Here is a 332,936-nt window from a genome sequence, read left to right on the forward strand (position 1 = left end):
TTCGGATTTATGATTCTTGAGCTTATAGCTCAAAAGGGTTATTAAAAGTCCATATACGACAGAAATACCATTGAACACAGTAGAATAAAATAAAATAAATTAAGAACCTATGTGTATTGAAGGTCCTAAAGGCTTAAATGGCCATGAGTGAGGACACTCACGGCGGCGAAGTTCGTCAATTCCCCAATTCGTCAGTTCCCAAATTCATCATTTCATCGATTATTATTGGTAAAGGTGATGCGTTATCCGAAGGCTGTGCCTTCGGATTTATGATTCTTGAGCTTATAGCTCAAAAGGGGTATTAAAAGTCCATATACGACAGAAATACCATTGAACACAGTAGAATAAAATAAAATAAATTAAGAACCTATGTGTATTGAAGGTCCTAAAGGCTTAAATGGCCATGAGTGAGGACACTCACGGCGGCGAAATTGTTTCTGCTTTTTCTGACAAAAAAACCTTCGAGGTCCAAAAAAGACCTCAAAGGTTAGCAGTCCCTGACCTTTGGGGTTTCCAAAACCCCGAAGGTCTGGATGGAGGAAAAGGGTATGAAGAATCATTTAAGATTTACCGAACAAAAAATGTGTGGCAAAATCCCCTACACCCACAATCCGCCCAACTTTTAACATTTTTAACTTTTAACAATTAACTCCCCAACATTCGCCGGGGCAAGTTTTAACAATTTACAACCAGTTCTTCAGTTCATCAATTCATCAGTTCCCCAGTTCATCAGTTCCCCAGTTCCCCAATTCGTCAGTTCCCAAATTCATCATTTCATCGATTATTATTGGTAAAGGTGCTGCGTTATCCGAAGGTTGTACCTTCGGATTTATGATTCTTGAGCTTATAGCTCAAAAGGGTTATTAAAAGTCCATATACGACAGAAATACCATTGAACACAGTAGAATAAAATAAAAAAAATTAAGAACCTATGCGTATTGAAGGTCCTAAACGTTTAAATGGCCATGAGTGAGGACACTCACGGCGGCAAAATTGTTTCTACTTTTTCTGACAAAAAAAACCTTCGAGGTCCAAAAAAGACCTCAAAGGTTAGCAGTCCCTGACCTTTGGGGTTTCCAAAACCCCGAAGGTCTGGATGGAGGAAAAGGGTATGAAGAATCATTTAAGATTTACCGAACATAAATGTGTGGCAAAATCCCCTACACCCACAATCCGCCCAACTTTTAACATTTTTAACTTTTAACAATTAACTCCCCAACATTCGCCGGGGCAAGTTTTAACAATTTACAACCAGTTCCCCAGTTCATCAATTCATCAGTTCATCAGTTCCCCAGTTCCCCAGTTCATCAATTCATCAGTTCGTCAATTCCCCAGTTCCCCAGTTCCCCAGTTCGTCGATTCATCAATCCACCAAACTGCACAAAGCGGATTACCCACACACTACCACAAACCCAACTTTTAACATTTTTAACTTTTAACAATTAACTCCCCAACATTCGCCGGGGCAAGTTTTAACAATTTACAACCAGTTCCCCAGTTCGTCAATTCACCAGTTCGTCAGTTCGTCAGTTCCCCAGTTCATCAGTTCGTCAATTCATCAATCCATCAAACTACACAAAGAGGATTACCCACACACTACCACAAACCCAACTTTTAACATTTAACTTTTAACTATTACCCCCGCTGCGCCGCTGTTAGTGTCCTCACTAACAGCCTAAAACCTGCAACCAAACCCCTATGAAAAAATCAAAATTAAGTCACAATGCAGCTTTAAACTAATTAACTCAGATCTTGGAGAAAATCTTGACCACTCTCAATACCCTCAGGCTTACCATTCACTGGCCAATAGAAAATCACTGATATGCATATGTTTTACCCCCTGAATGGTGTCTTTAAAGAATTCATCCATGGTTACCACATATTTGGGATAGTGGTCCTCTATTGGCAGTAATGCTGAGAATTCCCTATCAATAGTTCCCTGACTTTCTAATTTGTATGAAACTTGAATATATACCTTCTTGTCCTTTTTTTCGGCCACAAAATCTATTTCTCTTTGATCAAATTTGCCTACGAAAACCTTGAAACCTCTTCGTTTTAGTTCCAGAAAAACCAAGTTTTCCAATACTCCCGAAATCATCCTATCCCTGTAGCCCATGGTAGCATAAAGCAAGGAAATATCAGCCAAATAAAATTTTTCTTGGGTTTTTAGTATTTCCTTTCCTTTTAAATCATACCTGGAAACCCGGTATAAAATAAAAGCTCCTTCAAGTGCTGACAGGTAGTTGTATACTGTGTTGATATCAATCTTTCGCTGTTGACTCTTGAAATAATCAGCTACATTTTTACCTGAAAAAGTATTGCCCACATTGTCAAACACATATTGGATTACACGATTCAAAAGCTCAATGTCTCTGATTTTATGACGTTGAACTGTGTCTCTAAGGATAACAGAATCATAAATGTCACTGACTACTTTATCCGCTGTTTCCTGCTCATAGTCAGAGGTATGAATAACTGGGAACCCACCTTTTCTCAAATATTCACTGAATAAAGAAAACTGAGTCACTGTAATTTCTGAATATAATTTCTTGAAGGCCAAAAACTCCACAAAAGATAAAGTAAACATCGGGATTTCAACATATCGGCCTGCCAGGAAAGTCGCCAATTCTGAAGAAAGTAAATTTGAATTGGAACCTGTGATATAAATATCCACATCAAAGTCTACCATAAACGAATTGACAGCCTTTTCCCAGTTTTCTACTTCTTGGATTTCATCAAATAACAAATAGGTTTTAGCAGAAGAAACAATCAGAGTTTTAATTTCCTGATACAGGCTGGACGCAGTATTCAAATGTGAATTGGCAAAACTTTCAAAGTTTATAAAGATGATAGCTGAGTCTTCTACTCCTCTATGCTTTAACTCTTCTGTAAGCAGCTTTAAAACTGTAGATTTTCCAGAACGCCTAATTCCTGTAAGGATTTTTACTTGTGGTTTGCCTAGAAATTTTTTAAGCTGATCTATATATTGCTCTCTTCTAACCATAATTTTATTATAACCCTAAAAATAATTTATTTTTGACACTTTTTAGGGTTATAACCATAAAAAATTGACGTAAAATTTAATGAAAGATATAGTATCAAGAATTGTAGAAATATGATTGAAATCGAAGTGTAACGTAGATCCCGAGAACGAAGAGAATCGGGATAAAATTAAGAACCTATGCGTATTGAAGGTCCTAAAGGCTTAAATGGCCATGAGTGAGGACACTCACGGCGGCGAAGGAAATAAAGTAGATATATTGTGGAAATACAGTAGAAATACAATAGAAATAAGTCTAAGGACTAAAGCGAATTGATGCTCTTAATGCTTTTTTTTTATTTTAGGCCCTAAAAATTCCATTTGTTGGTAAAGGTGATGTGTTATCCGAAGGTTGTGCCTTCGGATTTATGATTCTTGAGCTTATAGCTCAAAAGGGTTATTAAAAGTCCAATTACGGCAGAAATACCATTGAACACAGTAGAATAAAATAAAAAAAATTAAGAACCTATGTGTATTGAAGGTCCTAAAGGCTTAAATGGCCATGAGTGAGGACACTCACGGCGGCGAAATTGTTTCTACTTTTTCTGACAAAAAAACCTTCGAGGTCCAAAAAAGACCTCAAAGGTTAGCAGTCCCTGACCTTTGGGGTTTCCAAAACCCCGAAGGTCTGGATGGAGGAAAAGGGTATGAAGAATCATTTAAGATTTACCGAACAAAAAATGTGTGGCGAAATCCCCTACACCCACAATCCGCCCAACTTTTAACATTTTTAACTTTTAACAATTAACTCCCCAACATTCGCCGGGGCAAGTTTTAACAATTTACAACCAGTTCTTCAGTTCTTCAGTTCATCAATTCATCAGTTCATCAATTCCCCAATTCTCCAGTTCCCCAGTTCATCAGTTCATCGATTCATCAATCCACCAAACTGCACAAAGAGGATTACCCGCACACTACAACAAACCCAACTTTTAACCTTTAACCTTTTACAGCCTACAACCAGTTCATCAATTCCCCAGTTCGTCAATTCATCAATTCCCCAGTTCATCAGTTCATCAGTTCATCGATTCATCAATTCGTCAGTTCCCCAGTAACCTATATCCCTAAAAAAGACCGCCTCTTTTAGAGAGACGGCTTTAAAATGAATACAAGTTTATAATTTACTTTTTGATCAGTCTGCCTTGAAGGAATTGGTGATTGACTTTTACCACCACATTGTAAAGTCCACTGCTCAGACCATCAAGCTGAATACTACGGGTAAAGCTTTGTTCTTCGAAGGACTCTTCGCTGAATACCAGCCTTCCTGCGGCATCAAAAATCCTGATTTCCACATTGGATTCACCTACAAGATTGACCAGTATATTGGTTTCGTGATTTGCAGGGTTGGGATAGATTTTGAAACCGTTTGAGATGATCTCTCTAAGAAGTTGATTCTCCAAATTAATTTCCGAATTAGCTGAAACCTGATCTTGATCTGACATGGTATCAAGATCAGAATGTTCGACATTTCCCTCTCCATTGGGTTCGTTATCATCGGCTAATCTATTATTGGTGTTTTTTCTTATGCTCAAGGTCACTGTTCTTTCCGCTACATTGCCACTTGTATCTGTCGCTTTCAAAAGAATTGAATATGTACCGGCTGTATCATATACTGTACCTGGTTCAGGTGATTGAATGACACTTTCTATGGAGCAATTGTCAGAAATATTAGCATCTTCTCCTAGGTCAGTAAGAATATAAGTTTCGTCAGCCCCTAGGTTGATATTGATTCTTGGAAAATTTCGAATAATTGGTGCTGTTTCATCCAATACAGTTACTTTAATTCTTGTTTCTCCTGTATTGCCATCACTATCAATTGCTTTAAAACTTACCGTTTGCTCTCCTAAGTCCGCACAGGTAAAGAGGGATTTTTCCAATTCTCTGCTGACAATTCTATTGGAGCAATTTGTAAAAGACCCATCATCCACTTGATTTACCTTTAGAGAAGCTGTTCCGTTTCTGTCCAGTACCAAGATCATATCTTTTGCTTTGGCTTCTACACATCCCTCTTCCCTATTTACAATAACTGTAACTGTAGCTTCAGCCGAATTTTCATTTCCAGAAAGATCTACCACAGTAAGGATAACCATATTCTCGCCTTCATCATCTTCGGTAAATAAGGTTTTATCTAAAGTTTTGGAGGCTATTCCACAATTATCAAATGATCCATCATCAATTTCTCCGGAACTTAAAGTGTAAGATCCTCCAGGCTGAAGTTCGATGATGGCATTTTTTGTAAATACCTCAGGTGCTTCATCATCGGTTACTGTAATGGTCTGGATGGCTGTTTCGGCTTCGTTTCCATTAATATCTGTCACGTTCCAGATTATCGTGGTAATACCAACTGGAAATGGAGCACCCAATATTTCTCCGTCGCTTCTAACTCCTATAGGGTCATCTACTCCACAATTATCAGAAGCTGAAGCATTCAGATTAATTAAGGCGGTGCATAAAGCTGCTTCTGCTGAAACCGTTTGATCTTCTGCTGTAATTACAGGTAGCTCGATATCATTTACCGTAACTGTTTGTATAACTTCTTCCGCCTCATTTCCATTGATATCGGTCACATTCCAGGTAATTGTGGTGACACCCACAGGATAGGGTGCATCTATAGGCTCACCGTCGGATCTGATTCCTATGGGTGCTCCTACTTCACAATTGTCCGAAGATGCAGCGAATATTTCAACGTTGGCCCAACATACCCCAAAGTCAGTATTTATCTCACTATCCCCGTTTGTTGTAATCACCGGGGCAATTTTATCAATAACGTTTACATTAGCAACACAAGTAGATTCGTTACCTTCTAAATCTATGACAGTCAAGGTTACTGGAACACCTGTATAGCTTAATATACATGGGGCAAAAGCTGTTGCGCTATTTCTTGGTAAAGGATCGGCAATATTAAAATCTTCAAAATTATTATCCGTGTCCTGACATCCGTTACTTTTCCTGATTGCAGCAGTTGTACTTGAAAGTGTGGAAGTCGGAGAGGTCTCAAAACAATTTGCCGTACCGTATCCAATCAAATCTATAATTTGTGAACCTGAAGGACAACTGCCGGATTGGACGGTTGTTGTATTAGAAAGAAGCACTTTACCATTAGAGGCAGCCATATTAATAGTACCAACGGCATCGGGTGAGGGTAAATTTACAAATCCACCACCACCAGCCGCTTGCTGAATCAAATAATAATGTCCGGATTGAATAGAGCCTGATAATTCAGTTACAACCCAAGAAGTACCCGTAGAGGAGGCATATTGCACAGACCATCCGGTTAAATCAACAGTGGTTGTACCACTGTTAAACAGTTCAATGAAATCATTTGTAAATATGGAACCACTAATTCCTCCCCCTCCATAAACCTGACTTATGACTACATGTGTGACTGGCTCTTTACCGTCAATTATATCTTCACAACCAAAACTACTTTTGTCAATGGCAATTGATGCAATTTCACAATTTTCTGTGGAACCATTGTAGATATCGGCGGCTGTAATGGTTGCAGTTCCATTTTGATCTAATTCTACGATAATGTCTTTACAAAAGGGTTCACAGGAATTATGACCAGGTTCGATTTGTTGGTCACCTTTAGAGGCTATTAAATCTGTTTTTATATTCTTTAATAATTCAGTCGATGATTTTTCTGCTCTTAGCCCAAATACCCAAATAGCCTGGGTAAGCATCATAAGTATTAGTAATATTCTTTTCATGGCTTTAAAAGTTTGTGTTGAAAAATTATATATAGTCACAAATCCAACTTGAGTTGAATTTGTGACCTAGGTGATTAAAGTTTATTTAAAAATTGCCACTGCTTCATTGGAACATTCAGTGGTGCCGGACTTGCAGACTTTGTAGGTCCTTGGAGGTAGGTTTCTTCCGGATACCTCCAAAGTGACCCAATCTCTATTCTGAACAGTCATGATCAAACTGCCATCCTCGTAAATGTCCATTTGGCTATCATTGACTATAAAAGGAGACCAATTCAAACTTACAAACCAGCGTTGGCCACTTCCTTTACCGACATTTATATTCAATTGGTATTGATCTGGATTCTCATAGTCGGCATTATCATTGGCTCCTTCCGAATTTAATAAGGAATAGATCAAGTTGTTGTTTGGGGATTCAGAAAAGCGGATGACGTTCTTGGTGGAGGTATTTCTTAAAAAGTCATAGACCTCATCCACACTTGCTGAAGGGTTTTGCTCCAAATATAAGGCTGCTACCCCAGCCACAATCGGGGCAGCAGCGCTGGTACCTCCAAAATATTCGAAATAACTGGAATTGCTCAAGGCAGAAGCTGTTTTCAGCATGTTTCCGGGAGCAAAAAGTTCAATACAAGACCCCCAATTGGAAAAGCCTGACATTGTATCATCTATATTACTAGCACCAACCGCAAATACGGAAGGTGCACCAGCTGGTGTATAATTACAGGCATTATCGCTTTGGTTTCCAGCTGAAGCAATTAAGACTATCCCTTGATTTTTTATATTTATTAAGAAGTCTTCCCAAATGTCTACAATATCTTGATTGCCAGGTCCTCCAAAAGACATGTTAACTACTGTTGGTCCTTCTGCATAAGATGCAATAGAATCGAGAATTTGATAAAACTCAATTCCAGTAGCTACAGCTTCGCATCCTTCCGTCCAAGAGGGGAAAATACGGCAGGATATCAGTTCAGCATCTTTAGCAACACCAAACCTATTCCCTCCAGCCAATCCGGCAACTGGCGTTCCATGATTCGAGCAATCTTCTAAAGCACTTTCATAAGATGTCCAACCAGCGGACACCCTGCCACCAAATTCTTCATGATCAGGATTGATACCCGAATCTATGATGAAAATTTTCACTCCTTTTCCTGTTGCAACCCGGTTAAATTCACCATCAAGCGGCAAAAGTCTTTGATCTATCCTGTCCTGACCCCAGTTGATTTGATTGGTTTCATTTTCATCTCCACTATCATCATCCTTTGGCTCGTCTTTTTTAGGAGGCCTATTGCGTTGAAATGAAGGGTAGAGGTATATATCATTGTGGATGCTTTTGATTGAAGGGTCAAGTTTCAATTTATTATATTCTTCTTCATTCAGGTGTACTCCAAAAATGGGTTTGACAGTTCCCATAGCCCTCAAGACTTTTTCTTCAGGGATATTGTATTTGGACAACAGTTGGTTGGCCTCTCTTCTCATATTTTCTTTATTGGCAAAAAAGTCTCTGCTCTTCCTGAAATTGATTTTGTCATCGTGCAGCATGACGATATACTGTCCAGGTACAAAATCTGGGAGTGAAAATTGGCTTTGCATATCCAAAGAAAAAACTTCTTGGATTTTTTCCTGCTCCACATCCTGACATGAAAATAAAATAATACTGAAAATAATGGGCAAGCACCAAAAGCTAATTGATAATCTGTTTTTAATGGGATTTGACATGATGGAGGTGTTTAAGTTTAAAATTGTTAAATAGTTATTCTTGTGTATAAAATTTTAAAAACCGTCTTATTTGAAAAATAAACTTATTAGATATGGGTTTTTCACACAATACTACCAAAGTACTATTTTTGACTTTTTTGGAATAAAAAATTGTACAATGCACCAAGTTTGATGTACAAAGTACCAGATGTGGTGTGCTAATATTTAGAAATAGGATAGGGGAAACCTAGTTTAATTAAAAATGAAAAATTAGAAATTTAAAATTGTGGAAATCTTAAATTTAGGGCATAGTATCACTTTTATTTCACCCATTTTCAATTACCTATTTGCCTGTTTTTCAATTCTTCAAGTAACTGGCAAGCCCTTCAGGCTTGAACCCCTCTCTTTAAACATCAAGCTACCTACAGGAAATCCCTTCCTACCGGACAGGAAGGCCTCCGAGATTTTTCATGATCCAATTGAAAGATTTTGTAATAGCAGTGGATTTATATGCCAGAGGATTTCCTATCGAAGGTATGGCACATTCTGTAGGTAGAAATAAGTGGTCAAGCTTTATTACCGTCCTGCCTTCCTGACGGAAGGAAGGTAGGGACGGCCTGTGAAAATTTCCATCGCATTTATGCGGTGGCCTTTGCAACACAAAAGGGAATAGGCTTTAGCCGAAATCATTTCCGACTAAAGTCAGTTTAACTTATCCATAAAACTTAACCACCGGCTAAAGCACGATGGAAATTGAAAAAAGCTTTAATTGTAATAATTCTCCTACTTGATACCGAAATCATCATTTAACCTTTAATTATAATGTATATACGGAATTATACCAGTAACTTAAGAAGAAAGTTCGCTTTGATTCATTTTGATATTAAATGATATTAGATATTGATAGATATTGATCTAAATCCAACATTAATACTAGAATTATATTCTACTGGCAAAGTAGCGTATAATCATATTAATTATTTAGGTTTCAACAAAAGGTTTACTTTGAAAATACAAATTAACCCTACCTAACTTTTAACTCCCCGACATTCGCCGGGGCAAGTTTTAACCTTCAACCTTTTACAACCAGCCCTCCATTTCATCAGTTCATCAGTTCATCAGTTCGTCAATTCATCAGTTCCCCAGTTCATCAATTCCCCAGTTCATCAATTCACCAATCAATCATGGGTCTTAGCTGAGTCAGCAATCAGATTATTGATCTCAGCCATCTCCTTCGAGCTGAGCTCACGCCATTTGCCAAGTGGAACATCTAGGTGGATATTCATGATGCGCACACGTTTGAGTTTGGTGACTTCATATCCCAGATAATCACACATACGACGGATTTGCCTGTTGAGGCCTTGGGTGAGGACGATATTAAATTTGAACCGGTCGATCTTCTTTACCTCACATTTTTTGGTGACAGTATCCAAGATCGGTACGCCATTTCCCATTTTTTGGATAAAGTCGGCTGTAATGGGTTTTTTTACAGTCACGATATACTCTTTCTCATGGTTGTTCCTCGCCCTAAGTATCTTGTTTACTATGTCTCCATCACTTGTCAAAAATATCAGTCCTTCACTGGGTTTATCCAGACGGCCAATAGGGAAGATACGCTTTGGGTGATTGATATAGTCAATGATATTGTCCTTTTCAGCCTTGATGTCAGTGGTACAAACAATACCAACAGGTTTGTTGAATGCAATATAAACATGGTCTTCCTTAGGTTCTGTGATCAATTTGCCGTTGACCCTGACTTCATCACCTTTTTGGATTTTGGTTCCCATCTCAGGTACTTTCCCATTGATGGTGACTTTTCCTTTTTCTATCAGTTTGTCCGCTTCCCTTCTCGAACAGAATCCCACTTCACTCAGAAATTTGTTGATTCGGGTACCATTGGCCTCATTCATATGCTGACTTTCAATTGAAGCTGCAAGGTAAATGCTTTTGGGAAGAAATTAAACCCTGAAGCTCTCGGAAGATTATACAAAAAGCAGTATTTTGAAGTGTTGAATGTGGAAGCAGTCAAAAATTAATTTAACAATAACCCCAAAAAAATGAGTGGAAACGGTTTTAAACAAATTGGCCTTTGGATAGACTTCAATAAGGCCCACATTATCGGATACCAAGATGGTAGTGTAGAAATTCTCGAAACGGTAGAATCTCCGGTAGAATCCCTTAGAAGACAAGATGGTGAAGGGAATGACAGCACAAAGTTTACCTCCAACAACAACCATACTTCCAATAATGAATACCGCAAAAACAATATCAGTCAAAATGAACTGAAGGAATACTTCAAAATACTTGAATCTAAACTTCAGCCATTTGACGATATCCTGATTTTTGGCCCAGGCACGGCTAGGGAGCAAATCAAAAACAGGCTGCGGGAAATCAAATCATTTGACAGCAAATGGATTTCTGTGCAGAAAAGCGATAAACTTACAGATAATCAGCTTCTGGCTTTTGTAAGGGATTTTTACAAAAACGAATCCCCCGCTGTCAGATAAGTTTACGGAATCCGGCTTTTATCCTGGATTTTGCATCAAAGGAGTCGTCAATGTTGAAGACTCCTTTTTGCATGTTATGCCAGTAACCATCTCCGCAATCAATGAATTCCCCGTTTTGATCAGGTTTACGCTCTTTCGCTTGGTCATAGTCATAGTCTGGCAGGAACACAAATCCCAAAAGTTCCTTGGCTTTTTCCCATTCCATTTCTTTGTCTTGGCCATTTACTACTACCTCTACTTTTCGGATTGCAAACTTAACCGTGATTTTGATATCCGCATTTTCATCTGGTTTTTGGATCAGGTAGCTGATGGTCAAGGGGGCTTCTTTTTTGTTCAATTCATAGATAGATTGGATATAATCTTGGGCAAAAAATTGCCAATCCTGCTGATTAAGAGGAACGGTTCTGCTGATTTTGCCATGAAGGTCTTTAGCCAAGACACTTATACCACCCTCTTCATCCAATTTATTGTTGGACCACTTGGATTTAGCATATAGCTCTTTCAATGGCTGCTCCCAGACTTTGGGCACCTCTCCCTGAAACTGATAATCATCATTTAGACTGAAACCCTCATTGAAAATATCCTCTTCACTCAGCTCTTCACGGTCGGTATAAAAGAGCTCAAGGTTGGTATCCAAAAAGTTTTTCCCAAAGCCAATCTTCAATTTGAAAACATGACTGTAGGGTGGGGGGATCACTCCTGAATCGTATTCAATCTCTATTCTGGAAATATCTTCTGTTTTCAAATGCATTTCAGTCTTGAATTTTAGTTTACCCTTTTGTTTCTGCAAAAATAGTTCTATTCCCAAGTTATTTGAGGACTATTTGTGGTATTTACTCCAAATTGACGTGAAGCGACCTCTCAGACCAAAGATTGTGGGATTAATTTCAGGTATTCCTTCAGATTGGAATGCAGGATAGCCTTCAGTTCTGCTTCGTTTCCCTTGCTGGTTTCAGTAAACAAGAACCCAAATACTCCGAATTTCTCCATATTCACCTTTCGGATATGAAGTGGATTTTCAAAGTCTGATGCAAGTTGTTCAAAATCAAAATAAGCAATCTGCTCAAAAGGAATTCCGGATTGATTGTCCAAGAGGATGAGGCTATATTTTTTGTTCTTCCGGGCTGAAAATACCTGATTCCAATCCGGTTTTTGAGAATTGAAGAAAGATAAATAGGAATTGATTCCGTAGGAAAACCAGGTCAAGTCTGCCGTGGTACACCAACCGCCGAATCGCATAGGATTTACCTCAATTGGGTAAAGTTTCCCATCTTCATTCATCCTGTACTCTATATGAAGTGGAAAGTTTTTTAGGTTAACCTTGGAGGCGATCAACTCCAAAAACTCCATTATGGGAGCCTCCATGGATTTGATAATTTCTTCTGAACTGCTGTAAAGCCGATCAGAAACATCCTCAGATGACTTGAAAACATGGTGAAGTACATTCAACAATACCGGTTTGCCATTTTCATCAAAATAGCAATCAAAAGCATACTCTTCACCGGTGATGTAAGCTTCTAAAATAAACTCAGTACTATCCACAACTTCTTTTGGGTACAGTTCCGTGGTGCGGCTGATTTCAGCTTTGATTTTGGATACCACCACAGGCCAATCATTTGGTTCATTGACGCTGTAAACGCCTATGCTGAAGAATCCCACGATAGGTTTGATGATAAAGGGAAACTGAAAGCCTTCAATGTCAAGACCGCTTAATTCCTCCAATTTTGCTTTGTGAAAGAAATAATCAGGATAGGCTTCCTGAATGAGTTGACGGAAGCGGTACTTATTTTTGAACAGCGCAATTTTTTCGGGCAAGCCTGTACCTTGGGTATGCTTTTCTATCCAAGCTATGGAGTTCTCTGAATTGGTGTAAATCTTTGTTTCAGGATTGTTTCTGAGAATATCGGCTGCATCCTTTTCAGAAAGCCAATTGGCGTTGACTTCTCCAAGGATTTCTTGTGCCTGAGGTGTAGCAATTACAGGGATTTGAAATTGCAAAATAGTTTCCTTCAGAAAGTCTGAAGTATATGGGTGATCCAGTAAAATCATAAGGGGTATTTTTTGACAAAATTAGCTTTACTTCAACTTGATCGATACTTCATTTTGATCAGCGGTAAGTTCAAAAGCGGCATTTTTGTAGGAAGGAGGCCCAAATGTGCCAGAGGCATTGTTGGAGAAACCATATCCATCTCTAGGGATTCCCAAGGCATTTGTTCGGAGTTTGCCCGTATTAAGGCTGTCATGAAACAAGGATATGGCATATGTCCCCTCGGGAATGTCTTTGAATACTATACTTGCTCTGTTTCCCTTGATGGATACCGATGCGTTTTTGAAAGCTTTATCTGTATTATCGGGAAAACCTTCTTCTCCTTTAAATAGTAAGGCCCTCAACACACCACTATCATTTTTAATATTGGTAATGGTGACTGTCAGGTCGGTTGACTTCTGTTTGTCCTTGCTTAAAAGGAATACGGCCACAAGAATGATAAAGAATTTCATATGATCATTTTTATAGTTTCCAGCCTATTGGTTTTTCCGGATGCGGTGTATTCAAATTTGGGTAGAAAAAAAACCTCCTTTGGTAAGTGAAACCTGTTGACATACTTTTGAAGAGATGTAAGAAACGTTTCTAGTTCAAAACCATCTTTTTGAACGCCTTCTATCACCAAAACCACCTTTTGCCCCAACCTTTCATCAGGTAATCCATAAATAAAATAGGATGTTGCTCCAAAATACTCAAAAACCATACCTTGAATTTTCTCCTCCATTGTTTCAGGATATACCTTAACACCTCCTGAATTGATTACAAAATCCGCTCTGCCCAGCCATTTGAATTGACTATCGTTCAATATCTCGACAATGTCATTGGTTTGTAACTTTTTCTGATCAGACATTGGACCTTGTACCCATAGTTTATCTTTGTCGTCCACTCCAATCACAACTCCAGGTAAAGTTTCGTAGATCAAGTCATTTTTAAGCAAGGAGGCCAAAGCGATATGGGAAACAGTCTCAGTCATCCCGAAGGTCTGATAGGCATTGATTTCAAGCTGCTTCAAAGATCCAATCAAATTTTGTCCAGAGGGAGCACCACCAATAATAAGGTTTTTGATTTGCTTTAGCTTTTGCAAACTGATAGGATTGTTGATAGAAGCCTGAACCTGTAATGGTACCATGGCTACAAAATCTAAAGGGAAGGTCAACCAATTTTCACTTAAAGGATCTGAATTTGCCTTTAACAAATATACATTGGCGTCCCATTCCATGCCCCTGACAAGCATCATTTTACCAGCAATCATCCATGTATTCAGGCAGCAAAGGATACTTGAATTTTGTTCAATTTTAAAATAAGCCCCTGTAGCAGATGCAGAAGCCTTCATCTGATTCCTTTTGACGAGAATGGTTTTTGGTTTACCTGTAGAGCCAGAGGTTGAGATTTCGAAGCCATCATGCCCTTTGAGCCACAATTGGCAGAAAGTAAGTGCCTGATGGTAGTAATGGTCAGTTTCCTCCCACTGACCATTTTTGATTTGATTGAAAGTATATGCTCTTTTTTCTAATATAAAATTACCCATCTCAGTATGACTATAGTATCCAAAATTCAACAAATTTAATGTAAGCCTGTTATCTTGCAGAAAAAAATAACATTACAAATCATGACAATAAACTGGAAAACTGCAAAGGAATATCAGGACATCACTTATCAAAAATGTGATGGAGTAGCCAGAATCGCTTTCAATAGACCCGAAGTGAGGAATGCCTTTCGACCTAAGACCACCAGCGAATTATATGATGCATTTTATGATGCCCAAGAAGACACCTCGATCGGAGTGATTTTGCTCTCCGCCGAAGGACCTTCTCCAAAGGATGGAGTATATTCATTCTGTTCGGGAGGGGATCAAAAGGCGAGAGGTCATCAGGGCTATGTAGGAGAAGATGGGATGCACCGGCTCAATATTTTAGAAGTGCAGCGACTGATCAGGTTTATGCCAAAAGTGGTCATAGCAGTAGTTCCCGGTTGGGCAGTAGGAGGTGGACACAGCCTACACGTAGTCTGTGACCTGACACTTGCCAGTAAAGAGCATGCCATTTTCAAACAGACTGATGCCGATGTTACCAGCTTTGATGGAGGGTATGGATCTGCTTACTTGGCAAAGATGGTAGGCCAAAAAAAGGCCAGGGAAATTTTCTTTTTGGGGAGGAATTATTCCGCTCAGGATGCCTACGAAATGGGAATGGTCAATGCCGTAATTCCGCATGCTGAATTAGAGGATACTGCTTACCAGTGGGCACAGGAAATTCTTGAGAAATCTCCAACTTCTATCAAAATGCTGAAGTTTGCCATGAACCTTACTGATGACGGAATGGTTGGACAACAAGTCTTTGCAGGAGAAGCTACAAGGCTAGCCTATATGACAGAAGAGGCCAAAGAAGGAAGGAATGCTTTCCTTGAGAAGAGAAAACCTAATTTCAAGGATATCAAGTGGATACCTTGATTATGATAAAGTGATAATAGAGGTGGAAATCTTATGGTTTTCACCTTTTTCCAACACAGAAACCACAGCATACCATGTCACATCTAGAAACTGAATATACCACTCATGATGGTATCAAATTATTTCTCCAAGCTTGGATGCCTGAAAAGGCTGTGGCTTCAATTTTGATCGTACATGGACTGGGAGAACATAGTAGTAGGTATGCCCATTTGGCTGATGCTTTGGTCAAAAAAAATGTAGCTGTTTTTACTTTCGATGGCAGGGGACATGGGAAATCTTCCCTACCAAAACCGACTGCATACTTTAGCGATTACAAAGACTACCTGCAAGATATTGATGCCTTGTTTGAGAAGGTGAAAAACTATTTTCCATCGGTGCCTGCATTTATCTTTGGTCATAGTATGGGAGGAGGGTTGGTGGCTTCTTATATGTTGGAGTATCAAAGTGAAGCTGCCGGTGTCATATTAAGTGCTCCGGCAATGAAACCGGATGATAAAGTTTCTCCAATTCTTCTGCGGCTTTCAGGATTGATTTCTGCTATTTTTCCCAAGTTGAAGGTATTGCAACTGGATTCCAGTAAAATTTCCAGGGATCCTTTGGAGGTAGACAAGTACAATAGGGATCCATTGGTATACACCCAATCGATTCCTTCCCGAACTGCATACCAATTGTTACGGATTATAAAGTATATTGAATCGAATTCAAATAAATTTCATTGGCCAGTTCTCATGCTGCATGGAACGGGAGATGAGCTGACCAACCCCAAAGGAACGGAACAGTTTTTCAGGACAGCCATATCAGAAGACAAGACCTTTCATCGCTATCCGGATTTGTATCATGAGTTGATCAACGAGCTTGAGAAAGAATCCATTATTTCAGATATTTTGGATTGGATTGAGGAAAGGGTCAATTTGTCGGTGAAAGGTTAAATAAGTTTTCTCCAAAATAGCAATATCTGAGAGTTGAGCCGATTAATTCCTTAAACTCCTTTTGAAGAAGCGTAATACTGATCCTGCTCTGGGTTTTGAATTCGATTCAAATAGATATGCAAAAGGTCAAAAACTTCTTGATTTGTTCAAGACTTTTTTGACCTTTTAAAACTTGTTTAAGGATTTTTTACCTCCTATTTCTTTTGAAGAAAGGTTTTTTCTTCCCTTTATCTTCACTTGCCATCTGCGGAACCGATGACATTGGATATGGATGATCATTCTCCACCGGTATTTTCAGACCAATCAGTTTTTCTATATCTCTATACTCTTTCTGAGTGTCTTGATCTACAAAAGATATCGCCACTCCTGAATTTCCAGCCCTTCCTGTACGACCTATTCTGTGTACATAAGTCTCCGGAATATTGGGCATATCATAGTTGAATACAGTAGCCAATTCATCAATATCTATACCTCTTGCTGCAATGTCTGTGGCTACCAAGATGCGGATTTTCCCGTTCTTGAAATCATTCAATGCATTCTGACGCGCATTTTGGCTTTTATTGCCATGAATGGCAGCCGCTTTGATACCTTCTTTCAATAAGAGCTTGACAACCTTATCAGAACCGTGTTTGGTCCTTCCAAAAACCAAAGCAGAACCGATATTTTCTTTTTCCAAAAGATGAACGAGCAATTTCGGCTTGTCATTTTTATTGGTTTTATATAGTTTTTGGGTAATCCTGTCTACTGTAGATGAAGGTGGCGTTACTTCCACATATTTGGGATTGCGTAGCAGTGTATCAGCCAATTTCTGTATTTCAGAAGGCATTGTTGCCGAGAAAAACAAGGTTTGTCTTTTGGTTGGGATGATGTTGATCAGTTTTTTGACATCATGGATAAAACCCATGTCCAACATTCTGTCAGCTTCATCCAAAACGAATATTTCTAAGTGTCTTAGGTCAATAAACTTTTGATTGATAAGGTCCAACAATCTTCCGGGAGTAGCGACCAAAATATCCACGCCTCTTTTGAGTGCATTGGTCTGATGGAGCTGTGAAACACCTCCAAAAATGACAGTATGCCTGATTTTGGTGAATTTACCATAAGAAGCCAAGCTTTCGTTGATTTGAATAGCCAATTCACGGGTAGGAGTCAAGATCAATGCCTTGATTCCAGGCCTGCTTTGCTTCTGTGTGCTGAGCAATTGAATGATGGGAATTGAAAAAGCGGCTGTCTTGCCGGTACCTGTTTGGGCACAACCCAAAAGGTCGTTTCCATCAAGTACGAGCGGGATGGCTTTTTGCTGAATGGGAGTGGGGGTAGTGTATCCTTCTGCGGCTACAGCCTTGAGGATAGGTTCTATTAACTTTAAATTATTGAATGCCATTTGGGCGGATTATGTCGGCTAAAAGTCGTTGTATGTACTTCTGAAGCCTTTTTATGATTATTCTAGGGCCTACAACCGGCCTGTGCATTATGCAAAAACTAATGTAAAGGTAATCTTTTTGAAGGGATTTGTGGCAATTAATAAAAAAGCATGTTTTATTTCTCCCAAATACCATGGGGTACAATCTCCAATACATGGCCAAATGGATCTTCAAAATAGCAGCTTTCTTGACCTTTGGACCATTCTTGTTCATGCGTGATGGTTATCCCTTTTTCAAGTAATTCTGATTTTGTCTTGAGGTAGTCTCTTTTACTTACTTCAAATGCAATATGTTGTTTGCCATGGGCAAAATGTGGAGGTAAGTTTTGTTCATTGGAAGTGACTTCAGGGAGAAAGCAAAGTAAAACGGAGCTGCCACACCTGAAAAATATATGTCTACCGTCAACCTTTGAAATAATGGGCATATGCAGGAGTTCATGATAAAAATTCTCTGCCAAGTCTAGGTCGTTAATATACAGACAGGTTTCTTTGATTTGGGTATATTTCATAGGTGAAATAATTTAATAAGAAGGGCTATTTTCAATAAATTGGAATAGCTATCATAAAAAATTTAACTATAAAAAGACTTATTTCCTAGGCCTTTATAAAATGAAAGACTTTTGATTTGATGACCGTTTGAATACTGTTATAAATGGTCTGGAGCGCACCTGCTGATCCCATTACAAAATAAACAAGCTGATTGTGCCAAAAATTACCCCTACTGATCCTCCAACAATAAGTTCAGCCATGCTATGTCTTCCGCTTACTTTCCTTGACCAAGAAATAGCAATAGCCAACAAAAACAAGATCAAACCCAGTATCACATGAATCTGGGTCAAAGACAAAGCAATATAAAAAGCAATTCCCGCATGAAGTGAGGCCTTGAGTGAAATATTGATACCAGCCATTAAAACCAGCATTAAAAGGAAATTCAATGTTTGATATGTAACTGATTCAGGTATGGGAAGGAAGTAAAAAAGGACAGACAAAAGCACAAACAGAGCTATTGCGAAAGGGTAAAAGCTTTTTCTTTGGTCATGGTCTGAAACATCAAAGTTGCTGTATTTCCCATTCTTCATTTTTCTGAGATTATGCCAAATGATTGGTACAGTTACTAGAATCAATGTCAGACCGCTGACCCAAATGGCAGGTGTTGTTTCCATTTTGTGAAAACTCATGCCTATCACATAGATATTACCCAAGATTAGAGGGTGCCCGACAGTTGACAAAGTTTTTGCAAATCGAATTTTTCTCTGCATCACTTATTTTTCTCCCTTTAAAGATTTTTTTTCCATCAGCTCAATCTGTTTTGACAACCTTCTTCGTAAATAAAATCAACCAACATAATTTAACTGCCACACATACATTGAGAATTAGTTTAGTTTGTGGTTCATTTTTTAGGCTATAGTGGCTCCAAAAGGAGCCACTTTCTTTTGAATTTAATTCAAATAAATAACTCGCTTATTTTCTTAGCCATATGATTGTAACCTATGTCTGATGGGTGAATTCCATCTTTTGCATAAAAGTCAGGTTCAAAGTCGTGTTTGAGTTCAAGGAGATTGATTTTGGTGTTTGATTTGGCGAGAAGTTTCAATTCAGCCGCTAGCAATTTTCTATGCCAGCCAAGAAAAAACTGTAGCAATCCAGGAATAGCGGGAAATTGATGTACAGGTGGAATTTCAGGCAGGATGATTTTTGTTGTGCCAATTTGTGTTTCCAGCATGTCTACAAATTCCTTGATAGCTTTTCTGAACTTATGCGGTGGAGTGAACTTGAAGCAATCATTTGCACCTATCAGAATGACAACAACGTCAAATACCTTTTTTTCTTTATCTAGACCATGCAACAAGAGTGACCTTAGACGGGAAGCCTTGAGTCCATTTTTACCCAAGTTTAAAAGTGCTGATTTTTCTCCTGTATGGTGATACAAATGAGCTCCAATTGATTGGGAAGCTTCACTTGCACCTACTCCCGCGACTGTAGATTCTCCGATTACCAGGATGGATTTTTCGTTAGTATCACCCGGAAGGGAGAGGTATTCTGAAACAGGAGACAAGCGAATGATTTTCTTCCTTAGTTTTTTACCCTCAAAATAAAGGAGTGGTAAGAATGGTAGGAGCAAACAGAGCTCGAGAAAATAGATTAGTTTGTTTCGTAGCATATATAGAAAAACACCAAGCTCTTAGACTTGGTGTATTTTGATTAACCTCCTGACTTTTTGGCTTTGTAACCTTGATCGAGTAATATTTCAAGAACCTTATCTCTATGATCTCCTTGAATCAGTATTTCACCATCCTTGGCAGAACCTCCTACACCACACTTGGTTTTGAGCATTTTTCCCAATTCTTTGAGGTCATCTTCGGTTCCTATAAATCCATCAATTAGGGTAACTTGTTTGCCCCCTCTGGATTTCTTGTCCAGCATGACCTTCAACTTTTGTTGTTGGGGAGGCAAGGTTTCAGCTTCATCATCACCTCCGGCATCAAATTCAAAATTATTGCTGGTTGAATAGACGACTCCATCTCTTTTTTTCCAATCGTTACTTTTATTTTTTCTCCCCATTCCTATTTGGCTTTCATTGTCCATACGGGTCTTTTGGCAGCATTGACCACATCTTCCGCTATACTTCCACTCAATAGGTGTAAAAAGCCTGTTCTGCCATGAGTAGCCATTGCGATCATATCTGCATCAATGTCATCTGCATAGTCAATAATTCCCTCTTCTTCACTGGAGCTATTGTACACTTCCATTGAACTCACATTCAATTTGTTGTTTGATGCAAAATCCTGAATTTTTTTCTTCGAAGTTCTGGTGTTTTCAAACATGCTTGGTGTGTTGATTTTTACCAAATGCAGCTCTGCATCTATTACAATTGATGCTGTTTTCAGTTTCTCCACCACTTGAGAAGGCACATTGTCAAAGTCACTGGCAAAAACCACTTTCTTGATTTCTGAAGGGTGAATGTCTCTTTTTACTGTGATGACAGGGCATGTTGCATTGCGTACCACTTTTTCAGTATTGCTGCCTATGAGGACTTCTTCAAGGCCGGTAGAACCCTTGCTTCCCATCACTACTAAATCTGCATTTACTTCGGTAATTTCTTTTGCAATACCTGCAAATGGATTCCCAAATACTATTTTGGTTTCGAAAGTGTAAGGCTCATCCTTATGTTCAGCTTCAAGGCTTGCCATTTGTTGCTTACGTTTTTCTACCAGCTCTACCATAAATATTTGCTGAGCATCGTTGCTGAATGCTCCAGCCTCGCCCATGCTACTGAAGCTTTGTGGACCTGGTAGTTCGATTACATGTAGAAGTTTGAGTTTCTTTTTAGTATTTTTTGCAAGTTCTTTAGCAAAATTGAAAGCATATACTGCCTCTTGGGAAAAGTCATAGGGTACTAGGATAGTCTTCATTTGTTCAGGTTTTAGTTAATGCTGGAAAATACAAAAAATCCGCCAATTAGGTGAATTCAGACATCATTTTATTCTATTTAAAAGGCAAAGATTAGGATTGCTTCTTAGGTATATGGTAAAGGTTTTCGCTGATTACGAGTAGGTTTTGGATTTTTATTGTAAGTGTTTTTGCATTGTCATAAAAAAACTGATATTCGTCAGCTATATAGTATACATATCATTGATTGCCCTCAAACCATATCAAAACCATCATTCAGTTTGTCCCCGATGTGGGGAAATTGACCTTTTATCCAAAGAATTTCATTTTTTGGGAATTCACGTTTTACATGATTTTACGTGTCCAGCTTGCAGTGTGTCATATTGGGAAACGATGCGTACTGGGCATACGATTGACCAAAGTGTTTGCTTGCAAAAGGAAACTTTGAAAGTACTTGGAAACCCTGCCAATATGGACTGGCTGATCCAACCTTTGCAAGCTTGTGTGCAATCAAAAAATGAAGGACAAGTAAGCTTGAACAGAGAGAAAAGGAAATCTTCAGATAAGGTCATTTTACTCAACTGTCTTGATGATTGTTTTGGACATGTATTTACCAAGCTTTGGAATGCATGTTTTATTCCCGAAGGCTATGATTTGATCGTGGTTATACCGCAGCAGTGTGCTTGGATGGTACCTCAAGAAGTGGCTGAAATATGGGCCGTACCTGTGACTGTTTCTCAAATCGGGAAAGGCTTGGGTAAGTTTGATGATCAAATCAAACGTGCTTTAGAGGACTTCAGTGAAGTGCTGTTACATCCAGGTTACGTTCATTTGGATCATTTGAAAGTTCCTTTGGAAAAAGTGTTGAAGCTGAAGAGATTCTCACTTCCTGATTTTTTGGTGAAAACTCCACGTATAGGGATTGTCTTGCGTGAAGATAGGTTTTGGCTCAACTCAAGGTTTCTTGAATTTTTGTTTTTGGTCTGCAAAAAAACTGGAACATTGGAAAAATATAAATTTATTTTTCTCAGAAGACAAAGGCGCTTGGTACTGCAATTAAACCAAGTACTGGAAAAACACTTTCCAGATTTAGAGTTTTATGTTTCAGGTTTGGGGACAAGTGGCGATTATCCGGCTTACATTCAAGACCTGAGGGTTGATGAAATTATTTCTGAAAATGAGCTGAGTAGAAATCAAATTTATGCTGAAACCCAATTGGTAATCGGTGTTCATGGCTCCCACTTGTTGGTGCCTACAGGTTTGGCTGCAGGCTACGTGAATATCAACCCTAGGTATAAGACAGCCCATTGGGTAGAAGACACGATTTTGCCATATACTGGAAGAATGCAGCATTTTTTAGGCAGGAAACTCGATCAATTTTCCAGTCCACAATTGGTAGCACACCATATAATCCGGATTTTCGATGACTTTGAATATGTTCAAAAAAGGCTGAATGAATAAATTCTTTAATCTTTTACCTCAAATACTTACCTTTGCTCCTTCTCAAAAAAGGCTTCAAAAAACAGCACATGATCCTCTTTTTCCAATCCCCAAGTGAACTTGTATATGCAGTTCAGTCAAATCACCCTTTAAATAACCAAGACATTGATAAACTTTCCTGGCTTTTTGGCGAGGCTAACTTGCTTGAAAGCAAGGAAGTAACCGGTGACTTTGCCGGTCCAAGGAAAGAAATGATCACTCCTTGGTCTACAAATGCAGTAGAAATCACCCTCAATATGGGTATTCAAGGAATCGTCCGAATAGAGGAATATTATCCGATTTCAGATAAAGATTCCTTAGATCCAATGTTACAAACAGCCTATGAGGGCTTAGATCAGGAAATCTATGACATACATCTTGAGCCGGAAGCCATTGTACCGGTCGAGGACATTATGGCCTACAGCCAAAAAGAAGGTTTGGCATTAAGCGATGAAGAAGTTTCTTATCTGGAAGGTGTGAGCAAGCAATTGGGCCGTCCTTTGACAGATTCTGAAGTTTTTGGGTTTAGCCAAGTAAATTCAGAACACTGTAGACATAAAATTTTCAACGGTTCTTTCGTGATAGATGGAGTAGAAAAGGAAAAGACTCTTTTTCAACTGATCAAAGAAACATCCAAGAAGCACCCAAATAGAATCATATCTGCCTACAAAGACAACGTTGCTTTCGTAGGGGGGCCTAAAGCCCAGCAGTTTGCACCTAAAACTCAGGACAAAGCTGATTTTTTTGAAACTGAGACAATTGATACAGTTCTGTCCCTAAAGGCCGAGACCCATAATTTTCCAACCACAGTAGAACCGTTCAATGGTGCTGCGACAGGCGCAGGGGGAGAGATCAGGGATAGATTGGCCGGTGGAACCGCCTCAATTCCTTTGGCGGGAACCGCAGTCTACATGACTTCTTACCCAAGGTCTGAAAAAGGCAGAAGCTGGGAGAAAAATCTGGAAGAAAGAAAATGGCTCTATCAAACGCCAATGGATATTTTGATCAAAGCTTCCAACGGAGCTTCTGATTTTGGGAATAAATTCGGTCAGCCTTTGATCTGTGGTTCTGTCCTTACTTTTGAACATGAGGAAAATGACAAGTCCCACGGATTTGACAAAGTGATCATGTTGGCGGGAGGAATCGGTTTCACCCGAAAAGAATATGCCATCAAAAATGAGCCTAGCAAAGGGGATAAAATCATCGTAATGGGTGGTGACAATTACCGGATAGGTATGGGTGGTAGTGCCGTGTCTTCTGTAAATACTGGAGAATTCAGCAATGCAATCGAGTTGAATGCTATTCAACGTTCAAATCCTGAAATGCAAAAGCGTGTCGCTAATGTGATTCGCGCCATGGCGGAAAGCAAAGAAAATCCTATTATTTCTATCCATGATCACGGAGCGGGAGGGCATTTGAATTGCCTTTCTGAACTGGTAGAAAGCACGGGTGGTACAATTCATATAGATAAATTGCCTGTTGGTGATCCGACACTTTCTGCTAAGGAAATCATAGGAAATGAGTCTCAAGAGCGAATGGGCTTGGTGGTGAATGAAAGAGATGTTGCAATGCTTCAGAAGATTTCTGAGAGAGAAAGGGCTCCTTTTTATGTAGTAGGGGAGACCACAGGAGACATGCATTTCAAGTTTGAGGATAGTAAAAAAGGGGAAAAACCAGTAGACTGGAATCTGGCATACATGTTTGGCAGCAGTCCCAAAACCATTTTGGAAGATAGCCCTTCGGCGGTTCAATTTTCTGAACCTGAGTATTCAGCTGATCAGATCAAATCATATATCGAAGAGGTGTTGCAGTTGGAAGCTGTGGCTTGTAAAGATTGGTTGACCAATAAGGTAGACCGTTCTGTGACAGGTAGAGTTGTGACCCAACAGACCACTGGTGAAATCCAGCTTCCGCTCAATAACGTAGCAGTAATGGCATTGGATTTTACAGGTGAAAAAGGAATCGCCACCTCTATAGGCCATGCTCCTGTGGCGGCATTGGCCAACCCGGAAGCTGGTTCAAGGTTAGCGATAGCCGAAGCGCTGACAAATTTGATCTGGGCACCTATTGCAGATGGCCTGAGTGGTGTGTCCTTGAGTGCCAACTGGATGTGGCCTGCCAAGAATGAGGGCGAAAATGATAGGCTTTACCGTGCGGTAGAGGCGGTTTCAGACTTTGCCATAGCTTTGGGTGTCAATATTCCAACAGGAAAAGACTCCCTTTCCATGACTCAAAAATACCCAGGTGGAAAAACTGTTTATTCCCCAGGGACAGTAATTATTTCTACGGTAGGAGAGTGTTCAGATCCGAAATCCACTGTTTCTCCTGATATCAAACCTATAGAAGGATCTAAGATTTATTATATAGATTTCTCAAAAGATACTCCAAAACTAGGGGGATCCAGTTTTGCGCAAGCCCATAACAAAATAGGGCAGGATGTACCCGACATTAAAGACAGCTACTATTTTTCGCAGGCATTTATGGTAGTGCAGAAACTTATAGAAAAGGGAGAAGTGCTTGCCGGTCACGATATTGCTTCCGGAGGACTTATTACCTCACTATTGGAAATGTGTTTCCCCTCTTCGAATGTTGGTTTGAAGATCAAATTAGACAGGTTTGAGGAAAGTGATTTTGTCAAGGCATTGTTTGCTGAGAATCCAGGAGTATTGATTCAGGTCAATAATCAAGAACGCGTGAGGTCAGTACTGGCCAATTATGGTATTTCATATATTTCCATTGCCGATGTCACTTTAGATGGAAAAGTCAATATGGATCAGGCTAATTTGGTATTGGATGTGGCCGAGATGAGGGATACTTGGTTCAAGTCATCTTACTTATTGGATAAAAAGCAAAGTGGTGAAAGCCTAGCCTTGGAGCGTTTTACTAACTACAAGAATCAGAAGCTACATTTTGCCTTTGGATCTGATTGGAAGGGGATGTATGATACATTTGGACTGAATCCATACAGGAAGGAGCCTTCTGGTAAAAAAGCAGCCATTATCAGGGAGAAAGGTGTCAATGGAGATAGAGAGATGGCCTATGCGCTTTGGTTGGCGGGATTTGATGTGAAGGACGTTCACATGACAGATTTGATCTCTGGACGGGAAAACCTAGAAGATGTTCAAATGATTGTATTTGTGGGCGGATTCTCAAATTCAGATGTTTTGGGTTCAGCCAAAGGTTGGGCAGGAGCATTTTTGTATAATGAGAAAGCCAAACAAGCCTTGGATAACTTCTATGTACGAAAAGATACATTGAGTTTGGGTGTCTGCAACGGCTGTCAGCTGATGGTAGAATTAGGTTTAGTCACTCCCGACCATGACAAAAAGCCTAAAATGTTGCATAATGCAAGCCATAAGTTTGAATCAGCTTTTGTGAATGTTGATATTCCTGAAAATAACACGGTGATGTTTGGAAGCTTGGCTGGTCAGAGGTTAGGCGTCTGGGTGGCACATGGCGAGGGTAAATTCAGTTTGCCTAAAGAAAAAAGTGACTACCACATTGGAATGACCTATTCGTATCAAGGCTACCCGGGTAACCCAAATGGCTCAGATCATGCAGTAGCTGGTATTGCTACAGCAGATGGCAGGCATTTGGCTATCATGCCACATATAGAAAGGTCCTTGAAGCCATGGAACTGGCCTTATTATCCTTCTGAATCTAAAAGTGAAGAGATTACGCCTTGGGTTGAGGCATTTGTCAATGCTTATAAGTGGATAGAAAAAAAGTAATTAAAACCAAAAAAGCCGCTCTAAAAAGCGGCTTTTTGATTTCTTGAAGTAGTATCAATTCCTAGTCCTAAATGACCAAGTGGGGCTATTTGCAACATTTCTGCCTTCAAATCTAGCTACAACATACCAGAAATATGTTGTATTGGACTTTAAGTTGGAAGCTGTTACTTCGCGATTTACTAAATTTTCACCCAGTACGGTTTGAGTTGTGGATCCTGATTCAAATATGAAAACGGTGTATTCCAATTGCTGCCCCCTGTTTTGTTGTTCTACACTCCACCTAAAGGTAACATTCAAAGGTTGATCTATAGCAGTGTTTCCTGGTACAGGATCAAAAATCAATACGTTACCCACATTTCTTTCATCTTTAAGCATAAAAAATGTAAGGTTTGTATTTTCACCTTCAAATACAGCGACAGAAACATTTCCATTCAAGAAATCCTTTTTTCTGGCACTTATACTTACATCTCCAGATTGTACCCGACTAAAGGAAAACTCTCCATTTTCATTTGTAAGCACAGTTGATGATGCAGGTGTTGTAGCCACCAAGACACCTTCGAGAGGTTCATATGTTTCACCATCTACAATCACTCCACTGATAGAACCAAAGCGGTCTATATCCAATTTAATATCTTCGCAACCTAAAAGTAGAAATGCCAAGAATACCAGATTTACTAAAAACGACTTCTTCATAGCCAACTTATTTTCCTATATAAAACTTTAAACCCAATCTTAAACCGTAAACATTGTCATTAAAACTTCCGGAATCTGCTCCATCAAATTCATCAGATAGAATTTGATTCAAAAACAATTTTCCTGTCAATGCAACATTACCTCCCATGAGGTATTCACCTGTCACGCCATAGGTGATATAAGGCAAAGCCTGTCTTCCCGATATGCCTACTTCCGATCCGAAATTATATAATGAGCCAATTCCAACATTAAATAATGGTGAGAACCTTCCGTATGGGTTGGCCAAATAAGCAAAACTTATGTCTCCAAAATAGTCGGTAGAATTCATCACCCTGTCAATAAAGATTTGTTGCATTCCAAAATTACTTTCAATAAAAAGAGAGGGTGAAATTCGGAAGCCTATTTGAGCGCCTGCACCAAACCTTGGGAATGAATTAGAATAGTCTCCGAGATAGTTTTGAAAACCTCCATTTGCTCCCAGATAAAAAGATGATCTATAATTGTGATCATAGACTCTACCCATATAATCAGTCTGGATATTCTCTTCTTTTTCACTTAGGTAACTGGTGATTGTTTCATGATTTTTTTGCTCTTCATCCTTTAGGTTCCATAGCTTATCTTGAATGCCTTCTATGATAAGACTTTGGACGGCCTTTTCTACAGCTTCATTGATAGCCATTTCCCTTGGTTCATTGTAAGTGTACCCGGTTTCTGCTTCCAACAGCCTCTTGAATTTGACAAATCGGAAAAATCCGGATGACACCTCCTGCGAAAGGATTGATTTTGTGGTGTATACGGTCTTAATGATTTTCCCATTGCTGGTAGAGATCGCCCGTAAATAAATAGTAATTCTATCTTCTCGGTACTGAGAGGAAATGTCTGTGCCAAAATACCTTAACCCAGCTCCTCCGGTGAAAACGTTGGTTTCATAGGAGATTACTCCTCCTTCCAATAGCACCCCGGCAAACAAAAGCGGTGGAAGCAATACATTGTTGTTGCCTTCATACTGCTCTCTGCTGGATCGGATAATTTTCCTTTCGTTGAGAAGATTACTGATGTTTTCACGCTCGATAGGAACAAACCAACCTGATTCTTCCAAAGCTCGGATAAGGATATTGGTGGCACCTTGTGTAATTGCAGTAGACCAAGAAGCGCCGACGTTAGACTCCTTATACTGACCTGTCTGATCTCTGAACTTATATACTGCCACTACAATCGGCTCTTCGGGTTCAGGGAAGTTCAACAGGTCTCTTTTCAATTGAGTCTCAGGGCCCAATTTGGCATCTCTATTTCCCAATGGCTGATAAAAGTAAGGTGAACAACCAGCCATAGTGATGATCAAAACCAATAATACAATTGATGATTGGCTACTTCGTAGTAAGTATTGCTTCATGGATTATATCTTATGCTAGGCTAAAAAAAAGGGACCTCGATAACAGTGGTGGCACCTGTACGGGTATCTCTGATGGTGATATTGACCCCGGCCCCTCCGTCTCCTATTTCTATCTGATAATCTCCTAAAAGGTAATTTCCCTGTTCAATTGTACCATCTCCAAACTGACTGCTTACCAATTCTCTTGCAAGCCTTGAGAGAATTTGACGGTTTAGACTTTCAGAAAATTCCTGTAAAGGATCTCTACCAAATCCAAGACTTCTATCGACTTGGTTAGGATCTCTATTGGTATCTTGGACTTGGGCAGAACTCAACATCCACTGATAGTTGAATGTGTTTCCACCGAAATTTGGATTTACCGGAGTGTAAACCAATTGCTGGGCAAAAGCATGATGCAACCCAGTAAAGAAGAAGGTGAGTGCAAGTATTGTAAAGAATTTTTTCATAATTATAATTTTTAAAATATTCCAGACCCTGACCTGTCATCTCCATCTAGCTGTCTGATAATCTCCTCATATCTGGCAAGGTACATTGCGGTGGTATTGATCGATTCTTCTGCCAGCATTTCGATGAATTCAGCTCTTGGTTGGAGGATACTTTGAAAAACCATTGTTTCGTTTATGGATATTTCAATTAAGGTGATATTTAGTCTGAATGGTTTTTCGACTATAAATATTGTGTAATTACTAGCTCCTTCCGGCGCTTCCCAATCGCGATAGAAGTAGTCAAAGAAGTCTTTACCTATTTTGGTTTTTGTATCTTCTACCAACAAGCCATCAATTTCAATTGCGGCATCTCTGGTTGTGGCTTTCTTGATTTCATCTGCCTTTATATCTTCAAACATTTTCACCAGGGACTCAGGTGCTTCCTGAAATACCTTTGAAGTGTCTATTTCCACTTTGCTGGTATCGGTTTGTGCTACTGTTCCGAAGCATGCTGCAAAGTATATCGATATAAAGAAAAACAATCTCATTTTGATAAATTATATATTTTTTCTGGTGTTTGAGATTCACTATTTTTCAAGCTTTTCGAAATCATTCTTAATGTATTTTTTATCGTGCCCCAACATGTCCGGAAAACGTATCGATATTCACTTGCATTCCTTCTCCTGAAAAACCACCAAATTGAGTAATACTTACTTGTGGACCTAAGGTATCCATTGCTCCTGTAAGAGAATGGTTGTTTCCTATTTGATTGGCATTCAGTAAAATGCCGGATTCCGGGATATATCCTAAGTTTGAAGAATAGAAGGAAACATCTATTAAATTCCCACTTCCAAATTGGGTGAAGTTTGTCAATGTTTGGTATTCAAAAGTAGAATTCAGGACAAAAAAGATACTGTTATTGTTGCCAATTTGTTGGCTTAGGGACTGGATATTGCTCCCTGAAATATTTTTAGCGTTGATATTGTTGTTTCCTAACTGAATAATATTTGCAGTATTGCTATCACCAATTTGATTCAAGGCAACATTATTACTGTTCCCAATTTGTTGTATGTTGGAAACATTATTACCTGTAAGATCCATTCTTTGATTGACAGTAGCATCATTGAAATCGCCGTTCTGATTGATTTGGGACATATTTGCCTGCTGAATATCGACTTCGATAATGTCTGCAAAAATCAATTCAAGCTGCTGTAGAAAAGATAAATTTTGACCGAAGCCAATAGTGCAGAAAGAGAAAGTAATGAGTGTTATAAAAAGCTTTTTCATTGTACAGTGGGTTTATTTAAAGGCTATGTAAAATAATAAAAAAACTTTAAAAAAAATAATAAAGGGGAGAGATATTCCATCCCCTTTATCAGTATTTTATCTTTGAGTAATGGTAGCCATATTGCCATTGCCATGTTGCGTGATGATACCGACGTTCATTTCGCCAGTCTGCTGGATCAAAGCATTGTTTGAGTCACCGAATTGAAAAATCTCAGCTGTATTGAAGCTGTCAAATTGCTCAATCGTTGCATTATTGAAATCACCTTCCTGGTAAGTAGCTGCTAACGTAGTTCTTCTTCCACCCCTTATGATTGAGCTATTATCGTTGCCGATCTGCTCTTGGATAAACAAACCTCCTAGACTTCCTGAAATATTGTTGATAGTAGCAAAGTTGTCATCACCTTCCTGGTATTGATTTACAGAACCACCATCTGCATAGTATTGTCCGCTTCCTGTTGGATTTAGGAGTGCCACATTACGGTCACCGATTTGTGTTTGGTCGATAACTGTAACGTCAAAACCTCTCAATCTTCTTGCAACGGCGGTATTGTTGTCACCTTCTTGGTATTGACTAACAATCAAATTGCTGGATTGCGTCCATCTGTCTGCACTGGCCGAATTTCCATCACCAATCTGGATTTGGTTGATGATAGAACCGTTTCCAAATCTTGCAGCGGTGGCTGTGTTGTTATCACCTTCTTGGTATTGAAAACCGAAAACACTACCTGCGCCATTGAAGCTGCTGAAGTTTTTGTTACCGATCTGATCCACGATGATTTCAGATCCATTACCGCCAGTGATATCCACAGTACTGGCATTTTCAAGTCCTGTTTGTTCTACCAAGGCTTCGTGGTTATTGCCTATTTGAGATATTGAAGCAAAGTTACTTTGCGCCATGGCGACTGTTCCGGCCAAAAGCATTGAAAACAAGAGTGTTGACTTTTTCATAAATGTAATTTTTTTACTTGGTTATTTTTATAAATTTTAAATACATTAAAATATTTTTTAAATACTTTAAATTGTATTACATCACAAACTTAAGGTGGTTTTTTAGTTTATAAAATGGGTAATATGCGTATTTATATGTTTTTGTTATGAGTAATAATACTCATTGAAAAATTTTCGAATAAAAATAAAAACGTTTCGAATACTTTAATATGTAAAACAAAAAAGCATTTTAAACTATAACCGGTGTAGGGATTACTTTAAAAATTTGGATTATACAATAAAAGCTACCTGATTTCTCAGGTAGCCTTTCAATTTTATAGAAAAGAGACATGTAGCAAAGTCTCTTTTTTATTATAATTTTTATTTTAAGATCATTATGGTCTTTGCATTACATTAGCAACATTACCATTTCCCATTTGGTTAATCGTAGCAGCATGTCCATCGCCTCTTTGAGATAAGTTAGCGATATTAAAGCTACCTTCTTGTAAGATCAAGCCCATGTTATCATTACCTCTAACGTCTATATCAACAGTATTTTCATCACCAGTCTGCCTTACGAAATGGTTGTTTTCATCTCCTCTTTGCATCATTTCAGCAAAATTATCATTTCCAACCTGATCTATACCATAGTTATCACCACTATTAGCCCAATAAGGAATGTCACCAATGTTGTTTCTATCACCTGTTTGGCTGATCATAACTGAGTTACCTTGACCTCCACCTTGTCTTGTTGTGGCAATATTATTATCACCGATTTGGCTAATTGTTACAAACTGGGAACCACTGCTTTGACCTGAGAAAGCATAGTTGTCATCTCCTCTTTGGCTATGTGAGGCAAAGTTTCCACTTTGAGCTTGGTTGATCAAAGACCAGTTTCTGTCTCCTCTTTGTAATTGGTCAGAACCGTTTCCACCATTAAAAACGTTTACTGTCGCGGTATTGTCGTCACCTCTTTGGAATTGAGTGCTAACATTTCCTGCATTTGCTGAACCCCAAGGATTTCTTTGGTCGATAGTTGCTATGTTGCCATCACCTATTTGAGTTTGACTTCCACTGTGGTTACCCTGTTCTTTTTGGATTATTGTAGCTGTATTTTCATCACCTGTTTGTGACTGAAATGCTGTGTTTTGTAAAGTTGTTGTTCCAGTGGTTCCCACACCTGTTTGCTGTACAGTGGCAAGATTTTCTTGTCCTGATTGAATTTGCTCGGAAATGTTTAAATCACCGTTTTGAAGTGCAGAAGCTGTATTTTTTCCAGCTTGTGAAACATCAGCCGTATTTGAAGCGCCAGTTTGGTCTACAGTAGCGGTGTTCTGTGCAAAAGCCATAGAGCCTGCAAGCAAGAATGAGAAAATTAATGTTACTTTTTTCATGATTTTTAAGTTTAAATTGAGTTGTCTTTCTAAAAATTAATTTTAGGTTAATGATTATTGATTTTTACTTTATTACCCTTACCCTTTTGGATAATGGTCACCGAATTGCTGCTTGTATCACTTTTTCCGGAAAATGATTCTAACTTAACCTGATTACCTTCGCCTTTTTGTACTATTTCTCCTTCGACTCCCAACTCTTTCTTTACAAGCGAATTGTCTTCAATGATTTCACCATTGATAATGACACGATTACCTTTACCCAGCATTTCTATTTTAATACTGTCGTTTTTAAAAGCTCCAGTTTTTTTCATTTGGGGTATGGAATCAGGGTTAATGATGTTATGATGGACATCAAAATGGATATTTCTTGAATTAGAGACGTTGCTTAAGCTGGGTATGCTTATAAATATTATGAGGTAATAAAAAGCTATAAGTCTCATACGTTATGTTTAAAATGTATTTTAAAATATATAAAATGTATTTCAAACAAATGTATGGTCTTGAAAAGGCTAAATCAATACGTATTTTCCGTAAATAACATATTAATTATGACGCTTTTTACCTATAAAAACGTTTTTTGTATAATAATAAAAGTACTTTATTAATTCAGTATGTATTTTTCCCTAAAATAGGCAATCGCTTCAATAATGTTTTTTGCGCCGGCCTTGTGCATTATGTTTGCCCTGTGCCTTTCAATGGTTCTATTGGATAGGCCTAATTTTTCAGCGATTATTTTAATCGGTAACCCTAAGGCTGATAGTTCAAAAATTTCTTTTTCTCTTTTTGTAAGGTTGATGATCTCTAATTTGGCGTATGAATTTAGCCTAGGTTCTATACCGTTTCCATCGCTACTGATTCTCTTTTTACTGGGGTAAACTTCCAATAAGTAATCCATAGAAAAATTTTGACTTGGGCGGAAAAAAAACAAATTAAACTGGTAGTCTTTTACCGATTTGATAGGGATTGATGGCAGATAACAGGAATTTGATAATCCGTTTTTGAATCTTTTATATTCAAGCAAGTTGGCTTTCGATATTTCAATATTAAAAATATCTTCTATCCGGTTACTTTCTTCAAAGGATGTTAAGGTAGGAAAAATATTTTTTAAGGCATTATTTAACTTAATCAATCCACCACCTTTTACTATAGCCATAGGTGTGTGGGTTAGTCTAAAAAAAGTTGAAAAGTCTCTTGTTTTAAAAATATTTACAGATTTTCTTTTCTTATGAGCATGTTCAATTTTTCTTACTAATGATTCTGTTTTGAGTGGCCAAAATATGACATTATCAATTCCAAGCTCCAAGGCTATTAGTAAGTCCTCTCTTTCGAACTCTTCAGCTAAAATAAAAAATGAAACTGATGCATTTATCAGGCTATTTTGATGCTTTTCATAGAATTGAAGACTTTCGTCAATGTTATCTGTTGAATTGAAAATAAATACATCTATGCTTTCACTTTCTATCAGCTTTAGTGATTCTTCAACATCATTTGTATAAAATGTTTTGACTTTTTCCTTGCGAAAAACCTCTTTTAATTCAGCTATCAACTCATCTCTAAAAATGAGAACTTTTATTAAATCCCCTTGCATAGTGTCTTAATTAAATAAGTAATATGATACAACTAAAATATTTTGTCATTTCAAATTTGCTTCTTATACAATAAAAAATGTAAAAGAAATTAAATATAAACCCTTGGAAAATTATAAAAAAAAATCAAAATCCAAAAACCATTGGTAAATTTTACCTAAACCAGTAAAGCAATACTTAATCCCATAATCCCGAAACCGGCTATTAATCCCCATTTGCTATGGGCTTGGTGGCCGGTTTTGTGCGCTTGCGGGAGTAATTCAAAAAATGCTACATAAATCATGATGCTGGCGACAAATACGTTGACTACATCAAAAATTTCAGGATCTGCATTTTCGAAAAACAGGAAGTAAGCAATCCCAGCTCCTATTGGTTCTGAAAGTCCTGCAGCTAAGGTGATTAACAGTGCTTTCTTTTTGCTTTTGGTCGCATAATAAATCGGCAATGCTACAGCAAGTCCTTCAGGGATGTTGTGGATGGCTATGGCAATGGCTATCCCTATACCTAGATTAATATCTTGGATGGTGGTCAGAAAAGTGACCAAACCCTCGGGAAGGTTGTGAACCGCCAGAGCGACTGCCGTCACTACACCAGTTTTGTACAAACTTTTGGCTTTTGCAGAATCCATTTTTTCTGCTCCGATTTCCACTAGGTTTTCTTTCGAAATATTAAATTTATCGGATACCCAAGAAACCAAAACACCCAAAAGCCCAATGGTTACCAAGCCGCCAATAAAGTAAAGTGTAGCCCTTAAGTAGGCCTCTGATTCGTCGTCGTATTTGTCTTTGAAGGTTTCTAAAGCTCCAAAAATCAGCTCCACGAAAGAGATGTATATCATGGCACCTGCAGCCAAACCCAATCCAAAAGCCAAGAACTTACTTTTGCGGGCATGTTTGCTAAAAGCTGCCAAACCACCGATACCTGTGGATAATCCTGCCAAGGTGGTCAAAAGAAAAGCGTAAAATATATTATCGTCCAATTCCATTTGGTTTAAAAATATAATTTCTGAAAATAGTACATTTTATCTGAAGGACATAAAATTATTTGTATTGGTAGGTGATTGTACACTACGTACCAATGACAGATTAGTATCGGGCGTCATTCTGATCCCGATAGCTATACGGGAGAAGAATCTCCTACTCTCAAGGGAAGGAGATCCCCCGCAATGCTGCGGGACAGGCTTTCACCTCCGCAAGCCTGCCTACAAGAGGTAGGCTCCGGTTCAGGATGATGTACACCAACTGTCATTCCCTTTCTGTAAATGCTAAATTTTAAAAACTCGGTATGACTCAGAATATAATTTTTTCGTTTTGGTTTACCTTTTTAGCATTCTGCTACTTATCTTTTGCTTCAAATGCTTAGTCTTATGAAAAAACAAAAGTTGAAGGTAGTGATATTGATTTTTGAGGATGTAGAGGTACTGGATTTTGCAGGACCTTTTGAAGTTTTCTCAGTAGCTGGGCAATTGTCTGATTACAAGTTATTGGACGTGAGCGTTGTGGGAAAAAGCTCCAAAACAATTACCGCGAAAAATGGGCTCAAGGTGGTACCTGATGCTGATATCACCCAGGCAATGGATTCCGATATTTTGGTGATTCCAGGAGGTGACGGAAGTAAGGCTGTAATTGAGGACTTGAGCCTTTTAAGTTTGGTGAAAAATGTGATAGACCGCTCGCAGATATGTATGTCTGTGTGCAGTGGTGCAAGGATTTTGGCCAAACTTGGATATTTAGATGGGAAAGAATTTGCAACACACCAATCTGTGTATGATGACGTAATGGATTTAGCGAAGAATGCCTTACCTCAAAAGTCAAGCAGGTTTGTGGACTTGGGACAAATCATGACAGCCGCAGGAGTAGCTGCCGGGATTGACTTGGCTTTGCATGTGGTTCAAAAAGTTTTTGGCAAAGAATTGATGCAAAAAACAGCTGATTACATGGAATACCCACTTAATGAAAAGCCGGCGTAGAACCGGCTCTTATGTCTTCAAATCCTTTTATCTTCAAATCAACTTCCTCAATCAAAAATCATTTCGGGGATTTCACCTTCTACTACAAGTCTTCCTTCAGTTTTGGATTTGATTTCTTCCACAGTGACTCCAGGGGCACGCTCCAGAAGTTTGAAGCCTCCTTCGGGCAGCACTTCCAAAACAGCCAGATCGGTCACTACTTTTTTGACGCATTTGATCCCTGTGATTGGCAATGAACACTTTTTAAGTAGTTTGGATTGTCCATCTCTGCTGCAGTGCTGCATGGCTACTATGATGTTTTCAGCTGATGCGACCAAGTCCATGGCTCCACCCATACCCTTTACCATTTTACCAGGGATTTTCCAGTTGGCAATATCACCACTTTCAGACACTTCCATTGCTCCCAAGATAGTTAGGTGTACATGACCTCCTCTTATCATGGCAAACGATTCTGCGGAGTTGAAAAGAGCAGATCCTTTTGTCATGGTTATGGTTTGTTTTCCGGCATTTATCAAATCCGGATCAATTTTATCTTCGGTAGGGAAGGGGCCTATTCCCAAAAGTCCATTTTCTGATTGCAGTACAACTTCCAAATCATCAGGAATGTAGTTGGCCACTAAGGTGGGAATACCTATCCCAAGGTTTATATATTGCCCGTTTTGAACCTCTTTGGCGATTCTTTGGGCTATTTGATCTTTGTTTAACATGTCTATAAGTTTTTTGGGTCACAAAAATTAGAAATACAATAGAAATAAGGTTGAAATCGAAGTATAACGTAGATTTCGAGAACGAAGAGAATCGGGATAAATTAGAAATAGTGTTTAAATTTTAAAGAAATACAATAGAAATATGGTAGAAATACAGTGAAGATATTTACACTGATTTAAGGTTTAGATACTCAATACTTAAACTTATTTCGCCAAAGGCATACCTGCCTGCAGCAGGCAGGTCTCTATTAATTTCACGAAGTATATTTCTATATATATCAATTTATATCATTTAATTCATTTCTTTGAAACAGTCCTTTGCTCAATCCTTTTTTCGTAATCTTTACCTTGGAAAATCCGCTGTACATAAATTCCTGGAGTATGGATAGCATTGGGATCCAACTCACCCGCTGGCACCAATTCTTCTACCTCAGCTATGGTGATTTTTCCAGCTGCGGCCATCATTGGATTAAAGTTTCTGGCAGTTCCTTTAAATATCAAATTGCCTGACGTATCTCCTTTCCATGCTTTTACGAATGCAAAATCAGCTTTAAGCCATCTTTCCAGTAGGTATAGTTTGCCGTCAAATTCTCTCAATTCTTTGCCATCAGCTACTTCTGTTCCCACACCTGCCGGAGTGAAAAATGCCGGTATTCCTGCGCCACCAGCCCTGACTCTTTCTGCTAAGGTGCCTTGTGGTATCAACTCTACCTCAAGTTCTCCGCTCAATAATTGTCTCTCAAACTCAGCATTTTCTCCTACATATGAGGAAATCATCTTTTTGACCATTTTCTTCTGTAGCATCAGGCCTATTCCAAAATCATCCACTCCTGCGTTGTTGGAAATACAGGTAAGTTCGTTGATGTCTTTTTCAAGAAGGGCCTTGATACTGTTTTCGGGGATTCCACTTAGGCCAAATCCTCCAAACATCAGGACGGAACCTGAGGAGACATCTTTTACAGCTTCTTTTGCATCGGCTATAGTCTTATTGATCATACAAAATAAATTTAAGTTATACTTGGGTCAGGATACGCTGTGCATCCTCTTTGTCTTTACTAAGTTGTTTCTTTAAGGCATCAAGACTGGAGAATTTTTCCTCTGGTCTGAGGTAGGCTTTGAAATGTACACAAACCCTTTTATCATAGAGGTCTCCCTCAAAATCAAACAGGTTTACTTCAATGCTCTGACTTATACCGTTGACTGTTGGTCTCATGCCAATATTCAACATGCCATTGTACCTAGTTCCTTCTACATACACTGTCACTGCATACGCTCCTCCTCCAGGAATCAACTTGTAATCATGAGGGACATGTATATTGGCAGTGGGAAATCCTATAGACCTGCCAAGTTGTTGCCCCTTTATGATAATTCCATTGATTTCGTAGTCTCTGCCAAGGTATTCATTGGCAATCGAAATATTGCCTTCTTCCAGCGCTTTACGTATTTTTGTACTTGATACGCCTACATGATCCACGTCTTCGCGAGAAATCTCCTCCAACTCAAAATTGAATTTATCTACATTTTCCTTCAGGTAATCGAAACCACCTTCACGGTTTTTCCCAAACCTATGGTCGTATCCTATTACTAATTTACGGGTTTGAATTTTATCTATAATGATTTTTTGGATAAACTCCTCCGAACTGAGGTTTGAAAACTCGGTGGTGAAGGGAATAGTCAGCAGGTGATCAATGCCAAAAGCTTTGAGCAACTTTGATTTTTCTTCAAAGGTAGAAAGGAGTTTTAAGTTGTGCTCATTGGGATATAGCACCATTCTTGGATGTGGCCAAAAAGTAATGAGGACTGTTTCCCCACCTATTTCTTCTGCAATGTTTCTTATTCTTTCAAGGATTTTTTGGTGGCCAAGGTGTACTCCATCAAAGGTTCCACTGGTCACGACAGGGTAGGTTACCGATTCAAAATGCTCGATTCCTTCATAAATTTTCATCCTTTCTTGCTTTGATTTTTTCGATAAGGTGGTCTAATTCATCTGCTTCTTCTAACGAATACTCGCCTATTCGGGTGCGGCACAAAGAAGACATATATGCTCCTACTTTCAAAATATCGCCCAAATCTCTGGCAATGCTCCTGATATAGGTTCCTTTAGAACATATAATCCTGAAATGCACTGTTGGGTTTTCAAATTTTGTGATTTCAAAAACAGAAACAGAAACCGGGCGGGCCTCCATTTTTACTTCAATGCCTTTTCGAGCGGATTCGTATACCCTTTTGCCGTCTACTTTGATGGCTGAATGCATTGGAGGCACTTGTAAAATGTCTCCTGTGAGTTGGGCAGCGGCTTCTTTTACCTGAAGGATACTGATATGCGAAGGGTCTCCAACATCTACTACCGGTTTTTCCAAATCAAAACTTTCAGTAGTCTTTCCGATCTCAAAAGTACCTGTGTACTCTTTTTCCTGCCCCATAAAACTCTCTATAGATTTGGTCTTTTTGCCAGCACAAACGATCAGCAATCCGGTAGCCAAAGGGTCTAGGGTCCCAGCATGACCAACCTTTTTGATTTTCAGGGCATTTCTCACCTTTCTGACCACATCAAATGAAGTCCATTCCAAAGGTTTGTTGATCAAAAATACTTCTCCGTAAGGTTCTTCCTGCATCTTATAAATATAATCCTGCGAAAATGGCTATCAAACCAACTATGGTACAATAGATGGCGAAATAGGTCAATTTACTTTTTCGTACCAAAGCAATCATCCAAGTACATGCGAAATACCCGGAAATAAATGCAGCTAAAAACCCAAAAGATAGGTATCCAAAACTTTCACTACTGTAAGTGAGGGCACCATCTAATATGTCTTTTGCGATTTTACCAAATATTAAAGGTACCACCATCAAAAAAGAGAATCTGGCAGCTTTGGTTTTGTCTATGCCTAATAGGACCGAAGCCGAAATGGTAGCTCCGGATCTTGAAATTCCCGGCAGCATGGCAACAGCCTGTGCGAGACCAACCAAAACAGCGTTTGGAAAGCTTACCGGTTTTTCGGTGTTTTTGGCCTTATCCGCCAAGAAAAGCAAAATTGCTGTCACGAGTAGCATGAATCCTACAAATACTATTTGCCCTCCAAAAAACTGCTCCAACTGCTTTTCAAAGAACAGTCCGACAATCACAGCGGGAATCATCGAGAGGATGATTTTGGCTACAAACTGGGTTTCTTCGTTCCATTTGAATTTGAAAACTCCTTCAAGCAGTTCGACTATATCTTTTCTGAATACTACCAAAGTAGCTAGGGCCGTAGCAAAATGAAGCACTACGGTAAACATCATGCTTTCTTCAGGGATTTTTTCATCTCCCAATAGGGCAGAGGCCAATTCCAAGTGTCCACTAGATGACACTGGTAAAAACTCGGTCAAGCCTTGGATGATTCCAAGGATGATCGCATCTATAATTTCCATGAATTACTTACTTTCTGTCTTGTGAAAAATAGCATAAAACTGAAATAGAAATCCAGCCAAGGTCACAATTGGACCCAATACTGTTCCTAAAAATCCAAATCCATGTTGTTCTTTATCCATTCCGATAATGGTAAAGCCAAGGATGATGACCCCCAAACCAATAAGCATGAGGATGTAATTTTTTTTGGTAAATGCAAAATGTGAATTAGCCATGTTTAGTATAATTCGTCCAATGACATGTTTAAGTATTTATTTACTGCCTGTAAGGTACTGAATACGGATAGCAGAGCTCCTATGATCACCAATGCTCCAAAAAGATAATACAACAAAGTATAGTCCTGTAGCATGGCAAAGCCATCAATATTAGCCTTGGTATATTCTATAATCCCGAAAAGCAAAGCAGAAGCAATCAGCCCGGCCAATATTCCGAACCACAGGGCGCGGCCTAAAAATGGTTTCCTGATAAAACCACGTGTAGCACCTACCAATTGCATGCTTCTGATAAGGAATCTTTGTGAGAAAAGGGCAAGTTTGATAGTGTTGTTGATCAACATGACCACAGTGAACACAAGAATAAGTATAAACCCTCCCATCACCAAGGCGACTTTGGTCAAATTTTGATTGATAGACTCTACCAAATCAGCCATATAGGTTACTTCAAACACGCCATCAATAAGCTGTATCTCTTCTACCAACTCTTCAATCTGTTCGGCTGTCTGGTATTCTTCTGATATGGCAATGGTATAGCTATCTCTGAGCGGGTTATCATCCAGGAATTTGGTAAAATCTTCTCCTGTATCTTCGAGAAAAGAAGCTGCGGCTTCATCTTGAGATATATAGCTCACAGCGGGACTATCATCTTTTTGAAAAACGTATGGTTTGGAGGAAAGTAAATTACCGATTTTGGTGATTTCCTGCTCGCTCAGGTTTTTGTTGAGAAAGACCTGCACCTCAATATTCTCCCGAATGATACTGGTCAAAGTTTTGGCTTGAATCACAATCACTCCAAAAAGTCCCACTATAAAAAGGGATAATGTTGTACTGAATAATACTGAAACAAATTTAAACCTTCCTAATCTGGTTTTCTTTCTTGGATTTATCCTCATATTCCTAATGAATTCTGCCAAAATTAAACAGCTTGGTATTGTAAACCAATCTTATTGCTTGAAATCAATGGCAATTACTTTTTTCTCAGCCACCATATAAGCTACATCTCCTGCTTGAACTTTCATTTTGGCAAGTCCTGTAAACCTACCAAATGCTGGCATGACCAATTGATTGCGACGAAGAAAAAAACAGGCTGCAGTCAAATTTTGCCTTCCTTTTCCTCTTAAATGCACTCCCGGATGGATGTGTCCACAGACATTCAATAGACCATCTGGGATCTGATCGAGTGGTTCATGGCTTAAATATAGCTCTCCTAGAATTAATGTCGATTCATGAACTTGCCATAATCCCGAACGGTAAATTGCAGCGGGTAGTATGTCATGATTGCCTTTGATGAGATGAAATATTGTTTCTGGGAAAAAATCCAGAAATGACTCTAAATCATCCCAAGAAGTATTCCAATCGCTATGAAATAAGTCACCCAAAAAATATACAGCCTTGGATGGAAATTCACCTAGTAGTCTCTGAATTTTAAGAAAATCATTGGTATGTACATTTTCAGGTACTGGGATTCCCGCTTTTCTGAAATGAGCGGCCTTCCCAAAATGGGGGTCCGCAATCAAAAGTGCCTGATGGCTTGGTAAATAAATGCATTTATCGGGTAGCAAATACATTTCTTCGCTTTCCCATTGAATCGAGATTCCTCCTATTGGCACCACCTGTACTAATTCCTGTTTACAATTAAAATTGTCTGTTTTCTTCCAAATCAATTGAATATTTCAAACCTTATTGGGCTTGTAAATGTATTATATATCATGAAAACCAACCCTGAATTTTAAGATTTAACTATGAAAAAGATTTTAATGAGTTTATGCTTTGGATTTTTTCTTATGCTTTCTTCGACTATTTCAGCTCAAGATGCAGATGCTATTTTGGGCGAATGGTATACTACAGAGAAGGATGCTAGAATCGAGATTTTTAAAGACCAAAACAAATACCATGGGAGGATAATCTGGATGGATGAACCTGAAATTGATGGTAAGCCAGTTCTCGACGAAAACAATGTAGACAAAAGTAAAAAGGGAAGGCCGATTATGGGTATGCGTCTATTGAATGACTTTAAATTCAATAATGGGAAGTGGGATGACGGAACTATTTATGATCCGCGGGATGGGAAAACTTATTCCTGTACACTTAAAAAGAAAAACGATAATACCCTTGAGGTAAGAGGTTATGTTGGTGTCTCACTGATCGGAAAAACGGTAGAGTGGACGAAGGTGAAGTAACAGAAACGAGAGCCGGGACGCAAGAATCAACCGGAAATATATAATTCAAATAAAGTAGGGGTTTATAGAAATACGATAGTAAAAAAGTGGAAATACGGTTGAAATCGAAGTGTAACGTAGATCCCGAGAACTAAGAGAATCAGTATACAATAGAAATAAGGCTAAGTTTTCAATCGAATTGATGGTTTTAAATCCCTACAAAAATAACCAGCCGGCTCATATAAAATTTTCCTCCTGACAGCTATACGGGATTCGGCAAGACAAGGAAAAGCCATTATGAAATTTTTAACCCTTTACTACCCACCAAACATCAAGTCAAATTTTGTCAATTCCCGATTGAATTGCCCGCTGATATTGGTGCGCATTAGATCAAGTTTTTTGGCCTTAACCTGCGCTTAAAAGGATTCAGATTTTGATTTTTTGTGATCAATATTTAAGAATCCTACCTTTTACTGATTTTGTTGAGAGCGATGGTTCTTTGCATTCTGGATTTAAAAGTATCCATTTCTACAGGTGCCTTAGCCGTATGTTTGGTTGGACGACCTTGAACTCTTTTTCGCCACATTTTAAAAGAACTTTCCTTCATTTCTCTTCTCATCAACTTGATCACTTCTTTCTCACTGATTCCAAATTGAGCTTCAATGGCGTCAAATGGCGTGCGATCTTCCCATGCCATTTCAATAATCCTGTCCACTTCTTCAGTACCTAATTTTTTTAAATTACTCATTTCCTACAAACTTTGAAGAGTTGCCTTTGTTTAGGATTTGATGCAAAAAGTAAATATCGTTTGGTTTAAAAGAGATTTAAGGCTTCAAGACCATGAACCACTGAAAAGAGGAATAGAGGCGGGTTTGCCTTTGTTACTTGTTTTTTGTTTTGAGCCATCTTTGGTGCAAGCTGCACAGAGTGATACGCGTCATTGGAGGTTCGTCTTGCAGAGTATTCAAGACTTAAATCATAAACTTGAGCATCAAGACACCAAAATCCACGTTTTTTATAAGGAAGTTGAGGAAGTTTTTGAACTCCTTTTAGAAAAGTATAGTGTAGAACAAGTTTTCTCCCATCAAGAAACCGGTATAAAGCTAACCTTTGACAGGGATATAAGGGTAAGGGAGTTTTTTCAAAAAAACAGTATAGGTTGGAAAGAGTATCAGCAACAAGGAGTGAGGAGAGGTAGGAGAAACAGGAAAAACTGGTCTCAGGATTGGTATGAGATGATGTCTGAACCCCTACAATCCCCTGACTTGTCAAGGGCACAGTTTTACACGCTTCCAAATGACTTGATGCAACATTCCGGTGCTTCTTTGATTCCAAAAGAATGGACGATTCCCAATCCCAAAATGCAGCAAGGTGGAGAGACCTTGGCTCATAAATACCTACAGTCGTTTTTAAAAGATAGGGTAAAAAACTATAACCGACATATCAGCAAACCGGAACTGAGTAGGAGAGGTTGTAGTCGTTTATCTCCCTATCTGGCTTGGGGGAATCTTTCTATAAGGCAGGTCTATCAGGCTGCGGAACAAAAGAAAAAAGAGAAGTTTCAGGTGAAGAATTTCACCAATTTTCAATCGAGACTTCGTTGGCATTGTCATTTTATTCAAAAGTTTGAAATGGAATGTGAAATGGAGTTTAAAAATGTCAATAGGGGCTTTGACTTGATGGAAAAGCCTCTGAATGAAAAGAAAGTTCAAGCTTGGAAGGAAGGAAAGACAGGAATTCCTTTAGTCGATGCCTGCATGCGTTGTTTGATAGAAACAGGCTATTTGAATTTCCGGATGCGGGCTATGTTGGTGTCTTTTCTCACCCATCACTTGTTCCAACATTGGAAAAGTGGTTCAAATCACCTGGGGAGACAATTTCTGGATTTTGAGCCAGGCATACACTACCCGCAGCTACAGATGCAGGCGGGTGTGACGGGAATCAATACAGTCCGTATTTACAATCCTGTCAAGCAATCTTATGAGCATGACCCGGAAGGAATTTTTATCCGCAAATGGGTTCCTGAACTTCAAGCCCTTCCTAATGTTTTGATTCATGAACCCTGGAAAATAACAGGAATTGAAGCCAGTTTGTACGGGATTGTTTTGGGGGAAGACTATCCTTTGCCAATTGTAGATCTAGAAAAGTCAGCCAAACATGCAAGAGATCAGATTTGGGGTGCACAAAAATTGCCGGAAGTAAAGGAGGATGCCAAACGGGTTCTAGGAAAACACACAGTACCAAACCGCTGGCCTTAAATGGTGAGGTATATTCATATTCCAGCAATAGGGAATTATATGAAGTGGACTTGGAAAGAAGTTTAAACTCATACCAATTCATTGCAAACAGTAATGGGATTTCCCTATGGAGCAAGGGGAAATATCTCAAGCAAATGTAAACAGGTGATTTTTTAAAGATGAGAAAAAATTAAATAAACAGATACCTGGACTAATTTCCCCATATTGGGGAATTTTAGGTTAAAAACTCGGCTCTAGGAGTATTCAAGGGCATAAACATTTATTTTTTGGTTGTCTTTTTCTTTTGGAATTTGAATTTATAAAAGGTTAAACTTTGGAATATGACCTTCTTATTGAAGGAGGTCTAGGCTGATTAATTTAAAAAAAGGTGCACGGGCAATACGCTCAAAACCAAAGCTGTTTCCATTTAGAAATCCTCAAAAGTTGAGCGAATAGCCTTTTGTGATGGAATAAGCCGTAAGAATACTGCAAAGAGGCTGAAATAATCTCCAATATGCGTGTTTTACAAGGCTATTTGGTTTGCTTTAGGTATATTTTTCACAAAAATCCTGGAAGGCTTTTAAAAAAGATATCCAAACAATCACTGTTTTTACCTGTTCAAATAAGTACCTAAAGTCTTTTAATGGCATAGTATATGCCTCATATTGATAGGATTTTAAGGCGCTTTTACTTCAAAATATTCTTCCAAATATGTTCGAACTTGAAAAAAATGAAATCAAATTTCTGTACAATGGCAATAATCAGAAGGACAAAGAGGCTTATGCTTACGTGTTAACGCTACATAAACATAAGATCAATGAACTGGATGTCTCCAAAAATGATTTGACGCCAACCCAGCTTGTGGAATTGGCAGCAAAAATGAAGATGAGAATTATAGACTTGTTTGATAAGAAATCTGATTATTTCAAGGAGAATATTGAAGGTAACGAGATCGAAGAAGAAGACCTTTTGGATATTTTGATAAAAGAAAAATCCGCCTTAAAAACGCCCATTATTATTTCTAAAGGCATAATCAAGATAATTGACTATCCTCGGGATACGATTAATTTGGATATGACTTTTAAATAATTAATTCAAAAATAAGTGTGAAACGTAAATAACAAAAATGATGAGTAAAACTGAAAAAAGAGCATTTAAAAAACTAGGATATAGAAAAGACGAGTCAGAAAAAATTGTTGAATCTTTGAATAAGCTTTTGGCTAACTATCATGTTCATTACCAAAAATTAAGGAACTTTCATTGGAATGTAACAGGAAGTGATTTTTTCGATCTTCATGAAAAATTTGAAGAGTTGTATAATGAGGCTAAAGTCAATATTGATTTGGTAGCTGAGAGGATCAGGGTCTTCGGAATGACCCCTTACAGTTTGATTACTGATTATTTGGAGCATTCAGATATCAAGGAAGTTGGCACTGATCTTTCTTCCAAAGCGATGGTGGATGAGGTCTTAAAAGATTTTGAAATCCTCAATGACAATATGGATGAATGCGCAACAAAAGTTGCGGATCTTGGCGATTCCGCTACTGAGGATATGCTCATCGCATTTATCAAAAGTATAGAATTGCATCACTGGATGTTGACTTCTTTCCAAAAATAAATTTAACTAAAAAAAGCTTCTGGAATTTTCAGAAGCTTTTTTTATTGACCTTGTTTAAAGAATGTCTTTAATCAGGTTCATGAATCAAATAACCTCAACATCAAAAGCACCATTGACAATTTTACCTTCAATTTTTACTTGTATCCAGAGCCTGTAATTGCCTTCCTCCGGAAAAGCATAAGGAAAACTTACCATAGTGTGCTCTTCATGTTCTTCATCTGACCATTCATAGTGCAGCATGTCACCCATCAACAAGGAATCTCGCTCAACTTCGGGAAGTTCATCCAAAAACGAAATTACATGATCTATACTGTCTTGAAAACTGTAAGACCCAGGCAGGTTTTGAAATCCTACAGCCCCACTTTGAAACCTGTCCAATAGCATTTTCTGTGACCCCATGGAATAGTTTCCTGTAGGGTGAAGGTGAATGTACACCAAACCGTCATGTTTGAGGACTACAGCATGTCCCATCATGCCTAAATAAGGTTCGAGTACAGCGGGTTCCCCATCTGCATCGAAGAGGGCAAAGTTTAGGTTGTAGAGCCTTCCTGCTTCAAACTTGTCATTTTCCGTTTCCCAAACAGCCGAATAACCATTGGGTAGTGGAGTTTTGATTCCAGGTTTGCCACATATCATGATATCACCATCTAAAGCACTTGATTTGCTGGAGATAGGATTTGAAAAAGTGTAGGTATCGTCTCTGCCAAGAATTACTTCTCGTTGGGAAGCCAAGTTGAAATTTGCTGATTGAGGAATGACTAAATCACTTACGATGGTTTCGGAAAATCCGGTAAATCTTGTAATGTCCGCAAACACATGGTATTCCCCGGAAGGCAAGGGAGGCAGTTTGACTTCATAATTAAGGCTATCCAATCTTTTTGGATGTAAATGAGCGAATACGTCCAAGTCTCCTTTTCTAATCAGAAACATGTGCATCAATTTGCCATGATCGGGCACGATATAGGAAATTTTCCTCGTAATTCTTCCTTGGGTTAATGAGGTAGAATCTATTGTCAAATGGAGATAATCCCCATCTTCTTTAATGTTTAGGTGTGAAACGGCTTCAATTGGCTTGAAAATTTGGCTTTGATAAGCCTCTGCTTCAGCCTCCCACCAACTTTTTCCTCCCCATAAAATTAATAATATGAAAACTGACCCTATGGCTGTGCCAATATATTTTCTTTTGGCCAATCTGCTGTCTCTAGGAACACCGGGCTCTCTCAAACTATCACCCATGGCTGAGGCGATGATGGTTACCATAAGGATCACCAAAAAAACACCCAAAATAGACAATGCAATTCCAAGTTCTTTGGGCATTTCATTTTGCGCAGTAGGCATGGCCATCACTGGAATGATAGCTTCAAAGGTTTCTTCTCCGCTTTTTAAAACTAATTGAACAGAAGAAGTCCCAGATTCCATAAACCACATTTCCCCTTCATATCTCCCCATCTCTCCTTCTACAGGCGCTAGAGGATCAGCTGTAGGGGTTCCTTTGATACCTGCTGACCAATATACAGGTCTTGCTTCGAGGTGTATCCCTTCAGGATCCTCTGGCAAAATCACCGTTACCAGTGCTGTTCCAGGGACCACAGCGGGTGGATTGATATTAGCCAAAACCCTATAAGGTCCCAATAATCCTTCGAAGATAACTCCAGGACTTCCTACATGTGAAGTTGCAATAAGCAATACAACGAGAAGGGTTGCTGATTGAAGGCTGGATTTGAATTTTTTTATGAAATGCATGACCTGAGGGTATTCGGAGTTTATCTCTTGATTCGCTTCATCCAATTACCCCAAGAAAGGGCAATCCTACTGGAAAACAGCCCTATAATTACAGCTATACCAGCTCCTTTGATAAGATCTATACCCGTGCTGATAAATCTGGGATGAAAGGTATACCTGTATGGAAAATCAGGGTCAGAAGCATATGTCCAGCTGAACCTTCCAAAAAACCAGCCTCTAGCTGCCTCTGTTGTCAAAAATTCAGCAAAGTACCATTGAACTGGAAGAAAGACCAATACAAAACCCAAACCCAATAAGGCTGCCAAAGCCCACTTGTTGATTTGGCCGAACTTCATGAGAAAGAAGTCTATAACCAATGCGGGAGCAATGAGCATCAATGGAAATTCATAAGGCTGCATGACGGTTACGAAATTCCTAATAGGGCTAAGTTTAGGTTCGGCAGGAAAAAGAGGTAAAATCCATACCATGGCAGCAAGTAATAAGGTGTAGGCCACAGCCATTTTGGTGGCAGCCCAATTGTAGGGAGCAGCGTAAGCCACGGCTACCATCAAAAGTGGAAATACTCCGGCAGCTATTTGATAGGCAAGGATGTCGTGTTGTCTCATCAAGAAAAAATATTCTGAGATAATCACAAATACCATTACCAATAGAAATCCAGCCGACATGGCATACATCCATTGTAGGTGGGAGGAAGTTTTTTCTGTTGCTTGACTACTCAGTCTGTTTTGCAAAGATGTGACGGAAACCAATGCGCCAAATTGTATCATCACCATTCCCATTGCCAATAGGGCATGAGGAGGAGAGAGGATTTTCACATCAAGTCCGTAAGTATTGTGCCACCAGTCATCAAAAGGTGCTGAAGTCAACATGGCGAATGCACCCCATATGCAAAACATGGCTCCAAATGACCCATAAAAAACCTTCCAGAAATGAATAGAGGAGGCTTTTTCTTCCGGACTCCCCCAAAAGCTGGTCTTTAGTACTTTGATTCCAGAAAAAACACCGGCAATGACAGCACCCAGATAAATGGCAATATGGGGAGGGGAGAACAAACCATCTCTACCTACAGTCATGTGCCAGGAAATATCCCAAATCAATCCTACTGCAATACATAATGAAGCAAAAACAGAAGCGTAAACATAAGTGGGGATTTGTCTCTCTTGTACTTTGACTTCTTCTCTGAAAGGAGCAGCGAGAATGGTCGAACTCAGAACAGTTTTCATGATCAAATATTTTGCATTGAATTTATGCAAAATCCATTAAATTTCGATTTTTAAAGCGATATTTATTTCTTTTTCAGGAGCTTATAAAAAAAAGAGACAGCCTTTCAGCTGCCTCTATAGAATCCAATAATTCATTTTCTGCCGGGCTTATATGTGGTTCTTGCATGCTTTTTAACATCTTCCCTGTAGAAATGTACATCCTTGAATTCACCTTTGCTGTAGATTTCCGCCTGATCGACAAAATGTGGTGAAAAGGGATTCCCGCTTTGTCCTCCTGCAAGAAGGCTTTTGGCTTTTACTTTATCCCCAAACTCCACTACAGCGACGAAACTGTTGCCAACGTTCCCATACCATTTTTTGGTGTTGGGATACGCACGGCTACCATATGCAGCTAGAGAACCCCAAAGTGAAGAGTTATATCCAATTGGCAAGCTTGGCAACTCGTCAAAGAATTGTCCTTGGATTTCATTGGTCACTCTTTGGAATCGGTTGATTTCGCCCCATGGCGTATTCCAAGTTCCAAAGTCTTCTTCCAACTTATTGATAGCCCTCTCAAATGCATTGACCATTTGGGTAGCTTCCATATTTTCGGCGATGAAATCAAATACATATGCATCCCAGGGCCTATCCATAGTTCTTAGCTCCGCCATGAGTTGGTTTCCCCAAAAAACTGCCAGAGAAGTGCCCACAGAAGAAATACCCGTTTTCATGTCCCAATTAGTTAAGACCTGAAAAGGTTCTTTTAATTTTTCTTTTTGGGAATTGCCCTCCTGAAGTTTTTCAAAAGACTTTTTTAAAGCAGGTATCAAAGGTGAAAAAGCCATCAAAGTTGGTTCGTACCCCACTTCTTTGGTCAAGGATTCCATGGTATACCCTTTTTTACCATCCATTATTCTGACCGCATTGATGCCTCTTGCATTCTCTTGGTCCCAAGCCATATAAGGCATGTAATTTTCTTTTTTTGGGCTGTAAGGACCAGCAGCTGTAAATGGCGTAGAGTTGCAGTTTTGTATCCATCCATTTTCTGGGTTTTCTATATAAATCAACTCATCCACTTCATGAAGGCCTTTCCAATCTGTATCGGGATTGCTACCATCTACCACATTTCTCCAGTCAAATTGTGGGTCACGGATAGGTACAAAGTTTCCATGGTAGTAGACAATATTGCCATCCTTATCCGCATATACAGTATTGTTGGAAGAGTTGGTCTTCAAGTCCATAGTGGATTTAAACTCTTGGTGGTTTTTGGTCTTGGTTCGCAAGTAGGATTGCCTCAATGCTTTTTCCCTCTCCACCATCAGGGAAATTGCTATCCATTTACCATCCTCTTCTTTGATAACAGGCCCATGATGGCTGTAGAAAGCTTTAAATTCCCGCTCCTTGATTTCATCTTCATCTTTATACTTCGTGAGGATGGTTTTTTCTTTCAATGGTCTCCACTCTTCCCCAAACTTATAATGGTATTGACCGTTCCTTTTTTCCACAGTCAAAGCAAAATGATCAATAGCATCTGCCTTGCTCGATGTATGCATCCACCCATTGTACTCATTGAATCCCTGATAGATGAAAAATTGGCCCCAAGTCACTGCTCCGTATGCATTCAACCCCTCCTCGGAGACCATATGCACTTCCGGTCTGAAATAAAAGGAGGTATGAGGATTGATAAAAAGAAGGGCATTGCCTGATTGGGAAAGTTGTGGGGCTATGGCAAAACCATTTGAACCTCTTGGTTCCTCATCCCAGTCTCTTTCTTGATAGGCAAGGTGGGCATAAAAGTCTTTGTCATAGAAAGCCTTTAAGTCATTGACTGAGATGGTTTCGATATCTCCACCGATACTGCCTTCAGAAAAAGTCAGAGCCATCCAAGGCTCGAATTTGTTGATCAGTTTGGGTTTTACTTCAGGATGACTGTGGAGGAAATAATTGATACCATCTGCCCATGCATCCATCAGGGCTTTGAGCCAATCAGGAGAATTTTGGTATTCTTCTTTTACTGTATTTTCATCGATGTAGAGTTTCATTCTCAGGTCAGCATGCAATTCTTTGACGCCGTCCACTTCAGCTCTCCTGCCTAAAGAAAAGATATAATTAGACTCGACTCGGTTGAAATCATCTTCACACTGGGCATAGATCATGGCAAATACCGCATCAGCATCTGTCTTGCCGTAGACATGCGGGACCCCATATTCATCTCTGATAATCTCAGTACGGTTGGCTCTTTCTTCCCAGCGTGTGAGGTCATTCTGAGCGATAGTTGGCAGGAGTACTGCGAAAAAAACCAGTCCTAGTAAAACTCTTTTAATCATATTTCGGGAGTATTTATTGATTTGCTAAAATAGGAATATAGACACACCAATCAATCATTTTTTCTGATAATGGGTGGCCTGTTTGGATAAAGAGTTTCAAAAGGTATGAAAATATCCAAACTGTCCTAAATCGCACACTTTCTGTTCGGATTTGTGATGCGGAGATCTGTAAAAGTCCTTTAAAAATGAACTCAGGTGGTATTCTTAAATTGGCAGTGGAATTGTCTCTTGCTACAAAAAAATGACTATGATAAGTTTTCTACTTTGGTTGATTCTGGCAGTCTTGTGTTGGCCTTTGGCTGTGATTGCGATTTTACTATACCCTTTGATTTGGCTTGTAATTTTGCCATTCAGACTTCTAGGCTTTGCTATTGATCTTTCTTTTTCATTTGTAAAAAACCTGTTTTTGTTGCCATTCACTTTGTTGGGAGTGAGAAGGTAGAATGGAGGTAACTTCAATATCCTAAGATGGAGGTTTCTTGCTATTCTAAAGGTTGAACTGAATATGGAAGGGTGAAAAAGATTTTCGCGAAAAACTAAAATGGCAAAGAATAACCTCCTATTTATGCTGTGAGCCGATGTAAAAAGAGACTTTGTGGTTATGAAAGCTCAGGCAATATAAGCTCATAGGGATACTCGACTTAGCTTTGAGTTTTTGAGAGATTTTGGAGGACAACTTTTTTCATTGAAGGATCAGTTCATCGGTTGATAAGCTCTTTAATTCTTGAATCATAACTCCAAAATCACAACGGTATATGTTTTGCAATCAATATCCGAGTTTAAAAATTTAACCCTTTCAACATTATGAAAACTGTAGGAATTATTTTAGCAATTATTGGTGGTTTAGGTTTGATTATCTTTGGGCTGCAGGCCATGGAAGATTCTGAAAGCTTTAGCCTTTTGGGTATGGATATCGCGGTCAGTACAGCCAATTGGACCCCTGTGATAGTAAGTGGAGTCGTACTGGTGATTGGTTTGGTGATGTCAGCACGAAAAAAATAAATTTTGCTTATATTGGCTTGAGTATCCTCCCACACTATCTTTAAAGACTCATGCAGCGTAGGTCATTTATCAAAAACATCTCCGTACTATCAGCAATCACTCCACTTATGCCATTTATGACATACGGGAAAATGCATTTTCCCGAAAATCCCAAGCTAAAGTTTATCATAGCCTCTGATGGACATTATGGTCAACCTGATACTGATTTTGAAGCCAGTCACAGGACATTAATTACGGCTATTAATCAGGAGGAAAATGTGGACTTTGTGGTATTTAATGGAGACCTGATCCACGATGATCCCAAATGGATGCCTGAAGTCAAAACTGTTTTTGACCAACTTGAGGTACCTTATTTCCCAGTTCGGGGAAATCATGACCGTGTCACAAAAAATGTGTGGGAGGATATTTGGGGCATTCCGACTGATTATGCTTTTTCACACAAAAACCAATTTGGATTTGTCCTTGCTGACAGCTCCAATCAAGCGGGTGATTACCTTTGCGTCAACCAACAGTTTCTGAAAAAGTCATTGGATGACTTTGCAGATTTTACACATGTTTTTATCTGTATCCATATTTCACAAAATGACTGGACGCGACATGGAGTAGCCTGTCAAGAACTGCTGGACCTTGTAGCGTCCTATCCCAATGTCAAGGCTGTCATACATGGCCATGACCATGATGTCAATGGTGTCATGCTTCACCAAAAGAAACCATATCTCTGGACAGGACACTTTGGAGGAAATTGGGGTTCACCTGTACCTGGATACCGTGTGGTAGAGGTGGGGGAAGATGGGAAAACCTCTACTTACTTGAAATCAATGCAGGATAACAAAATCCTGAGTGGGTACAACCTTTAGGCTTTTGGTTTCTGTTTAGTCTTTGCAATGACTTGACACCCTTTTTCAGTGCACCAATAAGCATTTTTAAATAAGTATACAGCAGTACCCGATCAAATTTATGATGATTGCATTAAGAGCTTTGATGAAATAATTAACATTTTTTTCATTTCTATGTTAGTTCTCTGTAAACTTAATCATTATGCCTTTTTATACTGTAATACTGAATGATAGCTCCAAGTCTGTAATATTAGCGGAAACACTAGAGGAGTTGGAAGTGGAGATGACGGAAAATTATTCTACTGAATTTAAAAATGAAGTCAAAGAAGTCCATTGGGTCGATAGAACCCTTCATTGCTCTATGGATTATAAAAGCAGAGAGATCACCCGCAATATTGCCACTGCTGATATCAATCCAAATGGCTACAGGAACTAATTGCTCATTTATTTGATGAAAAGCGTATTTTTTTACACCAATAGACTACTCTCTCAGTCGCAAATTGGATAAATTGGACGCTGTCTTAAACACAGTTTTCAATATGAATATAAATTTTACAAGAATACTCCTTTCACTGCTCGTTTTGTTGGCCTGTGCTTGTAGCAATGAGGAAAGGCTTTCAGAAGTAGAATTACCTAAGTTTTTTTCGGATCACATGGTATTACAAAGAGGAGAGCCTATCCGTGTTTGGGGTAAAGGTGAACCTGATAGGACTGTTTTAGTGAGTTTCAATACCATTGAAAAGCAAACCAAAGTAGATGAAAATGGACATTGGATCGTGGAATTTGATCCTATGCCTGCTTCAGGGCCATTTGAGCTGGAAGTCAATAACCTGATCATACGGGATGTGCAGGTAGGGGAGGTATGGTTGGCAGGTGGTCAGTCCAACATGGAATGGGTAATGAGTGCCGGAGTGGAGAAGTTGGAAGAAGAAATAGCGGATGCTGACTATCCACTGATCCGTTTTTTCAAAATCCCGCATGATTACGATGCTACGAAGAAATTTAATGTACGTGGAGGAGAATGGAGGCAGGCAAATGCGGATCACATACTCAATTTTTCAGCGATAGCATGGTTTTTTGCCAAAAGGAATCATTTGGAAAAAGGAGTACCGGTTGGGATTATAGAAAGCAATTGGGGAGGAACACCTGCTGAAGGGTGGACAGATGCGGAAGCCCTTCTTCAACTGGATTTTTACCAATCAAAAGCCGGAGATATCCTAAATAGAAATGACTATTGGACCCAAGAGGTTGTTGACAATAAGTTACGTGAGCTTGAAAGAAACGAATTGGCACCTGCAGCAAGAAATGGTGAAATTCAAGGAGTGGTCAACCTGAAATATGATGACAGCGAATGGCGAACCATCACGCTACCTGAAGCCAACCCTTTGGAAGATGTAGTTTGGTTGAGGAAAAAGGTAAATCTTACCGATACCCAAGGTGTGAGGATACATTTTGGTGATATTCAGCAAATGGCCCATATCTATGTCAATGGAGGGAGATTATATGTCAAAGACTACAGTGAAAGTGTCAGGGATTTTTCTATTCCACCCAGTATGCTCAATAAGGGTGAGAACCTCATAGCATTGCGTGTGATCAATACTTGGGACAATAAAGTGATTGTAGGTACAAAAGGGGATTTTTACCTCAATACAAGTTCAGGGAAAATCAGCCTTGAAGGTGACTGGAAATACAACAACAGGGTAGAGGATCCATTGCCCAACGTTGAAAAATACAATTGGCTTCCCGGAATGATGTACAATGCTATGATTCATCCGCTTATCAATTACCCCATCAAAGGTGTGATTTGGTATCAAGGGGAAAGCAATACACAAGACCATGAACAGTATGAAGCGTTGTTTTCTACGATGATTTCTGATTGGAGAAGTAAATGGGGGATCGGAGATTTTCCGTTTTTATATGTGCAGTTAGCCAATTTTATGGAGCAAAAAGAGGTGCAACCTGAATCCCATTGGGCTTATCTCAGAGAGGCTCAGAGCAATGTGAGGAAACTCCCAAATACAGGTATGGCCGTCACTATAGATATAGGAGAGGCAGGAGATATACACCCAAAAAATAAAAGAGATGTAGGCCACAGGCTCTACAAAGTAGCTCAAAAGGTAGCCTATAATGAGGAGACCACGGATAAAGGCCCCACTTTGTTAAGGGCAAGAGTAGCTAATGGAATGTTTGTGTTGACATTTGCTGATCTTGACGATGGTTTCACCATGACAGAGGGGACTGAGGTAAAAGGCTTTATCATTGCCGGCGAAGATGGTAAGTTTTATAAAGGAAATGCCATCCTCAGCGGAGCCAATGAAATACAGGTTTCCCATCCCCAAGTCAGTGATCCTGTAGAAGTGAGGTATGCTTGGGCAGACAATCCGGAAGTAAACCTATACAATTCTGCTGGTTTGCCAGCCGAGCCATTCAGGTACAAGGTTACGGACATAGATGATGTCCGGTAGGGAGTAGAGGGGGGTAGATTTAAGATTTAAGATTTTAGATCTTAGAATATGATTTCCGCAATCATGTTAGTAATCCATTAAACGAGGTTTTTTGGCAAAGGGATACTAATAGATACCTGCCCTCCTGAGACGGGTTGGATATTTGGTGATATTGGTGAGTTATCCGAAGGTTGCGCCTTCGGATAACGCCGCTGTTAGTATCCTCACTTACAGCCCAAAACCTGCAGTACTAGCGTAGTCGAAGGGAGGTCTTAAACAAAAAAAATTCACGCAAATCTTGTCCCGAGTATTGGAAGACGCAAAGGAGCAAAGAAAATTAGAGCTGCATCTTAGAGGAATTGATACAATGTTTTTGGCTCCCTTTTTACTTTTTGCCTTTAACAATTTACAACCAGTTCCCCAGTTCCCAGTTCATCGATTCATCGATTCATCAATCCACCAAACTGCACAAAGAGGATTACCCATACACTACCACAAACCCAACTTTTAACATTTAACTTTTAACAATCTACAATCAGTTCCCACATTCATCAATTCCCCAGTTTCCAGTTCCCAGTTCCCAGTTCATCAGTTCATCGATTCATCGATTCCCCAGTTCCCCAGTTCATCAATTCCCCAGTTCATCAGTTCATCAATTCATCAACATAACCTAACACCATCATCATAAAACGCAAGTACTTCTTTCAAACATTTGCTACTGAAAGCTTCTAACGCTTCGTTATTGGGATTGCTTTGGATAAGTTGTTTTTCCCCATTTAAAAACTCCTCTTGTATTTGCTGCAATGTGGGAAGTATTTTTTGCTTCCTCACCTTGTAATCTTCACAGACCCATTGATGCAGTTTTTCAGCTTTCCACCATAGTGACTCATTAGGGCTGCCTTCCGGTTTCCTCAATACTCGCATTGTATTCGTTCCCATAAAAAACGGGATGTAAATAGAAAGACAGGGCATGGAAGTCCCCGTCAGCCACACCGTACTCGGTGCCAGTTTTCTGATTTCTGCCACCATACTACCAGTGGTTTGACTAGGGTTGGTGAGTCCAGTAGCATGCATACAAAGGGATGCTGTATTGGCTTTTTTTGGGGAAAAATGAGGGTCAGGTAAGTTGTGGGTTTTCAGTATTGAAAATGTTTTTGCTATGTCTAGACTTCCTATAGAGGCTTCCATCAATGCCATGCTGCATGCTTTTCGGCTTTTTGCCCTACCTACTTTCGTGTAGAGAAAATCCGAAAAGTAAGCGCTGAAAGATAAAGGATTGGGCTTCTTTTTCAAGTTGAAAGGAAATGCTCTTTTTTCATCAAGTAAATGAATCTGATCAAAATCGGTTCCTATGCTGAGCCCATTGGATATACTTCCAAACTTGCTGATCGTTTTGACTGCCCAAGATTTTCCGGCTGTTTCGAGGATAAAGGCTTTCTTGGCATCTGCAACGATAAAACTGTTGTGGTAAAAAAAACTTTTATTCTTATATCCACCGCAAGCGTCTTGTCCGTAGGTAGCTAATAAGGTAGTAATTTGACTGATAGCTTCCACAGCTGATGTGGACCTTTCAAGTGCCAGCCTCAGTAGATCCATTCCTGTAAGACCGTCATTTTTCTGGTCGATTTTTACATTGGTGAAGACAGCTTCATTTCCAATGACTACACCAAATTCATTGACTCCCATCTCCGCTCCCCACATTTGGTATGGCTTGGAAAGTATCACCTCAAAGGTCTCTTTGACTTGTGGGATTTCAATGTATGTGCATTTAATGAATTTAGCTGTTTGAGCTGTTCTGGGAATGTGTTGGATTTCCTGGGCTTCATCAGGCTCTCTGTCTGAATTTTTGGCAAAAATCAGGTTGCCGTTTTTGGTAAAGGCTGGCAAACAAGCTAAGGTATCACACATAGTATTGCTGTTTTAAAATTGCATGCTCCAAATACCTCCTTGTTCGGCTGGATTGATATGTTGTAATGCTCCGCCTCTCAGGAAGAATGGTTGACCGTCAGTTCCCAGATCCCACAGCCTACCCCGAAGAAACACATTTGCGCCTACCTCGGCACCCGATTGAACCAGTCTGCCGGGAAGTGCATATTTCAACCAGGCTTCCTGTTCAGTCAATACGCCAATATCATTAAAATCCACGTCCGCTGGCGCCGGCCCACCATTGTACCCTCCCCAAGGTACATCCATCGCACCATCTATTGCGCAATAGGAATTGACCAAGACAATGTCTACGCCCTTTACTGCTTCATAACTTTCAGGGTACCAAGAGTCCGCACAGACCAGAACACCCACATTTCCAAAAGGAAGTTGGTATTGCGGAATGTCTTTTACATCAGCGGCAGTGACAAAGGGATGCTCAGAATCAATGGGGAAGGCCTTTCTTACCTCTCTCGGGTGAATATTTCCATCAGGGAGAAAAAGGAATGCGGTGTTGTAAAGGGGAGCTGTAGGATACACTTCAATTTTGGATCCGTTGATTTTAGGTTCGGGTAGGATGATACTGCCTGCCGCGATATGTACCTGATATTCCTTTGCCAATCGGGAAAAAGTGGAAGCATAAATTTCGGCCATTTTTTCAGATTTCATCCTAAACAAAGCCGCTGCGATTTTATCTGATTCTTTTGCGCTGTAGTTGAAATGTTGGAAAAAAGAAACTGGATTGCTAAATACCAATTTGGCCATCGCTGAAGTAAGCGAACTGCTTTCTGCCACAGATATCTTTTCATCCACAATGACCAGCCAAGTCCCCAAGTATTCGGGAAGCAGAACAATGCTGTTTTCGAGTATCAGACCTTGGCTAGAAGCCTCGGACAAGTAAGCATTCATTTTGGCATAAAACCTTTCAGCCTTTAGGTAATCTGTTTCAAGCATAAAAGGTTGAATTCCTATGATATTTCCCCTGATGCTGTCTGTTTCCAATGGGTTGACTTCCTGTACAAGGCTAATGTGACCTGATACTTCAGGCAAGTCTCTGTTATAACCTGTTTGGGTCCAAATGACCCAGACCATAATCAGGGCTGCAATGATGATTACGGCGTATTTCATATCAAAGTCTTTATTGCTTCATTTGCGGCTCTTTCTCCTGCTCTCACGGCCCCTTCAATATACCCAAACCATTCTGTCGAGGTTTCCGTGCCCGCCCAAATTATGGAGTTTTCTGACTCGGATAAAGTATTTTTGTATTCGATCCAGATGGCTTTGGGGTATAGTGCAGCATAACAGCCCTTACTCCAAGCTTCATCGGTCATGGTGAAGTCCTCATAAAAAACAGGATCTGCTGCCTGCTCTCCAAAGTAGGACACCAGTTTTTCCAACATAAGTGTTTCTCTTTTTTTCTTGTCATGCTGAAAGAATCCAACAGACCGGTCTGCAATCGTAAATCCAAGAATTACCCCATATTCCTCGTTTTTTGGGGAACTGTCGAAAATAGATTGAAAAGGTGAATTTTCATCTGCAAATGCCTGGCCGCTAAAGCCGCCTTTTCTCCAAAAGGGTTTATGGTAGACCATAAAGCATTTCCCCACTTTCCCCATTTCCAATTTTTGTAGCAAGCCCATTTTTGTTACTGAAAGCTTGGGCGCAAATTGTATTTCCCGAGTCAGTGGGGGTGGTATGGCGATGATTACTTTTTTACCCTGAATTTGAAAATCACCTCCTTTTACACAAAAGCCATCGACAGTCTTTTCTACCTCTTTTACGGCATGATTGAAAAAAATGTGATCTGTGAATTTTGCTGCTATTTTTTCAGCCAAAGTTTGCATACCACCCTCTATTCGGTGTTGCTGAGCGCCATCTTTGATATTGATCAGGGTATTGAGGTCTCGACCAGATTTGAAGTAAAATAGGGCATGGAGAAGTGAAATATCATGGGGCTTACTGGCAAAAACAGTTTCCAATGCTAGCGTGATGACTTTCATACAGGTTTTGCTGATGCAGTTTTTATAGAGAAAATCCTGCAATGTCATTTCATCCCATTTTGCAGCTTTTGGGTGAGTCCATGGCTTGGAACAGTCAATATTTTTGGCCATCCTTTCCAGTTTTCTCATTACCCAATCCAAGTTGACCAAAGAGATAATGTCCAATTTGGGAATCAAACCTTTGTACTTTTTGATTTTTCCATTAAGGTCCAGAATATGCTTGCCTTCGTTATAGGTGTCATAATACCCAACCCCATATTCACTGCACAATTCGTACATCCTATCTTGACCGGGACCAATCCATTGACCACCAAAGTCTAGGTATTTGCCATTTTCGAATCTTTTGGTGTACACCCTTCCGCCTATTCTATCCCTCGCCTCAAGGATTGAAAAGGAAACATTTTGTGCTTGTAAAATTCTGGCGGCAGCAAGACCCGAGAAGCCTGCTCCGATAATGATCACATCTTTCATTAAATATGGATAGGGGATATGAAGGCTATCTAAATTTATTCTATCGTTAATTTCAATTTTTTTCCAAGTCCAGCTTCCACTATTTTCCGAAATGTCGACAACTCAAGGTCAGTTTTATCATTTTCTATTCTTGAAATGTAAAATCTTGTTGTACCACTTTTCATGGCTAATTGCTCTTGCGTCAATCCTGCCTTCAATCGGGCACTTTTTATCAGTCTGCCGTATCTGTATTTTGAGGGTTCTTGAATATCTTCACTAAGTTCGAAAAGAACATCAGCCCCTATTTCGTAAGGCAGGGTTAAACTTTCCCCGTTTTCTCCTTTTACTTGAATCTCAATGTTCGGCCATGACAAGGTGTAGTTCCTGAGTTTTACTTTCTTAAATTCTTTTCCGTCAAGCAACGTATATTCAAAATCGTTTTTGGTTACATTCCATTGTTTGAAAATCTTTTCAAAGTCCAGAAGTCGATTCTCACCATTGTTAAACATGCATTGGATTTTGTGGCCTGTAATCTTTTCTATTTTAACTATTCTGGGAATTTTAATTTTCTGTCTCATAACCTTGGATTTAATTGGTTGAAAATATCCAAAAGGAATTGTCTGTTTTCTTTCGCCCAATCTTTCACTTTCTTTCTCTGTACTTTGGGTAAACTTCCGGCGTAGGTCTCCAATGTTTCTATTACAATCAATTCTTCAAATTCAGCAAATTTCGCATGAAAATGAGGCGGGGATGATCCCGAGAGTAAAATCAATTTTTATTTTGTCAATTGTTTTTATAGTTGGCATAAATTGTTACCTATTTAGATAACAAATTTCTTTTATTATTTCTTGATTTCCAAGGTGTTTAAGGGTTTTATGATTCGGGTGTCAGTTTAGTAGATTTATCAAAAACTAAACTCAAACCTCTCACCTTTATTTAAATCCACTTCCAGGCTATTTCCCTGATAAAATATCTTGGCTTTTCCGCCTATAGGAGTGCTGATGGAAGCATTTTTCAATTCACCATTTTGCCATTCTATATCTACTGTGAAATTTCCTCTGGCCTTCAAACCGGAAATTTTGCCATCGGGCCAAGCGGAAGGCAAAGCAGGCAAGAGATGAATAAATCCATCATGGCTTTGGAGCAGCATCTCTGCAATTCCCGCTGTGTATCCAAAGTTTCCATCGATCTGAAAAGGTGGATGTGCATCAAATAGGTTGGGATACATCGAAATTTCAATCAGTTTCTTCACATGCTCATATGCCATTTCCCCATCCATCAGTCGGGCTGAAAAATTGATAAGCCAAGCCCTGGACCAACCTGTACCGGCACCTCCGTATTCGAGACGGTAGTCTAGTGTCTTGCGAACAGCGTCAAAGAGTTCCGGTGTCCTTGTTTGGGTGATGGCATCTCCAGGGTGAAAAGCATAGAGATGAGACATGTGTCGATGCCCTTTTTCCGGCTCTTCGTATTCCTGGTCCCATTCCATCAACCGGCCATCGCGGCCTACCTGAAGTCCTGACCTCAATTTTGCGCGTTTTTCCTTTATTTCTGAAAGTAAATCTGTTTGTACACCAAGAATTTCTGTTGCTTTGATATAGTTGTCGAATACTTCGGCAATGATTTGTTGGTCCATGGCGGCCCCTAGAGTACTGGCTACTGCATCACCTTTGGCATTGATAAAACTGTTTTCCGGTGAAGTGGAAGGTGAGGAAACCAATTTTCCATCAGCAGGATGTGGAACCAGCCAGTCTGCATAAAACGCTGCCACCTCTTCCAAAGCTGGAAGCAAGCGTTCTTCCAGGAATTTCTTGTCTTGGGTAAACTGATACCTTTCCCAGTAATGCTGCATCATCCATCCTCCTGCGCCAATCCATGAACCCCAATAGGCTTGGGCAGCTTGGAGGAATGTCATTTTCCAGAGGTCAGTACCATGTGCAAAAGCGGCACCTCTCATGCCGTAGGTTTCACTTGCGGTTTTTTGCCCGCTCGGAATCAGGGCATCTGTAAAATCAAACAGCGGATCATGCAGCTCGCTGAGGTTGGTTATCTCAGCAGGCCAGTAGTTCATCTGTAAGTTGATATTCATATGGTAGTCAGCATTCCAAGGAGCTTCAATATGCCTGTTCCAGATCCCTTGCAGGTTGGCTGGAAGGGTGCCCGGCCTAGAACTGCCGATCAAGAGGTAGCGGCCATAGTCAAAAAGGAGTTTTTCTAAATGAAGGTCTGATTCTCCCGACTTTACCAATTCGATTCTTTGATCAGTTGGGATGGTGTCTGGAATATTCTCTCCCAATTGAAAATCCACCCGATTGAATAAGGCCTGATGATCATTTTGATGTCTTTCCTGTAATTCTGTAAAGCTTTTCCCCTTCAAACCCATCAAGTCTGACTGGTTTTTTCCCCGAAAATCATCGTGGTAATAGGAGGTGTTCGCTACCAGTTTGATGGTTAGACTATTTATATTTTCCACCCAAATGACATCTCCCTTTCCTTCCAATGTACCACCTTCATTTTCCAGCCAAGCCAAGGTCTGAAACCTCACTCCATGTAGAATTGGTGCAGGTTTGGAGTCAATCTGTCCCCTCCTTTGGGTGACCTCTCCGTCCATTTGGAGGATATTATTGGCAGGTGTAGTGGTTTTGACAGTGGGATGCCCAACATCTTCAGGACGGTCCAGTCGGATTTTGCCGTTAAGGCCCTTTGGATGGGTAGTGGTGATTTGGATGATGATCCCTTGGTCTGGAGCAGAAGCAATTACTTTTTGTTCAAAATCATATCCCTCGTATTGGTAGGTGACGGTAGCTGTCGCATTGTCGAGATCCAAACTTCTTTTATAATTGCTGATATTTTGGTGACCTAATTCCATCCAAAGGTCACCCATAGTTTGATGGGAGCGGGTTATTCCTTTTCTGGAAAACAAAGCCACCATGAGCGAATCGGCTTTTTTGTTTTCTCCTTGTACCAAAAGTTGCCTGATGTACTGTAAGTCCTCAGGTGTGCCGGCTGCCAAACCCCAGTCATCAGCACCGCCAGGCCAGAGTGAATCCTCGTTCAATTGTATCCTCTCCGCATCGGTTTTTCCGAAAACCATGGCGCCCAAACGGCCATTTCCCAAAGGCAAAGCTTCCTCCCACTTTTCAGCAGCTTGTTCATACCACAGGATGCTTTGGGCATATGTGGAATCGAATAAGAAGTAACTTGAAAGAAAAAGGAGGAATGAAAAAAGCGAAGACTTCATAGGATTGGGTTTAGGATATCAAAATCCTGAATAATTTCCGAATCCGCAAGAAGTCTGCTTCCATGGGCAAGGATAAGATGACTGTAGGTGAAAAATGGTGTCTTATTTAAAAATGAAAAGCAAATCTGATGGCTCTCAAAGGGATGAAAGAAAGTCCAATACTTTGGGTTTCGTTTTTTTCTTCTACAGAAATCCCCCTTTTTTCAGTGTAGATAGAATGATTGAACCTTGCAGAAACTCCCGTTTCGGCTGATACAGAAAAATGACGAGAAAAATGGTGCTTCATTCCCAAAAAACCTATACCAGAGTAATTGAAAGAATCATTTTTTTGAGTTGTGATAAAAGCGGGATCATCCGCATTTGGTTTGGAACTTGAACCTGAATAAGCAAAACCAAGATCAATACCATAGTACCCCATCATCCTTGTTGTTAAGTTTTTTTGCCATTCTTTCCCAATAGTAAATGCATAAAAATGATTCTGGAAATCTGTTGAATTAATTGGCGTAAAATCTGTTTCTACTGTTCTAAAATCACTTGAAAAATTAAGCCCAAATCTAAGAGCTACGTTTTTATCATTTTTAGTCTTGTAATGTCTTCTATAAAGTAAAGTACTTGGATAATTCCCATTGATGATCGGGTCAACATCAAGTGAAAGTTCATGTTTGGTTTCTTCGTAATCAAAAATAGGTTTTTCTTGGGCGAATGCCTGGGAAGAGATTGCTCCAAGGAAAAGGGCAATCAAGAGGAGGTCTTTCATAGTTTTAGGAATTTCGTGTAAAATTTAATTTTTCTACGAGATTCACACATAAGTAGTCAAAAAAAAACAGTTATATTCCTAATAACTTATTATTCAGCTCAATTAATTTTGACTGATCAGAAAATTCCTGAATTCTTCCGTGTCAAAATTACTCATGCCTTCCTGGTAAAATACAATTTCTCCATCAGGATTCACCACAAGAGTTGTGGGGATAGACTGACTTTGAAGAGAAGCGTTGAGGCCATAACTAGCATGTACCACAGGGAATGAAAAGTCTTTTTTGTCAATAAAATCTTTGCTTTTAGACATTTCCTTGTCCAATGCGATCATCAAAAACTCTAGGTTTTCCGTGTCCTTTACTTTTTTGTATAATTCCGAAATATGAGGCATCTCAGCTCTACACGGTGGACACCATGTAGCCCAAAGGTTGATAAATACCGTTTTTCCCCTATAATCATCCAAAGAGACCATATTGCCATCAAGGTCCTGAAATCTCCCTGTGTAATCAAAAGTTTTGTTGGTCTTATCCACCAAGGTAATTTTAGGCTTGATGATACCTGTGCTGAGTAGCAAAGATTGTAGACCACCCATGATCGGAGTGATCAGACCTGTAAAATATAAAAATGCGAAAACTGCCAGGATTATGCCCCAACTTTTAAATTCCTTTTTCCAATCCATAATTGTGATAAATGAAGCACAAAGATACCATAACCTTTGACTCGGATAAGTGATGAAGATTACATTGTGTCACTTCTTTCAGTTTATTTGATGTTGGTGTTTTTAATTTTACCATATGTTTATAAATTGTATGATGTTTAATTCTTAAAAAACCATATAAAACCACTTCAACCATGGAAAACACCAATACAAATGTCATGTCAGTAAAAGATTGGTTCATCACTGTTTTGATTGCAGCCATTCCAATCGTAGGATTTATTATGCTTTTTGTCTGGGGATTTGGAGGAGGAGTCAACCAAAACAAACAGAACTGGGCCAAAGGAACCTTGCTTTTGGTTGCTGTTGTGATTGGTTTGTACATTTTGGCTTTTATTATTTTTGGAGCCGCAATTTTATCCACCTTAGACATGGATAATGATTTTGATTTTTAGAAGAAAAAGAAGTATTTCATTAAAAATCCCAGGCATGATGTCTGGGATTTTTTTTGGTTTTAAGAGCTGGAAATTTAGGGTAGCAAATATTTATTTAGTGTTAATATCCTTTCACTAGTCAAATGAGAATGCCTTGACGAAGCTGATAAAGAGCTTTGAGATCCTTAAAGACTATTTTTTTTTCATTGAATTTTTACATCAATTTTTGACGAATAATTACATTATTTTCCGATATTTCATTTAACAAAACCTCTCAAAATGAAAAAGATATTTTTTATTCCATTTCTGATTTTGATATCCATCTTCGAAGTAAGTGCTCAAACCATCGAAATCTCTCCATTTACGGGTTATACTTTTGATCACGGATTCCCGATTCGTGGCGGAAGGGCAACCTTAGGAGGAGGGCAGACTGTTGGTGGCATGGTTAATTTTGCACTGAATGAATTTGCGGAGGTTGAAGTTTTGTACAGTTACCAAGGAGGTCTGGGTACCGCCAATTCCAGCCAACTGAGCGGGCCGGTCAGGGAACGTATTTCAGCACAGTATGTCATGCTGGGATACAATAGGTTATTTCCGCTTTCAAGTCAAATGGCACTTTTTAGCGGGTTAAAAGTAGGCACGGGGACTCTTGCTTCTCGGGACGATAATTTTGACAGCATTACACGCTTTACAGTCGGAGTTAATGGGGGGATGAAGTATTTCTTCACCGAAAATGTAGGCTTGAGGGTGCAGGCAAATTTGATGATGCCTATTTCAGATGTAGGTGCCAACCTGTGGTGGAGTCCGGGAAGTGGAACCCAAGTGGGAGTGGGCGGTTTTTCATCGATCATTCAATTTGGTTTTACAGGAGCTTTGGTGATCCGGATGAATCGCTGATTTTACCTGAGTAAAGAGTAGGGCAATTTTTTATGAAGAGTATCAGATTTTTAAGCGGCGAGCATTTAGATATATTGGCCAAAACTTGGGAAGGATTTTAAAACCTTGCTACTTTGTGCTCTACAATAAAGCGTCAAATGGATATCAATCATTTTGTAAAAATAGCCGAAGAACTCGGAGTCAAAGTCAAGCAGGTTACTGATACTGCAGAATTGCTCGATGGTGGAGCTACTGTTCCATTTATTTCTCGATACCGAAAAGAAGTTACAGGTAGTTTGGATGAGGTACAGGTTGCGTCAATCCGTGACAGGGTGCAGCAATTGCGGGATTTGGAGAAAAGGAGAGAGGCTATCCTCAAGTCTATTCAAGAGCAACAGAAACTTACCCCTGAATTGGAGAAGAAGATCAATGCTGCTGAAACCATGTCCATTTTGGAAGATCTTTACCTTCCTTACAAACCAAAAAGAAGGACTAAAGCCACTGTGGCCAGAGAAAAAGGCTTAGAACCATTGGCTGAGAAAATTTTCGCTCAAGAATCTTTTGACTTGGAAGCTGAGGCTGCTCAATATATCAGTGAAGAAAAAGAAGTGGCATCTTCTGAAGAAGCCCTTCAAGGTGCACGGGATATTATTGCAGAGTGGGTCAATGAAAATGTGGAGTTAAGGAAAAAGATGCGGAATCTTTTCATTGAAGAAGGTGAGTTTGTTTCCAAAGTAATTCCGGGAAAGGAAGAAGAAGCCATCAAATACAAAGACTACTTTGATTGGGCTGAGCCGATCAAAAGTGCTCCATCTCATAGGGTTTTGGCCATGAGAAGAGGCGAAAAGGAGTTGTTTTTGATGTTGGATTCATGTCCGGATGAAATTTCCGCTATTTCCATCATGGAAAAAACGATTCTTGAAAATGCTGCCAACTCATCAGTGGAACAGGTAAGGCTTGCGATTAAGGATTGCTACAAGCGATTATTAAAACCTTCGATGGAGACAGAAGTAAGGCTATTCACCAAGAAAAAAGCCGATGAAGAAGCGATCAAGGTGTTTGCTGAAAACCTAAGGCAGTTGCTTCTGGCAGCACCTTTGGGAGAAAAAGGAGTTATGGCCATCGATCCGGGTTTTAGAACAGGTTGCAAAACCGTATGCCTCGGACCTCAGGGACAATTGCTGAGTTTTGATGCCATCTATCCCAATGAACCACAGAAAAAGATACATGAAGCCGGTGCAACAGTAAGGCATTTGGTAGAAAAGCATAAAGTAGAGGCCATTGCCATTGGGAATGGAACAGCAAGTCGTGAAACAGAGGCTTTTGTTAAATCCTTGGGCTTACCCAAAAATGTCATTGTGACCATGGTCAATGAAAGTGGGGCATCCATTTATTCTGCATCGGATGTGGCAAGAGAAGAATTCCCAGACATGGATTTGACTGTAAGAGGTGCCGTGTCCATTGGACGTAGGTTGATGGATCCACTGGCCGAACTGGTTAAAATCGACGCCAAATCTATAGGGGTAGGGCAGTACCAACATGATGTAGATCAAAGTGCCCTCAAAAATTCTCTTGACGACACTGTAATGAGTTGTGTGAATGGTGTGGGAGTCGAAGTCAATACAGCTTCCAAACAATTACTGACCTATGTATCAGGACTAGGACCCGTTTTGGCACAAAATATTGTGAGCTACAGAAATGAAAATGGTCCATTCAAAAGCCGTGATGAAATCAAGAAAGTGCCTCGATTGGGTGATAAAGCCTTTGAACAAGCGGCTGGATTTCTTAGGGTCAGGAATGCTTCCAATCCTTTGGATGCTTCTGCAGTTCATCCGGAGCGTTATTCTTTGGTGGAGAAAATGGCAAAAGACCTCGGTGCAAGTGTTACTGACTTGATGACCTCGGAAGAGTTGAGAGCCAAAGTCGTGTTGAAAAATTATGTGTCTGAAACAGTAGGATTACCTACTTTGGAGGATATCATGGCAGAAATCTCTAAACCTGGAAGAGATCCCAGAGAGACTTTTGAGGTTTTTAACTTCCAAGAGGGTGTCAATGATGTCAAAGACTTAAAGGTTGGCATGAAGCTTCCTGGTATCATTACCAATATCACCAAATTTGGGGCATTTGTAGATGTGGGTGTCCATCAGGATGGTTTGGTGCACCTGAGTCAGCTGGCAGACAAATATGTAAGTGATCCGGCAGAGATAGTATCTGTCAACCAAAAAGTGGAGGTCACAGTCATGGAGGTAGACATAGCCCGCAAAAGAATAGGTTTGAGTATGAAGTCAGATCCGTTTGGGGCGAAACCAAAAGGCAAAAAGTCAGAAAAGACTACAGAAAATAGAGGTAAGACAAAAGAGCCTGAAGGAGATTTGGCAGCAAAGCTCGCCATGCTTCAGAATAAATTCAAGTAAAAATAAAGCGCCGTTGGAAATTCTCTTACGGCGCTTTTTGTTGCAGTTGGTTTAGGTAATGGCAGTTGTCTAATTAATCTTTTTTTGAATATATACACTTGACGTAAAAGCCTAAGGTTCTGTTTCACAAGTTTGGTTTAAATGCGAGTATCAATTGATTTTTTTTGCATCATTTATATTTTATCCAATATGTATATCCGCTTTCATACCAGTAGAATCTAAATAATAGAATTAACCTGAGGTTTTGAATTGAACCAATATCACCAAATATCCAACCAGCAACCCGGAGGGCAGGTATCCATTAGTATCCGTTTGCCAAAAAATCATCGTTCGTTTGATTAGTGGCATGATTGCGGAGAATCATATTATCCAATATTGGTTCAGCATACAGGCATGTAATTCATCGATTCTCCAACCACTCATTTAGCTTATTTTCAATGCCATTTCCAATATTTCTTTATATTTGAAATTCATTACGCTTAGCACCCAGGATTATGAACCGTTTTCTGACTATTATCTGCATTTTTCTATTTGCGTCATCCTGTATCAGCAATAAAAGAATTACTTATTTACAAAATCTTCCCGGAGATGAGCCTATTGGTTTAGATGAATTTATTCCTTTTGCTGAATATGAAAACAGGTACATTCTTCAGCCCTTTGATGTAGTAGATATTGACTTCGCTTCTGCTAATGAGGAGCTGACCAAAGCCTTTGAATTCCAAGGTTCGAGAATGATGCGAGGAGGAATGGGCGGTATGATGGGAGGTGACATGTTTTATTTTACAGGTTACACCATTGATGTGGAAGGTTTTGTGGAGTTACCGAGATTGGGTAAAGTAAAGATAGGAGGACTTACTGAAGATGAAGCCAGAGAAGTAGTACAAGTTAAAATCAGGGAGTTTTTCAAAGATGAGATTTACGTGAGACTGAGAATTGGGGGTATCAGGTTTACTGCTTTGGGTGAGTTTAGCAGTTCAGGTACCAAAGTGATTCTAAAAAACAGAGCTACTATATTTGATGCATTGGCTCTTTCAGGTGAGTCTAACATTCTTGCCAAAAAGAACCAACTCTTTTTGATCCGTCAATACGATGGAGGCTCCAAAATTCACCAAATCAATTTAAATGATAGGGCTTTGTTGGCTTCTCCTTTTTTCTTTATCAGAAATAATGATATCCTTTACCTAGAACCTATGAGCATCCGACAGTTTGGAAATGCTGAAAATCTCTCTTCTTCTCTGGGATTAATTATTGGTATAACAAGCTCTCTTTTGTTGATTTTTGCGATATTTAGGAATAATATATGATTGACGGGAATGTAGACATATCAAAATTCGAACAAGATGTCAAACCCATTGATATCAAGTATTACCTGATTAAATACTCCAGGTACTGGCCTCTGTATATTACCTGTATTTTTTTAGCACTGGTCATCGTGTTTCTTTTTCACAGGTATTCAGTAGAGGAGTATGAAGTACGAGGAAGCATTCTGATCAAACAAAAAAATACACCGGAGGTTAGGATTTTGGATAGGTCTAATATTTTTTCGGGAGCCAACAACCTCGAAAATGACATACTCCTTTTGACTTCCAAAAATCTCGCTCAGGAAGCTTTGAATAAACTTCATTTTGATGTCAGCTATTTTGCATCTACCAATATCAAAGAAATCGAGTTGTACGATAAGTCACCTATCAAGGTAGATGTTGATTGGAGTTTTCCGCAAGGGAGTTCTGGAGTAATTCACTTTACTGCTATTTCGGAAGAAGAATTTGTACTTACGAATGAGGAAAGAGGCTTTTTTGATTTTCTCTCCGCAAAAGCGTCTGGGCCATTTGATGACCAATTGCTGAATCAAACATATCGCTTCGGAGAGGAAATAGTCACTGAAAGGACTAAGTTCTCTGTGCATAAGCTGAAGTATATGAGACCGGGGGAGAAGCTGTTTTTTATTGTTCACCACCCCACAGATGTTTTGGAAACCTATCAAAGGTCCATCACTGTACGCCCTATCAATAGTTATGGTACTGTTTTGCAAGTATCAACAGTGTCTAGGGTTGTTGAAAAAGGCAGAGATTACGTTAATGCTTTGATGGACTCCTACCTCGATTATGACTTGACAGAAAAAAACAGGATTACAGAAAATACCCTCTCTTTTCTGGATCAACAGATGTCTGTTCTTGAAGACTCTTTAAGAAAAGTTGAAAACCGCATGCTCAACTTTAAGGTAGAGAACAAGCTTATGGACGTGAGTTCTGAATTTGGAGGAGTCTTGGGCAATATCCAAAGGTTAGATGATTTGGTTCAGGACATTGATTTTGAACTCAGTTATTACAAATCCCTGCAAACTTATCTGGTGGATAAGGGCGCGGATTATAGTGAGATTTTGGCTCCCTCTATCGTCGGATTGAGTGATGGATTCCTCAATGGGATGATAGCTGCCTTGGTAGAAGCTTCTCTGGAAAGGAGAAAAATACTGGCGATTGTCAATGAAAACCATCCTAATGTCAGGCAGCTCGATGAGCAAATCGAGAAAATGCGTGAAAATATCTTTGAGAATATTGACAACCTTGTAGCCAACACTGAAAAGAGGAAGGCTGAAGTAAACAAGAAACTGGCAGAGTTGGATGTTGAGTTTTCCAGACTTCCACAGACAGAGTCTTCTTATGCAAATATTTTCAGGCAGTATAGGTTGAGAGAAAATCTTTACAATTATCTTTTGGAAAAAAGAGCGGAGGCTGGAATTGCCAAAGCTTCCAATATTTCAGACAACTCAGTGTTGGATTATGCAAGAAGAGGAAGTTTGGTCTTTCCGCAAAAGCCTCAAAATTATGGAATGGCTGTTGGTCTTGGTTTTTTTATTCCATTAGGTTTTTTATTGTTGTTCCATTACCTCAACAATAAGATCATGGACCAAATCCAACTGAGAAATTCGCTTAGAATTCCGCTTTTGGGAACCATTGGATATAGTACAAAAGAAACAAACATGATCGTGGCCGAACATCCCAAGTCCATGGTGTCGGAATCATTCAGGTCATTGCGTTCAGGCTTGTTTTACATCGCCTCAGAAAAAAAATGCAAAAGGATCTTGGTTACATCTTCAGTTTCCGGTGAGGGCAAAACCTTTGTAAGTCTCAACCTTGCGGCGGCTATTGCGCTAAGTGGAAAGAAAACCTGTCTATTGGGTATGGACCTTAGAAAACCCAAAATCTCAGATTATGTTGGAATAGACAATAAAGTAGGATTATCAAGCTATTTGGTAGGGAAATCTGAAAAAGAAGACATCGTACTGCCCACCCAATATGAAAACTTGTACATAGTACCATCTGGCCCTATACCGCCTAATCCGGCTGAGTTACTCCTTAAAGATAAGATGCGAGAGTTTTTGGAATACCTGGAAGAGGATTTTGAGGTGGTATTGATGGATACACCTCCGATTGGTTTGGTGTCTGAGACTATGGACCTTTTGCGTTTTTCGGATGTCAACCTCTATATTGTTAGGCAGGATTATACACATAAAAAGTATTTGTTGATGGTCAATGACCTTTATGCCAATGATCAAATCAGGGATTTCTATGCAGTATTTAACGGCCTAAGGTCAGGTGGTGATATCTATGACTTTGGTGGTTACAATTATGGATATGGCTATAATTACTCTTATATGAGGAAAAATAAATATACTGGCAACTACTATGAAATTGATGACAAGAGTAAACCCTCTGCCTGGTTTGATGAAATTTTAAGAAAATTTAGAGCATAGAGGTTTGAAATGATCTAGGACAATTGCTTTTGAAAATATTTTTAGCAAATCACTTCTTTAATTTATTCATCATTTGAGCAAAGTAAAATGAACAATCCTACAGACGGATAAGGCTGTCTATAGGATTGTTTTATGTTATATCAAGTTTTACTGTGTATCCATTTTATCAAGAACAAACATCAATGGAAAGTCCTGAATCCAGGTTCATAAATGATCCGGACAAAAGAGCTGAGGCTTTCCCCTGGTTTGCGTAGTGGAATACCGGTAACAATACCCACCATGAGGTTTTCTGCAAGCCCCACACGCATTTGAGGACGCATGACGGCTTCAAGTTTGCCATTATGGATTTCCTTGTTGAATTCCACCCCGATAAAATTCCTTGTCCCCGTAATCATGTAATGAAAGTTGGAGTGGATTTCATAGGAAATTTCTCTTCTGATGTCAAAATCCTTTACAACCCTTGGTCCGGTATATACCAAGGTGTGGTAGTTTAGCCCCCATCTTTTTGCCGCTATAAAGAAGGGATTATAAATATTGCCTTTAAATAGTTCAGATTGTCCGAGGCGGTTGAGGTCCACAAATTCAAATTCATGGATGTAGCCCAAGGCCAAAGAGGTTTTGGCTTTTTCTGACACCAAGAAAGTCCATTGAGTGGCCAGTTTCAAAGATTCAATCCTATTTGAAGGTCTGGTTACATCTACGGGTGTACCTTCTCTTGTGGTGAAAATGGTTACAGGTACCTCGATTTCAAACCCTAGGCGGTCAATCGGTGCCCATTCATATTCCACCAATGCCTCATACTTGTTGAAGTCTCTTTTGTCAAACATTCCAAAACCCACGTTCCATTCTTTTTCTCCTTTTCGAGCTCCTAAGTCACGTATGAGATCAATGTAAAGAGGTTCGGCATGCAGGATTTTTGGTTTTAATTTCCCTCCTTCAGGTTCTTCAAATTCAGTGATGAAAAGGCTGTCCAAGGAAAGTCTTTCAAATCTGAGACTATCAGAATCTTGGGCCTTTGCGGCAATAATGACCAGTAAGGTGGTCAAGGTGATCAGTGCTTTTTTCATCTTTAGGTGTAAAAAGAATGCGCAAATTTGATTAATTTTTGATAATGTGAAACCCTGTCTTCCGTCAAATTTTGTTAATTCATCAGAATTATAATATTGAATTTTTATTTACAGTTTTAGAAAATTAAACCTAAACCAAGTTCCAATCTGTTCGCCTCTGGAATGATGCTTTCAGCAAGATTTTCTCTGAATTGATAATTGGCTTTGAAGACTAAATTCCTCCTTGGCCGTAGGTTGGCTCCTACACTTATTATTTCTAAGTTTTGCCTATCAAAGGCCCTGTTTTCGAAACTGCTGGCAACAGATGCATGTGTGTCAAGTCTTTCATAACGAAACCATATAGGCAATTTCCATTCCCTTTCACTATTGAAGACTGACCAAAGGTCCCACCTTAATTCTCCATAGTAACCCAAAGTTTCTTCACCGATCACTTGGTTGTCAAACTCGAAAATCCTATCTGTTTGGGTAGTACTTCCTTTCATAGCCAAACCAAACACAGAGAAGTTGCCCCATTCATATCCGGCAAAAGCTGAATAAAGAGACACTTGAGGAGAAAAATCTTGTCCGGAAGGGGTTTCCGCACCTCTGCCGGCATCTCCATAATAACCTGCGATTCCAAGTTTTATACTTTCTTTACCTACATACTCCAGCTTTCCATTACTGGCCCAGGCACGTGGCACTTCCAGTCCATGAAACCGTCCTCTTCTGATCCATGTACCTTCTACCATGTTGGAAGCATCCAGTCCTTTTGTAAGGCCCAAATTATATTCCAATTGATTGTTAAGGAAATTACCATAAAACATTACACCAGTTTCAAGCCATTGGGTAGGAAGGATAACCCTTTCGACCTCAGGTCTATTGACAGAGTAAAAGGCAATAGGCTCTTCATTGATATTGGTGTAACCCAAAGGGATGGGATAATTCCCCACCCTGACATTGAAGCTTGGGTGAAAGAGGTAATCAAACATCCACTCAAAATTGAACTCGGTTCCTACTTCATTGAAACCATCATGCAGGAGTTCTGCTTGAATTTCAGAATTGAATATCAACCTGTCGGTAATTTTGTAACCGAAGTAAAAACCAAAACGATAAAGATTGGTATAATACAATTCTATGTCATCACCTCTGTTTTTTTCTCCCATGTAGGAAACAGAATTGATTTCTGTAAATCCCGCTATTGAGTACCTCCTGTCAGCTGAATATATTTTTGATGCAGCATTGGCCAAACCAGGTTGCTTGATGTATTTTAACTCCTCTATAAGTTTTTTATTGGTGATCGAATCACTGAATTCATTTATTTCCTGAGTGATAGGGTCTTCTTGGGCTTCTACCAAATAGGGCGCCACAAGAAAAGCCAATCCCAGGAGGATTGTATTTTTCATTGCTCTGTTTCAAATTTTAAAATGATTATGTAATAGGACTAGTTTTAATCCCATTTTGCTATCTCAGTCAAAATATTTTGACGAGACATTTTTCAAAAAAAATCAGACCAACTGCGGTGGAGGGGAATCGTTTTCTTTGGTGATAGATTCAAAAATCTCCAAATAATAAGTGTTTAGGTTTCTTTCTGCATCTCCAAATTCTTGAGAAACTTTTATTCCCTGACTTTCAAGATGCAATTTGATGTCCGAAAATTTCTTTTTTTCGTGGGGCACTTCAGTGTCAGGAATAGTTTCATCATCCATTTCCAAAACATACTCCAATAGTAACTCAGCTAAAGAATCTATGGGGTCATGGTGTTCAAGTAGGGGAGAGTCAATTACTGAAGAATGATAAAAATTAGCAGACAGGTTGATGAAGTTTACCAATAATAGGTATACTAATCCTCTGCAAATGATATTTTTCTTCAACCTGATTAACACATCACAAACTTAACAAAAATGATGCTAAGCGCACAATCCAATACAGACCTTATGTTTTTATTATTGTACCAAAAGTCACGTAAAAAACCAGTTTTACTGCTAATTTTGCTTTATTAGAATTGATTATGAAAAATACGAGTTTGAGTGCAGCCATGTTACAGGCTAAGTGTCCAAGATGCAGGAAGGGAGATTTGTTTCCAACATCTGTGTTTAGTTATACCAAATTGTCAGAAATCAATGGGAAATGCCCCGAATGTGAAGCCACTATCACACCAGAGCCGGATTTCTTTTATGGAGCGATGTATATAAGTTATGCATTTTCTGTAGCATTGATGGTAAATGTTTCTATTCTAGTGACTTACTTTTTTGATAGACCGGATACAATGGTGTATGTATGGACCGTTTTGGCTGCCAATATTCTCTTGGTGCCATTGATGTTACGGTATTCAAAAGTCCTTTATCTCTACGGACTAGGAAAGTTAAGCTATGATCCAGATGCCTTGAAAAAATAGAGTTAAGGCTACAATTCAGTCAACTTAATTTTTTAAAAAAGGAGAAATGGAGTTGTATCTTAATTGCTCGCCATTCTTAAGGTAGACAATAAGAGCTGTTCTCATTCTATTTACCTGGCCTAAGGAACCATGAAAAGTCAAAGTAAAAAATTGACTCATCTGACTGTAATCACGAAACCTGCTCAATTGGGTTTGATCGGGTAATTGGAACAGGTATGAAATATCAGTTCCTGGAGCTAATTCAATGAATTCCTCCAAAAGCAGTATTTGAATATTGGATATGTTTTCGACTTCAAATCTTGGTTCACAATCCAAGGCAAAGCATTGACCTGGAAATCCATTGAAGGATGACTGCAACCTTTCGTAGTGCAATTCAAAATTATATCTGAAATCAGCCACTTGCACGGTATCATTTTCATCGGCAAAAGAACCGTTGGTAAATGGACTATAAAATACTTGTGAAATCTCTGTGATGTTTGCTCTTTGAATGCTTCCACACAAGTCATCTTCAAATTCAGGACTGGTGTAGCATGAAGGGAAAATCAAAAGCAACAACTGTAAGGATAAAATAACAGTTGTCAAATAAGTCGATCTTCGAGCAATTTTTGAATTGTACAAAGCCATTTTCAAAAGCTTTAAAAACCAAATCCATTCATAAATCTAGGATTTATGAATGGAAAATGCTTTGAATAAGACTTTTGTTTTTCAGATTCGCGGAAATTTTCTCCCACTGACGGCGTTGACTACCGGAGAACTACAAAGGAATGGGTACAGACCTTTTAGTTGGGGAGCGGCTGCGATGTCCCCAGAAATCGAATGTTTTAAAGAAGATGCTGTTTTTCTGAAGTTGTCTTCTCAATCTGCACAAAGCACATACATATCAAACTGATGCCGCAAATTTGCTTCTAGAAACGCCGGAAGCTTCTAACATGAAATTGTGTAATTCATAGTTTTTGACAAAGCCAGGTATGTTTTCACTTCCAGGCCCGTAAGTTGCCAGTTCTACATAATCACCTGAGTGATTTGTATGTGCCCAACTTACGGCATTGTGATTGGATAGAATACCGGCAAAATATGCAAAAGGAAGTTTGCCGGGGTTATATAAGCCATCTGCACCTATTTCAAAGCTTTTCAATAATTGCTCAGCTTCTTCCTGCTTAAGAGTTACATTTTGGTAATGGTTAACCATATCTATGGCCTGAGAAACAGAAGTATCAGGTTTGATTTGGTTCAGTATATATTGATTGGTGGCTTTGGCTTCAAATAGGCTCTCAAATTTCACGTTTTTTGGTCCAGGATTGAAAAGACCTGGATTGGAATTGCCATGGTCTGTTGTGATGACGACAAGTGTGTTTTTATCTTTCATGGCGAATTCCATCGCCACACCTACAGCCTCATCAAAATCCATCTGGTCATACAGTAATGCAGCTGCATCATTACCATGTGCTGCCCAGTCTACTTTTCCGCCTTCTACCTGCATGACAAAACCGTTTTGATTTTGACTGAGAATTTCAATGGTTTTCTTGGTCATTTCGGCGAGACTAGGCACTGTGCGCTTCAGGTTATCGTCATGCTCTCTATCTATGGCATAAGGCAGTCCATCCTCTGTGAAAACCCCCAATATCGGTTTTCCGGAATTGGCCTGATTCATTTCCTCTTTGTTATTGACTACTTGAAAACCTTTTTCTGAAAATTCAGAGAAAAGATTTTTCCCATCACTTCTCCTAGCAGGATCAAAGAACTCTCTTCCTCCTCCCATCATCACATCAAATTTGAGGTTAAGGTAATCCTCAGCTATCAGCGGCATTGCATTTCGGCTACTTTGATTGACACAAAAAGAAGCTGGTGTCGCATGTGTGATTTGCACAGAAGTGACACAACCTACAGCCTTGCCTTCACTTTTGAATTTCTGCAAGATTGGTTCATTTTCTTCCCCATTGGGCCCAATGTTTAGCGCACCATTGTTGACACGATGACCACCACCCCAAGCCGAACCAGCGGCAGCGGAGTCAGTAACAAAAGAGTTGGCTGATGCTGTATCCATGAGGGATCTTTTGACTGTATTGGATTCATAGAGAGAGATCCAGTTTGAAGGCTTACCCAACTTGTGCCTAATTAAAATATCAGCCATATTAAGGGTGCCAGAACTCATACCATCTGAAACAAGAAAAATAATGTTTTTGGCTTTTTCTCCTTTGTATAAAGAAGGCTTGGCAAGTACTGGCCTTGAACCCATTACACCAAGTCCTAGAGTAGTCAATAATCCGTTTTTGAAGAAATCCCGTCTTTTCATCATGGTTGTTTGCTTAATTTTCTTGATATTAAAAGAAGTCTAAATGTAATTCACATCTTTTTATGAAAGGTAAAATAAAAATTAGGTATGTGTTATCAAGCTGTTAAGTCAACCAAAGGTCAAATAAAAGGTTAAACTGTTATACTTATTTAAGATTGTCATTTTTGAACAAAGAATTGCTGACTCTCATGTGAAGGATAAAAAAAACAATAAAAATATGGCTTTAAATGTATTTGGAGAAAAATTGATTGAATGTAGCAGTGATCCACTGACGGGTTACTATAGAAATGGATGCTGTGAAACCGGGGAAGATGACAGCGGAACCCACACGGTATGTGCGGTTATGACAGATGAATTTTTGGCTTTTAGCAAAATGAGAGGCAATGATCTTATTACACCGAGGCCAGAGTGGTATTTTCCGGGCTTGAAAGCAGGGGATAGGTGGTGTCTTTGTGTCAGTAGGTGGCTGGAAGCTTATCATGCCGGTGTTGCCCCAAGAGTATATTTAGAAGCAACACATGAAAAGACGTTAGAGGCTGTTCCGATGGATAAATTGATAGCTTTTGCGGTGACAAATTAGGTGTCTTTTTCCCTATGGCCCAGTTTGTCAATTACCATTCATGGGTTAAAAATTCAAAACCCAACTATTCTGCTGTACTACCCTTTGTTAAAAAATATACTTACATCTATCCCATCTTTTAACTTTTTAAATTTGACTCATTCTCCCATAATTTTTAACTCATAACTATCCTGTCTCTATGATCTTGCTGCCTGCACTCCTTTCCCGTCTTCATAAGATTTTTGTATTCTGAACAAGACACGCTTTAAAGGAACTGCGTCTAGAAAAATAATTATCACTTATTTAAAAAATTCATATGGAATTAATTTTTCTAAAATTATAGTTGGGATCTTTAATAGTAAATAAATCTTGGCTATGAAAAAAACAGTTTTCCTCATTACTTCGCTTTTTCTTTTAGGAATCAGCACCGGTACCCAAGCGCAAGATGACTTCAAAAAAAATACAATATTTGGAGAATTAGCAGGTTCAGGAGGATTTTTTTCCCTGAATTATGACCGTAGGTTTGGAGATTCACCGACTGGTTTTGGAATGAGGACAGGGGTAGGCTATTTTCAATGGAGCAGTGATAGGTTTGTCACAATTCCAATTATTGCCAATTGGCTGATTGGTTCAAATGGGAAGTATTTGGAATTGGGAGCCGGAATGTCATTGGCTTATGCAGAGACTTTCAAACATAATCCAAATTTGGAAACAAGTATGGAAGATTTTCAGCCCAGTTCAAGATTTGGGCTTTGGCAAACGCCATTATTAAATATAGGATACAGAAGACAACCAATAGATGGAGGCTTTAATTTTAGGGCAGGTCTTGCACCTATTGCCAGTATAGGTGGTATATCTGGAATTCAAATCATACCATGGCCTTATTTGTCATTTGGCCTTACCTTTTAATTTCTTACCTGGCCATTTCCCTGAATTACCCACTTATAAGAACACAATTCAGCCAAAGCCATCGGCCCTCTGGCATGTAGTTTTTGAGTAGAAATACCGATTTCTGCTCCTAATCCGAATTGATTCCCGTCGGTGAAAGCTGTAGAAGCATTGGCATATACAGCCGCAGCATCTACTGTATTGAGGAATGTATCAATGGCCTCCTGATCTTCTGCTACGATAGCCTCACTGTGCTTGGAAGAGTAGGCAGCAATGTGCTGAAGGGCTTCTTCAAGGCTTGAAACAGTCTTCACAGACAATTTCAAGGAAAGAAATTCTGTCCCAAAATGTGCTTCAGTAGCTGGGGAGACTTGGGGATGATTTTTCAAGAAAGGGAATGATTGTTCATCAGCAAAGATTTCCACCCCTGCATCCAATAAACCATCAGCAATAGCATTCAAATCTGCCAAGCGGTCCTGATGAACAATCATGCAGTCTAATGAATTGCAGACACTTGGCCTTCTGGTTTTGGCATTGAGGACGATGTTTTTGGCTTTTTCAAGATCAGCAGATGCATCAACATAAGTATGCACGATCCCAGCTCCGGTTTCGATGACCGGTACTTTTGAGTTTTCCCTCACAAAGTTGATCAAACCCTGACTTCCCCGGGGAATGATAATATCCACCATGCCAACGGCCTCCAAAAGCGCTTTTGTTGCGGTTCTGTCGGCAGGGAGCAATTGGAATGCATCAATTGGCAGTCCATTTTTTTCTAAAGCTTGATGAAGAAGCCTGAGGATAGCTTGGTTGGAGGCGTGGGCATCAGAACCACCCTTAAGGATCAACCCATTCCCAGATTTGAGTGCCAGACAGAAAACGTCAAATGTGACATTCGGCCTTGCTTCATAAATGATTCCCAAAACACCTAGCGGCACGGTTTTTTTGGTCAATTCAAGTCCATTTTCCAATGTTCTGCTCTCCAAGATGTTCGAAAGGGGAGAAGGGAGGCTTTTAACTTGCCTGATTTCCTGGGTAATGCCAATAATTCTATCTTTATTTAAAAGAAGTCTGTCGTATTTGGGGTCGGCTTTATCCATTTTGGATAGGTCTTCTTTATTTGCATCCAAAATAGTGTCCACCTGATCAAGGGTGACCGTAATCAAATCATCTAAAATTTTGTTGATTTCAGACTCTGGAATCAGACCCAAAGCTCTGGAACTTTCTTTTACTCTCTGGAAAATAGATTGTAGATCACGCATGCTGAAAAAGGTATAAATAGTCGTAATGTATAAATGCTTTTTGGTTTTTTTGACCTATTTTCTCTTTGAGTTGAAGGTCATTGTACTCTGCTCTTCCAAGTCCTAACTTGCTGCCTGCCTCATCCCTAATACTGATGATGTCTCCTTTGGAAAAACTGCCAGAAGAATCAGTAATTCCGACAGGGAGAATAGAAATGATTTTTTCGGAAAATAGAGCTTCTTTTGCCCCTTCATTGATTGTAATTTCTCCTTTATAATATTCAGCACCGTGCGCCAACCATTTTTTGGTGCTTTGCTTTTTGGCCAATGCTTCAAAAACGGTATGAGGGGCTTTTTTTTCCAAAACATCAATCAGGATATTGTCTCTTTTTCCATTGGCAATCAATACTTCTATCCCCAGGTTGGCTGATTTTTTTGCCATATTGAGTTTGGTCAACATACCACCTCTTCCAAAAGCTGATTTTATTGGACTTACTTGGATCTCCTCAGAAAAACTATCTTTGGTAATTCGTGGAATCAACTTGGCCTCAGGAAGTGAGGGAGGACCGTCGTATACGCCATCTACATTGGTAAGGAGGATCAATTTATGTGCATTGACCATAGCTGCAGTCAGAGAAGCGAGTTCATCATTGTCCGTAAACATCAATTCAGTAATAGCTACAGTGTCATTTTCATTGATTATAGGAAGGATTCCTTGCCTTAACAAGCCTTGGATACAGTTTTTCATATTGAGAAAATGTTTCCGATCTCTAAAGTCCTCTTTTGTCACAAGGATTTGAGCAACAGGAATTCCTTCTTCGGCAAAAAAAGACTTGTATGTTTTTATAAGCTCTACTTGACCTGTAGATGCCCAAATCTGTTTTTTCAAAACTGGATCTAATTTTTCAGTCAAAGCAATCTCTCCTCTTCCAAAAGCAACAGCACCTGAGGAAATCAAAACAATATTGACACCCTCTCTTTTAAGATAAGCAAGCTGCCTACTAAGCTCCTGCATTCTTTTCAAATCCGGCTTGGCGTTGTCTTGAGTAAGGACATTTGAGCCAATTTTGATTACAAGATTTATTTCTGTCTTTGGTGACATATTTGGGTATTTATTGATAATTCAACACAATAATACCTCTTTCTTTAGTATTTGTCTAAAAAAACAGTGATATGTTGGCGTTTGTCTACAATTGATCAAAGTTTAAATATCAACAGGTTTTCGATTATCGGACTGCTATTCTGGGAAAAAAGTATTGATTAATAAAAGGAAGTAAATTTAAACCCTGGGGTTAATTCAGAACCACTTTTTTTTCTTGAAGTAATAGACCATCCCTCCTGTTGCAATTATAAAAATAGCCCATGTACTTAGGTAAGCGTATTTCCATTGCAATTCTGGCATATATTCAAAGTTCATTCCGTAGACCCCAGCTATAAATGTAAGGGGGATAAAAATGGTTGCAATGATTGTTAGGGTTTTCATGACCTCATTTTGCTTCAAGCTAATATTGGTCATGTAAATCTCCACAAGTGTGGTGATTGATTCCCTTTGCATTTCAAGGTTTTCAATTATTTCTACTGTATGCTCATAGATGTTATTGACATAGGGAAGGGTTTTCTTTTTTAGGAATATGCTTTCGGATTTTTTCCAAGCAGAAAGAATTTCCCGGGTAGGCCAGATCACTTTTTTGATTTCCTGCATTGATTTTCTATGCTTGTAGATAGTAGACAAAAGCGACTTGTGGTGATCTGCCATTATCAGGTCCTCTAGTTGTTCTGTCTTATCATAAAGCTTTTCCAGCAAAAGGAAATACTCGTCAATTATGGCATCCATCAAGGTATAAGCCAAATAGTCTGGTCCCATTTTTCGCATTTTTCCAGCAGGGTTTTCAAGTCTGGTTCTTACCCCATCAAAGAGGTCAAAATCTTCTTCCTGTATGGAGATAAGATAGTTTTTGCCAATGATAAAACTTACTTGTTCGGCTTGGATTCTGGAAATATCGCTTTTAGTGTAAAGCATTTTTGCAACTAGGAGAAGGGAGTTTTCAAACTCTTCCAGTTTAGGTCTTTGTTGACTGTTGACAATATCATCAATAGCTAGAGCATGGATTCCGAAAATATCTGCAATACCAGATAGCAACTCATTATCAAGACTGACTACATTTAACCAGAACTTTTTGGTAGCGGACAAATAAGGAGTAAGTTGGGATAAATCAGTAATGTGATGTTTTTCAAAAAAATTCTCTTCGTAGACATACAACTCTAGGCTTAATTTAGGGTTTATGTTGTCCGAACTTTTCATTATACAATATTTTTGATTTTTTCAGGAGTCAGCGGTTTTTCAACAAAACCTTTCACTACATGGTACTGCATGGCTTTTTGCCTGTCTTGTAGGTCAATTGAGCTGGACAGTACATAAATTTCATCTTTTCTTTCTGGAAACTCTTTTAGGTATACATTTAAAAAATCCCAGCCATTCATTACAGGCATATTGATATCCAACAGAATCAACGTCTGTTCATTTGAGTCGAGTGACCTTAGTCTTTGAAGAGCTTTTTCAGCTTCCAGAAACTCTTCTACCTTTTCAGATATCGATAATTTTGTGATCAATCTTTTATTGATAAGGTTATTGATAGGGTCATCATCGACCAAAATGATTGACTTATAAAGCTGCATGTAAGAGTAGATTGAACTAAGGCGGAATTTCAAAATGTATGGCTTCCAAAGATATATATCAATCTGGAAATATCCAGTATTTGATTCTATTTTAAAGTGTAAGTTACACTTATTTATGAAATGTTTAAATAAAAAAGGGGAGCCAGTTATGACTCCCCTTTTCTGATATTCTAATGGATATGAAATTACATCATTCCACCCATTCCACCACCGCCCATTGGAGGCATAGCTGGTGAATCTTCTTTAATGTCGGCTACCACACACTCGGTAGTCAGAAGAAGGGCTGCAATTGAAGCTGCATTTTCCAAAGCCAATCTGGTAACTTTAGTAGGGTCAATTACACCAACCTCAAATAGGTCTTCAAACTTATCAGTTCTGGCGTTGTAACCATAGTTTCCAGTGTTTTCTTTGATTTTATTGATGATCACAGAACCTTCTCCACCAGCATTTTCTACGATAGTTCTCAAAGGAGATTCAATCGCAATTCTGATGATGTTGATACCTGTATCCTGGTCTTCGTTTTCACCTTTCAATGAATCAAGAGCAGAGGCAGTTCTTACCAAAGCAACTCCACCACCTACTACTACACCTTCTTGTACAGCAGCTCTGGTAGCGTGCAATGCATCATCTACTCTGTCTTTTTTCTCTTTCATTTCCACTTCAGTCGCAGCACCGATGTATAGGATGGCAACGCCACCTGACAACTTGGCTAATCTTTCCTGAAGTTTTTCTTTGTCATAATCAGAAGTAGTCTTCTCGATTTGAGATTTGATCTCGTTGATTCTAGATTGGATGGCTGTTGATTCACCGGCACCATTGACTACAGTAGTATTGTCTTTGTCAATGTTTACCTTCTCAGCTGTACCTAGGTATTCAACTGTTGCGTTTTCAAGCTTGTATCCTCTTTCTTCAGAGATTACAGTACCACCAGTCAAGATAGCGATGTCTTCCAACATTGCTTTTCTTCTATCTCCAAAGCCTGGAGCTTTTACTGCAGCTACTTTCAGCGCACCTCTGATTTTGTTTACTACCAAGGTAGCCAATGCTTCACCATCCACATCTTCAGCGATGATCAACAATGGTCTTCCTGATTGAGCTACTGGCTCCAATACAGGAAGTAGTTCTTTCATGGAAGATATTTTCTTGTCATAGATCAAGATGTATGGATTTTCCAATTCAGCTTCCATTTTCTCAGTGTTGGTCACAAAGTATGGAGAAAGGTAACCTCTGTCGAATTGCATACCTTCAACTGTTCTTACTTCAGTTTCGGTTCCTTTTGCTTCTTCCACAGTGATTACACCGTCTTTACCAACTTTGTCCATGGCATCGGCAATCATTTTACCGATTTCATCATCATTGTTGGCAGATACTGTTGCCACTTGTTGGATTTCTTTAGAAGTAGAGATAGGCTTAGAGTTAGCTCTCAACTCAGCTACTACTGCAGCAACTGCCTTGTCGATTCCTCTCTTAAGATCCATTGGGTTGGCTCCGGCCGCTACGTTTTTGATACCCGCGTTGAATATAGCTTGGGTAAGTACAGTAGCTGTAGTAGTACCGTCACCCGCATTGTCAGCGGTTTTGGAAGCCACTTCTTTAACAAGCTGAGCGCCCATGTTTTCGATTGGTTCTTCCAATTCGATTTCTTTCGCTACAGATACACCATCTTTGGTGATCGTAGGAGCGCCGAATTTTTTGTCGATAATTACATTTCTCCCTTTAGGTCCCAGGGTTACTTTTACTGCGTCTGCAAGAGCATCTACACCTTTTTTCAGTCTGTCTCTCGCGTCGGTATCGAAAAATAATTGTTTAGCCATTTTTTTGTTGTTTTAGGTTTCTGATTGTTTGAAATAGATGCTTAGAGAATGGCAAAAATGTCCGCTTCTCTCATGATAAGGTAATCACTACCTTCCACGGATAGCTCAGTACCTGCGTACTTGCCATAAAGTACCGTGTCACCTACTTTTACAGTCAATGGTTCATCTTTTTTGCCATTTCCAACTGCTACTACTGTTCCTTTCTGTGGTTTTTCCTTGGCAGTATCTGGAATATAAAGGCCAGAGGCAGTTTTCTCTTCAGCTGCAGCAGGTTCTACCAGAACTCTGTCTGCAAGAGGTTGGATGTTTACTTTTGACATAATTATTAACTTTTAAAGGTTAGTTACAAAATCTTATAAAGCCCAATTATCATTTCTTATGCCAAAGGAGTTAATACCTTGCAAACTGACATAAAGGCGCAATTTTTTACATGTTATTGTCATATAGTTTTGCCTTTGGACATTTAGACTGTCAAAATTTCAAAGACTGTTTTTTCTTTTGTCAGTTTTTCGTAAATTTTTTAGCAAATTGATTACTATGAAAACACTAAATGATAACTGGATTACTGAGGGATGGATTGATTTTGAGTATAAAAAATACCTTCTCCTGGCTTATTTGCAGCATGTCAATAGCCAATTTCAAGAAGTCAAACTCTATCCACCACTTGCTGAATTGATAAGGCATTATACCAAGCTCAATAGCTTCGCTGAAAATAAGAATCAGCTTAAATCTGCTTTTCCCAAAATGCTAGAAGGGCCTGATTTGAAGCAAATGAAGTTTAAGTATAAGCCATTGGTGTTTGATGATGATTTGATGAAGCAGTTGGAGGAAATAGTGCAGTATTCTTTACCTCAATTCAAGAAAGCCATTGAAGATGGCAAAACAATCTATGATTTCCTGGAAAATGAAATGTCGATAGAGCCTGTTGGGCTTTCTCCTTTGTATCAAAAGGAAGGATATGCGCTACTTTCTTCTGAGAAATCAAATGAGATTTTTGTATACCGGTACAAGGTTAATTTGTTTCAAAATAGTGTGGATACTTTCAAAGGTATCATGATGCAACTGATACAAAAAGTGCGCAGGAGTATCAGCAATACATTCGAACAAATCAAGCTTGACTTGATCAAAAATTACAGGGAACTGCCCAATCCGGCAACATACCGTATCCATAGCATGCAGCAGATTCCTATTCAAGAAAGTTTTCTGCCCATCTCCAAAAGGTTATTGCTGAGGGCTGTTGATTGATTAAAAATGTATGTATCTGCTATTCTGACAATAGGCTGTAAATCGTTTTTACATATCCAGTTTTATGTTAATTGATATTGGATATAAATGGATACCTGATTACCGTCCGAGAGGTTGTTCATCCGATAATGTTGAAAATTGATTGGTATTTTCAAACCATGTAAAAACAAAAAAAGCCTGAACTAGTCAGGCTTTTATAAATATTGCTGGATTGAAATTAATCTTCTGAACCGTCTTCTTCTGGAGTTTCGATTGGAGTCTCTCCGTCTTGTCCTTCTATATTGGAAGGAAGTAAACCTTCACCTTCACCGAAAGAAGGAGATACTACTTGTTTTCTAGCATTCTCTACATTTGGAGAGCGAAAATCTGAACCGCTTTCTGTGCTATAAAATGCCGCTGAACTTAATGAAAGTACTAGGATGGCAATTGACAATACCCAAGTAGCTTTTTCAAGGATATTTCCTGTTTTTGTTACTCCCATAATTTGGGAAGCACTTCCGCCAAAAGCGGCACCCACGCCTCCTTTGGAATCCTGGGCTAGGATAACCAATACAAGAAGGACTGCAAGGATGATTATTACGCTGATAAGAATGGTAAACATATTATGATTGATTTTCTTCTATTTCTTTAATTAGGTCTGCAAAATAAGTGTTTTTATCTGGAAACTTCACCATCAATTTCTTATAAATTTCTTTGGCTTTTTGTTTTTTTCCTTGCTTAAGGAGCAAATTGGCGTAAGATTCTGTGATTAAAGCCGGATTAAGCTTAGTGCTTTTTTCGCTGAGGTCATCCTGTTTTTTTTGTGTTTCGATTTCCTTTAAGGTTGCGAGCTTGATCTCCCTCTTGCTAAACGCTTTGATTATATCTATTTGTTCTTTCTTTTTTTCGTCTTGGATTTCGACTTTATCCCTTCTTTTAATAGATTCTATCAACTCATCGCCCCTTGCTTTCTTTTTTCTTTTTGGAGCAGGGTCTTCGCTTTCTACAAGGTTGTCTGTTTGCTTTGTACTCTCAGCTTCTTTCGGTATTTCTTCTTTTTGTAGACTTGATTCTTGATTTCCCTCTTTTTTGGATTCCTGGCTGGTGTTTATATTTTTAGCCTGAATTAAATCCTCGCCCAACTTCTTAAGCAAAATATTCCTTTCAGCATGATTGGGTTTTTTACTTGGCTCAGGAACCAATTTGTCATCCAGGTCATCAATCAGGTTGTTTGGGTTTTGTGGTCCTTTTGCTTCTATTGCCTTTTGAAGTCTTGGATTGAATTGTACAATGATTTTGTCAATAACTTCTTTGTTTTCAACCAGTTGTTTTAACCAAGCCCTGTCAGGACTTGTTATCGCAGCATGGTGTAACATGTCATTCTTGTCATCACTAGGCTTTTCAAATTCATACTTGGCTAACAGAACTTTTGGGATCTGAAAATAAGGGAATGCCTTATGAAGTTTGACCAACCTGACCAACTCTTCCCTAGAAGGCTGATGAATTCTCTGAATTGATTCTAAAAGTTGCAGTGGATTCACTAGGTTTTATTTTTTTGAATTCCAATTTACTAAATTTTACCAGTTAGCCACTGTTGCCGTAAAGATATCCTGAATGATACTTTCAAATATCTCCTCGATAAGCTGTCCCTCTACCTGAAGTATGGAAGTGGTTCTTGGATCATAATCTTGAAAGAAAGAAAAAGTCCGCTTCAAGCTATACTCTTCTTCTACTGTATTGACATAATCTACTTCTACACCTATGGTTAGTCTCATTTGTCCTGCACGATCGGGTAGGTTGGGGTCCTGAGTAGAGACAGTGGCTTGAGGCGCAATGGTGTATCGGTTGATAGACCCTGAAAACTGCAGGTCACCATTGTTTCGAATCAATTCCAATTGCGTATTCCTCTGGTAGAAGTCTTTGAGAGATTCCGTAAAAAGTTGCTCCATGTTGGCGGGGCCACCTCCAGAATCATTAAAAAAGTTCTCAACTGAGAATGATTTAATGATATCATAATTGATATTGGTACCTGTAAAACTATAACTTACAGAACATGCATAAAGTATCAGTCCGGCCAATAGGCTAAAGGTGACTCTCAAAAACTGCTTAATCAATGTCATATTGTTTTATTTTTCTATATAACGTTCTTTCAGAGATTCCTAGGTCACCAGCAGCATATTTTCTTTTATTATTATGCTTTCTAAGTGCTTTTATGATCATTTCTTTTTCCTTCTTTTCCAAAGAAAGGGAATTGTCATCTTCTTCGTGTATGATATCCTCTATATTTTCATCATCATAATCGTCGGAAGATTCTTTGCTTTTGTTTTGGTCTAGCACCAAGGGCAAATTCGAAGAAGATGATTCTTGATGTGGTTTTTCATCAAAGGGCATACCACTATCCATATCCTCAAATAGTCCCTGATGATTGTTTATAATAGTAGAATTAAGTCCACCCGACTTATAAGATTCAAGGACCAGTTTTTTCAGTTCATTCATATCCTTTTTCATATCAAAAAGGACTTTATACAAGATTTCTCTTTCTGAGAAATCACTGTTATCTGCTGAGCTGCTGGAGCTTGCTGAAATTGCCGGAAGTCTTGTTTGGTCTGATGGCAGATACTTTGCCAAAGTTGCAGCATCAATTTCCTTTTCTTGTTCAAGTAAGGAAATTTGTTCGGCAATATTCTTCAGCTGTCGGATATTGCCAGGAAACGGGAACCTCATCAGTAGCTTTTTGGCATCCTCATCCAGGGAAATAGGTCTGACAGAGTACTTTTCAGAAAAGTCAGAAGTAAATTTTCTGAAAAGTAAAACCATGTCTTCACCTCTTTCCCGCAATGGTGGAACATAAATAGGAACGGTGTTTAACCTGTAATACAGGTCTTCTCTAAACTTCCCTTTCTCCACTGCTCTTATAAGATTTACATTGGTAGCAGCAATTACCCGTACATCGGTTTTTTGGACTTTGGAAGAACCTACTTTTATAAATTCACCATTTTCCAAAACCCTCAGCAGTCTAGCTTGCGTTCCCAATGGCATCTCACCGATTTCATCCAGGAATATAGAACCTCCATCAGTTACCTCAAAATACCCTTTTCTTGCCTCATGAGCGCCAGTAAATGAGCCCTTTTCGTGACCGAATAGCTCGGAGTCTATTGTTCCTTCAGGTATAGCTCCACAGTTGATGGCAATAAATTTCCCATGTTTACGGGGACTGACAGAGTGGATGATTTTGGAAAAAGACTCTTTTCCACTACCACTTTCACCGGTAATCAATACTGTCATTTCAGTAGGTGCGGCCTGCATGGCTACAGAAATCGCATGGTTCAACAGTGGACTGTTTCCGATGATTCCAAACCTTTGTTTGACACTTTGTATTTCGGCTGCAGAAAACATATTCATTGTTTGTGATTAAGATACTACCTCTCCAAAAAGTGTAGCTGAGGAGCAATCGGTGATTTTGACTGTTGCATAGTCTCCCGCTTTGAGACCATTGTTTGGGATAATGACCACTTTGTTGGCTGAATTTCTCCCTTTCAATTGTTCTTCAGAGCGCTTAGAAGTGCCTTCAATCAGGATTTCTTGGATTTTCCCTACGTCAAGCTTGTTCCTTTCCATGGAAAGGGAGGCCTGCTTCTCAATAATTTCTGCCAATCGTCTTTTTTTAACGTCAAGTGGAATGTCGTCTTCGAATTTCTTTGCAGCAAGGGTTCCTGGTCTTTCAGAGTAGAAAAACATGTAAGAAAAATCATATTTGACAATATCCATAATAGATAAGGTGTCTTGGTGTTCTTCTTCTGTTTCTGTACAGAATCCGGCGATCATATCAGAAGAGATTCCGCATTCTTCACCAAGGATTTCTCTGATGGCCTTGACCCTGTCCAAATACCAATCTCTGTCATAGGTACGGTTCATTAATTCCAAAACTCTGGAGTTTCCGCTCTGAACAGGTAGATGGATATATTTACAGATATTGTCATACTTTTTCATGGTGTAAAGCACTTCATCTGTAATATCCTTCGGGTGTGAGGTTGAAAATCTTACCCTAAGTTGAGGGGAGATTTTGGCCACCATTTCCAGTAAGTGTGCAAAGTTGACTACTTTTGATACTACTTCCTCTTTTTTGTTGAGGCGGGCTTTGTTATTTTCTTCCGGTGACCACTTGTAGGAGTCAACGTTTTGACCCAAAAGAGTCACTTCTTTGTATCCTTTTTCGAAAAGATCTTGAGCTTCTTTCACTATAGAATGAGGATCACGGCTTCTTTCTCTACCTCTTGTAAAAGGCACTACACAAAAAGAACACATGTTGTCACAACCTCTCATGATTGAGATGAAGGCACTGACTCCGTTGGAGTTTAATCTGACAGGAGAAATATCAGCATAGGTTTCTTCTCTGGAAAGGAAAGTATTGACCCCTTTGTTGCCATCTTCTGCAGAGGCTACCAAATTGGGAAGGTCTCTATAGGCATCAGGTCCAACTACAACATCTACGATCTTTTCTTCTTCCAGCAATTTGTCTTTCAACCTCTCAGCCATACAACCCAAAACCCCAATGGTCAATTCAGGCTTGTTTTTTTTGACAGTGTTGAATTGGGAAAGTCTTTTCCTTACTGTTTGCTCGGCTTTTTCTCTGATAGAACAGGTGTTGAGAAAAATGACGTCTGCCTGTTCAAAGTCAGAAGTAGTATCAAAACCATTTTCTTTCATGATAGACGCTACTATCTCTGAATCAGAGAAATTCATCTGGCAGCCGTAAGATTCTATATAAATTTTTTTGGACTTGCCGGTGTTCTCTTCCACTGTTGTCTTGAAATCACAAGCTTGCGCCTCATCCGGTGCAATAATATCGATGTCCTTAATTATGTTTTCCATGTGTAATCATATTCGAGATGCGAAATTAACAAAATACGGACAAAATGACAGGGATTTGTACTCAATTTAAGATTTTAGATTTAAGTTCGAGTGATGGGAAGAAAGGATGAGGGATGAGGGAGGAAATTGTAGATTTAAGATTTTAGAATTGGGTTCGAGTCTGTTCAAGGGCTTAGGAAAAGGTTGGTGGTCTGTGGGGCGTTGGTCTTTTGATTTACGAAGGACGATCTATCCCTCCGGTAGGCAAGTTTACGATGCATTTTCTTATCTGTGTTTATCAGTGATATCAGTGGTTAATTTTTTCACTTCGTTTAGTGGCTCCCTAACCGACCCCCGCATATTTTTAAGTATTTTTTTTCCCGCAGATTTCGCAGATGAACGCAGATAAGTCTCGCTTTTGACTCACAACGCCGAAATCCCCTAAACCCACAATCCGCCCAACCTTTAACATTTTTAACTTTTCACAGCCTTAAGAAGCCTAATTCAGTGATATCTGTGGTTATTTTTTTTGCAGTCTAAGTAGGAATATCTGAGACCCCAAAGGGGTCATATGTTTATAGCCTCGGGTTGAAACCCGAAGATTATAGTTGATAATTTGATTTTGGTTTTTGGCTGCTTAATGCTTGCTATTGAACAAAGCTTTTCGCCAAAAACAGGGCTATAAAAATAAATATCCCACTGATCTCGCGGATTTTCGCTGATGAGCTTCGCTTTTCACCATATCAAGTTGATCCAATGAAAAAAATTAATGAGAGCCGTTAGTGATGACACTAACAGCGGCGGAAAGAAATCGAAGTGTAACGTTGATCCCGAGAACGAAGAGAATCGGGATACAATAGAAATAAGACTAAGGACTAAAGCGAAGTGATGCTCTCAATGCTTTTTGTTTTTTTTTACGGCCAAAGAATCCATTTATTGGAAGAACTGGCGCGTTATCCGAAGGTTGCACCTTCGGATTTATGAGTCTTGAGCTTAAAGCTCAAAAGGGTATTAAAATTTCATATCCTTCAGTCCTCCCTGCAACTGCGTAATAAAGTAGAAATACGGTATACAATTAAGTAAAAACCCAGGAAGGTTGAAGAACTTAAACGCTTTAATGGCCGTGAATGAGGACACTCACGGCGGTGGAGTTGCTAATGACTACAAGTGAGGACACTCACGTGTAGCAGCTTCATTAAAGTCGAAGAGCGGTACCTTAGCGGACTATAATCCTTACTCATAACTCGTCTCTAGTTTCACAAAACTCATTCTCATTTTTGGGGAAACTCAAAATTCTCATAGATGATTTTCCCAGTAAAGGCTTTTTTCTCAAATGAATCACCTAAAGGAATCCTTTGTTCTTGACCTCTTCTGGCATTTACGGAGGATACTCCTGTGATATCCTGAAGTGCTAAACTCAACATGTATTCCCTTGTATCTCCAAGAGGAGCTAGAAACCTTTGGGTAAGCTCTATGGCCTCAATATCTGGCTCAAAACCTTCAATAAAATCAGATTCACCATTGCTGTTGAAAAGCATGGTAATGATGGGAAGCATGCCGTAATCGTTTTCTGAATTTTCTGTGTCCTGAAGCAGTGCAGAACCTACATTTTTGCCTTCGGTAGTAGTGCCTATAAGTTTGACATCCATATATGGTTTGAGGCCATTGATGATCATTTCACTGGCAGAAGCTGTGCGGCCACTTGTGAGTATGTATACCCTGTTTCCGTTCAATATTGGACCTAAATTCTGGCTTTTTGAAAGGAATTCGAGTTTATCGTCTTGAAATTCTTCAAATTGAGAAAGAAAGCTATTGTACTTCTGCTCAAGAAATACATCTTGAGTTGTGACATTTGGTGCAATCAAAGATGCTAAATTCAATGTACTGGCCAGCGATCCACCACCATTATACCTAAAGTCCAGGATTAGGCTATTGATTCCTTCTGACTTGAATTTTGCAAAAATTTCATCCATTTGGTTGTCATACCGGTCTTCTTGTCCAGGTATGCCTCTGGCAAAGAAGTGATAGACTACATATCCTATTTTTTGATTTTCTACTGTGTAAATTGTGTCAAGAAAATTCGGGTTTTCGGATAACTGGATAGTTTGAAGACTAACCTCAGGTTGCGGCTCGTATTGGTCCTCTTCTTCATTAAATCTTAGATAGCTTAAAGTATGACTATCTGAAATAGTCCTGAGCAAAGTTTGAAAATTTGACAGGTTAAGTGTAGATCCGTTGATTTGTGTGATAACGTCTCCTCTTCTGAGTCCGGCGTCTTTGGCAGGGCTTCCATTTTTGACATAAGAGATAAAGGCCAGAACATTTTCATTGTTTTGACTTTCTCTGGCCAAGAGAAACTCATAGCCCGCTTGTCTTCTGATCCCTTGTAAACTATTGGCAATCACATCGTAGTTAGGGAAAATTTCAGAATACCTATCTGTTGGCCTGAACAATAATGCCTCAAAATAATCTTCAGGATCCGAATTGATATCAATTGGATTTTTCATGTCTTCCAACCAATAATACCCTTGATCCATCAATCTTTGAATCCATTGATTTATTTCTCCGTTCTTGGAAACAACAATTTCGTCATCAACATCAACGGGATCTTCTTTTTCCTGACAGGCAAAAGCGATAAATGCTACTATGATAAAGTTGAGTATGAGTTTGATTGAATTTTTCATAATATAATCGAATGATATTTATGTAAACCTTAAATCTGGCAAACAGGTTTTATTTTCCTTTAATTCTACAAAAAACGAATAGCAAAATCAAAAAAAACACCTCTATTAAAAAGAGGTGTTGATGCTGATATCGGCAGTTTTGCTGTCCAATAATTTTCCTTTTTCACATTTGAGCACCCTATAAGGATATTTTCTCAAAAGATCATGGTTGTGTGTGGCCATCAAAATGGCAGTGCCTTCTTTATTGATTTCTTGAAAGAGTCTGAAAATCCCATCGGCTACATCCGGATCCAAATTTCCAGTAGGCTCATCTGCGAGTAGGATAGAGGGCTGATTGATCAATGCTCGGGCTATCACTACTCTCTGTTGTTCTCCTCCGGAGAGTTGGTGAGGCATTTTTGTGGAAGCATCAGCCAAACCTACTCTGAGTAAAACTTCAATCATTCGGTTATTCATCTTTGATTTATCTTTCCAGCCAGTAGCTTTCATGACAAAAAAGAGATTTTCAGCGACGGTTCTATCTGGAAACAATTGAAAGTCCTGAAAGACAATGCCTAGTTTTCTACGTAGAAAGGGGATTTCTTTAGTTTTGATTTTTTCTAAGTTAAAACCCACAATTTCTGCTTCTCCCATCTTAAGTGCGAGATCAGCATAAAGCGTCTTGAGTAATGAGCTTTTCCCACTTCCAGTGCGTCCGATGAGGAATACAAACTCATCTTGCTCTATAGTAAACTCCACATTTTGAAGCACAGCATCATTACCCTGAAATATATGGGCATTGGAGACTTTGATGATTGCCTGATTTCCTAAATCCATAATTAGAGTTCAAGTTTTTGGAGTTTTCCAAATGGCAGTTTGCTGATCAACTCCTCCAGCTCTTTTTCTTTTCCTTCCAAACCAAATTTCTCCACATTTTTCATAGGTCTGTCTGCTCTGAAATAGGCGACCAATACAAAGTTGAGATCCCTTATCTGAATATAATCTGGAATTTTAGCTTTACCTTTTACTTTTATAATATACATGGTAAAAAATCTTAACGTTGGTTGATTTGTGGTATTACCTAGATTTAGGCAAATTGTTTTAGCTGGAAGATAATAATCCAAAACCGAAGTACAATTACCACGGTTTTGGATTAGAATTTTTATTTGCCTGCAGCCTTGGCATGGTCTGCAAGAAACTGAGCCAAACCTGAGTCAGTCAGTGGATGCTTTAATAAGCCTGTAATTACTTTCAATGGACATGTAACTACATCTGCTCCAAGTTCAGCACACTTGATAAGGTGCATTGAGTGTCTCACAGAAGCTGCCAATACCTGAGTGGCGTATCCGTAGTTGTCGTATATGTGAACTATCTGCTCGATAAGCTCCAAGCCATCATAAGAGATGTCATCTAATCTTCCGATAAAAGGAGAAACAAATGTGGCACCCGCTTTTGCGGCAAGAATTGCCTGACCTGAGGAAAATACCAAAGTACAGTTAGTTCTTATGCCTTCGTTGTGAAAGTATTTGATAGCTTTTACGCCATCCTTGGTCATTGGGACCTTCACCACGATTTTGTTATCGATTTTGGCAAGTTCTTTCCCTTCTTTGATCATACCGTCAAAATCGGTGGCAATTACTTCAGCACTCACGTTGTCATCTACGATGTCGCAAATAGCCTTGTAATGAGCCCTTACTTTTTCGTCTCCGCTGATGCCTTCTTTAGCCATAAGGGAAGGGTTGGTTGTTACACCGTCTAGCACTCCCAGATCGTATGCTTCTTTGATTTCGTCTAGGTTGGCTGTGTCTATAAAGAATTTCATGCTTAAAAGGTTTTTTGATGTTAGAAACAAAGTTAAGCGAATATTGGGGAATTGGAAGGATGAAAAAACGAAAGGTAAAAAAAGAAGCGGCATCGCACCGCTACGACTGCTTACCCTTGCTTCCTTCCGGACCTGGGGGATTCAGCAGGAGCTGGTCGTGCCGCTAGTCCACAAAGGTAAAGCAAAATTGTTTTCTTCCAAATGAGCTGACTAATATTAAACAGGATAAAAGTCTAATTGCCTAAGCATCAACTAAAAATATTATGGCAAAGTTTTTGAAGCTTTTTGAATGGAATTAAAAATAAAATTATGAAAAGAGGAATTGTTTTTATCGCGACTTTATTAATGTTGGGTTCTTGTGGAATTTTTCTTCCACGTCCGGAATTTAAAAAGGGTATGACAGAAAATAGGTTTCTAAGGCAAAATAGAGATGCTGTGATCAATACCCTGGATAATGGGAAAACTGTCTACAGGGTAGATAGAGGAGAAAGGTTCTTTGTCCTGGCTACTTTTGAAGATGGTAAATTAGTGAAACTCGAGGAAAAAGAAGCTAGACCAGCTTGGATGCAGCCTCAGGAAGATCAGGAAAAAAGAAATAAATAACTTTTGACTAAGTGAAAGCCCATCAATTTTGATGGGCTTTTTTTATGACTTTTCGAATAGACCTAAAGTACCGCCAACCCAATCTTTGTCTTTATTGAACTTGACACCAATCATTTCTCCTCTGCTTAATCTCACTAGGTTGCCCATTAGGGTAGGGGATTCATCCTTTTCCGGCCACACCGCCAATATGCGTACTTCTACTTTCACTTTTCCGTCTTGAGCTTGCAATACAGGCGAATAATGAGCCTTTTTTTGTAAAATATATAAATCCTTTTCTTTTACGTTTTCCACATCTTCTCTCTTTACGTGAAAAATAACCCCACTTCCCGAAAAAGAAAAAAGTGGCTTCAGTACGTAATTTTCCAAATCTTCCGGAATCTCATCCAGCTCGCTTAGCAATTTGGATTCTATAAAATAGGGACCTTTCAAATATGGCAATATAAACTTGGAAATCCTGAAAAACCAGTTTGGGTGTCCAGCCCATTCCACATCTAATTTTTCCATAAAACTGAAGTTAAGATTAAGGTCTCCTCTTAACTCCAACTCATCAAAAATCACCCTATTGTAGATTCTTTTGATTTGTATTTCTTCACCGTCTTTGGACTTGTAAAACAATTGATCACCTTTTTTGATGATTTCTGTGACACAGCATATAGGGATATCAAGGTCTTTGTTACAATAGTAAAAATCAATCTTCGTATTCTGTTTTTCTGGTTCTATTTCGAGCAAAATAACCTCTTTAGGATCATAGCCATTGAGGATAGTTTCTCGGAGTTTAGATAAGTAGTCAGCCTCATCCATTCCATTGAAATATGGAGTCAGTTCGGAGAGGAAAGGATAGTGATTTTTGAATTTCTGAAAAAGGTTGTACTGAAAATTAAAGACTGAAGGAAAACCCTGAACTTCAATTAATTTTGGCATCAGTTCACCATTTTCTTCGCAAATACCGAAATCAATCGCCAAGAACTGTGTATGTGCATCCTGATTAGGGACGTTGGAATTTACCAAAAGTGATTTTTGGGTAATTTGGTTAAAGTCATCCTTTTTGATAAAGTCAATTACCTGTTGGCTTCCCTCAAGTAGTTTTTCTTTTAATTCTTTGGGTATAAAAAAAGGAGTTTCCGCTATTCGAAACGTAGGCAAATAATCGAAGTCTGAAGTAATATCAGCAAGGAAATCTGTATAAATTTCCTTGCTGTATAGCTCATTGAACCTTTTTCTAAATTCTGATATCATATCATTTAAGTAAGTAAAACCCCTTGTTCTTGCCTTATTTTTGCGATAGACTGTTGTAAAAAATTAGGAATAAGGGTTTCATTGGTTTTGTAAATTGTATTTTCATCTACCAATCTTTCCAACATAGTTCTATACTTGGCTTTGCCTTTGGACTCGACCAGTTTATCCCTAATTTCTTTTTTCTTCAAATGATTGAGGAAGCTTACAGGATCTGCTTCAGGATGGAATTGGGTTCCTACCATTTCCGGGGAGAATCTCACCGCCATAATAGCCCTTTCGTATTCCACATGGCTTCTGATTTTTTCCATTGCGATCATTTTGGCTCCCATAGTCCTGAATTTCTTTAGGTGTGGTTTTATTACCTGATAATCTCTGGAATCTACCGCCCAGAAAGGGTTTTCTAAACCTTCAAACAGGGGATCACCCATTCCTGCATCTGTCTTATGAATCGTCATGACACCAAAGGAGGTTGACTTTCTTTTGGTAATTTCTGCCAATCCAAAGTGCTTGACGGCCATTTGGTATGAGTGACAAATGAATAAGATGTATTTTTTTCTTTCGGAGGTGAGGTTCCATTCCCATAACTGATCAAGAAACTGGGAGAATTTCACTTCCCAATTACCATCTCCTTCCAAAGGATTGCCCGGCCCACCCGTAGCCACATAGAGGTTGTACTCCTGCATGTCGGGGAGATCTGCTTTTCCCCTCACATCGTAGACATTGAAAGTAAGGTCTTCTGAAAATCTATTGATGATATCATGAATGCACCTCATACCCTGATTGGGTTCTCCGTCATACATGTCCAAAATGGCCACTTTGATTTTTTCCTGCATGATATTTTTGAATAAGCGCGCAAGATAGTGGATATCAATAAATCTACCACTTTATATTCTGCACTGAATTCTATTTTGCCTTCTTCAAATTAATGAGTTACACTTTTTAAAACATCAAATACCTTTGGTAAACTCACCGGTAATAAAATCAACTACTTTCACCAAGTCATTGGTTTCTTCGAAGATTTTTTTCTGTTTGTCAGCTCCTGTTCCTTCTGCCAATATCTTGTGGATGAAATTGATTTCTCCGCGGCTCCCCAATTCATCTACTACATCATCGACAAAATCCAATAACTCCAACATGAGGTCTTTATATTCAACTTCTTTTTTCTGACCAAAGTCTATCATCATTCCCTCAGTACCGTATCGAGCAGCTCTGAATTTATTTTCCCTGATAAGAGCTATCCGGTAGACATTGAAACTCGTATTCATCATGTGCATTTTGTAGAGCTTGGCTACAACTGCCTGAATCAAGGCCACTATACACATGGTTTCATCTACTGTCAGACACATGTCACAGATCCTGAATTCGATAGTAGAGAAAAACGGGTGCATCCTTAAATCCCACCAGATTTTCTTTGGATTGTCTATGCAGTTGGTTTTGACTAGGGTCTCAAGGAAATTATCATAAGATTGTACAGAGTCGAAATACTCAGGTAGGCCTGTCCTGGGGAATTTGGCAAATATATGAGCTCTATATGCTTTAAATCCCGTGTCCCTACCTTCCCAAAAAGGTGAGTTTGTTGACAATGCATAAATATGAGGCAAGAAATAGCAGGCCTGATTCATGATGTGCAGCGCCACTTCCCGGTTTTCTATGCCGACATGCACATGAAGGCCAAAAATCAAATTTGATCGAGCCGTATCCTGAAGTTCCTTGATGATATTATCATACCGAGGATCGTCGGTGATTGGCTGCTCTTGCCATTTGGAAAAAGGATGGGTTCCCGCAGCTCCCACGATGAGGTTTTGATCTCCGGCAAGGTCCAAAATTTTTCTTCTTAGAAAAGAAACTTCTTTTCTGGCATCTTCTACATTTTGACAGATGTTGGTACCTACTTCTACTACAGATTGATGCATCTCAGCTTTTACCTGTTCCCTGAGAATGATTTTGGCTCCATCTACTATTTTGGACATGTGGGAGCGCAAGTCTCGGGTCTTAGGATCTATAATCTGGTACTCTTCTTCTACACCAAGGGTGAAAACAGGAAGTTTTTTCATACTAAAATCTTTTAGCCATACTTACAGCATCCTTCATAAATGTTCCCCAGCTCAAATTGATTTTACCGGGTTTTTGGGCTTTTGCGTAGGCAATTGCCATTTTTGCTGACTCTTCTACCACCCAATCAAAGTTGGCTTGGCCCACAGAATTGATGTCGGCATCTGGTGCAGGATTGCCAAAATCAATGGCATACGGAATGCCATCTTTCACTGCAAATTCTACAGTATTGAAGTCATACCCCAAACCCTGACAAAGCTTGATTGTGTAGTCCTTTACAGTCTTCAAGAGTTTTTTGGAAGCTGGAGGCCCATCTATTACATACCTGAGATGGTGCGGGTTCCTAGGTTCATACTGCATGATACGGACCGCTTTTCCACCAAGGCAATAGACCCTGAAATACTCCTCAAAGACTATTTCCTCTTGAAGCAACATGACCAATTGACCAGTTTCCCTATGTTTGCTGAAAAATTCCTCTTTGTTTTCAAGTCTGTAGACATTTTTCCAACCGCCACCTGCATAAGGCTTCATGTAAGCAGGGAAACCTACATATTCAAATATGGCTTCCCAGTCCAAAGGCATCTTTAAGTTTCTAAAAGACTTGGCTGTCGTGTCGGTTGGATGCTCAGCCGAAGGAAGGATTACAGTGTTTGGAAGTGGTACTCCGAGTTGGTCTGCAAGAGCATTATTAAAGAATTTGTCATCTGCAGACCACCAAAACGGGTTGTTGATAACAGCTGTGCCTGTCAAGGCGGCATTTTTCAGGTAAGCGCGGTAAAAAGGTACATCTTGGGAAATCCTGTCTATGATTACTGCGTAATCAGTAAGTTCATTTTGAACCACTTTATCAATCGTAACAGGCTCCGCAATGATGCCTTTTTCATTCATTTCGTTTACTCTTTCGACAAAAGCATGGGGGTATGTATCTTCCATGCCAAATAGGATTCCTATCTTTTTCATAAATGGTTGGTATTGGTTAATTGAATTTTATTCTTGATAAATAGTGTGGAAACATTTCTTTCCAGACGGGCCAGTCATGCTGACGGTCTTTCCTCACGTCCAGCCAATGCCTGAGGCCTTTTCCTTCGAGGGTATCAGAAAGCTTGATGTTGGCGTCAAAACAGATGTCCCAGTTGGAGGTCCCAAGGACAATATCCATTTTCCATAATTCCTGATCGTGAAGTCCAGGTAAGTATTCTAAAGGAGAATTGTAGAAAATATCATTGTGGTTGTAGCCATCCATGAAGTTTCTGATTTCGTAAGCTCCTGACATTGAAAACATATGGCTGACATATCCAGGGTGTCTGAATGCAAAATTAGCCGCGTGGTACCCACCAAAGCTACAACCTGCCATTGCTACCTTGCCCACATTGGTATTCAGTCTTATACGCTCTACCACTTCATGACAAATCATTTTGTCGTAAGCAACATGGTTCTGTATCCTTTGATGCGGGTGAATGTTTTTGTTATAAAAGCTATCCCTGTCATTACTTTCCGGACAGAATATTTGAATCAGACCTTGATCTAGGTACCATTTAGCTGACTCTATTAAACCCATATCTTTGTTTTCATGAAATGAACCCATAGAGGTTGGGAACAATACTACAGGATAACCTTTATGTCCAAAAACAAGTGTCTGTACATCTCTATTGAGGTAATGTGAATACCATTTGAAATATTCTTCCTTCATAAATATTAATTTGTTTAAAAATAAAATCTTTGGTGTACTAGTAGATGGTACTTACCAAAGAGCTATATTTTTTTGTGATATATCTGAAGCGTCTCCATTCGAAACGCCGTTTTAGAAAAACTGTTACTGGTCCAAATAAATGATTGATAACAGGTTAAGATGGGTTTGGTATAAAAATCACTTTTTACTTTCAGTTAAGTTAAAGAATAAGTTTATGGATTGCAAAAACCTTTTGCCCTTCGTCAAAAATAGTAGTAAGAAATTTTCTGATAATTGGATTTGACCGATTATTAAAAATATTTAAAGGTTATTCAAACCATTCTGAATATTTGGGATAGTTATCAGCAGTTCTCCTTATTACTTCCAACATTTCGGGTCCTGTATTTTTTATTTTTTTTGCTGGCATACCTGCATAAATGCTGTTGGCCTCTACTATGGTGCCTGCCAGTACAATTGCCCCAGCCGCTATCACTGCCCCAGAGTGTATGATGGCATTATCCATGATGATTGCACCCATGCCGACCAGTACATTGTCGTGAATGGTGCAACCGTGTACTACTGCATTGTGAGCAATCGAAACCCTATCTCCTATATATGTACCTGATTTTTGGTATGTGCCATGTATCACCGCACCATCTTGGATATTGGTTTCATTTCCAATCCTGATTTGGTGAACGTCTCCTCGGATGACAGCATTGAACCAAACAGTGCATTTATTGCCCATCACTACATCACCTACGATGGTTGCATTCTCAGCAAACCAACATTTTTCTCCAAATTTAGGATCGAATCCTCTCACGCTCTTTATCAATGCCATAGGTATGATTTTTTCAATTAAACTCGTCTATTTTTACTCAAAGATATTTTTTTTCTCCAAAGCATGAACTTTTTTCAAACTAAATGGTTTTCGTGTACATACATTTAATACCGAAACAAAACATTTTAAAATTATGAAATTATTGCAACAAACAGGTTTGTTCTTGGCATCAGCCTTAATGATTGTCGCTTGTGGACCAGGTGGAAATACAGTAGAAACTAGGGAAGCAGAAGAAGTTGGAGAAGCTTCAGGTATGACGCTTTCTGTAGATGCTTCTACCAGCAAAATCAACTGGAGAGGATATAAGCCTTCTGGTCAGCACTATGGTTACATCCCTATGAAAACAGGTGAAGTAATGGTAGAAGGTGAGTCTTTGACTGGAGCAAAGTTTGTATTTGACATTACTGCTCTTGAAATTGAAGATCTTGAAAAAGGGTCTGAAAATTATGGTAAGCTTAGCGGTCACTTGCAGTCTGATGATTTCTTTGATGCAGCAAACCATCCGGAAGCTACTTTTGAACTTACTAAAGTAGAACCTTTTTCAGCTGGTGAAATCGAAGACAACGATGAGTTTGAAACTGACAACACTCCGAAAAAAGATTCAGAACTTGCTCAAGGCAGCCCAACACATTGGATTTCTGGAAACCTAACAATGAGAGGTACAACCAAAAACATTAAGTTCCCTGCTGTAGTAGATGTGAGCAATGGTGGTGTAACTGCAAAAGCTGGTTTTAATATCGACAGAACTAACTGGGGATTGATGTATGGTGATGAAAGTTCTGCAACTGACAAAGCCAAAGATCAATTTATCTATAACACTGTAAGTGTTGAGTTTGATATCAAAGCAAACCAATAAGATAAATTACCAAATAATTGTAAAGAGGAAATCATTAGGTTTCCTCTTTTTTTATGCCTTTCCATTAATTTTGTTCCATGGCAAACAATACTGCAAGATGTATTACCAAACCCAAGGATTGGGAACCAAGATTGCTTGGCTGGCTGGATTTTACTTTTCCGCACTTTAGTTATCATACGGGCAATCACTTCAAATATCCCTACGGGACCTTTCCAAATACCGCTTTTGGAGCTTTTTCATCGCTCTCTATGGAAGAAGCAGCTTTACACTACAATACTTCTGACCTTGTGGCCTTGATAGGTTACGATTATAAAAACAACATCGAAAGGCTTTCAAGTCAAAATAAAGCTTTGATTGATTTGGAATCAGCTGTTTTTTTTAAACCTGAATTAAGTATTGAAGTAGGGGATCAACACCTCAATTTCAAAGGCGAAGCTTGTGAAGAATTTATCACTTCATTTCTGAATTTTGAATATAAGGAGGAACCCAATCCCGAGGTAAAAGTAAAAGGTCTTGATACAGCCGAGAGTTATCAGGATAATGTAAAGAAAATTCAAAATCATATCCGGGAAGGGGATATATATGAGTTAAATTATTGCATAAGTTTTTCGTTTGAAGAAACACAATGGAATCCTATCAATGGGTTTTTGGACCTGATGCAAAAATCTCCAATGCCTTTTTCCGGTATGTTTAAATCAGGAGGAAAATACCTGCTTTCGGCTTCACCGGAGCGTTTTATTAAGAAAATGGGTAAAAAATTAATAGCCCAACCGATAAAAGGTACAATAAAGAGAGGGGCAAGTCCCGAGGAAGATGAAAGCCTCAAAGAACAATTGCTAGGATCAGAGAAGGAGCGTGCAGAAAACCTGATGATAGTGGACTTGATGCGTAATGATATGTCAAAAATCTCAGAGACTGGTTCAGTTCAAGTAGAGGAATTGTTTGGGATTTACTCTTTTCCAAGAGTACATCAGATGATTTCGACAGTATCCTCTCAAATTCAGGATAACTTAGGGCTATTGGACCTTATCCATGCCACATTCCCAATGGGTAGCATGACCGGCGCTCCAAAAATCAAATGCATGGAGCTGATAGAATGTTATGAGAATTTCAAAAGAGGTTGGTTTTCAGGAAGTTTTGGTTTATTTGAATCAAATGGAGATTTTGACCTGAATGTAGTGATCAGAAGTATCTTATATGATAAAGAATCAGGTAAGGGTTATTTTGCAGTGGGTTCTGCCATTACTTACGATGCAGATCCCGCCTACGAGTATAAGGAATGCCTGTTAAAGGCCTCCGCCATTTTAGAAATTTTGGAAGGTAAATAAATGGACAAAATCAGGAAAATCATCCATGTGGATATGGACGCATTTTATGCTTCTGTGGAGCAGATGGATTATCCTGAACTAATTGGGAAACCTTTGGCTGTGGGAGGCAATAGAGAGAGGGGAGTAGTGGCAGCCGCTTCGTATGAAGCAAGGAAATATGGTGTGCGCTCTGCAATGTCTGGAAAAATGGCTGCTCTAAAGTGTCCGCACTTGGTATTTGTAAAGCCAAGGTTTGAGCGGTACAAAGAACTTTCTCAACAAATAAGGGCTATTTTCTTTGAATTTACCGACCTGGTAGAACCCTTGTCATTGGATGAGGCATTTTTAGATGTCACAGAAAACAAAGTCGGCAATCCATCTGCTACTTTGATAGCCAAAGAAATCAGAAAAAGGATAAAAGAAGAAGTAGGGTTAAATGCTTCTGCAGGTATTTCATACAATAAATTTTTGGCAAAAACTGCTTCTGATATCAACAAACCCAATGGTCAGGCAGTAATACTTCCAAAAGATGCAGAAGTGTTTTTGGAAAAACTCCCAATCGAAAGGTTTTTTGGAATAGGTAAGGTTACGGCCGAAAAAATGAAATCACTAGGCATACACAATGGGCATGATCTAAAACAGTTTTCCCTACAATTTCTCACGAAGCGATTTGGAAAATCAGGACTCCACTTTTACAATATTGTAAGAGGGATTCATTTATCTGAGGTACAACCCAACAGGATACGAAAGTCGCTGAGTGCAGAAAATACATTTTCGCAGGACTTAAAAAAGAAAGAAGAGTGGTTGCCTGCGCTTTTGGAAATTTTTGAAGAGTTGAAAAGAAGAGTAAAAAAATCAGGTATAAATGGAAGGACCGTTACCCTAAAGATTAAATACCATGATTTCACTATTCATACAAGGAGTAAGACCTTTGAACAGTATCCCAATGAAAGTAAAATATGGGACACTGTCATGGAATTGCTTGACCAAGAGGAGTTAAAAGCTCCTGTTAGACTCTTTGGTCTGGGGCTTTCTAACTTGAACGTTGAGGAGGAGCGATTGCATTTTGGGAAACAACTTTGGCTGGAATTTGAACCGGAATGACGCTAATCAGTTTTCAATGTAACATTGGTCACAAAATATATAATTAGGTCTGTTTACTTTTGAATTATTAAGGAAGACAAATTGTGATATCGGCCGTTAGAATTGATTAACAGCCATTATCAGTAATATACTTGATAGGTCTATCCTTTAGTAATATGTTGTAAATAATCCTTTTTAGGGAACTTGATAAAATGTTGCCTGGAGACAGGTGACGATTAGTTGTGGTTTATGGGAGTATTGAAATGGGGCAATTGTGTAATTGTCCCTTTTCTTTATAAAAATTTATTGTATGGATTTTGAAAAATATTTAAAAATCATCTCTGATTCGTACTACGGGTATTTTCATTACCTCGTAAACGAGATGTTCTACCCCTCTTGGCACAACTATTTTTGGTGGTTGCTGGGAATGTCTATTGCTGTATGGCTATTGGAGATCTTTGTACCTTGGAGGAAAGATCAGGCTATTTTCAGAAAAGACTTCTGGTTGGATGGATTCTATATGTTTTTCAACTATTTCTTATTTTCCCTGATTGCATACAATGCCATTTCTAATGTAGCTGTAGAAGTCTTTAATGATTTTCTGGGCTTGTTTGGTGTGGAAAATACAGTTGCCCTACACATTGACACTTGGCCTAGGTGGTCGCAGTTTTTATTGCTGTTTATTTTGGCGGATTTTATTCAATGGAATGTACATGTAATGCTGCATAGGGTTCCGGCTTTGTGGGAATTTCATAAAGTACATCATTCAGTAGAGCAAATGGGTTTCGCGGCTCACTTGAGGTTCCACTGGATGGAAACAATCATCTACAAAACAGTACAATATATTCCTTTGGCCATGATAGGTTTTGGTCTTGAGGATTTCTTTATCGTGCATATTTTCACCACTACGATAGGTCATTTGAACCATGCTAACCTGAGACTTACCTATGGTCCTTTGAAATATATTTTGAATAATCCCATCATGCACCTTTGGCACCATGTCAAGGCATTGCCAAAAGATAGGAAATATGGAGTAAATTACGGTATCACCTTGAGTATTTGGGATTACCTTTTTGGAACCAATTATATCCCAAATGAAGGAAGAGATGAACCTCTTGGTTTTGATGGTATGGAAGATTTCCCAAAGACTTTTTGGCAGCAGGTAAGCTATCCTTTTGTGAAAGTGAAAAATAGAGATGCCGGAAGTCAAAAAATTGAAAAATCTCCCGTTAACAATAAAGAATACAGTAATGAAAAAGAAAGCGCCTGATTGGAAATTTATACATTTCTTGTTTTTGTTGTTGGCCTTGGCCCCGTTTTATCCTGAGCCACATTTGGTAGGAAAAATCCGGTGGATTTTAGGTGGTGCGAATGGTATGGGGGCTTTGGATTGGTTTGACTTTTTGTATCATGGAATACCAGCTGTACTTTTTATTAGGATAGTGATATTAAAAGCCTTAGCTAAATATGCTGAGTATTCTGAAAATCAACAAGGTAAACTTAAGGTTTGAAAATTCATCTTACCTCCATCATTTCATAAGTGCTACTGAACAGACTTTCATTCTTTATCACCTCTTGAAGTGATTAGCTGAATTGAATTCAAAAAGCGTATAATTTCAATTTTATCCCGATTCTCTTCGTTCTCGGGATCTACGTTACACTTCGATTTCTATCGTATTTCTATTTCAACCCCTATGTGAGTTTGGTTACTTTCTTTGACTAAGCCACATACTACATTTGTATCAGACAAAACCAAAAACCATGTTTGATTTCTTTAGAACAAAACCAAAAAAATATACAGACCTCAAAGCTGAGGAATTTAAGACAGGAATGACTGCGAAGGATGCAGTAATCATTGATGTGAGAACAGCCGGTGAATTTCAATCTGAAAAAATAAAAGGCGCTAGAAACATTGACCTTATGGGAAAAGGTTTTCAAGCCCAACTGATGAACTTACCGAAAGAGAAGAAATACTACATCTATTGTAGAAGTGGCAACAGAAGTGGACAGGCTTGTGATGTAATGGCGGATATGGGTTTCGAACAAACCTTTAATTTGCAAGGTGGTGTTATGCGTTGGCCATTTGAGTTGGTATAACCTGATATCAAAAAAAACCAGCTTGGAACATTCCAAGCTGGTTTTTTTATTACTTAGGTTGAAGTTGGGTTTTCTCAAAAGCACTTTCGAGCACCTTTTCTTTTGAATACGGAACTGTGAAATATTCATCAGCAGCCCATTTTGAAAAAAGGTTGTTGTAAAAAGGACTTTCCGGATTGCCTGATTGTCCGGGAGTATTGATTCCCTTGGTTTTTTCCCAATCTCCAGTATCTACGATTATCCTGAATGAAGCGCCTGAGGTATTGTTGTTTCCATAAGCATTGGCAGCAGGAGTGAAGCTGTATCCTCCTCTTGGAACAGGTCCCATATCCAGTTTTTCTTGCCATTCCTTGGATAATGAAGCACTAAGCGGATGACGATGCCATGCATGCTTATAATTAGCTTGTCCATATTGCCATTTGCTTTGATCATCCCCGTGTTTTTTCCTTAGCTCGCTGATGGCTTCCCTGAAACTTTCTTTTAGAATTTCGTCTCTTTGTTTGTGCCCGTTGGATTCAAAAATCAATTCAGGGTCTTCTGTCCATTGGATTACCCGAGTCATTCTCAATGCCCCGAAGTCTTGATGGACTTCTTCCGGTACGATGGCATTTTTGAAATGCTCCCTGAGTTTTCTTTCCCACATGATATAAATACCTGCCGGAATACTATTAGGTTCAAGGCGAAAATCCCATCCCTTCAGCCTTTCCTGCGCTTGATTGAGTTCGGTTTCCTGAAAGCTCAAATCCAAGAGAAATGGGACCATTTCTCTTGCAGGAATAGCCAGGTAGTCATTTTGCAAATCCCCCATTTCTTCGAGAGTAAACTTTTTATCTTGGTGGAGGACCTCTCTTACGCGTATGCCTCTAAAAGCATCTGCCCACTCATATCCAATAGCATGTGGCAAAGGGTAATCAGTTGGAGTTACATTTTCATTGGCTGAAGCAAATACTCCAGTAGATGGATTGGTAAGATTTGGCCTGTCTTTAATAGGTAAATAACCCTCCCAATCCATGCTGCCATCGCCTAGCGAGGGTAGCAGGCCAGAGTGATTTTTTCTAAGGGGAGTGATACCCGTGGCTTGCCAACCGATGTTTCCGTCTTTGTCTGCCCAGATCATATTTTCCGCTGGAATATGGTTATAAGAGCATGCTTCTCTGAATTCCTCCCAACTTTGGCTTTGGTCCATTCTCAAGCTGGCTAAGTATGGCGCTCCTCCTGGTTCTAGCCACGCACATTCAACAGCAACAGCCTTTTTCAATTCTTCATCTATGAATGTGACTGGTCCATGAACAGTGTAGTAATGTGTGACAATTTCATCCTTTTTCCCTTTGACCTTTATGGTGTCTTGGATTTGAAGCATGTCTTTCCATTGGCCTTTATAAAAATACCTATGGGGATTTTCTGGATGGATATCATAAACCCGCATGTCTTCGTTGTCAGTTTCAAAGATTGTCAGTCCCCATGCCCCTTGGCCATTGTGGCCGATCGAAACCCCCGGAATAGTGGGTTCTCCTGCTCCAATCACATTCCATCCCGGCGCATGCAGGTGAACCCAATACCTCAACGAGGGAACTGCATGTAGGCGGTGCGGGTCATTGGCCATAACAGGAAAGCCGCTTGCCGTTTTCTTTCCTGAAAGAATCCAGTTATTGCTTCCAATGTCAAACTTCTCAAAGACTTGATGGCTTTCCGATTCAGATTGCTGAACAGCCAATTTTTTGGAGAAATCCTCATCTGTATTTCTGAATGCGGTAATGATATCCTCTGGATGGAATTCTAATCCTTTTCTAAAAGCATCATATGGGGATAAAAGATCCTTGAACAATAACTCTTGAGGGATCCCATCAGGTAAGGTAAGATCAGGTTCATTTGGATGGAAGTAATATAGTTTCTTGGCAAGTTTGGGACCCAAACTACTGACTACTCTGGCATATTTAAGTTCATCTTGGACATTTTCCAGAAGCCCTTGATGTCTTGAGATCACCACTTCCCAAGTCCAATATTCCGGCAATATATCCAATGCTTTGAATTCAAAAGGCAACAATTCAGGTTGCTCCCTTACTTCTTTTATGTGGGCATTGATTCCTTTTACAAAAGCATCCACGATCAGTTCTCCATTGGGATGATAGTGAGAAAGTTCGGTCTTTTTATCTCCACGAAACTTGAATAACCTCAGGCCTTTGTCTCTATCCACTTCTTTTGGACCTAAAATTTCTGCAGCAGTACCGGTAGCCCTTCTTCGCCAAACCTCAAACTGGAATAGGCGATCTTTTGCTGCCAAATATCCTTGGGAAAAAAAGAGGTCATGTTCATTTTGGGCATAAATATGGTTGATGCCGTTTTGATCTCTTATCACTTCAACTTCTTCTTGAAGTCCTTCAAGTTGTAGATTTTGTGAAAAAGCTGATACTGAGACAAAAACCGACAGCATGAGAAAAAATGAGGAAATATAGAATTCAATGGATTTATTAAAACAGGGCATGGTCATGGCTTTATAGTTTATTGATCTATCTATCCGCTAAAGCGAGTAAGGGATTTAATTTCGTGTTTTTTAGCACTCGCTTATCGAAAATTGTACAAGCGGTCAAATCCTCTTCTGATATTTTTGCAATTTGCTTCCCAAACCTATCAAAACATGAAATGAGGAAATTAGCGCTTTATGCAGGACTCGCTGTTTTAATGACTGCCTGCCAACCTTCTGAAATGAAGGAAGAAAAAATTATCGAAAAAGAAATAGTAAAAATGGACAATGCCCTTAGGCACGTAGTGCTTTTCAAGTTTAAGGATGAAACTTCAGAGGAAGACATCCAAACTGTAGTAGATGCTTTTTTGGAACTTCCGGACAAAATTGATGAAATCAAAGCAATAGAGTGGGGAACCAATAATAGTCCTGAAGGTCTTGATCAAGGATTTACCCATTGTTTTTTTCTGACTTTTGCTTCTGAAGAAGACAGAGACGCATACCTGCCTCATCCTGACCACAAGGCTTTTGGTGCAGTGCTTGGGCCTCATCTGGACAAAGTACTGGTAGTTGATTACTGGGCAAAGTGATCAAAAAAGGCAATCTGCAAGGATTGCCTTTTATTGTTTTAATTGGTTGTGGCTGGTATTTCATTATTTCTCTTCGGTGCGGCGTTGTCTATTTCGACCACTTCATAGACTACATATTTGCTGGCTCCTCTCCATGGAAGTTTACCCAAATATTCCTTATACCGTAGTTCTACAAATTTACCACTAGCCCTTTCCAATTGTTGGGCCACTTCATCTCCGATGGCACTGAACCGAAACTCGTTGCTCTGCAGGGCTCCTGCCTGAGGGCTCTGAAATCCATCCTGAACCAATCTGCCCTCATAAGTTTTGAATACGATCCCCTTTTTTTCGAAGTAATTCAAACTACCTCCCTTTATCCCTTCACTAAAGACGAAGAAATAGTTCCAGTAAATAAAACCTGCCAAGAATACTATAAGGACTGCAAGGCCTATTTTTACAAATTTTTTCATATGAATTAAGAATAAGGATGGTTAAAAATTGTCTTGGTTTTTATGCTCATTGAATTTGCTATTATACTGCGAATAAACCAAAGGTAATCTCAGATATTCCAAACTTAGTGCCTAATTTGTAGTTTTAGAGCTATGAATTTATTTCCGATCTCATTCCAGCAAAACCTTCTCCCTTATGATGGCGAACTCTATTACTATCCTGATTTTATTGGGGAGGATCAAGGGTTTACAATTTTTGAAAGACTGAAAGATGAGATCCAATGGAAGCAAGAACCGATTATGATCTTTGGAAAAAAAGTAATGCAACCCCGCTTAACGGCTCTATATGGAGATCCACAAATACCTTATGGTTATTCAGGAATTATGATGGAGCCCAACTCTTGGACGGATTTATTGCTAGAGATCAAATTGAAAATTGAAGAGGTTGCAAGAATTAAATTCACCCATGTTTTACTCAATTATTACCGCGATGGAGTCGATAGTATGGGATGGCATAGAGATAATGAAAAAGAGTTGGGTAAAAATCCAACCATAGGGTCTGTAAGCTTCGGTGCTGTGAGAGACTTTCAGTTTAGACATTATATCAGTAAATCAGACAAACTCAATATTCCATTGCAAAATGGGTCATTTCTGTTGATGTCAGGAAGTACCCAACACCACTGGGAGCATCAGTTGCCTAAGAGGAAAAAGATTAGCGGAGGCAGGATAAACCTGACCTTCCGCAAAATTATTGGTTGATATTTCGGTGAGTTCGTAATTGAACCAGTATGTAAGTAGTAAGATTAATATATTTAAATAGATATTAGTTGATATTAGATATTTATTGATATTGGTTCCGCAACAATTGTAAAACGTTTAGGTCATGTTTTTAGCAATGTAGCCGATATTCATAAAATTAATCTTCCAAAACCCAAAGCCAGTCGCCATACCCTTCAGCCTCCATATCCTTTTTGTTGATGAACTTCATGGCTGCAGAATTCATACAGTACCTGAGGTTGGTTGGATTTGGGCCATCATTAAAAACATGTCCGACATGTGATTCACCTAATTTACTTCTTACTTCTACTCTTGTCATTCCGTAAGCTGTATCTATTGGTTTCTCAAGAAGCCTTGCGTCAATGGGCTTGGTAAAACTTGGCCATCCTGAATATGATTCGTATTTGTCATGGGAGCTAAACAGTGGAGCTCCTGAAACAATGCACACATAGATTCCCTCTTCCTTATTGCCATTGTAAGCATTGTCAAATGCTCTTTCAGTTTCTTCATGCATGGTTACATTGTACTGTAAGGTCGTAAGGTTCTTTTTCAAATCAGCATCTGAGGGCTTTTGGTATTTTTCCTGGCTTTTGTCAGGCCAATGTTTGGCTATAAAAGCATCCCTTCCCGAACCTTTACGGTAAGCATAGTATTCAGAGGGATTCTTTTGGTAGTAATCCTGATGATATTCTTCTGCGGGATAAAAATTGCTGAATTTGAGCACAGGAGTAACAATTGGTTTTTCGAATATTCCCGCTTTGTCAAGTTTTTGGATTGAATTTTCAGCAACTTCTTTTTGTGTTTTGTCATGAAAAAAGACTGCTGAAGTATATTGAAATCCCCTGTCATAAAAAGAGCCCCCATCATCTGTAGGGTCAAACTGCTGCCAGAAAATGTCCAAGATTTCCGAATAACTGATCACGTCAGGATCAAAAGTGACCTGTACAGCTTCTCTATGGCTTGTTTTTCCTGAAGCCACATCTTCGTAGGTGGGATTTTTTTCTTTTCCACCCGAATATCCCGAAACTACAGCAAGTACGCCGTCTATTCCTTCAAATGGAGCTTCAATACACCAAAAGCAGCCACCTGCAAAAGTAGCCAATGCTTTTTTACCGGGATAATTTTCTAAGTCAACCGGTATTTTTTCCGTCTGATAATTTCCGTTTTCAGCTTTTGAACAGGAAATTATGCTCAAACATAAAACCTGAAGAATTGCCAATAAGAAGATTTTTTTAGCTGTTTTCATATAAGTATTACCAATTGAAGATTAATTTGTTTTTTGGGGCATGGTTTTAGATAATTGCATTCCTAGTTGGGAGAAGATTATTTGATTTATTTATGCCTATATAATTTCATCAAACGCTATCATCTTCCACCTACGATAGTTAACACCAAAATAGATGTTGCTGTTCTGCCAAGCAATGTTAGAAAAACTTAAATTAATAATATGAAGTATTTTTAACTCATCTAAAATGGGTTTGAGAGAACTCAGTTAAAGTTTTTACCAACAAAACCAACAAATTATGAAGACTACCCTTAAAGCAATTTTAATCGTTTTTGGCTTCTCGTGCATCTTCTTGGGATCTGCTGAGGCCCAAGTAGGTTCCGGGTTTGGAATCAAAGGAAGCTTGAATTACAACTCCAACGGAAGATACTTCAAAGATGCTCAAGCCATTTGGGGAAATCCTTGGGATAATCTTGGATATAACTTAGGAGTGTTTGGAAAACTTGACTTAGGACCTGTTTACCTTCGGCCAGAGCTGGGGTACACCAACATACAATCAGAAATAAACAATACAAAAGTCACCACCCAAAGGCTTGATGCTCCAGTGCTGGTAGGCTTAAATTTGTTAGGTTCAATGGTTTCAGTATTTGGAGGTCCGACTTTTCACTACTATATGCAGGACGGTTTGAGGGACTTTGATTACAATAAGTACAATGCCGGCTATCAATTTGGCGTGGGCTTGAATTTCGGAAGTCTTGGCTTAGACCTGAGGTATGAAAGAGTAATGGAAGGGCAGTCAGTTTTGATAGACGATGTATTTACAGGTAACGGTGATTTTGTATTTCAACAATTACTATTGGGATTGTCCTTGAAATTTTAAGGTAATAACTTTTCCGTTAATCAAATCCTCTGTCCAGCAGGGGATTTTTTTGTTTTAATGGCATTTAATTTTTTACCTTAAATGGGCCAAAAATAACCTATTGAAATATGCCATCTAAATCAACCATTATCCTTTGCTTTCTTTTACTGTTAATTTCTGTTTGGTCTTGCCGGGAACCTGAGAAATTTGTTGATGAAAAGCCTGATGAAACGAGATTCACCAAGATCACTTTGATTGAAAAACTCGATGAGCCTATGGAGATTGAAGTATTGTCTGATGGGAGGATTATTTTTATAGAAAGAAAGGGCAAAATCAAAATGTATGAGCCTGAGAAAGGCAGTGCAAAAGATATTGGTTTTATAGATGTTTTCTATGAAAGTGAGGACGGACTATTGGGACTTGCCAAAGATCCAGGATTTGAGACAAACCAATGGATATACCTTTATTATTCACCTGTTGGGGACAATCATATCAACCGCCTTTCGAGGTTTACGCTTCTCAATGACATGGTGGATATGGAATCAGAAATAATCATGCTGGAAATACCCCAGTTTCGCGGCTGTTGTCATAGCGGGGGCTCTATTGAATTTGACAGTAAAGGTAATCTGTTTCTGTCCTTGGGAGATGATACCACGCCATTTGAGTCTGACAATTACAATCCAATAGATGAAAGGGCAGGTAGACCTGGAAATGTAGACGCACAAAGAAGTTCAGCCAACACCAACGATCTGAGAGGGGCGATTTTGAGGATTACTCCACAGGCAGATGGTACTTACACCATCCCCGAAGGAAACCTTTTTCCGAAAGGAACTCCAAAAACAAAACCAGAAATTTATGTCATGGGCAATAGAAACCCTTTCCGTATTTCTGTTGATCAAATAAATGGTAACCTTTATTGGGGGGAAGTAGGACCTGATGCACATCAGGACAGTTTGAAAAGAGGACCTAGAGGCTATGATGAAGTCAATCAAGCAAAAGAAGCAGGGTTTTTTGGATGGCCGTATTTGATCGCAGATAATCAAGCCTATTGGCATTATGATTTTGAAAAACAGGAGAGCAATTTTGAATATGATCCTGCCAAACCAGTAAACAATTCTCCTAATAATACAGGATTGGTTGAGCTGCCAGCCGCTCAGCCTGCGTTTATATGGTATCCATATGCTACTTCCGAGGTGTTCCCTGAACTCAGAGAAGGTGGAAGAAATGCCATGGCAGGGCCTGTATACTATCCTGATTTATTTGAGCAATCAGATGTGAAATTTCCCCGGTATTATGAAGGGAAGCTTTTTATTTACGATTGGATGAGGAGTTGGATTTTCACGGTGACCATGGACGAAAATCATGATTTTGTCTCCATGGAGGAGTTTATGCCATCTACTGTTTTTGACAAGCCTATAGACATGCAATTTGGTCCTGACGGATCATTATATGTATTGGAATATGGGACTTATTGGAGTGCTCAAAATGATGATTCGGGAATATATAAAATAGAGTTCAGTGCAGGTAACAGAAAGCCGATTGCAAAAGCTAAAGCTGATAAAACCCAAGGAGCGGCACCAATGCAAGTGCAATTTTCAGGTAAAGAAAGTTTTGATTTCGATGAAAAAGATGTCTTGACCTATGAGTGGGATTTTTATGGTGATGGGTCAGCACTCAGTGAAAAAAAGGATCCTGTTTTTACCTATCCGGAACCCGGTAGATATAAGGCAATTTTGAAGGTGAAGGATAAAGAAGGACTTGAAGCTAGGTCAGAAATTGAAATTCAAGTGGGAAATGAGCCCCCAGTCATAGAGGTGGATTGGTCATACAACAGAAGTTTCTATAGGGGAAATCCCCAGGTAGCTTATGCCATAAATGTAAAAGATCAAGAGGACGGTGAATTGGGAGAAGGTATAGGTGAAAATGAGGTGCAAGTAAATTTCAACTATCTGGCGGAGGGATTTGACAGGGTAGAAGCCAGTATGGGGCATCAAGAAGAAAATCCACTTCAGGTAATTGGAATGAACCTGACGGTAAAAAGTGGTTGCAATGCTTGTCATGCCTTAAAAGATGCTTCAGTAGGCCCTAGCTATACTGATATTGCACTGGAATATGAAGGAAAGGATGATGCGGCTACTTATTTGCAGCAAAAAATTATCAACGGGGGTTCGGGGGTTTGGGGAGAAAGGCTGATGCCATCACATGCACATGTGGAGGAAAGTAGCATTGTGCAAATGGTTGATTACATCCTTTCCATGTCTCCCAATAAGCAAACTACAAGCAAGCAGTCTCTACCAACAAAAGGGGCAGTGAATTTTGAAAGCCATCAACAAAGTGATTTTCATGGTACCTATATCTTTACGGTAAGTTATAGAGATAAGGGAGCTAATAATATAGATCCGATTTTAAGACGTGAACAAATGATTTTAAGAAGTCCTTTGGTATTGGCAGCGGATGCAGATGAATTTGGTGGAACTGCCAAGGCAAACAATCAAGGCTCTAGGTTAGTGAAATTTACAGAAGAAAATTCCTATATCAAGTTTGAGGAAATAGACCTCAGAGATATTGGGAAACTTGTATTGTCCATAGACCCTAATAAAAGAATTGGATGGATAGAAGTCAGAACAGGAGGAGTTGATGGAGAATTAATTGGGAAAACTCCAATCCTAAGCAATGAACTCAGACCGAAAAATCATCAGGGGAAGTGGTTCGATGTAGAAGTTGAACTTCAGGGGTCTAAAGGTTATCATGATCTTTACCTGATATTCAAAACTGAAACGGGAGTGGATATTTGGAATTCCTTTTTGTTGAATACAGTGTATTTTGGCAGAAAATAACCAATCATCAAAGTCCTGTTCTAAAAAACCATTTCTACTCGTGAGGAATGGTTTTTTTGTATATTTTCGCGCTTCAATAAACAATAAATCTCCCCACCTATTAACCAGAATAGTAAATGAAGCTTACAATCAAATGTTTGGCTGCGGTATTTTTTTCTGTAAGCAGCTATTTAGTATCACAGGCACAGACACAAGAAAGGCAACTAGATGAAGTGATCGTGACTGCTCAAAAGCAGGAAGAAAACCAACAAGAAGTGCCGGTATCTATATCATCTCTTACCGATAAAGATATTAGGCAATTTAGGTTATGGAACAACAGAGACCTGAGCGGAGTATTCCCCAATTTTTACGCAGCCCATTCTGGAGATGGCAGGACGGTTAACAGTATCCGTGGGATTTCAACGACTTCTTACGATCCTGCAGTTGCCACTTATATAGATGGAGTGATCCAATTTGATTTGGATACCTACATCAACCCACTATTGGATGTGGAAAGGATTGAAGTTTTGAGGGGGCCACAGGGGACTTTGTATGGCCGAAATGCAATGGGTGGAGTAATCAATATCATCACCAAAAAGCCAAGTAATGAAACCAAAGGCTTTTTTGGGCTCGACTTCGGAAACTACAAACTTGGAAGGTATTCGATGGGAGTGCAGACTCCTTTGATTAAGGACAAACTGTTTTTAGGAGTATCGGGCTTGTACGAAACACATGGAGGTTTCTATACTAACGATTTTTTTGGAAACAACTTTGATAGAAGAAGTACTTTTCTTGGAAATTATAACTTAAGGTATTTGGCCAGCAATAAGTGGTCGATGACCTTAAATGTTAAAAATAATCATAATAGAAATGATGGGGCTTTTCCTTTGGCGGGTTCCATTTCTCAAGCTTTGGAAAACCCTTTTGTGCTGAATCAGAATAGCCCTGCAAGGATGAGGGATGATATTTTCAATGCTTCTTTGAACATTGAGTATACAGGTGAAAATATCAATTTCAGTTCGCAGACAGCTTATCAGGAAAACTACAGGATTTACGAAGGGGAATTGGATGGAGACTTTTCGCCACTTGATATTGTCAATATTTTCAATGACTATGGAAGAGACTGGAATAGGGTGAGCGTATGGACACAGGAAATGAAGATTTCTTCTGCTAGGGATTCAGAGTCAAAATTCTCTTGGTTGACGGGAGTTTTTGGTTTTATCCAAGATGAACCTGTCAAGCAGGCTACCAACTTTGGAGCTGATGGGCCTGTCTTTGGCGCACCTGCCAATGCCAGTTCAATATTGACCAATATTGGCAATAACAGAGGTTTTGCATGGTTTGGGAGTGCAACATACCAGTTGACAGACAAATTTGATGTCAACCTTGGAATGAGGTATGATATTGAAAGAAGAGAATTGAGGGGCTTTGGAGAATTTCAGGCACAGGGAATGCCAGCACCTATTGTTGTGCAGCCAGAAATCAGTGCCTCAGCCAATTTCAGTGCCTTTTCACCTAAAGCGGTGTTGTCCTATAAGCTCAATCAAGAGCAGCTGTTGTTTGCCTCATTTGCTAGGGGATTCCGAGCAGGAGGGTTGACACCAATAAGTTCAGATCCCTCAGAATCACCACTTCAGTCCTTTGATCCGGAGTTTAGCAACAACTTTGAGGTGGGGATGAAAAACGACTTCTTGAACAATACCTTAAGGTGGAATGTGAGTGCGTTTTTTACAACAGTAGACAATATTCAAGTGCCACAGTTGGTTTTCCCGGATGCGATTGTGATTACCAGAAATGAAGGCCAGTTGACAAGTAAGGGACTGGAGTCTGAATTGACAGCTCTGGTTGGCAATAACTTCACTTTCGGTTGGAATGCAGGCATTACAGATGCCAGGTTCACCACTTTGGATTTAGCCGCAGGAGAGGAGAATACGGATTATAGCGGAAATAGGCAGTTGTTTACACCAAACTTTACATCTTTGGCTTTGGCTCAATATCAGAAAGTGTTGAATTCAGAAAAAGAGATTTCCCTATTATTGAGGGCAGAATGGCAGTACATTGGAGAAACCTTCTTTGACCTTCCCAATACCCTCAGTCAGGACCCATACCAGCTGTTTAATGCCAGGGTAGGGCTTAATGTGAGGAATATTGAACTAGGCTTATGGATGAGGAATATCACCAATACCCGTTATGTAGCCTATGCTTACAACTTTGGTGCAGCACATTTGGGAGAACCAGCGACTTTCGGGTTTTCGGGAAGATTAAACTTCTAAAAATGGATTATAAAAATTAATAAAAAAGAGAAACTGACTTAGGTTGGTTTCTCTTTTTTATTTGGGCTTTTATGATTTAGCATGTCTTTTGGCTTCTTCTAAAATGTCGCTTATAGTGTTATTGGATAAACCACTTTTCTCGCCTTTTATTAACTCTTTCCTCAAACACTTTATTTCTCTTTCATACTTTTCTATAAGTGTGACCAAGAGCTCGGCTTCCATCCCTTCAGGACTATCTGGGGTAAAGTCAAAAATTACGGAAAGCCTATTCAATGCCTTTTCATATTCTTGTTCTGTGGAGATAATTTTATCCCATTTCATGTGTTTATAATTTGTTTTTTAATGGTCACCCCGATTAGTCGGGGCAGGCTATGGAATATCGCCTGTAGGATAAATTCTTTTGTGTGTCGCCTGACTTATGCTCGATTTCATATATACGATTGGATTTTACGGTTTCTATTTAGTACACTTATGACCAATTTTTTAACAGTATCCATTTCATCGGGCTTGCTTGATGCTATAAACAAGGTTAAGCTTGCCAATGCATCATTACTTATGATAGAGTTTTTCTCACTGTCGTAAAGAAGGCAGTTTACCTGTAAAAAGAGGAGAAAGCATGCTGCAGCAATTCTTTTGTTTCCATCTACAAAGGCATGGTTCTTCACAATCAGGTATAGAAGTGTAGCCGCCTTTTCCTCAAGGCTAGGGTAAAAGTCCTCATCATCAAATCCTTTACTGATCTGCGAAATAGCACTTTCAAAACTACCGTCTTTTTCTTTACCAAATACACCTGATTAAAAATCCGACTTCATAGCGAATATGACCTTCTTATAATCTTCAAGTTCTGGGAATTTTGCTCGAGTTTTGGTTAGTCCTTTTTTATCTAAATTTTCGTGATCATAATCATCTAATAACTCTAGGCCTTTTGCAAAGTGATGAAGCCAATCTAAATTTTGGTCGTCAGCTTTCTGATCAATGACCCTGCTCAGAATTCGAATTCCATCTTTTAAAGTTTCAACTTCATGCTGTTTTTGTTTCAGTCTTTTTTCATTGATGGCATAACCCTTCACTAAATACTCTTTAAGTTGCTGTGTTGCCCATTGACGAAACTGGGTACCTTGTTTTGAGTTAACCCGGTAATCTACAGATAAAATAAGATCTAGATTATAAAATTCAACTTCTCTCTCTACCCTTCTTTTACCTTCTGTTTGAACTGTTGCATTTTTTGCAACAGTTGACTTTTTATCTAATTCTCCTTCACGATAAATGTTTTTAATATGTCTAGAAATAACAGATTTGTCTCTCTGAAACAATTCCGAAATCTGTAATAAAGACAACCAAAAAGTTTCACCCTCAAATCTTACTTCTATCTGAGTCTGACCATCATTACCTTGATAAATTTCGATTTGGTTATTCATCTAGCTAATTCTCTAACAATAGATACATATTTGATTTCGTTATTTTCCATTGCGAAAACTAATTGAGTTTTATTGATTTTACTTCAATCTTAATACCTGCTCCTTAAAAACCCTCTCAAACTTGGGTAAATTCTCTATAAAGAATTGGTTCATTTGATTCTTTTAATCTATAAAGTTTAAAAACCAATTCATTGATTTGGTCAAATAGTCTGATTAATTTCCCTATCAAGACCTCAATTTGGGTTCTGACGAGTTTAACTCTTAAAAACACCTAATTTAAGACATGTAGAAGTTTAAAAATTTTGTGAATCAACATATCGGAAAATCAGGGTTTAAAACTTCCATCAAATTGGGCCTTTTAGTCTTAAAATCCAACATAACTTTAGCCATAGGAAAAAATTGTCTGACACCCTATGTCAAAAAAAATACCATGCCTATTGACAAGAGCATGGTATAATTGGAAGGGATAGCATCCTCAATTAAACTTATCCTGCAAATAGGACAATGCCATCAAATAAGCTTCCTTGGTGGCCTCTTCATCATGTCTGGGATTGGAAGGGTTTGCAAATCCATGAACAGCATCAAAGATTTTATATTCCAATTCTTTACCTGCTTGATCCATTGCGGACGCAAATTCTTCAATCACTTCTTTAGAAATGTTTTGTTCAGTAGCAAAAAGTCCCAATACATCGGAATTGAGGTTTCTCAATCTTTCTACTTCCCTGATAGGCATGCCGTAGTAGATGATAGAACCAATGTTCTGATCTCCCAATAAGAGGGCGGACTTCAGCGACCAGGCGCCACCGAAACACCAACCTACATTGGCGATTTTAGCAGCTGATCCGGCAAAGTTTTTACCTGCCATGACAATATTTTCCAGCCTGTCTTCACTGGTGGATCGCATAAAGTTACCAGCTTCCTGGGGATTGGAGGTGACATTTCCGTCATACATATCCAAGGCAAGCACATTGACTTTTCCTCCAAGATCATTGTAAAAACGGTCAGATTCTTCTTTGATATTATCATTCAACCCCCACCATTCCTGGTAGACAAATAGCCACTGATCTGATGCTTCTTTGGCCCGGATCAGGTAGCCGCTTGCCTCTTTGCCGTCAGAAGCTGGAAAGGTGACCATTTCACCTAGTCCTTCAAAATCAAAAGGAACCGGTGAAGGGTGAAACGCTACAAAAGCGGGGTCATCCAAAAATGCAATCATTTCTGAAGGGCCAGTATGGCAAATAGTGATTTGATCAGACTGGACCTGAGTTTCAGTGGTGCTTACCCACCAGCCAAAAAGACCAACGAGTAAAAAGCTGATGTAAATTAAAAGTTTATGCATAGGAGTGTTTGTTTTTTAAAGAGACAACTTAGGTGAATCCCTTCTGGTTTTAGATCTAATGAATTTAAGGCAATTATTCCATAAGTGGAAGTCCTTTTATATGGGCTATTATTTTCCACCAATCAAACTGTTTTCTTTCCGATTAAAAGGAGAATTTTGTTTGATAAGCATGCAAGGTGTATTTTAGACGGAAACTAAAACTATTCATCATGCGAAAACTTTACTTCATGTGGGCTTTGGCTTTCCTTATTTTTGCCGGAAATGCTGTAGCTCAGAATGTCCCTACACCAAAGGAACACTTTGGTTTTGAAATAGGGGATGATTATATGCTTGCTACGTATACGGCAACTGATGCCTATTTTAGAAAAGTAGCGGAATCATCCGACAGGGTCAAATTCGTGGAAGTCGGCCCCACAGCAGAGGGTCGACAGATGCCGATGCTGATCATTACTTCACCTGCAAATCATGCCAATCTCGATAAGTATAAGGAAATCTCCCAAAAAATGGGCAGGGCTGAAATTTCTGAAGATGAAGCTGAAGCGCTTGCCAAAGAAGGTAAGGCTGTAGTTTGGATTGATGGGGGTTTGCATTCAACCGAAACAGTAGGTTCCCACCAATTGATCCCAACTTTATATGAATTGGCTACCAGCAATGATGCTGAGATTTTGAGGTTTTTGGATGACTTGGTGATCTTAATGCTTCAAACCAATCCTGACGGACAGGAAATCGTGACTGATTGGTACATGAGCAGAGAAGATCAGACCAAAAGAGATATGAGGACGCCTTACATGTATCACAAGTATGTAGGGCATGACAATAACAGGGACTTTTTTATGAACAACATGGATGAGTCTACCAATATTTCTTTACAACAATATGTAGAGTGGTTGCCACAGATTATTTTCAACCATCACCAGACTTCTCCAGCAGGAACAATAGTAGCTGGACCTCCTTACAGAGATCCTTTCAACCATGTTTTTGATCCATTGATTATGACTAGTTTGGATGGTGTCGGTGCTGCAATGATCAATAGGTTAAACAAGGAGGGAAAACCAGGTTATACCCGCCTAGGAGGTTCTGTATTCTCTTCTTGGTGGAACGGTGGATTGAGAACGACTCCTTATTTTCACAATATGATTGGGATTTTGACGGAAATCACTGGAGGTCCTACTCCTTCAGAAATTCCATTGGTACCGGAAAGATTGATTCCTACACATGCTACTCCCTTCCCAGTTGAACCACAATCATGGAACTTTAAGAAATCTATAGATTATTCTGTATCAATGAATTTTGCTGTTTTGGATTTTGCCAGCCGAAATTCAGATGCCTTGTTGCTCAATATTTATCAAATGGGTAAAAACAGCATTGACCGTGGAAACATGGATCATTGGACCAAGTATCCAAAAAGATCTGCAGCAGTACAGCAAGCTTTTGAAGATGCTAAGGAAAAAAGAGCAGCTGATGATCCTGAAATGGCATATTATGGTATGAGAAGTGGTCTTCCGGTAGAGTATTTTGGAAAGGTCTTTGAAGATCCTGAGTTGAGAGATCCAAGAGGATTTATTGTTCCTTCAGACCAGGCTGATTTTCAGACTGCGATACGTTTTGCAAATGCCTTGATCAAGTCTGGTATCCAAGTCCACAAGGCTTCGGATGCATTCACCGTGAATGGCAAGCAATACCCAAAAGGTTCTCTGGTATTTAAATCAGCACAGGCTTTCAGACCTCATCTTTTGGACATGTTTGAGCCACAAGATCACCCTAATGATTTTGAATTCCCTGGAGGCCCTCCAAAAAGACCTTATGATGCAGCTGGCTGGACTTTGGCTTTCCAAATGGGTATAGAATTTGACCGTATATTGGATGAGTTTGATGGTCCTTTTGAAGCTTTGCCATTGGGCGAAGTATTGGGTTTTGCACCAGCTACCGTTCCTGGTGGTTCGGGAGTATTGATAGATGTAAGGGGTAATAATTCTTACATCGCAGTAAATGAGCTTTTAAAAGGTGGAGCGAATGTAGCCCGCACCACGGTTGAGGCGTCTGGTATGCCGGTAGGAAGCTTTTATGTTTCTGGAAGTAAATCCATTCTGGAAAAAGCAGCAAAGGAATATGGTGTCAAGATGGTATCGGCTTCAAAGCCTTCCAATACTGTCAGCATCAAGCCGGCAAGAGTGGCCCTTTTTGATCACTATGGAGGTTCAATGCCTTCTGGTTGGGTAAGGTGGATGTTGGAGCAATATCAATTCCCTTTCCAAGTAGTCTATCCTAAGGATATCGATGGGGGTAACCTCAATTCCAAATATGATGTGATTTTATTTATCGGACCTGGTGCACCGGGAACAGTCAGAAGTTGGGGAGGAATGCCAACCGAAGAAGATATACCTCAGGAATACCACAAATTGTTGGGCAGTCTTAGCAAAGACAAGTCTGTTCCTGAATTGAAAAAGTTTATGGAAGCTGGTGGAAAGGTGGTAGCTGTTGGAGCTAGTACTTCACTGGCATTTGACCTAGGACTTCCTGTAAGCAATGCCTTGGTAGAAAAACTGCCTAATGGCACCGAAAAACCACTGGGTGGAGATAAGTATTATATTCCTGGAAGTATTCTGAAAGCCAACGTAGACACCAACCATGCAGCCAACTGGGGTATGGGTGATTCGGCGAATATGGTGTTCAACAACTCTCCAGTATTTACTTTGGCTCCTGATGCAATGATGAATGGTGTCAAACCTCTTGCTTGGTTTGGTACTGAGTCTCCTTTGGTTTCCGGTTGGGCATGGGGTGAATCTTACCTGAAAAACGGTGTGGTTGCATTTGAAGCTCCTATTGGAAAAGGAAAGCTTTATGCTTTTGGACCTGAAATCACATTCAGGGCACAGGCACACAATACCTTCAAACTCCTTTTCAATCAATTATATAAATAATTTGATAGTACAATCAATATAAGAGCGACCATGAAAATGGTCGCTTTTTTTATGCATGTAATTTTCAAAAGGATTGATTAAATTAACAGCTTAACCCAAAAACCAATCATATGAAAAACAACATTCTTCGGTTGAATTTTTACAGCATATTGATCCTGTCCAGTATGATACTGTTCTGGAATTGTGCCCCTAAAGGAGATGTAGAGGTAGCCGAAACTACAGATGCTGCTGTCCATCCCTTATGGGATTATGTACATGCAGATGATCCTGATTTTAGTTATGAGATAGTCCACAATGAAGACATGGGAGATTACCACTACGCTGTGGTCAGGATGGTATCACAAAACTGGCTGACCGAAGAGGTGGTAGATAAGACAGAATGGTGGCATTGGATATCCATGGTGGTACCCAAAAACACTCCTCATTCCACGGGGATGATGTGGATAGGTGGGGGTAGCCAAAATACCAAGCTTCCTGAAAAACCAGACCAATTGATATTAGAAGCAGCTATCAAGACCAATTCTGTAGTGGCCACCATTCATAATGTGCCTTTTCAACCCTTGGTTTTTGCCAATGATACTTTTGGCGAGCGTTATGAGGATGCCATCATAGCCTATGGGTGGAGGAAGTTTATGGAGGGAGGAGCCAAAGATGAGGATGCTCATTGGCTGGCACGATTCCCAATGACTAAGGCAGTCAAATTGGCAATGGATGTGGTCACAGAGGTAGCATCCAATGAATATGAAAAAGAGGTGGCCAATTATATGGTAGCAGGTGCTTCCAAAAGAGGTTGGACTACTTGGACTATAGCTGCTGTGGATGATAGGGTAGTGGCTATGGCACCCGTGGTGATTGACCTGTTGAATGTGGAAGAATCATTCAAGCACCATTGGAAAAACTACGGTTACTGGGCACCCGCAGTGGGAGATTATGTAAGGGAAGAGGTTATGGAGTGGCAGGGAAGCAAGGAGTACAATAGGTTAAATGAATTGGTAGAACCGTATTCTTTCCTGGATGAATACAAGGATATTCCAAAACTACTTATCAACGCTGCCGGCGATGAATTTTTCCAGCCTGACAGCTGGAAATTTTACTGGGATGATCTAAAAGGGGAAAAACACGTGCAGTATGTCCCTAACTATGGCCACGACTTGACTGAGTCTGATGCTTTACCCAACTTGATTTCCTTTTATGCGTCAATCCTGAATGAAAACCCAAGACCAAAATATGATTGGAAAATTGAAGGGGACAGAATAATTGTAAGTACAGACCCCAATCAGAAACCCTCTTCCATCAAACTTTGGAAAGCCACCAATCCTGAGGAAAGGAATTTTATGATTGATCGGTTTGGACCTCATTGGACTTCCAGCGAGATCATTATTAATGAAAGCGGTAGGTATGAGGTCGAAATGGAAGCGCCTGAAAATGGGTTCACAGCTTATTTTGTAGAAATTACTTACCCAGGTCAGACACCAATCAAAGTTACCACTGGCATTGATATCCTACCAAGAGCTTACCCTTTTGAAGAATATGTATCAGAAAACCCTAAGGGAAGTAAATAAAAAAAATGCCTCTCCCGTGAGTCTGGAGAGGCATTGATGAAAAAATCAATCAGCAAAACAATAGTTTTTCTATTCAATCATTGCGAAGAATTTATCCAAATCAGGAATGATCACAATTCTGGTCCTTCTATTTTTGGCCATATTTTCTGCACTGTCATTGTCCACTAAAGGGATATAACTGGCTCTTCCTGCTGCAATCAGTTTCTCAGGAGATACGTTGTAATTGTTCTGTAACATCCTCACAATAGATGTGGCTCTTTTTACACTCAAGTCCCAATTGTCCTGCAATACACCTGTATTGATGCTTCTTGGGTCGGTGTGACCTTCTATCATCACTTCTACAGAAGGTTCAGAATTGATAAGCTCAGCCAGTCTTTCCAACAGATTTTCAGCATTTCTATGTACCCTGTAACTTCCTGTGTTGAAAAGTAACCTGTCAGACACAGTGATCATGACCACAGTTTTGTCAATGTCAATTTCAATGTCGTCATCTTGTTCCAAAGTACCATCAGAAATTGATTTTTTCAGATTGTAAGAGACAGCTAGGTTTACGCTATCTTCCATTGTCCTGGCATTGGCCAATTTGTCCGGGTCTACCTTGGCAAGGGTAGCCTTAAGTTTTTCTCTGGTGTTGTTCGACATTGGAGTTTTGCCTGAAAGGTCAAATTTGGTGTCGTTGTCGTCTTTCAGGGAATTGATACGGGCATTGTACTCCGCTACTCGAGCTTCTATTCTTCCAACTTTGTCTTCAAGGATTCTTTTTTCAGCTTCTACAGCTTCTTTTTCCATCCTTGTCTCGGCCAGGTTGGCTTCTGTTTTGAACAAATCATTTTGCAGCTCGGTGTATTTTTTCTTAGATACACAGGATGCAGTCAATGTAGCTGCCACGATAGATAATAAGATGATCTTTTTCATATAGTATAGTTGGTATTTTAGACTACTTAGCCAAAAATGAAGCCATCAGAAAAGCAAATGTATTTTTGCTCCTATAAATGGCCAGATTTTCAAGTATTTAGTCTTATTTTACCTAATAAACTCTTCAATTATGAAAAATCTGTTCACCTTATTGACGGTAATAGTGCTGGGAAACTTGATTTCTTGCCAATCACCTAAAGAAAATGCGACTATGGAAGTGATGTCATTTGATATACAAGTGAAAAATATCAAAATGGGAGAGCATGATGCTTTTGTCTACCATCTTAAAAATAGTAATGGTATGGAAGTCGAGCTTACCAACTACGGCGCAATACTTTCCAAGATCCTTGTCCCTGATCGTGAGGGGAATTCCCAAAACATAATGCTCACTTACGAAAAGGTGGAAGACTTTATCAATGATACTTACTTTTTTGGCGCTACGGCAGGACGCTATGCCAATAGGATTGCCAAAGGGAAATTTGAATTGGATGGTGAGGAATTTCAATTGGCAACCAATAATGGGGAGAACCACCTCCATGGTGGGCTTAAAGGTTTCAACAGGCAATTATGGGACGGCGAAGTGATAGACGGATTGGAAAATGAAATTGGCATCAGAATGCGTTATGTGAGTGAGGATGGTGAAGAAGGTTACCCTGGCACTTTGACCACTACTATTGAATTTATCTTGGGAAAAGACAACAGGCTAAAGATTAATATGGAAGCCGAAACAGATAAAGTCACTATTGTCAACCTGACCCATCATGGTTATTTCAACCTGAGTAATATGGAAGAGAATATCTTGAATCACGAAGTGCAGCTATTTGTAGCGTATTTTACCCCTGTAGATCAGGGCCTGATTCCGACGGGAGAGTTGAAGTCTGTTGAGGGTACTCCTTTTGACTTTAGAGAGCCAAGAAAAGTAGGTGAACGTATAGAGGATACCGGTGCGGGTTATGATCATAATTTTGTGGTATCCGAAGTGCATGATGGAGAGCTTCGCAAAATGGCTGAAGTTTACCATGAAGGGACAGGTAGATTGATGCGGGTTTTCTCAACCAAGCCAGGCGTGCAGTTTTATACGGGAAATTTCTTAGATGGCAAACAAACTACCCAAGGCGTGACTTATTCCAAAAACTATGGATTCTGTCTGGAACCTCAGTTTTTTCCAAATTCACCAAATGAACCTTCATTTCCTTCAGCAAGACTTGAACCCGGGGATACCTACAGGCATGAAATTGTGTATGAGTTTGATTTGAAATAGGATTTAGGTTTTTCATATTTTACAATTCTACCAGTAGGCAATCAGTGTCATATTTTATATCCATTCCGAATTGATTGATATTGGATATCGGTGGATATTTTCTGTAATGGCTCTATTATTTTAAATGTTGACCAAAAAATCTGGAATTATAAAAGACCTACCGATCAATCGGTAAGTCTTTTTTTTTGTGAGCTAATTTGGGAATTGCTTATTCTAATTTCAATCTGTCACGTCTTGAAATTGCTTGACACTTTTTTTATTGTTTTTAATATCGTTCGTACCATACCTACGGCAGGAAATCCTACGGTACTTTGAAAACACACACTTACTATTTAAACCCAGCAATAAATTACCGGGCTATTAAATCTGTCATGCCGATGGCATTTGGCTTCTCGCTTCTTCCGCCGCCGTGAGTGTCCGCACTCACTGCACCAAAATTCCTATTACCAATCTTCCATTATTACAGGACATGTCACCCCCCTCTTGGTTATTGTTTCTTGCCTCTTGCTTCTAATCTCTCGTCTCTCGCTTCTACCCCGATAGCGGGGCTCGCTTCTCTTCTCCACTAAACATCCTTTACTTCTGAAGCAAGCTTCTGCAATGAGTCTTTTGCGTCTCCAAACAGCATTCTGGTTTTTGGATAGAAAAACAATTCATTTTCAATTCCTGCATAGCCCGAACTCATTCCTCTTTTCATGATGATTACATTTTTGGCTTGATCTACTTCTAGGATAGGCATCCCATAAATAGGGGAGGCAGGGTCATTTTTGGCAGCAGGGTTGACAACATCATTGGCGCCTATAACTACAACGACATCAGTATTGGCCAGTTTTGGATTGATTTCCTCCATTTCCTGCATCCTTTCATAAGGGACATCAGCTTCAGCAAGTAAGACATTCATATGGCCAGGCATCCTTCCTGCCACAGGGTGGATGGCGTAATTGACTTCTACACCTTTTTCTTCCAGAAGTTTTTCTAATTCGTGACAGATATGCTGTGCTTGGGCTACAGCCAAGCCATACCCAGGTACGATCACTACAGATTGAGAGTAGGAAAGCAAAACAGCTGTATCGGAAATACTGATTTCCCTTACCGTTTGGTCTGAATCTCCAGATTTGCTACTAGTAGCAGTACTTCCTCCAAAGGCCCCTAAAAGCACATTGGTCAAAGACCTGTTCATGGCCTTACACATCAGAATAGTCAGGATGGTTCCGGCAGAACCGACCAATATACCTCCTGTGAGCATGGCTTTGTTGTCGTACAAAAAGCCACCAAATGCTGCAGCTATACCTGTGAAAGAATTCAACAGTGAAATAACTACAGGCATATCGGCTCCTCCAATTGGCATGACGAAGAGTATGCCGTATATCAATGCAACTCCAAGAAGAACATAGAATAATACTGGATCTGATCCAGCGAACATTTGATAAGCGATCAAACCTGTTACCGTTAGCAAAAGCAACATATTGACTGCCTGATTCATAGGAAGCACCTTATCTTTGATTTTACCCTCTAATTTGCCGTAGGCAATCATTGAACCAGAAAAGGAAACTGACCCGATCAACAAGCCAAGGAGCATGACCAACAATTCCCCATCAAATCCAGTAATTTCGGCATGTTGATGGTGTTGGAATTCAATGATGGCGATCAAGGCCGCACATGCGCCCCCCATACCATTGAAAAATGACACCATCTGTGGCATTGCTGTCATTTGTACCTTTTTGGCCATTATGGTCCCGATGATGGTACCTATTACCAGACCAAGAAATATCAATCCATAATTGAGTCCTTTACCGGCATCAAAGTCTTGGTACAAAACCAAGGTCGCCAATACGGCAATCCCCATTCCTGCAGCGGCAAGTAAATTTCCCTTCCTTGCGGAATCAGGATGACTGAGCATTTTGAGCCCGAGGATAAAGGTCAATGAAGCTATCAGGTAGCTTATTTCTAATATGTTCAGGCTGATCATGATTTTTTAGGTTTTTTCTTAAACATCTCCAACATCCTGTCAGTGACTACAAAACCGCCAATGACATTTAAAGTACCCACGATAACTGCCAAAAATCCCACCACCAAAGCAAGGTAGTTGTCAGGTGAAGCTTGAAGCATCACGATGATGGCACCGACCACCACTACTCCGTGAATGGCATTTGCTCCAGACATCAAGGGGGTATGGAGAATTGCAGGTACATTGGAAATTACTTCCACTCCCAAGAGAATGGCTAAAATCAGAAAATACACCATTTCCATATTGGTGCCTATGTAATTCAATATTGCTTCCATGGTTATGAGTTTTGCATTTGGACAATTCGAGGACTGACAGCTTGGCCATCATGACAGACACAGGTACCTGTGACTATATCATCTTCGAAATTAAGGTTGAGGTTCCCGTCTTTGATGATCAGTTTGAGGAAATTGAGGTAGTTTTTCCCATACATTTTACTGGCATCCTGAGGCATTTTAGCGGCAAGGTTTTCTATCCCCACTATGCGAACTCCATTGATGTTGACGGTTTGGTCAGGTTGTGAAAGTGCACAGTTGCCTCCGGAAGAAGCGGCAAGATCAATCACCACAGAACCGGGTTTCATTGCCCTTACAGTTCTTTCTTCTACCAATAGGGGTGCTTTTCTTCCAGGGATTTGTGCAGTAGTGATAATTACATCAGCTTTTAGGGCATGCTCATGAATCGTGTCTTTCTGTTTTTGGAGATACTCCGCTGACTGTTCAACAGCATATCCACCGGCTCCTTTGTCTTCTGTAGCACCTTCTACATCTACAAATTTGGCTCCTAATGATAATACTTCTTCTTTGGCAGCCTGCCTTACATCAAAGGCAAAAACAGAGGCTCCCAGCCTTCTGGCTGTAGCAATGGCCTGCAAGCCTGCAACCCCTGCACCCAATATCAAAACCCTAGATGGTGTAATGCTTCCAGCAGCTGTCATAAACATGGGGAAAAACCGTGGTAAGAGGTCTGCAGCCATCAAAACAGCTTTGTAACCAGTCACTGTGGCCATAGAAGACAGTACGTCCATGGACTGAGCCCTTGTAGTACGAGGGACAAGCTCCATGCTGAAAGCAGTCCTCTTTTGATCTATCAAGAGCTTGGTAAGGTCAGGGTTGTAGAGGGCGTTGAGTTGGCCCATAATTACAGCTGAGGGTTTGGTCAAGGCAATTTCTTCAGGGCTGAGGGGCTGTATACCTATCAGGACATCTGCTTGCCGGAGCAATTCGTCTCGGCTTTTGATACTTGCACCAACATCTTGGTAGGTGTTGTCTTCTGCGTAGGCAGTGGAACCGGCATCAGCTTCTATGCAAACTTCAGTGTTCCAAGACAGCAAAGTTTTGACAGCCTCGGGGAGCATGGATACCCTTGATTCTCCCTGTGGTTCTTTAAGAATTCCAATAATCATGATTTGGAGGTAGGTTGGGAAATTTTATTTCTGAAAATCGCTTGAAGTCCTAAACTATTAAAAACTTTTCAAAAAGAAAGGCATTTTTATAATGGAAGACGCATATCAGAGCAAATTTTTATAATTAAGCTAACTTTGTAACAAATGTTTAATGATTTCTATAAAAACCAAATTTTATCAAATTGAACTCCGAATTTTATTTCGTAAAAACAGGAATTGCAAACAGTATGAAAAGCGGGATTATCGTATTCTTTTTGATGTTCAATTTCACTATACTTTCTGCTCAAGTTCAAAGAGAGTATGGTGGGATTGTAAGGGGAGATGTTTCGGGAAAAAAACTCAGCCTTGTTTTTACAGGTCATGAATATGCTGAAGGAGCTGATTTTATTTTGGAGTCCTTAAAAAAGGGAAACATCAAAGCTTCATTTTTCCTGACCGGAGATTTTTTGCGCAATCCCGAATTTGAAATGTTGGTCATGCGTATGGTAGAGGACAGACACTACGTTGGTCCCCACAGTGATAAACATTTACTTTATGCTTCATGGGAGGATAGGGAAGAATTGCTGATTGATAAAAATACATTTCTAAAAGATTTGAAGCATAATATTGATGCCATTGAGCTTTTTGGCATTCCAAGGTCGGAGATCACTTTTTTTCTACCTCCTTATGAATGGTACAATGATTCGATCTCTAAATGGACAACCGAATCAGGCTTAGAATTAATAAATTTTAGCAGTGGAACCCGAAGCCATGCTGATTATACTGATCCTTCGATGCCCAATTACATCAGTTCCCGAGATATATTAAGGGGAATCATGGACTATGAAAAATCATCTTCCACAGGTATGAATGGTTTTATTTTACTGGTGCACCTTGGAGTTGGTGAAAAAAGAGAAGATAAGTTTTACTACTTCTTACCTGAGTTGATCCAATTTTTGCGAGATAAGGAATATACTATGGTAGATTTGGAAGAAATGCTCAAAGAATAACTATTTGTCTGACTTTGACAATTGAAGGTTAAATTCCAAGGGACTACAAGTTTTGAAACCATCGACTTCTAAATCGTCAAAAATCTCTTCATCAAATTCCATTTCGGTTTTTTCAACCCTGCCATCAGGATGAATGATCAACTCAGTTCCTGTCAGACCATCATGGTTGACCTTGACTAAAACCTGATAATCCTCGAATGTCTGTTTGAAGTATTTTGCAATGTTATTCATGTTGACTTTTTCCTCAAATTTATCATTAATAAATGATTAATTAAACCCTTAGCGGCTTTTGCTTCTTTGCAACTACAGCAATACACAGAAACAAACAATTATTTCATCACCAATTCAATTTGGAAAATAGTATCTATGAGTAGCTAAAATCAATGAATATCTGAATCTAAAGTATTTCGTGTCAAAATTTGACTGGCATCGCAAAGAAAGTAATCAGGCACATTAAATTGACCATTCAAATCATTACTGAATAATTTTTGAAAATTATGTTTTGTTAAATGGAATGCATTTTTAACTTTGTCGCATCGTAAAAAAAATGAAAACAATTCAAGCAAAATATTGGTGGTGGCATTCAACTTCTAAAACGGAAGAACCAATAGCTATTGCCTAATATTTGTTTAAAGACATATCCTAGAGGCTTGCTGGTTTTTCCGGCAAGCCTCTTTTCGTTTTAACCCAAAATCATGGAAAAATTTAAAATCGTTTCATCTCATAAAAAGCTTCTGGCAGACACCATCACCCCGGTGAGCATTTACCTGCAGGTAAGGGATAGATTTTCCAATCCTATTTTGCTTGAAAGTTCCGATTATCATGGACAGGAAAACAGCTTCTCTTATATCTGTTTCAACCCTTTAGCTTCTTTTAGTTTCAATTCAGGAAAGGTTCGTGAAGAATTGCCAGGTAACCAGAAATTGACTTATGATGTAGGTGAAAACAACAAGCTGATTGATGCTTTGAGAGCATTTTCAGGAAAGTTTCAAGAAGAGAAAAACCCTTTCAAATTCATCACAAATGGTCTTTTCGGATACATGCAGTATGATACTGTTGGTTTTTTTGAAGATATTGATCTGGAGCAGACCCAGACTGATTCCATTCCGATGTTGCAGTACGCTGTGTACCAAAATGTCATCGTTGTAGACCATTTCAAAAATGAGCTTTACCTATTTGAACATCAGGTTGAAGGGCATGAAAAAAGTTCTGAGTTGGCACAATTACAAATGCTACTCAACAACAAAAATATCCCAGCTTACAATTTCAAATTGGAAGGGGAGGAGTTTTCAAATTACAGTGACGAAGAGTTTTTGGATATTTTGAAAAAAGGCCAAGATCATTGTTTCAAGGGGGATGTTTTCCAGATTGTGATTTCTAGGAGATTCACCACTAAATTTAAAGGTGATGAATTCAATGTGTACCGTGCCCTGCGTTCAGTCAATCCTTCTCCCTATCTCTTCTATTTTGATTATGGATCCTACAAGGTTTTTGGTAGTTCACCAGAAGCTCAGATCGTTGTCAAAAACAACAAAGCCACCATTTATCCTATTGCAGGCACTTTCAAAAGAACCGGGAACGATCAAGCAGATGCCAATTTGGCCAGGAAGCTTTACGATGATCCAAAAGAAAACTCAGAACACGTCATGCTGGTAGATTTGGCTAGAAATGATTTGAGTCGTTCATCAGAAAAAGTAGAGGTGGAAGTCTTCAAAGAAATTCAATATTACTCCCATGTGATTCATCTGGTTTCAAAAGTGACTGGGATATTGCCAAAAGAGACCAATCCCTTGCAATTGGTTGCCGACACCTTTCCTGCCGGGACTTTATCAGGAGCACCAAAGTACAAAGCCATGCAATTGATAGATTCTTTGGAAAATACTTCCAGGAAATTCTATGGAGGAGCTATTGGTTATCTTGGTTTCAATGGCGACTTCAACCATGCCATATTGATCAGGTCATTTGTCTCCGAAAACAATGAATTGCGTTTTCAGGCAGGTGCTGGAGTGGTAGCCAAATCTTCTATTCAATCCGAACTGCAGGAAGTAGCCAACAAGCTTGAAGCCTTAAGAGTAGCATTAAAAACTGCGGAGAACATATAAATTGAAAGATTGAAATACCGCCAAGACTTTGAAAACAAGAAAAAATCAACTCCCCAAAAAACTTGAAATGGCAAAACAATTTTCCAATTTTCCAATTTTAAAATCTTCAAATCATTAAAATGCGCATTCTCGTCCTCGATAACTACGATTCATTTACCTACAACTTGGTGTATATCATCAGACAGTTGGGATATGGTGAGCAAATGGATATTTACAGAAATGATAAAATCAGCCTCGATGAGGTGTCCAAATACAATAAAATACTCCTTTCACCAGGGCCGGGTATTCCGGAAGAAGCAGGTATCATGCCCGAGCTACTTAAGAGGTATGCATCTGAAAAGGATATCTTGGGAATCTGCCTCGGGCATCAGGCCATTGGTGAGGCTTTTGGTGGATCTTTGACAAACCTCTCTGAAGTGGTGCATGGATTGGCTTCTGAAGTTTCGGTTGACAGTGACGTGCTTTTTGAAGGCCTGCCTGATTCATTCAAAATAGGAAGGTACCACTCTTGGGTGATCAATGAAAAGACCCTCAGTCCAGATCTTGAAGTAACTGCTCGGACGCCTGATGGTCAGATTATGGGTGTGAGACACAAAAAATACAAAGTTCGTGGGCTTCAGTTCCATCCTGAATCAGTCTTGACAGAGCATGGAGTGGATATGATGAGGAATTGGCTGGAGGGATGAGAGAAATAAGAAGCGAGATGCGAGAAGCGAGAAGCGAGAGGTAAGAAACAAGAGGGGTTTAGACTGACCTTTGAGTTCCGATAGCTATCGGAATTGTAACTTCGAAGGTCTGGAGTGAAGAGACAACAAGAAGAAAGAAACAAGGGACAAGAGGAGGGGAGTGTGACTTTAAGTGTGATAATGTCGCAGGCATGGCCGAAATAATAGCCCGGCAATTTATTGCCAGGATCCAAATTTAGATGTAGGTGTTAAAGTGCCAAAGGCACGGACGATATTAAAAACAATCAAAAGTGGTAATTAATTTTAGGACTACATTAACTGGCCTGAAATGCCAAGATATCACAACGACGGGTGCAGCCCGTCTATCAAGGAAAAAATAGTAAAATCATCTGACCACCCTGAAAGGCTAATATAAAAAGCCAAAGTGGTCGGAAATAATAACTAGAAATACATAGAAAAAAATTAAAATAATTAAGCAAATACGAATGTACTAATCTACATCTTCCAAACATACCAACTTCCAAACATCCATGAAAGACATACTCAACCACTTAATCGAGCACAAAAAGCTCAGTAAAGAACAGGCCAAGGAGGTCTTGAAAAATATTGCCACAGGAGCATACAATTCCAGTCAAATCGCCTCTTTTTTGACCGTTTATTTGATGAGAAGTATTACGGTAGAAGAGTTAGGTGGATTCAGAGAAGCCATGCTGGAACTCTGCGTTCCCGTGGATATTGCCGAATACGACGCCATGGACCTCTGTGGTACGGGTGGAGACGGAAAGGATACCTTCAATATATCCACACTTTCATCCTTTATCGTGGCAGGTGCAGGTCAGCATGTAGCCAAACACGGGAATACTGGGGTTTCTTCCATCTGTGGATCTTCCAATTTGTTGCAGAGCTTTGGTTATGAGTTTACCAATGACCTCGACAAAATTAAAAAATCCCTGGATGAAGCCGGTATCTGTTTCCTTCATGCTCCTTTGTTTCACCCTGCCATGAAAAATGTAGCACCGATAAGAAAGGAATTGGGGGTAAAAACATTCTTCAATATGTTGGGTCCAATGGTCAATCCAAGTTTTCCAAAAAAACAGTTGGTAGGTGTATTCAGTTTGGAGTTGGCAAGGTTATACGCATACCTGTACCAAGAGCATGATGGGCAGTTCAGCATCCTACATGCCTTGGATGGATATGATGAGATTTCACTTACGGGAGACTTCAAAATGATCTCAAATTCGGGAGAAAAATTATACAGCCCTGAACAGATTGGTTTGGAAAAGATTGATGCTATACAAATTAAAGGTGGTGATACTGTAGAAGAATCTGCATCAATATTTGAGTCCATTCTTAAAGGAAAAGGCTCCAAAGCCCAAAATAGCGTAGTTTTGGCAAATGCTGCAGCCGCTCTAATGACTGCGGACAACAACCTTTCTTTTGAAACAGCGCTTTCCAAAGCAGAAGAATCACTATTAGGAGGAAAGGCCTTAAAAGTTTTCAAGGCCTTGGTTTATCCAAAAAAAAGTATTTCAATAAGCAATTAAGACATGAATATTTTAGAAAAAATCATTGCCCATAAACACAAGGAAGTTGCAGAAAAAAGCAGCTTGGTTCCAGCAAAGTTGCTTGAAAAGAGTATTTATTTTGACTCAAAGACGGTGTCTATGAAAAAATATATTCAGCGTGAGGATAAAACCGGGATCATTGCTGAATTTAAAAAACAATCTCCTTCCAAAGGCAATATCAATATTTCCGCTTCCGTCGAAACGGTGAGTATAGGGTACATGCAGGCAGGTGCATCGGCTCTCTCCATTTTGACTGACAAGGACTTTTTTGGAGGGAAAAATGAAGACTTGACTGCTGCCAGAAAATACAACTTCTGTCCGATTTTGAGAAAGGATTTTATCATTGATGAGTACCAGATTATCGAAGCCAAATCCATAGGTGCGGACTGTATTTTGCTGATTGCCGCAGCTTTGGAACCTGGAAGATTGAAGGAGCTTGCAGCTTTTGCACATCAATTGGGCTTGGAAGTATTGTTGGAGGTCCATGATATCAATGAGCTGGAAACCAGTGTCAACGAACACTTAGATTTGGTAGGAGTAAACAATAGAAGCCTCAAAACATTCGATGTTTCTGTAGAGACTTCCTTTGATATGGTGGATAGGATTCCAAATGATTTTGTGAAGATTTCAGAGTCAGGACTTTCAAAACCTGAAACTCTGATAGAACTCAAAAAGGCGGGTTATGAAGGTTTTCTAATAGGTGAAAATTTCATGAAGTCAAGCAGACCACATCAGGCAGCCTTGAACTTTATGAATGCTTTTAGAAAAGAATTGTCAAAGCTTACTCCTTCTGTCTGATCATGAAGCTGAAAGTCTGCGGAATGCGTCAACCTGACAACTGTCAGGAGCTCCTACAAAAGGTGCAGCCTGATTGGATGGGGATTATAATGTACCCACCATCTCCAAGGTATGCCGGGGCAGCTGATGCCAGGCACCTCAGACTTTTGGATGCCAAAAAAGTTGGTGTTTTTGTGAATGAAGACATAGGGAAAATATCTCAAGCAGTTGAAGACTTTGGGCTTTCTACGATCCAACTCCACGGCAAAGAAACAGCCGAAGAGACCAAAAGAATCAAATCCGAAACAGGTTTGGAGGTTTTTAAGGTTTTTTCTGTTGCAGAGCATATAGACTGGTTACAAATGGAAGATTACCTGCCCTTTTCAGACTATTTTCTCTTTGACACATTTACCAAAGCGCATGGAGGTTCAGGTAAATCATTCAATTGGAAATTGCTTGAAGAATATCCATTTGACAAACCCTTTTTGTTGAGTGGTGGAATAGGACCTTTGCATGCTGCGAAAATCAAAGAATTGACTGCAAGCTTACCCCAAATGGCAGGAGTAGATATCAATTCAGGATTTGAGGTTTCTCCTGGGCTGAAGGATGTTTCGATGATAGGGGAGTTTAAAAATGAAATAGATACACAGTTGAAATCGAAGTGAAACGTAGATCCCGAGAACATAGTGATTCTGGATACAGTAGAAATGCGATAGAAATAAAGTGGAAATATGGTTGATATAAATTTGAATCGAAGTCAAAAGTATATCCCGAGAAAAAAGTGATTTTTGAAAAAATAGAACCAAGGATGAAATACAGTTGATATATGCCTTCGGCGATATATTGGGAGTAGATAAATAAAAGGTTTGGGTTGAATACGAATGAATTGAATATTAGAATTAAAGGGTAACTATATCCATTAAAAGTATAGCGATATGATCAGAGTAGATGAAAAAGGATTTTATGGGAAGTTTGGTGGGGCTTATATCCCGGAAATGTTGCACCCTAATATTGAGGAGTTGAGAGAGAATTATGAGCAGATCATTTCAACTGAGGAGTTTAAGACCGAGTTTCAATCTTTGCTGAAAGACTTTGTGGGTAGACCAACACCGCTTTATTTGGCGACAAGATTGTCAGAAAAGTATGGTGCAAAAATCTATCTAAAAAGAGAAGATCTTTGCCATACCGGAGCTCATAAGGTCAACAATACAGTTGGACAAATTATTCTTGCCAAGAAGTTGGGCAAGAAGAGAATCATAGCTGAAACAGGTGCCGGTCAACACGGTGTAGCCACTGCCACAGTTTGTGCTTTGATGGGCATGGAATGTACTGTTTACATGGGGGCACTGGACATCCAAAGGCAGAAACCAAATGTAGAACGGATGAAGATTCTGGGTGCCAAAGTAGTACCCGCAACCTCTGGAAGTCAAACCTTAAAGGATGCCACCAATGAAGCCATGCGTCAGTGGATCAACAACCCAGTGGATACACATTATATTATCGGATCAGTGGTAGGGCCTCACCCTTATCCAGAAATGGTGGCCAAGTTTCAATCTGTGATTTCTGAGGAAATCAAAACTCAATTGAAAGAAAAAGAAGGTAGGGAAAATCCGGATTTGGTCATTGCCTGTGTGGGTGGAGGCAGCAATGCAGCTGGTGCATTTTATCATTATTATAACGTGCCTGAAGTAAGGCTTATCGCAGCAGAGGCCGCAGGTCTGGGTATCAGTTCCGGTAAGTCCGCCGCTACTACTGCATTGGGTACAATGGGGATTTTGCATGGCAGCAAGACACTTTTGATGCAGACGGAAGATGGGCAAGTAGTAGAGCCTCATTCTATTTCCGCAGGATTGGATTATCCGGGAATTGGGCCAGTTCATGCGCATTTGTTTGATATTGGCAGAGGAGAATTTGTAGCTGTAGAAGACGAAGATGCCATGAAAGCAGGAATCGAATTGAGCAGGTTGGAAGGGATTATTCCAGCCATAGAAACCTCTCATGCGATTCATGCCTTGAATATGATTGAATACAAAAAAGACGATATCATTGTGATCAACCTCTCCGGAAGAGGAGACAAGGATTTGGATACATACATCAAGTGGGGAGGGTATTGAAAGAGAAGAAAGGATGAAGGATGAGGGAGGAAGAATGAAAAGGGAGAGGCGAGAGGCGAGAGATTAGAAACAAGAGACAAGAGCCAAGAATCAAGAAGAAGCGAGAGCCAATAACCTAGATGCGAGAGAGAAAAGATGTCAGAGTTTATTTTATTTAATCAATTAAACTTTACTCTGTTACACAATTCATCGAGATCCAAAAGACTGCGTTATCCGAAGGTTGCACCTTCGGATTATTGAGTAAAGTGCTTTAAACTCGTTTTGAGAAATTACAACAAACAAGAATTGACCCTGAAGGGGTCAAACGTATATTAGCCCCGGGTTGCTACCCGGGGTTTAAATGAAAGTAAATTATAAGGTTTTTGGCCGAATATTGGTCCATTGTGGAAAAAGCTTTCCGCCAAAAACATGCATGGGATACGATTTGCAACACTTGCTTGCAACAAAACCAAAAAGTAAGAGTAGATGAAACAGGCCTGAAGTACCAAAATTTTAATAAAGAATATTTAGCCCGTTTTTAATGAAATCTAAAATCTAAAATCACCACTCTAAAATTCTATGAACCGAATACATACATTATTTCAAAATAAACAAAAACAGGTATTGTCCATATACTTTACCGCGGGTTTTCCGGAATTGGAGGATACTGTCCCCATCATGGAGGCCATAGAAGCTGCAGGTGCTGATATCATCGAAATCGGGGTTCCTTATTCCGATCCTATTGCAGATGGTCCAACCATTCAAGACAGCAATATGATCGCCTTGGAAAATGGGATGAGCCTCAAAAAACTCTTTTCCCAATTGGAAGGGTTTAGAGAAAAAGTCAGCCTCCCTGTGGTGCTGATGGGATACCTCAATCCAATCATCCAATATGGAATGGAAGATTTCTGTGCCAAATGCCAGGAATTGGGTATTGATGGGCTGATCCTGCCTGACCTTCCTATGCACCAATATTTGGAGGAATTCAAGGAGCTTTTCGAGCAGTATGGCTTGAGTAATACCTTTTTGATTTCACCCCAAACCAGCGAAAAGAGGATTTCTGAAATCGATCAGCACAGTAATGGGTTTATCTATATGGTGTCCTCTCATAGCATCACTGGAGCAAAGGCAGGGATTTCAGACGAGCAAAAGGCCTATTTTAAAAGGGTTCAGGAAATGAAACTGAAAAACCCACGCCTGATAGGTTTTGGGATTTCAGATGCGGAGACGTTCCAAACAGCCTCCTCTTTCAGCCATGGAGCAATCATTGGCAGTGCTTTTATCAAAATCATCAAAGACAGTAAAGACTTAAAGGCTGATATCAATCAATACATACAGTCTGTAATCAAATAAAGATATGATCATCCAATTGAAAAAAGACATCAGTGACAAGCAAAAAGATGCACTGATAGCGGAAGTACAACAAACAGGTTACAAAATCACAGAAGTAAAAACCCAGTTGGGGGATTACCTGATCGGAATCGGCAAGAAGGATTTTGATATCCGGAAAATAGGCCAAAAGGAAGGGATCCAGGATATCCATATTGTATCGGATGAGTATAAGTTGGTTTCCAAAAAGTGGAAAGTAGCCCCAACTACCATCGATCTTGGTGATGGAATCTGCATTAAAGACGGGGATATGGCCATCATTGCCGGCCCTTGTTCCATTGAGTCAGAGGATCAAATCCGGAAAGTCATAGGACACCTCAAAGAAAACAACATCAAAATGATGAGGGGTGGCGTTTTTAAGCCACGATCAAGCCCTTATGCCTTTAGGGGTCTGGGTTTGGATGGTTTGAAATTGTGGTACGAACTGGCACAGGAAGCTGGCATCAAAATCGTTACCGAAGTCATGCAGGTTTCCCAGATTGAAGAGATGTATCCATACGTAGACATTTACCAAGTGGGAGCAAGAAATACCCAAAACTTCAATTTGCTTGATGAGTTAGGGAAAGTTGATAAAGCTGTGATGATCAAAAGAGGTATTTCAGGTACCATTGAGGAGCTCCTGCAATCAGCAGAATATGTCTTTTCCGGAGGAAATGAAAAACTCATCCTTTGTGAAAGGGGAATCAGGACTTACGAAAGAGCCAGTAGAAATACGCTTGACCTGAATGCTGTGCCTATTTTGAAAGCAAAATCCCATTTACCGGTCATTGTCGATCCTTCACATGGCATAGGATTACGGGAGTATGTCACACAAATGGCACTAGCCGGCGTCATGGCCGGAGCAGATGGCATCATCTATGAAACCCACGAAATTCCGGAGAAGGCCTATTCAGATGGCCAACAAACTTTGGATTTCGGGCAGAGTGGCCTTTTGTCAGATTGTATCCGTAAAACATTTGATATGAGAAAATCATTTGACCTTTTGTAATTCCGCTCAAATAAAAACATGGAATTTCACGTCCTCTTTTAGTAGATTTGATGAAAAGGTTAATATTCTACCGAGATAAGGTAACATAAGAGTAGAATTGAAGTAAATATAGTGTCGTCCTGCCCTTAAGAAAAGCGACCCTAAGAGTGAAAATTATATAACCCAAATATAAAATGATGAATAAACCCAAAGATTGGGTCTTTTCTGACCCAAGATTACAGGATTTACAACAAGACTACGATGCCTACACTGAGGAGGATTTCGAGGTTTGGAAAATCCTTTTTGAAAGACAGATTGTAAATCTTCCCAAAGCGGCCTCGCAGGCTTATTTGGATGGGATCAAAGAGATCGGATTCACCGCTGACAAAATCGCTGATTTTGAAGATGTGAACAAAAGATTGAAAGCCAGTACAGATTGGGCCATTCAGGTGGTGCCAGGTCTGATTGATGATGATCTTTTCTTCGGATTGATGAACAACAGGAGATTTTGTTCCTCTACCTGGTTGAGGAAAATGGAACAACTGGACTACTTGCAGGAGCCGGATATGTTTCATGATGCCTTTGCGCATATGCCTATGTTGACCAATCAGCCCTATGTTGATTTCTTGGAAAAATTGAGTGGTCTTGCCTTGAAGCATATTGATAACAAGTGGGCAATTGAATTGCTCTCAAGGATTTATTGGTTTACGATTGAATTTGGCTTGATCCGTGAAAATGGCGAGTTGAGGATATATGGAGCAGGAATATTGAGTTCAGCGGGAGAAACCAAATTTAGCCTTTCCGATGAACCCAAGCATTTTGAATACGATGTGAGGAAAATCCTGAACACCCCTTACTGGAAAGATAAGTTTCAGGACAAATACTTTATCATCGAAAGCTACGAACAACTTTTCGAATCCCTTCCGGAGATAGAGGAAGTGTTGGAGGAGATGGTGGCTGAGGAAGCGAAATGATGGAAAGGATGAAGGATGAGGGAGGAAGGATGAAAAAAAGAAGCGAGAGACGAGAAGCGAGAATCAAGAAGTGAGGGGAAGCGAGAGATTAGATTCGAGATTGAGCTAATAGAAATACAATAGAAATAGGCCACTGACTACCTGCAGGCAGGTATGGCGAAATATTTGAGTTGTATGTTGGTGGAATAAGCTATTACCCTGTCGTCTCGTAGTAGATATCTGAAAGAACCAAGAACCAAGAAACAAGATCAGTTACCTCAAATTTTTGGGGATGTGAGTGGGGACACTCACATCGGCGTAATCTTGCTTTCAGATTCTGAGTCAGCCCCGTAGGGGTGTCAGATATAATAGCCTCCGGTTTTAACCGGAGGAGAAAGTAAAGATTATTAGGTAATGTTTTTGGCCGAATTTGGGTTGAAAGTGAAGAAAGCCTTTCGCCAAAAACATAGATGGGAAAGAGAAGTGATATATTGGAGAAAGGATGATGGACTTGCTTCGAAGTATTTCGGGGAACGAATGCCATGATTTATTCCTAGCGTTTTTGTTTTTTATGGACCTAAGGATTTTAGAGGATTAGTTATATTTAGAAATGAAATAAATCAGCAACTGTTGGTTTCCGCAATCGTGTCAATAAATATGAAAAAAATCCTTCCGTTAATTTTTCTGATAATATCCGTTGATTCATTTTGTCAAGACCAATTGTCCGGAAAATTCTGCAATTCCTTTAATGACGGTTACAGCGTAGTATGTATTGAGTTCCTTGAAAACAACAGCTTTAAGTATGAATTAATAGGTTGTTTGGGAGTTGAGAATTTTGGCAAAGGAGAATATCAATTGACATCCAATCAGATAAAGCTGATCTTTGATGAAGATTCATCAAAGATCCAGAGTAGTATTAAAGTAGAAAATCTGAAGTTTAGAGATAGGAGAGACTCTATTGAGATAGTTTTTCATATTGTGGAAAAAGCAAATCAAAAAGAACCACTACCTGCTATGATTTTTCAAGAATCTGATTCATTTGAGTTTGAAAAAGTAAAACAAGCAAATAGCAATGGGAACCTTATTTTACTAAAGCCGAAAAATAGAGAAACTGAAAAATACAATGTATTATTTCTTGGCTATGAAAGATTTGAATTTACTCTGGAAAATCACCAATCGAAAAATGTAACAATCGAATTAGCTCCAGAGGCTCCGGAAATTATTTCAAATCGGGTTTTCACAATTGACTTAAGCAAAATAACGCCGGACTTATTAGTGACGATCGATGGAGTAGAGTATAAAAAGAACGTGGAACCATAACTATCACATTCAAAATTAAAGCTTTTGACTATTAAACTTTTCTTTCAGTTAATTAGAGTAATTCTCAAAACTTTCAATATCGGCGGACCAAAAGAACTGAATTGTTAACATCGGTTTTGCAAGATGGCTCCTGACGTACTTCTATGATAGATTTGTGTTAAATTCATTATTGGAATTTTAATGAGTTTTATTGCTGAAAATCCAGCACCTTCGTCAAGATAGAAACCAGTAGCACTGCAACTCAAATCATTTGTAAATACTACAAACTCATGAATATAAAATCATTCCTAGTATTCTTTTTAACCATTTCGTTCAGCCTTGTATTGGATGCACAGGTTACTCAAAATCAGACAATTGATAACTTTTTGGAAAAAGAATATGCTGGGAACAATCCAGGAGCAGTCATTTTGATAGCGCAAAACAATCAGATCATTTTCAAAAACGCCTATGGACTTTCAGATGTAAAAAAAAGGAAGACTATCAAAACCGACATGATCTTCCAAGTAGGTTCTATGACTAAGCAATTCACCTCAACTGCGGTGTTACAGTTAGTGGAACAAGGTAAAGTTTCACTTGATGATCCTATTCAAAAATATGTCAAGTACTTTCCGAATAAAGAATACCCTGTCACTATTCATCACCTTCTGTCCCAGACCTCAGGCATCCCTGAATTCTTTGACATTGATGAAGATGAAATGTATTTGCTTTCACAGGAACATACACCCGAACAACTTATTTCATATTTCAAGGATTTACCCTTAGCATTTGAGCCAGGGAGCGAATTTCAATATAGCAATTCCAATTATCCCCTTCTTGGAGTGGTCATTGAGGAAGTTTCAGGTATGTCACTCAAGGAGTACTTAAAGGTAAATCTATTTGAACCTTTAAAGATGCATTCCACAAGCCTGTGGTACGCTGACAAAACAAAAAAGAAGCGCATTGCAAACGGATACCGATCCTATCAAGGCGAGTTGATTTCTTCTCCGAAAATTGTAGGATCAGTGCCCTATGCAGCTGGAGCCATTGTGTCTACTGCTGAAGACTTACTCCTATGGAATAGGGAATTAAAGAACCGAACATTTCTGAGTGATTTTATTGTTGAAAGTTTGATCACTGAGAAGCAGACATACTCAGGAACTGGAACTGGGTATGGCTATGGATTTTTTATAAAAGAATTAGTAGGGTATAAGACCATTCAACACGGAGGAAACCTTTACGGATTTACCAGTTCAGGGCTTTACCTTCCCGATGAAGATTTGTTTGTCTGCATATTGTCAAACAAATCATTGGAAAGGACAGAAAAAGTTGCCAATTATCTGGCCAGCGAAGTGCTTGGAACTCCATTGGAAATTGAAGATAAAAGTCAATTGGTGTATGGCGAATTCGAAGAGTATTTTGGAACCTACCAACTCAAAGGAGATTCAAAGCTTATTGAAATCTTTATGCTCGATGATGTGCTATTGTTGGACTTTCCTGAGGCTAGAGGTACAGGAACAATACTGACAGTTATTGATAAGGATAAAATGGAATCAAAAGCTGTGAACGCCCTGATTCAATTCACCAGAGATAAAAAAGGCCAAATCATAGGTTTCACAGCCGATCAAAATGGCATAACTGAATGGGAAAAAATTAAATGATTTGGACAAAACACTTATTTATAATAAATGTTGCACTTTTTTTCATTTCATGGAAATATGTTTTCTACACATACGTATTGGGCCGATAGTGAAAATTTAACTGCTTGGATTACAACCTTTGGCACCATTTTTTAAGTTACCTTTTGGAATAAAACAAAAAAGACATGGAATTTTTTATAGGGATAATCATAGTAGGTTCCCTGATTGCAATCGTTTTTTTTCCTTTGGTATATTTCACAAGGAGAAGTTCAGATATCAGGTTGTTGGGAGATCAGATGGAATTTCATTTTCCCATGAAGAAAAAGGAAATCAACTTAAATCAAGACCTGAAGAGCTGGAACGTTCAAGAAGCCAATTTCCTTTGGATAGGCAAGGTTTTTTCTATTAATCTTGAGCTTGAAAGTGGTAAGTGGCACCACGTGAACACTCGGTACAACAAAGAGACTTTTGAGAAGATTTACACTTATCTGGATTCCACTTATCCTGAAAGAAGAAAAGAGAGCAAGACATAGACAGAAAAAGCGAGAGGCAAGAGGCAAAGGATGAAAATGAGAAGCGAGAAGCAAGAGGGATTTACCCCATACTTTTATGTATCTGAGTGGATACTCACAGTGGCGTAGAAAATTTGCATCTAATTTCCACCGCGCTTTAGCCGGTGGTGAAAGCTTAATCTGTGTGTAACCAGTCTTTAGTCGAAAATGATTTTGGCTGAAGCCTGGTAATGTGAGATTTATATTTCCAGCATCAAGATATACACCAACTTGACCTAGTTATCTCGAGTTTTTAAATTTAGCATCTCCAGAAAGGAAATGAGAATTGTTTCACGCGGCGACCGCTTCGAACTCGCTGCGAATGCTGCGTGAAATATTTAACACTTTAAAAACAATCAAAAAGTGTCAACTATTTTCAGGACGAGCCAGATTCAATTAATATTGCAGAGTATTGAAAAGTAAAAATTATGAATGAAACCAAAGTGCTGAAATATATTGAAGATGTGATCGCAAACATGCCTTCGGATTGGATAAAGCTGACTACACATAGACTGGATATTTATAACGAGAGTTTGGCTAAATCTCAATTCTTAGATGAGTTTGAGGCTTTGTTTGAAAACAATATTTCCGAAACATCAGCACTCCATGAATTACCGACTGCTTATGACTACATTCGATTGGGTCATCCCTTGTCTTCAGTTTTGGAATGGGCGGTTGCCAAATTAAATGGTCTTCAACCAGCATACGTGATCAGTTTTTCATCCACCACGATTCCTATACTGGCCATCTTAAGAAAGAACTTATTTGACCATAAAAACACCCTGATCACTTACTCAGGTAAATTGCCAGATGCTTTTGAGCCTGATGTAATCAAGTCTGTTTATGGTTACAATTTTGACTTAAAACATGTTGAAAGTTTAGCAGATATTCCGGAGTTTGAAGGCAGCACTGTTTTTGTTTCCCAAGACAGTGAAATGGGCAAAATTGATCTCGATAAGAGTCCAGCAGGCATTGACTTTTTTGTCAATATCCACGCTGAGCTTGGAAGTGTATTGGTCGTAAATGGTCAGTCCAATGAAAATTACATTTCTGAAATCCAGCATGTCCGAAGGAGAGAAACCATTGCAATGACTCCCGTCAATTGTTTTTCTGCCTTGAAAATGCTCACAGGAAAATCTACATCCAATTCTGATAAACCTGATGTGGATAAAAACAAAGCTCTTGTTTTAGACACGATAAGAAAGATTACCGGTGCAGACACAAAAGCGCTGCTTGCTTCAAGTGGCCTCTCTATGCAATATGCGATCATGATGGGACTCATTCATGATGCAGTAGAAAAACATGCCTTCATGCCTGGAAGAAGTCAGGGAAAGCCTATCAAAATAATCGTTCCTCCAAATTGTTATGGAGGCACCAACGATCAGGCAAGGCGGGTTGCTGCCTGCCTTGATAATGTAGAAATCCTGGATTTGCTGGTTGATAGAGACCATGACATGGTCCAAAGTATTGATAGCATCCTAAATACAGTAGCTGAACAAGATGCTGTTGCTTACATCATTGCGGAAATTCCAACAAATCCACGGGTGGAAGTTCCTGATCTCAACAAATTAAGAGAAGTGTTGAGTGCCAAACGTAAAACGGCGAGCGGTGAAATTGCCATAGATCCGGTTTTTATATTGGATCAGACATTTTGCCCCAACCTACAATTCTTGGGCGAAGCGGACATATTTTCAAGTATCCGTACCATCTCCTACGTAAGTGGTTCAAAATTTCCAAGTGGAGGAAAATGTACGGCAGGTTATTGTGTGGCAAATAAAGAGGCGGAACCTTTGCTCGAAAAAATTGAAAAGCACCTGATACTTTGCGATAACGAAGCTACAGCCCACCAAGTAGAAATACTGGCAGCACAACTCCCTTCCATGAATCAAAGGATTAAGGATGCCTATAAAAATACACGTGAGTTTGTGGAATTTGTAAAGGAGACCTTACCAGAGGCAAAAATCAACTTTGTTTCCGAGGAATTGGCCCAAAAAGGATTTACCCCTTCGGTGTTTTCATTGGATCTTCCCTCAATAGGGAACACAGATGAAGAAAGAGAAGCCTATAAGCGGGTATTGAATCTGAAATTGATCAATATGATGATCAATGAAATTCCCAATGAAGGGAAATATTGTGTGAGTTACGGGCAGTTAAAAGGTTCATATTGGACCATACCAGCTACCTCTACCCAGGGCACGACCAAAGAAGGCGACAAAGATTATATTGTACGTGCAGCCCTTTCTCCCAACATGGATCTTGAGCTGCACAAAAAGGTTTTTTCGGATTTTGTGAAGGAAAATTATTCTAAAATGGTTTTCCCGCAATGACGCAAAGAAATAAGAAGTTGATGGGATCGAAATGACAAAAGAAATCTCTTAACACTATCGATCTGAAAACTACAATTCAATCTGAAATAAACTTATCCTTGTCACCTCGACGGTAGGAGAGGTCTGTTTAGCCAAAAATGGTGACTCAGAGTGACGAATTTATCCTTTAAGGCATTGGTAAGGTGGAGAGACCTCTTTTACTTCGATTAACATCAAATTTTGACTACCTAGAAAAAGCGAAGCTTTTTATCTGTGGTTAAATTTTCTAACCACAGATGCCACAGATTTTCACAGATAATTTTTAAGTGTCGTCATTACCATTTACCTTAAGTCTTCAGGGTTATCACTTTTAAGCGAAAAAAAATGAAGAACAAAGAATTGCAGTCGAAACAAAATGGGACTAAGGCAGTATGGGCAGGTCAAAGTGAATTGTTTTTTCATGGGGCAACCCAAGTGCCCATCGTAAACAGTGTGACATTTGGTTATGAAAACGTGGATGACTGGTTTGATGTAGCAATAGGTAAAAAAGAAGGACATATCTACAGCAGAAATACCAATCCAACGGTTGCGGTTTTTGAGGAAAAGGTAAGGGCGCTGGAAAATGCCGAGGCAGCGACCAGTTTTTCTACTGGTATGGCAGGCATCAGCAATACTTTATACACGCTTTTAAATCAAGGGGATAGAGTAGTTTCCATTAAGGACACATATGGCGGTACCAGCATCATTTTTTTAGAGTTTATGCCCAAAAAAGGGATCGAAGTAAGCCTTTGTGAAACGACTGACCACGATGAAATAGAAGCTGAGGTCAGAAAAGGATGTACAGTACTTTATCTCGAAACACCCACAAATCCCACCTTGAAAGTTTTGGATCTGAAGCGTTTGATTCGAGTCGCCCATGAGGTAGGTGCCATAGTAGTGGTGGACAATACCTTTGCCACACCGATCAACCAGCAACCACTGGCATTGGGAGCAGATTTGGTGCTGCACAGTGCCACAAAATATCTGGGAGGACATTCCGATGCTATGGGTGGTGTGGTCTGTGGGCGTAAGGACCTGATTGACCAAATTTTTCATTACAGAGAAATAAATGGTGCCACGCTTCACGCCAACACGGCCTATATGCTGTTGAGGGGGATCAAAACTTTAGAATTAAGGGTCTTGCGCCAAAATGAAAATGCCATGAAATTGTCAGCATACCTTCAGGATCACCCAAAAGTGGATGCAGTTTTTTATCCAGGCCTGGAATCCCATCCAAGTCATGAAATTGCCAAAGGACAAATGACAGGCTTTGGGGGTGTACTTGCCTTTTCATTAAAAGGGGATTTCGAAAATGTAAAAATATTTTTGAACAACTTGGAATTGGCTCACTTGGCCGCAAGTTTAGGTTCGGTAGGGACCTTAATAGGACCTCCAAAGGTGACCAGTCACGTGGAGGCAACAGAAGAAGAGAGAAAACAATTGGGAATACCTGAAAGTCTGATCCGCTGCGCCGTAGGCATTGAAAACATTGTAGATATCATTGCTGATTTCGATCAGGCGCTTTCTAAGGTTTAAGATTTTAATTGTGATAGTAGTCATCGGTTTACTTTGGTAGCTGGTATTTTAGTAGGACTGAATAAGATTCGATTACCTGAAAGCCAAATTAAAGGAAGAAGGTAGTCAAGTGGTTAGTGTCACTACCCAGTTGATAATTCTTGCAGGATGATGCCCTAACCAACCAGATTGATAGTAGAAAAAAGTATTTGAAAGGAATTGGTTGTTCATACTATTATGAGGAAAACAACTTAATTAATATCGTAATATCCAGCGTATTTTGTTTTATCTGCCTAGGATTTTTAGAAGATTAGTTATCAAAACCCTCAATATTTCAGTTAGAAATAGATAGGTGAAAAACGTAAAAAAAATCATTTGGACAAGAAAGAATTCCTGAGGCAAATTCAAAGGCGAGTTGCACAAACAGCAGTTGGACCATCAGCAATTAGAAATCAAGGTGCAAGCGGGCTGGTAGAAATAAGCCGTACATATTTTGAAAAAACAATTGACTTGAAAGAGTTCAGAAATAAGCTGACATCAAGAAATTACATCCTCTTCCTGGACGACTTATCGAACGACCTTAAAAGTAAATTTCCTAAAGGCGGACAAAATTGGGGTGCAGCAAGGAAAGGACTGAACCTCTTCTTTAGAGATGTTGTGTACAATAAATATTTAGCTGACCATTTAGAAATACCGACTGACTTAAAAGATAACTTTGATACTATAAGACAACTGGAAGTTCCGCTAGACAGAGATGTTGCGACAAGTCTGACAAGAATTTATGACGACTTACCAAAATGGACTACAATAAAGGAATTGAATTCTAGACTTAGTAAAATTTACCAAGACAAGGCATTGTTGCATTCAGACAGAAAAGGAATAGCTAGAATTCACCTCGATTTAGTATTTTGGAGAAGTGGCAAGTAATCGTCCAGAAAACGAAAAATTTGCATTCCTAAATAAAAGATTTTTTAGGATTGAAAGAAAATTTTCTGGAATGCTTGTACTGACTTGCCTTATGTGAATTTGTAAATAAATACTAAGATGTATTTCCTGCGTTTTTTGTTTTTTTGGTATAGGATTTTTAGGAGATTAGTTATATGTTTAGTTGGAAATTTAAACAATACTGTTGATTTAAGCCTAAATTGAGTAGGTATGAACAGGTGTTGTTGACATTCATGTATTTACTTTAAGAAAAAGAAAATGAAAGTAATCAAAAAAGAATCTCCAATTTACAACAGAAGAATTATTCTTATCGATGACGAAACTAAGAACCCCAAAATAAATTGGAAGCAAATTGGCAATGACATGCTTTCTGGTGGAGACATAAAAGTTGCATACAAGTCCTTAAAATTTTCTGAAAATTATTTATTTGGCGCAACAGGCTTTGGGGAAATCGAATATTGTAACAATAATTTTAAATTTCCTCCGCAACATCCACAAAGAGGGACTGTTTATGCTTGTCCTGATTATGAGTCAGATTATTACCTCCCTATTTCAAGTTTTCATCAACATTTACTTCAATTGAAGGAATGTGCTTTTATAGAAATGTGCGCGCATTTAGGGGCTAAAGAAATCTTATTGATTGAAGAAATTGAAAATGATATAAAAATAAAAATTGATACAAAAGTGGAAAATATTCCTTCTCAATATGGAAGTATATCTCAAGATTTAAGCACAGCATATGAAAAAAACTTATCATTAAGTGGAGGGAAAAGCTTTTTTTTTCCAAAACCAATTAAACAAAATTCGACTCCATATAAAAGTAAATGGATTGAGACAGAACCTACTTGGAGAACTTTGCAGAAAGTTAGACTTGAAAATAAAGTTATTGAATACTCTGCTGATTTTAAATATACAGACGATATGGGAATTACCGGTGCTTTAGCAAGCAAGCTTAGCAAAATAGGATTTAATATTGGAGGAAGTTTTAAGAAGATTAAAAAAGTAGAACGAAAATACAAGGTTCTTTTTTGGGAGAGTTTAGAATAATATAAAATTGAAAAAAACTTTACGAAAAACAATTAAGCGATTTGCAAAAGCTGGGAGTTCGTGCTTCTATGACAGATAAGTTTTACATCCAAATTCTAAACGCATATTGAGGTTCAGTATTAAAATCTCCGCCTAAATAGATACGAAACTTTGATGTTCATTTAAAGAACTTTTAGCGGATGATACAGTGGAAAAAACTTCTGCGAGATTGGCAGAATTGCGAGAATAAGGTTATAGAGTGGTAGAAGACAAAAAATTGAATTAGCTCAAAAACTTAAGCTGCGAGAAACTTGAAGACAATGATATACGAAATTGATACAGAATTGGGATTTGGAAGATACAGAAAATTGACCATTCAAGAAGTATATCAAGGAACGTTACAGATCAATAAATACTTAATAAGAGATTATTTAAATCATATTTTAAACTCGAAAGATTTTATTGAATGGGGATTTTTTGAAAAAAGTGAATTTATCGAAGGTTTTGATTTTCGAGATGAAAAAATTCGGGTAATTGGAGAAATCTTAAATCATGATAAAGCCTTGGGCCCTCAAAACCAAGTTTTTATAGGTAACATAGAAAAGGAACTTCGTGGCTATATCAATCAGCATTTCCAAAAGAATTTTTTAGGAATTCTTACCGACATAAGTAGATTTAACGATATATTAAAATCACCGATTCCGATTGGTGGCGCTCCAGACTATCTAAAATGGTGTGAACAGAACGTGGATGACTTTAAATTATCAGTGAAATGCAAAAATAAATTATCTAAAATGAGCTATGCTAAATTAGTTGGAATGGATATAATGTACATTGGAAATGAGACATATGAATACATACCTAAATTTGAAGTGATACCGTATGACTGGAGCTAAAGACCCATCCAAAACCAAACGTCATGAAATTTTTCTTCCATAAAGACATTAAAGAAAAAACCTACCCTCTATAACTGAAAAGCCATTTTTTGGTATCTTACCGACGTACCTCCAATAATATGACTCAAAACAATAACCAAAACCCTGAACAAATAGCACGAGACCGCATCGATCAAAAGTTGCGTCTTGCTGGGTGGGTTATTCAGGATAAGTCTAAAATTGATTTTAGTGCTGCAACCGGAATTGCTGTAAAAGAATACCAAACCGAAGTTGGGCCTGCTGATTATGTGCTTTTCGTTGATAGAAAGCCAGTGGGAGTAATCGAAGCCAAAAAAGAGGAAGAAGGTCAAAACCTTTCTGTTGTAGAAGAACAGTCCGGAACTTATGCCGCCAGTAAGTTGAAGTATTTCAACAATGAACCTCTCCCGTTTATTTATGAATCTACTGGTGTGATCACACGATTCACCAATACACGCGACCCAAAACCTCGAGCGAAAAACCTCTTTTCATTTCATCGCCCGGAATCGATTAAGCAACAGCTAAAAGATGATAAAACACTAAGGGGAAGATTATTTAATTTTCCCGTATTGGACAAAGGGACACTGAGAGATTGTCAATTCTCAGCCATTAAAAATCTGGAGGTTTCTTTTGAGGAAAACAGACCAAGAGCCTTGATTCAGATGGCAACCGGAGCAGGCAAAACTTTTACGGCCATTTCATCTATTTACCGCTTGCTGGAGTATGGAAATGCTCAACGCATTTTATTCTTGGTTGATACCAAAAACCTGGGCGAACAAGCAGAGCAGGAATTTATGGCTTTTATTCCACCTGGAGAGAACAGAACATTTACAGAGTTATACACGGTACAGCGTTTGACTTCCTCTTTCGTGAATCCTGACGCCCATGTGTGTATCAGTACAATCCAGCGCTTGTACTCAATTTTGAAGGGTGAAGAATTAGATGAAAAAGCGGAAGAGGAAAACCCGAATGAAAAAGGTTGGGTTCCTAAAGAACCGCTTCCTGTAGTGTACAATGAGAAAATTCCCGTGGAGTTCTTTGACTTCATCATCATTGATGAGTGTCACCGCTCTATTTACAATTTGTGGCGTCAGGTTTTGGAATACTTTGATTCCTTCTTGATTGGCCTTACGGCTACACCTGACAAACGCACCTTTGGTTTCTTTAATGAAAATGTGGTGAGCGAATACACCCACGAAGATGCTGTGGCGGATGGTGTAAACGTGACCTATGACACGTATTTGATTGAAACCAAAATCACCAAAGAAGGGGCAAAAATTGAAGCCAAAGAATTTGTTGATAAACGGGAAAAACTGAGCAGACGCAAACGATGGGAACAGTTGGATGAAGAAGTGGCCTACACTTCCAATCAATTGGACAAAGACATTGTCAACCTAAGTCAAATCAGAAATGTCATCAAGGCATTTAAAAATAAACTTCCTGAAATATTTCCTGGAAGAAAGGAAGTACCGAAAACACTGATTTTTGCCAAGACTGATAGCCATGCGGATGATATCATCAATATCGTAAGGGAAGAATTTGGCGAAGGCAACAGCTTTTGTAAGAAAATCACCTATCAGACGGATGACAACCCCAAGACGGTTTTGTCTTCCTTTAGAAATGACTACTATCCCCGCATAGCGGTTACGGTGGATATGATTGCTACTGGTACAGATGTAAAGCCTTTGGAATGCCTGATTTTTATGCGGAATGTAAAATCCAAAGGCTACTTTGAGCAGATGAAAGGGCGTGGTACCCGCACCATCAAACTGGAAGACTTGAAGAAAGTAACACCTTCTGCCATTGCCACCAAAGACCATTTTGTAATTGTAGATGCGGTTGGGGTCATGCAAACCACCAAAACCGACAGCCGTCCGCTGGAGCGCAAACGAGGGGTGGCACTTAAAGACCTGATGTATCATGCCATGATGGGCAATGTGGATGAGGATTTGTTTACTTCCCTTGCCGGAAGGTTGGGGCGAATTGAAAAGCAAATTACCCCTGACGAAAAAGCCAAGTTTCAGGAATTGGCCAAAGGCAAGTCCATCCATCAAATGACCAAAGATTTGCTTGGGGTATTTGACCCTGACAAGGTACAGGATTTCGCCATTGCCAAATTTGGACATCCAACCCCTGCTCAAGTAGATGAAGCTCAGGAGGAACTGGCCAAACAAGCTACTTTGCCGATTACGGGCGAGTTGATTGACTATGTGGACAATGTGCGCAAGTCGCTGGAACAGATTATTGATGTAGTGAATATTGATGAACTGGAGTTTGCAGGCTGGGATACGCAGGCACAAGAAAAAGCCGCTGAACTGGTAACAGATTTCAAAACCTACATTGAAACCCACAAAGACGAAATTTTGGCGTTAAGTTGGTTTTATTCTCAACCCTATCAGCGAAAAGAACTTACCTATAAAATGGTGAAGGAGTTGCTGGAAAAACTCAAAGCCGACAAACCCACATTAGCACCCCTGCGCATTTGGCAAGCTTATGAGCATATGGATGGTTTAGAAAGAAGCCAACCGCTCAATGAAATGATTGCCCTGGTGAGTTTGATCCGAAGGGTGATGGGTCTGGACGAGCAATTAACCCCCTACAACAAAGTGGTGGACAAGCGCTTTCAGGATTGGGTATTCCGCAAGCAGGCCGGTATGTTAAAATACACCGAAGAACAAATGAACTGGCTCCGCATGATGAAAGAGCATATTGCCACTTCCTTCCACATAGAAAAAGACGATTTGGACTACAGCCCTTTTGATACGAAAGGCGGCATGATGAAAATGTGGAATCTTTTTGGAGACGGCATGGAAGAAATTATTGATGAACTGAATAAAGAATTGGTAGCGTAGATGAGCAGAGATTATAATATACCCGATAGCTGGATTAAGACTTCAATTGAAGATGTTATTCTCTATCAAAAGGGAAAAAAGCCTAAAAAACTTGAACCAATTGAGTTTGAAAATTCAGTTCCATATTTAGATATCAAAGCTTTTGAGAAAAAAGAAATACGGCAATATGCAGACACGGAATCATCTCAAATCATTGACGAACAAGATGTTGTAATGGTTTGGGATGGTGCTAGAAGCGGTTGGGTGTCAAAAGGAGTGAATGGAGCTTTAGGTTCTACTATAGCTCGTTTTCGTCCTTTCGTATTCTCGCAGAAGTATCTTTATTATTTTCTAGATTCGCAATTTTCATATGTTAATTCGAATACAAAGGGAACTGGCATTCCACATGTTGATCCTCAAATTCTCTGGGGAATTGAGATGCCCCTTCCTCCCTTCAACGAACAACACCGTATCGTTTCCAAAATCGAAGAACTCTTCAGCGAGCTGGACAATGGGGTGTCCAATCTCAAATTGTCACAAAACCAATTGAAGGTCTATCGGCAGGCTTTGTTAAAACATGCCTTTGAAGGCAAACTCACCGAGCAATGGCGTAAAGAAAACAATCCCGAACCCGCAGAAAAACTGCTGGAACGCATCAAAGAAGAACGCCAAAAACTCCAAGAACAAGAAATCAAAGAATGGAAAGCGGCAGTAAAAGCTTGGGAGAAAGATGGGAAGATTGGGAGAAAGCCGGGGAAGCCGAAAGCATCTAGAGTTATATCACAGATTCCAAACGAAAAGAAAGCTTTGCTCTCAGAACTCCCTGAAGGATGGAAATGGTCACAAAGTGGCAATTTGTTCTTATACGTAACAAGTGGCTCAAGGGGCTGGGCTGACTTCTATTCCGAATCTGGTTCTATCTTTATTAGGATTACTAATTTAAATTTTGACACCCTAGACTTAGACTTGAGGCCGGAAAAAATCCAATTCGTGATTCCTCCAGATAATTCAGAAGGTGTCAGAACAAAAGTAAATGAGGGTGACTTTCTTTTTTCTATCACCGGGTATTTAGGGATGTTCGCTATTGCACCTAAATTAGATGATGCGTATGTAAATCAGCATGTAGCCTTAGTTAGACCTTCCAAATTAAATAACTTAAAATACTTGGGTTACTGGATAATCGCTAAAAATGGCGGGTTTTACTTCTTAAATGAAAAGAATAAAGGAGCTGTAAAAGCAGGTTTGAATCTCAATGACATACTTGAATTTCCAATTCCAATATGCTCGTTTGAAGAACAAAACATAATCTCCAATAGATTAGATTTTCAATTCTCTATCATTGACAATCTTGAAAAAACAATCGAATCAGGCCTGCAAAAATCTGAAGCCCTTCGCCAATCCATTTTAAAGAAAGCCTTTGAAGGGAAATTGGTGCCCCAAGACCCGAATGACGAACCTGCTTCTGAACTACTTGAACGCATACAAGCAGAAAAGAAAAAGTACCTGGAAGAGCAGAAACAACAGAAGAAAAGAAAACCTAAAAATACAAAGAAGATGAGTAAAGAACTGAGCATTGAAGAAGTACTCAAAACTTCAGACAAACCTATGCTTGCCAAAGATGTATGGCAAAAAAGCAAGCACAAGGAGAATATCGAGGACTTTTACAAGGAGCTCAAAGACATTCAGTCAAAAATAAAGGAAGTAAAAAAAGGTACCGAATCATTTTTAAGCTTGGCTAAATGAGAATAGATAAGGTACATATCAAAACACGCTTCAAGAACCTGGAGGATTTTCAGATTGATATTGATGCTGGAGAAAGGGAAACTGTATTGTTAGGTTTAAATGCCACGGGGAAATCAAATTTCTTGGAAGCCTTGGTTCTTATTTTTAGAGATTTAGATTTTGAAAACCCACCAAAATTCGATTACTACTTAAAATATGAATGCAAAGGACATCAAATTGAAATTGATGCTGTTAAAGGCTTATATAATTTCAAAATAGATGATTCTCCTTTAAAATCTAGGATATTATTTTTCAAGAACAAAGACCAATATCTCCCTAAACATATATTCGTCTATTATTCAGGAATCAATAATAGAATGAAAGAACTTTTTAATCCCCATTTGAAAAGGTATTATGATGCCATAACAAAGGAAAAGGCAACATATTCGAAGTTCAAAGAAATACCAAGATTGTTCTTGGTTGATAATATTCACGGAAGTATGGCTTTAATTGCTTTTTATCTTTTTAAACATAAAGAAGAGGACACCCTCACTTTCCTTAAAGAAGAATTGGGTATAAAAGACCTTGGATCTGCTTTGTTTGTTTTAAAGAAACCAAGATGGGCATCTGAAAGTCTAAAAACTGATATGTTTTGGGGTGCAAAAGGATTAGTAAGAAGGTTTCTGGAAGATCTATTTATATTTTCACTTGCTCCAATCCATCATGAAGAAACAGTTTATATGGATTACAAGCGAAATGAAAAGCAAGAAAGGTGGTATTTATATATCAAGGATAAAAAAACGTTTAATGATTTAAAGTCTTTTAAATATGACGATAAGATTGACTTTTTTAATGCCATAAATAGCTTGGAAATATCTGATTTAGTTCACGAGCTTCGTGTAAATGTGGTCAAGGAAGAAGATAATATTGAAATACCAAATCGGGAATTAAGTGAAGGAGAAAAACAACTGTTAACAGTTTTGGGTATGCTTCGATTTACCCGAGATGATGATGCTCTAATTTTATTAGATGAGCCGGACACCCATTTGAATCCAATATGGAAATGGAAATATTTGGAATATATTGACAGAGTTGTAGAAAAGCCCAAGTCAACTCAAATTCTCTTTTGTTCACATGACCCACTGGTTATTGGAGCCATGGAAAAGAGTCAAGTTCAGATTTTTAAAAGAGATAATCTAAAAGGAAAGACTTATATCACAAAGCCACAAAGAGATCCAAAAGGTTTGGGTGTTAGTGGTATTCTAACTAGTGACCTTTTTGGCTTGCCATCTGTTTTGGATATACCTACTCAAGAAAAACTGAACAAAAAAAGATTCTTGCAGGGCAAGATAATGAGAGATGAATATTCAGAATCTGAAAAGGAAGAATATCTCAAATTAAAAAAGGAATTGGATAATCTTGGGTTCTACGAAGAGTCTGAAGACTTCTGGTTTAAGCAATATATCAAGGATATGACCGAGATTGAGTTCTTTCAAAAAGTTGAATACTCTTCGGAAGAGTTAGAAGTTCTTAAACAACGCAGCAAAAAGGTGGCAGAAAAAATTGCTGAGGCGAAAAAGAAAGGCAAATGAGATTTATAGATACAACACAGCTTAAAGAGACATTCGATAGGATAAAGGGTACAGGCGCTTTTTCTAGATGGGAAGATAAAGCAAAGGATCATCTGGATGCAATAAAGCCACTTGACAAGAAAGAAAGGAGTAAATACTGGTCAAAGAACAATATTTGGACTGAATTGTACTCAGCACTTTCAGAGTTGTCAGGAGATAAATGTTGGTACACTGAATCAAAAGAAAATTCAAGTGAATGGCAGATTGATCATTTTCGCCCAAAAGCAAAATCTATTGATGAAAATGGTGATGAGATTATGGATTGTGGTTATTGGTGGTTATCCTATGATTGGAAGAACTTCAGACTTTCTGGAACACTAACAAATCTTCTTAGAAAGGGTCGATTTGAAGAAGGTGAGGATGTGTTCGGTAAAGGCAATTATTTTCCCCTTTGTTATAAAACACAAGTTTCTAAAGAAGGGGATCTGTTTTGCAGAGGCGAAAGGCCATTACTTCTCGACCCCACTAATGCAAGAGATGTAAGTTTGCTTGGATTTGATAGAGATGGTTTGCCATACGAAGTTTATAATCAAGATGATGATCCAAACAAATATTTGAGAGCATCGGTCACTATAAAATGCTATGGTCTTAATCATAAATCATTAGTTCGTGGAAGAGCAAGTGTTTGGACAAAATGCTCAATGATTGTTGATGAAGCTCAAAATGACTTGATGTTAAACAAAGGTGACAATGCTAAAATTGATGAAATCATGGAGGTTTGCTTTAACAAATTAGCTGTTCATGCACGTAGAACAAAGCCACATTCAATTGTTGTTTTTAACTACATAAAAGCACAATCAAAAGTAAAGGAATATGAATGGCTTGAGGATGCCTTAATTGCAATTGCTTAATTATGAAACTCGAAACATTAAATAGCACCCACATTGAGCAAGCTGCGACCATCATAGATGAGCAAGGTATTCCAAAAAACTATGTTTGGAGCCAATACTACGTGGTCGTTAATGGCAAGGAGTATCCGTTTAAACATCTGGTAAGAACAGCCTATGAACTAGCCACCCAAGAGCAATTACAGTTTCAATCTAATGAGTCGTACCGTGGATATGTCGAAAATGAATTGGGTTTTGAATTTCGGTATTATGAAAATGGATATAACTTCTTTACAAAAGAAGAATTGGAATTTTACAGCTCTATTGTCAATACTGATTATAGAACATCAAATCCAGCCCATCAATATTACGGGCAAAAACTCTATCCCATTATCGCAAAAGCTAAATATTGGGCAGAGCAAATTTTGTTAGATGATTTTAAGTTAAAGCAAGATGGTAATTGGCTCAATGGTCATATAGCCCGAATAAAACCATATTTTTGGCCTAGAATATATAGTGGAGAAGATAAGGATGTGTTTTTTAATGTGGAGATAAATGGCTCAAATCGGTTTATTGGATATAAGCTAGATGGTTATTTCGAGACCACAAAAGCACTTCCCGATTATAAAATCAAATTGCTTGAAGAATATAAAACGCTAATCAAATGGGAATGGCCTCAAATTTCATTTGACCAAGTGGATGAATATAATTGGGATAGACTGATCTCTGAAACCAGAGAGTATATTCAAAAATACTTACCGCATCATAATCATTTGAAAGAATTACTTTCTAAAGAATCAAAAATTGCACGAATCGCATGGAATACAAATGGATGGGTAAAACCATCTGGTTTAACAGGCAAATCAACCAATGCAAGCTTTGAGAATGAGCATGGGTTTGGCCATGAAGAATGGTTGTTCGATGGTGATAAAGTGATTGACGGATATAAGTATGGTTTTTTAGAACCCATCCATAAATATCGCTCAAAGTATGAAGGGAAATATTTTGATCTCGCACTATATACACGAGATTCGGAATCGAATAAGAGTTTTTGGGTTGCTAATTTAAAAGATGTAAAGGTCCTTACTACAGAAGAATCAGAGAAGGTATTGGCATATTACAAGCAAGAGGGCTGGTACGATGAAATGAAAAGTGATCTCTACAATCTCAATTTAGATCAGGACCAACTGGACTTATGGGTGGAGGATGGTGCACACGAATTGTTAAATATAAAATTCAAAGCTACCCAAATTAATGATATTCCAGAGGAGTTAATCCCAGTTTTGGATGATAGAGAAATTAAATCAAATAGATATACATTAATGGATGTCTCTCCTTCAATAATGGAATTGATTGAAGAGGGTAGTAAATCAGGTTTTTCATTTGAGGACTCAGGCAGTGAAGAGGCAGATCTTGCTTCAAAAAGTATTAGGACTGGGAAAAAGAAAGAGATTGAACTAAAATTAAAACACAATATTCTGCAAGCCAAATTCCTAAAATATCTTCAAAATAAATATGGTAAAGCCTTAGTCAAGCGAGAATGCACCTCATACGGAGCTTTAAGAATTGATTTAACCAGAAAGACAAATACGGGTTTTGTGTTTTATGAAATCAAAACCTATAACAGTTTAAGAACTTCTATTAGAGAAGGTATTGGTCAGTTATTAGAATATAGTCTTTACCCTAATGTAAATGAAGCAGAAGGGATTGTATTGGTTTCCCATGTGTCACCATCAGAGGAAGTTAAAAACTATCTCAACCACATTAAGAACTTTATAAATATTCCCTTCTCATATATCCATTTTGATATTGAGCAAGAGGAAATAATCACAGAAATTTAAATTTAATTTTCATTTATTGAATGAGTTCCAAAATCTTGAAATTATAGTTTTTATAATCTAACCCAATGAAAAAAGACTACAGTATTTTTCTTGGCGAAATCAAATCGCATATCCTGCAAAGCCGGTACAAGGCTGCGGCTGCGGTCAATCGCGAACTGATACTGCTGTATTTCCAAATAGGAACCCAACCTTCTCAAAAAATTAAACAAGCCAAATGGGGGAGTAGAGTCATTCAACAACTGGCCGAAGACCTGCAAAAGGAGATTAATGGACTTCACGGGTTTTTTTATACCAACCTCAAAAATATGCGGCAATTTGCTGATGAGTATTCCAATTTACGGTATTCAATTGAGAATTTGAACCAAAATCTAATTGGCCAGTTAGCAACTGGCCAATTACCAGCTCAAAGCACGGATGAATTTCTGCAGTTGGCAACTGCACAATTTGAAAACACTGAATATTTTCTTTCAAGAATCTTTTTCAATATTAGCTTTACCCAACAGTAATGAACTTAAAAAAATATTAGACAATGACAAGCAATAACTTAATAGCAAAAATCTGGTCTTTTTGCGATACCCTGAGGGATGATGGCGTAAGTTACTCAGATTACTTGGAGCAGCTTACCTTTTTACTCTTCCTGAAAATGGCAGATGAATACGAAAAGGGGCCACAAAAAAGGAAATCAGGCATACCTGAACAGTATAATTGGGAAAGCATTGCTTCTAAAAGCGGTGGAAAGCTGGAAGCCCATTATGTGGAATTACTCCGAGAATTGGGTAAACAGCCGGGAATGTTGGGACAGATTTTTACCAAAGCCCAGAATAAAATTCAGGATCCTGCCAAACTGGATCGCTTGGTAAAAATGATATCCAAAGAATCTTGGGTAGGCATGGATGCCGATATCAAGGGCGATATGTATGAAGGGCTTTTGGAAAAGAATGCTCAGGACACCAAAAGTGGTGCAGGTCAGTATTTTACACCAAGAGACTTAATTAAAGCCATCGTAGAATGTGTACGCCCGGAACCGAAGAAAACAATTGCTGATCCGGCTTGTGGTACAGGCGGCTTCTTTTTATCGGCTTATGATTTCTTGACCACTGAATTTGATTTAGACAAAGAGGAAAAGAAGTTTTTGAAAGAAGAGACCTTTCTTGGTTGGGAGATTGTAGCTTCAACGGCCAGGATGGCCTTGATGAACCTGTTCCTCCACAATATTGGCGATATCAATGCGAAACCTCCCATAAGACGGGAAGATGCATTATTACAAAAGCCGAGTGAACTGTTTGATTATGTTTTGGCCAACCCACCTTTTGGGAAGAAAAGCAGTATCACCATTACCAATGCAGAAGGCAAAGAAGAAAAGGAAGATTTGCTGATCAATCGCAATGACTTCTGGGTTACGACCACCAACAAGCAGTTAAATTTCTTGCAGCACATTGTTTCCATGTTGAAAACATCAGGTAAAGCTGCGGTTGTTTTGCCAGACAATGTACTATTTGAAGGAGGTGTCGGAGAAACCGTTCGTAAGAAGTTGATGGAAAAAGCAGACTTGCACACCATACTTCGCTTGCCAACAGGGATTTTTTATGCACATGGCGTGAAAGCCAATGTACTTTTCTTTGATGCAAAACCAGCTTCAAAAGATGTGATGACCAAAGAAGTTTGGTTTTACGATTACCGAACAAACATCAGCCATACTTTAAAGAAAAACCCACTCAAGCTAGATCATCTAAGGGACTTTGTTGCGTGCTACAATCCAAAAAACAGAAATGAACGCAAAGAAACATGGTCCGAGCAAAATCCGGAAGGAAGATGGCGTAAATACTCTTATGAGGAAATTTTAGCGCGAGATAAAACAAGCTTGGACATTTTCTGGCTCAGAGATGAAAATATGCTCGATCTAGAGAATTTGCCAGAACCTGATATTTTGGCTCAAGAGATCATAGAAAATATTGAAGCTGCATTGGATAGCTTTAGAGAGGTAGCTTTAAAAATTGAGGACTAATACCAGCCCAAAAGCCATAGACATAACCTATCCTGCCTAATGACCATGACCCCCAAACAACAAGAACGCATCAAGAACAAAATCAAGAAAATAAAAGCAGCTTTGGCGGCTGACAAGAAACGCTGGGGGGGTTATCATCACGATGGGCAGGGGCTTAGGTATGCTCCTCCGCAGTTTTATATTCAAATTGAGGACTATACAGGTGGACTTCGCTACTTCAATTGGTTCAATAAAAACTTCCCGGGTGATGGTTGCTATCCGGATTTTCTATTTGAGTGGACTCTGATCTTATTCAAGACCGGCAGACTGAAAGAAGCGGAGAAAAAAGCCTTTGAAACATTTACTGAAGATACCAAGGTGTTTGATGAGTTTTTTGAAAGACCAATGATCCCTGTTGGGAAGTCGGAAGACTCTGACGCAGAGGGAGCAGCATCTTTAACAGGCAAATTCCCATATTCTTACAAACAAGATTTTTTGACCGACTTTTCCGATTGGCTGTACAAGGTAATCCAATCGGAAAACTTTATGGCTCAAATGATTAAATTCCAGGAAATAGAAAAATTGTTGGAAGAAGAAGATGACAGCGAGACAAGAGGGCATTTATATGATCAGGCAAGGCAATTGGTAAATAAAATTTAAACCTCAAGCGTGCTTGTTCGATCGGCTCAGAGCTAATCAAAAGTTTTGGAGCTTGACACAAAAGCGCTTCGAAATCGGCAAAATCCATATCGCCAACCTTTTTGAAAAATTGGAGGATTTAGACCTTATACCAATTTCAAATGAAAACTACGTGGAAATCACAAGAACTTTATAAGAGAGAGTGAATTTGAAGAAAAGAACTATCGAATAGAAAAACAATTCGGTATATTGGAACTTGCCCTTATAAACTTGGCATTAAAAACAGCCAATTTTGAAGTTTATAATGTGCCATTTTTAGATTCAATTAAAGGAGGGAAGCAATGGAGGATTTTTGGTTTGACAGTTGGGAAAGCATGCTTAGGGTTATTTTCATCACACCGTTAGCGTATACAGCCATGGTGCTCTTGTTGAGAATATCGGGCAAAAGAACCCTATCCAAAATGAACAGCTTCGATTTTATCGTCACCATAGCTTTGGGATCTACACTCGCCGCGGTAGCCCTCAATAAAAACATTCCGCTGGCAGATGGGATAATGGCAATTTTTTTATTTATCGCATTTCAATTCATCCTGACATGGCTTTCCGTTCGGATAAAAGCCGTCAAAACCCTAATTACCAGCCGTCCTTCCTTGATTTTCTACAAAGGTGAATTTCAATATGAGGCCATGAAAAAAGAAAGAATAACTGTGGAGGAAATCTATTGTGCCGCCCGACAAAAAGGTCTTGCTACCTTGGATCAGGTGGGGATGATAATCTTGGAAACAACAGGGGATATCACCATCATAGAAAGTATTACCAATCACAACAACACTACTTTTGAGGATGTTAAATTGATACCCAAAAAAGGTGCTGGCTACAATCCTACAAGCGGAAGTGAATTGTAATCCCTCAAAGACTCGACGACATAAAGTTTTTATAAAGTCCCTATTGCTTTCTTAGTGCTTTTGAGTCTTGGTGGCTATATTTTTTGATGCCGCGAAGACACGAAGGGTTCTCAAATTCCTTCGAGAATAACTTTCAACCCAAATTCACTGGGAATTTAAAGAAAAAACAAGATGTAAAATGGGCGATACCCTTTGAACTATAACTAAGCTATATTTTCAACTTAAAATTCCATAATCAACGTGTTTGATAATAATGTCACGAAGTCACAAATACACAAAGGGCTCACACAATAATGTAGCGCTAAAAGCCCTCGCTAACTATTCAGCGGTCAACCCAATTTAAACTTGTAAAAATCAGCTGGAATTATGTAACACATTATTGGAGAAAAAATTACCTCTTGCATGAATGAATGTAAAACCCATTATCAACGCGGCACTTACAGGAACTTCTGCCATGACACTTTTCAGTTACCTGATATCGGAAAAGCAAGAAGAAAATTTTAAAGAACCATTTGTACTGGCAGATTTGATTTCAAGAATAAGGCCTTCTAAACTTAAATCAGATGCCGCTGTGGAAGGTTGGGGGTTACATTTTCTTGTCGGCTTTATGTTTGCAAGTGGCTACCACAAATTATGGAACAGTGGTAAGGTCAAACCTGGATTAATTTCAGGAAGCTTGCTGGGTGCAGCCAGTGGTCTAGTAGGTATCATGGTTTGGAAGGCTGTCTTTAAGTTTCATCCCAATCCACCAACAAAGAGTTTGAAAAAGTATTTTGGGCATTTATTATTGTCCCATGTGGTGTTTGGTGCTTTTGCAGGTTTGGGTTACAAGCCTAAAGCAGAAGTGATACAGCCTGATATTTATTAAATATTTTTAAATAGTACTGCATGAACAAATTTGGTTGGCCTAAGCTGCTGATTCAATTTGGGTTTTGACCTATCTGGAACTGAATTTTACCAATTCGTTACACCTAAAAAAGTTGAAAACCGGTTTTCCCTTGTTTCTGCATCAATAAAGATATGATTTGGGATTTTAACAGAATTTTCAATTTGATCTTTTATCTAAGCAAAGTATGAAAATTGTATTTATAGGAACATATCCTCCCCGCGAATGTGGCATCGGTGTCTTCACCAATGACCTTTTTAAGTCTATGGTTGGTCAAACGGCTCCTTCAGAAGGGAGTCTTTCTTCAGAAGCGGAAGATCCTGTAGAAGGGTTTGTAGTAGCTATGAGTGACCATGACCTGAGCTATCATTATCCGGAGGAAGTGAAGTTTACCATAAGGCAAGAGCACCAACTCGACTATTTGAAGGCGGTGAAGTTCATCAACTTGAGTGGGGCAGACATCTGCGTCCTTCAGCATGAGTTTGGCATTTTTGGCGGTCAAAGTGGCATGTACATTCTCCCCTTGCTCCATAGGCTACAAATTCCGCTGATCGTAACCCTTCACACGGTATTGAAAAATCCTTCATACAATGAAAAAGCAGTGATGAAACAGATCTGCAAAATGGCCTACAAAATTGTAGTCATGAGCAATAAGGCCATTGATTTTCTAATAGAAGTCTATGATATAGAACACAGCAAAATTGTCCTCATTGAACACGGAGTTCCCGAAATTGTATATAACCAGGAACAATGTAAGAAATTTTTCAAACTCCAAAACAAAAAGTTTTTGCTCACATTCGGTATTATAAGCAGGAACAAAGGGATCGAAACAGTAATAAAGGCATTACCCAAAGTAATTGAAAAACATCCGGATGTGGTCTACATGATTTTGGGAAAAACCCATCCCAATGTCCTCCACAACTCGGGCGAAGAATACCGTAATTTCCTTCAACTTTTGGTCAAAACACTCAAACTTGAGGAACATGTTATTTTTCTCAATGAATTTATAGACCAAAAAGAACTGTTCAAATACTTGTCAGCATCTGATATCTACATTACACCATATCACAATGAAGCACAGATTACGAGCGGCACGCTTTCGTATGCAGTAGGAGTAGGGTCAGCCGTACTGTCTACCCCATATTGGCATGCCACAGAACTCTTGGCTGAAGGTAGAGGGAGATTGTTTGATTTTAATGATTCAGAAGGTTTGTCACGCATCTTGATGGAGTTGTTGGACGATCCGGAAGCCCTCAAAAGCCTCAGAAAAAAAGCCTGCGACTATGGTAAAACCATCACTTGGAGCAAATCGGGAGAGAAATACCTGTCTCTAGCAAGTGCAACCCTTTCTGCAAATCCAGAAGTAAATTCCAGACTCGAAACCTTGATTGATCCCCTTTTGCTACCGGCTTTTTCATTGGATCATATCATACGACTCACAGATGATACAGGGATAATCCAACATGCAAAATATGGTATTCCCAATTTGAAAGAAGGATATTGTCTCGATGACAATGCCAGGGCATTGCTTATGGTATTGATGGCATACCGGGAATCAAAAGATAAATCTGCACTCAATTTGGCCCCGATATACCTGAGTTATATCCATTATATGCAGAATGAAGATGGAACATTCAGAAATTTTCTGAGTTTCAGCCGACAGTTTCTCGATGAGGTTGGGTCTGAGGATTCCTTTGGAAGGGCAATATGGGCCCTTGGCTACTTGTTGGGCAACCCACCCAATGATGCGTATTTTCAGACTGGCAAACTTGTGTTTTTCAACGCTGTACCCAATTTCGAGAAATTACAGTCCATTCGGGCCATTGCCAATACCATCCTAGGCATCAGTTACTATTTAAAAGCCAACCCCAATGATGATGCTATGATCGAAAAGCTTAAAATGCTTTCAGAGAAGTTAGTTGCGCATTTTGAGAGAAATAGTACCAAAGACTGGAAATGGTTCGAAACAAAAATGACCTACGATAATGGAATTTTGCCTTTGTCGCTCTTACATGCTGCTGAGATCCTAAACAATGAAGAAGTCACCAAGGTGGCCATGGAAAGCATGGATTTCCTGACTGGTATTACCCTCAAAGAGGGCTACTTGTCGGTAATTGGAAATGAAAGTTGGTATAAGAAGGGAGAAAAACCCTCCATGTATGCACAGCAACCCGTGGATGCAATGGCTATGATTTTGATGTTTCAACAAGCTTTTCAGCTTACCAAAGACCAGACATATCTCACCAAACTTTTTACATGTTTTATGTGGTTTTTGGGTGAAAATGACCTCAGAATGAGCTTGTTTGATTTTGACACAAAGGGTTGTTGTGATGGTTTTGATAGCTATGGCATCAACCGTAATCAAGGAGCTGAAAGCTCTTTGGCTTATTTGATTTCATATTTAATCGTGCTGCAGGCTTTTGAAACGTATGAAGAGAAAGATTTGAAGTTATAAAAATTTGATCCTGACGGAATGGTGTTAGATTGCAGCTGAATGACCTTCGGGAAATAATAGGATTTATAATTAACATTTTAATTACAACCTATGAAAGTAGCCATGCTAGCACCCATTGCCTGGAGAACCCCACCTGAAAAATACGGACCTTGGGAACAGGTTGCCTCAAACCTTACAGAAGGCTTGGTGGAGAAGGGAATTGATGTCACTTTATTTGCCACAGGAAATTCTATTACCAAGGGAAAGCTTGAAAGTGTCACCCAAACAGGCTACGCAGAAGACCCTAATACTGACCCAAAAGTATGGGAATGCCTTCATATCAGTCATTTGATGGAGCAATCACAACAATTTGACTTGATCCACAACCATTTTGACTTTCTTCCACTTACTTATTCCGGATTGATCAAGACACCTATGGTGACGACCATTCATGGGTTTTCTTCGAGCAAAATTCTACCGGTTTATAAAAAATACAACAAAAACGGGTTCTATGTCTCCATAAGTGAGTCAGACCGTCATCCTTCATTGGATTATAGCGCTACTGTATACAATGGTTTGAATTCAAATGAATTTACATTTCAAAAAGTACCTAAAGAATACCTCCTGTATTTCGGTAGGATTCATCCCGAAAAGGGTGCTCATGAATCCATTATGATAGCCAAGAAATCAGGAAGGAAATTGATTATTTCAGGTTTGATACAAGATCAGGAATACTTTGATAGTAAGGTCAAACCATTTATCAACAATGATGATATTGTTTTTGTCGGGAATTCGGGGCCTGAGCAAAGAGACAGATTGATGGGGGAGGCCTTTGCCCTTTTGCATCCAATTAGTTTTGAAGAACCCTTTGGATTGAGTGTGGCAGAGGCAATGATGTGTGGAACTCCTGTAATCGCCTTCAACCTGGGCTCTATGCCGGAATTGATCAAGCATGGGAAAACAGGCTTCTTGGTCAATACTATCGAAGAAGCGGTGATGGCTGTGGACAGTCTCAACACCATTGATCGGGAGGCGTGCCGGGATTGGGCACTGTCAGCATTCAGCATGGAGAAAATGACATCTGCCTACCTGAGTTTGTATGAAGACATTTTGAAAGAGTGATGGTCAAAGGCAAAGGCCTTTTTGCAAATAGTATAGGGACGATTAGATATAAAAATTAGATGGGAAAAAGTACAGTGAAAAGGCTATTGGTAAAAAGGAACAGGACAAAAATCGTAAGGAACTCTTCGAGGGTGATCACGCGTCCCCATGTCACTTCCATAGGAAGGATTCGCAGAATAATCGATAGAGTAATCAATCTTAGTGAACAAAAAGCGGAAGATTTACTCTATCATGTCGACCATAACTTTATAGAACGGCACAAAAATATAGAAAGGATTTTCCTGGAAAACTACAGGAAAGTCGCTCTCTACATTCCTGGTGATAAAACCATCAGCAACACCCAGAAATTGTTGATAGGGGCATTTTTCACCATGGAATATTCCATTGAGTCTGCAGCGCTCTTCAATCCATCAATCGTCCCCCATCCCAACCAAGATGGCCTGCCTGAGGGCTGTCTCCGATTTGTAATGAGCCTTAGGGCTACTGGAGAAGGACATATTTCATCTATAGTTTTTCGTAGTGGGGTGATAAGGGAAGATCGGACTATATTGATAAACCCTGTGAGTGAGTTTGTGGATACCCCCATCATCCGACATGACCAATCGTATGACAATCATTTGTTTCAGCTCAAACTCAAAAGCATGAATGCATGGAGTGAAACATGTAAAACTATTTTTCAAAAATTACCTGAATCTTTTACAATTGAGGAGTTGAGAAACTGTATTGTCACCCTCCAAATGATAGATGAAAATTCAATAGATAGCGAAACCATAAAAAATATTTATTGGCTTGTAGATTCTAATTACTTTATAAAGTTCGAGCCCAACCATGATATTTCAGAACATGTGATTTTCCCCATATCAGAAAACGAAAGTGGGGGAATTGAAGACGCAAGGTTTGTCAAATTTCTTGATGATAATGGAGAAATGACCTACTATGCTACGTATACCGCATACAATGGGGTATGTATACTTCCACAACTTTTATCGACCAAAGATTTTGTCAGTTTTGATATCATCACCCTCAATGGTGTGGCTGCTCAAAACAAGGGAATGGCTCTTTTTCCACGAAAAATCAAAGGCAATTATGTCATGCTGTCCAGAATCGATGGAGAAAACAACTACATCATGTTTTCAGATCACCTGCATTTTTGGGATGAAGCAATTTTGATCCAAGAACCCGCGATGCCTTGGGAATTTTTCCAGATAGGGAATTGCGGTTCACCAATTGAGCTCAAAGAAGGATGGCTCGTGCTTACACATGGTGTGGGTGCGATGCGGCAGTATTTTATAGGCGCAATTTTATTGGATTTAGAAGATCCCACCAAAATCATTGCCCGCTTAGAAGATCCTCTTTTGACGCCAAATGAAGAAGAACGGGAAGGATACGTGCCCAATGTGGTGTATTCTTGCGGCTCATTGGTACATAATGGTTTGCTGATAATTCCCTATGCCATGTCTGATGTGTCATCCAGCATTGCAACTGTCAAAGTAAAAGATTTAATTGACAGTATGAAGTTTTACAGGTAAACTTTACCAGAAAGGTTTTTAGAAATATTTTATGGTTTTTTCTTAAATTAGAGCGATTTGAGAGGCTGCCACCTGAGAATAAAGTGCTGTATTGGTAAAACATTTCTCTTGGTCAAAAGATCAAAATCTTTAGAATTAGTAAATGTCATTAAAAGAAAGTAAGTATCAATTGAATCAGGTTTTAAGCAAGTATAATTTTTTGAACTTGACAGCTAAACAAGCTGACTTGATCTCTACGTTTGAAGAAGAAAAGGATGTTTTTTCAAGGAAACATTTTTTTTCTGTATGGGAATTATGGGATTACGAGTTGACTGTATTTCAAGACATACTGCATCCTGAACAGTTGCAACTGTATGAAGTTTTCATTCAGGATACCAAAAAAACATACGAAAAAACCCTAATTGAAGAAGACAAAGAAATAGCATACGGAATAGTCCAATGCGAAGAGTTGATTGGCTTTTGTGAATCAGAGTTTTTGCCAGGCCTTTTCAAAGATCCTTTTCTGGCATATACATGGGTTTCTGCAGAATTTTCAAAAATTGACTATTTGAAAAAAGAATACCAGAAATTTCTCAATGATTCAAAAAAGGCACTTTTGATCAATCATTTTCGCCACAACCGTATTTTCAAACCCAACCTGTTAAAAAGTGCTCTTCTTAAGCACAAGTTATCTTGTATCTTAGCTGATTATGATTCTTTCAAACAACAAATGGATAAGCCAACCTTGGCAATAGCAGCGTTTTTGGAAGAAAAATCATGCTATATGCCCGATGACCTTCAGGCCTTATTAGCCTCGAAATTCGAAGAACTTAAAAATTATATAGCGCATGAAACAGAAATTCAGGGTTGGAATTCTTCTGTTAAGGGCATTTCAAAAGTAAACAGAGCGATGACATTATTGCTCATGGACAATAATAAACTATAAAAAAATGAGAATATTCTTTACAGGAGGATCAGGTAAAGCAGGGAAACATGCGATTGCTTACCTCCTTGACCAAGGACATCGGGTGATGAATGTAGACTTGAAGCCATTGGATCATCCAGGAGTGGATAACCTTATTGCTGACATTACCGATTCTGGCCAAATGTTCAATGCCATGAGTTCTTATGCCGGTCTGGATGAACTGGAAGGTGGGAAGGGCATCCCCAAATTTGATGCAGTCGTTCATTTTGCCGCAGTGCCCCGGATCTTGATCAATCCTGACAATGAAACTTTCAGGGTGAATACTGTCGGTACCTATAATGTCATAGAGGCGGCAGTGAAACTTGGTATAAAAAAGATCATCATTGCTTCTTCTGAGACAACCTATGGTGTTTGCTTTTCTGACGGGCAAACTGATCCCAAATCCCTTCCTTTGGAAGAAGATTATGATGTGGACCCGATGGACAGTTATGGCTTATCTAAAGTGGTAAACGAACAGACAGCGCGCAGTTTTCAACGTCGCTCTGGTTTTGATATTTATGCCCTCCGGATCGGTAATGTGATTGAGCCTCATGAATACGAAGAACTTTTTCCGCACTATTTCAAACATCCGGAAGTGCGACGTAGAAATGCCTTTTGTTATATCGATGCCCGTGATCTGGGTCAGATTGTAGACTTATGTTTGAAAAATGACGGACTTGGTTATCAGGTTTTCAATGCAGGAAATGATCATAATGGTGCGGTTATTCCCAGCAAAGAGTTGGCAGAAAGATTTTTTCCAGGCGTTCCTATTACCAGAGAACTGGAAGAACATGAAGCTTTATTTTCAAACCGTAAAATCCGTGAAGTCTTGGGATTCAAAGAAGAGCATAACTGGAGGAAATACGTGAAGGGTGATAAAACCTAATTAGCTTGATTATTCGATGCTTATTGTCAGCATCGTGGCCAAACTAAATTTAAAGAGTTAGCCAAACTCCAGCATCTTAATTATGTTGGAGTCTACTCTTTGTTTACTACTACTTTGCTAAAAACTGATTTTGTTTTAATGATAACGCTTATTTAACTAAATGCTATAAATTCAAATCATGATAGATTTTATTGGAGATATACATGGACACGCTGACGAACTGGAGGCCTTATTAAAAAAGCTGGGCTACGAAAAGAGAAATGGGACTTATGCTCATCCAGAAAGAAAAGTCCTGTTCGTGGGGGATTATATAGACAGGGGGCAACAAATCAGGGAAACCTTACAAATCGTGAGATCGATGGTTGAAAGTGAAAATGCCATTGCATTGATGGGGAATCATGAATACAATGCTTTGTGTTTTCACTTTCAGGAAAAAGAGGGAGGTCACCTTAGAAAACATGATATCAAAAACATTATTCAACATTATGAGACCCTGAAAAATTTTCAAAATAAGCAAAAGGAATACGAATCTTATCTAGAATGGTTTAAAACCCTACCCTTGTATTTCGAAACAGATAACTTTAGAGCGGTTCATGCCTGTTGGGAAGATAGACATATCCAGAATTTGAAATCAAAATTGGACAATGGCAGGCTCACAGATGCATTGATTTACGAATCTGCCAATAAGGAAAGCGAATTACATAATGCGATTGAAATTACTTTAAAGGGTAAAGAGTTGGAATTGCCAGAAGGGGAAACATTTGAGGATAAAGACGGTGCAATAAGAACACATATAAGAATCAAATGGTGGGAAGACCCAAGCAAAATGACATATAAGTCAATCAGTATAGAAAAACATCCAAGCTTGCCAGAATACCCCATTGAAGCAAGAGAAAAAACAGCTTCTGATTTTTATCAAAAAGGAGATAAAAAAGTGTTTTTTGGGCACTATTGGCTAAAGGGAAATCCTTTTTTATACCAAGAGAATATTTGTTGCTTGGATTACAGTGTTGCTGATGGAGGGAAATTAGTTGCTTACAGGCTAAATGATGAAGATGCTCTTGATCCAAAAAAATTAGTTTATGTATGATTTATAAAGATGATAGCCGAGAAAGAAAGACTGGATAAATATTTGGGCTGCCTATTGGGAGGTGCCATTGGGGATGCCTTGGGAGCACCGATTGAGTTTTTAAGCTACGAATCTATTCTTGCCAGGTACGGAGCAAATGGAGTACAATCGTATGTGGAGTATACCGATGGAAAGGGAGAGTTTACTGATGATACTCAGATGTTGCTCTTTACAGCTGAGGGTGCACTTAGGGCTTATCATAGGGGAGTATTGAATGGTATTGGTGGTGCTCTTACTCAGATTACTTACCATTCTTATCTCAGATGGCTCAAAACACAGAGTTTTCCATTACCAAAGTCAATGTACACCTTTGGTTTTGAAGAAGGATGGTTGATCAAAAGGAAGGAGCTTTTCAAAAGAAGATATCCAGGAAACACCTGCTTGAATGCACTTCAGTCTGGAGAAATGGGGTCAGTTGAAAAGCCAATCAATGATAGCAAAGGTTGTGGTACAGTGATGAGAATTGCCCCAATAGGTCTGATATTTTATGACAAACGAGAGTATGCATTTAATGAAGCGTTAAAAGTTTCTGCAATTACGCATGGTCATCCATCAGGATATCTTAGTGGAGGGTTATTGGCATCAATCATTGCGGATTTATCAAATGGTATCAGACTTGAACTTGCAATTCAAAACGGTCTGGAAATCTTGGAAAAATTGAAGGGTCATGAAGAAATGTTCAACATCACTTCTAGAGTGTTAGAAATTCACAGACAATTTGAAGGCCGAGATATCTCAGAAAGGGAAATCAAATCACTTGGAGAAGGATGGGTAGCGGAAGAAGCTTTGGCAATTTCATTGCTTTGCGCACTGCATTACCCTAATGATTTCAAAAAAGCTGTATTGACCTCAATCAACCACAGTGGAGATTCTGATAGTACAGGAGCAATTACAGGTAATCTTGTAGGGTTGATAGTTGGTAAAAATCAAATCCCTCAAGAATGGATTGATAACTTAATGTGCCGAGAAATAGTTGAGGAAGTCGCCCATGACTTGTTTATCAAATGTCCAAGTCTGACAGTTGAAGTGGATAAAGCTTGGCATGACAAATACCCAGGATATTGATCTTCAGTTTAAAATTGATACTATTAATTCAAAATTTGAAAATATGAGTAAAGTAGAATTGATTGATTTTTTGGTAGATCAATATGGAAATCAAATTGGTGAAAAGCAGCATTTGAAAAATACTGATTATGGAATTATTAAAACCCAGTTAGATTTGGTTGATAAAGATATTGGGAATTCAAATTTAGGGGGTATTTTATGGCCGATCCTTGGGATGATATGGTTGATTCTTGGCTATATCTCATTCTATAATGGTGAATTTGATATGTTTAAGTTTGGGTATATAATTTTTGGTTTTCTCAAAATTATGATGGGTTTCTTTTATCTCTACAGAAGTTCGGAACTTAAAAAGAAAAAGGTCATCCTAGAGACGATTTTATTTTTAAATTTGCAAGCCTAGAATTTAGGATTTTTGATTATAGATTTGATTTTCAACCCTATCTGTAAAACCAATCTAAAAACTGAATTCTCCAATCTAAAATTCATAAATGCAAGTAGCAGTAATCAAATACAATGCAGGCAATGTGCAGTCTGTTCTTTATGCTTTAGAACGCTTGGGAGCTGATGCTTTACTTACAGATGACCTGGAGACGATATCCAAAGCAGACAAAGTCATCTTTCCAGGGCAGGGTGAAGCAAGTACCGCAATGAAATACCTTAAAGAAAAGAAATTGGACCAATTGATTCCTGAACTCAAACAGGATTTTTTTGGTGTTTGTCTTGGCCAACAATTGCTTTGTGATCATTCTGAGGAAGGGAACACATCTTGTTTGGGCGTTTTTCCTGTGAAGGTCAAAAAATTTCAACCTGAAAATCCATTCGACTTCAAGGTGCCACATATTGGTTGGAATAACCTGCAGGAAGTGAAATCTCCATTACTTAAAGGCTTGGATGATTCTTCCTTTGTGTATTATGTCCACAGTTTTTATTGTGAATTGAGTGAGCACACCATAGCCAAGACGGACTATATTCTGCCTTTCTCTGCGCTGATGCATAAAGATAATTTCTATGCCATGCAGGCCCATCCAGAAAAAAGCGGATTGGTAGGAGAGAGGATATTGAGAAACTTCCTAAGCCTGTAGGGTGTACGATGAACAAAGAAGCAAGAAACAAGAAACAAGAGGGGTTGGGAGTGACCTTTGAGGTTTTCAAAACCTCGAAGGTCTTTGCTTAGAACAAAGAATCACGAGAAAATAAACGAGGAGCGAGAGACAAGAAGCGAGAAGTGAGAGCCGAGAAACGAGAGAGAAGAAACGAGGAAAATCGATTTGAAGCTTTCAGACATCCATACTTCCTAACCTCCAACTTCCAATCATCCATATTTCCCAAAATCTAAAATCAATCCCATGTACATCATACCAGCAATTGACATGATAGGAGGCAAATGTGTCCGACTTACCCAAGGAGACTACGCCCAGAAAAAAGAGTACCATGACAGCCCTTTTGAAATGGCGAAGAGATTCGAAGACGCAGGAATCAAACGCCTTCATTTGGTAGATTTGGATGGTGCAAAAGCCAAAATGCCTGTCAATGGGGAAGCATTGAAGGCAATTACTACGCACACCTCATTGAAAGTTGATTTTGGAGGTGGGGTACAAAGTGATGAGGCTATAGAGCAGGTTTTTGAATGGGGAGCCAGTCAGGTTACCGGAGGAAGTGTTGCCGTGAAGAAACCTGAATTGTTTGATACCTGGATTCAGCAATATGGAGGTGAGAAAATCATACTCGGAGCGGATGCCAAAGATAGGAAAATAGCCATTTCTGGTTGGCAGGAAACTACAAGTGTAGACCTGATTGATTTTATCAAATCCTACATTGAAAAGGGTTTAAGCTATGTCATCTGTACCGATGTGGCAAAAGACGGCCTTCTTCAAGGGCCTTCAGTAGACCTGTACAAAGAAATACTTCAGGAGATTCCAGGCATCAAACTTATAGCAAGTGGTGGTGTCTCCAATGTCAAAGATCTCGAGGATTTACAAAAAATCGGGGTTTACGGAACCATTGTGGGAAAAGCTTACTATGAAGGTAGGATTTCTCTTGAGGAGTTGGCAGCGTTTTGAGAAGTGAGAGAGGCCAAGTGCGAGAGGCAAGAGACAAGAAACGCTTGTTGTTGTGTTGGTTCAAGTCTACAGACTTGGACCATATGTTACTTCCAACTATCCAAATCTAAAACCTGCCTACCGGCAGCCAAGTCTAAAATCTTAAATCTAAAATCTAAAATCTTAAACTATCCCCCTTCCCCCTCAATGCTGACAAAGAGAATTATCCCCTGCCTAGATATCAAAGATGGCCGAACTGTAAAAGGTGTCAACTTTGTGCAATTACGTGATGCCGGTGATCCTGTGGAGTTGGCCAAAATCTATTCAGACGAAGGAGCGGATGAGTTGGTGTTTTTGGATATTACCGCTACGGTGGACAAAAGAAAAACACTCGCTGAATTGGTGACCAAAGTTGCCAAAGCTATCAATATTCCTTTCACAGTAGGTGGAGGGATTTCCACCGTTGAGGATGTGAAGGTATTGCTCAATGCAGGTGCAGATAAGATTTCAATCAATTCAGCGGCTGTCAAAAATCCAAAAATCATTGATGAGATGGCAGCTGAATTCGGCAGTCAATGCATCGTGGTGGCTATAGACACAAGAAATGTAGATGGGCTGGATTTCGTCCATACACATGGAGGAAGAAAACCTACCTTGCTCAAGACACAAGCTTGGGCAAAAGAGATAAATGAACGTGGAGCAGGGGAGATTCTGTTGACCTCAATGGATCACGATGGTACCAAAGCTGGCTTTGCCAATGAAATCACTGCGGAATTAGCATCAATATTGAGTATTCCGGTGATTGCTTCCGGTGGAGCGGGAACCATGCCCCATTTCAAAGATGTTTTCACTTTTGGGAAAGCAGACGCAGCTTTGGCAGCATCTATTTTTCATTTCAAGGAGATTCCTGTACCTGAATTGAAAAAGTACCTCCATGAAGAGGGGATTCCTACCAGACTTTAATTTTATTTGTAGATCAATAAAGAGATTATGGATTCATTAAAAATAGATTTCCAAAAAGTTAGCGGCCTTGTTCCTGCTATCATCCAAGATGAGAAAAGTAACAAGGTCTTGATGCTTGGTTACATGAATCAGGAGGCTATAGACCAAACTATGGCTACCAAAAAGGTCACTTTTTTCAGTAGAACAAAAAACAGACTGTGGACTAAAGGTGAAACATCGGGTAATTTCTTGGAGTTGAAGTCCATAACCGTGGATTGCGATAATGATACTTTATTGATCAAGGCTTTGGCTTCTGGTCCTGTTTGTCATACAGGAGAAGATACTTGTTTTGCGGAAAAAAACAGGAGCTACACATTTTTTATTGATGAGTTGAGGGCAATTATCAAGGATAGGAAAAACAATCCTAACGATAAGTCCTATACAGCCTCCTTGTTTGCCAAGGGAATCAATAAAGTAGCCCAAAAAGTAGGTGAAGAAGCGGTGGAAATTGTGATTGAGTCCAAAGATGACAACAAAGAACTGTTTTTGGGAGAGGCAGCTGACTTACTTTTTCACTATTTGGTTTTACTTGAAGCCAAGGGGTATGAGTTGGATGAGGTGATGAATGTACTAATCGAAAGACATCAAAATAAATCATAAGATGAGCAAAAGAAATGTGACTGTCCGAATGAAAGCGGACTACGAATACGAAGCCAGTAATCTTCAGGGGAATGTTGTGCAGATGGACATGTACGATGCTCCTGAAAAAAAGGCACAATCTCCCATGGACCTATTGCTTTCAGCTTTGGGAGGTTGCTCAGCAGTAGATGCAGTTTCAATGATGAAAAAAAAGAGAAAAACAGTCGAAGACTTTTTTATAGAAGTAGAGGGAGATCGTAATGATGGTATTCCTGCATTTTACAAATCAATACACCTGCATTTCGTTTTGGTATCTCCAGATGCAAAAGAAGAGGAATTCGCAAAAGTGGTAGCGCTGTCAGTAGAAAAATACTGTTCTGTTGCATCATCGTTGAATTCAAAAGTCACACACAGTTCTGAGGTTAGAAAAATAGCATGAGAGTAGTCAGGGAATTTACCAAAGAGGCAATCCGTGTTTCTATTTTTTCTTGGAACAACAAGTACCTTATCAAATATGAGTTGGGTCCGATGGAACAGACTTTCAAAGTTTCGGAAATGGATATTTTGGAAGAATCAGACCTTGACGGGTTTAGCGAGGGTGAATTTTTTGAGGAAATTAAATTGAGGTTCAAAGAAATGGGAGAAAGCTTACGAAAACAGATGGAAAATATTTAGCTTTAGGAAAACCCATACTGATTAAATGGACTGGAAAAGACTCATTTACGCATTTTTTTTCCTGGCCTTATTGGCCTGTTCTCAACCAAAAACAGAGAAATTTCAGGTCATTTCTTTGGAACTCAATTCTTTTGTAAAGCTTTTGGAGTATGACCTTGCCAACCTTGAAAAGGAAATTGTAGCCTTAGGGGATACCATAGAATACTTATTTCAACACCAAGATAGTATATTGGCTTTGGCTGACAATACCCTCTATAGGTTTGAAAATGGCATTGCCAACTCAATGCCTGCGGCTGATCCGAATCTTAGCACACTCTACATATCTACCTTGGCTCCAAGCATGGAAGAGGCGATGAAACTGATCTATTTGACCAATCCTACCGATCAGATATTCAAATCTATTTTTGAAAAATACGACGTTATTTCTCAGGTGTACATGAACAGCAATAGGCAGTTTAATAGACTTTATCCTCCTTTTGAGGCTATAGATGCGCTTGAGCCTGATTTGGATATCCCATCATTTAACTTTTACTACGAAGCAGATGAAGTGCACAATCCTGAAAGGTCGTCCACATGGGTCAAAGAAATCTATATTGATCCGGCAGGTAGGGGCTGGGTAGCCTCTTTGCTTCATCCGGTATATGTAGAGGACGACTTGATGATGGTTTTGGGATTTGACATTACCGTCAATGACCTGATAGAGATCTATCTAAATAATTCTACCCGGAATCTGGTCATCATAGACCCTGCAGGCACAGTAGTGGCAGGTAAATCGAAAGCAATTGAGGCATTATCGCTTCCTCCCCTAAAAAATCATACCTATAACCAAACTATCACTTCCAATAGTTATAGGCCTGAAGATTTTAACCTTTTCAGAAGCAAAAGTAAGACAGTAAGGAAAATTGCTTCAAGTATTATTCTTTCAAAAGAAAAAAACCTTGAATTGAAAGATGGTGATGAATCTTTCAAAATAATTGTAAACAAAGTAGAAAACCTTGATTGGTTTGTTCTGGACTTGATTTTCGAATGAGGATGCAAAATAAAATATTGCCTAAACCAAAAACTCGAACGTCTAGATGGATGGTTACATTTGCCATTTCACTGGTGCTGTTGATCCTTGTTTTAGGCTTTAGTTTTTTTACGGCATTGAGAGAAAGCCAGATCAATTCCCGGCAATTGGCCCTTAATAAGCAAGTAGAAATTGCTGGCAAAGACCTTCAAAAACACTTTGAAGCCATGTATGAGGATATGGTCTTCTTTGTGAATAATTTGGAGCCTTGGACCTATGAGAGAACAGGAAATGAGCAACTGGCTTTTGAAAAAAGAGCAAGACGCATTTTCAACAATCACAGAGAGCTCTTGGATACTGTTGTGGTCACTTTCCCTAATGATTATGTGTCATTCCACTTTGATAGGCAGAACAATTTCATCAAAACTGTATATGAGAAAAATGAGGATATCCCTATTCCTACGGGGAAAATCATTGACCTTCATAATGCTACCAAAGGTGTAGGGATACAAGTGAGGTTAAACCTTGCCCGGTATTTTAGAGAGGAACTTAGCAATTATTATCTTGGTTCTTTGGGCCAAAAACTCATTTGGCAGGATGAGGTCTTTAGTGTTTTTTCAGATGAAAATGAATTTGATATCGTCAAGCTTGATGATAAAACAGCAAACACAATAAATAGAGAGATCAAGGATGGATTGAAAGGATATGCCAAAGGAAATGTCTTTGCCTTAGGCATGGGTTCAGAAAGTTACCGTGCTACTATTCATTATTACCCCATTAGTTTGGTTCCATTGACAGGAACTTTTGCTGTAGTTTTTACACAGGATATCAGCAATATCGGTTTTGATGTTTACAATACGTATTTCTATTTATTGTTAGGACTCACTATTCTGTTGGCCGCAGTTATTATAGTACTTTACCAGTTTATCAATAGAATACAGGTAGCAAACAGTAGACTGGAACAGTACTCAGAAGAAATTCAGGAATTGTTCCGCAGGCAGTCTTTGCTTCTGCAAGAGTCTAAAGGTTTTATTTACTTTCAGGATGAAACAGGGAAAATGACTTCAGTAGGGGATGAAGTCATATCTGTGTTGGGTTATGATAAAAAGGAATTTTTATCGGGATTCAAAGAATTTGTTAGCCGTGAGGATAAGGAAAGGATAGATGGATTAATACGACAAGCCAAGCTTACCAAAGAAGATGTGCTTGAGACAGAATTTTCATTTCTCAAAAAGTCTGGTGATTGGATTCGGGTGAAAATATTTGAAAAGTTCATCTATGATGATCTAGGCCATTTTCAGGGGAATGTTGGTATATGCACCGATATTCAGAAGAAGTATGAAGCCGAACAGGAATTGATCAAAAGTGAAAATAGACTTCGGGCAGTTTTGGATAGTCTTCCGGATCTCATTTTTACATATAATTATGAGGGAGTTTTTTTAGACTATTATGTTCAAGATAGGAGTTTGTTGATTTTTCCACCTGAATATTCCCAAGGGAAAAATTTCCGTGAGGTTATTCCTGAACCGATGAAGTCTCAATTGGTTGATATTTTTGATAAAATCATCAATACAGGCAGGAGTCAGACTTTAGAGTTTGAAGTCAATCTGCCCATTGGAAGGAGAATTTTTGAAGCCCGTTTATTTAAATTGGATGACGACCGCATTATATCACTGGCACGTGATGTTACTGCCCAAAAACTATGGGAAAAAGGGCTGAGAGAAGCAAAAGAGGCTGCAGAACAAGCCAACAGGGCCAAGTCTGAATTCTTAGCAAATATGAGTCATGAGATCAGAACTCCTATGAACGGTTTGTTGGGGATTATTGGGCTTCTGGAAAATACGCCACTTGATGGCAAACAGAAGGAGTACATCAAGGTAATCAGGGATTCAGGAAAATCCCTCAACTCGATCATCAATGATATCTTGGACTATTCTAAAATAGAATCAGGAATGATGGAGCTTAATCCATCTGTGTTTCATTTGAAAGAAGAACTTGAAAGTACATTCAAACTCTTTAGAGGATCGATAGGTGAAAAGCAGCTGGATTTTTCTTATCAATTTGCAAAAGATATTCCCGAGTATGTTTTCTTGGACAAGGAGAAACTCACACAGGTTATTTACAACATCGTAGGAAATGCTATCAAGTTTACACCCATAGATGGGACTATCAAGATTGATATAGGGGTGGAAGAACTGATGAATGATAACATCATGCTTGAATTTTCGGTGTTTGATTCAGGACTTGGGATTCCCAAAGATAAAATCGATTTATTGACCCAACCTTTTGTTCAGGTAGATGGCAGCAATACCCGAGAGTACCCTGGCACTGGACTTGGATTAGCCATTTCAAAAAAGTTGATCGAATTGATGGGAGGAGAGCTTGAAATAGAAAGTGAAATAGGCAAAGGATCTAAATTCTCATTCAGTGTCTTTGGAAGCTCAAAGAACAGGGTAGAATTGAAGGAGTCCAATGAGTTGCAACTAAGCAAAAGCCTTGGCTTTTCCTATTTGAATATGGCGGATAGTATTCCTCTCAAGATTCTTTTGGTAGAAGACAATGAAATCAATATAACTTTTATGCTGATGACTATGGAGCAGTTGGGTTATACTATTCAGGTAGCAAAGAATGGGCTTGAAGGGGTAGAAAAAGCTAAGAAAGATTCATTTGACCTGATTTTGATGGATATTCAGATGCCGAAGATGAATGGGCTGGAAGCCACAAAGGAAATTAAAAAAATGGGCCATTTGTATGGAGCCAAGATAATTGGGCTATCGGCCAATGCATTCAAAGAGGATATCAACGCTGCACTTGACGCAGGGATGGATGGTTATCTTACCAAGCCTATCAGTGTGGAGGATATTGCAAAAGTGATCAAAGATACTTTTGATAAAAATAAAAAGGAGGCCTAAACCTCCTTTTTTGATTTTATATGTCTGAATTTAGATCGAATGCTTCTAGGTAATCGGCTACCCTTTTGACAAACATCCCTCCAAGTGACCCATCTACGACCCTATGGTCATAGGAATGTGAAAGGAACATTTTGTGTCGGATGGCAATTACATCTCCTGTAGGTGTTTCTACGACTGCAGGCTTTTTCTGTATAGCGCCTACTGCCAAAATAGCCACTTGAGGTTGCATGATAATCGGTGTACCCATCACATTTCCAAAAGAACCCACGTTGGACACAGTATAAGTACCTCCGCTCAATTCATCCGGGCTCAACTTATTGATCCTCGCTCTAGAGGCCAAATCATTGATTTTCTTGGATAGGCCGGAAAGATTCAGTTGGTCAGCATTTCTAATGACAGGAACTATGAGATTCCCTGAAGGCAAAGCAACAGCCATTCCTACATTGATTTCTTTTCTCTTGATGATTTTATCGCCATCTACAGAAATATTGATCATTGGAAAATCCTTTATGGCTCTTGCCACAGCCTGAATAAAGAAAGGTGTAAAAGTAAGGGGTTCTCCCTCTTGTTTTTTATAGGCATCTTTCACTTTGTTTCTCCAAAGTACAATGTTGGTCACATCAGCTTCTACAAAAGAAGTGACGTGAGCCGATATCCTTCTGGAGTCCACCATCCTTTGTGAGATCATCTTTCTCATCCTATCCATTTCGATGATTTCGTCTTGTCCGGAAATGGATATTTCCACTTTAGGACTTGGGGTAGGAGCAGAAGCTTTTGATGGGCTTGAAGCTTGAGGTGCTTGATTTCTTGTCTTTAGGTAGGTAAACATGTCATTTTTAGTGACACGACCATCTTTCCCTGTCCCTGGGATAGTAGACAATTCACTTTTACTGATATTCTCTTCTTTGGCTATGCTCATGACCAACGGAGAGTAAAACCTTTCATCTCCTTCAGCTTCGGTGGCATTGGCATTATCAGAAAGTAACGTTGAAGTCTGTGCGGGTGCTGCAGCTATTAACGCCTCTTTTTCTTCCTCTTTGTTTCCTTTGGATTCATCTGCAGAAGATTCATTTGCATCTTCACCTTCTATTTCAATGATTGCAATAGGAGCGCCTACGGCAACAACTTCGCCCTCTTTGGCCAAAATTTTCTTCAATACTCCTCCATGGGTAGCAGGAACCTCTGTGTCTACTTTATCTGTAGCTACTTCTAATACAGACTCATCTTGTTCGATGGTATCACCTTCATTTTTGAGCCATGTAAGGACAGTTCCTTCTATGATACTTTCACCCATTTTGGGCATCAGCATTTCTACGGTCGCCATAATATTTATTTTTAATTGGGTTTATTTCTGAATTTTAAAATTAAATTTTATTTCTGCCAATCCAAAATGGATTTGGAACATTTTTATTCTGTTTTTCCTGAAATGACTAATCTCAACATGTTGAGTACTGCTACAGCGGTCAACTGAATATTGAGCATTCGGTCTTGTGTAAGTTGAAGTCTTTTGGTGATAGTCCCCCTCTCTGATGCACAGGCTATCCAAACTGTCCCTACAGGTTTCTCAGCCCATCCACCTCCAGGGCCTGCTATTCCTGAACTTGCCAAGCCAAAATCAGACTCAAACATTCCCTTAACATTTTCAGCCATTTGAATAACTGTTTCCTCACTTACAGCTCCTTTTTCTGCCAAAGTAGCTTCATCTACTCCCAACAACTTATTTTTAAAATGATTGTGGTAAGGAATCAAGCCTCCTTGAAAATACTCGGAGCTTCCGGGTATAGTTGTAATCAGATGTGAAATATAACCACCAGAGCAGCTTTCTGCAAATGCTACATTTTTTCCCGCCTGTTTGAGCATTCTCCCAATCGCTTCCTCAAGAGTTTCTTTGTTGTAACCAAAAACATACTTGCCAATAATGGGCATAACCAGTTCTATTTGGTTTTCGACATCATTTTGTAAACTCTCCAGTTCATCTCCAAAAGCAGTCAAGCGTAATTTTACCTGTCCAAGGGAAGGAAGGTATGCAAGTTTGACGTGTTCGGGAAGGTTTTTTTCCCAGTCTTTCAACAAGTCTGCCAGCCAACTTTCCCCGATTCCTACAGTTTTGATGACTTTATGATAGATGATGGGTAGGGGGAAAATTTCTTTTACTTTAGGAAGGACAAAATCTTCCATCAATTTTTTCATCTCATGGGGTACACCAGGCATGGACATCCATACGGAACCATTTTCTTCAAACCACATTCCGGGAGCTGTACCTACCTCATTTGGTACATAGGTACATTTGGTAGGAAGATGTGCTTGAAATTTGTTGAGATCAGTTAGTTCTCTGCCTCTTTTTTCAAAGAAAGTCCTTACAGCTTCTAGCGCCTCAGGGACTAGCTTAATCTCGCAATCAAAGTACTCCGCCAGTAATGGTTTGGTCAGGTCATCATTGGTAGGTCCCAATCCTCCCGTCATCAAGATGATATCAGCACGCTGTTCGGCTGCTTTAAAAGCGGCCAAGATAGCCTCCCTATTATCTCCAACGGTTGTTCGCTGAACCACTTTAACTCCAATTTTATCTAATTCTTGGCTAATCCAATGGCTATTGGTATCGATTATCTGCCCATAAAGCAATTCATCTCCAATCGCCAATATTTCTGCTTTTACAGTTTTTATGTTTCCCATTAAGTATTCAAAAGTTTTGCAGGCCTTAAATTAAGGGGAATTATTCAGATCAAAGTTTCTTTTGAGAAATAGATTTTACAATTGAGACAGTAAATGAACAAATTGGAAAATAGGATTTATTGAAATAAAATTTTTGTTTCCAGATATATGGACATCGGGCCTGATTAGTAAAACAGTCAACTTTAAACTGACTTTTATACCAGGGATCGCAGGGGAAGATGAATTTTGACCTGGCCTGCCTAGATGATCACGACATACAGGCCAGCGGTGTCTCGGTGGACTGATATGCCTACCCCGTAGAATTACGAGGGGTTCGAAATTCCAGTTCCGATCGATATTCGCTACTTTTTCATCATAGCCTGCCCCATCCCGATAAGAATATCTGGATTCGGGGGGAAGTAGCTTTATAAAAAAATCAAGAAAGATTAGACTTTAAGAACAATTCATGATAGTAATTACTTACATACATCTCTAGGGTAAGAGATTAAACTTTCTAAAGATTGAAATGTATCTCATAAAAGAAAAAAAGCTCCGATCTGATATCGGAGCTTAGTGCTTTACTTTTCACTTACCCTTTTGACATTGTCATTCGGCATACGGTCTACCAAATAATTGTAAGGGTCAATTCCTGCCTGATGGGGGACTTCTTTGACCCGATAAGTAAAGGTATTTTCGGCCTGGGTGATTTTCACCCTTTCATATATCAAGGGCTTTCCAAACACCTTCTTATTATCTGTGGGAGCAAAAACCCCAATGTCTATAAAATCTACAAGAGGGATATCAGTCTGCTTGCCCATTGAATCTGCCCTGAATTTCTGAGATTCTGTGGTCAGGGTTACCAAATAATCATCACCTTCTTTGGTATAAGAAGCTTCTATTATCCTATTGGAGAATAAGGTGATATTCTCAAAAAGATCTTCTATGAGGTATTGAAGTGAGTCCGGTGTCACCTCCTTAAATGCCCTGACAGCTGACAAGGAAGTGGGGTACAGTGGCTCCTCATAAGCATAGTAATCAAGTAGTTTTTGTAAAGCCAGGTTAACATTTTCTTCCCCAATCATCTCTTTGAGGTAGTACATCACTACAGATCCTTTGCGGTAATGGATATAGCCTTGATTTTCGGTTTCTATCAAAGGTCTTTCTGCCTCATATTCATTACTTCTTCCTGCTAGGTATGAATTCATTTCATACTTCAGAAATTTGACCATTTTATCTCTGCCGTACTCTTCTTCCATGACCATCAAGGCAGCATACTGTGCAAAACTTTCACTCAGCATTTCACTTCCGCGCATCCGTGCGCCGATCAGTTGATGCGCCCAATATTGATGTGCCATTTCATGTGCCACTACATAATATACAAGGTCAATATCGTCCTCAGTCACTTCTCTTAAATCAAGAATGAAACCCAAACCCTCGCTGTATGGCATCGTCCCGGGAAAAGCCTGTGCGAAGGAGGAGTATCTTGGGAACTCGATTATCCTACATTGTTGATGGTAATAAGGACCAAAATTCTCAGTGAAATATTCAAGTGATTTTTCCATGCTTCTCAGCATATTGGGTACGTTGTATTCATGGCCCGGGATATAATACACTTCCAGATCAATTCCGTTCCACTTTTGTCGTGCGACCTCATACTTTGCAGAAATAAAAGAGTAGAAATTGATGGACTGATGATCCATTTGGTATTCAAAATACCGGCGGTCATCCTCCTCCCATTCTCTTATTAATGATCCCGGAGCTACTGCTATTTGATCAGGGGCAGTACTGATAATTGTTTTCATTTCAACCCAATCTGAGTCTTGAGTGATATAGGTATTGCTACGATTGATTTCATCACTTTCGTCCAAAGAAGCCAGTCTTTGTTTTTTAGGCAAATCCAATTTTGTCCTCTTGTTTTTATCACTGAGCTCATTTCTACTGTCATAACCAATAATGGGAACTACATCATAATTGTTGAAAAAAGTGCCATTTTGAGTCAAAGAAGTGAAAGAAACCTGGTTTTCAAATCCCTTGCTTATAGTAGACATTTCCATTTTCACTGGCAAAGTGTCACCTGGCATCATAGGTTTGTCCAATGTATATATACGGTACCTCAATCTTTTGTCATCAGTTTTCAATTGCATTCCCGGAACTTCAATGGAAAAGGTGTCAGGTAATGTTGGCATTACAAAATGAATTTCTGAAATAGACTCTGTTGATTTGTTGACGATCAAAGCATCCACTGAGATAAAAAGATCTCTTTCATAAGGAAAGATGTCTATTTCATAATTAAGGCTAACCCATCTTGGCTGGGCCATATCCTGATATTGCTTATAGGTAAGCTCGTATTCCTTACGTCTGTTTTCCAGTTCTTTAGGACTGAAGTAAGTATTGATTACCTTGGTGTTGTAATATACAAAAGCCGCACAGCCTAAAAAGAGGAAGGTAAACACCAATAATACTCCACTTTTGCTTTTCAGGCGTTGTAGAGCAAACTTACTTCGGGTCCGAAAGTCTGTCTCTTTGCCTCGCACATAAAAGGCGTATATGACAATAGCTAAAATCAAGCAGAACAGTGTCCAGTACATATTAAACCAAACTAATCCCGGAATAAAAGGGCCATATCCATTCATATCTGAGTAGATTGCGCTTGGAATGCCACCAAATTCCAACATGTTGGAGCTGATTTCCAGGACTGACCATAGAAACTCATTCACTATGATGAAGGCCACAAAGGCAAAGTATGCGATATACCTGTTGTTGATCAGGTAATGAAAGAGCAAGGCAATGATCACCAGATAACCAAACTGAAACATATCCAAAACCAATAAACTTTGTGCATATACACCCAGCTCAAACTTGGTATAACCATAGAATAGCTGTGTGATTACACCTATCAGTATTGTACAGCACAATACAGCAAAAATACTGGTAAGCATGGCGATGAGCTTGGAAGAGAACAGCATCCCTGTCCTTGCCGGAGTAGCATCCTGAATCTCTGAAATCTTGGCATCTCTTTCTTTCCATACCAGAACTCCTGAATAAAAAGTGATAATACCGATCAAAAAGAGGTAAAATGAACCCCTGATATAATCCACCACATCATAGGTGACAGGATAGGTGGATGTGCCATAGCTGCTGGTAAAACTTGTCAGACTGGCAATCAAATTGATCATGCCAATAATCACTATAATGATAAAAGTCTGGTTTCGGATAATAGCTTTGGTTTCAAATTTGATCATATGCCAAAAAGCAGACCAACTGAATCCTTTATTTTCAGGTAGTTCAAAACTCTGTACCTCTGTAAGTGAATAATGTTCTATTTTTTCATTCTGTGCTTTTTTCCCTTTTTTGACTTTTTCCTTTTTAGTATTGAAAGAAAACTTGGAAAACATAAATAATAGCAGGACCAAACTCAATCCCACCCATATCATTCTATTGATCAAAAACTGTCCTGCCAATGGAGTAGCACTCAAGTATTTTTCTTCAATCGTAGCATACTTGGAAAGGGTGCTTAATGGTTGAAAACCGAATGGATCAAGGATATTGGCCAGCCATTCTTTTTCCAAGTCTGCGGTAAATCCTTGTCCGACCACGTAAAATACCAAAATCAACATGGCTCCTACAAAGGATACGATATTACTCCTGAATACCACTGCCAAACTATACAATATTGACCCTGCTATAATGGTATTGGGAATGGCAAATCCCAAGATGCCATAGAGATGACCATTCCAGATTACAGGGCCATAGCGCTCTGGCTGCACCCAGGGCATCAAAGGGCCAATCAATGATCCTATGGAAACTCCAAGTAGTGGTATCATAGAGATCAGTAAGGCTCCCAAAAACTTCCCGAAGAAATAGTCACTTTTCTTGATAGGAGAGGAAAAAACAAACTGATGCATGCCTGTACTGAAGTCTCTGTTAGCAGAGGCATTCATAAAAGCTGTTGTCATCAACAAGCAGAGCAATGACATTACACCATAATAGGATTGGATGACAGAGGGAGCATTTTTATAAACTGAGCCTACACCACCACCTATAGAAACTTGATCAGATGAAACTGCTCCAAAAACCAACAAACTTACAATGATCAGGAATATCCAAAGCATTGGTGCTCCCAACCAGTATTTCAATTCATGTCTTATAAACTTCCACATAGTCTCTGGCTTTAGATCAATTGGTTGAGTTTGGCGAAAAATACATCTTCCAGTGTTTCTTCTGCTTTCGCAAAACCAGAATTGAGTGGACTTTCAGAAAAGACATGAATCTGTGGTTTGCCACCTACGAGCTTATTACTGATAACCCTATAGTCCTGTTGGTATTGCGTAAGTTCTTCTTTATTTACTTTTTTTGCAAAAACCTTATCCCTGATCAAAGCTAAGGCATCATCTGTAGTGCCAGAGTACAGGACTTCGCCCTCATCCATAATGGCCATATCATTGCACAGCTCCCTGACATCCTGTACAATATGGGTAGAAAGGATGACGATTGTCTGCTCCCCGATTTCACTGAGTATGTTGTAGAACCTGTTTCGCTCTCCGGGATCAAGCCCAGCAGTAGGTTCATCTACTATAACGAGTTTAGGATTGCCAATCAGGCATTGAGCTATACCGAAACGCTGTCTCATGCCTCCTGAGTAGGAGCTGACGGCCTTTTTACGATGTTCAAATAGGTTGACCTTTTGTAAAAGGTAGTCCACCATTTCAGCTCTTTTCTTTTTCTCGTCAAAGCCTTTAAGAATGGCCAAATGGTGAAGTAATTCTACAGCTGAAGTGCGCGGGTAAACCCCGAATTCCTGTGGTAGGTATCCTAAAACACGGCGGACTTTATCCTTATCTTTGAGGACATCTATATCTCCAAGTATAGCCTCACCGCTGTCGGCTTCCTGAAGCGTGGCCAAAGTTCTCATCAAGGAGGACTTTCCTGCGCCATTTGGTCCGAGTAGGCCAAACATTCCTGTTTTGATTTCCAGACTTACATTTTTAAGCGCATGAACGCCATTACCATATTGCTTTTTCAGGTTTTGAATACTTAAAATCATATGCTTTGATTTTTTTGGTGGTGTAAAAATGAAACCGATAATGATGCCAAGTCGAAAAAGGCGCACCGACATCGATTTACAATTGTTTTGGGAAAAAAAGTGTCCGAATTCATCAATGATTCGGACACTATATTGTTCAATACAAAACAGGTTCTACCTGATAGCCTTGCTTTTTGAGTAAGTGTATGACTCCTTTTTCTGAGCCAAGATGTCCAGAACCAACCGCCACGAAGATCGGATTTTCTGCCATTGCTTCTTCTATTAGAGGAATCCAAGTTTTGTTCCTGTCATACACAAGCGCGTCACCGTGGTTGGCAAACATTTCGGAATCGAGGATATGGTCATGTATGTTTTCAATATCTTCGGTCAGGTAAACCGCTACCAGTTCATCAAAATCTCTTCCTCCTTTGTCAAGGTCTTTGATCATATCAATCAAATCACTCACTTGATCCTCTAAGGGGATTTGATCAAATAGTCCAGCCTGAAACTCTATGGTTTCCAGACCAGCGATTTCCAGTCCTGAGTTTTGGGCCTTCTCTATGAAAAACTGTTCATAGCTGCTTTTTTGGTCGCAAAGTATCACTTGAGTCAGTACTAAGGAGCTCAGCATAAAGGGTTTCATTGCACCTAATTGGTTAAGGCCAGCACCGAATTTCTCCTTAAAAAAAGCATCTATCAATTCTTTATTTTCTTCTTCTATAAATTCTCCAATATTTTGCATTCCTTCATTGAAAGTGACCTGAGACATTTTTGTCATTAGATCGGGATCAGCCATATCTATTTCCAAAAAGAGTTTATCGCTACTTTCAAGCGCTGAGAGAATTTGCTCATTCATCATAAATTGCTCTTCGCAAATAATATGAATGGTTCCGAAGACATAGGAATCATGTTTTAGGCCATTTCCTGAAACTTTCCAAAGAAGAGAGGACTCTTGGGCAAATAGGTAAGGGGCGGAAAAGAATAAAAAGACTAGTAGAAAAGCCGCTTTCAATCTAATTCTTTCAATCATATTTTTTAAAGTTTAGGTTACTGAAATAATATTCAATTAAGTTAAATTTTTCTTGAAATATGAAAGAAAATATTTTTTTAAAGCAGGCTTTCCTGATAGAATATTGGTTTGGGTGAATTTTAAATTATTTGATCACCAATAAAGGTACATGAGTGTGGTATGCCATTTCCACGCTCGTGCTTTTATTAAACAAGTACTCATAGAAAGTCTTGTTTTTAGAGAATGTAACCAAAATGGAATTTGGATTTTTCTCTAAATGGAGTCTCATTCCTTCTTCTGGGTTATCAGCATTGCTAATGACGAAACTTGCCTGAATGTGAGGATAGGTTTCTTTTAAGTAAGACTCCAATCCTTTCAGTTCTATTGATTTGTCAAAAGAGAGTTCTTTGCATATATGAAAAAATTCATAGGGTAGCCCCAGTTTAGAAGTCAATGTAAACAGGTTTTTAAACTGTTTTTCTGTTTCATTTAGGAGTTCGAGGCCCACACAGATTTTGTTTTTGGAGGGGAGGTCTGCATCATTTGGGACAGCCAGGACTGTCGTCATGGCGTCCTTGATCACATGGCTGGTATTTGATCCGATTAGTGCCTTTTTGATCCCACTTGCGCCTTGAGTTCCCATTACAATCAGGTCATATTCCTCTCTGTAGGCAAATGATGTCACAGCCGTGGCAACACTTCCCTGAAGGATCTTGTAGTCAATGGTCAATCCTTGTTTTTTTAGACGGTCGGAGATTTCCTGCATTTGATTTTTAGCATCACGTTCGATATTGCTGATGATTTCTGTGGCTTGTGCAGCAAAATCATATACTGCGAAAAAAGCATAGAGTATAGTGATTTCAGCTTTTTCTACTTTGGCAATTTCGGTTGCAAAATCAAGAGCATTATTGGCATTTTCACTGAAATCTGTTGGAACTAGAATTTTCATATGGTTTGGGTTTTGAGAAAATTAAATTTAACAATTTATTGCACTAAAATTATATAAGGAGCAGAGGACTTTTTTCTAAGCTACATATTCTCAAATGAATAGTCTCTCTCAACTATGCAGATTCTGGTTTTGTATTGACTATACCATTTTTCTTTCCCTAGTTTCTGAGCAACCTGATGCTTAAGGTTGGCTTTCCAGTTTTTGATAGATTCCAAATTTTCCCAATAACTGACTGTAATGCCGATTTCTTCACGAGCCGATTCATGGCCCAAATAGCCAGGAGATTGGCTTGCAAGCTTTTCCATTTGTAAAGCTGTTTCCAAATAATCTTCATCGTCATTATTGCGTATACTGGTAAAAATTACCGCAAAGTATGGGGGAGCTGGGGTTTTGGCTATCATTTTAGTTTTAAATAGGATTTAAAGTTAGCATTGCTTAAACTGAATGAAAATTATGAAAAACCTTTTACTTTTTATTGCAGCAGCATTTATTCAGCACCTTCTGATTGCACAGACTACTCACAAGGTAGGTGTGGAAGGAAGCTATGGTTTTATCATAGCACACACTCAAAGTGTCAAACCCATCTCTCAGACGTTCCCTTACGGATTTTCCCTCAACTACCAATACATGAATAGCAGTCAGAAAAAATGGGAAAATTGTAATTGTTTCTATTATACAGGGCTGCAGTTGAGTCATCATGATTTTGCAAACAGGGAAGTGTTGGGAAGTGCCACCAGTCTTTCGGCTACTTTTGAGCCTATACTCTGGCAAAATAGAAGCTGGAGTTTTAACCTGATGTCTGGAATTGGCTTGAGTTATCTCAGTAACGTCTATAACCCTACTTTCAATCCCGAAAATACATTCTTTAGTGCTCCTGTAAGTTTTTTGATTTTTGTCAGCCCAAAAATTGAGTATCATGTCTCTGAAAAATGGAGTGCCCAAATGACCTTTCATTATAACCATATTTCTAATGGAGGACAGAGCAAACCAAATAAAGGAATGAATTATCCTATGCTGGGTTTAGGAGTTAACTATTACTTGCAAAGGGCAAGCCTTCCTGACTATCCCAAACGTGACATTACCTCACCTTGGTCTTGGTTGTTGGAAACTGGAATTACCCATAGGCAAGCGCAGTGGAGATCTGGAAGACTACCTACTATTTCTTTGCTTTTTGATAGAATCAAACCTGTTTCCAGAATCAATGCATTGGGCTTTGGTTTAGAAATGACTAAGGATTTTTCACTTGAGGTAGACCAAAGTAGGTGGGAGGCATTGATGCCTTCACCATTCGTATCTCATCATTTCATCTTTGGTCGTCTGGATTTTAGTCAAAGGTTTGCCGTGTATACTCAGAAGCCAGCTGGCTACATAGACCAATTGTTTTATCAAAGGTATACCCTTCATTATAGACTTTTCTCCAACTTTTCTATAGGAGGGTCCATGAAAGTCCATGGGCATGTGGCCGAAAATATTGATTTTAGGTTAGGCTGGAGGTTTTGATTTTCTCAATAAATAATCTGAGGATTCAATATTCTTATTTGTACGCTCAATTTTATGTTTCATTGATTGTTTAGGTAAAACCGACTTGATGGCAGATTGGTATCAATCAGCACTTAGCTTCAATTAGTATCCAGGTAGACTATAGAGTTTAGATTACTTAATGGATTCATTCCGTACATGTATAGTCATTTTGATCACCTTCAACAAAAAAACAGAAGGCTTTACAATGGTTTTACCTATTTTTAGGCCTAAACCTACATGATTATTTTATGCAGAGATTAAAGTTATGGATGACCACTGTGATGGTCTTTATGATCTTGTCCGCTTATGGACAAGAAAACCCCAAATGGCTTCGCTACCCAGCCATATCACCCGACGGTAGCAATATCGCTTTTACCTACAAAGGAAATTTATTTACCATACCAAGTGATGGAGGGGTGGCTACTCAACTGACCTATCATGATGCCCACGATTTTATGCCGGTGTGGAGCAAAGATGGCAGTAAACTGGCTTTTGCTTCTGATAGGTATGGGAATTTTGATGTTTTTGTCATGGATGCACAAGGTGGAATGGCTACACGTCTGACCTTCCATTCCAATGATGAAATGCCATATTCATTTTCCTCAGATGACCAATCAGTCATATTTGGAGGGGTAAGGCAAGACTTGGCTGAGCACAGACAATATCCTACAGGTTCTCAACCTGAACTATACAAAGTGCCTGCTAAGGGCGGAAGGGTAGACCAAATTTGGACGATTCCGGCAGAAGCTGTTCAGGTCAACTCAGATGGTACCAAATTCATTTATCACGACAAAAAAGGAGGAGAAAATCCTTGGAGAAAAAAACATACCTCAGCCATTACAAGGGATGTGTGGGTGTATGATGTTGCCAGCGATAGCCATCAGATGTTGACTGATTTCGAAGGGGAAGACAGAAATCCTGTATTTGCTCCTGATGACAAGACAGTGTTTTACCTTTCTGAGGCCAATGGGAGTTACAATGTCTTCAAAATGTCTTTAGACAATCCACAGCAAAAATCAGCTGTGACTTCACTGGAAAACTTTCCGGTAAGGTTTCTCAGTATAGCTGACAATGGCCTGATGAGTTTTTCCTATGATGGAGAATTGTACACCCTTCGAGATGGACAAACTCCTCAGAAATTAGAGGTCACTGTCAGGACACAAGCTGGATCAAATCTTGATAGCTACATCAGTATCAATGGAGGTGTGAGAGAAATGTCCATATCTCCTGATGGAAAAGAAATTGCTTTTATAGCCCGAGGAGAGGTGTTTGTAACCTCTGTGGATGGTTCTATGACCAAAAGAATCACAAAAACAGCACATCAGGAAAGCTTTGTCGAATTTGCTCCTGACGGCAAATCTTTGATTTATGCCTCAGAGCGTGATGGAAGGTGGCAGATTTTCAAAACCACCAAAGTAAGAGACAAGGAAGAACCTTTCTTTTTCGCCAGCACTCTGTTAAAAGAAGAGCCTTTGGTGAGCAAGGACATAGATTGCTACTTGCCTAAGTTATCTCCTGACGGGAAAAAACTTGCCTTTATTGAAGGAAGAAGGACTTTAAAGGTAATGGACCTTGCATCCAAGTCTGAAGTGACTTTGATGACACCTGAGCATCTTTTTCACATGAGAGATGGAGATCAGTTTTTTGAATGGAGTCCTGATAGCAAATGGCTATTAGCCGCCTACAGACCTACCATGGCTAATGGTGAAGTGGTGCTATTGGATGCTGAAGGAAAAAGAGAAATGCTCAACTTGACCCAAAGTGGCTATGGTGATAGCCGTCCAAAATGGGTAAATGACGGAAAGCAGATGATCTGGTTTTCGAATAGAGATGGGTTGAAAAGTTTTGCCACAAGTGGCGGCTCACAAAATGATGTGTTCACCTTGTTTTTTTCCAAAGAAACTTATGACAAGTTCAAGTTGAGTAAGGAAGACTTTGACTTACTCAAGGAGGTCGAAAAAGCCGGGAAAAAAGACGAAGAAAATAAGGATGATAAAAAAGAAGACAGCAAAAAAGTAGAACCAATCAAGATTGACTGGGAAGACCTGAGAGAAAGGAAAGCCAAATTGACAATTCATTCTGCCGAGATGGGAGATGCTGTCTTGGACAAAGAGGGCGAAAAGCTGCTTTACTTGGCCAGGTTTGAAAAAGGAATGAACCTCTGGAGTACCAACCTGAGGACAAAGGAAACCAAAATGGAACTCAAGCTTGACGCAAGCTATGGTAGCCTCTCCTGGGATAAGGATATGAAAAACCTCTATTTGCTTTCAGGTGGCAATATTTCCAAAATCACAGACAATGGCAGCAAAAGAGAGCAGCTGAAGATTGCAGGGGAAATGAGTTTGGACAAAGAGTCTGAATTTGAGCAAATGTTTGAACATATTAAAATACGAACCAAAGGTGCTTTTTATACCTCAGACATGCACGGAGTAGACTGGGATTCTTTGACAGCTGATTACAAAAAATACCTTCCATACATCGGTAATGGGTATGAGTTTGCCGAAATGGCATCTGAGATGATAGGGGAGCTGAATGTTTCTCACGCAGGTGCTGCATACAACCGCTCCATACCAGAGGCTGATGCCACAGCTTCCTTGGGGATTTTTATGGATTATGGTCACACTGGAAATGGGATCAAAATCAAGGAAATCATCAAAGATGGACCCTTGGATAAAGCCGGTTTGGATATCAGTAAGGGAATGGTGATTGAAAGCATCGATGGTGAATTCATCACTGAAGAATTTGACATAGCAAGATTCTTAAATAGAAAAGCGGATAAGTTTACCTTATTGGAATTGACAGATCCTGCCAATAATAACAAAAAGCAGGTTACAGTAAAGCCGATTACCTTGGCAGAAGAAAATAGGTTGCTTTACAAAAGGTGGGTCAAAAAGAACCAAGCTGAAGTAGATAGCCTTAGTGAAGGCAAATTGGGATATGTCCATATTCCAGGCATGTCTGACGGTCCATATAGAACTACCTATGAAGAGATGATGGGTAAATATCATGATCGAGAAGGTGTGATTGTGGATACTAGATTTAATGGAGGTGGAGATTTAGTAGCTGATTTGGCTATGTTCTTTACAGGAGAGAAATTCATTACTTACGCTACTGAAGACAGGGATGTAGGTTATGAACCAACATTTAGATGGACCAAGCCAACCTTGGCTATGTTCAATGAGGGCAATTACTCAGATGGGCATTGTTTTGCATGTGGCTACACCGACCTGAAAATCGGAAAGACGGTAGGAATGCCAACTCCCGGAACTTGTTCATTCGCAGGATGGGAAATGTTGCCAAATGGTGGCAGATGGGGAATAGTGCCTATTTCTGCAAAAGACAAATCAGGTAATTGGATGGAAAACAATGAGACCAAACCACAGTTTCAAGTGAAAAATATGCCAGGTAAGATTGACAAAGGCGTAGATCAGCAATTGGAAAAAGCGGTAGAAGAACTATTGAAAGAGGTTCAGTAAAAATAGAGGCATAGCAATAAAAGACCCGGCAAATCAATTGAATTGTCGGGTCTTTTTTATTTTCTTTTGTCATATGGATTTGATTCATCAGGCTTTCCAAAGAAAGGCTTTACTTGTCAAGCACAAAAAATGCGCTTTCAATCCAATCAATCGTTTACCCAGCCATTTAGCTTTTCTTTGATTTGATGGCATTGCGTGTCCATCAAAGGCTTTTCCAAAAAATCATAAACCATTTTATAAGCTTTTGCTTTTTCCCGATCTGAAATAGACAGCGAAGAGGTGACCATGATGACCTTTATCTGATCTGTATTTGCTTGAGGACTAAGCTTTTTCAAAAAATCCCAACCGTTCATATAGGGCATATTAATATCCAGAAAAATCAAAATCTTGTTTTCCTGATTCTTCTGTAAGTCTAAGACGTGAGTCAAGGCTATTTTTGCTTCATCGAAACTTTCCGGTGTCTTGCAAAGACCAGATTCCCGAATAATAATTTTATGTAAAAAAATCACTCCGGGATCATCGTCGACAACTATTACTTTTATCCCTTTTTTCATTTATCCTTCACGAATTTTTCCGATTTGCTATGCGTATTCCTCACAATTCCATCCAACTCTTCAAGCGCTTTTAGAATTTCCCTTTCAAGTTCTTCCTTGCTCTTTCCCACTTCTTTGTACTTAGGGTAATTGATCAAAAGATGGATTAGACCCAATGCCTTGGTGAGTGGTGCCCTTACCAAGTGTGATTGTTGCCAAGTAATATCCTTTAAAGTAACATTTTGTGATTCAATTTCTTCCAATGCTTCCTTCAGACGGTGATTGGTAGTACTCAATTCTAATGTTCGTTGATTGACCAATTGTTCTAAAGAGCTTGCTATTTTGACCTTGGCAGTGTATCGGATTACAAAATATACAAGTACAATAAACAAAGATATCACCAATATTTTGAACCATAGTGTTTCGAAAAAGAAAGATTTTATGCTGATATCTAGCCTGTGAATCCCATCCATTTTCCCGTTTCTCAAAACCCTAACCAGTAAAGTATGATTTCCTGGTTTTAACCCATTAAAACTAAGTGTTCTCTGGTCTTTGATAGGGATCCATTCTTGGTTGAGTTGTTCAATTTTGTAAGAAAGAGCAAATTCCGCAGGGTTATAAAAATCGATATTGGCAAATGAAAGTTGAAAATTACTGTTCCCGGCCGGAATGATTATTTCGGTTTCTTTTAATGCCATTTTTTTGTCGGCAAAAAGTATTTCATCCCATTGGAAATTTGCAGAATTTTCTTTCCAATCCACATTCAATGGATCAATAATCCCAACTCCTTCTACTGTGGGGATCCATATTTTGCCTTCATCATCTTTAAATGCGGATGGAAAAATCAATCCATTTGTCTCTGAATTGGGCATTCCGTGGCTTTTATTGTACGTGACAGTGGTTGCTTGAAAATTATCTTTTCCAGTTGTTTTGAAGCGTTCTAACTCTGAATCAGGGATGTATTGAACACCAAAATTGTTACTGATCCAAATTCCTGATTTCCCGTCATGCGTAATGCTGAACACTGAAGTGGAATTGAGTCCATGTTCTTTTGTGATCCTATTGAATTTACCTTGGCTATATAAGACTATTCCTCCATGAGTACCAAACCACAAGTCCCCACCTAGGTCTTCATGTATCGAATAGATTACATTTTCTCCTGGTTTCAGCGGCAGCACTATATTCTCTTGAAAGACTCCATCAACTATCCTAAATGCTCCGTAATTCATCGAACCCACCAAAATATCTCCATTAGACAGTTCTTTGATGGTATTGAAATTAGTATTTCTAAATTGATCAGGTAGTTGAATTAACTTCAATTTTCCATTTTTGGGTCTATAATGTAAGCCTCCATAACGGGTTAAGATCCAAAGTCTTTCCTTTGAATCTTCATAGACAGCATAGACATAATTACTTTTTAAGCCTTCTTCTTCCGTTATTCTACCGATGACCTTGGATGTATTTTTGGAAATAACAGAAACTCCCGCTGTTGTACCGGTGTAGATATTTTCGGCATCTTCACCTATAGTGTTGATCCAATTCAGCAATAATCCATCAGAAGTATTGATATTGGAAATTTCTCCATCCTTTATTCTGAATATACCATTTGACTTGGTTCCAACCCATTTATTTGAGTTGGCATCCTGGAAGACCGCTTTTACATTTGTCTCCAGAATTTCAGGATGGTTGGCTTGCCTCACCCTAGCGGGTTTTACAATTACCAAACCCCTGCCATGGGTTCCCAAGTATAGGTTTTCGCCATCATAGATGATTTTTCTTACAGTGTAATTTTTGATTTCGTCAAAATAATAGCGCTCAGTACCCACAGCATTTATTTTGATGATGCCATTTTCTGTTGAACCTGCCCATACATTGTTATTTGCGTCTTTTGTAAGGCTATTAAAATTGATGTCTTTGACTTTTTCAAAGGAGATCAGTTCAATCAGTTTTTTATCTTCTTCGAGCCTGAATAAGCCCTTGTCTGGAATGGCTATATAAATTCGCCCTGACTCTACCAATACCTTACTGGCATTTACATTTCTCTCAGTAAGAAGGCTGTAAGTGTTGTTTTGATAGTTATAGGCAAACAAACCTCGATTGGTGCCAATCAACATGACTCCATTTCCCATATGGAAAAGGCTTTGGGTTTCTGTTCCTACTTCCATTTTCCAGTTTGGAAGCTGATTAAATTGATCATTTTTCCAAAGGTGTACTTTTCCATCTTGGGTACCTATCCAAAGGTATCCATTGGCATCTTCAGAAATGGCTTTTATCCAGGAGTCTTCAACAATATGCTCACAATCGATGACTTTGAGTATGGTTTTTTCAAGGAGAGCGATGCTTCTATCAGAAGAAGCCCAAATACCGCTTTTACCATGAAAAAAAGTATAATAAGTCTGGTCCAGCATGATAGGATAGGAGCCCTTATCGAATACTTTGATGGTGGTCCCGTCTAATCTTGCCAAGCCTTCCTCGGTAGCAATCCAAAAAAAGCCAGTCTTATCTTTACCCATTGCATAAACTGCATTTTGAGGGAGGCCATTGGTATTGTCCCAAAATTGAAGTACATAATCACCCGTGGCCTTGAATTTTTGAAGTGGGACTTCTTCTTCAGCAAAGATTTTGGCAAAGACCTCCAAAGTCATGCTTATACAGACTAAAAGAAGAATAGAATAGCGTAAAGTTCTGAGGATTAAGTTCAAGGCAGTATTCTGTCTAGTCGATTTAGTGAAAACTTTAAATCAGGCTAATTTAAAGTCTTAATTGCTGAAAAGGCAGCTTTGTATTGACTCGTCAATATAGTCCTAAATACAATATTTATGATGTTTGAAGCAAGAAATGTAACACCTTTTAAACAGCATTTCCAAAAATTATCCACTCTAAATTTATACACCTTTTTTATGGACCTAACAGGTGAATAAGTGTAGATGAAATTATGTTTTCTAAATAGATGATTGATTGCTGGGGTTTAATTTTTACTGCAATAATTCTCGATTGAGTTTAGCATTTTTATTGTAATTAATTAGCTAAGAAATAGCGCTTTTGGTATAGGGGTTTCAAGTGAATTTGATTCTAATCATGCTTATTTTTGTTCGGTTGTGACAATCCGTCGGAAGGCAAAGATTGCTACTACCAAGAAGCAGAATAACGGAAGCACAAAAGAAAAATTGACTTCCGGGACGCCTAAGATTCTGATATCATCATAGTTAGGTCCTCCAATATCAAGAATAACTCCCTGAAGTGTCGGCATAAATGCGCCACCTACGATTGCCATCACCAGAAATGCCGCGCCATATTTGGCATCTTCCCCAAGCCCTTCCAAAGAAATGCCATATATAGTTGGAAACATGAGAGACATAGCAAATGAAATTCCCACCAAACAATACAAGCCTATAATGCCAAATATAAAAATAGCACCCAGCGTCAAAATACCGGCGAGGATGGAAAAACCAAATAGTAACTTAGAGGTGTTGAGAAAGCGCATGAGATAGGTACAAATCCACCTACCCACCAAAAATAGACCTAAAGCTGTATAGGCATAATTGACAGCTGATGCATTGTCTATTCCCAGCACTTCTGCATATTGATAAATATATGTCCAGACCATTATCTGTGCGCCGACATAAAACATCTGCGCGATGACACCTTCCCGAAATCTTGCATTAAAAGCAAGTCTTTTCATTGATGGAAGAAAATCCAGTGTTGCATCCTTGGATTTGGTTTCAGGCATCTTCACTAGAGCTATGACAACAGCCAAACCGATGACGACTAAGCCCAACATCACGTAGGGATCTCGTATGACCATCAGGTCATTGGTTCTGATGATGGCTTTGCTGCTCTCATCTAATCCTGAAAAAACCAAGTTCCCTTCTGCATCTGTATTGTTGGATTGTAAAGTGTTCAGGATAAATTCTTTTGCAACAAATAAACCAGCCAATGCACCCATGGGATTGAATGCTTGAGCGAAATTTAATCTCTGGGTGGCTGTTTCTTCTGGTCCCATTGATAGCACATAAGGGTTGGCTGTTGTTTCTAAAAATGCCAAGCCGAAAGTGAGTATGTACAGGGCGGTAAGGAAAAAACCATAACTTTCCCATGCAGCAGCTGGATAAAAGAGTAGGGCACCTACTGCATAGAGCGAAAGTCCGATTAATACGCCTGTTTTGTATGAGTATTTTTTGATGAAAAGTGCTGCAGGTATGGCCATGGTAAAATAGCCCCCATAAAATGCCATCTGAACCCAAGAGGCTTGAACATTATTCAATTCCAGTACACGCTTGAAGGCCGCCACCATAGGATTGGTAATATCATTGGCAAATCCCCAAAGTGCAAATAGGGACGTGATCAGGATGAATGGCAGTAAAAGATGCTTGGGAACAAGAGGGTTTGATTTCATATAGAAACGCTTTATGGGAATAATCTTTAAGTACCTATTGCCCGGTCAAGGTGGGTATATCCTCCATCTACAAATATCAACTGCCCTGTAGTATGGGAAGATCTAGGGGAAAGTAAAAACACCACCGTATCTGCAATCTCCCTTGCAGTAGTCATCCTTTTTTCCAGAGGAATTCTTTGTTGAATCTCGCTCAATTTTTGCTCGGGGTTGTCAAATGTATCTATCCAATTTCTGTACAAAGGTGTCATAACCTCAGCTGGAATTACTGCGTTGACCCTGATCCCAAATGGGAGTAACTCCACAGCCCATTCTCGGGTAAGAGATAACTGCGCCCCTTTGGCAGCTGTGTATGCGCTTGTATTTCCTTGTCCTGTAAGTGCCGTTTTGCTGCTGATATTGATGATGGCACCTTTATTTACTTTGAGTTGAGGCAGTGCAAAATGCACCAAGTCATAATAGTGGGCAAGATTTTTTTCTACAGAGGCCCTGAATTTTTCTGGAGTACCATTTTCTAATCCTATGCCATCATTGGCACCCGCATTATTCACTACTCCATCTATTCTGCCAAACTCATTTAATGCAAATGCTACAGCCTCCTTGGCATCTTGAACCTGGGTCAGTCTTCTTGGAAACTGGGCAGCCTTTCCTTCATTTCCATACACTATGTTGAGAAGTTTTTTTCCTTCTTCTACAGAGGGATCAATAATGACGGGAATAGCTCCTTCTTCTGAAAGTATTGTGCTGATAGCTGCACCGATACCCTTTGCTCCACCTGAAATAAGGTATACTTTGTTCTTGATTTTTAAATCCATATCAGTGTTTATTTGAGTCCATAAAACTGAGAAGCATTGCCTCCGAAAATTTTAGCTTGTTCATTTTCTGAAAAAGAGCTAAAAAATATGGCGGCGATGTCGTACACTTCTGCATATTCAGCCGCCACCAAACATACTGGCCAATCTGATCCATACATCATTCGATCGATTCCAAATGTCTCTGTGATTTTTTCCAGATATGGATGGAAATCGGAAGGCTTCCACCTCGACCAATTTGCTTCTGTGACCATTCCGGAAACTTTACAGGATACATTATCCAATTCCGAGAAATCAGAGATATTCCTAGCCCAAGGACCATAGTCTGCAGATTTGATATCAGGCTTTGCCAAATGATCGATAACAAACTTTTGATTTGGGAATTTTTTGGTCAATTCAAGCGCTTTTTCCAAGTGATGGGGAAATATCAAAATGTCGTAGGTGTAATTGAATTTTCCTAAAGCAGAAATCCCATTTACAAATTCAGGTTTTTCAATGGCTTCTGGAGGAAGATTTTGCAACACTTTTCTAAACCCTACAAGATTTGATTGTTCCTGAAACACTTCCAATTCAGCTTCCAATGATTTTGACTCTAAGTCAATCCAGCCCACTACTGCTTTGATCCAAGGATGGATATGCGAAAGTTCAAGCAAGAATTCAGTCTCTGCCATTGATTCATCTGCCTGTACGGCTATGCATCCGCTTATTTCTCTTTTTTTTAATTCAGGCAAAAGATCATCAGGCATAAAATCCCTTCTGATTTTGGACATCTTCTCATCAATCCATGAGTGATTGATTGGGTCATACTTCCAGAAATGTTGGTGGGAGTCAATTTTCATAGGTTTATAATTGTCTTTGAGCGACCATATGGAATTTTCGTATAGTTTACCAGATAGTACGTGCTATCTCACTGCGTGTCGCTCTCGTCATGCCTGCCTGCTATAGGCAGGCCTATCTATTATAGGCAGGCCTATCTATAATAGGCAGGCCTATCTATAATAGGCAGGCTCAATTTTATGAGATTTTTCTTAGGTGAAATTTGGCTATTGTGCATTTTGCGCTACTTGTTTGGCTGTTCCCAGTCCATCAATTCCAAGTTCAACGACATCACCTGACTTCAAGTACCGAGGTGGTTTTAGACCAAGCCCCACACCCGAAGGCGTACCGGTGGAAATGATATCTCCAGGGAGTAAGCTCATGTACTGACTGATGTAAGAGACCAAGGTAGGAATGTCAAAAACCAAATCAGAAGTAACACTATCTTGAAGCATTTCCCCATTTACACTCAACCAAAGTCGCAGATTGTGTGGATCTTTGATTTCGTCTTTGGTGACTAGGTAAGGACCTAGAGGGGCGAAGTTGTCAGCACTTTTTCCTTTGACCCATTGCCCGCCTTGATGCAGTTGAAAATCCCTTTCGCTGACATCATTGTGAAGACAATAGCCCGCAACATAGTCCATGGCTTCTTCTTTGGAGACGTAGGTGGCTTTTTTACCGATAATGACGGCCAACTCTACTTCCCAGTCTGTTTTTTCAGATTTCCTCGGAATGATGATGGGGTCATTTGGGCCACAAAGGGATGAAGTAGCTTTCATAAAAAGTATGGGTACTTCCGGAACAGACATGCCACTTTCTTTGGCATGCAATGTATAGTTGAGACCTACACAGATTATTTTGGAAGGCCTTTTGATTGGTGTGGCAAGCCTGATTGATTTATCTACTTCAGGGAGTATGTCTATGTTTTTTTTCAACCAAGATTCCAGTCTTTCCAGACCTTCATTTTCAAGGAATTCTTCAGACCAGTCCTCTCCGAAAGTAGAGCAGTCTAGCCATTTGTCTTGATGAACAATTCCTGGTTTTTCGGATCCGATTTCTCCAAATCGTATTAATTTCATAAGGTTTTAGGTTTTAGATTGGAAAGTATGTTTGATTTGATGATTGCTTAAATTGAACTGTGATTCTATTTCTATCATATTTCAATCGTATTTCTATTTAAATCTATTGATACATTTTTTCGTATTGGTGCCTCAGATTTCCCAACTTCATATCTTATTTGAGCTTTTAAGCTCTGGAGGCTGTGTTTTTTTATATTCAGGTCGGGCTTCGAGAGTCACTAAAATATTTTGTTTCAGTGCTTGCTTGTCATGTCACGTCCTGATTTTTCTTGACACTTTTTTTTGTTGTTTTTAATTTCCTTCGTACCATACCTACGGTAGGAAATCCTACGGTACTTTGAAAACACACACTTAATATTTAAACCCGGCAATAAATTGCCGGGCTATTATATCTGTCATGCCGATGGCATTTCATCATCTTTCTCCTTCCCTCATCCTTCATCCTTTCTTAACCTTCATCCATTCTTCCCCTTCCTGCCTTTCTCCTCAAACTTTCAATCCAAGAAATCCTCCATCTATCGGAAAGTTGCTTCCTGTGATAAAACTTGCTTCCTCAGAAGCGAGGTAGTAAACCATTGCTGCTATTTCTTCCGGTTTGCCCATCCTGCCAATTGGTTGGGTGGCTGCGAGTTTTTCAAACATTTCTTTTTCTTGTCCAGGGTAATTTTTAGCAAGGAAACCATCCACAAATGGTGTGTGTACCCTCCCTGGAGAAATACAATTACAGCGAATGTTATCTTCCACAAAGTCTCTGGCAATGGATAAAGTCATGGACAGAACCGCCCCCTTTGTCATGGAATATGCAAAACGGTCGGGTAGTCCCATAGTGGCTGCCACTGAACACATGTTGATAATGCTACCACCACCATTGGCTTTCAGTTTGGGCAGGGCCGCTTTGGCACAGGAAAATACACCTTTGATATTGACATTGTATAAGGCATCAAAGTCTGATTCTTGGGTATTCTCAAGATTTCCTATATGAGAAATCCCTGCATTATTTACCAGCACATCTATTTCTTGAGGAATACTGTCAAAAACTGTTTGGACTTGCTTGAAGTCTGATATATCTACATGGTGAAATTTTACTTTAAAATTTTCTGACTGAAGTTCAGCTTCTGTTTTAAGACCATTTTCTTGGTTGTAATCCAAGAAAAAAACTTCATAACCTTCTTTCGCAAAATGTTGTGTAATGGCCAAGCCGATTCCGCTGGCTCCTCCTGTAATGACTATTTTTTTCATAATTGCCTATTGCTTGCTTCAATATAAAATGAAATGATAAGTTTATCAATTGACTTTTACGCTAGAGGGAAAATGAGAGGATGCAAGATGACTAATATAGAAAGCAGACACTACCCATGAATTTCACATTTTACATATTATTTTCACTTAATAATTCATTCTTAAAAATATTTGGGTAAAATTTAAGGCATGAAGGCTAAGTTACTCGAAAGAAGAAATCCATTTGATAAGTCATTTAATTCTGCGATACATTCCTACCCGCATTTTTTGAATATTTGGCATTATCACTCTGAACTGGAATTGGTATATATCCTGTCATCTACAGGTACCAGGTTTATAGGAGACAGCATCAAACCTTTTGAATCTGGGGAACTTGTACTGATAGGGGAGGGGCTACCGCATATGTGGCAGAATGATCCTGTGTATTTCGAAAAAGACTCAAAATTGAAAGCTGAGGCTATTACCTTGCATTTCAGAAAGGATTTTGGCGGTAAGGAGTTTTTGGAAATGACCGAGATGCATCAAATCCAACAATTGATAGAAATGGCAGCCCAGGGTATAGTCTTTAATAAAGAAACAGCTGAGGAGGCAAAGGAAGCCATGCTGTCTATTCATCAAAGCGATGGATTCGAACGGATGATTGCGCTATTGCAATTGCTACATAAGCTTGCCACACAGGGAGAATTTCAATTGTTAAGTACCAAAGGTTTTTCTAATCCGGCAGAAAAGACCGGAGATCTTAGAATTGATAAAGTATATGCCTATACTTTCAATAACTTCAGGAAAAACATTACACTTGAGGAAGTGGCTGACGTTGCCAACCTCAATCCAACGGCATTCTGTAGGTTTTTCAAGAAGCATACAAAAAAGAATTATTCTAAATTTCTGAATGAAATCAGGATTGGCTATGCCTGTAAATTACTATTGGAAGAAAGGCTAAATATCTCCGAAGTAGGCTATGAATCAGGATTTAATAATCTTTCCAACTTCAATAGGCAATTCAAAAATATGATGTCCTTATCACCTAGTCAGTTTCTCCTCAGACATCAGGTTAAAAAATAAGCACTCCATTTTACGTTTTTGGCATATTAATTGAAAAGGGACAACTCCCTGTTTTTCAAGTAATAGTGTATAGCCATGAAAAGTAATAGATTAAGTGCTTATATCCTTTTGATTTTTACCGTTTTAGGTAGCTGTATGTCAGAGCTCAATGAGGACGAGTTTGCGAATGGCAGCGAAAACGAATTGGTGGTTTTGCTTATTGATGAAGACGGTATTGATAATGGAGATGGATTGAACAACTTTTCTGAAATTGATGTCAATGATGATAAAGCTCGAGTTGGCCTGAGAGAGCAACTTTCTTTTTTTAAAAACAACGCAGGAAAAACTATTGAATTGAATAGTGGGCAGATGGGTGATGAAGCTTGGTTTGCCTTGACTTCAATTCCGAATACTTGGATCAATGCGGGCCCAACAGACAATGGAACTGAGAATTTTCTAGCACCGGGTCCAGGCCTTGGTTCACCTAATATTGATGATGATCGGGAAGTTCTTTTAGATGATATCAGTGGGGTGACACCACTAAGGGCTACAGGTCTCAAAATGCTTGAGGGGAAGAAAGTGCTAGCTGTAGTATATGACAGTGATATCAATATAAATTATTCTCCCATGAGAGGGAACCTGAAAGGGGAAAATCTTGGCTTAGTAGCATTTGAAGTGATCAGCATCAGAAAAAATGAAGAAGGAAGTTCGTCTTCACTACCAATAGTCAAAATTCAAATCCTGGATGTAGATTTGGTAATGAATTGGAAAAAGGTATTGTTCAGCAATCCACCTGTTGCACAGTCTTCATCAGAACCATTCGATATAATTCCTCCTGCCAGTGCAATAGGGCCATCGTTTGTAAATGCCAATTGATTCGCGGAGGTAGATGTCTTAATAGAAAGCATCAATGTGGGGACACATTCAAAATATTTCGGTTCCTACTCTTACTGAAAATATTCCGCTACTTTGTTAATTCTAGTCACACTTTGCATCATTTCTTCCGTGACTGGCTTTTCTATATAGCCAATTACTTGAGAATAACTTTTAGCCTTGATTTTATCCGATTGATTTACTGAGGATGTGATGATCACTACACTGACTTGATTTCGAATATCAGATATTGCTAGCGAATCCAAAAATTCCCAACCATCAAATCCTGGCATATTGATGTCCAAGAATACCAAAAATACCTGGTCATTTTTGTTTTGATCATGGAGAAAAGCAATAGCATCCATTCCGTTGGAAAAAAGATGAGGTGCATTGTGCAGTCCAGCCCTGACCACCAGTCTTTTAATCAGCATCAATACAATTTCCTCGTCGTCTACTATTATAATTTCGGGTTTCATTCTATTTCTTTGATATTGATTTGTTCGGTTTTTTCAGTGATGTCTCTGACTATAGTATCCAATTCATTTGCGGAATCAATGATCAGTTTGGTATAGGATTGTTTTTCCTCATCCGTAGTTTCATCCTCAGCAAGTAAGTTGACCAAGCCCATAAGTCTGGCTAAGGGTGCTCTTACCACATGAGATTGTATCCATGCGATTTCTTTTAGTTTTGTGTTCTGATGCTCTATAGCATCTATATATTTTTTCTTAAAAGTGACATCATTGGCCAGCATCATTCTGGCGGGTTTGCCATCGAATGTAAGGTAGTTTGAACTTGTTTCTACAAAAATAATGTCTCCATTTTTTTTGATATGATTGTATTCTCCAGAAAACTTAGGTAGATCTTCCCCTTTATTTTGTATTGTCTCCATGGTTTCTTGGAGCTTGGAATATTCCTCTTTCGGAATGATATCATGAACACTCATGGTCATAAATTCATCATATTCATATCCATAGTTGGTCACTGCTGCCTGATTGACATCGAGAAACTTCCAAGTATTGAGGTCGTATACCCAATTTGGGATAGGGCTCAATTGAAACAGTTCTTTGTATCGTTTTCTAGATTCTTCAAGTTCATTGATAACTTTTCTTCGCTCGATACTGTAAATAATACTTTTGTATAAAATACTTGAAGTAAGGTCATCTTTGAGAAGGTAGTCCGCAATCCCTAGCTTTACCGATTTCCGGCTAAATTCAACATCAGAATAGCCGGTAAGCACGATTACAGGAATGTTTGCTGCGAGGCTCATCACTGCTTTGATCAGGTCCTCTCCTCCCATATCAGGAAGAGAAAGGTCTAGAAGAATGATATCAAACTTTGAATTGTCAACCAATAATTTTGACGCTTCTCTAAAACTCTCCACTCCGGTGATTCGGGGTACTAGAACAGATTCCTCCAAGTAAGTCTCTACAAGAAGCTTATCTCCCGGATTGTCTTCGATAATCAGGATGGTATAAGTTTGATTGTCTTTTATCATATCACAAATTTATTTCTGGGCAATTCTACTACGTTGCTCCAAAAATTCTCAATTTCTACAATGACCTTGAGGAAAGCGTCTACTTCTACTGGCTTGATGATATAGCAACTCGCATGGTTTTCATAGGCGGTGTTGATATCTTTTTCTGAGGAAGAGGTTGTCAACATGATCACAGGAACATGCTTCAAGGTCTCACTATGTTTGATAAACTTTAATACCTCATGACCGTTTTTGCGGGGAATATTGATATCCAACAGTACTAAGTCTGGATCGGGTGACCCTTCGTGTTCATCAAGCTTTGTCAAATACTTAATGGCCTGCTCTCCGTCACGCACTACAGCTATATCACTTTGAATATTGGCCATATCAAACGCTTCCTGCGTCAGGACTATATCACCCTCATTGTCTTCGACGAGAAGAATTTTAATTTTTTCTTTTTTCATAATAGTGTCGATTAAAAGTCAAAAACAACGGGGTGATTCGCAATGATAAATCAAAATATACATAAATAAAATCGAAATTTTAAATAAAACAGGTCACCTTACTTCTACGTTTGAGTGGTTGGTGTTTCCACGAATTCAAATTTTTTCAAAGTAAAGAAAATACTTGTACCCAAATCAGGTAAGGATTCTACCCATATTTTTCCGCCATGCGTTTCTATGATTTTTTTGCAGATGGCAAGTCCCACCCCTGTTCCTTGAAATACTTCTTTGGTATGCAATCTTTGAAAGATATTGAAGACCTGATGATGGTATTGTGGTTCTATTCCTATTCCATTATCAGAGATTTGAAAGTGCCAGTATTCAGGACTTTCTTTTACTTCAATCTTGATTTCAGGTTTTTCATTTGGCTTACTGTACTTGAGGGCATTGTCTATGATGTTTAAGAACAGCTGCCTCATAGGTGCTTTTGAAGCAACGATTAAGGGGAGTTTCTCATAAGTTAATGTTGCATTCTTATCTTGAATGACATTTCTATGGAGTAGCTTTACATCATCCAAAACCTCATGAATGCATACTTTCTCTCGGCTTCCTACATTTCCAGCCATGCTGTATTCCAAAAGATCCAGAATGATCTGTCTCATTCTGATTGCACCTTCACTTGCAAATTGAATGTATTGTTTGCCCTTATCATCCAAGTTTTCACCGTATTTTTTCTCAAGTAGCTTGAGGAAACTGCTGATCATTCGAAGTGGTTCCTGCAAGTCATGAGAGACGGTATAAGCAAATTTTTCCAGCTCCTCATTTGATAGTTCCAGTTCCCTAGCCCTATTTTTCAATTGCTCACTAAGGGAAAGCATTTCAGATTCTGAAGCTTTGATTTTAGAAATATCCTGAGTGGCTCCGATGACCCTTACTGGTTGGTCTTCTTTGTCCCGAATGATGATTCCTTTGTCCACTACATGGGCATAGGTGCCATCTCGCTTGAGAAACCTAAACTCCTGCTCCCAATATTCTGACTTTGATTCAAAAGCATTTTTAAGATTTTTGTTTACTTGAACCAAATCATCGGGATGTATATGTTTATCCCAAAAATCATTGTTGTTATTCATCTCTGACCTCTTGTATCCAAAGAGATTTTCGAAGTTTTTGGAGCGGTATACCTTATCTTCTTTGATATCCCAATCCCAAATGGCATCAGAAGTAGCCATGGTGGCATATTTAAACCGCTCATTACTTATGGATAACCTTCTGGATTGGCTATTTACTTTCTTTTCCAACATAGCTGGAATTGTCGCCAGATACCAAGCTGTCAAGCCAAGTATCACCGAGAGTAGAAACCTTAATGCTAAGGCCAAATACACATTTTCCCAGGCTTCTGATTTTTTAAGCTGAACTGTCAATGTCCAGTTTCCCCAGTCAATGAATTCAGATTCTATATGACCTGTATAGGTAGCATCATCATTTACAGGTAGAAAATACTCTTCCTCCCCAGATTCAGGGTTATTTTTGACAAGTTGAATGTAAAATTGATCATTTGCCTCTTCATCAATTCCAATAATATCCTGAAAAGTCTCCAAATAAATAATGACTGCAGAAAAACCCCAGAATTCATCATTTTTGAATATAGGAAGCCTGCCAATAATTCCCATTCCTCCTTGTTTGAGTTCAAAAGGCCCTGCAAAGAAAACCTCTCTATTGTCTCTAGCCCTGATAGCCTCAGCGCTTCTAGAGGGGTCTTCAAGAATGTCATATCCTATGGCCAAACGATTGCCTTCCAATGGATACACTTCAATGATTTCTCCCCCTTTCAGTAATTCGATGACGTCAATATTTGGATTGTTCTGGATAATATCTCTACCTATCTCTTCAAAGTTGTCAATTGGCCCATACCTTCTTTCGATAAACTCTAATGTGTGAGCTGCCGATATCGCTGAACTCAAGCCGTTTGCAATTCTTTTTTCTATTAGATTGGCCTGTTCTTTGGTGAGTTGCTCTTCATCAGAAAGATAGAGAGCCACTTCTTTATAGGTTAAAAACTGCGTAAGAAACAGCGCAAGTAAAAATGCAACTATCCCTGTTAAAATGGGGCTCTGATAAAAAATTTTAAATATTGATTTTTTCATATAGGAGCTTTAATATTACTTAGGCAAGGTGAAGTGGAAGGTGCTGCCTATGTCTATTACTGAATCTACCCAGATTTTACCTCCGATATTTTCGATTATTTTTTTACAAATGGCAAGTCCGATACCTGTACCTGAATATTTCTCCTTGCCATGTAGACGTTGAAAGATAACGAATATTTTCTTATGATACTCTTCTGGTATCCCCAATCCATTGTCGCTGATTTCAAAATGCCAATGGTTTCCTTCATCATAAGCTTTGATAGCGATCACAGGGTCTGTATCTTCTTTTCTATACTTTAGTGCATTAGAAATAATATTTTGAAATACCTGTCTGATATAACCTTTTTGAGCTCTGATGGTTGGCAAACTTACCCATTTTATTTCAGCATTGTTTTCTTCGATATTGGCTTGGAGAAGAGAGTTTATTTCTTCCAAAAGAAGGTTTATGTCCACTTGTTCGGAGGGAATATGGATCCTCCCCACCCTGGAATACTCCAAAAGATCCAATATGATATTTTTCATCCTTAAGGAACCATCCACTGCAAAGTGAATATATTGCCTGCCCTTATCGCCGAGTTCGGGACCATATTTTTTATCTATCAATGTCAAAAAACTTGTAATCATCCGAAGGGGTTCCTGAAGGTCATGGGAAGCCACATAAGCAAACTGTTCCAGCTCTTTATTGGACATGCCAAGCTCCTGATTGCTTTTCTGAAGTTCTATGTTCAGTGATTTTAAGGAGTCAAGGTTTTCTTTCCTTTCTATAGCCACTTCTAGATTAGAGATAAGTGTTTTCAAAAATGAGATCTCTTCATCTGTCCAAAAGCGTTCTTGTTTACATTCATCAAATCCAATATACCCGTAAAATTCATTGTTGTAATAAATGGGAAGCTGAATGATTGATTTGATTTGTTGTTCTTCTAATATTTGAAACAAGTTTCCTTCTGATTCTTTTGTATGCGCGATAAATGGTTCTTTTTCATGCATTTTTGCCAAAAAACTCGGGAAATTATCCAAAGCTATCCTTTGATAATTAGGATTTTCAAGCTCTGAACTTACATTTGGATCATTCCACTCCAGGATTTGCTTTGTGTACAACTTCCCTGTTTCCTTTTCAGTGAAATTTTTAAAAAAATAAACCCTATCAGCATTTACGGCTTTTCCGACCAGTTCCAAACATTCCTTTAATACTTTTTCCCAGTCTTGATTAAAAAGCAAGAGGTTGACTACCGTGGCGATTGTTTCCAATAGCCTGGTCTTATAGATTAATGAACTTTCAAATTTTTTGTTTTCAGTAATGTCTCTGGAAATCCCCACCAAACCAAGCACCTTTCCTTCATAATCCAAAAGTGGGAGCTTGGATGTACTTAATATCTTTTTTTGACCTAGGTAGTCAATAATGGGTTCTTCTTTATTGATGACAGGTATCAAATCTTTCATCACCGTCTCATCATCTTTATGAAAACCCTCAGCCAATTCATTTGGGTAAAGCTCATGTGTTGTTTTTCCGAGAGTTTCGGCTTCTGTCTCTCTGCCCATAAGCCTGACGTTGGCTTTGTTGTTGATGATATGGCGGAAGGAGGGATCTTTTACATAGATGTAATCAGGGATGTTGTCTATGAGCGTTCTGAGAAGATTCCTTTCCTGAGCGATTCTTTCTTCAGATTTTTTCTGCTCTGAAATATCCTGAAGTGCCCCTACCATTCTGGTAGGTTTACCATTTGGATCTCTCAGGATGATTGTTTTCTCTTTGACATGAGCGTACTGACCACAATACTTTCTAAATCTATATTCCGCTTCCCACTTGTCTTCATTTAAGTTATCTTTAGCGCTTTGTAGACTTTTTATGATTTCTTCCCTGTCTTCTGGATGTATGGCATGTTCCCATGTATCTTGCGTGACATAGTTGGTTTCTAATGGATAGCCAAATAGTGTCTTGTATCCATCACCCCAAAAGATGGTTTCTGATTCCATATCCCAATCCCAAATGGCATCTGAGACAGCTTTGGTGGCATACAGGAATCTTTCATTGCTTTTTTCCAGATCTTTTTTAGCCCGGAACCTTTCCGTTTCATCTATTACCGTGGAAATCATGAGACCCTGTTCAAACAAGGGGATATTTTTGGCCGAAATGATTTTTGTTTTACCTTCCTTCGTGAATACATTGATGCCATTCCAGTTCATCCTGTCCGGATTTTTGCTTGAAATGTCAGCTTCTATCATTTCCCGTATTTCTTGCCTGTATGTTGGATTTGGATAGACTTTTTCAAAAAAGGATGGGATATCCAACAGTTCCTCTCTAGGCCAACCATAGATCTCTGCAAATTTCCTGTTCATCAGCGTGACCTTTCCGGTGTTGATGTCATTGACCGCAATACCGATTGGAAGATTCTCTACAGTAGTCTGTATAAAATTATTTCTTGAACGCAGCTTTTCATTGGCTACTTTTAAATCTGTTATGTTTTGTAAAGAGCCTACCATCCGCACTATTTCGCCTTCTTCGTTTCTGATACCAAAGCCCTTATCTGTAACATTTGCGTATGTACCATCAGCTTTCAAAAACCTGTATTCATCCTCCCAGTACTCATCTTTACTGTTGAAGTATGCTATTAGGCTTTTTTCAACTCTTGCCATATCATCAGGGTGTAAAAAACCACCAAAGTCACCCATTCCGGCATTACTGCTCGAAAAACTATATCCAAACTGAGATCGCATTCCATCACCCCAAAAAATAGAATTTTTGCTTACATCCCAATCATATATAATTTCTGAGGTTGCCTTGCTGACCAAATGGTATCTTTTCAGCAATTCTTTCATTCCTTGCTTTAAGATTTCTTCTTCCGTGATATCTTGGATAGTGCCTGTATACTTGTCTTTTTTTGAAATGGGGTCAAATTGTAAAGAGGCCCTTTCATGTACCCACTTGGTGTTGTCATCACCGGTTATGATTCTGTATTTGAAATCAGCTTGTATTTTGCCTATGATGGCTTTGGAAAAAATTTTATCAAAATAGGCCTTGTCATCTAGGTGTATGGTCTTTTGCAAACTGACAGGGTCCAGGACAAAAGACTCCTGATCCACTTCCCATATTCGATACACTTCTTTGGACCAGAACAACTCACTGGTCTCTGGTATGAACTCAAAATAGCCCACTTTAGCGATTTTTTGGGCTTCAGTTAGTTTATTCTCTATTTCTATCTGTTTTTGAAAATTTCGCTTAGATGCAGTAATATCTTCGGTGGTGACCAATACTTCCTCGAAGCTGTCCTCATACCCTGGTACAACTTTCCAGCGGAGAAAGATGTGCTTTTCTGTACCATCAAGACTTTTCATTTTTGATTCTATCTCCAAGCTACTTCTGCCTTGTGTCACACAAAGTATTTCCTGCACCAAGGCTTCGTTGGTTTCCGGTAAAAAGAGTTTGTGGAAGTTGGCAAGAAGTTCTTCTTTGTCAGATGCTGCATGAAGTTTGAGGCAAGCTTCATTAAAATCTACGATTTTGATCCTTTTACTGCATTCATCAATAATTTCAGGATTTTCTTTGAGGCGGTTCAAAACAGTAATTTCAGGTTTCCCTAAAAGTTTGATTTCCTCGAGGTAAGTTTTCACATCAGAAAAGTCTTCCTCCCAAATAGGTATCGGCGTTACCTCAAAAATGGCTCTGTATTTAGAATCCTCAGAAAGCATGTAATAAAGTGGGCTTGATAATCAGGCTATGGCTTACAATAAATAGTAAACACTTTCAAAATAGGTATTATGTACTAACATTGCCAATATAAAGTATAAAATAAGTTACTAAGTGTAATTCTTGATGTTTTTCCAATTATGAAATTAGATTTGGACAATTTATAATTTAACCAAATCACCTGTTTTCACAGATTCATCACATGCGAAAGCAATCCTGAGACTATTGACCGCATCATCTAAATGATCCGTAAGGTCCAAATCATCCTGTATGGTTTGCAAAAAGTACTTTTGCTCTCTGTTGCAAAGCTCTTGGTGATCAGGCTCATCAGTCAGGTCTATCCATTGGTCCTTTTTGACAAACATATTTTCAGCGTCTATATCTGCGAAGTGGATCTTGATGCTCTCCGTTTTGGTATGGGAGTCCACATCATCTGATTTACCGGATTCACTAGCATTTTTGGCGACAATGGAAACTGCCCCTTTTGGCCCAAAAACATCCTTGATAAAAAACGCATTGTCACTGATCATGGGACCCCAACCTGCCTCATACCATCCCACAGAACCATCTTCAAACCTGATTTGAAGCTGTCCATAGTTGTAATTGTCTGTGCCAATATCATCGGTGAGACGAGCACCTATGGCAGAGACGGAGAGTGGCTTAGACCGGGTCATCTGACACATCACATCTATGTAATGCACGCCACAATCCACTATTGGGCTAAGGCTTTTCATCAGGTTTCTGTGAACATCCCACATATAGCCCTTGCTTTGTTGATTGAGATTCATCCGCATGACCAAAGGTTTGCCGAGCTTTTGCGCCTCTTCGATGAATCTGATCCAAGATGGATGGTGTCTCAAAATATAACCCACCACTACTTTTTTGCTTGCCGCCTGTGCTGCATTTACTATTTTTTCAGAACCGGCAATGGTGTCTGCCAATGGCTTTTCTATGAAAACATGGCAACCTGCATTCAGGGCCATAAGGGCGAAAGTTTCGTGGGTGTCAGGGTAGGTTGAGATACAGACAGCGTCAGGGTTGGTTTTGTTTAAAGCTTCACCATAATCATTGAATAGGGGATAGTTGGCATTCAATTTCTTATTGAGCTTTTCCTTGCTTTCTCCTCTTGCCACAAGCCCACAGATTTCAAACTCGTTCATTTGATGATAGGCCGTAGCATGGGAGGCTCCCATATTTCCGCATCCTACTACTAGTATTCTTATCGTCTTGTTAGCTTTTTTCATGAGTTTATAATTGTTTTTCAGCGGGTACCCCGATTAGTCCGGGCAGGCTATGGAATCCCTGCCTTCCAGAGGCAGGTCACAATGATAACAATCCCACCGTGACACGAACAGGCCATGCAGGCTCTAGTTCATGTTTATTCATCGGCTATGTTGGTAATCTCTTCCAGGATGATTTTGTCTAGACGGGACCACTCTGATTCCAATTTACCAAATATTTCCACAAGTGTTTCTTCTTTGGCCTTCAAAGCTGACATCTCCATGGCTTCTGATAATTCGGCAAGCACATCAAAGGCCATGGATTGTGAAGCACCTCTGATGTAGTGAGCGTTAGCTTTTACACCTTCTCTGTCTAGATTGGTGAGCATAGATTTTATGGCTTCAATTTTTTTGATGAGATCTCTGGAGGTAATCAACAGTTCCTTAAGCAAAGGCTGATAATTATCAATAAGCTGCATCAATTTGACTTTGTTGAAACTCAGTTTGCGCTCTGAGTTGCTTTCTTGGTCAATCGCATGATCTCCCGAATCCTTTAACTCTAGGTGTTTTTCCAATACAGATTTTAGAGATGCCGGGTGAATTGGTTTTGTCAGAAAATCATCCATACCTGCCTCAAAGCACTTCTGCTGATCTTCCTTTAAGGCACCTGCCGTCAGGGCTACTATAGGAACATGCTTTCCTGTTTTTGCTTCTATTTTCCGGATGTTTTGAGTAGCGTTTAATCCATCCATTTCTGGCATATGTACATCCATGAAAATCAGATCCACATCATGCGCAAGATATTTTTCCACTGCTATTTGACCGTTACCACATTCGATTACTCTGACCTTATGCAAGATGTTTCCAAGTAATGTTTTGAGCAATAGCATGTTCATGCTAATGTCCTCTGCTACCAAAACGGTGAACTCACCACTTAACTTTTGTTCCTGTAGTGGCTGAGGCTGTTGGTTTTGAGCTACATCTTGGTTTAGGTTTTCTATTTCATCAAAAAGATCAGCATAATTCAGTGGTTTGCTGATGTTTTGGTTGATTTTGAGTTTAATCATTGGAGTTTTAAGCTTCTCTCCATCAGAATAATAGCTCATGATAAATATAGGAAGCATTGAGGCATCTAACTTCAATTCCTTTCTAATCTGACTGATCACCTGAATTCCATCCACATACGGCATGTGGTAGTCTATAAGTGCCAAATCAAAATCCAGGTTCCCAGTCAAATGCTTGAAAGCTTCAAATCCATTGCCTGCAGTGTAACACTCCAAACCCCAAGATTCCAAATGCTTTTTGGTAATGGATCGTACCTCAGCATTATCGTCAACGAATAGGACTCTTTTTACAGCTTTATTTGCAAGCTCATTTCTGCTTTGTGTCACAATGACTTCAGTATTTACTGTAAAATAAAAGGTGGAACCTTTTCCTTCTTCACTTTTCACGTTGATATGGCTACCCATTTTCTCTGCAAGCAGGTTGGATATGGTCAATCCCAGGCCTGTTCCTCCAAATTTTCTTGTTGTAGAGTTGTCAGCTTGGGAAAAGGCTTTGAAAAGTTTCTTTTGTTGCTCCTCGGATATTCCTATCCCGGTATCTATTACCGAGAAATGCAGTTTACAATTATTTTCAACCGTAAACTCAGGGACTACCTGTAAGGTAACATTGCCCTTTTCAGTAAACTTGATGGCATTGTTGAGTAAGTTGATCAGGATTTGTTTCAACCTCAATGGGTCAATCAGGAATTGGTTTGGCAGAGTAGGAGGTATATCCAGAATGATCTCCAGATTTTTTTGACCCGCGGGATATTTGATGATGTCCAAGGTTTCATATAAAATCTCATGTAGATCTGATTCCACCATTTCCAAATCCAGTTTACCGGCCTCTATTTTGGAAAAATCTAGGATATCATTGATCAGGTTGAGTAGAGATTTACCTGCGGTATTGGCATTGTCAGCATATTGTTGCTGCAGGTGTGAAAGGTCCGACTTCAAGAGTAAATCTGTGAAACCAATCACTCCATTGAGCGGGGTTCTGATTTCATGGCTCATATTGGCCAGAAAATCAGATTTGGACTTGCTAGCGGCATTGGCCCGGTTGGTTTCTGCAATCAATTGTTTTTCAAACTCCTTGTCCTTGGTAACATCTGACATTTTGATATCGAGACGTATTGGGGTATCATTAGAATCAAAAATTACTTTACCGATATGACACACCCACCTGATGCTTCCATCTTTAGTGACTATGCGGTGTTCTTTTTCGTATCCGTTATTTTCCTCAAGTTCAAGTCCTATTTCTTCAATGATGTAGCGGTCTTCTTCATAAATAAATTGCGTCCAAAATTCTGGATCTTGCATGCATTCATTAGAATTGACTCCAAAAAATCTCTCAACTGAAGGAGTCACGAAAAGCATTTTATAAGTAGGCAGCTTGAATGCCCATACCACATCCTCCAATTCTGACAGGATACTCTCCAGTTGTTGCTTGGTTTTGATCAGTTCGGAAGTCTTTTTTCTGATATCATTGACATCCTGCACGGTACCATAAAGCCTTATGCAGCTTCCCATTTTGTATTCAGCCTTACCGATTAGCCTTATCCATTTTTCCTTTCCATTGGCATCGACTATGAGCAGTTCCTGATCGGTCTGTTTTTGTTTTTTGATCAATAGGTCAAGTGCTTCGGAAGCTTTATTCCTGTTAAATCCTTTTTTGAAAAAACTCAGGCTATTGTCAAATTCAAGCTGAAAATCCTCAGGGACAGCATGAATTTCTTTCATCATATCGGACCAGTGGATTTTTTTCTCAATCAAATCGACTTCCCAAGCACCTACACGCGCGGTCTTACTGGCTTGTTCCAGAATCTCCTTGGTGTTTTCAAGTTCAAATTGTATATTTTTTCTTTGAGTTACATCCGTTACCCTACCTGCATATCTTGTTTCTTTGGAGTTTTGTGAAACAACAGGGAAGGCTTTTTCATTGAGCCACCGTACCTGACCATCCAAGACTATCCTGTACTCAATATTGAAAGCGGTGCCATTAAGAAGGTTCTTGGCAGCTTCTTTACATTTTAATTTGTCTTCTTCGTGTACAAATGTATCGTTGAAGTTTTTGCCTCCGGAGAAAAAATCCAAGTTTACGCCTATTACTTTTTCAGAGTTTGGACTGAAATACTCGTACTTACCTTGATTGACATTGTATACATAATAAGCATCATCTATTGTTTGTGCGATCAGGTGCAACCTTTCCTCAGTTGCTTTTAGGGTTTTTTCCATACGCACCTTATCTGTAATGTCTACAGAGTTGGTCACTATCATGTCTTTTATTCCCCCAAATTCTGCTACAGAATTGTCATAAGCCCAATATTTATTGGTACCACTCTTGGACTTGAGCCTGAGTATGCCTTTATGCCTGCCTGCATTTTTGATTTCACTCATATAGCGCTCAATCATTGGGTAATCGTACTCGTTGAGAAATTCCCTGAGGTTTTTCCCGATCACCTGATCAAGCTCGTATCCCAAAGATTCGGCAGCGGCTACATTGATCTTGATGATTTTGCCTTCGAAATCATGAATACAGATAAGTCCCTGACTGTTGTCAAAGATGTTTTTAAAAAGGGCTTCCTCATTTTTGCGGAAACTGATGTCCAAAATAATTCCATCTATATAGATCTTGTTAGTCAATTCATCATAGAAGGTTTTTCCCCTTTCATCGATCCATTTGAGAAAGCCAGAACTATGATTGATCCTATATTGCAATTCCCATGTTTTATTTTCCCTTATAGCTTCGGCTTTTACAGCCATTACTCTTTTTAGGTCTTCATGGTGGATGATGTCCTTGAAGGATTTTTGGGGATTGTTTAGAAAATCAGCAACAGGATGACCTGTAATGATTTCAAAACCTTTGGTGAGAAATACAAAAGTTTGGTTTTCATCATCGAGAGACCTATATGGAGATCCATGGGTATTCTCAATCAAGGTATGGTAGTAGGTCTGATTTTGTTTGAGTTCGAAATTTCTCTTCCTCAATTCAAGCAATCTCATCGCCTGAGCACTTAAAGACTTTAGTCCTTTTCTTTGTTCTTGTGTCAGGGATTTTTCTTTGTCATCGGCTACGCAAAGCGCTCCCAAAGCATAGCCATCCTCTGTAATCAATGGATAGGAAGCATAAAATACAATATCAGGATCTCCTAACACAGGAGGGATATCCCGAAACCTGGGGTCAATTTTTATATTTGGAACTTCAAAAAAATCATGGCTGGTTTTGATGGCTGTGGCACAGATCGACAAACTCACAGGGGTTTCAGTCGCTTCTATTCCATGTCTGGATTTGAACCACTGTCGTTCCCTATCTACCAAAGTGACAGTGGCATATTTGGTATCACAGATTTTGGCCGCCATATCTGTGATAAAGTCAAATTCTTCCTCCTCCTCCGTATCCAAAATATGATAGGAGTAAAGTTGAGAAATCCTTAAATCCTCATGTTGTGGTTGTACGGGTTTATTCATCTTCTAGGGCAGAGCTTTTAATATAGCCAAATCTAACCAAACTGTCAGGACTTATTGTTTGATATTAATCCATCAAAGCGTTGATTTCACTTTTTGAAAGGTGGATTATACTCATTTTTAATGTTATAGGTCTTTCTGGCTTATTATTATTGTCCCTTGGGACGGCTACTATTTTATTTACAATTTCCATGCCCTTGATGACCTGACCAAAGACTGTGTAGTCTCCGTCAAGTCTGTGCAAACCATCTTTATTTTGGACAATGTAATACTGACATCTTGCAGAAAGTTTGCCTGGATTATCATCTCTTCCTGCTCCTACAGCACCATATATATGTGTCAACTGTGGGTCAAATTCAGGTTCGAGCAAGTACTCGGGATCGCTAAAACCTTCTGGAGTATCAGGACAGCCTCCTTGAGCGACAAAATCTGGTATGACCCGATTGAATGTCAAAGAGTCCCAATAGCCATCTTGAGCCAACTGTATAAAACTTGCTTTGTGACGAGGCGTCTCATCGTGTAGTTTGATAAAAATTTCACCCAAAGGTGTTTCAATCAATCCAACTGGGATTTTTTCTTGGGCGAAGTTTTGGTGGCAAACCACTGATAATAAAGTGAATACAAATACTATCTTTTTCATAGTCTAGGTTTAGACGGGAAGATATAAAAAAACCAGACAGCCTGCGTCAAAATGTAAAAATACCTTGTAGAGGGTATTTTATAGTAGTAAAGAATAGCCTATAATGTAAGTTCAAAAAGTGAAGTAAAATAGGGTCAAAAAAAGACGACCCCGACAGATAAATCCATCGGGGCCCTCTTAGATGTTTTGACGTAGATTATTAATTTTTCAATGGATTTCATGAATCTCCCTTCGGTCGACTTGCGAAGCAATACCCCATGTACTTGTAGAGAGGTTGTAAATATGTACACCTTACTGACTGCTTCCCAATGATTTTTACATTAAAGTAGGAGTATTCATAACAGACCTGCCAGGTTTTTAAAACCTGGCAGGTCTAATCAAGCATGCAACCCAAAATCTAATACATTAAGCTTTTACTAATATTCATATCCTATTCAAAAATCCTTAATAAAAAATCAAATACAATCTTTCTGACAAACTACCTTTTACCTCGCCACAGCTATTTTCACATTTGTCTTTTTTAGTTTTTCATTTCTTACATTTTGGAGAACGGTATCGACAAGGTCTTTGCGGATGGCGACATAGGAACTTTTGTCTTGTATATGAATCTGACCTATTGCATCTCCTTTGATATCTCCTTTTTTGGTCAGATAGCCCACTATATCCCCTTTGCTGATTTTATCTCCTTTTCCAGCACTTATATATAAGCACACATACTCTGGAATTACTGGCAGAAAGGCATTGGCTTCGGGTGTGATTTCCTCCGGTTTTTCTTCTATGTACCTTGGCAGGTATTCTTCTTGGGTCAAGATCAGATAACTCACTCCCGAAGCATTCATCCGGGCAGTTCTACCATTTCGGTGGATGTAGGCATCCTCTTGTTTGGGGAGTTGGTAATGTACTACATGTTTGATCTCTGGGATATCCAATCCACGGGAAGCAAGGTCTGTGGCAATCAATATATTGGAAGCGCCCATTCTGAATTTGATCAGGTTGATTTCCCTTTCAGCTTGGTCCATTCCACCATGGAGTGTGCTTGGTACGAATTCGTAATCTTTGAAGAAAAAGCTAAGCCTGTCTACAGATTCCCGATGATTGCAAAAAATAATGCAGGGATCACCTTTGAATCCTGAAACCAAACTCAAGATGGTATCTGATTTTTCTTTTACTGTTGTATAGACTACTTTTTGCTTCAACAGGTTCTTTTCTGTTTCTCCTATGAAATTCAATTCCTCGATTTTTTCTTGTGGAACAAATTCAGGAAGCCTATCCATAGGAGTGGCAGATGTAAGGATATGCCTTTGTGATTTGGGTAAAAACCTGAAAATATCCCTTATCTGATCTTCAAAACCCAATTCCAAGGACTTGTCAAATTCATCCAATACTACAAGCTTGGCATGCGAGAGGTCTATGTTCCCTTTTGAAAGGTGGTCAATAAGCCTGCCTGGAGTGCCTATCACAAGTGAGGGGGTGGATAGAAGGGAGTTACGTTCTACCCGCATTTCATGTCCACCATAGCAACAGGTGACTTTATGCTGGCTTTTGAGCGACTTGAAAACCTTCTCAATCTGAAGTGCCAGTTCTCTGGTAGGGGCTATTATCAAAGCTTGGACTTCATTTAAATTGGAATCCAAAAGTTGAAGTAGGGGAATTAAAAACGCCAAAGTCTTTCCTGATCCTGTTGGGGCCAAGAGAAGGAGGTCTTTCTTTTTTGAAAAAACGGAGATGGTCTTTTGTTGAATGTCATTAAGGGATTCGAAACCCAATTGGTCTAAAACTGCCTGTTCGATTTTTTTGCTATCGGTCATTTTGTAAAGGTAAAACAATCTTGCAGCATTAGTTTCAGTCTTGGAAGAGTTTTCGGCTTTTTTCCAAGACCTTAAACTGTATCTTGAATAAGGTTTCTAACCTTGTCTCCCAAATGCTTAAAATATTGATGATTAATTAGTTCCCTGCCTCATCTAAAGGTACCTTTAATACGTATGTTGCTTAACATACTACAAGAATCCATAAACTATGAATATACCCATCCCCTCGAATGAATTCGAAAGAATCATCCGATTAAGTGAATATGATTTTGATTACCCCGAATTAGAAGAACAGTTTAAAGACCTTACAAAATTGGCAGCCAAAGTAGCAGGGGCTGAGATTTCTTTGATCAACCTTATCGACAGTTTTACTCAGTGGTCAGTAGCTACCCATGGCATGGATCCCATCCAGACACCAAGAGAGGATTCAATATGTACTTATACTATTATGGGTGACGAGGTTTTAGAAGTGAATGATCTTAGGGCTGATGACAGGTTTAAGGACAAAGCTTATGTGAAAGGTGAACCTAGGTTCAATTATTATTTTGGAATACCCCTCAAGGATGATGAAGGCTTCAATCTTGGAGCGCTTTGTGTCATAGATAAAAAAGAAAGAGAGCTTTCTGCTGAAAAGGTCGAGTTGCTAAAGATCATAGCTGATGAAATTGTGAATAGGTTTAAGATCATCTTGACTATCCAACAATTGAAGTCAAGCATGAAAGATATGGGTCAAAACAACAAAAAAATAGCACATGATATCCGTGGCCCGTTAGGCGGAATTATTGGATTGGCGCAGGTCATTAAGGATCAGGGTGATGACAATAACCTCGAAGAGGTCTTGGAATTTATTCAATTGATTCAAAAAAGCGGAGTGTCTCTTTTAGAACTGGCAGATGAAATTCTGACCGATAAATCCCAGCAGGCTCAAAAGCCTTCAATAAATAGTCATTCTGAGTTTAACCTTGCCCTTTTGCAGAAGAAAATTACAGATATGTATGATGTTCAAGCAAAGCAAAAGGAGCTTGTACTCGATGTAAATATTGATGGGGATAATAAAGAAGTCCCTTTCAATAAGAATAAGCTGATACAGATTTTTGGAAATCTGATTTCCAATGCGATCAAATTTACTCCCTCGCAAGGGAAGGTGAAAGTTACTTTAGCCTTGATGGAAAAAGAGGATCTTAAAGAGCTTCAGGTAAGTGTGAGTGATACAGGAAGAGGTCTCAGCGAATTGCAGATTTCAGAGATTCTGGAAGGGAAAGCAAAATCCAAAAATGGAACAGAAGGGGAGACTGGCTATGGTTTTGGCCTTCCACTTGTCAAACATTTGGTAGACAGCATGAAAGGAGAGCTTCAGATAGAATCTCAACCAGGTGTCTACAGTTCCTTCACGGTACATTTACCTGTCTAGGATAAAGTCACACTTCTTCCAACAGCCGTTTTTGATTGCTGACTGGATTGGCGTACATGGCCAGAAAACTCTTGACAGCCAAAGGGTTTTTTTGGTCAACGCCCTTTTTGAAACGAGCTTCAAATAGACTTTTTTCTTCAGGACTATACTCAGACTTATACTGTTCAGTACCGGTCAACATATCATGTGCTATGTATTTGGTAGGCCATAGTTTGTAGCCCAAGATGATCTGATCGTCAATCAGGTCAGTAAATGCCTGAAATTGTTTTACTACTCCTGCAGTGTTTTCTTTGATCAGGTCAATTTTGTCATTGAGTGGTTCTCCTACATGGATATGAATACGCCTTTTTTGACCGATTATTCCGCTCAACAAAGTGCTGAAATCTTCATTTTCACCTTTTACATATACCTCTTGATTGGCTTTTGCCAGAAGTTCGGGCATTTTCAACATATCTGTGGGATCGTACTCGTAGGACATACTTACTGGTACGACATTGAGTCTTTTGAAATAATCCAAAAAGTGCTCCCCATTATCAGAAGCCATGCTGATCATCTTGAGTACCCCTTTGTGGGTCATGTCATTACCGTCCTTGGTTCGCCCTTCTCTTTGGGCTATCCATACAGACCTGTTTTCTCTCAACAGAGAATGCCTGATAAATTGAGAAATCAACCTTGAACTTTCCAATAGTTCTCTGGCCGGTAGGCCTCTCTTGATGATAAAGTTGCGTGTCAGCCTGGAAAGGGTTTTCAGAAAAGGTTTTTTGACCAAGTTGTCTCCAATAGCTGATGTGGTCATAAAAAGTCCATGCTCATATAGGCAAGCATTGAGCAAAGAAGTATCGAGGATAATGTCCCGATGGTTGGATATGAAAAGGTAGGAAGTTCCTTTGTCTAGTTTCTCAAAGCCCGAGGTAGTCAAACCAGCAGAACTTTTTTCCAATACTTTATTGACCCCAGGGTAAATAAAATTGATCTGAAAGTCTCTTATGGAATGACAGTGAAGCATCAGGTCTTTCCAATACTTATCTTCGTGATCCGGAAAAGTAAAGTTCATCATAGCCTTGAGCATAGGGTGATCTATAATTTCCCTGATAGCCTGATTGACTTCTGTATCGTAATAAGGTCTGATTTCTTCGAAAGGAGACATTCGTTTCATATTGTTGGACTACAAAGAAAGCAATTTTTAAGTAAAGGTTCTGTCTGTTTACTGCAATAATGTACATCCAAGGCATTGTGTAAAACAAATGAAGCTGCCCCAAATGGAGCAGCTTCAATAATGATTTGAGTATCAGGTTACTTGATCACTAGTCTTTCGATCTGTCTTTGACCACTCTGATCAGTGATGACAATCAGGTACATTCCTTTGGATAAGTTGGTGACGTCAAACTGTACGAAACCATCTGCCGACAATTCTGAAGCAATCAATGCTCCAAATGCCGACCTAAGCTCTACATTATGTAAACCTTCAGCACTTCTCAGACTAATATTGACCAGTCTGTTTGCCGGGTTAGGAAATATCCTCACATTTACTCTTGTAGGTCTGATCGGGAATTTTATGGTGTCGGAAGATCTTAGACAACCTAACTCATCCTGGATTTCCACCCTGTAGTCGCCCGCTCCGGCTATCCTCACGGTGTTATCTGAACCGGATTGAATCACCTGTTCGTTTTTATACCAAGTGAAGGTGTATGGCCCTTCAATGGTAGCCAATTTTCCTCGCTCAAATAATATAAATGGCTCAGGCAATTCTCTTACCACTACCTCAAAGCTTTCTGTGGTGCTGATGCAAAGATTGGTTTCCACCACAGCTCTGAATTGTCTGTTTGAGGAAAGTTCATTTATTTCAAGTGAATTAAGCCCCTCACTTCCTTCTACCAAGTCCCAAGCTTGACCATCAGTGGAAGTTTCCCAGAATAGGACCCCGGTGAAATTACCACCTAGCAATTGTAACTCCGTGCTTCCAGATTCAAAACAAAGCTCGTTTTCTCCGATAATCAAAGGAAGATCAATGTCACAACTGACCGTAAACCTTGTCTTGACAGCAAGGTGGTCGGATGTTGTGTTCAAGTAATTTGGTATCAAGTCGAAGGGTACCACCAACCGCTCTGAATTCACCAACCAATTGTCGTTGAGTTCATTAGAGATGATGACATGGTCAATCACGTTTTCAAAGGATGGGAATGACCTTAGGCCTGCATTGCTCAAACTAATAGTGACCGGTGTATAATTTTCCGGATCGTTGATATAGTTGATAAATGATGTCTCTGATGTATTGACAGTTGGCGCAGTCTGATCTGCTACTGTTTCATCCAAGTCATCATTATAATCACCCAAAATGATCAGCGGCACATCAGGATAATACGCGTCAAGTGAATCTTTCAAAACATTGACGTCATATCTTCTCATGGCATATCTTGGGTTGCCCGCACTTTCTCCGCCACCATTTGACCTTGCATGGATATTGACAAGGTTAAATTTCTGTTGCACCCCATCTATATTGGTTTTTACTTCCAGTAAGAAAGGAAGTCTTCCGCTTGCCCAGAATCTGTCTGGTGGGGATGGATAGTCAAGCAAATCTGATGCTTGAACTCCTTCTAGTAATACCCTCGTTTTGATTGGTTCTACTGTAGATTTCTTGTAGAGAAAAACGAGTTTTTGTGCCGTTTCGAAATTGTCAGGACCCAAAGATACTGCAGGAGAAACGATGCCTTCGTAATCTTCCAAAGCTTCAATCAACTCATCCAATTTTTGAGAACCTGTGATTTCTTGGAAAGCATACACATCAGCATCCAAGTCTTCTATTAAGGTTTTGACATTTTGAAGTTGAAGGTCAAGGTTGCTTGGACCGTTTCCTGCGGATCCAAACCATTCTATATTCCAGTTTACTACATCAAAAGTTTTTTCCTTAGCCAATGTTGCACCGCTAAGGTAGCCTCTTTTGACGTTGATGTCTCCAGACTCAAATGTGATAGGCCCGCTGAATGCTCCTTCAGAGGACGGAGCAAATCTTACCGTCACTGTCTTGGTTCCTGCCAATTCCTCAATAGAGTAGGAGAGGTTAGGACTGAATGTCACACCATCTTTAGAAAATTCAAAGCCACCTACAGCACCATTGTCTATTGTAAGAGGAGCTACTGGATTACTTAAGGTGAAACTGAAAGTCCTTGTTTCTGTGGAGACAGTTCCTGCCGGTACAATCCCGAAGTGGAAGTAGTCTATATTTCCGATGCTATTGGAGAAGAAAGGAGCTGCCGGTTGATCTGAGCTTCTCAATTCGAAGTCATCCAGTGTCCATCTTGCGGCACCTTCTTCAGTAGAAGAGCTGTATACAAACGCCAACCTGATGCTTTGATCGAGGTAAGCGGATAAGTCCAGTTCTCCTGAGAAAGACCATTGGTCACCATTGGCAAATCTGTCCTCCAGTTCTGTCCAGTTTCCTGAGTCAGGATCTCCTTCGACATAATCTGTTGAAATCAATAATTTCAACCTAGGCCCATTGAATGCCACACGGCTGTAGAATGAAAGCAGAGGGATGTTGAAGCCCGTAAGGTCATAAGCCGGTGTAATCAACCAATCCTCATTGAGTCTTGCGCTACCTGCTGCAAAACCATTGATCTGTAGACCAAAAGGTGCCGAGGCGGTAGGAGTGGTTCCAGCTCTACCGAAAGTAGTACATGCCCATTCCTGATCTCCCAATACACTGATTGCTGACCATCCTGTTGGAAGTCCTTGCGAACACGCTTCGTTGAAGTTTTCACTGATGTTGAATGGATCAAAAGCTGTGGCACTGACATTCAACTGAACCGGTTGACGGCCTTCAGTAGTGTGGCTGATGACAGTCTGGAATACTCCGGCATCGTCTGAAGCAAACTGAACGAAGATGCTTACAGCTGCTTCTAATTGACTTGGAGTAAGTACTAGACTCTCCACAAAGTTTTCACCATCTAATGACAAACCAAAAGGAGCCGTGGTAGACACAACTACATCACCTACAAGTTTGGCAGCATTCAATTGGTACTGTAGAATGCTTGGAATTTCATCTATCCTGAATAGTCCAAAGTCTAGAGTGGTCGGTTCAATAGTCACAGTAGGAATCAAGACTCCTTCAGCATCTTTCACTACGCCAAAGAAATTGACAGGAGAATTGCCTGGGAAGAAATTTGTGATTCTAAAAGTACCGGCTGCACCTAGGGTATTGCCATTGACAGCTGTATTGGAAGTAGATACAATTCTGAATTCTACTTCACCGGAAAGGTTTGAAAGCTGGCTTAGGTCAATTTCCTGATTTAAGAAAGTTGTGGTATTATCCCAAGTGGCAAGATCCGAACCAAAGTCATCCCCGCTATACCTCAAAGCCATAGCAGAAGGTCCACCATTGGAAGCACTTGAACCGATTTGAAGTTTGCTCAAATCCACCAATTTGTCCGGAGAAATATCAAATCCAAAGCTTAAGTAGGCGCCTTCAGCAGCATTCCAAGCCCTTGTGTTGATGGAATTGGCACCAGCATTGGCAATCAAACCGGGACCTCTTTCAAAATTTTTGGCAAGAACACCATCGCTTAGCGATAGGCCTTCAGTAGCCTCTTGGTTTCCAGGCTCTCCAGCAAAGTTCCACTCAATGAATTTCTCTGGTTCTGCTGGAGGAATGACCTCAGACTCTGCTAGGGATCCTGTAAACTGTACAGGAATCGAAACGCCTTCTTCAAAAAGGTTCGCTACCCGCAATGTCCCGCCTGAAGCGAGCGTTCCGCCATTTGCCGATATATTGCTGATGACTAAGATTCTGAATCTCACAGAACCTGTCAAAGCGGGCAATTCTGAAAGGTCTAGTCTCAAGTTGCTGAAGGTTATACCTGAATTTGACCAAGTGATCAAATCAGATTCAAAGTTGTCAAGACTATACCTCAGTGCCAAATCACCTGGTCCTGTATTGGAAGACCTTGTGGCAATTAGTAATTCCGCCATTTTGGCCTCAAATCCTTCATCTACCGTCAATCCAAACTCGAAATACGCGTTTTCACCAATACTCCAATTGCTTCCACTTATGGAATTTAAGGCGTTCGTTGGGTTGATATCACTTCCTCTGATGAAATCCAATGCAGTGATATTGATGCTTCCCTCGCCCTCAGTAGAGGCTTGATCTCCCGGTTCACCACTGAAGTCCCAAAGTCCTAAAGTGGTTGGTTCAGGCTCAGGAACTACCTCTCCAATCGGAGTACCTTCGATCAGTATGTCGTCTATTCTGTTGGTTCCACCGAAGGCAATGATGCCACCATTGACACTTACATTAGAAGTGGCTATCCATCTGATGAAAAGTTCAGCTTGATTGGAAGCAGCAGCTGGAATCGCCAAAGAGGCTACGGTGCCTGTAACAAAATTGTTAGCAACATCAAAGCTGCTTTCAGGTATAGTGGTCCAATTTGTACCATCCAAACTATAATCAATCCTGAATTCTTTGGGTCCAGTATTCGAGCTTTGTTGTTTACTCGATACACTGAGGTTTTCGAAGTCAAGTGTATTGACTTTTACTTGCCAATATTTTTCAGTTGTCGCAGCGTCCTGCCAGCCATTAGAGTTTTTGGCAAAAGTACCCGAACCGCCTGTTCCTTGCACATATGTTGTGAAGTTGATGTTTACAGGGTTGATGATTTGGGCATTTTCACCCGTGTTGTTTGCGTTGCCGAGATCGGCAAATTCTCGTTCTGAGACTTCAATAGCATCAAAAGTCCAACCTGCAATGACCTCTGTTTGTGCATTGACCTGCACAAAGAGTAACATTAACAGCTGGAACAAGAGCACCATTTTAGGTAGAGTTTGTTTCATACTTTTTAATTTGTGATGGAATGAATTGCAGTTTTACATATATAAAATGCCACTAAATCTACGTTATTGCTTTCAAAAAATTCAGAATTTTATTGTTATTGAATTGTTAAAAATTAGTGTGTTTAAAACTTTATATTGATTTTGGTTAAAAAGTTAAACAATTATTATCAAATCAATCATTTAAAACAATTAAAAACCAATACATTACCAATCGTTTAAAAATGTAAATATAAAGTATTGTAAGAGGTGAAAAGTAAGGTTTTGAATGTCAATACAGCTTTTGTGTAAATAAATGGATATTTAAGCCTAAAATTAATTTTACTGCTTGTTTATGTTGTTAAAAAATTTGATTTTTTCATTCAGTTTTTTGAAATCCAATTGACCTTTTACTTCTTTTAGATGTGAAAGAATTGCAAGTGCTTTGTTGATTCTAGAATCTAAGTTTTTCACTTTACCGACAAGGTAAATAAGACTTCTCTGCTTTCCTTTGGTCAACTGATGGAAATACTGAGCCCCTTCTTCATCTTGGTTCAACATGATATTTAGTTCTTCAGGCATGAAATATCCATATTCAGACCTATCTTTTTCCAAGGTTACACGTATTTTGTCATTTTCACTGATATTGAACTTTACGCATTGGTTTTTATTCAATAAAAAAAACCAATAATCTTTAGTCTTCATCAAGGCAGCATGACTTGGTTCATTTTCATTGATCTGGAAAATGATCCTTCTATTATCAGCTTCGATCAGTTCCATTGCAGTAGCATCAGGGACTGGCACATGAAAGTGCCATAGAGCTGAATTGAAATTTTCCAATGTAGATTCAAATATGTATTTCATTCCGGTAAAGTAGGAATAGATGTTAGACAGTAAAAAAAAACCACTGCATTATCAATTGCAGTGGTAAATTTCTTTTCTAGAGTGTAAAGAATTGTTATTTTTTTGAGTTTTTGATTTCAGTAACTTCATTTCTGATGTCCTGAGCCATTTTTTTAAGGTTGTTCATTCCGTTTCTTACCCTTGTGCCGGCTGCTTTGTTACCTTGCTCATAAAATTTTTTGAAATCAGCTTCCAATTCGGAAACCTGTGCAACTACTTCTTCAAATCTGCTCATAAATAATAAGTTTTGGGTTGAAATTAAAATTAAGAATTCAAGATATACAGAATTGCCAATTACACGAACTTGAAAAGGTTTATTTTTTCAAAAAATTGGACTTTTCCTTAAAATTAACCTATAAATAGCTATTTGCGACATTTAGAGCGATAAATAGCCTATTTAAAAGCTTAATACAAGGTTAATTTTTAGGTAATCGATATGCATCGCTTTTGCACTATTTTTAAAATAAAAACCAATCAATTATGAAAAAAATCTTACTTGGTATTTATGTATTTTTCCTTGCCAATGCCCTACAGGCTCAATTTGTCACAGGAATTGTATATGAAGACGGCAACCAAAACGGCAAAAAAGAAAGAAGGGAAAAAGGAATAGCAGGTGTTGCTGTTTCCAATGGTCAAGAAGTGGTCTTGACGGATGATTCTGGTAAATATGAGCTTCCTATATCTGATGATCAGGTGATTTTTGTAATCAAACCATCCGCTTACAATCTGCCAGTTGACGAAAATAACCTTCCCCAGTTTTTTTATATCCACAAGCCGTCAGGTTCTCCGGCAACTTATCAGTTTCCAGGTGTAGCACCTACCGGAGATCTTCCAAAATCGGTGGACTTTGGTTTGTTACCTGGTGATGAAAAAAATAAGTTTACTGCATTGATATTTGGAGATCCCCAGCCATATTCAGAAGAACAATTGGGCTTTTTTGATAGGGGAGTAGTGTCTGAGGTAGTAGGAATTGAAGGGGTGGATTTTGGGATTTCTTTAGGAGATATAGTAGGAGATGACCCTGATCTTTTTCAGCCCTATGCAAAAGTTATCAGTAAAGTTGGAGTTCCTTGGTATTCTGTCATGGGCAATCATGACATGAACTTTGATGCAAAAAGTGATGAACTTTCCGATGAAAGCTTTACCGCAAATTTTGGCCCTGCTACATATGCCTTCAACCATGGGGAGGTACATTTTATCGTATTGGAGAACATTCTTTATCCAGATCCCAGAGATGGATTAGGATATTGGGGCGGCTTTAGACCTGATCAAATGGCATTTATTGAAAATAACTTGAAAACAGTTCCTAAGGACAAGCTCATTGTGCTGTTTATGCATATACCGCTTTTTGAAGAGGGTGATAGTTTCAGAGATGCTGATAGGGAAAAACTTTTCGAATTGCTTTCTGATTTTCCCTATACAGTTTCGCTATCCGCCCACACGCATTACATGAAGCAGACATTTTTTGGAAAAGAAGATGGGTATCAACAAGCAAAACCTCATCACCATTTCAATATTGGTACTCCATCTGGAGATTGGTATTCCGGAGAGATGGTTGAAATGGGCGTTCCTGCTTCTACGATGAGAGATGGCTCACCCAATGGCTATGTGTTTATGGATTTTGACGGCACAGATTACATAGCAAGATATAAGCCAGCCAAAAGAGCTTCCGATTATCAGATTGAGATCTTTGCGCCCAAAGTATTGAAAAAAGGAGTAAGGACTTCGGCAGCTTTCTTTGCCAATTTCTTTACGGGTACCAAAGATGATGTGGTCAAATTAAGAATCAACAAGGGCGAGTGGAAGGAGATGTACAATATTGAAGATTACGATCCTTCCTATTTGGTCAATATGTTCAGGTGGGATACTTCAGATAAGCCTGTGGAAGGCAGACGTCCATCTTCCCCGGTAAGAACTGACCATTTGTGGCGCATTGGAATTCCTTCGGACTTGCCAACAGGCGAGCATTCAATTGAAGTAATGGCGGAAGATATGTATGGCAATACCCATAAGGCTGAAAAAAAGTTCAGGGTTGTCGAGTAATCGATCGGAACAGAACAGTAATTAACCAAAAAAACCACTCGAGTGAGTGGTTTTTTATGTTGACCGACTAGGGCTCGAACCTAGACTCTTCTGGACCAAAACCAGACGTGTTGCCAGTTACACCATCGGTCAATTTTTATTTTAAATTCCCTTCGTTTTCTTAAGGTGTCACAAATGTAGGTGGACTTTCTTTTTTATGCAAATTTGCCTCAAAAGAATTTGCCCTAATCCAGCTAAAGTTCTAAATCTCAATCTGAAAAATTTAAATTGACTGAAGAATTAAGAGAATTGCGATAAAATGAAAGACAGTTCCAGTCAAAACGAACAAGTGCCAAATGGTATGTGCAAATCGCATTGCGGGCCTTGTGTAGAATATTGTGCCCAGGGTATAGCTAATTCCACCTGCTGCTATTAGACCGAGAATGGAGGGGTCTAGATTAGAGTATAGCGGTTTAACAAGAAAGATAGCCATCCAACCCATACCCAAATACAGGATAAGGGAAGCTTTTTTGAATCTATGGGTAAAGAAGATTTTAAATATTAAACCAAAGAGTGCTAAGCCCCATACGATACCGAAGAAAATCCAACCTAATGTGCCCCCAATAGTCAATAATAGAAAAGGAGTGTATGTACCAGCTATCAACAGGTAAATGCCGATATGGTCAAAAGTACGCAGCCACGATTTGATCTTTTCTTCTTGTATGGCATGATACAATGTAGAGAAGGTATAAAGGAACAATATAGAGGCTCCAAAAACACTCGAACTGACGATTTCAATGGTACTCCCATTGAGAATAGAGAATGTTACCAAAAGAGAAATGGCTACTATACTGAATAATATTCCAAATCCATGAGTAATGCTGTTGGCAAATTCTTCTTTAAGGCTTTGTTTTCTTTCCATCTTTGAAGTTATGATTCAAAATTAAACCTATATATCAACTTTTAGCACTTACTGTTTGTGATTTTTTTGGTTCCTGTTCATAGCTGTGAAGAGTTTAGATTATTTTGTTTGACAATGTCCAACGAAATCGATTGTTTGTTAAATATATGTCACTAATCATCTGATTATATTGTAATTATGAAAAAAAATGCATTGTTTTGTTCAGATTTTGAAAAATAGACATTTAATTTCAAACCAAACTTATAATATCATGTCAGTGAAAATTTCAGAAAAAACGATTGTTTCTACTCTTGAAAAACTAGAAAAACTAAAGTTAGACGAAAAACTTCATTCAGAATTGTCTTGGTGCTGGAACAGCTACCTTTCCGACAACAATCCTGTAGGAGTAATTGCCAAGAGTAAACTAGCTCTTGAACTTTTTAAAGCTAAAAGAGAAGAAAACAGCAGAGCGGTTGCCAAGAAATTGGTAGATGATCTTGAAAAAATTGCTTTGAACTAATTAAACAAAAAAGGCTTTCGATTTCGAAAGCCTTTTTTGTTATGATGTTATTATAAGCCTACTCAGCTACAACAACAAATTTCACTTTGCTGGTCACTTCTCTGTGAAGATCAATTTCAGCTTCGAATTCACCTTCGCCACCTACTGGCATGTTGATAGCGATTTTCTTTCTATCGATTTCGATTCCTTTTTCAGAAAGTGCATCAGAAATCTGAAGCGTAGTCACTTTACCGAATATTTTTCCGGAGTCACCGATTTTAGCTTTAATCTCTAGCGTAGTTTGTTCAAGCTTAGCTGCCAATTCCTCAGCTGCTGTTTTGATTTTTTCAGCTTTGTGAGCTGCCTGCTTGATGTTTTCTGCTAAGATCCTTTTGTTAGAAGGAGTTGCCAACATGGCAAAACCCTGAGGAATTAGGTAATTTCTTCCATAACCTGGCTTTACTTCCACCATGTCATTTTTATACCCAAGACCTTTTATGTCTGTTTTAAGAATAATTTCCATTGTTGTTCAATTTAAAATTTGAATGATTCGAAGGTTGATGGCCTATTTCAAACCGTCAGTTACGAAAGGTAAAAGTGCCAAGTGTCTTGCTTTTTTAACGGCGTTAGCCACTTTTCTCTGGAATTTGGCAGAGTTTCCTGTCAGTCTTCTTGGAAGAATTTTTCCTTGCTCATTGACAAACTTCAAAAGGAAGTTAGGATCTTTGTAATCAATATACTTGATACCGTGCTTTTTGAATCTACAGTATTTCTTTCTGTTTTCGACTCTATTGATGGGTTCGTTTCTTAGTGTCATTTGGCTTGCTCCTCCTTAACTTCAGCTTTTTTGTTAAATTCACCTTTTCTTCTTCTTTCAGCATATACTATTGCATGCTTGTCAAGAACAGTAGTCAAGAAACGCATGATTTTCTCGTCTCTTCTTAGTTCTACCTCTAATTTCTTGATCATTGATGGCTCAGCTTTGAACTCAAGCAATACGTAGAAACCGGTGCTTTTTTTCTGAATTGGATAGGCCATTTTCTTAAGACCCCAATTTTCAACATTAATGACTTCTGCCCCCTCTTTTTTCAACAAGTCTACAAACTTGTCTACGGTATCCTTCATCTGAACATCAGACAAAACGGGAGTTAGTATGAATACCGTTTCATAATTCTTCTGGAACATAATTTAATTGTTTATCTGTACTTGAATTAAACAGACCGCAAAAGTAGAAGATTATTCGGTTTATTACAAGTTGAGTTTGAAAAATATGGTGGCAATTGTATTGCTTCCATAAAGATTTTGCATATGAAGGCAATTAAAAAAAGACCCGAAGGCCTTTTTTATTTTACTTCAAATGTTTTATTTCCAATTTTATAACCGTCTGCATATATCCTGACTTCGTAAATTCCAGAGGCATATTTGCTCCCTTTTTCATAATAATAGGTCAGTTGTTGCTTGGAATTGTTGAACAGTAAGTCCTGATGTGCTGTGTAAAATTCTTCTCTTCCATCAAGCGTGAAAGTACCCGAACCCTTAGCGACATCGAAGATTGGTTGGTTGTTTGGTGCGATTACCTGAACATAAATATCTCTATGTCCATCAGGAGCGACCTTATTGTCAGCTATGTTAAAAGATACCTTAAGTTTTTCGATTTGTCTGTTCCTAAAACCATCCTCCCTTTCTCGCCCCCTGGAGTTTACAGCCGCTACTACGATATTTTCAGCCTTGAGTAAGGCGGCTATATCTACTTTTTCCTGAAGTTCTTGTTGCTTTAAATTGAGTTTGACGACTTCTTCCTCTATGGTGGCTTGAGAAGTTTTCAAGTCTTGGTTTTCTGCAAAAAGCTGTTGATTGACTTCTCTAAGCCTTATGATTTCATCGTCCTTTTCCCTAAGTGTAGCTGAAAATCCGTTGATTCGCCTATTCAATGCTGCAATTTCTTCGGATGATCTTTTTCTGTCTGAATTTCTTTCAGCTATTAATTGAGATCTTATTTCTTCTAAAGACTCTATATCACCACCGAGTTTTTCAATTTCCTGAATCCTCAAATCAAGTTGATAGGTCATTGAGTCCAACCTTTTGTTAAGGTCATTATTTTCTTCAGAAAGGATAAGGATCTCTTCGGATTTGCGAGTCCTGTCCAGGTAATCAGTGTAGAGTTTGATGCCACTGATAATCACCAAAATGATTAAAACAATAATGAGGATATTTTTTCCATTATCGCTTTTTTTGGTTTGCGGATTGTAATTGTATTCCATAAGTTTAACAGCTAATAATTTCTAATGTCACAATATGAATACACGTTTAGATGCTCAGTATTGGACTGACCGCTACAAGCAAAACCAAACTGGTTGGGATGTTGGTTCAATAACGACCCCAATTAAGCAATATTTAGACCAATTTAACCAAAAAGAAGTAAAGATTCTTATTCCTGGTGCAGGCAATGCTTATGAAGCAAAGTATGCGTTTGAAAATGGTTTTCAAAATGTTTATGTCTTGGATTTGTCTTCATACCCTTTGGGAAAATTCAAAAAAAGCTGTCCCTCATTTCCTGATTCCCAATTGTTGCAGGAAGATTTTTTTGACCATGAAGGTGAATATGATTTAATTATTGAACAGACGTTTTTTTGTGCCTTGGATCCTGAGCTCAGAAAAGCTTATGTAAGTAAAATGCATAGCCTTCTCAAACCTGCCGGTAGGTTAGTCGGTGTGCTTTTCGGGATTGAATTTTCGCATGATGGGCCGCCTTTTGGAGGTGTCAAAGAAGAGTACCTGCCTTTATTCAGGGAGAAATTTAGCAATGTTACAATAGAACCTTGTATAAATTCTATCATTCCCCGAAAAGGGTCTGAGCTATTTTTGAAAGCGGTCAAGTAAAAACAATACACTTATATTGCCAGTATGTAGTGTGACTTGGTTAAACCTTTACGAAAAAAGAGTACACCACACTCGTAAAAGTCAAGGCTTAAAGTTATTGTTTGGTTTTGAATAATTTCTTCCCATGCTTTTTCCATTCCTTTGGACCAATGTATATCAGCTACTACAATAATGCTTGAATCATTTATAAATGGAAGCATTGAATTGAAGTAAGAAAGGGTTGCTTCATAAGTGTGAGTAGCATCTATGAGTGCAAAGTCAATAGTTTGGTCTTGGTTGAGGTGTTTGGGAAGGGTTTCTGCGATATTTCCTCCTATGTATGATGTCTGAGAAAAGGGGTTGATGGCCTTTGCTTTTTCCAGTAGAGTAGGGGAGCCTTCAAATGTATACAGATTACCTTTTGTGGCGGAAGCCAGGTAAAGACTGTTTATGCCAACACATGTACCAAGTTCAATCACATGAATGGCGGGTGTTTGAGTACAAAAATAACGGTATAAAGTAGAGAATTTCCGCCCGCTAGTGCTGTATTTATATATTTCAGAGGTTTTTCGGAAGTTGGAACTCAACTTTTTGGAGCCTGCTCCAAAATCAAGAATCTGTATTTTTTCATGATCTTCGGCCAGTTGTTTTCTTTGACTTGAGAAAGGATCTTCAGTAGATAAATTGGTTTTAAGATAGGTGATTAATCCGGTATATAGATCGGCCAAGAATGGGCTTTGAAGGGAGAATCTATCTTCCTGCTTCAACCAATACCTTATGTATGCAATAAATGGATATATGTCCAAATCAATTATCAAAAATATCAGCAATCAACTGAAATTCAGGAATCTGTACCTCCAGAATTTTCCCATCAAAAAGCTTTTCCATTTTGTAATTGCCTTTCATTTTCCCAAGTCCTGATTTCAGATTGCATCCAGAGACATATTCATGAATACCTCCTGGTTCTAAGATTGGCTGTTGGCCGACGACTCCATCTCCTTCTATGATCTTGGTGGCATCACCTGCATCATGGATTTCCCACTTTCTTCTCAACAATTGTATGGTGTGGGCACTGTTGTTTTCTATCTTTACCTTGTAGGTAAAAACATAATGATGTTGGTGCGGGCTAGAAAATTCGGCTTGGTAGGTCGTTTCAACTGTAACCTTGACTCCTTCAGTAATGGATGTGACCATAAATTGTAGTGGATTTAACCTTTCTAAACTTTAAAAATAAAACTTAAATCATTAATAACAACCGAATTGTATCAAAATGAATGTTAAAATAGATGAAAGCTGGAAAAAGAGGCTTCAGAAGGAGTTTTTAAAACCATATTTTCTTGAATTGGCTGGCTTTATACGTGATGAGTACCAGAATCAGGTCATATATCCCAAGGGCTCTGAGATTTTCAATGCTTTTTCGTATTGTCCATTTGACCAAGTAAAAGTAGTGATCTTGGGTCAAGATCCATATCATGGACCAGGTCAAGCGCATGGCCTTTCATTTTCAGTTAGAGAGGGAGTACCTTTTCCTCCAAGTCTCTTAAATATTTTCAAAGAACTCAATAAAGATCTTGATCTTTCCATTCCATCAAATGGAAATCTTGAGAGGTGGGCCAAACAAGGAGTATTGATGTTGAATGCTACTTTGACTGTCAGAGCGCAGCAAGCTGGATCACACCAGAAAAAGGGTTGGGAAAATTTTACAGATGCAGTGATCAAGTGTATAGCTGAAGAAAAGAAGCATGTTGTGTTTATGCTTTGGGGTGCCTATGCACAGAAGAAAGCATCCTTTATTTCTGAAACAGAACATTTGAAATTGCACGCCCCTCATCCGAGTCCTCTTTCTGCACACCGGGGATTTTTAGGCTGTGGTCATTTCTCAAAAGCAAATGCATACCTAAAGGAAAAAGGGCTGGAACCTATAAAGTGGTAAGGGATGAAAGGATGAAGGATGAAAGGGTTTGTGACTATAGATTTAAGATTTAAGATTTTAGAATTAGGGTCGAGTCTGTTCGAGGGTGTAGGTAAAGGTTGGTGATCTGTGGGGTGTTGGTCTGTTAATTTACGAATTACGACCTAGCCTTCCGGTAGGCAGGTTTACGAATTACGAGGGGCAAATCGGAGCGATGGCTGATTGGATTAGGAATTGGAATTTGAAATAATATCGAATGATGGATGATGAAGGAGTGGCGAGTTTAGAGGCAAGTGAAACAAATTTTAAAATGGGTTGAGGTTGACCTTTGGGGTTTCCAAAACTCGGAAGGTCTGGATGGAGGAAAAGGGTTGATGAAGAATCATTTACGATTATCATTTAACCACCTGGAAGCTGGGAAATAAAAAAAGGCCAACTTTCGCTGGCCTTTTAAATTTAATGGATACCGTTGAGGAATCGGCTCCAACGTATTTTGTTAAACATGGATTTGTGTTTGTCGAGGGATAACCACAAGAACCATGCTTTGCCTACAATATGATCTTCAGGCACGAAACCCCAGTACCTTGAATCGAGAGAATCATGGCGATTGTCACCCATCATAAAGTAATAATTTTGCTTGAAGGTGTAGCTTTCTACTTTTTGCCCGTCAATATATAGTTCATTGTCACGTACCTCTACATCATCATGGCCTTCGTATTTTTCTATGGTAAAGGCATACTTTGCGATATTGTCTTTGTCCATAGTTATAGACCAATTTTTACCAGGGATTTCGAGTGGACCCATATAGTCTTTGTTCCAGCCGAAATATGCTCCATCAGGGAAGACTCTAGGATCACCAAGATCAGCTCTGTCGGTCCTTAAGTTGACACTACCCACTGCTGGGGATTTTTTGAGTCGTTCTATTGTCTCTTTCGTAGCCATAACCAAGTATCCAGCACCATTTGAAAATGGCATATAACTTTCAGGATTGATTCCATAGTCATCAAAGAAGTCCGAACTCAAATTCCTATTGGTCATCACATCATATGAAAACTGCATTTCTTCTGGGTTTTCACCCATTTCTCCATTAATGAAAACCTGTGTGCCTTGGATTTCAATCACATCACCTGGAACAGCAATGGCTCTTTTGATATAGTTGGTTTTTAGATCAACTGGATATTCAAATTCAGCAGGGTAGTTAAAAACTACTACATCGTTTCTTTTCACTGACGAAAATCCTGGTAACCTCATGTAAGGAAGTTGTATCCAATCCAAGTAAGAGTTGGCGTCAGTCCCCCAGATTTTTTGGTGAGTCAAAGGAATTTGAAGAGGGGTTTTGGGGACCCGGGTTCCATAGTGCATTTTACTCACAAACAGAAAATCACCTACTAGTAGGGATTTTTCCATAGATGCTGTAGGAATGGTAAAAGGTTCTAGTAAAAGCCACCTTATCAAGGAAGCTGCAATAACTGCAAATATGAGTGCATCTGCCCACTCTCGGGTAGCTGACTTTTTCTTTTTTTCTCCTGTCATTGTAGTTGAATATTTTAGAAAGATAGGAAATCATCCATTGTTAAAATACCTTTTTTATTTTTTATCCATTCGGATACCAAAACTGCACCAAGTGCAAAGCCTTTCCGACTATGCGCTGTGTGGGAAATTTCAATATCGTCTATTTCAGATTGATAGCGGATAATATGAGTGCCTGGAGCAGGATCTATCCTTTTTGAAGTGATGGGTACAGACTGTTCGGTAATGTCGCTATCATCGGACATTTTCCAGTTTTGTACTCTAGGAATACCATCAATAATCCCTTCTGCCAAGGTGATTGCTGTGCCACTTGGTGCATCCTTTTTTTCAGTATGATGTATTTCTTCTAGTGATACGCTGTAATCCTTTTGGTCTTGCATTAGACCTGCGAGGAACTTATTCACTTTGAAGAAAATATTTACCCCCACACTGAAGTTGGAAGCATAAAAGAAGGCCGTGTCATTGTCTTGGGTAAGTTTTTCCACTTCTGGTATTCTATCCAGCCAACCGGTAGTACCGGAGACTACAGGAATCCCTTTTTTTATAGCCCAGCTAATATTTTCGAAAGCTGCATCAGGCTGGCTAAACTCTATGGCCACATCAATGCTATCTTTATCCAGATTTTCTAGCTCTTGCCTATTGTCAATGTTGATTTTTGCTGCGATATGATGGCCTCTGCTTTCGGCTAATTCACCGATTATTTTACCCATTTTACCATATCCTAGTAGTAGTATATTCATTCTAGAAGTTAATTTTCAATGATAGTCCAATCATATTATTTCCCGCCCAAAGATTCTCATATACGGGTTCTAACCTAAAAGTAAGGTCTTCGCTTACATCAAAAGAGGACAGATGTGCATCTACATGAGCGTCTATTATATTTAGGGCATAAATACCAATAAAGAGAAAGTAATTCAAATCTCTATTTCTCCTCCAAAAATTCACTTGTCTGACAAGTCCAACTCTGTTGAGATTGGGGAAGTTATTAGTTTCTCCCCTGTCTAATTGAAACAATCCCTCTCTCAATGCAAGATACCTACGATTGTTGAAGTCAATAAAGAAGATGTTGGTAGCAAATCCTCCGTAAATTAGGGGCACTTTCCAAGCCATACCATTATAGACTTGTCCGGCACCAGGGATCAATGCTGAAAGTATGGTTGCCTTTTTCGGATCTTTGACATCTTTTCTTCTGAGGTCAATCTCTGGAATGTCTCTGAAATCCATAGCAAGACTATCCTGTCGCTGGGCTTTTGCCGAATTAACGGAAATTACCAAAACGAAAACAGCAATGATCGCTTTTGGAATCATTGCCAGTAATCTGTGATAGAGAGTGGTTTTTGGAATTGCCGGTTTCAAGGCTCAAATGATCTCCAATATTTCTAAGATTCTGTTTAAATCATCTGTAGACCTAAAAGGTATTTTAATTTCACCCTTGTCTTTACCATCAGATTTCAACTGTACTTTGCTGCCAAAATGAGATGCCAGTCTTTGCTGGATCTTACCCATTTCATATTTCTTAACAGGATCTAACCCCTGCTGCTTGTCAGTGACTTTTTCTTCAGGACCATCGTTTAGCGCTTTGACCAAAGCCTCCACCTTTCTTACGCTAAGTTCCTCGGCTATAGTTTTGTTGTAAATGGCCAATTGACGATCTACATCTTCCACATTAATAATAGCCCTTGCATGACCCATTGATATTTTATTATCTCTCAAACCTGCCTGAATATCAGGTGGCAATTTCAACAACCTAAGGTAATTGTTAACTGTGGTCCTGTTTTTACCTACTCTTTCACCAAGTTGCTCTTGTTTGAGGTCGCACTCAGCCAATAGTCGTTGATAAGAATTGGCAATTTCCAGTGCATTCAGGTTTTCCCTTTGAATATTCTCAATCAACGCCATTTCCAACATCTGTTGGTCATTGGCAGTCCTTACGTAAGCTGGTATTTTTTCAAGCCCCGCAATTTTGGAAGCTTGAAACCTTCTTTCACCTGAGATCAGCTGAAATTCATGATCAGCAAGTTTTCTTACTGTGATGGGTTGAATGATGCCTTGTACTGTGATTGAGTCGGCAAGCTCCTGAAGGGCTTCTTTATCAAAATGGGTTCTTGGCTGAAAAGGGTTGACCTGAACTTCTTCAAGTGCAATTTCATATATGCCCGCAGAAGGGTGGGAGGGAATGAGGTCTTGCTTTTTCTCTTTTTGTGGAGAGTCTTCCAGCAATGCCCCTAGGCCTCTGCCCAATGCGGATTTTTTTGGTGTGGGTTTTTTATCAGCCATAAAGTTTATGCGTCAGTTGGTTTCTTCATCCCATTTTTGATGGCAATTTCATGCGCAAGGTTAAGGTAAGCTACTGCCCCTTTTCCATCTGCATCGAAAGCTATCACCGGTAGGCCAAAACTTGGAGATTCACTTAGCCTGACGTTTCTAGGAATGATGGTTTCAAAAACCAGATTTTTAAAATGCATTCTTACTTCTTCTACCACTTGGTTACTTAATCGCAAGCGAATATCATACATCGTAAGTAGGATGCCTTCTATTTCCAAATCCGGATTTAACCTTGTTTGAATAATTTTAATGGTATTGAGCAATTTGCCCAAACCTTCTAATGCGAAATATTCGCATTGAACAGGAACAATGATAGAATTCGCTGCAGTGAGTGCATTGATAGTGATTAGACCTAAAGATGGAGAACAGTCTATTATGACAAAATCATAAAGGTCCCTTACTTTAGAAATCACATTCTTCATTTTTTCTTCCCTATTGTCTAAATTGATCATCTCTACTTCTGCCCCCACCAAATCAATATGAGAAGGGACAAGTTCAAGATTTTCAATTTCTGTTTTGAGGATAATGCTGTTTATATCATTACCATCCACCATACATTCATAGATGCTGGTGTCTATACCTTTTGGGTCATGACCAAGTCCGGAAGTGGTGTTGGCCTGTGGATCGGCGTCTATTACAAGGGTTTTAAATTCCAGTACAGCTAAGCTGGCTGCCAAATTCATAGCCGTAGTAGTCTTTCCGACGCCTCCTTTTTGATTTGCGATTGCAATAACTTTTCCCATTAGGTTCTTTAGATCTTTATAGATTCTCCAATATTAAGTAAAATCAATTCTTTTCCTGCTTTTGAAGCTGCTTTTTTTGCTTCTTCAAAGTTGATTTCTATGTACGGAAAGGTATCATAGTGCATACCTATGATTTTCTTGGTGCCTACAAAATCTGCAGCTTTGATCGCATCTTCTATGCCCATGGTGAAATTGTCACCTATCGGCATAAAAGCGAAGTCAACTTTAAACTCCTCAGCGATTAATTTCATATCATAGGTCAATGCTGTATCTCCCGCATAATAAAAACATCCTTCTTCATGTTGTATAACAAATCCTCCAGGATTGCCTCCCGGAGTACCATCCGGCAAAGTGCTGCTATGAATAGCATTTACGTACTTTACTTTTCCGAAATCAAATTTTTTGCTTCCCCCATGGTTCATTGGATGATACTTTTCAACTCCTTTTTCGGCAAACCATACAGCGACTTCATAATTGGATACCAACATGGCATCAGAGGCCTTGGTAATGGCTTCCGCATCGGCTACATGATCTTCATGACCATGGCTGATCAACACGTAGTCAGCTTTAATGGATGATACATCTATTTGGGAAGCTTTTTCATTTGGGCTGATAAAGGGATCAAAAATTATTGATTTATCCCCTACTTTCACCAAAAAGGCAGAGTGCCCATAGTAGGTAATTTCAATCATGGTGTGTCAGTTTATTGGTTTATAAGCCCTACAAAGATATAATTTATATTCAACCTGTAAACGATTTGTTTTCCACATAGGTATGTGGATACTTGTAAGACTTTGAAAATGAGGATGCCAATAAAAAAGAGACCCTTTCAGGTCTCTCTAATTACTTTTTCTTGTTGGCTTCAGCCGCTCTCATTGCATCTTCCAGTTTTTGCTGGAATTTGGATTTTTTCTTGTTGGCATTTTTCAATTTGCTTTCTTCTACTTTCTGTCTGATTTTGGAATCATCTACAAAAAGTTTGATTAAAGCTTGTTGACCAAATGTCACCATGTTTGAAACGAAATAATAGAAGCTCAATGCAGCTGGGAATGAGTTAAGTACAAACATGAATATGACCGGCATGATGTATCCGATATTTTTCATTGGACCTGTCTGTGCCGTAAGCTGATTGTTGAAGTGTGTATATGCAATCTGTGAGACTGTCATCAACAATGTAAATAAACTCACATGGGAGCCATAAAACGGTATATTGAATGGTAAATAGAATATGGCATCATAGGTGGATAGATCATGCGCCCAAAGGAATGACTCCTGCCTCAACTCTATGGAGTTGGGGAAAAAGAAGAACATTGCAAATAAGAAAGGCATTTGGAAAACCATTGGCAGACAGCCTGAAATCGGACTTACACCAAGTTTACCGAAAAGCTTCATCTGCTCCTGCTGCATTTTGGTAGGATCATCCGGATACTTAGCTTTCAACTCATCTATCTCTGGTTTGATCACCCGCATCTTGGCCATTCCTACATAAGATTTGTATGTAAGAGGGAACAAGAACAATTTAATTATCACCACAATCAATATGATGATCACACCATAATTTGTAAAGTATCTTTCTAAGAATTGAAAGAGGTTAACAATAATATATTTGTTGACCCAGCTTACAAAAACGTAACCCATGTAGACGTTTTCTTCAAAACCTGGGGTTACTTTTTTAAGGACATTGTAATTGTTTGGTCCGAAGTAATAATTCAGGCCAACCCTACCATTTTCCAAGGGTAGCTGAAGTTCAGCCCTCATGTTTTTTACGGTCAAGGTATCTTTTGGCGTTACCTGCTCAAAATTGCCTGAATTAAACTGGCTCTCAGCGATGATACCTGCTGTGAAAAATCTTTGGCTAAAACTCATCCACTTGAGTGGTTCCCCGATTTGATCATCATCTGAATCAGAAGTCAAACTCAGGTCATTGTGTTTGCCGGAGAGCTTATACCAATTGATGTTGGTTTTTCTCCTGGACTCTTCCAAATCTTGCTCCTGTCTCAACAGCCTGTCTTCCCAAACTATCTGAACGTTTGAGTTGCTCAAATTTCCATTCAATCCAGCAAACTCAAGTGATTTACCTAGAATATAACCTCCTTCGGGCAATGTGTAGGTCCTTACTATCTGACCATTGCCACTCTGAGCAATAAAAGTAATGACTTGGGCATTGACTCCTTCCATGTCAATTGTGGACGCTGTAGGATTGAAGTAAAATTGGTTGAGGCTTAATTCACCTTTATCAGTCTGGATAATGAAATCCAAATCTGAACTGCTTTCATCCAAAAGCAAAAGTGGTCTTTGATCCCAGGTTTTAAATTCCTTTAACTCTACTTGTTTGATCTCAGCTCCTTTGGTAGAAAAAGTGACAATCATCTTATCATTTTCTATGATCACATCCTCTTCCTGACCTTTGGTCATGGCTGCAAATACGCCGAATTTTCTTTGCGCCGCAATGTCTTGAAGGCTGTCAGGTTCATCAAACTCTACAATAACATCTTCCTGGGCTTGATCATCCTGCCCTTCTTTGGCAATAGCTGTCTGTGCAGCTTCTGTACTTTCTTCAGGGAGAGGCTCTGGCACACTCGCAAAGAAAAGCGAATAAATCAGCAATACTGCGGCGAATAGGATCAGTCCTGTCGCTTGGTTTCTATCCATAAAACTAACTTTATACTCTTTGTTTGAAATGCAAAAGTAACCCAAAATCGGTAGCTTTTATGAATCAGCTCCATTTTGGGTTACTTGATCAATCAAATTGAGTTTTTTATAACTACTTATTTTTTTTGTTATCAATTGTTGCAGAAATGAACTTCACAAACAAAGGGTGTGGGTTCAATACTGTACTCTTATACTCAGGGTGGAATTGAGTACCTATGAACCATGGATGGTTTTTGATCTCGATAATTTCCACCAATTTGCTATCAGGATTGATTCCTGAAGCGATCATTCCAGCGCTTTCCATCTCCTCCAAATACTTATTGTTGAATTCGTATCTGTGGCGATGTCTTTCCTGAACCTTCGGCTTCCCATATGCCTGAGCAGCTTTACTTCCTTTTTTCAGATCGCAAGAATACGAACCTAATCTCATGGTTCCACCCATTTGCTCAAGATTTTTCTGTTCTTCCATCAACGCGATGAATGGGGAAGGTGTTTCTGCATCCATTTCAGTACTGTTTGCTTTTACATGTCCAAGGACGTTTCGAGCAAACTCAATCACTGCGACCTGCATACCCAAACAAATCCCAAAAAATGGTATATTGTTTTCTCTGGCAAATTTAACAGTTTCTATTTTCCCTTCAAGGCCTCTCTCTCCGAAGCCTGGCGCTACCAAGATGCCATCCAGTTCTTCAAGTTTCTTTTCTACAGTCTCAGGATGTAATTCTTCAGAAGAGATGAGCTTGAGGTGAACCTTACACTCACATGCAGCGCCTGCGTGTACGAAGGCTTCGATGATGGATTTGTAAGAGTCCGGAAGTGAGACATATTTCCCGATTAGCCCAATGGTTACCTCTTGAGTTGGATTTTTGAACCTTCCAAGAAAATCTTTCCACTGTTCAAGATCTGTATTGCTTTTAGAAGTAAGTTTGAGCTTACTCATCACCCTCTCATCCAGTTTTTCTTTCTTCATCAAAAGTGGCACGTCATAGATAGTTTCAGCATCCATGGCTTCGATGACACAGTTTAGCTGGACGTTGCAGAATAGGGCTAACTTCTTTTTGACTTCCTGTGGCAAATGATATTCAGTCCTACATACTAAGATATCAGGTTGAATACCGGCTTCCAGTAATTGCTTAACAGAATGTTGGGTCGGTTTTGTTTTCAATTCTTTGGCTGCAGCCAAATAAGGTATTAAAGTCAAGTGGATTACCAGAGAGTTATTGGCTCCAATATCCCATTTGGCCTGTCTTACAGCTTCTATAAATGGAAGTGATTCGATATCACCGACACAGCCACCGATTTCGGTAATGACTACATCGTATTTTCCATCTTCACCCAACTTGAAAAAGTTTCTTTTGATTTCGTCAGTAATATGAGGGATTACCTGAACCGTTTTGCCAAGGTATTCGCCTTTTCTTTCTTTGGTAATGACATTGTTGTAGATTCTTCCTGTCGTTACGTTATTGTCCTGAGAAGTGGGTGTATTCAGAAATCTCTCATAGTGACCTAAGTCCAAGTCGGTTTCTGCACCATCTTCGGTGACATAGCATTCGCCGTGTTCGTAGGGATTGAGGGTACCCGGATCTATGTTGAGATAAGGGTCAAATTTTTGGATAGTAACGCTAAACCCTCTGGATTGAAGCAATTTGGCCAGTGAGGCTGCAATGATTCCTTTTCCTAAAGAGGAGGTTACGCCTCCGGTGATAAAGATGTATTTTGTGGATGAGGCCATAAGAATGGTGCGGACTTTGTTTGTTTTGTTTGAATTCTTATGGGATCCAAAGGTAGGGGAAATATTTGATTCGAGGGTGGTATAGTGATAGTAAATTTTACCTGTGTACTTCTTGAATGTCTCTAAGTGGTTCAGTGTAATAATCTTTATTCCCTAAAAAAAGAAAATAGAATATTTAAAAAAAATCAAAGCCTTGATGCTTTTTAGATTAATAAAGGAAATCAAATTCCCTTTATTTCTTGTCCTAAACCTCTTTTTGCTTTGATTTAAGTTTGTTTTGCGATGAATAGCATCCTAAATCACAAAGGTATATAAATGAAGTCTTTTATCTTTTTCCCTAAAAAATTACCCTCCTCTCGATTATCCGCAGTATTTTTGGTGAAAAAATAACGCGTGGAAATCAAAGATATCATCAGCATCATCAAAGAAAAAGGTAGGGTCAAGGTAAAAGAAGGCCATGGAAATATATTGGAATTCATTGCTTTAGAAAAATGGGATCAGGTTTCAGATAGTCAGGAAGGATTATTTCTGATATTTGATGTATTCCAATTGAGAAGTATTTCCGAGCAGTTTTCAGATGTATCGCTTGATATCATTGAATTTGCAACAAAACCGACCATCTACCATACCATCAAAGGGCGTTTTCTTAGAAATGGACCCGTGCAACAGGATCAGATCAAATTTTCATTGATTAAAAAAGATTACTGGAACAAATTGCTGTTTACCTATGGACAGGTATTGATCTTCAACAAGTCAGATGGAGAAGATTTTGATTTCGAAACCAATGATTTTTTTCCGCTCTTGAGCGCTGGAACTAAAGAAATGTTTTTGAGCCCTGAGGGGGATATCAAAATTTTGAAAGGATGAATTTTAAGAACGAACTTGACAAGCTTGAAATTTTCGAAAGGGTAGGGAGGGTCGCTGATGAATTGGGGCTTGAAACCTATGTGGTAGGAGGTTACGTCAGGGATTTGATTTTGAAAAGGCCGTCCAAAGATATCGACTTTGTATGCGTCGGTAGCGGAATTGCCCTGGCCCAGAAAGTTGCAGAAAGTTTTGATCATCATGTTCCGTTGAATGTTTTTAAAAATTTTGGAACAGCTAATATCAGACTTGAGGATTGGGATATAGAATTTGTCGGAGCACGAAAAGAGTCCTACAGGCATGACTCCCGAAAGCCGATTGTAGAAGATGGTACTTTGCAAGAAGATCAGGAAAGGAGAGATTTTACCATCAATGCAATGGCTATTTCTGTCAATTCCAAAAATTATGGAGAGTTGATCGATCCATTTGATGGCGTCAAAGATATCAAGAGAAAGCTTATCAAAACGCCAACTGATCCAATCTTAACTTTTTCAGATGATCCTTTGAGAATGATGCGTGCGGTCAGGTTTGCCAGTCAGCTTAATTTCGACATACATCCGGACACTTTCGATGCAATTATTCATGATGCCCATCGCTTACAGATCGTATCGGCAGAGCGGATAATTGACGAATTGAATAAGATCATTCTGGTTGAAAAGCCATCATATGGTTTCAAACTTCTTTTTGTAAGTAACCTGCTCCACCAGTTTTTCCCGGAAATGGTTGAACTTCAAGGTGTCGATTCTGTAGGTGATAAGTCGCATAAAGACAATTTCTACCATACCCTTCAGGTTCTTGACAATATATGTCTGAATACCGAGGATCTTTGGTTGAGATGGGCTGCAATCATGCATGATATTGGTAAACCTCCGACCAAACGCTTTAATAACAAAGTTGGATGGACGTTCCACGGACATGAAGATAAAGGTGCCAGAATGGTTCCAGCTTTGTTTAGGAGGTTGAAGCTACCGATGGATGAGCGAATGAAGTATGTTCAAAAATTGGTTCGCCTTCACCTAAGACCTATTGCATTGGTTTCAGATAAGGTTACTGACTCAGCCATTAGGCGTTTACTGTTTGATGCAGGAGATGATGTGGATGATTTGATGACATTGTGTCGTGCTGATATTACTTCCAAAAACAACAATAAAGTACAGCGTTTTCTGGCCAATTTTGATAAAGTGGAACAGAAAATCATAGAGGTCGAGGAGAAAGATCATGTAAGAAATTTTCAACCTCCGGTATCTGGTGAAGAAATCATGGCTAAGTTTGACCTTCAGCCCTCAAAAATTGTCGGTGAACTTAAAGAAGAAATAAAAGAAGCGATATTGGAAGGACAAATTCAGAACAATAAAGATGAAGCTTTGGACTTATTGTATAAATTAGCCGCCCGAAAAGGAATACTAAAGAAATAACATTACCTATGAAGAATAAGATTACTTTGATGATTGGCCTGTTTATGATGATGGGCATCACCGTAATGGCACAGGAAGCTACTACCCCAGCTTCGACACAGGAATCGGAAACGGTACGCAGTAGAAATGAAATAGATCAAAGAGTTTACCAGGCAGCAATGCGTTATAATGATTTTGCTGTAGCTAGGATGAAACTGTTTGAATTGATGGAAAGAAACCCAACCAATACCCGTTATCCAGAGCTTTTGGCAACGTTGTACTTTGATGCAGGTCAGTTTACATCGGCTGCAGTTTCTGCAATAGACCTGTTAGAGCAGAATGATAAAAGTGTCACGGGTCTAGAAATTGCCGCCTATTCACTTGAGCAATTAGGTGCAATGGACAGGGCTCTTCCTAATTTTGAAAGACATTATTTGCTGACTGGAAATTTATTCAGTCTTTATAAGACTGCTTACATGCAATATTCTCTTGACAAACCTGAAGAAGCATTGAATTCGGTAAATATGTTGATCAAGAACAACAAAGCATCCACTGAAAAAGTAGGTTTCCCTACCGCTGATAATGATACCCAAGAGGTAGCTCTAAAAGCTGCTGGCCTCAACCTTAAGGCCATGGTTTACCTTGCTTTGCAAAATAAGGAAGAAGCACTGGAAGCTATTAATCAGGCTTTGGAAGTTCAGCCTGATTTTGAATTGGCATTGGAAACTAAAGCTGAAATCAGCAATATGTAATTGCAGAAATTTAGCTTACAATACCAAAAAAGCCCAAGGGATTCGTTTCTCTTGGGCTTTTTTTTATGAAATTAATGTGAGTCAAACTTTAATAAAGAAATTAGATTAATGAGTTGTTTTTTTATCCTATCAAAAGTTTTTAAAGATCAGGGATTTAGGAAAAACCTCATTTTTTGTTTTCCCGTGCTTCCCAACCCTACATAGAATTTGATAGCCAAAGCATTGAACTCAGGAGTTTGCCATTGTATATTTTTGCAATTGTTTTTCAAGGCTTCTTCCCTGATTTTATTCATAATCTCAGTTCCCACACCTTTTCCACGACAAGACTCATTCAAGTACAGGCAATCCATGTAAAGGAAAGGTGCTGCGTCCCAAGTTGAAAAATCAAATGTAAACGTGGTGAAACCCTCTGCTTTACCGTTAACTTCAACAATCCAGCAATTCAGTTTTTTAGTTTCTCCAAAAATTGCAGCTCTTAATCCTTCCAATTTTCCTTCAGGGCTGTATTCTCCCTTTTCGTATTCTGCATGGGCTGCACAAAGTTCTACAAGTTCTGGTAAGTCTTTTTCTTCACAAGGTCTGATAATGTAATTCATGTTGATTGGTGTTGGGTTTTTATAGTGATGTGTACACATCATAAATTTTTCAATACCCTAAAATAAAGCTTTAATATTTTAAGCAAATGAATAATTGGGGAAAATAAAAAAATAAACCATTACACTGGTGACAAATAGCGCAAGCACAAAACTTATAAATATAACTCTTTTGGCACTGATGACTTCCTTTTCTTGCCCCAAGGCATTCGTGATTTCTTTGGAAGCCCCTGGAATAAAACCTTGAATCAAGCCTAAAACTGCAAGGAAGTATGTTGTTAACAAAATCAAAAGGCTGGTCAAAATCTCCATCAAATAAGTATTTATTAGCAAAAGTAGGTGTAGACGTGAATTTTAAAAACCAAACAGAGAATTTAACTACTTGATAACATTGGTTTTACATTGACTTAACATCGTATATTTTTTAGTTTAAAAATTCACTTTAAGTTAAAATGTGCAGATGCTCTTCCGCTGGGGAAAAGAATTCCTCACTGATGTAAAGGACTTTTCCCAAATTGTAGAATTTCGAGATAGACTACTATGAGACTTAATCACAGTTTGATGCATAATTCTGATTTTTAATCCTTTCAAATATGGCAGAAAAACGCTCATCGTTTTTTTTCATCTATAGAATTACCCAAAACATCTTGTTGAATAGCTGATATTTGGTTTTTTAGAAAAAGTGGTTTTTAATTCAACTAAAAGGAGGCTTTTTAGGTTGTAATAGATGTAAATGAATTGCTTTAAGTAATCATAGCCCAGTTTTTGATGATATATGCGTTAATATCAATAGGAGCTTCAAGTATTTTAATTCTAAATTAACTCAGGAATTAAAAGGCTTATATTTGAATTGATTATGGGTTTAAAATTTATTTCTTATCAAAAAATACATCATTAAATTTTTCAAAATTATAGGTATCATCCTGACGGTTTTATTTGTCTTGATGATTGCCTTTATTTTATTTATCAGAAGTCCTTGGGGCCAGGACATTATCGTTCAAAAGGCTACAAAATATGTAAGTGAGAAGACCACGACAAAGGTGGCGATTGACAGGCTTTTTATTACTTTTTCGGGGAATTTATATCTTGAGGGACTTTTTCTCGAAGATTTACAAGGCGATACTCTCATTTATTCCAAAAATATAGAGACAGGGGTAGCGCTCAGACCTCTAATCAGTAGTGGCGATATCAAAATATCCACGCTGCAATGGGAAGGTCTAAGGGCTAATGTAAATAGAGACTCCATCGAAAATTCTTTCAACTTTGAATTTTTGATCAATGCTTTTGTGGAAGAAGGGGAGGCCGATGAAGAAATTCAAGGTTCTCAGATAGAAGGAGAAAGCTCGGAATTCCCAAAACTCTCTATTGGGCCTATCGATTTAAAGGATTTTAGAATCAAATATTATGATGAGGAACTAGGAATCGACCTTCATGCGTCTTGGGATGAAATCCGTGTCAGGCTAGATGAAATAGACTTAAACAAAATGAATTTTGGCATAGATGAGTTCGCCATTATTGGATCCGAAATTGAATACAATCAATTTAAGCCATTTCCAGAAGCTGAAGAAAGTCCTGAATCAGATATGCCTCCTCCATTGTTGGTACTGGAAGAATTTAAAATCAAGAATTCTAAATGGAGCTATCATTCTTTACCGGATGGATTGGAAGCTGATCTTGAGATAGGAGATTTTTGGTTAGAACTTCCTGAGGCAGACCTAGAGAGTCAGAAAATATTGCTGAAATCAATAGGCCTTCACGATTCAAACATAGCACTTAAGATACAACCAAGTGATGTAACAGCTTCAAATTTAGGTCAAGAATCAACTCAAGCTTTTGAATGGCCTGATTGGGTGGTAGAACTGGGTGATTTGGATTTTTTGAACAACAATATTGCTTATCAATCAGCTGATCCCAAAGTGAAAGTTGGAGAATTTAATCCTGATTTCGTCCAAATCAGTGACTTGACATTGTTGGCGCATGGCGTTTTCTTGAAAGATAAAAAGGCCGGCCTTCAACTCGATAAATTTTCATTTTCAGATCATAGTGGGTTTGAGCTGAGAACATTTGAGTTTGGCTTTAAAGTTTCTGATGAAAAGACAAGTATTGACAAACTCATTATTGAGACAAATGCCTCTAGCTTGAGGGCTGATCTTAGCATTGATTATCCCTCAATGGCAGCATTGATCGATAATCCAGATCAAAGTACTTTTCAACTCGATTTGCAATCTTTCAATACTGATCTCTCGGACGCATTATTTTTTGTACCCGAATTGAAAGATGAACCCTATTTTCAAGAAATCAAACAAAATGGCATAGCGGCGAATGGTAGCCTCCAGGGAAATTTGCAGACTTTGGATATTCCAATTTTTAACTTTGAATACGGGGCGCATACTAATCTTGAGTTGAGGGAATTGAATCTCGTAAACTACACAGAACCAGAAAAACTTAATTTTGGCTTGAGCAGCCTTGTTTTTGAATCTAATGAACATGGGCTTTCACCTCTTTTAAAAGAATTTGATTTGGACTATGATATTCCTGAAAATATCAAACTTGAAGCCAAGGCTAATGGCAGTTTGAATGAACTTTTTGCTGATTTAGCCTTGCGAACAAGTGATGGAAATGTTCTCCTACAGGCTGATTTTATAGATAAAGCGCAATTTCACCTGAAATCTACTTTGGAATTACAAGAATTGGATCTGGGGAAAATTTTAAGTATCCCAGAATTGAAGCCGATTAGCCTGGTAACATCAGCTGAAGGTGAGGGGACTGATCTCTACGACTTACAAGGCTCAATTGAAACTGAAATAAGTGACCTTCAATTTGCCGACTATGATCTTTCATCGTTGGTGTTTCAAGTTGAAGCCAAAGACACGGTAGCAAATCTTATTTTGGCACTGGATAAGGAAATACTTGACGTTAAGTTAGAGGCAATTGCAAAGCTTGACACTTTAAATCCAAAGTTGAATTTCACTTTGGATTTGAAAGATTTTCAAACTCAAGCCATGAGACTTACGGCTCAGGATATCAATGTCAGGATGAAGTTGGAAGGAGAGATCGAAGGTCCCTTTGATGAATTAAAAGCCAAGCTTAAACTTCAAGATGCATTTATGTATTATGATAGCAGGACATATCCTATCGGTGAAATGGACCTGGAGGCATTGCTTTCTGACTCACTGACGACACTGAATCTTCGATCTGACTTTTTGAAAGGACAAGCTGAAATCAATGGTTCTGTAGATGCCTTGAGTGCTGCCATGCAAAATTATCTCTCTGAACTGGTTACCGGTGAGGCTGATACAGTTTTGGAAAGGTCAATAAAAGCAAAGGCAGATTTTCAATTCAAACCCACTCCTTTCATTGATCAATTGCTTGTTGCCGGGATAGAAGAGTTGGACACTATCAGCATTAATTTTGATTTTGATGCGGAGCTTGCAGTTTTAAACGCTGAAGTTTACCTCCCATTGCTCAAATATACAGATGCTAATATCAAGTCATTTGAGCTTGATTTAGATGGTGATGCAAATAGCCTTAGTTTATCTGCAGGTTTTAGTGAATTGCTATTTGGCCCCGTGGAGATGGGCAAAACCAGTCTTACAGGTACATTTCAAGAAAATGATGTCAAGTTGGATTTTTTGTCCCTGTTCAATGAAGAGCCTATCATTGATTTGAAATCTGTCTTGAGGCTAAGTGGTGACACTCTTATTTATCATATTAACCCAGAAGGCTTGATTATCAATTCAAGGTCATGGCAGATGCCAGCAAATAATGCTGTGTATTACGCTGAAAACTACCTGAGTTTCGAAGACTTTAGCTTCACCCGAAACAACCAAGAGTTGAGGTTGACCAATGATGTTTCAGGTGTAGAAGAAGAGCATTTTGGTGTGTTGCTGAATGAATTTAACCTCAGTACATTGACGAGCTTTCTTAATCCCGATGAGCCCATTGTAAAAGGGACTGCAAATGGTGAGTTTGTAGCCTTAAACCCTTGGGGCGCTATTGGTATCATGGGAGACTTGCAGGTCAATAACCTTGAGTTACTGGAAATCCCCCTAGGTACATTAAGGATTGATGCAGTGGCCAGAACCCTTCAGGAATATGATTTCGAAATGAGCCTGAAAGATGGAATGGTAGACATGGATTTGGTAGGGGTAATTGAAGCAAGTGAAGAAAGTTCACGCTTAGACTTGGATTTGGATCTCAATCAGTTTCAAATTGCCATGATTGAAAGGTTTTCAGGTGATGAATTGAGAAATGCGGAAGGATATATAAGCGGTAAAGTAAGTGTAAATGGAAGCTTCCAGGACCCCCAGTACGAAGGAGTTTTGGAATTTAATGATGTTTCATTGCTTGTTAGTCAGCTGAATAACAAGTTTTCTGTAAATGATGACCGATTAAAAGTAGATAATAAGGGACTTTACTTTGAAGATTTTGATATTCGGGATGAATCTGATCAAAAGTTCAGTATTGATGGAAAAATAGATACAGAAGATTTTTCTCAGATAGGATTGGATCTCAAAATAAGATCTGATGAATTTCAGGTATTGAATTCTACCCGTGAAGATAATGACCTGTTTTTTGGGAGAGCCAATATCAGCTTGGATATGGATGTAAAAGGCACTACTGATTTGCCTGAAATTGACTTAAGGTTAAGAATAAATAGTGCGACGAATTTCACATTTATTGTTCCTGAGAGTCAGTTAGATTTAGTGGAAAGGACTGGGGTGGTAGTTTTTGTCAATCATGCTGATCCATACGATTTAATGAATCAGAGAGAATTGGAGATCAGCACGCAAGGAGTGCAAGGATATGACCTCAAAGCTAACCTTCAGATTGATCCTGATGCGGTTTTTAATGTCATTGTGGATGAAAGAACAGGGGACAACCTTCGCCTGCAGGGAGAGGCTGATCTCAATATGTTGATGAATCCGAATGGTGACATTTCACTTTCTGGCAGGTATGAAGTAGCAAGCGGACATTATGAACTCAACCTTTATAACCTTGTCAATCGTCGGTTTGAATTGGCTTCAGGCAGTTCTATCGTATGGAATGGAGATCCTTTGGATGCTAATCTGAATCTTAGGGCAATTTATAATGTCAGGACTTCGGCTTCAGAGTTGATGCAAGCACAGGTTGCGGGTGCGTCAAATGAAAATCAAGGCCAATTTAGGCAAGTGCTTCGTTTTCAGGTCTTTTTGAATATAGGGGGGGAGATTGTACAGCCTGAAATAAGTTTTGATTTGGATATGCAAGAACAGGACAGGGGAGCCGCGGGTGGTGCAGTCTATAGTATGATTCAGCAAATGAATGAAAATGAAGATGAAGTCACCAAACAAGTATTTGCACTTTTGGTCTTAAATCAATTTTTTCCAACAATGGGCAATGATGGTTCAGCGGGTGGATCCGTGAGTTTGGCTAGGTCCAGTGTTTCTCAGGTGTTATCTTCTCAGCTCAACGCTTTATCTGACCGTCTTTTTGGTGAATCTGGATTTAGTTTGGATATGGATTTAGACTCTTACACTGACTATCAGAATGGGGGACCTGAAGATAGGACACAATTGAATGTGGCAGCAAGGCAGCGCTTGATGGATGACAGGTTGATAATTTCTGTAGGTGGACAAGTAGATGTAGAAGGTGGAGGACGTGAAAGGGTCGAACAAAGTGATGCCCTATTTGGTGATGTCAGCATCGAGTATATGCTGGATGAAAAAGGTCAATGGCGGGCAAAAGCCTACCGTAGAAATCAATTTGAATCCGTGATTGATGGTCAACTAATAGTGACAGGGATTTCCTTTATTTTCAATAAAGAATTCAATGCCTTCAAAGAATTATGGAAAAGACGTGAAACTGATGAAGCAGCTAAAGAAGAAGAAATGTTGCTAGAGGATGATTTTGAAGAGATAGAAAATTGATGAGTAATAGAATTTGTATAGCGCTTTTTTTGATTTTTCTCCTTGGGTCCTGTGGAGTGAAGAAATTTATTCCCGAGGATAGAAAACTGTATACAGGTGCAGAAATGGAGCTTAACGCTGAGCTCCCCAAAAGAGAAGTCGGTCAGCTTCAAGATGAGTTGGAAGGGTTGCTACGGCCACAACCCAATAGCAAAGTCTTAGGGGTAAGATTCGGCTTGTGGGCACATTATAAGGGTAGTAAAGAAAATCCGGGTTTTATCAATAGGTTTCTTAAAAACAGGTTTGGAGAAAGTCCTGTTTATTTGAGCGACGTGCAGCCCGATCGGACTTTGGATATCTTGGGAAATAGGATGGAAAACAAGGGCTATTTCTTTTACGAGATGGATTATGAAGTAAAGGAAAAAGACAAATTTGCCTCTATAAAGTATGGAGTTGAGTTCACTGAAGCTTACAAACTTGAAAAATACAATGTGCTTGGGGATTCTCTTGACATTATCCAAGAGATCATAAAGGATCTTGATGAGACCGAATTGAAGGAAGGAACCCGTTTCGACTTGGAAAAGTTAAAATCAGAAAGGGAAAGAATAGACAAAGCGCTTAAAGCAAAAGGATATTATAACTTTAATTCTGATTTGTTGATTTTTGAATCTGACACCAATCAGTACGATTCTAGAAAGTATGACCTTTATTTGAGATTGAAAAATGAGGTGCCTGAAAAATCTCTTCACCCATACAGTATCCAACAGATCCGGGTGTATCCCAATTATTCCGTCACAGCTGACAGGGATAATCAAGATACTGTTAGGGTAGGAGGGATCAAGGTTATTCAGGAGGAGATTATCTTCAGGCCGGATTTACTCGAAAATTATATTTTGTTTGAGCCAAACCAAAAGTTCAATCCTCAGACTTCTCGTTTGACTTCCAATAGGCTTTCAAGCATTGGTAACTTTAGGTATGTCAATATATCTTATGAAGAAGGTGAAGAAAGGATCGCAGACGGCACCTATCCACTTGATGCCAGGATCTTATTATCTCCTTTGGATAAAAGAGGGTTGAGGGCCGAAATCCAGGGAGTTACCAAATCGAATAGTTTTGTTGGCCCAGCTTTGATTCTTAATTATCAAAACAGGAATCTATTTCTAGGGGGAGAGACTTTCAACCTTACAGGGAAAATAGGTTATGAACAACAAATAGCCTCGGGTAGCAGGGAAGCCTTAAGGTCGATTGAGTTAGGTTTGACAGGTTCCTTGATTTTTCCAAGGGTACTGTTCCCTGTACCTATCATGAACAGGTTCAATTTTTCAATTCCCAAAACAAAAATCTCTCTTGGCTATGAATACCAAAACAGGACAGATCTTTATCAATTGAATTCTTACAAAGCGACTTTTGGATATCTTTGGAATGTCAATCGATACCAGTATCACGAATTTAATCCAATCAGCCTCAGTATAGTAGACTTGGCCAATACCACTCCGGCTTTTGAAGAGATTTTGAATTCCAATCCCTTCTTGAGGAGGAGTTTTGAACAGCAGTTTATTTCTGGAATGAACTACACATGGAACTACAACCAGCTTGTGGATGTAGAAAGGAAAAATGCCATCGTAGTCACTTCTACTATCGACTTGGCTGGAAACCTTTTCAAAGGTTTGAATAGGATGGTAGGTTCCGAAAACCCTGATTTTATCTTTGGTTTGGATTATGCACAGTTTATAAAAGGGGAGGTTGATCTGGTGTTTTACCATAAGTTTACCAAGGAGCATCAGTTGGTAAGCAGGATATTTGGAGGGATGGGGGTTCCTTTGGGTAATTCTTCCTCCTTACCATTTGTGAAGCAATTTTTTGCAGGAGGTCCAAGAAGTGTAAGAGCATTTAGGATTAGGGCATTGGGTCCCGGTACTTTTGTGCCCCAAAGTATAGGAGCAGGAGGATTTTTCGATCAAGCTGGTGATATCAGGCTGGAAGGTAATTTAGAATACAGGTTTCCATTCAATCGCTACCTAAAGGGAGCATTTTTCGTGGATGCAGGAAATGTTTGGCTTTACAATGAAAATGAGGCCCTTCCTGGAGGTAGGTTCACAAGTCAATGGATGGAAGAGTTGGCAGTTGGTGCTGGATTTGGATTAAGGATCGATATACAGCTGTTTGTGCTAAGATTTGATTTGGCCGTGCCAGTCCGGAAACCTTGGCTTGAACCGGAAAACAGATGGCAGGATAGGTTAGAGTTTGGCAGTGGAGATTGGAGGAGAGAAAATATGGTGCTGAATTTTGCCATAGGATATCCATTCTAGATTAATCAAAAAGGCAAAAAAAAACCCGACAGTTTTGCCGGGTTTAATTCTAAAAAAATCGGTTTATATACTATCTATAAATCCTTTGATTTCTTCTTTTGACTTTCCTGTTTTCTTTTGAATCTTACCAAGAAGTTCATCTTCTTGACCTTCAGCATATGTCAATTCATCGTCAGATAATTCACCATATTGTTGCTTCAATTTACCTTTTATTTGGTTCCAGTTTCCTTTCATTTTGTCTTCAAAAGCGCTCATGATTATAAAGTTTAGGTTAAAATTTAATTACGTTAAACATTATCCATAAACTGTGCCCTAAGCAAGGACTTAGTTGAAAAATGCCAATACAGCTTTAAATGATAGGGTTTTGGATATTTTATACGATGTGTTATTGAATTTGATTTTAGTAATCTGTGGAATTATGTCCATACTTTGGGGAATTAAAATTTTTAAAAGAGTAAAGAAATAAATTAATCAATTAGAATAAAATCCTTATAGTAAAGGGGAAATCTAGTTATCTGATTGTTTACTCTTTGATTAATTAAAATTAGGCAATCATCAATTTTTAGATTGTTACTTGGCTTAATTCCTGCATCTTTTCTATTCCAGTCTATTAAGAAAAATTTTAACCTGTTCCAAAGCGGTCAGCTCAAAATAAAGATTTTGATCTTTTTAGAGCCATCGATAGTCTGTGAAACATGAAAATATGGAAAACCATCCGAAACGGAGAATTTGGCCAAAACTGGCCGACCTTCCCAAACTACTTCTAGAAGCTTTTAAGATTTGGAATGCCAATAACCCCTGGAGGCTCGGGGCAGTAGTAGCTTACTATGCAGTTTTGTCCTTGCCAGGATTGTTGATTGTCGTTATCAATACTGTGGGAGCAATTTGGGGCAATGAATTGGTAGAAGGAGAAATAAGTGAACAGATTGAAATGGCCCTGGGTGCTAGTGCAGCACAGGGAATTGCAGCAATAGTAGAAAACTCTCAGGAAGATAAGAGGACTGTTTTTGCCAGCATCATAGGTGTTGGTGTTTTGATTTTTGGGGCTACAGGCGTCTTTTATCAATTGCAAATCAGCATTAATGAGATTTGGAATGCCAAGATTGACCCCAATGCCGGATATTGGAAAATCATAAAGGACAGAGCAATCAGCCTTGCTTTTGTGATGGTTATAGTGTTTTTATTGATGATAAGTTTTGTTGCTTCTACGGCCATTTCCATGATGAGTGGCTATTTGTCCAATATATGGGATCATGGCTTGGTGGTGTTTGCTCAAGCAATGGAGTTTTTATTCAGTACCGCTATTTTAGGATGCTTGTTTGTATTGATATTCAAATATATGCCAGATGTAAGGCTTCCCTTCGGAACAGTTTGGTTGGGGGGCATCATTACAGGGCTTTTGTTCAATATAGGTAAATTTTTGCTCAGCATATATTTCAGTGTTTCAGATCCGGGATCCACTTATGGAGCAGCAGGATCAGTGGTTTTGGTGCTGTTATGGGTATCATACTCATGCCTTATTTTATTTTATGGAACAGCATTTACCAGGGTTTTTGCTGAAAAATATGGATACGAGGTTATTCCTTCTCGACATGCCCTTATAGTCGAAGAAAAGGAGCGAGTTGTAAAGAAAGGAATTGATTATAAAGAAGAATAATACTATTGATATGAAATTTAAAAGAACATATATCATCATTGGTTCAGTCCTGCTTTTTTTGGTAGTTGTAAGAATGAGTTTGCCATTTATTGCCAAGCATTACATCAACAAGCAACTCGATGAAATTGAGGGTTACCATGCTTCAATTGATGGGGTTTCCATGTTATTGATTGCTGGTTCTTTTGGAATCAATGGTCTTACAATTTATGAGGAAATGTCAGAGGAGCCTGAAGTACCGATGATACATCTTCCCCAGATGGATTTTTCAATAGATTGGAAAGCTTTGTTTAAAGGGCATATCGTTTCTGAAATTCACCTTGACTCTCCAGAGATCAATTTCACTGTGTTGAAGGATGATACGGACGAAGAATCTAGGGTCAAATTTGCTGAAGCACTTCAAGAAATGAGTCCAATTGATATAAATCATCTGACAATTCACAAGGCAACTATAGCCTATAGAGACCCAACAGTTGAACCAGCTGTAGAAGTGTTTTTAGATGATTTCAATCTCGAGGCTACCAACTTAAGTAATGTTGAAAATGAAGAAGAAGCTCTGCCAGGCTATGTAGAGATCAATTCAAAAGCGATGGGTGACGGACAACTGAATTTCAATATGAAAGTCAATATTTTAAAAGAATACCCTGATTTTGATATGAATCTAGAGATTGAAAACTTTGATTTAGTTCGTTTCAATGATTTTTTTGAAGCTTACGCCAGCCTTGAATTAAAGGATGGACGTCTAAATATGTATTCGGAAATGGCTGCTGAAAATGGAGAAATTGCTGGCTACGTAAAACCAATCATTGAAGACTTTGAGGTTGAAAAGAATGCCGAGGATCAAAATTTACCCGAAAAAATATATTCAGCATTGGCAGATTTGGTAGGTGGCATACTGGAAAATCCCAAAAAAGAAAAAATTGCTTCGAGGGTAGAAGTAAGTGGTCACATGGAGGACATGGAGACAGATACTTGGCAGGCTGTTTTCAACCTTTTACGAAATGCTTTTATCGAGGCCTATGAAAAGGAATTAGAAAATGCCATCAATTTTCAATCAGTTGGTGGCAGCGAATAAATGTTAAATTTAAACAATAACGATAATGAGTACTGGAGAATTATTGAATGCATTGATAGATAAGCTTGAGGAATGGGCCGTAGCAATGGTCCGACTACTGCCTAACCTAGCTTTGGCAGTTTTGGTGATATTTCTTGGACTATTGGCCGCTAAAGTGGTCAAGAATTTTTCTAAAAAACAACTCACTAAATTCCATGTGGATAAGACGATTACAGGGTTTCTAAGTAGGATACTTTACATTGCAGTGTTTGTGGTTGCCTTGGTGGTATCATTGTCTATATTGAACCTGTCAGGAACTGTAGCCTCCATTCTAGCAGGTTTTGGTATTTTGGGTCTGGCACTTGGTTTTGCATTCCAGGATACCGCGGCCAATTTTATGTCAGGTATTTACATCACTTTCAATCAGCCTTTTGCTATTGGAGATGTGATTGAAGCCAAAAATGGGACCATGGGAAATGTGGTGGACATCAATCTTCGGATTACCAAAATAAAAACCTTTGATGGACCAATCGTCTATGTTCCCAATCGGTTTTTGTTTGAGGACGACTTTACCAACTTTACAGAATCCGGTCAAAGAAGGCTCAGAGTAGCATGTGGAGTGAGTTATGGTGACGATTTGGACAAAGTAGAAAAAATCGTGATGCAGGCTCTGCAAGACACTCCCGGTAGAATTCAAAACGAGGATATTACCTTGCATTGGGTAGAGTTTGGTGATAGTTCTATTGATTTTACAGCTAATATTTGGTTGGATTATACTCGGGAAAACAAAGCATTTGTGGGGGCAAAAAACTATGCTATTAAGGCGCTTAAAAAGGCCTTTGATGAAAATGATATCATGATTCCGTTCCCAATTCGTACCCTGGACTTTGGTATCAAAGGGGGAGTCACCTTCAAAGAGGAAATAAAAGAATCAGGCGCTTGGAGTAGTAATGGTTCGGAAAGAAGTAATTGATAAGGAATCATGCCTGTCAATTTTTGGAAAGCACCCAAAGACTAAATGTCTTTTGCATTAAAAGAGAGAGTTCCAATCCCAGGAGCTCTCTCTTTTTTCATGGATGTGAAATGTAATTGATACCGATTTGCGTTAAATTCATTTCAGATTTTGCTCATTTCATTTTTTAACTTGCTTTAATTTGGGGTACATTTTCCAATGTTTGTGGAATAGTCTCTCAATAAAAGAATAAGGATTATTTATATTGTAATATCTATTATTTTTTAAAACACTGAAAAACAGGTGTTTGAGGTGTATTGATTTTGATTAGTGATTGTTTTTTACTTGTGGAACCTCCTTTGCAAAAGTTTAATTAAATAAACTTTTGTTCAATCAAATAATATTTATCATGCAACGAACTAACGCTATTTTACTTGGATTGGGAGTAGGCTTGTTTATGGTTGTTTCTTGCGACCAAAGTGGCAATACGGAACAACAAGAACAAAGAGTAGATGAATTGGAGAATTTTGTTGACAGTGTAGAAACTGCCGTCAATAGAGAAGCGAATCATAACTGGACTGTATTGGATAGGAGGTATAACCAATTGGTGGCCAATGTGGAATCCTCCTATCAAAATGCCAGTCAAGACGCCAGAGAAGAGTGGAATGACCTAGAGGAAAGATATGAAGAGGCCAAAGTTGAAGCCAGGACCAAGACTGCAAAAATGGAAGAAGACGCCGAGAGGCATATGTCCAATGTAGAAGCTTGGTGGGAAAGTACCACAGCCAATACCCAAAGAAGTGGACAAAGAACTCTAGATGATATAGAAGAAGGTGCTAAAGACAGCTGGGAATGGTTGGAAAAGAATACCGAAAAACTCGGTGATAATGTGAGAAGTAGGTATGAAAAGATTAAAGCTGACCTTGAAGGATAAGGTTTTTAAAGATAGGATTGGGTGATTTTTTTAAGAGTGATTTATATTTTTACTAATAAAAAAGAAAGGTTATTCATGCGTGGATAACCTTCTTTTTTTTTGATATATGTATTCCGTTTTTTCAAAACCGTAGAATCTAAACAATAAAACTAACCTTTGATTTCGAACCATTAAACTAAACATCTATAAGTATCCGTTAGCCAAAAAACCATCGTTTATTTGATTGGTGGCATAATTACGGATAATTAAATCCATGTTTAAAAATCTTTGTTACACACAATCCAATGCTATAAAAAATGTGGTCCCCATTCCTTCCTTACTTTGGACCCGGATAGTACCACCATGACTGTAAATGATATTCTGAGTATTGGTAAGCCCGAGTCCCGAACCTGTTGATTTGCTGGTGTAAAAAGGTTCGAAAAGTCTGTCAAGCTTATCTTGAGGAATTCCTACACCATTATCTGAAATTTCCACCTGGCATTTATTGTTCTTAACAGCAGACTTGACCCTCAACATGCCATAATCATGGTCCAGGGCCTCAATTGCATTGACCAATATATTGACAAAAGCTATCTTGACTTTTTCAACATCAACGTTTACGTCTCCAATTTCCGAAGAAAGTTGCTTTACAAGCTTGATATTTTTCAATTGAATTCTTTCTTCGACCTCTTCAATGGCTTCTTCCAATAGTTGGTTAAGGGGGTATTTTTTAGCCTCTAATTCTGTAAATCGGGTCGATTCCAACAATTCGGTAATGAGATGGTTGATTCGGGTGCAATTTTTTTTAATAGTGTCAATCAAATCTCCACTTTCTACCCTTATGTTTTCAGGTAATTCATAACCTAGCTGTTCAGCGGAAAGGAGTATGGTGGTCAATGGGTTTTTTACCTCATGTGCCAAGAGTCTGGCGATCCTTCCGGTAGATGAAAATCTCCTAAGGTTATACAGTTCCTCTTCTTTGATTTTCAACTCTGTCAGGTCTTTGATCATGATCTGATACAGTTCCTTATTGGTTTCGTGTATTACCACAGAAATCAAAGCAATAATACTTTGCTCAGGGCTAACTTTTATGTTGGCCTCAAAATCCAAGACATCTGTATTGCTATGAAGGATATTTCTTAGGAAAACTTTATCCTCTTTTTCAACCAAAATATCAATGAAATATAAAGCGTGAAAATCATTTTCTACAGGATTGTAGCTGAATTTTTGAAGAAAAGAAGGATTGAAGTCGATCACAAGTGAATCCTGATTGACGAGAACAATTGGATCTGCTGCTCTTTCAAAAATGTTTTTGAACTTACGTCCGGCAAGATCCAAGCTTTCATGCAGTTCAGCATCTCTTATGGCATACCTAATGGTTCTACCGAGCATTTGAGCATCAAAGCCACCCTTTACCAAGTAATCAGATGCGCCAGACTCCATAGCCTGATTGTCTATCTGACCATTTTGAAGACCTGTAAGAATGATGACAGGAGCATGCTTTTTCTGCTTTTTTATCAAACTCAAAACCTCTAAACCAGATTCAGAACCCAATCTGTAATCTACCAGATAAGCGTCAAAGCAGTCTTTGAGGTATTCTTTTGCTTGGCTAAAGCTCCTTGCATGGGTCAACTCAAAATCCATGTGCTTATAACTTTTAAGCATCTTGTCGACCAATAAAAAATCGTCAGCGTCATCATCTACATACAAGACTGTTTTTTTACTTACCTCCATAGAAATCAATATATGGTGCGCCTTTTAATCCGGCAACACTACAGTTCTACCCCAATAAGTCTCAAGTTCCTTGCCTACGGATAGTAATCCGTCAAAAGTTCCTGGTTTGGTGATATAACTATTGCTTCCACTAGTATAGGTGATTTTTATATCATCTTCAAGTTGGGAAGTAGTAAAAATGATAACAGGGATTTTTTTCAAGTCCAAATCTGACTTGATTTCCACCAAAGCCTCTCTGCCATCTTTTTTTGGCATGTTTAGGTCCAGGAGAATGAGGTTTGGAAAGGGATATTTCGCCTCATCTTTATATTTACCTTCTCTTTTTAAGTATTGAAGCAAGATTTCTCCATTCTCTACACATATAAGATTGGCTTTATCGAATGATTTTTTGAAAGCCTTTGTGATAAGAAGTCTATCATCGATATCGTCCTCAGCTACTAAAATATTGATTACTTTTTCAGTTTTCATGTTGTGGTGCGGGTTATAGAAAATGGCAGATACTTACAAAGTTAAGAAAAATATTTTTGGTATAAGTATATTTGTAATTTTAATTTTAGAGAGTAATTTATGATTGTTTGTATTTTTAAGATAAAAATTTATCTTTTGAAATGTGTTTGAGTGTAAATGAAACTAATTGAATTACCAGTACAATTCTGACAATAAATCAGAGTTTTGATATGATTCTATTTGGTATTCATGTATTCTTTTAAGATTATCCTTGGTAATCAGGGAAGATCATATGGAAGGTGGTTCCTTTACCTTCTTCTGATTCTGCATAGATTACACCTTCCATTTTTTCAAAGATCTTTTTGCAAATAGCCAATCCAATACCAGTTCCTTCAAAGATATCTTTGCCATATAGTCTCTGGAAAATAACAAAAATTTTGTCAGCATATTCCTGATTAAATCCAATTCCATTATCACTTACCGTAATGTGATAATATTGTATTTTTTGGTCAGGTTCTTCAATATGTTTTTTGACCAAATCATAAGGAGCGGTTTCTGCATATATTTGAATAGTAGGAGGGGTTTCTGGTTTTGAAAATTTGATAGCATTGCTGATTAGGTTTTGGAAAACAGCTCTCCAGTCCATGTATGAACCCCATACTCTTGGGAGTTGCCCCATCTTTATTTGGGCATTCTTTTCTTTTACCAAGATGTAAAGGTCATCCAGTACTTCCTCAACCACTTCAGACAGTTGGAGATGACCTTCCTCCTCTTTATGTCTACCTGCCCGACTGTATTCCAAAAGGTCTGTGATCAACTTTCTCATCCTGTTTGCAGCGTATGCGATGCGCTCTAAATATAGTTTTCCCTCACCTTCCAAAGTGTCTTTGTATTGTTCCTGCAACAGGTCGTTAAATGAGGTGATTTTCCTTAAAGGTTCTTGAAGATCATGAGAGGCTACATAAGCAAATTGCTCTAATTCTTTGTTGGAAATGTTTAATTGATTGACCTGTTCTTCTAACAGTTCTTTGTATTCGGCCAATTGTTTGGTACTTTCTTCCTGTTTGTTTTTATACCTTGAAAATGCGTTGAAACTTAGAATCACCGCCATAATCGCGATGGCTACTACTGCAAAAATAATTATTGAAAGTACGTTGAGGTTATTGATCAATCCTTGCTCTTTTTCTTGAATAGAACGTTGGTGTTTTTCAAGTATCAAATTGTTCTGGATTTTTATCCTTTGACTAAACTTCAGGAAATTCTCTTTTCGGTTTTCCCTTACATAGCTTAGGTACCCTTCATAGTCAGGATGTGAGTTCAATGAGTTTTGGAATGTTTGCCTTCGACCTTCAATCAAAACTCTTATAGAATCAATCCCCTCCATTCCTTGGTCGATTTCAAGAGACAGTTCTTTGAGGCTATCAATTTTTTTGTAAATGTAAGATTCAATTTCCTGCATGCTGTCAAGAAAAGTGGAATCAAAAGTGGTGGCAAAGCTTAGAATTGCAATTTCATTCTCAAGTACTCTATTATGTATGTCGTTTGTGTGGGCAACCATCTCATCTGTTATTCTACTTACATGTTGAATATGATTGATACGGTGTAAAGTGTAAATAGAAATCAGTCCGGTAAGGATGATCAACACCAAAGTGAGGATGGTAAATGACTTAATTTTGTCCATAATTACTAATCAAATAAAATAATAGTACGCAATGTGGGGCTTCTATTCCCCGAAAATCTTGAACCTGACGGAGGTATATTTTAGAAGAGGTGCCTGAGAGCCCTAAATTGACTTTTAGCTCAATAGGCATAAAGTTTGAAATTTTTCTGGAAAATATTATTTAAACTTTAAATATTTAAAACATGGGAAATTTATTGTATTTAATTGCTTTGATTTTGGTTATCGGATGGATTTTCGGTGCTTTTGTTTACAGTGTAGGTGGATTGATACACATTTTGCTAGTACTAGCAATCATAGCAATCCTATTCAGAGTAATTTCCGGCAGAAGGGTATAGCTGGGCATCTGAATCAAGTAGCATTATTTGCTTTGACAAAAACTAAACCAAGAGGCAGAGATTACTTCTGTCTTTTGGTTATGTTTAAAATTATAAATTATTTGTTTTTGGTAATAATTAATCTTTGATTGTTGAAAAATAACTAATAGGGAGAAAAACAAGTTGTGATAGCCAGATGGGAAAAGGGGTAATTTTGATTATTGATGATGAGATAGGCATATTAAATTTGTTATCAAGATTTCTTAAAAGAAGGGGTTTTGAGGTTCATACGGCCATAAACCTTTCTGAAGGAAAGAATCAATTGGAAAAAATTGATCCTGATTTTTTATTTTTAGATGTCAATCTACCAGACGGCAACGGTCTGGAAAGCCTTCCACATTTAAAAGACACTTATCCAAGTTTAACTGTAATTATGATGAGTGCTTTTGATCATGGGAAAATGAGAAGCATAGCAAAATCCCAAGGTGCCTTGGCGTTTCTCAGTAAACCCTTTTCTCTGGCTGAAATCGACCAAATTATTGTTTGATTTAATTCTGTATTTATGGCTAAAATATTAGTAATAGACGATAACCTCGATATCTGTAATTTGCTTAAGCGGTTTCTTTCCAAAAAAGGTCATGAGGTGGAGACTACAATGAGCGGTTCAAATGGGATAGAATTGGTTAAAAAAAATAAATTTGACCTCATTCTTTGTGATTTTAAACTAAGGGATATTGAAGGCCCTGAAATACTCCAAGAAGTCAAAAAAATTTCTCCCCAAACAAAACTGGCTATCATCACAGGATACTCGGATGTGAGGATAGCAGTAGAGGTTATGAAAAAAGGCGCATTTGACTATGTAGTCAAACCACTCATTCCGGATGAAATTCTGAGTTTGATCGATAGGGCTATGAAGGCTCCTTCACCCACTCAAAATGTAGAAGAAAAAGCACCTATAAAAAAAGACAAACAACCCGAAAGTCCTTATCAGGATGAGGAAGAATATATTTGGGGAAAAGGACCTGCTTCCAAAAATCTCCTCAAGGAGGTGACTTTGGTTGCACCAACCAATTTCTCTGTGATTATTTATGGAGAGAGTGGTGCTGGGAAGGAAAATATTGCAAGGACAATACATAATTTAAGTCAAAGAAAAGACAAACCATTTATTGCCATTGACTGTGGCGCTTTGACAAGAGATCTTGCAGGCAGTGAGCTTTGGGGACACGAGAAGGGAGCATTTACAGGAGCTATGGCTGCCAAAGAAGGTCAGTTTGAATTGGCCGATGGCGGTACTATTTTTTTGGATGAGATAGGTAACCTTTCCTATGATATCCAAGTAGGTTTGCTCAGGCTGGTGCAGGAAAAAAAATTGAGGAGGATAGGGGGCGTAAAAGACAAAAGTATTGATGTAAGAATATTGGTTGCCTCCAATGAAAACCTTAAGGATGCTGTGAGTAAAGGCAAATTCAGAGAAGATCTTTTTTACAGGTTTAATGAATTTATAATTAGCGTCCCACCTCTTAGAAAAAGGGGAAAGGATATTTTGCTCTTTGCTGAACATTTTTTAAAGTCAGCCAATAAGGAATTGAACAAAAGCGTTGAAAGGTTTTCTGATGAAGTTGCAGAACTGTTTACACAATATGAATGGCCAGGTAACTTGAGGGAAATGAGAAACATTATCAGAAGATCGCTACTTCTTTCTGATGGTGATGAAGTCAATATTTCAGCTATTCCCCACGAAATAGTGCATGCACATAAGTTTTCTTTCAAAGAAGATGCAGAATCACATTCAGGAGTAGCATTCAAGTCCACTAAAACCAAAGATAATGAGGAGCCTGTGGACTTAAAGCTTATAGCTGCTCAAGCTGAAGCCGAAGCCATCAAAAAAGCACTGTTGGAAAATCAATACAATAAAACAAAAGCTGCCAAGCAATTGGGCATAGATAGAAAGACACTTTTCAATAAAATCAAACTTCACAATATAGTTTGATGAAATGATTCAAAAACAAAAAGTCCGTGACAGCGATCTGCCACGGACTTTTTTTATAAAAGAACAACCATCTTTAAGAAAGTGATTGGTTTTCCTTTGATGCCAATTCAAGGATTTTATCAAATTCCTCCGGCGTCAGGTCTTGGAAGAAATATTGAACAGGATTGACAAACTTGTTGTCTTTGATTACTTCATAATGTACGTGTGGGGCAGTAGAAGAACCTGTGTTTCCTACAGTTCCGATTTGATCTCCTCTTTTTACTTTCTGTCCCTTTCTCACCATGAAATCATTCATGTGCGCGTAACGAGTCACAAATCCAAAACCATGATCGATTTCAATATGCTTTCCATATCCTCCAAAAACTGTGGTAACACTTTTTACAATGCCATCTCCTGTGGCATAGATAGGAGTTCCTTTTGGAGCTGCAAAATCTACTCCGCTATGCATTTTTCTTACCTTAAGGATAGGATGTAATCTCATTCCATAACCCGAAGCGAGAAGGTTTAAGTTTTCATTCAATACAGGCTGTATAGCTGGTATAGAAGACCAATACTCTTCTTTTCTCAATGCAAGTTCTGTTACTTCATCGTAGCTAACAGACTGTACATACATCTGTCTTTTTAGTGCATCTATTTTAGAATTCAGCGAAATGATCAGTTTTTCCTGATTCAGTCCCTTCTCCCGGATCTCTTTGTATTTGTCGGTCCCGCCTACACCAGCCATTCTGATTTCAGGCGCAATGGGTTCTGATTCAAATATTATCCTATAAAGGTTATCATCTCGAGACTGTAAATCAGCCAACATTTCATTCATTTTCCCGACCTCTTCTTCCATGAGGCTGTAGTACAACTTCAACTCTTTATTCTCCCTTTTGAGCATAAGCTCCTTAGGGCTATCAAAATAAAGGTTGAAAACGATGATAAACACAATGGCCAATACAGATGCCAAAGACAAAAAGCCCAGACTGTTGAGAAGTGTGTCCCACTTGCTTCTCTGGTATCTTTCGTATTTACAGGTTTTAGGGTCGTAGTAATATTTTATTCTACTCATTACAATTTGCAGGCTAATTCTTATAATTTTGTAGCCCTTAAGGGCTTGGGGGGTTAAGCTTCGAAGTCCGCAAAGATAATTAATAATCAATAGAATCCGAACATACTCAAAAGCTTACATGGAAGCCAAACAAATCAGAAGTACTTTTATTGAGTTTTTCAAATCCAAGCAACATCAATTCGTCCCTTCTTCCCCAATTGTTGTCAAAAACGATCCCACGCTGATGTTTACCAATGCAGGTATGAATCAGTTTAAGGATTTCTTTTTAGGCAACGAGCAGGCAAAGGCTTCACGAGTGGCCAACAGTCAGAAGTGCTTAAGAGTTTCAGGTAAACACAATGATTTAGAGGAAGTTGGTGTTGATACCTACCATCACACCATGTTTGAAATGCTTGGAAATTGGTCCTTTGGTGACTATTTCAAAAAGGAAGCTATAGAATGGGCATGGGAACTTTTGACTGAAGTATATGACCTGCCTAAGCAAAGACTATACGTTTCAGTTTTTGGTGGGGATGATGGAGATGGCCTAGGTAAGGACATTGAAGCTTTTGACATTTGGAAAAATATTGTGCCTGAAGACAGGATACTTTTTGGAAATAAAAAAGATAATTTTTGGGAAATGGGAGATACAGGCCCTTGTGGTCCTTGTTCTGAAATCCACATTGACCTCAGGCCGGATGAGGAAAGAAAAATGCTTGATGGCTATGGGCTAGTCAATAATGACCATCCTCAGGTTATAGAAATATGGAACCTTGTATTTATGCAGTTCAACAGACTTTCTGACGGATCATTGAAGGATTTGCCAGCCAAACATGTGGATACTGGGATGGGTTTTGAAAGGCTAGTAAGGGCTATTCAAAATAAGTCATCCAATTATGATACAGATATTTTTATGCCTTTCATCAATGTACTTGAAGAGAAATCGGGTATTTCTTATGGCAAAGATGAAAAAATAGATATTGCCATGAGGGTAGTGGTAGATCACATCAGGGCGATTGCGTTTACAATTGCTGATGGGCAGCTTCCGTCTAATAATAAGGCAGGTTATGTAATTCGAAGAATTCTGAGAAGGGCTGTGAGGTATGGATATACTTTCTTAGGGTTTCAAAAACCATTTCTTTTTGAATTGATGCCCTTATTAGCGGATAATTTTGGAGGAATATTTCCTGAATTGTCAGCACAGCAAGATTTTATTGCCAAAGTAATCATGGAAGAGGAAGCTTCTTTTCTAAGGACTTTGGATAATGGGCTCAAAAAACTTGAACAAATCAAAGAGGAATTAGCAAACGCAAATTCTTCTGTCATTCCAGGTAAAACGGCTTTCGAGTTGTATGATACCTATGGTTTTCCCCTGGACCTTACTTCTTTGATCGCAAGAGAAAATGGACTTTCAGTAGACGAAAAAGGTTTTGTAACTGAAATGGAAATCCAAAAAAACAGGTCTCGAGCTGCAGCTGAACAAGAAACAGGTGATTGGGTCTTGGTAAAGAGTGATGAGGCTGTTGAGTTTGTTGGTTATGATCATTTATCGGCTTCAAGTTCTATTATAAAATACAGGTCTATAAAAGATAAAAAGGGTGACCGTTTCCAAGTTGTTTTAGACAAGACACCGTTTTATGCAGAAAGTGGCGGACAGGTAGGAGATCAAGGTTCTTTGAAATCTGATAGTGAAACCATTAAAGTCTTGGATACCAAAAAAGAAAATGACCTTATTGTCCATTTCGTAGACAGGATTCCTTCTGATCCAAGTGAAGTATTTCTTGCAGAAGTGAATGTTTTCAAAAGAAAGGCGTCCATGAATAACCATTCCGCCACGCATTTATTACATGCGGCTCTAAAAAAGGTTCTTGGGGAGCATGTTCAACAAAAAGGCTCTTTGGTCAATGAAAACTTGTTGAGGTTTGATTTTTCGCATTTTGCGAAAATGACTGAGGATGAAATTGCACAGGTAGAACTGATAGTGAATGCCAAGATCAGAGAAAACATTCATTTAAATGAACAGCGAAATGTTCCGATCGAAGATGCCAAAGCACAAGGAGCTACAGCGTTGTTTGGTGAAAAATATGGTGATTTTGTACGCGTGATTACTTTTGATAAAGATTTTTCAGTGGAATTGTGTGGGGGGACTCATGTAAAAGCCACGGGGGAAATAGGTCTTTTGAAAATCGTTTCTGAAGGTTCGATTTCTGCAGGTGTGAGAAGAATTGAGGCGATAACAGCAAGTTCAGCTGAACAATATGTCAATGATCAAATTAAGCTCATCTCAGAAATTCAGGAGTTGTTGAAAAGTCCCAAAGACCTCAAAAAGTCAGTTGAATCTTTGTTGGTAGAGAGAAATGAACTCAAGAAAGAAATCGAAAATCTCCATGCAAGGCAAGCTGTAGCCATTAAGCAAGAATTAATCAAAGTAGTGAAAGAAGTGAATGGCTATAATTTTATAGCGGCAGAAGTAGCATTACCAAATGCAGATGCTTTGAAAAAACTGGCTTTCGAATTGAAAAATGAAGTGGCAAACGTAGTGGTAGTTTTGGCAGCAGATATAGTGGGCAAGCCCCAAATCGCAGTAATCATAGAAGAATCGCTTGTGAAAGAAAAGGGATTCAATGCCGGAAATGCTGTAAGGGAATTGGCCAAACAAATTCAAGGTGGGGGAGGTGGTCAACCTTTCTTCGCAACGGCAGGGGGAAAAAACCTATCAGGCTTAGCAAATGTTATCACAAAGGCGGAGGAATTGTTTGGGTCTTAAAGCCTTTTAAGTAAATCAATTTGGTTTTAGTGGATTTTGCATCCATTTTTGACTTATGTTTTCAACTATTTTAGAATACAAATATGCTTTCAGCAGAAATTAAAGATAAATACGAATTAGTAGTAGGGCTTGAAGTCCACGCTCAATTGATCACAAAAAGCAAAATGTATGCGACCGATTCTACGGAATATGGAAGCTTACCGAATACCCAGGTGTCGGTATTGACGCTAGGCCATCCAGGTACTTTGCCTAAAGTCAACAGAAAGGCTGTGGAATTTGCCATTAAAATGGGTTTAGCTTGCAATTCAGAAATTACGAGAAAAAACATTTTTGCAAGAAAAAATTACTTTTACCCTGATCTGCCCAAAGGGTATCAGATCACGCAGGACAAAGGGCCTATCTGTGTAGGTGGTGAAGTGCCAGTCACACTTGCTGATGGTGTCAAAAAATCAATAGCCCTCACAAGAATACATATGGAAGAGGATGCAGGAAAATCCATGCACCTTGCCGGAGAGGTAGATACCTTGGTGGATTTTAATAGAGCCGGAGTTCCTCTAATTGAAATTGTTTCTGAACCAGACATGAGGTCTTCCGAAGAAGCTTACGCCTTTCTGGTAGAGGTGAAAAAACTCGTCAGATACCTCGATATCTGTGATGGTAATATGGAAGAAGGCTCACTGAGATGTGATGCTAATATTTCAATAAGGCTGAAAGGAGCTGAAGAACTTGGCAAAAAAGTTGAGGTCAAAAACATGAACTCTTTTAGAAACGTATCTAGAGCCATCGAACATGAGTTTGAAAGACAGATAGATTTGATGGAAAAAGGAGTGGAGATCATATCTGAAACCAGAACCTTTGATGCAACTACGGGCACTACAGCAAGTATGCGTACCAAAGAAGATTTGAATGATTACAGGTATTTTCCTGAGCCTGACCTTAGCCCTGTGGTAGTCTCAGAGGAATGGTTGGAAAGTATCAAAATAGCCATGCCTTCATTGCCAAGGGAGTTGCACCACAAGTTTGTCCATGAATTTGGATTACCAGAGTACGATGCAGGTGTCTTGACGGATAGTAAGGAAATTGCTTTGTTTTTTGAAACATTGTGTACCCATACCAACAACTATAAAGCAGCTTCCAACTTGATGATGGGGCCTGTGAAATCGTATTTAAATGAATTGACGCTGCATATTGAGGATTTTCCAATAAGTCCTGAAAAGCTAGCCTCCTTGATAGCCTTGATAGATGATGGTAAAGTGAGTTTCTCGGTAGCCTCTCAAAAAGTGTATCCGGAGATGCTTCAAAACAAGGATAAAACTCCTTTAGAAATCGCCCAACAGCTCAACTTGATCCAAGAAAGTGACGAGGGAAGTTTGAAACCTATTGTTGATAGCGTTTTGGCCGAAAATGAAGCCAAAGTCGCTGAATATAAATCAGGGAAAAAAGGTCTTATGGGAATGTTTATGGGACAAGTAATGAAAAAGTCCCAAGGAAAGGCAGATCCTAAAGTAGCTACTAAATTATTGTCGGAAATATTAGATAATTGATTTTTATGAAGAAGATTAAAAATTTTATGATGCTTTTGCTTGGCATATCATTTCTCTTGGCTTGTGGGGAAAGTGATACAAGAGAGTTTGATGGAACTGTTAAAATATCAGGTAAGCTCGAAAATGTACCTCAAGGCCAATTAGTGTTATCATACATCAATGAAGATACACCAGAACAAGTAGCAGAAATACCTGTCAACAACACAGGAAAATTTGAATATGAGCTCAAATTAGAGGGACCAGGTTTTTATTTGCTCAACCTTATGGGCAGTAAAGAGGTGAAATTGGCACTTTATGATCAAGATGCCCAGATTACCTACAATTTTGCAGATGATACAAGTCTTGAGATAAGTGGTTCAGAAGATTCCCAGTATGTACAGCAAATCAATGATTTGATGGCAGAATATCAAGGTACTATCAATTACCTTAATGGTGTGTACATGGAAGCGATGAAAGCCAGAGATCAGGAAAAAGTTAAGCAGATTCAGCAAGATGCCATGGAATTGGAGCAAAATCATGCAGAGAAGGTAAAAGAACTTGTAAGAGGAATGAATGGTAGTTTTGCAGCTTTACAGTCATTTGCTATGATCAACCCAAAATCAGATTTTGAGTTTCTTGATGAGACGGTTTCAAAAATGGCCGAAAAATATCCGAATTTCCAACAAGTTCAAACACTTTCAAATCAATTGGAAGAGATGAGAGTCTTAGCAGTCGGGCAGCCGGCTCCTGAAATTTCACTGCCCAACCCTGATGGAGATGTGGTCAACTTGTCTGATTTAAAAGGAAAGTATGTTTTGATTGACTTCTGGGCTGCTTGGTGTAGACCATGTAGAGAAGAAAATCCAAATGTTGTAAGGCTTTACAACGAATACAAAGATCAAGGCTTTGAAGTTTTTGGAGTTTCCTTGGATAGAACTAAAGAAGCATGGGTAAAAGCTATAGCAGATGACAACCTTACTTGGACTCACGTGTCCGATCTTCAATATTTCAATTCAGAGGCAGCTTCGATCTATCAAATTAATGCAATACCAGCAACGTATATGCTTGATCCTGAAGGTAAAATTATAGCAAAGGACCTTAGAGGACAGTCTTTGGAAAATAAATTAAAAGAGATATTTAATTAATAAAATGCTGCTCAAAAAGCAGTATTGACCCGAATTTCATCAAGACTTTCTCAAATGAAAAAATAAATTTAATTTCCTTGAATTTCCATTGTGAAAATAACAGGAATTTTCATTTACATTTGCGCCGTTGGTCGAGGAAAAAAAACGAAATAGCTTATTGTAAGTTAAAGAAATTAAAAATCCTTAATTGATCCAGTAAAACAGATTCTATGGAATGCTTTTTGCTTTTTGTGGAATCGATCAGCAAAAACAATAAAACAACAAGATCAAAAAATGAAAAAAAGAACAATCAAATCACCCCTGAGCAAGTTGTTGACATTAGCCTTGTTCTGCATGTTAGCAATGGGAGCTTGTAAAAGCAAAAAGAAAGTTGTAGCCGCGCCAGAACCTGCACCGGTTGAAGAGCCAGCTCCAGCGCCTGCACCGGAACAGCCACAACCTTCTGCGGAAGAGGTAGCTGTTGGTAAATTGGAAAACTATTTTAACAGCGTTTCTAATTCATCTAACGTAGATGCGGCAAACAGAACAATTTCAGAAGCAATGGGAATGTTTTCGAACCAAGAAACTCCGGTTTTGATTGTCATTCATGAAGAGAATGGAATTAAGGATTATGATGAACCAACAACCATCGCCAAATACCTTAATTATTTGAAAGACACTAAGAAAAATTTAAATTTCATCTCTGACATCAGACTTGACAACAACGGTAGGGTCTCTGAGCTTGAACTTCGTAGAAAAAAATAATTCTGAAATAAAAATCACCATGAAAAAATATATCCAGTTATTCCTGTTGTTGTTTTTTGCAACTACAGTTGTATCCGTAGCCCAGTCAGACAACATCAGTCCAGCAAGAAAGCAAGCGATTGATTCTTTAGCTTTGGAAAAAGTAAAAGATTTGTCAAAATACATTTCTATCATTGGAAGTAAAGAAACTCAGTTTTCTGAAGCAAACAGAGTAATGGACAGAGCTGAAGAGCTTTTTGCTCCTGATGCTGAAATGGGTGTTTCTTCGTTGAGCAGAAGAGAAATCGCTTACTACAAAGTAAGAAGATACTTCGAAAGATTGATGGCGCTTAACTATGATAGAGTAAACATTACTTGGTATGATATCCACTACATTTCAGATCTTGAAAGACAGCCTGATGGAAAATATGTAGGTGTTGTTACTGTGTATCAAAGATTTGAAGGTACTTCTTTAGAAAGTGGCTTGAACTACAGAGATACCACCAAAAAAGATATCACCATTTATGTAGAGAAAAAACAAACTCAGATCGCAGGTAGAACTATTGAGTTCTGGGATGTGATGCTTGGTGATATTAGAGTGACCGAAACCTCAGCATGAGAAAATTAATCCTACTAGTTTTAGTAACAATATTATCCTTAGAGTTGGCACCGGGGCAAGGCTTATACAGCCCCGGCCAACCAAAGGATGACGGAAGGTTTGCAGCTTCCACCAAACAAGTAAATCAATTTTTTAGGCGTTTTAACGCTGAAGAATCTGTCGAAGGGGATAAGCGCTATTACGAAGGTGACCCATTATACAGAGACCGAGAACTGAGAGGGAAATTCATTAGCATTCTGTTTGATAATGAGACATCTTCGGTAGACTCTGAGACCAAAAAACAGTTTCTAAATGAAATCCTCTCTGAAAATTATCCTCAGTATATACATTTCCATAGGGAAGACTGGTTTGCAGAAGTAAGTGCTATTTTCACCTACAAGGGTAAGAGAGAAGACGTAACTTTATTTTTGAAAATACAACCTGAAGGTTTAGGCTATGAATGGGTAATTGACAAAGTGGTATTTGAGCCATTTAAAGATATTTTCAAAAAGCCTGAAGGTGATTCCAAGGGGTTTTTACATCCATTAAGCCACGAACTAGGTTTTATGAACCTTAGGAAGGCTTTTCAAGACTCTGATACCCCTGAAGCTTATACTCCAAAAGAATACTCTCCTGACTATTTAACGCTTTTTTTATACGAAATGAAAAAAGGTAGCATCAAATTTGAAACAATCAATGATGTGAAGTTTCATTTCTTCCAGATTAATAACTGGTATTTTGAATTGAATCAATTCAACAGACCAGGGTTCAATACAGGTTGGCTAATCGGTAATTTGGTTAGATTGAAACCTGGCGACAAAGAATCTATACTCAGATACATCTATGACCAGAAATAGTCCTCTGTTCCTGTTTTTAATAATTTTTCTTGGCAGTTCTACCTTTGCACTGAGCCAAGATATTGCCGGCTACAACAAATCGGAGATCAAAGATCTTGGCCAGAAAGTTGAAGATCAGGTTAAATTCTTAGAATATTTTCTAAATACTGTTGGTAGTAAAGATACACCTGCGCGAGATAAAGATGTAGTCATTAGAGAAAGCTACATGAAAATTTTTCGTGACAGTAAAGTACAGGTAGAGGACGACTTATTGTTGGATAGAAAAGTTATTACCAATAAAGACATCACTGCTTATCTTAAGGATATTGAGTTTTTTTTCAAGGATGCAAGTTTCAAATTTAAAATTAGAGAGGTAAAGCCATTCGAAAGAGATAATGGTGAGCTGTCATTTTTAGTTTCAATGGACAGAACCATTGATGCGATAGGACTCAACAAAGAAAAAATATCGAATACAAAGCAAAGGTTTATTGAAGTAAATGTTGACCAAAAAACCAATGAACTCAAAATAGCGAGCATGTATACCACCAAGCTTAGCCGTGATGAGGAACTGGAAGAATGGTGGGGAACACTATCATTTACTTGGGAGTATTATTTCAGATCTAAAATCGGTTTGAGTGAAGAGGACTCGATTACATTGGATCACTTGTACAAAATCAGCTCGATTGACAGCATCAATATGTCAGGAAACCAATATGTGATTGATTTAGAACCTATTCATGCATTAAGGGACCTCAAATACATAGATATTAGCAATACTAGAATTACAGAGCTTAATCCAATCAGTAATGTTACATTTTTATCTTACCTAAATATAGCCAATACAGCTACGGAAGATATTCAGTTTATCAAATATTCAGATAAGCTAACTGTATTGGATATCTCAGGTACGCAGATTCAAGATCTTAGTGAACTAGGGAACCTTAAGCAGCTTCACACACTTAGGGCAGTCAAAACTCCAATTATGAGTTTTGGTGTTTTAAATTCCTTTGAAGCATTGAGGTATTTGGATTTAAGTGAAAGTGGATTCAATAACGTTGAAAATATCAATGAATTGATAGACCTGAAATACTTGGATATCAGCGGTAACTACCTGATTAATTTTGAAATGTTAAGTCAATTGGAGAACCTTGAGGAATTGAACCTTAAAGAAACCAACATAGCTGACCTTAGCCCGCTGACTAATTTGAAGAAATTGAAAGTCATCAATATCAACCAAACTGAAGTGTCTGATATCACACCTTTAAATGATAATCCTGCTCTTCAAAGGGTTTATGCAGATAGGACTAGAATATCTGAAAACAGTGCTGATATTTTCTCAAGAAGAAACAGAAGGGTACTTCTGATGCATCATGTCGAAAACCTTCAAATCTGGTGGGAATCCTTATCGGAGGCATGGAAGGCTGTTCTTCGTGAAATCAATCCTGAATTACATAGTGAAACGCCAACTGTGGAGAATTTGACCTTCACTGTGGGAATGGACTCCTTAGATCTTTCAGGTTCTGATATTAAAACTCTAGGTCCTGTATTGAAATTCAGGAAGATCAACCATCTCAACTTTGACAATACAGGCGTTCAAGATTTGACACCTTTGGCTGATATCAAAACACTCAACAGTATTTCAGGGAAAAACACACAAATAAAGACACTTGAACCTCTTTCTAATTTAAGTGATTTACAATACCTGAACTTCGAAAATACAGATGTAAATTCTCTTGTTGCTATTCACAGTTTGGATAAACTTGAATATTTGAATCTAGACGGAACAGCTATAGAAGAACAAGAAATTCCAGATGTTCTTGAAAAGAAACCTGATTTACATTTAATCTACAGGACTTCCATTTTAACTGATTGGTGGGGAAATTTGGAAGATCGTTGGAAGTCAGTACTTCAGTCTTACTTTAAGGCTTCTGAGGAGCCTGATACTGAGACTTTGCATGTTTGGACCTCTAGTCCTACCTTTTCGATAGAACGTGAGTCAATATCAACCCTTAGGCCAATTTTGATATTTATCAATTTGCGAGAGCTCAATATCTTCAATGTACCATTGACTGATTTCTCGCCTTTATCCGAATTGCCTCTTTTGACAAACCTATCAGTTACACAATCTCCGCTTACGGACCTATCGGTTTTGAGACCTCTTGAAAAATTGAAAGTACTTGACCTCAGCAGCACAGGTGTTGATGACTTGAGACCAATATCAAATTTACAAGGAATAGAAGAATTGATCCTTTCCGGCACCAATATCAAAGTGCTTAGAGGACTCGAAAGCTTTGAGAATTTACGGGTTTTGGATATTGGAAATACCAATGTGCGTTCACTGAAGCAGGTACAAAACTTGGGAAGTCTTGAGAAATTAACTTGTTTCAACACAAGAATTAATAGAAGAACCGTTGATAATTTTAGGAGACAAAATCCTGATTGTGATGTGCTCTATTATTAGAAGCTAGAGATTTGAAGTTAGAAACGGGAGAAGCCAAAGATTTTGTTTTTTTGGAACCTCGAAGTCACCAAGAAAAAGCAATAAGTATTTTTGTTTAAAAATTCCCTAGATATATAGGAATGAATAAAAATATTGATTCTTCGATAAATTAAGTTTTCGGACTTCTGTTGGTATGAAAGAAAGCTTTGAGATAGGAGCAACTTTAAAATATAGAAGCTAATCTAGGTGTCTCAGTATCAAAGCAAGGAGTGGAACTGATTCCTTTGTAATCTGCATTCTTCTATTTTTTGAATACCTGTTCAAGACTCATTCTTAGTATTTCTCCCATATTATTGCATTTCAGGAATTGTTCGTTGCTATAATGTTTGGCAAGATCTTTTTTAAGGCTATCTATGTTTTCAGGAACAGAAATGATATCCCTCTCCATACTTTCCAGTATATCTTCGATTTCGGTAGGGGAACTTTTTAATCTATTGGCAATCAGAGCCCGTTCCTCTCTTTGGTATTGCAACATAGATTCTGGAGTAATATGTGTTATTCCCAGTTGAATAAGCGCATTATTTTGTTTGAAATACTGAGGTAGGTAAATAGACTTTTTACCTTCATATGACTGTTGGTCAAAATCTATAGCACGGATCCGGTAATGCGTTTCCTCAAAATCAGGTGTCACATCAATGACAAAATTAGATGAATGCATGTCACCTAAAAGCCTCACAAAACACCTTTCGTTGAATTTCACAAATTCCTTTGCCAATCGAATAGGATTTAGTAGAGGGTCATTGATTTGATTCCGCATAAACTGTTCCCCTGGTATTCCGGCAATATGTTCTTCTATCAAGGTATTTTCATGTACCAGGTAGCTGATCCTATTGGGAGACAACAAATGCTCCAACTCTAAGCCATAAACGCGGGAGGCATCAGCATTTTTAACATAGAAATAATCAAAGTTATCATTGATTCTATTGACTATCCTGACCCTGAAGGGTTGGGTATTTCCATACGTACAAATATCTATTCTGTCGATATAAAGGTGCTTCATGACCGACATATCACCTTCAGCCTTCAATAAGGCATAGATATTTTTTACGTTATAGTGTATTTCCTCTCTGTCTGATTCCGAAAAGAAAACCGACTCCCAAAGGGTGTCATTTCCTTTGAAATCATACAACGGAATAGAGCTGCTATACCGGACCAAGTCACTGTAGTGGATTGGAAAACCGACTTCACGGCTATATTTACGCAGAAACTTTCTCAGTTCTGTGCTGATAGGATAAATTATCTTTTTCTTGCTTATCAGTGCCATCTTAAAAAAATTATGATGCTGCCAAATTCTTTTCTTTTTTGGTTAGATAACGGTCAAAAATAAATGGACCAAAAGGTAAAACAGAAGCGATCAATGCAAATAACGTTTTTGTGAAGTCCCAACCTACTTTTCTAGCCGTTGGGAAAACCATATAGATGTAAATGACAAATAAGACCCCGTGGGCCCAGCCTACATAAGTTACAGCTAATGGCATATCCAACATATATTTTAAGGGCATTGCGATAAACAACAACAATAAAAAAGAGATACCCTCAATGATACTTATAACCTTAAATCTTTTTAGCCATTTGGCCTTTTCCGCTTCTTTACTCATGTTATTTGGATGTAATGTTGAATAAGACCTGTAGTTCTGCCCATAAGGCCTTTTTTAGGGAGACTTCCTGTGCAATCAGCTTGAGATCATCTGCAAACAAATACTCAGTATCCTCCTCATGTTGGATCTTATAATTTTTCTTTTTTAACCCCATAAGATCATGATGAATATTCCCGAAAACAATGATCTTATTGGGATTCATTTCTTGAAGGTAGTCATGGTTGACCAGGTTGAGACTCATATCACTGCAAAGGGCAATATCTTTGAGAGAACAATTTACGGCATTTAGGATCTTTAAAAGTAAATCCTGAAACTCTTTTTCAAGTTCTTTTCCTTCAAAAATCACTAAAATTCCTTTCTCAAATCCACCCTCATACTCAAGTACCGGAGCCTCTTCTTCGTCGAGGGCTAGAGATTCGGTTTCTAATTCAACTTCATTTTGAGGTGATTTGCTAAGAATCTGTGATTTTTCTTCAGGCAACAAGTAAATATCCTGGTCCAAAAACATGCCCAAATGGTATAAACTCTGATTTTCCATGCGACTAAATTCAATAAAAATTAATGGCTTTCCAAGAGCATTTGGGCCTTTCAAAAATTAAAATATATGTATATCCGCTTTCATACCAGTAGAATCTAAATAATTGAATTAACCTGTGGTTTCGAACCAATATCGATAAATATCCAATATCTATTAGTATCCCTTTGCTCAAAAACCCTCGTTTAATTGATTAGTGTTAGGATTGCGGATAATCATATTAAAATATCAGGCAATCACTACTTGTAATAATTGCCCGATATATTTTATTTCTTTTTTTCAGGCTTCTCGTCCAAATTAAATATGGATTTCAATTCTACCGCATCTTTAGGATCCATTCTCTTGGCAAGTACAAGTCTCAATTGTCTTCTTCTCAAGGCTCCCTCAAACAATTCCACTTCCTCAGGGGTGTTTGGTACTACCTCAGGTACTTCTATTGGTCTCCCATTTTGATCTACAGCTACAAATGTAAAAAATGCTCTGTGTGTTTGTATTTTTTTATTAGCAGGGATGTCTTCCGCCCAAACTTCAATAAAAACCTCCATGGAGGAGTTGAATGCCCGTGTAACCTGAGCTTGAAGAGTAACAACATTGCCAAGGGCAATTGGATGTTTGAAGGATATGCTGTCAGCTGCAGCTGTGACTACGATCCTGTTGGAGTGTTTTTGCGCAGCAATAGCTGCTACAATATCCATCCAATGCATCAGTTTACCCCCCATTAAGTTGTGAAGCGTATTGGTGTCGTTAGGTAAAACCATTTCGGTCATTACTACCTGAGATTGGCTGGCTGATTTTTTCTTAGTCATGAAAATTATATTTTCTGTAAAATTACAAAATAAATTCCTCTTATGTCAATTAAATAATGACTGTTTCAGTATAAAATTCTGTTATCTCCATCCCTCTGCACCCAGCAAAGGGACAAATGCAAAATTGTCATACTCTTCTTTGATAATCTTAGTTGCTGTTTTTTTGGTCAACCGTAACATTTTCTGGGTATTTCTGTCTCCTACAGGAATGACCAAAATTCCTCCAACTTTCAGCTGTTTCAAAAGTGAATTGGGTACTATAGGAGCTCCAGCCGTGACAAGAATTTTATCAAATGGTGCTTGTGTTGGTAAGCCTTGAGAACCATCTCCAAAATAAAAATGAAGATCTATTCCCAGTTTGGAAAGGAATTTTTTTGTGCGGTCAAAAAGTTTCTTTTGGTATTCGATGGTGTGAACTTCTGCCCCTAACAAGTGTAAAATTGATCCCTGATATCCTGATCCGGTTCCTATTTCCAATACCTTATCACCTGGTTTTATATTCAATAATTCTGTTTGGAAAGCAACCGTGTAAGGTTGAGAGATAGTTTGTCCCTCACCGATAGGAAATGCCTTATCTTCATAAGCATGGGAATCCAAGGCGGTATCAAAAAAGAAATGCCTGGGTAGGGTATTGATGGCATGCAATACAGTTTCATCTTTGATTCCTTTCTTTTTGATTATTTTGACTAATTCTTTTCGCTGACCTTTGTGTCGGTAGCTATCTTCTAATTTCAACATGTTGGGTTGGGAGCTTTAGAAACTTTCTATACAAATGCTAAGTTAAGGGATAAATTGGCTTATTTTGAGTCATAATCTAAAGAGAAATCTTTCGCATTGAATTATTGGAAATTAGAAATGGAAATATGTTTACAGGGATAATAGAGACTTTAGGTACTGTTGAAAGTATTGAAAAAGATGGTACAAACGTGCATTTTGATATCAGTTCTTCATTGACAAATGATTTGAAAATCGATCAATCGGTGGCGCATAATGGTGTATGCCTTACAGTAGTTGCTGTTGATGATGATGTCTACAGGGTTACGGCAATTGATGAGACCCTTCAAAAGACAAATCTTAAAAATTGGGATGTGGGAAAGAAAATAAATATTGAAAGGTGCATGCCAGCAAGTGGAAGATTTGATGGCCATATTGTTCAAGGTCATGTAGATCAGACGGGTAGGGTAGAGAGTATCAGCAATCAAGATGGATCTTGGCTTTTTGATTTTTCCTTTGACCCGTCCAAGGGGAATGTGACTGTGGAGAAAGGCTCAATTACTATCAATGGAACCAGTCTGACTTGTTTCAACTCAAAAAACGGAAAGTTCACTGTCGCCATTATTCCCTATACTTATGAAAATACTAATTTTCATGAATTACAGGTTGGAGATGAAGTCAATCTGGAATTTGATATCGTAGGGAAATATATTCAAAGGATCATCCGAGGCTACGAGAATTAAGCCATTCTATAAATTTCCGCTTTTTTGGAAGAGCATGACATAATCAAGTTTTAACGATTGTTTTAGGACCAGGATCTATCAATATCGAATGTCAATTGATATCGGATTAAAGATATATTTGGTACTATTTGGACTTTGGTGGAATCTAGGATACATGTCATGTTTTTTTATTTTTTGCTTTTGGCTTTCATTATTTTGTTTCAAATTTGTGTCATTATGAAGGCATAATCTTTTTTTCTGTCAATTTATCCCGAAGACTTCGGTGTATAGGTACAATTTTCTTGTTCCCTTAATCCTTCATTTATGACAATCCAATCATTTTTCTTTCATTTCAAAAAGGCTGTAAAAGGATTTGATATCGATTTTACCAAAATCAGCATCAAAAAGGCCATATTTTACCTATCCATTCCTATGATCTTGGAAATGGTCATGGAATCCTTATTCGCCGTAGTTGATATATTCTTTGTAGGCAAACTTGGGGTCTATGCAGTGGCCACAGTGGGACTGACTGAGTCTGTTTTGACTATAATTTATTCGATAGCCATTGGTCTGAGTATGGCAGCAACAGCCATAGTTGCCAGAAGGATAGGAGAGAAGAAACCTAAGGAAGCCTCCAAAGCTGCATTTCAAGCAATAATGGTATGTTCTTTATTTGCCGTGGCGGTAGCTGTTATTGGGGTATTGCAGGCAAAAAATCTACTCGCTCTTATGGGGGGTGAGGAAGAGGTGATTGAATCCGGGTACCGATACACGCAGGTGATTTTTGGAGGTAATGTATGTGTGATGTTATTGTTTTTGATCAATGGGATTTTTAGAGGGGCTGGTAATGCAGCCATTGCAATGAAAGCCCTTTGGATAGCTAACGGCTTTAATATTGTGCTTGATCCTTTGCTGATATTTGGCTTGGGGCCCATTCCAGCTATGGGTTTGGAGGGGGCCGCATGGGCTACTACTACAGGGAGAGGAATAGGAGTGCTATTTCAATTGTATGTCCTGTTCAAAGGTACATCGCTGATTAAATTTTATTGGGAAAGCCTTAAAATGAACTGGAAAACCATATGGACTATCCTGAAAGTTGCCTCAGGTGGTATGGGACAGTTCCTGATTGAATCAGCATCATGGATTTTTTTGATGAGGATTATTTCTGAATCAGGTTCAGCGGCTTTGGCTGGCTATACAATTGCAATCAGACTTATAATTTTTGCTCTCTTGCCTGCTTTTGGTTTGGCAAATGCCTCTGCTACTTTGGTAGGTCAAAACCTTGGAGCTTTGCAGCCTGGTAGGGCAGAAAAATCGGCTTGGTTCAGTGCCCACTTGACAGCAATTTTTCTTGGATTATGTGCTATCGTTTTCATTGGTGGAGCAGGTTTTTTTATTCAGATTTTCAACCAAGAACAGTCTGTGATCGAAGTGGGCAGAAATGGCTTAGTCATCATTTGTCTAGGCTATGTCTTTTTTGGATATGGAATGGTCATGAGCCAATCACTTAATGGGGCAGGCGATACCCGTACGCCTACAATTATAAACTTGGCCGTTCTCTGGGGATTTCAGATCCCATTTGCCTACTTCCTGGCAAAAGTTCTACTGATGGGAGCCACTGGAGTTTTCGTGGCAATAGCGGTCAGTCATTCCCTACATGCTGTGGTCAGCACCCTTGTTTTTAACAGAGGTAGGTGGAAGCTGGTGCAGGTTTAAATATTAATGAGACTTTCTAAAAAAATAGTTTTTACCAAATTCTTGACGCCACAAAGGCTCAAAGACACCTAAATTCACAAAATTCTTAGCGTCTTTGAGCCTTTTATGACCAATCAAAATTAAGGCTGAGCCTATGATTAAGAATTCCAATCCGCCCACCCACCGGAATAGTTGAGGATATTGTCAAATCCATTAGCAGTCAAAACAGAATAAGCGATAGCCGCACGAGCTCCACTTTGGCAATGGATAATTACTTCCTTTTGCTTGGAAATTTTATCTAAGTTTTCTTTAATCTTGCCTACAAATATATTGTCAGCACCCTCTATATGGCCTTTTTTGAATTCCGATTTGCCTCTGACGTCGACAATTTGAACCTCGGAATTTTCCATTTTATTTTTGACAGTTTTTTTGTCAATTACTTCGTAGCTACTGAGTTCATTTTTTTCAAATTGTATCAATTGAGCTGGAGTGATATAACCTTTTATGTTATCCAGACCAATCCTCATCAGTTTTCGAGTCAATTCTTCTGTTTCTGATGCATCAGCGATCAGCACGAATGATTCTTCATAATTGAGATACCAACCCATCCATGTTGAAAAAGAGTTGTTGTTGGATATGTTTAAAGATCCTTTTAGGAAACCATCTGAATACTGTTTCCAAGGTCTAGTGTCAATTATTTTCAAACCTTCATTTTTGACATCTATAAAATCAGCTTCTGAAAGGTTTTTTAAGGTTGGAACTTCAGTCAATAAAGGGCGGTCAACCTTGTTTAACTTCTTCATCATTGCAAAATAACGAGGAGGTTCGGGTTGATCTGCCAGCAATTCGTTTGTAAATGCTGTCCGATCATGAAGTAGCTGTAATGCCCAATTTCTGATTTTTTCATACCCAATAGTAGACATCGGAACAGCACCTAAGGATTTGCCACAAGCGGATCCAGCACCATGACCAGGCCAAATTTGGATGTATTCGGACATTTTATTGAAATCTTGCAATGAGTCAAAAAGCTGATGGGCACCTTTTTCCTGAGTACCTTTCATACCAGCCGCTTGTTCTAGTAAGTCAGGTCGTCCCACATCTCCGACAAAAACAAAATCTCCTGTAAATAACATAACCGGTTCATCAGTAGCAGGCTTATCTGTTAAGAGAAAACTCAAATGCTCTGGCGTGTGGCCGGGCGTATGAAGTGCCTCAAATGTGACATTGCCCAATTTGATGATATCACCATGCTTGACTTTGGTATGGTCAAATTCATATTTCCAGTCTTTATCTCCTTCATCGGATAGATATAGCTCAGCACCTGTCAATGCAGCAAGCTCTCTTGATCCAGAAAGAAAGTCCGCATGAATGTGAGTTTCTAACACATGGGTGATTTTCATGTTGTTTTCCTCGGCAATTTTGAGATAAGTGTCAACATCTCTTTTGGGATCAATCACGGCTGCAATTCCACCCGCCTGACATCCTATTACATAGCTCGCCTGAGCCAAACTTTTATCATATACTAATTCAAAAAACATAGTTTTTGGTTTTAATTTCAATCGATTCTTTCGAATTCAAAGGTAGATGATTAGTATAAGAGATTAAGTGATATTTATTACCTTAGCTATGGTCATCCATTAATGAGTAGTGTAAGAAAATGAATTTTCAATCTGTAGAACTTCCACTTAATTGAGTTTGTGATGTTTGTCTTATTTTTTACAAAACCCAAGTAAAAAGGAAATTAAAATTTCAGACTCAAGCCCACTATAGGTTGACTTGGTGTGAGGTTGAATCCCATCGCACTAGGGCCTACTGGCATGCGCTGGTTGATGAAGTAATTTTCAGGATTGATATTAACAGAAAAATCCAATCCACTTTTTTCGTTTATTCTCTCTCCGAGCGTCTTGCTCATATTTTCATTCTTGAACTTTTGGAAGAGGATCTGTTGGGTAATCAAGGCCAAAGCCGACGGTACACCAATGATGGCTGTAGCTGATTCGGATTCAGCTATTGCCATAATTCCCAATCCTAACAATGCTGCCCCAGCCGTGGAATAGCCAATAGTACTTCCTTGTTTTTTGGTCAAATATACACCTCTGGCTGATCTATGACCCACAATCGTCCCTAATACTGAACCTGCTGCTGGAATCAAAATTACAGCTGATGAATTTCCATCAGAAAGTGCCTCAGATGCTATTGCAAATCCTAATCCCGTTCCAATTAAACTTAAAATTGTTGTGTTTTCGGCATCCCCAAGCGTATAGGGGTACTTCAATGATTGTTGATTCCCGACGACCAATCCTAAAATTCCTCCACCAAGAATTCCGGCTCCATAGGCATTGGTGTTTTCCACTCGTAAGGCTCCCAAAGTAGATGCTCCAAGCCAAGAACCAAGTAATCCATAATGCCTCAGTGTTTCAACATGACCTTCTGAATAATTCTCTCTTTTTTGTTTCTGAAATGCCCATTCCCCTAATGCAATACTACTCAAGGCACCGAGACCTGCGGCAGCCCTTCCACTAGACTCTGATTCTCCGGCAATCAAAATACCCAATGAACCTCCATACACCCATCCTAACAGTCTGCCGGTATTTCCTGCTCTTACGACTGATCTGGTGATGTCATCAAATTTTTTGGGATTAATTACAGGGCCTAAGGCCCACAGACCACCCATGACAAGAGGTATACCTATGGCTCCAACATTGTCAACCTCAAAAACAGCTACTGTAGCTAGACCATAACTGAAACCATATGCAATACTCACAAATCTATCTCTACCTCTCCACTCAAATTCTGAAGCCTCAGAGGCAGGCGCTTTGATATTACTAAGTTCCCTGTCCCATTGCTCCCGCATTTGGTAATACTTGTTTTTTTCCTCTTCGGATAAGCGATCAAAATACCTATTGAGGTAAACCTCATAGTCATTCATGTATTCCAACTCTTCAGCTGTTAATTCCTCGCCATAGGATTCTTTGGTTTTGATTTCCTTATAAGTGAGCTTATTGCTCTCCTCCCAATATCCCCTTGCAGAATATAGGCTTTGGGCCATGGACGTTTGAAAAATAAAGAAAGCTCCGATGAGTAGGATTGAGATTCTGAAGAAAGTTTTCATAGTGTGGTCAATAGCGGCATTGATTATTGATTTAATTCTGAAACGAACAGTATAATTAAATGTTCAGTCCATACCCAAATGTAGCCAAATGGTGCCAATTAAAACCGTTACACATATGACACAGCAGAAAATTATTTTAAGGATCAATCACAAACTCAAACAGCCAATTTATCATTGTCATTTTCATCCAATTCTTTGTACTTCCAGATAGCCAAAACTGAAATCACCAATAAAATCAATACCATCCAATATACCCAAACTGGAACGGGTACAGGATCTCCTTTTGCGTAAGAATGCAAGCCTGATAAATAATAATTTACCCCGAATGAGGTCATGATGATAGCACCAAATGCCCATAAACTAGCAAGATTGTATATCAAACCGTTTTTGAAAGCTGGGATCAATCTGAGGTGTAGCACAAAGGCATACACAATGACAGAAATCAAAGCCCAGGTCTCCTTAGGATCCCATGCCCAATACCTTCCCCAACTTTCATTGGCCCATACGCCTCCAAGAAATGTACCGATAGCGAGTAAAAATAAACCTATTGTAATGGACATTTCATTGACCATCTGCAGTTCTCTGAGGCTATTCCACCAAGATTTTTTAGGATGGGATGGTTTAAATATCACCAAGAGTAAACTTAGCAATGCAATGATAGCCGCTAGGGCAAGTGGAGCATAACCGCTGACGATGACAGCAACATGTATCTTGAGCCAGTAAGAATGCAGCACAGGCATCAAATTGGTGATTTCTGGATTGAGCCAGTCGAGAAAACTCACAAATAGGAGCGTGCCTGAAAATAAAAGCCCTAGAGGCACAGTAAATTTAGACTTATTACCAAAGATCAAACCCATCAACAATACGCCCCAGGCAACGAATACCAACATTTCAAAGCCATCACTCCAAGGTGGGTGCTTGGCAATGAACCACCTTAATGCTAAATGAAAAGTGAAGGCCAGCATGCCAATCCATGCCAAAATCAACCCAGCCTTCCAACTATGAAAGATTATGGTTTTGTTTTTAAAGAGCATGGTTATGGCGAGCGCCAACATCAAAGTTCCCAGAAGCCAAAATGGTCCAAATAGCTTTGTGCCCAAGTTGAGACGGTTATAAAGAATCTCAGCCTGTATATCAGTTTGGCTTGGGTAAACTTCTTCGCCCGCTTTTTCCTGATAAAGCGAAATGTAGGATAAGGTCTCTTCTGCCTCTGCCCAGTCTCCAGTATCCATACCTTTTTGAATAGCCTGAAAATACATGGGAGTGATGTTTTTGACAAATATCCCATCTTCTTCTTCAAAACCCTGCATAAACTGTTGACCGGTGTACCAAGTATTGTTAGGGTCAAGTCGGTTTGGGAATAGTCGAAGAAAGTCGCCAGTCAACAGACCATAAAAAATATTGAATCTTTCGTCAGTTTTCAGGAGTTCTTTGTGTCCTTCGTTCCTTTCAGAAGGTTTAAGTTTGTTGGCCTCCTCTACCATATCTTGAATCAGGTAGTTTCCTTCCGCATCCAAAAAGTCATTGAATGCAATCCTGTCATTGGATTGTATGCCTAAGGTTTGAAATACCTCAAATGACTTTTCTTTGTCAACCTTGATTAAAGGAAGTTCACTGTAAGCCCTCGGATCCATTTGTACTTCCAAAAGAAACTGCTCAGGAGTTAACCTTATGTCTTCTTTTTCCCCGGGTATACTGATATAGCTTTTACCTGTCAGTTTTCTGGCAATTTCATTGGCCAAGGTATTCAAGGGCTTCATCCTGCCGTCCAAATCCTGAACAATCAATTTTCCATAAGATTCGGCGTGATGGGTGGGCACTATTTTCGGATAGCCTTCTTCTGATGGGTTTTGAGGCTTGACCATTCCCCAGCTGGCCATGACCAATAAGAATCCAGCCAACAGGTAGCTGACCTTACCAAATCCCACAGGAGTTTCCTGATCCCTTTTTTTGCCTTGCTGGATTTTGGAAAGTTTGAAATTAAGGATCCTAAACCTACTTCCTTTTGCAAATAAGGTCAGCAGCATGCCTAATGTCAAAAGGGTGTAACCCAAGTAAGTGATGTATGTACCAGGTCTGTCTTGATTGACTGAAAGGACAGTACCTCTTTCATCCGTATCATATGAAGACTGGTAAAATCTGAACCCTCGGTAATCAAGGACATTGTTCATGAAAATCCGGAAAGGAAACTCATCTCCCTTATCCATCACCATGACTTCACTGGCATAGCTGGACGGGCTTTGGCTTCCTGGATAGCGCTCCAGTTCAAATGCATTCAGGTAAAGAGAAAAAGGCAATGAAATAGGTTTGGGGCCAAATGTCATCGCATATTGTTGACCGGCATGTGCAAAAGAAGTCCAAGTGGGTTTGAAACTCACCATTTTGACATAGGCAGAAGAAACATCATTTCCATCTTCATCTTGGATTTTGTAGTGGATTACATCCAAAAGGTTTTTGGCGATTGCTTCATCTTCCTCAGCAACATAAGTCAAAGACACACTTTCATGGATATCTCTTACCAAAAATGCACCCTCATCCCACTGGTAGAGGGTCATAAGCTTGAAAACTTGTGTTTCTCCAGCGTGTAAGTTGCTCATTTGTTGTGTGTTCATATCCATTATCTGAAGATGAACATCTGAGCTTATTTTCCAGATTCCGGATTCTTTAAAAAGTCTGACAGGGTGTTCAGTATCATTTTGGGTGCTAAGCGTCAATCCTCCAAGCCTGATGTATTTTCCCTGATCAACCAAAAAATCCTCTCTGCCGCCTTCCATGGCCACGGCAATTTGAAAGAAGGTTTCATTTCCGGGTATAAAGTCTTCTGTGGCCCCTTGGATGTATTCTTCGAAAACCACATTGAATTTTTTGTCCCCGATTGTGGCAGAGATTTTTTTGCTCTTGAAACCTTTTGGTAAAAACTGTAAAGGTTTTTCAAAGCTCTGTGGGGATTCGTTTCCGGATTCTCTTAATTGGAAATAATGGGCTGTTGTGTGAAAAGTATCTACTTCCTGACCTTGCCGGATATGCATGATTCCCTCTTCACTCAGGTATCTTGTGACACCTGCACCAAAGATGATGATCACAAAAGCAATATGGAATAGACCTACGGGCCACCTGTTTTTATGGAAAAGTTTGTATTGCTTGATATGTGCTATGAAATTGACAGCCATCCAAACCATAATCACTTCAAACCACCAAGCATCGTAGACCAAACCTCTTGCTACAGCAGTGCCGTGGTCATTTTCGATAAAGGTTGCCACGCCCATCGCACCGGCAAAGGCAATAAGAAGTACTAAGGTGACTTTGGTAGAGAATATGGCTTTTAAATATTTCATAATTAGAGAAGTATACCGATAAATCTATTTTTCATGGTAGGCCTAAATATCAACATCAGGTAGGCCCAGTTTTGAGTACTTTTTGGATTGCCCACTCCCTGAATTTTGCGGGTAAATACTTCCGTTGCAAAAAACTGACTGTATCCCCCTTGGATAGAAAAGGCCTCATTGACAATCCATCCCATGGTCAAATCCAACTCTGAACCGAAATACCTTCCCTCAGGAGGTGTTGGTGAAAAGTCATTGATGATTCTAAATATTTCAGTGTTGGAATAAAACAAATGGTAGTCAGCTTGAAAGAACAAGTTTTTGCTGAAAGCATACCTGGACTTGATAAAATAATCTTCCAAACCTTCCATGTTTTCATGTGCGCCACCTACATAAAACAAGTCCATATAGCCATTGAATAAGTGGTTCGTACCATACAATGGGTTATATGCATTATTATCCAAGGTTCTGGCATTGTCCCCACTGATATGTTCTAATCCTGCTGATAGGGTCCAGATTTTGCCTTCCTCACGGTTGACAGGAATGGTGTGGTTATAAGCTATGCTAAAGTTGTAGGCGTTGATATTTCTAAAACCACTCATATCCTCCCCGAATTGATGGTAGTAAAAAGCGGAAACCTGGGAATTGCCAGAATTGTACTTCAGGGTAGGTATACCGATAGTTGACCTATACCTTACACCTCTATCCCTTATCTCTCCGGTAGCAGCATCAATATCCTGCCACTCCCTGCCATCATTCCAGAAAAGAGCTGAAAAAGAGACTTTTCCCCATTTGTTTTCATAGCGGGCCATTTGAGCGACCTTGTATTGATTGGGTGTAAAAAAAGGCTGGTCAGTCAATGCCAAGCTTGTCTGGTTATAGCCGCCTCCAAAATGGAATTTCATATCTTCTTTCTCATGTTGAAAAAGGAGGAAATCATGTGCTCGTGCTTGCAAAGCCCAATCTAGGTTTCCCAGAAATCGGAAATTATCATAGTTGAGTTCTTGCCTACCGATTTTGATTTTCCAATTCTCTTTGATTTTGGCAGTGGCCCAAGCTTCATGTACAGATAGGAAATTGTCAGAGGCTTTGACCTGAGGCGTACTTCCAAAAATCCTAATATCCTGTACAGACATAAAAAAGCTGAAGTTTTCCATTTCATACTTGGCTTGAAGCCTTGCACGGTGTCCCATAAAAGCAAAAGGATCTGCAGAATCTTCTATTAATCTGCCAAAACCATTTCTGAATTCAGAGCGCTGAATGTATTGACCATCCACACTGAATTGGGCGTGTAGGTGAAAACAGGGCAAACTTATCAAAAGCAGCCCTAAGAATAATTTGGAGGTTTTCATGGTAATAGAAGTTTACCTGCTACTTACTGTTTTCACTTCTTTTTGAGCTTCACGGGCTTTACCTGCTTTTAGCCATTGAGGGATTACCTGTTCAAGGAATTTTTCTTTTTCAGCTTTTTCTTTTTCTATATCTAGACCGATATAGGTTTGAAGTGTGGCTTTGTTGTTGAAATCAGGCATTTCTACAGGGTGGTTGTGACCCAAATCCGCCAAAACTCTTGTCAATTTGATACGGGTTTCCTGAATGATTCCTGTAGCAGAAGTAATGATCCTACTGGATTCAAGTGGTGCGTGGAAAGCACCTCCGTGTGAGGCAACGACAAAATCCCATCTCCACTGCGCATGCCTGATACCCTGCTGGATTTCCTTCATTTGGGAATCGCTGGCACCAAGTTCCCAAGCTTTACCAGCTTCAATATGTGCCATGGCAATAAGTTTCTGGAGTTTGGATGAGCCTTCTTTGACCTTGCGCTGTCTGTCATAGACATCGGTCATCAAATCTTCTTGTTTTTCCCTGTGGCAGACGAAACACGAGTTTTCTACATTCTGAAGAGGTGAACCAATATGGTGATCAGTGAATTTTTGTCCCCCTTCATTTTTGTACGGCATATGACAATCTGCACAGGAAACCCCTCTTTTTGCATGAACACTCATTTCGTACAGCTCATAGTCAGGGTGTTGCGCTTTGATCATTCTGGTTTTACTTATTGGGTGTGTCCAATCAGCAAAATCTATATTATCAAAATAGGATTCCATTGATTCTACATTCAAGCCATCTTTCCAAGGGAATACGAGGTAGTTTGCACCTTCTTTGCCAGGTTTATCTTTGTCAAAATAATATTCTACATGGCACTGCGCACAAACCAAAGAGCGCATTTCCTGATGTGATGCTTGGTTGATATCTTTTCCCATGGATTCGAAAGCCTCTATCAAAGCGGGTCTCGTGATGGTCAAATTCATAGTTTCAGGATTATGGCAATCAGCACAACCAATGGGATTGATTACTTCTGATCCAAAATCTGAAAGTTTTTTGCTGTAATACTCAGTCACACCCAACTCGCTCATCAATCTGGGTACATCGGGGCTTTTACAAGTCCAACAAGTGGAAGGCATTACACCGTCTCCTGGCTCCATAGGAGATCCAATTCGAAGAGTGTTTTGGACATCAGTGACTGCCCATGCATGCCCTCGTGGGTGATTGTAATCTTTACTGAAAGCATATCCAGCCCAAAGGATCACCAATTCCGGTTGATCGTCCAATACATCCTTGAAGCCAGATGTATTGTACATACTTTGGAAAGTAGTGTCTTTTGTTTTCATGTAGGACTGGTACTGTCTTGGGTAGTTGAGACCCCATACAGAATCTCTGGGTTCAATACCTTCAAGCTTCACCTTGGGCTGATAGGCAAAGCGTGCTTCAGTTTTCCTATCCATTATAGTATAGGCCAACATGGCCAAGAGGAAAACGATGACGGCTGTTAATCCAAAAAGAATCCAATTTTTCATATTGCTGTGGTTTATTTTCTGTTATTTATTTGACTTCATAGATTCCTTGAGCCATTTAGGGATGATTTCGAGATCCGGTGGAGCATGTGCACGAATGGGTTCTATCTGGTGACCTACTGAGGCCAAGGATCTGATTTTTCCGTGGGGCACTTCTCTGTGGCATTCCCAACAAAGGCGGTCTGTTCTATGAGGGTGGTGATTTTCTACTGCATCCATCAGCTTGGCATCTGTCACTTGATTTTCATGACATCTGATGCAATTGTTTTGGATTACTTTAATGGATGGTTCTAGGGCCCTTATGACTTGGGGTTCTGCCCTTAAAGTGAAAATAGTCGAGTGATACAAACCGTCTTTTGCCTTGAAAAAGTACTTACTGGCAATATTATCATGTGGGACATGGCAGTCATTGCAATGAGCAACTTCCCTATGTGAACTCCTGGTCCAGGTAATATACTGAGGTGTCATCAGGTGACAGTTGACACAAGCTTGAGGATCATCAGAGAGGTATGAAGCGGCATTGCTAAGCCTGATCATATAGATTCCTAGTCCAAAGATGGCAGCTACCAAAACTGTTGCAGCAGGGCGCCATTTTCTTGGAGGAATAAGGCTGAATTTAAAAAGGCTTTTTTTAAATCTGTGGTAGTGGCTCATGGGTGTTTATTCCTTTGAAGAAACAATACTATAGGTTAAAAATAAGACAAACTATGACCAATGTCATGTGTTTGCCTTTTTTTTAAATATGTAGGTGAATGCAATTTTCATAAGAAAGACCCTATTTCATGCTGTAAAATGATTTAAACAGGGATATTTTATTTTGAAAAAAATATTAAATAATAGCTTTTGTTTCTTTTCAAATTCAGGATTTTATGCTGTTAGGCCTAAAAGGCAACGAAAAACAAACAGGGTTGCGACACTTAGCACCTCAAATTGCCGATCATACAATTTGCAATCGGATTTTCAGCGAAATATTTTTTAGATTTTAACATGGATAGAAGAACTGCCCTTAAATCATTGGCCATCACAGTGTGGGGAATGATGGTGCTGCCGGGATGTAATCCGGATGAGATTCAGGAAACTGAACTGCTTTATAAAAGCTTGCCCCTAGATGAGACCCAAAGAAATAACCTGAGATTAATGGTTGACACATTTTTACCAGAGACAGACAGTAAAGGTGGTGTTGAATTAAGTGTACATGAATTTGTCAATAAGCTACTCGCCAATTGTTACGAAGAGGAAATTCAAAAATCATTTCTGGATGGTCTGAATATTTTGGAAAACAAGTCTCAGGAATTGGCACAGGTTTCTTTTGACAAAAACAGTAGCAGTCAAAGAGAAGCGATTTTGATGCAGATGGATGATGAAGAAAAAATTGAGGAAAAGGCATTTTTCGATTTATCAAAAGAGCTTGTCATATTAGGCTATACCAGTTCTGAATATTTCCTGACCAATTTCACCAATTATGAAATGATCCCCGGTGGCTATGACGGCTGCGTTCCGGTACCTAACCAACCTTATAAAATCTGATCCATGCCAAACCTAAACCTAAGTGCAAAAAATGAAATGACCTATGATGCAATTGTCATTGGGTCGGGTATCAGTGGGGGATGGGCAGCCAAGGAATTGTCCGAAAAAGGACTTAAGACCTTGGTCTTGGAGAGAGGCCGTGATGTCAAGCATATAAAGGATTACCCTACAGCTACGAAAAACCCATGGGATTTTGAATTTGGGGGCAAGCTTCCTCTTGAACAGCAAAAAGAATTTGGCAGGAGAGGAGCGAGAATTCATGAGTCCACTGCACACTTTTGGATGAAAGAAGGAGAACAGGAAACCGTTCAGGAAAAACCTTTTCAATGGACCAGGGGGTACCAAGTAGGGGGGAAATCCTTGCTTTGGGCCAGGCAAACGCAAAGGTGGTCGGACTATGATTTTGAAGGTCCCGCTAGGGACGGTTACGCGGTGGATTGGCCAATAAGATATCAGGATCTTGCACCTTGGTACAGCCATGTAGAGAAATTTTCTGGAATTTCAGGAAACAAGGATGGTTTGCCACAATTACCTGATGGTGAATTTCTGAAGCCATTTGACCTAAGCTGTGTGGAAAGACATTTTCAGAAGGTGATTAAAGAGAATTACAACGATAGACATTTGATACATGGAAGGTGTGCACATGTAACAGACCCTCAGCCAATACACCAAGAACAAGGCAGGGCCAAATGTCAGCACCGAAACCTTTGTAACAGGGGTTGTCCCTTTGGAGGTTATTTTTCCTCCAATGCCTCTACCTTACCATGGGCCGAGCGTACTGGTAATATGACCTTGAGACCTCATTCCGTGGTGCATTCCATTATATATGATGAGCAAAAAGGAAAGGCTTCAGGAGTAAGGGTTATAGATTCCAATGACATGAAGGTGTATGAGTATTTTGCCGATGTTATTTTCGTCAATGCTTCTGCACTGAACAGTAATCTTATCTTGCTCAATTCGATTTCTGATCGCTTTCCAAATGGACTTGGTAATGACAATGGGCTCTTAGGGAAGTACATTTCTTGGCATAATTACCGAGGACAGATTTCAGGGAGAAGCGAGGATTTTCAGGATACCATGAGCACCGGCAAAAATCCCTCTCATTCTTACATTCCTAGGTTTAGGAATGTTTTCAAACAGGAAACTGACTTTCTAAGGGGTTATGCTGTAGGCTTTGGGTCTTCATCCAGAGCTGTACAGTTTTCCAGAAGTGGAATTGGGGAAGAGCTTAAAAAGAATTTGATGGATAGAAAACTCGGGCCTTGGTGGGTATCGGGTTGGATGCAAGGTGAAGTGATTCCTATTGAAAGCAATCATGTCAGGTTACATGATAACCTTGCAGACAAATACGGCATTCCGCAACTGGTGCTTTCGTGTGATTGGACTGAAAATGATGATAAAATGGTCAAAGATTATATGGACCAAATGTCAGAGATGTTTGCCCTTGCTGGTTTTACAGATATCAATGCCAGAGATTCCGGATCTCCCCCAGGTTCTGATATCCACGAAATGGGTGGCGTCAGAATGGGACACGATCCAAAGACATCCCTACTCAATCGGTGGAATCAATTGCACCATTGCAAAAATGTCTTTGTGACAGATGGTGCATGTATGACCTCTACAGCAACGCAAAATCCTTCTCTTACATACATGGCTATCACTGCCCGTGCAGCAAATTATGCTGTAGAAGAGTTGAAGAAGGGAAATCTGTAGTTAGGTTTGAAGAGATTGCCCCTTAGACAGTTGTGACAAGGCATCTTTTTGCCTATCTTTTTATTTCTAAAATAAGAATTATGAAAAAAGCTTTTCTGCTATTTGCAAGCCTTTGGTTTGGTCTTGATGTAGCAATTGCCCAATCCTTTTCTATAGAAGAGGTTTCTTTATATTCCTTTCCTTCAGAAATGGTGTCCTCAAAAACGGATAACAAGATTGCTTGGGCAATGAATGAGCAAGGCAAAAGAAATATTTATGTATCACAAGGTCCTGACTTTTCGCACCAAAAGATCACTGAATTCAATTCAGATGATGGTCAGGAAGTCACCTCACTTCAATTTACCCCTGATGGAGGGCAGTTGGTTTTTGTGAGAGGTGGTGAGCATGGAAGCAATTGGCAGCGTAACCAAGGGATGAATCCAGCGCATGGAGCATTAATCCCGAAAGTGGAAATATGGAAAGTGAGTTTTAGTGGAGGAGATGCTAAAATGTTGGCAGAAGGGGATGATCCTTTAGTTTCTCCAAATGGTGAAAAAATCGCCTTTTTGAAAAACGGACAAGTATGGTCAGTGTCAATGGAAGGAGGAGCTGCTTCACAGCTGTTTGAAATCAAGGGAAATGTCGGAGAAATTCACTGGTCGCCTGAAGGCAACACTTTACTGTTTACCGTAAACAGAAGCACCCATTCGTTAGTAGGGGTTTTTGATCTGGAGGCACAAAAGGTCCAATATATATCACCATCTTTTCATAGAGATGGGATGGTGAGATGGTCGCCAAATGGAGAAAAAATTGCTTTTATCAGGAGGCAAGGTGGCAAAGGTGAACCAATGCCTATTTTGGAACAAAGGCATTCTCCTTGGGAAATATGGATAGCTGATGCAAATACAGGAGAGGGAAAAAGAATTTGGAAAGCTCCTGAGACGCTCAGAGGATCTCTTTCTTCTACACACGGTGGTGCCAATCTAAATTGGGCTGATGATAATACCCTTGTCTACTTATCTTACGAAGACGGTTGGCCACATATGTATGCTTTAAATATCAGTGAAGGCTCTACCCGACAATTGACCAAGGGGGAATACATGGTAGAGCATATCAGTTTGAGTCATGATGGTGAGTTCTTGGTTTTTTCAGCCAATACAGGAAAACAGGAGGAAGACATTGACAGGAGGCATATTGGTATGGTCAAAGTGCACGGTGGAGAAATGCAACTTGTAACTGAAGGTGAAGGCATAGAAGCTATTCCTGTGGTATTGTCTGATAATAAACACCTGGCTTATGTTTCTTCAACTTACGCAAGACCATTGTTGCCTACGGTTACCAACAAAGAAACGGGCGACACAAAGCTGTTGGCTGAAGATTTGATTCCATCCGAATTTCCCATTGACCAAATGATTCAACCCAAGCAAGTGACTTTTATGTCACCGGACGGAGTGAAAGTTCATGCGCAATTGTTTGAAAAAGAAGATGGGAAAGATAAAAAACCCGCAGTATTATTTGTCCATGGCGGGCCTCAGAGACAGATGCTTCTTGGGTGGCATTATGGTGATTATTATTCCAATACCTATGCTGTCAACCAAAAACTTGCGGAAATGGGCTTTGTGGTTTTATCGGTCAATTTCAGACTGGGCATAGGTTACGGGTATGAATTTCACAAACCGGCCAGAACTTATTGGCAGGGTGCAGAAGAATATATAGATGTGAAAAAGGCTGGAGAATACTTGGCAGCTTTACCGCAAGTAGATGCTGAAAGGGTTGGTATTTACGGAGGGTCTTATGGGGGGTATTTGACAGCTTTGGCCTTAGGCAAGGATTCTGATCTTTTTGCAGTAGGTGTAGACATACATGGGGTTCATGAATTATCAAGTCGATTGGAAATGCCAGATGGTTTTGAAAAAGCTCCTGATTTCGAAAAAGCACAAAGAACAGCGTGGTATTCTTCTCCTTTGGCCTATTTAGATACCTGGGAATCCCCAGTATTGTTTATTCACGGAGATGATGACAGGAATGTACAGGTTTCCCATACAGTTGATCTGATCAGGAGGTTTGAAGAAAAAGGGAAGCCTTATGAGTCTTTGATTATCCCTGATGATTCTCACCACTGGATGAAGTATGAGAACCTTGTAAAAGTGAATAGGGCAACTGTTGAATTTCTTAAAAAGCATCTTAATCCCTAATGAAGTATAGCCACATCCTTTTGGTATTTTGTTTTTTATGGAGCGGAACTGACGCTTTTTCTCAAAAATTAACTGAGAAAAGAGTGAAAAAACTGTTTGAAGAATCTGCTGTCATGCAGGAGCATTTCGTGGGATTTATATTGCAGGATGAATCGGGTAAAGTTGTATATAGCCAAAATCCTGATATTCATTTTGTACCCGCTTCCAACACTAAACTTCTCACACTTTATGCCGCAATACATATATTGACCGATTCTATTCCTGCAATTGAATATGAGATTTCAGGCGATTCTTTGATAGTTTGGGGGACGGGAGACCCTTCTTTTCTCAATCCCAAACTTGACAATGGTAAAGTGTTTGATTTTTTGAAGCAGTCAGCCCAAGAAATTTACTTGGCAAATCAACCTAACCTGGAATATGAACCGAGTTTTTGGAGATCCGATCCCAGCCATTTTCCGATTTATGCCAATACCATGCTAGTCAAAGCTGATGGAAGTGGGTTTTTAAGTATTTCACCTCGCGCAATGGCGGGATTTTTAAGGCCTGATAGTAGTTACAGCAGCAAGAAATTTGACATTGTCAGGTCTAAAAAGGAAAGCGTTTTATTGTACCCTCTATTGCCAATACCCTCCGATTTTGATGATAAAGTCCCATTTCCAATGAGTATGGAAATGTCAAGGTTTCTTTTGGAAGATACGCTGAAGCGACAAGTGAAAATTGTTGAGAGAAAAAAGACAAAATCACTTGAAACGCTCTATTCGGTACCTTCAGATAGCCTATATAAACATATGATGTTGCCTTCTGATAATTTTATTGCCGAACAGTTGTTGATTCTGTGTTCCTCGGTTCTTGGAGATACATTAGACCCGAAAATTACTATTCGATATGCCAAAGAAAACCTGTTCGAAGGAATAAATCACCCACCTATTTGGGAAGATGGCTCAGGCTTGTCAAGGTATAATTTGTTTACACCAAGAACTATCTTGGAAATTTTAAATAGGGTTGAAACTTTGGTGGGAAGTAAGCAAAGGCTCAGAAATCTTTTGCCAGCTGGAGGCCTATCAGGAACTTTGAAAAATGCCTATGAACTAGATAATGGGGAAGCTTTTGTTTGGGCTAAAACAGGTACACTGAAAAATATGCATTTACAAAGTGGCTGGATTGATACCAGAAAGGGGCAAACATACCGGTTTGTATTTATGAATAATAACTTTGTAAAGCCTACCGAGGAGGTGAGGAAAGAGATGGTTCGGATCATGACCCATATTCATGAGAAGTATTAGCTAGGAATATGTCTCTGTCATTAGAGCAAACCATCTCCAAATCCCCAACTGAAGCCGAGGTGTAAATCTGCTTGCTTGGTATCAAAGGTAAGGCTGGTCAAAGCAGAATAACTACCGATAAAAAATCCTCCGTATCTTAATCCAAACCCACCTGTCAAGCCTGCAAAATCAAAGACTGTCCAAGGTGAATAGACTTCAAAATTCCCTAAAATTAACCTAGGGGTCAGCGAATAAAATTCCTGAATAGGCACCTGGGCATTATTTTGTGTATCACCCAAAGCTTTTTGTCCATACAATGAAATTTGAAATTTTTTAATTAAAGTAAAATCAGAATTTAAAGCAATCACAGTGGGCATGCTTAAAGTATTGATTGTTTTTTCAGATGTATTGGTAAACAAAGCACTTTGTAAGAAAAGGGACTCTACCTCCTGAAGATTGGATGAAAGATCCCTAAGGTCAAAACTAGTACCCTCTGGAATATTCATTCCATAAGTTCTCGTGATTTGACCGTTTCCATAATTGATGTTACCAAGATTTCTGACTGTGATACCTGAATTTAACAGTGATCGGTGATTCTTGTTTTTTAACTGATAACTCAAACCCAAATCAAATCCTAAACTTGAAGGATTGCCAAATAAATCAGTATTTAGTTTAAAATTAAAAATTTCAGTTCCGATGATGTTTTCATTGTAGGATAGTTCAATATCCGATCTTGCACCCGTTAAAATCACTTCAGATCCCTCCTGTATCACACTTCCCACAAATTGATCGACAGAGATGTTGGTATAACTTCCAGGTCGTAAAAGCTTTAAATTTCCACCAATTGAAAGTTTTTGCCTATTGCTTTCCAACAAAGTATATGCACCCATAAATCCAATTTCCATCCAATTGGCTTGATTGGCTCTTTGATTACTGGTAGTATTAAGACTTGTAGAAGAAAAGGTTGATTCAAAACTGTTGTCTATAAGGTATTTTCCTAAACTAGGGTCTACATTGATAAAATGAGCAGAAGCCTTAAATTCCGTGGAAAGGCCAAAAGCAAATTTACCCAAATTGATACCAACTGATGGCCCAAGGATGGAAGTTACTGTTCTGCCGTTAAATGGTTGATTGCTGTTTCTGAAAGCCTCAAGAAAGTAGGCATCTTCAGCATTAATAAAATCACCAAAACTCAATGTGTTGTTGCTTAGGGAAATTTGGCTTGAAAAAAAATGAATTTCTACAGTATGAGACAAATTGTTCAAGTCAGCGGGATTCATCACTGCCGAAAGCATTCCTTTTCTCGGACTGCCTTGAATGCCAAAATAATTTTGTTGGGCATTGGCATATTGTGAAATCACAAGAAAGAAAAAGCACAAAAATTTTCTCATTTTCTCAATTTTCAGTGAAACTGTAAAACTAAGAAAAATTAAAGGCTTTTAAATTCTAATTATACTAAGCTAATGTATGAAGTGCTTTTTCAAGTTTCAATTTGACTTCTTTGGCAATGGGTTCAATTGATTTACTGCCCAAAGCAGCTATTGCAGCAACCGGATCCATTGCAGATACTTCGAGTTTGCCATTTTCCAATTGCCTTAAAGTAACATTACAAGGCAACATGGCACTCATATTTGGATCAATCCCAAGCAATTGATCTGCAAAATGAGGATTGCACGCACCAAGTATAAGGAAGGGTTTGTAATCCTTGTCCAACTTTTTTTTCATGGTAGCTTGAATATCTATTTCAGTCAATATTCCGAATCCTTCATTTTTAAGTGCTTCGGTCACTAGCTCTTTTGCTTTCTCAAAATCGTTGGTTTCTATAGTTTTAGTGATGTGGTAGGTCATTTTGTTTTTTATTTAAGTTTTTCAAGTACTATCCTAAAGGTAGATAATCTAAATTCGAATTGCAGTGATTAATGTTACTTAATACATAGAACTTATTGGGAAAATATAATTTGAACTTAGAATCATATATTTAATTTTTATAAATGTCTTTTTCTAATGATAATCCAAAAGGATGTTTTACATCTTAGCTTTTTGTAAATGATTAATTCTGTATTAAATATTCCCATGAAACTTTTATTTCATGCAGGAAAAAATTATTTTGGTATGCCATGCCACACCCGGATCAAAAATACATCGAAGCTTTAATCAAGAATGATAAGGTTTTACTAGATGAGCTGTATAAAAAATATTTTAGTAAAATCAAATGGATGGTTTTGAAAAACAATGGTTCAGAAGAAGATGCAGCTGATCTTTTTCAGGAATCATTGATGGGTATTTACCATAAAGCAAAACTCAGTGATTTTGAACTCACTTGTCCACTCGATGCATTCTTATATATGATTTGCAAAAAGAAGTGGCTCAATGTATTGGCAAAAAGAAAGAATCATGGGGTAACAAATCTAGAAGATCAAGAATATAACCTTGGAGAGGATAGTTTTAGGTTAGCGGACGAATGTCAATTACACGATGAACGGCTTTCATTGCTAAAGTCTAAGCTGACCGAACTTGGGGAGTCCTGTCAGGAACTTTTAAAACTAAGTTGGGAAGGTAACTCTATGGAAGAAGTTGCCAAAATGATGGATTTTACGTATGGTTATGCACGTAAGAAAAAGTCAGAATGCATGGCAAAGCTCACCAAATTGATACAAACTTCTCCTATTTTTAAAACTTTAAAATGGTAATAAGATGGATCAAAATATAATTGATAGGATTGATGCTTACCTTAATGATGAAATGTCTGAGGGTGAGAGAGCTATTTTTGAGGCAGATTTGGAGAATAATCCAGAGCTTAAAAAACAGTATGACCTTTATCGTGAGGTTGATAACTCGATGAGTCACTTATTTTCTAATGATACTAAGGCATTGGAAGAGACTTTAACCAATTTAAGTGAAAAGTATAGTAAAGAAACTCCCCTCAATTCTGATTTTCAAACGAATGATCCGAAGATAAAGCAAATTGATAAACCAAACTACTTCAGATTGATTTCTGCATTGGCAGCCATGTTTATAATGATTTTGGCTGCTTACTTTTTGTTTTTCAGCACAGCTGACTCACAAGATTTGGCACAAAATTATTTTGCTGAAAATCTAACAGAATTGAGCCAAACCATGGGCAATTCGGAAGAATTGATCCAGCAAGGAATTGCCGCTTATAACCTCAAAGATTATAATAGCGCCAGAGAATATTTTGAAGAAGTCTGGAAACAAGATCCGGAAAATAGCGAGGCCTTAAAATATTTGGGTTTGACTTATTTGGCGCAAAAGGACTTTGAAAATGCCTTTTCTTTTTTCGAGCAGTTAACCGCTCTGCCTGATTTGTATAGTAATCCAGGGCTTTTTTACCAAGCAATTACCCTTATGATGAGAAATGAAGGGGCAGATGTCATTAATGCAAAAGAATTACTAAAAGAAGTAGTCCGCCAAAATGCAGAAGGTAGCAAACAAGCTAAAGAGTGGCTGGATCAGATTTGAGTTTATTATAATTTTTATTGATTGCCTAAAACTTTTTATAGGAAGATTTACACCTTCAACAGACCTAGGGCATAAATTTTTACTCCAAGTTGATTTTTTTTTCTGATTAATGGGTAACACCGATATCGATACATGGATATGTGTTTGTAGAACTTGAAAACCACCAAGTATCTATATGAAAAATAACCCTTTAACAAATAAACTTTTAGAATTATGAAAAATCTAGCAATGAAAATGGGTAGACTCATCTTAGTAATGATCATGATGGTAGTCTTAAATGCCGCTTGTAGTGGACCAGAAGAAGATTTTGAACCAATACAGCAGGAGCCACCTCAGGAAGAAACACAGACGGTGGATGAGGCAGATGTGGAAGAAGAAGAGGAAGAAGAAGTTGAGATTCCAGTAAGGTTAGCCATTGAATTGGATGGTCATGATTTTTCTGAAGAGAGCAAAAAAGGCTTTATTCTTGAAAATTATACCAAGCAAGAAGGGGATGTTATTGAAATTAATCTTGTAAGAATTGTTTCAGGAGAGGAAGAAATGTACAAAATACCAGGCTTCGGATATAACGGTGAATCGGGTTATGGCGTCTTATTCTCCTCACCTGATGAAGAAAACGAACACTATGGATTTGAAATCATTTTAAGAAGTGGAAAAGGAGAAAGCTATGATGGTGTAGTTGCTATTATCAGAAATAAATCCTGATGTTATTTTGTTTCTTTTACCAATTTGAGAGCTGCCTAGTATGGGCAGCTCTTTATTTTTTATGACGTTTTTATTATATCAAAATACCTTTGATTTAAATCTTGTAGTTATTGATGATTTTTCTGTATCAGTGATATAATGGGGTACAAAAGATTGTTTAAAAAGCTTCATGCATAGTAAAAAATGTGCTTAGATTTTCTACCTGAACTGGAATCAAAAATATGGAAAACTCAAAAAGGATTTTTTTCATTGATTACACACTAAGCTTTTTTCACTTCATAATGTTATTTTAGTTTTTCATTTAATTTCACCATGAAATAGGCTTTTTTCAGCTTAATTATTTGTCATTTTCTATTATTCATTTTTTTAAATACTCAAAAAGGCTATTCTTTACTTAATTTATGCATTGTATTATTTTGGTTTAAAATATTATATTAGTAAGATTATTTTTTGAATTATTCTCTTTTTATTTGTACGAATGTGGTGTTGATAAAGTATAATGAATTATCCCCCAATTAGCCCTAGAATTATAATGCTTACGAAAAATCTTTTATATCAAATTTGCAGCGAGCTCACAGGAGTATCGGTATTGTTTAAAGTCAAACAAAATGGTTTTAAGGTTTTGTTTGCTTCCAAGCAATTTCTGGAATGGGGTGAAAAAAACTTTGGAATTCGTGAAGATGAAATTTTAGGTTTATCCCTTAATCAAATCATCAAGCTTAAAAAACTTACTTATTTCAAAGGGAACGATTTGAAATCTGATTTAACACATGTGGTCAAATCAGAAGAAACTTCAATATTTAATTCAGAATATACTGATGAAAGTGACAACTACCTTACTATTTCTAATATCCCATTGTTAGACGCAGACGGTTCGGTTGGCCATATTTTACATCAAATTAACTTTGTTGACTCCTTAGAAAGCAGTTCCGGTACTCAAAGTGGTATTTTGATTAATGGAAGTAAAAATGTAGGTCACCTTTTTGAAAACAATCCTCATCCAATGATTATACTGGATGTTGATGGAATGATGAAATCGGTCAACAATACTTTTTTGGAGGAAGTTTTCCCACTCTACAAGTCGAACAAACTTCTCAATGAGGTTTTTGATGTTTTCTCAGAATTGAATATTTCGGACCTGCTTGAACAGACTTTAAATGGCTCTAAAAGTAGGATTGACCTAAAGCTTAGCAAAGGTGATGATAATAGTTATTTTTCAGCAGACTTGATTTCTATGAATGATGACTTGCACATCGTTGCTATATTACATAATGTAACCGAAATCAAGAAAATCAGGAAAGACCTTGTCAAAAAATCAATGCTGATGGAAGATTGTCTCAAATTCCAAAAGCTTGACTTTGAAAAAATGGATGTCAACGAAGTTTTAAAATCAAGCTTATCTTTTATACTAAGTCATTCCGATGCGCATAGAGGGTTGATTTGGGTCAAGGATTTGTCCATAGACGACAAACTTGGCCATCAAAATGAGTTTCTTTTTGACCAATCTTGGCAATCCCATAAACTAAACCCGCTGTTTTTATTTGATGAAAATCAAATGCCCACGAGGAACGAGCCATTTACATTAAGATCCAATGCTTTAGCCAATATTGGTTTATTGGAGAGCTCCGTTTCTGGTTTTGGTAAAAGTATCATTGGAATAACAAGTAGAAAATCAGATCATTTGCTTTTTGTAATATTGCTCCAAATGGATGCCACCAAAGTATTTGATCTTGAGGATAAATACATCATGAATATTGTGTCCTCATGTATATTTTCAGAATTGGCAGGTGTGTTCTCAGGAAGAATGATTTCTGGAGAAGATAGATTTTAGGTATAGTTTAATCAGTAAGATACTTGGATATTTAATTCTCAGGCTAATTTTTTGGTTGCCCGTCGAGTGGTTTCGACGGGCTATTCTTTAGTCTTTGACCTTATTGATTGCGAGCAATTTTAGCATCCATTTAGGAAGGGTTTTTTCTGGATTCCTTTTCTTTAAGTTTAGGTAAAGCCCCAATTTTTCTATGATTGGAACTTTGTGGGTCTCTACAAATTCAATCAAAGTGCCATCTGGATCTTCGCAATATGCAAAGTGACCCGCTGCCTTTCCCATATCAAAACTGTTTGCACTATTGACAGTAAAAGAAAATCCTAAAGTACTGGCCTTCTTTTCCAGATCGACCATGCCAACAATGTCAAAACATATATGGATAAAACCCAAATCACCCCAAAATCTATCCTGATATATTTTATTGACTTTTCTCTGAGTCGATTGGATGAGTTCGATTTCGGTATTACACAGCAACTCACTAAAAGCTCCGCACCTTTGTGACGAAGATTGAAGTTTGACACGATGCAATGGTTCTTCTTGACCTAGAATGCCATTCAAGTCACTTTGAATTCCGGATTCTTGATAGGTTAAATCGGGGTAATCAAGTAGACTCTTGTAAAATGGCATTGATAAATTGATATCACTTACTCCAATGATCACCCCGGCAACTCCTCCTGTAAGGCTTTTATTCTTTCCAAACCAAGAGTCGCTTTCTACTATTTGAAATAAATTATGATAAGGATCTTTTACAAAGAAATGACTTTTTCCATCTGGTGATTTTTCTATTTCGCTTAAAACATTTAGCCCTTCTGCTTTATAGAAATGGTATGTTTTTTTGATATCTCTGGTTTTGATTTTTACTGCATTGATCCCCAAGTCACCAAGAAGTATTTCGTTTTTTGGAAAAAGCGGTGTCTTACTTGTGTATTGCCATATTTCAAAACCGCCTCCTCCTTGCATATTCATTGCCAAGATTGCATATCGCTCTTCAGCAATTCCATCTGTATACCTAGTCATCAACCTCGCAGTAGAGGCATCTTCAAAAACAGGAACATCCATTCCAAAATACCTTCTATACCATTTCCATGCTTCTTTGGCATCGCATACCCCGATTCCTATTTGTTGGATACCGCTGATGATAGGTAAGTCTTTTTTGGAATTTGATTGATACCCCATAATTACTATCTGTAGTTTAATAGCTTACTGTATATGTTTTTGAGTTTAAGTGGATGAATTTTGAGAAAGAACAGCCCAAATACTAGCAAATTTACCAGTTGAACTCTCAACCATGAATTTGTTTCGTACTTCCTAGCCGAAACCAAAATTTGTTTTGGAATCACTTTGAACCTATACTTTTTCCTTATTCTCCTCACTATATCAAAATCCTCCATGATGCAGTAGTACTCATTGAATCCGCCTAATTGTTCAAATACAGCTTTCTTTATGAAGAGGGTCTGGTCTCCACCTCCTGAAAGCACACCATCAAATTTCGTGAACCAAGAATTGATTTTTAATAGTCTTGAAGGAGAATCAAATGCATAAGCATAACAGCCTGCATCATAATTGTCCTCCAAAGCATCAAAGATGTCTTCATGAAAAAATGTAGGAATACGGGTGTCAGCATGAACAAAGTATAAGATCTCACCCTTTGCTGCGGCCGCACCATGATTCATTTGAAAGGCTCTGCCACATCGTGGAGAATGTAAAAATCGAAATCCATTTGAGGATACCAAGTGTTGGCTATTGTCTTTACTTCCTCCATCAACTATTATCAGTTCAAACTCAAAAGCCTCACCAATCTTTTGAAAGAAGGGTAGGAGCTCCTCCAAGTTGTCAGCCTCATTTAGTACCGGTATGATGATGCTGATTTTGTTATTTAGATCTTCTGCTGACGACATAATTCTTGATGGGACTCTGCATCACAGCTTTTATAAACTGGCCATTTTGATAATAAAATCTGTTCTTATTTCCATTTACTAATATTTCATAATAGTCTTTTTTCTCAGCAATAACTGATAATAGACCGAAGGTTTCAGCCATAAAAACTTGATTGTTCTTAGGTTCTTCGAAATAGAGTTTTGAAGTACTATAAGCAATTAAATCTGGCAAGCTTTCTTGATTCTCAAATTTGTAACTGGTGACATTTACATGGTAGTATTCACCGTTCCATCCAACATTGCTGGAAAAATCGCCTTTGTTTGAAGTCGTATTGGATATAGTATTAAGCAAAAACCCATCTTGGTAGATAGCCTCCGAGTCAAACATCACCTCGACCCATGTAAAGAACCAAAATTTCACCTGACTATTTATTTCCAGGATTTCTTTATCTTCAATTTTATGCTTTGTAGCTTTCATTTCTCCGATTTTAATACCAGCCACAGAAATATCCAGGTCAATGACTTCCTGGCCTTGCCCGTAGTGAACCAAACAAAGCCAGAAAAACATTGCTAGGAGGATTAGCTTAACCCTCATGCCTCAATTTGTCAGCAACAGCCACCACCGTCATAGAAATAGGTTGAATCTGATATATAAATATCTTTTCTTTTAAGAGTAGTCAATGCCTTAGCCGTTTTGTCACAGATAGATAAAGGCTGATTGGGCATTAAAACATGTCCTTTATGGTCATCGAAATATTCCTCATCCCCATAGTAAATTGCCGTTTTACCTGTGAAAATGCAGGGCCCATCGCTTGGCATTGGGTCTTTGATAGCACAGACTTCAACACTATCCAAAATAATCAATTCTTCGGTATCGTACTGACCAGGTGCTAAGATGCGGTAAGGTCTTTTTGCACGAACTTCTACAGTGCCAAATCCAGCTTCAGTAATCATATCCAAGTATTCCTGCAATGGGAGGGAACCACTTAGGCATAGTGCACGCAACCTCTCATCATTCTTCAGTGATTCAGGCATATGGTTTTCTGTCACAGGGTCACTCAGGACCAAGCGACCATGGGGCTTGAGAACTCTGTACATTTCCGCCAAGGCCAATTTCAAATCCTCTTTTGTGAAGATGTTGAAAAGGCAGTTTTGAGCAGCTACATCGATAGATGAATCTTCTACAGGCAGATTTAGAGCAGTACCTTTTCTAAGAGATACAAAATTGCTGTCAAACCAAGGGTTTTGGTTTTCAGCTTCCACCATGTTCTTGTTGCAGGCTTCAAGCATCTCGTCTACAATGTCTATCCCAATTACACCCTCTTGTTGTCGAGAGAAGTAGGCAAATTGCAAGACTTCCATCCCGCCTCCAACACCCACGTAGAGGATTTTAGGATTATTGATTAAGTCTCTTGGGTGTACAGTACTGCCACACCCATAATTCATCTCCTGCATGATTTTGGGAATAGACAAGCCCGGTAGTTGCCAGATTGGCGTGGTGGTGCAACAAAGCCCTACATCAGGCTTAAGGGCAGCTTCTTTGTAAACGTTAGCTGTGGTATCAAGGTAATTGCTCATTTGCTTTGCGTAATTTGTAATTTTTCCAATCTTTTTCTGTGTCAATATCTCCTAACTTCTCAAGTAGTTTATATGACAGTTTTTCATTTTTTAACCTCTCAATGCTTGTTGCTAAGACTTCACTGGTAGACCAATTGATATTTTGCATTAAAAAGGGGAGTATCTCTTTTTTGCCTAGCAGGTAATATCCTCCGTCTTCTGCGGGTCCAAAAACCACATCATGCGTAGCCAAATGATCTATTGCCTGTTGGATTTCCTTCATAGATAGGTCAGGGCAGTCCGTTCCGATGATCACACACTTTTGATAACCATTAGCCAATGTTTCCTCAAAAGCATTCTTCATTCTATCCCCTAAATCTGATCCCTTCTGAGCAAAAATCTTATAATTTTTACCTTTGATATCAAAAGGGAGTTCTTCCACATAGTCAGAAAGATAGACTAAAATGTCTACATCTTTTAATTGACTGAGCTCACTATAGGTAATGTTAATAAGGGACCTGTAAATATCAAGAGCTGCTTCATTTCCTATTGTTTTGGCAAGCCTGGTCTTGACTTTACCTAAAATGAGATTTTTCTGGAATACTATTACAGCATTGTTGGAATTTCTATCCATATTAGGCTGTAGCCCCTCCGCAGCTGGATCCTGCCCCTGCAGTGCATCCAAAACAATGTTGATTGACGATTATATTCCTTTCCTTCAAAGCAGCAGTGTCCCAATCCTTGATATGTTGGGTTTTAGGGGTATCGACTTTCAATTCTAACATCTGATTGAAATCACAGTCATAGAGGTAGCCATCCCAACCTACCGAAATTGTAGTCCTGCACATCACATTCGCAGCAGCAGCGATGTTATATGAATTGATCAGTTTTTCCATGTAGTTTTCATAATTGCCACTTCGAAGCAAATACTCCAAAAACCTGCTTATGGGAATGTTGGTGATGGTGAAAAGAGAGTTGAACTGAACTTCATACTGAGCACTCAGTTTCCTTTTGAACTGTAGCTCCAAATCAGCCTGTGAAGCTGGGAGAAATGCACCGGAAGGATTAAAGACCAGATTAAGTTTAAGGGGTGAACCTTCTACGCCATAACCCACTTCATTGAGCATTTTGAGCGCTTTGATGGATTTGCCAAAAACCCCATCACCTCTCTGTGCATCTGTTTTTGCCGCATTGAAATAGGGTAGAGACGAAACCACTTCTATGTTATTTGATTTGAAAAAATCAGGAAGGTCATGGTATTTTGGGTTTGCCAAAATAATGGTAAGGTTACACCTTACTATGATGTTAATGTCTTCGTTGATTTTGCGTATCTCAGTGACAAACCACCTGAAATGAGGGTTCATCTCGGGAGCTCCACCTGTCAGGTCAATTGCTTTAATGTCATTTTTCTTTATCACATCTAGGCAATGCTGCATTACCTCCCTTTCCATGATTTCTTTCCGGTCCGGGCCTGCATCCACATGACAGTGCTGACAGACTTGATTGCACATTTTGCCCATGTTGATCTGTAAAATCTCAATTTGAGTGGGCTTAAGGGGAAAGAGGCCTGATTCCTTAAGTTTACTTTCGAAAGTGTCAGTAAAATCAAGAGATTCTAAAAGTTCAATTTCTTTTTCGGTATTGGCTAAAGGATGATTCTGTGCTTTAAGTGATTTCATTACATTGATATTTCTTTGGCTTTATTCATCATTTGGGTACTATGTACAAGAGAGGCGCCGCCTCTGATGGCTGCAGCTACGTGTACAGCTTCCATCATTTGCTCTTCATCACATCCTTTTTCCATAGTATCTACTGTATATGCATCAATGCAATATGGACATTGAACAGCATGGGCTACAGCAAGGGCAATCAATGACTTTTCTCTTGCTGTCAAAGCCCCCTCTTTGAATACTTCTCCGTAATAGTCAAAAAATTTATCGGCCATTGTTTTTTGAAATTCACCGATCTTGCCAAATTTTTTTAAATCTTCTGGATTGTAGTAAGTTTTCATAGTTTGTCGATTTTGGTTTTTAATTACGAGAAAGTCGTAAGAATTGGATTTATGAAATTTATAACTCTTAGGCAATTGACAATATATTGATCTTTGGTAAGAGAAACTTATAATATGACTTGAAGTTTAGTAAAAGTTTCCTGAGAAGGATTTTTAAAAGAAAAAATGATCGCTTGAGAAGTATTAGATTTCGTTGATACGACCAAGAAAGAATAATTTGAAAGTTCTCTATGTTCAGGGACTGGTTTGAACGCGAAAGCCTACTGGTTTTCCTTAATTTGGGGACTTAGTTTTTTGAATATAAACAAGGCTATATAATAAGCTAAAAAAGCACTTATTATGCCTACAAGTGCGCCTACCACTACATCTCCGGTAAAATGAACACCTAGGTAAATCCTTGTATAAGAAAATAAGACTGCCCAAGGAAATAACCATTTAATCTGAGGGTATTTTACCTCCAAAACCAAATACATCAAAGTAGCGATGGCAAAACTATTGGCTGCATGCGAGGAAGCAAAGCCATATCTGCTGCTACAATTCCCATAATGGTGAATGATATCAATAAAATCAGGGTCATAGCAAGGCCTCAGTCTTGCAAAGAATGGCTTCATGAATGTAGAGGTAAATTGGTCTGCAAAGAGGATAGTCAATCCTATTGCAACAAACACCCACCATGAAGATTTTCCATAGGCCTTCCATATCAGGTATGTCAAAAATAAATATAAAGGAATCCAGGGCTTTGTCTGCGTCAAGAAATACATGATAGGATCCAAAAACTCTGAATGGAAACTATTAAGAAACAGAAAGGCAGCATGATCCCATTCTATGAGTGTTTCAAGCATGATTTAACGATTGATCCAGTCTATTTCTTTTTTAAGTAAACTTAGGGTTTGCGCTTCGGAAGATCCAGCTTCCGGTTCATGCATATATTCCCAATTGGCCGACGGAGGCATACTCATCAAAATACTTTCTGTCCGTCCATTGGTATCCAAACCGAACTTTGTTCCCGCGTCCCATACAAGATTAAATTCCACATACCTTCCCCTTCTTAGTGCTTGCCAGTCCTTTTCCTTTTGTCCGAATGGAAGGGGATGGTTTTGCTCCATAAAATGCCTGTAAATTTTTGGGAAAAGGTACCCAACTGACTTTGCAAACTCAAAAATCTGCTGCATTTCATTACTATCCTTACCGCTTAACCTGTCAAAGAAAATCCCACCAATACCTCTTGTTTCATTGCGGTGTTTGATATAAAAATAATCATCAGCCCATTTTTTAAACTTTGGATAATACTCAGGGTTGAACTGATCGCAGGTGGCTTTTACTTGTTGATGAAAATAAGCAGCATCCTTATTGTTGACATAGTGTGGAGTAAGGTCAATGCCACCACCAAACCAATTGATTCCATTGCTCATCTCAAAATATCGTATATTCATATGGATGATTGGAACCATCGGGTTGTGAGGATGGAGAACAATTGAGACACCTGTGGCATAAAAATCAGCTTTTTCCAATCCTAATTTTTTGAGGATTTTTTCAGGTGTGGGACCTTCTACTGCAGAAAAAGCAACTCCACCTTTTTCGATGATGTTGCCATTTTCGAAGATTCTAGTCCTTCCCCCGCCGCCTTCAGGCCTTTTCCAAAGGTCTTCTTTGAATTTTCCCTGTCCATCTTCAGTCTCCAACTCGCGGCAAATATGATCTTGAATAGTCTTAAAATCTTCTGTTATGCTTGCTTTATTCATGCAGGATTGATTGGTGTTAATGATTTAATTTATGATGTAGTGATCAGTCTTCAATTTCCAGTGATTCAAGGATATCTGCCAATTCATCGAAATCTTTCAAACCTGGTTTTATCTCATCGCCTCCCTCCATGGCTATGCCTTTGACTTTGGTTTTTTCTACTATTTCTTCTACAGAGTCGGACTTCAAGCCAAATCCTAACAATACCTGGCATCCTTCAGCCAATGTTTTTATTTTTTCCATAGCCGTATCATCCAGAGGAAGTTCCTCAGATACCAATAATAGTGTGACCTGATATTGCTGGTATGATGCTGTCTTTTTGATTAAATCCTCTAAGTCTGAGATTGTATTCACCGTCTGTTTTAAGATGATACCATATTCGGTATTCACGAGCATTTTGAGGTGAATTTCTTCTTCAATCTGAATATATTGAAAGCCATCATATTCTTGAATATGAGTGAGGATTCTTTCAGGATGGGTATGTTCAAATTCAGCTATATATTCCAAGCCAGATAGCCAGTCTGTGATTTCCTTGAATTTTTCAGGTGAAATATAGTTTTTGTTATTTTCTTCAAGGTTGAAACCCATTAAGTTAACTTGCATTCCAGCGCAATAGCGCGCATCAGAAAGGTTGTTTACAGCTGAAATTTTTACAAAAGTCTTTAAAGCCATTTTATAGATTATCTTGTTTTTGTGGTGCTAAGGTAAAAGTTTTCGATCGAAAAATGTATTTTTAGACCTTCCTTCGGTTAGTATATGTATAAAAGGATTTTGATATTGTGTGTGTTGGCCTTGATGGCATGCGAAGAGACGGAGAATCCCCGTACAGATTTTGGGCAAGATTACCAGCCACTAAGGGTTGGGCTTTTTTGGATTTACCAAGTGAGTGAAACAGTAGTTTTTGGAGAAGGGGATGTTGAGGAAAATGAGTATTTCTTACGGGATGTGATTGAATACAGCTACCTCAATGCCGAAGATGAGGAAGTTTTCGTACTTAAAAGAGAGCGGTCTGACGATCAGGATTTTTGGTTAGGAGAAGGAAACTATTCTTTATTGGTGCGTAGAAATGCCTTAGTCAGGCAATTTGAAAACCAAAAGACTATCCCTTTGGTTTTTCCTGTGGAATTAGGGAAATCTTGGGATGCCATGGCATATAATTCATCCAATCCTGATGAATACCAAGTAGATTTCATGGGGAATGTTTCTGCGGGAGATCAGACATTTCAGCGTTCTGCGAGAATTCTTCAGGAACAAGATGATGACCAAATCACGTTTAGGAACAATAGGTATGAAGTTTATACCCGTGGCATAGGAATGGTAGAGCAATACTATGAGGTGTTTACATATTGCTCCAGAAATGATTGCCTAGGTGAAATGATCCTCAATTCCGGAAGAAAGACCCATTTAAAAATACTGGTGTATGGTGGTTAAGAATTATGTTTTGATTTTATTAATCGGATTGCTTGCAATGGGTTCTGCTGTAGGGCAAAATCGCTACGCCATACATTATAAGTTCAAACCTCAGACAACTTATTCGCTGGATAATCCATCAGAATTTCTCAGCCCAATGGCAGTCGAAAGGAAATCCAGGTTTGGAGTGACATTGGATAGCTTAGACTTACCAGTTTCTACCAAAAACATAGAAAAAATCAATCCTTTGATTATAGATATTTTATACCATTCTAATTGGTTGAACGCTTCTATTGTCATTGCAAACCCTGAAGCCATAGAACAGATCTTAGATTTAGATATAATTGAGGATGTAGTGTTGGCAGCTCCTGGTTTTGTGGAAAATGGCCGTATTTCAACCAAAACCGGTGAAAAGGGCTTTTCTTTTAACCTTAAAAGTAAAAAGAACAAATCCGAAGGAGCACCTTTCGAGTTTCAAAACCAACTTTTGGGTATTCCCGAAATGCATGAGGAGGGATATAGGGGGAAAGGAGTAACTGTGGCGGTTTTTGATGCAGGCTTTCCTGGTGTAAATACTATACCCGCCTTGTCTCATATTATTGAAGAAGGAAGATTGCTTGGCGGCAAAAACTTCGTACACCCTTGGGATGAAGATATTTTTAAATACAATCAGCATGGTTCAAACGTTTTGTCTCTGATCGCTTCAAATGATCCGGAATCTCTATTGGCCGGAGCGCCTGAATCGAATTATATCCTTTGCATTACAGAGGAAGTTCCGACTGAATTTCGAATAGAAGAATACAATTGGGTCAAAGCCGCTGAATACTCAGACAGTCTTGGTGTTGACATCATCAATAGCTCCCTCGGTTATTGGGATTTTGACGACCCAGAGATGGACTACAGTTTTGAGGATATGGATGGCGAAACAGCATTGATCACAAAAGGTGCAAACATTGCTTCTGATAAAGGTATTCTAGTAGTAACCTCGGTAGGCAATTATGGGAGTAGGGGCGCTTCTTCGTTGACAGCCCCTGCTGATGCAAAAGGTATAATAGCTGTAGGTTCTGTCAATGGGGATCTTGAAAGGTCAGCTTTCAGTTCTCAGGGACCAACAGCCGATGGTAGAGTCAAGCCGGAATTAACCACGAATGGCAATCAAGTCTGGCTCATAAGGTCGAATGGTAATCTGGGAAGAGCAACAGGAACTTCATTTTCTGCTCCTCAGATTGCAGCCCTGGCAGCTGGGCTTTGGCAGGCCAAACCTGATTGGAATAAAGAAAAAATGCTGAATGCACTCCTAGAAAGTGCTGATAATTTTGAATCCCCCGATAATGATTTTGGCTATGGCATTCCCAATTTCACAAAAGCATACTTGGGTGAGATTTTAAATATTCCTCTTGAAGAAAAGGAAGAAGACTGGAAAGTTTTTCCAAATCCGATTTCAGGAAATTCATTGTTTATATATTTTGGAAATAACCAACAGGGAGAATTTTCACTTTTTGACATGCAAGGAAAAGTTTTGAGCCAATTGAAAGTAAAAAGAAATTCCCCTAAAGAACCATTTCTTATTGATTTGCCAGTGTTAAGTAATGGGATGTACATTGTAGAGATGCAGGCAGGAAATCAGGTCAGAAGGACAAAGTTGCTAAAAAATTAGTGGCTAAAGGCAAATTTTTATTTGCTTTGTATCTTCAAAAAAACCAACTCAAAATATGTCTATTCAAATAGCACCTTCTGTATTGGCCTCTGACTTCGCCAATATTCAAAAGGAAGTTGAAATGCTAAATGCCTCGGAGGCGGATTTTATTCATGTCGATATCATGGATGGTGTCTTTGTTCCCAATATTTCTTTTGGTATTCCTGTGACAGCTGCCATTAATAAGCATGCAAAAAAGCCCCTGGACGTACACCTTATGATAGTCAACCCAGATAACTACCTTGAAGCATTCAGAAATGCCGGTGCAGAAATTATTTCTGTACATTATGAAGCATGTAATCATCTTCATAGAACCCTTCAAGCGATTAAACAACTGGGAGCAAAAGCGGGTGTCGCAATTAATCCACATACCAGCGTAGATCTTCTCGAAGATGTAATACAAGACATAGACCTCGTGTGTATCATGTCTGTCAACCCAGGCTTTGGTGGGCAAAAATTTATTGAAAATACCTACGATAAAGTGAAAAAGCTAAAATCATTGATCAATAGAAAAGGCGCGAACACCCTGATAGAAATAGATGGGGGAGTGAACCAGCAGAATGCTCCCAAATTAATGGAGTCAGGAGCAGATATATTAGTTGCTGGAAGCTTCGTATTCAGTGCTAAAGATCCGATAAAGACGATAAAAGAACTTAAAAGTATCTAATATTCAGGTAGATAGGGGTATTTCCTTTGAAGCTTGATATTTACCATTTAACAAAAATTAAAGGCTATAAATTGGCTGATTTCTTGTTCAAATGCCCTTTTAATGCGTAATTGTAAAGTAATCAAGATTTACATTATCAATTAAAACCAATTATTACAATGAAAAAGATATTCCTTTTAGCGCTTCTGATGTTCGGAGTTTTCAGTGTGCAGACCTTTGCTCAAGAAGAGGGTGAAGACGAAGTTACTGAAGAAGAAATGATGAAGTATGCATCTATGGAAGTTAAAGTTCAATCTTATATTCAAGAGAAACAAAGCACCATGGAAACAATGATTAAGGAAAATGAAACCTTAGGAGGTGGCGCGAGATACAACGAACTGAAAGGTGCTTGGGGCGACGAAGAGAAGCTTGCTGAAATTGAAGCAACAGAAGAAGAAAAAGAAGCCTTTGCTGAAATTCAAGCATATATTGACTCAATTGGAGATGAGGTAAAAGAATACATGACAGGTCTTATCATGGACGCAGAAGTACTTGGTGCAGCTACTTATAATAAAGTTAGAAGAGCAATGAGTGCTGATCCATCAGTAAAAGAGCAAATTGATAATTTAATCTCTGAACTTAAAGAAAAAGAAGGTGAAGATGATGGTGACGTAACTGACTGATCATTTACCGATGCTAAATATTAAATGGCTGTCATTTTTGGCAGCCATTTTGTTTTTGTGCATGTATTGTTTTAACATTAGCAAGCGTTAGAAAATCTGTATGAAAAAGTTCACCCTTGTATTAAGCCTTTTTTTGTCAAGTTTTATTGTGGCCTTTGCCCAAGATGATATTTTTGGACTTGACACAAAAGCGAGACCCAGTAGGAAATCAAGCAACGAATTAGGAAATATTGCAAGGAATTTTGTAAGCCTTTTTAGTGTGGAGCTGTCGGGCGGAGGAGCCTATTACAAACATCTGATGAATTTTAATTCTGAATCCCCTTCCCAATATCCCATAGGTCAGTATCAAAATCTACAGGTACCAAGAGAACTATCAATAGAAGATACAATCAGACTTAGTTCTGGAAATTATGCCTTCCCCGTTAATATTGGGGTTAGGGTAAATCTTTTTAATACCCTTACAATAGGTGGAGGATATGGTAGGGAATTTGGCCGAGTCAATTTTCCAGTAGGCGATAACTACCGTCTCTTATACGAACAAGAATCATATGTTTTTGATAAGTTTTATGGAACTGTGGGGCTTGTGTTGTATGATGCAAGAAAAAGAGTGAAGTTTTTGAATTGGAGGTATAGAAAATATGCTTCCCAGAACATTTACATGCAGGGTGAAAAAAACCAAAGGATCAGGCAGAATTATCCATGGAGATTTATCGCAGAAGGGGAGTTTGGTAACTTGATACTCAGACAAAACCTGGATTCTAGGCTTGCACAAGGCGACCAACCTTTTTATGGAATAGCCTTAAGGATAGAGAGAGAGTTTTCTGAATACACCAGGTTATTTGTCAAAGCAGGCGCAGAGTTTAGAAATTTTGCTTTTCAAGCCGAAAGTTTGAACGAGTTTCAAAATCTTCAACAGACCCTTTATGTTGCCCAAGTTGGCTTTTCTATTAGTCTTCCGGGGACAAAACGCTGCAAAGTACCGGGTTGTGGTGTGGTAATGAGGCACTTGCATGAGGGGGTAGAATACAGAGGTAGCTCGATATTCAGGTTTCAAAATAGGAAGGTGGGTCAATGGTACGGCAATTGATTTTTTCGGTACATTCATTGACCAAATAATCTATTTCAAAACCGTATTCTTTTTATTAACTTGCCAGCTTATTGAGCACTTATAAAAATATGGCGCAAGGAGAAAACGAGAACATAATACCTATTAATATTGAGGATGAAATGCGTGGTGCTTACATCGATTATTCGATGTCGGTAATTGTTTCCAGAGCACTTCCAGATGTGAGAGACGGTCTTAAGCCTGTTCACAGAAGAATTCTTTTTGGAATGCAGGAGTTAGGTGTACTGCACAATAAATCCTATAAAAAATCAGCTAGAATTGTTGGTGAAGTACTAGGTAAATATCACCCACATGGTGACTCTGCCGTGTATGAAACCATGGTTCGTATGGCACAACCATGGTCATTGAGATATCCTCTTGTGGATGGTCAGGGTAATTTTGGGTCTGTGGATGGTGATAATCCAGCTGCGATGCGTTACACTGAAGCAAGGCTAAAGAGAATAGCAGAAGAATTGCTAATTGATATCAATAAAGAAACGGTTGATTTTCAGCTCAATTTTGATGACTCCTTAAAGGAACCTGTAGTCTTACCGGCAAAAATCCCGGCCCTATTGTTAAATGGAGCTTCAGGTATTGCAGTAGGTATGGCCACCAATATGGCACCGCACAACCTTGGTGAAGTCGTTGATGGCATCATTGCCTTTATTGACAACAGAGATATTACCATTGCTGAACTAATGGAGTTTATTGTAGCTCCAGATTTCCCTACAGGAGGAATAATCTATGGCTATAATGGTGTGAAAGCCGCTTTTGAAACAGGAAGAGGAAGGGTTGTCGTCCGTGGAAGGGCTGAAGTAGAAACCAAAGCCAGCGGAAAAGAAGCCATTATCATTACTGAGATCCCATATTTGGTCAATAAATCGAGTATGGTTGAAAAAACGGCCCAGTTGATCAATGAAAAGAAAATTGATGGCATATCTGCGATAAGAGATGAGTCTGATAGGCAAGGTATGCGGGTGGTATACGAATTGAAAAGAGATGCTATCCCAAATGTTATATTAAACAACCTTTACAAACAGACACAGCTTCAGACTTCTTTCTCTGTCAACAATGTGGCATTGGTCAAAGGCCGTCCACAAACGTTGAATCTTAAAGATATGATCTTCCACTATGTCAATCACAGACATGAAGTAGTGGTAAGACGTACTGAATATGAATTACGAGAAGCAGAGAAAAGAGCCCATATCCTTGAAGGCTATTTGATTGCCCTCGACAATCTGGATGAAGTCATTTCCTTGATCAGGAGCTCTAGAGATCCCGAAACTGCAAGAAATGGCTTGATTGAAAAATTCAGTCTCAGTGAAATTCAAGCAAGGGCTATTCTCGATATGAGACTTCAGCGCCTTACCGGAATGGAAAGGGACAAAATTCAAGAAGAATACAAGGAGATCATGGCTCTGATTGAAGACCTTAAAGATATTTTGGGTAGTGAGGAAAGAAGGATGCAAATCATCAAAGATGAGCTTGCTGAAATAAAAGAGCGTTACGCTGATCCAAGAAGAACCGTTATCGAGCATAATGCTGAAGACTTCAGCTATGAGGATATGATTCCGAATGAAGAAGTGATCATTACCGTATCACATCAGGGTTATGTGAAAAGAACACTCCTTAACGAATACAGGACTCAAGGCAGGGGAGGAGTAGGCTCTAAAGGAGTTTCTACAAAAGAAGACGATTGGACAGATTATCTATTTACCGCATCCACGCATAATTATTTGCTGATTTTCACAGACCATGGTAAACTTTTTTGGTTAAAAACCTATGCCATTCCTGAAGGATCCAAAACTTCTAAAGGAAGACCAATTCAAAACCTCATCAATATTGAGGCTGAAGATAAAATCAGGTCTATTATCCAAGTGTCGGATCTTAATAATGAGGATTATATCAACAACCACTTCCTCGTCATGGTTACCAAACAGGGTATCATCAAGAAAACCACTCTTGAGCAGTATTCCAGACCGAGGTCTAATGGAATCATTGCACTTAATATCCGTGAAGACGATCAATTGTTGAGGGTCGAAATGACCAATGGTGATTCTCATATCATAATAGCTGCAAAATCAGGTAGGGCAATACATTTCCATGAGTCAACAGTTAGACCAATGGGAAGGACGGCTACCGGTGTTAAAGCAATTAAGTTAAGTGATGTTAAAGACGAGGTCGTTGGCATGGTATGTGCTGCCAGAGAGGATGCAAACCTGCTTGTAGTGTCAGAAAAAGGCTATGGAAAGCGATCACCTCTTGACGAATATAGAATCACCAACAGAGGCGGCAAAGGAGTAAAAGCGATGAATGTTACCGAAAAAACCGGTAATTTAGTAGCCATAAAAGAAGTAGTTGATACCGATGATTTGATGATCATCAATAAGTCAGGAATTACGATCAGGACTCCTGTCGCCAACTTGAGAGTTATGGGTAGAGCAACCCAAGGTGTCAGATTGATCAAGCTCAGCGAAAACGATGAAATTTCTTCCGTAGAAAAAATCGAAAGAGATGAGAGTGAAATAGAAGACTTAGAAAACAATGCAGAATCACCAAATTTAGAATCACCAGAAACTCCCGATGAAAAGGGCGACGAATAATCAAAAATCTATTTAAAACCATTCAATTAGCAAAATAATCAAATGAAAAAGTTAATCTTATCATTGGCATTAGCGGTTTTTACCACGATGGCTTTTGCCCAAAAGAAAGTAGCGAAATCAGCAGATAGGAATTTCAAAAGAGGCAATCTTGAAGAAGCAATGTCTGATGTAGAAGAAGCGCTCCAACATCCGGATACTAAGGATGATCCGTCAGTTTTATTGACAAAAGCAAAAACTCAAACGAAGATGTTTGAAATGGAAGAAGATTTAACAGCTTCTACTGTTTCTCTTGGACGTGATGCTTTTGAAAATTTCCAGAAAGTAATGGAAATGGAAGGTGGAGATAAATCAGGAAAAGTTGGTAAGGAAGTATATAAAGATGATGCTCCTGAACTACCTGAAAACTTAAGACCTTGGAACATCAACACCCTTAAATTTGCGGCCTTCAACAAAGCCATCATGGCCTATGAAGAGGATGATTTTGAGATGTCTTACGAAATGTTCTCTTTGGTATCTGACATTGATCCAACAGATACAACATCCAACTTCAATGCAGGTTACTTAGCAAATGATCTTGGTAAGACTGAAGAAGCTAAAATGCACTTCAACAGGTTACTTGAAATTGAGGATTATGATAAGTTAAATACTTATTATTTCTTAGTTCAAATCGCAAGTGGTGAAGATCAAGATCCAGAGGCAGCTTACGAATATGTTACAAGAGCTCGTAAGGATTATCCTGAAGACAAGACTTTAGCTGAATTCGAAATCCAATTGCTTCTACAAATGGAGAAAATGGACGAAGCTTTGGCTTCGGTACAGGAAGCTTTGAAAGCTGATCCGGAAAATCCAGGCTTGCTTTTGAGATATGGTTATTTACTTGAGCAGTCAGGAGACCTAGATGGAGCTTTTGCACAATATGAAAAATCTGTAGCAGCTGATGAAGAGTTTTTTGAAGGTAACTTTTATGCAGGAGCAATCTTGCTTGAAAGAGCTAGAAAAATCATAGCTGAAATCAACAACTTAACTGATGATGAGTGGGAAGAAAAAGCTCCAGAAATGGGTGAAGAAGCAGATTCTTTATATGCCAGAGCTGTACCATTCTTTACTAGAGCTACCGAAATCAGAGAAGGAGAAGCATCTGCAGAGGCACTTGAACTATTATTCCAAATTCACTCTAGGTTGAAAAATACTGAAGAAGCAGAGAAATACAATCAAAAATTGACTGCACTTTACGGTCCTGATTGGATGGAAAGATAATTCTATTTTTGATTTCAATAAAAAAGCTATCCGAAATATTTGGATAGCTTTTTTTATGTTTATACGTTACCAAACCCTTTGGTAAAATTTTAGTTTTTTTTGTCCCTATCATCTTTTACATTTTGCACAAATTGTTAAGTTATGAAAAACCCAAAATTCTTGCTGTTAGGTATATTTTCAGTTTTTATTACACAAGTTTTTGCTCAACATTTACCATCCTCAGCCTTGTATCATGAGTTGTTGCGTTTTGAAGAGACCAAAAGAGTTCTTTATATCGCTGCTCATCCGGATGATGAAAATACCCGCTTAATAGCATACTTGGCAAATGCAGAAAATGCTCAAGTAGCCTACCTTTCATTGACAAGAGGCGATGGTGGACAAAACCTCATCGGAAAAGAGTTGGGTATTGAATTAGGAATGATCAGGACCAATGAGCTCTTGAAAGCTAGGGAAACAGATGGAGGAAGACAGCTTTTCTCCAGAGCACTGGATTTTGGATTCAGTAAAAACCCGGATGAAACGTTTAACAACTGGGATAGGGAGAAACTCTTGTCAGATGTCATCTGGATTATCAGAAATTACCAACCTGACATTATCATCAATAGATTTAACACCATCCCCGGGACTACTCACGGTCACCATACATCTTCAGCTATTTTATCGGTAGAGGCATTTACAAAAGCTGCTGATGCCAGTGTTTTTTCAGAACAGCTCAATTATACTAAGCCATGGCAAGCGAAGCGGATTTTTTGGAATGCCTATCAGTGGGGAGGACAATATGAGCCAGAAGAAGGAAAGGTTTATCATGAGTTTGAAGTGGGTGAAATCAATCCTTTTCTAGGAGATACTTATTCTCAGATTGCTGCCAATAGCCGAACTATGCACAAGTCACAGGGCTTCGGCTCAACTGCACAAGTAGGAAAGGCCAGTGATTTTATTGAAATGATCGATGGAGAGTCTTTTGAGCTACATCCTTTTGAAGGAATAGAAAACCGATGGATGCACCTTAGGCAAGGAACAGCGATTGCAGAGGCTATTCAAAAAGCTGTCAAAGAATTTGATTTTTTGAAACCGGAATCCAACTTAGAAAATCTACTGGGAATCAAATTGCTCTTGCAGTCTGAGAATAGTCAAGAAACCTGGTTTCAGGAAAAGAAGGAGCATTTAGACCAACTTATCTTAGATATACTTGGGGTGAAGGCTGAGTTTATAATAAAAAAAGAAATCGGTTATCCAGGAGAGAAAATTAACGTTGAATTTGTTTTCAATAATCCATCCGCTAGCCCAATTCAGCTGAAAAATTTCGGGAGTGAGGTGTTTTCAGAAAACCTTAATGTCGAAGCAAAAAACAACGAACCTGTTAGGAAATCCATGGATATTTTTATCCCAAAGGATTATCCTGTTTCACAGCCCTTTTGGCTTGAAAACCCATTGGACAATAGCTTATTTGGAATAACTGAGCAAAAGAAGATAGGTCCGCCGGTCAATGGTCCCAATGTATATGGCATGTTGGATATGAGTGTGTCTGGCTATCCTATAAGTGTTCAGGTTCCTTTGGAATTTAAGTATAATGATCAGGTTGACGGAGAAGTCAAGCAACCTTTTACCTTAGTGCCTGAAGTCAATGTAAGTTTGGATAAAAACAACGTCTTTTTAATTCCAGGGGCAGATGATAAGCTCGAAGTGGAGGTTTCATTTAGAGATAGGATTCTTCAAGGAAAATTAGAGGTCATTGGCTTAGAACAAAATCAATTTGAGATTTTTGATCCTGAAATAGATGAGCGAAGAAAGAGATTGATTTACACAATACAATTCAAAGATTCAGATGCTGAAAAAAAATCTTTGCAGATCAGGTATTTGGCTGAGGATGGCAGGTCATTCAACCAAGACACGAAGAGGATAATTTATAAGCATATTCCAAATCTTACTTATTTTACCCATACTGATCTTAACTTGGTCAAAATGGACTTGAAGATTTCCGGACAAAAGATTGGTTATATCCCCGGTGCCGGCGATGATCTTCCTGATTTTCTTAGGAGCCTTGGTTATGAAGTGAGTATATTGGAAGAATCAGATCTTTCTGTCTTGAGCAGACTGAAAGATTTTAAGACTGTAATAGTCGGGATTCGAGCCTTCAATGTCAATCAAGGTTTAGCTAGCAATATGGATAAATTGATGGAGTATGTAAATGGGGGAGGCAATATGATCGTTCAATACAATACTGCGTCACCTTTATTGACAAGAGAATTAGGACCTTTTCCTTTCAATATTTCCAGAGATAGGGTTACTGTAGAGGGGTCCCCTGTAAAAGCTGATTTTAAACATGCCCTTATGAGTTCTCCAAATCAAGTACAGGAAAAAGATTTTGATGGCTGGGTACAAGAAAGAGGACTTTATTTTGTGTCTGACTGGGATGAACAATATGATGCACCGCTGATCATGCAGGATCCTGGTGAAAATGCCTCAAAAGGTTCGTTGATTCATGCCAAATATGGAAAAGGAACATATACCTATTCTGGGATTTCTTGGTTTAGACAATTGCCTGCAGGAGTTCCGGGAGCTGTGAAAATATTTGTTAACCTTATCGAGCAAGCCAGTGAAAACTAATATCAACTGGAGAAACTGGTATTTGGCATTGATGATCACCCTAGGTGTTTTGGTGATTTTGTTTTATTGGCTCCAAAATTCCTTCTCATGAGTTCATTAGACTGGGTAGTTCTTTTTGGGACTTTGACAGCCATAGTAGGATATGGTGTGTACAAAACCTATGGTGCCATGGATATGGACAGCTATATCCGTGGCAAAGGCAATATGAATTGGTGGACAATTGGTTTGTCCATTATGGCGACCCAAGCGTCTGCTATTACTTTTTTGAGTACACCTGGACAAGCTTACGAAGATGGTATGCGCTTTATCCAGTTTTATTTTGGCCTTCCATTGGCCATGATCATCCTATCAGTTACTTTTTTACCAATCTATTATAAGTTGAAAGTCTACACAGCTTATGAGTTTTTGGAAAATAGATTTGACCTTAAAACACGGACGCTGGCAGCACTGCTGTTTTTGACTCAAAGGGGATTGGCAGCTGGGATTACCATTTATGCTCCTGCCATCATTTTATCTACGTTGTTGGGTTGGAACTTGACCTTCACAAATATATTTATCGGCGTTTTGGTAATTATTTACACCGTTTCTGGAGGAACCAAAGCCGTATCCATTACTCAGAAGCAGCAAATGGCCGTAATGATGGGAGGGATGGTTCTTGCTGGAATATTGGTCATTCAGATGTTGCCGGTGAAATTCTCTGAGGCTTTGCACGTGGCAGGGAAAATGGACAAACTCAATATTGTCAATTTTGAGTTGAACTTATCTGATCGGTATAATTTCTGGTCAGGAATGACAGCAGCACTTTTTCTTTTCCTATCCTATTTTGGAACTGACCAATCTCAGGTGCAGCGGTATTTGACAGGAAGCTCACTGACCCAAAGCCGCATGGGTCTGATGATGAATGGGCTTTTGAAAGTACCTATGCAATTTGTAATACTCTTTATTGGGGTGATGGTATTTGTGTTCTATCAATTCTTTCAACCTCCAGTAGTTTTTAACAAGGTACAAGTCGAGGCGCTCGAAAACAGTGCCTACAGAGAGGATTTTATGTTGTTACAAGAAGAATTCAGTACTTCTTTTAAGGAAAAAAACCAAGAAATTATGGGCTTGCTACAGGCTGTAGAAGCCAA

287 protein-coding genes, 1 tRNA gene and 1 other RNA gene are annotated in these 332,936 nt (G+C 38.9%); 133 read left to right on the forward strand and 156 right to left on the reverse strand.

Features of this window, described 5'->3' with window-relative positions; translation table 11 throughout:
- Positions 1-143: 143 nt before the first annotated feature.
- From CLW00_RS21400 to CLW00_RS21405, 3 genes are all read left to right on the forward strand, one after another.
- The gene (locus CLW00_RS21400) at positions 144-305 is read left to right on the forward strand and encodes a hypothetical protein (protein WP_170073220.1); all 162 of its coding nucleotides are present in this window, start codon (positions 144-146) and stop codon (positions 303-305) included.
- Between the two features lie 98 nt (positions 306-403).
- On the forward strand, positions 404-649 hold the full coding sequence (locus tag CLW00_RS12180; RefSeq protein WP_146131420.1) for a hypothetical protein: 246 nt from the start codon (positions 404-406) through the stop codon (positions 647-649).
- 320 nt (positions 650-969) lie between these two features.
- Positions 970-1,143: a hypothetical protein gene (locus CLW00_RS21405; protein WP_170073221.1), complete on the forward strand. Its 174-nt coding sequence runs from the start codon at positions 970-972 to the stop codon at positions 1,141-1,143.
- 646 nt (positions 1,144-1,789) lie between these two features.
- On the opposite strand, the gene CLW00_RS12185 is transcribed toward CLW00_RS21405, so the two are convergent.
- Complete coding sequence (locus CLW00_RS12185; RefSeq protein ID WP_106133971.1) at positions 1,790-3,004, reverse strand: ATP-binding protein; 1,215 nt, start codon at positions 3,002-3,004, stop codon at positions 1,790-1,792.
- A gap of 538 nt (positions 3,005-3,542) precedes the next feature.
- Here CLW00_RS12185 and CLW00_RS12190 point away from each other — a divergent pair.
- Positions 3,543-3,788 carry a hypothetical protein gene (locus CLW00_RS12190; RefSeq protein WP_146131421.1) on the forward strand — a complete coding sequence of 82 codons (246 nt, stop codon included), beginning with the start codon at positions 3,543-3,545 and terminating at the stop codon, positions 3,786-3,788.
- A 373-nt stretch (positions 3,789-4,161) separates the two neighbouring features.
- On the opposite strand, the gene CLW00_RS12195 is transcribed toward CLW00_RS12190, so the two are convergent.
- The 3 genes from CLW00_RS12195 to rluF form a co-directional block, all read right to left on the reverse strand.
- Positions 4,162-6,750: a lamin tail domain-containing protein gene (locus tag CLW00_RS12195; protein WP_106133973.1), complete on the reverse strand. Its 2,589-nt coding sequence runs from the start codon at positions 6,748-6,750 to the stop codon at positions 4,162-4,164.
- Between the two features lie 81 nt (positions 6,751-6,831).
- Entirely contained in the window at positions 6,832-8,463 is a 1,632-nt protein-coding gene (locus tag CLW00_RS12200; protein ID WP_106133974.1) for a S8 family peptidase, read from the reverse strand.
- Between the two features lie 1,157 nt (positions 8,464-9,620).
- Positions 9,621-10,352 (reverse strand): 23S rRNA pseudouridine(2604) synthase RluF, encoded by a 732-nt coding sequence (gene rluF, locus CLW00_RS12205; RefSeq protein WP_106133975.1) that lies wholly within the window; start codon positions 10,350-10,352, stop codon positions 9,621-9,623.
- A gap of 147 nt (positions 10,353-10,499) precedes the next feature.
- Here rluF and CLW00_RS12210 point away from each other — a divergent pair, with 147 nt between their 5' ends.
- The gene (locus tag CLW00_RS12210) at positions 10,500-10,949 is read left to right on the forward strand and encodes a hypothetical protein (protein ID WP_106133976.1); all 450 of its coding nucleotides are present in this window, start codon (positions 10,500-10,502) and stop codon (positions 10,947-10,949) included.
- Here CLW00_RS12210 and CLW00_RS12215 read toward each other — a convergent pair.
- The 4 genes from CLW00_RS12215 to CLW00_RS12230 all read right to left on the reverse strand — a co-directional run bounded on the left by CLW00_RS12215 (position 10,942) and on the right by CLW00_RS12230 (position 14,521).
- Positions 10,942-11,700 carry a hypothetical protein gene (locus tag CLW00_RS12215; protein WP_106134232.1) on the reverse strand — a complete coding sequence of 253 codons (759 nt, stop codon included), beginning with the start codon at positions 11,698-11,700 and terminating at the stop codon, positions 10,942-10,944. The two genes, CLW00_RS12210 and CLW00_RS12215, sit on opposite strands and share 8 nt — an antisense overlap.
- 110 nt (positions 11,701-11,810) lie before the next feature.
- Positions 11,811-12,998: an ATP-grasp domain-containing protein gene (locus CLW00_RS12220; RefSeq protein ID WP_106133977.1), complete on the reverse strand. Its 1,188-nt coding sequence runs from the start codon at positions 12,996-12,998 to the stop codon at positions 11,811-11,813.
- Positions 12,999-13,025: 27 nt separating this feature from the next.
- A complete protein-coding gene (locus CLW00_RS12225; RefSeq protein WP_106133978.1) occupies positions 13,026-13,448 on the reverse strand; it encodes a DUF2141 domain-containing protein in 423 nt (140 codons plus the stop codon).
- Entirely contained in the window at positions 13,445-14,521 is a 1,077-nt protein-coding gene (locus CLW00_RS12230; RefSeq protein ID WP_106133979.1) for an AMP-binding protein, read from the reverse strand. Before CLW00_RS12230 ends, CLW00_RS12225 begins: the two co-directional genes overlap by 4 nt.
- Positions 14,522-14,602: 81 nt before the next feature.
- Between CLW00_RS12230 and CLW00_RS12235 the strand changes: the two genes are divergently transcribed.
- A complete protein-coding gene (locus CLW00_RS12235) occupies positions 14,603-15,442 on the forward strand; it encodes a 1,4-dihydroxy-2-naphthoyl-CoA synthase (RefSeq protein WP_106133980.1) in 840 nt (279 codons plus the stop codon).
- A gap of 74 nt (positions 15,443-15,516) precedes the next feature.
- Complete coding sequence (locus CLW00_RS12240) at positions 15,517-16,371, forward strand: alpha/beta hydrolase (RefSeq protein ID WP_106133981.1); 855 nt, start codon at positions 15,517-15,519, stop codon at positions 16,369-16,371.
- Positions 16,372-16,558: 187 nt separating this feature from the next.
- Here CLW00_RS12240 and CLW00_RS12245 read toward each other — a convergent pair whose 3' ends face one another.
- From CLW00_RS12245 to CLW00_RS12270, 6 genes are all read right to left on the reverse strand, one after another.
- Positions 16,559-17,755: a DEAD/DEAH box helicase gene (locus CLW00_RS12245; RefSeq protein WP_106133982.1), complete on the reverse strand. Its 1,197-nt coding sequence runs from the start codon at positions 17,753-17,755 to the stop codon at positions 16,559-16,561.
- A gap of 155 nt (positions 17,756-17,910) precedes the next feature.
- Complete coding sequence (locus CLW00_RS12250; protein ID WP_106133983.1) at positions 17,911-18,303, reverse strand: VOC family protein; 393 nt, start codon at positions 18,301-18,303, stop codon at positions 17,911-17,913.
- A gap of 171 nt (positions 18,304-18,474) precedes the next feature.
- On the reverse strand, positions 18,475-18,972 hold the full coding sequence (locus CLW00_RS12255; protein WP_245917269.1) for a phosphatase PAP2 family protein: 498 nt from the start codon (positions 18,970-18,972) through the stop codon (positions 18,475-18,477).
- A gap of 266 nt (positions 18,973-19,238) precedes the next feature.
- Positions 19,239-19,850, reverse strand: coding sequence for an SGNH/GDSL hydrolase family protein (locus CLW00_RS12260; RefSeq protein ID WP_245917271.1), 612 nt, complete (start codon positions 19,848-19,850; stop codon positions 19,239-19,241).
- Positions 19,851-19,996: 146 nt separating this feature from the next.
- Positions 19,997-20,356: a translation initiation factor gene (locus CLW00_RS12265; protein WP_106134233.1), complete on the reverse strand. Its 360-nt coding sequence runs from the start codon at positions 20,354-20,356 to the stop codon at positions 19,997-19,999.
- A gap of 2 nt (positions 20,357-20,358) precedes the next feature.
- On the reverse strand, positions 20,359-21,207 hold the full coding sequence (locus tag CLW00_RS12270; protein ID WP_106133986.1) for a universal stress protein: 849 nt from the start codon (positions 21,205-21,207) through the stop codon (positions 20,359-20,361).
- Positions 21,208-21,613: 406 nt separating this feature from the next.
- On the opposite strand from CLW00_RS12270, the gene CLW00_RS12275 reads away from it, so the two are divergent.
- Positions 21,614-22,645, forward strand: coding sequence for a hypothetical protein (locus CLW00_RS12275; protein WP_146131422.1), 1,032 nt, complete (start codon positions 21,614-21,616; stop codon positions 22,643-22,645).
- 68 nt (positions 22,646-22,713) lie between these two features.
- Positions 22,714-26,394: a phosphoribosylformylglycinamidine synthase gene (gene purL, locus CLW00_RS12280; protein ID WP_106134234.1), complete on the forward strand. Its 3,681-nt coding sequence runs from the start codon at positions 22,714-22,716 to the stop codon at positions 26,392-26,394.
- A 54-nt stretch (positions 26,395-26,448) separates the two neighbouring features.
- On the opposite strand, the gene CLW00_RS12285 is transcribed toward purL, so the two are convergent.
- The 10 genes from CLW00_RS12285 to zupT form a co-directional block, all read right to left on the reverse strand.
- Positions 26,449-27,087: a carboxypeptidase regulatory-like domain-containing protein gene (locus CLW00_RS12285; protein WP_106133988.1), complete on the reverse strand. Its 639-nt coding sequence runs from the start codon at positions 27,085-27,087 to the stop codon at positions 26,449-26,451.
- Between the two features lie 7 nt (positions 27,088-27,094).
- On the reverse strand, positions 27,095-28,480 hold the full coding sequence (locus CLW00_RS12290; protein ID WP_106133989.1) for a CsgG/HfaB family protein: 1,386 nt from the start codon (positions 28,478-28,480) through the stop codon (positions 27,095-27,097).
- A 20-nt stretch (positions 28,481-28,500) separates the two neighbouring features.
- Entirely contained in the window at positions 28,501-28,926 is a 426-nt protein-coding gene (locus CLW00_RS12295; RefSeq protein WP_106133990.1) for a curli production assembly/transport component CsgF, read from the reverse strand.
- Positions 28,927-28,937: 11 nt separating this feature from the next.
- A complete protein-coding gene (locus CLW00_RS12300; protein WP_106133991.1) occupies positions 28,938-29,453 on the reverse strand; it encodes a CsgE family curli-type amyloid fiber assembly protein in 516 nt (171 codons plus the stop codon).
- A gap of 79 nt (positions 29,454-29,532) precedes the next feature.
- Positions 29,533-30,192 carry a hypothetical protein gene (locus tag CLW00_RS12305; protein WP_106133992.1) on the reverse strand — a complete coding sequence of 220 codons (660 nt, stop codon included), beginning with the start codon at positions 30,190-30,192 and terminating at the stop codon, positions 29,533-29,535.
- Positions 30,193-30,288: 96 nt separating this feature from the next.
- Positions 30,289-31,140: a hypothetical protein gene (locus CLW00_RS12310; RefSeq protein ID WP_106133993.1), complete on the reverse strand. Its 852-nt coding sequence runs from the start codon at positions 31,138-31,140 to the stop codon at positions 30,289-30,291.
- Between the two features lie 374 nt (positions 31,141-31,514).
- A complete protein-coding gene (locus CLW00_RS12315) occupies positions 31,515-32,513 on the reverse strand; it encodes a hypothetical protein (RefSeq protein ID WP_106133994.1) in 999 nt (332 codons plus the stop codon).
- A gap of 47 nt (positions 32,514-32,560) precedes the next feature.
- Positions 32,561-32,824, reverse strand: coding sequence for a hypothetical protein (locus tag CLW00_RS12320; RefSeq protein ID WP_146131423.1), 264 nt, complete (start codon positions 32,822-32,824; stop codon positions 32,561-32,563).
- A 290-nt stretch (positions 32,825-33,114) separates the two neighbouring features.
- Complete coding sequence (locus tag CLW00_RS12325; protein WP_106133996.1) at positions 33,115-34,101, reverse strand: LuxR C-terminal-related transcriptional regulator; 987 nt, start codon at positions 34,099-34,101, stop codon at positions 33,115-33,117.
- A gap of 155 nt (positions 34,102-34,256) precedes the next feature.
- Complete coding sequence (zupT, locus tag CLW00_RS12330; RefSeq protein ID WP_106133997.1) at positions 34,257-35,084, reverse strand: zinc transporter ZupT; 828 nt, start codon at positions 35,082-35,084, stop codon at positions 34,257-34,259.
- Between the two features lie 381 nt (positions 35,085-35,465).
- On the opposite strand from zupT, the gene CLW00_RS12335 reads away from it, so the two are divergent.
- A complete protein-coding gene (locus CLW00_RS12335) occupies positions 35,466-36,068 on the forward strand; it encodes a DJ-1/PfpI family protein (protein ID WP_106133998.1) in 603 nt (200 codons plus the stop codon).
- Positions 36,069-36,115: 47 nt separating this feature from the next.
- Here the strand turns inward: CLW00_RS12335 and CLW00_RS12340 are convergent, their stop codons facing one another.
- From CLW00_RS12340 to pdeM, 8 genes are all read right to left on the reverse strand, one after another.
- On the reverse strand, positions 36,116-36,775 hold the full coding sequence (locus CLW00_RS12340) for a 3-oxoacid CoA-transferase subunit B (RefSeq protein WP_106133999.1): 660 nt from the start codon (positions 36,773-36,775) through the stop codon (positions 36,116-36,118).
- Positions 36,776-37,072: 297 nt separating this feature from the next.
- Positions 37,073-37,771 carry a CoA transferase subunit A gene (locus CLW00_RS12345; RefSeq protein ID WP_106134000.1) on the reverse strand — a complete coding sequence of 233 codons (699 nt, stop codon included), beginning with the start codon at positions 37,769-37,771 and terminating at the stop codon, positions 37,073-37,075.
- 16 nt (positions 37,772-37,787) lie between these two features.
- Positions 37,788-38,720 (reverse strand): bifunctional riboflavin kinase/FAD synthetase, encoded by a 933-nt coding sequence (locus CLW00_RS12350; RefSeq protein WP_106134001.1) that lies wholly within the window; start codon positions 38,718-38,720, stop codon positions 37,788-37,790.
- A complete protein-coding gene (truB, locus tag CLW00_RS12355; RefSeq protein WP_106134002.1) occupies positions 38,707-39,390 on the reverse strand; it encodes a tRNA pseudouridine(55) synthase TruB in 684 nt (227 codons plus the stop codon). The genes CLW00_RS12350 and truB overlap by 14 nt, the downstream gene beginning before the upstream one ends.
- 1 nt (position 39,391) lies before the next feature.
- Positions 39,392-40,186 (reverse strand): undecaprenyl-diphosphate phosphatase, encoded by a 795-nt coding sequence (locus tag CLW00_RS12360; RefSeq protein WP_106134003.1) that lies wholly within the window; start codon positions 40,184-40,186, stop codon positions 39,392-39,394.
- Between the two features lie 3 nt (positions 40,187-40,189).
- Positions 40,190-40,399: a DUF3098 domain-containing protein gene (locus CLW00_RS12365; RefSeq protein WP_106134004.1), complete on the reverse strand. Its 210-nt coding sequence runs from the start codon at positions 40,397-40,399 to the stop codon at positions 40,190-40,192.
- A 2-nt stretch (positions 40,400-40,401) separates the two neighbouring features.
- Positions 40,402-41,292 (reverse strand): cell division protein FtsX, encoded by an 891-nt coding sequence (locus tag CLW00_RS12370; protein ID WP_106134005.1) that lies wholly within the window; start codon positions 41,290-41,292, stop codon positions 40,402-40,404.
- 51 nt (positions 41,293-41,343) lie between these two features.
- Positions 41,344-42,063, reverse strand: coding sequence for a ligase-associated DNA damage response endonuclease PdeM (pdeM, locus tag CLW00_RS12375; protein ID WP_245917274.1), 720 nt, complete (start codon positions 42,061-42,063; stop codon positions 41,344-41,346).
- A gap of 78 nt (positions 42,064-42,141) precedes the next feature.
- Between pdeM and CLW00_RS12380 the strand changes: the two genes are divergently transcribed.
- A complete protein-coding gene (locus tag CLW00_RS12380; protein WP_106134006.1) occupies positions 42,142-42,579 on the forward strand; it encodes a DUF2147 domain-containing protein in 438 nt (145 codons plus the stop codon).
- A 442-nt stretch (positions 42,580-43,021) separates the two neighbouring features.
- Here CLW00_RS12380 and CLW00_RS12385 read toward each other — a convergent pair whose 3' ends face one another.
- On the reverse strand, positions 43,022-43,306 hold the full coding sequence (locus CLW00_RS12385; RefSeq protein ID WP_106134007.1) for a TIGR03643 family protein: 285 nt from the start codon (positions 43,304-43,306) through the stop codon (positions 43,022-43,024).
- A gap of 40 nt (positions 43,307-43,346) precedes the next feature.
- Here CLW00_RS12385 and CLW00_RS12390 point away from each other — a divergent pair, with 40 nt between their 5' ends.
- The 3 genes from CLW00_RS12390 (at position 43,347) to CLW00_RS12400 (ending at position 46,413) form a co-directional block, all read left to right on the forward strand.
- Positions 43,347-44,816, forward strand: a complete 1,470-nt coding sequence (locus CLW00_RS12390; protein WP_106134008.1) for a cryptochrome/deoxyribodipyrimidine photo-lyase family protein — start codon at positions 43,347-43,349, stop codon at positions 44,814-44,816.
- A gap of 690 nt (positions 44,817-45,506) precedes the next feature.
- On the forward strand, positions 45,507-45,884 hold the full coding sequence (locus CLW00_RS12395) for an arsenate reductase family protein (RefSeq protein ID WP_106134009.1): 378 nt from the start codon (positions 45,507-45,509) through the stop codon (positions 45,882-45,884).
- A 37-nt stretch (positions 45,885-45,921) separates the two neighbouring features.
- Positions 45,922-46,413 (forward strand): Dps family protein, encoded by a 492-nt coding sequence (locus tag CLW00_RS12400; protein WP_342747910.1) that lies wholly within the window; start codon positions 45,922-45,924, stop codon positions 46,411-46,413.
- Positions 46,414-46,497: 84 nt separating this feature from the next.
- Here CLW00_RS12400 and CLW00_RS12405 read toward each other — a convergent pair whose 3' ends face one another.
- From CLW00_RS12405 to CLW00_RS12415, 3 genes are all read right to left on the reverse strand, one after another.
- Complete coding sequence (locus tag CLW00_RS12405) at positions 46,498-48,156, reverse strand: hypothetical protein (RefSeq protein ID WP_106134237.1); 1,659 nt, start codon at positions 48,154-48,156, stop codon at positions 46,498-46,500.
- Positions 48,157-48,176: 20 nt separating this feature from the next.
- The gene (locus CLW00_RS12410) at positions 48,177-49,379 is read right to left on the reverse strand and encodes a hypothetical protein (protein ID WP_245917276.1); all 1,203 of its coding nucleotides are present in this window, start codon (positions 49,377-49,379) and stop codon (positions 48,177-48,179) included.
- A gap of 131 nt (positions 49,380-49,510) precedes the next feature.
- Positions 49,511-51,685: a penicillin acylase family protein gene (locus tag CLW00_RS12415; RefSeq protein WP_106134010.1), complete on the reverse strand. Its 2,175-nt coding sequence runs from the start codon at positions 51,683-51,685 to the stop codon at positions 49,511-49,513.
- Positions 51,686-52,489: 804 nt separating this feature from the next.
- Between CLW00_RS12415 and CLW00_RS12425 the strand changes: the two genes are divergently transcribed.
- From CLW00_RS12425 to CLW00_RS12440, 4 genes are all read left to right on the forward strand, one after another.
- Positions 52,490-52,687: a hypothetical protein gene (locus CLW00_RS12425; protein ID WP_106134012.1), complete on the forward strand. Its 198-nt coding sequence runs from the start codon at positions 52,490-52,492 to the stop codon at positions 52,685-52,687.
- Between the two features lie 50 nt (positions 52,688-52,737).
- The gene (locus CLW00_RS12430) at positions 52,738-53,544 is read left to right on the forward strand and encodes a metallophosphoesterase family protein (protein ID WP_106134013.1); all 807 of its coding nucleotides are present in this window, start codon (positions 52,738-52,740) and stop codon (positions 53,542-53,544) included.
- A 181-nt stretch (positions 53,545-53,725) separates the two neighbouring features.
- Complete coding sequence (locus CLW00_RS12435; RefSeq protein ID WP_106134014.1) at positions 53,726-53,959, forward strand: hypothetical protein; 234 nt, start codon at positions 53,726-53,728, stop codon at positions 53,957-53,959.
- Between the two features lie 103 nt (positions 53,960-54,062).
- A complete protein-coding gene (locus CLW00_RS12440; RefSeq protein ID WP_106134015.1) occupies positions 54,063-55,988 on the forward strand; it encodes a sialate O-acetylesterase in 1,926 nt (641 codons plus the stop codon).
- Between the two features lie 639 nt (positions 55,989-56,627).
- Here the strand turns inward: CLW00_RS12440 and CLW00_RS12445 are convergent.
- From CLW00_RS12445 to CLW00_RS12480, 8 genes are all read right to left on the reverse strand, one after another.
- A complete protein-coding gene (locus CLW00_RS12445) occupies positions 56,628-57,875 on the reverse strand; it encodes a carcinine hydrolase/isopenicillin-N N-acyltransferase family protein (RefSeq protein ID WP_106134016.1) in 1,248 nt (415 codons plus the stop codon).
- Positions 57,876-57,887: 12 nt separating this feature from the next.
- Positions 57,888-59,018, reverse strand: coding sequence for a nitrilase-related carbon-nitrogen hydrolase (locus tag CLW00_RS12450; RefSeq protein WP_106134017.1), 1,131 nt, complete (start codon positions 59,016-59,018; stop codon positions 57,888-57,890).
- Positions 59,015-60,361, reverse strand: coding sequence for a flavin monoamine oxidase family protein (locus CLW00_RS12455; RefSeq protein WP_106134018.1), 1,347 nt, complete (start codon positions 60,359-60,361; stop codon positions 59,015-59,017). The genes CLW00_RS12450 and CLW00_RS12455 overlap by 4 nt, the downstream gene beginning before the upstream one ends.
- A 35-nt stretch (positions 60,362-60,396) precedes the next feature.
- Positions 60,397-60,918, reverse strand: a complete 522-nt coding sequence (locus CLW00_RS12460) for a helix-turn-helix domain-containing protein (RefSeq protein WP_211300194.1) — start codon at positions 60,916-60,918, stop codon at positions 60,397-60,399.
- Entirely contained in the window at positions 60,915-61,112 is a 198-nt protein-coding gene (locus CLW00_RS12465; protein WP_106134019.1) for a DUF4160 domain-containing protein, read from the reverse strand. Before CLW00_RS12465 ends, CLW00_RS12460 begins: the two co-directional genes overlap by 4 nt.
- A gap of 132 nt (positions 61,113-61,244) precedes the next feature.
- On the reverse strand, positions 61,245-63,581 hold the full coding sequence (locus CLW00_RS12470) for a glycoside hydrolase family 95 protein (RefSeq protein ID WP_106134020.1): 2,337 nt from the start codon (positions 63,579-63,581) through the stop codon (positions 61,245-61,247).
- A 106-nt stretch (positions 63,582-63,687) separates the two neighbouring features.
- Positions 63,688-64,338: a hypothetical protein gene (locus tag CLW00_RS12475; protein ID WP_106134021.1), complete on the reverse strand. Its 651-nt coding sequence runs from the start codon at positions 64,336-64,338 to the stop codon at positions 63,688-63,690.
- A gap of 102 nt (positions 64,339-64,440) precedes the next feature.
- Positions 64,441-65,016, reverse strand: coding sequence for a TlpA family protein disulfide reductase (locus CLW00_RS12480; RefSeq protein ID WP_106134022.1), 576 nt, complete (start codon positions 65,014-65,016; stop codon positions 64,441-64,443).
- 173 nt (positions 65,017-65,189) lie between these two features.
- Here CLW00_RS12480 and CLW00_RS12485 point away from each other — a divergent pair, with 173 nt between their 5' ends.
- The 5 genes from CLW00_RS12485 (at position 65,190) to CLW00_RS12505 (ending at position 72,470) form a co-directional block, all read left to right on the forward strand.
- Entirely contained in the window at positions 65,190-65,447 is a 258-nt protein-coding gene (locus CLW00_RS12485; RefSeq protein ID WP_106134023.1) for a hypothetical protein, read from the forward strand.
- A 258-nt stretch (positions 65,448-65,705) separates the two neighbouring features.
- Positions 65,706-66,323 (forward strand): outer membrane beta-barrel protein, encoded by a 618-nt coding sequence (locus CLW00_RS12490; RefSeq protein WP_106134024.1) that lies wholly within the window; start codon positions 65,706-65,708, stop codon positions 66,321-66,323.
- A gap of 137 nt (positions 66,324-66,460) precedes the next feature.
- A complete protein-coding gene (locus CLW00_RS12495) occupies positions 66,461-68,716 on the forward strand; it encodes a Tex family protein (RefSeq protein ID WP_106134025.1) in 2,256 nt (751 codons plus the stop codon).
- A 494-nt stretch (positions 68,717-69,210) separates the two neighbouring features.
- The gene (locus CLW00_RS12500) at positions 69,211-70,020 is read left to right on the forward strand and encodes a polysaccharide biosynthesis/export family protein (RefSeq protein ID WP_106134026.1); all 810 of its coding nucleotides are present in this window, start codon (positions 69,211-69,213) and stop codon (positions 70,018-70,020) included.
- Complete coding sequence (locus CLW00_RS12505) at positions 70,017-72,470, forward strand: GumC family protein (RefSeq protein ID WP_106134027.1); 2,454 nt, start codon at positions 70,017-70,019, stop codon at positions 72,468-72,470. The genes CLW00_RS12500 and CLW00_RS12505 overlap by 4 nt, the downstream gene beginning before the upstream one ends.
- A 179-nt stretch (positions 72,471-72,649) precedes the next feature.
- On the opposite strand, the gene CLW00_RS12510 is transcribed toward CLW00_RS12505, so the two are convergent.
- The 3 genes from CLW00_RS12510 to CLW00_RS12520 form a co-directional block, all read right to left on the reverse strand.
- Positions 72,650-73,537 carry an HAEPLYID family protein gene (locus CLW00_RS12510; RefSeq protein ID WP_106134028.1) on the reverse strand — a complete coding sequence of 296 codons (888 nt, stop codon included), beginning with the start codon at positions 73,535-73,537 and terminating at the stop codon, positions 72,650-72,652.
- A 116-nt stretch (positions 73,538-73,653) separates the two neighbouring features.
- The gene (locus CLW00_RS12515; protein ID WP_106134029.1) at positions 73,654-74,919 is read right to left on the reverse strand and encodes a hypothetical protein; all 1,266 of its coding nucleotides are present in this window, start codon (positions 74,917-74,919) and stop codon (positions 73,654-73,656) included.
- 102 nt (positions 74,920-75,021) lie between these two features.
- Positions 75,022-75,387, reverse strand: coding sequence for a hypothetical protein (locus CLW00_RS12520; RefSeq protein ID WP_245917277.1), 366 nt, complete (start codon positions 75,385-75,387; stop codon positions 75,022-75,024).
- Positions 75,388-75,524: 137 nt separating this feature from the next.
- Between CLW00_RS12520 and CLW00_RS12525 the strand changes: the two genes are divergently transcribed.
- Positions 75,525-75,911 carry a DUF983 domain-containing protein gene (locus tag CLW00_RS12525; RefSeq protein WP_106134030.1) on the forward strand — a complete coding sequence of 129 codons (387 nt, stop codon included), beginning with the start codon at positions 75,525-75,527 and terminating at the stop codon, positions 75,909-75,911.
- Positions 75,912-75,935: 24 nt separating this feature from the next.
- On the opposite strand, the gene CLW00_RS12530 is transcribed toward CLW00_RS12525, so the two are convergent.
- The gene (locus CLW00_RS12530) at positions 75,936-76,535 is read right to left on the reverse strand and encodes a hypothetical protein (protein ID WP_106134031.1); all 600 of its coding nucleotides are present in this window, start codon (positions 76,533-76,535) and stop codon (positions 75,936-75,938) included.
- Positions 76,536-76,791: 256 nt separating this feature from the next.
- Positions 76,792-78,207, reverse strand: a complete 1,416-nt coding sequence (locus CLW00_RS12540) for an alkaline phosphatase (protein ID WP_245917279.1) — start codon at positions 78,205-78,207, stop codon at positions 76,792-76,794.
- A 214-nt stretch (positions 78,208-78,421) separates the two neighbouring features.
- Here CLW00_RS12540 and CLW00_RS12545 point away from each other — a divergent pair, with 214 nt between their 5' ends.
- Positions 78,422-78,784, forward strand: coding sequence for a DUF2237 family protein (locus tag CLW00_RS12545; RefSeq protein ID WP_106134242.1), 363 nt, complete (start codon positions 78,422-78,424; stop codon positions 78,782-78,784).
- Between the two features lie 354 nt (positions 78,785-79,138).
- On the forward strand, positions 79,139-79,672 hold the full coding sequence (locus CLW00_RS12550; RefSeq protein ID WP_106134033.1) for a hypothetical protein: 534 nt from the start codon (positions 79,139-79,141) through the stop codon (positions 79,670-79,672).
- Here the strand turns inward: CLW00_RS12550 and CLW00_RS12555 are convergent.
- The 6 genes from CLW00_RS12555 to CLW00_RS12580 all read right to left on the reverse strand — a co-directional run bounded on the left by CLW00_RS12555 (position 79,669) and on the right by CLW00_RS12580 (position 85,699).
- Positions 79,669-80,910, reverse strand: coding sequence for a glutamate-5-semialdehyde dehydrogenase (locus CLW00_RS12555; RefSeq protein ID WP_106134034.1), 1,242 nt, complete (start codon positions 80,908-80,910; stop codon positions 79,669-79,671). The genes CLW00_RS12550 and CLW00_RS12555 overlap by 4 nt on opposite strands.
- Positions 80,903-81,991: a glutamate 5-kinase gene (gene proB / locus CLW00_RS12560; protein ID WP_106134035.1), complete on the reverse strand. Its 1,089-nt coding sequence runs from the start codon at positions 81,989-81,991 to the stop codon at positions 80,903-80,905. Before proB ends, CLW00_RS12555 begins: the two co-directional genes overlap by 8 nt.
- Before the next feature lie 195 nt (positions 81,992-82,186).
- The gene (gene corA, locus CLW00_RS12565) at positions 82,187-83,191 is read right to left on the reverse strand and encodes a magnesium/cobalt transporter CorA (RefSeq protein WP_106134036.1); all 1,005 of its coding nucleotides are present in this window, start codon (positions 83,189-83,191) and stop codon (positions 82,187-82,189) included.
- On the reverse strand, positions 83,191-83,565 hold the full coding sequence (locus CLW00_RS12570) for a response regulator (protein ID WP_106134037.1): 375 nt from the start codon (positions 83,563-83,565) through the stop codon (positions 83,191-83,193). The genes corA and CLW00_RS12570 overlap by 1 nt, the downstream gene beginning before the upstream one ends.
- 185 nt (positions 83,566-83,750) lie before the next feature.
- Positions 83,751-85,379 carry a chaperonin GroEL gene (gene groL / locus CLW00_RS12575; protein ID WP_106134038.1) on the reverse strand — a complete coding sequence of 543 codons (1,629 nt, stop codon included), beginning with the start codon at positions 85,377-85,379 and terminating at the stop codon, positions 83,751-83,753.
- A 41-nt stretch (positions 85,380-85,420) separates the two neighbouring features.
- On the reverse strand, positions 85,421-85,699 hold the full coding sequence (locus CLW00_RS12580; protein WP_106134039.1) for a co-chaperone GroES: 279 nt from the start codon (positions 85,697-85,699) through the stop codon (positions 85,421-85,423).
- A gap of 217 nt (positions 85,700-85,916) precedes the next feature.
- Here CLW00_RS12580 and CLW00_RS12585 point away from each other — a divergent pair, with 217 nt between their 5' ends.
- Positions 85,917-86,624, forward strand: a complete 708-nt coding sequence (locus tag CLW00_RS12585) for a hypothetical protein (RefSeq protein WP_106134040.1) — start codon at positions 85,917-85,919, stop codon at positions 86,622-86,624.
- A 217-nt stretch (positions 86,625-86,841) separates the two neighbouring features.
- On the opposite strand, the gene secG is transcribed toward CLW00_RS12585, so the two are convergent.
- The 10 genes from secG to ffs form a co-directional block, all read right to left on the reverse strand.
- On the reverse strand, positions 86,842-87,225 hold the full coding sequence (secG, locus tag CLW00_RS12590) for a preprotein translocase subunit SecG (protein ID WP_106134041.1): 384 nt from the start codon (positions 87,223-87,225) through the stop codon (positions 86,842-86,844).
- A 1-nt stretch (position 87,226) separates the two neighbouring features.
- On the reverse strand, positions 87,227-88,144 hold the full coding sequence (locus tag CLW00_RS12595; protein WP_106134042.1) for a hypothetical protein: 918 nt from the start codon (positions 88,142-88,144) through the stop codon (positions 87,227-87,229).
- A 36-nt stretch (positions 88,145-88,180) separates the two neighbouring features.
- The gene (gene lptE / locus CLW00_RS12600) at positions 88,181-88,723 is read right to left on the reverse strand and encodes an LPS assembly lipoprotein LptE (RefSeq protein ID WP_106134043.1); all 543 of its coding nucleotides are present in this window, start codon (positions 88,721-88,723) and stop codon (positions 88,181-88,183) included.
- Positions 88,710-89,999, reverse strand: coding sequence for a sigma-54 interaction domain-containing protein (locus CLW00_RS12605; RefSeq protein WP_106134044.1), 1,290 nt, complete (start codon positions 89,997-89,999; stop codon positions 88,710-88,712). Before CLW00_RS12605 ends, lptE begins: the two co-directional genes overlap by 14 nt.
- A 15-nt stretch (positions 90,000-90,014) precedes the next feature.
- Positions 90,015-91,475, reverse strand: a complete 1,461-nt coding sequence (gene miaB / locus CLW00_RS12610) for a tRNA (N6-isopentenyl adenosine(37)-C2)-methylthiotransferase MiaB (RefSeq protein WP_106134045.1) — start codon at positions 91,473-91,475, stop codon at positions 90,015-90,017.
- Positions 91,476-92,725: 1,250 nt separating this feature from the next.
- A complete protein-coding gene (locus tag CLW00_RS12615) occupies positions 92,726-94,138 on the reverse strand; it encodes a S41 family peptidase (RefSeq protein WP_106134046.1) in 1,413 nt (470 codons plus the stop codon).
- 105 nt (positions 94,139-94,243) lie between these two features.
- Complete coding sequence (locus CLW00_RS12620) at positions 94,244-94,954, reverse strand: cell division ATP-binding protein FtsE (RefSeq protein ID WP_106134047.1); 711 nt, start codon at positions 94,952-94,954, stop codon at positions 94,244-94,246.
- A 2-nt stretch (positions 94,955-94,956) separates the two neighbouring features.
- Positions 94,957-95,160 (reverse strand): fructose-6-phosphate aldolase, encoded by a 204-nt coding sequence (locus CLW00_RS12625; RefSeq protein ID WP_106134048.1) that lies wholly within the window; start codon positions 95,158-95,160, stop codon positions 94,957-94,959.
- 119 nt (positions 95,161-95,279) lie between these two features.
- Positions 95,280-95,939, reverse strand: coding sequence for a fructose-6-phosphate aldolase (gene fsa, locus CLW00_RS12630; RefSeq protein ID WP_106134049.1), 660 nt, complete (start codon positions 95,937-95,939; stop codon positions 95,280-95,282).
- An 80-nt stretch (positions 95,940-96,019) separates the two neighbouring features.
- An RNA gene (ffs, locus tag CLW00_RS12635) (signal recognition particle sRNA small type) lies at positions 96,020-96,106 on the reverse strand.
- 142 nt (positions 96,107-96,248) lie between these two features.
- Between ffs and CLW00_RS12640 the strand changes: the two genes are divergently transcribed.
- Positions 96,249-96,542 (forward strand): hypothetical protein, encoded by a 294-nt coding sequence (locus CLW00_RS12640; RefSeq protein WP_106134050.1) that lies wholly within the window; start codon positions 96,249-96,251, stop codon positions 96,540-96,542.
- A gap of 42 nt (positions 96,543-96,584) precedes the next feature.
- On the opposite strand, the gene CLW00_RS12645 is transcribed toward CLW00_RS12640, so the two are convergent.
- From CLW00_RS12645 to CLW00_RS12670, 6 genes are all read right to left on the reverse strand, one after another.
- On the reverse strand, positions 96,585-97,778 hold the full coding sequence (locus CLW00_RS12645) for a hypothetical protein (protein WP_106134051.1): 1,194 nt from the start codon (positions 97,776-97,778) through the stop codon (positions 96,585-96,587).
- Between the two features lie 5 nt (positions 97,779-97,783).
- Positions 97,784-98,611, reverse strand: coding sequence for a type 1 glutamine amidotransferase (locus tag CLW00_RS12650; RefSeq protein WP_106134052.1), 828 nt, complete (start codon positions 98,609-98,611; stop codon positions 97,784-97,786).
- Between the two features lie 114 nt (positions 98,612-98,725).
- A complete protein-coding gene (locus CLW00_RS12655) occupies positions 98,726-99,832 on the reverse strand; it encodes a carboxylate-amine ligase (RefSeq protein ID WP_106134053.1) in 1,107 nt (368 codons plus the stop codon).
- Position 99,833: 1 nt separating this feature from the next.
- On the reverse strand, positions 99,834-100,790 hold the full coding sequence (locus CLW00_RS12660) for an ATP-grasp domain-containing protein (protein ID WP_106134054.1): 957 nt from the start codon (positions 100,788-100,790) through the stop codon (positions 99,834-99,836).
- A 16-nt stretch (positions 100,791-100,806) separates the two neighbouring features.
- Complete coding sequence (locus CLW00_RS12665) at positions 100,807-101,520, reverse strand: alpha/beta fold hydrolase (protein ID WP_106134055.1); 714 nt, start codon at positions 101,518-101,520, stop codon at positions 100,807-100,809.
- 307 nt (positions 101,521-101,827) lie between these two features.
- Complete coding sequence (locus tag CLW00_RS12670; RefSeq protein ID WP_106134056.1) at positions 101,828-102,337, reverse strand: gamma carbonic anhydrase family protein; 510 nt, start codon at positions 102,335-102,337, stop codon at positions 101,828-101,830.
- Positions 102,338-102,470: 133 nt separating this feature from the next.
- On the opposite strand from CLW00_RS12670, the gene CLW00_RS12675 reads away from it, so the two are divergent.
- From CLW00_RS12675 to CLW00_RS12700, 6 genes are all read left to right on the forward strand, one after another.
- Positions 102,471-103,193 (forward strand): YceI family protein, encoded by a 723-nt coding sequence (locus CLW00_RS12675; RefSeq protein WP_106134057.1) that lies wholly within the window; start codon positions 102,471-102,473, stop codon positions 103,191-103,193.
- 77 nt (positions 103,194-103,270) lie between these two features.
- Positions 103,271-104,521 (forward strand): anthranilate synthase component I family protein, encoded by a 1,251-nt coding sequence (locus CLW00_RS12680; RefSeq protein ID WP_106134058.1) that lies wholly within the window; start codon positions 103,271-103,273, stop codon positions 104,519-104,521.
- Positions 104,522-105,604: a DNA polymerase IV gene (dinB, locus tag CLW00_RS12685; protein ID WP_106134059.1), complete on the forward strand. Its 1,083-nt coding sequence runs from the start codon at positions 104,522-104,524 to the stop codon at positions 105,602-105,604.
- Between the two features lie 289 nt (positions 105,605-105,893).
- Positions 105,894-106,853: a sterol desaturase family protein gene (locus CLW00_RS12690; RefSeq protein WP_106134060.1), complete on the forward strand. Its 960-nt coding sequence runs from the start codon at positions 105,894-105,896 to the stop codon at positions 106,851-106,853.
- Positions 106,834-107,094, forward strand: a complete 261-nt coding sequence (locus CLW00_RS12695; RefSeq protein WP_106134061.1) for a hypothetical protein — start codon at positions 106,834-106,836, stop codon at positions 107,092-107,094. The genes CLW00_RS12690 and CLW00_RS12695 overlap by 20 nt, the downstream gene beginning before the upstream one ends.
- Before the next feature lie 250 nt (positions 107,095-107,344).
- The gene (locus tag CLW00_RS12700; RefSeq protein WP_106134062.1) at positions 107,345-107,680 is read left to right on the forward strand and encodes a rhodanese-like domain-containing protein; all 336 of its coding nucleotides are present in this window, start codon (positions 107,345-107,347) and stop codon (positions 107,678-107,680) included.
- Between the two features lie 49 nt (positions 107,681-107,729).
- Here CLW00_RS12700 and CLW00_RS12705 read toward each other — a convergent pair whose 3' ends face one another.
- Positions 107,730-110,168: a penicillin acylase family protein gene (locus tag CLW00_RS12705; protein ID WP_245917281.1), complete on the reverse strand. Its 2,439-nt coding sequence runs from the start codon at positions 110,166-110,168 to the stop codon at positions 107,730-107,732.
- Between the two features lie 152 nt (positions 110,169-110,320).
- On the opposite strand from CLW00_RS12705, the gene CLW00_RS12710 reads away from it, so the two are divergent.
- A complete protein-coding gene (locus CLW00_RS12710; RefSeq protein ID WP_106134063.1) occupies positions 110,321-110,731 on the forward strand; it encodes a Dabb family protein in 411 nt (136 codons plus the stop codon).
- Between the two features lie 38 nt (positions 110,732-110,769).
- Here the strand turns inward: CLW00_RS12710 and CLW00_RS12715 are convergent, their stop codons facing one another.
- Positions 110,770-111,180, reverse strand: a complete 411-nt coding sequence (locus CLW00_RS12715; RefSeq protein WP_106134064.1) for a hypothetical protein — start codon at positions 111,178-111,180, stop codon at positions 110,770-110,772.
- 132 nt (positions 111,181-111,312) lie between these two features.
- On the opposite strand from CLW00_RS12715, the gene CLW00_RS12720 reads away from it, so the two are divergent.
- The gene (locus CLW00_RS12720; protein WP_106134065.1) at positions 111,313-111,918 is read left to right on the forward strand and encodes an alpha-ketoglutarate-dependent dioxygenase AlkB family protein; all 606 of its coding nucleotides are present in this window, start codon (positions 111,313-111,315) and stop codon (positions 111,916-111,918) included.
- 157 nt (positions 111,919-112,075) lie between these two features.
- Here CLW00_RS12720 and msrA read toward each other — a convergent pair whose 3' ends face one another.
- Positions 112,076-113,182: a peptide-methionine (S)-S-oxide reductase MsrA gene (msrA, locus tag CLW00_RS12725; protein ID WP_106134066.1), complete on the reverse strand. Its 1,107-nt coding sequence runs from the start codon at positions 113,180-113,182 to the stop codon at positions 112,076-112,078.
- 277 nt (positions 113,183-113,459) lie between these two features.
- Between msrA and CLW00_RS12730 the strand changes: the two genes are divergently transcribed.
- The 3 genes from CLW00_RS12730 (at position 113,460) to CLW00_RS21755 (ending at position 119,109) form a co-directional block, all read left to right on the forward strand.
- Positions 113,460-114,041, forward strand: a complete 582-nt coding sequence (locus CLW00_RS12730; protein WP_106134067.1) for an outer membrane beta-barrel protein — start codon at positions 113,460-113,462, stop codon at positions 114,039-114,041.
- A 107-nt stretch (positions 114,042-114,148) separates the two neighbouring features.
- On the forward strand, positions 114,149-116,857 hold the full coding sequence (locus tag CLW00_RS12735) for a PQQ-dependent sugar dehydrogenase (RefSeq protein WP_106134068.1): 2,709 nt from the start codon (positions 114,149-114,151) through the stop codon (positions 116,855-116,857).
- A 116-nt stretch (positions 116,858-116,973) separates the two neighbouring features.
- Positions 116,974-119,109 (forward strand): TonB-dependent receptor, encoded by a 2,136-nt coding sequence (locus tag CLW00_RS21755; protein ID WP_146131424.1) that lies wholly within the window; start codon positions 116,974-116,976, stop codon positions 119,107-119,109.
- Positions 119,110-119,178: 69 nt separating this feature from the next.
- Here CLW00_RS21755 and CLW00_RS21685 read toward each other — a convergent pair whose 3' ends face one another.
- From CLW00_RS21685 to CLW00_RS12760, 4 genes are all read right to left on the reverse strand, one after another.
- Complete coding sequence (locus CLW00_RS21685; protein WP_245917283.1) at positions 119,179-119,430, reverse strand: transcriptional regulator; 252 nt, start codon at positions 119,428-119,430, stop codon at positions 119,179-119,181.
- A gap of 107 nt (positions 119,431-119,537) precedes the next feature.
- Positions 119,538-119,858: a Fic family protein gene (locus CLW00_RS21690; RefSeq protein WP_106134069.1), complete on the reverse strand. Its 321-nt coding sequence runs from the start codon at positions 119,856-119,858 to the stop codon at positions 119,538-119,540.
- Between the two features lie 45 nt (positions 119,859-119,903).
- Positions 119,904-120,527: a virulence RhuM family protein gene (locus CLW00_RS21695; RefSeq protein WP_106134070.1), complete on the reverse strand. Its 624-nt coding sequence runs from the start codon at positions 120,525-120,527 to the stop codon at positions 119,904-119,906.
- A 475-nt stretch (positions 120,528-121,002) separates the two neighbouring features.
- Positions 121,003-121,866, reverse strand: a complete 864-nt coding sequence (locus CLW00_RS12760) for a dienelactone hydrolase family protein (protein ID WP_106134071.1) — start codon at positions 121,864-121,866, stop codon at positions 121,003-121,005.
- A gap of 209 nt (positions 121,867-122,075) precedes the next feature.
- Between CLW00_RS12760 and CLW00_RS12765 the strand changes: the two genes are divergently transcribed.
- Together CLW00_RS12765 and CLW00_RS12770 are read left to right on the forward strand one after the other, a co-directional pair.
- Positions 122,076-124,787 (forward strand): M14 family metallopeptidase, encoded by a 2,712-nt coding sequence (locus tag CLW00_RS12765; protein ID WP_106134072.1) that lies wholly within the window; start codon positions 122,076-122,078, stop codon positions 124,785-124,787.
- A 110-nt stretch (positions 124,788-124,897) separates the two neighbouring features.
- Positions 124,898-126,349: a PhoPQ-activated pathogenicity-related family protein gene (locus CLW00_RS12770; RefSeq protein ID WP_106134073.1), complete on the forward strand. Its 1,452-nt coding sequence runs from the start codon at positions 124,898-124,900 to the stop codon at positions 126,347-126,349.
- A gap of 69 nt (positions 126,350-126,418) precedes the next feature.
- Here the strand turns inward: CLW00_RS12770 and CLW00_RS12775 are convergent, their stop codons facing one another.
- Complete coding sequence (locus CLW00_RS12775) at positions 126,419-127,264, reverse strand: OmpA family protein (RefSeq protein ID WP_106134074.1); 846 nt, start codon at positions 127,262-127,264, stop codon at positions 126,419-126,421.
- 130 nt (positions 127,265-127,394) lie between these two features.
- On the opposite strand from CLW00_RS12775, the gene CLW00_RS12780 reads away from it, so the two are divergent.
- The gene (locus CLW00_RS12780) at positions 127,395-128,525 is read left to right on the forward strand and encodes an aldose epimerase family protein (RefSeq protein WP_106134075.1); all 1,131 of its coding nucleotides are present in this window, start codon (positions 127,395-127,397) and stop codon (positions 128,523-128,525) included.
- A gap of 565 nt (positions 128,526-129,090) precedes the next feature.
- Here CLW00_RS12780 and CLW00_RS12785 read toward each other — a convergent pair.
- Genes CLW00_RS12785 through CLW00_RS12795 form a run of 3 tightly spaced genes read right to left on the reverse strand, consistent with a single transcriptional unit; the run spans position 129,091 to position 131,935 of the window.
- Positions 129,091-130,491: an NAD(P)(+) transhydrogenase (Re/Si-specific) subunit beta gene (locus CLW00_RS12785; protein ID WP_106134244.1), complete on the reverse strand. Its 1,401-nt coding sequence runs from the start codon at positions 130,489-130,491 to the stop codon at positions 129,091-129,093.
- A complete protein-coding gene (locus CLW00_RS12790) occupies positions 130,491-130,808 on the reverse strand; it encodes an NAD(P) transhydrogenase subunit alpha part 2 (protein ID WP_106134076.1) in 318 nt (105 codons plus the stop codon). Before CLW00_RS12790 ends, CLW00_RS12785 begins: the two co-directional genes overlap by 1 nt.
- Positions 130,809-130,810: 2 nt before the next feature.
- A complete protein-coding gene (locus CLW00_RS12795; protein ID WP_106134077.1) occupies positions 130,811-131,935 on the reverse strand; it encodes a Re/Si-specific NAD(P)(+) transhydrogenase subunit alpha in 1,125 nt (374 codons plus the stop codon).
- 227 nt (positions 131,936-132,162) lie between these two features.
- Between CLW00_RS12795 and CLW00_RS12800 the strand changes: the two genes are divergently transcribed.
- Entirely contained in the window at positions 132,163-132,924 is a 762-nt protein-coding gene (locus CLW00_RS12800; RefSeq protein WP_106134078.1) for a polysaccharide deacetylase family protein, read from the forward strand.
- Here the strand turns inward: CLW00_RS12800 and CLW00_RS12805 are convergent, their stop codons facing one another.
- The gene (locus tag CLW00_RS12805) at positions 132,925-133,155 is read right to left on the reverse strand and encodes a hypothetical protein (protein ID WP_106134079.1); all 231 of its coding nucleotides are present in this window, start codon (positions 133,153-133,155) and stop codon (positions 132,925-132,927) included.
- A gap of 464 nt (positions 133,156-133,619) precedes the next feature.
- On the opposite strand from CLW00_RS12805, the gene CLW00_RS12815 reads away from it, so the two are divergent.
- The 43 genes from CLW00_RS12815 to CLW00_RS13025 all read left to right on the forward strand — a co-directional run bounded on the left by CLW00_RS12815 (position 133,620) and on the right by CLW00_RS13025 (position 184,278).
- Positions 133,620-135,026 carry an anthranilate synthase component I family protein gene (locus tag CLW00_RS12815; protein WP_106134081.1) on the forward strand — a complete coding sequence of 469 codons (1,407 nt, stop codon included), beginning with the start codon at positions 133,620-133,622 and terminating at the stop codon, positions 135,024-135,026.
- A gap of 119 nt (positions 135,027-135,145) precedes the next feature.
- Positions 135,146-135,712 (forward strand): anthranilate synthase component II, encoded by a 567-nt coding sequence (locus CLW00_RS12820; RefSeq protein ID WP_106134082.1) that lies wholly within the window; start codon positions 135,146-135,148, stop codon positions 135,710-135,712.
- A 530-nt stretch (positions 135,713-136,242) separates the two neighbouring features.
- Positions 136,243-137,256 carry an anthranilate phosphoribosyltransferase gene (gene trpD, locus CLW00_RS12825; RefSeq protein WP_106134083.1) on the forward strand — a complete coding sequence of 338 codons (1,014 nt, stop codon included), beginning with the start codon at positions 136,243-136,245 and terminating at the stop codon, positions 137,254-137,256.
- Positions 137,257-137,259: 3 nt separating this feature from the next.
- A complete protein-coding gene (gene trpC, locus CLW00_RS12830) occupies positions 137,260-138,075 on the forward strand; it encodes an indole-3-glycerol phosphate synthase TrpC (protein ID WP_106134084.1) in 816 nt (271 codons plus the stop codon).
- A 2-nt stretch (positions 138,076-138,077) separates the two neighbouring features.
- The gene (locus tag CLW00_RS12835; protein ID WP_106134085.1) at positions 138,078-138,719 is read left to right on the forward strand and encodes a phosphoribosylanthranilate isomerase; all 642 of its coding nucleotides are present in this window, start codon (positions 138,078-138,080) and stop codon (positions 138,717-138,719) included.
- 270 nt (positions 138,720-138,989) lie between these two features.
- Complete coding sequence (gene trpB / locus CLW00_RS12840) at positions 138,990-140,168, forward strand: tryptophan synthase subunit beta (RefSeq protein ID WP_106134086.1); 1,179 nt, start codon at positions 138,990-138,992, stop codon at positions 140,166-140,168.
- Positions 140,169-140,726: 558 nt separating this feature from the next.
- Complete coding sequence (trpA, locus tag CLW00_RS12845; protein WP_106134087.1) at positions 140,727-141,500, forward strand: tryptophan synthase subunit alpha; 774 nt, start codon at positions 140,727-140,729, stop codon at positions 141,498-141,500.
- A 4-nt stretch (positions 141,501-141,504) separates the two neighbouring features.
- A complete protein-coding gene (aroF, locus tag CLW00_RS12850) occupies positions 141,505-142,524 on the forward strand; it encodes a 3-deoxy-7-phosphoheptulonate synthase (RefSeq protein ID WP_106134088.1) in 1,020 nt (339 codons plus the stop codon).
- 173 nt (positions 142,525-142,697) lie between these two features.
- Positions 142,698-143,477: a phenylalanine 4-monooxygenase gene (locus CLW00_RS12855; protein ID WP_106134089.1), complete on the forward strand. Its 780-nt coding sequence runs from the start codon at positions 142,698-142,700 to the stop codon at positions 143,475-143,477.
- A gap of 636 nt (positions 143,478-144,113) precedes the next feature.
- Positions 144,114-144,776, forward strand: a complete 663-nt coding sequence (locus CLW00_RS12860; protein ID WP_106134090.1) for a hypothetical protein — start codon at positions 144,114-144,116, stop codon at positions 144,774-144,776.
- A gap of 269 nt (positions 144,777-145,045) precedes the next feature.
- Positions 145,046-146,413, forward strand: a complete 1,368-nt coding sequence (locus CLW00_RS12865; RefSeq protein ID WP_106134091.1) for a serine hydrolase domain-containing protein — start codon at positions 145,046-145,048, stop codon at positions 146,411-146,413.
- Between the two features lie 164 nt (positions 146,414-146,577).
- Entirely contained in the window at positions 146,578-146,925 is a 348-nt protein-coding gene (locus CLW00_RS12870; RefSeq protein ID WP_106134092.1) for a hypothetical protein, read from the forward strand.
- Between the two features lie 446 nt (positions 146,926-147,371).
- Positions 147,372-149,270 carry a PLP-dependent aminotransferase family protein gene (locus CLW00_RS12875; RefSeq protein WP_106134093.1) on the forward strand — a complete coding sequence of 633 codons (1,899 nt, stop codon included), beginning with the start codon at positions 147,372-147,374 and terminating at the stop codon, positions 149,268-149,270.
- A 363-nt stretch (positions 149,271-149,633) separates the two neighbouring features.
- Positions 149,634-150,824: a cystathionine gamma-synthase family protein gene (locus tag CLW00_RS12880; RefSeq protein ID WP_106134094.1), complete on the forward strand. Its 1,191-nt coding sequence runs from the start codon at positions 149,634-149,636 to the stop codon at positions 150,822-150,824.
- Positions 150,825-151,178: 354 nt separating this feature from the next.
- Positions 151,179-151,730, forward strand: coding sequence for a hypothetical protein (locus CLW00_RS12885; RefSeq protein ID WP_106134095.1), 552 nt, complete (start codon positions 151,179-151,181; stop codon positions 151,728-151,730).
- Positions 151,731-152,006: 276 nt separating this feature from the next.
- Complete coding sequence (locus CLW00_RS12890; RefSeq protein WP_106134096.1) at positions 152,007-152,795, forward strand: hypothetical protein; 789 nt, start codon at positions 152,007-152,009, stop codon at positions 152,793-152,795.
- Positions 152,796-153,094: 299 nt separating this feature from the next.
- A complete protein-coding gene (locus tag CLW00_RS12895) occupies positions 153,095-153,670 on the forward strand; it encodes a hypothetical protein (protein WP_106134097.1) in 576 nt (191 codons plus the stop codon).
- A 119-nt stretch (positions 153,671-153,789) separates the two neighbouring features.
- Entirely contained in the window at positions 153,790-156,540 is a 2,751-nt protein-coding gene (locus CLW00_RS12900; protein WP_106134098.1) for a type I restriction endonuclease subunit R, read from the forward strand.
- Positions 156,541-158,262 carry a restriction endonuclease subunit S gene (locus CLW00_RS12905; RefSeq protein WP_106134099.1) on the forward strand — a complete coding sequence of 574 codons (1,722 nt, stop codon included), beginning with the start codon at positions 156,541-156,543 and terminating at the stop codon, positions 158,260-158,262.
- Entirely contained in the window at positions 158,259-159,833 is a 1,575-nt protein-coding gene (locus CLW00_RS12910; RefSeq protein ID WP_106134100.1) for an ATP-binding protein, read from the forward strand. Before CLW00_RS12905 ends, CLW00_RS12910 begins: the two co-directional genes overlap by 4 nt.
- Entirely contained in the window at positions 159,830-160,723 is an 894-nt protein-coding gene (locus CLW00_RS12915) for an HNH endonuclease family protein (protein ID WP_106134101.1), read from the forward strand. The genes CLW00_RS12910 and CLW00_RS12915 overlap by 4 nt, the downstream gene beginning before the upstream one ends.
- Positions 160,724-160,725: 2 nt before the next feature.
- A complete protein-coding gene (locus tag CLW00_RS12920) occupies positions 160,726-162,540 on the forward strand; it encodes a hypothetical protein (RefSeq protein ID WP_106134102.1) in 1,815 nt (604 codons plus the stop codon).
- A 65-nt stretch (positions 162,541-162,605) separates the two neighbouring features.
- Entirely contained in the window at positions 162,606-163,046 is a 441-nt protein-coding gene (locus tag CLW00_RS12925; RefSeq protein WP_106134103.1) for a DUF1016 N-terminal domain-containing protein, read from the forward strand.
- A 23-nt stretch (positions 163,047-163,069) separates the two neighbouring features.
- Positions 163,070-164,545, forward strand: a complete 1,476-nt coding sequence (locus CLW00_RS12930; protein ID WP_106134104.1) for a class I SAM-dependent DNA methyltransferase — start codon at positions 163,070-163,072, stop codon at positions 164,543-164,545.
- 39 nt (positions 164,546-164,584) lie between these two features.
- Entirely contained in the window at positions 164,585-165,184 is a 600-nt protein-coding gene (locus tag CLW00_RS12935; protein WP_211300195.1) for a hypothetical protein, read from the forward strand.
- 320 nt (positions 165,185-165,504) lie between these two features.
- Positions 165,505-166,068 (forward strand): DUF421 domain-containing protein, encoded by a 564-nt coding sequence (locus CLW00_RS12940; protein ID WP_106134105.1) that lies wholly within the window; start codon positions 165,505-165,507, stop codon positions 166,066-166,068.
- Positions 166,069-166,474: 406 nt separating this feature from the next.
- Positions 166,475-166,936, forward strand: coding sequence for a hypothetical protein (locus CLW00_RS12945; protein ID WP_106134106.1), 462 nt, complete (start codon positions 166,475-166,477; stop codon positions 166,934-166,936).
- Positions 166,937-167,141: 205 nt separating this feature from the next.
- On the forward strand, positions 167,142-169,409 hold the full coding sequence (locus tag CLW00_RS12950) for a glycosyltransferase family 4 protein (protein WP_106134107.1): 2,268 nt from the start codon (positions 167,142-167,144) through the stop codon (positions 169,407-169,409).
- Positions 169,410-169,499: 90 nt separating this feature from the next.
- Entirely contained in the window at positions 169,500-170,510 is a 1,011-nt protein-coding gene (locus CLW00_RS12955) for a glycosyltransferase family 4 protein (RefSeq protein WP_106134108.1), read from the forward strand.
- 59 nt (positions 170,511-170,569) lie between these two features.
- The gene (locus CLW00_RS12960) at positions 170,570-172,039 is read left to right on the forward strand and encodes a glycoside hydrolase family 130 protein (protein ID WP_106134109.1); all 1,470 of its coding nucleotides are present in this window, start codon (positions 170,570-170,572) and stop codon (positions 172,037-172,039) included.
- A 142-nt stretch (positions 172,040-172,181) separates the two neighbouring features.
- Positions 172,182-172,964, forward strand: coding sequence for a hypothetical protein (locus CLW00_RS12965; protein WP_106134110.1), 783 nt, complete (start codon positions 172,182-172,184; stop codon positions 172,962-172,964).
- A gap of 4 nt (positions 172,965-172,968) precedes the next feature.
- Positions 172,969-173,868: an NAD-dependent epimerase/dehydratase family protein gene (locus CLW00_RS12970; RefSeq protein WP_106134111.1), complete on the forward strand. Its 900-nt coding sequence runs from the start codon at positions 172,969-172,971 to the stop codon at positions 173,866-173,868.
- Positions 173,869-174,046: 178 nt separating this feature from the next.
- Positions 174,047-174,958 carry a metallophosphoesterase gene (locus CLW00_RS12975; RefSeq protein ID WP_106134112.1) on the forward strand — a complete coding sequence of 304 codons (912 nt, stop codon included), beginning with the start codon at positions 174,047-174,049 and terminating at the stop codon, positions 174,956-174,958.
- Positions 174,959-174,967: 9 nt separating this feature from the next.
- A complete protein-coding gene (locus CLW00_RS12980; RefSeq protein ID WP_106134113.1) occupies positions 174,968-176,062 on the forward strand; it encodes an ADP-ribosylglycohydrolase family protein in 1,095 nt (364 codons plus the stop codon).
- Between the two features lie 43 nt (positions 176,063-176,105).
- Positions 176,106-176,462, forward strand: a complete 357-nt coding sequence (locus CLW00_RS12985; protein ID WP_146131425.1) for a hypothetical protein — start codon at positions 176,106-176,108, stop codon at positions 176,460-176,462.
- Positions 176,463-176,550: 88 nt separating this feature from the next.
- Positions 176,551-177,144 (forward strand): imidazole glycerol phosphate synthase subunit HisH, encoded by a 594-nt coding sequence (gene hisH, locus CLW00_RS12990; protein ID WP_106134115.1) that lies wholly within the window; start codon positions 176,551-176,553, stop codon positions 177,142-177,144.
- A gap of 264 nt (positions 177,145-177,408) precedes the next feature.
- Entirely contained in the window at positions 177,409-178,122 is a 714-nt protein-coding gene (gene hisA, locus CLW00_RS12995) for a 1-(5-phosphoribosyl)-5-[(5-phosphoribosylamino)methylideneamino]imidazole-4-carboxamide isomerase (RefSeq protein ID WP_106134116.1), read from the forward strand.
- A 186-nt stretch (positions 178,123-178,308) separates the two neighbouring features.
- Positions 178,309-179,064, forward strand: coding sequence for an imidazole glycerol phosphate synthase subunit HisF (hisF, locus tag CLW00_RS13000; protein WP_106134117.1), 756 nt, complete (start codon positions 178,309-178,311; stop codon positions 179,062-179,064).
- Positions 179,065-179,091: 27 nt separating this feature from the next.
- Positions 179,092-179,703, forward strand: a complete 612-nt coding sequence (gene hisIE / locus CLW00_RS13005; protein ID WP_106134118.1) for a bifunctional phosphoribosyl-AMP cyclohydrolase/phosphoribosyl-ATP diphosphatase HisIE — start codon at positions 179,092-179,094, stop codon at positions 179,701-179,703.
- Between the two features lies 1 nt (position 179,704).
- Positions 179,705-180,121: an OsmC family protein gene (locus CLW00_RS13010; protein WP_106134119.1), complete on the forward strand. Its 417-nt coding sequence runs from the start codon at positions 179,705-179,707 to the stop codon at positions 180,119-180,121.
- On the forward strand, positions 180,118-180,357 hold the full coding sequence (locus CLW00_RS13015) for a hypothetical protein (protein ID WP_106134120.1): 240 nt from the start codon (positions 180,118-180,120) through the stop codon (positions 180,355-180,357). Before CLW00_RS13010 ends, CLW00_RS13015 begins: the two co-directional genes overlap by 4 nt.
- A gap of 25 nt (positions 180,358-180,382) precedes the next feature.
- On the forward strand, positions 180,383-181,387 hold the full coding sequence (locus CLW00_RS13020) for a Cache sensor protein (RefSeq protein ID WP_245917287.1): 1,005 nt from the start codon (positions 180,383-180,385) through the stop codon (positions 181,385-181,387).
- Positions 181,388-181,437: 50 nt separating this feature from the next.
- A complete protein-coding gene (locus tag CLW00_RS13025; protein ID WP_245917289.1) occupies positions 181,438-184,278 on the forward strand; it encodes a response regulator in 2,841 nt (946 codons plus the stop codon).
- Between the two features lie 16 nt (positions 184,279-184,294).
- Here CLW00_RS13025 and CLW00_RS13030 read toward each other — a convergent pair whose 3' ends face one another.
- The 7 genes from CLW00_RS13030 to CLW00_RS13060 form a co-directional block, all read right to left on the reverse strand.
- Positions 184,295-185,602, reverse strand: coding sequence for a dihydrolipoamide acetyltransferase family protein (locus CLW00_RS13030; protein ID WP_106134122.1), 1,308 nt, complete (start codon positions 185,600-185,602; stop codon positions 184,295-184,297).
- An 83-nt stretch (positions 185,603-185,685) separates the two neighbouring features.
- Entirely contained in the window at positions 185,686-186,951 is a 1,266-nt protein-coding gene (locus tag CLW00_RS13035; protein ID WP_106134123.1) for a competence/damage-inducible protein A, read from the reverse strand.
- A 557-nt stretch (positions 186,952-187,508) separates the two neighbouring features.
- A complete protein-coding gene (locus CLW00_RS13040) occupies positions 187,509-191,090 on the reverse strand; it encodes an ABC transporter permease/M1 family aminopeptidase (RefSeq protein ID WP_106134124.1) in 3,582 nt (1,193 codons plus the stop codon).
- Positions 191,091-191,101: 11 nt separating this feature from the next.
- A complete protein-coding gene (locus CLW00_RS13045; RefSeq protein ID WP_106134247.1) occupies positions 191,102-191,974 on the reverse strand; it encodes an ABC transporter ATP-binding protein in 873 nt (290 codons plus the stop codon).
- 136 nt (positions 191,975-192,110) lie between these two features.
- Positions 192,111-192,983 (reverse strand): TraB/GumN family protein, encoded by an 873-nt coding sequence (locus CLW00_RS13050; protein WP_106134125.1) that lies wholly within the window; start codon positions 192,981-192,983, stop codon positions 192,111-192,113.
- A 124-nt stretch (positions 192,984-193,107) separates the two neighbouring features.
- On the reverse strand, positions 193,108-193,911 hold the full coding sequence (locus CLW00_RS13055; protein ID WP_106134126.1) for a universal stress protein: 804 nt from the start codon (positions 193,909-193,911) through the stop codon (positions 193,108-193,110).
- An 80-nt stretch (positions 193,912-193,991) separates the two neighbouring features.
- The gene (locus tag CLW00_RS13060) at positions 193,992-194,312 is read right to left on the reverse strand and encodes an antibiotic biosynthesis monooxygenase family protein (RefSeq protein WP_106134127.1); all 321 of its coding nucleotides are present in this window, start codon (positions 194,310-194,312) and stop codon (positions 193,992-193,994) included.
- A gap of 52 nt (positions 194,313-194,364) precedes the next feature.
- Between CLW00_RS13060 and CLW00_RS13065 the strand changes: the two genes are divergently transcribed.
- Positions 194,365-195,411 (forward strand): acyloxyacyl hydrolase, encoded by a 1,047-nt coding sequence (locus CLW00_RS13065; RefSeq protein WP_106134248.1) that lies wholly within the window; start codon positions 194,365-194,367, stop codon positions 195,409-195,411.
- Between the two features lie 269 nt (positions 195,412-195,680).
- Complete coding sequence (locus CLW00_RS13070; RefSeq protein WP_106134128.1) at positions 195,681-198,908, forward strand: S41 family peptidase; 3,228 nt, start codon at positions 195,681-195,683, stop codon at positions 198,906-198,908.
- Positions 198,909-199,054: 146 nt separating this feature from the next.
- Here the strand turns inward: CLW00_RS13070 and CLW00_RS13075 are convergent, their stop codons facing one another.
- The 7 genes from CLW00_RS13075 to CLW00_RS13105 form a co-directional block, all read right to left on the reverse strand.
- Entirely contained in the window at positions 199,055-199,462 is a 408-nt protein-coding gene (locus CLW00_RS13075) for a response regulator (protein ID WP_106134129.1), read from the reverse strand.
- On the reverse strand, positions 199,459-202,086 hold the full coding sequence (locus CLW00_RS13080) for a ligand-binding sensor domain-containing protein (protein WP_106134130.1): 2,628 nt from the start codon (positions 202,084-202,086) through the stop codon (positions 199,459-199,461). The genes CLW00_RS13075 and CLW00_RS13080 overlap by 4 nt, the downstream gene beginning before the upstream one ends.
- 437 nt (positions 202,087-202,523) lie before the next feature.
- On the reverse strand, positions 202,524-203,837 hold the full coding sequence (gene fucP, locus CLW00_RS13085; RefSeq protein WP_106134131.1) for an L-fucose:H+ symporter permease: 1,314 nt from the start codon (positions 203,835-203,837) through the stop codon (positions 202,524-202,526).
- Between the two features lie 26 nt (positions 203,838-203,863).
- A complete protein-coding gene (locus CLW00_RS13090) occupies positions 203,864-204,649 on the reverse strand; it encodes an L-fucose dehydrogenase (RefSeq protein WP_106134132.1) in 786 nt (261 codons plus the stop codon).
- Between the two features lie 8 nt (positions 204,650-204,657).
- Positions 204,658-205,485: an amidohydrolase family protein gene (locus tag CLW00_RS13095; RefSeq protein ID WP_106134133.1), complete on the reverse strand. Its 828-nt coding sequence runs from the start codon at positions 205,483-205,485 to the stop codon at positions 204,658-204,660.
- 204 nt (positions 205,486-205,689) lie between these two features.
- Complete coding sequence (locus tag CLW00_RS13100) at positions 205,690-206,541, reverse strand: fumarylacetoacetate hydrolase family protein (protein ID WP_106134134.1); 852 nt, start codon at positions 206,539-206,541, stop codon at positions 205,690-205,692.
- A 486-nt stretch (positions 206,542-207,027) separates the two neighbouring features.
- Entirely contained in the window at positions 207,028-207,780 is a 753-nt protein-coding gene (locus CLW00_RS13105) for an SDR family NAD(P)-dependent oxidoreductase (RefSeq protein ID WP_106134135.1), read from the reverse strand.
- Between the two features lie 189 nt (positions 207,781-207,969).
- On the opposite strand from CLW00_RS13105, the gene CLW00_RS13110 reads away from it, so the two are divergent.
- Positions 207,970-208,842 (forward strand): AraC family transcriptional regulator, encoded by an 873-nt coding sequence (locus CLW00_RS13110; protein WP_106134136.1) that lies wholly within the window; start codon positions 207,970-207,972, stop codon positions 208,840-208,842.
- Between the two features lie 75 nt (positions 208,843-208,917).
- On the forward strand, positions 208,918-209,697 hold the full coding sequence (locus CLW00_RS13115; RefSeq protein WP_106134137.1) for a hypothetical protein: 780 nt from the start codon (positions 208,918-208,920) through the stop codon (positions 209,695-209,697).
- 71 nt (positions 209,698-209,768) lie between these two features.
- On the opposite strand, the gene CLW00_RS13120 is transcribed toward CLW00_RS13115, so the two are convergent.
- The 9 genes from CLW00_RS13120 to CLW00_RS13160 all read right to left on the reverse strand — a co-directional run bounded on the left by CLW00_RS13120 (position 209,769) and on the right by CLW00_RS13160 (position 225,616).
- A complete protein-coding gene (locus CLW00_RS13120; protein ID WP_106134138.1) occupies positions 209,769-210,170 on the reverse strand; it encodes a response regulator in 402 nt (133 codons plus the stop codon).
- A complete protein-coding gene (locus CLW00_RS13125) occupies positions 210,167-211,189 on the reverse strand; it encodes a response regulator (protein WP_106134139.1) in 1,023 nt (340 codons plus the stop codon). Before CLW00_RS13125 ends, CLW00_RS13120 begins: the two co-directional genes overlap by 4 nt.
- Positions 211,186-211,632 (reverse strand): response regulator, encoded by a 447-nt coding sequence (locus CLW00_RS13130; protein ID WP_106134140.1) that lies wholly within the window; start codon positions 211,630-211,632, stop codon positions 211,186-211,188. Before CLW00_RS13130 ends, CLW00_RS13125 begins: the two co-directional genes overlap by 4 nt.
- A gap of 104 nt (positions 211,633-211,736) precedes the next feature.
- The gene (locus CLW00_RS13135; protein ID WP_106134141.1) at positions 211,737-213,755 is read right to left on the reverse strand and encodes an ATP-binding protein; all 2,019 of its coding nucleotides are present in this window, start codon (positions 213,753-213,755) and stop codon (positions 211,737-211,739) included.
- Between the two features lie 15 nt (positions 213,756-213,770).
- On the reverse strand, positions 213,771-217,442 hold the full coding sequence (locus CLW00_RS13140) for a PAS domain-containing sensor histidine kinase (RefSeq protein WP_106134142.1): 3,672 nt from the start codon (positions 217,440-217,442) through the stop codon (positions 213,771-213,773).
- 159 nt (positions 217,443-217,601) lie between these two features.
- Positions 217,602-218,684 (reverse strand): Gfo/Idh/MocA family protein, encoded by a 1,083-nt coding sequence (locus CLW00_RS13145; protein ID WP_106134143.1) that lies wholly within the window; start codon positions 218,682-218,684, stop codon positions 217,602-217,604.
- 134 nt (positions 218,685-218,818) lie between these two features.
- Entirely contained in the window at positions 218,819-223,171 is a 4,353-nt protein-coding gene (locus CLW00_RS13150; RefSeq protein WP_106134144.1) for a PAS domain-containing protein, read from the reverse strand.
- A gap of 64 nt (positions 223,172-223,235) precedes the next feature.
- The gene (locus CLW00_RS13155) at positions 223,236-223,808 is read right to left on the reverse strand and encodes a peptidylprolyl isomerase (protein WP_106134145.1); all 573 of its coding nucleotides are present in this window, start codon (positions 223,806-223,808) and stop codon (positions 223,236-223,238) included.
- Positions 223,809-224,293: 485 nt separating this feature from the next.
- The gene (locus CLW00_RS13160; protein ID WP_106134146.1) at positions 224,294-225,616 is read right to left on the reverse strand and encodes a DEAD/DEAH box helicase; all 1,323 of its coding nucleotides are present in this window, start codon (positions 225,614-225,616) and stop codon (positions 224,294-224,296) included.
- 208 nt (positions 225,617-225,824) lie between these two features.
- On the opposite strand from CLW00_RS13160, the gene CLW00_RS13165 reads away from it, so the two are divergent.
- Positions 225,825-227,027 (forward strand): GAF domain-containing sensor histidine kinase, encoded by a 1,203-nt coding sequence (locus CLW00_RS13165; protein WP_106134147.1) that lies wholly within the window; start codon positions 225,825-225,827, stop codon positions 227,025-227,027.
- 7 nt (positions 227,028-227,034) lie between these two features.
- Here the strand turns inward: CLW00_RS13165 and CLW00_RS13170 are convergent, their stop codons facing one another.
- The 4 genes from CLW00_RS13170 to CLW00_RS13185 all read right to left on the reverse strand — a co-directional run bounded on the left by CLW00_RS13170 (position 227,035) and on the right by CLW00_RS13185 (position 233,964).
- A complete protein-coding gene (locus CLW00_RS13170; RefSeq protein ID WP_106134148.1) occupies positions 227,035-228,174 on the reverse strand; it encodes a 1-acyl-sn-glycerol-3-phosphate acyltransferase in 1,140 nt (379 codons plus the stop codon).
- A 146-nt stretch (positions 228,175-228,320) separates the two neighbouring features.
- Entirely contained in the window at positions 228,321-232,850 is a 4,530-nt protein-coding gene (locus CLW00_RS13175) for a T9SS-dependent choice-of-anchor J family protein (RefSeq protein ID WP_106134149.1), read from the reverse strand.
- A gap of 318 nt (positions 232,851-233,168) precedes the next feature.
- Positions 233,169-233,690, reverse strand: coding sequence for a YdeI/OmpD-associated family protein (locus tag CLW00_RS13180; protein ID WP_106134150.1), 522 nt, complete (start codon positions 233,688-233,690; stop codon positions 233,169-233,171).
- Between the two features lie 94 nt (positions 233,691-233,784).
- Positions 233,785-233,964: a histone H1 gene (locus CLW00_RS13185; protein WP_106134151.1), complete on the reverse strand. Its 180-nt coding sequence runs from the start codon at positions 233,962-233,964 to the stop codon at positions 233,785-233,787.
- A 245-nt stretch (positions 233,965-234,209) separates the two neighbouring features.
- Here CLW00_RS13185 and CLW00_RS13190 point away from each other — a divergent pair, with 245 nt between their 5' ends.
- Positions 234,210-235,772: a calcineurin-like phosphoesterase C-terminal domain-containing protein gene (locus tag CLW00_RS13190; RefSeq protein WP_106134152.1), complete on the forward strand. Its 1,563-nt coding sequence runs from the start codon at positions 234,210-234,212 to the stop codon at positions 235,770-235,772.
- A gap of 59 nt (positions 235,773-235,831) precedes the next feature.
- Here the strand turns inward: CLW00_RS13190 and CLW00_RS13195 are convergent.
- Positions 235,832-235,904: transfer RNA gene (locus CLW00_RS13195), tRNA-Gln, on the reverse strand.
- Positions 235,905-236,034: 130 nt separating this feature from the next.
- Positions 236,035-236,673 carry a PAQR family membrane homeostasis protein TrhA gene (gene trhA / locus CLW00_RS13200; RefSeq protein ID WP_106134153.1) on the reverse strand — a complete coding sequence of 213 codons (639 nt, stop codon included), beginning with the start codon at positions 236,671-236,673 and terminating at the stop codon, positions 236,035-236,037.
- A 250-nt stretch (positions 236,674-236,923) separates the two neighbouring features.
- On the opposite strand from trhA, the gene CLW00_RS13205 reads away from it, so the two are divergent.
- A complete protein-coding gene (locus CLW00_RS13205; RefSeq protein WP_106134154.1) occupies positions 236,924-237,172 on the forward strand; it encodes a hypothetical protein in 249 nt (82 codons plus the stop codon).
- Positions 237,173-237,230: 58 nt separating this feature from the next.
- On the opposite strand, the gene rplI is transcribed toward CLW00_RS13205, so the two are convergent.
- The 4 genes from rplI to CLW00_RS13225 form a co-directional block, all read right to left on the reverse strand.
- Positions 237,231-237,674: a 50S ribosomal protein L9 gene (gene rplI / locus CLW00_RS13210; RefSeq protein ID WP_106134155.1), complete on the reverse strand. Its 444-nt coding sequence runs from the start codon at positions 237,672-237,674 to the stop codon at positions 237,231-237,233.
- Between the two features lie 42 nt (positions 237,675-237,716).
- Positions 237,717-237,968, reverse strand: a complete 252-nt coding sequence (rpsR, locus tag CLW00_RS13215; RefSeq protein WP_106134156.1) for a 30S ribosomal protein S18 — start codon at positions 237,966-237,968, stop codon at positions 237,717-237,719.
- Positions 237,965-238,336, reverse strand: a complete 372-nt coding sequence (rpsF, locus tag CLW00_RS13220) for a 30S ribosomal protein S6 (RefSeq protein ID WP_106134157.1) — start codon at positions 238,334-238,336, stop codon at positions 237,965-237,967. Before rpsF ends, rpsR begins: the two co-directional genes overlap by 4 nt.
- A gap of 158 nt (positions 238,337-238,494) precedes the next feature.
- Positions 238,495-239,412 (reverse strand): hypothetical protein, encoded by a 918-nt coding sequence (locus CLW00_RS13225; RefSeq protein WP_106134158.1) that lies wholly within the window; start codon positions 239,410-239,412, stop codon positions 238,495-238,497.
- Between the two features lie 34 nt (positions 239,413-239,446).
- Here CLW00_RS13225 and CLW00_RS13230 point away from each other — a divergent pair, with 34 nt between their 5' ends.
- Entirely contained in the window at positions 239,447-240,031 is a 585-nt protein-coding gene (locus CLW00_RS13230; protein ID WP_106134159.1) for a methyltransferase domain-containing protein, read from the forward strand.
- Positions 240,032-240,042: 11 nt separating this feature from the next.
- Here the strand turns inward: CLW00_RS13230 and CLW00_RS13235 are convergent, their stop codons facing one another.
- Together CLW00_RS13235 and apaG are read right to left on the reverse strand one after the other, a co-directional pair.
- A complete protein-coding gene (locus CLW00_RS13235; RefSeq protein ID WP_245917291.1) occupies positions 240,043-240,840 on the reverse strand; it encodes an O-methyltransferase in 798 nt (265 codons plus the stop codon).
- Positions 240,818-241,204 carry a Co2+/Mg2+ efflux protein ApaG gene (apaG, locus tag CLW00_RS13240; RefSeq protein WP_106134160.1) on the reverse strand — a complete coding sequence of 129 codons (387 nt, stop codon included), beginning with the start codon at positions 241,202-241,204 and terminating at the stop codon, positions 240,818-240,820. Before apaG ends, CLW00_RS13235 begins: the two co-directional genes overlap by 23 nt.
- Before the next feature lie 76 nt (positions 241,205-241,280).
- Here apaG and ung point away from each other — a divergent pair, with 76 nt between their 5' ends.
- On the forward strand, positions 241,281-241,943 hold the full coding sequence (ung, locus tag CLW00_RS13245; RefSeq protein WP_106134161.1) for a uracil-DNA glycosylase: 663 nt from the start codon (positions 241,281-241,283) through the stop codon (positions 241,941-241,943).
- A gap of 435 nt (positions 241,944-242,378) precedes the next feature.
- Here ung and lepB read toward each other — a convergent pair whose 3' ends face one another.
- From lepB to CLW00_RS13285, 8 genes are all read right to left on the reverse strand, one after another.
- Entirely contained in the window at positions 242,379-243,455 is a 1,077-nt protein-coding gene (lepB, locus tag CLW00_RS13250) for a signal peptidase I (RefSeq protein WP_106134162.1), read from the reverse strand.
- 14 nt (positions 243,456-243,469) lie between these two features.
- Positions 243,470-244,192 (reverse strand): 4-hydroxy-tetrahydrodipicolinate reductase, encoded by a 723-nt coding sequence (dapB, locus tag CLW00_RS13255; RefSeq protein WP_106134163.1) that lies wholly within the window; start codon positions 244,190-244,192, stop codon positions 243,470-243,472.
- A 1-nt stretch (position 244,193) separates the two neighbouring features.
- Positions 244,194-244,760 (reverse strand): DUF5683 domain-containing protein, encoded by a 567-nt coding sequence (locus CLW00_RS13260; protein WP_106134250.1) that lies wholly within the window; start codon positions 244,758-244,760, stop codon positions 244,194-244,196.
- 51 nt (positions 244,761-244,811) lie between these two features.
- Positions 244,812-245,729, reverse strand: coding sequence for a ParB/RepB/Spo0J family partition protein (locus CLW00_RS13265; protein ID WP_106134164.1), 918 nt, complete (start codon positions 245,727-245,729; stop codon positions 244,812-244,814).
- Between the two features lie 5 nt (positions 245,730-245,734).
- A complete protein-coding gene (locus CLW00_RS13270; protein WP_106134165.1) occupies positions 245,735-246,520 on the reverse strand; it encodes a ParA family protein in 786 nt (261 codons plus the stop codon).
- 8 nt (positions 246,521-246,528) lie between these two features.
- The gene (locus tag CLW00_RS13275; protein ID WP_106134166.1) at positions 246,529-247,212 is read right to left on the reverse strand and encodes a metal-dependent hydrolase; all 684 of its coding nucleotides are present in this window, start codon (positions 247,210-247,212) and stop codon (positions 246,529-246,531) included.
- 151 nt (positions 247,213-247,363) lie between these two features.
- On the reverse strand, positions 247,364-249,172 hold the full coding sequence (yidC, locus tag CLW00_RS13280) for a membrane protein insertase YidC (protein WP_106134167.1): 1,809 nt from the start codon (positions 249,170-249,172) through the stop codon (positions 247,364-247,366).
- A 112-nt stretch (positions 249,173-249,284) separates the two neighbouring features.
- Positions 249,285-250,904, reverse strand: a complete 1,620-nt coding sequence (locus CLW00_RS13285) for a CTP synthase (RefSeq protein WP_106134168.1) — start codon at positions 250,902-250,904, stop codon at positions 249,285-249,287.
- Positions 250,905-251,297: 393 nt separating this feature from the next.
- Between CLW00_RS13285 and CLW00_RS13290 the strand changes: the two genes are divergently transcribed.
- The 3 genes from CLW00_RS13290 to CLW00_RS13300 are packed head-to-tail and all read left to right on the forward strand — an operon-like array spanning position 251,298 to position 253,914.
- Positions 251,298-251,771, forward strand: coding sequence for a hypothetical protein (locus tag CLW00_RS13290; RefSeq protein WP_106134169.1), 474 nt, complete (start codon positions 251,298-251,300; stop codon positions 251,769-251,771).
- The gene (locus tag CLW00_RS13295; RefSeq protein ID WP_106134170.1) at positions 251,768-253,183 is read left to right on the forward strand and encodes a CCA tRNA nucleotidyltransferase; all 1,416 of its coding nucleotides are present in this window, start codon (positions 251,768-251,770) and stop codon (positions 253,181-253,183) included. The genes CLW00_RS13290 and CLW00_RS13295 overlap by 4 nt, the downstream gene beginning before the upstream one ends.
- An 8-nt stretch (positions 253,184-253,191) precedes the next feature.
- Positions 253,192-253,914 carry a tetratricopeptide repeat protein gene (locus CLW00_RS13300; RefSeq protein ID WP_106134171.1) on the forward strand — a complete coding sequence of 241 codons (723 nt, stop codon included), beginning with the start codon at positions 253,192-253,194 and terminating at the stop codon, positions 253,912-253,914.
- 146 nt (positions 253,915-254,060) lie between these two features.
- Here the strand turns inward: CLW00_RS13300 and CLW00_RS13305 are convergent, their stop codons facing one another.
- Positions 254,061-254,510: a GNAT family N-acetyltransferase gene (locus CLW00_RS13305; protein WP_106134251.1), complete on the reverse strand. Its 450-nt coding sequence runs from the start codon at positions 254,508-254,510 to the stop codon at positions 254,061-254,063.
- 78 nt (positions 254,511-254,588) lie between these two features.
- Entirely contained in the window at positions 254,589-254,819 is a 231-nt protein-coding gene (locus CLW00_RS13310; protein WP_106134172.1) for a hypothetical protein, read from the reverse strand.
- Positions 254,820-255,451: 632 nt separating this feature from the next.
- On the opposite strand from CLW00_RS13310, the gene CLW00_RS13315 reads away from it, so the two are divergent.
- The gene (locus CLW00_RS13315) at positions 255,452-260,416 is read left to right on the forward strand and encodes a translocation/assembly module TamB domain-containing protein (protein WP_106134173.1); all 4,965 of its coding nucleotides are present in this window, start codon (positions 255,452-255,454) and stop codon (positions 260,414-260,416) included.
- The gene (gene tamL / locus CLW00_RS13320) at positions 260,416-262,704 is read left to right on the forward strand and encodes a translocation and assembly module lipoprotein TamL (protein ID WP_106134174.1); all 2,289 of its coding nucleotides are present in this window, start codon (positions 260,416-260,418) and stop codon (positions 262,702-262,704) included. Before CLW00_RS13315 ends, tamL begins: the two co-directional genes overlap by 1 nt.
- Positions 262,705-262,767: 63 nt before the next feature.
- On the opposite strand, the gene CLW00_RS13325 is transcribed toward tamL, so the two are convergent.
- Positions 262,768-262,959, reverse strand: coding sequence for a CsbD family protein (locus CLW00_RS13325; RefSeq protein WP_106134175.1), 192 nt, complete (start codon positions 262,957-262,959; stop codon positions 262,768-262,770).
- Between the two features lie 448 nt (positions 262,960-263,407).
- On the opposite strand from CLW00_RS13325, the gene CLW00_RS13330 reads away from it, so the two are divergent.
- The 4 genes from CLW00_RS13330 (at position 263,408) to CLW00_RS13345 (ending at position 267,298) form a co-directional block, all read left to right on the forward strand.
- Positions 263,408-264,361 carry a YihY/virulence factor BrkB family protein gene (locus tag CLW00_RS13330; RefSeq protein ID WP_106134176.1) on the forward strand — a complete coding sequence of 318 codons (954 nt, stop codon included), beginning with the start codon at positions 263,408-263,410 and terminating at the stop codon, positions 264,359-264,361.
- A 10-nt stretch (positions 264,362-264,371) separates the two neighbouring features.
- On the forward strand, positions 264,372-265,433 hold the full coding sequence (locus tag CLW00_RS13335; protein WP_106134177.1) for a DUF748 domain-containing protein: 1,062 nt from the start codon (positions 264,372-264,374) through the stop codon (positions 265,431-265,433).
- 25 nt (positions 265,434-265,458) lie between these two features.
- Positions 265,459-266,385 (forward strand): mechanosensitive ion channel family protein, encoded by a 927-nt coding sequence (locus tag CLW00_RS13340; RefSeq protein ID WP_106134178.1) that lies wholly within the window; start codon positions 265,459-265,461, stop codon positions 266,383-266,385.
- 388 nt (positions 266,386-266,773) lie between these two features.
- Entirely contained in the window at positions 266,774-267,298 is a 525-nt protein-coding gene (locus CLW00_RS13345) for a hypothetical protein (RefSeq protein WP_106134179.1), read from the forward strand.
- Between the two features lie 270 nt (positions 267,299-267,568).
- On the opposite strand, the gene CLW00_RS13350 is transcribed toward CLW00_RS13345, so the two are convergent.
- From CLW00_RS13350 to CLW00_RS13360, 3 genes are all read right to left on the reverse strand, one after another.
- The gene (locus tag CLW00_RS13350; protein ID WP_106134180.1) at positions 267,569-269,011 is read right to left on the reverse strand and encodes a hybrid sensor histidine kinase/response regulator; all 1,443 of its coding nucleotides are present in this window, start codon (positions 269,009-269,011) and stop codon (positions 267,569-267,571) included.
- 24 nt (positions 269,012-269,035) lie between these two features.
- Positions 269,036-269,479 carry a response regulator gene (locus CLW00_RS13355; protein WP_106134181.1) on the reverse strand — a complete coding sequence of 148 codons (444 nt, stop codon included), beginning with the start codon at positions 269,477-269,479 and terminating at the stop codon, positions 269,036-269,038.
- Between the two features lie 244 nt (positions 269,480-269,723).
- Positions 269,724-271,139 carry a sensor histidine kinase gene (locus tag CLW00_RS13360; protein ID WP_106134182.1) on the reverse strand — a complete coding sequence of 472 codons (1,416 nt, stop codon included), beginning with the start codon at positions 271,137-271,139 and terminating at the stop codon, positions 269,724-269,726.
- A gap of 182 nt (positions 271,140-271,321) precedes the next feature.
- Here CLW00_RS13360 and CLW00_RS13365 point away from each other — a divergent pair, with 182 nt between their 5' ends.
- From CLW00_RS13365 to CLW00_RS13375, 3 genes are all read left to right on the forward strand, one after another.
- Positions 271,322-271,474 carry a lmo0937 family membrane protein gene (locus CLW00_RS13365; RefSeq protein ID WP_106134183.1) on the forward strand — a complete coding sequence of 51 codons (153 nt, stop codon included), beginning with the start codon at positions 271,322-271,324 and terminating at the stop codon, positions 271,472-271,474.
- Between the two features lie 193 nt (positions 271,475-271,667).
- Positions 271,668-272,000 carry a response regulator gene (locus CLW00_RS13370; protein ID WP_170073223.1) on the forward strand — a complete coding sequence of 111 codons (333 nt, stop codon included), beginning with the start codon at positions 271,668-271,670 and terminating at the stop codon, positions 271,998-272,000.
- Positions 272,001-272,015: 15 nt separating this feature from the next.
- Entirely contained in the window at positions 272,016-273,443 is a 1,428-nt protein-coding gene (locus tag CLW00_RS13375) for a sigma-54-dependent transcriptional regulator (protein ID WP_106134185.1), read from the forward strand.
- A 73-nt stretch (positions 273,444-273,516) separates the two neighbouring features.
- Here CLW00_RS13375 and CLW00_RS13380 read toward each other — a convergent pair whose 3' ends face one another.
- Positions 273,517-274,494, reverse strand: coding sequence for a M23 family metallopeptidase (locus tag CLW00_RS13380; RefSeq protein WP_106134186.1), 978 nt, complete (start codon positions 274,492-274,494; stop codon positions 273,517-273,519).
- A gap of 118 nt (positions 274,495-274,612) precedes the next feature.
- Here CLW00_RS13380 and alaS point away from each other — a divergent pair, with 118 nt between their 5' ends.
- The 7 genes from alaS (at position 274,613) to CLW00_RS13415 (ending at position 284,526) form a co-directional block, all read left to right on the forward strand.
- On the forward strand, positions 274,613-277,240 hold the full coding sequence (gene alaS, locus CLW00_RS13385) for an alanine--tRNA ligase (RefSeq protein ID WP_106134187.1): 2,628 nt from the start codon (positions 274,613-274,615) through the stop codon (positions 277,238-277,240).
- An 83-nt stretch (positions 277,241-277,323) separates the two neighbouring features.
- Positions 277,324-278,784 carry an Asp-tRNA(Asn)/Glu-tRNA(Gln) amidotransferase subunit GatB gene (gatB, locus tag CLW00_RS13390; protein ID WP_106134188.1) on the forward strand — a complete coding sequence of 487 codons (1,461 nt, stop codon included), beginning with the start codon at positions 277,324-277,326 and terminating at the stop codon, positions 278,782-278,784.
- A gap of 5 nt (positions 278,785-278,789) precedes the next feature.
- Positions 278,790-279,908 carry a redoxin domain-containing protein gene (locus CLW00_RS13395; protein ID WP_106134189.1) on the forward strand — a complete coding sequence of 373 codons (1,119 nt, stop codon included), beginning with the start codon at positions 278,790-278,792 and terminating at the stop codon, positions 279,906-279,908.
- Positions 279,909-280,181: 273 nt separating this feature from the next.
- Positions 280,182-280,652 carry a nucleoid-structuring protein H-NS gene (locus CLW00_RS13400; RefSeq protein ID WP_106134252.1) on the forward strand — a complete coding sequence of 157 codons (471 nt, stop codon included), beginning with the start codon at positions 280,182-280,184 and terminating at the stop codon, positions 280,650-280,652.
- 19 nt (positions 280,653-280,671) lie between these two features.
- Positions 280,672-281,250, forward strand: a complete 579-nt coding sequence (locus tag CLW00_RS13405) for a hypothetical protein (RefSeq protein WP_106134253.1) — start codon at positions 280,672-280,674, stop codon at positions 281,248-281,250.
- The gene (locus CLW00_RS13410; protein ID WP_106134190.1) at positions 281,247-282,086 is read left to right on the forward strand and encodes a hypothetical protein; all 840 of its coding nucleotides are present in this window, start codon (positions 281,247-281,249) and stop codon (positions 282,084-282,086) included. The genes CLW00_RS13405 and CLW00_RS13410 overlap by 4 nt, the downstream gene beginning before the upstream one ends.
- Positions 282,073-284,526, forward strand: a complete 2,454-nt coding sequence (locus tag CLW00_RS13415; RefSeq protein WP_106134191.1) for a leucine-rich repeat domain-containing protein — start codon at positions 282,073-282,075, stop codon at positions 284,524-284,526. Before CLW00_RS13410 ends, CLW00_RS13415 begins: the two co-directional genes overlap by 14 nt.
- Positions 284,527-284,806: 280 nt before the next feature.
- On the opposite strand, the gene CLW00_RS13420 is transcribed toward CLW00_RS13415, so the two are convergent.
- The 5 genes from CLW00_RS13420 to CLW00_RS13440 form a co-directional block, all read right to left on the reverse strand.
- Positions 284,807-285,829 (reverse strand): hypothetical protein, encoded by a 1,023-nt coding sequence (locus CLW00_RS13420; RefSeq protein ID WP_106134192.1) that lies wholly within the window; start codon positions 285,827-285,829, stop codon positions 284,807-284,809.
- Positions 285,830-285,839: 10 nt separating this feature from the next.
- Positions 285,840-286,163, reverse strand: coding sequence for a DUF3817 domain-containing protein (locus CLW00_RS13425; RefSeq protein ID WP_106134193.1), 324 nt, complete (start codon positions 286,161-286,163; stop codon positions 285,840-285,842).
- A gap of 1 nt (position 286,164) precedes the next feature.
- A complete protein-coding gene (locus CLW00_RS13430; protein WP_106134194.1) occupies positions 286,165-286,701 on the reverse strand; it encodes a hypothetical protein in 537 nt (178 codons plus the stop codon).
- 263 nt (positions 286,702-286,964) lie between these two features.
- Positions 286,965-287,504 (reverse strand): acyl-CoA thioesterase, encoded by a 540-nt coding sequence (locus CLW00_RS13435; protein WP_106134195.1) that lies wholly within the window; start codon positions 287,502-287,504, stop codon positions 286,965-286,967.
- A gap of 81 nt (positions 287,505-287,585) precedes the next feature.
- Positions 287,586-288,242, reverse strand: coding sequence for a protein-L-isoaspartate(D-aspartate) O-methyltransferase (locus CLW00_RS13440; protein WP_106134196.1), 657 nt, complete (start codon positions 288,240-288,242; stop codon positions 287,586-287,588).
- Between the two features lie 125 nt (positions 288,243-288,367).
- Here CLW00_RS13440 and CLW00_RS13445 point away from each other — a divergent pair, with 125 nt between their 5' ends.
- Positions 288,368-288,961, forward strand: coding sequence for a riboflavin synthase (locus CLW00_RS13445; RefSeq protein ID WP_106134197.1), 594 nt, complete (start codon positions 288,368-288,370; stop codon positions 288,959-288,961).
- Between the two features lie 303 nt (positions 288,962-289,264).
- Positions 289,265-290,656: an MATE family efflux transporter gene (locus CLW00_RS13450; RefSeq protein ID WP_106134198.1), complete on the forward strand. Its 1,392-nt coding sequence runs from the start codon at positions 289,265-289,267 to the stop codon at positions 290,654-290,656.
- Between the two features lie 137 nt (positions 290,657-290,793).
- On the opposite strand, the gene CLW00_RS13455 is transcribed toward CLW00_RS13450, so the two are convergent.
- The 6 genes from CLW00_RS13455 to nrfH form a co-directional block, all read right to left on the reverse strand.
- Positions 290,794-292,173 carry an MBL fold metallo-hydrolase gene (locus CLW00_RS13455; protein WP_106134199.1) on the reverse strand — a complete coding sequence of 460 codons (1,380 nt, stop codon included), beginning with the start codon at positions 292,171-292,173 and terminating at the stop codon, positions 290,794-290,796.
- Between the two features lie 203 nt (positions 292,174-292,376).
- On the reverse strand, positions 292,377-293,684 hold the full coding sequence (locus tag CLW00_RS13460; RefSeq protein WP_211300196.1) for a hypothetical protein: 1,308 nt from the start codon (positions 293,682-293,684) through the stop codon (positions 292,377-292,379).
- Between the two features lie 218 nt (positions 293,685-293,902).
- A complete protein-coding gene (locus tag CLW00_RS13465; protein ID WP_106134201.1) occupies positions 293,903-297,082 on the reverse strand; it encodes a cytochrome c biogenesis protein CcsA in 3,180 nt (1,059 codons plus the stop codon).
- A gap of 2 nt (positions 297,083-297,084) precedes the next feature.
- Positions 297,085-298,422, reverse strand: coding sequence for an alginate export family protein (locus CLW00_RS13470; protein WP_106134202.1), 1,338 nt, complete (start codon positions 298,420-298,422; stop codon positions 297,085-297,087).
- A gap of 12 nt (positions 298,423-298,434) precedes the next feature.
- Positions 298,435-299,928 (reverse strand): ammonia-forming cytochrome c nitrite reductase, encoded by a 1,494-nt coding sequence (nrfA, locus tag CLW00_RS13475; protein ID WP_106134203.1) that lies wholly within the window; start codon positions 299,926-299,928, stop codon positions 298,435-298,437.
- A 21-nt stretch (positions 299,929-299,949) separates the two neighbouring features.
- Complete coding sequence (gene nrfH / locus CLW00_RS13480; RefSeq protein ID WP_106134204.1) at positions 299,950-300,579, reverse strand: cytochrome c nitrite reductase small subunit; 630 nt, start codon at positions 300,577-300,579, stop codon at positions 299,950-299,952.
- Positions 300,580-300,912: 333 nt separating this feature from the next.
- On the opposite strand from nrfH, the gene CLW00_RS13485 reads away from it, so the two are divergent.
- The 4 genes from CLW00_RS13485 to CLW00_RS13500 all read left to right on the forward strand — a co-directional run bounded on the left by CLW00_RS13485 (position 300,913) and on the right by CLW00_RS13500 (position 306,622).
- Positions 300,913-301,452, forward strand: coding sequence for a gluconate 2-dehydrogenase subunit 3 family protein (locus CLW00_RS13485; protein ID WP_106134205.1), 540 nt, complete (start codon positions 300,913-300,915; stop codon positions 301,450-301,452).
- Between the two features lie 3 nt (positions 301,453-301,455).
- Positions 301,456-303,165, forward strand: a complete 1,710-nt coding sequence (locus tag CLW00_RS13490; protein ID WP_106134206.1) for a GMC oxidoreductase — start codon at positions 301,456-301,458, stop codon at positions 303,163-303,165.
- Between the two features lie 80 nt (positions 303,166-303,245).
- Positions 303,246-305,339, forward strand: coding sequence for a S9 family peptidase (locus CLW00_RS13495; protein ID WP_106134207.1), 2,094 nt, complete (start codon positions 303,246-303,248; stop codon positions 305,337-305,339).
- A gap of 83 nt (positions 305,340-305,422) precedes the next feature.
- Positions 305,423-306,622, forward strand: a complete 1,200-nt coding sequence (locus CLW00_RS13500; protein ID WP_170073224.1) for a D-alanyl-D-alanine carboxypeptidase — start codon at positions 305,423-305,425, stop codon at positions 306,620-306,622.
- A 20-nt stretch (positions 306,623-306,642) separates the two neighbouring features.
- Here the strand turns inward: CLW00_RS13500 and CLW00_RS13505 are convergent, their stop codons facing one another.
- Both CLW00_RS13505 and CLW00_RS13510 read right to left on the reverse strand, forming a co-directional pair.
- Entirely contained in the window at positions 306,643-307,992 is a 1,350-nt protein-coding gene (locus CLW00_RS13505; RefSeq protein ID WP_106134209.1) for a hypothetical protein, read from the reverse strand.
- Positions 307,993-308,056: 64 nt separating this feature from the next.
- The gene (locus CLW00_RS13510) at positions 308,057-308,449 is read right to left on the reverse strand and encodes a DUF302 domain-containing protein (protein WP_106134210.1); all 393 of its coding nucleotides are present in this window, start codon (positions 308,447-308,449) and stop codon (positions 308,057-308,059) included.
- A gap of 269 nt (positions 308,450-308,718) precedes the next feature.
- Between CLW00_RS13510 and CLW00_RS13515 the strand changes: the two genes are divergently transcribed.
- From CLW00_RS13515 to CLW00_RS13530, 4 genes are all read left to right on the forward strand, one after another.
- Entirely contained in the window at positions 308,719-309,291 is a 573-nt protein-coding gene (locus tag CLW00_RS13515) for an RNA polymerase sigma factor (RefSeq protein ID WP_106134211.1), read from the forward strand.
- A gap of 4 nt (positions 309,292-309,295) precedes the next feature.
- Positions 309,296-310,081, forward strand: a complete 786-nt coding sequence (locus tag CLW00_RS13520) for a tetratricopeptide repeat protein (RefSeq protein ID WP_106134212.1) — start codon at positions 309,296-309,298, stop codon at positions 310,079-310,081.
- A gap of 213 nt (positions 310,082-310,294) precedes the next feature.
- Complete coding sequence (locus tag CLW00_RS13525) at positions 310,295-310,786, forward strand: hypothetical protein (RefSeq protein WP_106134213.1); 492 nt, start codon at positions 310,295-310,297, stop codon at positions 310,784-310,786.
- Between the two features lie 532 nt (positions 310,787-311,318).
- The gene (locus tag CLW00_RS13530; RefSeq protein WP_106134214.1) at positions 311,319-312,617 is read left to right on the forward strand and encodes a hypothetical protein; all 1,299 of its coding nucleotides are present in this window, start codon (positions 311,319-311,321) and stop codon (positions 312,615-312,617) included.
- A gap of 87 nt (positions 312,618-312,704) precedes the next feature.
- On the opposite strand, the gene CLW00_RS13535 is transcribed toward CLW00_RS13530, so the two are convergent.
- The 10 genes from CLW00_RS13535 to trpF all read right to left on the reverse strand — a co-directional run bounded on the left by CLW00_RS13535 (position 312,705) and on the right by trpF (position 320,471).
- On the reverse strand, positions 312,705-313,790 hold the full coding sequence (locus tag CLW00_RS13535) for a VOC family protein (protein WP_106134215.1): 1,086 nt from the start codon (positions 313,788-313,790) through the stop codon (positions 312,705-312,707).
- A gap of 5 nt (positions 313,791-313,795) precedes the next feature.
- Complete coding sequence (locus CLW00_RS13540; protein WP_106134216.1) at positions 313,796-314,512, reverse strand: TIGR04283 family arsenosugar biosynthesis glycosyltransferase; 717 nt, start codon at positions 314,510-314,512, stop codon at positions 313,796-313,798.
- On the reverse strand, positions 314,487-315,059 hold the full coding sequence (locus CLW00_RS13545; protein WP_245917293.1) for a DUF6134 family protein: 573 nt from the start codon (positions 315,057-315,059) through the stop codon (positions 314,487-314,489). The genes CLW00_RS13540 and CLW00_RS13545 overlap by 26 nt, the downstream gene beginning before the upstream one ends.
- A gap of 38 nt (positions 315,060-315,097) precedes the next feature.
- On the reverse strand, positions 315,098-316,069 hold the full coding sequence (gene arsM / locus CLW00_RS13550; protein ID WP_106134217.1) for an arsenosugar biosynthesis arsenite methyltransferase ArsM: 972 nt from the start codon (positions 316,067-316,069) through the stop codon (positions 315,098-315,100).
- A complete protein-coding gene (locus CLW00_RS13555; RefSeq protein ID WP_245917295.1) occupies positions 316,053-316,733 on the reverse strand; it encodes a TIGR04282 family arsenosugar biosynthesis glycosyltransferase in 681 nt (226 codons plus the stop codon). The genes arsM and CLW00_RS13555 overlap by 17 nt, the downstream gene beginning before the upstream one ends.
- Complete coding sequence (arsS, locus tag CLW00_RS13560; RefSeq protein ID WP_106134219.1) at positions 316,684-317,727, reverse strand: arsenosugar biosynthesis radical SAM (seleno)protein ArsS; 1,044 nt, start codon at positions 317,725-317,727, stop codon at positions 316,684-316,686. The genes CLW00_RS13555 and arsS overlap by 50 nt, the downstream gene beginning before the upstream one ends.
- Positions 317,727-318,059: an arsenosugar biosynthesis-associated peroxidase-like protein gene (locus CLW00_RS13565; RefSeq protein ID WP_106134220.1), complete on the reverse strand. Its 333-nt coding sequence runs from the start codon at positions 318,057-318,059 to the stop codon at positions 317,727-317,729. The genes arsS and CLW00_RS13565 overlap by 1 nt, the downstream gene beginning before the upstream one ends.
- Before the next feature lie 260 nt (positions 318,060-318,319).
- Positions 318,320-318,901, reverse strand: coding sequence for a phosphatase PAP2 family protein (locus tag CLW00_RS13570; RefSeq protein ID WP_106134221.1), 582 nt, complete (start codon positions 318,899-318,901; stop codon positions 318,320-318,322).
- 3 nt (positions 318,902-318,904) lie between these two features.
- On the reverse strand, positions 318,905-319,801 hold the full coding sequence (gene hemF / locus CLW00_RS13575) for an oxygen-dependent coproporphyrinogen oxidase (protein WP_106134222.1): 897 nt from the start codon (positions 319,799-319,801) through the stop codon (positions 318,905-318,907).
- Between the two features lie 43 nt (positions 319,802-319,844).
- Positions 319,845-320,471 (reverse strand): phosphoribosylanthranilate isomerase, encoded by a 627-nt coding sequence (gene trpF, locus CLW00_RS13580; RefSeq protein ID WP_106134223.1) that lies wholly within the window; start codon positions 320,469-320,471, stop codon positions 319,845-319,847.
- 84 nt (positions 320,472-320,555) lie between these two features.
- Here trpF and CLW00_RS13585 point away from each other — a divergent pair, with 84 nt between their 5' ends.
- The 9 genes from CLW00_RS13585 to CLW00_RS13625 all read left to right on the forward strand — a co-directional run.
- The gene (locus tag CLW00_RS13585; protein ID WP_106134224.1) at positions 320,556-321,230 is read left to right on the forward strand and encodes a hypothetical protein; all 675 of its coding nucleotides are present in this window, start codon (positions 320,556-320,558) and stop codon (positions 321,228-321,230) included.
- Positions 321,220-322,866 (forward strand): S8 family serine peptidase, encoded by a 1,647-nt coding sequence (locus CLW00_RS13590; RefSeq protein WP_106134225.1) that lies wholly within the window; start codon positions 321,220-321,222, stop codon positions 322,864-322,866. Before CLW00_RS13585 ends, CLW00_RS13590 begins: the two co-directional genes overlap by 11 nt.
- Before the next feature lie 55 nt (positions 322,867-322,921).
- The gene (gene rpe / locus CLW00_RS13595) at positions 322,922-323,572 is read left to right on the forward strand and encodes a ribulose-phosphate 3-epimerase (RefSeq protein ID WP_106134226.1); all 651 of its coding nucleotides are present in this window, start codon (positions 322,922-322,924) and stop codon (positions 323,570-323,572) included.
- Positions 323,573-323,730: 158 nt separating this feature from the next.
- On the forward strand, positions 323,731-324,234 hold the full coding sequence (locus CLW00_RS13600; protein WP_106134227.1) for a hypothetical protein: 504 nt from the start codon (positions 323,731-323,733) through the stop codon (positions 324,232-324,234).
- 100 nt (positions 324,235-324,334) lie between these two features.
- Entirely contained in the window at positions 324,335-325,321 is a 987-nt protein-coding gene (locus CLW00_RS13605) for a hypothetical protein (protein ID WP_106134228.1), read from the forward strand.
- A gap of 89 nt (positions 325,322-325,410) precedes the next feature.
- The gene (gyrA, locus tag CLW00_RS13610; RefSeq protein ID WP_106134229.1) at positions 325,411-327,942 is read left to right on the forward strand and encodes a DNA gyrase subunit A; all 2,532 of its coding nucleotides are present in this window, start codon (positions 325,411-325,413) and stop codon (positions 327,940-327,942) included.
- Positions 327,943-327,984: 42 nt separating this feature from the next.
- A complete protein-coding gene (locus CLW00_RS13615; RefSeq protein WP_106134230.1) occupies positions 327,985-329,199 on the forward strand; it encodes a tetratricopeptide repeat protein in 1,215 nt (404 codons plus the stop codon).
- Between the two features lie 141 nt (positions 329,200-329,340).
- The gene (locus CLW00_RS13620) at positions 329,341-331,806 is read left to right on the forward strand and encodes a PIG-L family deacetylase (RefSeq protein ID WP_106134231.1); all 2,466 of its coding nucleotides are present in this window, start codon (positions 329,341-329,343) and stop codon (positions 331,804-331,806) included.
- Positions 331,807-331,893: 87 nt separating this feature from the next.
- Positions 331,894-332,936: sodium:solute symporter family transporter (locus tag CLW00_RS13625; protein WP_425437965.1), on the forward strand; the 1,043-nt coding region annotated here is incomplete at its 3' end.

The organism is Mongoliibacter ruber, from assembly GCF_003003005.1.
GTDB classification, from domain to species: domain Bacteria; phylum Bacteroidota; class Bacteroidia; order Cytophagales; family Cyclobacteriaceae; genus Mongoliibacter; species Mongoliibacter ruber.

Excerpts from the sequence above, each read along its gene's own strand:
- CLW00_RS13090 (WP_106134132.1), bottom strand. The coding sequence starts at position 204,649 with ATGGATTTAAAAATCAAGAACAAAGTATACCTTATTTCAGGTGGAGCA.
- CLW00_RS12220 (WP_106133977.1), bottom strand. The coding sequence starts at position 12,998 with ATGATTTTACTGGATCACCCATATACTTCAGACTTTCTGAAGGAAACT.
- CLW00_RS12695 (WP_106134061.1), top strand. The coding sequence starts at position 106,834 with ATGAAAAAGAAAGCGCCTGATTGGAAATTTATACATTTCTTGTTTTTG.
- CLW00_RS12550 (WP_106134033.1), top strand. The coding sequence starts at position 79,139 with ATGAAAAAAACAGTTTTCCTCATTACTTCGCTTTTTCTTTTAGGAATC.
- CLW00_RS12775 (WP_106134074.1), bottom strand. The coding sequence starts at position 127,264 with ATGAAAAAGATCATCTTATTATCTATCGTGGCAGCTACATTGACTGCA.
- CLW00_RS13505 (WP_106134209.1), bottom strand. The coding sequence starts at position 307,992 with ATGAGAAAATTTTTGTGCTTTTTCTTTCTTGTGATTTCACAATATGCC.
- CLW00_RS12625 (WP_106134048.1), bottom strand. The coding sequence starts at position 95,160 with ATGTATATTATAAAAGTAAAAGGTAAAGCTAAAATTCCAGATTATATT.
- CLW00_RS13530 (WP_106134214.1), top strand. The coding sequence starts at position 311,319 with ATGCTTACGAAAAATCTTTTATATCAAATTTGCAGCGAGCTCACAGGA.
- CLW00_RS13425 (WP_106134193.1), bottom strand. The coding sequence starts at position 286,163 with ATGAGTAAAGAAGCGGAAAAGGCCAAATGGCTAAAAAGATTTAAGGTT.
- CLW00_RS13055 (WP_106134126.1), bottom strand. The coding sequence starts at position 193,911 with ATGAAAATTCTAGTTCCAACAGATTTCAGTGAAAATGCCAATAATGCT.
- CLW00_RS12570 (WP_106134037.1), bottom strand. The coding sequence starts at position 83,565 with ATGCAGCTTTATAAGTCAATCATTTTGGTCGATGATGACCCTATCAAT.
- CLW00_RS13565 (WP_106134220.1), bottom strand. The coding sequence starts at position 318,059 with ATGAAAACTTACTACAATCCAGAAGATTTAAAAAAATTTGGCAAGATC.
- gatB (WP_106134188.1), top strand. The coding sequence starts at position 277,324 with ATGCTTTCAGCAGAAATTAAAGATAAATACGAATTAGTAGTAGGGCTT.
- groL (WP_106134038.1), bottom strand. The coding sequence starts at position 85,379 with ATGGCTAAACAATTATTTTTCGATACCGACGCGAGAGACAGACTGAAA.
- CLW00_RS12940 (WP_106134105.1), top strand. The coding sequence starts at position 165,505 with ATGGAGGATTTTTGGTTTGACAGTTGGGAAAGCATGCTTAGGGTTATT.
- CLW00_RS13545 (WP_245917293.1), bottom strand. The coding sequence starts at position 315,059 with ATGTTTTTCTGGCTTTGTTTGGTTCACTACGGGCAAGGCCAGGAAGTC.
- CLW00_RS13275 (WP_106134166.1), bottom strand. The coding sequence starts at position 247,212 with ATGATTGAAATTACCTACTATGGGCACTCTGCCTTTTTGGTGAAAGTA.
- CLW00_RS13050 (WP_106134125.1), bottom strand. The coding sequence starts at position 192,983 with ATGATTGAAAGAATTAGATTGAAAGCGGCTTTTCTACTAGTCTTTTTA.
- CLW00_RS13150 (WP_106134144.1), bottom strand. The coding sequence starts at position 223,171 with ATGAATAAACCCGTACAACCACAACATGAGGATTTAAGGATTTCTCAA.
- CLW00_RS12505 (WP_106134027.1), top strand. The coding sequence starts at position 70,017 with ATGATTGACGGGAATGTAGACATATCAAAATTCGAACAAGATGTCAAA.
- CLW00_RS13570 (WP_106134221.1), bottom strand. The coding sequence starts at position 318,901 with ATGCTTGAAACACTCATAGAATGGGATCATGCTGCCTTTCTGTTTCTT.
- CLW00_RS12415 (WP_106134010.1), bottom strand. The coding sequence starts at position 51,685 with ATGATTAAAAGAGTTTTACTAGGACTGGTTTTTTTCGCAGTACTCCTG.
- zupT (WP_106133997.1), bottom strand. The coding sequence starts at position 35,084 with ATGGAATTGGACGATAATATATTTTACGCTTTTCTTTTGACCACCTTG.
- CLW00_RS12615 (WP_106134046.1), bottom strand. The coding sequence starts at position 94,138 with ATGAAAAATTCAATCAAACTCATACTCAACTTTATCATAGTAGCATTT.
- CLW00_RS12325 (WP_106133996.1), bottom strand. The coding sequence starts at position 34,101 with ATGCAAGGGGATTTAATAAAAGTTCTCATTTTTAGAGATGAGTTGATA.
- CLW00_RS12225 (WP_106133978.1), bottom strand. The coding sequence starts at position 13,448 with ATGAAATTCTTTATCATTCTTGTGGCCGTATTCCTTTTAAGCAAGGAC.
- CLW00_RS13310 (WP_106134172.1), bottom strand. The coding sequence starts at position 254,819 with ATGGAGATTTTGACCAGCCTTTTGATTTTGTTAACAACATACTTCCTT.
- CLW00_RS12660 (WP_106134054.1), bottom strand. The coding sequence starts at position 100,790 with ATGAAAAAGATAGGAATCCTATTTGGCATGGAAGATACATACCCCCAT.
- CLW00_RS13100 (WP_106134134.1), bottom strand. The coding sequence starts at position 206,541 with ATGAAATTAATACGATTTGGAGAAATCGGATCCGAAAAACCAGGAATT.
- proB (WP_106134035.1), bottom strand. The coding sequence starts at position 81,991 with ATGTCACCAAAGACAGAAATAAATCTTGTAATCAAAATTGGCTCAAAT.
- CLW00_RS12670 (WP_106134056.1), bottom strand. The coding sequence starts at position 102,337 with ATGGCATTGATAAAGAGCGTGAGAGGATTCGATCCTAAATTTGGAGAA.
- lptE (WP_106134043.1), bottom strand. The coding sequence starts at position 88,723 with ATGACATTGATTAAGCAGTTTTTGAGAGTCACCTTTAGCCTATTGGCC.
- trpF (WP_106134223.1), bottom strand. The coding sequence starts at position 320,471 with ATGGCTTTAAAGACTTTTGTAAAAATTTCAGCTGTAAACAACCTTTCT.
- CLW00_RS12460 (WP_211300194.1), bottom strand. The coding sequence starts at position 60,918 with ATGAGACAGAAAATTAAAATTCCCAGAATAGTTAAAATAGAAAAGATT.
- CLW00_RS13345 (WP_106134179.1), top strand. The coding sequence starts at position 266,774 with ATGCAACGAACTAACGCTATTTTACTTGGATTGGGAGTAGGCTTGTTT.
- CLW00_RS13445 (WP_106134197.1), top strand. The coding sequence starts at position 288,368 with ATGTTTACAGGGATAATAGAGACTTTAGGTACTGTTGAAAGTATTGAA.
- CLW00_RS12555 (WP_106134034.1), bottom strand. The coding sequence starts at position 80,910 with ATGCGTGATCTACAATCTATTTTCCAGAGAGTAAAAGAAAGTTCCAGA.
- CLW00_RS13115 (WP_106134137.1), top strand. The coding sequence starts at position 208,918 with ATGAAAAGTAATAGATTAAGTGCTTATATCCTTTTGATTTTTACCGTT.
- CLW00_RS12905 (WP_106134099.1), top strand. The coding sequence starts at position 156,541 with ATGAGCAGAGATTATAATATACCCGATAGCTGGATTAAGACTTCAATT.
- nrfH (WP_106134204.1), bottom strand. The coding sequence starts at position 300,579 with ATGAGCCACTACCACAGATTTAAAAAAAGCCTTTTTAAATTCAGCCTT.
- CLW00_RS12640 (WP_106134050.1), top strand. The coding sequence starts at position 96,249 with ATGAAAAGAGGAATTGTTTTTATCGCGACTTTATTAATGTTGGGTTCT.
- CLW00_RS12425 (WP_106134012.1), top strand. The coding sequence starts at position 52,490 with ATGAAAACTGTAGGAATTATTTTAGCAATTATTGGTGGTTTAGGTTTG.
- CLW00_RS12895 (WP_106134097.1), top strand. The coding sequence starts at position 153,095 with ATGATATACGAAATTGATACAGAATTGGGATTTGGAAGATACAGAAAA.
- CLW00_RS13075 (WP_106134129.1), bottom strand. The coding sequence starts at position 199,462 with ATGAAAAAAGGGATAAAAGTAATAGTTGTCGACGATGATCCCGGAGTG.
- CLW00_RS12545 (WP_106134242.1), top strand. The coding sequence starts at position 78,422 with ATGGCTTTAAATGTATTTGGAGAAAAATTGATTGAATGTAGCAGTGAT.
- CLW00_RS13355 (WP_106134181.1), bottom strand. The coding sequence starts at position 269,479 with ATGAAAACTGAAAAAGTAATCAATATTTTAGTAGCTGAGGACGATATC.
- CLW00_RS12680 (WP_106134058.1), top strand. The coding sequence starts at position 103,271 with ATGGCAAACAATACTGCAAGATGTATTACCAAACCCAAGGATTGGGAA.
- CLW00_RS13515 (WP_106134211.1), top strand. The coding sequence starts at position 308,719 with ATGCCACACCCGGATCAAAAATACATCGAAGCTTTAATCAAGAATGAT.
- CLW00_RS12930 (WP_106134104.1), top strand. The coding sequence starts at position 163,070 with ATGACAAGCAATAACTTAATAGCAAAAATCTGGTCTTTTTGCGATACC.
- CLW00_RS13485 (WP_106134205.1), top strand. The coding sequence starts at position 300,913 with ATGGATAGAAGAACTGCCCTTAAATCATTGGCCATCACAGTGTGGGGA.
- CLW00_RS12350 (WP_106134001.1), bottom strand. The coding sequence starts at position 38,720 with ATGAAAATTTATGAAGGAATCGAGCATTTTGAATCGGTAACCTACCCT.
- CLW00_RS12455 (WP_106134018.1), bottom strand. The coding sequence starts at position 60,361 with ATGAAAGATGTGATCATTATCGGAGCAGGCTTCTCGGGTCTTGCTGCC.
- dinB (WP_106134059.1), top strand. The coding sequence starts at position 104,522 with ATGGACAAAATCAGGAAAATCATCCATGTGGATATGGACGCATTTTAT.
- CLW00_RS12865 (WP_106134091.1), top strand. The coding sequence starts at position 145,046 with ATGAATATAAAATCATTCCTAGTATTCTTTTTAACCATTTCGTTCAGC.
- CLW00_RS13175 (WP_106134149.1), bottom strand. The coding sequence starts at position 232,850 with ATGAAACAAACTCTACCTAAAATGGTGCTCTTGTTCCAGCTGTTAATG.
- CLW00_RS13010 (WP_106134119.1), top strand. The coding sequence starts at position 179,705 with ATGAGCAAAAGAAATGTGACTGTCCGAATGAAAGCGGACTACGAATAC.
- purL (WP_106134234.1), top strand. The coding sequence starts at position 22,714 with ATGATCCTCTTTTTCCAATCCCCAAGTGAACTTGTATATGCAGTTCAG.
- CLW00_RS12820 (WP_106134082.1), top strand. The coding sequence starts at position 135,146 with ATGCGCATTCTCGTCCTCGATAACTACGATTCATTTACCTACAACTTG.
- CLW00_RS12210 (WP_106133976.1), top strand. The coding sequence starts at position 10,500 with ATGAGTGGAAACGGTTTTAAACAAATTGGCCTTTGGATAGACTTCAAT.
- CLW00_RS12335 (WP_106133998.1), top strand. The coding sequence starts at position 35,466 with ATGAAAAAACAAAAGTTGAAGGTAGTGATATTGATTTTTGAGGATGTA.
- CLW00_RS12735 (WP_106134068.1), top strand. The coding sequence starts at position 114,149 with ATGCCATCTAAATCAACCATTATCCTTTGCTTTCTTTTACTGTTAATT.
- CLW00_RS12490 (WP_106134024.1), top strand. The coding sequence starts at position 65,706 with ATGAAAAAGATATTTTTTATTCCATTTCTGATTTTGATATCCATCTTC.
- CLW00_RS13155 (WP_106134145.1), bottom strand. The coding sequence starts at position 223,808 with ATGAAAAAGATAGTATTTGTATTCACTTTATTATCAGTGGTTTGCCAC.
- CLW00_RS13415 (WP_106134191.1), top strand. The coding sequence starts at position 282,073 with ATGACCAGAAATAGTCCTCTGTTCCTGTTTTTAATAATTTTTCTTGGC.
- hisH (WP_106134115.1), top strand. The coding sequence starts at position 176,551 with ATGCAAGTAGCAGTAATCAAATACAATGCAGGCAATGTGCAGTCTGTT.
- CLW00_RS12315 (WP_106133994.1), bottom strand. The coding sequence starts at position 32,513 with ATGAAAAAAGTAACATTAATTTTCTCATTCTTGCTTGCAGGCTCTATG.
- CLW00_RS13360 (WP_106134182.1), bottom strand. The coding sequence starts at position 271,139 with ATGGACAAAATTAAGTCATTTACCATCCTCACTTTGGTGTTGATCATC.
- CLW00_RS13025 (WP_245917289.1), top strand. The coding sequence starts at position 181,438 with ATGGTTACATTTGCCATTTCACTGGTGCTGTTGATCCTTGTTTTAGGC.
- CLW00_RS12285 (WP_106133988.1), bottom strand. The coding sequence starts at position 27,087 with ATGAAGAAGTCGTTTTTAGTAAATCTGGTATTCTTGGCATTTCTACTT.
- CLW00_RS13400 (WP_106134252.1), top strand. The coding sequence starts at position 280,182 with ATGAAAAAAAGAACAATCAAATCACCCCTGAGCAAGTTGTTGACATTA.
- CLW00_RS12250 (WP_106133983.1), bottom strand. The coding sequence starts at position 18,303 with ATGAAATATACCCAAATCAAAGAAACCTGTCTGTATATTAACGACCTA.
- CLW00_RS12215 (WP_106134232.1), bottom strand. The coding sequence starts at position 11,700 with ATGCATTTGAAAACAGAAGATATTTCCAGAATAGAGATTGAATACGAT.
- CLW00_RS12605 (WP_106134044.1), bottom strand. The coding sequence starts at position 89,999 with ATGTTTTCTGCAGCCGAAATACAAAGTGTCAAACAAAGGTTTGGAATC.
- CLW00_RS12300 (WP_106133991.1), bottom strand. The coding sequence starts at position 29,453 with ATGAGATTGTTTTTCTTTATATCGATATACTTTGCAGCATGCTTCGGA.
- CLW00_RS13430 (WP_106134194.1), bottom strand. The coding sequence starts at position 286,701 with ATGGAAAATCAGAGTTTATACCATTTGGGCATGTTTTTGGACCAGGAT.
- CLW00_RS12430 (WP_106134013.1), top strand. The coding sequence starts at position 52,738 with ATGCAGCGTAGGTCATTTATCAAAAACATCTCCGTACTATCAGCAATC.
- CLW00_RS13405 (WP_106134253.1), top strand. The coding sequence starts at position 280,672 with ATGAAAAAATATATCCAGTTATTCCTGTTGTTGTTTTTTGCAACTACA.
- CLW00_RS13265 (WP_106134164.1), bottom strand. The coding sequence starts at position 245,729 with ATGGCTGATAAAAAACCCACACCAAAAAAATCCGCATTGGGCAGAGGC.
- rplI (WP_106134155.1), bottom strand. The coding sequence starts at position 237,674 with ATGGAAATTATTCTTAAAACAGACATAAAAGGTCTTGGGTATAAAAAT.
- CLW00_RS12190 (WP_146131421.1), top strand. The coding sequence starts at position 3,543 with ATGAGTGAGGACACTCACGGCGGCGAAATTGTTTCTACTTTTTCTGAC.
- trhA (WP_106134153.1), bottom strand. The coding sequence starts at position 236,673 with ATGGAAAGAAAACAAAGCCTTAAAGAAGAATTTGCCAACAGCATTACT.
- CLW00_RS12270 (WP_106133986.1), bottom strand. The coding sequence starts at position 21,207 with ATGAAGACTATCCTAGTACCCTATGACTTTTCCCAAGAGGCAGTATAT.
- miaB (WP_106134045.1), bottom strand. The coding sequence starts at position 91,475 with ATGGAAAACATAATTAAGGACATCGATATTATTGCACCGGATGAGGCG.
- CLW00_RS13120 (WP_106134138.1), bottom strand. The coding sequence starts at position 210,170 with ATGAAACCCGAAATTATAATAGTAGACGACGAGGAAATTGTATTGATG.
- alaS (WP_106134187.1), top strand. The coding sequence starts at position 274,613 with ATGGAAGCCAAACAAATCAGAAGTACTTTTATTGAGTTTTTCAAATCC.
- CLW00_RS12960 (WP_106134109.1), top strand. The coding sequence starts at position 170,570 with ATGGGAAAAAGTACAGTGAAAAGGCTATTGGTAAAAAGGAACAGGACA.
- CLW00_RS13535 (WP_106134215.1), bottom strand. The coding sequence starts at position 313,790 with ATGGGGTATCAATCAAATTCCAAAAAAGACTTACCTATCATCAGCGGT.
- CLW00_RS12525 (WP_106134030.1), top strand. The coding sequence starts at position 75,525 with ATGAAAAATACGAGTTTGAGTGCAGCCATGTTACAGGCTAAGTGTCCA.
- CLW00_RS12620 (WP_106134047.1), bottom strand. The coding sequence starts at position 94,954 with ATGGATTTAGGAAATCAGGCAATCATCAAAGTCTCCAATGCCCATATA.
- CLW00_RS13490 (WP_106134206.1), top strand. The coding sequence starts at position 301,456 with ATGCCAAACCTAAACCTAAGTGCAAAAAATGAAATGACCTATGATGCA.
- CLW00_RS12245 (WP_106133982.1), bottom strand. The coding sequence starts at position 17,755 with ATGGCATTCAATAATTTAAAGTTAATAGAACCTATCCTCAAGGCTGTA.
- CLW00_RS12485 (WP_106134023.1), top strand. The coding sequence starts at position 65,190 with ATGGAAAACACCAATACAAATGTCATGTCAGTAAAAGATTGGTTCATC.
- CLW00_RS12665 (WP_106134055.1), bottom strand. The coding sequence starts at position 101,520 with ATGAAGGAAGAATATTTCAAATGGTATTCACATTACCTCAATAGAGAT.
- CLW00_RS13180 (WP_106134150.1), bottom strand. The coding sequence starts at position 233,690 with ATGAAATACATATTTGAATCTACATTGGAAAATTTCAATTCAGCTCTA.
- CLW00_RS13465 (WP_106134201.1), bottom strand. The coding sequence starts at position 297,082 with ATGAAATATTTAAAAGCCATATTCTCTACCAAAGTCACCTTAGTACTT.
- CLW00_RS12860 (WP_106134090.1), top strand. The coding sequence starts at position 144,114 with ATGAAAAAAATCCTTCCGTTAATTTTTCTGATAATATCCGTTGATTCA.
- CLW00_RS13295 (WP_106134170.1), top strand. The coding sequence starts at position 251,768 with ATGAATTTTAAGAACGAACTTGACAAGCTTGAAATTTTCGAAAGGGTA.
- fsa (WP_106134049.1), bottom strand. The coding sequence starts at position 95,939 with ATGAAATTCTTTATAGACACAGCCAACCTAGACGAAATCAAAGAAGCA.
- CLW00_RS12715 (WP_106134064.1), bottom strand. The coding sequence starts at position 111,180 with ATGAAAAAATTTGTAAAAATAGGCCTTGCAGTCCTTATAGTATTCTTG.
- CLW00_RS12400 (WP_342747910.1), top strand. The coding sequence starts at position 45,922 with ATGATGAGTAAAACTGAAAAAAGAGCATTTAAAAAACTAGGATATAGA.
- CLW00_RS12790 (WP_106134076.1), bottom strand. The coding sequence starts at position 130,808 with ATGGAAGCAATATTGAATTACATAGGCACCAATATGGAAATGGTGTAT.
- CLW00_RS12440 (WP_106134015.1), top strand. The coding sequence starts at position 54,063 with ATGAATATAAATTTTACAAGAATACTCCTTTCACTGCTCGTTTTGTTG.
- rpsR (WP_106134156.1), bottom strand. The coding sequence starts at position 237,968 with ATGACACTAAGAAACGAACCCATCAATAGAGTCGAAAACAGAAAGAAA.
- CLW00_RS13125 (WP_106134139.1), bottom strand. The coding sequence starts at position 211,189 with ATGATAAAAGACAATCAAACTTATACCATCCTGATTATCGAAGACAAT.
- CLW00_RS12495 (WP_106134025.1), top strand. The coding sequence starts at position 66,461 with ATGGATATCAATCATTTTGTAAAAATAGCCGAAGAACTCGGAGTCAAA.
- CLW00_RS12305 (WP_106133992.1), bottom strand. The coding sequence starts at position 30,192 with ATGAAAAAGCTTTTTATAACACTCATTACTTTCTCTTTCTGCACTATT.
- CLW00_RS13140 (WP_106134142.1), bottom strand. The coding sequence starts at position 217,442 with ATGCTTTCTGAGGATTCTAAATACAGAGCCATTTTTGAGGTAACGCCG.
- CLW00_RS12295 (WP_106133990.1), bottom strand. The coding sequence starts at position 28,926 with ATGAAAAAATTCTTTACAATACTTGCACTCACCTTCTTCTTTACTGGG.
- CLW00_RS12235 (WP_106133980.1), top strand. The coding sequence starts at position 14,603 with ATGACAATAAACTGGAAAACTGCAAAGGAATATCAGGACATCACTTAT.
- hisF (WP_106134117.1), top strand. The coding sequence starts at position 178,309 with ATGCTGACAAAGAGAATTATCCCCTGCCTAGATATCAAAGATGGCCGA.
- CLW00_RS13300 (WP_106134171.1), top strand. The coding sequence starts at position 253,192 with ATGAAGAATAAGATTACTTTGATGATTGGCCTGTTTATGATGATGGGC.
- CLW00_RS12945 (WP_106134106.1), top strand. The coding sequence starts at position 166,475 with ATGAATGTAAAACCCATTATCAACGCGGCACTTACAGGAACTTCTGCC.
- CLW00_RS12370 (WP_106134005.1), bottom strand. The coding sequence starts at position 41,292 with ATGAGGATAAATCCAAGAAAGAAAACCAGATTAGGAAGGTTTAAATTT.
- CLW00_RS12290 (WP_106133989.1), bottom strand. The coding sequence starts at position 28,480 with ATGAAGCAATACTTACTACGAAGTAGCCAATCATCAATTGTATTATTG.
- CLW00_RS12395 (WP_106134009.1), top strand. The coding sequence starts at position 45,507 with ATGTTCGAACTTGAAAAAAATGAAATCAAATTTCTGTACAATGGCAAT.
- CLW00_RS12580 (WP_106134039.1), bottom strand. The coding sequence starts at position 85,699 with ATGTCAAAAGTAAACATCCAACCTCTTGCAGACAGAGTTCTGGTAGAA.
- tamL (WP_106134174.1), top strand. The coding sequence starts at position 260,416 with ATGAGTAATAGAATTTGTATAGCGCTTTTTTTGATTTTTCTCCTTGGG.
- truB (WP_106134002.1), bottom strand. The coding sequence starts at position 39,390 with ATGCAGGAAGAACCTTACGGAGAAGTATTTTTGATCAACAAACCTTTG.
- apaG (WP_106134160.1), bottom strand. The coding sequence starts at position 241,204 with ATGGTCACATCCATTACTGAAGGAGTCAAGGTTACAGTTGAAACGACC.
- CLW00_RS12445 (WP_106134016.1), bottom strand. The coding sequence starts at position 57,875 with ATGTGTGATACCTTAGCTTGTTTGCCAGCCTTTACCAAAAACGGCAAC.
- CLW00_RS12975 (WP_106134112.1), top strand. The coding sequence starts at position 174,047 with ATGATAGATTTTATTGGAGATATACATGGACACGCTGACGAACTGGAG.
- CLW00_RS12510 (WP_106134028.1), bottom strand. The coding sequence starts at position 73,537 with ATGAAAAAAGCACTGATCACCTTGACCACCTTACTGGTCATTATTGCC.
- CLW00_RS13270 (WP_106134165.1), bottom strand. The coding sequence starts at position 246,520 with ATGGGAAAAGTTATTGCAATCGCAAATCAAAAAGGAGGCGTCGGAAAG.
- rpe (WP_106134226.1), top strand. The coding sequence starts at position 322,922 with ATGTCTATTCAAATAGCACCTTCTGTATTGGCCTCTGACTTCGCCAAT.
- CLW00_RS12815 (WP_106134081.1), top strand. The coding sequence starts at position 133,620 with ATGGAAAAATTTAAAATCGTTTCATCTCATAAAAAGCTTCTGGCAGAC.
- CLW00_RS12935 (WP_211300195.1), top strand. The coding sequence starts at position 164,585 with ATGACCATGACCCCCAAACAACAAGAACGCATCAAGAACAAAATCAAG.
- CLW00_RS12645 (WP_106134051.1), bottom strand. The coding sequence starts at position 97,778 with ATGATATCAGAATTTAGAAAAAGGTTCAATGAGCTATACAGCAAGGAA.
- CLW00_RS13440 (WP_106134196.1), bottom strand. The coding sequence starts at position 288,242 with ATGTTGAAATTAGAAGATAGCTACCGACACAAAGGTCAGCGAAAAGAA.
- CLW00_RS12515 (WP_106134029.1), bottom strand. The coding sequence starts at position 74,919 with ATGAAAAATACAATCCTCCTGGGATTGGCTTTTCTTGTGGCGCCCTAT.
- CLW00_RS13380 (WP_106134186.1), bottom strand. The coding sequence starts at position 274,494 with ATGAGTAGAATAAAATATTACTACGACCCTAAAACCTGTAAATACGAA.
- CLW00_RS13045 (WP_106134247.1), bottom strand. The coding sequence starts at position 191,974 with ATGATTTTAAGTATTCAAAACCTGAAAAAGCAATATGGTAATGGCGTT.
- CLW00_RS12780 (WP_106134075.1), top strand. The coding sequence starts at position 127,395 with ATGAAAAATCTGTTCACCTTATTGACGGTAATAGTGCTGGGAAACTTG.
- CLW00_RS12185 (WP_106133971.1), bottom strand. The coding sequence starts at position 3,004 with ATGGTTAGAAGAGAGCAATATATAGATCAGCTTAAAAAATTTCTAGGC.
- CLW00_RS12700 (WP_106134062.1), top strand. The coding sequence starts at position 107,345 with ATGTTTGATTTCTTTAGAACAAAACCAAAAAAATATACAGACCTCAAA.
- CLW00_RS13080 (WP_106134130.1), bottom strand. The coding sequence starts at position 202,086 with ATGACTTTGGAGGTCTTTGCCAAAATCTTTGCTGAAGAAGAAGTCCCA.
- CLW00_RS13135 (WP_106134141.1), bottom strand. The coding sequence starts at position 213,755 with ATGAAAAAATCAATATTTAAAATTTTTTATCAGAGCCCCATTTTAACA.
- hisIE (WP_106134118.1), top strand. The coding sequence starts at position 179,092 with ATGGATTCATTAAAAATAGATTTCCAAAAAGTTAGCGGCCTTGTTCCT.
- CLW00_RS13495 (WP_106134207.1), top strand. The coding sequence starts at position 303,246 with ATGAAAAAAGCTTTTCTGCTATTTGCAAGCCTTTGGTTTGGTCTTGAT.
- CLW00_RS12800 (WP_106134078.1), top strand. The coding sequence starts at position 132,163 with ATGAAAAGCGGGATTATCGTATTCTTTTTGATGTTCAATTTCACTATA.
- yidC (WP_106134167.1), bottom strand. The coding sequence starts at position 249,172 with ATGGATAGAAACCAAGCGACAGGACTGATCCTATTCGCCGCAGTATTG.
- CLW00_RS12765 (WP_106134072.1), top strand. The coding sequence starts at position 122,076 with ATGCGAAAACTTTACTTCATGTGGGCTTTGGCTTTCCTTATTTTTGCC.
- CLW00_RS13410 (WP_106134190.1), top strand. The coding sequence starts at position 281,247 with ATGAGAAAATTAATCCTACTAGTTTTAGTAACAATATTATCCTTAGAG.
- CLW00_RS12955 (WP_106134108.1), top strand. The coding sequence starts at position 169,500 with ATGAAAGTAGCCATGCTAGCACCCATTGCCTGGAGAACCCCACCTGAA.
- CLW00_RS13520 (WP_106134212.1), top strand. The coding sequence starts at position 309,296 with ATGGATCAAAATATAATTGATAGGATTGATGCTTACCTTAATGATGAA.
- CLW00_RS13315 (WP_106134173.1), top strand. The coding sequence starts at position 255,452 with ATGATTGCCTTTATTTTATTTATCAGAAGTCCTTGGGGCCAGGACATT.
- CLW00_RS13330 (WP_106134176.1), top strand. The coding sequence starts at position 263,408 with ATGGAAAACCATCCGAAACGGAGAATTTGGCCAAAACTGGCCGACCTT.
- lepB (WP_106134162.1), bottom strand. The coding sequence starts at position 243,455 with ATGACAGGAGAAAAAAAGAAAAAGTCAGCTACCCGAGAGTGGGCAGAT.
- CLW00_RS12200 (WP_106133974.1), bottom strand. The coding sequence starts at position 8,463 with ATGTCAAATCCCATTAAAAACAGATTATCAATTAGCTTTTGGTGCTTG.
- CLW00_RS12890 (WP_106134096.1), top strand. The coding sequence starts at position 152,007 with ATGAAAGTAATCAAAAAAGAATCTCCAATTTACAACAGAAGAATTATT.
- CLW00_RS21685 (WP_245917283.1), bottom strand. The coding sequence starts at position 119,430 with ATGAAATGGGATAAAATTATCTCCACAGAACAAGAATATGAAAAGGCA.
- CLW00_RS13325 (WP_106134175.1), bottom strand. The coding sequence starts at position 262,959 with ATGAGCGCTTTTGAAGACAAAATGAAAGGAAACTGGAACCAAATAAAA.
- CLW00_RS12390 (WP_106134008.1), top strand. The coding sequence starts at position 43,347 with ATGCAAAAAGTAAATATCGTTTGGTTTAAAAGAGATTTAAGGCTTCAA.
- CLW00_RS12585 (WP_106134040.1), top strand. The coding sequence starts at position 85,917 with ATGAAAACACTAAATGATAACTGGATTACTGAGGGATGGATTGATTTT.
- CLW00_RS12870 (WP_106134092.1), top strand. The coding sequence starts at position 146,578 with ATGGAATTTTTTATAGGGATAATCATAGTAGGTTCCCTGATTGCAATC.
- fucP (WP_106134131.1), bottom strand. The coding sequence starts at position 203,837 with ATGAAATCAAACCCTCTTGTTCCCAAGCATCTTTTACTGCCATTCATC.
- CLW00_RS12405 (WP_106134237.1), bottom strand. The coding sequence starts at position 48,156 with ATGCATTTCATAAAAAAATTCAAATCCAGCCTTCAATCAGCAACCCTT.
- CLW00_RS12710 (WP_106134063.1), top strand. The coding sequence starts at position 110,321 with ATGAGGAAATTAGCGCTTTATGCAGGACTCGCTGTTTTAATGACTGCC.
- CLW00_RS12880 (WP_106134094.1), top strand. The coding sequence starts at position 149,634 with ATGAAGAACAAAGAATTGCAGTCGAAACAAAATGGGACTAAGGCAGTA.
- CLW00_RS12910 (WP_106134100.1), top strand. The coding sequence starts at position 158,259 with ATGAGAATAGATAAGGTACATATCAAAACACGCTTCAAGAACCTGGAG.
- CLW00_RS12980 (WP_106134113.1), top strand. The coding sequence starts at position 174,968 with ATGATAGCCGAGAAAGAAAGACTGGATAAATATTTGGGCTGCCTATTG.
- CLW00_RS13040 (WP_106134124.1), bottom strand. The coding sequence starts at position 191,090 with ATGTGGAAGTTTATAAGACATGAATTGAAATACTGGTTGGGAGCACCA.
- CLW00_RS13130 (WP_106134140.1), bottom strand. The coding sequence starts at position 211,632 with ATGAAAAAAGAAAAAATTAAAATTCTTCTCGTCGAAGACAATGAGGGT.
- CLW00_RS13435 (WP_106134195.1), bottom strand. The coding sequence starts at position 287,504 with ATGACTAAGAAAAAATCAGCCAGCCAATCTCAGGTAGTAATGACCGAA.
- ung (WP_106134161.1), top strand. The coding sequence starts at position 241,281 with ATGAATGTTAAAATAGATGAAAGCTGGAAAAAGAGGCTTCAGAAGGAG.
- CLW00_RS13030 (WP_106134122.1), bottom strand. The coding sequence starts at position 185,602 with ATGGCGACCGTAGAAATGCTGATGCCCAAAATGGGTGAAAGTATCATA.
- CLW00_RS12690 (WP_106134060.1), top strand. The coding sequence starts at position 105,894 with ATGGATTTTGAAAAATATTTAAAAATCATCTCTGATTCGTACTACGGG.
- CLW00_RS13170 (WP_106134148.1), bottom strand. The coding sequence starts at position 228,174 with ATGTCTCCTTTCGAAGAAATCAGACCTTATTACGATACAGAAGTCAAT.
- nrfA (WP_106134203.1), bottom strand. The coding sequence starts at position 299,928 with ATGAAAAATTGGATTCTTTTTGGATTAACAGCCGTCATCGTTTTCCTC.
- trpC (WP_106134084.1), top strand. The coding sequence starts at position 137,260 with ATGAATATTTTAGAAAAAATCATTGCCCATAAACACAAGGAAGTTGCA.
- CLW00_RS13460 (WP_211300196.1), bottom strand. The coding sequence starts at position 293,684 with ATGGCCCAAAGCCTATATTCTGCAAGGGGATATTGGGAGGAGAGCAAT.
- trpB (WP_106134086.1), top strand. The coding sequence starts at position 138,990 with ATGATCAGAGTAGATGAAAAAGGATTTTATGGGAAGTTTGGTGGGGCT.
- secG (WP_106134041.1), bottom strand. The coding sequence starts at position 87,225 with ATGTTTACCATTCTTATCAGCGTAATAATCATCCTTGCAGTCCTTCTT.
- CLW00_RS12915 (WP_106134101.1), top strand. The coding sequence starts at position 159,830 with ATGAGATTTATAGATACAACACAGCTTAAAGAGACATTCGATAGGATA.
- CLW00_RS12435 (WP_106134014.1), top strand. The coding sequence starts at position 53,726 with ATGCCTTTTTATACTGTAATACTGAATGATAGCTCCAAGTCTGTAATA.
- CLW00_RS12835 (WP_106134085.1), top strand. The coding sequence starts at position 138,078 with ATGAAGCTGAAAGTCTGCGGAATGCGTCAACCTGACAACTGTCAGGAG.
- CLW00_RS12705 (WP_245917281.1), bottom strand. The coding sequence starts at position 110,168 with ATGACCATGCCCTGTTTTAATAAATCCATTGAATTCTATATTTCCTCA.
- CLW00_RS13600 (WP_106134227.1), top strand. The coding sequence starts at position 323,731 with ATGAAAAAGATATTCCTTTTAGCGCTTCTGATGTTCGGAGTTTTCAGT.
- CLW00_RS13585 (WP_106134224.1), top strand. The coding sequence starts at position 320,556 with ATGTATAAAAGGATTTTGATATTGTGTGTGTTGGCCTTGATGGCATGC.
- CLW00_RS13350 (WP_106134180.1), bottom strand. The coding sequence starts at position 269,011 with ATGGAGGTAAGTAAAAAAACAGTCTTGTATGTAGATGATGACGCTGAC.
- dapB (WP_106134163.1), bottom strand. The coding sequence starts at position 244,192 with ATGAATATACTACTACTAGGATATGGTAAAATGGGTAAAATAATCGGT.
- CLW00_RS13260 (WP_106134250.1), bottom strand. The coding sequence starts at position 244,760 with ATGATTCCAAAAGCGATCATTGCTGTTTTCGTTTTGGTAATTTCCGTT.
- CLW00_RS13450 (WP_106134198.1), top strand. The coding sequence starts at position 289,265 with ATGACAATCCAATCATTTTTCTTTCATTTCAAAAAGGCTGTAAAAGGA.
- CLW00_RS13095 (WP_106134133.1), bottom strand. The coding sequence starts at position 205,485 with ATGAAAATTGACTCCCACCAACATTTCTGGAAGTATGACCCAATCAAT.
- CLW00_RS13165 (WP_106134147.1), top strand. The coding sequence starts at position 225,825 with ATGAATATACCCATCCCCTCGAATGAATTCGAAAGAATCATCCGATTA.
- CLW00_RS13395 (WP_106134189.1), top strand. The coding sequence starts at position 278,790 with ATGAAGAAGATTAAAAATTTTATGATGCTTTTGCTTGGCATATCATTT.
- rluF (WP_106133975.1), bottom strand. The coding sequence starts at position 10,352 with ATGAATGAGGCCAATGGTACCCGAATCAACAAATTTCTGAGTGAAGTG.
- CLW00_RS13620 (WP_106134231.1), top strand. The coding sequence starts at position 329,341 with ATGAAAAACCCAAAATTCTTGCTGTTAGGTATATTTTCAGTTTTTATT.
- gyrA (WP_106134229.1), top strand. The coding sequence starts at position 325,411 with ATGGCGCAAGGAGAAAACGAGAACATAATACCTATTAATATTGAGGAT.
- CLW00_RS13420 (WP_106134192.1), bottom strand. The coding sequence starts at position 285,829 with ATGGCACTGATAAGCAAGAAAAAGATAATTTATCCTATCAGCACAGAA.
- CLW00_RS13340 (WP_106134178.1), top strand. The coding sequence starts at position 265,459 with ATGAGTACTGGAGAATTATTGAATGCATTGATAGATAAGCTTGAGGAA.
- CLW00_RS13190 (WP_106134152.1), top strand. The coding sequence starts at position 234,210 with ATGAAAAAAATCTTACTTGGTATTTATGTATTTTTCCTTGCCAATGCC.
- CLW00_RS13365 (WP_106134183.1), top strand. The coding sequence starts at position 271,322 with ATGGGAAATTTATTGTATTTAATTGCTTTGATTTTGGTTATCGGATGG.
- CLW00_RS13020 (WP_245917287.1), top strand. The coding sequence starts at position 180,383 with ATGGACTGGAAAAGACTCATTTACGCATTTTTTTTCCTGGCCTTATTG.
- CLW00_RS13015 (WP_106134120.1), top strand. The coding sequence starts at position 180,118 with ATGAGAGTAGTCAGGGAATTTACCAAAGAGGCAATCCGTGTTTCTATT.
- aroF (WP_106134088.1), top strand. The coding sequence starts at position 141,505 with ATGATCATCCAATTGAAAAAAGACATCAGTGACAAGCAAAAAGATGCA.
- msrA (WP_106134066.1), bottom strand. The coding sequence starts at position 113,182 with ATGAAAACAGCTAAAAAAATCTTCTTATTGGCAATTCTTCAGGTTTTA.
- CLW00_RS12320 (WP_146131423.1), bottom strand. The coding sequence starts at position 32,824 with ATGAAAAAAACTGGAGCTTTTAAAAACGACAGTATTAAAATAGAAATG.
- CLW00_RS12360 (WP_106134003.1), bottom strand. The coding sequence starts at position 40,186 with ATGGAAATTATAGATGCGATCATCCTTGGAATCATCCAAGGCTTGACC.
- CLW00_RS13605 (WP_106134228.1), top strand. The coding sequence starts at position 324,335 with ATGAAAAAGTTCACCCTTGTATTAAGCCTTTTTTTGTCAAGTTTTATT.
- CLW00_RS12675 (WP_106134057.1), top strand. The coding sequence starts at position 102,471 with ATGAAATTATTGCAACAAACAGGTTTGTTCTTGGCATCAGCCTTAATG.
- CLW00_RS13185 (WP_106134151.1), bottom strand. The coding sequence starts at position 233,964 with ATGAGCAGATTTGAAGAAGTAGTTGCACAGGTTTCCGAATTGGAAGCT.
- CLW00_RS13590 (WP_106134225.1), top strand. The coding sequence starts at position 321,220 with ATGGTGGTTAAGAATTATGTTTTGATTTTATTAATCGGATTGCTTGCA.
- CLW00_RS13225 (WP_106134158.1), bottom strand. The coding sequence starts at position 239,412 with ATGGAATACAATTACAATCCGCAAACCAAAAAAAGCGATAATGGAAAA.
- CLW00_RS12855 (WP_106134089.1), top strand. The coding sequence starts at position 142,698 with ATGATGAATAAACCCAAAGATTGGGTCTTTTCTGACCCAAGATTACAG.
- CLW00_RS13230 (WP_106134159.1), top strand. The coding sequence starts at position 239,447 with ATGAATACACGTTTAGATGCTCAGTATTGGACTGACCGCTACAAGCAA.
- CLW00_RS13070 (WP_106134128.1), top strand. The coding sequence starts at position 195,681 with ATGCAGAGATTAAAGTTATGGATGACCACTGTGATGGTCTTTATGATC.
- CLW00_RS12650 (WP_106134052.1), bottom strand. The coding sequence starts at position 98,611 with ATGCAGGAAAAAATCAAAGTGGCCATTTTGGACATGTATGACGGAGAA.
- CLW00_RS13455 (WP_106134199.1), bottom strand. The coding sequence starts at position 292,173 with ATGTTTTTTGAATTAGTATATGATAAAAGTTTGGCTCAGGCGAGCTAT.
- CLW00_RS13160 (WP_106134146.1), bottom strand. The coding sequence starts at position 225,616 with ATGACCGATAGCAAAAAAATCGAACAGGCAGTTTTAGACCAATTGGGT.
- CLW00_RS13525 (WP_106134213.1), top strand. The coding sequence starts at position 310,295 with ATGAAAAATCTAGCAATGAAAATGGGTAGACTCATCTTAGTAATGATC.
- CLW00_RS12310 (WP_106133993.1), bottom strand. The coding sequence starts at position 31,140 with ATGAAAAAGTCAACACTCTTGTTTTCAATGCTTTTGGCCGGAACAGTC.
- arsM (WP_106134217.1), bottom strand. The coding sequence starts at position 316,069 with ATGAGCAATTACCTTGATACCACAGCTAACGTTTACAAAGAAGCTGCC.
- CLW00_RS12255 (WP_245917269.1), bottom strand. The coding sequence starts at position 18,972 with ATGAGTTTTCACAAAATGGAAACAACACCTGCCATTTGGGTCAGCGGT.
- CLW00_RS13335 (WP_106134177.1), top strand. The coding sequence starts at position 264,372 with ATGAAATTTAAAAGAACATATATCATCATTGGTTCAGTCCTGCTTTTT.
- CLW00_RS13110 (WP_106134136.1), top strand. The coding sequence starts at position 207,970 with ATGAAGGCTAAGTTACTCGAAAGAAGAAATCCATTTGATAAGTCATTT.
- CLW00_RS12195 (WP_106133973.1), bottom strand. The coding sequence starts at position 6,750 with ATGAAAAGAATATTACTAATACTTATGATGCTTACCCAGGCTATTTGG.
- CLW00_RS12655 (WP_106134053.1), bottom strand. The coding sequence starts at position 99,832 with ATGAAAAAACTTCCTGTTTTCACCCTTGGTGTAGAAGAAGAGTACCAG.
- CLW00_RS12410 (WP_245917276.1), bottom strand. The coding sequence starts at position 49,379 with ATGAAAACTGTTCTGAGTTCGACCATTCTCGCTGCTCCTTTCAGAGAA.
- CLW00_RS12985 (WP_146131425.1), top strand. The coding sequence starts at position 176,106 with ATGAGTAAAGTAGAATTGATTGATTTTTTGGTAGATCAATATGGAAAT.
- CLW00_RS12530 (WP_106134031.1), bottom strand. The coding sequence starts at position 76,535 with ATGGCTTTGTACAATTCAAAAATTGCTCGAAGATCGACTTATTTGACA.
- CLW00_RS12540 (WP_245917279.1), bottom strand. The coding sequence starts at position 78,207 with ATGATGAAAAGACGGGATTTCTTCAAAAACGGATTATTGACTACTCTA.
- CLW00_RS12230 (WP_106133979.1), bottom strand. The coding sequence starts at position 14,521 with ATGGGTAATTTTATATTAGAAAAAAGAGCATATACTTTCAATCAAATC.
- CLW00_RS13615 (WP_106134230.1), top strand. The coding sequence starts at position 327,985 with ATGAAAAAGTTAATCTTATCATTGGCATTAGCGGTTTTTACCACGATG.
- CLW00_RS12240 (WP_106133981.1), top strand. The coding sequence starts at position 15,517 with ATGTCACATCTAGAAACTGAATATACCACTCATGATGGTATCAAATTA.
- CLW00_RS13305 (WP_106134251.1), bottom strand. The coding sequence starts at position 254,510 with ATGAATTACATTATCAGACCTTGTGAAGAAAAAGACTTACCAGAACTT.
- CLW00_RS13510 (WP_106134210.1), bottom strand. The coding sequence starts at position 308,449 with ATGACCTACCACATCACTAAAACTATAGAAACCAACGATTTTGAGAAA.
- CLW00_RS12480 (WP_106134022.1), bottom strand. The coding sequence starts at position 65,016 with ATGGATTGGAAAAAGGAATTTAAAAGTTGGGGCATAATCCTGGCAGTT.
- CLW00_RS12365 (WP_106134004.1), bottom strand. The coding sequence starts at position 40,399 with ATGGCTAATTCACATTTTGCATTTACCAAAAAAAATTACATCCTCATG.
- CLW00_RS12340 (WP_106133999.1), bottom strand. The coding sequence starts at position 36,775 with ATGTTAAACAAAGATCAAATAGCCCAAAGAATCGCCAAAGAGGTTCAA.
- CLW00_RS12180 (WP_146131420.1), top strand. The coding sequence starts at position 404 with ATGAGTGAGGACACTCACGGCGGCGAAATTGTTTCTGCTTTTTCTGAC.
- rpsF (WP_106134157.1), bottom strand. The coding sequence starts at position 238,336 with ATGTTCCAGAAGAATTATGAAACGGTATTCATACTAACTCCCGTTTTG.
- CLW00_RS13105 (WP_106134135.1), bottom strand. The coding sequence starts at position 207,780 with ATGAAAAAAATAGTCATTACAGGAGGAGCCAGCGGAATCGGCTTGGCC.
- CLW00_RS13065 (WP_106134248.1), top strand. The coding sequence starts at position 194,365 with ATGAAAAACCTTTTACTTTTTATTGCAGCAGCATTTATTCAGCACCTT.
- arsS (WP_106134219.1), bottom strand. The coding sequence starts at position 317,727 with ATGAAATCACTTAAAGCACAGAATCATCCTTTAGCCAATACCGAAAAA.
- CLW00_RS12795 (WP_106134077.1), bottom strand. The coding sequence starts at position 131,935 with ATGATTATTGGAATTCTTAAAGAACCACAGGGAGAATCAAGGGTATCC.
- CLW00_RS12720 (WP_106134065.1), top strand. The coding sequence starts at position 111,313 with ATGAATTTATTTCCGATCTCATTCCAGCAAAACCTTCTCCCTTATGAT.
- CLW00_RS12380 (WP_106134006.1), top strand. The coding sequence starts at position 42,142 with ATGAAAAAGATTTTAATGAGTTTATGCTTTGGATTTTTTCTTATGCTT.
- CLW00_RS13540 (WP_106134216.1), bottom strand. The coding sequence starts at position 314,512 with ATGTCGTCAGCAGAAGATCTAAATAACAAAATCAGCATCATCATACCG.
- hemF (WP_106134222.1), bottom strand. The coding sequence starts at position 319,801 with ATGAATAAAGCAAGCATAACAGAAGATTTTAAGACTATTCAAGATCAT.
- CLW00_RS12760 (WP_106134071.1), bottom strand. The coding sequence starts at position 121,866 with ATGCATAAACTTTTAATTTACATCAGCTTTTTACTCGTTGGTCTTTTT.
- CLW00_RS12475 (WP_106134021.1), bottom strand. The coding sequence starts at position 64,338 with ATGAAAGACCTCCTCTTGATTGCCCTTTTCCTTGGAGCAATCTCTTCC.
- CLW00_RS12805 (WP_106134079.1), bottom strand. The coding sequence starts at position 133,155 with ATGAATAACATTGCAAAATACTTCAAACAGACATTCGAGGATTATCAG.
- CLW00_RS12925 (WP_106134103.1), top strand. The coding sequence starts at position 162,606 with ATGAAAAAAGACTACAGTATTTTTCTTGGCGAAATCAAATCGCATATC.
- CLW00_RS13060 (WP_106134127.1), bottom strand. The coding sequence starts at position 194,312 with ATGATAGCCAAAACCCCAGCTCCCCCATACTTTGCGGTAATTTTTACC.
- CLW00_RS12970 (WP_106134111.1), top strand. The coding sequence starts at position 172,969 with ATGAGAATATTCTTTACAGGAGGATCAGGTAAAGCAGGGAAACATGCG.
- CLW00_RS13375 (WP_106134185.1), top strand. The coding sequence starts at position 272,016 with ATGGCTAAAATATTAGTAATAGACGATAACCTCGATATCTGTAATTTG.
- CLW00_RS12965 (WP_106134110.1), top strand. The coding sequence starts at position 172,182 with ATGTCATTAAAAGAAAGTAAGTATCAATTGAATCAGGTTTTAAGCAAG.
- CLW00_RS13145 (WP_106134143.1), bottom strand. The coding sequence starts at position 218,684 with ATGAAAAAAGCTAACAAGACGATAAGAATACTAGTAGTAGGATGCGGA.
- trpD (WP_106134083.1), top strand. The coding sequence starts at position 136,243 with ATGAAAGACATACTCAACCACTTAATCGAGCACAAAAAGCTCAGTAAA.
- CLW00_RS12730 (WP_106134067.1), top strand. The coding sequence starts at position 113,460 with ATGAAGACTACCCTTAAAGCAATTTTAATCGTTTTTGGCTTCTCGTGC.
- CLW00_RS12950 (WP_106134107.1), top strand. The coding sequence starts at position 167,142 with ATGAAAATTGTATTTATAGGAACATATCCTCCCCGCGAATGTGGCATC.
- CLW00_RS12450 (WP_106134017.1), bottom strand. The coding sequence starts at position 59,018 with ATGAAATACGCCGTAATCATCATTGCAGCCCTGATTATGGTCTGGGTC.
- CLW00_RS12770 (WP_106134073.1), top strand. The coding sequence starts at position 124,898 with ATGAAAAACAACATTCTTCGGTTGAATTTTTACAGCATATTGATCCTG.
- CLW00_RS12345 (WP_106134000.1), bottom strand. The coding sequence starts at position 37,771 with ATGATCAATAAGACTATAGCCGATGCAAAAGAAGCTGTAAAAGATGTC.
- CLW00_RS12470 (WP_106134020.1), bottom strand. The coding sequence starts at position 63,581 with ATGAAGTCTTCGCTTTTTTCATTCCTCCTTTTTCTTTCAAGTTACTTC.
- CLW00_RS12265 (WP_106134233.1), bottom strand. The coding sequence starts at position 20,356 with ATGGGGAGAAAAAATAAAAGTAACGATTGGAAAAAAAGAGATGGAGTC.
- CLW00_RS12875 (WP_106134093.1), top strand. The coding sequence starts at position 147,372 with ATGAATGAAACCAAAGTGCTGAAATATATTGAAGATGTGATCGCAAAC.
- CLW00_RS13285 (WP_106134168.1), bottom strand. The coding sequence starts at position 250,904 with ATGGCCTCATCCACAAAATACATCTTTATCACCGGAGGCGTAACCTCC.
- CLW00_RS13470 (WP_106134202.1), bottom strand. The coding sequence starts at position 298,422 with ATGAAAACCTCCAAATTATTCTTAGGGCTGCTTTTGATAAGTTTGCCC.
- CLW00_RS12900 (WP_106134098.1), top strand. The coding sequence starts at position 153,790 with ATGACTCAAAACAATAACCAAAACCCTGAACAAATAGCACGAGACCGC.
- CLW00_RS21400 (WP_170073220.1), top strand. The coding sequence starts at position 144 with ATGAGTGAGGACACTCACGGCGGCGAAGTTCGTCAATTCCCCAATTCG.
- CLW00_RS21755 (WP_146131424.1), top strand. The coding sequence starts at position 116,974 with ATGAAGCTTACAATCAAATGTTTGGCTGCGGTATTTTTTTCTGTAAGC.
- CLW00_RS21695 (WP_106134070.1), bottom strand. The coding sequence starts at position 120,527 with ATGAATAACCAAATCGAAATTTATCAAGGTAATGATGGTCAGACTCAG.
- corA (WP_106134036.1), bottom strand. The coding sequence starts at position 83,191 with ATGAAAAGTTCGGACAACATAAACCCTAAATTAAGCCTAGAGTTGTAT.
- hisA (WP_106134116.1), top strand. The coding sequence starts at position 177,409 with ATGTACATCATACCAGCAATTGACATGATAGGAGGCAAATGTGTCCGA.
- CLW00_RS12500 (WP_106134026.1), top strand. The coding sequence starts at position 69,211 with ATGAACCGTTTTCTGACTATTATCTGCATTTTTCTATTTGCGTCATCC.
- CLW00_RS12920 (WP_106134102.1), top strand. The coding sequence starts at position 160,726 with ATGAAACTCGAAACATTAAATAGCACCCACATTGAGCAAGCTGCGACC.
- CLW00_RS12385 (WP_106134007.1), bottom strand. The coding sequence starts at position 43,306 with ATGAGTAATTTAAAAAAATTAGGTACTGAAGAAGTGGACAGGATTATT.
- CLW00_RS13035 (WP_106134123.1), bottom strand. The coding sequence starts at position 186,951 with ATGGGAAACATAAAAACTGTAAAAGCAGAAATATTGGCGATTGGAGAT.
- CLW00_RS13205 (WP_106134154.1), top strand. The coding sequence starts at position 236,924 with ATGTCAGTGAAAATTTCAGAAAAAACGATTGTTTCTACTCTTGAAAAA.
- trpA (WP_106134087.1), top strand. The coding sequence starts at position 140,727 with ATGAACCGAATACATACATTATTTCAAAATAAACAAAAACAGGTATTG.